The organism is Acinetobacter sp. BIGb0102 (assembly GCF_003815055.1).
GTDB classification, from domain to species: Bacteria; Pseudomonadota; Gammaproteobacteria; order Pseudomonadales; family Moraxellaceae; genus Acinetobacter; species Acinetobacter vivianii.
In genome coordinates, this window is the sequence record NZ_RKQE01000013.1 from 1 (window position 1) to 436,282 (window position 436,282).

Consider the following 436,282-nt stretch of genomic DNA (forward strand, 5'->3'; position numbering starts at 1 on the left):
TTTTTATCTGCATCACCGCCGATGGATGTGCATTCTACAGCATTCCCAACCCAATGCAACACCCTTTTTTAAATTTATTGGAATTATTTGATCGAACGCATACTTTTTGAACTGAATAGTTACTTTTATTGGCTTTCCTGAGTGATTAAGAACTTTTTTTAAACAATTAAGTCCAGTAGAATATGTCTCTTGCTTCACACTTTTTGGCACTTTTGATTGAAAATACGGTTTTTGAATATAAAAGCTCGATATCTATTGCTTGCAGTATTATTTACTGCGAGCCCGCTTTGCTATGCCATTTCAACGCACAACTTCTATGAATTAGCACTATCTATATTAAGTTATAGCAAATGGACGAATACATCCCGTCCTTCTATCTGTGTGATTGATAATTCAGAAGCGGCAAGTCAGTTCCAGATGAATATCCGACAGCTTGCCTATGATTATCAGGTTCAGGCAGTAAGCGCGAAAGATTTCCCTAAAACAGAATGTCATGTAGCCTATTTCACCACGACATCACCCCAACAACAGCAGAATCTGATCCAGTCTTATCCATCTCGCTCATTGCTTTCTTTAAGTACCAACAATCCCGCGTGTGAGGTGGGGAGTATTTTCTGCTTATATAATAAGAGAACCTATTCAACTTTTAAGGTTAATCTGGAAGCGCTGAGTTATTCCAAAGTTCATATCGATCCACGAGTTTTACTCTTGGCGAAGAATGCGGAGTAAGTACAGATGATTTCCAATTTATATCAATCAACCTCCTTACATGCATTATTCCGTAAATCTCAGTTTGCGATTTTTGCCATCACTTTTGTAATTTGTTCTTTTACTTTTGCCACAATTTCCATGTTTACCATGGAAACCTACGCTAAACAGAATTTACAACTGTTGAGCCAGACGGTTCTTGAACGAATTCAACCTGCTGTGGTGTTTAGAGATCGTGGGGCAATCGATCAGATTCTAGATGACTATACCCGTGAACATGCCATTCGTACGATCCATGTTTATGACCCTCAACATCAGCTTCTTGCCGAAAGTACTAAAAAAATAGCCCACACCTCAACCATGCAAGATTTAATGGATCGCTGGTTTTTACATGATCCAGTTAAATTAATGATTGTTCATCATAAGAAAAAAGTTGGCGAACTGGTGTTATACGGAAGTTCAGAAAATATTTTGCACTTTCTGAAAACCATTATTATCGGTTTGGCAATTTCAATGTTCTTTATTGTGATTGCTTTATTATGGTCAGTGAATATTACCTACCGCCAAATCATGCAGGCAATTAAACCACTAACCCACATCGCCCAATTGGTGAGTGACCAGAAAGCTTATAATCTTCGTTTTCCAAACAACCATATTAAAGAGTTTCAGAACTTAAATACGGTGTTTAATGAACTGTTAGAAGAAATTCAAATTTGGCACACTCACCTTCAAAAAGAGAATCGTCAACTTTCATTTCAGGCACATCACGATCAGCTCACCGGTTTGCCAAATCGTCATTATTTCTACCAAGAGCTTTTCGATATTTTTGAGAACCCTCAGTATCGTCACAATTCTGCCCTATTATTCATCGACAATAATAATTTCAAGATGATCAATGATCAGTTTGGTCATTTGGCAGGTGATGCTGTTCTAAAAGAAATGGGCGAACGTTTAAAACTTTCTGTCCGCCATGAAGATTTTATTGCCCGTTTGGGTGGGGATGAGTTTGCTATTATCCTGCATTCTATCCATCATGCGGATCACTTACAGACCATTGCTGAAGGTTTACTGGCAAGTTGCAAGGAGCCTTTAGATTTCAACGGTGAAATGATTCATTTTGGTTTTAGCTTAGGGATTGCCTTTTCACAGCTTGCAGAGAATCCAGAGGATTTGATTATGCAAGCGGATCAAGCCATGTATAAAGCTAAAAGTTTAAATCCACATTGGTTTCTTTATAAACCAGAAATTTAGGACATGTTATGCGCGCTCACACCATTAAAATTTCATTTATTGCGTTACTCTGCCTAACATTGGCTGGATGTTTAAGTTTTGGCCCGTTGAAATATCGTCAGGTTAAAATGTTAAAAAAAGAGGGGTTTGTTTTAACGGATGAAGGCTGGAGTCTCGGCTTACCAGAACGTTTATTATTTGATTTTAATAAAGTCGATATTAAGCCAGAGCATCAGCAAGAGATTGTACGTCTTGCAACTCAGCTCAATAAATATGACCTGCAAAAATTAAAAATTGTGGGACATACAGATAATATCGGTAATCCTGAATATAACCAGAAACTCTCGGAAGAACGTGCTCAAAGCGTTTCTACTATTTTCATCAATCAGGGTTTTAAACCAAATAATTTAACTGTTCTGGGTCGTGGTTCAAATCAACCATTTGTGCCAAATACCTCGGATGAGAATCGTGCCAGCAACCGCCGCGTGAATGTGATTATTATTCCTTAATACATTCCTATCATAAAAAAGCCGACTCAATCTAGTCGGCTTTTTTTATTTAAATCAGTTCAATAATATCAATCGTCGGAGGTACTCTAAACCGAAATGGTACACCCACCATTCCTGTGCCCACTGTCACAAACACATCGGCATGCTCATGCGTGTAAAAACCTTTTTTATGCCCAAGAATAGACACCCGCTTCATAATATAGTTGGTAATCCACGGCAATTCGATCTGTCCGCCATGCGTATGGCCCGATAACATTAATGGTCGAGTAGGTAATTCAGGTACCATATCAACGGTGTCAGGATTATGCGACAGAATCAGCCAAGGTTTGTCTTGAGGTAAGTCTGGCATAAAGCGCATATTCGCCTTCCCGGCCCACAAATCACCGATACCAATGAGACGAAACTCATCAAAATCGACAATCTTACCTTCTATATCAAACACATTATTCTGCTCTAACGCTTTGCTCAACAATGCCTGAATCGGTGGGCCAGGATATTGTTCGTCGTGATTACCAGGCACAGAATATACAGGTGCCTCAATTTGTTTGAGTACTTCCAGCTCATGTACCAAACGGTTTTCAGGTTCATAAGTCCAGTCCCCTGCCACCACAACCAAATCAGGTTTTTCTTCGTTCAGTCTTTTCACAATCGTTTTTAACTGACGTTCATGGCCTGAAAATAATCCGACGTGCATATCGGCAACCAATGCGACTTTGACAGGACGGGTAAATTCACGTTTTGGATCGAGGCGATATTGATGACGTTTGATATGAACCTGATGTGGCTCAATAAAGCGCGCATAGATCAGTACGCTACTTAATAAAAAGATGAACCCCGCCTGATGCAAGCTGTAATAACCGACCCAGCCTGCGTAAAGACTAAAGAACCAAAGCGGAACCAATAAATACGAAAGATAAAATGCCAGCAAATGCACAAAGGCTTTAAAAGGATGAATAGTTTCTGTACGTGCCTGATGGATCCAGGCTTGAATAAATGCCCATAATGCCAAAACAGCAAAAATAAGGTAAAAACCAAAAATAATAGTATCTGAATCCGACATTACAGCCCTCATTAACTTCACTTTAGGGACATACGTCTCATCTTATATTTATCTTTTTCGATGAAATGGTATACTCGAGCCCAACTTTTAATCAGTAACGATTATGACGCAATTTTCTCATTTAAATGGCAAACATACAAAGATAAGTACAACCGCTTACAATAAAAATATGCTTGCGATTTATTGCGCCATGACGTTAACGATGACGGGTTGTAGCACGCTACCCAAGCATAAGATCGAGCCTGTGATTCAAACGGTGGGTCAGATCGATACCACCCAGACCTCTTTAGCTCAAGTCATTCGTCCTTTACAAGAACAGCACCCCGATCTGACTGGCTATCATGTGTTGTATGAACCGCTAGAAGCACTGGCTGCCCGTCTCCGTTTGATTGACAAGGCAGAGAAAACGCTCGATTTACAATACTATATCTGGGATAACGACAAGGTTGGTGCTTTGGCACTGCACGCTTTAATTCGTGCCGCTGATCGTGGGGTAAAAGTCAGATTACTGATTGATGATAATAATGCCAAACATACTGAAGGTATTTTCTTAGCGCTGGCACAGCACCCCAATATCGAAGTTAAATTATTTAATCCTTACCGATTTCGTAAATACCGTGCACTGGATATGGTGCTCGACCTAAAACGTATCAACCGCCGAATGCACAATAAGAGCTTTATTGCCGATCATCAGGTGGCCTTGATCGGTGGTCGCAATATGACCAACCAATATTACAATGTCAGTGATACTTATCAATTTTCTGATGTCGATGTGATGTTGTTCGGTACTGCCGTTAACGATATTTCCAAATCATTTGATGATTACTGGAATCATGAATATGCCTATGATGTCCGAGAAATTGTGAATCCAAAATCACATCGACTTAGCTATGAAAGTTTAAAACAGCAACTCGATGAGCACTATAAACGGATTACCGTACAGAATTATGTCGATTTGACCAGCCGCTCCCAGGCCATTGATTCACTCATGAATCGGGATATTTCTCTGGAATGGGTCAAAGCTGAGGTCGTGAAAGATTCACCAGATAAAATCAAATCAAAAGCAAAAAAAGAAGAACATCTGAATTTCCAGCTAATCAATCATCTGGAACAGCCTGAAAAAAATATTGATCTGATTTCAGCGTATTTTGTTCCAGAAAAGAAAGGCGCAAAAATTTTAGGTGACTTAGCCCAAGAAGGCATCAAAGTCCGAGTACTCACCAACTCCTTTAAAGCTAATGACGTCGCTGTAGTCCATGCTTTTTATGGGAAATATCGTCAGGAACTACTGGAAAATGGCGTGCAGCTTTATGAGTTCCTTCCCGCATTGGATAAAAATGATTTAGATAAACATACCGAAGATTTAGCAAAAAAAGCCAAGGTTAATCTTAAGGGACTCAGTCGTTCGAGCCTACATGCCAAATTGATGGCTTTGGATGAGAAACAGGTATTTATTGGCTCATTTAATTTTGATCCACGTTCAGCCTATTTAAATACTGAAATTGGGGTATTACTGAATAGCCCGCCATTAGCGCAAGCTGTACATGCCACCATGGATCAAAACCTGAAAACCTATGCTTATCGTTTAGTGTTGGATGCAAATAAGAAAATTACTTGGCAGAGAGAAACGCCAAGAGGTCCTTTGATTTATACCAAAGAACCTAAAATGAAATGGTGGCAAAAAGCAGGCGTGAAAATCATTTCATGGCTGCCAATCGAAGGCTTTATGTAGACTCAGCCGTTTCTGGCAACACAGTCAATACCTTCTGCTGCAATTTAGCTAAGCCTGCGCGCATCTGGCGATCAACTTCTTTGGTTAAACTATCGACGGTATGCCCTTCGACTGAAATCGCAGGCAAAGTCATCAAATGTGCGGTGACTTTCGGCATTTCTAAAACACGCTGCACATGTTCTGCAAAGGTCATTTCGCCAATAAACGGCGCAACTAGATCGAGCTCTCCGTTCTGATTGACATAGCAAATCACACACACCTGTACAGGACGTTGTGCCTCAATAGCTGCACCCAATAAACGTCCATGCACCTTTTTGACTTTAGTTCCGTCGGTTGTAGTCGCTTCAGGGAAGAACAGAACAGGAATATCCTGTTTTAAAAATTCAGTAATCTGTTCACGGATACGGATTGAATCTCCTGAACCGCGTTTGATAAATAAAGTCCCGCCACCTTTTGCCAGTTTCCCCAAGATCGGCCATCTTTCAACTTCGGCTTTCGCCAGAAAGAAAATTCGTGCGCCAGAACCGAGTACAGCGACATCCAGCCATGAGATGTGATTACTCACCCAAAGTGCAGGTTCGCGTGGAATGGTGCCATGGACTTCGACTTCGATATTGAAAACTTCGCATAAACGGCGGCAAAAGTACTGCACATAACGCGTATTTACAGGATTATTTGGATCCTTATATAAACCATGACGGTAAATCAGATAAAAACCTTCACCTATTGTTTCTAGGCCTGAGGCTAACTTTTTACTATACAAACTCAATTTAGAGATTAGATTTAATGGTGGGTTAGTTACCGCAGTTGCTTCTTGAGTCATAAATCATTAAAACCGTACGCATAGATGCACATGTGCATTGAATTCATCCAGTTATATCATGCCGCTATCTACTTATAAAAGTTACCTGCATCATAAAAAACGAATGCGAGCATAATTTTTTTCAATTTTAAAAGGTTTATTAGATCAATTATTATAAATAAATCGAATTTACTGATTACAAGGTGATGTGATGAATCAGCAAAGCACAACATCAGAAACCCAAACCACCATTCCCTATGGCTATGCTTTAAGAATGATTCTCGGCTGGTCAATTTTATATATGGGCACTCTGGTCGGATTCATTGAGCTTTTACGTCGTAATGTCATATAAATCGAGTAAGCCTTTGCCCTTTACTTGAAGTTTATTCTAGAATAAGACTTTAATAATAAGGATTACCTACTCGCGTGGAAAATTTTGAGCAGCGTCAAAGCGGTGAACGGGCAATTTTAGTCAGTGTGTCTGTTCAGCTACTCGATGATCTTGATGCTGAAGAGTTTCGATTGCTCGCTCAATCCGCTGGTGCTGAAATCCTTGAACATCTTTCTGTTCAACGCAATAAACCTGATCCCAAATTTTTTATCGGATCTGGCAAAGTTGATGAAATCGCTGAACTGGTCAGAGAAACAGAAGCAGAGCTGGTCATTCTCGATCACTCGCTTTCGCCTGCCCAAGAACGTAATCTTGAGCGAATCTTGAAATGTCGTGTGATTGACCGCACAGGTTTAATTCTAGACATTTTCGCCTTGCGCGCCCGTACCCATGAAGGGAAATTACAGGTTGAATTGGCTCAGCTTAAACATTTATCTACTCGCCTGATTCGTGGCTTTACTGGTAATTTAGAACAACAAAAAGGTGGTATCGGTCTACGTGGACCAGGTGAATCACAACTTGAAACTGACCGTCGTTTAATCCGTGTTCGGATTACCCAGCTCAAAGATAAACTGGTAAAAGTACAACAAACCCGTTTGCAAGGTCGTGCAGCAAGACAAAAAGCAGCCATCCCAACCATTTCACTGGTCGGTTATACCAATGCTGGTAAATCAACTTTATTTAATATACTGGCAAAAAGTGATGTCTATGCAGCAGATCAACTGTTCGCAACACTCGATCCAACCTTACGCCGTTTAGACTGGGATGGTATCGGCACTGTGGTATTAGCAGATACCGTAGGTTTTGTCAGAAATCTGCAACATGATCTGGTTGAATCATTTAAAGCCACATTAGAAGAAACCTTAGAAGCCACTTTGCTGCTTCATGTGATTGATAGCAGCAGTCCAAATATGCCAGAACAGATTGAAGCCGTTGAATCTGTTCTCAAAGAAATTGGTACCGATGCGCCAATTTTGCATGTTTATAATAAAATCGACCAGAGTGGCGATGCTGCCAAAATTATTTATAAAGCCGCCGATCTACCTGACCGTGTTTATGTTTCCGCACATTCAGGACAAGGGTTAGACCTACTTGCTCAGGCAGTTCAACAATGTCTATTGGGCCAGTTACAAGATTTTGATTTAGTGTTAAAACCTGCTTATGGGAAACTCCGTACCCAGTTATATACTCTGAATGTCATTCAGTCCGAACATTATGATGACCACGGCAATTTACATTTATCGGTCTGTATTGCGCCGCATAAACTGGAACAACTCATTAAACAGGCACATTTGCCATTAGACGAAATACTTGGAAAAAAAGCTTCCTTATTCCAGCGACCTTTGGAAGAATTTGAGATCGATCAACCATCACCCTAATTGCAATCAGCCATCGTTTAGATCAGCGAGCTTAAGAGAAGAAAATGAAAGAGATTGATTGGACAGCCTGGTTTTTTACGATTTTATTAATCATTGTATATCGTGAGGGGGCTGTTGCGATCACCAAAGCCTTTGGTCATCCAGAATTAGGCAATCTTGTTGGACTGCTGAGCTTACTGGTAACTTTATTGATTTGGAGACGTTTCAAAAAAATCTCCAACCGTTTGATCGATACCAATAACAAGATCATGAAAGAAAGTGCTTTTGCCTTTCTGCCTATTTGTGCGGGTTCATTAATTATGCTGGTGCATTTAGGTAAAGAAATTCCTTTATTTTTATTTATCTTAACCTTTAGTACGTTATTGCCGCTGTGGGTTTACGCCAAAATGGCAAAACGCTGGTTATAAGGGGCTGATCTATGTTTATGGTTATTTATGGATTTATCATCACCCTGATCAGTTACCTGATTGCAAAGCCCTTAAATAAAAAATTCCCGCAAATTCCATTGATTGTTTTTGCTGTCTTTATTGTGATTGGTTTACTGTTCATTTTAGGCGTTCCCTATGAAAGCTATCTGGACAATGTAAATAACGTGTTTAACCATTTACTGGGCTATGTCACTGTGGCCTTGGCGATTCCACTGGCGGCAATGCGCTATGACGATTTGCCGATCAAGTCAATGCTCGGAATTTTATGTTTTGCCAGTATTAGCGCGGTGGCACTGCCGATGGGCTTGGCTTATTTACTGCATATGTCTGAACCGACCATTCTGGCTTTTGCGACGCGTGCCGTGACCACACCGATTGCACTGAATATTGCGACTCTGCTTCATGCACCTCTGATGTTGGTGACGCTGATTGTCATTTTATCTGGGGTGATTGGTGCTGCATTTTCGCCATGGATTTTAAAACACATTCATGATGAACGTGCCTCAGGTCTGGCTTTAGGTCTGGCAGCACATGCCATCGGTACTGCTCAGGCATGGCAACGTGGCCCTGTCGCTGGCCGATATGCCGCCTTCGGCATGGCAGTCAATGGCGTGTTTACAGCAATTTGGCTGCCTACTTTTATTTTATCTTTATCTTAAAATTTGCCACAAATATCAGTTAATTATTGAACTGGTTGTCATAAATCATCCATAATGGCGGGCTTAACGTTAAAAGGATTTTTAATGATGGGCAAACAATTATTAGGTGCGTTATTCTTAACTGCGGTGAGCAGTTTTACTTTTGCAGAGGATATTACGGGGCTCTGGCAAAGTATTGATGACAAAACGGGGGCACCTAAGGCATTAGTTGAAATTCGCAAAGAGACGAATGGCACCTATGCTGGAAAAGTCGTAAAACTCACACCACGTACAGGCTATACACCAAAAGAAACTTGTGTAGATTGTCCTGCGCCATATACCAACAAACCCATTGTCGGTCTGGATGTCGTGACAGGTTTAAAATACACAGATGGTTTGAATTATACCAATGGCCGTATTCTCGACCCGAATACAGGCAAGGTTTATAGTATGAAAGCCAAATTAAGTGCAAATGGCAAACGTCTGCATTTACGTGGTTATCTTGGCGTTTCTGCGCTAGGCCGTAATCAGATCTGGATACGTGCCGAGTAAAAATTTGCAGGGCGACAATCTACCCTGCTTATATTTAAAGACGTTTAAAAAAGCCTCTCATCATCTAAAAATGGAGAGGCTTTTTTTAATGGAAAAATAAAAAACTATTGAATTTTCAAATATAAATATACAACTGTAAAATAATGATTGAATCTTTGATTAGAGATACTACATAATAAAAACGGGTGTTAAACGGATTTTAATGATGAGCAAAAAACTAATAAGCGTTTTATTTTTAACAATGATCAGCAGTTTTACTTTTGCAGAGGATATTACGGGGCTCTGGCAAAGTATTGATGACAAAACAGGGGCACCAAAAGGGTTGGTTGAAATTCGAAAAGAAACCAATGGAACATATACCGGCAAAGTTGTAAAACTCACACCACGTACAGGCTACACACCTAAAGAAACCTGTGTAGACTGCCCTGCACCTTATACCAACAAACCGATTGTAGGTTTAGATGTGGTGACAGGTTTAAAACATAGTGAGGGCCTAAACTATAGCAATGGCCGTATTCTCGATCCGAATACAGGCAAAATTTATAGTATGAAAGCCAAATTGAGTGCAAATGGTAAACGTCTGCATTTACGTGGATATCTGGGTGTTTCTGCACTAGGCCGTAATCAAATCTGGATACGTGCCGAATAAGACATTCTGGTTAATCGAATCAGAAATGCAACTCGGATGATCCAACGTCAATCCATCGTAATCTAAGACAAAGGCTTCTTCATCTTGGTAAAAGGTGAAGAAGCTTTTTCTATTCTCTTTAAAACTGACAGTCATAAAATGATGTCAATGTCAGATCCTCTTACATGTACGTAGCGACATGAGAATCGAGATTAAAAAAGCAATAAAAAGCCCTGTATCAAACAGGGCTTTTTATTTAAAACATTATCAACTTAACGATTTTGTAGCTTGGCATAATCTAAAAGTACATTTGCCGCTTCGGTGATGAAGGTTTCTTCTTCAGGAAGTGGCGGACGTAAATGCGCTTTCATTTTGGCACGTGATTCAACCAGAGCATCAATCGAAGCTTGATAGCTTTCCCAGTTCGCATAAGGTGCCAGACCTGTTGCTGCACGGCGCTGATTTTCAGCATTCAACGTCTGCTTTTCTAGATCAAGTAACTCAGCACGACGCTGGGTGATATCCAGCACCACTTTCTTCTGATCAGAAGTTTTCTTGGCAATCGCTTTACGCGCTTCTAGATACTTAAACTGTGAATCAGCTGCTACACGTTGCTGAGATGATTCCGTTAACTTGGCAATATAAGGTTGTACTGAACCTTCACGTTTAAATGGTGCTGTTGGAATCGTATCCCATTTCAAAGCATTTTTCGCTTTACGTTCACCAAACTCTTCATTGTAGATATCGACGAGTTTGATGTCTGGCACAACCCCTTTATTTTGCGTACTTCCACCCGTAATACGGTAGAACTTACGTTGGGTCAGCGTTGCCTGACCATAAGCCAGTGAATCCAGTTGAACCTGCGCCGTTCCCTTACCTGTAGTGGTACTACCAATGATAATACCGCGCTCATAATCCTGAATCGCAGCCGAGTAAATCTCACTTGCAGAAGCCGATGCCAAGTTGACCAATACAGCCATTGGGCCAGCATAAAGCTGTTCGCCGCCATCCGTATCTTCAAACACATTAACATTGCCATTGCCATCACGGATCTGTACCACTGGCCCTGACTTGATCACCTGACCCAGCATACGCGCCACTTCTTCTAATGAGCCACCCGGGTCATTACGCAAGTCAACCAAAATACCTTCAACTTTTTGAGCTTTCAGCGATTCCAAAGCTTTAGCTGTATCTTCAGAAACTGAGCGATACTCGGTTCCCGCGCGGCGTGAGCGATAGTCGAAATAGAATGATGGAATTTCAAGGACGCCAAATAAGTGTTTTTTACCATCACGGGTGATTTCAACCGTACGCGAACGAACGCCCGCATCTTCTTCCTGAATAATGTCGCGCGTTAAGGTGACATTACGTGCCTGACTCATTGGTGCCCCTGCACCCAATAAACGAACCACTACTTTGGTGCCACGTTTACCACGAATCAAGCCAACAATTTCCGAGCTCGGCCAGCCAATCACATCCACCATTTTATCGCCATCTTGAGCGACACCAATGATGCGGTCTCCTGATTTCACCTGACCAGACTTGCTTGCAGGGCCACCTTCAACGATGGTTTCGATCTTGGTGTAATCTTCATTACCACGTTCTGGACGGATCGAAACACCAATACCCTCAAGTTGCAAGGTGGTTTGACGATTCAGCTCCATCGCATCAATTGGCGGATAATAGTTACTATGCGGATCATAAGTCGCCATCATCGCATTCAGGGTTTTATCAAGTACATCATCACTCTTGACCCGACCAATACGCTCTAACTGGCGGGTATAACGTTTGGTTAGCGTCTGAACTGGAGTTAAATCTTCTGGGCCAGTCAAATCCTGACCATTGGCAAGCGATGGATCTGCTTTTAACGCTTTTTGCTTAGCCTGTTCTTCTTCTTTGCTAATCGTCAAATTAATCAGCTGTGAAACCAGCATTTTTTGCCAATGTGCCCGTTGCTCAGCAGCGGTCTGGAAATACGGTGCTTTTTCACGATCCGTTTCAAGATAGACATCTTTTTGATTTAAGTTCTGTGGCTTCTTCAACTCGGCCAACATAAACTCATAGAACTGTTTCAAACGGTCACGATATTGAGCATGAATCGCAAAAGGTCCAGTTAAGTTCCCTGCTTTTAATGAGCTACCAAAAGTTGAACCATACTTATTCTTATAGTCCGCAACTTCACCGCTTAAAAATAATGAATGATCTGGATCAAGACTATCAAGATACATATCCAAAATACGGTTTGAAGTGGTTGCATCTAAACGCATATTCAAATAATGCTGGCGATCAACCAAAGTTGCGAGCTGACGTGACACGAGCGCTTGTTCTTGTGATGGCTTGATAACGGTTGAAACAACTGGAGTTTCGGTCGCCGCAAACGCCTCATTCATGGTATGAGAGAAAAATAAACCACCAGTCGCAATCGCAACTGCACACGCTATCATTTGAAGTTTCATAAAATTTTGGTACTTCCTTGGATATGGCAATTATTACACGCTGATACTGTCAATATGAACACATTTCATTCGATACTTTACCAACTTGCAGAACTCATTGGTCGTCATAAATAAATGACCAATAAGCACTTATCATCAATATCATGTAGTTTTATCATATTCTGTACTGACAAAATGTAGCAAATCATTGCACAATTTAGCTATCGTTTTTTTCATCAAAATTCAAACGGAATCCTTATGATCGGCGCATTGATGCTAGATATTGCTGGCACAGAACTTACTCAAGAAGATATTGAACTATTACAAGCTCCGCAAGTCGGTGGCATGATTTTATTTGCGCGCAACATTGAATCACCTCAACAAGTCCGTGCTTTAACCGATCATATGCGTCAAGTCCGTCCAGATATTCTGATTGCTGTCGATCAGGAGGGTGGACGTGTACAGCGCTTAAGACAAGGCTTCACCTTGTTACCTGCAATGGGACGCTTAGGCGCGCGTTATCTCACTCATCCTGAGCAGGCAATCGAACTGGCTGAACAATGTGGCTGGCTCATGGCGATTGAAGTATTGGCTGTTGGTATTGATTTTAGCTTTGCACCTGTTTTAGACCTGAATGACGTTAGTGATGTGATTGGCGACCGCGGCTTTGCAAAAAATATGCAGGACATCGTTCCACTTGCAGATGCCTTTATGCGAGGTATGAAAAAAGCAGGGATGGCGACGACGGGTAAACATTTCCCAGGTCATGGTTCAGTCAAAGCTGACTCACACGTTGCAGCCGCAATCGACAGTCGTTCATATCAAGAAATCTATGACAAAGATATGCAAAGCTTTATCAAGTTGATGCCTCAACTCGATGCCTTGATGCCAGCTCATGTGATCTATGATCAAGTTGATCCAAATCCAGCAGGTTTCTCACCATTCTGGTTACAAGAAATCTTACGTAAACAACTTAAATTTGACGGCGTACTTTTCTCAGATGACTTGAGTATGCAAGCTGCCTGTGTTGCAGGTGGTGCAGATGCACGTATCCAAGCAGCATTAAATGCAGGTTGCGATATGGGACTAGTGTGTAATGACCGCGCCGCTGCATGTATCGCATTGGATGGCATCCAGTCACTGGCTTTACCAAACCAACAACGTTTAGAACGTATGCGCGGTAAAATTCCAAATATCCAAATCGGTACCACATTAACTTTAGACGATGAAAACTGGCATAACGTCAGAAAAGTCATTGAAGAATTTAAGAATTCGTTCTAACTTTAATCAGATTTTTAATTGTTCTATTCACATAATGGAATCTTGCCGAGTGCTCATCTGATTAAAGGATTTGGCCTTCGGCTCGACTTACTTTTCAGGGATGAAAAGTAAGCAAAAATCCTTTGTTAGGCTGAGGGTACATCCTTGTAACCCCAGCCCAACGGCGGCATCCATGCCGCCCCACGATAGTAAATAACAAGCCTAAATCAAGATGTAGTCAAAACACTCTATATTTTAAAGAGATGAGTTTTATATCTAAATTAGGAAAAAATAGAGTCTAGGACAGATGACACAACAACTTTCAAAACATCGCCATATTTCATTTACTGCACACTACACAGGCTATATCTGGTATCAAATGGGAATCTCACATCCAGCACTGGCAACAAAAAAAGGTAAGACCCTAGCCGCCTTAGTCCACCCAATTGAAAGCTGGGCCGAAAAATATGTTGGCGGCAGCATGCGTACCACATTAAAACAACGCCACACCATGCTTGATTCACATTTAGAAACGCTAATTCAGCAACATCCCGACTTGCAGGTACTGGAAATTGCCTGTGGCCTATCCCCTCGCGGCTGGTGGTTTAGACAACATTATCCTGAGATCACCTATCGTGAACTAGACTTGCCAGACATGGCAGCCACCAAGCAGGCAGCGTTACAACAGATTGAACAAAATACCGATGAAGTGTTGTCTGTCGACTTATTTACTGAAGCATTTGCTTCGGTATTTGAAGTCTTTGACCCGCAACGTCCATTGGTGATCATGAGCGAAGGGCTGATCAACTACTTTGAAAAGCCATTATTACAGCAACTCATTCAAGCCATTGCCACCTACGGCCAAAATTTTAAAGAACTGCACTATTTAACAGATATTTATCCAGAACCAACACAAAACAAATTAGCCACCATTATCTGGAATAGCAGCCGTTTACTCAAATGGATGTCACGCAGTGCCTTTAGCTTTCATTTCAAAACCCCTCTCGAAGTCGAAAACTTTTTTCATGCAGCAGGTTTTAACCAAGTCGATGTCTTGCAACCCAAACAATTTTTTGAACAGACCGCTTTAGAAAACAAGCAACAACATTTAGGCGATTTAGTCTGGGTCATTCAGGCAAGCAATAAATAATCCTCAATAAAAAAGGGAAATGGTTCGTCCACTTCCCTTTTCCAATTTTGAAAGATTGATTAAATCTGTTTTTGACGCTCAATAAAGCGGGTTAAGCGCTCAGCCACATCAAAACTACCGTGTTTAAATAAGATACGTAAGCCTTGTTCTGTTGCATCAAAAATTAAGCATTCAATTTTAAACTCGCCTTCTTCATCCACTAAATTCAAAGCCAAATCGCGTGGATGCTGACTGACAAAATCAAGTTGTTCCTGCTGATGAAGCTTCAAGTAAACGCCAAAGAAGGTGATATCAACAATCCTCACCGCTGCCTCAGTATCTAAATGACGATGGGTCAGTTTGGTTTCTGGTTGCAAGACTGCAATACGTTCTTCACCACGACGCTCAATCTGTTGCATCTGTTCACGATTCATCGGAATGATGCCCTCCAGATTTTCGATAGATTCACCTTTTAAGAAGGTGGTAAACAGATTCATGGTTTCTTTACGACGTTGCAATTGCGGGACATGATCTGCATTGGCAATCAAGGCAAACTGCATGTCTTGGCATTGCAAGGCAAAATCGGCGTTTTCATGGGGCAAGGTAAAGCTATCGTACTGCCCTGCCGCAACCAACGTTTTACATTGTGGTACAGGTACATTACTTAAACGCAATAAGCGGTTGCAGTTAATTTCATAACGCTCGCGCTCTGTGGCACTAAATTCTGCCATTTGTCTGAAGAACAGGCGCTTAGCAGTTGGCGACATGCGTGTTTTGTCCAATTTCGCATGATTCACAAGATAGAGAATAACAGCCTGTCCAAACTCTTCCATGCGATCTTCACGCATTAAATGCAAAGACTCTTCAAGCAGCATACGCCAGCTTTTACGTGTCTTCTGCATGACCCCCATCAATACCATACGGTCAATCAGTTCTGGACGTTGGTCTGCAAATGAAGAAGCAACCACCGACCCCAATGACATCCCCATCATTGAAACCTTATCGATACCAACAATATCAAGCCATTGACCAAGCATTTTTGATAAATCAGGGAGTTCCAGAATTCCAGCAGATTCACCTGTATCAACATTACGAATCTGTTGATTCGCGCCCATTGACGGTAAATCGATTAAAATCACAGGCCCGCTCTCAAAGAGTTGCTCAACGCAATACTTATAAGAGTTAAAATTTTGAAATGCGCCCCCGACAATGACAATCGGCGTGTTATAGATCGTTTTAGGATCTGCAATCGCCATATATTCAATTTTCCAACCATCGATCCATGTTGTACGCGCTGGTTGTTTAAAACTGTTTTTATTGTATATGTCGAAAAAACCAAAGCCTGTGTAGGTATGATTTATATCCGAGTCCATTTGGATAATGGAATTCATGTCCTTCCTCCATCCTTGTTTATTTTTCTGTTGCAAGCATCACACTTTTACCGATTGCTAGCTGCAAGTTAACAAATTTATAAAATTTGTATTACATTTATCCTATACTTTTTCATTCTATACATATGCACGTTTTATACGCAATCATTTCCTTAACCACTTATCTTGTTTAAATGAATAATCTTTTGCAAAATATGTAGTCTTGGCTTTAGATTCAATATCTTCATCGCACTAAAATAAAAAATTTTGCGCCAATTAACGTTTTATAATTTTTTGAATTGTTAGTTTCGCCTATTCATTGTTCAGCATTTGGCTGTTACTATCTTTATAAATACATGCAAATATCAAACTGCTATGCAAGACTCTATTCAAAATTATATGCAACAAGTCGGTGCTCAAGCGCGTCAGGCATCTCGTATGTTAACGAGTGCATCAACGCATTTGAAAAATCATGCCTTGTCTGCCATCTATACAGCCTTGGAAAATAATCAGGCTCAGATTTTAGCAGCCAATCAAATTGATATGGACAATGGTCGCCAACGTCAATTGGATAGCGCCCTGCTGGATCGTTTAGAGCTTACCCCCGCACGCTTTAAAGGCATGCTCCAAGGCTTAAAAGATGTAATTGGTCTTGTTGACCCGATTGGTGAAATTACAGATTTGGCTTATCGCCCTTCAGGTATCCAGTTGGGTAAAATGCGCGTTCCTTTGGGCGTGATCGGGATGATTTACGAATCAAGACCGAATGTGACCCTTGAAGCGGCATCACTGGCGTTGAAATCTGGTAATGCGATTATTTTACGTGGTGGTTCAGAAGCACTTGAGTCAAACAAGGCGATTGCGACTGCGATCCAGCATGGTTTACAACTTTCGGGCTTGCCTGAGCATGCGGTTCAGGTGATTGATACACCAGATCGTGCAGCCGTTGGACATCTCATTACCATGACTGAGTTTGTTGATGTAATTGTTCCGCGCGGTGGTAAAAGCCTGATCGAACGTATCAGCAATGAAGCACGTATTCCTGTCATTAAACATTTAGATGGCAACTGCCATGTGTTTGTTGAAGCTCAGGCTGACCTGCAAAAGGCGTTACCGATTGCCCTGAATGCAAAAACGCATCGCTACGGCGTATGTAATGCCATGGAAAGTTTATTGGTTGACGAAGCAATTGCGGAAGAATTCTTACCACGTATTGCTGAACTGTATGCCGAAAAGCAGGTTGAACTGCGTGGCTGCCCTGAAACTCAACGTATTTTAGGTGTCTCGGTCAAGGCTGCAACAGAAGAAGACTGGTACACTGAATATCTAGGGCCAATTCTTGCTGTAAAAGTTGTGACTGGAATGGATGAGGCAATTGAGCATATCAATAAGTATGGTTCACACCATACCGATGCCATCATTACCGAAAACTTTAGTCTAGCACGCGAGTTTTTGGCACGCGTTGATTCGAGCTCAGTGATGATCAATGCTTCTACCCGCTTTGCTGATGGTTTTGAATATGGTCTAGGCGCAGAAATCGGGATTTCAACCGATAAAATCCATGCTCGTGGCCCAGTTGGTCTAGAAGGTTTAACCTCACAAAAATGGATTGTATTTGGCGACGGTCAAATCCGCCAATAATTAAATTTGCTATATAAAAACGCCTGATATTGATCAGGCGTTTTTTTATTTTTATTACTTATGCAGTTAAGTTCAGATTTCTTGACATATGCCCTTGCTTAGATCAAGTTGTTGCATGACCTGCGTAACAATTTGCTCAGGTGATAAAGCAATATCAATCGTAATTGCTTCATAAGCATCAGGTTCTTCTAAAGTATCCAGTTGGGTTTGTAATAAGGATGGATCAAAGAAATGTCCCGATCTGGCTGCCAGCCTTTGTTGTAATAACTCATACGAGCCTTTTAAGTACAGAAACTTAATGTTCTGATCTTGTCCTCTTAAAATATCACGATACATTCGTTTTAAAGATGAGCATGTAAATACCGTGGTTTCACGCATGCTTTGCTTTGTTTCGATCACCTGACGAATGGCTTGTAACCAAGGTAGACGATCTTCATCTGTCAAAGGTATACCTTGGCTCATCTTACTTTTGTTGGCAACCGAATGCAGTGTATCACCATCAACAAAATCACAAGCCAGACGCTCCGACAATAACTCACCAATGAGGGTTTTTCCTGTCCCACAGACACCCATTGCAATCACAATCATGAATTATCTCCCTCTAATCCTTACAAAATAGCGCTAAGCAACAATGTAAAAGACAAACCAAGTACCGAAATAATCGTTTCCAGTACCGACCAAGTTTTAAGTGTCTGTCCAACCGTCATACCAAAATACTCTTTGATTAGCCAGAAACCTGCATCATTCACATGCGAAAAAATTAAAGAGCCAGAACCTGTCGCTAATACCAGAAGTTCAGGTCTAACCACCACACCAGCTGCCGCAGCAATCGGTGCAACAATACTACACGCCGTCGCCATAGCCACTGTAGCCGAGCCTGTTGCCAGACGTATCAAAGCGGCGACAAACCACCCTAACAGTAAAGGTGAAAGATTTGCTTTTAAAGCAGTCGATACAATTTCATGGGAAATCCCACTATCTCTTAAAATACCACCAAAACCGCCGCCTGCACCGACAATCAACAAAATACCAGCAATTGACGCCAGACATCCACCACAGAATTTTTCGATTTGCTCACGATTGAATCCTTGCATGGAACCAAAGGTAATAAAGCTGACCAGTACTGCAATCAGCAATGCAATATCAGAAGAACCAATGAAACGTAATAGCTCATTTGGAAAGGTTTTTGGAGCAAAGAAAATATCTGCCCAACTTCCGACCAGCATGAGTACAACAGGTAACATGATCGTAAACAGCGTAAGACCAAAGCTTGGTAATTCACGAGTTCTATCATGATTTACTTCAACAAATTGTGTCGCCAATGGGTTGTTTTCAGGCAATTTGACATACTTGTTGATCCATAAAGCATATAACGGACCCGCAACAATGGCAGTCGGAACACCGACCAATAAACTGTACATAATTGTTTTGCCAATATCAGCATGATAGGCCTGAACTGCGAGTAAGGCAGCGGGATGTGGGGGAATTAAACCATGCACCACCGATAGACCTGCGACCATGGGCAAGCCAACGACAAGTAACGATTTACCTGTCCGCTTAGCAATATTGAATACGATTGGGATCAGTAGTACAAAACCGACTTCAAAAAAAACTGGAAGACCAACGATAAGTGCAATAAACATCATGGCCCAATGAATATACTTTTCACCAAACCAATCAATTAAAGTAATTGCAATTCGTTCTGCACCGCCCGACTCGGCCATCATCTTGCCGAGCATGGTGCCTAACGCAATCACAATTGCAAGGTGGCCCAAAGTGTTCCCAGTCCCCTTTTCATAGGATTTGACAATCCCGTCCATTGGCATACCAACGGCAAGACCTAAACCGAGAGAAACAATAATCAGAACTAAAAAGGGATAAATTCGAAACTTCGCAATCATAACCACTAAAGCAATAATCGCGATTACAGTGTAGATAAGCAACATGCCACCTTGAACCGTCTCCATGTAAAACTTCTCCTTGGAGTAATACTATTTAGGCACCAACCTAAACAAAGGTCTTCAATCACAGTAATCCTACTGTTGAGACACTAATTTTTTATATTTAGATATGACCAGCGTTCACTGGCCATAACGACACGACATCTAAAGCGCATAAAATGCACTTCATTTTTTATAAATTTTGACTACATTTACAAAGCTTTTAACTGGCTCGCAATTTGTGCCAAGCGAGTAATTTCAGCCCAGTCCTGAGACGCGACCACCGCTTTAGGTGTTAACCATGAACCACCGACGCACACGACATTAGGTTGCTTTAAGAAATCTGGTGCTGACTCAGCCGTGATTCCACCCGTTGGACAAAAACATAAGTTTGGAAATGGACCATAAAAGGCTTTTAGCATTTCAACACCGCCAGCCTGTTGAGCTGGAAAGAACTTCACGATGTCATAGCCCAATTCAATTGCCTGAATCAGATCACTTGGTGTCATCACACCCGGCAATAGAGGTAAGCCAGCATCTTGTGCAGCCAAATGCAGATCTTTAGTTAAACCCGGAGATACACCAAATTGAGCACCTGCTTTTTTAGCTTGAGCACAATGTTCTGGTTTGGTAATCGTACCCACACCCACCACAATGTCATCAGCCAATTGACTCGCACGCTCAATAGCAGCAAGTCCCGCGGCGGTACGTAAGGTAATCTCAAGAACTTTTACACCACCCGCATGTAACGCGCGTGATACATCTTCACCTTGCTCGGCAGAATCAAATGCCAATACAGGAATGACTGGACCTAATTTGACGATATCTTCAATTTTAATCATTATTTTTCAGTTCCTTTGATTCAAATCTGCTCTGGCGAATTTTCACCAACTAATGCACCAAACACAGATGCGCCGTGTTCAGCTGGCGCAGCAGCAGCACGGAAAACACCAAATAATTCACGGCCAAAGCCAACTTCGTTTTCAGCCTGATGTTCTGGCTGCGCAACAGGTCGTGCTTGCCATACATCGTTATCTATTTCAACATCGAGTACGCCTGCCTCAGCATCAATGATCAACATGTCCCCAGTTTGAACTTTAGCAATCGGTCCATTTAACAAAGCTTCTGGAGATAAATGAATTACCGCAGGAACTTTGCCTGAGGCACCAGACATACGCCCATCCGTCACTAAAGCAACATGGAAACCTTGATCTTGTAAAACACCCAGCACTGGCGTCAGACGATGCAATTCAGGCATACCGTTGGCACGGGCACCTTGAAACCGAACAACTGCAATAAAGTCCCGATGCAACTCACCACGATCAAACGCAGCTTGCACAGCTTCTTGAGAATCAAAGACAATTGCGGGAGCTTTAACTTTACGATGTTCAGGTGCAACAGCAGAAATCTTGATGACACCACGACCAAGGCGACCTTGCATTAAACGCAAGCCACCATCTGGTTGAAACGGGGCGTCAATGCTACGAAGGACTTTATCATCAAGACTTTGAACCACACCGTCAACCCAAATGAGTTTAGCGTCAATTAATTTAGGTTCTTTTGTATAATGTTGTAAGCCTTTACCAGCAACTGTCGTTACATCGTTATGTAGTAAACCAGCCTCGAGTAAGTTACGAATAAGGAATGCTACTCCACCCGCAGCTTGGAAATGGTTTACATCGGCTTTACCATTTGGATAGATTTTTGCGAGTAGCGGAACAACAGCAGACAACTCATCAAAGTCATCCCAGTCAATCAAAATGCCAGCCGCACGTGCAATTGCAATAAGGTGTAACGTGTGATTGGTTGAACCGCCTGTAGCAAGCAATGCGACGATGCCATTAATAATGGCTTTTTCATCAACAACATGACCAATTGGTGTGTAGTTACCTCGCTCTGCAGTTAAGTCAAGAACACGCTTAGCAGCTTCAGCGGTCAGTGCATCACGTAATGGTGTATGAGGGTGAACAAATGCGGCGCTCGGCAAATGCAAACCCATCACTTCCATGAGCATCTGGTTACTGTTTGCAGTACCGTAGAATGTACATGTCCCCTGACCATGATAGGCTGCTGATTCAGCTTCAAGCAAAGCATCGCGCCCCACTTGGCCTGTAGCAAATTGCTGACGGATTTTGGCTTTATCATCATTCGATAAACCACTACTCATCGGACCAGCGGGAACAAAAATCGTCGGTAGATAACCAAATTGTAAGGCACCAATCAGTAAGCCTGGCACGATCTTATCGCACACCCCGAGGCACAATGCAGCATCGAACATGTTATGCGAAAGTGCAATCGCGGTACTCATTGCAATTGTTTCACGTGAAAACAATGACAATTCCATACCGGCATTACCTTGAGTAATACCATCACACATTGCTGGTACACCCCCAGCAAACTGTGCCACACCACCATTTTCACCAGCGGCTGTTTTTATAATATCTGGAAACGTTTTGTAAGGGGCATGTGCCGAAAGCATTTCATTATATGAAGACACAATACCAATATTAGGTTCACGTCCAACTTTAATAATTAATTTTTCATTATCTTCCATGCTGGCAAAACCATGCGCTAGGTTGGCACACGAAAGGGCGCCACGAGCTGGAAATTTACCTTGGGCATGTTCAATACGTTGTAAATATGCAGAACGCGTTTTTTGGCTACGCGCAATTACTCGTTCGGTAACTTTTGCCAATATTGGGTTGGGCAAGTCCATGCTGGACGCTCCTGTACAACTGGATAAGCTGGAAAATAAATAGAACAGATGATCGACATCCTGATCACCTGTTAAAGGATGTACAATAGTATTAATGCAAAAAGCGACATGCAAGCCCTCAGCAATGCAACAAACTTGTACAAAATAACAGCGTGAATATTTTTTATCGCTTAATTCCCTTCACAGAAATGGTTTTACTTTTGTTAATATAAATTGATCCATCGGAATAAATAAATATGAGAAAATTCTATTATTTTCAAAGCAATAAAATATATTTATAAATGTAGAATTACCTCTATTTTCAGTGCCATTTTATATTAAAGATATTTATCATTTACTGTTTAAACCTATACAACAGTGGCAAAAGCTGAACTTCATTTACGTATATTATTTGTAATATATTTTTCAAATTAATATAAGAGACATCATTTATTATTTAAGAAACACTTCCACTTAATACTTGAATTTTACCCTGAATAGTCATCTGTTCTTTATAAATATATAGAAGAATCTGATTGCATCATCTACAAAAAAGCCGCATATCATGTTTAAACTTTAGACTAAAAAGTTTAGGTGTTATAAATAAAGGGTTGTCAGATAGTGCTTAAGTCTAATGGGCTAAAGTCTATCTTCGCCAATACGACGTCCCATGTTAAAACATGGCGCTTGATTCCACTGCCTCATGCGTTGCAGCAAGATCAAAGTATTGATCATAAAATTTAAAATCTGTTAGGTGTTCAAACGTGGCTATATCTGTATTAGTAATTAACTGTGGTTCATCATCAATCAAATACGCGCTCATCTCGGAACGCCGTGAAGATCGTATTTATGGTTTGGCAGAAAATCTGGGCGCAGCAGATGCCCGTATTAAAGGGGTCACACTGGGTGGTGAACCGTTAGAACTTTCAATTCCGTATGCAGATCATGCCAAAGCACTGGAAACCTTGCTGGCACGTTTAGCCAATTATAATCCACAGGCCATTGGTCACCGCGTAGTGCACGGCGGCAATATCACCAAAGCAGAATTGTTAACACCTGAACTGGTACAACGTATTGAAGCTGCGACTCCTCTTGCGCCCTTACATAATCCAGCACATTTAATCGGGATTGAAGCCACCATGCGCTTATTCCCGCAACTACCACAGGTTGCTGTTTTTGATACCGCCTTCCATCAGACCATGCCTGAACACGCTTATCGCTATGCACTGCCACAGTATTTGTACACCGAACATCAAGTGCGTCGTTATGGCTTCCACGGCACTAGCCATGCCTACGTGACAGAACGTGCCAGCGAACTGGTGGGCAGCAAGAATCAAGGTGGCTGGCTCAGTGCCCATTTAGGTAATGGTAGTTCAACCTGTGCCGTATGGAATGGTCATAGTGTCGATACCTCGATGGGCATGACCCCGCTTGAAGGTGTGGTGATGGGTACCCGTAGCGGTGATGTCGATCCGAGTCTTCACCTGTTCCTTGCCAGCAATCTCGGCTGGGATATCCAGAAAATTGACAGTATGCTAAACAAAGAAAGCGGCTTACTGGGCTTGTCTGGCTTATCCAATGACATGCGCACCTTGGTGGAAGCCTCTGAAAATGGACATGAAGATGCAACGCTTGCGATTGAAGTATTCTGCTATCGTCTAGCCAAATCTTTATCAGCTTTAAGTTGTGGTTTACCACGTCTGGATGGTTTAGTCTTCACAGGTGGTATTGGCGAAAACTCAGCCTATGTCCGTGAAAAAACATTGGGCTATTTATCTCACTTTGGTTTGCAATTTAGCAAAGAGAAAAATGATGCTTTAGCACGCGGTAGCGAAGGCCGTATTGATAATGGTATGGGTCCACAAATCTGGGTCATTCCAACTGATGAAGAAGGCCGTATTGCCAAAGAAACTCGTCAAGTGATTGAGCCAACCGCTTAATTTATTCAAAATATAAAATAGTGATAAGGTCATTATGAATACAATTTTACTCATCCCAACGGGGGAAGGTGTTGGTTTAACATCTGCTTGTCTAGGCATGATCTATGCGCTGGACTGTAAAGGGATCAATGCGGGTTTTCTAAAGCCATTTTCTCAGATTGCAGATGCACCAGTTGATCGTACCACCACCCTATACCATCATCTATTTCAACATCCTTCCGTTGAACCGATTAGCTATGAAAAGCTGACTCAACTGATTGCCTTGGGTGAAACCGATGAGTTACTGGAAGAAGCAGTAGCACTCCATCGCCAGATTGCCGCCAATCATGATGTGATCATTGTTGAAGGCTTGGTGCCGAATGGACAAGATCATTTTGCCAGCGAAATCAATGCAGCACTCGCACAAGCACTGGATGCCCAAGTGGTTCTGGTCAGTACCGCTGATCTGGCAGATCCTCGTAAAACGGCTGAAAAAGTCGATGCACATTTACGTCAGTTTGGCGGCGCAGCATCGGCGCGTACTACAGGTGTGCTGTTCATGCGCACCAAGGGTCTTCCAGAAGGCACCGCAGAAATTCCAGTTACGCTTGATCCAAGTTTACGCCTAGACCAGCATATCGAAGCCTTTGCTCTGGAACTGCAACGTTATAATCGTTATATGGGCACAAATGACCTACCGATTATTGGACTGGTACCATTCAGTAATATTCTGAGTGTGCCGCGTAGTCTGGATATTGCCCCAGTCATTAAAGGAACTTGGTTGCATCAAGGTGAAGCCAAACAACGCCGGATTTTACATACCAGTTTAATTGCTTCGAACATCGAATCTGAGCTACATAAGTTTGTTGCAGGTGAACTGATTATTAGTGCCTCACAACGGACTGATGCGCTTCTGGCAGCTAGTCTTGCCAGTAGTAATGGCACGCCGTTAGCAGGTCTGGTCTTAACTGAACAGGCAGCGCCTGCGGATAACGTTTTAGAATTTTGTCAAAGCGCAATTAAACAAGGTTTACCCATCTTACATACGCCATTAGATACCTTGGAAACGGCGCAACTATTACATCGTTTTGGTAATGAAATTCCAATTGATGATACTGAACGTGCCGAGCAAGTGACGCGATTTGTTTCCAGCCATATTGATAATAACTGGCTTGATCAACATACCCAGAATAACCTGCACCCTCGCCTGTCACCTTCAGCTTTCCGCTATGAACTGGTACAAAAATCGATTTCAGCCAAAAAACGAATCGTATTACCAGAAGGCGATGAACCACGTACTGTACAAGCCGCAGTGATTTGTCAGACGCGTGGTATTGCACAATGTGTCTTATTGGCAAAACCAGAATCAGTGGCGGAAGTAGCAAAGGCACGTGGCATCCAACTGCCAAATGACTTAGAAATTATTGATCCAGATAGCATTCGTGATCAATACATTGAGCCGATGGTTGAGCTGCGTAAAGGCAAGCTCGATGCCTTACAGGCCAAAGCACAACTGCAAGATACAGTGGTACTTGGTACCATGATGCTGGCACTGGATCAAGTTGATGGTCTGGTTTCAGGCGCGATTCATACCACTGCCAATACGGTACGCCCTGCATTTCAGTTGATTAAAACTGCACCGAACTACTCACTAGTGTCATCCATCTTCTTCATGTTGTTGCCTGATGAAGTCTATGTGTATGGCGACTGCGCGATTAATCCTGATCCAAATGCCGAACAGCTTGCTGAAATTGCGATTCAGTCTGCTGATTCAGCCAAAGCCTTTGGTCTCGATCCGCGCATTGCCATGATCAGCTATTCAACAGGAACATCAGGCACAGGTGCAGATGTCGAGAAAGTGGCTGAAGCAACTAAAATTGCACAACAGCGTCGCCCAGATTTATTGATCGATGGGCCATTGCAATATGACGCGGCTTCGGTTGAAAGCGTAGGTCGTCAAAAAGCGCCTGATTCTCAAGTCGCGGGGCGTGCCAATGTCTTTATCTTCCCAGATTTAAATACAGGGAACACCACTTACAAAGCAGTGCAACGTGCGGCCAATGTCGTCAGCGTTGGGCCAATGCTACAAGGCTTAAACAAGCCTGTGAATGACTTGTCTCGTGGTGCGTTGGTGGATGATATTGTGTTTACCATTGCTTTAACTGCGATTCAGGCAGCTCAGTCAATGTAACAATAAAAAAACTGATGTAGCAGGTTTTGCTACATCAGCTTTTAAAGTAATTTCTAATCCGTTCCCAACCACGATCTTTCTTGCGTTTTAATATAATAAAATTACGAACACTATAATACCCAGAACTTGGTTCCCAGGATAACCGTTTTAAAACATCTAAACCATCTGCCCAGTCTTGGTTTTCAGCTAGTGCTTCAAATGTTTGCTCACCCTTAAAATCACAGAAGAATACTCTATACCACGCAAAATCACGAGCTGGTTTGTGTTTTAGAATGGCCTGTTCAATTGAAGAAAAGAATTCGCTAGGTGGTGCGGGTGAATTATTAAGATCGCTACGCTGTCCAATATTACCGATATAAGCTGTATATGTTTTTCCTGCTATTTGCCATTGCTCTATAGTGACTTCAGTGTGGTCATTGTGCTTCCAGAAAGCAGCAAGAAAAACATGTAATGAATTAACAGAAAAATTCTGTACCGCATTCAGTACCCCCTCATTTCCCCACCCTATGCCCACAAAACTCTCAGTGATGATTCTCTTATCCTCTAACATCACCTCAACATCTAGACGACCATGTGTTTCATGTTCTAACCAATTAGCCCGCATCGCTGGGAGTTTCCCATAAGGTACAATCCAGTCATCAAACGTTTGAACCGAAACACCATGTTCTTCTAACAAATCAATCATTATTTGTGTGACTGATTGATTATTCATAAAGCATATTCCATATTTTTTTATTCAATATATCAGCTTCATATACCCACTAAATAAAATTTCATACTCAGGCTTGTTTTGAAACCCCAATTCTTTTTAACTGTGGTCCTTTCACAAAGAAAATTGCATTGCCACATAGAATTAAAATCACCCCAATCACCGCATTCATTTGCCAGTGATAATCTTCCCATATCGTTGAAATCACTAAAGCAACCAATGGAAACAACAAAGTACTATAGGCTGCCTTACCGGCCCCAATACGCCCCACCAGAAAGAAATAGGCAGTAAAGCCGATCACCGAACCGAAGATTGCCAAATAGAGCAAGGCACTCACGGCGCTGAATGGCATGCTCGGGAAAAAGTTGTCCTGCTTGAACCACGAGATCACAGCCATCAATAATGAACCGTACAACATGCCATAGGCATTGGTGGTAAAAATGTCCAGCCCATGTTTTTGATGGCGAGCACTGATCATATTCCCCAGAGAGAAGCCATAAGTGCCTAAAATACACAGTCCGATACCCAGCAGAGTATGACTGTTTAAAGTAGTGCCCACCACGTCATGCCAGAATAAAGCAACAATTCCCAACACCCCAAGTAAAGCGGCAGGATAAAACCGCGCAGATACTTGCTGAGAGAAAAATAATCTGGCATTGATGGTATTGAAAATCACGGCCATAGAAAAAATGACCGCTTCTAAACCACTGCTAATATATTGCACCGCATAGTAAAAACAGACGAAGTTAAAACCAAAAATACAGCACGCCTGTAACATACAGAATAAGTGATCTTTAGGCGCCAGCTTTTGCAATTTTCGGCTCATTGCAACGAAAACAAACAAGACCAGTGCCGCGATAAAAAAACGCCAGAACACCGCAACATTGGCTGAAATCCCACTTTGTTGTTGCAGCGTAATCGCAATCCATGTGGTTCCCCAGATCACCACCACCAAGGCATATAACAGCGCATTCATCTCTTTTAAACCAAACTTAATCACAACGAATACTATTTTGCGAGATTTGATGACCTGAGTTCTTGCACAATCTTGCGGTGATTATCATAGAGTTGCGTTTTTCTATAGGCTTTTTGACCAGATGACAAAACTGGCTGAAAGTTCTACACTAAACTGGATCATATTTGGCCCTGCGTATAGAAGATGAAATATCAGATTCTAGATCAATTACAGCAATATAAAGCGCAATTGCTCGACTCGGTAGAACTGGGTTCGGGTATGCAGTTGGCCATGTGGCAAAATAATCAGGATCGTGTCAGTGTCTGTAGTAATCACCACACTTTGAGTATGTATATTCAAGGGGGTTATGAAAGCTACCAAAAGACACCACAGGGCTGGCACAATGGTGGCGGGCCAGATCGTATGTGCCTAATGCCACAAGATTTTGAATCGACTTGGGATCTACGTGATCCACTCACCTTTGTACATCTGTACTACACTGAACAGCACTTGCAACGGGTGGCGGAACAGGTCTGGGATCGCGAACCTAGCCAGATCATTTTAAATCCGCAGATTTTTGTAGGCGATGCCCAGATTTCCATGATCTATCGGCATTTTTTACTCAATGGTGCATGGCAAAACCGCGAAAATCACTTGCAGATGAGCACCGCGACTACACTACTACTCAATCACCTCATCAAGAATTATAGCCATGCTCAATGGCAAGCACCCGAGGTTAAAGGTGGACTCTCCCCTTATGTGCTTAAGCAGTTATTGGAATGGATTGATCAACATTTACATTTGAGTTTGACCTTGTCTGATCTGGCTCAGCAAGCGCAACTCAGCGAGTATCATTTTGCCCATATGTTCAAGCAATCCATGCACATGCCACCGCATCAGTATGTCATGCAGCGCCGCCTTGAACTGGCACATCAGGCACTCGAACTCACCACAGCCAATTTGACTGACATTGCAGCTCAATATGGTTTTAGTTCCAGTAGCCATTTTAGTCATCGCTTTAAGAAACAGTTTGGCTATTCGCCATCTCAAATCAGAAAAAACTAAAACACAAGATTTATCCTGATGCGTGCTTGATGATCAGTCTCATTCTTTAGACCTTTCGCCAAATCTGAGCTAAAACTCCCACAATCATTCCTTTTTGTCATATAATTTAGCCCGCCAGCTAATCGCCCGCTCAAGAGAAATTTGATATGACAACGATCATCAAACAAGATGACTTGATTACATCAATCAAGGATGCCCTGCAGTTTATTTCTTACTATCACCCACAAGACTTCATCCAAGCGATGAGCCGTGCGTATGACCGTGAAGAAAACAAAGCTGCAAAAGATGCTATTGCACAGATCCTCATCAACTCACGTATGTGTGCTGAAGGTCACCGACCAATCTGTCAGGATACAGGGATTGTTAACGTTTTCCTTGAAGTTGGCTTAGACGTTAAATTTGATTTAACCATGAGTCTGGATGATGCAGTCAACGAAGGTGTACGCCAAGGTTACCTAGAGAACTCAAACGTACTACGTGCTTCTGTTTTAGCAGATCCAGCTTTTGGTCGTAAGAATACCAAAGACAATACGCCTGCCGTAATCCACTACAAACTCGTACCTGGTAATAAAGTCGATATTACTGTGGCTGCAAAAGGTGGCGGTTCAGAAAATAAATCTAAACTCGCGATGTTGAATCCATCTGATTCGATTGTGGATTGGGTACTTAAAACTGTTCCAACCATGGGTGCAGGCTGGTGTCCACCAGGTATGCTCGGTATTGGTATCGGTGGTACTGCTGAAAAAGCCATGATGCTTGCTAAAGAAGCGCTCATGGAAGAAATCAACATGGACGAATTACTTCGTCGTGGCCCACAAAGCAAAATGGAAGAACTCCGTATCGAGATCTTCGAAAAAGTGAATGCATTGGGTATTGGTGCGCAAGGCCTTGGTGGTTTAACCACAGTGCTTGATATTAAAATCAAGGATTACCCATGCCACGCAGCAGGTAAACCAGTCGGTATGATTCCAAACTGTGCTGCAACCCGTCATGCACACTTCCAGCTAGACGGTTCAGGTGTTGCACATATTCAAGCACCAAAACTTGAAGACTACCCTGCTGTGACTTGGGATTCTTCTCAATCGAAGCGTGTCAACCTCGACACCATTACGCAAGAAGAAATGAATGCCTGGAAACCAGGTGATACATTATTGTTGAACGGTACGATTTATACAGGTCGTGATGCTGCACATAAGCGTATGGTCGACATGTTAAATAATGGCGAAGAACTTCCAGTCGATCTCAAAGGTAAATTCATTTACTACGTAGGTCCAGTTGATCCAGTTGGTGATGAAGTGGTTGGTCCTGCTGGCCCAACAACCGCAACCCGTATGGATAAATTTACTCGTCAAGTGCTAGAAGCAACTGGCTTGTTCGGCATGATCGGTAAAGCGGATCGTGGTCCAACTGCAATTGAAGCAATCAAAGACAACAAAGCAACTTACTTAATGGCTGTAGGCGGCGCGGCTTACCTTGTATCTAAAGCGGTACGTGAAGCTGAAGTAGTAGCCTTTGCTGATTTAGGTATGGAAGCAATCTACAAATTCGTAGTTGAAGATATGCCTGTATCTGTTGCGGTTGACGTGAATGGTACGTCAATTCATGCCACTGCACCAAAAATCTGGCAAGCTAAAATTGGCAAGATTCCAGTGGTTGATGCCGCTGCGTCATAAATAATACTCATACAATAATCATAGCCGAATCATCGTATTCGGCTATTTTTTTGCCTCAAGCTTCTGCTAGATTATAAAGATGAGAAGAATAAGGAAATGCAAATGAATAAATATTTACTCAGCATGCTGCTTGGTCTGAGCTTACTCGGCAACATACAGCACGCCTTTGCATCTCCCGCACAAAGCAAATCGATCAAAGAACTGATCAAGCTCACTGACCTTGAACATGTCTTAAATACTTCGCTTGATGAAATGCAGCCAGCACTGGATCTTGAGGCTGAAAATATTCTATTACGGGTGTTGGGTAAAGATAAACTCACCACAACACAAGAACATCTAGCGGTACTGGAACTCAGTCAATTATTAAAAGAAACCAGCTCAAAAATGTTTGCTCGACCTGAAACTATTCAAGCGATCGAAAAAATCTACTCAGATGCACTCAGTGAAGAAGAAGTCCAAGCCTATTTAAAATTTTTAAAGACACCTGAAGGCCAGTCGATTAATCAAAAGACACTGCAAATCACCACCCACGTTTTTCAATACATGAATAATATCAGTCAAAAAACCTTAAGTGATCCAGAACAAAGTTCACAGCTTAAAGAGCAGTTTCTTACGATTATAAAACCGCTGATTCAAGAAGAATAAACGGCTCTTTTTATTGTCATGATTACCAGGTCAGAGGATTCCAAAGCTTAAATGGTTTGACCAGATGTACCTCAGTCTTTGCATCATACTTCGCTGGTTTTAACTCTTGCGGTTTAGAACGCACTTTACCTGATGCATCCTGCGCAACAAAGTTATAGCTGGATGATTTTAAACGGGTAAAGGCAATTTCCTGATGCGCCACTTTATCTGGCATGATCATAAATGGCCCCGTATGCTCACTGCGGGAAATCTTATTTTCTTCGTCATACTTGATGAAATAAGTCTGAGCCGCATCTACCGTAAAATCCAGATATTTCGGCTTTTGGAAATGTAGTCCAGCCAATGGTCGGCTCACACTCAGACGATAGGTGCCTGCGGGTAGCTCCAGCCAGTAATAGTGATTATGCAATAGACTTGGAATACGGTGTCCGTTAATGAATAAATTGGCCGCAGCAATTTCCTGACGGTTCCAGCGCGTATCAGGACGATATAAATAGACCACCGCTGCTTGTTCATTTTGCGGTTTAACTGGCGCGAAATACTGACCTAATTTTTGATTGACCCAGCCGCCCACACTAAAACCGCCAACATGATATTGATCAAATAAACCCGGTTCTTTTTCTGTATCCACAGGGGGTAATGTTGCTGTCAGTGCGGTTGGTTTTTCTTCAACAGCTTTATGGCTTTGACAGCCAGCGAGCACCCCTGCACAACATAATGACAATATTAAATAACGCATGACATCCCTCAAGGCGTTTTCTTGAATTTATTTTTAACAACGCAAAACTATGCGGATTTTTTTCAATTTTAAGATTAACACCTCGTTGCCCAATTGCAAATAAAAAAAGCATGAAAAGCCAAGCCTTTCATGCTTTTTCAGATGGATGAGAATTAAGCCGATTTAGAATCGACCACCTTCAAATCCTTCTTTTCAATCAGTTCTGGTGTACCTGTCTGTGGTAGACGTTCTGGCTTAAAGGTTGGCTTCGCCGTACCGTTAATGACCGCTTCATCTACAATAACCGTGCCTACATCCGTACGACTTGGTAAGTCATACATGGTTTCAAGCAACACATTTTCCAGAATTGAACGCAGGCCACGTGCACCTGTATTACGATCTAGCGCTTTTTTCGCTACTGCACGTAATGCAGACTCATCAAAAACAAGATCGACATCTTCCATCGTGAACAGGTACTGGTATTGACGCGTCAATGCATTTTTAGGCTCTGTCAGAATCTGCATCAATGCTTCTTCATCCAGTTCTTCTAAAGTTGCAATCACTGGCAAACGACCAATAAATTCAGGAATCAAACCGAATTTAACCAGATCAGTAGCTTCCACCTGACGGAACAATTCAGAGACTTTTTTGCTGTCATCTTTATTCTTCACATCAGCGGTAAAACCAATCCCGCCCTTCTCTTGACGTTGCTGTACGATTTTTTCCAGCCCAGAGAATGCACCACCACAAATAAACAGGATATTTGCGGTATCAATCTGGATGAATTCTTGCTGTGGATGCTTACGACCACCTTGTGGCGGAATAGAAGCAACCGTACCTTCAATCATTTTTAATAATGCTTGTTGTACGCCTTCACCAGACACATCACGGGTAATTGAAGGATTTTCAGATTTACGCGTAATCTTATCAATCTCATCAATATAGATAATGCCCTTTTGCGCTTTTTCTACATCATAATCCGCTTTTTGCAACAACTTCTGCACGATGTTTTCAACATCTTCACCCACATAACCTGCTTCGGTTAAGGTAGTTGCATCGGCCATCGCAAACGGAACATCAAGTAAACGTGCAAGCGTTTGCGCCAGTAATGTTTTACCTGAACCTGTAGGGCCGATCAGCAAAATATTACTTTTGGCAATTTCAATATCTTGATGCCCATGAGTCGACTGACCCACTTTTAAACGCTTATAGTGGTTGTAGACGGCAACAGATAAGGTTTTCTTTGCAACATCTTGCCCAATAACATATTGGTCCAAGGCAGCACGTATTTCATGTGGTTTCGGCAAAGCTTTAGTTGCCCAATCGCCAGCTTCAACTTGTTGACTAGTTTGTACTAGGTCCAAGCAGACATCCACACACTCATTACAAATATATGCGTCCTCACCAGCAATCAATTTTCCAACTTCAGATTGCGTCTTACCACAAAATGAACAATGTTTTTGTCCTTGAGGATGTTCGGACATATTTACTCCACAACTTAAATCTTAAACTTAGGTCCTAAAAATCAGGGACGTTTGCTCAGCACTTCATCTACTAAACCATATTCTTTGGCTGCTTGTGCAGTCATGAAATTGTCACGATCTGTGTCACGTGCAACAGTTTCATAGTCCTGACCACTATGTTCAGCCATCAAGCGGTTTAAACGCTCTTTAATAAAGAGAATTTCACGCGCATGAATTTCGATATCAGATGCCTGACCACGGAAACCACCGAGTGGCTGGTGAATCATGACACGTGCATTTTCAAGACAGTAACGTTTCCCTTTCGCACCCGCATTCAACAAGAATGCACCCATTGATGCTGCTTGTCCCATGCAATAAGTTACAACATCAGGTTTAATAAACTGCATGGTGTCATAAATCGCCATACCTGCAGTTACCGAGCCACCTGGTGAGTTGATGTAAAGATGGATGTCTTTTTCTGGATTTTCTGCTTCAAGAAATAACATCTGCGCAACGATTAAGTTCGCCATGTTATCTTCAACTTCACCCGTTAAGAAAATAACACGCTCACGTAATAGACGTGAAAAAATATCGAATGAACGCTCACCACGAGATGATTGTTCAACGACAACAGGAACTAAAGCATTTTCAATTGTTGGAACATACATACGTTTACTTATTCCTAAATTATTGTGACTCGATCTATGCCAACAATATGAGGGATAATCAATGAAATTGCAAAAGGTTCAATCTGAAATATTCGATTATTTAGACTAAAATCTGGTAATTTTTCGAGAAATTAACACTTTCATAACATAGGGTTTTAAGCACTTGCATCAATACTTTCGAGGATAGAAATTTTCGAATTCTACAAGCCCTGCTCCCTCGTATTTCACATGCTAAATAATAGAACAGAATTCAAGCCGTAGCTGCACAATTCATTTTTTAACGATCTACCCAATGTATATAACTTAATCCTAAAGAAAAAGGCGCATTAAGCGCCTTTTTCTTTAATCAACTTTTGAAAGATTAGCCACGGCGAGCTTGTTGTTCTTTCAATAAGTCTTCGTAGCTGATCGCAACATCTTTTACTTTAGCAGCAGCTAAGATGTGATCAACAACTTGATCTTCTAACACAACAGCTTCGATTTGAGCGCGTTGCTGTTTGTCATTTTTGAAGTATTCAACAACTTCTGTTGGATCTTCATAAGAAGAAGCCATATCATCGATGTAAGCATCAACACGTGATTGGTCAACTTCAAGTTTAGCATCAGCCAATACTTTGCTTACCAATACGCCAAGCTTAACTGATTTTTCAGCTTGTTCTTTGAACAATTCATCTGGAAGCATGCTGCTGTCAAATGCGCCTGCACCTTGAGCACCAAACTGTTGAGTGAATTGCTGAATCATTTGTTGACGTTGACGGTCAATTTCTTGAGCAACCATAGATGCTGGAACTTCGATTTCGTTAGCAGCAACAAGCGCATCAAATGCAGCTTGTTTAACTTGGTTACGAAGACCGTTGCGAACTTCACGTTCCATATTCTTACGAACGTCAGCTTTTAACTTGTCTAAGCCTTCTTCTTCAGTTAAACCAAAGATTTTCAAGAATTCAGCATCGATTTCTGGAAGTTTTGGTTTTTCAACTTGCTTCACAGTGATTTTGAATTGAGCTGCTTTACCAGCCAAGTTTTCAGCTTGGTAATCTTCTGGGAAAGTTACATCGATAACTTTCTCTTCGCCAGCTTTCATACCAACGATACCGTCTTCAAAACCTGGGATCATACGACCTGAACCAAGTACAAGTTTAAAGTCTTCAGCAGCGCCGCCTTCAAACTTTTCACCATCAACAGTACCTTCGAAGTCGAAAGTCACTTGCATGTCTTTCTTCGCCATACCTTTGGTTACAGCCCAAGTTTGACGTTGTTTTTGCAAGTTTTCGATCATCACATCAACGTCTTTGTCGTTGATTTCTGATGATTTACGTTCAACTTCCAAGTCAGCAAAAGCTTTCACTTCAACTTCTGGATAAACTTCAACAGTTGCTTCAAAAACTAAAGCATCATCTTTGTTTTCAACTTTCTCAATGTTCGGCATACCGACTGCATTGATTTTTTCTTGTTGAATTGCTTCAAATACGGTGTCACGAATGATGTCATTCACAACTTCTTGATAAATGCCTGCACCATATTCACGGCGTACAACATTCAAAGGCACTTTACCTGGACGGAAGCCGTTGATCTTCACAGTTTTGGCAGTGCGTTGTAAGCGAGCTTCAAATTGCTCGTTAACACGGCTCGTCGGTACAGAAACATTTAAACGACGGGCAACGCCCGAAACCGCTTCAGTCGTTACTTGCATGGCTTCCTCGATATATAGTTAGTAATAACAATTTTTAAAGTGCCACATTATATGACAACTTTCTGGATATACAAAATCGGAAGCTAAAAAAGCAAATATATTTTTCATTTTGTTCGAAATCATAGTTTTCTTAAATGAATCTTAAATTGAATGTTACTTTTTGTTGTTAATGATAAATATTATCACTATAATTCGCACTGATTTTGAGCACTTTTCTATTTTTCTCGTCCAGCTTTGGAACTCTAGTTATGAGTAAATTTAATTTATCCCCGCTTTCTTTTGCATTACTTGGGGCAATGACCACTTCGGCTTTTGCTGATACAACAACATCTGAAAACACCAATACACACCAGCTTGCAACCATTGTGGTATCAGCTTCTGGCTTCGAACAAGATATTAAAAACGCACCAGCTTCTATTAGCGTTGTAACTAAAGAAGATATTGAAAAGAAAAATGCGACCAGCATTGCAGATCTACTTTCGGATGTGCCAGGCATCGATATCCGTGATGGTATTGGAAAAACCTCAGGCTTAAATATTAAAATGCGTGGCCTAGGCAATGAATACAGCCTCATTCTGATTGACGGTCGCCGTCAAACCACCTCTTCTGATGTGACTCCAAATGGTTTTGGCGAATCGGCAAATGGCTTTTTACCTCCACTGGCTTCAATCGAGCGTATTGAAGTGATTCGTGGACCAATGGCAACACGCTATGGTTCAGAAGCGATGGGTGGTGTAATTAACATTATTACCAAAAAAATTAGCAATGAATGGAATGGTAATGTCACCGTCAGCGGCAATGTGATGGAACATGGTGGCGAAGCCGATTCATGGAAAACCAGCGTTGTCGTAAATGGTCCAATTATTCAAGATAAGCTAGGTCTACAGTTACGTGGTTCTTATTTAGATCGCCAAAAGTCAGAACGTGTGCCAGGCACTTCAGGCCGTGATCCACGTCCAAGTGAAGCAGATATTTATGATGTTGGTGGAAAACTATCATTTAAGTTAAATGATCAAAATAGCTTCTGGATTGATGGTTTTCACTCAAGTCAAACTTATAAAAATGATGACAACCGCTTAGGTACATTGGATACCCCAGAACGTGCTAATGGCTATAAAGACGAGCTAGAATTCAAACGAGACCAAATTGCTGTCGGTCATAATGGTGACTATAGTTTTGGTCAATGGAATTCTTATGTCAGCCAGACTAAAACTGAAACAATTGGTCGCACAATTCCTAGAAATACATTCCCAGGGAATGCTTCAGCAGGTCAGAACCGTACATTAAAAAATACTGATTTTGTTGCTGATTCGCATGTCATTTTACCAATTGCAGATCACAAACTTACTGTCGGTGCTGAATATAAAGAAGCTGAAATTGCAGATGATATTGCTGGTCTTGGTGCAACATTCAAAAAAGACTCATTCTCTGTTTATGCAGAAGATGAATGGCGTATCCTAGATAAACTTGGCTTTACGTTCGGTGGTCGTTATGAGGATCACTCAGGTTTCGGTGGTCAATTTAGCCCACGCGCTTACCTCGTTTGGAATGCAAATGACGAACTTACATTTAAGGGTGGTGTCAGTACAGGTTATAAGGCTCCTTCTGCAAAAGACCTTCACAATGGTGTTATTAGTGTAGGAAATCAGGGAGGTACATTTAATGTTGGCTCTCCTAACTTAAAACCTGAAGAATCAACTAACTATGAGCTAGGTTTCAACTATAACAATGGCAATTTAGACCTGACCACGACAGCATTCTTTAATAAGATTAAGAACCTGATTACTGAGGGGCCTGAATTACTGAACTGTTTCTCTGCAACAAACCCAAATCAACTAGGTTGTGTGAGCTATGGATCGCATATCACTCAGGATACTTTTTCACAAAAAATTAATGCAGATGAAGCTGAAACCAAAGGTGTTGAACTCAGCTTGAAATACAGCATTATTCCTGAATGGGATATTAAAGCTGCATACACCTACATGGAATCAGAAATTACCAAAGGTAAAAACAAAGGTTCTTATCTGAGTAATGTCCCTAAAAATGCATTTAATATGACTTCAACCTTTCACATTAATGATGCATTTGATGTATGGTTACAACATGAATATAAGTCAGACCGTAAGCGCTACAATACAGAGCAAACCGCTGGTGATGCCGCTATTATTTATAATGCAACCAACAATAAATTAAAGGGTTATAACTTATTTAATCTGGGTGCAAGTTACAGTGTCAATGATCAATTACGCTTCAATGGTTCAGTGAACAACCTGCTCGACAAAGACTTTAGCAGCAATGGCTCATATATTGATGCCAATGGTAATCCCGCTTCTTATTATGACTATATGCAAATTAGTTCAGGGATGTCTGGTACTTATCTAGCAGGCCGTAACTACTGGTTATCTGTATCTTATGACTTCTAAATAATCTATAAGCTGTAATAAAAAAAACCTGCACATGCAGGTTTTTTTATACTTATTCCACATCACACCATGCTTTACAAAGTCATAGCTTAGTCAATATTTATACACTGGGAAAAATAATCTAAACGTTAAAACTGCGATCACTTTTCAATCCGAGCGTTCGATCATATTCATTAGCTTTTAACTTTTACTCCCACTTCTCTTTTCCATTAAAAATAACAAGCTGATATTCAAAAGTTTTCATATTGACTAGATATAAAAAAATTAAAACCCGCTTCATTCAAATGAAAAAAATCACAAAATCTAAATTAAAAGTTAATCTTTAAAACACAATCGTTTTTACAGATTAAAGAAAAAAATCAACAAATTAACTACATTTCAGAACAAAACTTTATTCATATTTCCATAATTAGAAGCTTAAGAGATTGAAAAAATCAATTTCAAACAAATGAATATAGAAATAAGAATGATTATTCTTTGCATAAATTTTTACACAGTCTAGGCGTGCCTCATGTCTTTTATTAAATCACGGAAGAAACTTGTCTCTTCTGCAATTGCATCATCACTTTCTGTCATTGCAGTACCTGCTCTTGCACAAGAACAGCCCGTTCAACTCCCAACAATTCATGCGCATGCCACTCAGGAAGAATCTTTAAAAGTTGACCAGTCTGCAAATGCAAAATTTGTTGCACCTCTTAAAGACACACCAAAATCAGTCTCTATTCTGTCGCAAAAACTGCTTAAAGACACCAACTCAAATACCTTACTCGAAGCACTTCGTTATGAGCCAGGGATTACTTTAGGGGCTGGTGAAGGTGGTACACCATTTACAGATATGCCTTATATCCGTGGTTACAGCGGTCAATCATCAATTTATGTAGATGGTGTCCGTAATACCACCTCACAAAGCCGCGATATGTTTGCCATTGAACAGGTTGAAGTCATCAAAGGCTCTTCATCTGCACTCGGTGGTGGTGGTAGCGTTGGTGGTAGTATCAATCTTGTCCCTAAAGTGGCTCATCAAGGTGATGTCTATCAAGGTAGTATTCAGGGGGGTACAGATAACTATCGCCATATCCAGCTTGATGCAAATAAAGACTTTGGTAACGGTATCGCAGGTCGTGTTGTCGTTATGGGTCATGAAAATGAAAAAGCAGGTCAACACAATGGCGCAGAATTTGCTCGTGCAGGTCTCGCATCAAGTCTTGCTTTTGGCTTAGATACAGCAACTCGCGGTACATTTAGCTATTACTATTTACGCAGTAATGATGAACCAGATGCTGGCATTCCATTCAATAATCCAACGCGTGCCCCTGCGGGCGTCACACTTAACCCAGGCGATGGACGTCCCGTTAGTGTAAAAGCTGGAACTTACTACGGCTGGAAAGACCGTGATTTTGACAAGCGTGAAAATCATATTGGTACCTTCAAGTTAGAACATGATTTCAACGAAAATCTAACTTTGTCAAACGTGGCGACTTACAACAAATCTAAGTCAGACTATGTTTATACCAATGCAGATGACTCAAATGGCAATATTTACCGCAGTACAATCGCTCGCCGCGCTTTAAGCCGCATCCTCGATACCGATGCTTATAGTGATCAGCTTTCTTTAAGAGGTAAGTTCAACACTGGTACGTTTAAACATTCATTTAATGTAGGCACTGAGTGGAGCTATCAAAATACCGATCAGGGTATGCATACCTTTACCAATGCTGCCGGCCAGACAACTTCAACCATTCTCTCTTCGAATGTCAGTGGCTGTGACGCGGCTTCCGCTACGTCAAATGGCTGGTGTACAAGTTTAAATAATCCAGGCAATGGTAGCTTTACTGACAGTTTGGGCAGCATCAAAGGTCAGTCAACAACACGTAGCCGTACTGTCTCTGTTTATGCTCTAGACAGTATTGAATTTAATCCACAATGGTTACTTAACCTAGGTGTTCGTTGGGACAAATTTGATACTGAGAAGAAATACAATAAAGATGTTTACAAAACAGATGCGAATAGAGCTTATACCTCTGTCGTTGATATTTCTAAAGGTACTAAATACGAAAGCGATGCTGACTTCTTTACCTACCAAGCAGGTTTAGTTTTTAAGCCAACTGAAGCTGGTAGTATCTATGCAAGTTTTGCCACCTCTGCAAACCCAGTCGGAGTTTTAGCAGAAGGTGATAGCAGTGATAATGCTTTAGGTACAACAGATATTGTGAATAACCTGAAACCTGAAGAAGCACGTACTTTTGAAATCGGAACCAAATGGGACTTATTTAATGAACGTGCCAATTTAACCGCAGCTATTTTCCGTACAGAAAAGCAAAATACTCGTATTCAAATTGATCCAACCACAACCACTAATGCTGGCGAAAGTAAAGTAGATGGATTTGAAATAAGCTTAAACGGCAAAATTACCAATAAATGGGATATCTCTGCAGGTTATAGTTACCTAGACAGCGAAATCACTAAAGCAGCTTATAACGCAGTCGCTCAAGAAGGTAAACCGCTTCCATTCGTTGCGAAAAACAGTGCAACTCTCTGGTCAACGTATAAAGTATTACCAAACTTAACTTTAGGTGCGGGCGCAGAATATCGTGATCAAGTGTTTGTAAACACGACAGCACCTAAATTTTTGCCAACGTATACCATCTACAATGCAATGGCAAAATATGATGTAAACAAAAATGTGAATTTACAACTTAACGTAAATAACATTGGTGATAAACGTTACTTTACCAGCGCACATGCTGCACATTATGCATTTGAAGGTAATGGTCGTAACGCGGTACTTGCTGTTAATTTTAAATACTAAGCAAAAGCCATAATAACTTTACGGCATTCTACTTAGTTCATATAAAATAGCCTCGTCATGAGGCTATTTTTACAAATGCAATAAATATTCAAAAGGTGTTCACCGTGATCCATCATATTCCCAATGTATTAAGCAAAGAACAAGTTGCAGAGTTCCGCCAGTTAATGGCAGATGCAAATTGGGTGGGTGGGAAAGTGACTGCGGGTACCCTCTCTGCTTCAGTGAAACAAAATCAACAACTTTCAGAACAAGATCCGCTGACCCATGCACTTAGCGAGATTGTAATTAAAGCAATTTGGCAAAATCCACTTTTTCAAGCCGCAGCATTACCACATAAAATTATTCCACCCTTATTCAATCGTTATGATGAGTCTGAAAGCTTTGGCTTCCATGTCGATAACTCGATTCGTCTGATTCGTGGTTCTTCTGAACAAATCCGCACTGATTTATCATGCACCTTGTTCTTGAGCGAACCAGAAGAATATGAAGGTGGTGAACTGGTCATTGAAGACACTTATGGCTACCATGAGATTAAACTTCCTGCTGGTGATGTCGTGCTTTATCCATCAACCAGTTTGCATGAAGTCAGTAGTATTAACTCTGGCACCCGTTTCGCTTCATTCTTCTGGGTACAAAGCCTGATTCGGGACGATAGTAAGCGCCACCTATTGTTTACACTAGATGAAAGTATCCGTGAATTGCGTAAAACTCATGGCGATGCTTATCCAGAAGTGATGAAACTCACCAATATTTACCACAATCTGACTCGGATGTGGTCTGAACTCTAATTCGTACACTTTTCAGGCTATAGAGATAAAATTAATTTTTTTATCTCTAATCATTAAAATTACGGGAAATTTTCCCCATTAAAATTAAAATAGCGCAAAAAACAGGGAAATATTTTCCACTCATTGTCTTTAAAATGTTTTATAGACCTTTGCAGCCGTCTGTATTTTCGCCTAGACTGATCACAGTTAGATGATTAATATAACTGCAAAATTAAATAACCCATACGAATGGTAGATGATGAAAACAAATCGCGGCTTTACCCAACCGTCTCATACAACACATCTCACTGCTGCTCTTCTCCTGATGCTGCGCCTCGCGCGCGTATAAATTTTTTGCCTACATTTTTAGGCACTCGATCCCCAAATTCGCTTTAAATTAATTCTTATAGACACCATATATATTTGTAGCACGTTGCCTTTTATTTGACTCAGCAACCATGCTACGACAAGGAGTTATCTCATGATGTTGGCTGACCCAAGCAAAAAATACCGCCGTATGTACCAACGCGTCGATTTACCAGATCGCCAATGGCCAAATAATGAAATCAATCAAGCGCCAATCTGGATGAGTACTGACCTTCGTGACGGTAATCAGGCAATTTTTGAACCGATGAACATGGATCAAAAATTAAAAATGTTCAAAATGTTGGTCAAGATTGGCTTTAAACATATTGAAATTGGTTTCCCTTCTGCCTCTCAAATTGACTTCGATTTCGCCCGTATGCTAATCGAAGAAAATTTGATCCCTAATGATGTGTATATCGAAGTATTGGTGCAAGCACGTGATCACTTGATTGAACGTACTTTTGAGGCATTAGTCGGTGCAGAACGTGCCATCGTGCATATCTACAACTCAAACTCTCCAACATTCCGTAAGAAAGTTTTGAATGTTGATGCCAATGGCTCAAAGCAGCTTGCAATTAATGCAGCAACTAAAGTCAAAGAATATGCAGCGCAATACCCTGCAACAGAATGGATTTTCCAATACAGTCCTGAATGTTTCTCTGCAACAGAATTAGAAGTTGCCAAAGAAGTTTGCGATGCTGTGACTGAGATTTGGGAAGCGTCTCCGACCAATAAAGTCATCTTGAACTTGCCTGCAACCGTGGAAGTTTCAACGCCAAATGTCTATGCCGATCAAATCGAATGGATGCACCGTAACTTGGCGCGTCGTGATGGCGTGATTATTTCTGTGCATTGTCACAATGACCGTGGTTGCGGTATCGCAGCGTCTGAGTTAGCAATTATGGCTGGTGCTGACCGAGTTGAAGGCTGTGTGTTTGGTAATGGTGAACGTACGGGTAATGTTGACGTTGCTGCAATTGCCTTGAACATGTATACCCAAGGTGTTGCACCAAACTTGGACTTCTCCAATATCAATGAAGTCATTGCAACAGTTGAAGAATGTACTGGTTTACCTGTGCATCCTCGTCATCCATATGCTGGTGATTTAGTCTTTACCGCGTTCTCTGGTTCACATCAGGATGCGATTAAGAAAGGCTTCGAATTCCAGAAAAACGAAGAAATCTGGGATATGCCTTATTTACCAATCGATCCTAAAGATTTAGGTCGTGACTATGATGCTGTGATCCGTGTGAATAGCCAATCTGGTAAAGGCGGTATTGCTTACTTGTTAGAATCGAATTACAACGTTGCCTTGCCACGTCGTGTTCAAATCGAATTCAGCCAGATCGTACAGCAACATACCGATGAAAATGGTACTGAAATCAGCGCCCATGAAATCTGGTCTTTATTCGAAAAAACCTACGTGGATGTAAAAAACAGTCATTATCACACCAAGCATTATCAATTGTCGGATATTAATGGTACACAAATCATTGAATTAGACGTTGAAATTGACGGCGAAATTCAACGCCTACGCGGTGAAGGCAATGGTCCGATCTCAGCCATGTTGAATGCTTTACAGTTACCAATTGATGTTGTGAACTATGAGGAGCGTAGCATCAGTTCAGGTGCCAATGCCAAAGCCCTTGCCTTGATTGAACTTCAAGTGAAAGGTACAGGTAAGAGTGCCTTCGGTGCTGGCGTACATGACAACATTGTGACCTCATCAATTGAAGCCATTATTGCATGTACCAACCGTTTGATTGAGCAAGGTGTGTTGACCACAGATCAGGTGGCTGCTGCAGCCGTTTAGATGAGTGAAATATCACATAATCGTCAGTAAAGCTGAGTTGTAATATCAGAAAAAATGACTTTTGAAAGGATACCTGAATTGGTATCCTTTTAGTTTCATTGAGATTGAATATAATTTCTCGTTTAAACTCAGATACTCGGAAATGTCATCCACAACCTGCGTGGTGCTTGTAAGATGCTCTTTCTGCGATAGAATGAGAAAAATGCAAGAAATGAACAGGTTTTGTGGTGAGCTGCGGTTATAGCAGCGCAAGAGGCCTTTGCTTACTTTGGGCGAAACCAAAGTAAGTCTAACTGAAAGTTTATCCTAGAACTGGATAACAACTCGGCAGGACTCCGTTATTAAAACCAATGATTTCAAGTAACGAGAGATTCAATTGAACTCTGTTTATTGATTCAAACTTTATATAAGGCGAACGATTCCAGTGTCTTTTCCATCGGATTCAGTGGGTTTAGTCACACCACAAAAGTTTCAATTTGAACAACCTCTAGAACTTGAATGTGGTCGAGTATTACCACGTTTTGATTTAATGGTTGAAACCTATGGAACACTCAATGCAGATAAATCAAATGCTATTCTGATTTGTCATGCACTCTCAGGACATCACCATGCCGCAGGCTACCATCATGAAGATGATAAAAAAGCTGGCTGGTGGGATAGCTGTATTGGCCCTGGAAAAGCAATTGATACCGACCATTTCTTTGTTGTTTCATTAAATAATATCGGGGGCTGTAGTGGCTCTACAGGACCAACCTCACCCAACCCTGAAAATGAAAATCGTCCTTATGGTCCAGACTTTCCACTGGTTACCGTGCGCGACTGGGTCAAAACCCAAGCCATGCTTTCTGACCGACTCGGTGTTGAGGTTTGGTATTCTGTGATTGGTGGTTCTTTAGGGGGCATGCAAGCCTTGCAATGGTCACTAGACTATCCTGATCGCCTAAAAAAATGTGCCGTTATTGCCAGCGCACCAAAATTATCAGCTCAAAATATTGCCTTTAACGAAGTTGCACGCCAATCAATCCTGTCAGACCCAGACTTTCATCATGGACGTTATCTGGAAAATGACAGCTATCCAAAACGTGGCCTGATTCTGGCACGTATGGTAGGTCATATCACCTACTTGTCTGAAGAAGCCATGAAGCAAAAATTTGGTCGTGACCTCAAGTCAGGCAAATTTATGTATGGTTTCGATGTCGAATTTCAGGTTGAAAGCTATTTGCGTTACCAAGGTGAACAATTCAGTCGCAATTTCGATGCAAATACTTACTTGATTATGACCAAGGCACTGGATTATTTTGACCCTTCCCGTGAATATGAGCATTCTTTAACAAAGGCCATGAGTAAGCCGAAATGCCAATTTTTGGTGATTTCATTTACCACGGACTGGCGTTTTAGTCCAAGTCGTTCGCAGGAACTGGTGGATGCGTTAATTGATAATCATAAGCCTGTCAGCTACTTGGATATTGATGCTGAACAAGGCCATGACTCTTTCTTGTTCCCTATTCCACTCTATGTGAAAACACTACGGGCATTTTTAGGTGGAGAACAACAGTTGAAATCGACACGACAGGAGCAGCACTGATGCGTATAGATCAACAACTCGCCGAAAAATGGATTAACCCGAACTCTAGCGTGTTAGACTTAGGCTGTGGTGATGGTGAATTGCTGGCTCATATGAGCAAACAGCACAATATTCGTGCCTATGGGCTAGAAATTGATCAAGAAAAGATTGCAATTGCCATCAGTCGGGGGTTAAATATTATCCAACAGGACTTGAACCTTGGTTTAAGTCGCTTTGCCGACCAGTCTTTTGACTCTGTGGTTATGGCACAAGCTTTGCAAGCTGTAGATGCACCTGATGTATTACTTCGTGATATGGTGCGTGTCGGCAAACAGGCGATTATTACTTTTCCAAACTTTGCGCATTGGAAGACGCGTTCTTTTCTTGCATTGAAAGGGAAAATGCCTGTTTCGGAAGCTTTACCTTATATGTGGTATAACACCCCGAATATTCATTTATGTACTTTCCGCGATTTTGAAGCCTTGTGTGCTGAGAACCGGATTAAAATTATTAATCGACTTGCCGTTAATGGTGACCAACAAGGTAGTATGCTCAGTAAGCATATGCCGAACCTATTTGGTGAAGTCGCAATTTATCGAGTGAGCGCTCTATGAAAAAGACATTAATCAGCACATTTTTATTTGGTCTGATCAGTATACAAGCGCACGCTGACTATGTTGCTCAACCACAATCGGTAGCAACACAGGCAGCGCGATATTCAGTGATGGATATCAATGGTTTACAAAGCGCAGCGAAATCTGGTCAGGCTGGGGCACAGTTTTATTTGGCAACCCGTTACCAGTACGGTAAAGACGTTGCTAAAGATGAGAAACAGGCATTTGCTTTATTCAAGGCCGCAGCGGATCAAGGTTTATCTGCAGCACAGTTGAATGTTGGCCGTATGTATGCCGATGGTATTGGTACCAAGAAAGATGAAGCTTTAGCGCGTCGTTATTTCGAGAAAGCGGCAAGTAATGGTGATAACCGTGCCAGCTTTAATCTTGCAATGATGGAAGAGCAAAAGAAAAACTATATGGGTGCTTATCAGTGGTATGAGCTTTCAACCCGTGATGGCATGCTCGATACCAAAGTGATCAAACTTTCTGAAGGTAAAAAAACTGCTTTGGCAGCTAACCTGACTCAAGATCAGATCCGTACTGCACGTGACCGTGCTGATAAATGGATTCAAGCGCAATAATCTGTTTTATATGTATTGAGCGTAATAAAAAACCGACTTGTGAAAGTCGGTTTTTTATTACGATAATCTTGGTCAATATCAAATAAAAACCCTCAGGCTAATTTGCTGCTAAGTCAATAAGTATAAAGAAGAGAAATTTAATGCTTAATAGAAATGAATTTAAACTTTCAATTTATATAAGTATTTTCTTTATAGTGAGTGGCATCATTATATTTCAGATGCTAAAACCATTCTTTTTTGATCATTCTCAAATATTAACTTTCTCGATTCAAATTACTTCTTATAAAAATGGCTATACCCAAAGCGATTTCATGAAAGAGTTAGAAAAGTTAAATTCAACTGCTTATGCGACATATGAGTCTGATTACTTTTTCCCATTTATCACGACCCATCTACAACGTGAAACGATCTTAATGCTACCAGTATTCAGAAAAAATACAGATACAGAAATCAGTGAAACATCATCAAAGCCAAATAATCAGTTTCATTTTCAGCTCCCTTTTCATTCCCAAAAGCATTTTTATCCCATCGCGTATATCAGCCTCAATTTTCCTTCAATTTTTGGAAGTATTACTTTTGATTGCAAAAGCAAGCACCCTCAAAAGACATCTTTGATTGAAACAGAAAACTATACCGCCCAAATCATTTTTAATCGGAAAAAATGCTCTATTCATTCATATTCATAATTCAGCTATTTCATTCTAGAAATACGTTAAAATACGCAAAATTTAGATAGGTTTAACTCATGTCTACCCAATCATGGCTCAACCAAGGCAGTCTTGTTCTTGCAAGTAACAATAAAGGCAAAGTTGTCGAATTTGAACACCTCTTTCAGCAACTCAACCTTCCTGTTGAAATCATTCCTCAAGGCAAACTGGATATTGAAGATGCGATCGAAGACGGTCTCAGCTTTGTTGAAAATGCCATTATCAAAGCACGCCATGCCTCTAAACTTTCGGGCAAACCAGCCCTCGCAGATGACTCTGGACTTTGTGTTCCAATTCTAGGTGGTGCACCAGGCATCTACTCTGCACGTTATGCAGGCGAACACGGCAATGATGCTGCCAACAACCAAAAACTGTTAGCCGATCTCGCACCCTTCCGTAAAGATGGCGAAGTGATTGAAGGCATGTTTGTTTGCGTACTCGCGCTCGTTACTCATACAGAAGATCCACTTCCACAAATTTTCCAAGGCATTTGGAAAGGTGAGATTTTAGAGGCAGCTCGTGGCGAAAATGGCTTTGGTTATGACCCTTTATTTTGGCTACCTGAACTCAATGTTTCGAGTGCTGAACTGAGCAAGGCAGAGAAAAATAAGATCAGCCATCGTGGGCAAGCAATGCAGCTGTTTAAAGCAAGTCTAGTTTAAAATACTAAAGTGCCCTCCTAAATGAGGGCACTTTTTACATGCAATAAAATGCCATACACAATAATAACCAAACAGCTCATCATTGTTCCGGCCGCAATATATCGGGCTGAAACACCAGTACCCTGATAATGCGTTTCTAAAGCCACAATATTGGCGGCTGGTGGCAAACAGAATAAGAAGAATAAAACTGGGAGCAATAACTTAAGTTGGGAAATCGGAATCAAATAATAAGTCATGGCACAGATCAGCACACCACACAATAATTTCAACATCAGCGTACGCGTACTTAAAAGTAGATCTGCAAAATGTACCCGAGTATGCCTCAGCCACATTCCTAAAATACACATGCCAGCAAAGCTCATCCCAAACTTGGCAATCTCATATATCCCTTCTAATAGCATATTTCCTTCTAGGCGCTGAACTCCTAGAAGCCACAAGATAAAGGCAATCAATAAGGCAAGTACAGGCGGTGACTTTATAACTTTATGCAGCGTCGCGAGATGATTCGTCGGTCCTTCTGAAACGGCAGCAACTGCCCAGATATTACCAAATAATGAACCACCGATATATAGCGCAATCATGGCAGCGCTGACCTGTTCACCAAATAAGGCAATGGCAAATGGAAAGCCTAACCAGCCGATATTGCTATAGCTAAAACACAGCGCTTGTAAACGATCTTTTGAATAATAAGCAAATAAATAAAACAGAATAATGGAAGAGAGAAAACTAAACAGAATCAGCGCAAAACTTCCTGCCTGATAAAACACCATATTGTAAATAATCACAACTGGAATAAATAACCGCGCCAATAAGGATGACAAGACTTTCTTACACTTCTCTGCAAGCTCAAATTGAGCAAGCAACAAGCCGAAAATGAAGGCACTGAGCGGAAGAATAAAAGTCATGTTATCTAATTTTGATCGCTTATTTGGCAGCTGTATATGCTAGCACTGTTTTGGGTTGTGCCGATGTTTGTCTTAAAACTGCAATATAAGTGTCACATCTTTGTCACGCCTAGCTGTTGAGATATATCCAAAGTTTTATAGGAATAAAGTTATGGCTGGTTTATCGATTTGGCATGTGCTGATTTTTGCAATTGTGGTGATTCTACTTTTCGGTACATCGAAGCTTAAGAACTTAGGTAAAGATGTCGGTGGCGCGGTTAAAGACTTCAAAAAATCGATGAAAGAAGATGAAGTTGCAGCACCTTTAAATGAACCTCGCACCATTGATGCTCAAGTTAAAAATACTGAAAGCTCGGTAAAAAGCTAAGCGAGTACGACTATGCTGAATATTGGAATGTCCGAACTTTTTGTGTTCGGCATTATCGCTTTACTCGTGCTTGGGCCAGATAAGCTGCCAGAAGCAGCTCGTTTTGCTGGTAAGTGGTATGCAAAAATAAAACGTATGATCAGCAATGTTCAGAATGATATTGATCGTGAACTTCGTCTTTCGGAGCTACGAGAACAGATGCAGCAGGAAATGCAGCGAATCACTGAGCTAGAACAAAAAATGCAGGCTCAAATCGCCGAGTTAGAACAGCAAAAAAATATCAGTTTAGAAGCAGAAACTGCAACGCAACTGCAAAAAACAATACAACATCCACATTATCATTATTTAACGGCGACACGATCTTCAGTCTATCTTACACAGCATGTCACGTTCACTGACCCAATTCCTCAAATCGATCCAACTCTCTCGATTCCTGAATTAAAGGTGGCCGTATGAGTGCACCCACAACATCTCAACTTCCTCATTCAAACTTGAATGACAACGAGCAAGACATTCCGCTGGAAGAGATGCCAATCACCAAGCATTTGATGATTCTTCGCCAACATCTCTTTAAGATTGTTGGAATATTACTACTTTTATTCTTTTGTTTATTGCCTTTTGCCAATCGCACTTATCAACTACTTTCAGAGCCTTTAAGAGCACAACTGCCTGCAAGCTCATCGATGATTGCCACAGATGTAACTGCAACATTCATGGCGCCATTTAAACTGAATTTTTTTGTGGCCTTGATGCTGGCAATGCCTTTTATCATTTACCAGATCTGGTCTTTTGCAAAACCTGCGTTATATGAAAAAGAAAAAAGTCTGGCCATTCCCCTATTACTGAGCAGTATTACCTTATTTTATACAGGGATTGCTTTTGCTTATTTCATTGCACTCCCTTCAATTCTGCATTTCTTTATTAGCGTATCGCCTGAAACTGTTGCACCAATGACAGATATTAATAGCTATCTGGCATTTTGCTTAAAGCTATTTCTTGTCTTTGGTTTAACCTTTGAAATTCCAGTAATTACCCTTCTGCTCATTCTGATTGGTGTCGTCAGTACACAAAGTCTGATTGAGAAAAGACGCTTTATTGTCGTGGGTTGTTTCTTTATTGCCATGTTTGTTACACCGCCCGATGCAATTTCGATGATCATGCTCGCTGTTCCTATGTGGCTCTTATTTGAGTTGGGCTTATTCTTCGGAAAAATAATCGAAAAAAGAAAAACAGCATAAGTAAAACTAAATTTAAAAACAGGTCTCAGACCTGTTTTTTTATTGTCATTTATCCATTGATTTTTCACAAATCTGTCATACAAGTGTCAATGCTTCGTCACATTAAAACACTAAGTTTATGGGGGGCAAACTTTTAGAACAACTGTCATTATTTAGGAATTTTCCATGACCGAGCTATCGCCATATCATGAAGATCAAGAGTTGGACAACAATACATCTGACAACATCCATTTCAGAGATATTCTAGAACAACATATTAGCCGTCGTAGCTTAATTAGCAAAACGGCAAGCGGGGCTGTTGCATTAACACTTGCATCAACATTAACAGGCTGTAATGACGACGATAATTCAAATAATAATGGAACGCCAACGACACCGACCAATCCAGATAAAAAACCAGAAAAATTAACATTTAATGCGGTTGCAAAAAACCTAAATGATATCGTAACGGTTCCTGAAGGCTATCAAGCCACTGTTTTATATGCTTTGGGTGATTCAATTAACCCTGCTTATCCTGAGTGGGATGACAACAACATTCCTTCTGGCCCAAGCTTCCAGTTCCGCTCAGGTGACTGCCATGACGGTATGCACTTTTTTGGCCTGAATGCAGCAACACAACGTTTCGACGAAAGTGTATCTGATCGTGGTTTATTGGTCATGAACCATGAATACATCAACCCAACCTTCTTACATCCTAAAGGCCCAACCAAAGTTGATGGTCGTCGTCCAGAAGATGAAGTCATTCGTGAAGTAAATGCACACGGCGTGTCAGTCATAGAAATTAAAAAAGACCAAACCACCCAGAAAGTCGAAGTTGTTAAAAATTCGGTTTTCAACCGTCGTATCACTGGTTCTACCGTGATGGATTTTGCGGGCGTTGCAGCTGGTTCAACGTTACTGGCAACAGGATATTCTCCTGCTGGCCGTCAAACACGTGGTACCCACAATAACTGTGGTAATGGTTATACACCGTGGGGCACATACCTGACGACTGAAGAAAACTTTATCGGTTATTTTGTTCGTAGTACTGGCGATGATGCGTTGCGCCGTCCAGAAGAAATCATTGCTTTAAAACGTTATGGTTTAAAAGCTGGCTCAAGCTCACGCTACGCATGGGAAACAGCAAAAGGCGGTGTAGAGTCACAAGATTTATATGACCGCTGGAATGCAGATGTAAAAACGGATACAGCAAGCTCAGACTACCGTAATGGCCCAAATACATTTGGCTGGATGGTTGAAATTGATCCGTTTGATGGTCGCCAAAACCCAGTGAAACGTACTTCTTTAGGCCGTTTCGCTCATGAAGATAGCGCATGCCGTGCAGTTGCAGGCCAACCACTTGCCTTCTATATGGGTGATGACTCACGCGGTGAATATATCTATAAATTTGTATCTGATGCGAAATGGGATACGAAAGATGTAAATGGCGGTTACCGTGCTGGCGACAAATACATGAATGCTGGCAAACTTTATGTTGCCAAGTTCAATAACGATGGTTCAGGTCAATGGATCGAATTAAGTTATGGAAAAAATGGATTAGATCAAAGCAACACCGTTTATCCATTTAGCTCACAGGCAGATGTTGTTACATTTGCGCGTTTAGCAGCAGATTCTGTTGGCGCAACCAAAATGGACCGTCCAGAATGGTGTACGGTAAATCCAGAAAATGGCGAAATCTACGTCACTTTAACCAATAACTCGAACCGCGGTTCAAGCTATCCAACAGATGCAGCTAACCCACGTGCTTACGAAGACCTTTATAACAACGAAAAAGTTCAAAAGGGCAACGTAAATGGTCATATTATCCGTTTCCGCGAAACGGGTGACCTGACCACGGCTGAAAGCTTCAAATGGGATATTTACTTATTTGGTGCAGAAGCATCAATGGCGTCAAATATCAATCTTTCAGGTTTGACAGATAATAACGATTTATCTAGCCCAGATGGTATGTGGTTTGACCCGCGTGGTGTGCTTTGGATTCAAACTGATGACGGTGCTTATACAGATGTAACCAACTGTATGATGTTAGCTGCATTACCGGGTCAGATTGGTGATGGTGTTAAAGCCACAACATCAAATGGCACAGAGACACTCGTTGGGAAAAAAGTAACTGATGATACACTCCGTCGCTTCCTGACTGGGCCAAAAGAGTGTGAGATTACAGGTATTGCGATGACACCAGATTACAAAGCCATTTTCATTAATGTGCAACATCCGGGTGAAGACTCAGCGGACTATGCAACACCAAATAGTCACTGGCCTGCAACACAAACCAATCCAAGTGATACAACTGCTCGCCCACGTTCAGCGACAGTCGTCATCACACGTAAAGATGGCGGTGTAATCGCAGGTTAATCCCTCGATCCATTCAAAAATGCCGACTCTATGTCGGCATTTTTTTATTTCTATTACTTTTTTAAATCAAAGCGTTCAGCCAAATGAACACGACTATTTATTAATCGCCAAAATCCGCATAATCTTTATTTTTGAACTTACTGTAGTTTTTCCATGGCTCGACAATATTTACCTGTTGGATATTTGCTTTAAGCGTGTCATAACGCTTGCCATCGAGACTACGTATATCCACTTTTTTAGCAATATTGTTGCGATTATCCCATTCAATACTCATTTTATTTCTTTTATTTTTAGATTCATACCAAGTGCTATTATTATCCTTTTTAATGACAGTCATATTCTTTAAGGTATTCGGATCAATTAGAGAATAAACACATTTCCAGCAGCTACTCAAACCTAGCATTTCAATATCTGCATCTTGTAAATGTACGACAGTTTTATCCTCGGTTAAAATTAATTTCAGTTCTGGTTGTTTTTTATTATTGATAAAGTAATGCTGAGCTGCTTCAGCTAAATCTAAGTGCTTGTGTCCATGCTCATGTGGTTTATGAGTATGTTGTTTGGGTAGTACCCTTTCGATCCAGATATTTTGATTATTACGATACATCCGCTCTTGAAACACGCTGGTACGTGTCACACCATCATTACCAATTGTTTGGGTCTCACGTGTAATCGTGGCACTCAATAAAGGTGCTGCATGCAAAGATGTTATCCCTAACGTAAGTAATATTGAACCAATCACAAGACGCATATTATTTCCTACATAAAAAAACCTCAGCTGATATTAGCTGAGGTTCCTTGCAATATTATGAAAATCAAAGCATTATTTAAAACCTAATGCTTCTTTTAGCTTACTGAAAACCCAAGTATTATCACGCGTCCCTCTAAATAGAGAAGAGCCTGCTCCTTCGGCAAATAGCATCACATCACCACCACCATGCGTTTCTGACCCAGGACCACCCAGTTTTACCCCAACTTCCTGCAAATAATCATCTGCGGCTGCTTCAGCATCTGTAATATCAATACGTGATGCTAGTCGTGGTCCGCCACCATTACCAAATACAAGCGTTGTAGAGGTTTTTCCATTTACATCAAGGCTAGGCGCATGTCTTTTGCCATCTTCTAAAACGCGTGCTCTCGTATCTGTAGGCTTCGCTTCCTGATAACTATAGCTTAATCCTAAAATACCTGGATTGGTTGGAGTCGTTTTGCCTGTACGTGCAGTATAGCCATTAAAAGTCATTGTATGATCATGGTCAGCAGTTACGACAATTAACGTATTCTTAAGTTCAGGATCTGTTTTTTTCAGTTTATCAATTGCTGTCTTAATTGCATTATCGAAAGCAATAGTATCCTGCAAAGCACGTTTCGCATTGGTGCCATGTAAAGCATGGTCAATACGTCCACCCTCAACCATCAGGAAGAATCCTTTATCCCCGCTCTGTGCCTGTAACATATCAATTGACTTCGCTGTCATTTCAGCCAGACTTGGTTCATTTGGCGCACGCCCATTGATGCGGTCAAGATCATAAGCAAGATGTGATCTGTCTGTATATAAACCAATATATTTTTTGTTTAAAGGAGCAGTAGCCATATCTGCTTTGGTTGACCCAATCGTATAGCCTTTTGCGCTTAGTTCACCCAATAAGTTACGACCATCAATCCGACCTCTTGAATTATTATCGGCATGGTATGGCGTAAAGTGATTACGTCCTCCACCCATCAATACATCAACACCATCTAAAAGCTTATTATTATATCCCTCACCACCCGGAATAAGCTGGCGTGCAATCTCATATTTGGCATCACGATGACAAACATGCGCAAATGTTGCTGCTGGTGTGGCATGAGTTAATTCAGTTGTTGTGATAGCCCCAACTTTCATGCCATTTGCTTTAGCTAGCTCTAAAATAGTCTCTGCAGGTCTGCCCGCCGCAATACTAGAGCCTGGTGTAGGACAATTATTGACTGCACCAGAGACTCGCGTTCCATCAGCCGCACGGCCAGAACTAGGGCTCACAGGAACTGTACCAGGTGTCATACCAATCACTGCATTCCGTGTTTTTTGTCCCGTCATATAGGCAGCCATAGAAGGCGCACTATCTGTCGTCTGACCATCTTCTGAATAGGTTTTGATACGCGCTGTACGGCGTAAAGTATCCATGGTTAATTTACCAGCTTCACCATAACCATAAATACGGCTTGCTGTAATGACGGTTGGCCCCATACCATCTCCTAAAAAGAAAATGACATTCTTGGCTTCACCCGCAGCTTGTACGCCAGTACTTGTAGCAATTAATGCAACCATTAGAGCGGAAGCTTTCAGACTTAACGAACCTGATTTAAATTGTTTTAGCATTATGTTTCTCCAGTTCTTGATGATTTACAGGCCAATGGCTTTACGAATTAAGCCAAACACTTCGATATTTTCTAAGCTTCCATAGAAATTATCCGAGCCTGCACCTACAGCACCAAGAAACACATCTGTACCACCATGAGTTTCGCTATCATTAAAGCCTGTTTGAATCACCGCTTCTTGCTGGAAATCATCCGCAGCAGTACCTGTACACCAACCCGCTTGAGTTAAATCAGTGCCACGACTGTCTATATATTTCCCAGCAGGTCCTGCCACTGGGTTACAGATATCACTATCCGTTAATGCGCCACGCGCCTCTATACGGTTATTATCTAGACGTTTTTTACCCGTACCAAAGCTAATAATTGGATACGGCGTGCCATTTTCATCTCTTGCATAGCCAGAAGAACTATCATCTTTAACAAGACCTAACACACTGGTCTCACTACCTTTTACATATTTTCCAGTACGTTTCGCATAACCATTTAAAATCATGGTGTGGTCATGGTCAGCAGTGACAACGATCAGTGTATTTTTCAATTCAGGATCAGTTTGTTTAACTTTATCAATTGCAGCTTTAATTGCATCATCCAGCGCAACTGTATCCTGCAATGCACGCTTGGCATTGGTGTCATGTAAAGCATGGTCAATACGACCACCTTCAACCATCAAAAAGAAGCTCTTATTTTTAGCTTGTAAAATATCAATTGCCTTGATTGTCATATCTGCAAGGCTTGGTTCATCAATCTTCTTATTAATACGGTCTAAATCATAATTCATATGACTGACGTTAAATAAACCTAACAGTTTCTTGGTCTTCGCTGGATCAATTTTTGCAAGATCACTTCCCTTAGAAACAAAGCTATAACCCTGATCTTGCATTTCTTTCACCAGATCACGTCCATCAGCACGCTTTCCTCCATTAGCGGCTGTTGGCTTAAACTGACGTAGACCACCACCTAACACTACATCGACGCCATCTTTTAATTTAGCGTTATATGCACCCCAGCCGCTACCTTTACCGCCAGGTACGAGTTGTGCAGCAATATCATTTTCTGCATCGCGGTGACAAACGTGGGCATAAGTTGTTGCTGGTGTTGCGTGAGTCACTCGCGTTGTGGTGACAATACCTGTTCCCATGCCTTGTGCTTTGGCTAACTCAAGTAATGTTTCAACTGGCTTTTTATTTTTATTTTCAGCCACATCATCACATGTACTTGTACCTTCTGCGGTTGGAGGTGAAGCAATCGTACCAGTTTGCATAGAGATGACTTCATTTTTCATTTTTACGCCAGTCATATATGCAGCCATCGATGGCGCACTATCTGTTACCTGTCCATCTTCAGAAAAAGTACGTACAAAAGCTGTTTCTGGTAAGGTATCAATCGTTAAATCACCCTCCTCTCCAACAGAGTAAATACGAGATGCCGTGAGGGTTGTAATCCCCATACCATCTCCTAAAAAGAAAATCACATTTTTAGCTGTAGGTTCCGTAACTGTTTCAGTTTTTTCATTCTTATTATCTTTACAAGCGGCTAAACCACCACTCAAAACTGTCAATAAACTAATCGCTAATAGCTTTTTGGAAAAGCTCAGCTTTGTTAAAAACATAAACTATCCTCTTTGGACAAAATTTAAGAGGCTAAACCATAGCAATCTAGAGTGACCCTTTTATTTCACCTTCATGACAATTCCATTACATCTTGTTGTTTTATTTAGGGGTTTAGGTTTATAAATTAACTTTCAGTTCAACAATCTCACCCTGCTCTTCTCCTTGCTGAGATTTTTCCAGCCATTGCCATTGTGTTGGCGTAAGTCTTAAAAAGTTAGAGCATCGCGTTCCGTATACTGGACTCTGGATAAAGGTTGAAGACAATAAAGCTTCCATTTCGGTACTGATGCCTGTGTCAGGTAATAAATCTGGAATGACTTTGCGCTCATCCTCCAAAATATCCCAAGCCGCATGTCTGAGTTCAGACTCCAAAATCTGAGGTTGTTGCAACATTGGTAAAAATTCTTGAGTAAAGCGCTTGCGCAAATGTCTGGTCTTTTGCCAATCTTCGGACATCAGACCATTTGACACTACGTATACCCCATTCGCCAGCACCTGAGGTGCCTCCCCACGGTTACTCATGTAAACCGCCTGTTCCCGATCTCCAACAAATAAATTAAACCCCGCATAATTCTGCTGTTGATGCTCCAATTGCTGTGCAAAACGAATCGGTGCCAGATCACTTTCCAGAAAAGATTGAATCAGATGCCCACGTGATGTTGTATAGGATTGCTGATCCCGACCATTTCGGAAATTGGTCAGGATGGCCCATCGCCCTGATGCAGTTACACCCATCCATGTACCGCCTGACTGTAAGTCCTGCCCAGCCACAATCACATGATTTGGCCACTGATGTAGGCTTGCACTGGGACGGTGATAGAATTCATCACGATTTGAAAGTAAGCATAATGGCATCTCATCCAGCACATGCCATGCGAAAGCAACAATACACATTGATTTGGTTCTCACATCTTTACACATTGAATGTACAACATTTTTCACATCATTCCGCTACAATCTGATCAAAACTTAATTTCAAATTCTAAATTGAGGAACAGCAATGCTGACCTATCCAAATATTGATCCAGTTGCGCTGAGCTTAGGACCAGTCAAGGTGCACTGGTATGGACTCATGTATCTCTTGGCTTTTCTATGTGCTTGGGGTTTAGCATCGTATCGGGCTAAACAACGTGATGGCTGGACAGCCGATATGGTTTCAGATCTAGTCTTTTACGGAGCGCTGGGCGTTGTGCTGGGTGGTCGTGTAGGCTATGTGCTGTTTTATGAGTTCGGTAAGTTTCTGGAAAATCCACTCTGGTTATTTCAAGTTTGGACAGGTGGCATGAGCTTCCACGGTGGTTTTCTGGGTGTCATGATTGCAATGTTGTTCTGGTGTAAAAAATACCAGAAAACATGGTTTCAAACCTTGGACTTTATCGCACCATGTGTACCAACAGGTTTAATGTTTGGACGTTTTGGTAACTTTATCGGTGGGGAGCTCTACGGTCGTCAGGTTCAAGATCCAAACTATCCTTTCGGGATGATTTTTCCGACGGATCCATTGGGTCTGGTACGCCATCCATCACAAATCTATCAAGCCATCTGTGAAGGGCTGATCCTATTTATCGTGCTGTGGTGGTTTAGTTCTAAGCCACGTCCACGTATGGCGGTTTCTGCATTGTTCCTGACTGGATATGGTGTCGCACGCTTCTTTATGGAATTCTTCCGTCAACCCGATGCAGACCAAGGCTTTATCTTGTTTGGCTGGATGACTAAAGGTCAGATCCTCAGTTTCCCAATGATCATCATTGGTCTGTGGATGATCTGGTATGCCTATCGTCGAAACATCTACGACTGGCAGTTAAAGAAATAACAGAATGGGAGCTTAGGCTCCCATTTTTTTGCTCTTTATAAAATACGAATAAAAAGCGTATAGTGATTTTATAAAATAACGATTCCCAACGAGCGAAGGTGATGTCAGATCACAGTTCAGGTTTTAAAATCCACCAACTCGTTTTATCACGATCACCCTTACACTTGAATCGGGAGATTGTGACAGAAATAGAAAAAAGACTTGGCCTTTCATTCCTTAATGAAGATCAGCCGCATCGGGTTTGTTTTGCCAATCAAAATGCTGAACTGCAAGACGCCTATAAACAGGTTTTCAGTGCAACCGACCTGCTTGATTATGTTTATGCCATGTTGATCTCAGAACAAGGCAATCTCGATAATATCTCTCTGCTCAGTGAAAATCAGAGCTTGATTGCCTATCCAACCGATCCTCTACAATTTTGGCAATTGGTTCGAATCGGACAAAATTACCGTCGTTCGATGCATTAAAGTTTTCCAGCCAGTGCTTTTACAACTTCACCCAAACGTTTACCTTGTGCTTCACACAAAACCTTTTCATCTTGACTCAGGCTTTGGTCATGGCGTGGTCCGCTGACATGACTCGCACCATACGGCGTTCCACCAGTTTTGGTATTCGACAATGCTGGAATTGAGTTCGGTAAGCCCAAGATCATCATGCCGTGATGAAACAACGGTAGCAGCATCGTCAATAAAGTACTTTCCTGCCCGCCATGCATTGAACCTGAAGAGGTGAAGACACATGCAGGTTTATTATGCAAAGCACCATTCAACCATAAGCTGGTGGTTTGATCCCAAAAGTACTTCATTTCGCTGGCCATATTGCCAAAACGGGTCGGTGAACCCAACGCTAAACCTGAGCAATGCGTCAGATCATCCAGACTACAATAAATGTCACCATCTTCTGGAATACTGGCCTCAGCCTGAGTTACCACCGTCGCCAAATTGGGCACGGTTCGGATGCGTGCAGTCACACCCGCAGCTTCAATTCCATCGGCAATGAGGTGTGCCATTTGCTTAGTTGAACCATATTTACTGTAATAAAGAACAAGAACGTAAGGTTGCATCACTTTCAAGAATTTTGTTAAAAAGAACACTATACGACATTTTATACATTTTAGGCTGTTACAAGTCCTGTGCTTTCACAGGATTTTTATTAAAAATAATTAGGATAGAACCCATGATCTTACACCGTTATCTAAAAAAACTGCCTTTTTTAGAAAAAACATGGTTTCAATTTATTGTGTTTGTGTTACGACGTTTTGAAGCTGACCGCTGTCGGGAACAAGCAGGAGGACTGACCTATACCACCCTGTTTGCAGTCGTACCAATGTTGACTGTTTTTCTGGTGATTATCTCCTCTATTAAAGCCTTAGAACCAGCTCGGCAACAGCTACAACAACTGATTTACAGTAACTTTTTACCCAAAAGCACCATTGCCTTTGATAAGGCCTTAAATGCATTTACCGAGAAATCCAGTAACCTCACAGTGATTGGTGTGCTGTTCCTGTTTGTCACTACAGTGCTGATGCTGACCTCTATTGAGAATGTATTTAACCGGATCTGGCGAGTGAAAGAGACCCGTACTGGTCTGGTTGGTTTTATGCGTTACTGGACCATTATTTCACTGGGGCCGATCGTATTAGGCAGTGCTTTTGTACTGTCTTCCACAGTCGCTTCGATGAGTATTCTCAGCAATAATTTTGCAGGCTATCAGCTGGATGGTGCATTCCTGCTCTGGCTGATCTCGTTTTTACTGACTATTGTTGGCTTCTTCATTTTATACTGGACCATTCCCAACCGTATTGTCCCAGTATTTTCAGCCTTTATTGCGGCCTGTTTTAGTGCGACGGTATTTGAGGTTTTAAAACGTTTTTTTGGCTGGGTCATGAGCAACTTCACCAGCTATGAAATTGTCTATGGTGCATTTGCTGCGGTGCCAATTTTCCTGCTCTGGATTTACCTGTCCTGGAATATTATTTTACTGGGTGTGGAAATCAGTTATGCCCTCACCGCATTCCATTCTGGAAAAGAACAGAAACGCCATCCAATCTTGATGTTACTCGACATTCTGGAACTGTTTTATAAGAAGCAACAGATTGGACAAAGTGTCAGTGAGAAAGAGCTGTTGAATATTATTGGGCGTGGTGAATTAGGTCGTTTACCTGCTTATATCCTGCAACTGGAACAGCAAAACCTGATTATGCGTACCGATAAAGATGAATATGTACTGGTTCGTAATTTAGCGCAGGTTGATTTCTGGAGCTTCTTCACTGCCCTTCCTTATCCATTGCCATTACGTAATGATGTTGAGCATATTCACCAAGATGATGAATGGATGGAACGACTCGGCCCATCCCTGATTGAAAGTAATGATTATTTAGCTGCCAAGCTCTCTATTCCGCTTTCCACCATCTTTGAACAAAAATAGTCAAAAGGCCTCAATCGAGGCCTTTTTTATTTCCTGAGCCAGCCTTACAAACTGACCACCACAATTCCAAGTAACACCAGCGCTGAACCAATCACAAAATTCAGTTCAATTCTTTCACCCAGCAACCACACACCAAAGGCCATGCCAAATAACGGGGTCAGAAAGGAAAAAACGCCCAGTCTGGAAGCCAGATAATTGCGTAATAACCAGAACCACGCCAGAAAACTGGCAAAGGATACAATCAAGGTATGAAAGGCCAAGCTGCCGATCACCAGCGGGGTAAAATGAATCGTGGCTTGTCCAAGGAATATAGCCAAGCCAAACAATAGAACAAAACTACCAGCCAGTTGATAGAACAAGGTTTGCGTGACGGCAGCTTGTGCCAGAGAAGATAAACGCACCGTAATTGTGGTTGCAGCCCAAGCAATACTTGCTGCAAGCGCCAGCAAATCTCCCCATAACATTTGCTGTTCTAACTGCGTTGCACCCTGATTTTCTCGCATGAAAGTGACCACAATCCCTAGAAAAGCAATAGCAATACCGACCCACTGCAACACACTTAAACGCTCGGAAGGAAGCTTCCAGTGCAGCCCCAAAGCCACAAAGATCGGTGCGGTATACAACAGTACCACCGCATGAGATGCAGACGTCCATTGCAAAGCTTGCGCCAGCAGAAAGAACTCTAACGAAAACAGAAAAGCGACCAATGCGCCTGCTTTGAGATTCTGACGATTGAATAACTGACTGGCTTTATCCAGATATAACAAAGGCAACAACAGAACAGCAGCCAAACCTGAACGTAATGCAATCTGCATTAAGGGCGAAATATCGGGAGCTGCCATTTTTAAAATGACTTGTTGTAAGCCCCAGATCATACACAGTACGATCATCAGACCGGATGCAGTTGCATCTAATGCTTTGCGCTCATCCATAGCACGCTCCCAATTCTATAATTTGAGAACCAATATAAGACTGTCAGATTTTCATGATATAGTGAAAATCTGACAAGACATGCGTGTTTTCGGGCAATTCTCATCTTATGAAAAAGTCAGCACAAAGGATTCAGGATTTTCAGGCGATTCCGACCTACAATGATATTCCTGCGCCGTTATGGTTAAGCGTTCGGGATGCGCCCGCAGAGACTTTTTATCCTAAACACGCACATGCCTGGGGTGAGTTTATTTATGCTTTTGATGGCGTACTTGAAGTCAATATTGAGCAAATCAATTACCTTACGCCTCCACCTTATGGCATCTGGCTACCGCCACATTTGCAACATAGTGGGATTAACCGTAATGATGTGACCTATTGTACGCTTTATATCCATGAGTCTTTATGCCAACGGATGCCGCAACAGGCTGGGATTTTACTGTCCGCACCGCTGGTTTCTGCGCTGCTGGAACATATTCGTCATCATTCATTTTCAGAACAAGACCCAGAATATATACGCCTCCTTCATGTTTTACTGGACACGTTAACGCATGCCGAACTTGTCGGTAGTTATTTGCCTACCACTCAACATCCCGCACTGGCGAAGATCCTGACCCATTTACATGAATTTCCTGCCGATAACAGTACCCTTGAACAACTCGCACACATGATCAATATGACCGAACGAACATTAGCGCGTTATAGCCAAAAAGAATTGGGGATGTCACTGCATGAGTGGCGACAACGTTTAAAAGTCATGAAAGCCATGTCGATGCTGAATCAGGGCAAAACCATTGAGAGTATTGCCCTAGATCTAGGCTATGCCAGCTCATCAGCTTTTATTTATATGTTTAAACGCTGGATGCATTTCACGCCCGATCAGTTTCGCAAGCTCTATCAAGGTCGTTAGATCAAGGTAGATCAAAACGTTTTAAATTGTCCTGTTCGTAAGGTGCATCTTCAGCTGGATAACGTAACTTTGTCTGACCTTTTTGCTTCGCCAATGACCAGATCAAACTTTCTCCAGCAGGCAAAATATCAGGATGTTGCTGATACAAAGGATCGGTATAAGCTTGCTCAGTCTCAATCCATTGCCAACCTTGTTTTTCGAACGCTTCAATCACGTCATTCAAAAATGCAGCATTAATTGCATTTACATGGAGTAGCAACACATGCTTTGGAGAATAGCCAATCGTTTCAACAGCCAGCTGATCATAATAGGCAGCCCGATCGAGTAAATGGGCAATATACGCTTGTTTTAATCTTTCAAGTTGAGCTGTATTTTTCTGTTTTTGATAAGACAAATATTTCAGATTATAAAACCAGTCACTGGCATCAATACTTACCGCACCTGACTGATAGCCCTGCTGTTTTAAGTATTGGGCAACGCTATCCCGCTTTTCCTGAGTATTGCCTTCTTTTAAGAAGGGATAACGATATCTAGCCACCCAACCTGGTAAAGGACGAAAAACCTGCTCCGCACGCTGAATACCCGCAATGTACTGCTGACTAGAGATTTGGTCTTTATTTAAATTGAGATGTAATTCGCTATGATTACCAATCCGATGGCCTTGCCTACCCCACTCCTTGACCAACTGTAAGCCAGCATAATCCCCAATTTTAATCACACTTGGGTAAATCATACTTTTGAGCTGATGCTGTTTAAGCTGTTGTAAAATTTGCTGATTAATCTGAATCGCTTGCGCATTCAGATCAGGATTTACGCCATCATCAAAACTGAATGCAAGCTGTTTCGCATGGCTGATGCTGGTCATTAAAAAGAGTGCGACATATAGCCAAGTTTTCATTCTATTTTTCTCATTGTTAAAAAATGGCGCTGATATTTTCATAGCAGCGCCATTTTATGGGTGGTGATGATTATGCTTTTACAAAGCTATCCCAATCATATTCACCAGACTGGGTAATCAGTTTCATGGTCAACTGATCATTAGCACGTAAAGCACCGACACCTGCGGGTGTACCCGTCATAATCACATCGCCTGCTTCCAGACTAAAACATTGATTGATCTCAACCAGTAATGCACCAATATCCCGAATCATGTCTTTGCTAAAACCATGCTGACGCTCAACGCCATTAATGGTGAAAATAAGTTCTAACTCCTGTAAGTCACCCACTTCATCCGCTTCGATCCAGTCCGCCAAAAGACAGGCACCATCAAATGCTTTGGCACGTTCCCATGGTTCGCCTTTGGCTTTTAAATCCCCTTGCAAATCACGCAAGGTTAAATCTAGCCCTAAGGTCACTGCACCGATCGCTTCTAAAGCTTTGGCAGGATCAGTTTCCAGGGATAGAGGATGGGTGATTTTTAAACAGATTTCACATTCATAATGACACTCACCTAAAGCCTGATTCCAGCTAATTCCTTGCGATAAAGGACTCAAACTGCTGGGTGGCTTAATAAATAAGATCGCACGATCAGGAATAGGGTTACCTAATTCTTTCGCATGTTCAGCATAATTTCGGCCTACACACACAATTTTTGAAGGACGTGTACTCATGAATGTTCCTTGTTCTTTGAACCGCTGATAAGTTTACTTTTTAAAACTATTTTCAAATTTTGTTTGATCTGCTGAATTTTCAAATGCACGCTTCGGTACAATGATGACCGTATGACTTTTCAGTTCCAGCATATAGGTCAGCTTGCCAATTGCAAAGGATTGTACCTCGGCATATTGGGCTCTCTGGGTTTTTCCTGTTGAATATAGCTCAAAGTGATCCTGATATAAATCAACACCCTGTTCACTTTTCCCAAATTGATAACGTACAAACTGGCGCTTGAACAACATCGGCAATAACCAGTAGCGCATCACACCCTGCATAAGCAAGAAAAAAGCACCCAGCGCAACATAATAACGCCCTACCCCAGAGAAGCCTAAATAAACGCCCCACAGGATAATGGCAATACTAATCACGGGAGTCAGAAAACGACTAAACGTCTTTTTACCAAAAGTGACCAGAGCAAAACCATCTTGTGATTCTTCCAGATTCAGATAATAGCGCACAGAGACTGTTGGACGTTGTTCAGACATTTTTAAATTTCTAACATTTGAAAAAACTGACCTATTAGAACATAAATGCTTCGCGGGGAAATCACATTTATGGCGTTTTGATACAAAATTTAAATGTGATATTTTCTGTTTTTTGATTCGCCCTTTTATCAATTCTATTTTTAGAAGTATTTATTAATACGAGAATTATTTAGATGCACCAGCTTTTCAGATCTTTATTCCTTATTTTAGGTATTGTGCTTGCCCTCACAGCCTGTAGCCAACAAGCTTTCTTCGACAAAATCGTGCCCCAAGAAGAAAATACCTTTGCTCAAGAGATGTTTACCCAGCTCAGCCAAAAGAATTATGTAGCTGTTGAAAAGCACCTAAGCCCTGAGTTACAAGATGAGTCGACACGCACAACGTTAGTTAAAATGGCCGCTTTTTTCCCTAAGGAAACCGTTAAAGAAGTCAACTTAATCCACGCCCAGAAATCGCTATTTAAAGATGATGTCACTTATCACTTAATATTTGAATATGAATATTCTGATCAATGGTTGATTAATAAAATCTCCTTACGTCAACATGACAATACCATTAGTATTATCGGCATGCATACGGAACCAGTTGATCACGCCCTGAGTAAAGTTAATGAATTTACATTTAATGACAAAGGATTTATACATTATCTCACCTTTATTCTGGCCATTTTTATTCCCCTCTTCATTATTTATGTATTTATCTTATGTATCAGAACACCAATGCAAAAACGTAAATGGTTGTGGCTGATTTTTATCAGTTTAGGTTTTATTAAGTTTTCACTGAACTGGACTAGTGGTAGTTATGCAATTCAGCCAATTAGCTTTTTACTATTAGGTGCGGGTTATTTCCAAGACAATTTGTACAGTCCAATCATTTTACAAATCTCTTTACCGTTGGGTGCAATTCTGTTTCTTTATCGACGTCATAGCCTGACAACTAAAGATTAAATATCATCAATCCCACTCAAACTGACACTTGAGTGGGTTTTACACAACACGACTATTTTTTAACGCTAAAACATCTTATTAATAATCGGCAGGGATATCCTCAGTCATGAGGTATTAAACCCTGTCCACCAAATCACAAATAAAAATCAAAGGAATGTGATGCGTTATTTGAATGGTCTACTTGTCTCTTATATTTTTCTAGGCATCCCACAAAGTTGTTTTGCACAGATTCTGTCATGGAATGACAATATTCCCAGTGCCTTACAACCATTTCAGAACAATCCACAAACATTGGCAAGCTATACCCAAAACAATATTTTTATCTTTGGACATCCTGTAACAAAAACTGCGGTGCCGACCTTAAAAACCAATCCTCAGCCCAGTGTGAGTTTCAATTCTGCCGCGATTATTGTGCCTGTCAATGCCCAACAGGTCGCCAAAACCCTGACTGATTTTAGTCAATATGTCGGTTTATTTCCCACCTTGAAAACTGCTAAAACACTGCAACAGTCAGGTAATATTGTGCAGATGAAATATCGGGTCTCAATTCCGACACCCATTCCTGTATTGAATTTCAATGAAGATGTCACCTTACAGCATCAGATCAAATCCAATAGTATTTCCAGCTTGGTGATTGATGCGCCTATTCCCTACGGCGTAGGCAAATTTGAATGGTTTGCATTGGACGAGCACCATACCTTAATTACCTTGACTCAATGGGGCGATTTAAATCAACCGAAGGGCTTCATTTTTAAGAAAATTCTGAATGCCATTCCCGAAGCTAAGTTAGGTGTACCAAGTAGCAGCAATGCCTTTGTTTTGGAAGCCTTACGCAACCGCTTTAACAAGCAGATGGTCACGCCATTAAATGCAGGACAACTTCCGACCCCACAATTAAATCCAGCTCAACTCGCCAAAATCAGCCAGTTAATTCAGACTACGCAACAACCAGTAAGCTTTATTCATGCACCCACCAGTGTCCTTTACACGCATGGGCGGGAAGCCATGCGTTTTACCACCACCTATCAATTTTATAAACAGTCACCGCAGCAACTGCAAAAATGGTTAACACCCGCGGCCTATCAGGAATTGTTTCCTCGCCAGATTAAAAAAGTCATCACTACACCGATTCAGAATCAGGGGCAAGATGCTGATATTCAGGTCAATGTGGCCCTTGGCGTTATCAATATCCCCTTCGCTTTTAAATTACGTTTTAATTATCCAGAAGCGACTAAAAGTAGTTTTTATGCCAATGGTGGAGATTTAAGATTTATTAAAGGTGAGATGCGATTTACTGAGATGAATCAAGGCACTTTATTTAAAATGACCAGCAGTATGAAAGTCGATAAAAAAGCCCCGTTTTTATTAAGAGCAATGCGAAGCCTGCCTTATCATGAGGTTCTACCTGCCGTTGGAGGTAATGCTGTCTTTGTTCAGAAACTCAAGGCAAAAATTTGAGGCACAAAAAAACCGCATTTAAGCGGTTTCTTTTTTCAAATTGGTGCGCTCAGAGAGATTCGAACTCCCGACCCCTTAGTTCGTAGCCAAGTGCTCTATCCAGCTGAGCTATGAGCGCATATTTGATGGAGGGCATTATACGCACTTTTTAGTAAAAGATAAGTCCTTTTTCCAAAGTTATCGATCAACTGGCTATAGATTCAGCACATGATCCAGATACGAGCAATGTAGCAGAGCCCGATTGACTAAAAAATAGTGTTATTCACCGCGATCATTAAAAATATCATCATGGGCCAATTCAAATCAGTACCTAAAAAGAACTTTAAATAGATTAGTTATTAAAATTCAATTAACTAATTAATTTTTCGATACATCATCATAAATGACTCTGTAATTTTTATAAATAATCTATAATTTCATAATATTAATAACAATTAAAATCCAGACTTTAAAATCAAATTCCAATTCTTTGTTTTATATCAATTTTATAATCCATTAAAAATATGATACATACTGCAATATTGACATTAAAGCGTTAATCAACCAATACTAATTGGTATATTATGAGACAGGAGTCACATAATTATTAAGCTAAATAAAACAAAACTTTAATAATTATAGGTATATCGACATGTTATTTAAAAATATTTTATCACCAATTACGGGTATTCTCTCGCTTTCGAGTAGTAATAGCCAAGCAACGGCGCCAGTTCCTGTTAACACTGTATCGACAACAAATCATGTTCAGGTCGAAGATACCACCATCACCAATAATAGTAATGGTTCAGGTGATGGTTTATTAGGCGGTGTTATCACAGGCAATGGTCATCAAAATTACGGTGTTGGGGTTGGTAACGCCCAAGATCTTAATTTTCCTTTCCCTTTTACGACAGCTTTTCATTCATTAGGCAATTCATTCCCTTGGCTTGGAGGTACGTCATCTGTAAATACGGCGACGACAACATCTTCGACTCACGTCCAAGACAATGACATTATCAATAATAGCAATACTGGCGCAGGTGCCGGGAATGGCAGCAATGGCGGTTTGTTAAGTGGTATCGCTTCTGGAAACGGCGACCATAATTATGGCGTTGGGAATGGCAACGGAGATGATACCAATCTTACGACACCTGTTACAGTGCCATTCGAAGCATTAGGTAATTCTGTTGCAGCGCTTGGTAATGGCGATCTGGAGTCAGTTAATACAACACCAACCAGCTCAACTACACTCATTGAAGACAATGACACCACCAATAATAGCAATACTGGCACTGGTGCTGGGAACGGCAATGGTGGGGGCTTACTGAATGGTGTGGCAGCAGGAAATGGCGAACATAATTATGGCATTGGTAATGGAAACGGTGATGATGCCACAGTCACGATTCCATGGACGACACCTGTTCAAGCGGTAGGTAATTCGATTGCTGGCTTGGGCGGTGGTGATGTGAATTCTATAAATACCGCACCGACCTCCTCCTCTACCCACATTCAAGATAATGACACTATCAATAACAGCAATACAGGTACTGGTGCTGCGGGCAACGGCAGTGGTGGTGGCTGGTTAAATGGTGTCGGTGCTGGAAATGGTGAACAGAACTATGGCATTGGCAATGGTAACGGTGATGATGCCAGTATCACGACACCCGTCACAGCACCATTTCAGGTACTCGGCAATTCAGTTGCAGGTCTTAGTAGCGGTGATGTGAACTCCGTCAATACAGCCCCAACTTCAGCGTCCAATGTGATTCAAGACAACGACACAACTGACAACAGCAATCAAGGTGCAGGTGTCGGAGGCTCAGGTAATGGCTTGGGTGGCTTACTCAACGGCATTAGTGCAGGCAATGATGAACATAATTACGGAATTGGCAATGGCAACGGTGACGATGCCAGCGTAACCGTACCGTGGACTACGCCAGTGCATGTACTCGGCAATTCATTTGCAGGTTTAGGCGATGGCGATGTGAACTCGACCAATACCGCACCAACCACCACGTCCAACATTATTCAGGACAATGACACAACGGATAACAGCAATAGTGGAACAGGCCTAGGTGGCGTCGGAAATGGTGTTGGTGGCTGGGGCAATGGTCCTGCCGCAGGCAATGGCGAACAAAACTATGGTATCGGGAATGGCAATGGAGATGATGTCGATATTACTGTGCCTTGGACTACACCATTGAATGTACTCGGCAACTCTGTTGGCGGTGGTGGCAATAACTCATCTACCAATTCAGCACCAACCACCACACTGAACCATGTTCAGGACAATGACAGCACTGATAATAGCAATAGTGGGACAGGTACGGGCGGCACTGGCAATGGTCTGGGTGGCTTACTCAATGGTATCAGCGCTGGCAATGGTGAACACAACTACGGCATCGGCAATGGTAACGGTGATGACGCTGACTGGACTTCTCCAGTTGTGAGTCCAATCAATGCCATGGGGAATAATGTTTCATGGTTCGGAAGCAATGATCCAGCTCATACAGGCAATACCTCGGTCAACAATGGATCAACCAATACCACCAACATCGTAGAAGACAATGATCATATCGACCATAGCAATAGTGGCGCAGGCGCTGCTGGCAATGGAATCGGGGGCCTACTGAGCGGTATTGGTGCAGGCAATGGTGAGCAAAACTATGGTATCGGTAATGGCAATGGTGACGATGTAGGTATCACCACACCCATCACGACGCCAATCAATGGCCTAGGCAATGAGTTCTCATTCTTTGGTGATGCCAATAACTCATCTCATAACAATGCTTCGACCACCACCACCAATATTGTTCGTGACAATGACACGACAGACAATAGCAACAGCGGCGGCACAGGTGTAGGTAGTGGGTCTGGCAATGGTATCGGTGGTCTACTCAATGGTGTCGGTGCAGGCAATGGCGAACATAATTACGGTATTGGCAACGGTAATGGTGATGACGTTGGTGTGGTTATGCCAATCACCACCCCACTCAGCGGCTTGGGTAACTCGTTCTCTGTCTTTGGAGACTCAACCACAAGCTCAGTCAATAACTCATCGACCACAACCGTCAATCATTATGAAGACAACGACACCACCGACAATAGCAACAGCGGCACTGGCCTGACTGATGGCTCGGCTGGCAATGGCGTTGGCGGTTGGGGTAATGGCCCTGCATCAGGGAATGGCGACCATAACTTTGGTATTGGCAATGGTATCGGCAATGATTCTAGTGTCGTTGCACCCATCACAACGCCAATCAGCGGTTCGGGTAATGCCTTCTCCCTCTTTGGCAATGCCACTTCAAACTCAGTCAACGACTCCTCAACCAAAACCACAAACTACTTCCAGGACAATGACAGCATTAATAATGGCAACAGCAGTAGCGGTGTTGGCGGTACGGCAGGTAATGGCGTTGGTGGTGGCTTATTAAATGGTGTCGGTGCAGGTAACGGCGAGCACAACTACGGTATTGGTAATGGTATTGCTGATGATGCCAGTGTGGTTGCTCCTATTACCACACCAATTAACGCATCGGGTAATGCCTTCTCTCTCTTTGGTAATGCCACTTCAAACTCAGTGAATAATTCTTCGACCACAACCAATAACTACTTCCAGGATAACGATACAACCAATAACAGTAATAGCGGTGGTAACGGTACTGGCAGCGGTTCAGGCAATGGCACAGGAGGCGGATTATTAAATGGTGTTGCCGCAGGTAATGGCGAACACAACTACGGTATTGGCAATGGTATTGCCGATGATGCGAGTGTCGTGATCCCGATTACGACCCCAATCAATGCATCGGGTAATGCTTTCTCGATCTTTGGTAACGCAACAGCCAACTCAACCAATAATTCCTCAACCACAACCAATAACTATGTTCAGGACAATGACTCCACCAATAATAGTAATAGTGGCGGCAATGGCGTAGGTGGCGGTTCAGGCGGCTTGCTTGGTTTGGGCGGTTTACTCAACGGTTTTGCAGCAGGTAATGGTGAACATAACTATGGCATCGGTAATGGTATTGCAGACAATGCCAGCATCGTCGCCCCGATTGCCATTCCGATTAACCTCTCAGGTAATGCAATCTCTTTATTTGGTAGTGCAACTGCCAACTCTCACAATAATTCATCGACCACAACCAACAACTATGTTCAGGACAATGACAGCACCAACAATGGGAATGGTACAGGCAACGGCGGTAGTGGTAATGGCTCAGGCGGCTTGCTCGGCGGTATTGGCGCAGGCAATGGTGAGCATAATTACGGTATTGGCAATGGTATTGGTGATGATGCCAGTATCGTGACACCGATTACGATTCCAATTAACTTCTCAGGCAATGCTATCTCGGTACTCGACCTCAGCGGTTTAAATGGTGAAGGTGAATTTAATCCACTAAGCCCTGTAACCAACATTATTCATATTGTGGCGGGTGATGGCGAAGGCGGTACAGGCCTACTCGGTACGGTGACTGGGGTTGTTGGAGGCGTCACTGGTGGTATTGGTGGTGAAGGCGGGCCTCTTGGCGCAATCACTGGCATCATCGGTGGAATCACTGGCGGTATCGGCGGTGGTGAAGGTGGTCCTCTTGGTGCAATTACTGGAATTATCGGTGGTATTACTGGCGGTATCGGCGGTGGTGAAGGCGGGCCTTTAGGCTCACTCACTGACATCATCGGCGGCATTACGGGTGGCATCAGTGGTGGTGAAGGCGGGCCTTTAGGTGCAATTACTGGAATCATCGGCGGCATTACTGGCGGTATCGGCGGTGGTGAAGGCGGGCCTTTAGGTTCGATCACGGACATCATTGGTGGCATTACGGGTGGCATCGGTGGTGGCGAAGGTGGGCCTTTAGGTGCAATTACTGGAATCATTGGCGGCATTACGGGCGGTGACTTAGGTAACAATCCAGTTACCGGTGTGATTCAAACTGGTATTGATGTACTGCAAGGTGTTGAAAGCCTGAAAACAGATATTATCAACACCGGTATTAGCACGGTCGGTGGTGCAATTGGTAGCGTACTTCCGGGTGTTCATCCTGTTACGGATCTGACCAATCTCGGTACCCTCACCTTTGAAACTTCTCGCGATACTGTAAACGGTACACTTGAAGCCATTTCTGATTTAGCCGGCGCTGATATTGGTGGTGCTGCGGGTGCTCTTACTGGCGTTGTCGGTACACTAATTACCAATGGTTCAACGGCTTCTGGTCTGGTTCAACATGCAGTGGGTGACCTCACTGATGTCGGTGGCTTGCTTGGTGGTATCACAGGCGGTATTGGTGGCGGTGAAGGCGGGCCTCTTGGCGCAATCACTGGCATCATCGGTGGAATCACTGGCGGTATCGGCGGCGGTGAAGGTGGCCCTCTTGGCGCAATTACTGGCATCATCGGTGGCATTACAGGCGGTATCGGCGGCGGTGAAGGTGGTCCAATAGGTTCGATCACTGACATTATCGGTGGAATCACTGGCGGTATCGGTGGTGGTGACGGCGGTCCTCTTGGTGCGATCACTGGAATCATCGGCGGTATTACTGGTGGTATCGGCGGTGGCGAAGGTGGTCCTTTAGGCTCAATCACTGACATTATCGGAGGAATCACTGGCGGCATCGGCGGTGGCGAAGGTGGTCCTTTAGGCTCAATTACTGACATCATTGGTGGCATTACTGGTGGTATCGGCGGCGGTGAAGGTGGTCCTTTAGGTTCGATCACTGACATTATCGGCGGCATTACTGGTGGTATCGGTGGTGGCGAAGGTGGGCCTTTAGGCTCAATCACTGACATCATTGGTGGCATTACCGGTGGTATCGGCGGCGGTGACGTGATTTCTGGAGTCGCTCAACCGATTCAAATTGTGGTTGGCAGTGGTAGCTTAACTCTCGATCTTCTACAAGACAGTTTGGGTAGCCTATCAAATGGCAATCTATTCGATGGCATTAGCAACCTTGTTCATGTCAATAATGAAGATGGTAGTGTTGATAACATCTTAACTGCGATTACTGGCACAGTTTCATCAAATTCAGGTATTGCTGTAGGTGAGCCAAATCCAAATGGCGGCTCTTTAACAGATATTATTTCAATCACCTCACCATTATCAGGCTTAACCGATCACCTCTTCGGTTCTGTTCATCACTTTTAATCTTTAACTTTTAGAAAAGCTGCTGAGGTCAGTGGCTTTTCTATTCCCTTAGACCACAATTTCAATCTACTTAAGCAAGAATCTTAGTTTTCATTAATAAGTTTTTTTTAACAACACCTTGCTGACCTGTAAAAAGATCATCATTTTTTACTTGATTTTTATTTTAATAAAACTTACCAAACAATATTAATACTATGATTTTTATCTATTTTTTAAACATACTATTTTAGGCGAAATATTTATTTTCAAATGAGTAACAAATTTTATAAATTTTCCCATTTCTGCCTAAAAAAGGAGCGCTTTTGAGTGAAAAATTCATTTTAATTGACTGATAAATTTGATTATATTTTATTCTAATGAGTTTATCGCCCTTTTTATAATAAAATACATATGTAGATTTAATAGAATGTTTTATGCAAAAAAATAAATATTATTCAGCAACTTAAACTCAAATTTAACAATCCAGATCAATACCGTTACAGATTGACAAAATAACTGCCGCATATAACACTAAAATAGATTAATGTGACTTTAATCACAAAATAATCATAGCAATTTAATAACTACTTAGAACAACACAACTTTAAAAATATAGGTATCGTTATGCTTTTTAAAAGTCTTCTATCACCCATTAAAAGCATTACTTCGAGTTTAGTCGATAGTAATAGCTCAACATCACATGTTGGCGGTTCACTCCTTGCTCCCCTGTCACTCTCTACCATTACCAATATCGTTTCAACAAATACACTCACGAATACTGTTAGCAGTATTACTGGCGGAGCAGCCAACAATCCTCTTGGGGCAGTTACAAACATTCTTGGTAGTGTGACAGGTGGGACAAGTGGTAGTCCTCTTGATTCTGTCACGCATATTATTGGAGGAGTTACAGGTGGCGCTGCGGGCAATCCACTGGGCGCAGTTACCGGAATCATCGGTGGTATCACAGGTGGAACTGACGGTGGCCCATTAGGTGCCGTCACAAATATTATTGGTGGTATCACTGGCGGGGCTGGTGGCAATCCACTCGGTGCAGTAACAGGCATTATCGGTGGTATTACAGGTGGTACAGAAGGCGGCCCACTTGGCGCGGTCACTAATATTATTGGTGGCATTACAGGCGGTGATTTAGGCAATAATCCTGTCACAGGTGTAATCCAAACTGGTATTGATGTTCTTCAAGGGCTTGAAAGCTTAAAAACTGAAGTGATCAATACAGGTATTGATACGGTTGCAAATACAATTATTGGTGCAGTTCATCAATCTGAACATCCAATTGGTGATCTTGCAGATTTGGGAACGCTTACATTTGAAACCTCTCGCGACACTGTAAATGGCACACTTGAAGCCATTTCTGATTTAGCAGGCGCAGATATTGGTGGTGCTGCAAGTTCTCTTACTGGCGTTGTCGGGACACTGATCACCAATGGTTCAACAGCTTCTGGTCTGGTTCAGCATATTGCTGGTGATCTTACCAACGCAGGCGGAATCATCGGTGGTGGTGACGGCGGTCCTCTTGGTGCGATCACAGGTATCATTGGTGGTATTACTGGCGGTATCGGCGGCGGTGAAGGCGGTCCTTTAGGTGCAATTACTGGAATTATCGGTGGCATTACTGGTGGTATCGGTGGTGGTGAAGGTGGCCCATTAGGTTCGATCACTGACATTATCGGTGGAATCACTGGCGGTATTGGCGGTGGCGAAGGCGGTCCTTTAGGTGCAATTACTGGAATCATCGGCGGAATCACTGGAGGTATTGGCGGTGGTGAAGGTGGCCCTCTTGGTGCAATCACTGGAATCATTGGTGGCATTACGGGTGGTATTGGCGGCGGCGAAGGTGGTCCTCTTGGCGCGATCACTGGAATCATCGGTGGAATCACTGGTGGTGATCTAGGCAACAATCCTGTCACTGGCGTGATTCAAACTGGTATTGATGTACTGCAAGGTGTCGAAAGCCTGAAAACAGATATTATCAACACAGGTATTAGCACGGTCGGTGGTGCAATTGGTAGCGTACTTCCAGGCGTTCATCCAGTTACTGACTTGACTAATCTTGGAACCCTCACCTTTGAAACTTCTCGCGATACTGTAAACGGTACACTTGAAGCCATTTCTGATTTAGCAGGCGCTGATATTGGCGGTGCTGCGGGTTCTCTTACTGGCGTTGTAGGTACACTAATTACCAATGGTTCAACGGCTTCTGGTCTGGTTCAACATGTAGTTGGTGACCTCACTGATGTTGGTGGCTTGCTTGGTGGTATCACAGGCGGTATTGGTGGTGGTGAAGGTGGTCCTCTTGGTGCAATCACTGGAATCATTGGTGGCATTACTGGCGGTATCGGCGGCGGTGAAGGCGGTCCTTTAGGTGCAATTACTGGAATTATCGGTGGCATTACTGGTGGAATCACTGGTGGCATCGGTGGTGGTGAAGGTGGACCTTTAGGTGCAATTACTGGAATTATCGACAGCATTACTGGCGGTATCGGTGGTGGCGAAGGTGGCCCTCTTGGTGCAATCACTGGAATCATTGGTGGTATCACAGGCGGTGACCTTGGTAACAATCCTGTCACTGGCGTAATTCAGACTGGTATTGATGTACTGCAAGGTGTTGAAAGCCTGAAAACAGATATTATTAACACAGGTATTAGCACTGTAGGCGGTGCAATTGGTAGCGTACTTCCGGGTGTTCATCCAGTTACCGACCTGACCAATCTCGGTACCCTCACCTTTGAAACTTCTCGCGATACTGTAAACGGTACACTTGAAGCCATCTCTGATTTAGCAGGCGCTGATATTGGCGGTGCTGCGGGTTCTCTTACTGGCGTTGTCGGTACACTAATTACCAATGGTTCAACGGCTTCTGGTCTGGTTCAACATGCAGTGGGTGACCTCACTGATGTCGGTGGCTTGCTTGGTGGTATCACAGGCGGTATTGGTGGCGGTGAAGGCGGTCCTCTTGGCGCGATCACAGGTATCATCGGTGGTATTACTGGCGGTATCGGCGGCGGTGAAGGTGGTCCTTTAGGCTCAATCACTGACATTATCGGCGGCATTACAGGTGGTATCGGCGGCGGGGAAGGCGGTCCTTTAGGTTTGATCACTGACATTATCGGAGGAATCACTGGCGGCATCGGCGGTGGCGAAGGTGGTCCTCTTGGTGCAATCACTGGAATCATTGGTGGTATTACTGGTGGTATCGGTGGTGGTGAAGGTGGCCCTCTTGGTGCAATCACTGGAATCATCGGTGGTATCACAGGCGGTGACCTTGGTAACAATCCAGTTACAGGCGTAATTCAGACTGGTATTGATGTACTGCAAGGCGTTGAAAGCCTGAAAACAGATATTATCAACACAGGCATTAGCACGGTCGGTGGTGCAATTGGTAGCGTACTTCCGGGTGTTCATCCTGTTACGGATCTGACCAATCTCGGTACCCTCACCTTTGAAACTTCTCGCGATACTGTAAACGGTACACTTGAAGCTATTTCTGATTTAGCAGGCGCTGATATTGGCGGTGCTGTAGGCTCTCTTACTGGCGTTATCGGTACACTAATCACCAATGGTTCAACAGCTTCTGGTCTGGTTCAACATGCAGTGGGTGACCTCACTGATGTTGGTGGCTTGCTTGGTGGTATCACAGGCGGTATTGGTGGCGGTGACGGCGGTCCTTTAGGTTCGATCACTGACATTATCGGAGGAATCACTGGCGGCATCGGCGGTGGCGAAGGCGGTCCTTTAGGTTCTATCACTGACATTATTGGTGGAATCACTGGTGGTATCGGCGGTGGTGAAGGCGGTCCTTTAGGCTCAATTACTGACATCATCGGTGGCATTACAGGTGGCATCGGTGGTGGCGAAGGTGGCCCTTTAGGCTCAATCACTGACATTATCGGTGGTATTACTGGTGGTATCGGCGGTGGTGAAGGCGGTCCTTTAGGTTCGATCACTGACATTATCGGCGGCATTACTGGCGGTATCGGCGGCGGTGAAGGCGGTCCTTTAGGCTCAATCACTGACATTATCGGCAGTATTACTGGCGGTATTGGCGGCGGCGTAAATAGCGGAGATATTATTTCTGGTATCGCTCAACCAATCCAGACCGTGATTAGTAGCGGAAATGTGGCTGTTGATACATTACAAGACCACGTGAGTACCCTCTTCGGTGATGGCTCGCTTGATAGCCTCAATAATCTCATTAGTATCAGTGCTGGAAATGGCGACTACAATGTCCATGGTAGCGTGGATGGAATTTTAGATGCGATTACAGGAACAGTTTCATCAGGTTCAGGTATTGCGGTGGGTGAACCAAATCCAAATGGTGGTTCTTTAACCGACCTTGTATCGCTTCAATCTTCTTTAGGTAATTTAACTGATCATCTCTTCAGTTCAGTAAATCACTTCTAAACAAATCAATAAAAAAGCCGCTATTATTAGCGGCTTTTTTATTTTTTAATAATATAACCATTTACACCCAAAAAAAATAAATCATATAAAAACCCTGAATCCACTTAAATAAAATATAAATTCTAAAAAACAATAAACACCCCCACAAAATATTAAAATAATTCCATTTAAAAACTCAAATAATCACTCCGCTATAGCGCTTGATAAAAACTATTCACTCTATTAAAAATCTACCTGTATTAAAGGCTTAAGCATTTTAATATTTTAAACAACACAACAATGACACATCATCCCTAAGGGATGCTTTATAAACTTTTCAGGATGAAAAAATGAGAGTTACGGTTTTAATTGCCAGCATATTCACGATCATCACCAGCTCAGCATTTGCTGCTCCTCACATGTATGGTGAGATCGACGCCAGTGTTGATTATTTACCCGAAAATAATGCCCATACAAAAAATAAAGATGTATGGAAAATCAACACGAATAGTTCCTTTGTCGGTCTTAAAGGTGAGGAGAAACTTACAGATCGTTTAGACGCAGTTTACTTAGTCGAATGGGCATTTAATGCAGACGGCGATGGTACCGATTGGTCACAACGGGATCGATATGTAGGTTTAAAAGATAAATATCTTGGTACGCTAAAAGTTGGCAAACATAATTCACCATTAAAGAGACTTTCAAGCCCAGTAGATAGCTTTAATAACTATGTTCGTAATACAGCAGATGTCACTGGCATTATGCCTGGTGAAAACCGGATTAATAATTCAGTGTTATATGAATCACCTAAGTTTTCTGTGGGGCAGGATGCTAATGTTGAATTTATTGCCCTTCTGGCAACTGGAGAAGGTCAAGGTATCAAAAGCAGTCAAGGAGGCGTTACTGTTGACGGTAAAGGCTTAGGTGATGCATGGTCAAGCTCTCTGACCTATACCAATCCATTCCTTGTCGCAGGTATTGCCTATGATAAGGCGATCCCAAGTAACTTTTTAGGGCAAGGTTTCCTGAACGCATCAGACACAAATATTAATGTCGATGGTGTATTGGCTGCCGCAAACACAACACGCTTAATCACCCGTATTAAAGCAACCGACGACCTCTCTTTAAAGGCCTTGATCCAGAAATCTCAGATCGAACAAGCAAAAGGGAATCAGGAAGGTGCAGCCAATATTGATGATTCAGTGGGCTGGCTTATCGGTACAGAATACAAAATTCCAAATCATGAAAAATGGAATGTACAAGCCCAATACAGCACCAACAAAACCAGTTTTAAAGATCAATCTGCCGACTATACAGCCCAGCAAATCATGACAGGTATCGGTTATTCATTTAGCAAGCAGGTAAGATCGTATGGCTATACAGGCTATGCGCGCTTTAAACAGGCAAATCTAAAGGATAGTCAAACTCTTGTAGGCACAGGTTTAGAATTTAAGTTCTAAGTCCCTACATCGCTCAGAATTTATAATCATTAAAAGCCAGAAGTTCTATATTTCTGGCTTTTAAACATCTGAGTAAGATCACCTCTCATAACAGGAAAAACCATTTTACTCATCAGATTAATCCATTAAAAAATTAAAACCGTTTAAATTCAGTAATCCGCACCTTCTAAATCCATTTTTAAAAACACATAACACTCCAAATAAATTAACAATATAGGAATATTTTAAAACCACACCATTGGCTCACAAAATATAGTGCTAATCTCAACAATAACCAAGTCACACAATAGCAAAAAATCTAAAATAGAGGTTAATGGAACACCTCAAAACTAAAATTCAATTATTAATATTAACTCTAAATTTTTATTAAAAGCAGCACCATTAAATATGCATGAATTTGCATATCAATATAATTGTTTACGGAGAAACATTTAAAATGTTAAGAAAAATTTTATTCACAAGTACATTGATCACCTTAGGATTCGGTTTATCTGCATGTGATAAGAGCAAAGGCCAAGTAGGTGAACCCAAACGTCCTGAATGTATTGCCCCAGCTAAACCGGGTGGTGGCTTTGACCTGACTTGTAAACTGGCACAAAAAGCATTTAGAGAAACTGAACTACTCAACTCTCCAATGCGAGTGACCTACATGCCAGGCGGTGTGGGTGCAGTGGCATATAACAAGATCGTTGCCAATGATCCAGCAAATGACAATGCCATTGTTGCATTCTCAACAGGCTCACTGCTTAACTTGGCCCAAGGCAAATTCGGACAATACACCGAAAAAGACGTACGTTGGCTCGCAGTGGTCGGTACAGACTACGGCGTTGTTGCTGTGAGTGCTGAATCACCCTACCAAAATCTTAATGACCTGATTCAGGCTCTTCAGAAAAATCCGAAATCGATTAGCTTTGGTGCGGGTGGCAGTGTTGGCGGTCAGGACTGGATGCAAACCGCAATGTTGGCGAAAGCCGCTGGCGTCAATCCGAAAGATATGACTTATATCGCGATGGAAGGTGGTGGTGAAGCCATTACTTCAGTTTTAGGCAATCATATTCAAGTCGTCAGTGCAGGCATTGCGGAGGTTATTCCTCATGTTAAATCAGGCAAATTACGCGCACTTGCAGTTTTTGCACCTGAACGTCTTCCGAATACCTTAGCAGATATACCAACAGCCAAAGAACAAGGTTATGACATCCAGTGGCCTGTTGTACGAGGCTATTACGTTGGTCCTAAAGTGAGTAATGAGGCCTATCAGTGGTGGAAAACGGCATTCGATAAAATGCTCACCGATCCAAAGTTCACTCAGACCCGTGAACAGTTTGATTTACTGCCATTTTCGATGACTGGCGCCGAGTTAGATCAATTTGTATTGCAGCAAACCGATCAGTTAAGAGATCTCTCCAAAGAGTTCGAACTCATTACCAAATAATCCTGAAAACAATAAAAGCATTTCAGTCTCTGGAGATTTCTTCCACTGAAACTCCAGTGTCCTGAAATTTATCTAAAAACCAGATCAGAAAAGGAATGATTATGCCCATAGAAAGAATTTTTTCAGGGATTTTAGGGATTGTGAGTCTTGGTCTGCTTTATTTATGCTGGAGCTATGTTGCACCCATTGCCTATGATCCATTAGGGCCAAGACCCTACCCCGCACTTCTATTATTACTATTAATTCTATGTTGTTTTTATCTCGTTATTCGGCCCAAGAAACTTGCAGAGTTACTTAACCTAGGGCTATCCCGAAGCATCTTAAAAAAAGTTGGTTTGCTCATGTTATTCATGCTGATTTACGCAACCACTTTTGAGCTTTTAGGTTTTCCTATCTCGACTGCCCTGATGTTTTTTCTGGTCGGCCCTCTTTTCGGTGGCAGCCTCAAGGCTTCACTTGTCACTGGCATTGTCTTTGGTTGCTTACTCTACGGACTATTTGATTATGTACTAGATGTCCCTCTGCCATTAGGCCTCTTTAATTAAAACGGGGAAGAATAAATGGATGTTTTTGAATATTTAATGTACGGTTTTCAGGTTGCACTGACCCCACAAAACTTATTTATTGCCCTTATTGGCGCATTTATAGGAACCATTGTTGGCTTATTACCCGGCTTAGGCCCGATTAATGGCGTGGCATTACTGTTACCCTTTGCCTACGCGCTTGGCCTACCTCCTGAAAGCGCACTGATTCTTCTCGCTTCGGTCTATTTAGGCTGTGAGTTTGGGGGACGAATTTCAGCAATTCTGATCAATGTGCCTGGTGATGCGGCAGCCATTATGTCAACGCTTGATGGTTATCCACTTGCTAAACAGGGTAAAGCTGGTATTGCATTATCACTGTCCGCCATGAGCTCATTCATTGGAAGTATCATTGCCATTGTTGGGATTATTCTATTCGCACCACTCTTGGCAAAATGGGCGATTGTGTTTGGCCCCGCCGAATATTTTGTTCTGATGGTATTTGCACTCACCTGCTTAAGTGGCTTGGTCAGTGATCAACCTGTAAAAACAGCAATCTCCGCTTTAATTGGTTTATTACTCGCGACAGTGGGCGTAGATGCTGTGACAGGTGTATATCGCTTCACTTTTAACTCTGTCAGTTTAAGTGATGGAATTCAATTTACCACGATCGTAATTGGTTTCTTCAGTATCAGTGAAATCCTGATCATGCTGGAACAAACGGCAATTGGGCAAAAAGCATTAGGACAAGGTAAGCGTAGTCTATTCAATTTAAAAGAATTTACTTTTACACTCGGCTCTACCCTTCGCAGTTCTTTTCTAGGCTTTATTATTGGTATTTTACCCGGTGCAGGTGCCACGATTGCCAGTGCTTTGGCTTATACCAGTGAGCGCAAGCTGGCAGGTAAAGACAGTAAATTTGGTGAAGGAGATTTACGCGGAATTGCTGCGCCAGAAGCTGCGAATAATGCCTCAGCATGTGGCTCTTTTATTCCAATGTTGACTTTGGGCGTGCCTGGTTCTGGTACGACAGCGGTCATGATGGGCGCTTTAACTTTATATAATATTACGCCGGGTCCACAACTCTTTACCGAGCAACCAACGATTGTGTGGGGACTTATTGCTTCGCTCTTTATTGCCAGTGCCCTACTTCTATTTATGAACATTTCACTGGTTCGCTACTTTGCCAAGCTCCTGAGTGTTCCACATTTCATTTTACTACCCGCCATTGCAGCGGTAAGTTTTGTTGGGGTATATGCCATCCACAGTACGATATTCGACCTGATTTTAATGGTCGTACTCGGTATCTTTGGTTATATTTTACGTAAGCTCAACTTCCCGCTTTCAGCCCTGATCCTCGGTTTTGTATTGGGTGGACTGATGGAATCCAGTTTACGTCGTGCTCTTTCTATTTCACATGGTGAATTATTTATTCTCTTTGATGGTTATATCACGAAGGTGTTATGGATCATGGCAGGTATCATGATTGTGTTGCCACTGATTCGCTGGTTACGTAGCAAACGTCAAAGATCTTAACTGTATAGCCAATAGCAACCATGTATTGCTGTTGGCGCCTTTGCTTTGGTTTATTCACTTATTTTCGGTGGCTTGAATGATGTACCTGAAATATGCGTTGAGTCTAGCGGTCTCCTTTTTAGGTGCCCACTTGGCGGAATGGTTACATCTGCCACTTCCATGGCTACTTGGGCCTTTATTCATTACCGCATTTCTTAAAATAAATCATGCGCCAATCGAATGCCATCACAGCGCACGTAATATCGGCTTGTCGATTTTAGGACTAACGCTGGGTCTCTATTTTACTCCTCAAATGATTCAACTGATTGCAACGCAGTGGCCTCTTCTGCTTGGCGGGCTACTCTTTGCCTTATTCTTAGGTGCAATCGGCTCTGCCATATTGTATCGCTGGGGAAATGTTGACTTTAAAACTGCTTGGTTTGCTTCCGCAATCGGTGGTGCAAATGAAATGTCTAACTTGGCTGAGCATTATCACGCCCGCGTTGATAAAGTTGCCTCTGCCCATACCTTACGTGTATTAATGGTGGTGGTTATTGTTCCTTTTTTTTATCAATTTATGGGATGGCATGGCCTTGATCACAGTACGCTTCATCATCATGGCGAAGTGAATTGGTATGGTCTTGCCCTGTTAGCAAGTTTGGCTTACTTTGCCAGTCGTATTTTTAAATATTACAAGTTACCGAATCCTTGGACCTTCGGTGCACTACTAGTTACAATTTTATTTACCACACAAGATATTCACCTGTCGACGATGCCAACATCGATTTTACATTTAGGCCAAGTCTTACTGGGCTGGTCTTTAGGCAATAAATTTAAGCCAGGATTTTTCAAAACTGCACCGCATTATCTCAGTATTGTGGCCCTAAGCAATCTAAGTGCTATTCTGTTCGCTGGCTTGCTCGCCTACAGCCTCGCCTTTTGGACAGATATTCCCTTACCCACACTTGGTTTAGGTCTTGCTCCGGGTGGTGTGGCTGAAATGGCATTAACCGCCAATGTGTTACAGCTCGGCGTGCCTATGGTGACCGCATTTCATGTGATCCGTATGGTGGGTGTACTTGGAACAGTGGGTTATCTTTATCAAATTTTAGAAAGGAACAAACATAAATTTCAACTTAAGTAGTTGAATAAAAATAATAAAAATAGTACTTTCTAAATAAGTTAAATATGTAAAAACACAAAATTCAGGCACAAAAAAACCGCAATTAAGCGGTTTCTTCTATTTAAGTTGGTGCGCTCAGAGAGATTCGAACTCCCGACCCCTTAGTTCGTAGCCAAGTGCTCTATCCAGCTGAGCTATGAGCGCATTACTTAGGTTGCCAATAATGGCATGTGTTACTTTAAATCTTTACTTGGTGCGCTCAGAGAGATTCGAACTCCCGACCCCTTAGTTCGTAGCCAAGTGCTCTATCCAGCTGAGCTATGAGCGCCTTAAGTAAAGTGGCGGTGAGAGAGGGATTCGAACCCTCGATACAGTTACCCGTATGCATCCTTAGCAGGGATGTGGTTTCAGCCACTCACCCATCTCACCGTAACACGAGCGCAATAATACAAACTAAAACCACATTACACAAGGGATGTTCCTATTTTTTTCCACTATTTCAGCTCAATCAAATACTTTTTAATCAATTTACGCATTTTTTCAGCATTTTTTAGTTCTACGCTTGTTAATATAGTGTTCTCTCCTTTATTCAGATCGGAGCGATAAACAGAATCTTGCAATCTTTGACGTGCAGTTAGAGTTTGAATGACTTATGCTAAACCGATCTGCCAGATGTGAAATGAAACGATATGACTAAAAATTGGGCTGATCCCGAAGCAAAAGCAGAAGCGCAACGTTACGATAATCCTATTCCTAGCCGAACTCTTATTTTAACTACATTAGAACAATTAAAAACTGCACAGTCTCATGCAGAGCTGGTCGACCACTTTAATATTCCAGATCAAAAAAGTATTGATGCTTTAAACCATCGTTTAAGTGCAATGGTGCGTGATGGGCAATTAATGAAGGATGGTTTCAAATACCAACCTGCAACAGATTTACCGAGCCATGAAGCAACGGTCTATATCAATAGTAAAGGACTGGGCACTGCCAATATTGCTGGTCAGGATGATGTCCTTCTGCCTGAGCGTGAATTACGTCTGGTCTTTAATGGTGATCGCGTTAAAGTACGCCAAACGTCTGTTGACCGTAAAGGCAAGGCTTGGGGCTTTATTACCGAAGTGGTACAACGTCGCGTTAAGCAGATTATTGGTAAAGTCTCTGAGCATGACGGTGAATACTTCATTCAACCCAGCAATCCAAACCAGCATCAACCGATTACCTTAGAAAAAGAATTGATTGAACATGCCAATGCCAAAGTTGGTGATATGTTGCGTGTTGCCATTGATGACTATCCGACCCGTGAAGAACTGGCGACAGGTCATGTGGTTCAATCCATGGCAGACAAAGCAGATACAGAAATCATCATTCCGCAGACGATTTTAGAATTTGGTTTGCCTTATGAATTTCCAGATGCTGTGATTAAAGAAGCAGAAAGCTTTAAAGAGCCTTCTGAACAGGATCGTCAAGGTCGTGTTGATTTACGTGATCTGCCATTGGTTACAATTGATGGTGAAGATGCACGTGACTTTGATGATGCGGTCTTTGCTGAAAAACGCCCAGGCGGTGGTTATCGCGTTGTCGTTGCCATTGCAGATGTCAGCCATTATGTTCGTTTAGATTCTCCGTTAAATGAAGAAGCGGAAGATCGTGGGACATCGGTATATTTCCCGCACTTCGTATTGCCAATGCTGCCAGAAGCATTATCCAATGGCTTATGTTCTTTAAATCCACATGTTGACCGTCTATGTATGGTCTGTGATTTAAAACTTTCTCGTGCAGGTAAAGTCACAGGTTATGAATTCTACCCTGCGGTGATGCATTCTAAAGCGCGTTTAACCTACACCCAAGTCGGTCAATATTTTGAAGGCGCAACGGATGCTATCCCAGAAGATAAGACCATCCATAAATCGCTGAACACCCTATTCCAGCTTTATCAAACCTTAAAAGGCCTTCGTGCTGAACGTCATGCAATGGAATTTGAAACCATTGAAACCTACATGATCTTTGATGAGTTAGGTGGAATCAAGGAAATCTTGCCACGTACACGTAATGATGCGCATAAGCTGATTGAAGAATGTATGTTGCTGGCAAACGTTGCAGCAGCTGAATATGCTCTAGAACATGATATTCCAATGCTTTATCGTGTGCATGAAGCACCTGAATTCTCACGTATTCAAAAAGTCCGTGACTTTGTGAAGCTACTCGGCTTGCCATTCCCTGAGCAGCCAACCCAAGCCGATTACCAAGCCGTGATTGAAGCGACCAAAGATCGTTTAGATGCACCAAGTATTCATGCAGTGTTATTACGCTCAATGATGCAAGCATATTATGGCGCGAAGAACGCGGGACATTACGGTCTTGCTTATGAAGCGTATACACACTTTACTTCGCCAATTCGTCGTTATCCTGATTTATTGTTACATCGTGCGATTAAGGCTTATCTTGATAAGAAACCTTACCCGCTTTCAGGTGCAGCATTAGATGATGCGGGTGAGCATTTCTCACAAACCGAACGTCGTGCCGATGAAGCTTCACGTAGTGTGACAACATGGTTGAAATGCCATTATATGCAACAGCATTTAGGCGATGAGTTTGTTGGTATCATTAGTGCCGTGACTGAGTTCGGCCTATTCGTCACCCTCAAAGATCTTTATGTTGATGGCATGATTCATGTTAGCCAATTGGGTGAAGACTTCTTCCTGTATGATCAGGCCAGCCAAAGCTTAATCGGTCAGAATCGTGGTCAATCATTTAGCCTCGGCGATGAAGTCAAGATTCAAGTGGCAGGTGTAAATCTGGAAGAACGTAAAATTGACTTCCAGTTGGTTCAGCAATTAACGCATTTAGGTCGAGTGATTCGCCAGAAAGCCCCTCGTACTGCGAATCCTTCTAGCTCAAATCGTGCTTCAACAACTGAAGAAGTATTTGGGAAACCCGCATCGACAAAGTCTAAAGTGAGTGAAGACGGCGAAAAGCCTGTGCGTAAGAAAAAGGATAAGAACAAACCAAGTTCTTATAGCAAAAAGCCAGCTAAAAAAGCAGCTGCTAAGCCTGAAACGAAAGAAAAGGCCAAAAAGAAAGTGAAAAAGAAAAAGTCGAATGCGAAAGCAAAGGCTGAGTAATTTATAATGGCTTTAGGGTTAACACCTTAAAGCCATTCACTTTATAACCGCCAATATCATGAAAATATTTTTAATTCTCTTTTTACTTTTACATTCATCCCTGTTATTTGCACAAACTGAAAAATTAATCTTTTCGACATCTAAAGAAATACACCTAGATATTCCCGTATTTTCTCTTTTTTCAGACTTTTCCAAGATTCAATCTAAATTCCCTCTGCAAGAATACAGCCCTAATAAAAACTTCATTCAGGAATCAAAACATTATTTTTTCGAAGCTCAACTTGTTGATATTAAATTAACCGAGTGGAAGGGGAAGTTACATGAAATCAATTACACTCTTAAAACAGAAGATCCCGTTCAATTGAGAAAAATTCAAAAATATCTTTTCGAGCACTATAAAAAGAATTTCGAATGGGAACTAACTGTTGATAATGGATTTGGTAAATTCTATGAAAATTCCAATAAATCTATTTTAGGGATATATGCTTATTCTTTTGAGCCTACGATCTCTTTTCTCTCAAATGAATTAAGAGTAGAGGAATCTAAAAGGCGTTTTCCTGATTTAAATGAGTGATACACATGGAAAACTCAAAAATATTTTATTAGCCTTGATTTCTCTCCATCTAAGCCCTACATCTATAACTATGTTTAAAGATGATATGGCAAAAATACAATGACACTACAGCAAGCGACACTTCCCGTTCCTCAGTTTGATCGCATTCAACTTGCCGAATTAAAACAACAGATCGAACAGACGATTCAAAATGGTCAGAACTTCTTAAATCAACTCAATGAAGTTCCTCAAGGCACAGAAGCCCAACTTGCAACATTGACCGAAGTCGATCAGCTTGAGAATAACATGAGTGAGTCATGGGGCATTTTGTCGCATCTTAATGCGGTTATGAACAATGCCGAAACCCGTGAGGTTTACCAAGCACTTTTACCAAGTTTGAGCGAATATTATACCCAATTGGGCCAACATACACCGTTGTATCAAACTTATCAGCAGATTCACGATAGCGCTGCATTTCAGACACTTAGTGAAGCACAACAAAGCGCCATTAAACTGGCTTTACGTGACTTTAAACTGTCTGGTGTTGCACTCGAAGGTGAAGCGAAAAAACGTTATGCAGAAATCTCGGCACGTTTGTCCCAGTTGTCTTCGGACTTCTCAAACCATGTGCTCGATGCAACCCAAGCCTACTTCAAACCATTAACCGAAGATCAGCTCAAAGGCTTACCACAAAGCAGTATCGAACTGTTAAAGCAGTACGGACAACAACGCGAGCTAGAGCAAGCCGTTGCCACACTCGACTTCCCTGCTTATTTTGCGATTATGACCTATGCCGATGATCGCGAATTAAGAGAAGAACTCTACAAAGCTTATGTCACCCGTGCATCTGAGCAGTCTGACAAGACTGAATTTGATAACACACCTGTGATGGAAGAAATCCTAAGCTTACGTCAGGAAATGGCACAACTGCTAGGTTTCAATAATTTCGCTGAATATTCACTTGCCAGCAAAATGGCGCCAGATGTCGAAACTGTCGATAAATTTCTGGTCGATCTGGCAGAACATGCGCGTACCCCAGCACTGGCTGAAATTGCAGAACTCAAGACCATTGCACAGCAAGATGGCATTGAAGAACTCAAACCGTGGGATGCAACCTATTACTCTGAAAAGTTAAAACAACAACAGTTCAACCTTTCTCAAGAAGCGCTTAAACCATATTTCCCAGCACCCAAAGTGGTACAAGGTTTATTCCAAATCGTACAACGCCTTTACGGTATCCAGATCGTCGAACGTCAGGCACCCGTTTGGCAAAATGATGTGCGCTATTTTGAAATTGAAGATCAAGGCCAAGTGGTGGGTGGTTTCTACTTCGATTTATATGCCCGCAATGGCAAACGAGGTGGTGCATGGATGAGCGGTTTCCGTTCACGTGTGCAAACGGCAAATGGCCTGCAAAAACCGATTTGCTACATGGTCTGTAACTTTACGCCGCCGATTGGCGATCAACCTGCCCTGCTGACCCACGATGAAGTGATTACCTTATTCCATGAGTTTGGACACGGCTTGCATCATATGCTCACCGAAGTAGATAACATCTCGGTTGCAGGTACACACGGCGTGGCGTGGGATGCAGTTGAATTACCAAGTCAGTTCATGGAATTCTGGGCATGGGATAATGAAAGTCTGGATGTCCTGAGTGAACATACCGAAACCAAACAAACCCTGCCACAAGAACTGCTATCCGCGTTATTGAATGCACGTTTCTTCCAGTCTGGTATGCAAACCCTGCGTCAGATTGAATTTGCATTGTTTGATCTGACGATCCATCGTCAAGCACCAGCATTAAATAGCCAGCAGATTCAGGAAACGCTGGACGAAATTCGCAATAAGTTTGCCGTTGCCCCGACTGTTCCATACAACCGTTTTCAGCATAGTTTCAGTCATATTTTCGCGGGTGGCTACGCTGCGGGTTACTACTCATATAAATGGGCAGAAGTTTTAGCAAGTGATGCCTTTGACCGTTTCGAAAGCGAAGGTATTTTTAATACCGAGACTGGAAAAGAATTTAGAAAGTTTATTCTAGCAGTTGGCGGAAAAGATACAGCACTTGATGCGTTTCGCAATTTCCGAAAAAGAGAGCCTAAAATAGATGCGTTATTACGTCATCAAGGTTGGACGAACACAGATAAAACCGCTTAAACTATGTCATTATTATTCACAGGGTGTAATTAACTGACATGAAAAGACAATTCATCGCGGGTGCAAAATGTCCCAAATGTGGAGCGTTAGATCGTGTGGTTAAGATCATCACTGTGGATGACGAGTGGATTGAATGTATCGACTGTGCTTATAGCGAGAAGCGCCCAACCCACGTGGAAGAGCAACAACCCGCTGAGCCAGATGAAATTGGGGTGATACAGTTCAAACCTCGTCATTTTGACTAGAAAGGTTAAAAATGATGTCCACATATCCAACTGAAAATTCCAGATTATTATGGATGATAATCGGTGGAATAAGTGTTGTTGTGGTTCTGTTCCTTGCTGTCCAATGGTTTTTAGCACAAAAAGATCAGCAATCGACAACAACGCCAACACAACCTGTTGCAGCTCAAACTACTGTTACAAGCTCTCAACCAGACACGACAGTCAGCAATGAAACAGTGACTGCGGAAAATGAGCCTGTTGAACCAATTAAACTGGTTGAAGAATCGATTATTAAAGCGCCTCTTCCCACCAATGACAGTCTGGCCAAGGAAGAAATTGCAAAACTGGATGATATTCACCTGCAACTTCAAGACCAGCAACATGAGCTTAAGCAGCAACATGAAGATGTTGATCAAATGCTTAAACTAAAGGAAGAGCAGATCAAGTTATTAGAGGCGCAACTCGCTGCCCAGAATCACTCTTAAAACAGAAAAAGCTTTAACCTTCGTTAAAGCTTTTTTATTGCCGAACGTTTTAATCTAAAATTTGTTCAGAACGAGATTTCAACTGAAGCGGTTTTTGAATCGTTTGTGCAATCAAGATTCCCACCAAAGTCAAACCACCACCAATATAATGAAACATTTGCAAATGTTCTCCGAGTAGAGCCAATGCAATCAATGCGGTAAATAAAGGCAACAGGTTCATAAAAATACTGTTGCGATTCGGCCCTAAATGCCTGACCCCTTCAATCCATAAATAAGACAACAATACCGATGAGAAAATGCTGGCATAAAAAATCAACGGAATAGTTTGCTGATTCAGTTGTATATCTTGGGCAGGTAAAAACACAAAGAATGGCAATACATATAAAATCGCAAAACTAGACTGTACGAAATTAGATTGCCAGGCAGGAATCGGCATTTTCCAGCGTTTTAACAACACGCCATATAAAGCATAGCCTGCTGCTGCAATCAGCATTAAGCCATCGCCGAGATGTACGCCCTGCCCCCATATATTGCGAATACTACCGTGACCCAATAAGTATAAAATGCCATAAAAAGAAAGTGCGCCACCGAATAACATGCCATAGCTGATTCTGTCTTTGAGCATCACGCTACTCAAGATCATGGTGAGTAATGGAATCAAGGCGGTGACGATCGCCATATTGGTTGCCGTGGTCGTCGATGCGGCCTGATACGATAAGAATTGGAACAGTGACACTGACAAGAAACCGCCCAATGCCAATTGCTTCCAGTATTGCCTGATGGTGTGTCGGTTTTTCCAGACAGGAATCAGAACAAACGTACTCATCACGGCGAGCGCCAGTACCAGTCGATAAAAAGTAATCGCCACAGGAGAAATGGCATGACTCGCCATTTTGGAAACAACAACATTTCCAGCCCAAAATAAAATAGCGAACAATGGATAAAAATAAGCTTTCTGAAACATAATCTAAACCTGTACATTGCCGTACAGATCATGCTAAAAAATAATCAACTTATAGTTTCTCGATAAAAAGACGATAACTATCGTAAAAAGGACAATTTATTTCAGGTTTAGCTCAGCATGGGGAAAAACTTTAAACATGGCTTCTTGGATTATCCAGTCTATGCCTTCTCAGAAAACTATCCACATGGCCATATAGAAGACTGGCATAGTCATGACCGTATCCAGCTGATTCATACCCTGACAGGCGTGATCCGTGTCCAAACCCATGAAGGAATCTGGATTATTCCACCCGGACGTGGTGTGTGGATTTCCGCACACAAACCCCACGCACTGTTGAGTAGCGGTGATGTCAAAGCACGGGGTGTATTTATTGAAGATACCTTGCAGCACGATATACAAAATGAATGCCGTGTAGTTGCGATTCCTGCTCTATTAAGGGAGTTAATGAGCAGCGCGATGGACATTCAAAACGAGATTCAACCTGAGAGCCGCAATGAAAGATTATTGCAACTCATTCTGGATGAAGTCCGTCTCTTACCTGCGCTGGCTTTTAATTTGCCTGATCCACAAAGCCCGAAGCTTCAGCAGCTCTGTCAGAGAATTAAAGAAAATCTGGCTTTGGAATGGAGTCTGGAAGAGAGCGCACAACAATTACATATCAGCAGTAAAACACTGGCACGTCATTTTCAAAAAGAAACGGGCTTACATTTTTCTCACTGGGTTCGACAAGCCAAACTGATGCAAGCCATGATTGATCTCGCCATGAATAAGCCCGTACTCAATGTTGCCTTAGATTTGGGATATGAAAGTCCCAGTGCTTTTAGTGCCATGTTTAAACGTGAAACCAGCATGACACCCAGTGATTATCTAAAACAATTTTCCAGCCCTACACGTTGAATGTCGGCATCAGTTCAAGTCTATTGACCTCTATGGCATTTGTGACTGTTCGCGCCCTCACTCAAACCGAACCACCTGAACGCATCGTATTTTATTTCTGCCTGATCGGCTCTTTGCTTTCGGTGATCCCGATGTTCTGGGTTTGGCGACCTTACCACCTGTATGAATTATTTTTCCTGATCGCAGCAGGTGTATTGGCCAATGTCAGCCAGATTTTTATGTCTCATGCCTATCGTCTAGCACCAGCTGGACAGATTGCACCTGTCAATTATATTGCGATTATCTTCGCGGGCATTTGGGGATTTTTGCTCTGGAATGAAGTACCTGATTTATACAGTGTGATTGGCTTCGGTATTATTTTATTGGCAATTTTATTATGCAGTCCGCTGATCCAAAGAATAAAACGATCTAAATAGCCAATCACTTCTATATCAAAACTCACCAATAAAGGCACCACTATTATTTTATTGAGCCTTTTGATAAATTGTGCGGCTTTATAACAACTGGAAATATCAAGTGAATAAAATATTTTTAACCTCATTCATCGGGGCATTTTTACTTCTTTCTGGATGCTCAACCACAATGCCTATTCATTATATTGCTTCCCCATCTATTCGAGGACAAGGAGATATTGGTGTGGGTGTATTCAAATATATCCCCGCTGAGAAAGGTTTGGTTAAACAAAATGAATTTCAAAAACCAACAGCAGCAATTGGTAGCATGTATATGTCTGATAAAGCAGATGTATTGTTAAAATCATCCTTAACTAAAGAATTAATTGCTGCTGGATTCAACCCAAACCAAGATGCAGATCTCAAAATCTCAGGAGATATTCAAAAATTTGAATATAATTGGATTGGCTTTGTAGAAGTAGACTTTTATTTAGATATTGAATATTTAGTCACAAAGAATGGAAAAACAATTTATAAAAATACTATTAAAACCCATAAAGCAGCTCCCAAAACAGCAGGAGGCACGGATTCTGAAGCTGTACGCTCAGCGATTTCTTCGAATATTGGAGACCTTTTACAAGATTTAAGAAGTCAGAAAATTATCTAAAAATAGTTTTATTTAAATCTCTATTTATTTAGTAATAAAAAAGCACCCGTAGGTGCTTTTTAGGTTCAACTGTTAGTGCTTATACCAGCCAAACATCTGGAAGATATAAGGTGCATAGGTCACCAACACCAACGATGAGAACAATACGATAATCGGCAATAACCAACGTTCATAACGGAAGTAGAAACTGGTGTATTTCTCTTTCGCTTCCCTGTCGGCGGCCGAGACTTCCTCATCCCCGACGGAGAGCCTCGTCAGCAAGTGGTTCAAGGCAACAGGTGGTGTCACATAACCAAACTCGAAGGCAACCAGTACGATCATCCAGAAATGAATCGGATGGATACCATTCTCATAGGCCACAGGGGCAACCGTTGCAGCAACCAGAATCACCGCACCGAATGGATCGGTCGTCATACCAATAATGGCAAGTAGCAGTGCAATAAAGGCAAGTGAAATATAGATATTACCGAGATGCGTTGGTAATAATTCCACAACTTCAGCACGTTCAATTAAGCCACCAACGCTTGCAGACAATGCCATAAGCAGAATCAACGCACCAATATGTCCAACTGTTTCTGAGGTTGCAAAACGTAATGCTCCACCAAAACCTAAGTGCTTACCGCCATGTGGATCATGTGATTTCAGGAACTCGGATTTTTTCTCATGTTCACGAACCAAAGCTTCATGCTTAGGATCAAGCACAGGTGCTGGCGCCACTTTTGATGCAAATAATTTGTCAAACAAGATCATTGCAATCAATACCAACGGTAAAATCATTGGTGCAGTGAATTCATTGATTGATGTATCTAAAGCCAGCTTATAGAACATCACGACAGCGAAACCGATAATCACGTAAGGAATGACAGGGACACATGCACGTAACATGCCCGGTACTGCAACTTTAGGTGAGTTCACACGGAATTTTTCTTCGGCAAGAATCAATGAAACGCCAAGGAAAATAAACGCTGTTAGCCAGAAGACATAGATACCATGATCAAATAATTCAGTAGATGTCACATGGCGACTGTCTAACATTGAGATCAGGATTACAAGTAGACATGGACGAATCACCACACCTAAAGAACCTGACATTGCCGATACAGCCAATGCATATTGACGACGAGCGCCCGAATTCCAGACTTCCTTATAGATGATCGCACCCGCTGCAATAACGAAAATCCCTGAAGCACCTGTATATGCTGTTGGAATCGCTGCTGCAATCAAGATTAACCAAGTTAACGTTTCTGGAGCCAAATTCCATGGACGCAGGATATTTAAGAATAAATCCATGACACGGGTTTGGGTCAGCAACATACCAGCCCAAATAAACAGTGCAAGATTCAGGAAAATACCCGAGAACTCAACCAGAATACCCAAGTAGATCCCTTGCCCCATTGGATAGTCCATGAAGAAGGTAAATACAATACCGGTCACCAAAGACATGAAGGCATACAACGGTACACTGAGTAAAGCTAAACCAAAGTTACCCTTCGGCTGAGCCGTTTTCGGTATAAAGATAAACTGGAAGATACTGATAATGGTCAGGGATACGAATAACGCAATCCATAACCAATATAAGACTGTGGTTTTACCAGCAACTTCAACGCCTGAATTCAAGACTGAATGATATTGGCTTAAGACCGAATAACTCAGTAATGCATTCCCCGCCACCATCAACGCTGAATAAACACGGAAGTCAATTCTGGTTTTCGGTGCACGTAAACCAATGTGGTGGTAACGCAAAGACGCTGTAATTGAAGCAAATAAAACCATAACCAGTAGAATTACAGTCTGGTTTTCAGAGCCTAATTTGAAAATTCCGAAGAATGTTGTCTCAACTTTACGATAAGTACGAATACTTGGATGTGCTTCCAAATGCTTCATCGCTTTATCATAGAATTGATATTTTTCTTCACACTGCTGCTGTGCTGCCAATAATGAGGTACGCACATCAGACTCAGAAGCAGCCCCGAACATACTTGCAAATTCATCCGCAGCATTGGCCTTCATCTGCTCTTGAACTTGTGCATCAATGTTAGGATGTCGATCGCAAGATGGTTTTTCAGGCTCCGCCCTCAAAAACGAATATTGCATTCCTGTGGTTTGATCACCGTAAAGCCGCTCCCCCATACGGAGCATTTGACCGTGAATCATCTCGCCAGTACCAATAAGCAAGGTCATTAGCAACAAAGCAAGAATGATGAATGTTGATATCCAATCATTCCAGATATAGCCTAATCGGGCTAATCCAGACTTTTTCTCTTGATCATTTTGCATGTCTATTCCAGTTTATTCTTATCAACATCCATCCAAAGATGTTGAATCATGCGCTGTCCATGGTTGATAGATAAATGAATTTACCCTCTTATTAACCAATCCCTTTAAACCGCTTAAATTTGAATCAATCTTTTTCAAAAAAGAATGACTACAATCACTTTTTTGTTGGTTGTTTTTATCAATTTATGTGTTCTCTATTTTTTTCCTTCTTACAAATAAATAACTTAACCCACATAGGAGGCCACCGATAGCACCAATTAAATGTGCTTCAGTCAGGACAGGGCTACCAATCAACTGAGCTGTTCCAGTTTGTCCAAAGGTATTTTCCCAAATCAGTTTTGCTGCAATCAGGGCTAAAACCAGTATTGCAAACTTACGTTCTTTCTTATATTGCAGATAAACCAGCCCTACGGCGGTGTACAGACCATGTAGCACACCAGAAAGCCCAGCATAAGCATCGATATAAGGTAAGTAGAAATAGAAAACTAAACTAATGAATGGCGGCAAAATCAGCAGTAACGCCCATAAATGCCAATTGCGGACATGCGGAAAAATGAAAGGTAAACACGCAAATGCCAGCATATTTAAAAGAAAATGAATCCAGCCAACATGTACCCAGTGTGCGGTCCATAAACGCCAGAACTCACTGAGTAAACTCGGTCGCCAGTAAATGAAATGATCAGCAAAAACTTGCAGACATGCCGATATCGAAACACATATCGCGATCAAAATGACTTTTTCTATCCATATTTGATCTTTCATTTATCGACTACCTCTTGAAAAAACAGACCTTTTACAAAGTTTAGATGTTTGCAATGTAAAAGGCCGTTTAATTCAGGTTACTCTGCTGGTGTTTCTTGCGCTGGAACAGCCTCATCCTGTGCAGGTGCAGAAGCACCCTCGCCACCATCAAAGAGTGAATCCAGTTCAGCTGAGCTTTCTTGTTTATCATCCCAGAATGTGGTCAAGCCTTCATCGCTTGCTCTCACACCTGTATTTTCAGTCCAATAACGATCTGCGATGCCGCGAACCATCAAACCTGCCATTTTATCGATAAGTCTGAACTGAGGATTTGCAGGTTTGTCATCACCTGTTGCTGCTGCATAAGAACGAAGCGCATCACGTAATTTTGCATCATCACCACTGGCCTGTGCTGCCACGGCATATAAAGCATGCGATAAGCGAACACCTTTCTTCTCACCGATCGCCATCGATTGCTTCATCGTGGCATAAGGTTCAGGTTTACCATCGCCTGCACCTGGCAATAAAGTCCAGATCACAGCGCGAGTCGCCATTGGCGCGCCCCAGAATTTTTCATTGTCCAGACAGGTCATGCCACGTTCAACAATCCCTGCGATATCCTTAGGAACATTGATCGCACCGCCAGAGTTAATGTCATTGGTCATGGCTTGTAAACCACTCACCATACCCAACAAATAAACAGTCTGATCCAGATCATTACGCATGGTTGGGCATGAATCACCTAATTTATATTTGTATTTTGATTCCCAACGATTTGCAAAAAGTTGATAGCCTGCATATTGACGTTCAGCCGCAATCCCAGCCCAACGTTTCTGTTCAATACGAGCATCTTGTGCTTCCGATACCTGACCTGCTTTAGAAGCACGCAAATAGCGTAACTCTGCTTCCAATGCCTGATTTTCAGCACAAATTCCTGCTGCGGTATAAAGCAGAACTGCCATGCGGGTTGGGTCTGCACCCATATCTTTGGTCGACATCACTGCCGGTGTTAATGCATTTCCTGAGTTACACACCATTTCAGCATCATCCATTGCCAAAATCGGTGGAACAATATGTTTTTCACCAAAACCTAAGGCGACATTCGCTCCAGTTTTAACGACGTAAGAACATCCAGATAACATTGATGTTGTCAGCAAAGCAACCGCTACGCCCTGTCCCATTTTATGGAGTTTAGACATACTTCCTGTCCCTCTAATAATTTGTTTTTTCCTTTTAGCTGTACATTATCAGATGCAATACTTGAATTAAAGAGTAATTGCTCTAATTTCACGGGGACATTTTGACATACTTCACAAATGAATGAATTGACAGATTTGCGGGAATACAGAAATTTCAGGCAAAAAAAAGTAGCATTGCGACGGTTCAGCACATGCTACTTATTAACTGGTAAAATCGTGAAACTCTTTATATTTTAGTTTTGTTGAAAATAATCCTTGAGTAATGTTCCAGCTCTTCCTACTACAATCGCCATAACGATCGCAATTACCAGAAACATCCACATTGAAATCTCCATAGAGACCTCCTACACTTTTGTATCTACTTTTGATAGATACTAGATTGGCGTTCACCATCGATATTCACGGGAGAGTGATATATTGATGATACTTTCAATCTCTTTCTCTTGGTCACAGCAACAGGTTGATGTGATTCAAGATATTCCCTGAGTAAAGTTCCTGCTCTTCCTACTACAATCGCAAAAACAATTGCGATCACCAGAAACGACCATGTTGGAATTTCCATTTTGGACCTCCACCACACTTTACGTTGGTGTTTGTACTTTAACGAAAATAAATCAGCCTTGACTGCCAGATTGTCTGACAATCATAATTTTCACTATTTTTTAGAGTATTTAATCTAACAATTTGATTAAAAAAGACGCTTAAAACAACTATGATATTGAAATTTATAAAATAATTAATTATATACAGATGTAGAATTGTCAAACAATTATGCAAGTTTTGCGTGTAATTTTAGGTTTTTCCACTGCAAAAGTGATAACTGATCCCACCAAATGATGAAATTTTTATGTTCTGGATCAGAAAAATAAAGCACGATATAGGCTTGATGATCGATTATTTTTTCGATTTTGCGGCACTGGATGGGGAGAGATGAATCATAAAACTCAAATGACCATTCCTGCTGATCCAGATGTTCAAAACGTTTTAATCGAGGTTGTTTAAGAAATAGAAACCAGCTCAACGCCAATAACAAGCAACTGCTTAACCATAAAGCTAAAGAAAGTAGAGAGTAAGTGAGGATGACAATCAAAAGTAGAATAAACAGTTGCAATGCAATCGAAAAACGACTGTATTGCAACTCAAAAACACGATTAGCCGTGAACATAATGTTTTAATTTTAGAATAAATTCTTTCAGTTCAGTACGTGGAGGTTCCCCAACTTCCATGAACCAGTCCAGTAAATCTGGATCTTCCTGATCAACCAGCTCTGCAAACAAGGCCTTTTCAGCAGGATCTGCGGTGAGATAGTAGTTTTTAACATACGGGTCAAAATATACATCGATTTCTTTTAAACCACGACGTGCACGATACACGACCTTACGTTCTTCCAGTGTCATTTCATCAGACATTATCTGTTCCACTATGCAACAATTTTCTCTGATAGTGTACCCGATCCCCGTTTAAGTTCGCAGCGTTTTTTCTCAAGTGACCAAATACATCAATCAAATTGAGCATTGATCACATTGTTCACTATTTTCCCTTTCTTGTATGGTGAGGAAGATGATTTACATTCAACAAACTAGGGAAAATATAACAAATGCAATCAGGTGCAATTCGTCCAGTTCCAAACATGCTCGCGCGTAAACTTTTTACTTCTGATCATGAAGCATTTCGTGAAACTGTACGTAAATTCTATGAAAAAGAAGTTGTTCCAAATATTGAAAAATATGAAAAACAACAACATGTTGACCGCGATTTATGGAATAAGGCAGGCGAACTTGGCCTGCTATGTACCACCATGCCAGAGCAATATGGCGGTTCGGGTGTTGACCGACTCTACAGTATGATTCTGATCGAAGAACAAGCCTATGCGATGGATTCTAGCACTGGTTTTTCATTACATTCAGATATCGTTGCCAACTATATCAACAACTTTGGTAATGAAGAACAAAAGCAGCACTGGCTTCCAAAAATGGCAACAGGTGAAACGGTTACCGCGATTGCCATGACCGAACCAGGGACAGGTTCAGACCTTCAAGCTGTACGTACTACAGCGGTACTGGATGGCGATGAATATGTCATTAATGGCTCAAAAATCTTTATTACCAATGGCTACCTATGCGACATGGCCATTGTAGTTTGTAAGACAGGTAATAATGAAAAAGGATCAGCCAATCTCTCTTTAATTATTGTAGAAGCAGATCGTGCAGGCTTTAGTAAAGGAAAACCTTTAAATAAAATCGGGATGAAAGGTCAGGATACTTGCGAATTGTTCTTTGATAATGTTCGTGTTCCTAAAGAAAATCTGCTCGGTATGGAAGGCATGGGCTTTATGATGCTGATGAAAGAATTGGCATGGGAACGTATGCTGGTTGCTATTATTTGTCAGGCTGGTGCTGAAGCTGCTTTTGCACATACCGTTCAATACACCAAAGACCGTAAAGCGTTTGGTAAACCGATTGGCACCTTCCAGAACACCCGTTTTAAACTGGCTGAGCTACGCACTGAAATTGATTTCTGCCGTACTTATTTAGATCGCTGTATGGAACTACAACTCGAAGAAAGCTTAGGTGTTGATGCTGCCGCAGCTGCAAAATACAAAATTTCGGATATGTTCTCGAAAGTTGTCGATGAATGCTTACAATTGCATGGTGGTTATGGCTACATGCTGGAATATCCAATTGCACGTGCTTATATCGACAACCGTGCCAATCGTATTTATGCAGGTACCAATGAAATCATGAAAGAGTTGATTTCACGTACCCTCTAATAAATCTATAAAACCTAAGGGATCACGCTAGATGCATGATCCCTTTTTTCTTTATTTCGGTGCTACTTTCTCATTCGCCGTTTGAGCAGGTTGCGGATTCATCCGTTCCATTAACTGCTTCACCTTAGGATTTTCACTGTATTGTTGCATGGTCGTATTGAGTGCATTACGCGCATTTTGTGTGGTGAAATGTGCAACCTCACTGCCGACATCACTTGCCTTCTTCGCCCAGACTTTACCTTCAGCAGATTGATAAAAATTTAAAGCTGCTTGCAGTTCTTTTTGATTAAAGCTTTCAACATAACGCTGCACAATAAACTGCTTACGCTGTTCACTATTCAAGTTTTTACTTAAATCGACATAGAAGCTTTCTGGTAAATCTTTCGGCAAACGCATCCGAATTTGCTCTAAAATCATTTTATCGGTGTTTTGCAAACCTTGCTCGGTACCATCAACCGATACCAGTTTTTGTGCAATCGCTTCCTTCTGTTTTGTATCATCGGCAAAGGCCAAACCACTTGATAATATAAGCCCCAAAATGATGAGTTTTTTCATCACACTATCCCTAATCTTAATTTTCTAATCTGCCCAATATACGTGATATTTTTAGAATTCAAACCCTATTTCAAATAAAAAAACCCTATGCATTGACATAGGGTTGTTCAATTATTGAGTTACTGAATTACGATACCAGTTTTGGTTTACGATCTGCATGTTCATCACGTTTGTGGAACTGTAGAACACCATCATTAAATTTAGCATCTTTCAATTCTTTACGGTCTGCCAAATAATTATTGGTAATTTTCCAAGGTGCTTGCTTGCCTTGTTTAGGCATCACATCTGCTGCACGAGCAATATAACCAGAAGACATTTTGCCCATAATCGTGTCATGTTCAAGTTGCGATGGATCAGCATGCGCAATCACTTCATCAAAACCATTCTTGTCCATATGATTAAGCAAGCGGCAAATGTATTCAGCTGCAATATCAACTTTTAAGGTCCAAGACGCGTTGATATAACCAATGATCATTGCCATATTTGGTACATCGCTGACCATCACACCTTGATATAACATGTGCTGTGATGTATTCATCGGCTTACCATCAATTGAGCCTTTCACACCACCCAGAATCTGAATTTCCAGACCTGTTGCAGAAATGACGATATCCGCTTCAAGATGTTTACCAGATTTTAGTTGAATACCATTCGCCGTGAATTTCTCAATTTGATCTGTTTCTACACTCGCTTGACCCTGACGTAATGCTTTAAACAAATCGCCATCTGGTACTACACATAAACGTTGATCCCAAGGGTTATAGCTTGGCGTAAAGTGCTTCATGTCGACTTTACCTTTCAACTGCAATTCAATCCCTTTCAGCAATAAGCGACGCACAGTTTTTGGATATTTTTGAGCTAAAGCATAAATACCACGTTGCATACCAATGTTACGTGCACGCGTAAATTTATAAGCAGTTTCCTCAGACATAAATTTACGGGTTTTCTCATAAATAAAGTCAATTGAAGGTACTGTTGCAATATAGGTTGGTGAACGCTGTAACATCGTCACATGGCCTGCCCCACCTTTCACCATTGAAGGAACCAAGGTAATCGCAGTTGCACCACTACCAATGATCACTACTTTCTTACCTGTGTAATCCAGATTCTCAGGCCAGTGTTGTGGATGAATGAACTGACCTTTGAAATCTTCCTGTTTCGGGAATTTCGGTGCATAACCCTGATCATAGTTATAGTAACCCGTACAACCCATCACGAAGTTTGCTGACCAAATTTGCTTTTTCTTATTGCTATCTTCGACTTCAACAGACCATTTTTTCTTTGTTGAATCATAGTTTGCAGAAAGCACACGATGACCAAAATGGATTTTTTCTTTCAATTGATTTTCGCTAATGACATCACTCAAATAGCTTTTGATTTCAGAGCCACTCGCAAGTACTTTTTCTTTTGCCCATGGTTTGAAGTTAAAACCAAAGGTCGACATATCCGAATCAGAACGAATACCAGGATAACGGAATAAATCCCAAGTCCCGCCAAAACTGTCACGACGCTCTAAAATTTCAAATTTGCGTTGTGGGCAATGCTTAGAAAGATGTACAGCCAATCCGATTCCTGAGATCCCTGCACCAATAATTAATACATCAACTTGCTTTTCCATTTTTTTTATACCCTGTATAAACCATGTCTTTATTAAAGCACAAATTTGACAATACACAATGTCAAGTTTAGTCATTCATCGGTTTTTTTATATCAGTTCGGGACATTTTGATAAAAATTCGCTGTCAAAAAAGTTGAGATTTTTGCTTGGATTTGTTTTATTAGAGGCTCTTAGTTAAAAGAAAAGATAGCCGTGTTTAGGTACTTTATCTGCTCGAGTTCATTAGAAAAATAATATTTAAAACATTCATAAAAATGAAAACCATTCGAGAATGTTTTATACTTGAATGGCTCACACAAAAAATATTAAAAAATCAAATCAACAGCTTAAGATAGATTAATTAGCATTTGCTTTATCTTCCCAACGTTTTGCGATATCTAAATTTTTTTCAACGCCTATTCCATATTGATACATAAACTCAATTTCTCTCATAGCTTCTTTGCTTCCTTGAGCAGCAGATTTCTTAAGTAAATCTAATGCCTGATCAATATTTTTTGTAACCCCTTCACCATTACGATATAGCCTAGCTAAACCAACCATAGAATCACTGTGATTAAGATCCGCCCCTTTTGCAAACCAAATAAAAGCTTTTTTATAATGATCTTCGGCATCAATTGGATCTGTATCTTCAACTAAACCTGCATATGTTGCATATCCATCACCCAGCCAATACATAGCATTCACATTCCCATTTTCAGCAGACTTCATAGCCCAACTTTCCGCTTGAGCTTCATCTTCCTCAACCCCATAACCATGGATATAAACGTCTGCTAATTCTAATTGCGCTGATGAATCACCATTCTTTGCTTTAATTAATAGCTCATCTGAGAAGGTTGGATTAGCTGATATATGCATAGAGATGATTAGTCCTAAAATAATAGATATGAACCCGAAAATTTTCATTTTCTGCCTTTAAATTAAACTTGTTTTTCGTTCTTTGAGTTTTAATAATACTTTATAAATATGAAAATAATGAGACTATCTAAGATAGTTAGGATTATTCAAACCTAAATTAATAACTTCATTAATCTATAAAGCTTCTACCTCTACGCTAAACAATAAAAAGGCCGGTTATTACACCGGCCTTTTTTGGAACAACTGACTGTTCTAGACGTAGAAGTATTATTTTACTTCACGGTCAACGAGTTCAACGTAAGCCATCGGTGCAGCATCACCTGCACGGAAGCCCGCTTTAAGAACACGAAGATAACCGCCGTTACGTTCTTTGTAACGAGGGCCAAGAACGGTAAATAATTTACCAACAGTTGCTGCAGAACGAGTACGAGCAAACGCTAAACGACGGTTTGCTACTGTATCGTTTTTTGCCAAAGTGATTAAAGGCTCAGCAACGCGGCGAAGTTCTTTCGCTTTAGGCAAAGTTGTTTTAATTAACTCGTGCTCAACTAAAGCATTTGTTAAGTTTTGGAACAACGCCTTACGGTGGCTGCTTGTACGGCCTAATTTCACACCACTATTACGATGACGCATGGTGATAGTCCTACTTAATTAACGGCTACGATAGGCAAAACGGTCATCCATACGGAGACTAGCTGGTGGCCAGTTCTCTAAACGCATGCCGAGTTGTAAACCTTTCGATGCCAAAACATCTTTGATCTCTGTTAACGATTTTTTACCTAAGTTAGGAGTTTTTAACAACTCAACTTCAGTACGTTGAACAAGATCACCAATGTAGTAAATATTTTCTGCCTTCAAACAGTTAGCAGAACGAACAGTTAGCTCGAGATCATCTACTGGACGAAGCAAAATTGGGTCAACTTCTTCGCGAGGTTCTTGAGCAACAGGAGTTTGATCTTTCTGAAGATCAACAAAAATTGCAATTTGTTGTTGCAAGATTGTTGCCGCTTTGCGGATTGCTTCTTCTGGATCAACAGTTCCGTTAGTCTCAAGATCGATCACTAACTTATCAAGATCGGTACGTTGTTCAACACGAGCATTTTCTACTGTGTATGAAACACGCTTGATTGGGCTATAAGAAGCATCTAACTGTAAACGACCTACTGGACGTGTTTCACCTTCAGGGAAACGTGAGTCAGATGTTTCATAACCACGACCTTGAGCAACTTTAAGGCGCATTTTTAATGAACCAGAAGAACTCAAAGTACCGATTAAATGATCAGGGTTAACCACTTCAACATTATGAGGTAAACGAAGGTCAGCTGCAGTTACATCACCTGCCCCTTGTTTCTCTAATGTTAAATATGCTTCATTTTGATCGAACAGCTTAATAGACAATCCTTTTAGGTTCAGCAAGAGCTCGACGATGTCCTGCTGCAAGCCTTCTAAAGTACTGTACTCGTGCTCGACGCCTTCTATTTCTACTTCAACCACAGCTGCGCCAGGTAAAGAAGACAATAGAATGCGACGTAAAGCATTACCTAGAGTATGACCAAAGCCACGCTCTAAAGGTTCCAGAATCACTTTTGCCGAGGTCCCGCTCACCGCTTCGACCTTGATCGCTTGCGGAGTTAGAAACTCGTTTGCAGTACGCGTCATTTATTGCTACCTCAAGGATTATTTAGAATACAATTCTACAATCAAGCTTTCGTTGATTTCAGCAGGTAAATCAGAACGATCTGGCGCAGCTTTAAACGTACCTTCTAACTTAGAATGGTCAACTTCCATCCAAGCAGGGATACCACGTTGAGCAGCTAATTCAATTGCGCTTTTGATACGTAATTGTTGTTTAGCGCCTTCATGTACTGCAATTACATCACCAGCTTTAACTTGGATAGATGCAATGTTAACACGACGACCGTTCAAAGTGATGCTACGGTGAGATACTAACTGACGAGCTTCTGCACGTGTAGAACCAAAACCCATGCGATAAACAACGTTATCAAGACGGCTTTCAAGCAACTTCAACAAGTTTTCACCTGTTGCGCCTTTAACACGAGCAGCTTCTTTATAGTAGTTACTAAATTGACGCTCTAACACACCGTACATACGACGTACTTTTTGTTTTTCACGTAATTGTAGTGAGTACTCAGATTGTTTGCTACCACGAGCTCCGCCATGTTGGCCAGGAGCTTTAGCATGTTTTTTAGTCTTAACGTCAAATGGTTTAACGCCAGATTTTAATTGCAGGTCTGTCCCTTCGCGGCGAGAGAGTTTGCATTTTGGACCAATATAACGAGCCATGAATGTTTCTCCTTACACGCGACGTTTTTTAGGTGGACGGCAACCGTTGTGCGGAATTGGAGTCACATCGGTAATGCTGTTAATTTTATAACCCACTGCACCTAATGCACGAACCGCAGATTCACGACCAGGACCAGGACCTTTTACAAGGACGTCCAAGTTTTTCAAACCGTAATCTAAAGCAGCTTTACCAGCAACTTCAGCAGCTACCTGAGCAGCAAACGGTGTTGATTTACGTGATCCACGGAAGCCTTGTCCACCTGAGGTAGCCCAAGCCAATGCATTACCTTGACGATCGGTAATCGTAACAATGGTGTTATTAAAAGAAGCGTGAATGTGTGCGACACCTTCAGAGACGGTACGAGTGACCTTCTTGCGTGCGCGAGTATCTTTAGCCATCTTTTAGCTTCCAGAAATCTTATTTCTTAATCGGTTTGCGCGGACCTTTACGGGTACGTGCGTTAGTTTTGGTGCGTTGTCCGCGAACAGGCAAGCTGCGACGATGACGAAGACCGCGGTAGCAGCCTAAATCCATTAAACGTTTAATGTTCATGGAAATTTCGCGACGTAAGTCACCTTCGGTCGGAACCTTAGCAACTTCTGCACGAATCGCATCAAGCTGAGCATCATCTAATTCACGAATTTTCGTAGTTTCAGTGATACCTACAGCAGCTAAGATATTCTTAGCAGTGTGGCGACCTACACCAAAAATATACGTGAGAGAGATAACAGCATGCTTGTTATCCGGAATGTTTACACCGGCAATACGAGCCATTCAATTTTCTCCAAAAAGGCAGTCAAGATAATCAACCGCCCCACAAAAATCTTGAGGGGCGGATAATAACCTAATTAGCCTACTGAAATCAACAGGTCTTAATTAAATTAACCTTGACGCTGCTTATGACGAGGTTCTGCGCTACAAATTACGCGAATTACCCCATTACGACGGATAACTTTACAGCTACCACAAATTTTCTTTACAGAAGCTTGTACTTTCATGATGAAACCTTCTAAGTGCGCTTATCCCTTAGGATGAGCAGTCGTTTTTCTCATTAACGTTTGATTATCATACTGATGCGAAGTAAGGTGCGCTTGGAGTTGCGCCATAAAGTCCATTACTACTACCACTACAATCAGTAACGATGTCCCACCCAAATGGAATGGAATACCGAACGAGCTTTGTAGCACCATAGGCATTAAACACACTACAGTGATGTAGATTGCACCAATGAAGGTCAAACGGTTAAGAATATGATCTAAATAACGAGCCGTTTGCTCACCTGGGCGGATACCAGGCACGTATGCCCCGCTACGTTTTAAATTCTCTGAAACCTCTTTAGGGCTAAATACTAGCGCCGTATAGAAATAACAGAAGAAAATGATCAACGCGCCGAAGAGCATTAAATACAACGGCTGTCCAGGCGATAACACCAATGCCAGATCTTGTAGGCTACGTTTTACAATCCCTGCATTTGGATCAGCACTTCCTAACCATTGTCCCAAGCTCGCTGGAAATAATAACAATGAGCTTGCAAAAATCGCTGGAATTACACCTGCCATGTTAATTTTTAACGGCAAATGTGTCTGCTGTGCAGTAAATATACGACGACCTTGTTGTTTTTGTGCATAGTTCACTGGAATACGACGTTGTGCTTTTTCAATAAACACGATCGCAGCTAAAACGGCTAATGAGAGTAAGCCGAATACAACCAAACCAATTAAACTACCCTGACCATTCTGAACAGACGTAAACGACTGAATCACAAGATTTGGCAAACCTGCCACAATACCTGCGAAAATGATCATCGAGATACCATTACCAACACCACGTTCGGTAATTTGCTCGCCCAACCACATCAAGAACATTGTTCCTGCAACTAACGAAGTTACTGCTGGAACATAGAATGCCAAGCCTGACGTTAAGGTAATACCTTGACTAATCAAGCCAGCACACATCCCTACACCTTGCACGAGTGCAAGAAATAAGGTGCCATAACGCGTATATTGATTGATCTTACGTTTGCCTTGCTCGCCTTCTTTTTTCAAAGCTTCCAGCGAAGGAACCACCGTAGACATTAACTGCACGATAATCGACGCAGAAATGTACGGCATGATTCCTAACGCCAGAATCGACATGCGTTCTAATGCACCGCCAGAGAACATATTAAATAAACCTAAGAAGGTACCTTCATTAGCTTTAAAAAAATGTGCTAGCGCGACATTATCAATCCCCGGCAACGGAATATGCGCTCCTAGTCGAAAGACCAATAACGCGCCAATCAAGAACATTAATCGACGAATAATTTCACGGTATTTCACATGAAACGGTTGGCCTTTCATCATGTTGACATGACCTGAAGAACTAGGAGTCATAGACACTCGAGATTACTCCTCGACTTTACCGCCAGCAGCTTCAACAGCAGCTTTAGCGCCTTTAGTCAACACAACACCTTTAACAGTGAATGCGCGAGTGATTTCACCAGAAAGAACGATGCGAGCACGAATTTGGTCACGACGAACAACATTCGCAGCTTTTAAAGTTTCAAGGCTAACAACATCACCTTCAACTTTATTCAACTCAGACAAACGTACTTCAGCAGTTTTCAAAGCGATTTGGCTAGTGAAACCGAATTTAGGCAAACGACGATATAACGCAGTTTGACCGCCTTCAAAGCCCGGACGAGTACCACCACTTTTACGTGAGTTTTGACCTTTGACACCACGGCCACCAGTCTTACCAACACCAGAACCGATACCACGGCCTAGACGACGGTTTTCACGTTTTGCACCTTCTGCAGGTGAAAGTTCATTTAAACGCAGAGTCATGGCTTATTCCTCTACACTAACCATATAGTAAACTTTGTTGATCATACCACGGTTAGAAGGCGTATCTTGCACTTCTACAGTATGACCAATACGACGCAGACCTAAACCTTGAAGGCAAAGTTTATGATTTTTTAAACGATGCGATGAAGATTTAGTCTGGGTAACTTTAATCGTTTTCATGATTGATTACCCTTGAATTTGTTCTACTGAAAGACCACGTTTCGCAGCGACTTTCTCAGGAGAAGTCATATCACGCAAACCTTTGAAAGTTGCGTTTACTACGTTAGCAGCATTTGTAGAACCATAACATTTAGCAAGTACGTTATGTACACCTGCAGCTTCAAGAACAGCACGCATAGCGCCACCAGCAATTACGCCAGTACCTTCTGAAGCAGGTTGCATGTATACACGGCTTGCGCCATGACGAGCATTCACAGGGTGTTGTAAAGTAGTACCCGCAAGGTCTACAGTGATCATGTTACGACGAGCAGCTTCAAGTGCTTTAGAAATAGCAGCTGGAACTTCACGTGCTTTACCACGACCAAAACCTACACGACCGTTACCGTCGCCCACAACAGTTAATGCTGTGAAAGAGAAGATACGACCACCTTTAACAACCTTGGCTACACGATCAACGGCAACCAGCTTTTCAACGAGACCTTCGTTTTGTTCAACTTTCGCCATGATTAGAACTCCAAGCCGCCTTCACGAGCAGCATCAGCCAAGGCTTTGATACGACCATGATATTTAAAACCAGAACGGTCAAATGCAACTTTAGTAACACCAGCTGCTTTAGCACGTTCTGCGATCAAAGCACCAACTTTCGTAGCTGCATCTACGTTACCAGTAGTACCACTACGCAAAGATGCATCTAAAGTTGAAGCTTGCGCTAAAACTTTGCCACCATCTGCTGAAATAACTTGCGCATAGATGTGACGCGGAGTGCGGTTTACACACAAACGAGTCGCACCCAATGCACGAATGTGCAAGCGTGTGCTTTTCGCACGACGCAAACGGGTTTGTTTCTTTTCGTTCATAAGAACCTCGCGCCTTATTTCTTCTTAGCTTCTTTACGAAGAATAACTTCATCCGAATAACGAACACCTTTACCTTTATATGGTTCAGGAGAACGGTATGCACGGATTTCCGCTGCCACTTGACCTAACAACTGCTTGTTTGCTGATTTCAAAATGATTTCAGTAGCAGTTGGAGTTTCCGCTGTTACACCTTCAGGTAAAGCGTAGTCAATTGGGTGTGAGTAACCAAGGTTAAGGTTTACAACAGTACCTTTAACCGCAGCTTTATAACCAACACCAACAAGCTGTAACTTACGTTCGAAGCCTTCGCTAACACCTTTTACAAGGTTGTTCAATACAGCGCGAGCAGTACCAGCTTGCATCCAAGCGTCTTTCGACTCTTTAGCCGGAGCAAGTTGAAGTTTACCTTCTTCCTGTTTTAGCTCGACCAGCGCATGCAGGTTGAAAGACAATGTACCTTTGCTGCCTTTCACTTCGACCTGCCGGCCGTTCTGAGTAACTGCTACACCATTAGGTACAGTTACTGGGGCTTTAGCCACACGAGACATGAGGAATCACCTATTAAGAAACAAAAGCAATAACTTCACCACCGATGCCCGCAGCACGTGCAGCGCGATCAGTCATGATGCCTTTGCTTGTAGAAACAATTGCAATACCCAAACCTTGCTTAACGCTAGGAATTTTATCTTTACCGCGGTATTGGCGAAGACCTGGACGGCTTACGCGCTTAACGGTTTCGATAACTGGTTTGCCTTCGAAATATTTTAAAGTAATTGTCAGAGTAGCTTTTGTCTCTTCTTGAGCAACTGCTACATCTGAAATATAACCTTCTTGTTGAAGAACGTTTGCAATAGCAACTTTCAACTTAGAAGAAGGCATAGAAACAGTTTGTTTCTTAGCCATTTGTGCGTTACGAACACGGGTTAACATGTCGGCAACGGTATCTTGCATACTCATTTAGTCGCTCCTTACCAGCTTGCCTTAACAACGCCCGGTACATCACCTTGCATTACTGTGTCACGTAATTTGTTACGGCTTAAACCGAACTTACGGAAGTAACCATGAGGACGACCAGTTAAACCACAACGGTTACGAAGACGTACTGGAGATGCGTTACGTGGCAATGCCTGTAACTTTAATGTCGCTTCGAAACGTTCTTCGTCACTCGCATTTACATTTGCAATCGTTGCTTTTAATTCAGCACGTTTTGCAGCGTATTTAGCAACTGTCTTTTCGCGTTTCAATTCGCGATTAATCATACCTTTCTTAGCCATATCGACCTCTTATTTGAACGGGAAGCCGAATGCACGCATAAGCGCACGGCCTTCGTCATCGCTACGAGCAGTGGTCGTAATAGTGATATCTAAACCACGGATACGATCAATTTTGTCAAAATCGATTTCAGGGAAAACGATTTGCTCTTTTAAACCCATAGAGTAGTTACCACGACCATCAAATGATTTCGCAGAGAAACCACGGAAGTCACGGATACGAGGGATTGCGATCGAGATCAAACGATCCAAGAATTCGTACATTTGGTCGCCGCGTAAAGTAACTTTACAACCGATCGGCCAACCGTCACGGATTTTGAAACCAGCGATTGATTTACGAGCAAGAGTCACAACTGGTTTTTGACCAGCAATGAGTTGCATATCAGCAACAGCGCCATCTAATAATTTCTTATCAGTTGCAGCTGCGCCTACACCCATGTTCAGGGTGATTTTCGTGATGCGTGGAATATCCATCACGTTCTTAACGCTAAGTTCTTCTTTTAACTTCGCTTTAAGTTCGTCATTGTAACGTGCTTTAAGTCTGGCCATTGCCTTTTCAACCTATTACTTCGCTGTCGCCACTGATTCACCATTTGATTTATAAACACGAGTTTTCGCGCCATCAATCACTTGGTAACCAACACGGTCAGCCTTTTGGGTTGTAGCATTAAAAATTGCCACGTTTGAAATATGAAGCGTAGCCTCTTGAGTAACGATACCGCCTTCAGCGCCAGTTACACGGTTTGGCTTTTGATGCTTCTTCACTAAGTTAAGGCCTTCAACCTTAACTCGATCTTCAGAAACAGACAAAACAACACCTTGTTTGCCTTTTTCTTTACCTGCGATCACGATTACTTGATCGCCTTTTTTAATCTTAGCCATGATTGCCTCTTATAGTACTTCAGGAGCCAATGAAATGATTTTCATGAACTGTTCAGTACGAAGTTCACGAGTCACTGGTCCGAAGATACGAGTAGCAATCGGAGCTTTGTTGTTGTTCAAAATAACAGCTGCGTTATCGTCGAAACGAATAACTGAACCGTCTGGACGACGGATGCCGAACTTTGTACGAACAACTACAGCATTCATCACGTCACCTTTTTTAACACGTGCGCGTGGGATTGCTTCTTTTACAGTAACTTTAATAATGTCGCCAACTGAAGCATAACGACGGTGTGAACCACCAAGTACTTTAATACATTGTACGCGGCGTGCACCACTGTTGTCTGCTACGTCGAGCATACTTTCGGTTTGAATCATTGCCCTACTCCAAAACCGAGCATCACCGGTCACAATTTCGAAAGGCTCAAAGAGTACTCGAAATTGTCCGATGATGCAACAAGAACGTCTAATTACTCAGCAGCAGCTTCAACTACTTCCACTAAAGTCCAAGCTTTAGTTTTAGAAATTGGGCGGCTTTCTTTGATGGTTACCAAGTCGCCTAATTTAGCAACATTGTTCTCATCATGAGCGTGTAATTTAGTTGAACGGCGGATTGATTTGCCATACAACGGGTGTTGAACGCGGCGTTCAATAAGCACAACAATAGACTTGTCCATTTTGTCGCTTACGACTTTGCCGGTTAACGTGCGGACTGTTTTTTCACTCATTGTCCGTTCCCCTGTTTTTCGGTAAGGAGTGTCTTGATACGAGCAATTGTCTTACGAGCAATTTGCACTTCATGCGATTTGCCTAGTTGACCAGTTGCTTTCGCCATACGAAGACGGAATTGGTTAAGCTGTTGCTCATCAAGCAAAGCTTTCAACTCTTCTACCGACTTTTCACGTAGATCTTTAGTTTTCATTACATCACCGTCCGAGTCACGATAGTGGTTTTAAACGGGAGTTTAGCAGCAGCTAAAGCAAAAGCTTCACGCGCTAACTCATCGCTAACACCTTCAATTTCGTACAGGATCTTACCTGGCTGGATCTGACAAACCCAGTATTCCACGCTACCTTTACCTTTACCCATACGAACTTCTAATGGTTTTTCGGTAATTGGTTTGTCTGGGAATACGCGGATGAAGATTTTACCACCACGTTTGATACGACGGCTAATGGTACGACGTGCAGCTTCAATCTGACGCGCAGTCATACGACCACGTTCAGTTGCTTTAATTGCAATCGAACCAAATGATACTGTACTACCACGATGCGCTAGACCAGTGTTACGGCCTTTGTGCACTTTACGGAATTTGGTACGTTTAGGTTGCAACATGGATTATTCTCCCTTGTCAGCAGCACGGTCACCGCGACGACCACGACGCTCTTGACCTTCACCACGACCACGACCGCGTTTAGCTGGACGCTCTTCAGCAGGAGCAGGGTTCATGACTTGTTTCATGCCACCTAAGATCTCACCACGGAAAATCCAAACTTTAACACCGATCGTACCGTATGTTGTTTCTGCGCGCATAGTTGCATAGTCGATGTCAGCACGAAGTGTATGCAAAGGTACACGACCTTCACGATACCACTCAGTACGAGCGATCTCTGCACCACCTAAACGGCCAGAAACTTCAACTTTGATACCTTTAGCGCCAGCACGCATTGTGTTTTGAACCGCACGCTTCATAGCACGACGGAACATAACACGCTTTTCTAATTGAGAAGCAATTGCTTCAGCAACTAAACGTGCGTCCAAGTCAGGGCGATCAATTTCATTGATGCTAACTTGAGCCGGAACACCCATGATGTTGGTGAGTTCGCGCTGTAATTTCTCAATATCTTCGCCTTTTTTACCGATAACGATACCAGGACGAGCAGTGCTAATAGTTACTTTAGCAGCGCCTGTAGGACGTTCGATAAGAATATTGCTGATCATCGCGTTTTTAAGTTTTTTGATTAAAAACTCACGAACTTGAAGATCTTTAAGCAAGTATTCAGCGTATTGCTTCGGATTCGCATACCAGTTAGCGTTATGGCGTTTCACAACACCTAGGCGGATACCGATTGGATGAACCTTCTGACCCATATCAAACCCCTACCTTAACGGTGATGTGACAAGTACGCTTAGTAATACGATCTGCACGGCCTTTAGCACGTGGCATGATACGTTTAAGGCTCATGCCTTCATCAACGTAAATCGTAGTTACTTTAAGGTCATCAACATCTAAGCTGTTGTTGTGTTCAGCATTCGCGATTGCAGATTCAAGTGCTTTTTTAACGAGCACAGCTGCTTTCTTGTTGCTGAAGTTTAAAATGTCTATCGCACGTGCAACCGACTTACCACGGATCAAATCAGCAACTAAACGTGCTTTTTGTGCCGAGATAGCGGCACCGCGTAATTTAGCAGTTACTTCCATCATAGCACCTATTAACGTTTAGACTTCTTATCAACACCGTGACCACGATAGGTACGAGTTGGCGCGAATTCACCCAATTTATGACCAACCATGTGTTCAGTAACAATTACTGGAACGTGGTTACGGCCATTGTGAACAGAAATTGTTAAACCAACAAAGTCTGGAAGGATCATTGAACGACGTGACCAAGTTTTGATCGGCTTACGGTTGTTAGCAGCTACAGCAGCTTCAACCTTAGCGAACAAATGTGCGTCGACGAATGGACCTTTTTTTAATGAACGAGGCATTATTCAGATTCCCTTACTTGACGCGACGGTCGCGAATAATCATCTTAGTCGTACGCTTGTTGGTACGTGTCTTGTACCCTTTAGCTTTTTGACCCCATGGGCTTACAGGTTGAATACCTTTACTACGCCCTTCACCACCACCGTGCGGGTGATCTACTGGGTTCATCGCCATACCACGAACGGTAGGACGAATACCACGCCAGCGCGCAGCACCAGCTTTACCCAATGAACGAAGGTTGCTTTCTTGGTTAGAAACTTCACCAATTACAGCACGACATTCAACATGGACTTTACGCATTTCACCAGAACGTAAACGAACGATAGCGTAAGAACCATCACGACCCAACAACTGAACTGAAGTACCAGCAGAACGTGCTAATTGAGCACCTTTACCGATTTTAAGTTCAAGGTTGTGAAGTGTAGAACCGATTGGCATGTTACGAAGTGGTAAGCAGTTACCTGGACGAATTGGAGCATCGTTACCAGATTGAACTTTATCACCAGCACGTAAACCTTTAGGTGCAATGATGTAGCGACGTTCACCGTCAGCATATTTCAATAAAGCAATATGAGCTGTACGGTTAGGATCGTATTCGATGCGCTCTACAGTCGCTGGAATACCATCTTTATTACGTTTAAAGTCAACAATACGGTAGTTTTGCTTATGACCACCACCCACGTGACGTGTAGTGATGTGACCATTGTTATTACGACCACCAGTACGTTTTTTAGCTTCTACCAACGGTGCATAAGGAGCGCCTTTGTGAAGGTGGTCATGAACCACTTTCTCTACAAAGCGACGTCCTGGAGACGTTGGCTTACATTTTTGAATTGGCATAATTCTCGTCCTTATTCCGCTGCGTTTTCAGCGGTATCGCCCAAGTCAGCCATTTCTACATCTTGGCCAGCTTTCAGGGTGACGTATGCTTTTTTCACATCAGAACGACGTCCTAATGTTTTACCAAAGCGTTTTGTTTTACCTTTAGTGATCGTTGTATTGATTTTTACAACTTCAACACCGAAGAGTTGCTCAACTGCTTTCTTGATTTCAAGTTTGTTTGCATTTAATGCAACTTTGAACACTTGAACACCAGCAGTATCACCTAAAACTTGTGCTTTTTCTGAGAATACTGGTCCTAATAGGACTTGATAGATACGTTCGTTGTTCATCCGAGTTCTACCTCAATTTTCTTAGCAGCAGCTACAGACATTACAACTTTATCAAATGCGATCAAGCTAACAGGATCAATAGCGGTAGCATCAACCACATCAACGTGTGGAAGGTTGCGAGCTGCGAGATACAAGTTCTCATCTACAGCATCTGTAATGATCAATGCGCGAGTTGCATTCAAGTCAGTAAGCTTTGCAAGCAATTCTTTAGTTTTTGGAGCTGCAACAGCAAACTCTTCAACTAATACAAGACGATCTTGGCGAACAAGTTCAGCTAAGATACATTGCATTGCACCGCGGTACATCTTACGGTTTACTTTTTGAGACCAATCTTGTGGGCGAGCAGCAAAAGTTTTACCACCACCAACCCAGATAGGGCTACGAATAGAACCCGCACGAGCGCGACCAGTACCTTTTTGACGGAATGGTTTTTTACCACCGCCAGAAACATCTGCACGTGATTTGTGAGCACGAGTACCTTGACGACCACCAGCTAAATAAGCTGTAACAACTTGGTGTACAAGAGCTTCGTTAAATTCACGTCCGAAAGCAACTTCAGACAATTCAACAGCAGAGCCGGAAACAGTTTTTAAATTCACAGTATTTCCCCTCAGGCCTTGATGGTAGGACGTACAACAACGTCACCGCCAGTTGAACCAGGAATAGCACCCTTAACAACTAAAACAGAACGTTCAGCGTCAATAGATACGATTTCAAGACCTTGAACTGTTACGCGTTCGTCACCTAAGTGACCAGCCATTTTCTTGCCTTTGAACACGCGACCAGGAGTCTGGTTTTGACCTGTAGAACCTAATACACGGTGAGATACAGAGTTACCATGAGTAGCATCTTGCGTACGGAAATTCCAACGCTTAACACCACCTTGGAAACCTTTACCTTTTGATTGACCAGTTACGTCAACAATTTGACCAACTGTGAACAAATCAACACCGATAGAAGCACCAACCTCACGGCCTTCAAGCTCAGCTTCAGTAACACGGAACTCTTTAACTAAACGACCAGCAGCAACACCAGCTTTCGCGAAGTGACCTTTCTGAGCGTTAGTTACGCGCGATTCGCGACGTTCACCAGTAGTTACTTGAATTGCTTGATAACCATCAGTTTCAAGTGTTTTGATTTGCGTAATGCGGTTTGGATCGACTTCGATAACTGTAACAGGTACAGATACACCAGCATCCGTAAAGACGCGAGTCATACCACATTTGCGACCGACTAAACCAATAGCCATGTGCATAAACCTCTAATAAAGCGGCCTAATTAACTTAAAAGTTAATCAACCGAAAGCCTTAACCCAAAGCGATCTGAACATCAACACCAGCAGCAAGATCTAACTTCATCAATGCATCAACAGTTTTATCTGTTGGTTGAACGATGTCGATCAAACGTTTATAAGTGCGGATTTCGTACTGATCACGAGCGTCTTTGTTGACGTGTGGTGAAGTAAGAACGTTGAAGCGTTCGATGCGAGTAGGCATCGGAATTGGACCACACACTTGTGCGCCAGTACGCTTAGCGGTTTCTACGATCTCTTGAGCAGATTGATCAATCAGACGATGATCAAAAGACTTCAAACGGATACGAATTCTCTGGTTAGACATACCAGTAAACTCCAAGCCAAATATATAAAGAATCACCCATGACGCACCTCACCTTTTGGTAAGTGTCAAGGGCAGTGAAAATCACTATGGTCGTGATCGATGCCACGACTGTAATGCGTTGACTACTTTCTTCGTAGTAAACGCCCTCCATTTGAGGGTCGCCCATTATAACGATTGTTTAAGTCTTATGCAATTCTTCTTTTCATTTTTTAAGCATTTTGTCAGCTCAAGCACTCACCACATAATCAATCGCCTGATTCAGCAAACGGTTTCCCTGCTCAAATTTACTTTTCAAGCTTCTTTTTAATTCAGCAATAGGCTGTACATACCTTCCATTAAAAACAGCCATCTCTTCCTCCCCCTCAATCAACAGAGCCAAGGCATGTGGTGTCATCTCTGGATGAAACTGGAATCCCAATACATTGCGTCCAATTTGATACATCTGATTCAAACACACCTTATTTTCCGCTAGACGTATTGCGCCTTTGGGAATTTCAAACGTTTCACTATGCCACTGTAAAATATTCAATTGTTCTGGTATCTGGAAACATTGCTCTGGAATATGTGAAGCACGTCCTACATCCATCCAGCCAAGCTCCTGATCAGGATTACGACTGACTGCTGCACCCAAGGCATTCGCAATCAATTGTCCACCCAGACACAACCCAATAGCAGGTTTTCCCGCAGCTAGATAACGTCTTAGCCACCTTTTTTCTAATTTTAACCAGGGATAATTCGCCTCATCATTCACGCTCATCGTTCCCCCCATAATAATCAAGAGATCAACTTCATCTACGCGTGGCAGCGCTTCAAGTTCCAAAGGTAAATCTACAGGTAATGCAAAAAATTCTGTTGCTGTAATTTTTGCGTGATGTGCTTTTAAAAAGTCATAGCAACTGCCAAAACCTTCGCCAGCGATGTGCTGAAAATAATGCACTCTTAAATGCGACTTCATGCGCGAAAACCTATTATCGTTAGAATGATGATTAGTCTTAGCAAAAATAAAGCCAGTTTTTATTGATGACCTGAATCTGTACCGATTCTGTACAAAAGCAGCAAAGCACTAGCAGCTTTCATCATTTTCTCTTAACCTGAGACGCATTCTATTGATTTAATTTTGCCCTATGACAACTCACAATAAAGCACAAACTGATCTCATTCATGCACCACGTAAAGCCCCTCAATACATAGAAACCATCCAGCCTCCCCTATTTCGTGCATCTACGATTATTTTTAAAACAACAGCGCACCTTTTTGATCGCCACTGGACCGATGCCTATGACTATAGTTATGGCACACACGGCACCCCAACTACTTTTACATTAGGGGACAATATTGCAAGAATTGAAGGCGGAAATTATTGCCTGCTTACACCCAGCGGCTTATCTGCAATTAATCTGGTGAACAGTACATTTCTAAGCACTGGTGATGAGGTGTGGGTCGCCGACAATATCTATGGCCCTAACCTTGAACATTTGAATAATCTGCAAGACCGGTACGGCATCAGCGTTAAAATTTATAATCCAGTTGATGCAGCCAGCTTTCAACCCACAGAGAAAGCCAAATTAATCTGGCTCGAAGCAGCCGGCTCAGTCACCTTAGAATTTCCCGATCTCAAAAATCTGGTCAAGAAAGCCCAACAAGCCAATGTACTCACTGCATTAGATAACACATGGGGTGCAGGACTTGCTTTTAATGCCTTCGATTTCTCTGACGAACATTTAGCGGTCGACATCATCGTACATGCACTCACCAAATATCCAAGCGGCGGTGGCGATATTCTCATGGGTTCAGTGGTGACCCGTGATCAACAGTTGCATCACAAACTCTATCGCATGCATGCCATTCAAGGGATCTCTGTATCAGGCGATGATACTGCTCAGATTCAGCGTAGTCTGGCTCACATGTCGCTCCGCTATGAACAGCAAGCACAAAGCGCCCGTGTGTTGCTGGAATGGCTAAAACAACAGCCTCAATTTAGTCAGGTTTTACATCCAAGCTCACCAGATTCAGCAGGTCATTCGTTCTGGTCAGACATTTGTACCACAGGCAAAAGCGCAGGCTTGGTCAGTGTCATTTTTAAAGCCAACTATGACTTGACGGCGGTTCGACAATTCTGTGATAACTTGAAATTGTTTAAACTTGGATTTAGCTGGGGTGGCCCAGTCAGCCTAGCCATGCTCTATGATTTAAAGCAGATGCGTTCGCTGGAAAATACACATTTACAACAAGGTTTATTGGTGCGCTTCTGTATAGGACTAGAACATCCAGAAGATTTAATCCAAGATATTCAAAACGCATTAAAACAGCTCGATTGAGATCAAAAAAACAGGTGAAGAATGAGTACACCAATCGTTATTGCTAAAAAAACCACAGATACAACACAAGATATTGTTTTGCATTCTAAATTTGCAAACCGACATGGCTTGATTGCTGGTGCAACAGGTACGGGGAAAACCGTTACTTTAAAAGTACTGGCAGAAAGCTTTTCCAGACTCGGTGTACCCGTCTTCCTCGCCGATGCCAAAGGCGATGTCTCTAGCCTTGCCAAAGCTGGCGAGAGTAATCCTAAATTTGATGAACGACTGAAAACCTTACAACTTGAACCCGTTCCATTTGCCGCTTCTCCTGTCATTTTCTGGGATTTATTTGCTCAACAAGGTCACCCGATCCGTACCACGATTTCAGAAATCGGCCCTTTATTGCTGGCGCAAATGCTTAATCTGAACGATACACAAGAAGGTGTCCTTTCGGCCGTGTTCCGTGTTGCTGATGATCAGGGCTTACTGCTGATCGATTTTAAAGATCTAAAAGCAATGCTGACCTACGTCAGTGAAAATGCTGCTGAACTAAAAGCTGAATATGGCAATCTCTCTCCTGCCAGTCTAGGCGCGATTCAACGCAATTTACTGGCCTTAGGCGATCAAGGTGGAGAACAATTCTTTGGTGAACCAAGTCTGAATATCCTCGACTTCATTCAGACCGATACCAATGGACATGGCTATATCAATATCTTAGCTGCTGACAAGCTAATGAATACCCCGAAGCTGTACGCCACTTTCTTACTCTGGATGATGTCGGAACTGTTCGAACAACTACCAGAAGTCGGTGATATGGATAAACCAAAACTGGTATTCTTCTTTGATGAAGCTCACCTGTTATTTGACAATGCCAGTCCAGCTTTACAACAAAAAATTGAACAAGTGGTTCGTCTGATCCGTTCTAAAGGTGTTGGGATTTACTTTATTACTCAAAATCCGCTGGATCTACCTGAAAGCGTTTTAGGACAACTCGGGAATCGCATACAACATGCTTTACGTGCTTTTACCCCTAAAGACCAGAAAGCTGTCAAAACTGCCGCAGACACTTTCCGCGCCAATCCAGAGTTTAAAGTTGATCAAGCCATTACCGAACTCGCAGTTGGTGAAGCATTAATTAGCTGTCTAGATGAACAAGGCACACCACAAATCGTAGAGCGCGGCTGGGTAATGCCGCCCTACTCATCATTTACGCCGATTAGTCCCGAAGAACGCCAAGTGATCATTTCTCAAAGCATTGTCGCTGGTGTTTACGATCAAGCGGTGGATCGGGATAGTGCGTATGAAATGCTGCAAAAGAAAGTGCTGCAACAATCCCAGCAAAAAGAAGCCGATGATCTAGCACAACAACAAAGTAAAGAACAGGAAGCGCTCGCCAAGCAACAAGCCAAAGAGCAAGAACGTTTTGCCCGTGAACAGCAAAAAGCTGCTGAAAAAGCACAACGTGACCGTGAGAAGCTGACACAGGATATCGTAGGAACATTTGCCAAAAGTGCTGCGCGTAGTCTAGGTGGTAGTACTGGACAGAAAATTGTGCGTGGTCTACTCGGCTCCCTCTTCGGCAAAAAATAAAACAATACTCAATTGAAAGTTAAGGGATAATTTATTATCCCTTAATTTTTTTATGGCTTTTATTTAATTTAGCATTGCAAATCTTTTTTTAAAGGTATATTTTAAATACATCTTATAAATGATAGCCAAGAGAGATCTCCTATGACTCCGCAGCAAATTGACCTTGTTAAAGCAACAGTTCCAGTTCTTCGTGAAAACGGCGTAGCGCTGACTGGATACTTTTATAACCGCATGTTGGGTAACAACCCTGATTTAAAAGAAACCTTTAACATGGGACATCAGCGCAGTGGTGCACAGGCACAGGCGCTTGCGGGGGCAGTTTTAGCTTATGCAGAGAACATTGAAGATCCTTCTGTGCTTTTACCGGTGGTTGAACTGATTGCGCATAAACATGTCAGCTTAAATATTCAGTCACCAGATTACGGCATCGTGGGTGAAAACCTGCTGCATTCCATTAGTGAAGTACTGAATATTTCAATGGAAGATCCATTAATTGGTGCATGGGCTGCGGCTTATGGTCAATTGGCTGATTTATTTATCAGTACTGAAAAAGCGATTTATGACCAACATCAACAAACCAAAGGTAGCTGGTTAGGCTGGCGTAATTTCAAAATCGCCAAGAAAGTCGTAGAAAGTGACGAAATCACCTCTTTCTACCTTGCGCCTGTTGATGGTGGGGAATTACCAAAATATGAAGCAGGCCAATATATTTCAGTTCGTGTGTTCGTACCTGAGCTTAATTTAAGACAACCCCGCCAATACACACTTTCAACTAGCCCACAGGCAGATTACCTACGTATCTCAGTGAAACGTGAAGATGAAAAAGGCGAACTTGCTGGTGGTTGGGTATCAAGCACATTACATGGTTTAGCTGAAGGTTCAGAAATTGAAGTGTCTGCACCGACAGGAAACTTCTATTTAATCGACAGTAACAAACGCAATGTATTTATCAGTGGTGGTGTCGGCTTAACTCCAATGATTGCGATGCTGAATCAATTGGTGACTTTAGATATGCCACAGCCTGTCAGCTTTATTCATGCATGTCGTAGTAGCCAAGTCCATGCCATGAAGAAGCATATTCATGAACTGAAAAGCAAGTATCCACGTTTGAGCACATTCACTGCTTATGAATTTCCACATGCAGCAGATGTGCTCGGTGAAGATTATGATGTCGCTGGTCGTTTAGACCTCCGCACCTTAGATGCAGCGTTATTACCAGCCAATGCCGATTACTATTTATGTGGGCCGATGCCATTTATGGCAGAGCAACACAAGGCACTGGTAGCACGCGGTATCCCTGCTGAAAATATTCACAGCGAAGCCTTTGGTACAGGTGGCGTTAAGCTCAGCTAATTTACACCGCATTTTGTATAAGGCTAGCCTGTGATAGACTAGCCTTTTCTATTTATTGCTCCAGATTGAGCGAAACCACATGCAACTCAATAAGTTTACAGATTATGCACTCAGAATCCTGATGTATGTCGCTCGCCCGAGTGATGTACCGTATACGATTGCAGATATCGCGCAGGACTTACATGTGTCACAAAATCATCTGGTGAAAGTGGTTCACTTCATGGGCAAACAGCAATGGATTGTGACCATTCGTGGCAAAGGAGGCGGTCTTCGCCTAAACCCTGAAGCCAAGAGCTTGAAGTTAGGTGAAATTGTCCGAACCTTGCAAGGGAGCCATCAAATTGTTGAGTGCAATACCCCGCCCTGCGTATTACGCTCCCATTGCGGTCTCAAAGGTATTTTAGATCAGGCACTAGAAAGCTTTTATCAAAGTCTGAATCAATATACCCTCGGTGAAGTGGTTCAGCACGGTATTATTCCTTCTCCGATCCATTCAGAAATTAACTTTTTAGAATTGTCACAGAAAGCTTAATAAGCACTTCAACATCAAGATTCGCACGAAGCCGTCACATCCTTTATAATGGTCGTTGCTATTTCAATTCAAAAGTAAGCTTCTATGCGTCGCAGTGAAAAATCCAAAGACACCAAAGCCAAACTCGCTCCCAAACAAAAAATCAGTTATGAGAAAAAAGCTGACCCTGCAGTGACTGAATATGCAGTACAGTCTCTCACTTGGTTACGCCAAGCTGAATTTTTGATGAGTGCGCCAAAACTGTCTTTATGCGTAGAAGATACAGGCTATGAAATTGCATTTGCTGGTCGCTCTAATGCGGGTAAATCCAGTGCCATCAATACTTTAACCAATCAAAAGCAACTCGCACGTGCTTCTAAAAAACCTGGTCGTACTCAAATGATCAACTTTTTTAGTTTAGGTAACCCTGATCAGCGTCTGGTCGATTTACCTGGTTATGGTTACGCAGCTGTTCCGGAAGCCATGAAAATCGTGTGGCAAAAAGAATTGGAAAATTACCTGATTCACCGTAAGAGCTTACAAGGTCTGGTGTTATTAATGGATATTCGTCATCCATTGCAACATTTTGACTTGATGATGCTGGAATGGGCACATTCACGTCATTTATTCGTGCATATCCTTTTGACCAAAGCGGATAAACTGAACCGTGGCCCTGCCAACAAAGTGCTGTTAGAAGTTAAACAGCAACTGAAAAAGATGAAGCTTGACTTCTCAATTCAGTTGTTCTCGTCATTGAACCGAATCGGCTTAGAAGAACTGGCCAGTGTGATGGCAGGTCGCTTGAATTTCACCCTCGATCAACCAACTGAATTTGACCTCGATCAGATCCCTGAAGCCTCAGAAACTGACGTAGAAGAATAAAAAATGCATTTTATGCAACTTGATGCATTAAATAATTTTTAATTGTCCCGAATTGCTAAACACAAACACTAGGTAGTTTACATATACTGCTTAGTGTTGGTTCATTGCACTATCGATTAGGACTAAACAACAATGAAATTACTATCATTTGTGAAGAACAAACTTGGTTCTTCGATTGACTATAAAATCCTCCCGCGCAAAGTTAAATTTGATTGGGAAAATACACCAGTGGATTGGATTCCAAACCAGCCTTTTGCCAGCTATTTTATTAATGAAATTAACAATATTTTACCTGCTGGTGAGTTTTGGTTTTGCCGTTTATATAACAAAGTCCTCCCTGAAATTACCGATGAAAAACTAAAACAGGATGTGCAGGCATTTATTCGTCAAGAAGCCATGCATGCCGTTGCGCACACCTCTGCCAACAAGGAATATCTCAGCCAACGCAATATCGATATTCAGCGCAATCTCGACATCATGGATTTCTTATTCACCAAAGCTTTGGCAGATAAACCTTTTGGTAAAGAAATTCCAAAAGCTCTTGATCATCAATGGGATTTATTCCGTCTCGGAGTGATTGCCACCGTTGAGCATATGACTTGTGTATTAGGTAAATATGCGCTTTACAACAAACGCTGGGAAGAACTGGGCGCCGATCCTGAAATGCTTGATTTAATTAAATGGCACGGGTCGGAAGAAATTGAACATCGCACTGTTGCCTTTGATCTTTACCGTCATTTAGGTGGTAGTTATATCGCACGTTACTACCTAAGTGTTGCAGTCATTGCGGGCGTTTTAGGACTCTGGGTCGACGGCGCAGCGCATATCATGAGTCAGGATCCACGTTTCGCTGATAAGAAGCCAAGTGTGTTCAAGCCATGGATCTGGATTGAATGGTCGAAGATAGCATTAAAAGATTCTAAAATTTTGCCGGGTCCAGCATGGTTAGTGGCACAGCAATTGGATTATTTAATGCCGTGGTACGACCCTGTTAAGGAAGGTAATACTCAAGATGCCGTGAATTACTTAAACAATTCACCAGCCGCAAAACGCGCTTTACAACAAGCCGCTTAAACTTTAAAGATAAAAAAAGCAGGAGTGATCTCCTGCTTTTTTTATTCCAATTCAGATTAACCTGCTTCAGCCTCTGCCTGTTTAGCATAACGATCTACCACCACGCTAATCATCATGTCACCCTGTACATTGACCACCGTACGTACGGTATCTAAGACACGGTCGATCGGCAGTAAAATCGCAATCGCTTCGGCGGGTAGTCCCACAGATTGTAATACCATGATCATGGTGACCATGCCTGCACTTGGAATACCCGGTGCGCCCAATGAAGCAATCATCGCGGTTAAACAAACGATAACTTGCTGAGTTAAACTTAGATCCAGTCCCATCAAATTCGCAATAAATAAAGCTGCGGCTGCCTCATACAGTGCCGTACCATCCATATTTAACTGCGTACCCAGTGGAATCACAAAACCTGCGGTTTGTGGTCGCACTCCCAGATTTTCCTGAGCACATTTCATACTCAATGGCATGGTCGCAGAACTTGAGCTGGTGGCAAATGCGGTGACCAATGCAGTTCTCGCACCTCTGAAAAAGGTGATCGGATTCATACGTCCGAAGATCCAGAGCAAGGCAGGTAACACCACCACTCCATGAAAAATAGTTGTCCCTGTCACCACCGCAGCAAACTCGACCAGACGACTGAGCACGGACAAATCTTCAGTCGCAATCAACTTCGCCAATAACGCAAAAATACCAATCGGCGCAAGCTTCATTACCCAGCCCACCAGCATCATCATGATGTCAAAAAATTGCTGGCTAATATTACGGACTAAAGCAAAACGTTCCCCGCCCTTGACCAAGGCCACGCCAAGGAATAAAGCAAACACCACCACCGCAAGCACATTGCCTTCGCTGAATGCTTTAAATGGATTAATTAAGGTATTTTGAATAAAAGTAGTGAAAAAGCTGGACGGCGTTAAGGTATCGGGTGTTTGGTGATTATCCATGGCAGCCTGAAACAGCTGGATATCGACACCTTTGCCCACATCAAACAAATGCGCACAACTGATCCCTAAAATCAAAGCCAAAGTCGTAGTGGTAAAACAACTCAACGCTGTAATTTTCCAGACCCGACCAAATTGACCGCCTGCCTGTAAATTGGAAACACCCACCACAATTGAACTAAAGATCAATGGGATCAGTAGCATTTTCAGCAAGCCAATAAAGATACTACTTAAGACACCGAGACCATATAGACTGTAGTCAACAAATGCCGTTTGCGGATAAGCAATCAGCAGAAAACCAAATGCTACACCGAGCACGGCTGCAATCAAAATCTGTGTATTTAAATTCATTGTGATTGATAAAGCTCTTTAACTTCACCTTACTATGGCATGCTCATGTTGAAGAATCGAGCAATTTTTTGTCAGCCTTATGCTAAAAAAAGCCATCATAATGATGGCTTTAGTATGGGCTTATTTTTATTGGGTTTCGATTTCTCTGAGCCGAATCAAACCTTCCTGAACTGTACTACAGACCAGCTGACCATTTTGCCACATCCGCCCAAAGTTCAGACCGCGAGAGCTGGCACTCACCGTTGCTTCCATATCGTAGAGCATCCATTCATCAGCACGTAACGGACGATGGAAATAAATGGTGTGATCAATACTGGCACATTGCAGATTCGGAGAAATCCAAGATAAACCGTGTGGACGCAATGCCGTGGTCATCAGAGTAAAGTCCGAATAGAACGCAACAATGGCCTGATGTAATGAGATTTCATCCAGATCTTTCGGAATCGTACCGTGGGTACGAATATAGTGCGCATAAAATGGAGCTTCAGGTTGAGGCTGAAATGGATTGATTAACTGCGTTGGACGAATCTCAACATGACGTTCACGCATAAAGCTGGCACGCACATTTTCAGGCACGAAATTAATCAGACTTTCTTTCAGTTCATTTTCTGACTTTAATGTTTCAGGCGCAGGATATTCTGACTCTTTGTGCTGATAGTTCAACCCTTCTTCTGGATAGGCAAAAGATACCATCGCAGAAAAAATAGTACGCCCATGTTGAATGGCACGCACCTGTCGGCTGGCAAAACTCTTACCATCTCGAAGTGGGTCGACTTCATAGATAATCGGTGCATTGACATCGCCCCCGTACAGGAAATAGGCATGTAAAGAGTGTGCCGGACGATCCGTCGTATATGACGCTGCTCTCAAGGCCTGTCCAAGAACCTGTCCGCCGAATACCCGTTTGCCTACCAAATTGCGGCTATTGCCTCGGAAAATATGCTGTTCCAGCTTTTCCAGAGTCAAAAGTTCAACCAATTCTTGAGTTAACGCATTCATGTAATATTCTTCCAACATCAATGGGGGAGAGATCAACCAATCCTTTCAGGGTTGATAATTTTGATTGTGCCACAAATTCAAATGACAATGGTCAGGATAAAATGATTCATCCGTCACGTTAATCGTATTTATAACTGCTAAAAATACGATTTTTAACGATAAAATCTACCAAATACGCTATATTTTGTCAGAAAATAACATACCGTTTTATGTAAGAATACCGCAGAATGTCGTGTTCATCATGAATCGATGCCAGGATTATGATTTAGGAGTTTGTAATGTCCAAGACTGGATTTGGTCAAATGTATCGCCAACTTTCGAGTAAGTTACTTGACCTGGTGGTAACCCCACATGTTCTTGGTGAAGTTCCTACAGAATCCACCACAGCAGAGCAAAACACAACAGAATCAAATAAGTTAGTTTGCTATGTTTTACAGAATTATTCGCGTAGTAACGCATTGGTGGTCGATGGTGAGACCCGTCGCCTCAATTTAAAACCGGCACTGGATCCGTTGAGTTTTGGATCATACCAAGAAAAAAACTCAGTCCTGTTTTTACACCACAACGAAAATAATTTCTTTAATACGCAAACCTTCCCTCCCCGCCTATTACAACTTGTTGAAGCACTGGAACAACATCCTGATGTTGATATTCAACTCGTGCCTGTTACGGTACTTTGGGGACGTTCGCCAGACAAAGAAGATTCCTGGTTCAAACTTTTATTCTCTGATACATGGGCAACCCCGGGTACAGTCAAACAGTTGATGAATATTGGTCTGCACGGCCGACAATCTTATTTAGAGTTTCATGAACCACAATCGCTACGTGAACTGGTCGACTATGCCAAGACCAATCATCCAAATGTTTCACCAGCAACCTATATTGCCAGCTCACTAGACACTTACCTCGATCAACAGCGTGAAGTGGTTCTCGGCCCCGATTTATCAGATCGCCGTAATGTGATGCAATCGGTAATCAAGTCACCTGAAGTGCAAGATGCGATTCGTCGTGAAAGCATTCAGCATAAAATCAGTATGCTCGAAGCAGAACGTCGTGCAATTGGCTATGTCAATGAAATCGTCTCTGATTATTCGGCATCTGCAGTCCGTTTTGCCGATATGGCCTTAACCCGTTTATGGACACAGCTCTATGACGGCGTTGAAGTCCATAACTTCAGTACGGTTCGTGAACTGGCAAAAGACTACGAAATCGTTTACACCCCTTGCCACCGTAGCCATATCGACTATTTATTATTGTCATACGTGATTTATAAACGCGGCTTGATGATTCCGTATATCGCAGCAGGTGATAACCTCAACTTACCATTTGTAGGCCAGTTATTACGGGGTGGCGGTGCATTCTTTATTCGTCGCTCTTTCCGTGGCAATGCACTTTATACCTCTGTATTTAAAGAATATTTATACAGCATCTTATCGCGCAACACCCCAATCGAATACTTCATTGAAGGCGGTCGTTCACGTACAGGGCGTTTATTACCACCGAAAACAGGTATGTTGGCGATGACCATTCAAGGGCATTTACGTGGCCCTGCCAAACCAATCGTATTTGTACCCACCTATATCGGTTATGAGCGTCTGATGGAAGGCTCAACCTATGTCGGTGAAATGCAAGGTAAGCCAAAAGAAGCCGAGTCAATTTTTGGTATCGTAAGAACCTTACGCAAAATTGAACGCATCTTCGGTAAAGTGCATGTGAACTTCGGCGAACCTGTGTTCCTGAATGACATTCTGAAGCAGAATAATATCGAGCAAAACCCGACTGATGTACCAAGCTCTACCGAGATTTCGACGGTCGTTGCAGACTCAGCGCATCTGATCCTGGAAAATATCAACCGTGCAGTGGTGATCAATCCAGTTTCCTTACTTTCTTTAATCTTGCTTGCAACACCAAAACACACTTTGGATGAAGAGATCTGTGCAAAACAACTCGACATCTATCGTGATTTGGCAACCCAGCAACCTTATGATGAACGCACTCAAGTGACTTCATTATCAGGTAAAGAAATCGTTGCCTATGGTCTTAAGCTGAAACTGATTAAACGCGTACAACATGTATTAGGCGATATTATTGCGATTGAAGATAACCAAGCAGTCTTGCTGACTTACTTCCGTAATAATATCCTGCATGCCTTTGTATTACCGTCACTGGTCGCTTCTCTAGTTGAGCACAACGGAAAAATTCACAAGAATGATTTAAGCAACGTGATTCGCACCTTATATCCATTCTTGAAAGCTGAACTGTTCATGAAATGGCAAGTGAGTGATTTACAGCAAAAGATTGATAGCTATATCGATGCATTGGTGAAGATTGGCCTGATTTTCCAAGATAACGATGGCAACCTGTTTAGCCCAACACCAAACAGCGAAGAACATCAAAAACTGGTTACATTGGCAATGCCAGTGAAACAGAGCCTAGAACGTTACTACATGACGCTGGCACTGATCACACAACGTGGTTCAGGGAATATCTCAACCAAACAAGTGGAAGAACTAAGCCATTTACTTGGCCAGCGCCTGTCTGTGCTGTATGAATTCAACTCGCCAGAGTTCTTCGATAAAGCGCTATTCCAAAGCTTTATTAAAGTACTGACTCAGCAAAATTACATTCGTAACAATGAGCAAGGCTTCATTGAATATGATGATAATTTCAGTGAAATGGCAGCTGGGGCACAACTGGTGCTGGATGAAACCACCTTACAAATGCTACAGCACATCACCACTTTTAGTGATGAAGAACTAGCTGAGGCATTGGAAGCAATGGCATCACAGCAAGCCAAACGTCGCCTAAAACGTAAGAAAGCATAAGCATAAAAAAGGCAACTTCGGTTGCCTTTTTCTTTCACTGTTAGCGGCGACAGCCTAGATATTTAGGATCATCCTGACAACGCAGCCGATTAATCAACTCGACAAAGTACGCATCGTAATAGCCTGCATCGACATAACGTTTACTAATCTTGGCCACCAAAGCATCATATCCCTGCTTTTCATAACCTGAGATATCCGCCCAGTAATAAGCAGGTAAATGATTTTCCCACTGGATCGCCTGTGCAGCCAAGACGTTGCTATTATTGACAAACCATGTGCGTATCTGATGACCAAAACCAGCAGGATAAGCTTGAGGCCGAATCACAATATTCATGGCAAAATAAGCCACAGGAAAATTCACCACCTGTGTGGCCTCACCAAATTCTTTTTTTAGGTTATACGGCAGTATTCCATAAGCAGGGGCCGCCAGAATATCAATCTTTTTATGCTTAAATGAGTCCACCGCATTAGAAAAATCAACATAAATCGGTTTCGAGCCTACACTTTGCACCAAGGCCAACTGTGGGGGATTATCGGCCAGAATCCCAATAGTTTTATTTCTCAGCTGCGACACTTTATTGATCTGCTGGGTATTCATGATCATATAAGCCGTTCCAATCGGAATCATCCCCAGCATTTCATAATCTGAACCAACCATCCGCTTTTCAACATTAGGATGATTTAATAGTTGTAAAAAGGCGCGCACCACACGATTATTCGGGATGAGTCCAATTCCTCCCGTTGTCGCCATAAAATTGTTATAGCGATGCGTATTAAAATTTGAAGCCACCAAACCAGAACATTGTTTTTGCTCAAAGGATTGTATTGCGTCTTTTTCATTTTTAAAGACTTTAAACTTGAGCTGCACCTGATTTTGTAATGCGTATGTACGAACATCCTGTAAACGGCGGCTAATATCCCCTTGTGTACCCAATGGATCAAATACACACCAGCTTTGTTCAGTCGCCCAACTCGCTGTTGTTATTAATCCAAGCAGGCCCATGCACATTATTTTTCTCATTGATCACCCTTTTACACCCTACAGCAAACCTCGTGCTCAACTCAGGCAGTTCCTTTCCGGAATCTGTTGATAGTTATGATTCAAAATCCATACCAACTCTTTAAGCTTTCTTTACAGTGTAGTCGAATTATTTTTCATTACTATGGACAGATAAAGCCGCAGCGTAGTCATTAAAGCAAATCAAATGGTCAAATTTAAATCCGGTTTTTGGCAATCGTGTGGCATAAATTTGCTTACCAGTCTGTTGTTCTGAAAGTAATTTTAAAGGTGCTAAATTTAATTGCTGTTGAAACCACATCAGAATTTCATGCATCGGAATAGGTAAATTATTGGTGACAATATAGCTTGCTTCGACTTGAGCTAAATTAACCAATAACGCTAAAAATTTTGCCAAGTCATCAATATGAATACGATTACTGAAATGAACCGTAGGATAAGTCGAGCTTTGCTCAGCCAGTTTTTTGAGTCGGGTAATGGAAGTGCCGTATATTCCTGTAGGGCGGACAATAATGCTGTGTTGCGGATAATGTTGCTGCCACATCAGCTCCATGCGTCGAAGCAGATGTCCTTGCGGATCAGCAGGTTGAATCTCACTCTCATCATCAATGCGCTCCCCTGCATTTTCACCATAGACGCGGGTTGAAGATACAATCACGATGCGCTGTACAGGGTGCGCTTTTAAGGCCTGAGCGATAGGCTCAACACTGTCGACATAAGTCTGCTGATAAGCTTCAATACCGCTTTGAGCAGGAGCAAGCAGCACATATACCATTTGTATCGGAGGAAGCTCGGTCAAATCAAGTTGCTGGATGTCCTGAATGTAATGGGTCGCGTAACAATCTGTTTTTGCACTGCGACTTATTGTGCTAATGTGGTGACCTTGCTCAAATAAGTGTTTAGCGACACGCTGAGATGTTTTACCATAACCAATAAATAAAATATGCATACACACCTTTGACCAGAGATGACATCAGTTCAGCAATTACAAGGCGTTGGTGCTGCCGCAGCGACCCTCTTAGAAAAGCTTCATATTTTTAGCGCGGATGATTTGTTATTCCATCTTCCCCGTGACTATGAAGATCGTAGCACTATTATTCCAATGAATCAGCTGGTCGTTGGACGAAGTTATTTGCTTGAAGGTGAGGTTCGCTCTGTAGACTTCCCACCCGGAAAAAAGAAATCGCTTGCCGCTCTGGTTCAAGATGATTTCGGAAAGGTCACCTTACGCTTCTATCATATCTATAAAGGCTTAATCGATCGTATCAAAATGGGGCAACGCCTGCGCATTTTTGGTGAAGTCCGCGTTGGTGCACGCGGTCTGGAAATGTATCATCCTGAAATTCAGGTGATCCAGCAACATACTGCCCTGCCTAAAACCCAGCTTACGGCGATTTATCCAAGTACCGAAGGCCTGACTCAACCCAAATTACGTGAGTACGTGCGTCAGGCACTCACTCATCACAGTGATGCTTTGCCCGAATTATTGCCGAGCAAATATAGCAATGGCTACGAACTGAAAGAGGCGTTGCATTACATCCATGAGCCGCCAACCGATGCCAACATGTTGCAGCTCAATCAAGGTTCACATCCTGCACAACAGCGTCTGATTTTTGAAGAACTGGTGGCGCATCAAATCAGTTTACTCACACGTCGAGCCTATATCCGTCAGATTTCAGCCCCACGTTTTAGTAGCAGCAAAGTATTGGCCAAGAAATTATTAGAAGGCCTTCCTTTTCAGATGACTAATGCGCAAAAACGCGTTTCTAAGGAAATCTTGCAGGATCTTAAACAAGATCAACCGATGTTACGTCTGGTACAAGGTGATGTAGGCGCAGGCAAAACCTTAGTCGCCGCTGTCGCAGCCTGTCATGCGCTGGAAGCAGATTGGCAAGTGGCACTTATGGCACCGACCGAGATTTTGGCCGAACAGCATTATTTAAACTTTAAACGCTGGTTTGAGCCTTTAGGCATTCAGGTGGCTTGGCTGTCAGGCAAACAAAAAGGCAAGGCCAGAACACAGGCAGAGCAACAAATTAAAGAAGGTCATGCCCAACTGATCGTAGGCACACATGCCCTGTTTCAAGATACGGTTGGTTTCTCTAAATTAGGCTTGGTCATTATTGATGAGCAGCACCGTTTCGGGGTCGATCAACGTCTTGCTCTGCGCAATAAAGGTGCTGACCAGTTCACTCCCCATCAATTGGTGATGACAGCAACCCCAATTCCCCGAACCTTAGCCATGAGTGCCTATGGCGATTTAGACACCTCGATTATTGATGAGCTGCCGCCAGGTCGTACCCCTATTCAAACCGTCACCATTCCCTTAGAACGTCGGGAACAGGTATTACAGCGCATAGCAACCAATTGTCGTGAAGGTAAACAGGCTTATTGGGTGTGTACTTTAGTCGAGCAATCCGAAACGCTGGATGCCCAAGCCGCGGAAGCAACCTACCAAGAGATTAAAGAACGCTTCCCAGATATCAATATTGGGCTGGTACACGGCAAGATGAAAGCCGATGAAAAGCAAGCGGTCATGCAAGCCTTTAAAGACAATCAATCACAACTGTTGATTGCCACTACAGTGATTGAAGTAGGTGTTGATGTACCCAATGCTTCAATTATGGTGATTGAGAATGCAGAACGTTTAGGCCTATCTCAACTACATCAGCTACGAGGTCGTGTAGGTCGTGGTGCTACAGCCAGCTTCTGCGCCCTACTCTATAAAACGCCGCTATCACAAAATGGGCAAGAACGACTTTCGATTTTACGAGAAAGCAATGATGGTTTTGTGATTGCAGAAAAAGATCTGGAAATTCGCGGTCCCGGTGAATTGCTAGGCACCAAACAAACAGGCGATATGGGTTTTCGTGTAGCTCGCCTAGAACGAGATGACCATCTGCTCACCCAAGCGCATTATGTGGCAGAGCAAATCCTGAAAGACTATCCACAACATGCAGAAGGCCTGCTCAAACGCTGGTTACCTGAAGCCCCAAGATATGCCTATGTTTAAATTATTGGGGAAATCTGCACAACAGCTATTTGATTATTTTACCCCGTGTAGCCTGTGTGATATTGGTATGAAACGGCACTTTGGCGTTTGTCAGAGTTGCTGGCAACAATTACCGTGGTTCAAGCAAAGCATTGAACGGAATCAACAACAGATTCTGGTGGCTTGCCATTATCAGTATCCGATTGACCGCATCATTCAACAATTTAAATATGAACAGAAACTACACCATCAACGCTTATTGAATGGTCTGTTATTACAAGTCAGACTTCCAAAAGTTCATGCGATTGTGCCTATGCCTATTTCCACAGATCGTCTGGTCGAGCGTGGTTTTAATCAGACACTTTTATTGGCACAATCTCTAAGTCAGCACTTAAATATCCCTGTCTGGCAGCCAGTCCAACGTTTGGCCCAACATTCTCAAAAAGGCTTATCCCGTCTGGAACGGCTAGAAAATATTGAACAGCAATTTGTTGCTGTAGCACCAAACCAGATTCGTTATCGCAAAGTTCTGATTGTCGATGATGTGGTCACAACAGGCAGTTCAATTACAGCTTTATCACAAGTGCTTGAACAACTCGGCTGCCAACAGGTTTATAGTCTGTGTCTGGCAGCCGCACAAGATCAAGAGATTAATTCAAACCATGCTGCTGACACCACGGAATCACAACTTCTTTAGTTAAAGGCGCCAATACCGTCGCTTGGTCATCCAGATCAATCCACTTCATCTCAGCAATCTCGGCTGCAATTTGTGGTGCCTGCTTTAACTCAACCGCATATACATAACTAATCAAGGCATGATCAGGTTCATTGGCTGCCGCTGTTCTAAATTCACCGACAAATTCTTTTAACTCACATTCGCAGCCAATTTCTTCCAGAATTTCACGCTGAATCGTTACTTCAGGTGCTTCATCTAGCTCAAGCTTACCACCGACCTGCATAAAGGCATGTGTATTTTGCTTACGGACCAACAGTAATTGATTTTGCTCATTCAAGATAATGGCGGCAGCAACAGTAATGGTTTTCACAATTTTATCCTCAAGCCTGAATTTCAGTGGTGGAAAGCCACTTTGGGGTTGCAGGCTGATAAGCAGCAAATGCCTCCAGAACTTCTTCAATCTGTTCTGCCACAATGAGCTTATCTACAAAACGTGCTTGGGTAAAACCACTGTCAACTGAGGCTTGAAGCATTTTCAGCAGATCGGTATAGAAGCCATTCACATTTAAAAAAGCACAAGGCTTTTGATGGATTCCCAACTGACTCCAAGTCCATTGCTCAAATATTTCTTCGAGTGTTCCCGCACCGCCTGGCAAAGCCACAAATGCATCAGATAACTCAGCCATTTTGGTCTTACGCTCATGCATATTATTAACCCGATACAATTCAGTTAAACCGGTATGAGCAAGCTCTCGATCCACCAAGGCATGAGGAATCACACCAATTACACGACCGCCAGCCTGTAGCGCACTATCAGCCACTACACCCATCAGACCCGAACGTCCACCACCATAGACCAGCGTTTTGCCTTGCGCTGCAATCATCTGCCCTGTCAACTGGGCCATTTGCTTGAAAACAGGATCATTCCCGAGAGAGGAACCACAGAAAACACATATAGAATTCATACAATTAAAACCGTTTTATAGAACTGTCATGCTGATAAAGTAGGCTATGTAACAAGATTTTTGAAAAAATAACGTTTAGGCAAGTGTTTTTCGCTTCATCCTTGTCTAAAATACACGCTGCTTTTCGGTAAAAGACCGGAAACTTTACATCGACTGCGCAAGGAAAAAAGACATGCTTGAAGCCTTTTATGCCACTGAGCGCGGTAGTCTAGAAGATGCAACAATCAATGGCAGTTTCGACCTTCATCCTGAACTGGTCTGGATCGATCTCATCGCCCCATCCCAAGAAGAACAACAATGGATTCTGGATGCATATGAGCGAAACCTACCTACCTTAAAGTCACTTGAAGATATTTCCTCATCGGCACGATTCTACCGTGATGATGACGGAATTTTGCATATCAGTACCTATTTTTTAACAAAGAATAAAAATTTTCAATCTGATCGTGAACAAGAAGACCTCGAGAATACACTCGCGGCTACCGTCCACACGGTTGCTTTTCTACTTGATAAAACGCAACTAATCACGCTACGTGGCGAGAAATTGGTTGCCTTTCGGGCCTTTCGCGCTCGTGCAAGACGCAATGATTACAGCATCGACTATAAAGATCCGGTATGGATTTTATTAGGTCTACTTGAATCTAAACTTGATGAACTTTCAGATATTCTGGAAGATACTCATAAGTATTTAGAAGAATATTCAGCCGAGGTTTTAAACGACCACCATCGTGAACAGATCCTTGATCTGGATGACATGATTACACGGCTCGCACATCAGGAAGATATGTTAGGAAAAGCTCAGCTTTGTTTGACCGACTTACGCCGAGTCCTGTCTTTTCTCTCCCGACCGCGCGCCTTAGGCAGTCATATTTACGATCCTGATATTCGAGAAATGAGTGAAGATGTGCGCTCTCTACTTGAGCACAACACCTTCCTGTTTCAAAAACTAAAATTCTTACTGGATATTACCACTGGTTTTGCCAATACCGAGATGAATGAGACCTTCAAACGCTTCTCTATTCTTCCAAGTATGCTTGCTCCTCCAATGCTGGTTGCCAGTATTTATGGTATGAACACAGAGGTTTTGCCTTTTTCTCATGGCACTACCAGTTTCTGGATCGTGATTACGCTGGTATTAACTTTCCTGATTGGCCCGACACTTTACTTCCGTTGGAAAAAATGGATTTAATAAAAAAAGCACCTTACGGTGCTTTTTTTATCTCTACAAGAATCATCAAATCAATTTCAGATCATCTTGTAAATGACAGGCTTGGATGATTTTCAGCATTTTTTCAGACACATTCTTAAAATGCAGACCTTTATTGTCTGGTGTTTGACGCAACCATTGCACCAGCACAGCCAAAGATAAAGTATTGCCCTGCTCAAGCTGGCCCAAATCAACAACTAAAGGAAAATTCTTATGCTGTTGAATATGCTTTAAGCCTGTTTGGTAGATCTGCTCTGCATTTGCAAAATTAATCGTTTTTGAAACGACAAGTTGCTGATCAATATACTGAATCACCCGTCACCTACTTATTTTTTGCTAACTGCAGCATCTGCATCTGGTTTAAAGGTTGCAATCGCTTTATTAATATCGCCACCGTTACGTTGAACAGTTGCAGCGAACTGGTTACGGAACTGTAAGCCCAAGTCGATACCAGACACATTAATGTTACGTACTTTCCACTGATCGCCCTTGTCCGTTAACTGGAACGACACAGGAATTTTCTCGCCATTGTGCAAGAAGTCCAAAGTCACAACAGGTGTTTTGCTGTTGGTCGATTTAAACGGACGCATGGTATAGCTTTCATTGGTATATTTTGCGAAAGCACCACCATAGTTCTCAATAATCACTTCACGGAAGTTCTTTTCGAACTGTGCACGTTGTGCAGCATTGGTATATTGGTTGTTCGCATAAGTACCCAACACAATACGCGTAAACGCTTGAGAATCCACATACGGGTCAAGGTTTTGACGAATAATGCTTTTCACCAGTGTCGGATTATTTTGCAACTTGGCATGATCCGCTTTTAGACGCGTAATTAAGCCATCAGCCACACGTTTAACAAAATCAGGTGGGGTTTCTGTTGGTGCTGCAAATGCCGCACTTGCAAGCATTGTCGATAATACGCTTGCGGTTAGCGTTTGTTTCAATAATGTATTCACTTCAATCTCCTAACCTAAATTACTCAACAAAAGAAGGTTCTGCTTCAGCAGCTGGCTGTGAAGCTTGGCTCTCTGTCGCTGTTGAGCTTGATGTGGCTTTACCAGCACCACCAGTAATAAACTTACTGATCAAATCTTCTAAATCCATTGTGCCTTGGGTATTTGAAACCACGTCACCACGTTTAAGGTAATTCACACCGCCACCTGGGACAACTTTCAAATATTTCTCCCCCAATAGACCATTGGTTGCTACCATTATATAAGCATCTTCATCGAGCGTGGTGATGGAGGTCATGTTACTGGTAAGTTGCTGTTCCATTTCTTTTTGTTTCGCAGCATCAGCTTGCTCATAGTCAGAACTATAGTGCAGCTCTTCCAGTGCATTCTTCTGCACCTCTTTAAGTTGTTCTGGGTTAAAGCTGGTGAGCTTACCATCCAGATCAAATTTGACTGTTGCCAGACGAGAAACCGGATCAAGCGTAATCGATTCAACACGACCAATGGTCACACCACTCATGGTCACTTTGGCACGCGGCTTTAAACCATTTACGTTGTCAAACTGTGCTGTCATGCTGTAGCTATCACGTAGATTAGTACCTACCAATCCACTCACTTTCATCGCAAGAAAAAATAGAGCAACACCGAAGATAATGACAAAAATACCTACGGCCAGCTCACTAGTACGTGATTTCATTAAATCCCTCCGAACATGACCGCAGTCAACACGAAATCAAAACCTAATACACAAAGTGAAGAATATACGACCGTTCTGGTCATTGAAGTCGCGATACCTTCTGGGGTTGGTTCACAAGCATAACCCTGATACACCGCCACCCATGTACAAATCAAAGCAAAGACAATGCTTTTGATAATGGTGCCATTAAAAATGTCATGCCAGAACTGTACGCTACTTTGCATACCACTCCAGAATGAACCTTCATCAGCACCTAAAAAATCAACACCAACCAGCTTGCCGCCAATAATACCAATCGTTGCAAAGATCACCGTAAGCATCGGTAAACTCACAATACCCGCCCATAGACGAGGAGCAACAATCTGACGCAGTGGATCAACCCCAATCATTTCCATGCTGGCAAGTTGTTCACTTTGTTTCATAGAACCAATTTCAGCAGTCAAGGCTGAACCTGCACGCCCTGCAAATAATAATGCAGCAACAACAGAAGCAAGTTCTCGCAGCAACGTCAGTGAAATTGCAGTACCTAGCATTGCCTCACTGCCAAAAGTCACCAGAATGCTATACATCTGCAAACCCAGCACGGCACCAATGAATAGGCCTGAAACAGCAATAATCAGCAGGGACATCACCCCGACACGATACATCTGATAAACAAAGCGCTGAAAACCACCTTTCGATGGCATGGAAAATAAAACTTGCAGGAGCATCAGCGCGGCAGCACCGATTCCTTTTATTCGCTCAATAACGAGTCTACCTAGCCAGGCAATCGCATTCATGGACGAACCTCGTTATCTAAATATGCTTGATGAGTAAATTGATATTCCACAGGCCCCTCAGCTGAACCTGTTAAAAACTGACGGACAAAAGGTGAAGCATGATTTTTTAATTCTTCTGGAGAACCTTCACCCTGAATTTTACCTTCTGCGACCACATAAATATAATCAGCAATCGACAAGGTTTCAGCCACGTCATGCGACACAATAATAGTCGTTAGATCTAAAGCATCTCGTAGCGAACGGATGAGACGGGTTAATACGCCCATCACAATCGGATCTTGTCCAGCAAATGGCTCATCATACATGATCAGCTCAGGATCCAGCGCAATTGCACGTGCCAAAGCAACACGACGGTTCATACCGCCTGAAAGCTCAGTTGGCATTAACTGTTCAGCACCACGTAATCCGACTGATTCAAGTTTTAAAGCTACCAGCTCTGCAATAATATGTTCTGGCAATTTGGTATGTGCGCGAATTGGGAATGCCACATTTTCATAAACCGACATGTCTGTGAATAATGCACCACTCTGGAATAACATTCCCATACGTGCACGTGCAGCGAATAATTCATGTCGTGACATTGCCGCAATATTTTTGCCATCCAGCAACACCTCGCCATGATCTGGGCTCAACTGCCCACCAATCAAACGCAACAAGGTGGTTTTACCTGTGCCGGATGGTCCCATAATTGCAGTAATTTGACCACGTCGAATTTTGAGACTGATATCGTCATAAATGACGCGTTCTCCTCGATTAAAGCTTAAGTTTTTAACTTCAATTAAGGCTTCTGCATCGAGAGGAGATTTGTTATTCATAATGGCATTCATTCCTGCACTTTTTATGCACGCATACTATACACTGAAACATTAAACGCTTGTTTCCATTTTGATAAGGGATGTATCAAGACTATTTAATTTATGTAGTTATTCTTGGGAATAATCTGGCTGGTTGTATGATGAGAATTAACATTAAATGACTCAGCGTTAATCGTATCAAACAACGCATAAGCAAAAAATAAACCGTTACAGAGCATTAAAATGACGAATAGGCATGGCAGTCCTTCACTACACATGAAAGACCAAGCTTGACTCAAAAGGCTTTTATTTTGCTTAACCTTATTCATTTTTTATATAAAATTTGAATTAGTACACATTTTTATAATTTTACATGACTAAACCGAAATAAAAAAGCCAGTTTTTCAACTGGCTTCTTCATTCTATCGGTTTTTAACGATTAAAAATCGTTTTTGCGACGACGGTCGCCACCGAAAGTTTCTTCACGTGAACCACGTACTGGACGCTCATCGTTACCAAACTTACGCTTTGGACGGTCATCACCACCGAAGCTGCGTTTTGGACGGTCATCACCGAAGCTACGCTTTGGACGATCACCGAAACCGCCTTCACGTTGTGGACGATCACCGAAATCACGTTTTGGACGGTCACCGAAGCTACCTTCACGACGTGGTTTATAGTCTACACGGTTACCACGGTTGTCATCATTCGAGTCAAAACGCGGTTTATCGTTGAAGCCACCTTCACGGCGTGGGCGATCAGAATTGAACTCGCGACGTGGACGGTCTTCACCACCAAAACTACGTTTTGGACGATCATCAAAACCGCCTTCACGACGTGGACGATCTGAATTAAATTCGCGACGTGGACGGTCTTCAAAACCACCTTCACGGCGTGGACGATCTGAATTGAACTCGCGACGTGGACGGTCAGAGTTGAATTCACGACGTGGACGATCTTCGCCACCAAAAGATGGACGCTCACCACGTGGTTTGTCATCGAAGCTACGACGTGGACGATCATCACCGCCTTCACGACGTTTGAAGTTGCCTTCACCCTCAAAACGACGACCACCGCCAAAACCACCACGACCACGACCGCCGCCATCACGACCACCGCGACCACGACCACCGCCATCACGACCTGAACGTGCAGGAGGTGGAGATGGCTCTAAACCTTCGATTTCAGATACATTTAAACGTGCATCTAAATAATCTTCTAAAGCACGGATTTTGCCACGCTCACGGTAAGTTGCCAAAGTCACAGCTTGACCTGTACGACCCGCACGACCTGTACGACCAATACGATGTACATAGTCTTCATTTTTCATCGGTAAACCGAAGTTAATTACGTGTGAAATCGTTGGTACGTCTAAACCACGCGCCGCAACATCAGTTGCAACCAGGATTTTTGCACGACCTTCACGGATGCTACGTAAACGACGGTTACGAACGGTTTGTGGCATCGCACCATGTAATGCAACAACAGAGTGACCCGCTTCAGCTAATTCTTCAGCAAGCATATCTGTATCTTCTTGCGTGCTTGCGAATACAACAGCTTGATCTACAGACTCATCAGATAACCAGTGAGTTAATAATTTTTTCTTGTGTTCAAAGCCATCAGTCCAATGTAATGTTTGAGTTACATCAGTGTTCGTGCTGTGACCAGTCTCAATTGCAATACGTTGCGGATCATTCATCATGCGTTCAGCAAGACGGATAATACGATCAGCAAAAGTTGCAGAGAACATTAATGTTTGATTACGGTTTGCAGCTAATTCACCAATTGCTTCCAAGTCTTCAGAGAAACCAAGATCAAGCATACGGTCAGCTTCATCAACAATTAATGATTCAACTTTATCAAGTTTAATTTGACGACGGTTTACAAGGTCAAGTAAACGACCAGGAGTCGCAACGACAACTTGTGCACCTTTAAGCTGTTGAATTTGCTTACCGAAAGGCATACCACCCATGATTGCAGCAATACGAACACCTTTCATGTGACGTACAAATGCAATCGCGTCTTGGCTTACCTGTTGAGCCAATTCACGCGTAGGAGAAATAACTAAAATCGTTGGCTGAGTGACTGCTTTCATGCGCTCTTTAAATGGCACAAAAGTATCTTCACCCGCTAAAGCGTTTAATGTAGGAAGTAAAAATGCTGCTGTTTTACCAGAACCAGTCTGGCTTGAAACTAATAAATCTTTACCTTCTAATGCAGCTGGAATCGCTTGTTCTTGCACAGGAGTTGGTGTCGTAAAACCTAAACCTTCTAGGGCTTGTTGTAAGGTTTCGTGCAAAGAAAATTCGGCAAAAGTTTTGCTCATAGAGAGTTTCACCCTTGTGGGTGCTCCATTTTAATAAATACAAAAAATAGACATCGGCAACAAGCGGCAAAGCGACTCAAGCTGAAAATATATGAAATTCAGCGGCGATCCGAATAACGACGATGTGGACTAAACGCACGCTTGATTACTGCCTCAACCTGAAGAATCGCTAAGCGATTTGGGCGCAAGATGTGGTCCTCTCTATGGACAGCGTGCGCTAATATGAATAGAACTGAATGTTCAGGTAATGAACTGGAATTTAAGTGCGTGGGCGGATTATAGCAGAATAATTTTAAAAGTCACCTTTTTTAATTGGTTTTTCTATTACATCACATTTATTATCAGGGCTTTCAGCTCCAAACCGCTTTAAAAACAAACAACAGATTAAAAGATATACAGCGAAATATCAGCAAGTTAAAAATAATAAAAAGTACTTTTTTTATGAAGCTTGCTCAATTGCGAACAGAAAAATAATATGTATTTTTACAAAAAACTGAGAGGAGCAAGCGCATTTAAACGAGCTAAAACCCTAACCACAACCATATGAGGCGCCTGCTCTATCGATATCAGATGACATTTCAAACCTGCATAAATATTAAAACGCGAACGAATTTTAAATTCCTCTTTTTCTACTTTACTATTCAAATAAGATCGAGCCATTTGTCTCTTTACAATAAGTTGAACACATCGCTCTAGATCTAAAGAAGGAAGTAATAGGAATGTGAACGGATGATTTTCTACTTCTTTTTTAATTTTAATATAACCACCATGAACTTGATTTGGATAAGTCATAAATCCTGAAGAACAAACGATCACATTAATTGAATTTGATTGCAGTTTTTCCTTCAACTCAAGAAATAGTTCAAGATTGCGTGAAGCATAGCGCTCATAACCTTTTTCGCTAATATACTGCTCAATATCTCCTTCGAGTGCCATAAAATACTCATCTAGATCATAACAAGTACACTCTAATTGTGATGCTAATAATTTTGCAGTTGTTGTTTTCCCCGCACCTCCTGGGCCAATAAAATAGATCAGCAATTTCACCCCCTTATTTTCTAAACGCATAAAAAAACCCTCAACATATTGAGGGTTTTTCTAAATTTACAAATTATTTTGCAGCTTCGCCCCAAGCTGGAACAACGTTTTGCATCAATGGCTTTAACATCTTAAGTGAACATGCAAGCACCTGACCATTGTCAAATGATTCATTACCACCGCGTGCATCAACAACAACACCGCCCGCTTCTTTCACGATTAATTCGCCCGCAGCGATATCCCAAGGTTTTAAACCAAGTTCAAAGAAACCATCAAAACGACCTGCAGCAACATAGGCCAAGTCTAAAGCAGCTGAGCCGCCACGACGAATTTGCGCGCCAGATTTAGTCACTGCCAACAATGATGCAAAATGTTGCTCTGCATAAGAAACAATTTCACCATTACGCTTTGCACGGTACGGATGACCTACTGCAAGAAAAGTATTTTCAAGGTTTTCTTTTACATTTACACGGATACGGCGTTGGTTCATCACTGCACCACGACCGCGGCTTGCAGAGAATAGCTCATCACGTACTGGATCATAGATCACACCGTGTTGAGTCACACCTTTATGTTGAACTGCGATAGAAATACAGAAATGCGGGAAACCGTTGATAAAGTTTTGTGTACCGTCTAAAGGATCAATCACCCAGCACCAATCTGCATCGTGACCTTTACCTTCTTGCATACCAAACTCTTCACCAAGGAAGCTGTGGTTTTTATAGCTTTTGCGAAGTGTATCAATTGTAAGTTGTTCCAAGTAACGATCAACACGTGTTACTGGACCATCAATGCCTTTTTCTTCAACTTGTAAATCGAGTTTATGACGATTTTGATGTGCCTTTAAAAGCTCTTGACCAACTGTTTGAGCCGCACGCGCAGCCATAACCACCATAGGTTCCATTGAACACCCACTACAAATTTGAAGATTTTGACAAAGAATAATGCATAAAAGCGCGTATATTCTAGCAAATATAAGCGCTTTTAGGGGAAAAATGTTGCGAAAAATTATTTTCGCGTTTACATCAACTTATAAGTTAGAACCAAGCTTGCTCAATTGAAGCTAAAATTCCCTGAGCATCCAAACCACAATCTTGCAACATTTGCTGATGCGTCGCTTGATGTAAGAATGTATCTGGCAAACCAAGATTCAGGATTGGTTTTACAATTTTTGCTTGTGCCATGAATTCATTGACGGCACTGCCTGCTCCAGCCATTACGGCATGTTCTTCAACAGTGACAAACAGTTGTGTGCTTTCTGCCAAGTCACGAATCATTTGTTCGTCCAATGGCTTTACAAAACGCATATTCACAACACGCACGCCAATAGCATGCTGATTTGCAAATTGTTCTGCAGCTTCAACCGATGGCGCAACGCGGCTACCAAAAGCCAGAATGCTGATGTGCTGTTCAGCATCCACATTAAATTCAGCAACGATTTCAGACTTGCCAATTTCCAAAGCTGTCATTTGCTGTTGAATTTCAACACCGGTACCTGCGCCACGCGGATAACGTACCGCGGTTGGTCCTTCGTAAAGGTAGGCGGTATGTAGCATCTGACGACATTCATTTTCGTCTTTCGGCGCCATAATGACCATGTTAGGCACCGTACGCATATAAGCATAATCGTATGCACCTGCATGCGTTGGGCCGTCTTCACCCACTAAACCTGCACGATCGATACCAAAAGTGACATCCAGATTCTGCAAGGCAACATCGTGAATCAACTGATCGTAACCACGTTGCAAGAAAGTTGAATAAATCGCGACAACCGGTTTCAACCCTTCACACGCCATACCAGCGGCTAAAGTCACCGCATGTTGTTCAGCAATCGCGACATCAAAGAATCGCTCAGGATATTGCTGTGCAAATTTCACCATGCCTGAGCCTTCACACATCGCAGGTGTAATGGCGAGCAGACGTTCATCTTGAGCAGCTTCATCACATAGCCATTGCCCAAATACATCCGAGTACTTAGGAGGTGATTTTTTTACGGGTGCTGCTGCGGTTGGCGCGATCTTAGTAATCGCATGATAGGTAATCGGATCTGCTTCCGCTGGTGCGAAACCTTTACCTTTTTTAGTATAAATATGAACTAGGCGTGGACCTTTACGCTTTTTAAGTGCATGGAAAACCTGTGCCAGTTGTTCCACATCATGTCCGTCAAATGGCCCGAAATAATCAAAACCAATTGCTTTAAATAAATTATCAGCGGCATCTGTCGCAGATTGATGCAAACGTGAATTATAGGTCCACTTTGGATGAGGTTGAACATAGGCTTCACCCTGTTCATTCACATTGATCAATTGCCCTGTTTCCCAAATGGCAGCCAGATGTTTGGCAAAACCACCCGTACTACAAGAGATCGACATATCGTTATCATTTAAGACCACGATTAAGTCCGCATCATGAGCAACTGCATCATTCATGGCTTCAAATGCCATACCTGCCGTCATTGCACCATCACCCACGATTGCAACGACATCACATGGATCTTTTTGATAGCGACGCGCCAGTGCCATACCCAAACCTGCTGAAATGGCAGTTGAGGAATGGCCTACACCAAAGGTATCAAATTCAGATTCATCACGTGCAGGGAACGCAGCCAAACCATTTTTACTACGAATGGTAGCGATGCGATCACGACGACCTGTCAGCACTTTATGTGGATAAGCCTGATGGCCCACATCCCAAACCAAACGATCATCTGGCGTGTTAAAGCTATAGTGCAAGGCCACAGTCAGTTCGACTACTCCTAAATTTGCACCAAAGTGTCCGCCACTCTGCCCAGCTGCATACAAAATATATTGACGTAACTCATCCGCCACTTGAACGAGTTGGCTTTGCTCGAGCTGACGTAATTGTTGTGGATGATCAATTCCATCTAACAATGGCGTAACAGGGCGTTGAGTTGGAATTTCGGTATACAACATAATGTGGCAAAGCCTTTTTAAGCCTGGCAAGTCCGAAGCTGGGTTAAATGGGGGCAATCATACAATTAAATATGATCTGCCTTCAATCAGCCACACGTGCGAATGATGTAGTGCTGAACATTCTTATGCAATTTTTAAAGAATGACCCGTAGATTATCCTGAATTATGTCACTGTTTATCAACCATTATTGTGTGCTTTGTATGAAAAAGAAAAACTTATATAAAAAATCAGAAATTCCAGTTCGCGCAATCTTCACACATTAAGCTATACTCAGACTGTTTTTATGATCATAGTGAGTTCTCTGTGCCGATTGAATTTATTGCAACATCAAAGCTGCCGACTGCCTTTGGTGACTTCAATATTTCCGTGTTTCAAGATCCTGAAACGGGTGAGGAACATGTGGCGCTTTCTAAAGGGTTAGAAACTGCTCCCAATAAGCCTGTACTTGTGCGTATTCATTCAGAATGCTTGACTGGTGATGCTTTCGCTTCACTTAAATGTGATTGCGGCCCACAGCTACAAGCCACCCAACGCCTGATTAATGATGCAGGCCAAGGCGTAATTTTATATTTGCGTCAAGAAGGGCGTGGTATTGGTTTAACCAATAAAATCCGTGCTTATGCCTTGCAAGATCAAGGTCATGATACCGTTGATGCGAACCTGTTATTGAACTTGCCTGCTGATGCGCGTCGCTACGATATGTGCAGCATCATGCTCGATCATCTTCAAGTTAAAGAAGTGAAACTGGTCACAAATAATCCACTTAAATTAAAAGCATTGACTGATCTGGGTATTAATGTGGTTGAACGTGTCCCACTGACTGTCGGTCGCAACCCATTCAATGAACAATATTTAAAGACCAAACGTGAACGTATGGATCATCTTTATAAAAAAGATGACTTCTGACTTTAGAGTCATTTTTTTGCTTAGACAAGAGAGTTTATCAAAATGAAATTATTAAATATTTTCTTGGTGATAGGTCTCCTGCTACTAAATGGCTGTACTCAGGCAAAAGAGAATAAAGAGAATCCATCAAATGCTGGAATTATCAATCAATTGCATCAATTCCAGCAACAAGATCATTTTTTAACTGATGGCTATCTATATTCTGGCGTTCAAGATCCTCAATTAAAAAAGTTATTGAACCAAAAAGTAGCCGAGACAGCTGAAGCGTATATCCAACTTTATCAGCACTCTGCTCAACCAAGTAAACAACAACGACTTAAAATACTTTCTGACGGTATCCATCAAATTAATCCCGATTCACTAGGTACCAATGATAGAGAGCAAGTTGCTGGTACCTTTGAACATTTTCTAGATATTACTGGCTTGGAAAGTTCTGAAGGTATTTTAAATACTTGGTTATATAATGAAGAAATTAATGATCTTATCGAAAAGAACCGCTCGAAAGATCAAAGTAAAAACCCAAATTAACTGAACACTACTTTTCATCCTGAATCATGCAAATTTCATATAGGTTCAAAAATCCCTTACTTTTTTTATGGATTTATGTTTTGATATCAGTAATTCCTAGATCTTATCAAGAGGATCATCATGCAGCATCCAACTTCAGCTGATATTCAACGTGTTCGCGATTTTTTACTCGATCTACAGGCACGCATTTGTGCAGGACTAGAGCAACAGGAACGTGCAGGCGGTGGTACCGCTGAGTTTATCATTGATGATTGGCAACGAACCGAAGGCGGTGGCGGTCGCTCTCGTGTTTTGCAAAATGGTGAAGTGATTGAAAAAGGTGGGGTCATGTTCTCCCACATCAATATCAGTAAACTCCCCGCTTCAGCGACTGAACGTCATCCACAAATTGCGGGTGCAAAGGCACAAGCACTAGGCGTATCGTTGGTGATTCACCCGAAAAATCCGAATATCCCGACCTCTCATGCCAATGTCCGCCTATTTGTGGCTGAGCCTGAAGGACAGGATCCAGTGTGGTGGTTTGGTGGCGGTTTTGACTTAACCCCATTCTATCCAGATGATGAGGATGTGCTGAATTGGCATCAAAAAGCCCATGACCTGTGCCAGCCTTTTGGTGAACATGTTTATGCCGAACATAAACAATGGTGTGATGATTATTTCTATTTAAAACATCGTGATGAACAGCGTGGTGTAGGCGGCTTATTCTTCGATGATTTGAACCAGTGGGATTTCGAAACCTGTTTTAAATATATGCAGGCCGTCGGAAATGGTTATTTAGAAGCAATCTTGCCGATTTTTGAAAAGCATCGTGAGCAGCCTTATACCGAAGCTCAACGTGAGTTCCAGTTATATCGTCGTGGCCGCTATGTTGAATATAACTTGGTATATGACCGTGGTACGTTGTTCGGCCTACAGACTGGCGGGCGTATTGAATCGATCTTGGTGAGCTTGCCTAATCTGGCGGGCTGGTCATATCGTCCTGAATGGGATGCAGATTCGGCTGAAAAGCGACTCACTGATTATTATTTAAAACCACGAGACTGGCTGGGTTTAAATAAATAAAAGAAATGATTCATCCCTGACATATAGTTCAGGGATGAAATCTTTTAGGGAATCTTAAAATAAAAATATTGCGGTATTGGGGATGGGCCGCTGGATTAAATAAATACTCATTTTTAAAACAAGACCCAACATTTGCAACTCTAAAAATATCAAAGCATGTTCTTGTCCTGAAATCATGCCCTGTTTGAATGTTCAGGTGTAAATCAATATTGCAGCATCCCCCTCAACTTTATAAACTTTAGCGACCTCATAAGAAGATTCCCTCATGACCAAACAATTTGCTGTAATTGGAAATCCGATTGAACAATCACGCTCACCAGAGTTACACCATGCATTCGCAGCAAAAACTGGGGTCGACTTAAACTATAAAAAAATTCTTGCGCCATTGGATGGTTTTGAAAATACAGCCAAAGCATTTTTTGCCCAGAATGGTGTGGGGATGAATGTCACCGTACCCTTTAAAGAACAGGCCTTTGCGTTGTGTGATCAACTGACTGAACGTGCCAAGATTGCCAAAGCTGTGAATACGCTGTGGATGGAAGATGGCAAGCTCTACGGCGACAATACTGATGGTCAGGGTCTGGTTGCAGCGATTCAAGCACTAGGCTGGGAACTTAAAGATAGCCGTATTTTGATTTTAGGGGCTGGTGGTGCAACGCGTGGCGTGATCTATCCATTAGTACAGGCAGGCGCGAAGCAGATTGTGATTGCGAATCGTACCCTCGCCCGCGCGGAACAACTGGTTGAAGATTTAAAAGATGCTGTGCCACAAACTGAGCTTAAAGCGATTCGCCTAGAGCAACTTTCAGGTGAGTTTGATTTTGTGATTAATGCAACTTCAGCAAGTTTAACGGGAGATGCTTTACAGTTACCTGAAAGCTTAATTTTCCATCATGCTTATGAAATGGCCTATGGCAAACCTTCTAGTTTTCTGGATCAAGCCCAACAACGCCAAGTGCCTGCTACGGATGGTTTTGGCATGTTAGTGGGTCAAGCAATTGAAGCATTCTCCATCTGGAATGGGGTTAAACCTGAACTGAAAGATTTTTTATAATCGATTAAACATTAGATAGAAAAAGAGCCTGTATATTACAGGCTCTTTTTCTATGGTGGATTACTTAAGATTTAACATCTTCTGATAGACCTCTTTAAAGATGCCATAATCAATAAATTCATTATGTTCAATCTTTAAGGCTTTGATCGATTGCTCAGACAACTTATTTTTACGCGCATCGACATATACCTTCCCCAAGATATTTGCCGTTTGTTCGAGCCAGCGTTTTTCTTCACCTGACGCGCCATTCTCTTGTTCGAACTGGATTTGATATTGCTTGGCAAATAACTGCTGCGGCTGCTTATACTGCGCCTGTAGCTTTTTCCATGCCTGACGCTGTTGATCACCCTGCATTGCATCACTGACGATATGATGAACCGAACGTCCTAAACGATCATCAAACTGGTCTTCATATTCTAGATGATGTTTCTTTTGCAAAGCTTCAATCTTTTGCAGTGCTTTTCCTTCTGGATTATAAACCTCTTCATCGGCATACCAATAAGCATATACACTGGCAATTTCCTGCAACTCTTGGCTTGAGTAACGCTGCACGATGTGTGGCGCGCTTTCTGTCAACTTGGCAATGAACACTGCTTTATAGGTTGGCTCATAAGCACGTGTTGCATCATAACGCTGTTCCGCAATGACATTGAGCTGATCATCTAAAGATAGCGTATACGGCTCCGCTGAACGTTCCTGAATACCGGTCTGCCCCAACTTTTCAGAGAAGCTGTTCACGGCTTGCTCTAGCATTGAACCTTTGCTGGCTTCAGCCCATGTTTTCGCCTGTTTCAACTGAGCCTGATCAATCGGCGTGCCTTTACCATAATTGGAAATCAGCATATCTGCCTTGACATTAAAGCGTGATTTCAACTCAGGCAGACCATAATTTAAATCATAGTCAATCTTCACAGCACGCCCTTTGGCATCCAATCCGACATCCATAATAAATGGGTTACGTTTATCAACAGGCGGTAAAGCTTTCTCAATGTCCGCCTGATGTTTAAGCCAAAGTGTTTTAAATGCCTGATCATCAACAAACTGGTTTTGATCGTAAACCGTAAATTCTTTTTCAACAGCTTGTAACTTCTGGATATAAGTCAAGAAACCTGGTTCAACTGGCTGATCCGAAAAGACATCAATGCCATATACGCTCTGACAATACTGTACGTCACCATAAGTCGTGTTTTTGGTGTTTTGCAATGCCGAACATTGTTCTTCACTTAAACCACTTTGCGCCTCACCTTCTGAGGCAGTTGCTTCATCGGCTGCAGCGTCTGCCTGCTGCGAGGCTTCTTCTGGGGCTGCTACAGCGTCATTCGCTGCTTGACTCGCATCTGCACTTTCATCAGCATAATCTTCTTCGACATCCTCAACCCCAAAGTGCTGATTCACCAGACGGTATAACTGTTGGCTAACTAAGTTTGCATCATCTGCCGAATCTTTTGCTTCCAGTAATGATGCTTTAGATTTTGTCTCCTCTGCATTGGCAACTTCATCTGCAACCAGTTTTTCTAAATTCTGTGCGTTCAGATTTAAAACGCTTTGCATCAAATATTTTTCATTGACCTTGCTATATAAGTTCGCTTGTAAAATCAGTTCTTCAACCGAGGTTTTTAAACGAATTTTTTCTACGACTCCAGCCGCCTGATCCGCAGAGGAAATAGATAAGGCCTGAATATTATTTTGATCCGCAAGACGATAGTAAACCGCGCTCGACGCTTTGACATATTCAGCAAATTTCTTGTAATCCACTTGCTTAAAAGCATCTTGATATTTTGAAAAATCCAGATAGGCCAGATTGTTCTGGTTTTCTTTATTGACCAGATAAGGCATCAAGGCAAAGTAGTTGATGTAAAATTTATAATTATTCAGATCCAGCACCATTGGCACTTTGGCCTGTACCAGCAGCGTCGGCTTTTCATAACGCGCGGTCAGGTTAAATGATCCCATTTTCTGGCGATAATGCACTGAACCATCATATTCAAACTGCATTTCATTCAGGATATTGGTCATGACCTGAGTAAATTTGTCAGCCTTGGAACGACCAGAGCTTTTCTGTTCTTGCGCCAGTGCCGTATACAAGGCCTGCTTCTGTTTATTGTTTAAATTGACCTTCTGCTCTCGTAAGTATTGGTCAACTTTTTGCTTAAGCGCTGGATCTAAAGATGCAGGTTCAGCTTTTGCATTATTTTTACTCGGCTCCTGATCCACATGAATATTGAATTTCCCACGATAGTCATAGCTTGGATATTCATAGATGGCATTGAGGCTATTGACCGCCTTCTGCTCAAGGTTCGCCGAAGCTGGATTGGTTTTAATGACATGTTGAGAACATGCAGAAAGACTGAGACCCATTAAACATAAAGTTAAATATTTTAGACGCATAGCTTTACCAAACACCTTTATATCATTATATTTTCAAGTATAGAATTAAGTAATTTTCACGTTTAATATTAGTTTAGACACCAACAGAAAAGTGATTTTTCCATCTCCATCGAATCTAGACGATTCGCTTTTCTGACATTCTTTTCCCCAGTGATTATCAATGTATTTTTATCGCCATTGTGAATAATCAAAGTATCGAAACAGATAATCCAAAATGATTCAAATACAGGATTAAGATTATGCCAGCTTATAAAGCCCCGCTCCGTGATATTCGTTTCTTAATGAACGAAATGTTAGATTATCCAGCACATTACCAAACTTTGACAAGTGGTCAAAATGCGGATGCTGATACGGTTGATATGATTCTTGAAGGTGCGGCAGATTATTGCGAAAACGTACTTTCTCCGCTTAACCAGTCAGGTGATGAAGAAGGTTGTACGTTCAACAATGGTGAAGTGACGACACCTAAAGGCTTTAAAGAAGCGTATGACCAGTTTGTGATGGGTGGCTGGCAAGGTCTTTCTTATCCAGAAGAATTTGGTGGCCAAGGCTTGCCAATGTCTTTAAACCTGATCAAATCTGAAATGATGGGGACTGCCAACTGGTCTTTCACCATGTATCCAGGTTTAAGTACAGGTTGTATGAATACCATCATGCAGTTTGGTACAGACGAGCAAAAAAATACTTATATGCCTAAACTGGTTGAAGGCACTTGGTCAGGCACAATGTGCTTAACTGAGCCTCAATGTGGTACAGACTTAGGTCAGGTAAAAACCAAAGCAGAACCAAATGAAGACGGTACCTATAAAATTTCTGGTACTAAAATCTTCATCTCTGCGGGTGAACACGATTTAACAGAGAACATTATCCATATCGTATTGGCTCGCCTTCCAGATGCGCCTGCTGGTACACGTGGTATCTCTCTATTCATCGTGCCTAAATTCATCCCGACTGCGGATGGTGGCGTGGGTGAGCGTAATGCGGTGTCTTGTGGTTCTATCGAACACAAGATGGGTATCAAGGCTTCTGCAACAGCTGTGCTTAATTTTGACAATGCAACAGGCTACTTGATCGGTGAGATCAACAAAGGTTTACATGCGATGTTTACCTTTATGAATACAGCTCGTATTGGTACCGCAGTTCAAGGTATTGCACACGCTGAACTGTCTTTCCAAGGTGCTTTACCGTATGCCAAAGACCGTATGTCAATGCGTGCCCTTTCTGGCAAGAAAGAGCCTGAACGTGTAGGTGATGCGATTATTCACCATGCTGATGTTCGTCGTATGTTATTAACGCAAAAAGCAATTGCTGAAGGTGGTCGTTCAATGATCTACCATGCTGCAAAACTAGCGGACAAAATGACAGATGCACTGGAAAATGGTGATCAAGCGAAGTTTGAAGAGTATGACGACAAACTTGGTTTCTATACACCGATCTTAAAAGGTTTCTTGACTGAGATGGGTCTAGAAGCAGCCAACCACGGTATGCAGGTTTACGGCGGTCATGGCTATATCCGTGAATGGGGTATGGAACAAATCGTACGTGATGCCCGTATCTCAACGTTATATGAAGGGACAACAGGCATTCAGGCACTCGACTTGATTGGTCGTAAAGTGCTATTAAGCTCGAAAGGTAAAGTAGTTCGTGATTACACGGCTGAAATCCTGAAGTTCTGTGCAGCACACGCACGTAATAAATACTTACGTCGTTTTGCATGGGATTTAACCAAGCTTTGCGCGCAATGGAACACTTTAACGGTTCGTATCATGCTTGCTGCACGTAAAGACCGTGACATCGTTTCTTCAGCTTCGGTTGATTTCTTGATGTTCTCTGGTTATGTGATGATGGCTTACTTCTGGGCACAACAAGCCGTTATTGCCTCTGAGAAATTAGAAGCAGGCAACGGTATCGAAACACCTGAATTCTATAAAGCAAAAATCAAGGTTGCTGATTTCTACTTCGACCGTTTATTACCACGCGCTCAAGGCCATGCCGAGTCAATGGTAACAACGTCTCGTACCTTGACTTCACTTGCACCAGAACACTTCAGCTTCGATTACTAATCAAGGCTGTAAAAAAAGAGCGCTTCATGCGCTCTTTTTTGTTTTGCAAAAGATGCTCGTTTATTCCACTCTTTTGAAAACATAAGCCTGTTGGGGAAAAGGATATTCTTTAAAGAATTTGCGGTTATTGCCGTTCCCTTCATTCCACATCTTTTCCAGATTAAAAACCAGATCCTGATTTTGATTAATCTGATAATAAAGACTTAAATCTGCCGCATCACAACGCACCATGATTTCATTCAGTTCTTTATGGACGTGCCAGTGCACCTGCTTACAGGTTTGCTCAATCTTGGCAACGCTACGTGTTGGATCGGAACCGAGACGCCCAAAACTGGTATTGGTCCAGTACACGGAACCATCACTTAATAAATTCAGAATATATTCAGCTTCTTTTTCATTATTTACACAGCCAGCAAAAGGATCTGTACAGGGAATGCGGGCATGATAACGACCGACATAAATCAGATCGGCTTCTGAGGGCTGACTATGGTTCTGTTGACGTACCACTGGGTGTGGCAAAGTTGCTTGTCCAGCAACCTGATTGAGTGACATCGCTTCTGTATCAGAAGAAGCGCGCTCTTGTTCATCTGCGAGGACATGACTCGCCTCACGATCCGATTGCGTCTGGGGTTGTTGTCTTACAGGTTCTGGATGACGGCCATCACAAGCAATCAAACCTAAACTCAATAAGACTCCTACACTAACATGCTGTAAGAATAACCTGAACTGCATATCTATAAATCTCTAACATCAACATCGCTATCGCGTACTTTTCACTACATTCCCTAAAATTTTGCAAAATAAAATATAGGGTTCAATTGAGTGCTCGTCGATTGCCTAGAAAGGTAATCAAAACGGCCGCAACAAGATGGAAATAGCAAATTAAAAAGCAGTATGCTTTAAGTCGGTGCATTTTAGGCGATACTGTTGTTTTTTCCAGCAACCATTTACACAACTTAACTAATCTCTCATCTGTTTAAACTTTAAAAAAAATCAATTGCCCCTATTTCTTAAGTAACAGCAGCCATTCAATGAATATTTTACTTTTTGCTGCCGTTTCATGAATTTAAGGAGACAAACTCGATGACCAACTCTGGTTTATATCGCTCAAACCAACAAAGCATGATCGCTGGTGTAATGGGCGGTATTGCGGAACGATTTGGTTGGAATGCAAATTTATTACGCCTGATCTTTGTTGTGATCTCGATTATGAGTGCCGCCTTTCCAGGTATTTTGGTGTACCTCATTTTGTGGTTGGTCATTCCAAAACAGCAACAAGCTCGTGTTGACCATGTTCAAGGCTACAACCAGCCTGTGAAAACAATTTATGAAGACCAAGGCATAAAACGTTAATCCCTCTTTTACCTTTTTGGTCGCTACGGTTGAAATTACCCCTAATCCAACCGTAGCTTTTTTTATTTAAACCAATTTTCGGTTAAGCTGCTGTTGTAAGGCAGCGATCATATCTGCACGACTGATAATTCCCACCAAACGCTGATTCTCAACCACAGGAATATAGTTAAAAGACTTCTCTACAAAGTACGGCACTAAATCCTGAATTGGCTGTAACGGATCAACGGTCACCACTCTCCGACTCATAATCTGCCGCACAAAATGCTGCCATGAATTACGTGGATCGGTCGCGCCTTTAAACCATTCCACCACTTCGTATAAAGCCAGTGTTCCCACCAGATTTTCTTCTGCATTGACCACAGGCAAACTCATCAGATTAACCGCTTTGAATTTATCCAGTGCCTGATGAATATCATCATTTTCATGCAGTTTAATGACATCCCGACTCATAATATCCTGACAGACAAATGAGTTGACCAGACGCTCATTGGCATGCTCTTGTGCTTCTAAAATGATTTTTTCCAGATCATATTGGCTAATGTCCAATAGCTCGGTGTGATGCTCTAAAGCATATTCAATATCTTTCGGCTGGATCGAAACTTTCTGCGTTGGTGTTGGATCTTTAGATCGCTCATTCACATGTGCAGTTAAAGGATAATGGCGCCCAATCAAACGGTTAAATACCACCGCGAAAACTAATAATAAAATCGAGTTCAGAAGCACGGGATATAACACGAAATGGAAACCCAGCCGATGTACCGCTTCTCCCCCTAACACGGCAGTAATCGCCACTGCACCACTTGGCGGATGGAGCGAGTCTGTGGTCATCATCATAAAAATTGCGAATCCGACCGCCACACTAAAAGCGCTCGTCAAGTCGGGCAAAAATTGAGTACAGGCAACGCCGATTAAACCCGCTAAGGTATTACCAACCACCACATTCCACGGTTGCGCTAAGGGACTATTGGGCACGGCAAATAGCAGTACCGAAGAAGCGCCCATGGGTGCAATGTACCACGCGTTCATGCCACCCAAGACGTACCAGCTAATGAGTGAAGAAATCGCCAAGCCACATAAAGCGCCGACACCTGAAAGCATCCTCTCCCTCAAAGGCAGGACTTTATAGTTAGGTTTGAGAAAATTTAGCCAGTCTGATTGGGTAGAGCTCACAATGCACCTTGCTGGAATAGTGTTGTTTTATTCGAGGCAGAAGTATACGCCTAAATCCCAACTAAGATGTATTTAATCTATATCTTTATGACATGAGCAAATCTGATAACCTAAAATTCTCTTGTCATTTTGAACAGATTTGTGCCTTCTACAAGAAGCATTTCTATTTTTACTACCATGTCATATTCGGGATGGGGATATGGATAAAACCGACCTATTTACACTATTAATTTGTGTGCTTGCAGCCGTATTACATGGCCTGAGTGGTTTCGGTTTCCCCATGATCAGCACCGCTGCTCTTTCACTGGTTTACCCATTATCAACTGCCGTGGCGATGGTCATTATTCCTTGCATTCTCATGAACTTGAGTATGTTAAAAACGGCACAGCAAAACTCATTTATTAAAACACTAAAGGACTACTTAACAAGATACTGGTTATTGATTGGGGCAAGTCTCATTGGAAGTTTGATCGGGGTAAACCTACTGATCAAAGTCCCTGAAGGCTATTTAAAAATCATGTTGGGCATCGTCATGCTGTTGTATGTGATAGACCAGTTTCGCCACAAACCATTGCAAATTTCCGCCTCACTACAAAACATGCTACTGTTTGGCCTACTGGCGGGTATTGTCGGTGGCGCAACCAATGCCATGGCGCCTTTTCTGATGATGTATCTATTAAGTACCCGTCATCAAAAAAATGAAATCGTCATCATTAGTAATTTAAGTTTTCTTGCCAGTAAGCTGGTTCAACTCTTGTTACTTTATCCAAGTCTGCTTAATTTTGATCAAGCGCAAATATGGCTTCTGGCTATCGTGACAATAGTTTCTCTTATCTTTGTCTATTTAGGAGCAAAAATCAGAAATCGACTTTCCCAACAGAAGTTTAAATACATCATTTTTATTATTTTAACAGTGCTTGGTCTCAATGCACTTTGGCAGGGATTTCTGCTGCTTTAAAACACTCAGATTCTATTATTCTTTTTTTCTTAACTGGTCAAAGCGTTTTCAACAGGACTCTATAACGCTTGAATAAGGATATTTTTATGAATGTACCTCATTTAGAGACCCCGACCAATGCAATGCCCAAAGGCCTGCTTAAAGGCTGGGTGATTATTATCATTGCAACTTTATTATCTTTAAGTCTCTATCAAGTTCTACCTTATGATGAAAATGCCAATAAAGGTTTAAGCCTTTTATTATTTATTGCAATTTTATGGCTAACAGAAGCAATTCATATCACAATTACGGCTCTCTTGATTCCCGTATTGGCTGTACTGATCGGAATGCCTTCCGAAAGCAAAGGCGAACTGGTTCCTATTAGTACGAGTAAAGCCCTAAGTACATTTGCCGACCCAATTATCTTTCTGTTTTTCGGTGGTTTTGCTTTAGCAACAGCCCTACACATCCAGAAGCTTGACCGTAAAATCGCAATGTGGATTATTTCCATGTCTCGAGGACATTTAGGCATTTCAGTCCTGACTATTTTTCTTGTGACCGCCATCCTGTCCATGTGGATTTCCAATACTGCAACAGCAGCAATGATGCTACCTCTAGCATTAGGATTGCTTTCACATTTAGATGTAGCTAAAGAGCGTAAAACCTTTGTATTTATCTTACTTGGGATCGCCTACTCTGCCAGTATTGGCGGTTTAGGTACTTTGGTCGGCTCTCCACCAAATGCGATTGCAGCGAAAGCACTGGACTACGACTTTACCGACTGGATGAGAATCGGTTTACCTATGATGCTGCTGATCTTGCCGGCTATGTTAGTCAGCCTGTATTTGGTATTACGCCCAAAGCTGAATCATAAAGTTGAGTTTAAAACCGAGCATATTCCATGGACGAAAATGCGTATTGCCACCATGTTGTTATTTATCGGTACGGCACTGGCCTGGATTTTTAGTAAAAGTCTGAGTGAAAGCTTCGGGATCAGCCAACCAGATACTTGGGTGGCACTGAGCGCAGCCTGCCTCGTTGTCATATTAGGAACTGCGACATGGAAAGATATTGCGGATAATACCGATTGGGGTGTGTTGATGTTATTTGGTGGAGGTTTAACCTTAAGTGCAGTGCTCAAAGATTCAGGTACATCTTTAGTGCTAGGTCAAACTTTGGCAAATGCATTTGGTGATGCCTCTCCTTTGCTGATTATCATTATTGTTGCAGCCTTTATTATTTTCCTGACTGAATTTACCAGCAATACAGCGTCTGCGGCCCTACTTGTGCCTGTCTTTGCAGCGATTGCGGATCAAATGGGAATGCCTAAAGAAATTCTAGTCATCGTGATTGGTATCGGTGCTTCATGTGCCTTCATGCTTCCGGTTGCAACACCTCCGAATGCAATTGTATTTGGTACAGGTTTTGTCCAACAAAGTGAAATGATGAAAGTTGGTTTTATCCTGAATATTTTATGTATTGCACTCGTTTCCAGCTTTGTTTATTTATTCTTTATCTAATATTGAAAAAGCGCTTCGGCGCTTTTTTATTAAGCCCCAATAAATGGATGGACTATCTAAACATATTTTTCATTGAGATAACGCCAATAACGTTTCGGCAAATATTGCACATGTAATTTGATATTTTGTCGTTCTTTAATATTGATACTATTGAAATAATCCTTCCATAACTGGTCGTATAACGCCTCCTGCTCATCCAGCTCTAACTGGAAGCTTTGACTAAAGCCCGTTTCGATATTACGGTCAACCTCTTTCACATCCATCGAAACTTCATGAATCTCATGCAAGTCATAATACAGCCCATATTGACGTTTCTCATCATAAATCAGCCAGCGTTGATCCTGATAACGGCGTTTAAAATGCGGTTGAATCAAAGGCAACACATTAAAATCAGGCCGTACCAGACTGAGAAATAGCCCATCTGTCGTTTTCTTAAAGCGAATAAACGCCTCCATCCGATGCTTTTCACGTCCGACTTTTTTAGTCCATTGCGAAATCGCTAACACACTTGGATGTAAATAGTCCTTTTCCACAGAAAGCTGCTGCTGGAACACATAAACACAGTAATGAAATAAATGCTGATATGCCTCAAGCGATTCAGATAAAGACGTAAAATAAAATTGCCTTAACGCCGATTGCGACAGCTTTTGTTGCAGGCCTGACCAGACTCGTTGCGCATGCTGCTCATGCGTCGGCACCTCAATAAGACTGGCAAATAAACCATGCTGTGTTTGATTTTCCAGACACAGTTGCACCTCAAATTCTTTGAACTGAAAGGCTCGAAAAACACAACTCAGTAACCCTGCCATTGAGCCATCAAAGCAATACGCCACGGGTGCATTCAACACGGCTAAAATCCCAAACTGAGTTGTGGTGATAATTGTTGCACGTACTTTGATGAACCTTGCGTCAAAATTTGCTGGCGAATGTAATTTGGAGACAGTTCTTTCTGAAAACGCGGACTATCTTCACAACGAATAAAAAATTTCGCCCGCGAATAGGCCACACCGAGCTGTTTCAGTAAATCAATATGGATCTTGCCAAAGCGACGGGCCTGTACAATTTTCTTGGCTGATTTCACCCCGATGCCGGGCACACGCAACACCATCTGATAATCGGCACGATTTAAATCCACGGGGAATTGCTCAGGATGACGTAAAGCCCAGCTCAGTTTCGGATCAATATCCAAATCCAGATGCGGAAAGCGTTCATCCACAATTTCATTGACCTGAAAGCCATAGAAACGCATCAACCAGTCACTTTGATAAAGCCGATTTTCACGTAATAACGGCGGTGCCGAACCCACTGCGGGCAAATAATTATTTTCGGTATTGATCGGGATATAGCCTGAGAAATACACCCGTTTGAGTTTAAATTCTTTATAGTGCCGATCCGCCATTAACAACACATCCTGATCGGTTTCCTGATGTGCACCTACCACCATTTGTGTGGTTTGCCCCGCTGGTACATATTTGGGGACGTGCTTGATCACCTGACGTTCATCTTTCAACTGAATCAGACGATCTCGAACTAAACCCAAATCTTTTTGTACTTCCTGATGCGACTTTTCAGGGGCAAAAGTTTTCAGTCCGACTTCTGTCGGCATTTCCAGATTAATGCTCATTCGGTCAGCATACAATCCAGCTTCATGAATCAGTTCTGGTGAAGCCCCCGGAATGGTTTTGAGATGAATATAACCATTAAAGTTTTCTTCAAGACGCAGTTTTTTAACGACCTGTAGCATGCGCTCCATGGTGTAGTCTGCGGACTTGAAAATACCTGAACTGAGAAATAGCCCTTCAATATAATTACGACGATAAAAATTAATGGTCAGGTCAACCACTTCCTGTACCGTAAAGGCCGCACGTTTCACATCATTCGAACGGCGTGATACGCAATAAGCGCAATCAAAAATACAGACATTACTGAACAGTATCTTCAGCAAAGATACACAGCGTCCGTCTTCGGTATAGCTATGACAAATCCCCGAATGACTGGCATTCCCTAGCCCCTTATCTTTATTTTTACGGTCACTGCCGCTAGAGGAACAGGACACGTCATATTTGGCAGCGTCCGCAAGAATCTGGAGTTTTTCACGAATGCGATCAGACATTTCAAACGACCTGAAGAAACAGAAAATATCGTTTAAAAATTAGCATTTCAAAGTTGTGAAATTAAGTACCCAAAAGATGTAATACGTCATGAGGTGACGCCTAAATATTCAAAATCTTCTTTCAAAATTGTACCACGGTGCACAATTTCGCCATTTCAATTGTGTATATTCAATCCCTCGGCTTTTTGTCATTTCAACTATTTTAGAAATATGTTCTTCTGAGCAATTAGCTCCGAATACAATACCTTTCAATGAATTTAGATAGTTAAATAATGGCTCTTTATCAACATCTCCACCTATTAAAACCCAACGGTATTCTTGCTCTTGTTCCCAATCTAATAACTTTTCAAAAAAAAGCCTATCTTTATAGGTTTCTGAATGACATAAAGCGTACTCTTTCATATCTGAATTGACACTTTCCAAAAAATCTACATTTATCATGTATGCAGAGTCTCTTTCTCCAATAAATCTATCAATATAATTAATATTCTGAGCAAAATAACTAAACTTAGAAAACTCGTTATGAAATGCTTGACCCAGTAGGTCATTATCAAAAACCAAACAAACCCCTGTATGATTAGCAGCATATTGAGCCCACATTCTTGAGCGCCCATATCCTCGGTTCAATAAATCATTTAGATGGTTACCCGTTAAAACTTTATCTTTAGAAAAACATATCACATATGTTGAAGATTTAATTTCTCTATTTAGCTCATCAGATAGCGTCCATAAGTTATAAGCACTAAGATCCAAATTATGATTTGTTCCAATTTCAAATAACCAATTTTTAGACTCTTTAGGATCATTGGTATTTTGAAAGGAGCTAACCTTAAGCGTATTACTTTGTAAAATATAATTGATTGCTGTATCAGCTCGCGTGTAATGATATAAATATTTTTTAGAGTCCCTATTAAAAATCATCTAGTTATCCAATTTTTTCAAATTCCAACTTCATTGAAGCAATATAACATGCATTAACCACTTTCTTCCCTTTGCCACTCCTCCCCAAAATCCTTATACTTAACCACAATTTTTGTTTGATTCCAGTGGATGCACCATGAGTCGTGCTATATCGCATATTGACACATTTCAGGGCTTGATTCTTGCCCTACAAAACTATTGGGCGGAGCAAGGCTGCGTCGTATTACAACCATATGATATGGAAATGGGCGCAGGGACATTCCACACTGCAACCTTCTTACGTGCTTTAGGGCCAGAAACCTGGAACGCGGCTTACGTTCAACCTTCACGTCGCCCGAAAGACGGTCGTTATGGCGAGAACCCAAACCGTTTACAACACTACTATCAGTTCCAAGTGGTGCTTAAGCCAAACCCGGATAATATCCAGCAGCTTTATCTCGATTCATTAAAAGCAATCGGCATTGATACGCTGACACACGACATTCGTTTCGTGGAAGATAACTGGGAATCTCCAACACTTGGCGCTTGGGGCTTAGGTTGGGAAGTCTGGTTAAATGGTATGGAAGTGACTCAGTTCACTTACTTCCAGCAAGTGGGTGGTATTGAATGTTACCCAGTCACAGGTGAGATCACTTACGGCTTAGAACGTCTGGCAATGTACCTGCAAGGTGTAGACTCAGTTTACGATCTGGTTTGGACCAAAGGTCAATTCGGTACAGTAACTTACGGTGATGTATTCCATCAAAACGAAGTTGAGCAATCAACCTATAACTTCGAATATGCACCAGTCGATAAAATGTTTGAATTATTCGACTTCTATGAAGCCGAAGCCTCTCGTTTAATCGAAGCTGAATTGCCACTTCCAGCCTACGAACAAGTGATCAAAGCATCACATTGCTTTAACTTGCTCGATGCACGTGGTGCGATTTCTGTGACTGAACGTCAACGTTATATTTTACGTGTTCGTACTTTGGCGCGTTCAATTGCACAAAGTTATGTGGCTGCCCGTGCCAAACTTGGTTTCCCAATGGCAGAACCACATTTGCGTGATGAAGTATTGGCTCAACTCAAAGCACAAGTTGAGGCAGAAGCAGCCCAAGCTGAAAAAGCGAAGGAGAATAAATAATGACGAAGCATACAGTTTTATTCGAACTTGGCTGTGAAGAACTTCCACCGAAAAGCTTAAAAACCTTACGTGATGCACTCAAAGCAGAAACTGAAAAAGGCTTAAAAGATGCAGGCTTAAATTTCGCCGCTATCGAAGCCTATGCTGCACCACGTCGTTTAGCATTGAAAATTGTTGATATCGATGCGGCTCAAGCAGATACACAAAAACGTTTTGACGGCCCTGCTGTACAAGCTGCCTATGATGCTGAAGGCAAACCGACCAAAGCACTGGAAGGCTTTATGCGCGGTCAAGGCATTACAGTTGATCAGCTTTCAACTTTCCAAGCAGGTAAAGTTGAAAAAGTATGCTTCCTGAAAGATGTCAAAGGTCAAAGCCTTGACGTTTTACTACCGCAAATTTTACAGGCTGCATTGGATAACTTACCAATCGCAAAACGTATGCGTTCAGCGGCAAGCCGTACTGAATTCGTGCGTCCAGTAAAATGGGTCGTGTTACTAAAAGATGCTCAAGTCATTGATGCAACCATTCAAGATCATAAAACAGGTAATGTGACGTATGGTCACCGTTTCCATGCACCTGAAGCTGTGACTTTGGCGCATGCAAATGACTACTTGGCAACCTTAGAAAAAGCGTATGTCGTTGCTGATTTTGAAAAGCGTCAAACCACGATTCAAGCACAAGTGAAGACATTGGCAGATGAAGTCAATGCGACTGCAATTGTACCAGCAGACTTACTTGATGAAGTGACTAGCTTGGTTGAATGGCCTGTGGCTTTACGTGCAACTTTCGAAGAGCGTTATTTGGCTGTTCCGCAAGAAGCCTTGATTACCACCATGCAGGATAACCAGAAGTATTTCTGTTTAATCAATGCCGAAGGTAAATTACAGCCTTACTTCATTACCGTTTCAAATATTGAGTCGAAAGATCCGACTCAAATTATTGAAGGAAATGAGAAAGTTGTACGTCCTCGTTTGTCTGATGCCGAATTCTTCTTCTTACAAGACCAAAAGCAACCGCTTGCGTCTCGTAAAGACAAATTAGCCAACATGGTCTTTCAGGCACAGTTGGGTACGCTTTGGAATAAATCTGAACGTATTGCGAAACTGGCTGTGGCATTGTCACCAATTACAGGTGCAAATGCAGCTGATGCAGAAAAAGCAGCATTATTGGCTAAATGCGACTTAACCTCTGAGCTTGTGGGTGAATTCCCAGAACTTCAAGGGATCGCAGGCACTTACTATGCTCGCCTTGAAGGTGAGAATCATGAAGTTGCTGAAGCGTTAGGTGAGCAGTATTTACCTAAGTTTGCAGGCGATGTATTGCCGCAAACCAATACAGGTACAACCATTGCCCTTGCGGATCGTTTAGATACATTGGTCGGTATTTTCGGTATTGGTCAAGCACCAACAGGTTCGAAAGATCCATTTGCATTGCGTCGTTCTGCAATCGGTATCTTGCGTTTAATCATTGAAAATGAGTTAGACATTACCATTGAAGAATTGGTGAACTTTGCATTGCAAGGTTATGGCGACATCATCAAAGATCATGACAAGACACGTACCGATGCAGTTGCTTTCCTTGAAGGCCGTTACCGTGCCAAGTATGAAGATCAAGGCGTTGCAGTTGATGTGATTCAGGCGGTTCAAGCGCTTGCGCCAAAATCTCCACTGGATTTTGACAAGCGTGTGAATGCGGTCAATCATTTCCGTACCTTACCAGAAGCGGCTGCATTGGCTGCGGCAAATAAACGTGTTGCTAATATTCTTGCTAAAGAAGCAACGCCTGAAGGTGCTGTGGTTGAAGCGAATCTGGTAGAAGCTGCTGAAAAAGCACTTTATGCAGAACTTCAAGCATTGACGCCTGTGGTTCAACCATTGCTTGCTACACGTAACTATACAGAAGCCTTATCTAAGCTCGCTGCGCTTCGTGCACCAATCGATGCCTTCTTTGAAGGTGTAATGGTGATGGCAGATAATGCAGAGTTAAAAGCTAACCGTTTACGTTTACTCGCTCAACTACGTGATTTATTCACGGCAATTGCGGATGTAAGTGTGTTGCAGGGTTAAGTAGCTATAACACTTGATCTTTTAAATAAACCCCGCTATATATTTAGTGGGGTTTTTTATTATAAATTATTATGAAAGTATTTCTTAGTTACGCGAAAGAAGATAAAGATTTTATCCTAGAATGCTATGAAGAATTAAAGAGAAAAAATTTTGATCCTTGGATGGATGAACATGACCTATTGCCTGGACAAGCATGGGATGAATGTTTAAAAGCAAATATGAAAGACACTGATATAGTATTAATATTCATGTCGTCTGATAGTGTATCTAAAATTGGATATGTACAACGTGAATGGAAATACTTTATTGATAAACGTAAAGAATTTCCAGAAAACTTTATCTATCTTATTCCTATTCAATTAGATACATGTACAGTACCTCAATTTATTTCATCTGAAATTCAATTTATAAATATTTATAGAGATCTGACGGGCAAAGCTTGGAGTAAAGTACTTCGCTCGCTAGAATTAGCCGCACAGCAAAGGAATATTGATCAAATCAATAAAGATATAACGAAGCCCAAAGTAGAATTAAGAGAAATTTCCGAAAAGCTTGAATCTCTAAATGGATATGAATTTAACAGTAGCTATCCTGTTGTTAAATCAGCAAATGATAGTTTCAAAGAAACGAATGAACTTATTTATGCCGAAGTATTAACTAAATTATCGTTATTAAGAAGCAGATGTTTTGAAAAACCTCTTGATATTGAAAGACCAGATAATTTACCCACTTATCAAGATATATTTGATGTATCGCTAAGTGGAGATATCGGCTACATAAGATCAAATTTTATTAGTCTAGTTTTTACCCATTATGCTTATACAGGTGGTGCTCACGGCAACCATTGTTTTTCATGCCATCATTATTTCATAAAAGATAATAAATCAATATTAGTTAATCCCTTACAAATTTTTAATGAAGATTTACTCAAAATATATAAAAGATTATTGTGTAAACGATTTAATAGCCCAAATATCCTATCGCGCTGAAAGTGATGATATAAATGAAGAATGGATTAAAGATGGATGTGAAGCTATCGACTCAACCAATATTTTAATTAAAGAAAATCGTCTAGAAATTTATTTCGCACCTTACTCCGTTACAGCCTATGCATTTGGAGATTTTATTGTTGATATACCTTTTTATCGTTTAACTAAATTTTTTAATAAAGAAAAAGACAATCTTTTTTCATTAATTCAAATAGATGAATCTTAAAAAATACGTCATAAATGCATTTCATCTAAACATAATTACAAAATTTTGTATCATCCCCACTCTTTTCTTCTACCGAACGATAAGATATAAAATCTCGATTGCGACACTATCGCTGAAAGGACAGAAAAGATGATGAATAAAGTACAACTCTTATGTTTAACCACTGCACTCGCGGCCTCGTCTTCTCTCTGGGCAGCAGATACAGCAAACACCACAACAACTGTGTCGAATGCAGAACCTGAAAAAGCGATGCCTTATGGCGACAACCCAAGTATCGGTCGTGTATTACTTTATAAAACAGGTAAAGGCATGCAGAATTTAGGCAACTCTATTCAAGGTGCATCTGAAAACACATCTCAAAAGATCAGTGAAAGATGGCAAGACACTAAGAAATATACTGAAGAACAATCTGAAGTTGTTCAAACACAAGCAGAGAAAGCCAAACAATTTACGGCTAAAAAATGGCAAGACACTAAAGATGCAGTCGTCGGGACCAATGAAGGAAATGTTCCAATTGAGCGTGCTGGACTCAGTCAACCTTCATCGAATTAATCAAAAAAACCTCTAGCTAAACTAGAGGTTTTGTCTATCTTGCTTTAGCTTAAACAGGCTCGGTCTGTGGCTCGACCTGACGATCAATCAGGTATTCATTTAAATTAAAATGACTGAGTTGCTGGCGCATCTTAAACGTCGTCCACGGCCATACCGTACTATTGCGTCCATTACGATCAATGAAATAACTCTGACAACCACCTTTATTCCAGACCGTGGTTTTTAAAGCGTTTTGCACACGTTGATTAAACTGAGCCATCCGCACAGGATCAGGCTCAATGGTTTGAATATTTTGCTGAATCGCCTGTTTGAGCGCATCAATAATATAGGCGAGTTGCGCTTCGATAATAATAAATGCCGAAGAACTCACCGCAATATTTGGCCCAAACATCAAAAATCCATTTGGACAGTCAGCCACCATCGTTCCCATATAACCTTCTGGACTGCCCTGCCAAACCTCTGACATGCTTTGACCATGACGGTTAAAGACGCGTTGGGCAATTGGTGGTTCAGCCACTTCAAAACCTGTCCCGAGAATAATGACATCTGCCTCTACGCTGCGACCATCACTGGCAAATAATCGATTGCCTTTAACTTCACTTAGACCAGCAGCCACCACTTCAACATTCGGTTGTGCCAAAGCAGGATACCATTCATTGGACTGGAGAATACGCTTGCAACCAATCACATAATTCGGCGTGACTTTACGGCGTAATTCAGCATCTTTAATTCCCTGTTTAATGTGAAATTCAGCAATACGTTGTACTTGCTGCATCGCTGCATTACTTTGCAACCCGCCATTCAGCGTCTCAAAAATGCCGTATACCGAACCGCGCATCAGAGATTGGGCCACAGGTAGATATTTAAAAACTGTCTGGATTGGACGAGGCAAAGGCATATCCGACTTCGGCAAAACCCAGTGTGGTGTTCGTTGAAAGACAGTCAGTTGCTTTACCAAAGGTTGAATCTGGGGAATAAACTGAATGGCAGATGCGCCTGTACCTATCACAGCCACGCGTTTCCCAGTTAAATCCAGATCATGCCGCCAACGCGAAGAATGGAAAATTTCCCCTTTAAAGTCTTTTAATCCGTTCACATCAGGAATGACAGGCTCATGCATCGGGCCACATGCCATAATCGCAAACTGTGCATGAAACTCGCCTTGATTGGTACGCACAATCCAGCATTGTTGTTGATCTGACCAGCTTGCTGCCAATGCCTCATGCTGAAAATAGACATGCGGCAGTACCTGATATTTCTGTGCGGTATTTTGCAAATATTGTTTGATTTCAGCCTGTCCAGCGAACACTCGACTCCACGAAGGATTCGGTTCAAAAGAATAGGAATATAACGCCGAAGGCACATCACAGGCACAACCGGGATAGGTATTTTCACGCCATACGCCACCCAGCTCATCCGCTTTCTCAAGCAAGATAAAATCATGAATGCCTGCTTCTTTCAGTTTGATCGCGGCCCCTAATCCCGCAAAACCACCACCAATGACGATGACCCGATGAAACGGTATAGCCTTCGATTTCATATTCATGCGCTCTTTTCCCTCTTTTTATATCGACAACACTATGGCATTAACCCACAGCATGTTCATTATCAAGACAGGTCTTTTATCAGGTCATTTCTGACACAATTTGCTAAGCAGCATTACTATTGGATTTATTTAAAAAAATAAGCTTAAAATTTACAGTGTTATCTCAAAACATGCATTGAACTTCACGCCCCTAGGCCACACACTAAAATGATAATTTCATAGGACTGGAATTTTGCCCATGATGCATCGCCCATTTAAAATTATTTTTATTTCGATATTTGGTGGAATGAGTTTCACAGCTTGCTCCACTTTTCAGACTCCGAATCCAAGTTCAGCGCAAAGTCTGGAACAGGTTAAAAATATTGGTGCTTCTCCAACAACAGAAGGCAATATTGCGAAACTGATGAAACAGGACAAAAATTGCGTTATTGAATTCACTGGATATTTCGATGGTGGGCAAGCGATAGAGCACTGGACCTTTAACCATTCAGGATTAATTTCAGCGAGTTCATCGACCCAACATACCACGCTTGTTTCAGCCAACACCTCAACAGCTTTTGACATTGATGATCCTGCTGTACAAGCAAATTTCAAGAAACTGCAAAGTAATTTCAGTGCGAATAATCTGGCACAGTGTCATTAATTCCATAAAAAACTCGTTACACTGGTGACTACGAGCTGTAACGAGTGAGGGCTTTTAAACGATGCTTGGGATCAATCTTTAACTTATAAAATAAGTTTAATTCAGACTGAGTCCACTGGTTGCCGCGAGTAAATCGAGACGTGGAAAAATTAAGCCTGTTCGTGCATCCCTGACAGTTTTACCTGTTGCCTTTAAACGGTTAATGGTCTGGTTAATTGTTTCTGATGGTCTTACATTATTTGCTCGCAATACAGCAATTGCGCCCGCGACATGCGGGGTGGCTTGTGATGTTCCTCCCATCCGATAACCACCTGCTGTAATCATCGCGCCCGGCGCAACAAGTGTGACCAGAGAGCCACCATTACTAAAGCACGTAATCTGGTCTGCCTGAGTCGTAGTATCGTTGCACACAGATGCCTTGATTGAGCCCAGATTTGCATCATAAACTGCACCAACCCGTACTGCACCAGCCACACACGCAGGCGAAGCAATACCATCGGCAAAGGCATCATTCCCCGCAGCAACGACAGGAACGACACCCGCATTCCGTGCTCTGGAAAAAGCGGTACTATAACTACTATTGCGGCATTCAGACGTATATTTACGTCCAGGAACACTTAAACTCAGGTTAACCGCTTTAATGTTATAAGTTCTTGCATTATTGACCGTCCAATTCAATCCAGCCAGAATATCACTGTCATAGGCAATATTCTGTTGTTGCCCATTGGTCACAACTGTTCGAAACGCATCAATACCAATAATCTTGGTTTGAGGTGCTACTTTTGCCACAATGCCTGAAACATTACTGCCATGCCCATCATTGTCGAGTTGATTATCATTCGGTGCACTATCAAAACTATAAACGACCCGACAGCTTGAAGCTGGTGTATTGACCGCAGTACAGCCAAAGTCAGCATGCTTATAATTCACACCTGTATCAATCACTGCCACGCTGGTTCCCGCACCTGTAAAGCCATTGTTTGCTGCTTGCGGCTGGTTAATTAAAGCTAAACTTTCAATCGTGGTGGTCGTATTTCTACGGTTGGGATAAATCCCTTTTACCATAGGGTCATTTAAAATTTGAGCCAGTGTTTCCCGATTTTGAATCCGGTATAAACCCAAAGGCAAACCATTAAATTCTCGCAGCGTCTGAAAACCTGCGGTTCTGATCCATCTATTTTTAAATCGATTTTTACTATCCGCAATAAAATCTCGCTGTGCTGGATCTGACAGCGTATTTTCAGTATTAAGATCATATTCAATAATTAAGTCATTCGATTCATTGCTCACCAATGCATTAATATCAATTTTTCCTTGGGTGATTTTGTTGACAGCAGCAGCGCTGAATCGCTGTTTAAGCTGAGCCGAGTTGAGTGTTGCAGCAGAGGTTGTCGTTATACAAAAAACAGATAAACCGATAAATATTAAAATTTTATTGTTCACTTTTCATCTCCATCATTCTCAAATTAAGAATGGTTTTATTGTCTGGTTTCTTAAAAAGAAACCCTGATGATTTAAAGCTGTTTAATTTCGTTTGCAGGATCAGTCGCTGGATCAATCGGCTGTAGCGAAGGATCACTTTTCGTGTCATAAAATTCTGGTTCTTTTTGAGAAGTATCCGATAGGTTGTCTAGCGTTGAATTGGTTGCTTGTTTGGTTTTTACCTCCATTTCTTGTATTTGGGTTGTTTCCGAATGACTCGGACGCTCTTGATAAACCGTGGTATTCACCATTGACTTGGTTGGTTGTAAATACATCGCCACCATACCTAGTCCAATTAAAACCAGTAAAAATGCTGCCATCTTTTTCATTCTGTTCTCCAGCGCCTCATACTCGCCAAGATTTGGGTTTTACTTCTTCTATTTAATACAATTATTCTTTAGAAACTGACTGCCACTCCCGTTTTAGTCTTCAAATAAAAATAACAGATGCCCTCCATCAACAGATGCAGGATAAAAAATAAAGCTCCTTAAAGATAAAAAATTATTATGCCGACGAAGCAGGTTCAAACATGAATAAGTTGTGCTTCTTCTCATTTTTTAATCTTTTTTATATTATTTAGATATCCTTAATTTGTATATTTATTATTCTAAACTATGAAATAAATTTAGAATAACTGTTCATAAATTACTAAATTATTATTTTAAAAATTAAATAAACATCAATATTTACAATTATTTAAATTCATATAAAAACTATATTTTTCATATTTTTATTCCCGTAATCAATCTTCACAATTTCTATCTAAAGTGTGTTTGAGCTGTAATCTGGTTGTAATTTTTGATGAAAATCACACATTTCTACTTTTTAGCTCGCTATGATGCAATGGCGTTAATGAAGTACCACTTTACGGTACATCGCTAAGGAAATCGCAATGAAAAAAATGATCAAAACAGCTATCGTGACAACAAGTATCCTCGCTTCTGCTTCTGTTTTTGCACAGAGCGCTGAGGTAAACGCGAATGGCTCAGCTCAAGTCAATGTTCAATCTGGTGGCTTGCTTAAGGGTGTGACTGGCGCAGTAAAAAATACTGCTCAAGGCGTAGGTCACGTGGCACAAGGCGTAGGTCATACTGCACATAATGTAGGACATGCCGCTGTAAATACAGGCGTAACAGCAACTCAAAAAACTGTTGGAACAGCGACCCACATTGGTTCACATGTCGTGAACAAAACTGGTGAAGCAGTTAAAAATACAAAAGATTATGCGGTAGACAAAGCCGTTGATGGTAAAGAGTTTGCAGCCGATACCACTGCAAATGTCAAAAAGCGTATTGAAGACAAAAAAGCATCTAGCCAACCTAAATCGTTAAATTTAGGTGCGCAAACCAATGCACAAGCGCAGGTGAATGGTAAAACTTCTGGTGTGAATGCCCAAACTGGCTTGAATGCAGATAAGAAAGGCCTTCAAACAGGTGCAAATGTTGGTGTGAAAGTTCTAGGCGTGAATGCCAATGTAAATACCAACGCAAAAATTGGTGCAAACTAATCCTTTAAGTCCGTTCTAAAAAAAGCCCTTTGCAATGCAAAGGGCTTTTTTTATGGAAAAGATCTAGTTACATAACTGTAGCTTGGTCTGCTCATCCACATTATTTTCAACAAAATGACTGAATCCCTGTTCATCACAGCTTAATGTCAGTTGCTTATAGCTGATGCTACAAAACTCTGCATAGCGTTTAAACACCAGTGGTGACTGGTCTAAAGCCAAGGCTTCGCCGACTTTTACCAGCTTGTGAATACCACGGTCATTCATGGTCAATAAATAATTTTCATTATTCAGTTCAAGTTCCACCAATGCATTGGCTGTGACTTTTAACGGAACAAGATAGTTCAGATTGGCTGCAAGCGTATCTGGACGATAACTCTCTAGTTTCAAGCTCACCAGATTAAAGACCAGACAGGTCTCCTGAGCCGTCATGACGGTTGGCTTTGAGCTACCTGCCTGTTGCACGAAATGCGGCTGAATCCCGAGCTTATGCAGGTTCTGTTCTGTGCCCTGCTTAAGATTAAATAATTGCTGAACCAGCTTTTGCTTCATGATCGCATCAAAATAGCGTTCATCCAGTTCAAACTCATTATTTTCTAAAATCTTTAATAAGGCATGATGATGTCTTGCCAGCAAGGCATCCAGCACATGACGATAATAGAATTTACTTTGCTTTTTGACTTCCCGAACACGCTTGTAGAAATAAGTAATTTCAAAAGGTTTTTCAACAAAATCATTGAGCAATTGTGAACTTGCCAGAACCGAAAGTGCCTCATGACCAGTAAATGGCAAATGAATGACATGCATATTCGGCAATAAAGGCTGAATCTTTAAGAAATGCTCTTTATCTTCGGCAAAGTAAGGATCGTAAACAATAATGTATTCACGTGATGCATCCACTTCATCGGCCTGAATCTGCATGTCTTGATGAATACTTGCATCAAAAAACTCTGCATAACGGCGATCTTGAACGACATCTGGATCAATTGAATATTGTGGGACAAAAGCCACCACTTTTTGCATATTCAACAGGTTGGAATATTTAATTGCAGCATAGCCCCCCATTGACCCGCCATAGCCCACAATTTCTTTGAATTGCTGCAAAATTGGCAGAATCTGTTGCTGCATCTGAAGCATGCTGCTTTTAGGAAACCATGATTTTTGTTTTGGCATAATGCCAAGGACATTGTATTGATATTTTATTAATGATTTTTCAGCATTAATGGACATTCCTTTGGCGCGACTAATTAAATCTCCGAACGAAACCACTAAAGTGTTACTTGAACCTTTTAGAAAAATAACGCGAATATGTTCGTCTTCAAATACGATTTGCTTATCCATGCTCACACTGAAAAATTGATCCAAGGTCTGTAGCAAAAAGTCACCAAATGGTGGCTTTGCCAAACCATAATTGCGGAGTATCTTATTTTATAGAGATAAGACAGATTAAAAAGCGCAAAAGATGACACAATCCTTACACCCAGCCGCTCAAAAAGGCTTTAGTTTAGGTGCCGAACTGTACCAGCAAGTTCGTCCCAGTTACCCGCAAGATATTGCCATTTGGCTGCAAGATCGCCTCCAAATAGGTGAAAATTCCACTGTTATCGACCTTGGTTCGGGGACTGGCAAATTCTTACCCTACCTGTTACAGAGCAAGGCAAAAGTGATTGCAGTTGAGCCTGTCGCTGAAATGTTACAACAGCTTCAGCACAGCCATCCACAGGTGAAATGTATTCAGGCTTCCAGCGATCAATTACCGCTGGCAGATGCTTCAATTGATGCCATTTTGTGTGCCCAGTCATTCCACTGGTTTGCGAATATTGAAACATTAACTGAAATGCATCGGGTACTGGCCCCATCGGGACATTTAGGGCTGATCTGGAATCAACGCGACACAACGGTTGATTGGGTTCAAGCACTGGCAGATGAAATTGCACCTTTAGAAGGTGATACACCACGTTATCACAGTGAGTTATGGAAACAGGTGTTTGAGCATCAGCAACTATTTAACTTTGTGGAATTGCAGACCTTCCAGCAAAAACATCATGGCACGGTTGAGCAAGTGGTAAGTAAGCGTCTGTTGTCGACCAGCTTTATTGCCGCCATGCCTGTCGCAGAACAACAACAGTTAAAAGCAAAGTTCGAACAAATTGTATTTGATTTTACAGGCTTAACTGCGCAAGATCAGATTGATTTCCCCTATACCACTTTTGCTTATCATTTTCAGAAAGCTGCAAACTAAATATTTATCGAGTTGATCCATGCCTAGTATTAAAACCACATTTGCCCTGACATGTATGCTCAGTTCAGCCCTGCTCTTGAGCGCATGTAATAAAGATAAACAACCGACTGCTCAACAAGAGCAGCAAAGCAGTTCAGCCAATGATACGATTGGTCAATTAAACCAGACGCCGATCAAACAGTTCCCTGCGACCGCAGATGATGGTCACGATATTGCAATACTGGATGACTATGACCGTCGTTTTACCGACATGAGCGATAGCATGGAAATGGAATTGGCGAAGATGAAAGAAGCCAATACCTTAACGCCAGAATTTGAACAACAACGCCAAAAGGACAATGTCAAATCTGCCCTGTCTATGTTGAAAGATCTTGAACTAAAAACCGAGCAAGGCCGTTACATTCAAGGCTTGCTTTATGATTATTGGGAACAGCAGGCTAAAGTTTTAGAACAGGCCAATACTTCAACAGCGGATAGCAACCAGCAAGTTAATCAGCTCAATGAATATCTACATGCACAAAGCCAGTTACATCACTGGAGAAGCACACAGACCGCTGAAACCAAAGCACAGGAAGAATAATTTACATGCATAAAAAAAGAGGGATTTCGCGCCCTCTTTTTTTATTAAATACGGGATCAAGTTAAATATTCTGTTTCTCAATCCACTGAATTGAACTGACACGGAACAATTCACACGCACCATCGCCCACACCACCTGGGGTAAGCGATGATTTCCACACCAGATCTTTATCACGAATTTCGACCAGTTCGCCTTTTAACTGCACCAGATCACCACGCTTCACCTGTTTAATCTGTTTGGCAATTTCTGGATTGGCAGGAATAATGTGCATATTCGATACCATTTTGATGGCCTGATCGGGTGGAACAGGTAATGTTTTCATTTTCCAGTTCAGGTAGCGGTCATACTGTTGAACATCAATCGTCCGCGCGATCTGAGGGTCAGCAAAAAGTCCTAAACTGACCGCATAATCAATCGGAGAAAATTTGGCTTGCTCATCGTCATGATAGACTTTTGAACCGAGAATACGGAAGTTCCCATCAAAAGGCTTCAGTACCGAAATCGATTGATATTTCACAACGGGCGCTAAACCATTGGCAATATTGTATTCTTCCCCACTGGTCGATGCATGTGTCTGCCCAATTGCAACAACCATGCATAAACTCATCAACAGACGTTTTTTCATGGCTCAATCATCCTCAAAATAACGAAAAACTTAGAAAAGCACTTCTCTTCATAGTATGCTTAGATGGTGAAAAAAAGTGCTTTTTTTAGTAACAATCAAACTCACTTTAGTCATATTTTTGTGGTGCGGTCACCCTATTTTTATTTTGAATCAACGAATGGATTTCCATGATTTACCAATTTTACCAGCGTCATATATTTCCTCACTTACTTAATCAGGTCATGCAAACTGCGAGTCTGATGGATCGACGTCGTGAATTATTGTTACCGATTGAAGGAGAGATACTCGAAATTGGTTTTGGTACAGGTCTGAATATTCCCTTCTATGGCAATGTCGACACGCTCTATGCCTTGGAACCCAATCCAGATATTTATCTGCTTGCGGTGGAACGAGTTCAACATGCGCCGTTCTTTATCAAGCATGTGCAATCTAGCGCAGAGAAACTTCCCTTTGCAGATGCATCTCTGGATCATGTGGTCTCAACCTGGACTTTGTGTAGTATTGCACAACTTGATCAGGCACTTGCAGAAATCTATCGTGTGCTTAAACCGACGGGGACCTTCCATCTGGTTGAACATGTCAAACATCCAGACTCTGCGAAAATACAGTCCTTGCAAACTTTACTCACACCCATCCAGAAACGTATTGCAGATGGTTGCCACCTCAATCGCGATATTGAACGACATCTATTACAAGCCAAATTTAAATTTATAGAAAAACAATATTTTGATGCGGAAGGCATCCCTGCAATTGCACAAAAGATGTTATTGGCGCGGGTACAAAAATTAGAGATCCCGCTTTAGTCTTCAAAATCGATTCTAAGGGTTTCAAAACGAATCCGCCCTTCACGTACCGCTTGAGCAATGGCCTGCTGTCCCTTGCTTAAGCGTGCACCGCCACTTTTAATATCCAGCAGAATTACTTCGATATCTTCGGCAGTTCCATCGCCATCTCGGAAATCGGTATAACCATCAAACACCACATAATCGACTGGATCACCGAGGAATTTGGCATCACTTGGTAAATACTGGAACTCGGGCAAGATCGGCGCAAATTGTTCCGCCATTTTTCCTTTTAAGACCGCACGACTGGTATTGACACTTCGCTTCTGCGCATCCAGCAAAGCCTGTTTATGTTCTAGTTCCAGCTCGGCAATATATTTTTCATACTCTGCCTGCACACGACCGTTGCGGGTACTCGACAGAATAATGGTGGTGATCACAACCCCTATACAACCACCAATCAACATTGCAAGCCAAACCGACATAACACATTCCTTTTCCTGAATGCAGCTATTTAACTGCAACATTAAACTTTTGTCATGTGTAACACATTCGACGCAAAAAGATGCTAAGGTATAGTTGAATATGAGAGCCTAGTTAAATAAATCTAATTTCATGAAGACAATATTAATCGCAAATCAAAAAGGTGGCTGTGGTAAGACCATGACAGCAATTACGCTCGCTGCTGCATTATCACAAAAAGGCTATAAGGTCGCGTTGGCCGATGCCGACAATCAGAAATCATCTTTGCAATGGTTAAAGCAGCGTCCAGATACCGTGACAGGCATTCAAAGTCTAGATTGGCGACATGAAAAATCAATTGGTGAAGCACCAAAAAATCTGGATTATTTAATTATTGATGCGCCCGGCGCCCTGTCAGGTGAGCATGCAGAACAACTAGTCAGTGAAGCGCATGCAATCGTCACACCGCTGCAACCTTCGTTCTTTGACATTGATAGTACCCGTCGCTTCCTCAAGCATTTACAAGACATTAAACGTATCCGTAAAGGTAAGGTACAAATCCTGCTGATTGCCAATCGGGTTAAACCGAACAGTTCCAGCTCTAAAGACATTCAGGACTTCTTTAACAAGATTGAACAGGAACCTGTGGCATGGATTTCAGAACGTACTGCCTATGGCAGCTTAGCCATGCAGGGCCTGAGTATTTTTGATAAAACCCAGAAAAACTTTGTCAGTATCCAAAGCCAGTGGCAACCCGTGTTAAACCAGTTAGTCGATGATCCAAGCGAATGGTTCTAAAACGACTTGTTCCATCTCAGCTTGATGGAACAAGTAAAAAACTTGATTCTCAATCTTCATCTATTCAGAGTAAATTGATTTTTATTCGGGTGTGATGAAAGGGGCTGGATTAGGGCTAGGCTCATCTTTTTCAGCACTTTCATCTTTCAAGTTATGCTTCATTTCATCGCGATCTAGGTTTTCAACCGCTTTACGAATATTTTCATTACCGTGACTGCCCTCAGGGTTTTGAGAAGCAGCACTCTGATCTAAGGTCTGTTGTAATTGATCCGTATCTGTCAGCCCTTCAACCTCTTGATAACTGACTTTATCGTTACTCAATAGCTTCGTGACGTTGTCATTGGGCTGGGAAGCCTCATTGGGATTCACTTTTGCTTGATTATGCGGATCTGCTTTTTCAGGTGATTGATTCTGATTATTTGAATAAGCCATCGTACTACTCCTTAAAATTCATTTATGGATACGTGATGGATTTAATCTAACAATATGCTTTGTAACTCTTTGCCGACTCCTGTATTAAACTCGATAGCAAATGTTGCTAAGGTGAATTCATGTATTTTATGCATCTGTGACGTAATAATTTTTCTAAATATGTCTGGTTCTTTTCAGCTTATTCAATAGAGAAAAAAGTATAGGGATGACATTTTAAATTTTATGCTTTTATTGCCCCAAAAGATTTAAACGTGAAATTACCGAATGAAATTTTACTGTGCCCATTTTTCAGTTAATATGATTTTATTCAACTTTTACGATTAGAGACGGACGCTTGTGCAACAATACGCTCCCATATTACAACGCGTTTTGCTATTTGGACTGTTCTTTGTCCTGCTCTTTTTGGGATTCAGTATTCTCAAATACTTTATTGTCCCTGTGCTTTGGGCTGCCATTATTGCTTATATGACCTGGCCTGTGTATTTATGGGTACAGCGTCGTTTCTTTGGTGAAAACCGTCCAACCTTAAATGCCACACTGATGATCACACTGGTGATTTTAGTGATCGGGATTCCGTTCATCTTTGCCATCTTTATGTTGCAGCTTGAAGGGCGCAATTTATATTTTAATTTACAGCGTCAACTGTTCTCAGGCCATATCCAGATTCCTGACTTTATCAAGAACCTACCGATTATTGGTAAAGATATCAGCCGCACCATTAATGAACTGAGTAATGATCCCAACAGTATTACCAAAAATATTGCGGAATGGATTCAAAGCCACTTGAGTTATGGACGTTTTGTTCTCAGTGAAATTAGCCGAAATCTGGTTAAACTCACCTTTGCAATCATGACCCTGTTCTTCTTCTACCGTGATGGACAAATGATCCTGTCTCAGGTTAGCCGTGCCTTGGAAATGGTGATTGGGCCACGTGTGCATCATTATCTCGACACCATTTCAGAAACAACCCGCGCAGTAGTCTATGGCGTCGGTTTAACAGCAGTGGCGCAAGCCTTATTGGCTGGTCTGAGCTACTTTGTGGCGGGTGTGCCGAACCCAATGCTGCTCACTATGGTGACTTTTATCCTTGCCCTGATTCCTTTTGGTACGCCAGTTTCCTATCTGGGTGTCGGTCTGTGGCTATTTGCACAAGGCCAGACTATGGAAGCAATTGGGGTAGTTCTGTGGGGCGTGTTGATTGTCAGCAGTTCGGATAATGTGATTCGTCCATTGGTCATTTCAGGTGCCACCCAGATTCCATTTATCCTGATCATGTTCGGTGTACTGGGCGGGATTGCTAGCTTTGGTTTAGTCGGTTTATTCATTGGCCCTGTGATTCTGGCGATTTTGCTGGCAATCTGGCGTGAATGGTTGCATGAAAATGTCGAAGAACCAGTCGCCACACTGGATGCGCCGCCTGAGAACAAATAGGTTTGTTTTGTTTAACTTTTTGTCATTAATTGATTAATGTTACTTGCGGGATATCCCTGACTTTGTTTGAATCGTCAAATAAAGATAATTTATAAGGATATCTTCGCAATGACTTCTACGATTCAAAAACTCTCTTTACTGAGCTGTCTAGGCCTAAGTATTGCTGCCTGTTCCTCTGCTGATTTAGATCACAATGCATCTAAAATCCAGACCCAATCCACCACGCAAGAGCAAAAACAACTGGTACAAGTTTATCAGGTCGATGCCAAAGGTGTTGGCTCTTCAATTGGTACAGTGGCTTTTCAGGAAACCCCAAAAGGTCTGTTAATCACGCCGGCTCTCGGCAAGCTTTCTCCAGGTGAACATGGGTTCCATATCCATGAAAATGGCTCGTGTGAAGCGGCAATGAAAGATGGCAAAATGGGTGCGGCACTGGCAGCTGGAAGTCATTTAAATCCAAATAATGCACCACATCACGGTACGCCAGAAAATGGTCATTTAGGTGACTTGCCTGTGCTAGTCGTGAATGAGAAAGGTTTTGCAACCACGCCTGTGATCGCACCACGTTTAAAACTGGCTGATATCCAAGGTCGGGCAATCATGGTTCATGTCGGCGGCGATAATTATTCTGACTCACCGAAACCTTTAGGCGGTGGCGGAGATCGTATTGCCTGTGGTGTGATTAAATAATTTACCAACTGTGGGTATCTAAAAAGATATCCACAGTTTTGCTGTTGTTTTGAGCAGTATAAAAAAGCTGAGACATTGATCTCAGCTTTTTTATTAGTTGATGCCTTCTGCTTTACGTTCCAGCATGACCTGTTTTAATACTTTCCGAGGTTGTGCAAACCAGAAAGCGATCAGCACCACACTCGCCAATGCAAAAGCCCAGATATGCACATGGGTATACAGCACCCGTACCAGTTCAATAATGACAAAATAACTAACCATCATCAGCATCGAAACTGCCGCTGCAACCGTGCCTTTTGACACTTCAGATGACATTAAGGCAAAGCGATACATCACAGAGAAACTGATCCCCTCACCTAAACTCACCAATGTCATGCCAATCAATAAACATGGCACCAGATAAGCTTGCCAGATTACACCCAGCACCAAGAACATCGTTCCTAGTAACATAATCGGCAAGCCCATTAAAATGGTTTTACCTAAAGGGAAACGGTCAATAATTTTGATCAGGATGACATTACCGATAATCAGGCCAAAGAACACTGGGAATTGGGCCAAACCATATTGCACACTGCTAAGCTTCAACTCATCCACCAGAATGATCGGTGACAAAGCAATCCAGAGCATTAACGGCATACCAACTAAAGGTAAAGCAATGCTTAATCCAAGGAAACGGCGATTGCTAAACACTTTTTTAAAGTCATCAAAAATATAGCTAAATGGCTGTTTCGGTTGTTTTCGACTTTCCTGTGTGGCTGGCATAAATTTCTTTAAACCAAACCAACTGATGAAAGACACCGCCGCAATGGCGACAAAGCCCCAATGCCACGAGACATAATCAATCAGGAAAGCCCCCAGTACAGGCCCGAGCAAAGGTGCAAGCAAAGAAATATTGGCCATCAATGCCATGACTTTGATGGCATCACGCTCTTCAAAGGTTTCCTGAATCGCAGCATAACCCACTGCTGAAATCACAGATAAACCAATCCCTTGCAGGAAACGTAATGTTAAAAACTGCTCGATATTATGCGTCAGCAAAATCAGTAAACAGCAGATCGTAAAGAAAGCCACGCCTGCCAGTAATACTTTTTTGCGTCCAAGCCGATCCGAAAGTGGGCCAAGTAACCATGCCACACTGGCACCACCCAACAGATAGAATGACATTGACGATGGCGCCCAAGTTGCACTCACAGCAAACTGTTCTGTAATGGCCAGCATGGCGGGCTGAATCAGGTCATTACCGATATAAACCGAAAATTCAAATAGCACTAAAGCTAAAGGAAACATGAGCGTTATACGGTTTAACGTCATGTTCTGATTATTTGTCATCATGTTTTATTCACAAAAATAACCAACTAGCGCCCGTCCCATTTTCAAAAAAAGAAAACAGGATCACGACCACGAGATTTTATGGTTTAGATTTAAATTTTGATTTCATGCTATAAAAAAGCATGTGATAAATGTGAAAACACCGTATTCACTAGGTGTATATAAGAAAAACAATCTATTTACGTGAGACTGGTAAATGTTTTTACCTTTTGGCTAAATCGCCAGGCGCAACTTTAGCATTTTTTTAAAATGACAGCAATTTTAATCCATCTTCCACAGGGATTTTGACAATGTGAATAACCTAAAAGTTATCCACATTTTTGAATAGATTTTAGACTGGACAATAGAGCCCCGATAATTATGGGCATAACTCAAACTGGAAGGTTTCCGTATTTTCGCCTCTGGCACATTGATAACTTTGCTTCTTATTCACAATTTTCCAGACATCCTGATCACGTTTTAATTGATACTCTGTACGCACGGCCACGACAGAATCATCCAATTGTGCCTGTTCAACCGTGATCTGTGCATCGGTAGGATTTTCTGCCGTATTAAATTGCTGATCTATTTTTAGATTATTTTCATCGTGAAATAAATTTGGCTGATCCAGCAAAACAGCATGCATGGCCGTACTTTTTTGAACCGCCGCCTGTTGTTGCGATTCGGTGATCGGTTGATTACATGCGCTCAGCAATAAAGCACATCCCAACAGCATTGCCGTTTTATACATTTTGCCCCCTCCACTTCACATTACTCATTTATGCTACTATACAAAACAGCATTGCCAAGCAACAAAATGTTATGGCGTGCAAGGATTTGTTGGATTCAGCAATCCCTTTATAAATAAACAAATAAATCGAAAATACTGATTTTATAACCTTAATATCACAACAATTTAGGCATACAGAGATGTCAGATTTAACTAAAAAATTAACTGTTATTTTAATACTGGGCAGCAGCTTGGTTGCCTGTTCAAAACATCCAGATAACGCTGCAAATGAGGCTGCTGTTGCGACTGAGAGTGTTGCACTCGATAGCGAAGCGGTACAGGAAAATGCCGCGAAAAATCCTGAACAACTGGTAAGTCAGCAACAAAATGCGTTGGAGCAAAATCGTCAACTGGTGAAAAGTGCCCAACTCCAATTTGAAGTCAAAGATGTATTAAAAACTACGTCTGCGCTTGAGCAACAGTTATCGCAATACAAGGGCTATATCGAAGAAAAACAGATTAATTATCAAGTCAGTGATCGTTCTGAACGAGACCGTATCGATGGTAGTGTCGACATCTACGAAAAAATTACTCCGACTGTACAACTCACGGTCCGCATTCCCAATGAACAGGTCACGCCCTTCCTGAATCAGTTATTGCCACTCATGTTGAACTTTAATAGTCAGAGCTATGAAGCCAAACGTTATGAATTAAAACTGCTTGAAGAAAAACTGAATACCGCCAATCAGAGTAACAGCGCTTCAAATGCTGTGAACAATCAACTGCAACAACTGACGAATCTGGAAGTCAAAGACCGTTTGGCTTATAGCACCATTCGACTTGAGTTTTTCCAGCAAGCGCAAGTACGCAAGACCCGTGATCTCAATATCAATCGCATTGCAACTTTAGACAGCGATCCTTTACTCAGCCGAATTTGGGAAGCTATAAAAGTCGGACTCTACGGCTTAAGAGAAACCATCATCTGGTTAGTCATGCTCTGGCCGCTTTATCTTGCGATTGCAATCTTATGGGCGATCCGTCGTTGGTATAAAGCGAGAAAATCAAAAACCGAATAATTCAATTCTTGATTTTTGATCAATAGTATTTTGCTCATTTATGCATTTTTACTCATGAATAGATTTCCTAAAATGCGTCCATATTTTTAGAGATTTATTCCTGAGTCCTCCCATGAGCAATATTTTAATTATTAATGGTGCCAAACAGTTTGAACACTCAAATGGCGAATTGAATGACACCTTAACCGAGTTTTCCGAAGCACATTTAAAAAGCTTAGGTCATAACGTACAGGTGACACGCACCGACAGTGAATATGACATTCAAGCCGAGATTGCCAAATATTTATGGGCAGATGTGGTGATCTATCAAATGCCAGGCTGGTGGATGGGTGCGCCGTGGACCATGAAAAAATATATTGATGATATTTTTACTATTGGTCATGGTTCACTGTATGCCAGCGATGGTCGTAGCCGTTCAGATGCATCTAAAAAGTATGGTTCTGGTGGTTTAATTCAGGGTAAAAAGTACATGTTGTCTTTAACATGGAATGCACCGATGGAAGCCTTTACCGATCCAGACCAGTTCTTCCATGGCGTTGGTGTGGATGGCGTTTATTTGCCGTTCCACAAAGCAAACCAATTCTTGGGCATGGAATCACTTCCAACATTTATTGTCAATGATGTCATCAAGGCACCCAATGTACCAAGCTATCTTGAAGCCTACAAAGCGCATTTAGATCAATTATTTGCAGTACATTAAGTGAGAACATATCATGCTAATTATTATTGCTAAAATCCGCACCCATGCAGGTGTTGAGCATCGTCAAGCGGTTTTAGATGCATTTAAAAAAGTGACACCAACCGTGCTTGCAGAAGACGGCTGTCATGGCTATGAAGCCTTGATTGATCACCTACCCGCGATTGAGATGCAGGCCACTGATGAGAATACCATTGTCATGTTAGAGAAATGGCAAAGTACCGCTCATTTGGAAGCTCACATGCAAACTGTACATATGCAGCAACATTTTGAAGCAACCAAAGACCATGTTGCGGATGTGAAAATTCGTATTCTGGAAAGTGGTATCTAGATGACAAGCGATCAGTAAGGGATGCTTACTGATCGTCTTTATATTTTGATGGGGTACAAAACGTATAAAAAACTCAGTCCAAAGCCATTCATAACATAAGTGATTTTATCAAAGTTTAGCCATACTAAGGTAAATCAACTGATTGAATATTATTAATTTCAACAAGATTAGGATTAGGTTCGAACTTTAACCAGTCATTCTTCATCCAAAGCTCAACTTTCTCCTTACCTAAAATATGTAAAAGATTAGCCAGTAGATGAAACTTAGCTTGATTATCAAAATAATAAATTACCACATGAACATTGCAGTAACTTTCATCATTCAATGAAAAAATTTCTTTTATATATACTTCATCTGAAATATCTAAAGAATGTCCCCAAATAAAAATATTGAGCCTATTTTTTTCTTTATCTGCCAAGGTAATAGGTTGGTTTTTTTCACTTATTCTTTTCCAAAATCTTATTATACTTTTTATTCCATCACTTTCATTCAAGAATTTATAATCTGTATTCTTTAATAATTTTTGATGATATTTAGTAAAGCCATAAGCCTTTAACTTTTTTAAATTTTCATGTTCTATATCTGAAACTCCTAAAACAATATTTTGGTATTCGCCATGACTACCATGTAAATACTCTATTTTCACTGAATCATGAAATCGTGCATAAGTATTTGTATAGTTAAATGAATAAATTAGGTCAGGATAAATCCACTCTTTAGCATCAATTTGTAATTGAACTTGAAGTCGAAGTTCATTTACAATCAAATCTAGATAAAGATTAAAAATCTCTATGAATTCTTCTAACTGAAAATATAAGTAATTTAAGAACCCAGATGGATTGAAACCATTTTCTAAGCTTCCTCCATGACAAAAAATAGGATTTAAATTATCCCTATTTTTTTCTTTAAATGATGGTTTAGAACCTATATAAACTGAAGGTAATTTATATTGATAGCTTTCAGATTTAATAAATTTAAAAAAACTTAATATTTTAAAATTTTTCTCTATGATTTGATTTCCCTCTTTCTCATCATATTGAAAATACTTGAAAACTTCTTTTGGACTTTTTATTTTTTCTATTTCCAAAATACAATTTGCTAAAACCCCAAGTACTTCTTCAATTTTCTGTTCAAAGTCAATCCAAGTTTTTATTTCCTCAACATGATTTTTAAAATATTGATACCAGTCATTGAGCTCTAAACGATATTGCAACTTCAATACATCTTGAGATGATATTTTAATTTGTTCAATTAAATAGAGTTCCTTCGTTTTCTCAATAAACCATTTATCTCTTATACAAGAAAATAATTCATTAAAATCCATATCATAATTGGGTTGTTCAAATCTCTCTCTTTTCTCAAAGATTTTATCAAGTTCTTTCATCCACTCATTGACTGTATAAATGGATAGATCAGATACCTTTTTCCCAGTTTCCTTAGACTCTACAGCTTTCATCACATCCATAAAATGATCATATTTCGTGGGTAAGTAATGAGATAAATCGAAACCATTGCCGACAATTAAAATATTCATTGTTATAAATTCTCAAAAATAAAAAAAAGCGCATCTTTCGATACGCTTTTAGCAGAATTTCTTTTATTCAATCAAGCATTAAAGATCAAATAATTTACCGGGGTTCATAATCCCTTTCGGATCGAATGCCAACTTCAATGCTTTCATATATTCAATTTCTTCAGGCGAACGTGAATACTCTAAATATGGCTTCTTGGTCATGCCCACACCGTGCTCGGCAGAGATTGAACCATCATATTTTTTCACGGTATCAAATACATATGTATTCACTACCTGACACTTCGCAAAGAACTCATCTTTGGTCAAGTTTTCAGGTTTTAGAATATTTAAGTGCAAGTTACCATCACCGATATGACCAAACCAGCAGATTTCAAAGTCAGGATAGTTATCTTGAACAATTGTATCAATCTCACGAATAAATGCAGGTACGTGGGTAATTAATACTGAAATATCATTTTTGTATGGAATAAACGGCGCGATTGATTCAGAAATATCTTCGCGTAAACGCCATAAGCTTTCGACCTGATCAAGGCTCTGGCTCATAACGCCATCAAGTACCCAACCTTGCTCCATACAATGCTCAAAGATTTCCATTGCCTTGTCGACAATCGGCTCATACGGCGCTTCAAACTCAAGCAAGACATAGAACGGGCACTGTGTTTCAAATGGACGTTGTACATGACCGCGGTCGAGTACCTTTTGCATCGCAAGTTCACCAAAGAACTCAAATGCTGTTAAGTCGATATCTTTCTGGAAAGCATGTAATACAGGCATTACTGCATCAAAATCAGGGACACCGAGAACCAGTACCTGTAAGTTCTGTGGCTGACGCTCAAGCTTGATTTCAGCTTCAGTGACTAAACCCAATGTGCCTTCGCCACCGATAAATAAATGCTGAAGCGAATAACCCGTCGCATTCTTGATCATGCCTTTGTTTAAACGCAGGACATCACCTTTACCCGTAACGACTGTTAAGCCAAGTACCCAGTTACGAGTCATGCCGTATTTAATAACTTTAATACCTCCTGCATTGGTGCCGATATTACCGCCAATCTGGCTTGAACCCGCTGATGCAAAATCCACTGGATAGTACATGCCTTGTTCTTCGGCATAATTCTGTAATTGCTCGGTCACCACACCTGCTTGTACTCGTACCATACGATCCGCTGGGTAGAATTCAAGAATCTGGTTCATCTTGTCAAAGCTAATTACGATCTCGCCATTGGTTGCGACCGCGCCTGCTGAAAGGCCAGTACGACCACCTGATGGAGTAATTGCAACATTAAACTGGTTGGCAAGTTTGACAATGGCCTGCACTTGTTCAGTGCTTGAAGGGAAAACGATGACTGATGGGTTCGGATCAAAATGTTTAGTGTGATCACGTCCCCAATTTTCCAAACTGTCGGCATCGGTTTTAATACGGTTTTCACCCACAATTGCCGTTAATTGGGTCAATAACTCAGGTGTTAAAGCGACTGAAGCATTCATCGTTTACAGGCCTAGCAAGAAGTAAAGATAGAGCGTCTGGATAACAATATAATATTTTTCAATATTTTAAATTGTAGTATCCAACATATAGAAACTCGGCAGAACAGCGCAAACCTGATGGTTTCAGGTTTGACTATCAGATACCTGCATTTTACATAGAAGCAGGCATGGGATAAAGCTTAGGTTAAAGATACTGTGATAACAAAATGTGTTTAACCAATAAAATTCAGTCTTAACTGAAAAATTATCATCAATTCTGATGCGGTAATTTTAAACGAAATATTTATATCTCAAAGCTGTATGCTATAGTACTGCAACTAAATTTTGGCCTTTGTAGCGGAGCCGTAATGAGCCAACATCTATCACTACCTAAAGACAAAATCCGTTTCCTTCTGTTAGAAGGTGTGCATCAAAATGCCATCGATACCTTAAACGCAGCGGGTTATACCAACATCGATTACCACAAAACTGCGCTTGAAGGCGAAGCTTTGAAAGAAGCGGTTAAAGACGCTCACTTCATTGGTATTCGTTCCCGTACTCAATTGACTGAAGAAATCTTTGCAGCTGCGAACAAACTGATCGCGGTTGGCTGTTTCTGTATTGGTACCAACCAAGTCGATTTAAAAGCGGCAATGTCTCGTGGTATCCCAGTTTTCAATGCACCGTATTCAAATACGCGTTCGGTTGCAGAATTGGTTCTTGCTGAAACAATTCTTTTGCTTCGTCGTGTACCTGAAAAATCGAAAGATACACATGCGGGCGGTTGGAATAAAGCTGCGGTGGGTTCGTTTGAAACTCGTGGTAAGACTTTGGGTATCGTCGGTTACGGCTCGATCGGTTCACAACTTTCTGTATTGGCAGAAAGCTTAGGTATGAAAGTCATCTATTTTGATGCTGTGACTAAATTACCATTAGGTAATGCACGTCAAGTTGGCTCTTTAGATGAACTTTTAGAAACTGCGGATGTGGTGACTTTACACGTTCCAGATGTTCCATCTACGCGTAACTTCTTCAAGAAAGAACAGTTCGCGAAAATGAAAAAAGGCTCAATCTTCTTGAACGCAGCACGTGGTACATGTGTTGTGATCGAAGACTTGGCTGACGCAATCAAATCAGGCCACATCGCTGGTGCAGCGGTTGACGTATTCCCGAAAGAACCAAAAGCAAATGGCGAAGAATTCCTGTCTCCACTCCGTGGCTTAGACAATGTAATCTTAACCCCGCACGTGGGTGGTTCAACGATGGAAGCGCAAGCAAACATCGGTTTAGAAGTTGCTGAAAAATTCGTTGCTTATTCAGATAAAGGTATGACGCTTTCTGCGGTGAACTTCCCAGAAATCGCATTGCCACTTTCTGATGGTCAGCACCGTTTGCTTCACATCCACAAAAACGTTCCGGGTGTATTATCGAAAATCAACACCTTGTTCGCTGAACAAGGCATCAACATCTCTGGTCAGTCGTTAATGACCAAAGGTGATATCGGTTACCTCGTCATGGATGTTGATGCATCTGCGTCTCAAGAAGCGCTTGATACATTGAACCACGTTGAAGGTACCATCCGCGTTCGCGTATTGTTCTAATCTCTGTCTTAGAACAATCCAGAAAAAGCCACAGTTGATGCTGTGGCTTTTTTATGGGCATTTGAATTATTATGTGAATATTATACTGAATGTAAAAAAATAAGATGTCTAACCCTGTACTGAAAACACCTCTGCATGCTTTATTGCTCCTGATGATTGCCATGTTATGTGTACAAGGCAGTGGTTCTTTAGCCAAAGTCCTGTTTCAAAGCTTTCCTGTCCTGACCGTCTCTGCCATGCGCCTGTTTTTTGGTGCAATCATTCTGGCCATTATTTTTAAGATCTGGACCATTAATTTCAAAGTGGTTCGCTGGAAAGCCATTCTGACTTATGGTGTCGCCCTTGCAGGGATGAATGCCCTGTTCTATTTATCGCTTGAACGTTTACCTCTTGGTCTAGCTGTAGCCTTTGAATTTATCGGCCCCTTAAGTGTGGCGCTCTATCATGCTCGCCAAAAATACGATTTTATTTGGGTCGGCTGCGCCATTTTAGGTCTGGTCTTATTGTTTCCATTACAGCAAGCGCAACAAGGTCTGGATCTCGTTGGAGTATTGTTTGCTGTCAGTGCCGGTGCATGTTGGGCACTGTATATTATTGCGGGGCAAAAACCGTCAGGCATCTCGGGTAATCACACCGTCTGCTTAGGCATGTCAATTGGTATGCTCTGCTTACTGCCTTTTGCACTCTTTTCAGGGGCAATCGATCGGGTCTTTGAACTGCCAAATTTATATTATTTTATTGGTCTTGCGATACTCGCCAGTGCCTTACCCTTTACCTTGGAAATGATCGCCTTGCGCAGTTTAACGCCGCTTAGCTTTGGTACCTTGATGAGCTTGGAACCTGCGGTGGCTGCCCTTTCAGGCTTTATCTTCCTTGGTGAAATGTTACTTTGGAATCAGTGGCTTGCTTTGGGTACGATTATCATTGCTTCGATTGGCTGTACCTTTACCACGCAACATGCTCGACAGCAAAAAGAGGTGAAATAGAAAATGTTATTCCATCTCAAAAATGGCAGTAGCCAGCGTCTCGGATATCTCCCATGAAAAATCTTCAGTTAGTCGCTGTGTTGTACATGGTTTTGTCCATGCTGTCTTATCAAATCAGTGCTTCATTCGCCAAGCAATTGATTGCCACACTCGATCCACTCACAGTGACGATTTTAAGACTGTGTTTTGCCACCATTCTGGTGGCAGTCATGTTCCGCTCATGGAAAATCATTTCCAAATTAAAAGAACTCAAATGGCGTGATTTACTGTGCTATAGCGCTGCCTTGTGCTGTATGAATATTCTGTTCTATACCTCTTTAGGCAAACTTCCTCAAGGAATTGCTGTAGGTCTGGAATTTATTGGCCCGCTGGGTTTGGCGCTGCTCTCGATTAAACAGCGCAGTGACTATATTTGGGTCGCATTTGCGATTTTAGGTATTGCTTTAATGGTGCCTTGGCATGATGCCAATGCGCAACATTTTTCCTATATCGGTGCGGTGTGTGCACTGAGTGCAGGTTTCTTCTGGGCACTGTATATTTATTATGGTCATCGTGTGGTACAGCAAAATATCGGCATGCATGCGCTGACCATTGCGATTGGTTTATCCGCCATGACCTTACTGCCTTTTGGTCTATGGAATAATGCTCCTGTACTTCTGGACACCCAATATTGGGGCAAAGCACTGGTCATTGCACTGCTAGCAACTGCGATACCTTATGCACTGGATTTAATGGCACTGAAACGTCTCAGCAAACTCAGTTATGGGACGCTTTCCAGTCTTGCGCCTGCACTTGCAGCTTTAGCAGGTCTGGTATTGTTACACGAGCGAATTAGCCTGATTCAATGGGTAGCTTTGGCTTGCATTATGGTCGCGTCGATTGGTGTCACGTTGCGCGGAGGGAAGACATAATTTTTTAAGGAAAGTCATTAGGAACTGGAGATTGATATGGAAATTGATGAAGAGCTCACCCTTAAAAAAATACAAATCTTCCTCGCTTTTATGCGCTGTGGAAATCTTTCCAAAACAGCAACTGAAATGCAGCTCAGCAATGTCAGTGTTCATAAAGCCTTACACTCATTGGAAAGTGCCCTACGTTGTCCACTTTTTAAAAATGAAGGTCGTAATTTAATTCCATTAAAGAGCGCTTATGTATTTGAAGAACGTGCGCAAAAAATCGTACAGGACATTTTTATTACGGTAAATAAAACCAGAGAAGCTGCGGGCTTTGCAGCCAAAGTTCTACATTTAGGTTCTCTTTATTCTTTAACCGTAAAAACGATTCCTAATGTGATTAGCGGACTCAAATTAAGACGTAGTGAACTCGATATTCAATTACTTCTTAGTTCCAATCAGGATCTGGTGAAAAAGCTTAAAACGACGGAACTTGATGCCATTATTGTGGCACTTAATGAAACAACACAAGATGATGACTTTGAAATTTTGCCGATGTTCTGTGATGATATTTATTTAGCGGTAAATAAAGACTCTAAATATGCTGATTTTGAGGAAATTGATCTCAGTCTACTCAAAGAAGAGACCTTTTTGACTTTAACTCAGGGCTTTGCCACCCATAATGACAGTGATTTCATTTTTAAAAAAGCTGGTTTTTCGCCTAAAGTCGCCTTACAACTCAATGATATTTTTACTTTAATCAGTATGGTTAGTTCAGGTGTTGGTTTTGCACTTTTGCCGGGTCGTATTTCTGCGGTATATGAAAGCTCGGTTAAGCTCATTCCTTTAAAACAGCAATACCATCTGCAACAGGAAATTGGGCTGGTATTTCTAAAAAGTAAGGAACGTGATCCCAATTTACTGGCATTAATTGCAGAGTGCCGTATGTTTGCTTCTCATGTGCAGAAATGAATGATAAGCAACTTATAACAAATGAATAAGTTGCAAATATTCATGCTTTATCAGTTATCCGAAAATTGCATTTACCGTGAGAAAAAAGACAGACGGGCCAAGTAAACAGCCTAGACCTGTATAAAAGGTTGCCACCAATGCACCATAAGGAACTAATCGGACATCTGTACCTGCCAATCCTGCGGCTGTACCACTAGTTGTGCCAGCCAGCCCACCAAAAACCATGGCTGAACGTGGACTTTTTAGATACATGAATTTTGCAAGGAGTGGTGTGCCAACCATAAAGAACACCGATTTGATCAGGCCAATTGCGATAGAAAGCGCAATCACATCTGAACTTGCACCAATGGCTGTGCCTGTAATTGGACCCACAATATAAGTCATAGCACCCGCACCAATCGTGGTCATGGAAATCGGATCCCGATATCCCATAACCCATGCAACCATTGCACCAATTACAAAAGGAACAATACAGCCAAGCGTGAGTGCAATCAGGCCAATTTTTCCTGCTTTTTTGACTTCTTTGACATCCACTTCAAATGCAGTCGATGCAATTGCCAGATCACGGATCATTGCACCGCCCAACAGTGCAAAGCCAGAGAAAATAGCAATATCAGAAATCCCTTTTGTACCTTGTGTATAGACGCCTGCAAAATAAGCCACCACAAGCCCTAAAGTAATGGCGATTGCCGAGCTTTGCAGTTTTCCTTTGGTCAAATATTTTGACAGCAGGTGGGACACAAACATCATTAAACCTGTGACCGCAAGTGCAGTCACCAAAGCATTTTTTGTAAATACCGTAATTAACTCGTCCATTGTTTAAGTCCTTTTGTTATTCATTATCGTGAGGATTATTTATGCTGCTTTTTCAGTGCCTTCTATTGTCCATTCATAGGTTTCATAATCACCACTTAATCGATTTAAATGGCGAATAACCAGCACCGTCCCAATCAGGGAAGTAATAGAAACGATCAGCCCCAACATACCGCCAGATAACGCTGCAACCACATTTTGCCCTGCCGACATCGCCACCACGATTGGAATATACATACCGGACCAATATAAGATTCCAAACTGTGTCACCTGTGGTAAATAACCTTTTTTTGCTAATAATTCTTTAGCGAGAATCAAAAGAATCATAGAGATGGCAACACCACCCACATTGGCTTTTACCCCAATAAGGACACCTAAGGTATTGCCAAGATAATCACCGAGTAAATGACAAATCGCTAAAATTGCTGTTCCATATATAATCATTGTAAATCCCTCATATCCTTGGATTACTTACATTTTTTAAATCATATTCCCATAGAAATCTGATTTTCCTGTTCTTTTTGCATTGCCATTCGAATGCTATCTATGCGCGTTCCCTGAAATGACAATACGGTTCCTTCTTGAAAAGTTCGACGTGCAAGTGTCGTCAGTACCGTTCCCGGTAAAGCTTCAATCTGTAATCTGACACCTCGTTCCCATGCCGCCTGAATAGTGCTTTCCCAATCTACAGTGCGACTCATATTAAAAGCCAAGTCATCACCAATCTGTTCTGGCCTGCCAAGTGTACGCGCCGTTGTACCACTTAAATAACGTATTTTAGGCTGCTTTAAAGTCACTCCCTCCATAGACGCTGCAAGCTGCTCAGCTTGCTGACTTAATAATTCACAATGCGATGGCACCGATACATCTAATTTTTTTGCCACTACACCTTGTTGCTTCGCCAAAACTGCAACTTGGTTCATGGCTTCAAAGCGACCTGAAATAACGATCTGGTTATGTGCATTAATATTGGCGACAAAAACCTGTGGCGTTATTTCATAAACTTGTTTCACCCACTTCTCAACAGATGTGCGATCTGTACCTATTAATGCGGTCATGCCATATCCTGAAGGATAGGCGTTTTGCATAAGTTCACCACGATAGGCAACCAAACGAACAGCATCTTCATAGGCTAAAACGCCTGCTACAACAGCAGCTGACCAAGCACCAATCGATAGACCCGCGACATAATCAGGCATTAATTTTTCAGCAGTTAATAGGGCTGAACTCACCACACCTGAAATCAGTAAACATAGCTGTACTGAACGTGTCGATTGCAATGCAGCCGAGCTGTCCAAAAACAAGACATCTTCTTTAAGTGCATCCGATGCACGCTCAAGGTATTCTTTAACCAGAGCCGTTTGTGGCAGGTCGTGCAGCATATTGCTTCTTTGCACTCCCTGTCCTGGATACACCCAAATCGAAGCCATGATACCTACTCCCTAATTCCATGGGTGTTCTACTAAAACAGCACCATCAGGACGCTTCAATAAAAATTTTCCACGATTCCCAGCCCAGTCTTTTAACGCCAGACCACCTTTTGGCAGTTGTAGCTGTATATCTACATTCAGCCCTGCTTGCTGAAAATCTTCGAGTAACGCGATTGCCTGCTTTTTGACAAAAGGCTGTTCCGCTCGAATCAACAAATCGATATCGCTGTGCTGGGTGACGGTTTCAATACCTGTTGCCAGTTCAAAACCGAAACTTCCTGTATATCCCCAATACCCTGAAAAACTTTTCATGATGTTGGAAATGCTCTGTAAACGTTCTGCCAAGTGTTTAAAGTGACTAATATTTACTTGAGTCAGTGCTTCGGGTTTAAGCTGTCTAGTAATGGCAGATCGTGGCATTTGCGTTGCATATCGTTGATGACGAAATTGCCCTCTTACACCCACCGCGACCTGATCTACAGAGGTAATTGCCCGTCGAACGACAACAGGATCGCCTCGTAGCAAAACATCTTTCACCCAAAGCGGAGCATCATCAGCCAAACAACTGACCGTCATGCCCCACAGTAAATCATGGGCTTCGAGCTCAAGTTTCATGACCATTGCTCACGCAATAATTCACGCACCTGTTTAGACATCTGACGATTTTGTCCGTGAAGTCTTTGTTCCAGCCCTCTGGACGGCTCAGCATGAATCTCTTTAAACGCTTGTTCTACAGCCAGCTTTGCCAATGAAAGATCATTCACTGTTGGTTGCTCTGGATTCTCAGCCGATAAAAGTTCAGACAACAAACCAAGCGTTGCATAACTCTCAATGTCATAGGCCATTGGAGGAATGCTTGATGCCAATTTCTCTAACTCATCAACAGACCGCAGAGTAACGCGTGCAGCAGATTCTTTGCCCATTGCATGCACCATAACACCTGAATCTTTTAAGGCAATAATACGATTGGCTTGGTAACCATGCGCCAAGAAAGCCCCCGACATCGACTTTCCAACCAATAAACTGACAATAGGATGTCCTGCTAATCTGGCTCTAGCATAACTATCTACTGCACCCGCTAAAGCTTGATGAATGCCTAATAATTCTTCACGACGTCCATAAGCCTGACTTGGAACATCCACCAGACATAAAATGCCACGTTTCGTTTCAGCATTTGCATCGGCCTGAATCACGTCATCAACAGCTTTTGCCAAACTCCAACCTTCCAGCAATCCAACTTCACCTTGTCTTGCACGCGGGAACAGATTATTACTATCTGGAACAACAGCAATTACCCGTAGTGCTTGTTGACCGATCTGACCATCCGCAACCAAAACAGAAGCTGGAAAGCCTTCAACTACCTTAAAACCTTGCGTGAAAGCCTTAAACCAATCTTCACCTCGAGTAGATGCTTTTAATGTATCAACGGCGATATTCATGCTTGCTCTCCTTGATACAAAGCCTGAACCTGTGCCGGAGTAATATGCTCGGCAGTATCGACTTGTTGTAGCTGCGCTAAATAGAATGCGTAATTTGAACTGCGATGTTGATGAGGCAAACCTTGTTGCAAATAATCAATCACTTGTTGACGGATTATATTGCGGTCATCATCCACATAAGCATCGGCCAAACCACTTGCGAAGCGCTGATTACCACCTGTAATACTCCAAATAAATGGACGATCTTTGGCGTTATATTCTTGTATGCCTGCTTCCTGCTCAATCACTTGTGGGCCATTCAGCCCCAATCTACCTTCTTGCGTCATCACAATATAACTGCATAATCCGGCAGCAATTGACATACCACCAAAGCACCCGACACTCCCAGCAACCACAGCAATCACTGGTTGATACTGACGTAAATTCACAATTGCGGCCTGAATTTCAGCAATTGCAGCCAAACCCAGATTTGCCTCTTGTAAGCGAACGCCACCCGTCTCTAACAGTAAAATTGCAGCAGTAGGAATACCCTTAAGATTATCTTCAACCGCAAGCTCTAAAGCGCCCGCAATTTTGGCGCCACCGACTTCACCCAAGCTTCCACCTTGGAATAAGCCTTCAATTGAAATTAAAACCACTGGCTGTTCTTGAATAGAACCTTTTGCAATCACCACGCCATCATCGGCTTGCGGGACAATATTCTGCCGAATCAACCAAGGTGACATGACGCGTACAAACGGATCAAGCAACTCTCGGAAAGTACCTTTATCTAACAATGCTTTGGCACGTTCCCTTGCGCTGAGTTCAATAAAATCCTGTTTATTTAACAAGCTCTCGATATCAATCATGCGCAATCTCCTCTAATGCTTGTTCCAGACGTAAGCGAACGACGCCGGGGGTTGCACCAAAATCATGAATATCAATTTTGACCGCTGGCGGTGTCTGTGCAGTAAAAATCCGCTCAAACAGATTCTGCCAACGTGACGCACTACCATCTACCGAAGTGACGACATGAATAGAAGCTTTTCCCTTTTCACCGGGTTCCATCAAAATTTCTAAATCACCCGAGCCCACACACCCTACCAATGCTTTTTTTACAGGTGGCTCTGTCGCCACAAACTCAAAATGAAGTGTTTCCATCATCAAAATCCCTCTTTATTTTTTAAAGTTGACTGCTCAACACGATCTATAAACAAGGTTGCTGCCAACAAATCTGCAGCACCGCCAGCAGAAGCTTTCATACGAAGCAGATCAATCTCTAAAAGATGCAAAGCACGTCGGCCTTCCAAGCTTGAGCTTCCGCCCAAATCCAGTACTTGCTGTGCCCCTTGTTGCATACGCTTTAAACCCAATATTCCCGAGCGATAAAGCACGCAGGTATCGGTCAGATCAGTCATCATGGCAAGCAAGGCATCTAGACAAGCGAACGCTTCTTTCATAGGTTTACTGCGACTTTGATAAAGCTGCTTTAAACCAAAATTCACAATCGTTGGAAAACCTTGTTGTGCCTGTTCTTTGGCGCCTAAGATGCCTAATTTCTTCTGAACCTGCTGACCATGACTCAAGGCTTGCTCTGGAATAAAACGATCTTCAAGCTGGGCAATCTGACCTGCTAACTGACATAGCTCAACAGCCGATAAATATTGTTGATTGGTACGTGCCAATGCTGCCGCCGTCACCATTAAACCCAAGGCCCAAATTGCACCGCGATGTGTATTGATGCCATCTGTCGCCAACATCATGACTTTTTCACCTTGGCGACCAATTTCACCAATGTCTTCACGCAAAGCTAAACAAACTTTTCCGTGATGCACTGCGGCTTGAGCCATCGTCTCGAACATCGGCTTTAAGCTTTTTGCAGAGCGCTCCATTAATTCCAAAGTCAGGTCATCATGGGCACCACTGCCACGGCAATCAACCAAGGCTGGTTTTGGTGTCAGATTCACTTCATCAATCAGAGCATCTACCGCCATCTCTGCCAGAAGCTGACTATCGCTGAGTGTTTGATATTGAACTTGTGCCATCATTACCAACTCCTGAATTTTGCAGGGGGTTGATATAGACCATCTGACCATGTCACCAAGTCGGCAATATTTTTCGCAGCTAATAGCTCACGTGTTGCATCGGTGCGGCGAATGCCTAAATCCTCAGGAAATACCACCAGACCTTCACGTCTTAAACGCGCTGTCGTTTTAGGGTCTTGGCTTAAACCAATACTGGTCACGCCTGCCACCGCAGCAATCATGGCTTGGCGCTCTTCTTGGCTACTTGCTTTATATAGATAAGCAATGCCTTCTTCAGTCAGTAGATGAGTGACATCATCGCCATAAATCATGATCGGTGCTAAAGGTAGACCTGCCGTTTTAGCCACATCAATCGCATCAAGACGCTCTACAAAAGTCGGCTTACCACCCTCTTGGAAAGTTTCCACCATTTGAACAACCAACTTTTTACCACGTGCCAAATAGGTTTCTGTTTCATTGGTACCTTGCAAACGCATATCAAGCCATGCTGGCGTATCGTGACGACGTCCACGCGGATCATGCCCCATGTTTGGTGCACCACCGAAGCCCGCCAAACGACCTTTGGTCACAGTCGAAGAATGCCCCATGCCATCAACCTGCAACGTTGCACCGATAAATAAATCAACCGCGTATTGACCTGCGAGCTGACACATCATGCGGTTGGAACGTAACGCACCATCACGACCTGTAAAGAAAACATCGGGACGAGCTGCAACATATTTTTCCATACCGAGTTCGGTACCAAAGCAATGCACACTTTCAACCCAACCTGTCTCAATCGCAGGAATTAAGGTTGGATGCGGATTCAATGTCCAGTTTCGGCAAATTTTTCCTTTTAAACCTAAAGACTCGCCATAGGTCGGCAAAATCAGTTCAATTGCCGCAGTGTTAAAACCAATACCATGGTTTAAGGATTGCACATTATGCTTTTCATAAATTCCGCGAATTGCCATCATCGCCATAAGCACATGCACAGGCTTGATATGTTTTGGATCACGAGTAAATAACGGTTCGATGTAAAATGGCTGGTCTGCCACAACCACATAATCAACCCAAGAGGCAGGAATATCGACACGTGGTAACTCAGAGACATCATCGACCAGTTCATTCACCTGAACAATCACAATACCGTCACTAAAAGCCGCAGGTTCAATAAGTGCAGGAGAATCTTCGGTACTTGGCCCTGTATAGATATTGCCTTGACGGTCTGCCATAAAGCCTGCCGAGAGCACCACATTTGGAATTAGATCGACCACCAAACGCGAATATAGTTCGATATAGGTATGAATCGCACCGACTTCCAATAAGCCATCTTCAATGAGCTGGCTAATGCGTAAACTCTGTGGGCCAGCAAAAGAAAAATCCAGTTTTCGTGCAATGCCTTTTTCAAATAGATCGAGATGTTCGGAACGGCCAACGCTTGGCATGATCATATGCAGATCATGCAAAACATCTGGATTGGTTTGCGCTAAAGAACGCGAGAGAAAATCTGCCTGTTTTTGATTATTGCCTTCGAGTACAACTCTGTCGCCCGGTGTAATCAATGTTTCCAAGACTTTAATAATATTTTGAGTTGGAATGACCACACCATCGGTATATTGGTTTGCCATATCCAGCTTTAGCTGTTTAGCATGACGCCGCTTTGTCCATAACCGTTCTTTATTCTGAACTGAGCCTTCCATGTGTGCTTACCTATAGATCACAGTTTTATTCTGAATCTATAAAAGCGCTTTATGAAATTTTGATCAATCAACCTACAACGCTGGTTATTAACCTGAAGTTAATGATTTTCAGCAATCGCTGTAATATCAAAGGGTTTAAGCCTTTATTTATTAAAATATTTACGATGTTCCACTCAAAATCTGATATCCCAATCGACAAATCAAGATACTCACCAAAATCAGGAATAAAATACGGATAAAGCCACTGCCATATTTTAAAGCCAAGCGTACGCCCAATAATGAGCCTGCAATATTAGCAACCGCCATCATCAAGCCTAGTCCAAACAGCACATGACCAGTTGGAATGAAGAAGCTTAATGCCGCCAGATTGGTCATTAAATTGCCAATCTTTGCCAATGCCGAAGCATGTAAAAAATCGACCTGTAGAAAACGAATAAAAAAGAAAATAAAGAAGCTACCCGTACCCGGGCCAAAAATACCATCATAAAAACCAATGGCTAGACTACCCATTGCAGCCAATACCAATAACTTTGGCGTGATCTGTTGATCGACATGGACTTGCCCAAACTGCTTTTTGGCGAAGGTATAAATCGCAATCACAATCAGCATGACCAAGACAATCGGTCTTAAGATATGCGTCGGAATCAATGATACACATGCTGCACCAATAAAGGAGCTAATAAAGGCAAACAGCGCAATCACGCCCAACAGCGACCATTGCAATTTCACCCGACGTACAAATGAAAATGCAGCAGAGCCTGTCCCAAAAATAGATGCCAGCTTATTGGTTCCAAATAAGGTGGCTGGCGCTGTCTGTGGTAAAGCACCCATCAATGCGGGAATCTGAATCAGCCCACCTCCGCCTACGGCAGCATCAATTGTTCCTGCACAAAAAGCAAAGAACACCAGTGTCAGAATCAGTTCCCATTCCATGGACAATACCTTTTATAGATTTAACAAGCGTTTTGGCACCAGACGTTTTTTATCTGTGATTTCAGCCAGACCTAGACAACGTTCGCCATCGAAAACCAATACTTCAGGCGCAGCTTCATGATCAATATTACTTTCCTGACCATTTCCAAAATATTTTTCACGGCCTTCGGGCAATTGCACGCGCGGAAAATGCTCAACAGGTGCATACACAGGCAACAATAAAGCATCCCGTTGTTCTAAAGTCAGGCCTTCAAGATATTCGATGGTATAATCTGGATTAATTTCAAAATGCCCGGTTTGGGTACGGTGCAATTGGGTTAAATGCCCGCCACAGCCCAAAGCTTCACCAATATCTTCACCCAATACACGAATATATGTGCCTTTCGAGCAGGTCACATCTAGCGTCAGGCTATCTTCGGTAAAATCAACTAAGGTTAAATCATAAATCGTAACTGGACGTGCTTCACGTTCAATCTCAATGCCTTTACGTGCCAATTCATATAATGGACGGCCTTCACGCTTCAACGCTGAATACATCGGTGGTACTTGCTGAATATCGCCTCTGAATTGCGCCAGCACCTGTTCAATACTTTCTGCCGTTAAAGTTGGTACTTCTCTCTGCTGGAGAATTTCACCTTCAACATCACCCGTCGCCGTGGTTTGTCCTAACTTGACCGTAGTTTGATAGCGTTTGGTTGAATCGAGTAAATAATGCGAAAACTTGGTCGCCTCACCTAAACAGATAGGCAATAGCCCTGTCGCCAATGGATCAAGCGCACCAGTATGCCCTGCCTTTTGTGCATTAAAAAGACGACGCACCTTTTGCAATGCTGAGTTAGAACTTAAACCTAAAGGCTTATTTAATAGGAAAACACCGCTTAAATGGCGGTAAGCACTTTTTTTCATAAAAAGAAAAGTCAAAGCATAAAGACCTATTTTAGCAAAACTAGGTCGAGGATTTAGAAAAGGATTGGCTTTTAAGCACAAACAGACATAAAAAAATGCGCCAAAGGCGCATTTTTTTGCTTTACAACAAAGTTAAAATTAACCTTGTTTACGAGCTGGTAACTTTTCACGAATACGTGCAGCTTTACCAGACAACTCGCGTAGGTAGTAAAGTTTAGCACGACGAACGTCACCACGACGTTTCACTTCGATCTTAGCAACGATTGGAGAGTGAGTTTGGAAAACACGCTCAACACCAACACCGCTAGAGATTTTACGAACTGTGAAAGCAGAGTTTAAACCACGGTTTTTCTTCGCGATTACAACACCTTCAAATGCTTGAAGACGCTCACGGTCACCCTCTTTTACTTTAACTTGAACGATAACTGTATCGCCCGGTGCAAAAGCAGGGATGTCTGATTTTAACTGTGCATTTTCAACAGCTTGAACTAAAGGATGTTTACCACTCATGTGGAATCTCCAATATGTGCGGGAGAGAAGAGGTCTCTAACACCGCTGGGAATAGAGGCTAAAGCGCATATTTCCCGTTTAACTTTCCCCTTAAGACAAACGTCTTAAAGAGCCTATTTTTAACTTAAACCAAGTTTAAGTAGAACTCGAAGCAAAGCTTCTCGTTGGGTGCGAAGATCAACTGATATCAGTTTAACCTTTCGAATTTTTTAACCATTTAATTTGCTGTTTGCTCAACTCTACTTTTTCAACCAGTTCTGGTCGACGATCTAAAGTTCGTTGATAACGCTGCAAAAAACGCCACTTCTCAATATTGGCATGATGTCCTGATTTAAGTACCTCAGGCACATCTAGCCCTTCGAAATGGTCAGGCTTTGTATATTGTGGACAATCAAGAAGACCATCTACAAAAGAATCTTGTATCGCAGATTGCTCGTCAGTCATGACATTGGGCAAACGGCGAATAATACTATCGAGCAACACCATGGCAGGAAGTTCACCGCCCGATAAAACGTAATCCCCGATTGACCATTCTTGATCAACATAATGCTGGATTAAACGCTCATCAACGCCCTCATAACGCCCACACAATACAATCAAACCATCATAATCAACGAATTGTTGTACTGCCTGCTCATTTAAGGTTTTGCCTTGCGGTGACATATACACCACTGGGGCATGAACACAGCCTGCTTGTGAAGCAAGTTGTTTGGCATGATTAATTGCTTTTGCCAAAGGCTCAGCCATCATCACCATACCTGGGCCACCACCGAAAGGACGTTCGTCCACCCGTTTGTAATTGCCCTCAGCAAAATCTCGTGGGTTAATGCAAGTCACTTGCACGATGTCACGCTTTGCTGCACGTCCGCTAATCCCGTACGCTGTAATCGCTTCAAACATTTCAGGAAACAATGTGATGACTGCAAAAAACACCGCAGACTCCTCTATTTTCCTGCTGCGCTACTTCCCCTAAAAGGATTAGTAGTCTACGCCCCAATTGACGTAAATACGACCAGCTTCAAGATCAACGCGTTGTACCACATCTTTATGCCACGGAATCATTCGCTCTTCGGCATCAACACTGTCAGCAGTCGCTTTAACGACCATGACATCATTGGCACCTGTTTCAAACAGTTCGTAGATTTGACCGAGATTGACTTCTTGTTCTTCATCATCAAGACCTAACACGGTTAAGCCTTTAAGATCAGACCAGTAGTACTCGTCTACATCTGCTTTTGGAAGCTGAGATTTGGCAATCCAGATATTTGCGCCAACCAGATTTTCTGCACCAGTGCGATCATTTACGCCTTTTAATGCAACAACCAAGCCTTTGCCATGTGGTTTCCAACGTTTCACATCTATTGTTTGCCAACCTGCCTTGGTCTCAATGTACCAAGGAAGGTAGTCAAACATATTACTCATAGGTTCAGTATTTGAATAAACCCAGAGCCACCCATTCAATCCATAAGCTGAACGTAACTGTCCAATCTGAATACGATCTTCTGGCACATTCTGTGTCGATGTCATGGGCTACCTACTACTATTACGCAGCAGTTGCAGCTTTTTTAGCTTGAGCAGCTAAAGAAGCAACGCGCTCTGAAGGTTGAGCACCTTGAGCAACCCAGTGAGCAAAACGGTCAGCGTCTAAACGAACTTTTTCAGCTTTACCTTGTGCAGTTGGGTTAAAGAAACCAATACGTTCGATGAAACGACCGTCACGTGCGTTACGGCTATCAGTTACAACGATTTGATAGAATGGACGTTTTTTTGCACCACCGCGCGCTAAACGAATAACAACCATGAGAACAACCTTATAATTTTTACGGATTATCCCTGCGCCGACCATCGGCAACACTTCAAACCCCTTTCATAGAGGGCGATATTCTACGTTAAATTGACTTTGAAATAAAGATTATTTTTCAGCTTATCCACAGCTTTGAATTTAATTGATAAAATCTGCTGGCTTACCAGTCTTCTTTGTCTAATCCACAATCTTGAGCTGTAATATTTGCAGGTGTTTTGGTCTTACATTTAATGCCCGCACTGGTCAAAAGTAATGAATAATTTCGCGGGCTTTGGCTCACAGCTTTTAAAGACCATGTCTGAGCATTCACAGTTAAGGTAAGGGTAAATTTTTGCTTGCCACTGCTTGCATCTAAAGGTAGCAACAACATTGTCTTGGTTGCATTATCAACATCTGCGTATGGTCCCTCATCAAGTACAGGGTCTCTTAAGAAAAACCCATCATAACTAAAGTTACGTGCCCGATGCTTTTCCAGCAGTTCTGCAACCTTTAGCATTTCCTGCTGTGCTGTAGATAGTTCTGCACGGCGGATATAAACCTGATAACTCGGAATAGCGATCGCTGCGATAATCGCAATGATTGCCACCGTAATCATCAATTCAATCAAAGTGAAGCCTGTAGCTTTAATTAATCTACTTTCATCAAAGGAAGGAGAATGCACATCTCTCCTCTTCCCTTGGGCAAGATAATTGTATTGCTTCCTTTTATTCATTACGTTCATACCAAGTCAGTGGAACCAGTTGGCGACGCATGGTATTCGTAGATAATTTGCTACTTCCGATTTTGTCTTTGGCATTTGGATTGAGCAGCTGACGTGTAATTCCATTTTTGTCACCCAGTCCAATACCCGCCCCCACCATCGACTCAACAATTCCATGCCCAGCCCCAAAACTCATCGTGGTATCTTTGACATCTTGTTCACATACACCAAAAGGTAAGCAATAACGTTGCACTGTAGTTGCGCCATTGGCCTGAATTTTACAACCATTCCCTGCTATGGTATTTGGATTATAGACGCTGACATAGAGGCTCTTATTCATCACCACCATTTCACCCAGAACCTTACTTCCAGTCTGACTGGTTAAAGCAGTTTCATTGCCCTGAGCATCCAGTTCTTTTCCAACCACACTATTCGCCTGTACATACCAGCCATTTGGAATCATCGCCTTCACTTGTACCAGATTTTTGCCTTTTAGTTCACTAGCTGTCAGCATTGCTTTAAGATCTGTGGCTAAAAGTTTTGGCGTGCTATTACTGCTACTTGCAGTGGAGAAGTTACGACGAACCACATCCTGATCAAAAAGATTATAAACAGTGCTACTTGAATTCTTATCACTATATGGCAGGCTGCGATTTCCTGATGCAATACTAATCACAGCAAGGGGTTGTTCATAGCCGTATACACTAAAATTTGGTGCTTCATAGAAACGGCTATTGGTATCTTTAAACAGCATACTGTAACTGCCACATCCGCCATCTTTGGTTCCGAAATCTTTACTCAAATCGATCCGCCAGACTTGACCTCCCAAATCACCAAAATAAAGATGATCAGTCACTCCATCTCCGTCTCGGTCAACTGCATTGATACGGCTCACAACACTATATAAGTCTTTCATTTTCATGCCATGATTGGTATCACCTGAACCACATGATGTGCTTTGATTATCGCCGCCTGCATACCAGATCAAGTCACCATTGTCTGCATCGAACATATACACCATACGTCCTTTGGTTGCATTGGAAATCACTGGTGCGGTTTTTTCATATTCCATATCATAGCCACCACCAACAATCATGACGCGTTTTGCTGCACCTTTATACATGATGCTGGTAATGGTCGGTTTAGACCAGCTTTGCCCCATCGCAGCTAAAGCCGTATTGGTTGTGGTTTTATAGGTTCCATCAGCTTGCAGACTAATAATACGATTGCGATCTGGATCAATGTGGAATTTAAGTTTAGGTTGACTGATATCACTGAGATCTAATGCATAGTAACTACGTCCTCCCATACGTAAACCACCATAGGCGATTTGTTTGCCTTTCGCGACCACTTTACCATCGCTCTTGATCTCACCAACAGTCGCGACAATTTCACTGCTGACACTGCCACTACTTACTGCTTTCATCCCATAAGCATATTCGCTATAAATGGTCCATGCACCATCAATGCCGTATGCCATATCTGCTTTTACGCCAGCTGGTTTTTCCAGAAATGCTTTGCTTTGTTGGGTATTTTCCAGCATTTCATTGGGTACAAAAGCAAAGCTTTCTTCACCAGTTTTGGCATCAATGACATGCAACAAACCTTGTGTTGTGCCAAATAACATATAATCTTTGCGCTCTTTAACACTGTTATCTGCATTAAAGACAGCTTCCTGAGTTAATTTAACAGGTGTTGAATGCAGGTTCATGCCCACTTTCCAGTTGGTACGATTTGCTTCAGTCAGATCTACTGTGGTTGCGGCATTACCCACGTTATATCCCAGCAAATTCATGAGTAGATAGCCTTTATCATCGGAGCGAGCTGTCGTTCCAGAACCACATTTGACATTTAAATAGGTATTATTGATGCTTTTAAGTGCCCCCACCTCAGTAAATTGATACGTTGTAGTATTATCAATTTGCTGGCAGTCGCGATTAATCAATACTTTACGCTCTGTAATGATCGGCTTGGTCGGATCTGAATTATCCGTTTTATTTTTCAGATTTTTAAGCTTGGCAAGCAACCCACCTTTATTCCAATCCTGAACATCATAGCTACTTGCTGAAATATCCCAGGCATCTCTCAACTTATTCACAGAGTTGTCTGTTTCAACATAGTATTTTTTGAAGTTACCGATCCAACTGGCTTTTTCAGTTGGTTCAAACATACTTTTATAAACATCGTTACTCATACGATAAGGTGTTAGTGGATCTTCAGGAATGGTTTGTAAACCTACTGGCTCGGTCGTTACTGTAATTAGTCCTTCATTAAAATCTAAAATACTTTGGGCAATACTTTTTGAATTTGATAATTGATACCATCCCCCGCCCCCATATACTCCCCAACGAGCCAGATTTGCAATATTTTTGTTATGTGCATTTTGATCGAGAGGTACAGGCAATACGTTATCAAGTATTTTATTAAGTTTATCGACTAAGTTTCCTAGACCAAGCAACGATAGAACAGGATTTAATGCTTTCACAAGATTGGCCACAGGTTGCAATAAACTTGATAAAAGAGAATTAGGGGCCTGCGTTGTATTTAAATCTGTTTTGGCACTTGGAATATGTGAAAATTCACGTCCAATCCCGCCAACACCTGTTTTTATATTGTGCGTATTATTCTTTAATACACCCGCATAATTCGCAATACAATTCCATGTTTCTTTATTCGAGCTCGAACCTGAATACCATCCTGTGGGTACAGTGCCACAATTAAAAGCCGTATTACTGTCTTTATTGATAGAACGGCTCATAATTTTTTGGACAGGCTCTGTTGCTGTCGATGACTCTCGTACATTCGAAGAGCCTAATAAACCATCAAGTAAATTTGGATCTAAGTCTGGGATACTTCCTGTTAAAACATAAATGCCTTTAGCACTACAAGATGCATTCGTTTGTACAGGTGCATTATAAACATTACCATTTTTACTTGCCGCAATCGATACGGGAAAACCACTATAGGAAGAAATATTATTATCTAAACTAGTATCATATTTATAAAAAGTGATCTCAGCTCCGCCTAACAGCCCCCCTAAAAGCCTATCTAAAAGTCCTTGATCCGAGACCCAATCATATTCTTTATTTGTATACCAATCCTTAGCTTCTATCCAATCGGTACATTTACCATCTAGCCATTTATCATCACACTCATAGTAAGTTGTACTTTTTAATAGTCCACCTTTCTTTATTTTTCCAACTTCTTTTGACTTACTTAATGTTCCTTTCGTAGTATTACCAAGTAAATATGCACCTGTCTCTGCATAAGCCGTAGCTGTGGGTGTACTTAAACCAGCAAGAGCTTTTAAATTGTCAATTAATTGTGGAATCGTTCCTAACGTACCGAGAACTAATCCAACCAAATCAAGTTTTAATAATTTATCAACAAGATTTCCTACATCCGTTAAAATATTATTAACTGGGTCAACACTATCAACCCCATTGATTACATCTTTAATTCTTTTACGTTGCGCATCATCTAATGGCTTAGCTTCAACAGCAATCATGCCAGCAAGTTCATTTTTTCCTTGACTTGAAAGTGCATTTGCTGGAAATACGGAAAGCCCTACCGATACTCCATCAGGTAGTTTCCCAATCCCTTTTGCTTCATTACCATCAATAACATCACGCACTGCCTGTTTGACACGTGCTAATCGATTATAACAACGATAACCCTTAATAATTTCAAGTGTGGCATCTTTTAAAGGTTCACAACTATCTTTTATATATTGGGCTGAGCCTTTTAAACCAAGTAAATCAGCACCCGCAGTATTATTTACGGTCTCTAAAATATTCACTACTAATTCAGATGGAATATCACAATAAGCTTGATCAATAGTGGTTGCAGTCGTATTTAATTTAATTAAACCTAGTACATCAGCATTGACTTTAACACCAGCAGAACCCAATAAACCTTTAACACCACCAAGCAAACCACCTTGTAAACAAAGTGGATAATCGCGTTGTAAATCCGCAATAGGACCTGTTCCCATACTTTGAGAAACATCCACCATCAGCATAATCACATTACTATTACTAGGATTTTGATAAATTTCAATATCACTGGCCGATGACACCGACGAAAGGATTAAAAGGCTAGACAATACTGTACAACTCAACAGCAGGCCTTTAACTTTGTTCTTTTGTTGTTCTTCACACCTGTTGAGTTTCTTCATCTTCTTATTATTCATGGCATTTCTCCCTTATGAACCTGTAGGTTCAAAGTCAGACAAGAAACGATATTCTGCGACTTGTATGTTATATATCGGTTTTTCTGTATTTTGTTTTAAGCAGGCAGCAACAGCATTGACGCCATTATTATCTATGCTCTTCGTCAGGCAACCTTTGTCAGGATCATTGTCTGCTTTAAATAAAGCATCAGCTGTTAATAATCCCTGCATTACCGATACAACATAGACACGCAAGCGAATATTGTTTTCAGTTTTTGCCCCTGTTACCTCTGTGCCACGAGATAGGTCTGCAAAAGGTGACGTTGGTGTTAAGGCTCTTTTGATATAAACCTGAGTCACAACCTGTTTACGGCCACTTGAAGTTTTTGCTGAAGCCTCTGTACATGCACCCGCACCAGAACTATTAATATTAAAAGACTGACTATTTAGCCGATAACCCGCTTTACTTAATGCAAATGGATCCGTTCCTGAAAAACAAAATACGAGTTCTGCATCTTTGTTATTTTCGTTTTTAAAGAATCCCACAATGCCATTTGCAGAGGCTAAATTTTGTTGCGTGTTCGGATCTTGAAAATACATTAATGCTGCATCCGCATTTTGGGCCAACAAAGTCTGGATCTGATGATTACTCACCAGCTTTAATGAACTCACACTTTGACGTATCGCCAGCGTCCCAATAATCGTAATCATTAATAAAATCATGAGTACAACGATGAGTGTCGCACCACGTTGAGCCTGAATCATGTTCCTGCCCCCCCATTTGTACAGGTTGTGGTCTTACTGCTATCACAACCTTCCGAAACCCAACCCATTGCGTTTCGTAAAGAGATCGTTTGATTCACTACCTGACGTAAATAATTATCCTGATAGGTGGATATCAGATTGACTGGGGTACCCAATACTTGAAATGGCTCTTTATTCCGTTCTTTAATAATCGACTGATTACCAGTTCTATCATCAGAACGAACTAGTACTCCCAATTGAATAGCATGGACATGCGGCCGAACAGCCTGTGTAACGCCATCAATATTTTTTGACGTTGCCTTTAAGGCCATATAGTTTTTAATATCGGCATAGGCCAAGGTACTATTTGCACTATTGAGGTCGCCATCCATATAACCCAAACGTACCTGAAAGAAATCAACATTAGGTAAAATGACCTGACTGTCTTCCCAAGCAAGTTTTAAACGATCCGTCGATGTCTTGGCATCCAGTGAAGCTTGACTATATTGTGCAGCTTGGCAGCGTAAAGACTTACGTGAATCTTTTACAGTAGAATCAACATAATAGCGCTGCACCACAAATGTCCCGCTACTCACATCCTTACCCGAGCAGTCCAACCCACCTTGTGGCGCTTGATAACGGATAAGTAATTGATCATTGGTTAGGCCCGTCACATTGGCATTACCAAAACTGGTGAGCTGATTATTGGCAAAGCAATCTGCACAATTCAGATCAATCTTTTCACCAACATTGTTTGAGGTCAGCAAAATTCCCGCATAACCAATCTGGTCATTGACGGCGGGTACAGGCGAACTTAGATTGGCTTTACGAATATCATCAACAATAAAATTTAAGCCCAAACTGGCATTGTCCTGAATATGTGCCATGGCTTTTTGTAATTTATAGCTAGTAATCCCAGTAATAAACAGTTGAATTGCCGCAGCGACAATCAACAAACCTAAAGTCAGTGAAATCATTAGCTCAATCAATGTAAAGCCTGATTGACTGTTGGTATATGGCTTAAAATCTGCAAGGCTTCTTCCCATTTTAATAAGCCTCCAGAAACAGACAATGTGATCCTGAAACGTAAGCCCCATCTTTTATACATGAAGCAATTCCAGTATTTCCTGCCAGATTGGTCTCGTCCCAGGCGACATAAATACATTGTCGGTTATTTCCAGTTGGGCATTGATCCACAGCGAGATTCATTCCACTATCTTTGGCTTGTAACGCAGCATTTTGTAAATCTTGTAACGCGATCTTTTCAGGTTTATCCGCTACATTTGATACTGCGATTTTTGGCACCTCTACTGCTGCAACCTTATATTTCCCTGCTCGAGTCGCCTGTGGATTTGCACGCATTTTCTCTGCCAGATCGCGTGCAATGGTGAGTGCTATCACCTGCTTATTAGCTTCCAGACTGGAATCCACCGCCCGTAACTGCAAAGCAGCAAAGCCTAAGACACCGATTGCCAATAAAACCAGCGCGACCAAGACTTCAACCAGTCCAACCCCTTGTTGTTTTATATTCATGGGCAGGTTCCTTCCGTGATAATGGTATCCCCAATGACACCGACCCGAACACAATAAGAAAGACCTTGTCGCTCCAACATAAAGTCTTTTTGTGCAGCAATGCTGCCATTGGTTCTAAAGCTGAGACTTGTGGCTGAGGCATTTGTTTGAGATACGCCATTTTCTAAACGAGCAATAAAAATTCGTTGTGTTTCAGTTTTGGGAATCGAAATTGCAGTCGCACAATCATCGATCGATAAAGATGCCAGACATATACCAGTGCTTTGACGAAGTAGAACTGCTTGGCTTCTTGCTTCTGAAACCTTCATCGTCAGTTCACGTACGGAGGACTCTAACTTTTGGCGGTTATACATGGAGGCAAATGAAGGTGCAGCCATTAAAGCGATAATTGCTAAAATAGCGATGGTGATGATCAGTTCAACCATCGTAAATCCCGAGCAAGGTTTGGCCTGTGCACAAGATAAAGCGCGATGCTCCGCGTCGTAATGGGCTTGTTGCATATAGTCCTCCATATGCACAAATCTTTTTGTTGTAACAGCGCTCTCAAGTATTTTAAGTAAGTAAAATCAATTCATTATATAAATGAGAGAAGCACTATTTTTCGTGATTGTTTTCATGTTTAGTTATCAATTTCAACCTAAAATACACGAAAAGCTACCATTAGGGGATAAAAGGTATAGAACAGCAGATAAGTGATAATTTGATCACATTCACTCGTTATTATTGTCAATAATGTTAAATAACATCAAAAAATATTCATAAAAAAAGCAAACCTCTTTAGGGTTTGCTTTTTTAGTACCGCTTGGATATTTATCTAGATGCTAACGGCCATCCCAATTTGATGTAGCAGAAAGTGTACATATAGAGGCGCCTTTGTCCCAGCATTTTTGTCCTTCACTATTTAGAATTAAAGCTCCATCTCCTGCTTGAGCAGTCGTTACAATTGGTAGAGCTGTTAAGGTCCAGGTTGAGGCCGACACACTTAAATCTAAATCATATAAAGCTGTCCCACTTTTAGGTATAACATCCCCTCCATAAATACCATCAATCGTTGCATTGGCATAGCTATGATTCACGACTTTGAATTGGCTTAGACGGTGAGCAATATCCATCATTTCGGCCTGTGCATCTGTCCGCTTTGTTCGTTTTACATATTCCTGATATGACGGATAAGCAATTGCAGCAAGAATCGCTACAATCGCTACCACAATCATTAACTCAATAAGTGTGAATCCTTCTTTAGTCTTCTTATACATGATCAATCATCCCCACCGTCATCATCATGCTTATAGTCACAACCCACACCCTTTGCTGGATCTGTCTCAATATTAACTGCAGTAATCGTTTCACACTCCACCCCAGTACTGGTCAGCAAAAAAGATTTATTTCGAATATCGTGACTAATCGCTTTAATCGCCCACCTTTGCCCAATCGCCTCTGAAGAGGTTAACAACGGATTCCCAGTACTACCATCTACAATTGTAAGAGTATACTTAGGGCTAGCGCTTTCCAGAGGTAAAGTTAACTCTTGCTTAGTCTCATCAAGACTATCGACCCGGGGACTTGGTGGAGCTGGATATAAATAACGTGGATTAAATCCCCTATACGTAAAGTTTCTTAATTTATGTCGCTCTAATTGCTCAGCAATTTTATGCATTTCCTGCTGAACTTGAGCTGCTACAGCACGACGAGTAAAGTGTTCATAACTAGGTATAGCAATTGCCGCAATAATTGCAACAATCACAACAACGAACATTAACTCAATTAAGGTGAAACCTCTATTCATCATAATCTGATCTCACCTATTTTTTTGCGTAACGCTCATACCATCGATTTGGGATAAACCGCATTGAACCGCCAGCTTCAATAAATTTGATGCCATCTTTACAGTTTTCACCCACACAACCTTTTCCAATATCATCAGGATCAGGTACTACAATTGACTTCGTATTTCCCCCGCTGACTGAGCCGACATTTAAACTCACAATACCCGCACCAAGGTTATAGCTATAGTTGGCATCCTCAGCACAGACCCCTGTTGGTAAACATATGCGTTGTGTAAAACTTTGTCCTTTGACTCCAGCCCCACAGTTCGAAGAAGTTCCATCTTCTGAAGCATCATACATCGTGACATACAAATTCCCCTCCATCGCTATTAATGGAGTTAAACCTTTGATTACACTTTCATCAGCATCAAGATGATCACGTCCTGTTGCACTAAACTTTTTATCAAATCGAAAATACCATCCACCCCAGCCTGTTGTGGAGTTTGCTACTGCGCCGGTTACTCTCGTTCGATTATTGCCATTAGCCTGATCTTTACGTACCAAGTTCTCATAACCTATATACATAAGCTTGGTTGTTGCTGCTGTCATATCTGTCGTTGCTGCCAAAGTCCGGGCAGAGATATTAGAATCAGGATAAAACTGTCCATTAGGATGAATATCATAATCATAGACAGCATAAACACCATCATACTGTAATCCTGAAGAATCACGCTTACCCGTAGTTACAGGAGAGTCACTTGTCGCCAAAAGTGGTGAACTTTTATTTCCTGAAATAAAACTTACAACAACTACATTCGCTCCCTCAAGCTGATCTGAACTATGATGTGCTGTAAAGACTGGAGAATAATAAAAACGCGGGCTTGTACCATCAGCTTGATGCAAATCAAGTATTTTCGTAATTTGACTATTGAACTTGTCAGTATTTCTTGAAAAATCTACACGGAATGCCTGTCCAGCTAGATCACCAAAATAGATATGGTCAACCATACCATCATTATTACGATCGACAGTTTTAATTTCACTAACAACACTATATTTCAAATCATTGTGAGAAATATGTGGAATAGCCTCTACAGTAGAAGAGCCTCCATCTTCTGGAGTCGAGGTTGACTCTTCTGAATCAACAGTCGTATTGGCATACCAAAGTAAGTCACCACTATCGGCATCAAACATGTATACGCCTGAACCCCTTTGATTTTCTTGCTCGTAGTTATATTGTTCATAGCCAGCATAACCTGTTCGAATACCATTCGACCATAATCCGTCACCGTGATCGCCACCAGCATCGTAGCCCCCACCGACAAACATCACCAGTTTACGTTGACCTTTCCAATTGACATAGTCAAGTTTTGGTTTAGACCAACTTTGCCCCATGTTCCCAATTGCAGAAAATGCTTTGCCTTCAGGATGAGCTTTCGAGTAGACCTTACCAGTGCTTGGATCGATATGAAATTTAAGGGCAGGATTTTCAATATCAGTCAAATCTAATGCGTAATAGCTACGCCCCCCCATGCGCATACCGCCATATACCCATTGTTTACCTTTGAAGTTTTCCTTATCTTCTGAGGAACCAATTGCATTACGAACAGCTTCTTTTACGGTTAATGTTCCGTTTGGCTTAGTCACATATACCGTATGTGCAGCCCACTCCCCGTCCAATCCATAATAAAGGGAGTTTTTACCGCCAGTTAAATTACCTGCATTTGATCTAAATGTTTCAGCCTGTTTCTCAATCATTTCTGTCGGTACAAAGCTAAACTTTTCTATACCTGTTTCTGCATCAACAACACTCAATAATCCTTGTGTTGTTCCAAACATGACATAATCTTCACGTCCAGTTGTGCCGATATGGATTTTCCCTGTAGCATCTCGAGTTGCTTCAGCCTTGCCCTCTTGAGTTAATAATACTGGTAATGAATGATAGATACTGCCCATTTGGCGTAATGAAGCAGTCATCGTAGATAAATTTAGACCATTGGTCGCAGTTGCTGTTGGGATGTTATAGCCCAATAATGACATTAAGCCTCTTACACGAGGAGCTTCATCATTTTTAGTTTTTGCATCAGTTGTATAGGTGTAATCAATACGATTTAAATCAAAATTACGACTAATTTGCTGGTTTGCACTTTTTGTACCATCGAAAACATAATCCGTAAATACTTTACGCCCAGCGGTTGTGATTGAATCTTCTCCATCAGTAATGGTCTCCGTACCTAACTTTAACTTACTTAATGCACCATATTTTTCATAAATAGGTGTATCTGAAGGATAAGATGTACTTGCAGCCCCCCATATATCCCGCAGATCCTGTAAAGTACTTTTCAAAACAACAGTACTTGCATCACCACTTTCACTCGCATATACCCCGTTATTGACCACATAGTATTTTTTAAGGTTACCAAACCAAAGCTGTTGCGTATCTTCAGGCTTAACTTTTGGCTCAAACTGTGGAAAATATGCAAATGGCTGAATAATTTCTGGATTCAATGCATCCATGGGAATTGTTGAAGAACCAGTACTAATACTAGGAATTGAACCACCAACCTTGTCAATAAATGCATTAAGACTTTTTACAATTTCCTCGGAGTCTTTAGCAGCGATAAATCCTCCTAAACCATATTCGCCACCATCTTCTTCTAATTGCCCCCAGTCATGCGCATTTTTAGCATCTTGGTTCATGTCATTATATGAGCCATCAAATACAGAACCGAACCCAACGACTGCAGTAAGTACTTTACGTTTATCATCCTGTACGCCTAAAGCCTTTTTAATCACACTTGGATTATTTAGTGATTTCGCAAATGCACCTATTTGTCCCCAAAATGATCTATAACTTCCAGAGTTATTCGCTCCACCCGATAAGCTCGAGCTATTATTATAATCATCAAGCCCTAAAGCCTTACCCATTAATACATTATTAGGTGTATATTCAGGAGATTGTGGTTGACCATCTGTAAGAAAATAAATCCCTTGCCCACTACATTCAGCTACGTCGGAGGATTTATTTAATGGCGTTACATAGTTGGAGCCTGAGACAAGACTTTCATCAGTTAATTTAGAGATATTAATCCCACTATAGCTCCCCCCACCAGTCGTTGTTCCCAAAAGATAGGCTGCTGCTTCTGCATACGCAGCTGAGGTTGGTGTACCTCCTGTTCCTTTAAAATCAGTTCTTTTAATTAAATTTAAAACCTTAGTCCGCTGCTCTGACCCCACCTCTCCCCATTTATCGGCGGGTATTCGCATATAGCCTCTTTTATTATTTTCTACCATATTCCCCCAACGATCTACTTCATAATATGGGAAAGTCCCAATACCAATTTTTACATCTTTTTTAATACCTGCAGGATTTGTGATTTCATTATAAACAGGGGCCATTGCTAATTTATACAAAGCTTCTTTTAATCGACTAATACGATCATAATACCTACTTCCCTCACTCCGTTTAAGATAATAATCATTTTGGCTACTTCTACTTGTAATTCGGTCATAATTACTCAAATCTGTTGGTCGCTTACTTGATGTACTACAATTATTAATATTGGCATCATTTTCTGAACGACCACTTTTACCACAGCTCCACCAACTTGTTTGGCTCTTATTACTACGATAATAATATCTTGCCCCCACATGACAGTAGTTCCTAGTGTATCCTTCAGATGTAAGTTCACCTATTACTACGATATCCGAGGTTAGATTACTAGGTAAATCACAAGCATCAGAACCAACATTACTATTACTAGAGTCCATACTCCCTGATGTATCTAACATCATGACAACAGTACCAGTAGAATTGTTTTGCTGGCCTGCGATATAAATCTCTGAATCGGCCGCATGACTAACTACACTTGTACAAATCAAAGAAGTCATTGTTGCTGTTATTGCACTCACCTTAAACTTATTTAACCAGTCACTTTGCTGCACTCCGATCTGTACATCATTATGGCGAACTATTTTCATTTTTAACTTTTTCATAATTCTTTCTCCTAAGATGCACGCAGTGTTTTGATGGTATATTCCATTTCCTGTGTACTATATGGAACATTCTTTTTTGATAAACAGTCTGTTACCGTATCCTTGTCCGCATTTTCGTCCCAAAAACTGGTGTAATTCGTTAAACAGGTATCAATTTCTGATCTTGGTCGATCACTTAAATTTGGTAAAATTGAAGTCGCAGTAATGACAACTTTTTGAATTCCTGTACTTTTTGAGCTTTCTTTATCATCCCCCTCCATCATATGCTCCCAATCCCGACTATTATCTGCGGCACGTACAGAGACTTGGGTCATGACCGCATTACGTCCACTCAAAAAGTCCGTAATTCGGCTCACTTTACAAAAGCCATTTTGTCCCATTTCTGTATTTTTAATGGTTGATCCTTGCCAATAGATTACGCTTGCTATACGACTACCTTCAAAATTGTCCGCCGATGTTCCACGAATACAAAACACAAGTTCTTTACCTTTATTTTCTGGGCGTAGGGTGTAATTCAACATGCCGTCCCCAATCCGCATATTGGCAAAATCCAGCTCATCATCAGTCTTATTTTCGAGTGTAAAAAATACTGAATCACTGGTTTGCTTGAGCAAAGCCTGCGCTTGTGCGTTAGTGGCAATTTTTAAAGAGGTGATACTGCCACGTATTGCCCATGTGCCAACTATGGTTAAAAGAACCAACATAATAAGCACAACGATCAAGATCGAACCCTGCTGGGCTTTTTTTGGTATTTGATTACGCATATCTATTCTCACTCGACCCCAAAACCATTACGAATTGCAATGGTTTGCGTAACGACTGTCCGCAAATACAATTGATTTCGAGCATGATCCTTTAAAGGCGCGTCAATACCCAGAACTTTATATTTATGTTTAGCATCAAAGAATTGATTATGCCCTACAGTATCTGTAGAACGGACTAACAAACCAAATTGTATTGAAACAATCTGGGGTTTCTCCCCTTCTAAAGCACGATAATCCTCTATACTCATATAGCTAAAACAATCTAAACGAGTATCTGGCTCAATATTTTTCTCAGTTGCAGCAGGAGCTTTACCACTAGTTGTTGTAACACTATTACACGTTGCATTTGCTCCATCATATGCAACTCCAAAGCGAACACTTAAATGATCAACTCTTGGTATGATAATTTCCCCATTTCCAGCTAAATTTAAAGTGGTATTTGTTTTTGCTGATGCTTCTGTGTAACGCGCTGCCTTACACGCTAAAGCAAGGGGTTGATTAGGATCATTACTACGATTCGAATCTGAACGTAGAAAATAACGCTCTACAACATAATCACTGAGGGTTAAACCTGTCCCCTCACAGTCAAACTGATTGGGTGTATTGACCCGGTATTGAATTACGAGCTGATCACTTCCCAAAACTTTTTCTTCTGAATCTTTAATATCAAGATTTGTTGCACCTATTGCCCCTCTCGTCAATAAATTCTCATTTATGCTAAATTCAGAATTATCATCTGAAATATTATTTTTAGATAAAACAACTCCTCCAAATAACGTCTTATCATTGATAATCGGCTTTGAGGCATTTAAGTTAGCTAAACGTATATTATTAATTACCGACCCCAAACCAAAAAGCGTTGAATTTTGAAGATTCATCATCCCCTGTTGAGCGGTAGCACTACGCTGGCTTGTTAGAAAAAGCTGTATAGCAATCGCGGTAATTAAAAGTCCCAAAGTTAATGCAATCATTAACTCTATTAATGTAAATCCTTTTTGTTTTGTTAAATGACAGCTCATTTTAGAATGTCTCCATCACTAAACACTTGGTACCAGCAAGATAGACACCTGTTGTTATATCAACACATTGACTAATATTATTTTCAGCAATAACTGTTTTCCCCCACGCAACATAAATACAATTTAAAGAACTTTTCACACAATCATCAATTATTATCGTTTGCCCCTGATCGTGTGCTTTTTGCAGAATTTCTGTTGCATCATGCTTAGCCATATTTTCAGCATTACATTTAGGTACTTCTTTTACATTATTAGAAATATCCTCTAAGCTAGTTGTGCCCACACAATCTGTAAATGCATCTGCATCCGAATTAATTACTGTTTTATATTCAAGCAAAGCTGTTCGATTAATACGCATTCGCTCTGCTAAGTCTCTCGCCATATTCATTGCAACTGTCTGCTCTGTTGCCTCTTGAGCAGCATCTAATGCTCTGAGCTGTAATGCAGAAAAGCCTAAAACACCTAATGCGAGTATTACCAGTGCGACCAAAACTTCAATTAAACCAACACCATGCTGTCTATTTCTAATCATCATTGGCAGGTCCCCGAATAAATCCCGTCTACTGTTCCATTTTTAGAGACCAAAATTGTTCGACTTTCACCTAATTGCGTATTACATAGAGTAAATTCCAAAGGAATCGTTTTAGGAATTTTACTAGGGTTAAGACTTTTATCGGGTTCAAGCAATGACAGTGTATCCCCAACAATTGTTGTACCATCTTGTTTAGTAGACACTTTATCTGGATCATAATTAGGATTATTAATCATCTCGCCATTGGTGCGGCTTTGTGCTATACCTAACCCTGAAAATACAACATCTACAGCATCACTTGTCAGTACAATTTCATCCTTAGGAGAAACCCAATACAAAGTGGTTGAATTATTTACTGGACAAATGACCTCTGTTTGGCCATTTGCAGTATTCGTTTCGATCGGACAAGTCAATTTAAGTGTAATATCTTTACCCAATGAAATGGCTTGACCTCTTGTTTCCCCAAAAACCAGAGCAAAATCTTTAGCGGTTGTATCTAACTGCTTTCTTGCAATGAGATTGCCAAATGAAGGCGCCGCCATCATCGCAATCACAGCCAACACCGCAATTGTCACCATCAATTCAATTAAGGTGAATCCCCGAGTTTTCCCCATTTCCCCAGCACCTAATTTTTAAAAATTCACTACTCTATCTTAATTTTTATTTTTACAGAACCAATACAAAGCAGATAAGCAGCAAAAAAAACGGATGGAGTGTCATCCATCCGTTTCCAGTTCACATTTTTCTAATAAAATTAGGCTTGTATCACCTGTATACGCAACTCTTTTGGTAGACTAAAAGTGATATTTTCCTCACGTCCTTGTAACTCTTTTGGTGGTGTTGCACCCCAATCTTGTAAACGCTGGATCACTTGTTTAATTAAAATTTCAGGTGCAGATGCGCCCGCAGTCACACCAATTTTACTATCCGCTTTAAACCAGTCTTTTTGCAACTGATCTGCATTATCGACCAGATAAGCAGATTTACCCATACGCTCAGCCAGTTCACGTAAACGGTTTGAATTTGATGAGTTTGGCGAACCGACCACCAATACTACATCACACTGCTCAGCAAGATCACGTACTGCATCCTGACGGTTTTGTGTGGCATAGCAAATATCATCTTTACGCGGACCTTGAATTTGAGGAAATTTCGCCCGTAACGCATCAATCACTTTCGCTGTATCATCAATTGAAAGCGTGGTTTGAGTAACAAAAGCCACTTTATCTGGATGATTAACCGTTAAAGCCTCAACATCTTCTTCGTCTTCGACTAGATAAATTGCGCCACCTTTGGTTTTATCATACTGGCCCATTGTGCCTTCAACTTCTGGATGGCCTTCATGCCCAATCAGAATCGCTTCAGTTCCTTCACGTGCATATTTAGTCACTTCGATATGCACTTTGGTGACCAACGGACAGGTTGCATCAAATACTTTTAAACCACGGCGATCAGCTTCTTGCTGTACCGCTTTAGATACACCATGCGCACTAAAAATCACAATAGAATCATCAGGAACCTGATCTAGCTCATCAACAAAAACGGCTCCACGCTGACGTAAGTCATCAACCACAAATTTGTTGTGTACCACTTCATGACGGACATAAATTGGCGGATTAAAACATTCCAGTGCCCGATTGACGATTGCTATAGCACGGTCAACACCAGCACAAAAGCCTCGTGGATTGGCCAACACGATTTCCATAACAACCTCTCTGATGAACTGAATTTTTACGCCAAACTATTTCGTTTAATGGCACGCTACACTACAATAGCCAAGATATTTTATCATATTCAGGAAAAATATCATGTCGGGTCTCTTGTTTGTCGTTTCTGCAGCCTCAGGAACGGGCAAAACATCTTTGGTCAAAGCCCTACTCGATCGAGTCAGCAACCTACACGTTTCTGTCTCACACACTACACGCGGTCAGCGTCCTGGTGAACTTGATGGTGTTCACTATCATTTTACCAGTAAAGAAAGTTTTTTAGCACAAGTCGATGAAGGTGGTTTCATCGAATACGCAGAAGTATTTGGAAACTATTACGGTACTTCGCAAGCCAAAGTAAAAGAACAACTCCAGCAAGGTCACGATGTTTTACTTGAAATTGACTGGCAAGGTGCTGAACAGGTTCGTCGACTTTTTCCTGAATCAAAACAGATCTTTATTCTCCCTCCAACCCAGTATGACTTAAGACAACGCCTGTCGAACCGTGGTACAGATTCTGTCGACGTGATCGAGCATCGCTTGAGTTGTGCCGTGGAAGATATGCGTCATTTTGCCAGTTTTGACTATGTCATTATCAATGATGATTTCAACAAGGCAGTGCATGACCTAGAAGCGATTATTACCGCAAACCGTTTGGTAACCTTGCAACAAAGCAACCGCCACCAGCAATTAATCGAAAACTTGATTACCCTTAATCGCGAATAACTTGAGTCTTGTATAAAAGCCTTTTATACTACTCAGTCTTTCAAATGTGATGTTCAGACGAGACAACTTATGGCACGTGTAACCGTTGAAGATTGTTTAGACCATGTAGATAACCGCTTCGAGTTGGTACTGGTAGCGAGTAAACGTGCACGTCAATTGGCACGTCAAGGTATGGAACCAACTGTAGAGTGGGATAATGACAAACCGACAGTGGTTGCATTACGCGAGATTGCGGTAGGTCATGTCACTAAAGAAATTTTAAAACAACGCGACCAAGACTACCAAACATCAAATCTTGATATGGTATTGTCAACAAATTCATTAAACTTAGAAGGTTTCACTTTCTAAATCGAATTTGCTTTGCTGAAAAGCCCATTGTGAAGACACTGGGCTTTTTTGTTTGTTGTAAAATTCAGCGTTATATTGGTAAAAACAATATACTTCATTGAAAAAATTTACGAGTTTTTATAATGAACAAATTGACAAGCTTTGCAATTTGCTTTTCATTAGAAGATAAGCTTATTCATTACTGAATTCATGTTAAAAAGGTGTTATATGCCAGGCGAAGAAGTCAGCCAAGCCAAGCAACAGCTCAAAGTCATCATTGAAGCCTATCTCAAGGATAGCGACGTTCAACGTGTGCTTGCTGCCTGCGATTTTGCTGATTTAGCCCATAGCGGTATTACCCGTAAAAGCGGTGAACCCTATGTATTACACCCGATTGCGGTCAGTTGTATCCTCGCACATATGCGTCTGGATGCAGATACCCTCATGGCAGCTTTACTGCATGACGTAATTGAAGATACTGAATTTACCAAAGATGAAATCGGACAAAAATATGGTCTGGTGGTTGCCGAGCTAGTCGATGGTGTCACCAAACTCAGCCATTCCAGCGATAAAGAATATAACAAAGCCGCATCATTCCGAAAAATTCTGCAAGCAACGCTACAAGACCCACGTGTCATTATTATTAAACTGGCAGACCGCTATCATAATATGACCACCTTGGGCGCGCTCCGTCCCGATAAACGCGCGCGTATTGCGCAGGAAACTTTTGATATTTTTGTACCGATGGCGCGTCTGGTCGGTATGAATGAAATGGCAGACAACCTTGAACATCTCTGCTATCAAAATCTTGATCTGGATATGTTTAATGATGTGCAAACCGCATTATTAGAAACCAAACCAAAACGTTGTGAATATCAGGCGATTTGGGAACAGAAACTGACTGACCTGTTAAAAAACCATGACTTAAAAGGTCGTATTAAAAAGAAAAATAACAATATCGAATTACTCCGCCACTTTGTTAAAAATGAAATCGACCTGAATGAACTCAGCCACAGCCATGCCTTTGAAATTATTTTACAAAGCATCGCTGACTGTGACCGTCTAGTGGATGCACTCAAAGATAATTTTCAGGTTTTACAATATAGCGATCATATTCGTCGTCCTCTCCCTGGGGGCAACCAGTCTTTAATGATCAAGCTGAAAGGTGAGAAAACCACGCTTTCCTTGACCATTCAAACCGAACTGATGCGTAAAGCTGCGCGTTTCGGGGTTGTCCTTGGGGAAAATGCGCCACAGGCCTGCCGCTCTGCGATCCAAGCATCGATGCAGAATCTGAATACATTGATCGATAGTGGTTGCGCTAAAACGACGTTTAGCGACTTACTCGATTATTTACACCAAGAAAAAATCTGGGTGTATACCCCACACGGGCAATTGCACGAATTACCACAAGGCGCAACCGTTGTTGATTTTGCCTATTCAGCCAGCCTATTTTTAGGCAACCATGCTGTAGGCGCCAAAGTAGATGGAGAAATCCGTCCTTTATCGACACCGTTGCATAGCGGACAAGTGGTCGAGATCATTACCGATGTCCTTGCAACACCAAATCCGGACTGGCTCAGCTTTATTAACACCCAAAAAGCCCGTCGTGCCTTACAGAACATGCTGCGTGAACAAGATATTGATGAACAACGCCTGGTGGGCCAGCAAGCTCTAAACCGTGCCTTAAAACTGTTCCAGCGCTCGATCAACGATCTTTCACCAACTGACTGGATCAATGTTCTGGAATGGCGCCATGTCAGCAGTAAAGATACGCTTTTTGAACAAATTGCGGTGGGTGATTTACTACCTCAACTGGTGGCAAATCATTTATTTTCTCAAGACTATTCACAGCATCAGGAAACTTCTGACCGCCTCATCGTGGGTACAGAAGGCGTCGATGTAAAATACGCACATTGTTGCAACCCAGTTTTGGGCGATCCAATTCAAGGGCACTTATCACGACGTGGTTTAATCGTGCATCGCTCACGTTGTCGTAATTTATTGCATGAACAACATCTACATCCAGAAAATATTATGCCGCTCAACTGGCAATCTGAAGAAATTGATGATGTCCGCTTTAGTGCCTACCTATGCATTCATATGGAAATGAATGATGAACAAATTTCCGACCTGATCTATCAATGCCGTAAAGCCAAAACAGGTGTTGAAATGGTTCAATCTCAAGACCATAAAACCTATGTCAACATCGTCGTCAGCAACCGTAATCAGATCGCACAAATCATTCGTGACTTACGTATGCACTTCGGTTTCCCTCGTATCGAACGCCTGAACATGCCAATCGTACAACCTGAAGTGACCAAAGCTGAAACAGTGAATTAAGCCAACGTTAGGGCTGCAACATCAATCACAAGCATGCGACCGCAATAAAAAACTCAAGAATAAATTCAAACAACAGCGACTAAACAGTATTCAGCCCTTTCGTGTCTGTGCTTTTGTGTTAAAGTCGCATTGTTTAAGAGAAAACATAGGACTTAGGAGAGCTTAATGTCACGTCAAGTTATTCATACTGAACACGCCCCTGCTGCTATCGGAACATATTCTCAGGCAATTCTTGTTGGCAACACGCTCTATCTATCAGGCCAGATTGGCTTAGATCCGTACAGTATGGAACTTGTAGAAGGAATTGAAGCTCAAATCCGCCGTGTATTTGATAATCTGAAAGCAGTCTGTACTGCTGCTGGCGGTAGCTTGGCAGACATTGCCAAACTCAATATCTTTCTGACTGATCTATCGCACTTCCAACTCGTGAATCAGATTATGGGCGAATATTTTGCTCAACCCTACCCAGCACGTGCAGCACTTGGTGTTGCCAGCCTGCCAAAAGGCGCACTGGTCGAAATGGATGGGATTGTGATCATTCCATAAGATATTTTTAACTTATAGTTATCAATAAGATAAAAAACACTCAAAATACCGCCGATAAAGCGGTATTTTTTTATTCAAATTCCCAATAAACATCTTCTACCGCTTAGAATGAAATTCATTGACAAACGATAATAATTATCAATAATATCAATTATCGCATTTATATTTGTGGATCACTCCCATGTATGTCTGTTTATGTCGTGGAATTACAGATCAGGATATCAAAGACGCTGTTGCAAACGGCGCTGAAAGCTATCGTGAAATCCGTGACCTACTCGACTTAGGCACGTGTTGTGGTCGTTGTGCACCTGAAGCACGCGCAATTATTAGTGATGAGCTTGCTGAAATTGCAGCACGCATCTCCATCGCAGCCTGATTTAATTTAAAAACGACGCATTCATGTAAAGTATCTTTTACGACTCCACCGCTTCTTGCAGAACTTTTAAGTTCCTCATCCAGCGGTTTTTTTATGAAAATCATATTTCTATAACCATGTTACGGAGTTTCAAATACTCCTCTTATGATTGTGATTTTCATTTGCCGTTCTATAAATTACTCGCCAGAACATTATTTGTTGATTAATATAAGATAAATTGCCTTAGCTACTAGGGCATCAACACTTGGTGTTTTTGGAGTAAACGCAATGAAAGGCAATCGTGAAGTTATCAACCAACTGAATCAGGTGCTTTACCACCATTTAACCGCCATCAACCAATATTTCTTACACTCTCGTATGTTTAATGATTGGGGTATTGAGCAGTTAGGTTCAGCCGAATACAAAGAATCGATCCGTCAAATGAAACACGCAGACAAAGTTATCGAGCGTATTTTATTTTTGGAAGGTTTACCGAACCTACAGCATTTAGGCAAACTCTATATCGGTCAACACACCGAAGAAGTCTTGAACTGCGATATTCGCAAAGTCAAAGAAAATATTGAAGCAATCAAGCAAGCCGTTGAACTTGCTGAAGCAGAACAAGATTATGTCACCCGTGATTTAGTTCAGGAAATTCTTGAGAAAGAAGAAGAATATTGGGACTGGCTCGATACACAACTTGATCTGGTTGAAAATGTGGGTATTGAAAACTATATTCAAAGCCAGATTTAAAATTATCTCAAATAAAAAAACCAAAGCAATGCTTTGGTTTTTTTATTGCAAAAAGCCTAACTTAAGACTTTTTGATCTGCGCCTTTTTATTTAATTCGATGATGTCTGCCAGTCTCACCTTTTGTTTATACAGCTGTCTCAACACAACAAGCTGTTGCTCTGCTTCTTCTAACTTTTGATTGTAAGCCAATAACTGCGCATACTTCTTCAAGTTGTATGGTGTGGCTTTATTCTTCACCATTTCCCCAAGCAGTCTTAAATCCGCCTCAGACATCTCTACTTGTGGCTTTAACGCAATCCAGTCAAGACGTTGCTGGAACTGGGTCAAAACTAAAATTTTAGAACTTCCCAGAACTTCTGCTGTCGGCTGTTGGTTTTTAAAGACCAGACGGCTATTGTCCTGATAAAGCTTATAATCACGCCAAATCAGCAATACCACCACAAGTGCACACATGCCAATAAAGCGAATGACATTCTTATTGACTGTCACTCCTTTTAACTTCGGCGTCTGCGCCTGAATAAGTCCTAGCAAGAAACCCATTGGCAACAAGAAATATGCATAGCGTTGTGGAAACTCAAGCATCGCATGAATCAGGATTGCACAGACCATCAAGATCGCAATGATCGAGGTCATATCCTTGGCATTTTTATTGAGCCAGAATAACCATAATGAGATATAGCCAATAATCAACAACCCCAGAGGCACACCGTTCCAGACCAGTAAATCGAGCAACACATTATGCGCACTGTTATACCAGACTTGTACGGTATTAAATTGAATGCTCTCGACCACCGCTATGCTGGTTTGACTCCAGCCATAACCAAACCAAGGCTTGTCAGCGATTGCATGTAAAATCTGTACCCACATACCAAGACGTTCATGTCCCGAGCCTGCACGTTGCACAATTGACGCTGTTTGAGTTACACCCGTATCGATACTTGAGCTTAAAAGCTGTGTCAAAACAGGCAATAAGTAACCTACAATGACAAAGTACAACCCTACCCAAAGCAATAATCTTGGAAAATTAAATCGAGGGGAGTTTTTGTATTGCTTATAAATCCAGTAGAAGAACAGGAAAATACAGACCACCCAAGAGGTTCTTGATTGAGTCAGCGTGATTGCAAATAGTGTGATCAAGCTCGCGGGGATTAACAACCATAAGGTCAGCCTTCTTTTTTCATATAAATATAAGCTCCCCATCAAGCCCATAATTAAAAAGGTTGCCAGATTATTCGGTTGTCCAAAGTTGGCATAAGGGCGACTGGTTTTGAGCTGTATAATTCCATCAATATAGGCTTCGAGATTTAACCATTGCACGATGGCCATAATTGCACTGATGAAAGACATACTCAGCAATAGATAGCTCACACCCAGCATGATGCGGTCACGTTGCTCTGCTTGCAGACTTAAGTTGTAACCCACAATAATCATTAGCCAGAATACAAACAGGTAACCGAAGCTGAGGAATGCAGTACTAAAATCCGTAATTAAACCAAAAGCCCACTGGCATAGTGGAATAAACGCTATACCCAACATCAAGATTTGAGGACGCGGGATTTTTACATTTTTATTGAACAGCAGGGCCAGTAACGCCACGCCACCGCCAAAGCTTGCCAGTTCACTGGAAAAGGTCACCCATGGATAGGTATGGACTGGGGATAGCCAAGCAAAACTAAACAAGATGCTGGCAAGTAAAAAGCATAAAAATTGCATAGGTTATACATGAAAAAAGGCCTAGCGAATTATATCGTTAAGCCTCGAGATAAAAATCGAATATTAGATAAAAACTACAATTTACTTCCACGGACGTAAGTCGACGATCTTAACCACTTCGCCTTTTTCTTTGTTTATAAGAACGGTCATATCAACAGCATTGGCTTTTAGAGGGACAAAGGCAGTTGCTTGGGGATACTTCGCTAACGTTTTTTGCACTGCGACTTTATTATTAAACAAATTCAATTCCCCTAAACTTTGTGCATGTAACTGCATTTGGTTTTTCACTTTTTCTAATGGGACATAGCGTTCTGGCTTCTGAGCAATCGAAATTCCTCCAAGCACTTCTGCAAACATATCATCTTTCCGAGCTAAGCTTTCTTTTGCAAATTCAACACCGACAAATTGTGGCTTCAACCAGGAAGGTTGCTGATATTGAGGACTTGCTTGAGCTATCTTTTCGGTAAGAATCTCGTTATTACGCACAAGCTCAAAGCGGTCTACATTATAAGCCAGCCATGCAGGACGCCCCTGAGCAATACTATAAACGCCATAACTTAATGCACTTATCTGAATCAAGATAATAATACCTAGGTCCATTTTTAAGGACTTCTTTCCTTCTTTGTAAACCAATAGTCCTAGTAGTGGCCCAATAATGACATCAATTGCCAGCATCATTAAAAAGATATGTGTCACCCCGACGGCTTTTGCCAATGGCGATGGATACCAAATGAAAAACACAACTCCAACTACAATTAAAGCAATCATTGCTGAAATAGATAAATGGCTTAGAAAAAATTTAAGGCGTTTAGACATTTAAATACGCAACCATATTATTTTTTGCTGACTATCTCAAAGAACTTCGATTCAATTTCAGATTTTGCAATTCTATATAATGTATCCTCTAATTCAATCCCATTCTGAGTTCTAAAATCCGTAACAGTTTCGGAATGAGCATGATAAAACTCTAACAATTCCTCCTTAAACTTTATAGCAACCACTAAATCTGTATCTTCAAACGCATTAGCTTCAGAAATCGTTTTAATTTTAAAAATTAGATCCTGATATTCGTATAATTCTTTTCTCACCAATATCCCCATCTTTTACAAACTAAGTTATAAAAAAAGACTGGAAAAAACCAGTCTCTTCTTATGTGTTAATTAGTTACCGCGGCAAGAACCAGGTAAGTATTTCGCCTCAATAGCAGTACTACCACCAGGACCACATCTCCATGAGTTAACTGTACTTCCTAAGTCATTTGCTGTCATAGCAGTTCCAGCAGCATTTAATGGAGTCAATTGGAAGGTCTTTTGAGCTGCATTTTTTAAATCAGTAGCAGCGGTGGTTGTTACCGTAATAACACCAGCAGCAGAAGTTTCAACCAAAGCCGTGTATTTAGTTGATGGAGTACCTTCTACTGTTACAGGTTCAGTAGCACCTTCTGGGGTATATGATGTAGGAGGGGTCCCAACTTCACACCCCCATGCATTTGCTGCTGGAAGAGCTGTCGCAGATTGATAAACCTCCGTAACAGTTGTACGACAAGTTGAACCTGCCAAAACTGGTTCTGCCATTTTGGCACGGATGGTATAATCTTGATACGCAGGTAATGCCACCGCCGCCAAAATACCAATGATCGCCACAACGATCATCAATTCGATAAGAGTAAAACCCTTTTGCATTGATTTCATAACATTTCTCCAATGGATATTTTTATAAGCTTTTTTCAGCTACTTAGTATTTAGCATGTTTTATGCCAGTCCTTAGCTTAGCCAATTTTACTCTAAAAAAACAGGGACTTAAAAAATTTTCATGTTGGATAAAAGCAGAACAATTTAGACATTTTAAGAAAAAAAATGACAAATAACGTCATCTTTACTGCTTTATTATTCATTTTTTTAGATATCAAATTTGACTACTTTCGAATTGTATTTAAATTGAGCGACCTGAATCACACAAAATTTATTTCAATTATTTTTTATTTTATCTTGCCGTTTATCGGAAGCTGATCTCAAAGCTTGCGATTTAGAAATTTAAATATACAGAATTGTCTGCACAATAATTTATTTTTTCTAAAATAACAAGCCTGATTTTTGATGAGAAATTAAAAACCGAACTTAATTTAAAATGATCGGTTCATTTGGCAGTTCATTTTGATCATTCAGATCTGATTTTACATAATACTGATCTAGAATCTGTCCAATTTCGGTAACCCCGTTGGTCACCGCTTGCAGATATTGCTTCTGAGCCAGCAACAACACGATACTTTGGCAAATCCCGTTCCAGATTTCAGTTTGAGTGGCATTCTTTAAGCCACGATCAATCACGATTTCAACTTTACGCTCGCACAAGTTCAAATACAGCAATACACCGCTATTCAGCTCAGTATCCCAAACACCCAGTTCAGCAAATAGTTGCTGCGCCCGTAAGCGGGTATTCTGATGGTAGGCTTGCGAACACGGGATATGCCCTTCGATCACCACCTGTATTTCCCCTACATGGCCTTTTTCTGCCTGCTGTACCGCTTTGGCAATCTCGGTTCGGTCTTGCTTGCTAAAATAACGATGCGCCGAGGAGACATAGAGGAAATGCTTAAACCAACGTTTCAAACTCGGTTGCACATGATCATCCAGTTTAGGCTGGGTAATAATCTGTGTTGTATCTGTCTTGGTTACCATGAGCCTGATGCTCCTCCCCCGCCAAAGCTACCACCGCCGCCACTATAGCCACCGCCGCTGCCGCCAAAACCTCCACCACCACCGCCTCCGCGGCCACCACCTGATAAGAACATCTGGAAAATCAGTTGCGCGAGTGAAGTAATTAATAAAAAGAAGATCCCGATACCAAGCAACAAGCTCATCACCAGACCTGCACCATTCACAAGGCCAGCGACTGTTGCTGCCACGGCGGCCGTTGAAGCACTTAAACGATTCCCCACAATAAACGACCCGACCACACCTGCAATCAGGATAAATAAAGCCATGGTGAGGGTATTGTCTTTGGCTTGTTGCACATGTAATGCCTGCTCATGACGGTCTTTCAACTCTTGAGCGGCTTGTTGGGCAATCTCAGGGTCTAAATTCACAATACGGGTGATTTCTTCTAAACCCGCTGAAATGCCCTGAGCATATTGCCCTTGTTTAAAATAAGGTGTGATCTGATTTCGAATAATGCGACTAAGCACTAAATCTGGCAGTACGCCTTCCAGACCATAACCGGTCAAGATCTGGATATTACGGTCATTCACCGCAATCGCCATCAGTAAACCGTTATCACGTTTGGCTGAACCCAGTTGCCATTTTTCTCCAGCACGGAGCGCAAAATCAAAGATGGCTTCTTGTCCTGTGGTCGGCACGATAATCACACCGACTTGGGCCTTACCTTGTTGGTACAGACTCAGGATTTTCTGATTGAGCTGCTGCATTTCAGCATCACTCAATATCTTGGCCTGATCAATAACGGGCTGATTTAAGCTCGGCAATCCACGTATGGATTCACCTTCAACCATATCATCAGCAACTTTGGGCAATACAGGTGTTTCAGTATTCGAAGGTGCGGGCTTATTCTTTTGCTGTTCCTGAATAATTTTGCCTGCAACCACCAGATCACTTTGATCCGTTGCAGTTGCAATCTCGGCCCAAACCGTATGTTGAAAACAAAGTGTCGCAAAAACGAGTAACAAGGCAGGCAAAAGCTGCTGTTTTAATCTTTGCTGTAACGCTTCTAACATACGGTCACTCCCCAACATTTAAAAACAATTTCAGAACTTAGTTAAATGAAACTGTTGGTGCTTGTTGAGCAGACTGTTCCGCCTTGAAGTTTTCTTTGGTTTTCATGCCAATCACTTTAGCCGTCAAGGCTTGAGGGAATTGACGTACATAGCCGTTATAGTCCTGAACGGTTGTAATATAACGGTTACGGGCAACCGCAATACGGTTTTCAGTGCCTTCTAGTTGAGCTTGAAGATCACGGAACTGCTCATTGGCTTTCAGATCAGGATAGTTTTCTGAAACGGCGATCAAACGCGACAATGCACCCGTCAATTGACTTTGTGCCTGTTGATATTTCTCAAATAATGCAGGATCTTCCAGCACTTCTTTATCGACTTTCAAACCCGCAACATTCGAACGCGCCTGAGTCACCTCAGTCAGCACTTGTTCTTCATGTTTGGCATAACCTTTTACGACATTGACCAGATTCGGTACAAGGTCAGCACGGCGCTGATACTGGTTCTGTACCTCAGACCAAGATGCGCTTACCGCCTCATCTTTCACTTGCAAAGTGTTATAACCACAACCTGTGAACAGGAGTGTGCTTGCCAATACGGTTGCGAGTGCTGTTTGCTTAATTGCTTTCATAAAAATTTATCCTCAGGTTTTTCTTTATATTTTTGCGATAGTTCATTGTAATGTGATTTTTTGCTGGCTGTGTAACATTTATTAAAGTTGATTTATCACTGTTTAAATAAAAAAGGCATTACTCAACTATATTGATGTAATGCCATGCTAAGCAAACTTTATTTCAAATGCGGCGATTAACTATACAGTTGAGAGGCTGTTCCCTCCTGAAAACTAGCCATGCCATATTCATCCGCCATACGCGCTTTCCAGTAATTGACCAATTGCGTGTAATCATGTTTTGCAGGATGAAAATCGGCTTGATAGTAGGACAAATACTCTGGAATCAATTGAATAAACATTTTCGCCAATAAGTAAGTGCCAAACAGATTGCCACCCAGCTTTGGCAAGCTTTTCCATTTGTCCTGCCAGATGAGTCGTGAAGTCGCATAGAAAGTGAGGCTGGCAAAGCCTGTGGTTACGCTACGCATCAATAGACGGCGGATACGGTCATCACCATAGACTTCCTGATAGACATCAAAAGCTACGGAACGATGCTCAATTTCTTCAATGGCATGCCATACCCATAATTTCATCGCATCATCATCCAGCGTACTTAAAATTTCTGGATGTTTCAGAATATAGCCGCCTAACATTGCTGTGAAATGTTCAAAAGCACAAGTCAAAGCCAACTGTAACTTAGGATGAATATTTCGAAGCAGATCATCCCGTTTCGCCAGCCATGCCTGAAAACGGTCTAAATTATAATCATCCCGTCGCCATGCATCATTAAACTCGGTATGCGCTTTGGAATGCATTGCTTCCTGCCCAATAAAGGCCGCGATTTGTGCCTGTAATTGTGGGTCTTTTACTTTGTCACGAACATTACGGACACTATTCACAAAATATTGTTCACCAATCGGAAAAGTCGAAGAAAGTGCGGTCAGTAGATGTGACATGACAGGTGAATTGGCAAAATAATGGCTTTGATTTTTTCTGGATTAAATTGCAAACGACGCACGGTAATCCCCAACGCTTTGGGGCGATTTAAATAGCTTTTTTCTACATTCGCATTTGCAAGGGCCATCGTGATTACCTTGTTCATTTTATAGTCCGTCTTCGAGTATTGCGCTGTAAAAACATTGAGGACAGGGCAAAAAAGCTTAGAAGATTTGCCAAAACTACCAAAATGACAAGATGAAAAAAATAAAGCCTGCATTGAGCAGGCTTTATTTCAATAGATTCTATCTTGTATTGATTAAACGCCAAGATAATCCAGAATACCTTCCGCAGCTTGACGGCCTTCCCAGATTGCAGTCACAACCAGATCAGAACCACGTACCATGTCACCACCCGCAAAGATTTTTGGGTTCGAGGTCTGGAACTTGAATTCTTGTTGTTCCGCCGCAACCACTCGACCTGAACCATCGAGGCTCACATTTGCACCACCAAACCAGTCTGCTGGGCTCGGACGGAAACCGAAGGCTAGCAATACCGCATCTGCTGGCAAGATTTCCTCTGAACCAGGAACAGGCTCAGGGCTACGGCGACCACGGCTATCAGGCTCACCCATTTGTGTGGTTACAACCTTAACGCCAGTGACTTTGCCATTCTCACCTACAATCTCGATTGGCTGACGGTTGAACAGGAATTTCACACCCTCTTCATAGGCATTTTTTACTTCGCGCGCAGAACCCGGCATGTTGCTTTCGTCACGACGGTAAGCACACGTCACATCATGCGCACCTTGACGTAACGAAGTACGGTTACAGTCCATCGCGGTATCACCACCACCCAATACGATGACTTTCTTGCCATCGACGCTGATGTATTCGCTTGGATCTTTTTCCCAACCTTGGCAACGGTTGACATTGGCAATCAGGAAGTCTAATGCATCGTAAACACCATTCAGGTCTTCACCCGGGAAACCACCTTTCATATAAGTATAGGTTCCCATGCCCATGAACACGGCATCGTATTCAGCGAGCAATTGTTCAATGGTGACGTCCACACCAATCTCGGTATTTAAGCGGAACTCAATGCCCATACCGGTAAAGATTTCGCGACGACGTTTCATCACATCTTTTTCCATTTTAAATTCTGGAATACCGAATGTGAGCAAACCACCAATTTCAGGGCGTTTATCAAATACGACTGGTTTTACACCACCACGCGCCAAAATATCAGCACAACCTAAGCCCGCTGGGCCTGCACCAATAATCGCAACTTTTTTATTGGTCCACTTTACCCCAGACATGTCTGGACGCCAGCCCAAAGCGAAAGCAGTATCATTGATATATTTTTCAGCATTACCAATGGTGACTGCACCAAAACCATCATTTAAGGTACAAGCACCTTCACACAAACGGTCTTGCGGGCACACACGACCACAAACTTCTGGCAAGGTGTTGGTTTGGTGGCAAAGTTCAGCCGCTTGGAAAATCTGGCCTTCTGCAATCAGTTTTAACCAGTTTGGAATGTAGTTATGTACCGGACATTTCCATTCACAATACGGGTTACCACACCCTAAACAACGGTGGGTCTGATTCGCAGCCACTTCCGCAGTAAAAGGTTTATAAATTTCCACAAACTCTGCCTTGCGGACAGTAATATCTTTTTTCTCTGGATCTTGGCGTGCTACATCCAGAAATTGAAAGTCATTATTAAGGCGCTCTGCCATGTCTCTCTCCGTGGGTAGGCGCATCGATGTCCCTCATCTCTGCACCTGCCTATGTCTATGCAGTCGTGGAATTATTGTGGATCAGCTTGGGTTGTTTTCAAAAGCGTCTGTAAATTAGCAGCTTTTGGTTTCACCAGCCAGAACTTACGACTATAGAAGTCGAACTCATTACGGATCTTGTAAGCCCATGCACTACCCGTCTCCTGAATATGTTCATCCAAAATACGGAGTAGGTTTTCTTTATGGTCTTCCATCGCTTCTGTAGAGATACGATTCAGATCAATAAGTTCGTGGTTATAGTAGTCGACAAAGTCATTATCAAGGTCGAGTACATAAGCAAAACCACCAGTCATACCTGCACCGAAGTTATGACCCACTTTACCTAATACTGTTACCACACCACCCGTCATATATTCACAACAGTGGTCGCCCGCACCTTCAATAACCGCAAATGCGCCTGAGTTACGAACCGCGAAACGCTCACCCGCAGTTCCCGCAGCAAAGACTTTACCGCCAGTCGCACCATATAAACAGGTGTTACCAATAATTGCGGTATTTTGGGTCTGGAACGGTGAACCTTTTGGTGGGAAGATCGATACACGACCACCAGCCATACCTTTACCGACATAGTCGTTGGCATCACCTTCAAGTTTGATATGCAAACCACCCGCATTCCATACCCCGAGTGACTGACCCGCAGTACCAATCAGGTTCATGACCACTGGATTATTTTCCATACCCAGATTGCCATAACGACGTGCAATCTCACCTGAGATACGTGCACCAATCGAACGGTCACAGTTACCTACAGTGAAGTTGAATGAACCACCTGTACCTGCTTCAATTGCTGGCAACATTTCTGTGACCATTTGCTCAGCCAAGACACCTTTATCAAATGGTGCATTGCCCTGAACTTGGCAATATTGCGCCTTACCATCAGCAGCAGGATGTGAGGTCAATAATGCACTGAGATCAAGATGTGCATGTTTGTCTGTTTCACCCGGTAATACTTCGAGTAAATCAACACGGCCAATCAAGTCTTTCAGTGAGGCAACACCCAATGCAGCCAACCATTCACGCGTTTCTTCTGCAATAAACTTGAAGAAGTTGATCAGCATTTCAGGTTCACCAATATAGTGTTCCTGACGTAAATGATCTTGCTGTGTTGCAACACCCGTTGCACAGTTGTTCAAGTGACAGATACGCAAGTATTTACAGCCTAATGCGATCATTGGCGTAGAACCGAAACCGAAGCTTTCCGCACCTAAAATAGCGGCCTTGATGACATCCAGACCCGTTTTCAAACCACCATCGGTTTGTACACGAACCTTGCCACGCAAGTCATTTACACGGAGTGCTTGATGCGCTTCACTTAGACCCAATTCCCACGGTGAACCCGCATGGTGAATCGATGAAAGTGGTGATGCCGCTGTACCACCGTCATAACCTGAAATGGTAATGAAGTCAGCATACGCTTTTGCAACACCCGCAGCAATTGTTCCAACACCCGGTTCAGATACCAGTTTGACTGATACCATCGCTTGAGGATTGACCTGTTTCAAGTCAAAGATCAATTGTGATAAATCTTCAATCGAATAAATATCATGATGCGGTGGTGGTGAAATCAAGGTAACACCAGGTACTGAGTAACGTAAACGTGCAATTAAGCCATTCACTTTACCGCCTGGTAACTGACCACCCTCACCTGGTTTTGCACCTTGTGCTACTTTGATCTGCAATACTTCAGCAGACGTTAGGTAAGCTGGCGTTACACCAAAACGACCAGAAGCAATCTGTTTGATTTTCGAGTTACGAATGGTGCCATAACGAGCAGGATCTTCACCGCCCTCACCCGAGTTCGAACGACCACCAATCGTGTTCATGGCAATCGCAATCGCTTCATGTGCTTCTGGTGATAATGCACCTAAAGACATACCCGCAGAGTCAAAACGTGGCAGAATTTCTTCAATCGTTTCAACCTGATCAATCGCAATTCCGTCCGTGGTTTTTAACTTGAATAAGTCACGAATCGTTGCCACTGGACGGTTATTAACCAGTTCTGCATATTCTTTAAAGTCAACATATTGACCTGAACGTACAGCTTTATGCAAGGCATTGATCACGTCTGGGTTAAACGCATGGTACTCTTTACCAAATACGAATTTAAGCAAACCACCTTGATCAATCGGCTTACGGTTCTGCCAAGCAGTCGTCGCCAATTTCTTCTGGTCATTTTCAAGGTCAGCAAAAGTCGCACCTTGAATACGGCTTGGTACACCAAGGAAACATTTATCAACCACTTCAGAAGATAAACCGACTGCTTCAAATAACTGACCGCCACGGTAAGAGGCAACCGTCGAGATACCCATTTTAGAAAGAACTTTGAGTAAACCTTTCTCAATCCCTTTACGGAAGTTTGCTTGTGAATGGATTGGGTCACCCAATAATTCGCCTTTCGCAACCAGATCATTGATGACATCATAAGCCAAATATGGATATACGGCAGTCGCACCAAAGCCAAGTAATACCGCAAACTGATGTGGATCACGTGCAAAACCTGTTTCAACTAAAATGTTCGCATCAGTACGCAAACCTGTTTTAATCAAATGATGGTGTACTGCACCTGTTGCCAATGCAGAGTTTGCAGGCAAGAAGCCTTCACGGAAGTTTTTATCTGTTAATACAATCAGCGTTTTGCCATCACGTACCGCCTGTGCTGATTCTTCACAGATACGTGCAATCGCTGCTTGTAAACCTTCAGTTTCAGCATAGTTCAGATCAATATCAACCACGCCATAGCCTTCGCGCTCTTTTTCAACATCGCGAAGCTGCTGCATTTTTGAATTAGACAATACAGGACTTGAAATGATGATACGGTCGGCATGCTCTGGGCCTTGCTCGAACACGTTCTGTTCACGGCCTAAACAGGTTTCCAGTGACATTACGATCGATTCACGTAATGGATCGATTGGCGGGTTAGTGACCTGAGCAAACTGCTGACGGAAATAGTCAGAAACATGGCGTACTTGACGAGACAATACCGCCATTGGGGTATCATCGCCCATTGAACCGACAGCTTCCTGACCGCTTTCTGCGATTGGACGTAACAGTTGATCGCGCTCTTCAAATGTTACCATGAACATTTTTTGCGCTGCTTTTAACTTATCCCCTGTTAGGCCTTGATCCACCAGTTGCTCTTCAAGCTGTGGATTTGCCTGTAAGCGAATCGCATGATCACGCAACCATTCACGGTATGGACGCATGTTTTTCAGGTGATTGCTGACATCTTTAGTATCAAGCACTTTGCCAGTTAAAGTATCGACTACAAGGATTTGACCAGGGCCAACACGGCCTTTAGATACGACATCTTCTGGCTCATAACCCCACACGCCAATTTCAGAAGCAAGTGTGATGTAATCATTTTTTGTGATTACCCAACGTGCTGGACGTAAACCATTACGGTCAAGCATACAGATCGCATGACGACCATCCTGAATCACTAGACCTGCTGGGCCATCCCATGCTTCCATATGTTTCGAGTTGAATTCATAGAAGGCACGTAAGTCAGCATCCAGAGTTTCAACGTTTTGCCATGCTGGTGGAACGAGCATACGGAGTGCACGGAACAGATCCATGCCACCACCAACAAGAATTTCAAGCATGTTATCCAGGCTTGATGAATCCGAACCTGTACGGTTTACGATCGGATTTAACTCAGTCAGACCTGGAAGTAATGCATTTTCAAATTTTGGTGTACGTGCCAATGCCCAGTTACGGTTCGCTGTAATGGTATTAATCTCACCATTATGTGCAAGGTAACGGAACGGTTGTGCCAATGGCCAACGTGGCAAGGTATTGGTCGAGAAACGTTGGTGGAACACCACGATATGTGATTTTAAGCGCTCGTCAGCCAAGTCAGTATAGAAGTCAGCAATCGCTGCTGGCATCATGAGACCTTTATAGCTGATCACTGTAGTCGCTAATGTAGTCACATAGAATAATGGATCATTTTGTAATTTTTGTTCTGCACGACGACGAGCCAAGAAGAGCTTACGGTTAAACTCAACTTCGGTTAAGCCCATTGGGCAGTTCACGAGAATCTGTTCAAATGCAGGTAAAGATTGAAGTGCAATCTCACCTAAGGCATCGTTATTGGTTGGAATGACACGCCATGCTGCAACGGTCAGGCCCGCAGCTTCGATTTCCTTATTTAAAATGTTTTTCGCATTTTGCGCTAAAGCAGGATCAATATTTAAAAATACCGTACCAGCAGCAAAAATCTCAGTCAGGTTGGTTCCCAGTTTCTGAGCTTCGTCACGGAAAAATTGTTTCGGCATCGCCAATAACAATCCGCACCCATCTCCTGTTTTACCATCCGCGGCAATACCACCACGGTGCGTCATGCAACTTAAACTGTGAATCGCAGTTTCGACCAGATGATGGCTTGATTCACCCTTCATGTGGGCAATCAGACCAAAACCACAGTTATCCTTAAACTCGTCAGGCTGATATAAACCTTGAGCGGGAGCTACAGTATTAGGCGATGGCATGTGCATAGCGTACCCTTCTTTCAACATGGCTCTTTCGAGCAACAAACATTCAATTCATTTTCTGCGATATTGCCGATCAACTCATTTAAAGTTCAATGCTTCGCGAAAACATTTTTACTGGCGGATTTGCAATATACGCCTTTCTTTTTAAAGACGCAGTGCATTTCGCCATCTAAAGTGTTTTCAGTTATTACACCCTCAAAAAAGTTTGTAAAGCACAAAAACTTTCCATTTCACGAAACTAATGAATCATTTAGTACCAAAAGGCGCAATGAGCAGACAAATTAGCACCACAAGAATGCAAAAAACATGCCATGTAAAATAGGATTTACTAAATCATTAAAAAAATTAAAATAACTTTAAATTATAAGGGGCAAAGAACTTGCCCCTAGTTATAAAACGCACCAAAAAAAATCATGTTGCTATAAAAAGAATCACTTCTGCACAATTTTAGTGCAACATCAATTAAATGGGTCGCTTACTTCTCGTTTAGAAGAATCTGAATTTTCTTTTATTTTTTCAGCATTTGTCGGTGCTGGAGGGGCCGATTGGCTTTGTTTAACGTTAACGACATTACCTTGTGCATCACGTTGAGTCACAGTCGTTTTAACGGTTGTTGATGTATCTGCCGCCCGATTGCTCGTTGCTGGTGCTCGATTCATTAACAAGGTTTCATCTACTCTAGGCAGTGCAGCAGGTCTTAACTGTACTGCATAAAGCTGATTGGTCGCCGATTTCATTTCATCAGAGCCCAAATCATTCACAAATTCAGCATATGTTGTCAGCTGTTGTGCTTTCGGCTTTATCGACTCAGGAAGTGCCAGATTGAGCTGGGCAAATTGACGGGTGGCTTCTTCTGCATTTGAAAAAGCACCATAAGTAAGCACATATTGCTCAACCTGATCTTCACCACTCAGACGGAAATAAACAAACTTCTTGCGATCAGCTCGATTTAACAGGAAATTTTTAATAATTGCTTCATCTGAACTACGGAAAATTTCCATCGTCCACTGACGTTGATTATCCTTAACATATTTGGTTCCACGAAACTCAGGTGCATGATCATTAGAGACAACAACACGTGTCGTGGTATCTAAGGGCTTCACCTCATCTGAGAGTGCACCCAGATGTGCAGTCGCTGCCACCTTTTCAGGTTGAATCTGAACCTGTGTTTCCGTTTCAGTCGGCTGTTGCTCTTTGACCAGTGCTTTAGTATCCGTAACGCCCCAGAATATCAATGCAGCAATTAAACAAGCCAACGCAAAAACGAGCCAGCTATATTGTTGAATATTTTGCCAAATTGATCGTGACACAGCCATGCTTTACCCAAATAATTAATTATACAGATTGATTTGCAAGAATAGATTGTTTCATTAACTCAACATCAAAGTCTTTGGTAATCACCGCCTGACCTAATGTTTTCAATAAAACCAGACGTAACTGCCCATTTAAGACTTTTTTATCATGCGACATATAAGCCAAGAATTCATCTAATGGAATTTTTGGACATGATATCGGTAAATTGGCGCGTTGAATGATATTTTTTGTACGTTGTACATCTTCGGCTGAAATCCAACCTAAACGATGAGACAAATCTGCTGCCATCACCATACCCGTAGCTACCGCTTCACCATGCAACCATGTGCCGTAACCCAGATAAGATTCAATCGCGTGTCCAAAAGTATGCCCAAGATTGAGTAAGGCGCGCTCGCCCTGCTCTTTTTCATCGTTTGCCACAATACGGGCTTTATGTGCACATGAGCGATACACCGCTTCTGCCAATAAGTTTGCATCACGTGCAACCAAAGCATCCATGTTCTGTTCTAACCAGACCAGAAAATCAACATCACCCAATAAGGCATATTTAATCACTTCTGACAGGCCCGCAGACAGTTCGCGATCTGGCAAAGTCTCTAGCTGAGCCATATCCGCCAGCACCACTTGTGGCTGCTGGAAAGCACCCAGCATATTCTTGCCCAACGGATGGTTAATACCCGTTTTGCCACCTACGCTTGAGTCAACCTGTGACAACAAGGTGGTCGGTACCTGAACAAAATAGACGCCACGCTGGAAACAGGCTGAGGCAAAACCTGCCATATCGCCAATGACACCACCACCCAAAGCCAGTACGGTACAATCACGATTAAAACCTGCTTCAAGCAAAGCATCGAAAATAAGATTCAAATGCTGAAGGTCTTTATATTTCTCACCATCTGGCAAAATGCATTGAGCGACTTGTTTATCAAGCTGGGTCAATGCATCCATATAATGTTGTAAATATAAAGGCGCAACCGTTGAGTTAGACACCAGCATGACTTGTCGACCATGTAAATAAGGCTCAAGCAATTCTTTTGGATCTAAATGACTACCAATAAATATTGGATAACGACGATCACCCAACTCAACATGTAACGTTTGCATAATGACAACCAACCAGCGATTACTTAACTTGTTTAGATAAAATGACGTGCAAGATACGTTGTGCTAAATCCCGTGCGGCACCTTGATTTGTTTCAATGACATAGTGTGCAACCTCGCGATATAAAGGATCGCGTAGTGCCAATAAGTCACGTAGTTTTTGCTCTGGATTTTCGACTTGTAATAAAGGGCGATTTTTATCGCGATAGGTTCGCTGTAGTTGTAGCTCTACAGGAGTATAAAGATAAACAACGATTCCACGCTGTTTCAGAAATTCTCGGTTTTTCACTTGGGTGACTGCGCCACCGCCTGTAGCCAATACCAACAATGGACGAGAGGTTAAGTCATTCAATACATTGGTTTCGCGTAACCGAAATCCGACTTCCCCTTCTTTTTCAAAAATCCATGGAATTGTGGCACCTGTTTTACGTTCGATTTCATGATCGCTATCAATAAAATCACGGCCTAGCAATTCTGCTAAATGCCGGCCAACTGTTGTTTTTCCTGCCCCCATTGGCCCTACCAAATAAATATTTGGTAGGGTTTCAAACGCTTTGCTTGGCAACGCGCCACCTATATGAATTGCGATTATTGAAAATATATTAATGATTTCTGGTTAAAGTGTCATTAACAATTCTCGGCGTAATAAAAATAAGTAGCTCACGTTTATTGTCTGTTTTCAGGTCACGGCGGAATAAGCGGCCGACATAAGGTAAGTCACCCAAGAATGGTACTTTCACTTGAGAACTGATATTTTCTTGCTCAAAAATACCACCAAGCACTACGGTTTCACCATTATCGACCAATACATTGGTATCAATCTGGTTTTTATTAATGGTGAGCTGTCCTGTTGGTGTCGGCGTACTTTGCGAGTCTTTGGTAATGTTCAGCTTCATCATGACCTTACCGTCAGGAGTAATGCTTGGTGTCACATCCAGACTTAAGGTCGCATCAATAAACTCTGTTTTAGGCACGGCGTTCGCACCACCACCGGTTGATGAGGTATAAGGAATTTTCTTACCTGATTCAATTTTTGCAGCTTGCTTGTCGGCAGTCATGACTTTCGGTGTCGAAATCACTTCGCCATAGCCATCGGCTTGTACCGCTGAAAGTTCTAAATCCAGCATAAAGTCTGACAGGCTAATTAAACCAAAAGCAATACGGCTTGCCCCAGGTGTAACTGCACCCAAGTCGACATTCAGGTTATCTGGACGTTCAATTTCATATTTCCAGCCGCCTGTATCGCTATCTTTCTCAGGCTTTCTTAAATCCCACAATGTCTGATCACTACCACCCACTAACAGGTCATTATTTTTGGTAATCCCCTGAGACAAGATTCCCCATTTCACACCCATCTCTTTGGTGAAATCGGTACTGGCACTGACAATACGCGCTTCAATCATGACCTGTTTAACCGATACATCCAGCAGGTCAACCATCTTACGGATTTGGTCAATTTTCTGAGAAGTATCATTCACGATTAAGGTATTGGTACGCGGGTCAATCGAAATAGTTCCGCGAGGACTTAACAAACCACCCGCTAAATTGTCATTGCTGATTGAGTTTGAAGAATTACCATTATTGGTGTTTGCATTCTTCCCTTGGGTAATCAGCTTTTCAATATCCGCTGCTTTTGCGTAACTTAAAGTAATATATTCAGTTTGCAGAGGCGCCAGTTTCACGCTTTGTGCCTGCGCTTTAGCTTCTTCTTCCTCGGCCTTAATCAGTTCTGAAACAGGTGCAATCCAGATCACATTACCATTACGACGCTTGTCCAGATTCTTGGTTTTCAAGACAATATCCAAAGCCTGATCCCACGGCACATCTTTAAGACGTAGGGTGATATTACCTTGCACCGTATCTGCGGCCACCATATTGATACCGGTAAAGTCTGCAAGTAACTGCAATACACGGCGTACTTCAATATCCTGGAAGTCTAAAGAAATTTTATTCCCAGTATAGGTTTGGGTCTTGGCCTTGGTCGGTGATTTATCTTCAGGACGCTTTAAGCTGATGGTCAGTTTATTTTCTGCCTGATAAGCCATATATTCATAGCTACCCGCAGACTGAATGGTAATGACACCATTTCCTTTGTCGTTATAGGCATCGATACTTGCAACAGGCGTTGCGAAGTCATTGGTATTTAAACGACGAGCCAAATGCGTCGGGATTTTATTTCCCATGGTACGCACAACAATCTTACTGCCTTGTTGTTGCACATCTACTGGTGTGTTATTCCCTAATAAATCAATAACCACCAGCCCTTCGCCTTGATTGCCACGCTGGAAACCAATATTGGAAATACCTTGTTGCGCCTGACGCACAGCAGCGACAGGAGCTGCCATTGCCGCGGGCTTGGCTGAATTAATTTTCAGTACAAAAGTATTGCCTTCCACACGTGTCGTAAATGCACCAGCATCTTTCAAATTCACAATCACACGAGAACGCTGGTCGTCTGCCGCAACTTCAACAGAACTTGCTTCATTGGTTGAAACTGGAATAGAAGTTTGTTTTAAGGTTTGTTGTGCTTTATCAAAATCCAGAATCAAGCGAGCAGGCTGTTCAAGCTGATAAGCTTGTGGTTGCGGTGGCAAACCATTAAACATGACGCGGATTTCTGTACCTTGTTCAGCCAAATTCATGGGTACAATATTGGTCATGCTGACTTGTGCTGATGCAACCTGCATCACCGCAAGCGTAATCGCAGCCATAGAAAATTGACGGAATGCATGATTCATGGTCTTCGCTTCCCCAAATAAAGAATCTTTAAACTGTTTTTTCATTGTTATTCCCTTAATCTTATGGTGCTGGTCCAATGAGAACGAGTGTTCGAGGTCTTTCTACGTAACCTTCTCGTCCATCAGGTACGATTTCCACCAAATCTATCTGAGTCGGGCTAATTTTAATGATGCGCCCCTGATTCATCCCCAAATAACTACCCACTTGTACGCGCTCGATTTGCCCATCAGGTGTTTGAATCAGAGCAATCGTATCGCTACTTCTGCCACGCATACTACCCTTCATATTTAATGATTCCAGCGCATAGCTCTCTAGCGGTTGTGGCTGACGATTAAAGTTCGGATAGACACGTTTGCCTGCCATAATCTTTAACTCGGCAGCTAAAGAACTTGGCATAAATGGGCTTTTCAGCTGATGCGCCGAATAGTTAAATAACGGTACAGGTGTAAATACAGGTGCAGGCTCAATCGGTAAAGGTGGCTGATTTCGGATTTCAGCCATCTTCTGGTTGACTGCATCAATACGCGAATCACATCCAACCAACCCCAATCCAAGCAACAAGCTAAGTAGTAATTTATAATTATTCATGGCTTACTTTCCTCCTGCAGCAGGTGGATTATTTGTCGCTGCCGCAGCGGCATTGGCCTGATCATCCGCGCCTACATAACGGTAGGTCTTGGCTTTCACAGTATAATTCACCACAGGAATATCAGATTTTTTCTGGGTATCTTCTTTTGCTTCAACCGTAAAGTCATGCAAAGTCACAATACGAGGCAAGGCCGCAATACCTGTCACGAAAGCACCAAACGCATGGTAGTCACCTGTCGCATCGATACTGATTGGCTGCTCAATAAAGAACTCTTGTTTGACTTCATTTTCCAGACGGATATTTTTAAATTTCAGGCCAGAATTGACACCCGTCAAGTTGATGTCTTCAACCAGACTCGGAATCTCTGTTTCTTTTGGTAGCTGTTCTAATTGTTGATTAAAATTCGCTTCCATTTCTTGCAACTGCGCTTGATATTGTTGCAAGTTACGCAGTTTGGAATCTTTTTCTCTAAATTCATTCAGTAAGCTTTGTTCCTGCGCCTGAGCGTTCTCAATCGCTTCGAGCTGAGATTTAATCACCACAAAATAACCCAGCGCAATCACAGCTAAAAATACGAAGATCCAGCACGTGATTTTGACGGATAAAGGCCAACTGCCGTAATTGTTCATGTCCAGCGTATTAAATTGCTGGAAGAACTGCTCGACCGTCATTTTCTTTTTCTTGACAGCAACGGTGTCTTGATTCAATTCATCTTGGTTCATTTCGCGGTCCCCACTGCTACTGTCCCTGATGCGGCCTGTTCTGTTGTTGGTGCAGCCTCAACAGTTGTACCAATCTCACCCAAATCTACAGTGACAATAAAACTTCCATAATTTTCCTCAACCCGAGGAACCAGCGAACTTGCTGTTTTATCTTTATTTTTGTTTTCGTCCACTGCAAGGAATGAATTCATAAAGGCATTGCGATACCACGGCGAAGCCTCAAGATTACGCAACAGTTCAGCCACGGTATTCGGACTTTCTGCTTTACCTTCGATGGTGAATTTATCACCTGTACGGGTAAACTTGGTCAAGTACATGGTTGGTGGTGTGACGCGAACCAGTTCATCCACCAGACGTACCACAACTGGACGTTGCCCTTGTAAACCCTGAATCAGCTTCATGCGCTCAATAATGGCATTACGGCGTTCTTGCAAACCATCCAGAGCTTTCAGTTGTGTATCCAAATTCTGATTGGTACTCACAATCAGCTGATTGGCCTGTTCCTGATCACTCAGTTTATGATCAAAATACATCCATCCTGAAAAGACCGATGCAACCCCTAATGCAGCAACCCCAACACAAAAAGCGACAAACTGTTTCTTTCTTTGTTCTCTTAGCTCATCACGCCAAGGGAGTAAGTTAATCTTTGCCATTAATCAAAACTCCTCATTGCCAAACCACATGCCACCATTAAAGAGGAAGCATCATTTTCAATTTTTTTAATATCAATTTGGGGAGAAAAACCCATTTGTAAAAATGGATTGGCAATGGTCACCCGGTAACCGAGCTTTTGTTGTAATAATTTCGCCAGACCAGGAATATTGGCATTCCCGCCAGCAAGTAAAATATGATCAATCTCATTGAACTGAGAAGATGAAAAGAAGAACTGGAGTGAACGTGCAGCTTGCTGAACGACTGCATCAAGGAAAGGCTCAAGCACCTCGGTATCATAATCGTCTGGCAGTGTTCTTTCTTTTTTGGCACGACCCGCTTCCTCAAAAGACAATCCATAGCGACTTTGTACATCTTGAGTCAGTTGACGACCGCCAAACACTTGCTCACGGGTATAGATAATTTTGCCTTTCTGCATCACAGAAAGCGTGGTCATAGTGTGACCAATATCCAGAATACCGACCGTATTGGCACCCATTGGCAAGGTATCGGCAAAGACACTAAAAGCACGCTCCATTGCGTAACTTTCAACTTCTGCGATTTTTGCGGTGAGGCCAGCCAGTTCAAGCACTTCGACACGCGTATCTACATTTTCTGTTCGCGTGGCCACGAGCAGTACGTTTACCCGGTTTGCATTGGCCAAACGGTCAGGTAAAACTTCAAAATCCAGACTCACTTCATCTAACGGGAACGGAATGTATTGCTCAGCGTCCATACGGATCTGAACTTCACGTTCTTCATCCGACATGTCAGCATCCATTTCTATAATCTTGTTAATGACCATAGAAGTAGGTACTGCAAATGCAACATTGGTGGTGTGAGGGTTCGCCAAGTTGACGACTCTCTCAAGTGCATCACCCACCGCCTCTGGGTTCAGAATGCTTTTTTCCACTACACTATTTTCAGGTAATGGCATCACCGCATAACTTTCAACCCAATATCTACCGTTCTTTACAGAGAGCTCCAATAATTTAACAGTTGTCGAACTAATATCGACACCCACTAACCCCTTATTTGGTTTACGATATAACCTGAGCACAGTACTTTCCTATTTATTTTTTTATCCCCAAAAATTCAACATACTAATTTTGTTTTGGTCTTTAATTGATACGGATACAATAACTCATCTAACAATCCGCATGTCTAAAGGATATACTGACCACAATTAGTTTGCCATTCGCTCTTATTAAAACTTACTTATTATGAAAAAGCTATCCAGTTCTGGTATTGTTCGCCCATTTTTTTTGATCGTTATTATTATCTTAGTCTCACTTCCAATGGGATTTTATGGCATGTATCTCTATCTCGCGCCATCATTGCCAGATATGAGCTCATTAAAAAAAGCGCCTTTATTAAAACCATTGCAAGTCTATACGGCAGATAATAAGTTGATTGCGGAATATGGCGGGAAATTATCAATTCCTGTTAAGTATGAACAGATTCCTCCGACCTTTATTCATGGTTTCCTTGCAGCAGAAGACTCCTCATTTTTTGAGCATAACGGCATCAGTTTTAAAGGCTTAGGGCGAGCTTTGACTGAATCTGTTACGGGTTCTGATGTCCAGACTGGGGGCTCAACCATTACCATGCAGGTTGCGAAGAACTATTATTTAAGTCCAGACCGAACACTAAGACGTAAACTGACTGAGGTTTTTCTTGCACGAAAAATCGAACAGAATTTAACAAAACAGGAAATTTTGACGGCGTATGTCAATAAAATTTTCTTGGGTAAAAATGCCTACGGTATCGCCGCAGCTGCTCGTATCTATTACAACAAAAACCTAAATGAGCTGACCACCGCACAAATGGCAATGATTGCGGGTTTACCAAAAGCACCATCCAAATATAACCCTGTGGTTAACCCAGAACGTGCACTTGAGCGTCGTAACTGGATTTTGGGACGTATGCTGCAGCTGGGTTATATCAATCAGAATCAATACCAGCAAGCGGTTGCTGAGCCGATCAATCTGAACATGGTTGATCGCTCGGTGAGTAACGTTTTTCCCTATGTCGGAGAAATGGTCCGTTCCGAATTAGTTGAGCATTTTGGCGAACAGGCGATTGACTCGGGTTATAAGGTTTACACCACCGTTGATAGCAACCGCCAGCGTTATGCAGAACAAGCGATTCAAAATGGACTGGAAGCATATGACCGTCGTCATGGCTGGCGCGGTCCAGAAGCACATGATAAACCTTTAAAACAGTTCATGGCTTATGCGAACACCTACCCTGCTCAAGTCACCAAAGTGAATAACAATTCTTTTGAAGCATTAATGCAAGATGGCTCAACCGTAACCGTGAACTGGTCAGGCATGTCTTGGGTACGTCCATATCGCAACGCCAATAGCGTGGGTGGCGCACCATCGAATGCTTCACAAATTGTCAAAGTCAAAGATATTGTGCGTTTGCGTCCAAATGAAGGCAAAACGGTATGGGCTTTGACTCAAGTACCAAAAGTACAGGGCCAGCTCATTGCCATTAATCCAAATGACGGTGCAATTGAAGCGGTTGTAGGTGGCTATAACTTCTATCAATCTAAATTTAACCGTGCTTTACAAGGTTGGAGACAACCTGGTTCGACCATTAAACCATTCGTGTATGCACTGGCTTTAGAACGTGGTATGACACCATATAGCATGGTTAACGATAGCCCGATTACCATTGGTAAATGGTCACCAAGAAACGCGGATGGACGCTATCTTGGTATGATTCCATTACGTCGCGCCCTTTACCTGTCACGAAACTCGGTTTCTGTCCGTTTATTACAAAATGTCGGGATCGAACGTACCCGCCAACTGTTTATGGATTTTGGTTTACAAGATGACCAGATTCCACGTAACTACACCATTGCCTTAGGTACGCCGCAGGTATTACCAATTCAAATGGCAACAGGTTATGCGACATTTGCCAATGGCGGTTACCGTATCCAGCCGCACTTTATTACACGTATTGAAGATGCGTATGGCAAAGTCATTTATGAAGCAAAGCCTGAGTATGCATGTATTCCTTGTATTGCCACTGCAAAGAACGATACGAAACAACAAACAGCTGACGCAAGTAAAAAAGATGAAGTCAAAGAAATCACCAATGCGACTTTGGATGATACAAATGCAGCCTCTGACGTACCAATGACTGCTGCCGATACTCAAAAAGCAAGCAAGCCAAATGGTGACTATCGTCAGGCACAACGCATCCTGAAATCAAGTTCAGCTTATGACATGGCCAACATCTTACGTGATGTAATTCAACACGGTACTGGACGTGCTGCAATGAGAATCGGTCGTGATGATTTGGGTGGTAAAACAGGAACAACCAACGATGCGAAAGATGCATGGTTCGCGGGCTTTAATGGCAAGTTGGTTGCTGTGGCTTGGGTTGGCTTTGACCAACCGCGTACTTTAGGTCGTCGTGAGTATGGTGGTGTTGCAGCGCTTCCAATCTGGACCAACTTTATGGGTCAGTCATTAAAAGACACACCATCAGCATGGGTACGTCTAGATAAAGAGGCAAAAGATCCAATTTCGCGTGATAAATTACAGATCCAGCAAAGTGAAGACAAAAAAGAATATCGTGCTTCGCCACCACTGGCTCGTCCACTTTATCGTCCAGCACCGCCTGTACCAACACGTTCAACTCAAAACGACTTTTCTGACCTGCCAGGAACAACGCCACCAACCTCAGTTGAGGAACGTCCGATTGTCCCTGCCAAAAAGCAGCCACCAGCAATGGGTAATAATCCAGCACCTCAAAAAGAGCGTGACGGAATTGAAAATCTGATTAACCAGATTCAGTAACCAAAAAAGAAGCCATCAATTTGATGGCTTCTTTTTTTTCTGGAACAGATAAATCTGGAAGGAGGCGGTCGCTGCGAATTGTGATGACTGCTCTAGCAATTTGCGTCGTTCAGGATTGGCTTTATAAGCATACGGCGTCATGGCGATCAGATTTTTTAAAGCCTGCTGATCCAGTGACATGATGCTCTCAACCACCCGTTCCTGTTTTAGCTCAAACTGTGCATCCAACTGCTCCACAAACTTCTGTGGCTCATGCAAGTTCACTTGCTCAAACAAGGCTTCGCGCAAATCGTATAAATGACGTGGCGCAGGCGTAACCACAATCAGATGGCCATCCTCTTGTAGCACTCGCATGATTTCATCTTGAGGAATTGGACTAAACAAACTGGTGCAAAGGTCAATTGAATGATCCTGAACAGGCAAAGTCGCTCCTGTTCCCACCACCCAAGTCACTTTTGAATTCAGCTTGGCTGCTCTTTGCACCGCAGTTTTAGCGATATCTACCCCGACACACTGTTGAGTATGCGCCTGCATTGCACTGGTATAATAGCCTTCACCACAACCAATATCCAGCACAGCTTCAGGCTTAAGCTGTTGCAGAATCTCGACCACAGCCTGCTGCAAAGGTTGATAAAAACCTGCTTGCAGAAACTCACGGCGTGCCAGTACCGACTCAGGCGTATCCCCGGGTGACTTGCTATGTTTATGCTGCACCACATGTAAATTGACATAGCCCTGTTTCGCTACATCATAGTGATGCCCTTTTTCACAACGCCAGAAGTTTTCAACCAAATTCAATGATTGGCGACAAACAGGACACATCAACAAACTCATCTATTTTCTCCAAACATAAAAAAAGCTGGTCAATACCAGCTTCTTTCTTGAATCTTGGTTTAACGTAATTTTAAGGTCATTAAGCCTAACACGACGAGGAAAATCGTGATAATCCAGAAACGAATCACAACCTGTGTTTCTTTCCAGCCTTGTTTTTCATAATGGTGATGCAGAGGCGCCATCAAGAACACACGCTTGTTACGCATACGCAATGAACCGATCTGCAAGAATACAGAAATGGCTTCCATCACAAAGACACCGCCCATAATCGCAAATACGATTTCCTGACGAACCATCACCGCAATGGTACCGAGCATCGCACCGAGTGCCAATGCACCGACATCGCCCATAAAGACTTGGGCTGGGTGCGCATTGTACCAGAGGAAGGCCAAACCAGCACCGACCATTGCCGAACAGATGACTACCAGCTCAGAGGTGTATTTTACATAAGGAATATGCAAATATTCAGCGAAACGAATATCACCCGATAAATAAGCAAATACACCTAAACCTGCTGCAACCATTACGATTGGCATGATCGCCAAACCATCCAGACCATCCGTCAGATTTACCGCATTCGATGCGCCGTTAATCACCAGATAAGTAAAGACAATAAACGCCAAGCCTAGTGGAACCGCTGATAATGGGATCGAGAGATTCTTAAAGAAAGGAATCAGCAAGTCCAGCATATTCGCTGTATGTACCGCGCTATCCTGCTGTTTTGCAATCACATATAAAGCAATACCTGCACCTAGAGACGCTACCGAAGTCCAGAAAAACTTCTTGCGTGCTGGCAAGCCAGCATTGTCTTTATAACGAACTTTAATCCAGTCATCGGCCCAACCTACCGCACCAAATACCACCATCACGCCAAGTACGATCCAGACATATGGATTGGATAAATCAGCCCACAATAACGTACTGATCCCGATAGAGAGTAAAATGAGGATCCCGCCCATGGTTGGGGTACCCATTTTTTTGGCATGGTTTTCTGGCGCAAAAGAGCTCACCGCCTGACCATATTTTAATGCCTGTAATTTACGAATCATGACTGGGCCTAATACCAGTCCGATCGTCAAGGCAGTCAGCAAGCTCAACAAAGAGCGCAACGTTAAATAACGAACAACCTGAAACGAACTGTTATAGTCCGCCAATTGTTCAAATAACCATAACAACATTTAAATTTTCTCCATCAAGTCAGCCATCAACGTTTCCATATGGGTATAACGAGACCCTTTAAACAGGAAACTCATTGACTGGGGTTGATGTGTTTGGACTAAATTAATTAAAAACGGTAATGCTTCTGCCTGTGTTGCAAAGGCATGTAACTTTTCTGAATGAGATGAACCTTGTTGCGCTGCTTCAGCGAATTCACCGACGACAACCAGATGATCTAATGGTAACAATGCCAAGTCTCGGCCAAGATCATGATGCTCTTGCCAGCTACTGTCACCCAGCTCACCAATATCGCCCATCACCATGACTTTTAAGCCCTGCTGCTGCAAGAGCACCTGTGCTGCTGCACGCATGGAAGTCGGGTTGGCATTATAGGTATCATCAATAAACAGATGATTCTGCTGCTGAATAAAGTTCAGACGACCTTTGGCACCTTGTGCTTGCTCTAAGCCTTGCACAATATCATCAAGCGCAATACCAAGCGCTAAAGCAAATGCGGTCGCTGCTGCGGCATTCTGTACATTATGTGCCCCTGCAAATGGCAAGTTCACTGCACGAACACCTTGTGGCGTATGCAAATTAAATTGTGCCGATTGAGGATGAAGTTGAATATCGGTCGCAAAGATATCGCCGCCTTCACCAAAACTCAGAATCGGGTGTGCCTGTGCATTTTCACGAATAGTAGCTGCATAATCATCTTGTGCAGGAACAATTGCGGTGCCTTGCGGCAAAATATGTGCATAGATTTCTGATTTAGCGCGGCAAATACCCTCGCGACCACCAAACTCACCCAAGTGTGCTGTACCAATATTCAAAATGCCTGCCACATGTGGCTGCACCAAATTCGAGGTGTAATCAATTTCACCTTGGTGACTGGCACCCAGCTCCATCACGGCATATTGATGTTCCTGACGCAGTTCCAGCAACATCATTGGCACACCCAAGTCATTATTCAGGTTGCCACGCGTGATCAGTGTTGGTGCTAAACGGGATAAAATACTGCCCAGCATTTCTTTGGTGGTGGTTTTACCACTACTGCCTGTTAAGGCAATGACTTTCAACTGGTGGTTTTGCTGACGGCGATAGGCTCCAAGATGCCCTAACGCCAAACGTGTATCTTTTACGACGAGCTGTGCAATATCAGCATCAACAGGATGCTCTACGATGGCAACCTGACAACCCTGTGCCGCCACTTGTGCTACAAAATTATGCGCATCAAAACGTTCACCTTTTAAAGCGAGAAATGCATCGCCCGCCTCAGCGTGACGTGAGTCAGTCAAAATACGCTTAATTTCACCCTGCGGAACATTTTGCTGATGCCACTCCCCTTGGGTGGCGAGTTGTAATTGTTCTGCTGTCCACAGTTCTAATGGAACAGTACTAGTCGTTGAGGTATGCATCGTTTTTATTTACCTTTTTTCACACTATTGCACAGGATAAGCAGAATGTACCGAATGTGGCTGGGCAGCAATTGCAGATTGCACTTCAACCACATCATCAAACCAATGACGCACGCCATCGATTTCCTGATAATTTTCATGCCCCTTACCCGCAATTACCACGATATCTCCCGCTTGGGCTTGCGCTACAGCAAACTTAATCGCTTCACGGCGGTCATGGATTTCATGCATCACATGGGCAGTAAAATCAATGCCCTGCTTCATGTCAGCAAAAATCTGTTCAGGATTTTCAGTTCTCGGATTATCCGAAGTCAGCATGACTGGATTGGCATGCTCAAGCGCGGCCTGAGTCATGAGTGGACGCTTGCCACGGTCACGATCTCCGCCACAACCGAATACCGCCCACAATTGTCCAGTGACATGACGTTTCAATGTGGTCAGTACCTGAATCAAGGCATCCGGTGTGTGTGCATAATCCACCACAAATAGACGCTCAGCATCCTGAATCACCTGCATACGACCCGGCGCACCTTTCAGTTGCGGCACAAACTGCACCAAATCTGCCAGCGCAAAACCTGCATATTCAGCTGCAATCAAACTCGCCAATAAGTTTTCGACATTAAAATGCCCAAGCAATGGGCTTTGTACCGTATAAGCACCCGTTGGGCTCATCAGCGTAAAACTCGCACCACTTAAACGATATTGCAAATCAGCAATATGATAATCAGCAGAGGTTTGAGTCAAAGAATAGGTGAGGATTTTAGGTTGCGATGGATTGGCTTTTGCTGCATCCAACATAAGCGGTGCATGTGCATCATCCAGATTAATGACAACAGCTTTTAAGGTCATAAATTTGAACAGCAACGCTTTTGCTTCAGCATAGGCTTCGAGCGTACCGTGATAATCCAGATGGTCTCGACTTAAATTGCTATACACCGCAATTTCAAGATCACAGCCATTGAGACGGCCTTGTTCCAAACCATGCGAACTGGCTTCCAGTGCAACAAAACTCGCGCCTTGTTTGGCATAGTCATGCAGCGCATGTTGCAACTGCAACGCATCTAAAGTGGTGTGCGTTGATGGCGTTAAGTTAGGTAAAATCCCGTTGCCTGTGGTTCCCATGACCGCACAGCCTTTGCCTTGCGAGCTAATCAACTCTGCGATCAGGCGAGAAATCGTGGTTTTGCCATTGGTTCCCGTCACCGCAATACCACGCAAGGGCTGCACAGGATCAACTGCCTGCAAATACTGCTTTTGCCATTCGCCCATGTGATAGCGAACATCAGGACAAACCCATTCATTGGCAAAGCCTAAAGCCGTTTCACTAATTACCGCCAATGCACCTGCATCTAAAGCATTCTGGGCAAACTGGCGTGTTTTTTCTGGTTGGCTATAACTGCTCAAGGCAATAAAAATTTGTCCCTTATCAACCTTACGGCTATCCAGAGAAAAGCCCTGAAAAGGTTGGCTATACCAAGCCGCATCTATGCTGATCGGATGTATCTGTTGAAAACTAATCGACATAATCTACCTACGGATTGGATTTTATAGAAGTATCAAGTGGCTTATCTAAAGGCACGTTGAGGAGACGCAAAGACTCCTGCATCATACGCGCAAATACTGGGGCAGCAACCAGACCACCGTAATAACGACCTTGCGGGTTTTCGACCACAACAATCATCGCCAGACGCGGATCACTGATTGGCGCAACACCCGCAAACAGAGCACGATATTCACTGTTCGAGTAACCTTTACGGTCTGCACGTAATTTATGTGCTGTCCCTGTTTTACCGCCCACGCGATAACCCGGAATCACCGCCTGTTTCGCAGTACCGCCCGGCATGGTCACTTGCTCAAGCATGGTAAGTACTTGGTCGGCAATTTTAGGTTCGAGAACTTGTGTGCCTTCTGGTGCTTTGTCCAGTTTGCGCAAGCTCAATGGCATTTGCACACCATGATTCGCCAACATGGCATAGCCTTGCGCCACCTGTAAAATGGTCGCATTCAGACCATAACCGTAGGCCATAGTTCCCAACTGCGATGGGTTGAGCTTGCTACCTGAATAAAGTAGACCCGCACTTTCCCCTGGGAATTTAACGGCTGAACGATGACCAAAACCTGCGCGTCTAAAGAAAGAAGGTACTGTATCTTTAGGCAGAGACAATGCGATCTTGGCTGAACCCACGTTTGACGATTTAATAATGACACCAGATACGGTCAACGCACCATAGTTATGCGTATCACGAATCGTATGCCAACCTAAACGCATTGAACCCGGTGAAGTATTGACGATGGTATTTGGTGTGTATTTGCCACTTTCCAGAGCCGCTGCCACCGTGAACGGTTTCATGGTCGAGCCCGGCTCAAACATATCAATCGCACCGCGGTTACGCATTGCATCTTTATTGTTGAGACCATTTTTGTCATTCGGGTTATAAGATGGCCAACTGGTCATCGCCAGAATTTCACCCGTTTTCACATCGACCGCAATCGCCGTTGCTGAACGTGCATTGTTGGCAACACCAGCTGCCGTAAGCTCGCGATACATGATGTATTGCAAACGCGAATCGATACTGAGCGTGATGTTCTCGCCAGACTCAACTTCTTTAATGACTTCAGAAACCTTAAGGCGATTACCTTTTTTATCACGAATGATTTTTTGCTCACCATCGACACCAGAAAGCTGTTTATTCAACTGCATTTCCAGACCTTCAATCCCCACCCCTTCACTATTGGTCAAACCAATAATCTGTGCATTGGGTTGCGGTTGAGGATAGTAACGCTTATAACTTTTTTCGGCATATACGCCCTGAAAGTTGCGTTTAATAATCAGGTCAGCCTGCTGTGGCGGAATTTCTTTTTGTAAAACCAAATAACGTGAACGTGGACGTGCCTGCATTTGTTTCTTTAAATCGGCACGATCTATACCGACAGCATCCGCCAGCTCATTCAGATTCAGGTTTTTATCTGGCAATTGACGTTTTAATTTACGGTTATTCGGGTCTTTTTTTAGCTCAGCAGTAATTTCATCAAACTGCTGTTTGGTTTCCCAATAATCTCGTGGGTCGATCACGATTTTCATGATCGGGGTACTAATCGCCAAAGGCACACCATGGCGGTCACTGATCACCCCACGCATCGCCTCAAGACGTTCGGTACGCAAAATATTGGCATTGGCTTTATTCTGTAAAAAGTCTTTATTGACCACTTGAACATAGAATGCCCGTGCAACCAACACGACAAAGCAAAGCAATACCGTGCCCCAAAGCAAATAAAATCGCCACATGTCCAAAGCAAGTGTTGGTCTTTCAGAAATCGACTGCTGTTTTTTTCGTATTGGTTTGCTTCTCTTATCTGCCATACAGCATGCCTTATTTATCTTGCTTTGAAGTCATAGGTAAAGAAATCACTACAGTTTGCGTAGCGGGTGGTGAGAACATACGGAGTTGTGTCACTGCCCGAGAACCAATCTGGGCAGTCGCACCAAAGGTTTGTTGCTCGATCAGCAAACGCCCCCACTCTGCATTCAGATCATCTCTTTCACGCATATAAGCGCTTAAGTCACGATAATCATGACGATATTCAAAGACTTGAAACACCACCATCATTGCACTGGTAAATACCAATGCAACGAGCACAGCATAAACAACAACTTTTTTCAGTCCCTTTTTGCTGCTTGGTAAAACGTCGTCATCATTCTTGTTGTTCATTCTCAGCCTTTTTGCTCTAAACGCTCAGCCACACGTAGCCACGCACTACGCGAACGAGGATTTGCTTTTACTTCTGCTTCACTCGCACGAATACGAGAAACTTTCTTTAAACGTCGAGTATCAACCTGTGCTTGAGGCATACCCCAGCCTGAATCTTCGGCCAAACTCGATTCTTTTTGAATAAATTGTTTGATTAAACGGTCTTCTAGTGAATGAAAGCTAATCACGGCCAATTGTGCGGTTGGTTTTAACAGAGCAACCGCTTGCGGCAAGAATGTCTCGATATCGTCGAGTTCTTTATTAATCGCAATACGAATGGCCTGAAAAGTCCGCGTTGCCGGATGCTTATGCTTTTCCCATTTTGGATGTGCTGTTTTAACCACTTCTGCCAGTTGAGCTGTTGTTGTCATTTCACCTGCCAGTTTAATGGCTTTGGCAATGCGGCGGCTATAACGTTCTTCACCATATTGGTAAATAATGTTTGCGAGTTTTTCTTCTTCTATATCCAGTAGCCATTCTGCAGCGGTTGGGCCTTGCGAATTATCCATACGCATATCCAGTGGGCCATTTTGCATAAAACTGAAACCACGTTCGGCTTGGTCAAGCTGCGGTGATGACACCCCTAAGTCAGCCATAATGCCGTCGACTTCGGTAATACCAATATGGGCAAGTTCAGCCTGCAAATCTGCAAAGCTGGCATGAATAATTTTAAAACGCGGATCTTCTTGTTCTAATTGTGCTGCAACTTCAAGCGCTTGAGGATCTTTATCAAAGGCATAAACACGTGCATTTTGGTCTAGTTTTGAAAGTAACAACTTGGTATGTCCACCACGACCAAAGGTCGCATCGACAAAAATACCAGTATCGCGACCTGCCAATACGCCATCAACGGTTTCATGAAGTAAGACAGAAATATGCGACATAAGAATTGAATCAACAGCTGAAAATGTAACTGCACATTATCACCTTGTTTTACGCCAGCACCAAACGACTTTTTGTAGAGAATTCTTAACTTTTCATAGATAAAACCGTTTTCTTGTCATTTTTCATGCAATAAAAAAGCAAACACCTTGGGTATTTGCTTTTCAATCTTTTGTGTTGATCTGAATGAAGACGAACTTTACGGTTTTTCCGCATAAATCTGGTCAAAAATCGCACCATTTACAAAATGCGTTTTTTGCGCTTTTGCCCAGCCGCCAAACACGTCATTTATATTGAATAATTTGATCTTTGGAAATTGTTTGGCATATTTGGCCGCCACCTGAGGATTACGTGGACGGAAATAATGTTTAGCTGCCAGCTCCTGCCCTAAAGGTGAGTAAAGGAAATTTAAATACCCTCGCGCCAATTGACGGTTGCCATTCTTATCTACCGTTTTATCCACGATAGCTACAGAAGGCTCTGCCAGAATGGAAATTGAAGGATAAACGATTTCAAATTTATCTTTGCCTAAACCTTGTGTTGCCAATAAGGCTTCATTTTCCCAAGACAACAACACGTCACCAATGCCACGCTCGGCAAATGTCGTGAGAGAACCGCGCGCACCTGAATCCAGAACTTTGACATTTTGATAAAGTTTTTTCACCAATTCCCGTGCTTTGGCATCATTACCGCCTGGCTGTTTCAAGGCATAGCCCCAAGCCGACAAATAGATCCAGCGAGGCGCACCACCTGTTTTCGGATTTGGCGTAATGATCTCTACCCCATCTTTAGTTAAATCATTCCAGTCACGAATATTTTTAGGATTGCCTTTACGTACCAGAAAAACCACGGTTGAAGTATAAGGCGCAGAATTATCTTTAAACTGTTTTTGCCAGTCTTTACGGATTAAACCAGCATTGGCAATTTCATCAATGTCATTTGCCAGTGCTAAAGTCACCACATCGGCCTGCAAGCCATCAATAACTGAGCGGGCTTGTTTACCTGAACCGCCATGAGACTGTTTAAAATCAACCTCCTGACCTGTTCTTTGTTTCCAGTATTGACCAAAGGCCTGATTATATTCTTGATAAAATTCACGTGTAGGATCATAAGACACGTTTAAAAAAGTCGCTGCGGCTTGTGCCATCCCATTTAAACCCAAGGCCAACAATGCCGCTGCAATCACTGTTTTCATTTATTGTTTATCCAGTCCACCCCATTTGTAACCACTATATTTATTTAAAAATAATTTACAATCAGTCGGTTATATCAATAAATTTATTACTTTGCAGTTTTTAAGCTAAGTTCAAAACCCACTGACTGATTTAAAAGTAGGCCGATGTGGACTTGTCCTTTAAAATGAGAAAAATTATCATTCTCCACTTTTTCTACACATTTGCTTGCTAAATTGCGCTTGTATACAAAGTAGCCATATTGCTATAAATGTAGATAAGGATGTGTCAAATTTTAATATTTTTGTAAAAAGTGTGACGTAGTTCTACTTTTTTATTAAGATTTATGTTTAAATCGTATTATTAAAGCAATACTATAGTAGTTTGGTTAGTCTTGTAGACTCAAATTCAAGAGGGGAATGTTAGCGATGCCAACATTAAAATTGAAGAAAACAGCATATATAAGCTTATTTTTGCTATGTTCTGTTCAAGCTGGACATGCAGCAGCAATTAAAGAAAGCAATAACATAAAAACGCTTGATAAATCATCTTCAAGCTTAATCGTCAAAGCACTGGATCAGCAAAAACGCAATACAACGATGCTGCCTTCAACCGATGACGAATTAAAAATGTTAAATACGATTCGTACTACACCAACGCAGACTTTTTTCGCGAGTCAACATGAGCGTTTTTCACGTTTCGTTCAAACCATATTCCAGCCGCATACCTCATAATTTTTAAATATGTGCCCCTCACATGTTTAAATGAAGCCTAGTCATGTTGTGACTAGGCTTTTTCGTTATAATAGTTTCAATTTTAATTTAATCTCCGATAATTTATGAAAGTCCGTACCCGTATTGCCCCTTCTCCTACAGGTTTTCCACATGTAGGCACCGCTTATATCGCATTATTTAATCTATGTTTTGCTAAGCAGCATGGCGGCGAATTCATTTTACGTATTGAAGATACGGACCAACTTCGCTCAACACCAGAATCTGAAAAAATGATTCTGGATTCTTTGCGCTGGTTAGGTCTGAACTGGTCTGAAGGCCCAGATGTGGGTGGCCCGCATGCACCTTACCGCCAGTCAGAACGTATGGGAATTTATAAGCAATATGCGCTTGAGCTGGTAGAAAAAGGCCATGCATTTTATTGTTTCGCAACAGCAGAAGAATTAGATCAAATGCGTGCAGAACAACAGGCACGTGGTGAAACACCAAAATATGACGGTCGCGGTTTAAAATTATCAGAAGAAGAAGTGCAACGCCGTCTTGCTGCGGGTGAACCTCATGTCATCCGTATGAAAGTACCTGAAGAAGGCATCTGTAAAATCAATGATTTACTCCGTGGTGAAGTCGAGATTCCATGGGCACAAGTCGACATGCAAGTGCTATTAAAAACAGATGGCTTACCAACGTATCACCTTGCGAACGTGGTAGATGACCATTTAATGGAAATCACTCATGTCTTACGTGGTGAAGAATGGTTACCGTCTGCGCCTAAGCATCAGTTGCTTTACCAATATTTTGGTTGGGACATGCCAACACTGTGCCATATGCCATTGTTGCGTAATCCAGATAAATCAAAACTCTCTAAACGTAAAAATCCAACATCAATCAACTACTATCGTGACATCGGCGTATTGCCAGAAGCCTTGTTGAACTATTTAGGTCGTATGGGCTGGTCAATGCCGGATGAACGCGAAATCTTTACCTTACAGGACATGATTGAGAATTTTGACGTGCAACGTGTTTCTCTTGGTGGCCCAATCTTTGATGTTGAAAAACTCAACTGGCTGAATGGTCAGTGGATTAAAGGCCTGACGCCAGGACAACTGCTAGACCGTTTATTGGCATGGAAGAGTGACCGTCAAACACTTGAAGATATTGCAGCTGCCATTCAGCCGCGTATCAACCTACTCTCTGAAGCAGTGAACTGGGCAGGTTTCTATTTCAACCATATGCCACAAATCAGTAAAGAACAGTTCGAAAGCAAAAAACTGACGGAAGAACAGGTTCGTCAAAGCCTACAGTTTGCGATCTGGCGTTTAGAAAGCCAATTCACTTGGAATAATGACACGGTCAGCCAGACACTGATGGATCTTGCCAATCAGATGGAAGTTAAACTACGTGACTTCATGCCTGCATTCTTTATCGCCATTGCCGGTTCAACCAGTTCGACGCCTGTGATGCAAGCTATGGTTACACTTGGCCCTGATTTGACCTTTGCCCGTTTACGTCACGCACTCGAAATTGTGGGCGCACCGAGCAAGAAAGAACTGAAAGCTTGGGAAAAGTTAAATGAATCACTAAAATTGCCGAAAAATGATGCAAATAGTGAGACTTAATTCAGTTTAATGATTGACGTGTGAGCGCATTCCCCCTAATATTGCGCTCACACATTCTGGGGTCATAGCTCAGTTGGTAGAGCGCTACAATGGCATTGTAGAGGTCAGCAGTTCGATCCTGCTTGGCTCCACCATCGTTTCGAAATACGAAACGAAAGCAAGAGTTATGCTCAAGTCATCCGTGTGTTGCCTCATCTGTCCCTATCGTCTAGAGGCCTAGGACATCGCCCTTTCACGGCGGTAACCGGGGTTCGAATCCCCGTAGGGACGCCATATTCTATACTCTAATAATTATATTTTTCTCACAATCTTGCCTCAAGCAGATTGCACATTTTCGAATTTTACATAAAATAGCCGCTTCTCTATGCTTGGACAAATTGTCGTATGCAATCTTCCAACTCAAATGCGAATTCAGAACCAAAAACGCTAAAGCGTGCCATGAGCACTCGCCATTTAGTCATGCTTTCTTTAGGTGGCGCGATTGGTACAGGCTTGTTTTTAGGTTCTGGTGAAGTTATCGCTCAAACTGGACCTGTGGGTGCAATTATTGCCTATATCCTAGGCGGTCTGATTGCCTATATGGTCATGCTCTGTTTAGGTGAACTTGCAGTACATATGCCTGTTGCTGGATCTTTTGGTGCATACGCTCAAAAATATATTGGTCCAGGCACAGGTTACATGATTTCGTGGGTGTACTGGCTCACCTGGACAGCAACTTTAGGTACTGAATTTACCGCTGCTGCCCTACTGATGCAGGAATGGTTTCCACATATTTCCATGTGGATCTGGACTATTATCTTTGCCGTCACGATCTTGGGGCTAAATTTAACCTCCACCCGCATGTTTGCCGAGTCTGAATTCTGGCTCGCCTTGGTCAAAGTGGTCACAGTTATTGCCTTTATTATTCTCGGCTTAATGGCAATTTTTGGTCTTATTCCATTCAACGGTTATGAGTCTGCACCACTCTTCCACAACCTGACTGCACATGGCTGGTTCCCGCAAGGTTTAATTCCAATTTTCACCACCATGTTGATCGTTAACTTTGCCTTCTCAGGTACAGAGTTAATTGGTGTTGCGGCGGGTGAAACCAAGGATCCTGCTGAAAATGTGCCAAAAGCAATCAATGCAGCCATCTGGCGTTTATTGATTTTCTTTGTGGGTACTATCATTGTAATCAGCGCACTCCTTCCTTTCCAAGTTGCTGGCTTAGGTGGTGAAGGTGTGAGTAGCAGTCCGTTCGTGACTGTGTTTAATTACATTGGTATTCCTTATGCCGATGACATTATCCGATTCGTGATTATCACAGCGCTTCTTTCTGCTGCCAACTCGGGTCTGTATGCTGCATCACGCATGATGTGGTCTTTATCAGATCAGCGCCAACTGCCAAGTGTTTTCTCTCGATTGTCAAAGAGTGGTACGCCAATCATTGCATTGGTCGTCACCATGTTTGGTGCAATTCCTGGTTTATTATCAGAACACTTTGCGCCTGAGACAATCTTCAAGAATTTACTCGGGGTTGCTGCATTCACTATGGTGATTGTGTGGATGAGTATCTGCTGGAGTCAATTTAACTTTAGACGCCAATGGTACAAGGCAGGACATACCGCAAAAGACTTAAAATTTGCTGCGCCGCTTTACCCGATTGTTCCGATCCTGGGTTTTATCTTCTGTTTCATTACAGGGCTAAGTATGGCAGCCGATCCTGAGATGCAAGCAGGCTTTATTGGTTGTTTGCTGTTTATTGCAGCATGTTATTTGAGCCATTACATTTTCTATCGTAATCGCAAATAATCAGATCACATAAAAAATGCAGCTCAGGCTGCATTTTTTATGTCTAAGGAAAACCCTATTTTTCATATTTTTTAGCTTAACTGCTTATTTTTGATTATTTATTCCACGATATGTTTTATTTTTAAACACTTGTTTGGTTTTTTTAATTTTTCTTGAGAAAAGTGTTTGACACCCCACCCAATTCAACCTAATATACGCCCACCTCTGAAACGTCCCTATCGTCTAGAGGCCTAGGACATCGCCCTTTCACGGCGGTAACCGGGGTTCGAATCCCCGTAGGGACGCCACTAAATTCGAGGAAAGGCAAAGATAAATCATCTTGCTGAGAATTTAGGCTTACAAGAGATATGTTTCATATTCTGTAAGTAAATCTCCTCCGATAAGTCCCTATCGTCTAGAGGCCTAGGACATCGCCCTTTCACGGCGGTAACCGGGGTTCGAATCCCCGTAGGGACGCCAAATTCTAAAAAGCCACTGCATTGACAGTGGCTTTTTTCTTTTCTACTTTTGCTTTCTTAATCTGTGCCAATGCCGACCTGTACTTCCAAACGACCCGATTGCACGCGTAAACCACGGATCTCAAACTGATCAACCAGTTGCTGTACCAGTTCACGACTTTCTTGCAAAATATTCAAACCCGGCAAAATACTAAAATCTGTCAGACTTAATAGTTTATCGACCATCCACGAACGGTTATTAATGAAATCGATAAAGCCTGCCTCCTCCAGATCGATATACCACAGGCGATGGCCTTCTTTTTGAATCCCTGGGACATCACGAATCAGATGATTAATCAGAAAAGGAATCGGTAAAGAATTAATCAGTTCAAAACTGGCATTGCCCACACGACGTGCCGCCCAGTTGGTGAGCGTCCCGCCATGACGGATCTGCAAATCAAGATGTTCATCGACCTGACGTAAGCGTAAATATTTTTCTTGTCCGATGCGGCATTCCAAGACATTAAATTCGAGTGAAAGCCGATATAAAAACCGATGGTAATGTCCATCAAGTTCAATATGAAAACGATCATTGCCGCATTCAATTTTAATATCATCAATCTCTGAGCGATCCATGCGCTTGCGAATCTGGTTATTCAGCAGCATTTCTGGCAAGTATAAGGTAAGACTACTTTTGCCCAATGATGCTCTTGCCATCGCCAAAGCTACTTGACGTGCAGCCTCACTGGTTTCTGAGACCATATCCCGAACTGTATTGCGCATCCCTTCCACACCACGCTTGGTATGATGCGTCACCTGATCCAGCGCATCTAAAGCAGCATCCGCCACACCTGCGATATTGCGTGAGGTGTCACTGGCAAATTCAACGGCATCTTGTGCGTGTTGCAAGGTCTTATTGATGAGTCGACGTGATAATGATGGTTTCACACCAGATACCTCTGTATCTGCTGGCATAATATCGAACATCGCCTTTTTATCATCTTGTCGATTCAAGATGTTCTCCCTCTTCCCTTTCTTACTGGCTCATTTCTTATGAGCAACGATCTGCTTTCTGAACTTATTCGACGTTTTTCTGTAGATTATCATGCCCTACAAGACAATTTGCGTATTTTTGTTGCACAGTTTCATTTATTTCGGCCACTGATTTATCTCCTGATCACATGAATTTAGTCATCATCTGGGTTCATTGGCGTTGCAGCTTGAACAGGTTGTAGTATCTGCGTTTGACTTAAACGAATACGCTTATACTGTTCCAATGCCAGCTCAATCTGTTGCACTTTTTGTTGGGCAGATGCCAGCTCAAAATTCGGTAATTCTCGCAATGCCACCCAAGCCACCTGCATGTACTCAAACGTATTGCCCTTTTCCAATTTGGGCTGCATCCAGCTCGCAAGAACCTGTACTCGCTGCTGCACCTCAAACTGTAATGCAAATAATCCACTACTTAATGCGGTTTCATCTAATTGCAGACATAAAGCATGGATCTGTTTAAACAGGTGGTTCTGTTGTTGAAGATAAGGGGATAAAATTTCCGTATAAAACCAATTTGCAAAAGCAGTCATCTCAGTCACCACATGATCACGATTGGCATATAGAGCATCGCGTTCTGGATGCTGTTTATCCAACCGTACTTCACCTAAATACGCCATCAAACCGTGTTGCAGAATGAGCTGAATATTTTGAGAACCTATTTCATGCTTGCGTTGCGGTGTGCTCTGCTGAAGCCTTTCCATCAATTGATCATATTGAGCAGGCTCTATCAATAATTCCAGAATTGTGGGCTGCTGTTGCATCAGTTGCCATAGGGACTGAAGTAATGAAGGGTCCTGCCTAAATGTAAGATGAGACGATTTTCCCAAAGAATGTTGTAAAGCATTCTGCATCGTCTTCGCCTGAGCCAAGCCCGCCAACACGCTGTGCTCGGTTAAAAGCTGTGGTGCGCTGGCGATCACCTCCTGACTAAAAGGTAGATGATGTTCCCGTCCACCCCATATGCCATTTAATGTTTTTCCCAAAGCATTTAAGCTGCGCCCAACATCAGCCACCATAGTGGTTGCTGTCGCCCGCGTCTGTAGAATGGATTCAGGTAAGAATAGGCTGACTGCCTGCTGTAAGATGTTGCAATATGCTTTTTGATCAATCGGTTTCTGATATCGCACCAACAGATCAATCGCATACTCGATATCGCTGACCTGAGATTGATATTCGGGCTGATTACGCTTGAGTAAACATTGAAGATACGCATAAAAAGCCACTTCATTAAATTGAGATGATTGTGCTGCGGCCCATTCAAAATACTCAATCGCCTGCGTATATTGCCCTGCACCTGCATAAGCCTTCGCAAGCGCATTGGCATGCGGTGCGCACGGATAATGTTGCTGAAAATAGTTTAATAGCCCAATTTTCGGTTGCTGATCCAGACATTGATCCAGCTGACGTAAATAAGTATTGATTTGCTGTTGGGTTGGTTGTCGGATTATAAAATTAAGCTGATACATCAAGCATTGCTCATACCAGCCATATTTGCGTGCGTGAGCGCTATAAGCCTCAATAAACTCGTCTTCAATGAGCTGAATCAACTGTGAGGCATAGAGGATGTCTTCATCATTTTCATGATGAAATTTCCATTGCTTGGGCAAAGATATTTTAAAAAGCCGCAATAAAAAATTGGCGCTCAGATCTGGGCTTTCCGATGTCACCAGCATCAACTTATCTTGTGTAGAAAGATGCTGTGCTCCCTTCTGGATTCGGGACAAGCGTAACTTTAAAATTTTGGTGGGTAACATGCGTATCCTTTCGCATTATTCAGCCAACTCATCCAGCAAATTAACATGACTGTCGAAGCTTTTGCGACTAGCTTTAGACGAGCTGTAGCCCAATATTCCCAATCCTCATCACGAAGGCTCAACGCCACAAATAAGTAAAGTTATGTATTTGAATCGCTCAGCATTTTTGCTTTTACATAAATTTCGCTAAAATGGACAAAACAGAATAGGAACCCTCTATGCAATACCGTTGCCCTAAATGCCAAAGCGTGAAAATTATGCCTGCGAGTCAGGGTGCCAACAGCCCGCGCCCGAATGTGCCCAAAAGTCTGGTGCTTTTAGTGCCTGCGATTTTTATCTTATTGTTTTTGGTGCTGATCAGCATTGGGATGTGGATTTTCGGTAATGGTGCTGGACAAACCCTCCAAATCGCAACGGTTGTGGTTTTTGCAGTTTGTGTGATTGCAGGGGTTTTATTCTGGCGTGATCTTCCAGATTTCAAAATTTCGATGCAAGCCTTTATGCAAGCACAAAAGCATTGGAAATGCCGTGACTGCAACCATGAATGGCAGAATTAATCATTAGCCAATCCGTCGTTTTTTATTTTTAACAAATTAAAAAATAAATAGTTACAACGGAGCCATGTTGAGTTCTCATCCTATTTTAGGATTAACCTTCGGTTCGACCTGAGAAGCGTTTAAAGCTTCGCAAGTATTTCGGGATGAAGAGCGCGCCTCCACAAGGGCAACCACCTTGCGCAGCTGCGCTACTCATGCAAAACCTGTTCACTTCTTGCATTTAAATATTGCAAAAACCGTCCATTTCAAATTCTATTCAGGTTGTAGATGACTCTTCCAAGTTTCATATTTTATGCTAGGTTTAGGTCAATTATCCCTAAATGAAGATTCACATCAGCCTAATGCTGGTGTGAATGACCATTGTCCTCAGCATGTTGATGCGTATGTTCGCAATTCATTTCTGCATCATCTTCAATTTGTAGTGTCACCTCGGCAATACCATGTTCATGCGATAGCATCTCGGTTGCAGTACGATGCAACTGGTTACGATCTACATTCGGTGCAAACAAATGTACGGTCAGATGAATATTCTTTGAGGTAATCGCCCAGACTTTTAACTGGTGAATACTTTCCACCCCTTCCAGTGCCAGCAAATCATTACGTAGTTTCTCGACATCGACTTCCTCTGGTACACCTTCTAACAGAATATTGATACTCTGTTTGAGTAAGATCCACGTTCTTGGCAAGACCCAGAAACCAATCGCAACAGCAATAATGGTATCGACCCAATACCAGTTGGTGAAATAAATAATCACCGCACCAATAATGACGCCGACTGAACCCAAAGCATCGCTCAATACTTCTAAATAGGCACCTTTCATATTCAGACTTTCAGAAGCACTCGACATTAAAATCTTCATCGAAATCAGGTTAATCACCAGACCGATTGAAGCCACGATCAACATGCCCAAACTCTGGATTTCAGGAGGTTGGGTAAAACGCTGATAGGCTTCATAAAGAATATACATCGCCACAAAAAACAGCATGGAAGCATTAAATAATGCCGCCAGAATTTCAAAGCGTTGATAACCAAAGGTTCGCTTATTGTCTGCTGGGCGTTTGGCAATCTGGATCGCTGCCAATGCAATGGCCAGTGCCGCTGCATCGGTAAACATATGCGCTGCGTCAGACAGCAGAGCCAAACTTTGAGTGATTAAACCTGCAACAAATTCGACAATCAAAAATGTTGTGGTCAGCACCAATGCAATCGTAAGTTTTTTGGCATTACCTTCAGTAACAACTGCATGACTATGGTCATGCCCTTGATGTCCACTCATGTTGGACTCCTTATAATTTTTAAGTTCAACTTTCTTTCTACACTATCTCAAATCATCGATGAATATGAAGAATGAAGTGCAACGAATTGTCCTAAAATCTTTCTCTATCCGATCTCTAACCTACATTTACGATCGTGGCAGCGGCATGAATGCCGCCCGTTGGTCTGCGACATCACTGAAGTGCCGTCAGACCAACAAGGGTTTTTTGTTACTTTTGATTCTTCAAAAGTTAATCCAATACCTCTCACTTATAAATGTCTGATGAATGCTCAGAGGACTTCTCATTCATCCAGCGATACACCACAGGCAAAATCAACAAAGTCAGTAAGGTGGATGAAATAATCCCGCCAATCACCACTGTCGCCAATGGACGCTGTACTTCCGCGCCCGTACCTGTGGCAATCGCCATAGGAATAAAGCCCAGCGACGCCACACAGGCCGTCATTAATACCGGACGCAAGCGTAATACGGCGCCATGCCAGGTGGCATAATGAATATCAAATTGTTCTCTCAACTCCTTGATAAAACTCAGCATCACCAAGCCGTTCAGTACCGCGACACCTGATAAGGCAATAAAGCCTACGCCTGCGGACATCGACAATGGAATATCGCGTAGCCACAGCGCAACCAAGCCGCCAGACAAGGCAAATGGCACACCACTAAATACCAATAAGCTCTCTTTAAAATTATTAAAGACCGCCATTAGCAAGATGAAGATCATCAGCAATGCGAGTGGCACAACGATTTGCATTCTGGCTTTGGCAGAAGCCAGATTTTCAAACTGACCGCCATAGCCGAGCCAATAACCGCTTGGTAATTTTTGCTGTGCCAGTTTCTGCTGCATTTCACCCACGAATGAACCCAAATCACGGTCTCGAACGTTGGTGGTCACCACAACACGGCGTTTACCATTTTCACGGCTCAACTGTGCCAGCCCCAAGATATTTTCAACCTTCGCTACATCTTGTAGTTTGATCAGACCGCCATTCGGGAGCTGAATCGGCAACATGGCTAACTGCTGTGGCGTACGCATTACATCATCTAAACGCACCACAAAATCGAAACGACGGTCACCCTGTAAAATCTGCCCAACACTTTGTCCACCAATACTTGCGGCAACCAGATCCTGAATGGATTTGACCGATAAGCCATATTGTGCAGCAAGTGCATGATCAATATCGACATTGAGCAGCGGTAAGCCATCAGTTTGTTCGACTTTGACTTCACTCGCCCCTGTAATCGTTCTGAGCGTTTGAGCCACCTTCTCTGCTTCTTGGTTTAATACCTGCATATCATCGCCAAAAACCTTCACCCCGATATCACTACGCACACCTGAGATCAGCTCATTGAAACGGAGTTCAATCGGTTGAGAAAATTCACTGTTATTCCCCGGAATTTTTTCCACATAAGCCAACATTCGGGTGCGCAGTTCATCAATGCTTTCCGACTTATCAGGCCATTGATCACGGGGCTTTAACAGCACCACTGCATCAGAAATATTCGGCGGCATGACATCTGTTGCCACTTCCGCAGTACCTGTACGCGCAAAGATCGCTTTAATTTCAGGGAACTCTGCAAGGAGTTGCTTCTCAACACTTTCCTGAATCTTGAGCGATTCCTCAATGCCTGTACTCGGCGCACGCATTAACTGTAAAGCAAAGTCACCTTCACTGAGTTGTGGTGCAAATTCACTTCCTACACGAGAACCTATCGCAGCCGTGAGGATCAAAATGCTCACTGCACCAGCGACCACGACATAACGGAAAGCATAGGCTTTATCCAGTAAGGCCTCATAATTACGTTTCAGTGCAGCCATCCAGCGACTTTCTTTCTCTTTCACTTCGCCAGTGACAAATAAAGCCACTGCCGCAGGGACAAAGGTCACCGATAAAATAATGGCTCCAATCAATGCCAATACGACTGTCATCGCCATTGGATGGAACATTTTCGCCTCTACACCAGCGAGGGCAAAAATTGGCAAATACACCACCATAATGATGATTTGTCCAAAGATCAGCGGGCGTCTCGCCTGCTTCGCTGCCAAGAACACCTCGGTAAAACGCTCAGAACGTGTGAGCAATCGGCCTTTATGGTGCTGTGCTTCAGCCAAGCGTCGAATACAGTTTTCGACAATCACCACCGCACCATCGACAATAATCCCAAAATCCAGTGCCCCCAAACTCATCAGGTTGGCACTGATTTTCTGCTCTGCCATACCTGTTAGGGTAAACAGCATCGACAACGGAATAATACAGGCAGTAATCAATGCAGCTCGGAAATTGCCAAGGAACACAAACAGAATCACAATGACCAGAATTGCGCCTTCAATCAGGTTCTTGGCAACCGTCTTAATTGCTTTATCCACCAGATGACTACGGTTATATACCGTTTCGATCACTACCCCTTCAGGCAATGAACGTTTGATTTCCTGCATCTTGAGATCTAATGCTTGAGCGATAGATTTACTGTTCTCGCCCATCATCATCATCGCGATCCCGAGTACCGTTTCTTCACCGTTATAGGTCGCACCACCTGTTCGAAGATCATGCCCAATCGAAACCGTTGCAACATCGGCTACACGAATCGGCAAACCATTTTTGGTACTGACCGTGACATTTTCAATATCCTGAACGGTCTTCAACATCCCCGGAATACGAACGGTAAGTTGCTGCCCATTTTCCTCAATAAAGCCTGCACCACGGTTTTCGTTATTTTCAGACAACACCGTTTGCAAATCAGTTAAGGGAATTTGCAGTTGTTGCAAACGTTTCAGATCAGGAGAAACTACATAGGTTTTGTTATAACCGCCAATACTATTGATTTCGGCAACACCCGCGACGCGTTGTAATTGAGGACGAATAATCCAGTCCTGAATTTCACGTAAATCTATCGCTTGATATGGCGTACCATCGGCCTTTTTGGCATTCGGTTCGGCCTTGACTACCCATTGATAAATCTCGCCCAAACCTGTGGAGATCGGCGACATTTGCGGATCAATATCGTCAGGCAAGGCACTTTTGGCCTCTTGCAAGCGTTGATTGATCAACTGACGCGCCCAGTAAATATCCGTACCGTCTTTAAAAATCACCGTAACTTGGGATAAACCATAACGGGAAATCGAACGGGTTTGCTCCAGATTTGGAATCCCAGACATGGCATTTTCAATCGGATAGGTAATCCGTTGCTCAACTTCGGGCGCAGTAAATCCACCTGCCTGACTGTTGATTTGTACCTGCACATTGGTAATGTCAGGAACGGCATCAATGGAAAGTTTCTGATAGCTATAAATCCCGACGCCAATCCATGCCACCACAAACAGCATCACCCAAATCGCATTGCGAATGGAAAATTGAATAATACGGTCAAATAGGCCTTCCGCAGGTGGAAGTCCTAAATTATCTTTAGTGTCCATGCTCGGCCTCTCCCTTCTCCATCTCAGATTTCAAAAGGAAACTGCCTTGACTGACATATTGCTGTTTTTCAGTCAGGCCTGATTGAATTTCGACCCATTGCCCATCACTTGAGTAATTGCCCAGTTGTACAGGGGTTGGGGTGAAATGCAATTTATCTTTTTCCTGCTTGGCTACAAAAACAGTCGTTTTACCTTCGATCTGCTGAATCGCGGCTTTGGCAACACGCAGGACGGGGTTCTTCTCTGTACCATCCAAAAGAACATTAACCATCAAGTTCGGTCGTAGTTCTTTGGCAGGCGTGAGGACTTTGGCGCGTACTTGTAAACGTCCTGTTTGAGTATCTGCCGCTGTGGTTAAGGTTTGAATTTGTGCTTTAAACGTATTGCTGGTTTGCAGTGACTTAAATTCGATCTGCTGGTTTGGCTGTATGTTGATGTTATTCACGCTTGGTAAAATAAATTCAATCCAAAGCTGATCAAGCTGGTCAATCACGAACAATTGCTTATCTGGCGTAATCTGCTCACCCACCACAATATCTTTCAAGCTGACAACACCACTTAGCGGCGCGGTCAACACATAACGTCCCTGACTTCCACTGGATGCGCCTAAAGCAGATAAACGACTACGGGCTGCTTGTACCTGAATCTGGGCTTGGCGATAAGCATTATAAGCACGCTGGTAATCCTGACGTGCAGATACACCTTGTTCCCAAAGTTGCTTTTCACGCTGATAATCTTGCTGGGCAAGCGTTAAGGCTTCCTGAGCAATACTTAAATTGGCTTGTTGATCCACCAGTTCCGGAATAAACAAGGTCGCGAGAACCTGTCCTTTCTTTACTTGTTCGCCGAGTGCAGCATTGACACTTTCTACTCGTCCCGCAAAAGTTGCAGAAACATGGGCTTGTTGATCGGTATTTGGCACCAGTTTCGCAGGATATGCATATTGCTGCCCTACTTCTCCGACACCCACCTGAGCCAGTTTTACGCCATATTCAGTCATCTGTTTTGGTGTCAGATTTAAGCTGCCTTCCTCACTTTCATCACCATGTCCTGCTTCCCCCTCAGTATGCCCCCCCTCTTCGCCTTCGGCATGCTCATGCTCCTTTGAAGCTGCTGCATCCTCTCCTGTTTTATTTTTTCCAGAGAAAAATAGCAGTGCACTGAGTACCAAACCGCCCACCATGACAAGGATGACCCAAAACCACTGTTTCTTAGATTGATTCGTCGACATTATTCTGCTCCTACAACAGCGGGAAGGTTACTGGTCTCTTTCCAAAGGTTTTGATTGATCTGATTTAAGGCATCGCTTGAACTCACCACACCAGGTTCTATACCCAGTGCCAGACTCTCTGCCTCAATCTGTTTCTGCCATGCACTTTTAAGTAACTGCACTTTATTCAGGCGTTGCTCTTGCAGTTGCATGGTGGCTTGCTGCACATCGGTAATGGCATATTTACCCACTTTGAAACCGAGCAGCATTTTTTCCTGCACCGTTTCAGACAATGGAATTTGTCGCTGATTCACCAGATCAAACTGTTGTTTCAGGCCAGCCAACTCTGCACTTAAGGTCTGAATGGCATTTAGGTTTTGTTTCTTATAAAACTGTTGCTGCTTGACCAGCAAATCCTGTTTTGCGTTGGCAATGCGCAATGAATATTGTTGGCGATTGAAAATATTCAATGGGATATCAATGCCGACTCTGAACTTGTTATCCGTTGAATTGGTTTCCGCACTTTTGCTTTGCACCATGCCTAAATTGACCGTCGGATTTGGTCGGTTAGAAACTTTTAAATAATCAATATTGGCTTTTTGTCGCACAATATCGAGCTGAATCGCTCGCTCAAATAAGTTGTTCTGCACATAAGCTTGCAAATCTTTTTGTTGCGGCCAGACATTGCTTGCCTGAGCAGAGAAACGATTGTCCGTACTACCCCATAGATTTGCCAGTTGACGCTTTGCTGTCGCCAGCGCCAGTTCGGTTTGCTGAAATAACCGTTGATTTTCAATATGTGCCATCAAGGTACGGTCTAAATCGACCTGTGCAATACTCCCCGCCTGAAGTCTTAAACGTGTCGCATCCAAAGTCGCCTGACTGGTTTTTAGCTGTGCCCGAACAACGTCATGCTCTAGCTCAAGAACCACGACTTGTGACCACAAATATTTCACAGCTAATTCGAGTTGCGCATCGTATAGCTCTTGATTCAGACCAACTTGGGAGGCTTGCACATCAGCGAGTTTCACCGCTGCGCGACGTTCGCCAAAAACATCAAGCTTTTGTGAAAGACCAAATTCCAGTTCCTTGTCTTTCCCTGAGCGAAAATCAGTTTGCTGAATTGAAATACTGGGATTTGTCCATAAACGTGCTTGTTTAACATTGGCCTCGGCAATGCTTTGCTGGGTTTGCCAGACACCAATACCTGCCTGATGCTGTTTCACATCTTGCAAGACTTGTTCAAAATTCACATTCCGCTGTGTCGCTGGGGTCGAAGCATGATTGACATCAAGCAAAGACGCTGCTGTTGCAGATTGGCTAAAAAGCGCAGCTATTAGTGCAAATGCTAACGCTGACCATTTAAATGAGGATGAATGCGCATGATTGTCTGATGCATTTTTTTGCAATGCATAGATACGCTGATTTAGATTTAAAGACATATAAAGCCCCGCAAATAATAAGGTTGCGGTGGGCTATTTTTCGGCTACCCCACCTATAGCGGGGTCAATACAGGGGGCGGATTTAATCCAGAGAGATGTGGGGACTGATACGAGTTAGACCAATAATATTTTTGTTCTGCCTGATGCATTCGTAAAATCGGTTCATCCAGTTGTTGCAGGGCTTCAGTTACCACCACATGAAAACAGGAAGGCAAGTGATCATGATGATCCTGCAAACTTAAAGGCATCGGTAAATCAGAAGCATCTTGGTCGATAACAACAGCATGCTGAGCAGAAACTTGAGACTTTTCTGGGACATGATGTCCAAAATGATTGAATGAACTGTACTCGCCCGACTTTTCATGCGCACAAAAAGCTGCCGCCACATTCCAGAAACCCTGAAACATGAACAAACTCAGCAAGACGGTGATGAAAATAGTAGAACGACGCAAAGTTTACTCTTTAGACAAAAATTGCTCGGATGAACTATAGCAAGTAAAGCAGATGTAATAAAATTACATGTTCTAATTTAACTACAAAATCCCAGCTTAAGGCGAAATCATAATGCGATCACAGCTTAAAAGCAGGAAACGACCAAACTTATTCAGCCGCTTCCATTCCCATTAAAATAAATTACTTACACGTCTGTTTACACTGCTTATGCTCAATATGATTTTCTAGCTTGGCTTTGGCTTGTTGCTGAGCCTGTAGATTCTTTTCCAGAAAAATCAAACCACCATCTGCATTGGCCCAGCTTGCTGAAACGAATAAAACCAAAAAACATAGCGCTGTATTTAATTTAATAGACATAACATTCACCTGATTTAAATCTGTTGATTCATGTTCCATTTCCGTTAATGAGAAATGGAGTGAGGGTGAATTCATCTTCAACAAACGCCTGATTCCAAACCGCTGCAAGAAATGCGGCATGTCTCTAGAAGCTACGATTTATCGAGACAAGTTAAGATCTGCCAAGCATTTGATTAAGGACAAATAACCCCGTGAAATAGATATATTTCCAGTGAGTTATTTTTAGGCTACCTCACTTATAGCGAGGTCAATATCGGAGGCGGATTTAATCCGGATAAGTGCGGCGACTGGTAAGCGTTAGACCAGTCATAATTGTGTTCGATCTCATGCGACCGCAAAACAGGGTCATTCCAAGATTGCTGGGTTTGCATCACCACCATATAAGAACAAGATGGTAAATGATCATGATGATCTTGCAAATTTAAAGATGAGGCGACATTCGCATCATCCTGAACAATAGAAGATGAATGCGTCGCAGAACCATGATTCTTTTCAGGAGCATGATGCCCAAAATGGTTGAGTTCACTATACTGGCCCGAATTTTCATGCGCGCAAAATGCTGCCGCCACATTCCAGAAACCTTGGAACATGAACAAGCTTAGCAAGAGGGTCATAAAAACGATCGAACGTTGCAACAGCGCACCATTACAGTAAATTGCACAAAGGCACTATAGCAAGCGATGCCAATGTAATAAAATTACAAAACAATGTTCGGTCAATTTAAGACTGATTTAAAAAAGTTTTTTCTTTAGAAAAATGAATTTCTGATTTGAGTTCCCATAATGCATAAATTATTTTCTGCCCTGATTGCTGTCGCCTGTTTAAACTTGAGTGCTTGTGCCACAACATTGCTTTCACAAGCACTTCCCAATGAAACCACACGAACCGAGACTATCACTTTAGCAAAAGATCAAATCCTTGCTTTAGGTCAGGCTGTTCAGAATCAGCAAGAACAAGGTATTGTTTTTATAGGTCAGGATTTCAATTATTTAATGACCGATGGTAGCGCTGAGCTGTCCAAATTACTACATGCGATTCCAGCAGATCAACGGAGTCTGACCAGTCCTTCCCCACTGGTACTGACGATGGATGATCCGAGTCATTTTCATGGCGTATTACAGATTCGTTATAACACGCGTATGGTAGATTTAAATGACGCGCAAAAGGATTTATTAAAGTCTCTAGGCTTTAGACAAAATTTTAATATTATTCACAATCAACAGACAGCGCCTTATCCGTATATCAATATTTTCTTCAAAGGCCAACTCTATCAGGCGCAAGAAGCTAAAAAAGTTGAAAAGGCACTGGCACAACCTTATCCAATTATTCTGCAACAGGAAAATAAAATTACCAAAAAGCATCCTGTGAAAAAGGCGACCCGCATGGTGCTGTATCCATTTGCAATGACTTTCGATGTGATTACCGTTGTTCCATCATTGATGTGGTCTGACTTACGTGGTGAATTTAATAATTAAACGTCGAGTATTGGCTTTTTTATATACCCTGCCGATCTACCCAACTTTTAATGAATATAAAAAAACCAGCCTGAAGGCTGGTTTTTTATTCACGGAAGATTAACCCGTAATTTTTTTGTATTTTGTACGTTTTTGAGATGCATCATCACCTAAACGTGACTGACGGTAAGCTTCGTATTCTGCATAGTTACCTGTGTAGAATTCTGGCTGTTCGTTCTCAAACGACAAGATGTGCGTTGCAATACGGTCAAGGAACCAACGGTCATGCGATACCACCATGACTGTACCTGGGAATACAAGAATTGCATCCTCAAGTGCACGTAAAGTTTCGATATCCAAATCGTTCGATGGCTCATCCAGTAAGATCACGTTTGCGCCCATCTGCAAGATCTTCGCAAGTTGTAAACGGTTACGCTCACCACCTGACAATTCACCTACACGTTTTTGCTGATCTTGACCTTTAAAGTTAAAGCGACCGATATAAGCACGTGATGCGATTTCATAATCACCAATTTTCAGGATATCTAAACCGCCAGAAACTTCTTCCCAAACCGTTTTGTTGTTATCCAAGGTGTCACGAATCTGACCTACGTAAGCCACTTTAACTGACTCACCTAAAGTCACAGTACCCGTATCCGGTTGCTGTTCGCCAGTCATCATACGGAATAAAGTAGTTTTACCCGCACCGTTTGGACCAACAATACCCACGATCGCTGTAGGAGGTACAGTGAAAGTCAGGTTTTCATAGAGTAAGCGACCATCGAATGATTTACTGATACCTTCCACTTCCACAACTTTGTTACCCAAACGTGGGCCAGGTGGAATGTAGATTTCAGATGTTTCATTACGTTGTTGGAATTCTTTAGAGTTAAGCTCTTCAAAACGTTCCATACGCGCTTTGTTTTTCTTTTGCTGGCCTTTGGCATTTGAACGAACCCATTCAAGTTCTTTTTTCAATGCTTTAGCAAAAGATTCTTCTTGTTTCTGTTCCTGCTCTAGACGGGCATTCTTTTGTTCCAACCAAGAAGAATAGTTACCTTGGTAAGGAATACCATGTCCACGGTCAAGTTCAAGAATCCACTCAGCCACGTTATCCAAGAAATAACGGTCATGCGTAATCGCAACGATTGTGCCAGGGAAATCTTTCAAGAAACGTTCTAACCAAGATACTGATTCAGCATCCAAATGGTTCGTCGGTTCGTCTAGAAGCAACATGTCTGGCTTAGAAAGCAATAAACGGCACAATGCAACACGACGACGCTCACCACCTGAAAGCAATGATACATCGGCATCCCATGCTGGAAGGTTCAATGCATCAGCAGCAATTTCAAGCTGGTTATTGAGGTTGTGTGCATCCCATGCATGGATGATTGATTCTAATTTTTCTTGCTCTTTCGCAAGCGCATCAAAATCAGCATCTGGTTCAGCGTATTCAGCAAAAACCTGATCAAGACGTTCTAAAGCGTCAAGTGCTTCACGTACACCATCTTCAACGTTACCACGAACGTCTTTAGTTGGATCAAGTGGTGGCTCTTGTTCTAAGTAACCGATTTTGATTCCTGGTTGTGCACGAGCTTCACCTGAGAAATCTTTATCTACGCCAGCCATAATACGGAGAAGGGTTGACTTACCTGCACCGTTCAAACCAAGCACACCAATTTTTGCGCCTGGGAAAAATGATAAAGAGATGTCTTTTAAGATTTCGCGCTTCGGCGGAACCATTTTAGACACTCGGTTCATCGTATAAATATATTGGGCCACGCAGGACTCCTCAATTGAAAAACCAGTACATCGCAAATAAGCGAAAAAATATCTGGCATATTATACGCTGAAACCCCATTGACTTGAAGTTAAGTTGGCATTTGTTTGGCTTCAACAAAGGATTTTCTTTTTCAAGACATTACAGGCCTGAATGATTTACAGTGGATAAAAAATTCATCTGCTTCGGATCAACCCTGCTATATCACTAAAAACACTATAGAGCGCAAAATTTATGCACCATTCTGGATAAAATATAGGCTAGACTCGATGATTATTTAACTCACGTAGATGATGTAATCATGACCTATAAAGATGAAACTTTAGCCATTCATGCGGGATATTCACCAGAAGCCACCACCAAAGCTGTGGCTGTGCCGATTTATCAAACGACCTCTTATGCCTTTGATAATACACAACATGGTGCAGATCTATTTGACTTAAAAGTTCAGGGCAATATCTATACCCGCATTATGAACCCAACCACTGCCGTGCTCGAACAACGCATTGCAGCACTGGAAGGTGGCATTGGCGCTTTGGCTTTAGCCTCAGGCATGGCTGCTATTACCTACGCGATTCAAACCATTGCCGAAGCAGGTGACAATATTGCATCGGTCTCAACCTTATATGGTGGAACCTACAATCTATTTGCACATACCTTACCAAAACAAGGCATTGAGGTGCGTTTCTTCGATTATCAAAATCCAGAGGCCTTACGCCAGATTATTGACGACAAAACCAAACTGGTCTTTGTTGAGTCGATTGGTAATCCACTCGGCAATATTATCGACCTTGAAGCCATTGCCAAGATTGCACATGAATACGGCGTGCCTGTGATTGTTGATAATACGGTAGCCACCCCTGCGTTATTAAAGCCCTTCGAGTTCGGTGCAGATATCGTGATTCATTCCCTAACCAAATATATTGGCGGACATGGCAACAGCATCGGAGGCGTAATTGTCGATAGTGGCAAATTCCCTTGGGGCAAATATCCTGAGCGCTTTAAGGCTTTGAATACGCCTGATCCAAGCTATCACGGCGTCAATTATGTCGAAGCCTTAGGCGAAGCAGCCTTTATCGCTCGTGCCCGTGTGGTGCCGTTACGCAATACAGGGGCTGCAATCAGTCCGCTCAGCGTGTTCCTGATCTTGCAAGGACTTGAAACGCTGAATCTGCGTATGGAACGTCATACTGAAAATGCCATAAAAGTTGCTGAATATCTAAAACAACATCCAAAAGTAAAATGGGTGAATTATGCGGGTCTCAAAGATCATCCACAGCATCATTTGGCGCAAAAGTATGTGAAAGGTAAACCTTCTGCCATCCTCTCTTTTGGGGTACAAGATGGCTTACAAGGCGGTACTCGCTTTATTGATGCATTGCAGTTATTTACCCGTTTGGTCAATATCGGTGATGCCAAAAGTCTGGCTTGTCATCCTGCAACCACAACCCACCGCCAGCTCAATGCAGAGGAGCTAAAATCAGCGGGTGTCAGTGAGGATTTAGTCCGTTTATCGATCGGGATAGAGCATGTTGATGACCTGATTGCAGATCTTGAACAGGCCCTTGCCCAAGTTTAATTTTAATGAAATCAATAAGCCCCAGAACAGGGGCTTATTTTTTGTGCAAAACTTTAAAAATATGATTGCTTTTTCAACTAATACAAGACCTTGTTTTAGAGTTTTTACTCTAAAAAATCTATTATTTTTCAGATATTTACACTAGACAAACCAAAAAGATCGGTTAATATTAGACCAAAATAAATTGCAGTGTTAAGCGATATAGGACAGCATTGCACACAACAGCATTATTCGTGATGAATGTAGGATACTTACATGAATGCAAAACTCAAAAAACTTTTTCAGCAAAAAGTCGACGGTAAAACAATCATTGTCACTGGTGCATCAAGTGGTATTGGTTTAACGGTTTCAAAATATCTTGCGCAAGCAGGTGCCCACGTCTTATTGCTCGCTCGCACCAAGGAGAAGTTAGATGAGGTAAAAGCAGAAATCGAAGCTGAAGGTGGAAAAGCCTCTGTTTTTCCATGTGATCTCAACGAGATGGAATCAATTGATGCGGTTTCTAAAGAAATTTTGGCTGCGGTCGATCATATTGATATTCTTGTAAATAATGCAGGTCGTTCAATCCGTCGTGCCGTACATGAATCGGTTGATCGTTTCCATGACTTCGAACGTACCATGCAGTTAAATTACTTCGGTGCAGTTCGTCTGGTTCTCAACATCTTGCCGCACATGATGCAACGCAAAGATGGTCAGATCATTAATATCAGCTCGATTGGTGTGCTTGCCAATGCCACTCGCTTCTCGGCCTATGTTGCATCAAAAGCGGCTTTAGATGCATTTAGCCGTTGTTTATCTGCTGAAGTGCATTCACATAAAATTGCAATTACCTCTATTTATATGCCTTTGGTACGCACACCAATGATTGCGCCAACCAAGATTTATAAATATGTGCCAACGCTTTCACCAGAAGAAGCTGCTGACCTGATTGCTTATGCCATCGTAAAACGTCCGAAGAAAATCGCAACCAACTTAGGTCGCCTTGCTTCGATTACTTATGCGATTGCACCAGATGTCAACAATATCCTCATGTCTATTGGCTATAACCTGTTCCCGAGCTCTACCGCTTCTGTCGGCAAACAAGAGAAACTCAATCTGGTTCAACGTGCTTATGCCCGCTTGTTCCCAGGTGAACACTGGTAATCTCGTCAAATAAAAGACCTCCCTGATAGGGAGGTTTTTTTATGTGTTATTGGCAGAAACCTGACTGATAATCATAGACAAATTGTGTTTTTGTCGCAGTTGAGCTCGATGCATTAAATTGTGTCAGTGTCTTTAAAGCAGCAAAACTTAAAGCTGCACGCGACACTACTTTTTTGGTGTAATTGCCATTGGCATCTGCATACTTAAATGAAACTTCTGCCACAGCAGGCTTTAATCCACTATAAGGCATCTGCGTATACCATAAGCTGAGTTCAATATCCGCATCGAACTCTCCCAAATCAATACTCGGACCCGCATACTTACGTTCATAAATGGTTAGACCACTCACCACCTGTAAGGCCTGAGTATTACTAAAACTATAATTATTTTTAAAACCTGTAAATAAGGTATTAATATCTTCAAAGTCATTCAACGTCCGTGTGGTTGAAACAGTTGTCGACTTACTTGCAGCCACTAAAAAGCCAAGATTATCCTTACGGGTAATATCATCTTCAAACTTGGTTTTTGCACCTGCCACACTACTGCTCAGATCTTCAAAGTCAGTAATATAATGATCATAGCCGCGGTATTTCAATGTGACTTCTTTGGCACCATTTTCAATCCGCTCTCTCAGGCTATAACCCATACTATTCAGCGGGCAGCTTCCCTGTGTGTCATAAAACCGGATTTCACGCTGTGCATCCAGTCCCATAGTGCCTGTCACTGTACGGCTAATCTTGTTTTCGATCACCGTTTTTGCTTGGGTAAAATAGCGATTTACATCACTTGCTTCCGTTCCATAATTAAAGTTATTCGGATCTAATAATAATTTGTATTCACGGCTTGTGACTTTAGGCACTGCATGGGTAATACAAGGCAAAATCATCGCGACAACCAAAATACCAAGCATTTTTTGTTTATGTTTCATGTTGTTATGACCTGCAAAAATACGATAAAAAAGCCCCAAAGCGTTGCATCTTGGGGCTGCAAGTTATGGGTTAAAAAGATTCAGTTTATCGATGACATATAAAGTGGATGCATCAATTCGTGTTCGTGCCTGATCGAGGTATTTTGCTTCCAGACCTTTACTGTTCTTCCATAATCCCATGTCATCATCATTCACGACACCTAAATGGTGCTGGTCAATCAGCCATAAATCTTCCATTTTGTCATGTGCATAGCTCACCCGTTTTGCCATATCCAGCACCAGTGTTTTGCTTACAGGCTGAATATTTAAAGCCTGAAGTTTGTCCCACCCTTGCGCCAGAACATACTGTTCCAGTGTTTTGCCTGCAATGGTTAAACCAAGTTTCGGGTCTTGCTGAATATCGCCTTGGACGGTGATGCTTTCCAGATTAGTTGCATTACGTAAATCAATACGATAAACGTGCTTCATGATATTTGGCTCATCCTTTAAGAATGCTCCATCTCGCTCAAGCACTAAAAATTCATGTTCATTGATTGCCACAATCGCAGAGTTCGAGTTGGCCTCGATCTCTTGACGATACAGATATTGTCCAACTTTTCCTGTTTCCAGATTAATGGTCACGATACGTGTCAGTGTCGATTTATTTACAGCTTTAGTTGGCAAGTCCATTGTGGACTGCATGATACCCACCAAAGTTTTCTGATCTGGGGTAATGGTTAAACCTTCCATGCCTCGGTTGGCACGGCGATAGCTAAATTCTTGCGGTAAAGTAAACACATTGCGCGTATCGTTCGGAAATGGATTAATCCGTCCGATTTCCTTGCCATTGGCATCATAGTGCACGATGTGTGGACCATATTCATCACTGACCCAGAATGTGCCATCTTTTAAAGCGGCAAGCCCTTCACTATCCAGACCATAATCATCTAACTTGATCGGATTGCTGACAGGATCATAAGGTTTGTCTGGGTTTACCGTAATCACACGGCCATTGATGTCATACGGTGTTTCACCTGTTCCGCCAAGTGCCGCAGTATTCGGTAAGCCACTAATATTTTTACCATTACGGTCTTTCAATAAAATGGTTTTCACCAACTTCACTGAAGCATCGTCCTGTACCTCGAACAGGCCGATTTTAGGCACATAATCTGGAAGTGGAAAAATCTTGCCTGCCCCATGTACACCATCATCGTAATCTGCATTTGGTCCACGATCTGTCAGGGCATAGAACTGCTTTTTGTTACTTGGATGTGCGGCTACATCTGAGCCAAAGCCACCTTGACGAATGGAAAATGGACTATCAATGGTCGTACCATTAGCCTGATATTGACCTAATACCTGATAAGGCAAAACACTGCCTTGTGCAAATAAATTGGGGCCACACTGTACCGAACTTTGCTGCACTTCATCAGCATCTAACTGGCCATTTCGATTTTTATCTAACCCACTTTCAAAACGGGTTCCCCCACTCCAGCAATCATCATTGCCTAAGGCCAATGGACTTTGTTTGACCAAGCTATTCAAGCCATCTTGTCCATTATCTCCATCGGAACAAGCTGTTATTAGTGTTAGCGATGTCAAAAGCATCAAACTCAGCGATGTTTTTTTCATTGTTTTTCAATATCATTATCAAAGGTGGCTTTATGCTAAAAAGCAAAAATGACAGACTGATGAAAAAACACCCAATAAAAAGAACGATTAAGCGTGTGTATAAACCAAAACTTATCCACAGCTTCGCTGATTTAATCACCAGCCCTAACGATTCGGCCTGTTTATAACCTAATTAGAGGATATCCATTTTTAATGTATTGACCAAGATTTAATCTCCACAAAGCCATTCAATTAATTTCAAAGAAATAGTGCAAATGCTATGCACCAAAATAGTTCTTTTACATTCCATTTACACAAATTAAATGAGAGAGCTAAAAGTATTATCCCTGTGTAGTACTCAATTATTTGCTTTTTAAAAGATTAAAACCTATACATTGACCATTCTGACATCCTATATCTGTCAATGATTTAGCTCAAAATCACGCATATTCTCCGCATATAAAAATGTATTCATAAAAAGCATACAAAATAGTGTCATTTTCATGCTTCTTTAGCGGTATATAACATTCTGTAAAGATTCAGTTACAGAATCTTGCTTGGTTGAAAAGGAACGTATATGAGTCAGGTATATAGCAAGGAAGAAAAAAGAAGTCGCATCAAAGGTATTGTCGGTGCGGCATCAGGGAACTTGGTTGAATGGTTTGATTTCTATATTTATGCCGTCTTTGCTGCTTATTTTACGCATGCATTAACTGCGCCAGATATGGAGCCAACCACGAAAGCGATTTATGTCTGGGGTGTATTTGCTGCTAGCTTCTTTATGCGTCCAATTGGTAGCTGGTTATTTGGACGTATCGCTGACCGTAGCGGTCGTAAACAGTCCATGGTGATTTCTATCTGTCTGATGGCGTTGAGTTCATTCCTCTTTGCGGCATTACCAACGTATGATCAAGTCGGTATGTGGGCACCCTTCTTGCTCCTGATGGTTCGCTTATTGCAGGGTCTTTCTGTCGGTGGAGAATATGGTGCGGTAGCCACCTACATGAGTGAGCTGGGGTTAAAAGGACAACGTGGTTTCTTTGCTTCGTTTCAATACGTCACACTCTCAGGCGGTCAGTTACTCGCAAGCTTACTCGGGGTTATCTTGCTTGGCTTTATGACTGAACAGCAATTGAATGATGGCGGCTGGCGTATCCCATTCGTGATTGGTGGTATTGCTGCAATCTTGTCTTTACTGGCGCGTAGTCGTTTAGAAGAAACCTTATCGCATGAAGATGCGGAACGTGAGGAATCAGGTAGTTTAGTTGCCTTACTTAAACAGCACTGGAAAACCTTCCTGCTGGTAGTGGGTTATACCTCTGCGGGTTCACTAACTTTCTATGTTGTTACTGTTTATTCTAAAACTTACCTGACCAACATTGGTATGGATGGCAAAACCGTTGGTTTCATCATGACAACAGCATTGTTTGTCTTCATGTTGGCGCAACCTTTGTTTGGTATGCTTTCAGACCGAATTGGCCGTCGTGCTTCCATGCTGGCTTTCAGTTTACTCAGCGCAATCTTTATCTATCCAGTGATGGTGACAGGTATGCGAAGCTTTGTTGATTCGCCTGTCATTATTACCTTATTACTGATTTTCTTGATGATGCTGCTCAGTTTCTACACCTCGATCAGTGGTTTGGTGAAAGCAGAAATGTTCCCTCCACATGTTCGTGCCTTAGGTGTTGGCTTCTCTTATGCAGTGGGTAATGCCTTGTTTGGTGGTTCAGCACCTTCGGTTGCATTACTCTTTAAAGATGCAGGCATTGAAAATATCTTCTTTATTTATGTGATTATCATGCTGACAATCTGCTTCTTCTGTAGTTGGGCATTACCGAAGAAACCAGAATATCTGGAACATGACCACTAAATAAATTCGAGTCGAAATACTGAAAAACCACTTTTGTTTAGGCAAGAGTGGTTTTTTTATTTTGGCTTATTCCAAGTAAGGATTTAAATTCACTAACTGTTTAAAACCGCTCTGTACGATCATGGCAGTACGGGATTGGGGCCGTTTATGTGCTTCTTGTTGCGTAAATTCAATCATGATCCGATTAAAATCGAGACGAGGATATTTTTGCTGCAGTTGCTGTCTAAACTGTTTTGAAAACTCAAAGCCACGGCTTCCAATCACATCACAACTAGCAGCTTGTTGTAATAAATGAGCCTCAACGCCTTCCTCAAGTCCAACATATGGATTCATATGCATACTGATCACATCAAAAAGCTGATCAGCGCGTCCTTCTTCCCAACCTTGTTGAATTGACCAGTCTTTTGCAGCATAAGCACCTTGTCCAGCAAAACAACGACAATCTGCATGATGCTGATCATATTGTGCCGTCATCCCCAAGTCATGTAACAGACAGGAGACAGCTAACAGTTCATGATCACATGGGTGTTGGTGTATTTTGGCAAAGGCACTGGCATAGCACCATGTTCGAAGACAATGATTCTGTAAAGCCGCAGTACTACAAGATTGCATTTGATCTAAGGCATGTAGCACATCTGCGCTATCAGGTAATGTGAGATCCTCAATACTCAGCTCATGCTGTTTATCCACCTTGTCACGATGTGCTAAGGCATAGCTTTTAATTGTTTGTTGAATGACAGGAAATAAGCTATGGCTGAGTAACGCCAAACGGTCTCTTAAAGCTAAATCACCTGAAGTCCGTGTCATCCATATTTGTCGGCCAATTTGCATTGCATTTCTCAAATTAGAGTAATTACTCTAATTTTTAAAGCAAAGAATTCATAATGTCAAAATCTTTAACTTGCTTTGATTCAGATGTTCTAAAAAATAGGTCGTTATTAAAAAAATAATCCTTAACTTCATCACAAAGAACTCGACTATATCTCCTGATTATACGAATAAGGAAATGCTGATAACTTATCCACTTTTCAGATAGTTTTGCCCATCATTTAAAGTCTATTTTTGCAATAAATTAAACAAATTGTTCATTTATTCATCTTTTCGTGCAGTTTTTCTTCTTAAATTTAAGCTTATTTTAAGATTTTATGCATAATGGACGGCGCTTTATTTTTTTATTTTTGGTGTACTTTTAACACTTTTTTTATGGCAAGAAGTTACGGCTTAAGGGAGTAAATAATGCTTACGCTGATAGGTATTCTAATTATTGTAACGATTGTCGCGTTACTCATGTCTGGCAAAACCAGCCCGATCGTCGCAATGTCGATTGTTCCACTTATTGGGGCTTTAATTGCTGGTTTTTCTATTAGCGAGATTTCTGGTTTCTTTGAAGCAGGGCTATTAAAAGTCAGCAAAGTGGCCACCATGTTTTTATTTGCCATTTTGTTTTTCAGTATTTTAAAAGAGTTACATGTCTTTGATCCAATGATCCGGAACATGGTGCGCATGACCCGCGGCAATGTGGTGATTGTTGCGGTGATGACCACCCTGATTGCTGCCGTTGTCCATCTGGATGGTTCTGGCGCAGCAACTTTTCTCATTATTATTCCCGCTTTACTTCCGCTCTACCGCAAACTGGGTATGAGTCCTTACCTGATGCTTTTATTGATGGCTGGCAGTATGGGCATCATGAATATGGTGCCATGGGGTGGCCCGCTAGGCCGTGCTTCTGCGGTAACGGGTATTGAAGCTGCTGAACTCTGGCGTAGCCTGATTCCTGTTCAGATCATCGGGGTTGTAGGTATGATGGGCTTTGCAGTGTTGATGGGTTTACGTGAAAAGAAACGTATTCTGGCTGCGCAAGCGTTAGGAACCACTCCTTTTGAGCAAGACTGCATGGCAGCTGACATGGCTGAAGATGTACAAGAAGAAGTGAAACCTAAAAAATTCTGGTTTAACATCGGCTTGGTGGTTGTTGCAGTAATCTGTCTGGCTTTTGGTCTGTTCTCAGCGCCCTATGTCTTTATGATTGCATTATCACTGGTCTTACTGGTGAACTTCCCGAAACCAAGAGAACAAATGGCGGTGATTAGTCGTCATGCACCTCAGGCATTAAGCATGGTTGCAATCATTTTTGCGGCGGGTGCTTTCTTGGGAATTCTCTCAGAATCAGGCATGTTAAAGTCCATCGCACTGGATTTGATTCATATTTTACCAACGACTTGGGTCGGTAGCCTGCATATTTTGGTCGGCATATTGGGTGTTCCAATGGATCTATTTACCAGCACCGATGCTTACTACTTTGCCCTCTTGCCAATTGTTCAGGAAGTGACTGCAACAGCTGGTGTAAGCGCTGATTCAGTGGTTTATGCCATGGCGATTGGTAATAACGCAGGAACATTTGTCAGCCCATTCTCACCCGCAACATGGCTTGCGATGGGTCTTGCAGGTACAGATATGGGACGTCACTTACGCTACTCGTTTGGCTGGATCTGGCTATTTAGCTTCTTCACCTTAGGTGTTGGTTTCTTGTTGGGCCTTTATTAATTCTTGCCAAAATAAAAAGCATACTTCGGTATGCTTTTTTATTGTCTGAACATTTTAACTTTATTCAGATAAAAGTTGAGATGATTGCCTAAAGCTGACTTTTTAATAATTCATCCAGCCATTCAATAAAATCCTGAAAATATTTAGGGCGATACTGACGGTCCGTCAACAAAATATTCACTGGCAATTGCAAACTTGGGACTTCGATAAATAAGCGCTGTAATCGTCCTTGTTGTACATATGGTGCAGCATCAAATTCAGGAATCTGGATAATACCAATCCCTGCTAAGCCTGCCTGAATATAGGCTTCGGTATTTTCAATCAATAAACGATACGGCATTTTTATTCGCTGATCCCGAAATACCAATTCACTCCATTCCCGATAATGTTTCGCCACATGATAGTCCACAGCGTAATGCTGCTGGAGTTCCTCAAAGTCCTTCGGTTCACCAAATTCGGATAGATAATTCGGTGCTGCTAATGTCCAGATGTGGGTCTGTGTGATGGGCCGAATCAGTAGATATTCATCCTGCACCTGCCCAACCCGCACCACACAATCGAGTTGCTGCTCAATCAAATTGGAAAAATCATCACTGCCATTGACCAACACTTTGACTTTGGGATAGAGCTGATAAAAATGTAGTAAGTGAGGAATCAATACCTGTGTCGCCAACCGTTTGGGTAAGCCAATACTGATCTTGCCTTCTGCACTACGCACATGAGTTTTAAACCGATTTAGCTCTTTTAATTGCGTCACCAGACGCATCGCTTCCTCATAAAACAGACTCCCCTCATGCGTTAAAGATACTTTGCGCGTAGTGCGATAGAACAATAGCACTTCATATTCTTTTTCAAGCGCTTGTATTGCGTAGGTCACATTAGAACGTGGCAACCCCAGTTGCAATGCAGCTTGTGCAAAAGATTGCTTCTCTGCCACTAAACAAAAGATTTTTAAGCGGTCAATCTTATCCATTTTATTATTCAACTTTGTTGCACAATCAGTTCAATCCTAACAACTATTTCAAACAAAAAAATTCAATTAGCATGATTTTCATACAAAACAAAACGAGGATAAATCAATGTCAAAGCATGCTCTAAAAGGAAAAACCGTATTGATTACGGGCGGTGCCAAAAACTTAGGTGGCTTAATTTCACGTAAATTTGCTGAACAAGGTGCAAACTTACTCATTCATTATAATAGCGCAGCAACGCAAGCGGATGCAGAAGAAACTTTAAAGGCCGTGCAAGCGTTCGGAGCAAAAGCAATTTTGGTGCAAGCAGATTTATCCGATATCCAGAATATTGAAGCACTCTTTGTCAAAGCCAAAGCAGAATTTGGTGGCGTTGATATTGCCATCAATACCGTTGGGCGTGTCCTGAAAAAAGCATATCTGGACACCACGGAACAAGAGTTTGACAGGATGAACGATATTAACAATAAAATTGCTTATTTCTTTATTCAATCCGCAGGTCGTCATCTCAATCCGCACGGAAAAATCTGTACCATTGTGACCAGTTTACTTGCTGCCTATACGGGCCTTTATTCAACTTATGAAGGCTTAAAAGCACCAGTAGAACACTACACCCGAGCTGCATCGAAAGAGTTTGGCGAGCGTGGCATTTCGGTGACTGCGGTTGCACCTGGCCCAATGGATACGCCATTTTTCTATGGTCAGGAAGCACCAGAAGCCGTGGCTTATCATAAGTCTGCATCAGCCTTAGGAGGCCTGACCCAAATTGAAGATATTGAACCTCTGGTTCGCTTTCTGGTGACAGATGGCTGGTGGATTACAGGCCAAACCATTTTCGCAAATGGCGGTTATACCACCCGCTAATTCCAGAAATGAAACGCTTGGGCATTTTATTTAACAGCCCAAGCGTTTAATGCAACCAAAATACCAATCCGTAAAAACAGGCCAGACTCAAGATAATTGTCAGTAAGGTATGCTTCACCTTGTAGGCAATTACAATCGTGAGCAGCGTCGCCAGAAAATAGGGATTGAGTAAAGTGCTACGAAAAGCACCATGCTCATCCATAAACACAATCGGTGTTGCAATCGCGGTCAATAAACACGGCGCAGAATACTGTAAAGACTGTTGGAACCATTTCGGCAAACGTAATGGAATATTCGGTTCCAGCAGAATATAACGATTCATGAATACGACGATTGCCAGAATAATCAGAAGAAACCAACTCATGCCGCACGCTCCCGCAGATTCTGTAAACAGGTTGCCGTCAACATGCCAATCACACCAGCCAAGATCGCTGCACTTTTAATGCCCAGACTCAAGAAAACGACGGTCAGAATCACGGATACCAACACACCGACCAGCGTATTTAGGTTCTTAATAAATGGAATCACGATGGCAATAAAGGTAGCAACAATAGAAAAGTCTAAATGGTATTGATCCAGATTGGGCACCGAAGCTGCCAACAATACACCGCACAGGCTGAACAAGACCCAGCATAGATAAAAACAACTGCCTGCACCCAGCAAGTAATAAATATAGTGCTGCTGTTTTTTAATGCTGACTGCAAAGAGTTCATCGGTCAGTAAAAAGCCCAACATGAGACGATGCTTTAAAGGCTGTCTGGAAATATCTTCACGGAGATAGAGTGCATATAGATAATGCTGGGTCGTGATTAAAAAGACAGAAATGATGATCGTTAAAGCAGGTGTTCCTGCCATCACCAAACCTAAAGTCATTAATTGCGCTGCACCTGCAAAGACCAACGCCGACATCCCCACCGCCTGTAAGGTGGTTAGCCCAGCCTGAATTGCCATAGAACCTGCAAGTAAACCCCACGGTAACACGGCAAAACACAACGGTAATATTTTGACAACACCATTTAAAAATGCCCGCGTTACGGTCATGGATGTGTCATCAGTTACGCTGTCAGTTAACATCAAAATCACAATCGTTGATCAAAGACGGTATGACTATGCCAAATTTTGATTCAGGAGAATTGTATAAAATTGCTGTTTTATTTGAGATAGGCAATATAACCGCCGGGGGTAATACCAAAGGTCTGACGGAAATGACGACTAAAATGACTTTGATCCGAGAAACCACATTGCTGTGACACTTCAGATAAATTCAGTCCTTGTCTTAACAATCTTTGGGATTTCTGCAAACGCGCCTGTACCAACCATGCATGCGGTGACAATCCGACATGCTTTTTAAATTGTCTCAAGAAATGCCACTGGCTCAGATTGGCCATTTCTGCCAGCTCAGCCAAGGAAAACTCTTGCTCAGGCATACTTGCCATCAGTTCTTTAATATTGAGGATTCGTTGCTTAGCATTGCTCAAGTCGGTCACATGCGGTTTGACCTGACTGTATTTGGACACCAGCCATGCAATCGTAGACAAGAATAAGGTCTGTTTTAATAAGGTATTATTCGGTTGTTCAAGTAAATCAAATAATATGCGGAATTGTTGAGCCAAACCTTCATCATGCAGGACCGCTTCACGAAACCACGGCGCAGTGCCATGGACAGTAGTCAGATCTCGAGTAAGTTCATTAAATACTTCAGGCGTCGGATAAATCGCGCGATAACGCCAACCCGTGTCTACAGCCGAAGATCCCGTATGCACTTCATCGGCATTGACCAGAATAATATCGCCCTGTGGTGCCACATGATTGCCACCTGTACGATAAAAGCGTTGTGCGCCCTCTTCAATCACACCAATACAAAATCCTTCATGAACATGTCGTGAAAACTCCTGCTGATAGTAACTTGCTTTCAGCATTTCCAGACCACCCAGTTCTTCTAGGTGTAAGTAATCAACTTGTTCCCGAGGTCTACGCGACATCACGACCTCCTTTGAATTTTTTGCATCATGTCAGGTTAGCGCGATTGAATGAAATTTATAGAATAAAATTGCTGTTTATTCGGGCTATTCTACGCCTAAGACAGAACTACGTAAGACTTTATTCTCCTTTTCACTCGATAAAATTCCAATTCAAGAGACAAAAAAATAAATCTATCACAGCGCAAATAAAAAAAGCGCCTCAGAACAGGCGCTTTTTTTGGCTTTAAAGATCAACTATCCAGAAACTCGACATGTCCTGTTTTAACATCATAAATTGCCCCGACAATTGCAATTTCACCTCGCTCCAGCATCTCTCTCAATACTGGACTATGGGTAATGATGTATTGAATATTGTAGTGGACATTCATCGCCGTCACCTGATTGATAAAGGCCTTACTCAAATCACGTGGCTGCATGATGTCATAGACACTGTCGACCGAATGCATCAGTGGCCCCAGTACATACTGGATATGCGGCATCTCTGGGACATCGGCAACCTGTTTATGCTGCAAACGTAATTGGCAAGCACTGGTGACAGCACCACAATCGGTATGGCCCAAAACCAGAATCACCTTTGAACCTTTGGCCTGACAGGCAAACTCAAGCGAACCCAGTACTTTTTGTCCAGCAATATTCCCAGCAATTCTTAAACTGAATAAATCGCCAATCCCGACGTCGAAAATCATCTCGGTCGGGGCACGCGAATCCATACAGCCCAGTACCGCTGCAATCGGATGCTGTCCTTCATCCGCAGTGACTCGGATCTGACGATAAATATCCCGTTGCAGGCGTTCATTTTTCACAAAACGTTCATTTCCCTCTTTGAGCAGTGTGATCACTTCTTGTGGACTTAATTTACGTTGCAGTTCTCGGGTACTGATATAAATATCCAGTGCTGCTTCATCGACATCCTGATAATGTTGCTTAAATCCAATGAGCTTGAGATCGATCTGACGTTTACTGGCAGTTTCATTCTGATAGTCCTGAATCACTTGATAAATATCTGGATCAATCGAATCACACTGGGTTGCATCAATAATTAACTGTTGATGTTTATGCACATGTTCCAAGGCTGAGATCAATGCAGAACGGTTTAGAAAGGTCACTTGTGAAGGCAGTTCAATACGCGTCACGATGCCATGCAAATGCTTTTCTTTATAGACCCGTACCCCTTTATTAAAATTACCATAGAGAATGAAGCCGCTACTGGTCAGCAAACCGATTACGATGCCAGTCAATAAATCGGTCAGTAAAATTGCAACTAGCGTAATAATAAAAGGTAAGAACTGCTTCCAGCCTTTTTGATATAACTGTTTGAATAATTTGGGATGAGTGAGTTTAAAACCCGTCAAAATCAAAATAGCGGCCAGCGCAGATAGTGGAATCATGTTCATCAATGGCACAAAGAACAAGACCGCCAATAACAAAAGTACCCCATGAATGATGGTAGAGCATTTACTACGCGCCCCTGTATTGGCATTGACCGAGCTGCGTACAATCACCGATGTCACTGGCATTCCACCAATCAAACCCGACACAATATTACCCGCCCCTTGTGCCCACAACTCACGATTGGGTGGAGACGATCTTTTTTGTGAATCCAGTTTATCTGCGGCTTCCAGATTCAATAATGTTTCTAATGAAGCCACGATGGCCAAAGTAACCGCACCAGTGTAAATCAATGGCTCGGCCAGATAAGCAAAGTCAGGGAAAACCAGCACCTCTTGAGGCGCCTCTAAGATATTAGGCAATTGGATCAGGTTATCGGTTTGTACCGCCCACGGCGAACCAATATGAATTAAAATAAAATTTAAACCCGCAGCCAGTACAACGGCAATCAAGGCCGAAGGTAGAGCCAGTTTTTTCAATGGACTGCTATCCCAAGCCAGAATCAGAAATAAGCTCAGCAGGCCAATTAAGGCAGCGCCCAGATCAAAATGCTGAACCAAGGCACTCGGTGTACTGGTCCACAACATATCCCAAGAAAAGTTGGATAAACCCAATAAATAAGGCAATTGAGTCACTATCAGAATTGCACCAATCGCAGCCAGTAATCCCAAAATCACATTATTGGGAATAAAATTCGCAAAGAATCCCAATTTAAAGAGCCCAAATAAAATCTGTAAAATCCCGGCAAAGACGATACACAATAAAAAAGCGGCATAATTGCCGCCTAATTGATCCAGTTGTACCAGAATGACTGCAGTCAGTCCTGCTGCCGGACCCGAAACGCTAATGTGAGAGCCACTCAGCAGTCCGACAATAATGCCACCAACGATTCCAGCAATGATGCCTGAAATGATGGGCGCTCCAGAAGCTAAAGCAATACCTAGACATAAAGGCAAGGCCACGAGAAAAACGACAACGCCGGAGAGGAGGTCATTTAAATGGAATCTATTTTTCAGTGTTAAACTTGTCATGAGGCAACCATTTATAATAAAAAATAATTAATTTTTACTGCCTGAAAGTGTTTTCCCTACTTTAAGGCTTGCATGATATTGTCCGACAAAGTGCGAGGTTTAAAGTTTGGTTACATTATAACGTTGTATATTTATTTATCGATTTAAACCTATTTTTGTTGATCTTAAGATTCGCCTCATCTTAGATTTCAACAGGCTCTCAATCTACAGTGAATAAGCTGAACAATGCATAACCGCAATAAAAAAACCTCCCGAAGGAGGTTTTTTTTAGGCGTTATAAATTTACTTAGAACCTTTAATCCCAGCTTGTAATAACAACGCACCTAAACCACCAATTTTTTGCTCTTGAGGTTTATCAGATTTCGGCTTGTTATGTTGTGGGCGTTTAAAGTCACCTTCTTTGCGTGGTGGACGTTGACCCTGTGGCTTACGCTCAGTACGCTCTTGCGGAGCACGTTGCGGGCGCGCTGCTTTCGCTGGCGCAGAACCTTCTGCACGCATACTTAAGTTGACACGATTACGTTCCACGTCAACCTGCATCACACGTACTTGTACGATTTGACCTGGTTTCACTACTTTATGTGGATCAGATACAAATTCATTAGCAAGTTCAGAGATATGGACTAAACCATCTTGGTGTACACCCACATCAACGAAAGCACCGAAGTTGGTCACATTGGTTACCACACCTTCAAGCTGCATGCCTTCAGTCAGTTGAGCAACCTCAGTAATGTCTTCACGGAACTTCGCAGTACGGAACTCTGGACGTGGGTCACGGCCTGGTTTTTCCAATTCAGCTAAAACGTCCTGAATAGTCGGTAAACCAAATTTGTCATCAACAAACTCATCTGCCTTCACTTGGCGAATGATTTCAGTGTTGCCAATAATGTCTTTTACCGTAGTTGCTTTTGCCGCAACAATTTTTTCCACCAAGCCATAACTTTCAGGGTGAACAGCAGATGCATCCAATGGCTCTGAACCATTTTGAACACGTAAGAAACCTGCTGATTGTTCAAAAGTACGTTCGCCTAAACGTGGTACTTTTTTCAATGCCTGACGGTTATCAAAACGACCGTTTTCTTTACGGTATTCCACGATTTGCTGAGCAATCGATTTATTCAGGCCTGCAATATAAGCAAGAATTGCAGGAGAAGCCGTATTCACATCTACACCAACAGCGTTCACACAGTCTTCAACCACTGCATCCAGTGTTTTTGCCAAACCAGTCTGATTCACATCATGTTGATATTGACCTACACCAATTGATTTTGGATCAATTTTAACGAGTTCAGCCAATGGATCTTGCAAACGGCGTGCAATTGAAACTGCACCACGAATCGACACATCAAGTTCTGGAAGCTCTTGTGAAGCCAGCTCACTTGCAGAATAAACTGATGCACCCGCTTCACTTACGGTAATACGCGTCAATTTCAAATCTGCATTGGCCGCCATCATTTCTGCAACCAAAGCTTCGGTTTCACGACTTGCAGTTCCGTTGCCAATTGCAATAAGTTCCACGTGGAACTCTCGGCATAGACGAGCAAGTTCTGCAAGCGAACCTTCTTTATCTTCTTTTGGTGCAAATGGATAAATAGTGCTATGCGCCAGTACATCCCCTGCATCACTCACGACAGCAAGTTTCACGCCCGTACGGATACCAGGATCTACACCTAAAGTCGTGCGGCTACCTGCAGGTGCAGAAAGTAATAAATGACGTAAGTTTTCAGCAAAGACATCCATCGCTTCAGCTTCAGCAGCTAAACGCTTATCTGTTAATAATGAATGTTCAATTTGCGGACGGATTTTACCCAACCAGAATAATTTAGCGGTTTGCTTTAAATAATCCTGACGGCTTTGTGGTTGAAGCTGCTCAAGATTATATTCTGTCTCAATACGTGCCAATGGTGCATCATCTTCACCATCCACTTTTAAGCCCAGTACATTTTCCTGACGGCCACGTAACATCGCCAATAAACGATGTGAAGGTACTTTATTGAGATTTTCAGAAAATTCAAAATAATCACGGAATTTCTTGCCCACTTCTTTTTTCTCATCAGAAGCGACTGCACTTTTCAATACTGCAGTTTTAGCAAAAGTTTGTTTTAATTCAGTGATTAAGGCAATATTTTGTGCCCAGTCGTCAATCAGGATATGCTGGATTGCATCGAGCTGACTTTCAGTATCTGGATAATCTTCATGACTAAAACCAGCCAAAGCTTCAGCAGGATCAATTTGATCTGCAAGAATTTTTTCAGCAATTGGCCCTAAACCAGCTTCTTTTGCTTTAAATGATTTGCTGGTGCGTTTTGGACGATAAGGTGCATAAATTTCTTCTAATGCATTTTTCGTTTCAGCCGCATTTACACGTGCTAATAAATCATCGCTTAATTTATCTTGTTCTTGTAAAGATTGAATTACCTTCTCACGACGCTCGTATAAATCACGTAAATAAGTTAAACGTGTATCGAGTTGACGTAATTGCGTATCGTCTAAGCCTTGCGTGACTTCTTTACGGTAACGTGCAATAAAAGGAACGCTAGCACCTTCATCAATTAAACGAATAGCAGCTTCTACTTGGTTTGGACGTACGGCAAGTTCATTTGCCAACTGCTGAACTAAGTCAGTCATCGTGATTGATTCCACAAGGGTTAAGTCTAAAAGCAATGATTATAAAGTTCATGGCTATAAAATCCACCATTGTTTTTTTGAATATTGTGTTTTCGCTGTGTATAAATTTTAAACATAGCGCTTTATTTGGTCATTATGCACAGGGTTTTTAACAAAATCAGCCCCCTTATCTTTTATGCAAATCGCCGAATGTTTCCAAAACAAGCTGTTTTTTCTGCCTAAATATTGAAAAATAGGTTGATTGTCATGATTTTGCCTGTATATATTTGGTATCTATCTCTTGATTTTATTGGCAATATTTGTTGCTTTATAACATAGCCAAAACTGTGCAATGAATCGTATACTCGAAGGTCTATAGATATTTCACACTCGCATTGCATAAAGACGATGACAATAAACGATAAAGGAGCACAATCATGAGTTTAGTTGTACCTGCTGAATCGACGGAAACCGTACACCATGAGACAGACCGGGTCGAACGCATTTTAGTGGTCGATGACGATGTGCGCTTGCGTACGCTTTTACAACGTTTCCTCGAAGATAAAGGTTTCGTCGTAAAAACTGCTCATGATGCGACACAAATGGATCGTTTACTACAACGTGAACTATTCTCTTTAATCGTGCTTGATTTTATGCTCCCGGTAGAAGATGGTTTAAGTATTTGTCGTCGCTTACGTCAGTCTAATATTGACACGCCAATTATCATGCTCACTGCACGCGGTAGTGATTCTGACCGTATTGCAGGTCTTGAAGCGGGTGCAGACGATTACCTGCCAAAACCGTTTAACCCAAATGAGTTACTTGCCCGTATCCGTGCGGTACTACGTCGCCAAGTGCGTGAAGTGCCTGGTGCACCAAGTCAGCAAGTTGAAGTAGTCAGCTTTGGCCCTTGGTCACTCGACCTGTCTACACGTACCTTGACCCGTGAAGGTCAGGTAGTGACGTTAACTACAGGTGAGTTTGCGGTATTGAAAGCCCTCGTTCAACACCCTCGTGAGCCGTTAACACGCGACAAATTGATGAATCTAGCGCGTGGCCGTGAATGGGGTGCAATGGAGCGTTCAATCGATGTCCAAGTTTCGCGTTTACGTCGTTTAATTGAAGATAACCCTGCCCGCGCACGTTACATCCAGACCGTCTGGGGTGTGGGTTACGTTTTTGTTCCAGATGGCGCAGAGTAAGTTCAGGAAATTAAACGTTGAAACTTGAACCAATTGATCCACAAGAATTTACCGAGTTCGCGGCTTATTCCGAAAGGCCCCGAACGAAATGGGAACGTTTTTTAGATAAAATTAAACCGCGTTCCGCTGCCATGCGCACCACCATTCTGGTCTTGTTCATGGTGTTTTTTAGCCTGTTTATGTCCTTGTGGTTCTTTTGGCGAACGCTTTATCTTCCTGAATTGCAGCAACATGCCCGCTATCTTGCGATTGAACTGGAACTGGTCAACAATCCAGATATCCGTATTTTGCATCGTGATAGCGAAGTGGATGTCGATACATGGTTAAAAAATCGTATCGGCATTGAATATGTAACTGATCCCAAAGAATTTCCCAAAGTTGAAGATAAATTCCTAGCAGAACTGTTTACCAACCAGATTGAAGAAAAACTGGCGAAAGAGCTGGGCGTTAAAGACGTTACCGTTTATTTTAAATTTAAACCCATTCCACGGATCTGGATTCAAACGCCTGAAATGGATGGTAACTGGGTCAGAGAACCTTTAAAAACCTATACCAACTATAGTGTTGAGCTGATTGCTGGCTGGCTATTTGGTGTCCCGATTGTCTCCTCTATCATTATTTTAATTCTGGTTCGCCAAATGAATCGACCTTTACGTCGATTGCAAAATACCGCGAATAATTATAGTAAAACAGGCAAAGCCCCCTACCTCGATACCAATCATGGTCCGCTCGAAATCCGTCAGGTCAATCAGGCCTTTAACCATATGGTGTATACGCTGGAGCAAACCGAGCGTGATCGTCAAATCATGCTGGCGGGTATTTCGCACGATTTACGCACACCATTAACACGTATTCGCTTAACCGCTGAAATGCTACCTGATGAGTTTTTCCGTGAAGGTCTGATCTACGACGTGGATGATATGGACGCGATTCTGAATCAGTTCATTTCCTATATGCGTGATGGTTCCGATGAAGAGCTCACAGAGACCAATCTGAATAGCCTGTTGCAAGAACTGGTGGTGCAATTTAAACCACTAGATATTCGTTTTGAAGCACAAGAACTCCCGATCATTGCTGCCCGTAGTTTGTCGCTGAAACGCCTCATTGCCAATCTGATCAATAATGCCAAACGCTATGGTGCAGAACCGATTGAACTGTCTGCCAGTCATGTCGATGATCATATCCTGATTACCGTCGCCGATCATGGTGAAGGTATTCCACCTGATCAGGTCGAAGAACTGATGCAGCCTTTTGTACGCGGTAATTCTGCGCGCACCATTCAAGGTAGCGGACTTGGACTGGCAATTGTGAAACGTATTGTCGACATCCATCAAGGCCAGATCAATATTCGCAATCGTGAACAAGGTGGTTTGGAAGTGGTAATTTCTCTCCCTATTCCAACGGCTGCACCAGCAACCGAATCACCGAATAATGCCATTGATAAGATCAAGCAAACTCTTACAGGGCATTTCTAAACCAGAATCCTGAATCAATCGCATAAAATCTGTTGATTTAGACTAAAGTCGCCTATTTAATCACCACAAAATCGGCGACTTTCTATCCATTCGACACACTTGTTACAACTTGATTTATTCACCCCACATTTATCTTTTTTCTTCTAAATTCAATCAGCTATCTCGTATCTAAAAATCAGGCTGAAACATAAGTGCATAAAGCGTATGCAGCTGTATTAGACCTTAGCCTTATTTCAATTCACTTTTCATGTTTTAGCGCTAAAATCCATACCCAATGAAAAGCAAAATTGAGAATGGATGATGTCTTTAAGTCGTATTCGCCTAGCAGCTCTACACGACAAAGTGATGAGTGCAGAACAGGCTGCCAGCTTTATTAAAAATGATATGACGGTAGGTATGAGCGGTTTTACCCGTGCAGGTGAGGCAAAAGCTGTTCCTCAGGCATTGGTTGAACAAGCCAAGAAAAATCCGTTAAAAATCACGTTAATTACTGGTGCCAGCCTCGGCAATGACTTAGACAAGCAATTGACAGAAGCAGGTGTACTTGCTCGTCGTATGCCATTCCAGGTCGACAATACTTTACGTCGTGCCATCAACAACGGCGAAGTGATGTTTATTGACCAGCATTTATCTGAAACCGTTGAGCAAATGCGTAACCAGCAATTGAAACGCCCAGATGTTGCGGTGATTGAAGCGGTTGCGATTACCGAAGAAGGTCATATTGTTCCAACCACTTCTGTAGGGAACTCTGCGAGCTTTGCGATTTTTGCAGAAAAAGTGATTGTTGAAATCAATACATCTCTCAGTGAAAACTTCGAAGGTCTGCACGATATTTATATCCCGACTTACCGTCCAACACGCACCCCACTGCCATTAACGAAAGTACATGACCGTATTGGCTCAACTGCAATTCCAATCGATCCAGCGAAAATCGTCGGTATCGTATTGAATGATACGGCGGATTCTCCATCAACTGTGACCCCACCTGATGCTGAAACTCAAGGTATTGCGAATCACTTAATTAAATTCTTTGAAAAAGAAGTGGCTGAAGGCCGTTTAGCGAAGAACTTAGGTCCATTACAGGCAGGGATTGGTTCAATTGCCAATGCCGTTTTAACCGGTCTTAAAGATTCAAACTTTGAAGATCTGGTAATGTATTCAGAAGTACTACAAGACTGTACCTTTGAATTGATTGATGCAGGCAAAATGAAGTTCGCTTCAGGCAGCTCAATTACTTTATCAGCACAATGTGGCGAACGCGTTTTTGGCAATCTTGAAAAATACAAAGACAAGCTGGTGTTACGTCCACAAGAAATTTCCAACCATCCTGAAATCGTACGTCGCTTAGGGATTATCGGGATTAATACTGCGCTTGAGTTTGATATTTACGGTAACGTGAACTCAACGCATGTCTGTGGTACCAAAATGATGAATGGTATCGGCGGTTCAGGTGACTTTGCCCGTAATGCTCACCTTGCGATCTTCGTAACCAAATCAATTGCCAAAGGCGGCGATATTTCATCGATCGTGCCGATGGTCAGCCATGTCGACCATAATGAACATGATGTCGATATTCTGGTCACTGAAGTGGGTCTAGCTGATTTACGCGGCTTGGCACCACGTGAACGTGCGCGTGTGATTATCGACAACTGTGTACATCCACTTTATCAAGGTGCACTCAACGATTACTTTGACCGTGCTTGCGAACGTGGCGGCCATACGCCACATATTCTACGTGAGGCATTGTCTTGGCATGCCAACTTTGAAGAAACAGGTCATATGTTAGCACCTGTAGATATTGCTAAATCAGCTTAATATCTCCTTGGTTCTTCATCAAAAAGCATGCTTCGGCATGCTTTTTTATTATCAGTCTTTTAAATGCTTTGCCGCCCCACTCTCAGCAGAATAGGAAAAGTGACCTGCATCGGCTGCTGGATCAGCAGGATATCCTGTAAATCCGCTAAAGCACTGACTCGCATTTGATCTTGGTAATGTTTTATCGCAGACCAAGTATTCAGATAATCCCACAGCTGCTGTCCTGTCCAACGTAGTACAATCTGAAACTGCGGCATTGGAATTTCCTCAAAAGGAAATGGAATCGTTTGATAATGCTCATCAATATAGCGCCGCTCTGCATCCCAGAAGCCGTGTAAGGTCTGATGATAAAGTTGTCGTAACCGATCATTCAAAAGCGCGTCATCAAGCGCTAACAAGCCATAACCAATCACTGCAATCACGCCTTCTGGTTTGAGCGTTCGTTTCACTTGTGCGTAGAATTTTTCAAAGTCAAACCAGTGAATCGCCTGTGCAACGGTAATCAAGTCAAAATGATGATCTGGAAAAGTGCCCTGCTCCGCAGCTTGCTGTAAGTAGCTGACATTACTCAAAGCCGGCGCCTGATCGAGCTGGTTCTGGCTCAGATCAGTTGCGATCACCTGTTGAAAATACGGCGCAATCAGCCGCGTTAATTGTCCTGAACCTGCACCACAGTCCCATGCGCCATCAAAACCTTTAAGCTGCTTAATTAAGCTGTCTATGAGCGATTGTGGATAAGTTGGTCGCGCCTGTTGATAAAGTTCACTTTGCGCCGAAAATAGATCTTTCATACGATGTTATTCTTCAATTCTTCTATTTCGTCTCAATATAGCAAAATATTGAAGCAATAAAAAAAGCCTCAAACTTTCGTTTGAGGCTTTTTGAATATGGTGGCGAGACCCAGGATCGAACTGGGGACACACGGATTTTCAATCCGTTGCTCTACCTACTGAGCTATCACGCCAATGGGGTGTATTAAGCCGTATCTCGGCCCAATAGTCAATAATTATCATGAGCTTTTGATTTGATTGCCCATTTTTCACGCAATCATTTTTTTTAAGATAAAAAAAATCCCTGATGGGATCAGGGATTGAAAATACAAATTTATGGTGGCGAGACCCAGGATCGAACTGGGGACACACGGATTTTCAATCCGTTGCTCTACCTACTGAGCTATCACGCCAAAGTGGGCGTATTAAACAATGTTTGTCTAAGCCCGTCAAGCAAATTTGTGGATTTTTCGTTTAAGCGTTTAATTTTGCTACAAAGCATAATTTTAAGGCAGCTTTTTAGATTTTACCGAGATGCGACAGGCAACGATGGATCGCCCCGCAACCTGGTTCAAACTGTTGCACGCCCTGCGCTTCTTCCATGCGGCAAACCTCTTCAACCAGACGTTCTGCAACACCACGACCACGATTGGCTGGATGAACCACAATATATTCCAGAACACGGCTTTCACCTTGTCCTGTCGCCCAAATTGCACCTATAATTTTGGTGTTAAATTCGGCAGTGTAAACTGTGGTATATTGCTGTAGATTTTGTTCAAGTTGTTCCATTGCATCTTGCCCGTCACCAAACTCTGGGCTGGTATCGTAAAGTCGCTCTAGCTGAGTACGAATTCCTGAATCTTCCAGAGAACTGTAAGCATGTACGGTAATAGGCATTGATTAACCCTCCTGAGCAAACTATGATGCTGTCACTTTTTCGTCACAGCGAAACTATTGGTTTTTAATTCAATCATTTTTGACGTTTTTTTGAGGAACGTGTCCATGACGCAACGTATCAGTGAAGTGGTAAGAAATACCAACGAAACAAAAATTCGAGTTCGTCTCAATCTCGATGGTACTGGTCAAGGCACACTCAACACTGGAGTTCCATTTTTAGACCATATGATTGATCAAATCAAGCGTCATGGTCTATTTGATATCGACATTCATTGCGATGGTGATCTGGAAATCGATGACCATCATACCGTTGAAGACTGCGGAATCACACTGGGACAAGCCTTTGCCCAAGCTTTAGGTGATAAAAAAGGCTTACGTCGTTATGGGCATTTTTATGCACCTTTAGACGAAGCACTATCTCGTGTGGTGGTTGATCTGTCTGGTCGCCCTGGCTTATTTATGGATATTCCATTTACCCGTGCGCGCATTGGTAGCTTTGATGTCGATTTATTCTCGGAATTTTTCCAGGGCTTTGTCAATCATGCACTAATGACACTGCATATTGATAACCTGAAAGGCAAAAATAGCCACCACCAGATTGAAAGTGTATTTAAAGCGTTGGCGCGTGCATTACGTATGGCCTGTGAGGTTGATCCACGTGCTGAAAATACTATTGCTTCAACCAAAGGTAGCTTGTAATGACACGTATTGCTTTACTTGATTATGGCATGGGCAACCTACACTCTGCGGCAAAAGCGCTAGAGCATGTCGGTGCAACAGTGGACGTGACCAACGATCCTAAACTGATTGCCAAAGCTGATAAGATTGTGTTTCCGGGTGTAGGCGCAATGCGTGACTGCATGCAAGGTATGCGTGAAGCAGGGATTGATGAGGTGGTGCGTCAGGCAGCCTTCAACAAACCTGTTCTGGCAATTTGTGTAGGTATGCAAGCGCTGCTACAAAGCTCGGAAGAAAATGGTGGTGTTGATGCGCTTGGCATTTTCGATGGTGTGGTTAAACATTTCCCTGAAATTCCGAATTTAAAAGTGCCACACATGGGCTGGAATCAAGTACATCAGCTTGATCCAGAGCATCCAATGTGGAACAACATTGAACAAGATGCGCGTTTCTACTTTGTGCATAGTTATTATGTTGAGCCAAAAGATGCAGCAGTCACGGCAGCAACCTGTGATTATGGCGTGAACTTCTGTACGGCGATTCATAAAGACAATTTGTTCGCAACACAATTCCACCCAGAGAAAAGTCATACCGCTGGTTTACAGTTGTTAAAAAACTTTGTGGAATGGAAAATTTAAGCTTCACTCATACAGATCAAGTCCTTTGTTATGACTTGATCTGTTATATATAAAATAATTTAAGCATTAATTTAAAAAATTTCTTTAATATTCTAATGCATAATACATTTTTTCAGTTTTACAACTCCATAAAAACACTTAAATAGGAATAACAATGAATTCATCAACTCAAAACGTGGATCATCCACTAAGTGCTAAAGGCCGTTTTGGTCGGCTTTCCTATGCAGCTTGGACATTGTTAAGTTCAATCGCCGCAGTGATTATCATTTTTGTCTTGGCATTTGGCGCTGTGCTCGTGACTGGTGACAATCTCGAACAAGGGCAAGATTATCCAATCCTCGCAATTGTCCTGTTTATCATTCTTTATATCGTGTTCGTCTATTTCTCTTTTGTATTTACCATTCGTCGTCTACATGACCGGAATCAAACGGGTTGGTTGTCGTTATTAGCCCTTGTCCCCTTTGTAAATTTCATTTTCATTATTTATCTGCTCTGCGCTAAAGGAACAGAAGGGCCAAATAAATTTGGTTCTGTACGTGCAACTGCTGGCTGGGAAAAAGTTTTGGGCTGGATTTATATTGTGATTATTCCACTTGCCGTCATCTTTGCCTTAGTGGGCAGTGCAGTTCCTGCATATCAGGAATATGTGCAAAGAAGCCAGCAAACTCAGATTGAGCAATAGATAAATCAAGCTAAATAAATACGTCATGTTTGCTAAGCCAAGTTTCGACTTGGCTTTTTTATTTCAATAAAACCCTTTAAGCTCAGAGAAATGACTTGAGTTTTGAATGCAGATGGACACACCTCAACACGCAGTAGCGCCTCTAAGCAAAGAACAAATACGTGCCTTACCTGCTTTTGAAAACCTTGCTTCAGACAAGATTATTGTCATTCAAACGCTTGAACAATGCTTGGCCCTGCAAGATCAACTCAGCTCCATCCAAGTTTTCGGTTTTGACAGTGAATCGAAACCGACCTTTAAAGTGGGGGAAAAATCGACAGGGCCACACGTCATCCAGCTTGCAACCCGCAATAACGTTTATCTTTTCCAAGTCAGTACCGAAATTTTGGCCTTTTTAAAGCCCATTTTGGAAAATGAACAGCAACTCAAAGTCGGTTTTGGACTTAAAAATGATGCACATATTTTTCGTGGCAAAGATATCCAGCCCATGTCATTGATTGAACTTTCTAAAAGCTTTGCAAGTTTTGGTTATCGGAGCCAAGTCGGTGTACAAACCGCGATTGCCCTACTATTCCAGCGTTATTTTGCCAAGAGTAAAAAGATCAGTACCTCAAATTGGGCAGTGAAACGTCTTAGTCCTCAACAAATCAGTTATGCCGCAGCTGACGCTTATGCAGCACTGCTGGTATTTGAACAGCTTTACCAGCAACACCGATTCACACCACAATTACAACAACAAATCATGAAAATACTTGAAGGATCAACAGACAAGGCTTAGAGATTGATCAATACTTTGCTAATATAGGGCTCGCTGAACATTCAGAAATGCATTGCGTTGTAGGCTAAATTGCCTTCTTTGTCGCAATCATAGAGGGACGTTCAACAAGCCCCTAATAATTTAAACTCTATGATGACGCAAGGAGCGGTGTATGCTAATCATCCCAGCAATTGACCTGAAAGATGGTAAATGTGTCCGTTTAAAACAAGGACGTATGGAAGACGATACTGTTTTCTCTGATGACCCTGTGGCAACAGCACAACATTGGGTGGATGAAGGCGCACGTCGTTTACATTTAGTCGATTTAAATGGTGCTTTTGCCGGCACGCCGGTTCATAAACCTGTGGTTGAAGCGATTGTACGTGCACAGCCAGAACTGCCAATCCAGATTGGTGGTGGTATCCGTTCACTTGAAACCATCGAGCATTATTTAGAAGCTGGTGTTTCTTTTGTCATTATCGGAACTAAGGCAGTTAAAGAGCCTGAGTTTGTAGAAGAAGCATGTAAGCGTTTTGCAGGTCGTATTATTGTCGGTATTGATGCCATGAATGGCATGGTGGCAACTGATGGTTGGGCCAATATTACTGACGTCAAGGCGACTGATCTTGCGAAACGTTTTGCAGATGCAGGCGTATCAAGCATTGTGTATACCGATATTGCCCGTGATGGCATGATGCAAGGTGTTAACGTTGAGCAGACTGTCAATCTGGCAGACTATTCTGGCTTACCCGTGATTGCATCGGGCGGTGTGACCAACCTTGATGATGTACGCAACTTAAAAGGCCAAAAAGGTATTTTAGGTGCGATCACAGGCCGTGCAATTTATGAAGGTACCCTAAACCTTCGTGAAGCACAATTATTGCTCGATGAAGACAACCGTCTTTAATTTTGCATAAAAAAGAAGTTATCTGCCCAGATAACTTCTTTTGATTTAATACAGCACATTACGAATGAATTTTAATGGCTGTGTACCCCGATTGGCATAACAATAACGAATCGAACTTTCAAATAGAATAGAGTCGCCTGCCTGAATAACTCGTGTTTCCTGTTCAAATTCCAGACTTAACTCGCCTTCGAGCACATAAATGAGTTCTCGCCAGCCCTTTTGATCCGCTTCCGCATGATAAATCTCACCAACAGCCAATGACCACGTCCACAACTCAACTTGTGTATACGCTGGAACTGAGGCTAACAGTGTGGCATGACTGGTCGGATGCTCTCCTTGCCAAGCCAAGGTATTTACGATTTCCGATTCACCCAGTTCAGGTGCACTGACGATCCGCTTGAAATCAATTCCCAGCACTGCCGCAATTGCATCCAGTTTCGCCAGACTTATATTGACCTGACCTGTTTCCAAGGCAGCAATGGTACGGCGACTGACCCCTGCCCGATCTGCCAGTTCCTGTTGGCTTAAATGGCCCTGATCCCGAAAATGGCGGATATTTTTTCCTACATGGGTCAGGACAGTATCGGATGGATTCATAAACCACAATAATAAAAAATAAAACTTGCGCAATATATTGCACACATCGACCAACTAATGCAATATGTGCATTATATTGCACTTTTCTTAGGATCGTTGTTTTGGCCTCCTTATCCCAGTCTCCTAAAGCCGCACAATTTGCCCTGATTTTTATTACCATGGTTTGGGGTGGTACTTTTTTAGCCGTGCAGTACGCACTGAACTTTAGTACTCCGATGTTTTTTGTGGGTTGCCGTTTTGCAGTCGCCGCTTTGGCTATTTTCCTGATCTCAATAAAGTCAATGCGAGGTTTAACCTTTAAGGAAATACTGGCGGGTGCAGCCATCGGTCTGATGATTGCAATTGGTTATGGTACGCAAACCATTGGTCTACAAACCATCTTAAGTAGTGAATCGGCATTTTTAACGGCGTTATATGTGCCTTTGGTTCCTATCCTGATGTGGGCCATTTTTCAGAAACGACCTTCACTCATGACGTGGGTCGGTACAGCTTTGGCATTTACGGGTTTGGTCTTTTTAACAGGCAATGGTTTTTCCAGCATTGATTTAAATTACGGACAAATGCTGACGCTGTCCTGTGCCTTCGTGATTGCACTCGAGATTATCCTGATTGGTTATTTTGCAGGAAAGGTCAACCTGAGACGAGTTACCGTTGTGCAACTGATGGTCGCGTCTGTCTTGTCCTTTGCCAGTATGCCACTGGTCGGTGAATATGGCATTCCACCTTTTTCTTGGGGGCTGGTCATCATTGCCGTTGCATTGGGACTCGCCAGCGCTTTAATCCAGTTTGTCATGAACTGGGCACAACGCATGGTTGATCCTGCACGCGCTGCCATTATTTATGCAGGCGAACCCGTCTGGGCAGGTGTGATCGGACGCATTGCAGGAGAACGCTTACCTTTGCTCGCGTTATTCGGTGGTTTACTGGTGGTATTGGGGGTTCTGGTCAGCGAATTAAAATTTAAGTTCTTTGAAAAGAAAAAAGAGAGCTAATTCGCTCTCTTTCAATTAATTCTGCGGTTCTTTCTTTTTCAGCAGCATGCATGGCTGGTAATACTCAACCGTAGGCATCGGATCATAAAAGGGATGCAATAGTGCTTTCCACTCCTGATAGGCTGCCGACTTCCTGAATCCTTCAGTATGATGCTCAATACTGTCCCAAAAGATCATTAAAATATAACGACCATCGCCTGCGGCATGCTTCATCAGCTGTACTGCATTTAGCCCATCCATCGGATAAATAATCGATTTGGCCTGATGAAAAGCCGCTTCAAACGCGTCGCTCTGTTCAGCTTTAATATTCAAATAAACATGTTCAATAATCATAGGCCAACCTCAGTCATACATCGGTTTATTGTCATATAAACAAAATAAACCATGAAGGCTCCGATACACCGCCCACGCCCATGCTGCAAATAAAAATGCCAACCCAATAAAAAATACCGAAGATGCATGATCATCAGAAAATGGAATACCGAGTTCCTGATGAAACAGTGCCAGTGCAAATATAGCTAGGGTCAATAGATTCCACAGGCAGCACCACCAAAAGGTACGGATTTGCCAAGTAAAATGGCTATCGAGTAGCGTTTCTTTAACCTCTTTACGTTTGATATAGTTCAGCATTAAAGCAATGATGGCGAGTAAGCCGCCCGTGAAGCTTGAAATAAGATAAAAGATATATAAAACATACGTCAGACCGCGATATGCCTTTTGATCAATAACATGATCCATTAAAACCCTCTTTTAAATTTTTCTTCGTTTTTCAATTCAATCAAAGTGATAAAAATATAATTTACAACTTAATCATTTTTATAAAAAAGAAGGCTGATTAAAATCAACTCATCAACCTTCGGATGCTTATGACTTACTGATACATCGGCTTATTGTCATTTAAGGCAATCAAACCGCGAATCGCACGATAGACGATCCAGATCCATGCGCCAAAAATGACCGCAAAAGCAAATGTTGTTGCAGAAATAGCCACACCTGCAAAGGCCGTACCATTATCTCCCGTTAAAAATAGGAACGAGAACGGAATAAAGGCAATAATATTCCAGGCCAAATACCACCAGAAGGTACGGATTTGCCAAGTAAAGTGGCTTTCAAAAATCGAACCTTGTACATCACTACGTTTTACATAGTTAATAATCAAGGCAATAATCGCCAATAAACCACCAGAAAAAATCGCAATGATATAAAGCACATACAGCACTAAAGTCAAAGTACGATTTGGATCTTGATCAACGGAATAATTCATTTTTTATTTATCTCCAGCGTCAAACTCCCCTCAATTAGTAAAACACATTGAGCGGAGAAATTAACCAACATATCAACAATATATGGAAGACTATGGTACAGAAATAAATCTTACGAAACGGTTGTTTTTGTGTTTTATGTCTCAGTTTTTGCTGAGCAAGCCAACCTGCGCACCATCCACCCAAAGAATCCACAATATGCAAGGTCTGTTCGGGTATACGGCGGTTGCCCAATTGTGCCGCCTCTTTGTCTTGTGCATAAAGCCAATAACTCAAGACATTCATCAAACTGACAAATAACAAGGTATATGGCGGCAACAACTTGCTAAAGCTTGCGATCACCATAAAGACGATATAAATCACAATCGCAATTTGCATCGTTGACCAAGGTTTAGAGGCTGTTGGTTTTGCAGGTTTGGCTTTATGCTCAAACACTTGTGAGGCTTTTAAATACACCGCCTGCTGAGCGCGATAACGACCGCGCTCATCCAGAATCACCACATATTCCAGCGCACAACCAATAAGCGGACGCGGCCCCGTGCGAGCAAAGTCTTTAATATGAATAAAAACACGTTGTTTCTGTGGGTCATTGGGCTGAATAAAGCCATAGCCTTTATCATCAAACCATTCAACTAATCGACCTTGATCTCGCATGATACTTTCCTAAGCTGTGATTCGTTGTAGACGGTCTTGCAACATCATGCGCATTTCCAGCGGATTTTTTTGCAAAATATCATCGCCCGTACGTCCATGCTCGGCATTTTTCTGGGCAACCTGCAAACGCATACTCCAGAAACGACAAGCCGCCATCGCTAGAAAAATATTCAAACAAGCCAATTCATCCTCAGTCAGCGTCCGAACGGTCTGATAAGCATTCAAAAAGGCATCTGCCTTGGCTTGATCAAGATGGGCTTGCGGATAAGCGGTACAGAAGTCATTGATACTAATCGCAATATCAAACAACCATTCATCCTGATTCAATTCATAAAAATCAAGGATACCTTGCAACTGGTCGCCTTCAAATAAAGTATTGTCTCTGAATAAATCTGAATGAATAAAACCAGTAGGACAATCTGGATGCTGTTGCGTAATCTGGGCAAACTGCTGAAAAACCTGTGCCAATAAAGCCTGATCTTCCACATTCATTTGTGGTTTAAGCTGTGCTGCGACCTCTGACCAGTATTGATGATTACGATTAAAATCACGCTCCAGCGGAAAGCCCTGCAAGGCCAAATGCAATTTTGCCTGCGCCTGTGCAATCGCCTGAATTTGCACAATACTGGCATCTTCAGGATGCTCGCCCATCAAACGCGGTGCAATTTGTGCAGGCTTATCGGCAATGCTATGAATCGCCTGACCACTATGCTTTAACGGTACTGCCACTGGCACACCCGCTTGCCCCAAACAATCCAGCACAGGCACCAGTTCGCCTGCCCCTTCAGCATCTAACTCTTCAAAAACCGTCAAAACATATTGTTTCTGTGATTGATCCACCAAAAAGTAATTGGTGTTTTGAATACCGCCTTGGATTGGAATCAGGTCAATCACTGCTAAACCATAAGGTTCGGCAAAGGCTTGAACTTCTTCTAAACTCAACGGGGTATAAACCGACATGGAAAACCTGCAAAAAATAGCTGTGAAGTTTGATAGAATACCTGTTCCCTCCATGAAGGTGTAGCACCCCTTTCTTTATTGGCGATTTTTTGGAAAATTTTATGCTCGCAAAACGTATTATCCCTTGCTTAGATGTTGATAATGGTCGAGTCGTCAAAGGCGTTCAATTCCTTGATATTCGTGACGCAGGTGACCCTGTTGAAGTTGCCCGTCGTTACAACGAACAAGGCGCCGATGAAATTACCTTTTTAGATATTACTGCTACCCATCATGGACGCGACACCACATACCGTACAGTTGAACGAATGGCAGAAAGCGTTTTCGTTCCTTTAACTGTGGGTGGTGGTGTCCGTAAAGTTGAAGATATCCGTTTATTGCTCAATGCAGGTGCCGATAAAGTCAGTATTAACTCGGCAGCAGTATTTACCCCTGAGTTTGTACAAGAAGCATCGCAACGCTTTGGCGCACAATGTATTGTGGTGGCAATTGATGCGAAAAAAACTGGCGAAAATAAATGGGAAATTTTCACTCACGGCGGTCGTAAACCGACAGGCATCGATGCGATTGAATGGGCGGTAAAAATGGCAGACTTCGGTGCAGGCGAATTACTGATTACCAGTATGGATGCTGATGGAACCAAAGCAGGCTATGACATTGCGTTAATGCGCCAGATCAATGATCGTGTCAATATTCCAACCATCGCCTCAGGCGGCGTAGGGAATTTACAACATTTGGCTGACGGCATCTTAAAAGGCGGTGCGGACGCGGTACTTGCTGCCTCTATTTTCCACTTTGGTCAACATACCATTCCAGAAGCCAAACAGTTCCTTGCAGCACAAGGCATTGAGATGCGTCTCTGATTCATAATTGATAGAACAAATGAACCTCTCACTTGAGAGGTTTTTTATTGAGAACATTTTTACAGGCAAAAAAATACCTTGCTGAGCAAGGCAAGAAACTACGTTATACAACGCTAGAAGGTAACAGAAACATATCCATTTTGAGCAAAATACAGTCGAATATCATGCTTAAGCTAAATTAGCGATTAAATATGCAGAAATATTGACATTAAAAACCAGTTTTATTGACAATTCACGACAAAAGCCTTTTTCCTTCGTCATGCATTGCCGATAAAAAACATACTTTCTCTTTGATTCTCAACGCTAAGCGACCGCATCATTTTGTTCATCTGCTGCTTGCACTGCTGTGACCAGTTTTGGCTTGTGCTCCACCCACTTGGCAGGAAAGACTGATTCAATCGCTTGCGTGAGGGTTTTAGACAACGCTGCTGGTAATGGCAGACCTAATGGATTGGCTTCTTTTAAATCTGCTGAAGAAACTACACGGGTTCCCATCACATAATCAAACCACGGTCGAGTCACGCACCAGTTGGCATCCTGATTTGAGTTCATGTGATGATCATAGTGCCAAGGAATTGTTCGTTTGGCCCAATCAGGTTCCAAGTGGGCACGGCGATGGACATAGTAATAATTGCCTGCACTATAAAGCGCTGCCAGAGACATTCCCTTTGAAATGGGATAGAACGCAATACTCGCCACCCCAGCGACCACAGCCAATGACATGATTTCATTACGTGTCCGCCAGTGCTCCACGCCTTCTACATAACAATCATCTGAAAATTGTTGCTTACGCACTTCACGATGATGTGCCCAATGTGATTCCATGCTTTTTGGCACAGGGCTGTAACGTGGCTGACCAGGACGATGTACACCATGCAAAATGTATTTATGTGCAAACCATTCAAATGCATTGGCTACAGCCAAGCCTGCGATAAAACCCTTAATCATGGTTTTCTCCAAATGTTTCCTTATTTTTATTAAAGATATAAATTTTTGTAGGCGAAGTATTGACGATACGATATATTTATATTGACAAAACACGACAGAATAAGAGGCGCACAGGATGTCGCAACTCAAAAACTATACAGGCTCTGTTTTTGGTGGTTTGGGGCATTTATTAAAAGCCTATTGCGAAGCAGAAAATATTTTAATTCCTGAACAATTACAAAAAGTTCAAAATCTGGAACGTTTTGATTATGTGATCTGGCGCGACCTGCTGGAAGATCTAAACCGCCTACATCCCAAAGCGGGTCTAGGACTGGACATTGCGGCTTATGTGCAACCTAAACACTTGGGTATTATTGCCTATCTGGCCTTGTCCTGTGAAAATCTGGGCGAAGCTTTGGCGCGTTATCATGATTTCCATCGCCTGATTTATGATGGCAGCCCATTGCTGGTCGAGTTAGGACATCCCTATGGTTCGATTCGCTGGGAAGCACCTGAACCTCATCCAACCCAGTTGACCGATGAAATTGCCATTGCGCTGATGGTGCAATTTCTGAAACTGTTTATGTCTGGCGACAGCATTCATTTACATGAAGTACATTTCGTCAATCCAGCACCTAAAAATATCAGTATTTATGAACAGTATTTTCACTGCAAAGTCCGCTTTGAACAACCCAAAACCCAACTGTTATTACCAGTCAGCGAAGCATTTAAGCCACTGCGAACAGGTGATCACACCTTACAGCAATTGTTGTTGCAGCAAGCCCAGGCCTTGCTAGATAAACTGCCTAATTCGACTCAACTGGATCAACGGCTACAACATGCCATTTTGACAGGTCTACAAAAAAACCAATATCAAATCGATTTTATCGCCGAAAAACTTGGCCTTTCTGTGCGTCAATTACAGCGTCATTTACAACAACAACGCACCACTTTTCAGGAGCGGGTGCAGCAAGTACGTTTTATGCTGGCGACCGAATATTTAAAAGATCCTCATCTGAGTTTGCAAGAAATCGCACTGCTACTCTGTTATTCTGAACAAAGTGCTTTTCAGCGAGCTTTTAAGATTTGGACGGGGCAAACCCCGCAACAGTGGCGAAACAACAACATAACTTACAATTCGTAATAAAAATACTGACGAACTAACGGTTTCGCAACTGATCGATTTTTTTGCCCGTTTTATATAAGAGCCTATATACCTATGTGAATTAGTTCACAATTTTTTCACGCAGGTTAAACATATCCATAATAAATTTTGGATGCTTGCTTTTTTATTTTTTTATAACTGATGTGGTGATAACAATGAACAAATATTTAGCAGAATTTTTGGGAACCTTTTGGCTTGTTTTTGGTGGTTGTGGTAGTGCTGTGCTTGCAGCTGCATTTCCAGAACTTGGCATTGGCTTCTTAGGCGTTGCATTAGCGTTTGGTTTAACTGTTTTGACAGGTGCTTACGCTTTCGGTCATATTTCTGGTGGTCACTTTAACCCTGCTGTCAGTGTAGGTTTATGGGTCGGTGGACGTTTTGACTCTAAAGATTTAGTCCCTTATATCGTGTCTCAAGTGATTGGTGGTGCGCTTGCAGCATTCGTGCTGTACATCATCGTACAAGGTCAAGCAGGTTTTGCAGGTACAGGTGGCTTCGCAACCAACGGTTATGGCGAACTTTCTCCAAACCATTTCTCTGTCGCATCTGCATTCCTGATTGAAGTTGTTCTTACTGCGTTCTTCCTGATCGTGATTATGGGTGCAACAGATCGTCGTGCACCTGCTGGTTTTGCACCAATCGCGATTGGTTTGGCGCTTACTTTAATCCACTTGATCAGTATTCCTGTGACCAACACATCAGTTAACCCTGCTCGTAGTACAGCAGCTGCTTTATTTGCTGAAACTGCTGCACTTAGCCAACTCTGGTTGTTCTGGGTTGCGCCAATCATTGGTGCCATCATTGGTGCAGTGATCTATAAAGTGGTGGGCAGCGAGAAAAACTAAGCGCATCACACTGCATAAAAAAACAGCCCTTAGCGGCTGTTTTTTATTTATAAAAATGGATTCTCAATATCCTGTTCAGGCTGGCGCTCGATCTGTTCAGGCAGTTCCTGTTTCTCCAAGGCCGCCACCACCTCATTGATAAAGCCTTGTAATGCCTTTGCGGTTTTTAAACCAGCCTGATCTTTGGTGATTTGCAAATTGCCGTACAAGCTCACACAATCCACCTGATTTTCCAGCGTCAGGTCATAAATTGCTGAAGACTCATCTCCATTTTCAAAAGGCTTAAACATCTTTTCCCCTCATTATTGTTGTCTATAAAACAACATGGGCCAAGCACGATGACTTTGCAAGCGTTTCTTATCGCAACATTTGTAAGAAATACTGCACCAGTGCATTAATGAGCTGATTAATCATTACCTGTTTGGTTTCTTCATCAATTTGCGGGAATTTATTGCCCGTCGCCTCACTGGATTGTGAAGTAAATTGACGTTGTTGAGCCTGAATGGCATCGGTCTTGGCTTCTTCCGCACATTGACTTTGCCCGTCCCAATGCGAATAACTAATATCTTTATTTGGCTTCACTTGTTGTGCAGACAATGGAAGCTGATAGACATTACGCTTCTGCTGTTCGGTCAATTGCGGGAATAAATTAATCCCCAGTTTTTCTTCCAGATAGCAGACACTCACCACTTTGACCTGTAGCGAATTATTGTTCGGGGCATAATAAGCACCAATAATCCCCTGCTTTGGTAAATACACCGCTTTATACACGGCCGTCGGGACAATCACCCCTTTACCAATGGTTTTCAGACGCTTGCCTTCAAATACAGGGCCTGTCAGTACATAGGCATCTTTATGCTGTTTGGTCACCATCGAACGCACAGCTTCTTCTAATTTACGCCATACTTCCTGATTATTCTTGGGTGCTTGTGGTACCATATTGGCTAAGGAAAAACTGTCATATTGTGCTGCGGTATTATTCATATCCCCGTTCGGCGCCATATGCCCACGGTCATAACCTGAACCACGATAATCCGACAGCAAAGCACGATGAGCCAGCTGTACACGGGTTTCTTCGTGGAAATTGTCTTCACGTTTGATTTTGATGCTTAAACGTTCAGGCGTGAGGTATTCGGCTGACCATAACGGCGTTTTAGAAATTCCCGAATACATCACATTGAAATCATTAAAACACAAAGCATAACTGTCTTTTTTTAGACTGTCTTTGCTCAATAAAGGCGGGACATCTCGATAGAACTGTTTTAAACAGGCACCATTACTCGACTGAAACGGGATCAATTTAGAAATTTTTTCATTGCCAAACGCAATCGCAAAACTTCCCGTCGCGACCGCAGCCAGCATAATCTTTCCAACATTCTGGCTCAAAAAAGCAAATGGTGTTTTACCCTTTCTGGTTGGTTTCTTCGCCATAACTACATCAAAATCAATATGAACGCGAAGCTTAACAACTCAAAGCCGTGCTGTATATTGAGTTTCAGCCGAGAACGACATTTTATGTCGCAAATCTGTACACTTGCTCAACAGACAATAAAAAAGGCACTTTAGCGTGCCTTTTTTATCAATTTAAACTTAAATTTCGATCTGACTGCCCAGCTCCACCACACGGTTGGTCGGGATCTGATAGAAGTCACTCACTGGACTGGTATTACGCTGCATCGAGATAAACAGCTTTTCACGCCAAGGTGACATGCCGTCTCCCACGGTATGCACAATACGATCTCGTGAAATGAAGAAACTCATTTGCATCATATCGAATTCAAAATCTAGCTGTTTATAGGCCTGTTCCAGAGCAACTGGAATATTCGGCTGATCTTTAAAGCCATAATACACATAGATACGATAAAAATGCTCATCCAGCTTTTCTACTTTTAAGCGGTCGGCTTCAGCCACATACGGAATATCCTGCGTATACACCGTCACCATCACATTACGCTCATGCAGCACCTTGTTGTGCTTAATGTTATGTAACATCGCATGCGGCACAATATTTGGAGTACCCGTCAGAAAAATCGCTTCACCTGGCACATATTGTGTTTCCTTGCTCATGCCAATACTTTTAATAAATAATTCAATCGGTAAAGCATTGGTTTCCATGCGGTTGTAAACAATTTCACGACCCCGTTTCCAGGTCATTAGAATGGTATACACCACTACACCAATCAGGATTGGCACCCAGCCACCTGATAGAATTTTTAATGAGGTTGAACCCACAAAAATCAGGTCAATAATCAGGAAAGGACCTGCAAATAAAGCCACTTTCCACAGAGGCCAACGCCATACACCATAGGCCAGTGTCGAGATCAAAATGGTACCGCAGAGCATAGTCATAGTCACGGCGACACCATAGGCACTCGCCAACTCCGCACTGCTTTCAAACAGTAGAATCAGGATCACCACCGAAATAAATAGCACCCAGTTAATGAATGGCAAATAAATTTGCCCTTGCTCTACATCAGAGGTGTGGTGCACGGTGAGACGAGGTAAATAACGTAACTGCATCGCCTGATTGGCCATTGAGAATACGCCTGTAATCACCGCTTGAGAGGCTATCACCGCTGCGGCTGTTGCCAGTCCAATCATCGGGAATAACGCCCAGTCAGGTACCAGTAAATAAAACGGGTTTTCAATCGCTTTAGCATCACGTAACAGCAAAGCACCTTGTCCTGCATAATTCAGCAGTAAGCAAGGCAATACTACGATGAACCAAGCCAATTTAATCGGCATACGTCCAAAATGCCCCATATCCGCATAGAGCGCTTCACCACCGGTCATGGTCAGAATCACAGCCCCCATGGTAATAAAGGCAACTGTCGGCTGATCATATACAAAATGTAGGGCCCAATAAGGATTGACCATCATCAATACATATGGGGTCTGAATGATGCTCCACAGTCCAATGAGACCAATTGAAGCAAACCACAATAAGGTAATCGGCCCAAAGAATTTCCCCATGGTGGCGGTACCATGCCGTTGCACCAAAAACAAAGCGGTTAAAATACCGAGCGCAATCGGTACCAGCCAGCGATCTAAAGCAGGCGTGACCAGACTCAGGCCTTCAATCGCCGATAGTACCGAAATGGCTGGCGTGATGATCCCGTCACCAAAGAATAGTGATGCACCAATGAAGCCAAGTGCGATCAGAAAGATTTTATTCTTGTTACTGAATACGTTGGAACGCAGGTTCAACGCCAGCAAAGACATAATCCCGCCTTCGCCATTGTTGTCTGCACGCATGATCATCGACACATATTTAAAGCTGATGGTCAGGTTCATACACCAGAAGATCAGCGAAAGAATACCAAGAATCGATCCTTCACTGATATCAACATGTCCTGTGACAAAGCATTGCCGTATTGCATAGAGCGGACTGGTCCCAATGTCTCCAAATACCACCCCTAATGCTGCCAACGTCATCGCGGGCAATGCGGCTTTTTTTGCAGTACTTTGCATATTATGTCGTCTTCAAACTAGAACGTTATATGGCGCAATCTTATCACTAGCTAAAAAGTTTTTCTGCAAATCTGTTCGACTACAACTTGGCAGCCCGCATTTTTTTGGTTACTATCGCACACCTTGGTGAGGTGTCCGAGTGGCTGAAGGAGCACGCCTGGAAAGTGTGTATACGTTTGCGCGTATCGAGGGTTCGAATCCCTCTCTCACCGCCAGAATTTTTTTAATACTTTTAATCTGCTTGAACTACAAAAATAACTCTGTTAATAAAAATAAAACTTACTTAGATTTTTTAAATACAATTCATAATATTAAATTTTCTATCTGCAACTTATACAATGAATTTTAAGGATCATGAAAGTGGGAAGAAAGCTAATAATCTATATGCTTGATGGTACCCCTACTGGTGCTAAAACCATTGAAATAGGCAATTGGTCAGGCAAAGCCATTTACTCACCTAGAGCATCTTTAAAGGCTTTACTTTCTCGATCTGAATTTGATGTTCCTGGTGTTTATCTATTACGTAGCCAAAGTAAATCACACGATTTTGATGAAAGTATTTATATTGGTGAAGCTGAAGAATTAAGAGCTAGGCTAAAACAACATATCGCAGATCGAGATTTTGATTCTGTAATTTGCTTTTTAAGTAAAGATGAAATGTTAACTAAAGCGCATATTAAGTATCTTGAAGCCCGATTAATTACATTAGCCCATACAGCAAATAGTTCTTTTATTGATAACTCTAATCTACCGAAAGGTGCTCGGCTATCAGAAGCAGATATTTCCGATATGGAATATTTTATTGATCAGATCCATCTTATTCTTCCTACAGTTGGATTAAATACACTTGTGGAGGCCACTCCTCACATAAATATTCCAATACAGCCTATAGATAACCAAGTGACTTACTATATTAAGTCTAAATTAATAAAAGCTACAATGATAGAAACTGATGAAGGCTTTATCGTGAAAGCAGGCTCTCAAGCCAGCATAAAAACTTCTCATTCAATTGCTGAAGGTTGGCTCAGAATACGGAAAAAACTTCTTGAAGCAGAAATCTTAAAACAACATGGACAACACCTCATATTCATTGAGGATGCAAGTTTTACTTCACCAAGTGCAGCAGCATCCATTCCAGGGCCAATATCATGGATTAATGCATCTGGTGAAAGTTATAAACAAGTACAAGCAAACTTGCCTGTAATTGAATAATTTGAAAATTACATGAGTAACTTCAACATATACATGCGTATCAAAAGACAGCAACTCACTTAGAAAAAGCAGAATTCTTTTAGTCTCGCAGATATCCGTTCTCCCCCCATTTTTGCTAATCTATTTCTTTTACTTTTCTACCTTTCACTATGCTCAGTTTATTCGTTTACGGCACTTTAGGCCCAAACCGTCCCAATGCTCACATTATGGAAAATATTGGTGGCACATGGGCAGACGCACATGTATTTGGTACGCTCAAACAACAAGGCTGGGGTGCAGAACTAGGCTTTCCAGGCATTGTGCTCGATCAAAGTGACAACAAGGTATCTGGTTTTGTATTTTTCTCAGACAATCTAGAACAACACTGGCAAGCATTAGATGAGTTCGAAGGCGCTGGCTATCAACGTGTGCCTGTCAAAGCTTATTTAAGCACAGGCGAAATCGTTGATTCCTTTGTTTATGCGCTGAATAATTAACAGGAAACTGGCGAAAATTCGACGCGCTGATGAATTTTATCCGTTTGCTCATTTTTTCGCTTGTTTTTTTAAGCAGATTCTGTAGAATTCTCGCCACGTTGCCGGCATAGCTCAGTTGGTAGAGCAACTGACTTGTAATCAGTAGGTCCACAGTTCGAATCCGTGTGCCGGCACCATTTCTCTCTTTATTCTCTTTTCTTCCCCATCATTTTCTCAAAATGCGAAATATTCGGATTTAACAGATCCCATTCATTTGCATGACTCACAAAACATTCTGCTTGCGGTTGATATAGATTTGGATCATCCAGTGTTCCTGCACGTATTGAAATCATCTCAGGTACCAGATCTGGCAAACCAAACATTTGCGAACCACAGTTTGGACAAAATGCACGGCGGATCGGCTTACCGGACAATCCCAAAGACTCAAAATATTTGAGTTCACCTTCGATCTTCAATTCAGATTGATGAAAGAACGCAATCGGGGCATAGGCACTACCTGTGGCTTTCTGACAGTCACGACAATGACAATTAAAACGATAACGCGGCGCAACTTCCGCTTGATAGCTCACTGCGCCACAGAGGCATGAACCTTTATATTGATTTGGCATATTCTTATTCTTCTCACTTTTTTACTGCACTGACTTGAATATAACGCACCCATCCATCTTGGTAGAGTTTTCGGCACAACTTGGCAGTCATCTCGATTTTGAACTGGGCAAAATTAAAACTGTGCTTTTCAGCTTTTCGCGACGCAATATATTCAGCAAAACCATTCAATACAGGTTCAGAAAAATCCTGAATTTCAATCGTATCAAAACCATATTGTTTTAAAGTCTGTTCAAGCTGCTGCTGGCCCATTAACTGCTGCCAATTCACATCTGCACTTTTTAATAAGTAATGATATTTCTGTTTTTGTAGATAAGTGCAATTCTGCCAATTCTCTGACCACATCAGTGTGTGAAAAGCGATTCGGCCTTTTGAATTTAAAACTGGGGAAACTGAATTAAGAAATGAATTCAAATCGCTGTGGTAAGCCGCATCTATACACAGCACTGCATCAAATGAATTTAAAAATTGCAGGGCTTTTAAATTCAAAAAATTTTCACAATGAATTTGAATTTCAGGTAAGTATTCTTGAATGTGTTTGACACACCGAGGCTGAAGTTCAACCGCACTGAGCTGCTGAATTTGATAATGCTGGCGCCAGTGCAATAGACTGGCACCTTGTCCACAGCCAAGATCTAAAACACGATCTGTTGATTTGAGTTGTAGGGAAGCAGCGATCTGATCGGCCAGACTTTGGCAAGCCAGCGGATAGTCATGATGCTGTCCTTGCCAATATCCTAAATTGCTCCAAGCAAGCGCTGAGTCATCTCCGAGATGCTGTGCATTAATGGCATATTTATGCCCGATGACTTTTTCAATCAGTGCCTGCTTGAGGGAGGTCATATTAATAACCGAGTTCTGGCGCGACCTTCACTTTTGGTTTTAGCCCAACAAATGGTAATGGCGCACCCAAAATTTCAGAAATGTGCATCGCTGAGGTCACCGCCGATTCTAAAATTGGCAAACCATCACATGACCACGAACCACAATAAAAGACTTTACGATTCTGATCTAAATGACGTTGCTGAATTTGCTTGTTCAATGCAACCGTTTCTGAATCCACCACAGCACGGGTCAATTTCACCTTGGAAATAATTTTCTTCGGATCAATATCAATCACTGGGCACCAAGTCTGGAACACCGCATTTTTACCCACCAAGCTTGGCTCAATCGAGTTAATCCACACGGTAAACTGTTGACGGGTAAATTTACGATCCATCATATAGCTGAGTACAGCCCAGTCCTTGCGACGTTGCGGCATCACAATCGGATCGGTATGAATTACCAGATCACCTTCTTCAAAACGGAATTTTTTCAGTAAGGCAATATCTTCAGCAAACTGCGGCTGTTTCAGGAATCCTTCAATCGCTGGCGTTGGAGTAGCAATGACCACACGATCAAATAACTGATGCTCACCCTGATCATTTTCAACCAGTACTTTATCGCCCTGTTCTTCCACTTTCTTCACAGGAGAACCGCTATGGATTTCAATACAATCAATCAGGCGACTCACCAGCGCTGGAGTACCGCCTTTCATACGCAATAGGGCTTCGCCTTCGGTCAATTGACGAATAAATTCCAATAACGGTTTCGCAGGCCATTCACCAATGGTCTTTGGATGGCAGGTACAAATCGTATATAGCACAGGCATGACCGTACCATGCCAGAACACTTCCTCAATATGATATTGATTCATGAATTCGGCTAAAGTGATGTCCTGATTGTCTGATTTAAAGAATTGATGCACGGCAGTTTTAAGTTGCAACATGCCCTTAACCAGACGCCAGCCATATTGCTGAATGCCTTTGCGGTTATTAATAATCGGGAAATTACCAATCCGGCTACGTGAAGTCGTCAGCCAGGTATCTGTTCTATCTTCAAACAGCCAACTGCAAGCCATAAATGTGCGTACAGGGAAAGTTTCAATCCCTAAATAACTTGCTAGACTCAGCGTGTTTTGCCACAGCTTTGGATTCATGACACGCAAAGGCGCATCAATAATGCCACCATCAAAGTCAATACTATGACTATCCATGCCTCGACCTGCGAGGGCTTCGAATATCGTTACTTTATGTCCTGCATCATGTAGGATTCTGGCTGAGGCAAGTCCTGCCATTCCACTGCCGATAATTGCAATATCCAAAATTATGTCCCATCAGTTGATGATTTTTCTTGATTATGACTGATAGTTCGCCTAAACACGGTATTAAAAAATACCAGATTCAGCATTTCAGCCCGTGTTTTGTTGAATTTCATTGTTCATTTATTGTTACATTTTATCACAATTCTACTTTTTAACTTAACCCAATGAAAAGATTCAAAATATTACCTTTTAGGCCACAAAAATATACAGAACATTCTTTATTTTTTCATTTTCAGTGCTTTAGGGGCTTTGCAACGCTCAAATTTAGCGCTATTCTTTTTGTATAAGAACGAGAACAAAGTCACATAATAAGCTGAATAACTATAAGTGACAATAAATTAAAAAAATCAATAGAGGACCCTTACAACGAAGGCCGATCACGCTTCAAAGCGTGATCGGCCTTCTTATATAAGACATTGATTTAATTCAGCAATCAAGCTTTCATTTGACCAAATTTACCACTATTGAAATCACGAACGGCTTCTACGATCTCCGCTTGGCTATTCATGACAAAAGGTCCATACCCTTCAATCGGTTCATTCAGTGGCTGGCCAGTCAGAATCAGGAATTTACTGTCTTGTTCAGCCTTGAGACTGAAGTCAATTTCCTCTCGACTGAGTACCACCAAACTTGGCGCTTCAATGCTTTGACTACCATTTAAAGTCACCTGACCAGAGAGCAAAACCAGTAAGGTAGTATGCCCTTCAGTCACATAAAAGGTATGTTCCTGATCTTTCACCAGCGTACCATCCCAAACATTGACTGGGCTAAAGGTCGTCGCAGCCCCTTCAATATCCTGATATTGACCAGCGATCACACGCATTTCACTGCCTGCATCATCCAATGCAATGTGCTGAATTTGATCAGCTTCAATGGCCTGATACTTTGCGGGTGTCATTTTTGAATGTGCTGGCAAATTGACCCAAAGCTGTACCATTTCAAATAGGCCACCTTGATGTGCAAATTCAGGTGAATGAAATTCCTGATGCAGAATCCCGCCACCTGCGGTCATCCATTGCACATCTCCAGCTTTGATGGTTCCACCACCGCCGCTTGAGTCTTTATGAGTCACTTCACCTTGATAAGCGATAGTGACCGTTTCAAAACCACGATGTGGATGTGAATCTACACCATGCTTGGCCGTGGTTGGGTCAAAGCGATAAGGCGCAGCATAATCCAATAACAAAAATGGACTGAGGCTTTGGCCTAAACGGTCATATGAGAACAGGTTATACACTGGGAAACCATCACCGACCCAGTGCATGTGTTTGTTCTGATACACACCAAGAATTTTCTTCATTTGGTTTCTCCTATAGAGTAGAAGTTCTGCTGTTGGATACTATTTTACTCCTGCAACAGGGGGGCTTATAGCCTCAGAATGGCAACACATTATTCTATCTATAGGACAATTTAAAATTAAAAAGCTTCTTGAAAGCTAAATATAATCAATCATCCTATTTTTGATATTGTTTGTCTCATTTTTTGTGCTTCATCTGACTTAAAAATTTAACTAGCATAATTTCAAGCAGTACGGACATTCATATTCTTATCCGTCTTCTTCTTTACAACAACATGAGGATACAACCATGACTAAAGACTATATTCGCTTAGACAAAGACAATGCTGCGGTACTGTTAGTGGATCACCAAACAGGCCTACTTTCATTGGTTCGGGACATCGATCCAGATAAATTTAAAAATAATGTACTGGCGCTGGCAGATGCTGCAAAGTATTTTAATTTACCTACCATTTTAACCACCAGTTTTGAAAATGGTCCTAATGGCCCATTGGTGCCTGAACTCAAAGAGATGTTCCCAGATGCACCTTATATTGCTCGCCCAGGACAAATCAATGCATGGGACAATGAAGACTTTGTCAAAGCGATCAAAGCCACAGGTAAAAAACAGTTGATTATTGCAGGCGTCGTCACTGAGGTTTGTGTCGCCTTCCCTGCTCTTTCGGCCTTGGCTGAAGGCTTTGAGGTCTTTGTGATTACTGATGCTTCGGGAACATTCAACGCCCTCACCCGTGATGCGGCCTGGGACCGTATGTCGCAGGCAGGTGCGCAACTGATGACATGGTTTGGTATGGCCTGCGAACTACATCGCGACTGGCGTAATGATATTGAAGGTTTAGGTGCTTTGTTCTCTAATCATATTCCAGACTATCGTAATTTAATGAACAGCTACGCTCAGAATACAGCTCAAAAATAAAGCTTCACTACATCAGATTAGAATAGTTGATGCTATTCTAATCTTTTCATATTGATTGGAACGTACTGGCCTTGATCAACTCATTTGACGACTTTCATTATTTTTATCTGGTGGTCAAACATGGCGGCTTTAGTGCGGCCAGCGAAGCTGAAAATATCAGTAAGTCCAAGCTGAGCCGTCGTATCATTGAACTGGAAAATAAATTTAATGTCAGCCTGATCCAGCGAACGACGCGCCACTTTAAAGTGACCGAGCTGGGACAGGAATTTTATGAAGAATGTTGCAAAGTGATTGCACAAGTTGAATGTGCTGAAAATATCTTGCTCAAACAAAAAAATGAACCACAGGGACTGGTCAAGATCAGTTGCCCTCCATTGATGATGCATTTTCAAATCCGGAAATTACTGAATCAGTTTCTCAAAACCTACCCCAAAGTCGAGATTTCTTTAGAGCTGACCAGCCGTCGTGTTGATATTCTTCATGATGATATTGATATTGCGATTCGCACCAGTTTTGAACCCAATCAGGATTCTAGCCTCATCGTTCGTGATGTAATTCGCACTGAGCATTGTTTAGTGGCAGCGCCCGAGCTACTCCAAGGTCATACAATTGAGCATTACTCAGACTTACAATATTATCCGAGTGTAGCCTTAGGCATCCAGAAGCATCAATATTACTGGCACTTATGTCATGTTGACAGTGATGAAACGGTGGATGTGCCATATCAACCGCGGGTTAAAAGTAACGATCTGGCAGGTGTCTATTATGCGGTCAGTGATGGGCTTGGAATCGCGGATCTCCCCTATCTGACCGTACAAGCCGACATTGAAAAAGGCAAACTGATTCATTTACTGCCAGAATGGAAATCCAATCGTGGTACGGTTCAATTGGTCTACGCCTCGCGTAAGGGGCAACGTCTCGTGGTGGAAAAACTGATTGAAAGCTTAATGTCGGGTCTACGTGAATTGGCAAAAACTGACAGTGGGTATTCTTTATAGTGCAGTTTTTAATACAACACTGAATTTTCCTGTTTCAGCTCAGCAAATTTTTTCACCAGAAAATCGATCAATAATTTCATCGATGGGAGCAAGCCGCGTCTTGATGTGTACACCAAATGGATCAACTCTGCCTTGGGTTGCCATTCAGGTAACACATGAATCAAGCGCCCCTGTTTAATATCTTCAGCGATCATTAACTCAGGTAATTTAGCGATACCCAAACCTTGTAAAGTGGCTTCTCTTAATGCTGTTAAATCGGTGGTAGTCAATCGGGGATGACACTGTACTTTAATTTCTTGCTGATCATGCGAAAATAAATGCCAATAATACTCTGGTGCAAAAGATTCCATCATCAGCACTGGAAATTGTGTCAACTGCTGCGGCTCAGTAATCGAATAAAACTGATGCAGCAGATTTGGACTCGCCACAATAAATTGCCGCGCCAAAGCCAGCTCTCGTACAATTAAATCACTGTCCGCCAACGGCAAAGGACGAATGCGCACCGCCAAGTCAAAACGTTCGTTGATCAAATCCACACGGCGATTGGTGGCTTCCACATGCAGACTAATCTTCGGATAAAGCTGTAAAAACTCATTTAACATTTGACTGATATTGATATGCAATAAATTGGTCGGGCAAGATAATTTAATCAGCCCACGTGGCTCTGCTGTTAAAAATTCAATCGCTTCCTCTGCGGCCTCAGCTTCAATTAACATCGCTTTGCAATGCTGATAATAGATTTTACCCACTTCAGTAATAGAAACCTGTCGGGTCGTTCGATTAATCAGCTTGACTCCAAGGCGCTCTTCCAACTCGGCAATACGGCGACTCAATAAAGACTTGGTGACCATCAGTTCTTGGCTCGCCGCCGAGAAACCGCCACAGTCGATCACTTTGACAAAAAAATATAAGTCATTTAAATCTTTCATATCTATCTACTCAGCCCCTATATTGAAACCTTATTGTTCTCTATACATGACAATATATCCTATATAAGATATTTTTCAGCCATCATCCTATCTATATTATCAATTATACCAACCATAACATGATGAGGATAGAACAATGACAACACCAGCAAATTTCAATGGTCAAGCACCAGTCATTGATGCCAATGATGCCGTAATGCTATTGATTGATCATCAAAGCGGCTTATTCCAGACCGTCGGTGATATGCCAATGCCTGAGTTACGTCAACGTGCCGCTGCACTTGCCAAAATTGCAAGTTTAGCCAATATTCCTGTGATTACTACGGCATCAGTACCGCAAGGTCCAAATGGTCCACTGATTCCTGAAATTCATGCCAATGCACCCCATGCACAATATGTAGCACGTAAAGGTGAAATCAACGCATGGCATAATCAAGACTTTGTTGAGGCAGTGAAAGCAACCAGACGCAACACCTTAATTATTGCAGGAACAATTACCAGCGTATGTATGGCTTTCCCAGCGATCAGTGCCGTTGCAGATGGCTATAAAGTATTTGCGGTTGTGGATGCTTCAGGGACTTATAGCAAAATGGCAGAAGAAATTACCTTGGCGCGAGTGGTTCAGGCAGGTGTCGTGCCTATGGATACAGCGGCTGTTGCTTCTGAAATCCAGCGTACATGGAACCGTGACGATGCGCAGGAATGGGCGCAGGTTTATACACAAATTTTCCCAGCCTATCAGTTGCTGATCGAAAGCTATAGCAAAGCGCAAGCTGTTGTTCAGAATCATGAAGTTTTGGACTCGGCACGCTAGTTCCAGACCTTATTGAAAAAAGCCAGTCATGAATGGGCATGACTGGCTTTTTATCAAACTTGTGCTGTGTAGAGCATAAAACGTTTTATGTCTTATTCAGATAAATCTACACAGAGATACTTCATTTCAACATATTCTTCTATGCCGAATTTTGAACCTTCACGGCCTAAGCCAGACTGTTTAACACCACCAAATGGGGCAACTTCATTTGAAATAGCTCCAGTGTTGATGCCAACCATGCCATATTCCAGTTCTTCACCCACTCGCCATTGACGAGCTGTACTTTGGGTAAATAGATAAGCCGCTAAACCAAACTCGGTATCGTTCGCCATTGCCACCGCTTCATCTTCGGTTTTAAAACGGAATAAAGGAGCAAGTGGACCAAAGGTTTCTTCTTTCGACACCTTCATGTCTTGGGTGACGCCCGTTAACACGGTCGGTTCAAAGAATGTTCCACCCAAAGCTGAACGCTGTCCACCAATCCGTACCGTCGCCCCTTTCGAGGTCGCATCGGCAATATGCGACTGTACTTTGGCAATGGCATCTTCATCAATCAATGGCCCTTGGGTTGAACCATCCTGACGCCCATCTCCAACTTTCAGTTTGGACACGGCTTCAACTAAACGTTCTGCCAAAGCATCATAAATGCCATCTTGTACATAAATACGGTTAGCACACACGCAAGTTTGTCCGCTATTGCGGTATTTGCTGGCCATAATGCCCTGCACCGCCTGTTCCAGATTGGCATCATCAAACACCAGCACAGGTGCATTACCACCTAATTCAAGCGAGAGCTTTTTAATGCTTGGCGCACATTGCTGCATCAAGATACGACCCACTTGGGTTGAGCCTGTAAAACTGAGCTTACGGACAATATCGCTTTCGCATAAAGTCTTGCCGACTTCAATCGCATCACCACTGATATTGATTAAAATATCGGCGGGCAAGCCGGCCTGTAAGGCCAATACTTCGAGGGCATAGGCGGTTAATGGGGTCTGCTCTGCGGGCTTGACCAGCATGCTACACCCCGCTGCAATTGCAGGCGCTGCCTTACGGGTAATCATTGCCGCAGGGAAATTCCACGGCGTGATTGCAGCCGTTACCCCAATCGCCTGTTTAATCACAAGTAAGCGCTGATGGGGCTGGGTTGAGGTTAACACTTCACCATCAATACGGCGTGCCTGCTCGGCAAACCAGCGAATAAAGGAGGCCGCATAGGCAATTTCACCACGCGCTTCTGCCAGCGGTTTACCTTGTTCAGCCGTTAAAATCTGCGCCAGATTTTCTTTGTGCTCGAGCATCAGGTTGTACCACGCCAACAACACATCCGCACGGAACAGCGCAGTTTGCTTTTTCCATGCCGCCTGTGCTTGGGCAGAACGCTGAATCGCAGCGTCCACAGCCGCACGGTCATAGGTTTTGACCCAAGCCAAGGTATCGCCAGTTGCTGCATCATTAACTTTAATATAATCACTTGATGCAGGCTGATTAAATGCAATATCTGGGTGTTTTAAAAGATACTGCAAATTGTTTTGAATCATGCAGGTTGCTCCATTGCTGTTACGCGATTTGTATTCAATGCGACAAAACCTTGTTTCAAGATTTCTAGACCTTGACGGAATTGTTCAGCAGGAATCGTTAATGGATATAGGAAACGAATAACGTTACCGTATTTACCGCAAGTGAGGAGTAACAAACCGTTTTCCATTGCATAGTTTTGTACAGCTTTTGCTTGCTCAGCTGTTTCCAGCTCAACCGCCACCATCGATCCGAGTGCACGAATATCGGTGACCACATCACCCGATTCCTGCTGGATATTTTTAAGTACAGCAACCAGCTCAGCACCCAGTTCATTGGCACGTTCGCACAGCTTTTCTTGTTCAATCGCATCAATCACGGCGTGAGCTGCTGCAACCGCAATCGGGTTGCCTGCATAGGTTCCACCGAGACCGCCAGGATTTGGGGCATCCATGACTTCGGCACGTCCAACCACACCTGAAATCGGGAAACCACCACCTAGACTTTTCGCCATCGTGATCAGATCGGCTTTGGTTTCAAAATGATTCATGGCAAAGAGTTTACCTGTACGGGCAAAACCAGTTTGTACTTCATCGGCCACCATTAAAATACCATGCTTGTCACATAAGGCACGTAAACGCTTTAAAAACTCGGCAGGCACCACATTAAAACCGCCTTCACCTTGTACTGGCTCTAGAACAATCGCCGCCACGTCATGCGGTGCAATGTCTTCACTGAAAATATCTTCAACACTAGCAATCGCTGCATCGACGCTAATGCCTTTGGCTGGCACAGGGTAACGGGCATGGAACACACCTGCTGGCATCACCCCAAAATCGCGTTTGTATGGTGCTGTTTTCCCTGTCATTGCCATGGTCATAAATGAACGACCGTGGAAACCATTACCAAAGGTGATAATGCCATGACGGCCTGTATATGAACGTGCAATTTTCACGGCATTCTCAACCGCTTCCGCACCCGTGGTAAAGAAAGCAGACTTGGCTGCACCCGCAATCGGCGCGCGTTCATTAATCCGTTCAGCCAAAGCCACATAACTTTCGTAAGGGGTCACCTGATAAGCAGTATGGGTAAACTTGCTGAGTTGCTCAGTCACTGCGGCAATCACTTTGGGATGACGATGGCCTGTATTTAGAACCGCAATACCACCTGCAAAATCGATAAACGCGTTGCCATCCTTGTCCCAAATTGTTGCATTTTCTGCTTTTGCTGCATACCACTGGCACATTACGCCCACACCACGCGGTGTTGCTTGCTGTTTACGTGTGTTAAGTGCAAAATGTTGATCGTTCATTTAATTCCCTCATATTTTCATCATCAATTACAGTATTGCCCGACATCCAGCTCGGTTTTTTTCAGGATGTTTTACAAGGACTGTCTATACCTGTAATTTCGCGCGTATGAAGGCCAGTGACGAGAGCCACTTTTAAATTGAAGGAGAGAGCCAATTGCGTAGTTTACTTGGAGATCACTTATTACAACGTCTCCAACAGGACATGGAAGGAAAACTACATCAGCGCTTATTTCGCTGTTTACGCGGGGCCATTATCGAAGGTGTAATCCAGCCCAAAACGCGTTTACCCGCTTCACGTGATTTAGCCAGTGAAATTCATGTCTCCCGTAATACGGTACTTTCAGCCTACGAACAACTTCAGGCAGAAGGCTATCTTGAGGCACGTACAGGTCATGGCACCTGGGTGGCAGAACATCTTCCCGAAGCTTTTTTAAATACCAAGACAAATAAAAAACAAGCGCCTATTGCTCAGCAACAAACCTCGTTTGTGTTGTCACAACGAGGTTCAAGTTTATTGGGCTATGCCGCGGCCTCTCCGCATCAATGGGGTGCTTTTGTCCCCGGTGCACCCGATGTCACCGAGTTTCCACATCATATTTTCAGCCGTATTCAAGCTCGACTCAGCCGTGAACCCGATATTAACCGACTGATTTATAGCAGTGCGGGTGGCTGTATTGAGCTGCGCAGTGCCTTGGCAGACTATTTACGTGTTGCCCGTTCAGTCCACTGCGATGCTGACCAGATTATTATTACCGAAGGCATCCATCAGGCGATTGATCTGGTCTCACGAGCGCTGAGTGATATCGGGGATCGTGTCTGGATTGAAGACCCAGCGTATTGGGGCATGCGGAATACCTTAAGGATCAATGGACTGGATATTCAACCCATGCCTGTCGATGCCGAAGGAATTATTCCAGAGGAACAGCCTGCACAGCCACCTAAACTGATTTTTGTGACACCCTCACATCAATATCCACTCGGTTCTCATTTAAGTCTGGACAGAAGAAAACAGTTGATCCAGATCGCACGTCAGCATCACAGCTGGATTGTTGAAGATGATTATGACAGTGAATTCCGCTTCTCAGGACAGCCTTATCCTTCCCTGCAAGGTCTGGAAAATGATGCACCTGTGATTTACATGGGCACTTTTAGTAAAACCATTTATCCCTCATTACGCATCGGTTATGTGGTGGTGCCTAAACCACTATTTTCCCCTTTACGGATTGTGGCGGCAGAATTATATCGGGGTGGACATCTGCTTGAGCAAAAAGCCTTAGCTGAATTTATTCGTGAAGGCCATTATGAAGCACATATCCGTCGCATGCGTTTGCTCTATGGCAAACGACGTGATTACTTGGTAAGCCTGATTAATCGATATTTGGGGACAGAATTTGTGCATGAATATGATGAAGCAGCAGGCTTGCATCTGGTGCTCAAACTTCCTGCCCAATGTGATGATGTTGCCGTTGCAGCCACCGCCCTAGAACGTGGTGTCAAGGTGCGTGCACTGTCACAATATTATATGCACTCTCATGCCCATGCGCAGCGTGGACTGCTGATGGGCTTTGCCTGTGTCAATGAAAAAGACATGGTGATGGCCTTTGGCGTGTTATTGCAATGTCTACGCGAAGCAGGTGTAGCGACGCTGTCTTAAATAAAAAAATAGAGAATCTCAGTCATGAGATTCTCTATGGATTTAAACTATCATTCATGCATGTTTAGATCGATTGTTTTTCCTGTATCAGGGCATTTTTCCCGACTTTCCCCTTATCCAATTTCTGTACCAGCCCCCCCACCAATACAATCGCCAAGGCCAGCATTGAAGTATAGGTCACTTCCTTAAAATAAGTCCCTTCAATCAGCATCACCACCAGTGATCCAATAATAATGAATATCACGGCATAGGTAATCCATGGGAAAAACCACATTTTAAAGTCGATATGCTTGCCTTCACGTTCGTATTTTTTACGCATTCGCAACTGGGAACAAGCAATCGCCAAATACACATATAAAGCAACCGTGCCTGTCGCCATCATCAGCACATCATAAACATTCATACTTTCTGTTGCGGTTAAATAGACGGCAACGACTGCAAACAAACTGGAAAATAACACTCCAATCCACGGACTGCCCTGACGATTGGTCACCGCCAGACATTTTGGCGCATCGCCACGTTTGGATAATGAAAATAACATACGTGAACAGGTGTACAGTGCCGAGTTAAAGCAGCTACAAACAGAAGTTAACACCACAAAGTTCACAATATGACGTGCTTCAGGAATGCCAAGTGCTGTCAGGGTAACGCTATAGGTTCCCCATGTCGGATCTTTTAATAAAGGGTTGTCATGTGGAATCAAACAGACCGTAATCAACATTGATCCGACATAGAATAATAAAATACGCCAGACCACCGAATTCGACGCTTTGCGAATTTCTTTTTCAGGACTTTTGGCTTCCGCAGCAGCCACCGTGACGATTTCAGCGCCGACATAGGCAAACATCACACCCAATAAAGCGGTAATGACTGGCGCGATACCATTGGGCATAAACTCTTGTTGAAATAAGCCTCCTGAACTCGCCGTCTGCGCAATCTCGCCCCAAGGCCATAGATGTAAAATGGCTAAACTGCCAATCACCAAAAAGATAATAATCGCAACAACCTTGATCAGGGCAAACCAGAATTCAAATTCCCCATAGCTTTTGACGTCTTTTAGATTGACCCAGATCAAGGACACAATCACCAGTAACATGTAGCCCCAGATCGGAATAAAAGGAAACCAGCTATGCAGAATTTTCCCTGCCACATAGGCTTCCCATCCCATCAACAATGTCCAGAAACACCAGTACAGCCAGCCAATTGAGAAACCTGCCCAACGTCCGATGGCACGATCCGCATAAGTCGAGAATGAACCACTATCAGGATTCAGCACTGCCATTTCACCAAGCATGCGCATAATGAACAGAACCAGCAACCCGCCTAAGGCATAAGCCAGAATAACAGCTGGGCCTGCAGAGTAAATAACGTTACCCGAACCAACGAATAAGGCACCACCAATCACACCTGCAATGGAGATCATGGTCAGATGGCGCGACTTCAATCCACTTTGTAAGCCTTGAGACCGATTGGCCTCAGAACAGTCTGGATGTGCTGCCATATTATTTTCCTTAATCTAAGGAGAATATCCCCACCTCAGAACAGTGCATTCTGAAATAAAAAATACCCTCAAAAAATTTAGTCGTTTTGTTCATCATCCATTCATGGATATTTATATGACTAAACCGACGCTTCCGTATGCATACGTCCAATACACTTAATTTGTCGGTTCGACAGCAAAGAAACGAGAGCCATTTTTATAATAAAAGAGAGGGCCAATTGCAGGATTTACAATCAACATTGCACATTTTCAAATCGGATGTTTAAGCGTGCTATTTAATTTGGTTTTTAGAATCAAATGATTGAAATCATCTCAAGAGGAATGCTGCGAAGATCGTTATAAGAATGTCTGGTGCAGGTAATTATCCAATAAAAAAGCGAGGTATAACCGAAGTTATCCTCGCTTTTGAGCGTCTGATTTGGGCTTAGAACGGTAAGTCGTCATCTAAGTCCGCAGGTGCTGCAGCCGGTTGAGGTGCTGCTTTTGGTGTATTAAAACCATTACCTGCTTGAGGGCTACCCGCATAATTACCTTGGTTGCCGCCGTTAAAGCCGCCATTCTGGTTGTTATTATTGTTATAACCCGTGTTTTGGTAGCCGCCGCCTTGATTATTATTGTTGTTAAAGCGTGGTTGGTTGAAATCGCCACCGCTTTGCTCGCCTTGCTGACGCGTATCAAGCATTTGCATCTGGTCGCCACGGATTTCAGTGCTATAACGTTCCTGACCATTCTGGTCTGTCCATTGACGTGTACGCAATGAACCTTCGATATAAACTTTTGAGCCTTTACGTAGATATTGTTGAGCAATTTCCCCTAAACGGTTATGCAACACGATACGATGCCATTCCGTTTGCTCTTTACGTTCACCCGTACTTTTATCCATCCACGACTCACTCGTTGCAATCGAGAATTGAGTGAGAGAACCTCCGTTCGGGAAGGTTTTTGTTTCTGGATCTCGTCCTAAAGTACCTACTAAAATAACTTTATTCACACCACGCATTAGCTGTCTTCATCCTATATATTTATATGTTTCACTTTATAAGAGTTATGATCAAATGGCTACCTCTTTGCCAATCAAGTGCGTTAAATCTTGTCGCCCAGCATCATCTATGCATTGTTTATCGACTTTAATATAAGCAACTTGTTGTTCAGGCATCACCACGACTTCTTCAATACCACGAATTGCCAAAAGTTTTGAAGTCCATTCGTCTGTTTGTACTGTCTGAGGTAAAGGCAATACAATTGAGGATAGATATCTTGGCTGTGCCAATCCAAAACTAATCAGCAGCCATATTATAGCAATCCCCGTCAACACACTCCACCCGAGCGCAGTATTCTGCATCATCAAAAGTTGCCCGCCCAAGGTACCACCAAAGAAAGCACCGAGGAACTGGCTACTGGCATTCACCCCCATCGCAGTCGCTTTTGACTGGATCGGCGCGGCCTTAGACAACCATGATGGCAATAACGCTTCCATCACGTTAAATGCAATAAAGAATAGACCCAATCCAGCCAGTAACACGTATTTTGATTCGTAGCCAAAAATCAGGATCAACAAACCGCCGATAATCCCCGCAATGGCAGTGAGAAAAATGCCCCGCATCTTGCGATATTTTTCCGCAATGATAATGCTTGGAAAAGCAAAGAACAGACTGATCACCAAGAGCGGTAAATAGACTAAACCATGCTTTGCCAATGGAATTTGTGCATATTCAATGAGCTGTGAAGGCACATAAATAAACATCGCCGTCAGCAATAAATGCAGTGCAAAGACAGAGACATGCAGACGATTCAGCTCGCCCATTTGGATGACTTGTTTCAGCTGATTCAGATAGCCCTGCTGGTAGTTTCGATGATGTCGCGTGACTTTAGGTACAAACAATAGCATTGCAATCGCTGCCAAGCCCATAATCGTGGTCACAAAGAATAGACCAGAAATACCAACCAGACTGGTGAGCCACGGCCCCAAACTGAAAGCCACCACAAAAGACATTCCAATACTCATGCCCATAGCAGCCATGGCTTTGGTCCGTTGTTCTTCTCGTGTGACATCTGCCAGTAATGCCATCACCACCGCTGAAACTGCACCTGCGCCTGCAATGGCACGACCAATAATCACGCCATAAATGGTGTCCGATAAACCTGCAATTGCCCCACCGATTGCAAACAGCAACAGTCCAAGCACCACCAGTGGCTTACGACTAAAACGGTCTGCCAGTAAGCTAAATGGAATCTGTAAAATTGCCTGTGTTAAGCCATATACCCCGACCGCAAGACCAATTAAGGCTGGCGTCGCGTATTGATAGGATTGTCCTGCTACTGAAAAGACAGGAATAATCATGAACAAGCCCAACATGCGTAAGGCAAAAATGCTACTTAAGGCAAAGGTTGAACGGCGTTCTAAAGCATTCATTGTTGATAAGACACTATAACTGGCTCAGCGAATTATAAGCCATTCGCCTGCAAAGGTTGTAAGTTAGATCATGAAAATCACAATCTTTCTTCAGGGAAAAAATAAAGGAGCGACATTCGCTCCTTTACTTAACATAGCTGTTCAAGCTGAAAACAAGCTTAAGAGGCCTGATGTTCCCGCTTGCTGTACTGGATCGAGGCAATCACCGCCCAGACAATAAAGGCCACACCGATCAAGCCAGTCACGATTTCAGGTACATGCAAGCCAGTACCGCTAGCGATCATGATAAATGCCAAAGCACCAATCGCATAATGTGCGCCATGCTCAAGGAAGATATAAGCATCCAAAGTGCCTTTCTCTACCAGATAAATCGTCATCGAACGGACAAAGATCGCACCAATCGCAAGGCCTAGCATGATGATCACTACATCGCTGGTAATCGCGAAGGCACCAATCACACCATCAAAACTGAATGATGCATCAAGTACTTCAAGGTAAAGGAAACCACCAAAACCCGCTTTCACTACACCTGTCGCTGCGCCATTTGAGTCATGAGTCACGGCATTGCCATTTTCATCAATTTCAGGTTCGCCACCGAGTAAATGACTCAAAACTTGTACACCGATATACACCACGATGCCCCAGATACCCGCCATAGTCACGGCCAAACGAGATGATTCTTCTACGTTTGCAGCCATAATAATCATCGCGATCAAGGCAAGAAAAACCGACATTGCAGGCACGCTAGCCAAATGCGCCAGTTTTGCTTCTAACCATTTAAACCAATGGGTTTCTTTGCCATCATCAAAGAAGAAGTTCAGGAATACCAGCAATAAGAACGTTCCACCAAAGGCTGCAATTTCAGCATGATGCTCCATTAAACGTTCTGAATAGGTTTTTGGATCATTTAAGGCCAATTTTGCAACTTCGATCATGCCCATATCTGCCGTCACGGCAACGATCACTACAGGGAAAATCAAACGCATACCAAATACGGCAATCAGGATACCAACGGTTAAGAAAATCATCTTCCAGAAATGATCCCAGCCACGTAGAACCGAGGCATTTACAACCGCATTATCAAACGATAAAGAGACTTCCATTACCGCCAGAATCGCAGTAATCGTCAAGGCTTTGAGCATGGTGGCTACGCCTGCTTCAGGCCCGTGCGTATAGCCCCAGTAGGCCGATAGTGCAAGACACACGACCGTAAAGAAAATTGAGAAACGAAAATGCTTCATGAGCAGCCTTTTATTCAAATAGTCGGGTTATAAAAATGTGTCTATTGTAGGCGAGTTTGAGTTGAAATAGACAAAAGATTGTTGCACTTATTTTGAAGAAAATTTTATCTCCAGCAGACTCTGCTATAGTGCTGGCAGGTTTATTTATCGTGTTTTTTAATAGGTTCAATCCATGACGTTTTCTCAAGATGTTTGGCAACGTAATCAAGACTTATATCAAAAAATATTAGCATTGCCTTTTAATCAAGAACTTGCAGCAGGGACATTAGATCGTAAAGTCTTTTGTCACTATGTCATTCAAGATGCGCATTACCTACTGGCCTATGGTCGTGCACTGGCTGTGGCTGCGGCAAAAGCCTATGAAGCCGATGATGTGATCCAATTTTCCGAAGCAGCAAAAATCGCCATTATTGTAGAACGCAGTTTGCATAATGATTTTATGCAGGAATTTGATGTGAGCAAAACCGAGTTTGAAAGCACGCCGCTTACTCTTGCTTGCCATCATTACACTTCTTTCCTCACTGCAACAGCATGGTCAGAAAGCTATCCTGTTATTTTGGCTGCCTTGCTGCCATGTTTCTGGATTTATGCCGAAGTGGGCAAAGACATTATCAACCAATCTGTTGAAAATAATCCGTATCAGGCATGGATTGATACCTATGCAGGTGAGGAATTTAATACCGCAGTACGTAACGTGATTGCAACTGTAGATAAAGTGGCTGCACGTTGTGATGAGGATACCTTAGCAAAAATGCATGCCGCCTATACGATGGGTGCAAAACTGGAATGGTTATTCTGGGATAGCGCTTATCAGCAACGTCAATGGCTAGGTCTGGATCAGGCTTAAACCCCTTCCCCTGCACTTTTCTCTAGACATAAAAAAGCCCCAATTAAGGGGCTTAGTCGTATATCGTATCGTCCGATATACTGTATGAGGCTCATCTCAAACTGGGCGCATTAAAACATAAATCCGTCCAGTTGCCTACTTATATCTCTCGACTAAAAAACATTCACCACAATTAAAGCAATCAATGCTGGTACAGCCTGAATGTAAATAATCTTCTTGCTGGCAGTCAAACCACCATAGATCCCAGCGATCAGCACACAACCCAAAAAGAAATTGGCAATCGCAATGGCATAGCTTGCAGGCGCCAGTAATGACCAGAATAAACCTGCTGCAAGAAAACCATTATACAGCCCCTGATTTTGTGCCAACACTTTGGTGAGCTGTGCTTTTTCCAGACTATTGCCAAAGGCTTTTAAACCATAAGGTTTGTCCCACAAAAACATTTCCAGCACAAGAATATAGACGTGTAATAAGGCAATGAGCCCAATCAATAACGATCCAATCATCTGATTATCCTTTTTATAATGACGACATAGCGAATGAAACCAGCCTCACGGCTGGCAGTGATGATTTAACTTATGGCTTCAACAAGACTTTACCTTGACGAGCACCTTGGGTTGCTTTGAGTGCAGCAGTTTTGATTTCGTCAAAGCTAAAGACACCTTCAACAGGTAGAACCAGTTTCTTTTGCGCTGCCAGTGTCAGAAGTTCTACAAATAATGCCTTTTTACGCTCTGCTGGCATTTCTTTACTCACCACGCTTGCCCAGAAACCTTTTACCGTCGCCTGTTTAAAAATCAGGTCACCCGATGAAATCTGCATGGTTTCACCTGTCATGCTACCAAATGAAACCAATAGGCTATTTTCACTGAGTAGATTCAACATTTCACCACTGGCACTGCCGCCAATTGAATCCACCCCTGCAATTAGCGCTTGATCTGCATGGATGTTTTTAACTTGCTGTTTCCAATCGTCCTGATCCGTTGCCACCACGTGCTGGATGCCGAGTGCCTGCATTTCTGCAATCGCATCAGTACGGCGAACCAGATTAATAACTTGCAACCCTCGTGCTTGAGCAATCATTGCAACTGTTTTACCGACCGCACCATTTGCCGTGTTCTGAATCAGCCATTGCCCCGGCTGTACATTCACAAAATCTAGTAGCATCAAGGCGCTGATTGGCATGCCGATCAATTGAGCTGCTGTTTCATTATCAATCGCATCATTTAAGGGAATAATGCCATGTGCAGGTGCAATAAAATATTCTGCCCAACTGCCATGTACACCAGCAACCGCAACACGTTGGCCTAATTTACTTTCATCAACACCTTCGCCTACCGCATCAACAATCCCCACCGCTTCGCTACCACCAATGGCAGGGAGTGTTGGTTTATAGCCATAGCTACCACGCACAGTCCAGACATCATGGTTATGCATAGGAGACATGATGGTTTTAATACGAACCTCACCTGCTTTCGGTTCAGGCTGTGGCATTACTGCCTGCTGTAATACATCTACAGGTTCACCAAAACTTTGATGGATAATACTTTGCATGGTTTATTCCTTGGTCGGTTGTAACAGCTGTTGTGTTGTTTCTAAAGCTAAATGTAGCGGCGCTTTGTCTTGAGCCAACTTGGTCATCAGGGCCGCACCCAGCCATAATTGATACATCACCTGCGCTGTTTTAAATGGGTCAATATGTAGTGGAATGGAGCCTTGTTGTTGCCCTTCTTGCAGTAACAGTGCCACTCGCTGTGTCAGTCGATGTACGCCAAGATTGAGAATCTCACGCATGTCCTCAGATAAATCTGCAACCTCTGCACCTAATTTCACAATCAGACAATTCTCCGCCCAACTGCCATACACAGGATCATCAATCCATGCCTGCCATAAAGCCATCAGGCGCGCATGGGCATTTGGTTCAGTCTGTTGCCATAGCTGCTCTACCCGAACTTTATAGTCCGCCATGTACTGTTCTAGTAAGGCACAGCCAAAGGCTTCCTTAGAAGCAAAATAATGGTAGAACGACCCTTTCGGGACATCACAGGTCTTGAGAATTTCTTGCAAGCCAACCCCAACAAAACCTTTACGTAATACCAGTTCAAAGCTGGTATCAAGAATGTGTTGTCGAGTCGCTTCACTTTTCGTTGATCGTTTCATAAGCACACTATAAATTAATATTAGACCAGTCGTCTAGTAATTTGTGTATTTTTATTCTCCCTATGTTTATCGGTAGTAATCTGCGGCATTGAATGATAAAAATACAAGGCATATTGCATAAGACAAATGTGAACCAGTTCATTAACCGTCACAATTTGTCGTTTTAAATATTTTTATACCACTTGAACAATTTTAAATCGTTATCATATACATGTTTTCATGTTCAGCTTATTGAGATGTATTTATGAGTCAAAGTCATATCCGTATTCGAGGCGCACGTACTCATAATTTAAAAAATGTGTCACTCGATATCCCACGTGACAAGTTTGTGGTGATTACGGGACTTTCTGGCTCAGGAAAATCATCCTTGGCCTTTGATACCTTGTATGCCGAAGGCCAGCGCCGTTATGTCGAATCACTGTCGGCTTATGCGCGCCAATTCCTGTCACAAATGGAAAAACCTGAAGTTGATTCGATTGAAGGTTTATCGCCTGCGATTGCGATTGAACAAAAATCAACGAGTCATAACCCACGTTCGACCGTCGGTACCATTACTGAAATTTACGACTATTTGCGTTTGCTTTACGCACGCGTCGGAACGCCGTATTGCCCTGAACATGATTTGCCAATGGTGGCACAAACCATTTCAGAAATGGTCGATGCCGTTAAAAGTCTGGAAGAAGGCACTGCTTTGATGTTGCTTGCGCCTGTGGTGCGTGAGCGTAAAGGTGAATACACCCAATTATTTGAACAGTTACAAGGCCAAGGTTTTGTTCGTGCTCGTGTCGATGGTGAAATCATTGATATTGATACCCCACCTGAACTGGACAAAAAGAAAAAACATACCATTGAAGTGGTGGTTGATCGCTTTAAAGTCCGTGATGATCTCGGTAACCGTATTGCAGAATCGTTTGAAACTGCATTACGACTAGGTGGTGATATTGCGGTTTTATCATGGATGAATGGTGAACATCCCGAGCGCGTGTTTTCGGCAAAACATTCTTGTCCAGAATGTGACCGCGCCGTAGCTGAACTTGAACCACGTTTATTTTCATTCAATAACCCATTCGGTGCCTGCCCTGTCTGTGATGGTTTGGGCACGCGTAGCCATTTCAGTTCAGATAAGCTGATTCCAAATCCTGAAATTTCAATTAGCCAAGGTGCAATTCGTGGTTGGGACAGACAGCGCCCGTATTACTACACCATGCTGCAAAAAGTCGCGGATCATTTCGGTATTGATCTAGATGAGCCGTGGAATAAACTTGATAAAGATACGCAAAAGAAATTCCTGCAAGGCACAGGCAAAGAGAAAATCGACCTCAGTTATATCGATGAACGTGGTCGTAAGCACAGTCGTGTTCAAGCCTTTGAAGGGATTTTGCCGCATCTGGAACGTCGCTACCGCGAAACTGAATCGAATTATGTCCGTGATGATCTGGCACAATATCTGTCGAATGCAGCATGTGATGCTTGTGGCGGTTCACGTCTAAATGAAATTTCTCGTCATGTTCGTGTTAAAGACAAGACCATTGCTCAAATCACCAAGATGTCGATTGGTGATGCGGAAAACTATTATCAAGACCTGAATCTTGAAGGTGCTAAAGGTGAAATCGCGGATAAAATCTTTAAAGAGATTCGTGAGCGTTTACACTTTCTGGTCAGTGTTGGCCTGAATTATCTCAGTTTGGCACGTTCAGCCGAAACCCTTTCAGGTGGTGAAGCGCAACGTATTCGTCTGGCTTCTCAGATCGGCGCAGGTTTAATGGGCGTGATGTATGTGCTGGATGAACCTTCGATTGGTCTACATCAACGTGATAATGATCGCTTGTTGCAAACCCTGATTCGCTTGCGTGATCTCGGCAATACCGTGCTTGTAGTAGAGCATGATGAAGATGCCATCCGTGCTGCTGACCATATTATTGATATCGGACCAGGTGCGGGTATTCATGGTGGTGCCGTGATTGCGGAAGGCACTTATGATGAATTGGCGAATCATGCCGACTCACTCACAGGTCAATATCTGTCAGGTAAATTGAAGATTGAAGTACCGAAACAACGTACGATCTCACCTCGCCCAGATGAAGTGATCAAACTCTCTGGCGCCAGCGGACACAACTTACAAAATGTCGATCTAACCATTCCATTAGGTATTATGACCTGTGTAACTGGGGTATCTGGTTCTGGTAAATCAACGCTGATTAATCGTACTTTATTGCCTTTGGCTGCAACTCAGCTGAATGGGGCAACCACGCTGACTGCGGAAAAGTTTGACTCGATTGATGGCTTACAGCATTTGGATAAAGTGGTTGATATTGACCAAAGTCCTATTGGTCGTACCCCACGTTCAAACCCTGCAACTTATACGGGTTTATTCACGCCGATTCGTGAATTATTTGCTCAGACACCTGAAGCCAAAGCGCGTGGTTATAGCGCAGGTCGTTTCTCATTCAACGTGAAAGGTGGTCGCTGTGAAGCGTGTGAAGGCGACGGCATGATCAAAGTCGCAATGCACTTCCTGCCAGATATGTATGTGCCTTGTGATGCTTGTCATGGCAAGCGTTATAACCGTGAAACTTTAGAAGTCGGTTATAAAGGCAAGAATATTTCTGATGTCTTGGAAATGACGGTGGAAGACGCTGCTGAGTTCTTTAGTGCCATTCCTGTGATTCATCGTCGTTTAGATACTTTAACTCAAGTCGGGCTTGGCTATATCCGTTTAGGGCAAGCGGCAACAACACTTTCTGGCGGTGAAGCGCAACGTGTGAAGCTGGCACGTGAGTTGGCAAAACGCGATACGGGTCGAACCTTATATATCTTGGATGAACCGACTACAGGTCTGCATTTCCATGATATTGCCAAGTTACTCGACATTTTGTATGAGCTACGCAATAAGGGTAATACCATCGTTGTGATTGAGCATAATCTGGATGTGATCAAGACTGCTGACTGGGTAATTGATTTAGGCCCTGAAGGTGGTTCTGGTGGCGGTCAAATCATTGCCGAAGGTACACCTGAGCAAGTGGCTCAAGTTGAGATTTCACATACAGGTCGTTTCTTAAAGCCGATGTTGAAATAAACTTAATTGGTTCTCTAATATTGGTGTAAATTTAGGCTGGCTTTGCCGTTCAAGTTTAAATTTACGCCAACTTCCTAAATACTGAACTGGTGCATATTCAAGATGATCAAACAAAGAATGTTGGGTTTTCTGAAGTTTTTCAGCACGCTTTAAACACTCTCGTAACCATGAGTAAGACATTTTCATATAATCAGCGATGCTTAAATACGTATATTTGATTAGTTTAGGTTTAAGACTTTCAAATAAATGAACATAAGCTAAAGCCATAGAAAAACTATTTTCTTTAATTTGGTGTGTTTCTTTATTTTGTTGAATGTGCTGATCTTCAGCATCTAAAATTCGTTGCAATGGCTCAGTAGATATAGGAGAAGATAGGGACAAAAGGAGGGGATTAATTGCCTCATCTAAATCATTTCTCATACTGTGATCAAAATCAAACGCATTTTTAAGCAGACGATCAGCACCATGAACGAATTTATTCCACATTTTATGTTTTAATTCATCCCAATGTTCATTATTGGCTAAATCAAATTCTCCAGTCCAATGCTCGATAATAAATAAAAATGCATCTTGAGCGATATCATCGCTTTCACATTGTTTAGAAGCTCGCGCTATTTTTGCCAATCTTTGTAATGTTGAGATGAATAAATAACTTGAGATAATTTATTTTGGTCTTTTGCTGCCACGAACAGAATCTTATATTTCGGATTCGTTTAAGCTAGCAATTCTAAATTTAAATATGATGACTAAAAATTAGCATTAAAATCAATGCTGAATAATTATCCTTCCACTACATTCTTCCCTTTTGCCTTCGCTTTTAACAGCGACTGATCTGCTTTTTCTAACAACGCTAACCAACTATTTGCCCCAATCGCAATCCCAATACTCACCGAAACCTGAATCTCTTTAGCCAAACTCGGAATCATAATATTTTCCTGAATGACGCCTAAACGAATACTCTCTGCAATGGCTTTGGCAGCGTCTATTTGAATGTTTTCAAGAACAATCAGAAACTCATCACCACCATAACGCACAATCAGGTCAGAAGCCCGCACATTGCGTTTAAGCTGATCCGCAATCATGGTAATGACCTGATCTCCAACAATATGCCCGTACTGATCATTTACAAACTTGAAATTATCAATATCAATTGCGATCACACACGTTTGTGATAAGCCCTCAGGTTTAGCTTCCAGCGCAGCAATATATTCTTCTAGTGCCAATCGGTTTGCCACGCCTGTCAGTACATCAGAATTCGCGATTTGCTTTAATTGCAACTCCATCGTATCGCGCTGTTTCAACATACCTTTGAGTTTATCGATGGCTTCAAATAAGGAAAAAAACTCTTCCTTGTTTTTGGTCATATGAGAAAGCTCATCAGAAGTCCCCGAAAGACGCAAAATCATATTTCGTGCATTGATTAATGGCCCAAATACCCTTCTCTTGGCATAAATCATGGTAAAGATGGCAATCAGCAACGATAAACTGGAAATACACAGGGTAAAGATAAACTGTAGTTTTGCGCGTCGGTTTTGATCTTCTGCAACTTCAATACTGTCATTCAGAATATAACTCTGCAAATCCATCACAGTGGTAAATTTTCCGACCATTTGATCGGTCAATTCCGTCCCTGAAATAAAATAAGCTTCATTATTTTTACTCTCATCCAGTAACTGCGAAATGATGGGCAGTCCCTTATCCAGAAATTCTGTTTTTACCCGTAAATAGAGTCGAACATATTCAGGTGATTTTGATTGTTCAGGCTGGATAGTATCAATCAGCCCCCAAAGATAAATGGCTTGGTGCTGAGTCTGTAATGAACGCGCTCGATTCTCATCAGAAATTTTTTCATCAAAGGTCACAGGTGCCATAATATTTGAAGCCACTCGACCTGCCTGATCCCGCATATCGGTTAAAATCAGGATCGAGGTGAAATAGTTCGACATTTTGCTATTTTTACTATTCGACTGAACCATCAGCCATTTTAAAAGCTCACGACTTTCATCCCAAACATCAAACATAGATAGAATAGCGCGATCAAACTGGATCGATGTTCGCTGATGCTTCGGAGTATCCGCATACGCATCCACGACAGTGCGTGCCTGAGCTAATTTCGTCTTAAGATCTGTATCTAGGTCCTCGGCAATCATTTCAAAACCATTGTATTTTAAAACTTCAATGGTCCGATCAATTTGCATATCGACGAGCTTTCGATATTCCAGCAATTCCTTACGATTTTCAGCCAAATCTTGAGGCTGACTCGACATCACCTTGTTTGACGGCGCACGCTCTTTGGAAATTTTATTTGCGGTCTTGACTAGGCTACGCAAACTAATAATTTCGGTCAATGTTTGATTTGTTCTTATATATTCTTGATAACTATTGATAATTAAAGGAATAGAAAGATAGGAGATAGAAAAAATAATAACGAGCATGCAAAGAAATAGGCGCCGACTAATTTGCTCAGAACGTAATTTCGAGCTTTTTAAGTGTTGCCCCATTAACACACCTGACTATTTTTCAAAAAAAGGTCTCGATTGCATTTTAAACAGATAATAATTTTACCTGAATTTTAAATCACACGACTACGATTATGCAGAGTTTTTTGTGCGTATTAAGCGATAACAGCAAGATTCTCCAGATTTCCGAGTAAACAATGAAAAGAAATATTATTTATTGAGAATAAGTTTTATTTATATTTACTGGATTAAATCATATTGATCGTTTTTAAAATTAAGAATATAAATGATAAAAGTCAAAAAGATAGCTAGTATTTTTAAATTAATTTAAGTCAACTGATCAGCCCAGATTCACCTTTTACTTTTTAATATCATTTTATTTTTGATCGAAAAACCCTATCTTTAAAATAAAAATTATCAATTTCACAAATTACTTTCCAAAGAACATAATTTCATCAAGCCCTGAGATTCTTTGTTTTACACAGAAACCCTCAAGGATGTTTTCTCCCCAATGTGAAACATCCTTTTCGAACCCAGCTTTATCTTAAAAGCTGGGTCTTTTTTTATCAGAATTTTATTGGGGTAATAAACCTAACTGTTGTAAAGCTTGATAAATAATCGCTTTACGCGCATCCGCATGTTCTGCTTTTTTCATTTCCATATTCAGCGAAAATGCTGTGACTTGACCATTTGGTTGTTCAATCCAACCCGTCCACCATCCAACTTGAGGATTTACATCCATTCCCCAACCACTCTTGGCATAGATTCTGGTTCCCTGAACATTTTCGATCAACAACATATCTCTGACTTGCTGCTGTGTTGAGGGATCAAATGGAAGTTGCTGTTTGGCTAAGGCATAGGCAAATTTTACTTCCTCAACTGGCGTAATTTCTAAAGGCCCCACTAACCAAAAATTATCAACTTGCGTCCCTATATTTTGATTCCCGTAGGCAACCCGCTTTACTTCACTTGCCATTAATTCTAGACCAATACGGCGCGCCAGCTCCTGATAGACAGGTACAGCCGAAGCTTGCATTGCCTCAGCAAGCGTTAAGTCCTTCTCCCAGCTACGAAAAGCCCGTTTCTGTCCATCCCATTTAAACACTTCATTAGGTGAGGTTTTATGGTGCTGTATACCAATCAAGGCATTGAGCATTTTAAAAGTTGAGGCCGGAATGTAACGCTGATCTGCACGGCTGAGATCATTGCCATATTTTTGAAAATTTTTGCCATCATAGATGACCAATACACCGGTTGTCTGGATATTTTCGAATGCAGTTGCGATCTGATCCTGCGTCTGTTTCTTTAAGACTAGAGGTTGAGCTTGGGACTGAATATTTTGACAACCAACCAGTGTTGCAGCTGAGATCACAGCTGCACATAGCGCGAGTAATTTTAATTTTTTAGACATAATGAAAGAATTGAATAATGCGTAGAGAGTTAATGACTATAAATTGTTTCTTCTCTCGGTGCTGTAGCATTATTTATGTGTACAAATAGAAATTGCAGACAAAAAAAAGCTCAGCCTTGGGGAAAGCCGAGCTAGTAAAACATTGATGTTTAAAACATCGAAATACTCAAGAAAATGTTATGAGATACTAAAATGCAAATTAGATACCTCTTGCTTAGTATTATGTGAATTACTTCTCGGAAAGTAAAGTCGATTAAATAGATCGGAATTAAATTTCCAATCGTTTTTGTTAATTGGTTATTAAAAATCAGACTTATTGGGTATTTTCGGTTATATTAATTTGGCCAGAAGGAGCCATTTTTTGCATACTTCATCGCACAAAATACAAATAAGGTCATTTCAGCTCACGCTTTTAGTTGTCTTTTTATGACAAAATAAAGACCTTTATCAACGAAAAAAACGATTAAAATAATCGAACAAACCAATCAAACTTTTCAACTGTGACATAGTGATTACATTCTATAAAAAGACAAAATGTAAGCTTATCTATTTGTTAGTTATATAATTTATAAAAGGTTGACAACAATTTAATTAAACGTTCACTTTTTGTACGATGACAAATCACATTTTGATCGCTTATCGGAAGGGTGAATTTATTACATTGACTTCATAAATTGTTACAATACAATGACTCCAAATTTACTCTTTCTTGTTTTAAAGCTGGAAATCATTATGAAAAAACTCGGTTTAGCCACTGCTCTAGTTTTAGCCATGACCGGCGCTCATGCATACCAATTCGAAGTTCAAGGTCAATCTGAATTCATCGAAGCTAAAGACTTAAATGACAAAGACTTTACTGGTGCTGCTAAAGGTACTTACTACTTCAAAAATGTAGACGCATCTAAAGGTCCTTTAGCTGAAGCGGCTTTCTTAAACCAAGCTTCTAATGTTTCTGCTGCATACAACTATGCAAAATTAAGTGGTGATAAGGCAGTAACTGTTAAGAACAACACTTTCGGTGCAAAAGGTGAAGTTTATCTTCCTACTCCTTATGTACCTGCTTACGCAAGTGCTGCATATAGCCACTCTCAAACTAAAGCTGAAGGCGAAAAAGACAATGGCGACCGCTACTCTGTAGAACTTGGTGCTATGGTTTTACCTAACTTCTTAGTTGCTGTAGGTTATACTCGCGTTGCTGACCAAATTGCTTTAGATGCAAACAAAGCTGTTGAAAATGGCGTATTCAGTGCTGTTGCTGATTCAGCAACAATTGGTGATAAACAAGACGTTGTAACTGCACGTACTAAATACGTTGGTAACATCGACGGTACAAACATGGCTATTGGTTTTGAAACTGGTCTTGCATACGGCGAAAACCAAGCTTACGGTTTAAAAACTGATCTTTATTTAACACCTGCGTTAAGCGTTGGCGCTTCTTATGCTGAAGCAAACTTTAGCAAAAACCCAGCTAACGACAACTTCTCTCCGATCAAATCTGCTTGGGGCGCGAACGTTAACTACTTCATCACTCCAGCAATTGCTGTAGGTGCTAGCTACGTAAATGCAAATGCAGTTCATGCAAATGTTGATACGCAAACTGTTGGCGTAAACGCGAAGTTCCGTTTCTAATATTGGATTTTAGTTCTAGCGATAGAACAACGAATTCATAATAAAAAAACCAGTTCGAAAGAACTGGTTTTTTTATTCTCTGTCATTTCATAAAATGAGAGCCTAAACTCTCATTTCAACAGATTACATCTTTTTGTCTTCAATATTTAAAGCACTGATTGCCAATACAGCCTGAGTACGGTTCTGCACGCCCAATTTACGGAAAATTGCGGTGACATGCGCTTTAATCGTCGCTTCAGAGACTTCCAATTCATAAGCGATCTGCTTATTTAATAAACCTTCTGCCACCATCATTAACACGCGGAATTGCTGTGGTGTCAGTGATTGTAGGCGTTCTGCCAAAGCAGTCTCATCCGCGGCTCTTGGATCAAAACCTGCATGGCTTGGTAAATTCGGTGGTAACCAGATTTCACCTTCCAGAACATGTTTAATTGCTTCACCAATATGACTTGGATGTGAAGATTTCGGGATATAGCCCATCGCACCATGTGCAATGGCACGTTGAATAATCGAAACTTCTTCATGTGCTGAAACAACAATAATTGGAATCGCAGGATATTGTGCACGGACATACACCAGAGCGGAGAAACCGGAAGCACCAGGGAGATTTAAATCCAGTAAAACCAGATCAGGTTCTGCACCATGCTCTAAGCGTGCATAGAATTCATCAACATCAGCCGTCTCCTGAATCTGTGCCTGAGGCAAACTATAACGAACCGCTTGAATCAAGGCATGTCTAAAGAGGGGGTGGTCGTCTACAATTAAAATATTCATAAGCGCTTAAGCTATCTGCAAGTACGTCACTGTACGATGTTTATTTAAATTCAATCCGTCTAAGCCTATTTTCAATTAGCGCCGAGGTCAAGCACAAGCATTGATTTATTTCCTTTTCCCGCAAAATAAATCAAATATTAATATAACTCGTTTAAATCATATTCAATTTAAAAAGTGGATGAAAAAACCTGAATAGAAACAGCCGATTAAATCAAGATTATTTTTCATTGATGCTGATTAATTGATATATCTATAAAAAAGATAAGCTTGCAGCATTTCCTTATTTTACAGCCCCCATGCCGATGTAGATAAATAAATAGCAATTCGAAATAATCTTTTTTAGGCAGTTATTATGTCCAATCGCAATACGGTATCTACTCCCCTCAATATTGTTGCTGTTTCTGGTGGTTTAAATAGTCCTTCAAAAACTGAAAGTTTGGTGCAAGCCATTCTAGATGAACTCTCAGAAGCCATTGATATCAAGGTGCATTTTGTCAAACTCAGCGAAATCGGCCCTTTACTCGGCGGAGCCATTTACCGTAATCAACTTCCGCAACGGGTTCAGGATGATTTGGCAGCCGTAGAAGCAGCAGATGCGCTGATTGTGGGTACTCCTGTTTATCGCGCTTCCTTTACTGGTCTATTCAAACATTTTTTTGATTTTGTAGAACAAACTGCACTAGTTGATGTCCCTGTTTTGCTAGCTGCATCAGGAGGTAGTGATCGTCATGCTCTGGTTCTTGAACATCAGTTACGTCCATTGTTTAGTTTCTTTCAAGCCCAGACCTTACCGATTGGTGTCTATGCGACAGATCGGGATTTCACCCCTGAATATACGGTCAAAAGTGAGCAATTGGCTGATCGCGTCACACTTGCGGTGGCACGTGCCTTGCCGATTTTGGAATGGGCGCCAGCCAAAGGTCAGCGTGCTGCTGTAATTAAAACCAAAACTGAACAAGCCAATCAAAACCTTGGCATCAATAAACAGATCGAACAGGCAGAAGTCTTGCCTTCAGCTGCTGTACCGAATCTGGATGCAGCCGAATCGCGTCTTCATCCCAAATCTACAAAAAATTTAACCCACGTCGCATAAACCCTATCTCTGTGGAGGCTACAACGATGACAATAACAACATCAGCAATTAAATTTGCCTATTGGGTTCCCAATGTCAGTGGCGGTCTCGTTGTAAGTAACATTGAACAACGTACCGACTGGAGCTACGACTACAATGTTCGCCTCGCACAGGCAGCAGAAAAAAGTGGCTTTGAATATGCATTGACCCAAATCCGTTTTACGGCGGGCTACGGTGCTGAAAACCAGCATGAATCGGTGAGTTTTAGCCATGCCTTATTGGCAAAAACTGAAAAACTCAAAGTGATTGCTGCGATTTTACCAGGCCCTTGGAAGCCCGCACTTGCGGCTAAACAGCTAGCCACCATTGACTATCTGACCCAAGGGCGTGTTGCGATTAATGTGGTCAGTGGCTGGTTCCGTGGCGAATTTGATGCGATAGGCGAACCATGGCCTGAACATGATGAACGTTATGTGCGTTCAGAAGAATTTATCCGTACCCTCAAAGGCATCTGGACCACTGACAACTATAGTTTTGATGGCAAATATTACCAGTTTCAGAATTACACGCTAAAACCGAAACCACTGCAACAACCTCATATCGAAGTATTTCAGGGTGGTAGTTCCCGCGCCGCACGTGATATGGCTGCACGTGTATCCGACTGGTACTTTACCAATGGCAACAGTGTGGACGAAATCAAAAAACAGATTGATGATGTACGGGCAAAGGCCAAGCTAGAAAATCGTCAGGTCAAGATTGGCGTCAATGCATTTATTATCGCCCGCGATACCGAAGAAGAAGCCAAAGCTGTCTTGAATGAAATTATTGCTCAGGCCAATGTAGAAGCCGTCAATGCCTTTGGTGATGCCACACGCGAAGCAGGAGCAGCAGCGCCTGAACGTGAAGGCAACTGGGCGAAATCGACCTTTGATGATCTGGTGCAATATAACGATGGTTTTAAGACTAATCTGATTGGTACACCCCAGCAAATTGCCGAACGAATCGTAGCGTTGAAGAATGTCGGCGTTGATCTGGTACTTTCAGGCTTTCTACATTTCATTGAAGAAGTCGAATATTTTGGAGAAAAAGTCTTGCCACTGGTTCGTCAACTTGAACAACAACAGGAGCATCTATTGATCGAAAAATCAGCTTAAGCTTTGGAACCAAAAAAGAAGAAAAATAAAAGACATGGCACATACTCTCACCCCAAGACTCGGCTTGGGGTCTTTTATTTTAAGCCGTTGCAATTTCTCGCATCACCGTTTCGACCGAATAACGGCACCATTTAGATAACTGTTCGATAAACTCGTTTAACTGCGCAGGATTAAAATGGCTAACAATCATGTAACAGGCATTGCCGAGAATTTTAAAACACTCATCCACCTGCTCATATTGTTTTACCAGCAGCTCCACTTCAATAAAAGCTTGCTGGTCATTCATAAACAGTTGAATAAACTGCTTATGTTCATAATGAACAGCAATCGTATAATTTTTAATGATGCCTGCATCCATGAGTTGGGCGATACGCGCACCCACTGCTTGCCCTGTACGATGCACTCGCTGACCAATGTCTTTATGGCTTAAGCGCGAATCTTGTTTGAGAAGTTCAATAATTTTTAAGTCGATGGGATCAAGTTCAATATTCATTTTTCATTACGAAAGAAAACCAGCAACAATGCTTTCATCTGAATATAGCGGATTTTTCACGCTTCCCCTACTCTTGTTTTAACTTAACACTGGAAGTAAAAACGATGAAACAAGCTCTCCTGATTATTGATATTCAGAACGATTATTTTAAAAATGGTAAAATGGAACTGGTCAATCCAGACCACGCACTGGCGCAAACCAACCGATTAGAAGATTATTTTATCCAGAATAATTTGCCTATTATTTATATCCAGCATATTAGCCCAGCCACTGCTAGCTTTTTTCAGGAAAATACTGTCGGTGCTGAATTACATCCACAATTAAAAGTAAACAATCACTCGATTATTGTCGAAAAGCATTTCCCAAATAGCTTTGTCGATACCAATCTGAAAGCTATCCTTGAGCAGCATCAAGTTGAACAACTGGTGATTACTGGCATGATGACGCACGTATGTATTGATTCAGGAACACGTACTGCCAAAGAGCTCGGCTACCAACCCATCGTGATTGCGGATGCGACTGCAACCCGTGATCTCGAATATGACGGTAAAACCGTGAAAGCTGCGGATGTTCAAACCGCATTTTTATCGGCATTAGGTTTCTTTGCCATGGTACAAAGCACGGCTGATTTTTTAGCAAATCATTAGGGTCTGTTGACACCTCAACCATGCATTGCGTTATCGGCTAAAACGACGTAAACAAGGCATGAAATGCAGGCAATGGCGCCCCCCTTGTCAAGTTTCATAACGCAGTTTAGGGAAGTTTTAGCCATAACCCTGCGGGACAGAGATATTTTTTGCCGCTACGGCGTTAGGTCTTGTTTACTTAGAATGGCTAAGTTTCACAAAACCTGCCTTGTACCGTCTAAAAAATGTCTGCTGTCGCAAGCATCTGTGAAATGTCAACAGCCCCTAAATAATGCATATAAAAAAAGAGCGTTCGATTAAACGCTCTTTTTAAATTTAAATGGTTTCTATCGGTTTGGATAAACCGTTGCAATCAAATGGTCAACCACCGCTGGTTCTGCCAGTGTTGAAGTATCGCCAAGCGTATCCAGTTCATTGGCAGCAATCTTTCTCAAGATACGGCGCATGATTTTACCTGAACGTGTTTTTGGCAAAGCTGGCGCCCAATGTAAGGCATCAGGCGTTGCCACAGGCCCAAGTACTTTACGCACCCAGTTCACCAACTCCTTACGGAGCTCTTCCGATTCTGCGACATCGGCCTGTAAGGTGACGAAGGTACAAATGCCCTGCCCTTTGATCTCATGCGGCATCCCGACCACAGCAGCTTCAGCAACCGCTTCATGTGCCACCAACGCGCTCTCAATTTCAGCCGTACCCAAACGGTGTCCAGAGACGTTCAATACATCATCGACACGTCCTGTAATCCAGTAATAGCCATCTTCATCTCGACGCGCGCCATCACCTGTGAAATAACTGCCTTTAAAGGTAGAGAAATAAGCCTCAATAAAGCGTTCTGGATCGCCCCAAATGGTTCGCATCTGGCCTGGCCATGAATCTTTAATTACCAGATTGCCTTCAGTCGCACCTTCAAGTTCATTGCCTTCACCATCCACCAACGCAGGTTGTACCCCAAAGAATGGACGTGTCGCCGAACCAGGTTTGAGCGCAGTAGCACCTGGTAATGGCGAAATCAGAATTCCGCCTGTTTCAGTTTGCCACCATGTATCGACAATTGGACAACGCCCCTCACCAACAACTTCGTGGTACCAGTTCCATGCCTCTGGATTGATCGGCTCACCGACTGAACCAAGTAAGCGTAAGCTACTGCGATCACTTTCACGCACATAAGCATCGCCTTCACGCATCATGGCGCGAATCGCAGTTGGTGCAGTATAGAGAATGGTAATGTTATGCTTATCAATAACATGACCAATACGCGCCCATGTCGGATATTGTGGAATGCCTTCAAACATCACTGTTGTGGTGGCATTGCTAAGCGGGCCATAAAGCAAATAACTATGACCTGTAATCCAGCCCACATCCGCGGTACACCAGTACACATCATCTTCTTTCAGATCAAAGATTTCTCTAAAGGTACTGTTGACGTAGACCAGATAACCACCTGTAGTATGCAACACACCTTTAGGTTTACCAGTTGAACCTGAGGTATAGAGAATGAATAACGGGTCTTCCGCTTTCATTGGCTCAGGTGGACAATGCTCATCAACTTCCATGATCGCCAAGTGATACCAGATATCACGTGGTGCATTGAACTGAATCGGGTTGCCGGTACGATGTACCACAATCACATTCTGGACGCTTTCTGTTCCTACAATCTCTAATGCGGCATCGACATTTTCTTTCAATGGAAGCAACTTACCGCCACGCATTCCCGCATCAGCAGTAATCACCAGTTTCGCTTGGCTATCTTCAATACGGCTGGCCAATGAGTCTGGAGAGAAGCCGCCGAATACAACACAATGCACTGCACCGATCCGTGCGCAGGCCAACATGGCAATCGCAGCTTCTGGTACCATCGGCATATATAACACCACACGATCACCTTTGCTGATCCCTTGTTTTTTCAGGACATTGGCAAAGCGGCACACTTCATCGTGCAGTTCGACAAAAGAGATGATCTTGTGACGTGACGGGTGATCACCTTCCCAGATAATCGCAGGCTTTAATGGATTATCTTTAAGATGACGATCTAAACAGTTTGCAGAGACATTCAGTTCACCATCTGCAAACCATTCAATTTTAAAATTATCTTGTTGAAAACTGGTATTTTTCACCTGCGTAAACGGCTTGATCCAGTCAATATTTTTTGCTTCTTCTGCCCAAAATGCTTCAGGCTGCTCAATCGATTCCTGATAACGTTTGAAATAGTCTGCTTCCGAGATTCTTGCCGTTTCTTTGAATTTATCAGGCACTGGGTAGATGTCTTTCATAGCTCACTTCCTTGGTCTTTTATCTCATATCCTAGATGCTCTCATCTATTCTTCTGGATATGTTTTGTTCTCTCTAGCAGTATGGGCACCATTTACAAGCGCAAACAATGCGGCTTTGGTCGTAGGAATGTTATTCTATTACGACTAGGGGCTGTTAACATTTCACAATGGCTGAAATGTCAACAGCCCCTAATTTATTTTCAAAAATTTACTCAAAATAATTTAAATCTGAACTGCTTGTCTATGCTTTTTCTTTTTAAAATAAGTGATTATTTTGATCATTGCATCGAGCTTAAAAGATTTAATAAACAAAAGAACAGGAATCACCTATGTTTAACCCTGAAACACCCACATCTCCTCTACCGATCAATGATCATCCATTATCGCCAAATGGACGTTTTAATCGTCTGAGTTATATCGGCTGGTACGGATTATTGAGTCTGGTGTGTGTGGCTGCTTTTATCGGCATTTTTGCATTCACTGGATTTTTTAGCATGAATCAGGCAAATGTTGATGCAGCTATCATGTCAGTATTTTCAGGCCTCTCGTTTTTTGCCCTGATTGCACTGTGGTTAGTGGCGCTGTATTGTCAAATTGTGTTCTTGATCCGTCGCTTACATGACCTGAATAAAACGGGCTGGCTATGCCTGATCTTACTGGTACCGATCCTGCAATTCTTCTTTACCTTATATGTGCTACTTGCGCCAGGTACACCACATCGTAATGACTATGGTGATGTGCGTCCTTCACGTGGCTGGGAAAAAATACTGGCTTGGATCATGATTCTCATCACAGTTCTGATGATGTTTGGCCTATTCACATTTGCTTATTATTTTGCCAGCCCAGACCTTTTGGATATGCCAACACAAATGATTCAAAACACAACTGAATATTTCTAAAGAAGCTTTATATGTGATTAAGAATATGAACAGTATCACTAAAGCTTTTCTTAAACTGCATATCTAGGCGGAGATCTATCCAATTCATGAGATAAATCAGCTATGATAGAACGAATGATTTATTCTCTTTATTTGCATGCAATCATCAACTCCTTTACGACTCGATATACAGGGATTACGTGCTGTTGCCGTCCTTGCAGTAATTATTTTTCATGTTAACAAAGAATGGTTACCATCAGGTTTTATTGGAGTTGATATTTTTTTTGTTATTTCTGGATTTATCATCTCCTCTATTATTTTAAATAATAATAAAAATTTTAGCTTCTTAAATTTCTATAAAAAAAGAATAATTCGGATTATTCCAGCATATTTACTTTTACTCAGCATCTGTGCAATTGTTTCAATAATACTACTTACCCTTTCTGATTTAAGATACTTCCTTGAAAGTTTAAAATATACTCTATATTTTTATAGTAATCATTATTTTTCTACATTTGGCGATTACTTTTCACCAATGTCGGAGGAGCTCCCTCTATTACATACTTGGTCACTTGCTATAGAAATGCAATTCTACTTCATTTTACCAATTCTGCTTACATTTTTTTCTAGAAAAAAAATTAAAGAAATAACAATTATATTAATTATCTTTCTAACATTATGGGTCGAAATAAAGCTCAACACAACCAATGAAGACCAATATTTTTCTTTACTATCAAGAATACCAGAATTTCTTATTGGAACTCTAGCCGCTCTACTCGCTAGAAACCCTATCATACAAGAAAAAAAGTTTCTAAGTTTAATTGGAATATTTATTTTACTTCCTTGCTTCTTTTTAATCCCAAATCAACACTTCCCAGGAGTATTAGGTCTAATTCCATCTATTTGCATTGCTTTAATTATTATTCAGAAAGATAGTTTTATTAATAAAATATTAGAAAGAAAGTCTCTTGTATTTATTGGAACTATTTCATATTCTCTATATTTATGGCATTGGCCAATTTTAGCCTTTTTTAGATATTATAAAAATACACAACAATTGACACTACCAACCATTATTATTGCTATTTCACTCACTTTTTTTTGTGCTTACATTTCCTACATTTTCATAGAAAATAAACTATCAAAATGCAAAGCAATTTACATTTATATATTTATAATAGCAAATTTAATTATTCTTTCTTTTGTTCTATTTTGGGGAGAAAAAATAAACAAAAAAATCACTCCTGAACAACCAACATACCTTACCAGATATGCTGATGACAAAAAAATATGCCATGGAAAAATAGTAGAAAGGTGCTTAACCCCCCTCATAAAAGACCATTCAATATTAGTTATTGGTGACTCGCATGCAGCTCAATTAAATATTTATTTTGATACTCTTCAGCTTAAATCATCATATTCATTTAACATTATATCTTCAAGCTCTTGCCTCCCTATTCAAAATTTCAATATTAATAACCTTCCAACGTGGGCTCGGGCCTCTTGTACATCTCAGACCAAAGTCATTGAGTCTAAATTAAATAATCACAACACAATAATCATTGCTGGCTTATGGTCAAAACATTTTAAAGACCAACAGTCTATGACAGCTTTAGATAACTTTATTGAAAAAAACAAAGTTAATCATCATATCATTATATTAGGGCAAATACCTACATTTACAAAAAACATTAATCGAATACAGCATTTTCAAAATTTACATTTAAATCCAAAAATATCAATCGACCTATTACAAATGGAAGCCAATGTTAAATTAAAAGAAATAAGTCAACGCCATGATATAGAATTTATTAATTTTTCTAATAATCATTTTTTTAACAATGCTCCTAAATTTAATGATAAATTTATTTACTATGATTCAAACCATTTAAATGAACTTGGATCAAAGTATTATGCGGAAGCTACTGGCAATGAGTTATTAAATGTATTAAATAAATTACAAATAAATACTCTTATTAACAGCCATTCCATAGATGATAGAAGGCGATAATATTCTTTGATTTGATTATGATGGGAAACAGAGGCTGAATTTTTCATGCGTATTCGCAAGAAATTCATTATGATTGCTTCCCTCATTGACTCCTTCCTTTGCGAAATAGAGATTTTCCTGTGGCGAATGAACAAACAACATTGACTGAAGTCGCGAGAGATACGGGTGAGCTGATTCATCAAGCAGGGACAAAAACGACCCAGACCGTACTCGCCCATACTGAAAAATATCACGATGCCTATACCACGATTGATAAAATCATGGATAGCTTCTGGGAGCGCCTGCCCTATATCGGGATCGCGATTACGGTTTTCGTTATTTTCTGGCTACTTACCAAATTATTTAAACTGTTTATTCGCAAGACTTTAGAAAATCGCAGCTATACCCGACAGAATCTGGTACTGGTGCTTAATCGCGTCGGCAGTACCTTTATTATCTTCTTCGGTTTCCTAATTGCATTGGTGATCGCTATTCCTGGCTTCACGCCAAGCCAGCTGATTGGTGCTTTGGGGATTGGTTCCGTTGCGATTGGTTTCGCTTTCAAGGATATTTTCCAGAACCTGCTGTCAGGTATCCTGATTCTGATCAGTGAACCATTTCGTATTGGCGATGATATTGTCGTTAATGGTATGGAAGGCAATGTCGAAGACATTCAGATCCGCGCAACTTTTTTACGCTCTCCAGATGGTCGTCGTATCGTGATTCCAAATGCGACCGTCTATACCAGCGCAGTCACGGTCAATAATGCCTATCAACGTCGTCGTTGCGAATTTGTGGTCGGCATTGGCTATGAAGATGATATGCAAAAAGCCAAGCAGATCATTATGGATATTTTGGATCACAATCTAAACGTATTGAGTCAACCAGGATTCTCCGTCAATGTCACGGCGCTTGCAGATTTCTCAATTAACCTGACGGTACGTTGGTGGGTCAATACCACAGAAACATCAACCTCGACCTCAATCAGTGAAATTCAGGAACTCGTGGTGACGGCATTTGATGAGAAAGGCATCTCTATTCCATATCCAGTACAGGAAGTGAAAGTCTATCGTGGCGATCAATCTGAACAGGCTGATTCCTCAGACAAACAAACGACCTAAAATATTTGATACGGCTGTTTCAGTCCGCAAAATTCGGTTGCCTATGCTCATTGCTTGGCAGCCGTTTTTTTTCAGCAGATCAATTTCATACGGAATAAAGCCACCCTCTGGCCCAATAATCAGGCTACAGCCATGCTGAATCGCATAAGGCATGTGTTGTTCCGCATAAGGATGCGCCACATAAGCAGGTCGCTCGGCATTGATCCATGTCGGCAAGACATCTTCAACAAAGGGCTTAAAGCGTTTATAAAGCTGGATCTCGGGTGCAATGGTATCGCCTGCCTGTTCCAGACCAAGCGTCACATAATCATCGAGTTGTTGTAAAAATGGCGTTTGCCAGTAACTTTTATCAACCCGATAACTATGAATCAGGCTGATTCGTTCAACGCCAACCGTCACTGCATCCATGATGATACGACGCAACACTTTGGGCCGTGGCAAGGCGAGAATCAAATGCACAGGCAGTTTTTCAGGCACTGTATCTGCCTGAATCGGTTTCACTATAATGCGCTGTTCTGAAATCTCCAACACTTCGGTGAGATAACGCAATTCTTGGCGTATCCCCACTTTCAAGCTATCACCTACGTTTAATTCGAGATGCTGCCGTAAATGTTGAAGTTGTCGTGGATTGTCAATTTGCCATGCATCATTGTTAACAATCTGGTCGGGTTCAAGCAAAACAATATTCATGGCAAAGTGGTTTGTGCGAGGTAATGATCAAGTAACTGGATATGTTTTTGTAATGAACCCTGATTACGTTGCAAGACTCGTTGCGCACGTTCAACCAGTTGCGTGGCTTGTGCAGAATCATCTAGGCAGCTCAATAAATGCTGTACCACCTGCGCGGCATCATCACCGATCAAGATACCTTGTTCAGCAACGAATTCATCCACAATACTCTGGAAATTGAAGTAACGCGGGCCAATTACGGTGGCAACATCCAGTGCCATAGGCTCCAGAATATTATGTCCCCCTCCTGGCTCATTCAGTGAACCACCAACAAAACAAGCCTGACTCAAGGCATACCACAGCCACATTTCGCCCATACTGTCAGCAAGGAAAACTTGAGTATCCGCCTCAATCGGCTGTTGCAGACTACGACGTTGAGTTTTTAAATTTAAACTTTGGCAGACTTGATACACTTCATCAAAGCGTTCAGGATGCCGTGGCACCACGATACAAAGTAAATTCGGATTTGAATTTAAATGTGGCTGCAACTCTTGTAGCAGACTGTGTTCTTCAGGTGCATGGGTACTGGCCAGCGTGATGATCTGCCGACCCGCCAAATGCCATTCCTGTTTGAGTTGCTGTGCTTGCGCTACAAAATGTTCTGGCGCAGTAATATCAAATTTAATATTGCCCACCACCTGACTTTTTGCTTGATCAAGCCCCAAGCTGACATAACGTTGCTGCGTAGCCACATCTTGTGCCAATAGCCACGTTAACTGTTGCAACATTGGCTGGGTTAAACGGCGAACTTTAGCGTAACCATTGGCAGATTTTTCAGAAAGGCGAGCATTTAATAGAATGCAGGGAATTTGCTGTTGTTTTGCTTCTGCAATCAGGTTCGGCCAGATTTCAGTTTCGACCAAAGCCAATATTTTCGGTTGATAACGCTGAAAAAACTGTTTGAGTAACGACTTCTGATCGACAGGCAGATAGACCGCCTGAAATAAATCTAAATAAGGTGCTTTTTGAAAAAGTGACTTAGCCCGTGCCTGTCCAGTCTTGGTTGTATTGGTCACCAGAACGGGATGGCCTAATTTTAAGTAATGTTCAATTAGGGGCTGGGCTGCATTGGTTTCTCCCACGGATACCGCATGAAACCAGATAGCTCCACTATTTTTGACGGGCTGAAATGGACCAAAACGCTCAAGACATTCTTGCTGAAACAGTGCATCACTTTCCGCCCGCTGCTTGATTTTCCAACGATATAACGGCTTGATACATGTCAGTAAAAAGTTATACCAGAACGGGGTTTGCTGTACTGCGTTTTGCTGCGCCATCCGAGACCATGATTCACAATTTGATTCCCGCTCATTATGCGGAATTTAAATAAAAAACTCATGCAATTTTGGTAAATCACATGAGTCATTTTTTAAAGTTTTAAAGCAGATTAAGCTTCTAACTTTTCAAATACAGGATAATCAGTATAGCCTTCCGCACTTGCACCATATAATGTTTGTGGCTGAAGCGGATTTAATGGTAAGTCATGCTGCAAACGATCCAGTAAATCTGGGTTTGCAATATATTGTTTACCAAATGAAACGGCATCCGCCTGTCCAGTTGCCAAAATACGTTTTGCTGATTCGGCAGTAAGGCTTTCATTGGCAATCCATACGCCTTTAAATTTAGGGCGTAATTTTGGCATTAAGCTGTCTTCTGCTTCATATTCACGTGTGAAAATAAAGCCAATATTGCGTTGATCCAATTGCTCAACCACATAACCAAACGTTGCCAATGGATTTTCATCACCCATATCATGCGAATCACCACGTGGTGCAAGATGCACACCAACACGACCCGCGCCCCATACTTCAATGAATGCATCGACCACTTGCAATAATAAACGCGCACGGTTTTCAATTGGGCCACCGTATTCATCATCACGTTGATTGGTTGTGCTTTGCAGGAACTGATCGATCAAATAACCATTGGCAGCATGCAATTCAACACCATCAAAACCAGCTGCTTTTGCCAATTCTGCAGAATGTTTATATTGCGCAACAATTTCCTGGATTTCTTCATGCGATAAAGCACGAGGAGTTACAAAAGGACGTTTTGGTCGAAGCAGGCTCACTTCACCTGCAGGCTGAATCGCGCTTGGTGCGACAGGCGTATCGCCATCCAGTAAGTCTGGATGTGAAATACGTCCAACGTGCCATAACTGAACCACAATTTTCGAGCCTTGTGCATGCACAGCATCTACAATTTTGTGCCATGCCTGAGCCTGTTCTTGTGACCATAAGCCCGGGGTATTGGCATAACCTGCTGCTTTTGGACTGATGACAGTCGCTTCAGTAAGAATTAAGCCCGCATTGGCACGCTGTTGATAATATTCCACCATTAAATCGTTCGGAATACGTTGTGCACCACTACGTGCTCTGGTTAGAGGTGCTAAAACCAGACGGTTTTTAATTGTAAAATCACCTACTTGTAACGCAGAATTTAGTTCAGCCATGATCGCCTCAACTTACACTTCTTGATTTAAAGTGTTTGTTTTAAATGTTCGATGTATTGCTGAATCAAAGCTTCATTGCGGGTAAAATAGGACCATTGCCCATATTTTTCGACATTAATCAAACCTGCCTGCTGTAACACAGACAAATGATTCGACATGGTCGACTGTGCAACCTTTCCTAAACGTTCGATGTGCCCTGCACATACGCCCCGTTCGAAACTGCCACCACATTCTTGTACCGGTAAAAATTGCTCAGGCTCTTTCAACCATTGCAAAATCTGTCGACGTAATGGATTGGCTAAGGCCTTGCTTATTACATCAATATCCATAGACTCACCACGCTTCTCAACAGGCAAAGCTTTGTTCAGCATCTAAACCCAGTATATCGAAATTTTTAAATATTAATATCTATTTTTTCCGATATTAATATCATATTTTTTCGATTAACTAGACGATGCTGAACGAGATTGCCGTTTTAATTGGATTAAAACTTATAAACCTTGCTTCAAACTTGCTTCGATAAATTTATCAAGATCACCATCTAAAACTGCTTTGGTATTAGAAGTTTCTACACTGGTACGCAAGTCTTTGATACGTGAATCGTCTAAAACATAAGAACGAATCTGGCTGCCCCAACCAATATCAGACTTGGAATCTTCCAACGCTTGCGCAGCTTCATTACGTTTGCTCATCTCTAATTCATAGAGTTTGGCACGTAACTGTTTCCATGCGTGATCACGGTTAGCATGTTGAGAACGCTGGTTCTGACACGCCACCACAATACCTGTTGGTGCGTGAGTTAAACGTACCGCAGAGTCAGTTTTGTTAATGTGCTGACCACCCGCACCCGAAGCACGGTAAGTATCGGTACGGACATCCGAAGGATTGATATCAATTTCGATATTGTCATCAATCTCAGGTGAAATAAACACGGCCGAGAATGAAGTATGACGGTTATTGTTACTGTCAAATGGTGATTTACGTACTAAACGGTGAACACCACTTTCGGTACGTAACCAGCCATAAGCGAACTCGCCATCTACACGAATGGTCGCAGATTTAATCCCTGCAACATCGCCATCAGAAACTTCCATCAATTCCGCTTTAAAGCCGTGACGTTCAATCCAGCGCAAATACATACGCAATAACATCGACGCCCAATCTTGTGCCTCTGTACCACCAGAACCAGACTGGATTTCAAGGAAGCAAGGATTTGGGTCCATCGGATTGCTAAACATACGGCGGAATTCAAGATTACCTAAAGCCTGCTCAGCACTGTCTAATTCAGCCTGTACATCGACAAGCAAGCTTTCATCATCCGCTTCAACAGCAAGATCAAGCATCGCTTTAGCATCATCGAGCTGTTCTGCAAGACGATCAAATACACCAATGGTATTTTCTAAACTGCCCTTTTCTTTTGCGATGGCTTGAGCACGGTTTTGATCATTCCAAATCGCAGGGTCTTCTAATTCTCTTAAAACTTCTTCTAAACGTTCAACTTTTAGATCGTAGTCAAAGATACCCCCGTAGTGTTTGGCTACGATCAGATAAATCTTTCAATTGGACTAAATACGGATTAATTTCCACGCGTGTTTTCTCACAACTTTTTCACTTAATCCGCTATTTTAACATAACTGTTTTGGTCGACACAGCACCCTTATTTTGGCTTTATTTGTTTAAAAAAATAATATTTCAAGTTAGCTATTCAGCATAAACAATTGGCTGAATTCGCCTTATTTGAGTTTAAATTGCTTAACAATTCATCTAAATTTGTCTTAAAAATAGCCACAAACACAATCTCTCCTAAGTTTTAATAATTCAAAACAATTCAAATTTATAATTAAATATCAATAATATGCTTTGTCAATTTTACAAGTCACTTACATTCGTACAGTCCACTTACGTTCCTACGATTGACGCTCTTGTTATTTCAATTAGACTGGGAGTTGTAACAAAACATGTAATCAACATTCATTTGGTTCATTATCTCAAAAGGGGCATAACCATGAAAAAATTAGCAATTGCATCAGCACTACTCTCTGCTTTAGCAGTAACAGGCACTGCTCATGCTTATCAAGCTGAAGTCGGTGGTTCATACACTTATACTGATTGGGATGATTTCGATGGAACCCATAGTTTTGGTGTAGATGGTACGTATTATTTCAATCCTGTACAAACACGTAACGCACCACTTGCTGAAGCTGCGTTTTTAAACCGTGCAAGTAATGTAAAAGCGAATGTGAATTATGCCGACAATAACGGCATCAAAGATTCACAATATGGCGTAGGTGTAGAATATTTCGTACCAAACAGTGATTTCTATTTAAGCGGTAATATCGGCCGTGATGAACTCGAAGTTGATAACACACCTGTAGATAAAAAAGTAACAACTTATGGCGCTGAAATTGGTTATTTACCAGCACCTGGTTTATTACTTGCTTTAGGTGTTAAAGGTTACGATGAGAAGAATGGTAAAGATGGTGCAGATCCTACAGTTCGTGCGAAATACGTAACTCAAGTAGGCGGCAACGATATTAACCTTGAAGCTTATGGTGCCTTTGGTGATCTTGACGAATATCGAGTTAAAGGCGATTACTACCTTGATAAAACTTTAAGTGTAGGCGCTGATTACTACAATAACGACCTGACTGACCGTGACGAATGGGGTATTTCTGCGAAGAAATTCCTAAATCAACAAGTTAGTGTTGAAGGCCGTGTAGGTTTTGGTGATGACTACAATACTTACGGTATCCGTGGTGCATACCGCTTCTAATACATGAAGCTCAGTAGCAACACATAAGAAACGCCCTGAATATTCAGGGCGTTTTTTATTGGGCCAGTTTTTTAACAGCATCCGCTTTTCTTTTGCTTATACTTTTATTCCCTCTTTAAGAATTGACGCTTTCAGATTTTTGAATACACTACAGCCCGTAACAAAATTTGTATTCTTTTTAATCGAGGGGAAGTAGCAATGAAAAAATTAAGTCTTCTTACAGCACTAATCGGTGCGTGTTTTGCAATCAATGCCCATGCCTATCAGACCGAAACGAAGGGATCATATGAACGGATCAACATGGACGATGGCAAAGGAAATAGCGCTGTCATTACAGGAAAATATTATTTTAATCCCGTACAAACCCGTAATGCACCTTTAGCAGAAGCAGCTTTTCTGGATAGAGCATCCAATATTGGCGGCGGCTATGCCTATAGCAAACTGAAAGATGACGAAGGTTTTGGTGACCTACAATTTAATATCTTAGGTCTGCAAGGTGAGTTCTATATCCCGGATTCTCAATTCTATCTGTCTGGTGCTTTACACCGTACCAATGTTAAAACAACTATTAATGGAGTGGGTTCTCACTCTAAAAATGGTCATGGCTATCATCTAGAAGCGGGTTTTCTGCCAGTTCATGGTTTATTACTTGCGGCAGGTGTTGCAGATCTGTCAGATAGTATTGATCCAATACAAATTGCTCAATATGGCTTTATGACGAATATTGCCAACTCTGCCATTGTTTCTGAAGAAAAGGATGATACCGCTATTTCTTTACGTGCCAAATATGTCACGCAAGTGGGCGGCTACTACACCAATTTTGAAGCACTTAGCTATATTGGCGATGAAACAACATATCGTTTAGGTGCAGATTTATATCTTGATCCAACTTTGAGCATCGGTATCTCATTTGCTGATTCGACGCTGAAAGATTCAGACAGTATTTTCAATATTCGTGCGCAAAAATTCCTTAATCCGCAATTTGCTGTAGGTGTCGGTTATACCACGACAGATGGTGCAGACTCATATGGTCTCAATGGAACAGCTCGTTTCTAATCACAACCTATGAATTTAAAAATCCGCTCTAATGAGCGGATTTTTTTATTGTTTTAAATGGGCGATTTGCAATTGCAGACTGGTATTACCATTAAATACATTACGTTCCAGCGTATAAACCAGATCGACATAACCCAGCATTGGATCAAATTCAAAACGATCTTTTGCATTAAAGGCAATGGCATCCACAGAATGCGGCCCGACAGCCAGTTTCAATTTCAGGTGCTGCTCTTTCAACCAGCGATAATCAATGACTTTGAAACGTCCTTCAAATTGCGGTAATGGAAATTTTTGTCCCCACGGCCCCAGTTGCTCGATCCAGTCCAGCGTGCCTAAATGTAGATCGGCATCGGTCAACTCACCGTCCGTCCACAAAGTCGCCTGAAATAAATCTTCATCCATCTCTGCAATTGACTGGGTAAATACGGTTTTGAAGGTATCAAAATGTTCTTTTTTTAGGGTCAAACCCGCTGCCGCGGCATGACCACCAAAATGACTGACCAGATGAGGATATTGTTCAGCCACCTGCTCAATGGTATCGCGGATATGAATACCTTCAATCGAACGTGCTGAACCCTTGATATGTACACCATCTTCATCAGGTGCAAACACCAGACTCGGACGATGAAACTGTTCCTTTAAGCGCCCTGCAACAATTCCGATCACACCCTGATGCCATTGTTCATCAAACATAACCAGCGCAGCAGGCAAATGTGTAGTTTCCAGTTGAATATGTTGCAAGGCTTGCATCGCCTGTTGCTTCATCTCACCTTCAACCTGACGGCGCTCGATATTCAATTGATTTAATTGCTGGGCAAGTGGATAAGCCGTTTCCATGTCTGCGGCAAGCAGACATTCGATCCCGATACGCATGCTTTCCATGCGACCTGCGGCATTAATACGAGGCCCGACAACAAAACCTAAATCTTGTGCTCGCAGACTGACAGGATCACGTCCAGCAATATCCAGTAAAGCTAAAATGCCCGCACGGCATTGATGTTGCTGAATCCGCTTCAATCCAGCATCAATCAGGATACGATTATTATAGTCCAGTGTCGCAACATCGGCGTAGGTTCCCAATGCCACCAGATCCAGATACTGCGTGACCTTGCTGGTCGTTTTACCTTGCTGAGTTCGTAAACTTGCCAGTCGAGCCAGCACATAGAAGGCGACACCTACCCCAGCTAGTGCTTTACTGGAAAAGTCGCAACCCAGCTGATTTGGATTTACAACCGCTTCAGCAGCTGGTGTCGGTTTAGTGGTTAAGTGGTGATCGGTGATGATCACCTGCATTCCCAATGCCTGTGCCGTTTCCACGCCTGCATGGCTGGAAATACCATTATCCACGGTAATCAAAAGATCGGGCTGATAAATTTGCTGAGCCAGTTCTGCAATCGCAGGGGTGAGTCCATAACCGTATTTAAAGCGGTCAGGCACCAGATAGTCCACTTTGGCGCCCATTTCTTTTAAAACCAGCACCATCAATGCAGTACTGGTTGCCCCATCCGCATCATAATCCCCGACAATCACAATCTGTTTTTGTTGATCGATCGCCTGATCCATCAACTCAACTGCCGTCTCCAAGCCTTTTAGTGCTGGAGGTAACAAGTGTTTCAGTTTTAGCTCAAGCTCTTGTTCTGATTGCACGCCCCGTCTTGCCAGAATTTCAGCAATAAAAGCAGGCACGCCCTGAAACTGTTCAGGGCGTGTAATTAAAGGTCTTTTTTGAATTTGAATCTGCGTCATTTATGGCATCAAACGTTGTAGGGCCCAGTGATCGTTTTGTTTTTCATAACTCAAACGATCATGTAAGCGATTTGGTCGCCCCTGCCAGAACTCATAATAATCAGCTTCTAAGCGGTAACCGCCCCAAAACTCAGGTTTATCCAGTTCAGCTTGGGCTTGGCTCTGTAATTCTTGAAAGCGTTGTTGCAGTACTTCACGACTCTCAATCACGCCACTCTGTGGTGCGCTGATATGCGCTGCGATCTGACTATCACGCGGACGTTTATGGTAATAATCCGTCGATTCCTGTTCAGAAATCTTTACGACTTTGCCGCCAATCCGTACCTGACGTTCCAGACTAGGCCAGTAAAATAACAATTCAGCATAAGGATTTTCAGCAAGATCCAAGCCTTTCTGACTGTCATAATTGGTATAAAAGTCATAACCCGCTTCTGTCGCGCCACGCAACAAAACCGTACGCACATGCGGGCGGCCTTGTGCATTTGCTGTTGCTAAAGACATGGCATAAGGTTCATGCAAATTCGCTGCAAGGGCATGATTAAACCAGTTTAAAAACTGCAAGTGAGGCTGCTCACTCACTTGGGTTTCACGTAATTCACCTTGCTCGTAACTTAAACGTAATTCACTCAGGTCTTTAATCACATCATTCATGCTGGGACTCTCTTAAGCAGCTTGGGCGTGAGCACGTACCGCATCAGCCAGATGATTGGCTAGTGCTTCAACTTCTTGCTGCTGATTGCCTTCCACCATGACACGAATAACAGGCTCTGTACCTGACTTACGAATCAACAGTCGACCACGTCCTTTCAGTTGCTGCTCTGCTTTTTCAAATTCTGCAACCAGTGCAGGAATCGAGTATGGGTCAATCATATCCTGTAAACGGACATTGACCAAAACTTGCGGGAACAGTTCAAAGCCTGCAACCAGTTCATGTAAAGCCTTACCTTGTTCGACCATTACTGTTAAGACCTGAAGCGCAGCAATGATCGCATCACCCGTGGTACTCTTATCCAGCGTTAAAATATGGCCTGAAGGCTCACCACCTGTCACCCAGTTATTTTCTTCTAACGCCTGTAACACATAACGGTCACCCACTTTGGCACGGACAAAGCCAACTTCAGCCTTTTGTAAGGCAAGTTCCAGTGCCATATTGCTCATCACAGTGCCGACAACGCCTGCTGGCTTGTGGTTTGCCTGTGTCGCTAGGATATACAGGATATGGTCACCATCAACCAATTGACCATTCTTATCAACCATCACCACACGGTCTGCATCACCATCAAAAGCAATACCAAGATCCGCCTGATGTTCGATCACAGCTTTTTGCAATTGTTCAGGATGGGTTGAACCACAGTTTTCATTGATATTTAAACCGTCTGGCTCATTAAACAGTGGGATAACTTTCGCACCTAATTCACGGAATACTGATGGGCCTACGCTATAAGCAGCCCCATTGGCACAATCCACCACGATTTTTAAGTTACGTAGGTCAAAATGGTATGGGAATGTCGATTTACAAAATTCGATATAACGCCCATTGGCATCTTTGACACGTACGCTTTTACCTAGATTTGCTGTGTCATCAATAATCAGGTCTTTCTCTAATTCCTGATTGATCTGATCCTGAATGGCATCAGGTAATTTCTTCCCTTCGCTTGAGAAGAATTTAATCCCGTTATCGAAATATGGGTTATGTGAAGCTGAGATCACGATACCTGCATGTGCATGTAGCGCACGCGTTAAATGTGCGATCGCTGGTGTCGGCAAAGGCCCCAACAGATGAACATAAACACCTGCCGCATTTAAACCCGCCTGTAATGCAGCTTCCAAGATATAACCAGATAAACGTGTATCTTTCCCTAATACAACTATCGGCTTACTCTTAGGACTATTTCTTTTTAATACTGTTCCCGCAGCAAAACCTAGTTTTAATGCAAACTCTGGGGTAATTGGCATTTGTCCAAACTTGCCTCGAATTCCATCAGTACCAAAATAGCTCATGTTTTACTCACTTTCTTATCTTTTATATGGCCTGTAACCATATCTTTCTTCATCTTGTTCACTTTACACCAAAACAAAAAAAACCGTCAGTACACTGACGGTTTTTCGATCGGCAAAATTACCAAAAATCAACCAACTCGATAGTTTGGCGCTTCCTTGGTAATGGTCACATCATGCACATGCGATTCAGACATACCTGCTGAAGTAATTTTCACAAATTTTGCATTTTGACGCAGATCTTCAATCACAGATGAACCCGTATAACCCATTGATGAACGTAAACCGCCCATCATTTGATGTACGATGTTACCCATTGGACCTTTATATGGAACTCGGCCTTCGATCCCTTCTGGTACTAATTTCTCAGCACCCGCTTTAGAGTCTTGGAAATAACGGTCAGCAGAACCAGTTACCCCTGCCATCGCGCCTAATGAACCCATACCACGGTATGCTTTGTAGTAACGGCCTTGGAAGAATTCAACTTCGCCAGGTGCTTCCTCGGTTCCAGCCAAGAGTGAACCGACCATAATCGTGCTCGCACCTGCGCCAATTGCTTTCGCCATATCACCCGAGAAACGGATACCACCATCTGCAATCAAAGGAATCTGATCTTTCAGTGCATTGGCAACGCTATCAATGGCAGAAATCTGTGGCATGCCAATACCAGCAACAATACGTGTCGTACAGATCGAACCAGGACCGATACCCACTTTAACTGCATCTGCACCTGCATCAAGCAACGCCAATGCTGCATCACCTGTTGCAATGTTTCCGCCAATCACTTGAACTTGCGGGTAGTTTGCTTTTACCCAACGTACACGTTCAATTACACCTGCTGAGTGACCATGTGCAGTATCAACCACAATTGCATCGACACCCGCATCAACCAATGCTTCTACACGGCTTGGTGTTTCAGCACCTGTACCGACAGCAGCACCAACACGTAAACGGCCAAGATCATCTTTACAGCTGTTTGGATAGCTTTCAGCTTTACGGAAGTCAGTGACCGTAATTAAGCCTTTCAGCTCATGGTTTTCACCAATCACTAACACTTTTTCAATACGATGCTTTTGTAGCAAAGCTTGAATATTTTCTTTTGATTCGCCTTCACGAACAGTCACCAAGCGGTCTTGACCGGTCATGATGTTGCTTACAGGCTGTTCAAGATTGGTTTCAAAGCGTGTATCACGACCTGTGACAATACCCACTACTTTGCCATCTTTTACAACAGGCACACCGCTAATATTATTCGCTTGAGTGATCGCGATAAGTTCACGAACTGTTGTCTCAGGTGTCACGGTGATTGGATCTTTCACCATACCTGCTTCAAATTTTTTCACACGACGGACTTCAGCGGCTTGTGCTGCAATATCCATGTTTTTGTGCAAAATACCCATACCACCGTTTTGCGCCATTGCAATCGCCATACGTGATTCAGTCACTGTATCCATTGCAGCAGAAACGAGAGGGATATTAAGTTGAATTCCGCGAGTTAAACGTGTCTTTAAGGAGACATCTTTTGGGAGAACAGTTGAGTAGGCAGGAAGTAATAAGACATCATCGAAGGTTAACGCTTCTTGAACGATGGTCAGCATAACAATCTCACTGGTAATTTCCGTGAGCTATTATAAACAAATTTCGATGTGATTTTCATTTTCTATGATGAAAATAATTTCAATCATTGCTTAAAAAGCTATCTGATGGATGCTTATTGCTTCCGAACCCAATAAATCCTGCTAGCAAACCTGATCGAAATTGTCATTATTTTCAGAGGACTGCTGCTCAATCGTCACGAGTGGAATCAGATTATGGGCCAGCCGTGCTTTGTTACAATGTGAGTCGGCAATCTGTACTTCCTTGCAACTCGAACTCCGAAATGGATAGATGGAACAGCTTACTTGCTGCCCCACTTCGCCTTGCAAGGCCACACATCTGACTTGTGCCTGATTGGTTCCCTTCATACAGGAATAGACTGCTGTAAGTGGTTCAACCATGTGCTCGGGGATTTGTTCCGCCTCGGCCCAATAGAAAGAAACACGGTAATTTGCACAGCACGCACCGCAACTGACACACGCATCTGGTGTCGCAATTTGAGACAACATTTTCTTAAGATTCTCGTTATCAAATTCAATCCTTTATCCGATGATATCCTAAGAAAATTTATTGGTGGCGACAAGAGTGCTGAATCAGCAATTTATGTATTTTTCAGTCATTCTCCTGACTTAGAATTTAGCTCATTTCAGTCGGCAAACTAAAAACATATTCATTCATCAGATCTACGCCACATTCCAGCGTTTCGATCCAGTCTAGAAATTGATTGATCATCTCTTTACCAATAAAAGCTGTCCCATGCTGTGGCACAATCATCTCCAGATCCATCTGCCGAACCATATTGACCCACAAACGAATCACTTTATTGGAACACATATAGCGCTGATGAAAGCCTTTCATTTTTTTGATATGCGCATCAAAGTCAGCAATTGGTAAGCTAGCATCGTCAACAATCGAAGCACCCATATCCCCTGAAAATAAAATTTTTGCAGTAGGATCATAGAACTGAAAGTTGCCAACTGAATGCAGGAAATGTGCAGGCACGGCAACAATGGCAGATTCGCCCAAAGGAATGATTTGTCCCGTATCCGATAACTCAATCAGGCGTTCTTCCCAATTGCCTTTCATACGATCACTCATAAAGGCAGAGTTCAGATGCGGTAAAAAACGTGCCCACAGTTTAGAGGCCACGACTTTGGCATCGGTATACACCAACCAACGGGGCATCGAAGTAATAATGTCGGGATCTTGGTGTGAGGCCATCACATAGTCCAGATTTTTCAGTTTGGTATAGCGATTCAGCTCCATGGTTAATGGCACATAGGTCAAGTCACCACCTGGATCTAAAACTGCGGCCCGATCATGGTCAATAATTAAAAACTGATTGGCCTGAATGCCTTCCCCTTTGACCAGACTGGTAAAACTGATGCATTTATGTGTGCCATTATCAAATAATATTTGTGATGTTGTTCGTTCGAAACTCATAGCGACCCCAGAAAAATTCTTTAAATATGAAATATTTTTAATTCCATAATAAAATAATGGGATTTGATTCGGGTTTCAATCTGATATTGGATTTTTATCATGATTTATAAAACAAGACCCATCACATCTGGATGGGTCTTTAAACAATAAATGCAGGGAAAATTAAAAGAAATAATGCTGAACCAAAGTTGAAATACCCACCACCAAGAAGATTGCGGCACCAATTTTATGAATCAGGGAAATCGGTAATTTATCTGCCAGCTTATCGCCAATAAAGACCGCAGGTGCATTGGCAATCATCATACCAAACGTTGTTCCACACATGACCCAGAACACACTGTCAAAACGTGCCGCCAGCGCCACTGTTGCAATTTGAGTTTTATCACCAATTTCAGCCAAAAAGAATAAGATGAAGGTTGCACCAAAGACGCCGAATTTCTGCCATTTATTAATGCTTTCACTTTCATCGCCCAACTCATCCGGGATCAGCATCCAGATTGCCATACCGATAAAGCCGAGTGCGAGAATCCATAACAGGATTTCAGGGCTCAGGACGGTCGTAATCCATTGACCTAAGACAGCCGAAATACCGTGGTTAATGGTGGTAGCAAGCAAGATCGCAATTAAAATCGGAACGGGTTTACGGAAACGCGCAGCAAGTAATAATGCAAGCAATTGCGTTTTATCGCCCATTTCAGCAAGGGCAACAATTGATGTGGAGATGAGGAATTCATACATAGTTGAATGCTCTGGCTAGCAAAATATACCGATGACCTACCCCTCCTGCTAGCCAAAATCAAATAGATTGATGCAGAGTGGTAAATCAAAGGTCTTGCCAACAAAAGCACAGCTGAAAAGCTGTTCTTGGTTCTTTGCTATGATGACCATGTTCTGTTGAACAATTATGTTGATCATCACCTCTTTACTTTGCGTAAAGAGCGGCTACTCCCCAATGAAGTAACGCCATTCTATCAAACAATAAAATGCTTTTGAATCGTTAAGCCCAAAATTTTTGGTAACCCCAGACCAAGATACGGACAAGCCCCAGAAAAAATGCCAGATAGGCACTGAGACCAAGAAAACCAAAACTGCCCCAGCCACTTGCACCACCAACATGCTGTGCCTGATATTCCATTGCCATCACCACGGTCGCGACCAGCACTTCCAGCCCCATGACGGCGTACATGACCCAGTCCCAAGGGAAATGCAAGAAACTCACCCATAAGCCCATCAATACAAAAACAACCAGCAATAATGGCAACATTACCCGATAAATCATCAACATCCTTGCTCCTGATCTCAAAGAAATTTCTTATAGATAGAACCGTATTCTAGAGAAAAGTATTTACAAATAAAGCCACAATTTTGTCACTCTAAAAACAGAAAACCCCGCTGATGCGAGGTTTTCTAGGTTCAAAAACGATTAGAGCAATAAGCTACGAATGTCTTTGAGTAACTTGGTCAGCTTATTGGTAAAGCGTGCTGCATCCGCACCATTAATGACACGATGGTCATAAGACAATGACAACGGCAACATTAAGCGCGGATCAAAGTCTTTACCGTTCCATACAGGTTGCATGGTTGCAGGTGAAATACCTAAAATCGCAACTTGTGGCCAGTTCACCAACGGCGTAAATGCGGTTCCACCAATACTACCTAAGCTGGTAATCGTGAAGTTGGCACCTTGCAAATCTTTCGGTGACAATTTGCGGTCACGCGCTTTCTGGCTCAGTTCAGCCAGTTCTGTCGCGATTTGCTTAATTGACTTCTGGTCAGGATTACGCAGCACTGGAACAGTTAAACCATCTGGGGTCGCTACAGCAATACCCATATGAATTTCGTTACGTAACAATACTGACTTCTGATCATCAGCCAAATGGCCTGCGAAATAAGGTTCTTCTTTCAGCAAGTGCGCAACTGCTTTTGCAATAAAGGCCAAAATGGTTAAGCTCAGACCCTGCTTTTTAAAGCCGTCTTTAAGCTCTCCACGCCACGCTTCAAGCTCTGTGATATCAGCCAAATCGAACTGGGTGACTTGAGGAATAAAGTTATTCAATGACAACTGCGGTACAGATACTTGCTGTAAACGCGTCATTGCTTTCACTTCACCGCCACCAAATGCACCAAAGTCTGGCAACTTCGGTAAGCCCGAAGCCACTGGTGCTGCTTGAGCAGAAGGTGCTGGCTGCGCTGTCGTGAGACGTGCTTTTACATAAGCAAAAACATCGTCCTTCATTACGCGACCATGTTCACCTGAAGCCTTCACCTGACCGAGAATAACGCCTAATTCACGTGCCAGTTTACGCACGGCAGGGCCTGCATAAACCTTCGCATTTTCTGCTTCTTGCTCTTTGGTCAGCTTCTCAGCTTGCGCTGGCGCACTTGGAGCTGCTGTCTCTGCTGCCTGTGGTTTTGCTGGTGCTGCTTGAGCAGAAGGTGTAGCGGCTGGTTGAGCTTTTGGTGCTGCTGGAGCAGCAGCCTGACCACTCACCTCAATCGTTGCCAAAGCCACGCCTTGACGAACCTCTTGATTAGCAGAGACATGGATTGCTTTCACAATCCCTGCTACTGAGCTTGGCACTTCAACAGACGCCTTATCTGACTCTACCACACATAGGCTTTGTTGAGCTTCAACGCGATCACCGACATTGACCAAAATTTCTGAAACAAGTGCTTTTTCTACACCTAGATCTGGTACTTCAATTTCAACATTACCTGTTGAGGTATTACTTGCAGCTGGTGCTTCAGTCGTTGCGACTGGCGCTTCTGTTTGAGCAGGGGCTGCTTGCGGTTCAGATGACGTTGCAGCGCTCGTAGTCTTGACCTGAATCAATACCACGCCTTCTTTGATGCTATCGCCTTCTTTAATCTGGATCGCTTCCACAATCCCCGCAACCGAGCTTGGTACTTCTACAGTCGCCTTGTCCGATTCAACCACCACAATACTTTGTTCAGGTTCAATTTGATCACCGACTTTGACCAGTACTTCTGCAACCAACGCTTTTTCTACACCAATATCTGGAACTTTCACATCCACAACCTGGCTTGCTGTCGCTGTTGGAGCGGCAGCTGGTTGTGCTTTTGTTTCAGCTTCGACAGGTTTCGCTTCTGCTTTTGGTGCTTCCGCTTTCGGTACTTCGTTCGCAGGGGCTTCAGCAGCAGACTCAGACTCTAGTTCGATCAATGCGACGCCTTCAGTAACTTCATCACCCTGTTTAACCAGAATACTTTTCACGATACCTGCCGCAGTGCTTGGTACTTCTACCGTTGCCTTATCTGACTCTAAAACCAGAAGGCTATCGTCAACTGCAACATGGTCGCCTACTTTGACCAAGATTTCTGCAACGAGCGCTTTATCTACGCCAATATCAGGTGCTTGGATTTGCATGATTATTTCCCCTCACCTGTTTGTGTTTCATGGTATTCAGCAACGGCCTGAACTTCTGGATGTGCTTGTGGCGCCCATGCAACTGGACGGTCCGTATCTAACTCAAAGTTAGAAATCGCATCTTTGACTAAACGTGCGTCTACTTCGCCTTCGTCAGCGAGTTTTTTCAAAGTCGCAACAACGATATGTGCAGCATCAACACCAAAGAAACTACGTAAGTTTGCACGTGTATCTGAACGACCGTAACCATCTGTACCTAATGCAACAAATGGACGACCATCTGGAAGATATGCACGGATTTGTTCGCTATACGCACGCATATGATCTGTTGCTGAAACAACGATACCTTCTGTACCACGTAACTGTTTAGATACCCAAGACTCTTTCACTTCTTCAGTCAGCGGATGTAAGCGGTTGTACTCTTCACATGCCATACCGTCACGTGACAACTCATTGAAGCTTGTTACGCTCCAAACGTTTGAATGGATCTGATATTCGTCACGTAAGATTTTCGCAGCTTTAATCACTTCACGCAGAATAACGCCTGAACCCAATAATTGAACCGTTGCTTTTTCATCTTTTTCGAACAAGTACATACCACGTTTAATGCCTTCCTCAGCGCCTTCTGGCATTGCAGGATGCTCGTAGTTTTCGTTCATTACGGTTAAGTAATAGAACACTCGCTCTTGGTTCACATACATACGTTGTAAACCGTCATGTACGATCACAGCCAATTCATAACCAAAACATGGATCATAAGATACGCAGTTTGGAATCGTGTTCGCCAAGATATGTGAATGACCATCTTGGTGCTGTAAACCTTCACCGTTCAATGTGGTACGGCCAGCTGTTGCACCCAACAAGAAACCTTGTGCCTGTGCATCGCCCGCAGCCCATGCAATATCGCCAATACGTTGGAAACCGAACATTGAGTAGTACATGTACATCGGAATCATTGGCAAGTTATTGGTTGAATAACTGGTTGCCAACGCAGCCCAAGCGCTCATCGCACCCGCTTCGTTAATCCCTTCTTGCAACATGTGACCGTCACTTGCTTCACGGTAATGCATTAACTGTTCTTGGTCTTCTGGGGTATATTTTTGACCGTGAGCAGCATAAATACCCAGCTGACGGAACATCCCCTCCAGACCAAATGTACGTGCTTCATCTGGAACGATTGGAACTACGCGGTCTTTAATTGCTTTTTCTTTCAGTAAAGCAGCAATTAAACGCACCATCAGCATCGTCGTCGATTGCTCTTTACCACCAGAACCATTTAATACAGCATCAAATACAGATAATTCAGGAATCGCTAAAGTTTCACTCTCTTTACGACGTGCAGGTAGGTAACCACCTAATGCCTCACGACGCGCCTTCATGTACTTCATTTCTGGAGAATTTTCACTTGGGCGGTAGAATGGAAGTTCTTCTAACTTATCGTCTGTAAATGGCAAGTTGAAACGGTCACGTACATATTTCAAAGAGTCGATCTGCATTTTTTTGATTTGGTGAGTTTTGTTCACCGCTTCAATTTCTTCAGATAAACCATAACCTTTAACCGTTTTCGCAAGAATAACGGTTGGTTGACCTTTGGCTTTCATTGCTTCTGCATAGGCAGCAAAAACTTTGTACGGGTCATGACCACCACGGTTAAGATTGTCGATATCTTCATCGCTTAAATCTTTTACAAGTTCCGCAGCTTCTGGGTACTTGCCAAAGAATTTCTCACGTGTATATGCACCGCCTTTCACTTGATAGCGTTGATACTCACCATCAACAGTTTCATCCATAACCGCTTTTAAAGCGCCTGAGCTGTCTTTTGCAAGAAGTGGATCCCAATGACGGCCCCATACCACTTTAATGACACGCCAGCCCGCACCACGGAATAAAGATTCTAATTCTTGAATAATTTTACCGTTACCACGTACAGGACCATCTAGGCGCTGCAAGTTACAGTTCACGACCCAAATCAGGTTATCAAGCTTTTCACGACCAGCAAGTGAAATTGCACCCGTACTTTCTGGCTCATCCATCTCACCATCGCCCAGATAAGCCCAGACTTTACGATCTTCTTCTTTGATCAAGCCACGATTCATCAAATATTTTTGAATGTGCGCCTGATAAATCGACATGATTGGACCCAAGCCCATCGATACAGTAGGGAATTGCCAATAGTCTGGCATTAAATAAGGATGTGGATAGCTTGGTAAACCGTTACCGCCAACTTCACGACGGAAATTACTTAACTGTTCTTCGTTTAAACGACCTTCAAGGAAAGAGCGTGCATAAATACCAGGCGCACAGTGACCTTGGTAATAAATCATGTCGCCGCCAAAGTTATCGCTGTTTGCGCGGAAGAAATGGTTAAAACCAACGTCATACAATGTTGCAGATGATGCGAAACTTGCAAGGTGACCACCGAGGTCATCGCCCGTTTTATTCGCACGTAATACCATTGCCAAAGCATTCCAGCGAATCAATGCGCGGATACGGCGTTCCATATCCTGATCGCCAGGCATCGCTGGTTGCTCTTCAACTGAAATGGTGTTGAGGTAAGGTGTATTTAAGCGCTGGATTGGCACATGTTTCGCAATTGCCCGTTGATAGAGTTTTTCTAGTAAGAAAGCAGCTCGTTCCGTGCCCATGTGTTGTAATACAGAATCAAATGCTTCTTGCCATTCTTGGGTTTCTTGCGCGTCAGAGTCGCCATAAAACGCCATACAATTCACCTTTTCCCTTAAGTTATTTGTCGACCCTATTTTTATCATGTTTTGCTTTATAAGGGGTATGGCCTTTGCTGAATGGAAAACGCCTTATTATTTTCTGACAAAATAGTCATTGACCGAATTGAAACAAAACACATAAAAAATCGCCAATAAAGGCGATTTTTCTGAATATTTATATACAACTGTTAACAAATTACATTAAGGCAACATTGCGAGGTAAGTTGATGGGTTTTTACGTTGACCATCTTTCACAACTTCAAAATGCAAATGTGGGCCAGTACAACGACCTGTACAACCAACATTGGCAATATGCTCGCCTGCGCTTACACGATCACCAGCACTCACGATTAAGCGTGATGCATGTGCATAGCGAGTGATGTAACCATTACCATGATCAATTTCAACATATTGACCATAACCTGTACCCCAACCTGATTTAGTCACGACGCCAGGGCCAGTAGAATAAATCGGTGTACCTGATGGTGCAGCAAGATCAAGACCAGAGTGATGGCGTGTTGAACCGAGCAGAGTACGGTTGCCCCAAGAAGAACTCACACGTCCTTCTTGCAAAGGATGACTTACCAACCAAGAATAACCCGTGTTGGCAGAAAATGAAGGCGCATTATCCTGAGATGAAATCGCTGAACGACCGTATTTTTTCTCGATCGTCGCATTATTCAATTCAATGGTTTTTTCACGTAATTTAACCGATACATTCGAAACGGCTGGCAAATCCATATCAGCAGAATGAGTATAAGAACCTTGAGCCAAGGTTTTTGATAATTGCTCTAAACGGTCATCACCTGTTGACTGACCAATGTTCTGGTAGTCTGCAAAAGCAACCGAAGCAGCTGAAGCAGCCAATGAAAATGCGAGTAAAATACGACGCGTATGATGCATAAAAAACCTCTTGAAACCGTCCTTCAAACGTTCCTTTATCATCTCTTCCTTGATAACAGCTGAACCAAACGCTTAAGATGGACACATTACCTCCGAGGAAGTTCTATGTCTGAGCCTAACAACGTTTTCCAACAGAAAGGACAACACATAAAAACTGGAAACTTAACGTTTCTGACAACGCAAGTTACGCAATGGAAACAACTTACGAAAATTATTCAACCGTTATTGCCCCAACCAGAGCAATGGCAAGTTGTTTGTTATCAACATGGTGTTTTGATCATAACTGGTGAAAATCAGGCCATGATTAGTCAACTCAGCTATTTACAAAGCAACTATGTTGCGCAGTTAGCTCAGCTCGAAGGACTCAAGGAATTACGAAAAATCCAAGTTCGCTTAAGAAACAAAAAGGCTGTCTCTCGTGAACCCTCTCCCCCAACAAAAGCACTTACATCAGAGACCCAAGAGCAATTGCGTAGCGCCGCTGAATATGTGAGCGACCCTAAGCTTAGCCAAGCTCTACTACGTTTGGCAAGCAATAAAAAGTAAACTTCATACATTAAGTATCGAAATACATAATTATATTTTGTGACAAAATTCTCATTTTCATTTGTTATAATATAACATAGCCAATAAAAGACAAGGACTTATGTCACACTAACATAAGGAATCGGACAATCATTCTCGTTATTAAATGTTACAATTTCATAGCTGCTTGGATCATTTTGAACATTGCGTAATAACTGATTATTCAAAGCATGACCCGACTTATAGCCATCAAACTTGGCAATAATCTGATGTCCAAGTAAATATAAATCACCCACTGCATCTAAAATCTTGTGACGGACAAACTCATCGGCGAAGCGTAGTCCTTCCTCATTGACCACACCCGTATCATCTACACCAATGGCATTATCCAGACTCGCACCCAAGGCCAGATTATTGGCTTTGAGATAATCCAGATCTTTCATAAAGCCAAACGTTCGCGCTTCACTTACCTCATACACAAAGATTTCTGTCGAAAAATCAATGGTTGCTGACTGGTATTCTTTGGCAAAGGCGGGATGATCAAAATCGATGGTGAAGTTGAGCTGAAAACCTGAATGTGGCGTGAAAATCGCTTTTTTATCATCAATTAAAGCTTCAACTGGCTTTAAAATGCGGATGAACTTCTTTGGCGCATCCTGCTCTGCCAGCTCACCTTGCATGAGAAGATAGATAAATGGCCCTGCACTACCATCCATAATCGGAACTTCTGAAGCAGAGACTTCGACAATCAGGTTGTCGATTCCCAATCCGGCAATCGCACTCATGACATGTTCAATGGTACCCACTTTAATGTCGTCACGTACCAGATTTGAACACATAAATGCTTCTTGGATCAGCAAGGCATTAGCTGGGATATCCACAGGGGGATTTAAGTCGATACGGCGAAAGACAATACCTCCATCAATATGGTGTGGAACAAAATTGATCAGCACCTTTTGACCACTGTGCAAACCAATCCCGCTCGCTTTCACCACACGCTTGAGAGTACGTTGTTTCAACATGCCATACCAACTTCATTTGCAAAAACCGATATAACTTAGCATATTTTGCCATTTTAAAAAAATAAAAAAGGAGGCAATTAATTGCCTCCTTTCTCTAAATAACTGATTTTATTATTTACGTTGCTGATTTTTCAGATAGTCTTGAATGCTCATTGGCGAAGAACGTGGCGTAGAACTTGCCGTCGCACTCGCTGGAGCGTCTACATTTGCACGTTTACTAATCGCTGGAACGTCATCTTCATCAACAGGTTGTTGTGCCACTTGAGAAGCGCTGACATGCGAAGCTGCAGTACGTCTTTTCTGATCAACTTCACTTGCATTACGCGTTAAACCAGTCGCTATAACCGTAACACGAAGTTCATCACGCGCATCTGGATCGAATACCGTACCGTAGAAGATTTCACCTTCATCGAGGTCGACAATCTGGTTCACGACATCTGTAATGATCTCGGTTTCACGTAAGGTAATATCATCACCACCAGTGATGTTAATCAACACACCTTTCGCGTTGATAATATTCACATTATCAAGCAATGGGCTACGGATCGCCTGTTCAGCTGCCTGACGGGCACGATCTTCACCACGGCCTAAACCAGCACCCATCATTGCATAACCACGTGTACTCATCGCTGTTTTCAAGTCAGCGAAGTCGAGGTTAATGTGACCACGATTGACCACAAGGTCAAAAATACTGCGAACTGCGTTCAACAATACATCATCTGCCTTTTTATAGGCATCTTTCATTGAGATATCGCCATATACGCTGAGTAATCGCTGGTTCGGAATAATAATCAATGAATCAACATGTGCTTCTAGGGCATCAATACCTTTTTCAGCAGACTTTTGACGGCGACGACCTTCAAAGTTGAATGGGGTTGTCACCACACCAACTGTCAGGATACCCATTTCTTTTGCAACTTCAGCAACAACTGGCGCAGCACCTGTACCCGTACCACCACCCATACCAGCGGTTACGAAGACCATATCAGTCCCTTCAAGGTGCTGACGGATCACATCACGGCTTTCTTCGGCTGCGATTTGACCCACTTCTGGATTCGCACCAGCGCCTAAACCACGCGTACTTTGTTCACCCAATTGAATTTTGAATGGCGCGTTCATGCTGTCCAGTGCTTGTTTATCTGTATTTGCACAAACGAACTTTACACCTTGAATATCTGACTGTGCCATGTGTTGAACGGCATTACCGCCACCACCACCCACACCAAATACTGTGAAACGGGCTTGACCGTTGCCATTGTCTAGTTCATCTTCTATAAATTCAAATGAGGCCATGACCTTTAGATTTCCTAATATTAATGGCAGTTACTTCAGCCCGTTACTGCCCTGATTTTTAAACAACTGATGTTTAGGATGCTGTTCAATAATCACCAGATTGTCAAGTACAGTGGGTGATTTAGAACAACTTCCTAACAAATTTTCCCAAAAATAACTACAACTTAAAAGATGGCCTTTAATTTGCTATTTAATGCATTCCAACCATTGGCAACCCGATCAACAAAACTACGATCGCTGGCCTCTTCTGGTTCTTCAACTGTATCTTGCAAATCACTTTGGCTAAACATCAACAGACCTGCCGCAGTAGCGTACATTGAACGACGCAATGCTGGTAAGTGTTGATCATCCGCATACACTTGCAATGGAGGATTGCCCAGATGCGCAGATACGCCTAACGTACGACGCGCCAAATTCACCATACCTTCAATTTGACACGCATCGCCAGTCAGTACCACACCATGATATAAACCATGAATCGCGCCACTATGCTCCAGTTCTTCACGAATTAAGCTAAAGATTTCTTCATAACGCGCAATGATGATTTCTGCAAGCTCAATACGACTGATGGTTTGTGTGCCATCAATGCCTTGCACCTGAATCATATGATCTGGTTTTACTACACTAAGATCGACGCAGCCATGTAAAATCTTGATGCGTTCAGCTTCTTCAGTCGTGGTTTGTAAAACAGCGGCAATATCACGGGTCACATTCTCACCACCACGTGGCAAGGTACGTGCTAAAGCCAATCGACCATCCAGATACACTGCAATATTGGTAATACCTGCACCGATATCAACCAGACATACACCATATTCTTTTTCGTCTTTTAGCAAACTTGCTTCAGCCGTTGCCAAGCAAGACACCACCATTTTCTCTACCCCGATATTCGCCCCTTTCATGGCACGATCAAGGTTTTGCATGGTGCTGATCGGCATCATCATCAACTGATAATGACCTGTCATGCTATGTGCAGACATATTCACAGGATTTTGCACCCACTCAGCCGAATCACCCAGCTCAAAGCCCAATGGAACAGCGCTGGCAAGATAATAATCAGGTGATAAATGGCTGGCTTTGGCCAACTCTAATGCGCGCACCACTTCATTTGTCGTAATAATATGATCGTGGTTGGCTACAGGGGTACGACCTGATGCATAAAAACTTTGTAATTCAGTACTTGGAATAGACACCCATGCGCTATGAATACGGCACTCTGCCATATCCTCTGCTTCGGATACTGCATTTTTAATCGCAGCAATGACCTTGTCCAAGCTGACAATCTTGCCTTTAACCATGCCTCGGTTGCGAGCAGTTGCCATGCCAATGACCTGTATCTTATCCGGTGCATGGACCTTACCAATCAAAACTGAGACTTTATGAGTCCCAATATCAATCGCAACAACTGAGGGAACAGCTTCACTCATTACTTCAATACCATATCTTTAGTGTTGTTTAGGACCACTGCCCTTTATTTTAAGCCACGTATTATGGCTTTGCCTGAATTGCCCCTGCAAGGCTTGTGTCATCAATCGTTACAACTAACTGACCGTTGACAATCTTTGGCGGAGCTGCATTTTTCCATTGAATGGCCAAACCATTCCGGTAACGCAGGTCAATTGCCGTGATTTTCGACCATACAGGTTTTAGATCTGTTTGTGCCAAATGGCTTAAGCGCTGGAGCTTGTTCATGGTTTGATCCTGATCCACGATAATCCGTAAACCTGAATCAAACTGCATAAACCAGGTCATACGCTCAGTTAAATACAGTTCTTTTAATCTTAAATTCGCTGGATGAAATAATTGGTTAATTTCATTATAGCGACGCATCATCATTTTGGATTGGCTGGCTGGCCCATGTAACAGTGGCAAATTTGGATGTGCTTGAGGAACTGCCTCACTAAACACTTCACCATTATCACTAAGCAAACGCCCTGTTCCCCAACGTGCAATCGCATGACGCGGCATCACCCGCACCCGAATTGCATTTGGCCAAGCTCGTGATACCACTACACGATCAACCCAAGATACTTTTAACGCCTGATCCCGAATCTGCTCTAAATCCGAAGTGAAATAATTATCTTTAATGACAGGATTTAGGTATTTAACTAATTGCTGATTTTCGATGTCAGAATTGGTTCCTACCACCTGCAACTCTGCAACTTTGGCATCCGTCATGACTTTATATAAGCCAAACAGGCCTAATGCCAGTACAGCGAATGCAATAACAAGTAATGCCCAGCCCCCCGCATTCACCATCTTTTGTTTAGGCGTAGGCGGTTTCTCGTGAATCGAGCTAATGGCTGGTCGCGTTTTGCGACGCATAGATGCAGGAAGTTGAGCCATAAATAATTAAGCCGACTTTGCTAAAGTTTGCTCTAAAATCGCAACACAGAGCTGATCAAAATTATAACCAACGGCTTGCGCTGCTTTTGGTACGAGAGAGTGGCTGGTCATGCCTGGAACGGTATTAACTTCCAACAACCAGAAATTACCCTGTTCGTCCTGCATCGCATCAATACGGCCCCAGCCTTCTGCACCCACGGCCTGAAAAGCACGTAAGCACAATGCTTGCAAGCTTTTCTCTTCGGCTTCGCTTAAACCGCAAGGAATGCCATATTCCACATCATTACGCTGGTACTTTGCTTCATAGTCATAAAAAGCAACGTCTGCTGGTGGTTGTAAACGAATCACTGGCAAAGGCTGACCATTTAGGAATGAAATCGTAAATTCACGACCTGTAATCCATTTTTCTGCCATAACCACAGCATCATGCTGGGTCGCTTTTTCAATGGCTGCTGCAAAGTCTTCTGCTTTCTCAACCTTACTCATGCCGACACTTGAGCCTTCGTGTACAGGTTTGATAATGACTGGCAGACCCAATTCAGCAATCACCGGATCAAGATCGGTGTCTTTGGTGATAATGCGGTACGGCGCAGTCGGCAAATCACTGCCTTGCCAGATTTGCTTGGTTTTGACTTTATCCATACCAATTGCAGAACCTTGCACGCCAGTACCAGTATATGGAATATTCAACCATTCCAGTACACCCTGAATCTGGCCATCTTCACCGCCACGGCCATGCAATACGATAAAAGCACGATCGTAACCCACCAGCTCAGTCACACTACGATCTTGCGGATCAAATGCTTCTGCCTGCACACCCGAACGCAACAATGCATCTAAAACGGCCTGACCGCTGTCCAATGACACCGCACGCTCAGCCGATTTCCCACCAAATAACACAGCAACTTTGCCGAATTTCGCAGCATTTGACACGTTTATATCCTTAAAACTGTAAAACTTTTAATATTCAAAAAACAAAATTATTGGGCATACAAACGATGCTGAGCCAATTCTACCGAAATTGCACCCACGTTACCCGCGCCTTGTGTTAATAACAGGTCATTAGCTTGTAACACTTTTTGTAAAACGCTTGGTAAATTCCCTTCCACTGGATCAACCAGAATCGGTTCCACCTCACCACGCAGACGAATACTACGCGCCAAGGCACGACTGTCAGCGCCCACAATTGGTTTTTCGCCTGCAGGATAAACCTCTAACAATAACAATTGATCGACTTGTGATAACACATCCACAAAGTCATCAAAACAGTCACGGGTACGGCTAAAACGGTGCGGCTGGAACAACATCACCAAACGACGATCTGGATGGCTGGCACGTGCTGCCTTAATGGTTGCTTCAACTTCTTTTGGATGATGACCATAGTCGTCTACCAATTTCACCATGCCCTCGCCAACTTCATATTCACCTTGAACTTGGAAGCGACGACCAACACCGCTAAAGCCTTCTAAGGCACGGCAAATCGCACCATCAGAAACGCCTTCATCAGTTGCGACACCAATCGCAGCAAGCGCATTTAGGACATTATGTAAGCCAGGCTGGTTAATGGTGACACGTAATGGCTCACGATCTTTACGCAATACCGTAAAGTGCGAACGCATGCCTTCCTGAGCTACATCAACTGCACGGATATCATTGTCTTCATCGAAACCGTAAGTTAATACTGGACGGCCTACACGCGGTAAAATCTCACGAATATTGGCGTCATCACCACAGACAACTGCCAAACCGTAGAATGGCAGGTTATGCAAGAACTGGATAAACGTATCTTTTAACTTATCGAAGCTACCTTCATAAGTATCCATGTGATCTGCATCAATATTGGTCACAATGGCGGCCATTGGCTGTAAATACAAGAATGAAGCATCCGACTCATCCGCTTCTGCCACGATAAAACGGCTTTCACCCAGCGCAGCATTGACCCCTGTGCTATTCAGCAAACCACCGATCACATAAGTTGGATCAAGGTTTTCTTCCGCCAACATGGTGGTCAGTAAACTTGTGGTTGTCGTTTTACCATGCGTTCCCGCAACCGCGATACCATGGCGGTAACGCATCAACTCACCTAACATTTCCGCGCGGCGCACGATCGGCGTACGTTGCTCAATGGCTGCTTTAATCTCTGGATTTTCAGGATCAATCGCAGTCGATACCACCAGTACATTGGCATTTTTAATATTGTCTGCCGAATGACCGATAAACACCTTGATACCATTCGCTTCGAGTTGAGCTGTCGTTTTCGACGCTTTAATATCTGAACCTGAAATCTTATAACCTTGGTTACTCAATACTTCAGCAATACCACACATCCCCGCACCGCCAATACCAACAAAGTGGATATTTTTAATACGGCGCATTTCTGGCACTTTAATCAGCTTTTTGGCTTGGTTTGGATTTGTAGGAGACATAGATAAACTCGAATTACAATTTTTTAATCAGATCAACCACATGCTGCGTCGCATTCGGTTGTGCTTGTTGACGTGCTTTAATTGCCATTTCAGAGAGTAGCTGGCGATTGAGCAAACTGGCAAATAACTCATCTAAAACAGCAGGTGTCATTTCTGCTTGTTGGCAAATTTTTGCAGCACCTGCATTTGCCAAAAACTTAGCATTTGCAGTCTGGTGGTCATCCACCGCAATAGGTAAAGGAACAAAAACCGCTGCCAGACCCGCTGTTGCAACTTCAGTCACAGTCAACGCGCCGGCACGGCAAATAATTAAATCAGCTTCACTATACGCTTTGGCCATATCATGAATAAATGGCTCAACCTGAATATTTAATTGCTCAGATGCACCTTGATAAAGTGCACGCGTCGCATCTTGCTTATTTTGACCACATTGATGAAATACATTCAGCGGTACACTGACCTTTTTTAATGCTTCTGGCAAACGCTCATTTAACGCTTGCGCCCCCAATGAACCGCCCACAATTAAAATATTTAGTGGCAATTGTTCCTGTTCACGGGTTTGGTAACGCCATGATGGATTCAAAATCGCAGTGATTTCAGCACGCACAGGATTTCCTGTGGTCATCACTTTATCACTACTTGGGAAAGTATCTGGAAAAGCCTGACATACGGTTTTCGCGATACGTGCCAGTTGGGTATTGGTAAAACCTGCAATCGCATTCTGCTCATGGATCAACACAGGAATACCCAGCAAACGTGCAGCCAAACCACCTGGTCCTGCGACATAACCACCGAAACCAGCGACAGCGTCAATTTTTAGCTGTTTCATATAGCGCATTGCGCTTAAGGTTGCTTTTAGAATTTTGAATGGTGCACTGAGCTTACGTAGCAGACCATTGCCACGTACACCTTGAATATCAATCTGATAAATTGGAATATTTTGATCTTTGAGTAACCGGTTTTCCATTCCCGTCGGCGTCGCTAACCAAGAGACCTGACAGCCTTCTTGTTGCAGTTGTTTGGCAACAGCAAGCGCAGGAAAAACATGTCCACCTGTACCAGCGGCCATCATCATGACATGTTTGGGTTTGTTCTGTGGTGAATTGGTCACGGTTTAATTCTTCAACTCAAAAAAAAGGTTATCGTCTATTGTTTTCGAGCGTTATTTTAATCCTAAAGCTTCATTCACGAAAAGCGAATTTCACTTGTTTACAACAGAAAGCTGAGCTTTTTTCGATTCTTTGTTAAAAACTAGAGACTGCCGATATCTAAAAGCCCATTTGCATCCAAAATTCGAGTAAATACAAACGGGCAATTTGGTCAAAAAATAAGAATTATTTAATTTTTAAGCCCAGCTTCCAGCACTGCAAATAAATCATCTGCAATCGAGGTACCGAATTGTGCATCAATCTCGCGGATACAGGTTGGGCTGGTCACATTAATTTCAGTCACATAATTACCGATCACATCCAGACCAACGAAAACCAAACCTTTTTCACGTAAGAATGGGCCAACTTTTGCTGCAATCAATTTATCATTTTCAGTCAGTGGACGAGCCTGTCCTAAACCACCTGCCGCCAGATTACCGCGCACTTCACCATTTTGTGGAATACGTGCCAGACAATATGGAATCGGTTCACCATTGACCATCAAGATACGCTTATCACCTTCTACAATTTCAGGAATATAACGTTGTGCCATGATCGGACGTGTACCCATTTCTGTGAGCATTTCCAGAGTCGAACCGATGTTTACCCCATCTTGATACAAACGGAAAATGCCCATGCCGCCCATCCCATCAAGTGGTTTCACAATCACATCGCCATGTTCTTTGATAAATTCACGAATCAGGCTTTGTTGTGAGGTCACTAAAGTTGGGACTTGTAGTTCTGGGAACTGGGTAGCAAATAGCTTTTCATTGCAGTCACGTAGCGATTGCGGCTTATTGATAATCCACGCCCCTTCACGCTCTGCCTGTTCCAGAATATAGGTGGTATAGACAAAGTTCATGTCAAACGGCGGATCTTTACGCATTAATACCACATCGTAATCCGCTAACGACTCTTTGCGCTTCTCACCTAACTCGTAATAATGATTGTAATCTTCGAATACTTTTAAAGGAGAGATCAGACCAAAAGCCTTACCTTGGTCGATATATAAATCGTGCTGTAATGCATAACCCAATTCATGTCCGCGACGGCTGGCCGCCCATAACATTGCCATGGTTGAATCCTTTTTAAGATTCACAGTTTCAATCGGGTCCATCACTACAAGTACACGCATAATCTGACGCTCGTATTTTTAATCTTGGCAAAAAGTATAACGAAGTTTACTGATGATGTTTAAACAAGTTATGTAATTATTAAATCTAAAAAATTCTAATTTATTCAAATCACTAGATTCAATTTATTTAAATAGACGATTTTCTTATGGATAAAAATTACTGGCAAATGAATCGATCGCCAGTAATTTGTAAAACATCAAATTTTAAATTCAACTTAAGCCAAAAGTTTTTGAATATCTTTGGCAATTTTTTCAGGTTTGGTGATCGGCGAATAGCGTTTTACCACTTCACCATTTTGATTAATCAGGAATTTGGTGAAATTCCATTTAATACTTTCACTCCCCAAAATCCCCTTGGCTTCAGAAGTTAAATATTGATACAAGGGATGTGCTGTTGGGCCATTCACATCAATCTTGGCAAACATTGGAAATGACACGCCATAATTACGCTGACAGAAGCTGCCGATTTCTTCGTTGCTGGATGGATCTTGGTTGGCAAACTGGTTACACGGGAAACCCAAAATCACCAGTCCTTGCTGTTGATAGTCCTGATATAACTTTTCCAAACCTTCAAATTGTGGCGTGAGACCACATTGGCTAGCGGTATTCACCACCAATAAAACTTTGCCTTGGTAATCCGCGAGGTTCTTTTGTTCACCTTCTAGCAGTTCAGCCTGAAAATCATAAATTTTGCTCATAAGTGTTCTCTCATCTATCCAATAGTGGAATTACTCGAAATATATTGCTTAATAATTCAGCTTGCTTATTTAATATTGCATACAACTATATTGCGTGCAAGTTAATTATACACAATGTACTTTTCAAACAATCCAATTTATACTGAATGTTCAACAACCAAGTCGAGGAAAAAAACATCATGGCTGAAGTTTCATTTTTGGATAACCAAGTGTGTTTTGCCATGTATTCCGCGACCAATGCCATGATTCGCCAGTATCGTCCGTTGCTGCAGGAATACGATCTGACCTATCCGCAATTTATTGTGTTGCTGGCTTTGTATGAACAGGACAATGTGATGTTGTCTGAGATTGGGCAAAAGACTTTTTTTGATTCCGGAACGCTGACACCCATTATTAAAAAACTAGAAGAAAAACAGTTTTTAAAACGTGTCGCAGTCAAAGAAGACGAGCGAATGAAAAAAGTGATCTTGCTGGAAAAAGCGCTGGCGTCAAAAGATGAGATTATCGCAATTCCGTTTAAACTCGCCTGCGCTTTAGGCATGGAGCAGAATGATCTGCTGGCAATTCATAATCTGTGCCATCGTTTTTTAAAGGGTTTGGAACAAGCGAAACTCGAGTCTATGGAAAATTAAATGCAGCAGGCCATTGTCGGTTTTCATCTCGATGAAGAAGGACATTATGTTGCTGATCTCGCCTGTGGGCATGGTCAGCATGTCCGTCATGATCCACCGTGGCAAAATCGTCCTTGGGTGTTAACCGAACAAGGGCGCCATGAGAAATTAGGTGTAATGTTGGAATGTAAGAAGTGTGAGGAGATAAATGGTGAGTGCTTTTAAACCAAGATAACTAAAAAAGCCCAATATATAATTGAGCTTTTTAATTATCTTTCTAGTTTAGATATCCATTTTTCTAAATAAGAAGAAAGGTAAATTACGGATAATCATCATAATGATTGCCCATTTACCTGGTGTATACACCGTCAATTTAGCTTTATCAATTCCTTGCACAATATCACTAGCAACTTGCTCAGGTGAGGCAAGCTTTCCTTTGCCAGACATTCCAGCCGTCATTGGTGTTGCGGTTGGACCCGGCTTAATTAAAGTTGCTGTAACAGAAGAACCGATTAAAGCTAAGCGGTGTTGTAATCCTTGCAGGTATTTATCAATCAATGCCTTGGATGCACCATATACATAATTTGATTTACGTCCACGGTCACCCGCTACTGAGCCAATCACAGCCAATTTACCATGATTATGCTCAATCATATGTTTCGCAATACTCTCTGTAAATAATACAGGTGAAAGCGCATTAACTTCGATTGCCTGTTGGCATTTGAGTAAATCATTTTGACATTGCTCTTGATCAGGTAAATTACCATGAGCAATCAGCGCAATATCGATTTTCCCTTGTTGATTAATGGCATTAATACAATCCTGAATCGCTGTAGCATTTACAAAATCAACAGTCTGGAATTGGATATTGGCCTGCGGCGTACGCACCTTAAGATCATTCACAACACGCTGTAATTTTTCTTGATCACGACCCAATAAAATAATTTCACAAGGCTGCTGTTTAAGCCAAAGTCTGGCGCAGTGTTCAGCAATAGCAGACGTCCCACCTACAATTAAGATTTTTGGTTGATTTGACATTTAGGCCCCTAATAGACGACGAGACATTTCCGAGCTGATGCCGGGATCCCGATATTTTAAAAATTCATTTAAGCGCGGATAGCCCGCTTCAAATAGTGATCTTGGCATACGAGCATCTTTGGCTAAATAAAGACGACCTTGTGCTTGCTCGACAATATGATCCAATTCATTTAACAGTTTTAACGTTTTCTCACCACGATTAGGGAAATCCAACGCCAAAGTAACACCAGATTTTGGAAAGCTCAGCAATCCGCCAGACTCACGATCACCAAATGTTTTTAATACGGCTAAAAACGAGCCCTCGCCCGACTTTTTAATCGCATTTAACATCTCTTGGGTAACTTCTTTACCGATCTCTTTCGGAACAACACTTTGATATTGATAAAAACCTTTTGGTCCATACATTTTGTTCCATTCGTGCATGGCATCTAATGGATAAAAGAATGGCTCGTAATGTACTTTTTGTGACTGGCTTTTTAACGAGTTGCCATGAAAATAGGCAAAGTTAAAGAGAGGTAAACTGAGTTTGTTCACCAATGAAATAGGAGGTGTAATTGGAAATGTTTTATCGTTAATTTCAGGTTCTGCTTGCGTAGACGCACTTGCTAGATTTCCCCGCGAAAAAAGCCCTTTGGCATTCGCACCATTCATACAATCAATCCAAGATACCGTGTATTCCCAGTCTGGTTCAGATGAATCAGAGAGTGAAAAAAATTCATCTAGATTGTGATAAGGAATAGTTTCTGCATCAATCCACGAACTTTGAACTGGACGTAATTGTATTTTCGCCTCTAGAATTATACCCGTTAAGCCAATTCCACCTAAAGTTGCATAGAACCAATCTGCTCTTTCAGTCTTTGAACACTCAATAATTTCACCATCAGTTCGTACAAGTTTTATTTGCAGAACATGGTCACCAAAAGAGCCAAAAACATGATGGTTTTTACCATGTACATCATTTGCAATCGCACCACCGACGGTAATCATTTGCGTGCCTGGCGTTACAGGCAACATCCAGCCTTGCGGGATCAATGTCCGGTGAATATCTTGTAAGGTCGCACCTGCTTCACAATGTAAAATCCCAGTATTTAAATCAAAAGACATCAGATGATTCATGGCTGTGGTCAACCATAGAGTACCATTGCCATTTAATGCGACATCGCCATAGCTACGCCCCATACCATGGGCAATGCCTGGAAAGCCGCCATGCTGTATTTGTCTAGAGGCTTGTGAAGGCATTATTAAAGGAATAGCGTGATGTTCAGTATTAGAAAGCCTACCCCAGGCCTGTACGTTTTTCATTTATGCCTCAACCTTACGAAACACAAAACGTTTATCTAAGTAATATTTGCAAATATAGCCAATCATTAGACCGATTATTCCACCTAGGTAACGCATTTCTTTGGTTTCAAAAACGATATGAAACCCAAACTCGAAACCCCAGAAAATAATTGTCGTAAAAAGGCCCATGATGGTATAAAGAATAAAGACCTTCCCATCATGTTTGGTATTCTGTGTTTTATATTTAAAAATATATTTCTTATCCAAAATGTATTTAACAACTAGGCCGACACCCGTGCCAATAACAATTGATATAAAAATATAAAAATTTCCAACATAAATATAACTAGAAATATCTTGTGCTATAATATTGCAAAACGTAGCAACTATAGCAAACGCTGTATAAAGCAGCGCGAGCTTAATCGAGTCCATCATTTATATTTAATATAGCGCTGAAAAAAAAATGTATGATATAGCAGAAAATCGGTCATTTCTAGCAGAAATCCCGGGGTTGATTAAACTAATTAGACCAAAACAATGGCTCAAAAACACCTTTGTTTTTGCACCTTTAATCTTTGCAGGCGAGTTCTTAAATTTAGGGTCTATTTATTCCGTATTATTTGCCGCTTTTTTATTTTGTCTGGCTGCTTCCGCAGTCTATATCGTGAATGATTTAAAGGACATAGAAAAAGATCGAGCACATCCTGAAAAGTCTCTAAAACGTCCATTAGCTTCAGGTCAAGTGAGTCCTCAGAGTGCAATTATACTATTAACTCTGATTTATATCGCCTTAGGATTTTCCTGGTTAATCGCACCTAAAGTCATCTACGTGATCGCAGTATATTTACTGCTGAACTGGGCCTATACCTTTAAACTGAAACATGAGCCTGTGATTGAAATTTTCATCGTGGCCTTTGGTTTTGTGTTACGTGTATATGCAGGTGCTGTAGCTCTTGCAGTGCCAGTCTCTCACTGGATGTTTATTACAACATTAAGTATTTCACTTTATCTCGCGTCAATTAAACGTCGTCAGGAACTGATACAAAGTGGCTCTCAAGGACGTGGGGTACTTGAGCACTATTCAGTTAGTCTGATTGACCGCTTTGCAGGTATGTCTGCCGTTACAGCAATTATTTTTTATAGCCTGTATACGATGGAAGTGCAGCCACAGCTCATTATTACCATCCCATTTGTAATGTTTGGATTGTTCCGTTACTGGTTTATTGTTGAAACACTAAAAGGTGGAGAGTCTCCAACTGATGTGATCGCTCAGGACTGGCAAATATTATTAACCGTTGTTTTATGGGTCGCATGTTGTATCTGGACATTATTGCCAGCTTAGTTTTATTTTGGATTATTACGTGAAGTCTTATATTTACCTTATTACACCATTTCTAGCTTGGCTAGTTGCCGGCTGTCTAAAGTTTCTTATTAATTCAATTAAAGCCAGGAAACTGGCTTTTGGCTTAATTGGCTATGGTGGATTACCAAGTAATCACAGTGCCATTGTAAGTAGTATGACCGCGCTTATCGCTATAAAAGAAGGTATTGATACCCCTGCTTTTGGTGTTGCACTTACCCTATCGTTTATTGTGTTATTAGATGCAAATAGTTTAAGACAAGCTATTGGTAAACATGCGGTAGTGATTAACCATCTGGCTAAAGATACACCTGAATACAAACAACTAAGAGAACGTATGGGACACACAAAGATTGAGATCTTAGCGGGTGTACTGGTAGGTTGTCTTGTTGCATATTTAATTGCTAATACACTATAGGATAATCAATGTTTACACTTATGAGCAGATTTAAAATCAGCCTATATTTACTTGTTTTATTAGCAATTATAATATTTTTTAGAGCTGCAGAATTTAGCTTTAAATTAAAAATAGATGATTATTTATACACCTCTTGGTTATTTAATTATGACTATGGCTTTATGAGAAGAGCTCTCCCTGGTGAATTGCTCTCTTTTTTTAATCTAGATTATGACTATAGATCGATAAGAGCTATAGCAGCTATTATTTTACTTATCTTATTTTACTTATTTTCTTATTTAGCAATTAAATCACTAGATCATTTACACATATATAGAAATAAAGCACTATATATTGCTTCTTTCATGTTTTTACCGTTTTTAACTACGCAATGGATACTTGAGTTAGGGCGTTTCGATCAGATTATACAAATTCTACAAATCCTCTGTGTAATTACTATTATAAAAACAAAAAAATATTATCTTCCTTTCCTTCTTGTTAGTCTAACGATAATATTATCAGCCCTTATCCACGAAGCCTCTTTAATTATTTTCATTCCAACTACAATATTAATATTTTATTTAAAGTTCGAAAATAAAATTACTACTTCACTCTTAGTTCTCTTCTTTTTTCTTGCATTAATTGGCATGATTTTTTTTGGAAAAATCGATGCACACCATGCAAATTTAATTATTGAAAAATATAAAGACTTAGAAAAATTTAACTACTATGCAGTTAGAACCACTCAATTGAGCAATTTTGAAAATATTATTGTCAGCTACTATTCAATGATGAATAACAAGACTTATATTTATATATTGCTTGCTATTTTATACCTTTACCCTGTCATTTGTTTTTTCAAGAAGGTATTTGGCAGTACAAAATATTTCTATATTTTTATTTTTTGTCTATCACCACTTGGCTTATCAATCATAGCATTTGATTACTTTAGATGGTTAACATTAGCTTTCTTTAACCTAAGTATTTTAAGCTTTTATTTAGTCATTTCTGAAAAAACTAACAACCTTGAAATTGGACACTACCTTATTGAAAGAAAAAATAAAATTCTAGCATACGGTCTAGTTTCCTTATTGATAGGTGCTCTAGGTGTAGTTAATTTTTTTCCTGGATTAAATAACACTGGGGGGTTCTCAACATCTCAGGTACCAACAAAAATTTTAAATAAGGTTAACTTCCCAACAGATACAAATAGCCAGTTATTTGAAGTAAATAGAAATATTAAAGGGTGGGAAATAGAAACAGATCTTAGTCAATATAAAAATATTGATTTAGCTTTACATTGGTACGAAATGGAAGTAAAAAAAGGGAATGCGTTAGCTAAAAACAATTTAGCAATGATTTATATTAGAGGCGGGGAAAAGGATATAAATTATGAAAAAAGCTTTTCTTTATTCAGAGAGGCTAGCAAATCTAGTCCTGAAGCATTAAACAATTTAGGGGTTTTGTATGCAAATGGTCTTGGTGTAGATAAAAATTACAATAAAGCCTTGTCTTCTTATATACAAGCCGCAAAAAATGGTTCTGTCACAGCAATGTATAATATCGGTATTAGCTATTCAAAAGGTCTAAATGGATTAGACAAGGATAAAGTTAAAGCTAAATATTGGCTTGAAAAAGCTAAAGTCCATAATTTCTCACCAGCATTGCATGAGTTGAAGCATGGGAAATGGTAAATTATAAAAGCTCTAGAGTATATTATTTACTGAATAACTAGAACAATTTTGCTAAAGCCAATGATTCTAAAAACTGAATCATTGGCTTAATTATATAAAAAAGCTAAAACTATTCTGATCGTCTCAGTATAGAATATCGAAAATAACTATAAAAATTTTACGTGAACACTTAATTGGTGTCAGTGTACTGAACTTAGGCTACCTTGCCAGTGAATACGAGATCGACAAATCGACTCAAGCCATTTTAGAAGAAACTAAATATTCTCTGATTCCATTATCAGATGTGATTCAGGCGATTCATTTTATTATTTCAACCAGCAAAGCAGCTTGCATCAAAGAAATACTCATGCCTGCCATGCTGGATAAAAATATCTAAATTCTTAGAACAATTTGGGCCTCGGAATAGAAACTACAACTGTTTCATCAAGGCGAATAAACGCGCCATATCGTATTTCCGACATCATCTGCAATCAACAAAGCACCAGTTTTATCTTCAGTGAGGCCGACTGGTGCACCATATAAAGATTTTTCATCTTTGGAATAGAAACCATTGACTACAGTGACAGGCATGCCATTTGGTTTGCCATCTTTAAATGGAATAAAGATGACGTTGTAGCCATTGAGAGGGTCTCTATTCCAACTGCCATGATTACTCACAAATGCGCCATTTTTAAACCGATCAGACAGCTGAGTGGTATTTGAAGCAAACCATAAACCTAAAGGTGCGACATGAGAGCTTAATGCATAATCAGGTTTAATCGCTTTGGCAACCAGATCTGGTCGTTGAGGCTGAACACGCTCATCGACATGCTGACCGAAATAGCTATACGGCCAGCCATAAAACCCTTTTTCCTGCACTAAAGTTAAATAATCAGGCACCAAGCTAGCGCCAATTTCATCACGCTCATTGACAATGGTCCATAACTTTCCAGTTTCTGGTTCCCATTGCAATCCTGTTGGATTTCGAATCCCGCTGGCAAAAATACGACTCGCCCCTGTGGCAACATCAACCTCTAAAACAGTTGCACGGCGATATTCGATCGCCAATCCATTTTCGGTAATATTACTGTTTGAACCCACACCCACATATAATTTTTGCCCATCTTTACTCGCCAATAAAGCTTTCGTCCAATGATGATTCACCGTATCTGGCAAATCAGACAATTCAACACCTTGGTCGGTAATCTTGGTCGCATTCTCCTCGTAATTGTATTTCATAATATTATTGGTATTTGCCACATATAGGTGATTACCAATTAATTGCACACCAAAAGGTGAATGTAAGTTTTCCAAAAATTTATACTTCTTCCAATGACCATCTGCTTCCAGTCTAAGTAAAGTGATGCGATTTCCCCCTTTACCGCCTTTTCCTGATGATTTTTTAACAATACCAGCAATCGCCTGTTTCGGTGAGGTCAGTGGCGCCTCTCCTGGACTATTAGATTCCACAACGAGAATATCCCCATTTGGCAAGGTGTATAGTTGACGGGGGTGCTCGAGCTGATCTGCAATTTTTTCAATTTTTAACCCCGCAGCAACCGTAGGTGTTTGCTGAGCTTTCCAACCTACTCCATTCGGTACTTTCATCGGGGGAACAAGGAAATTCTGAGCTTCAGGTAATTGTGGGTCTGGGCCATATTGTGTTTGAGGATCAAGTGGTTGCCCACCAGAACAGCCGAATAATCCAACGCTAACCAAAGCTGAAAAGAAAAATGTATTTGATATTTTCATATTTATTCTCCAATCAGCTTATTTTGTATATGAGTGGATTGATATAGATAATGCAGAGCAATAAGAAGGATTGTCAGCGTTGATAGAATAATATTTGCTGGAACGATGGCAAAAGCATCACGGCTATGTATAAAGGCATTAAATGTCGCTGCAATAATCGCAAAACCATAGAGCCAGAACCCAACGACATCTGACCTCCTTTGCTCTATCACTGGCCGAAACCAGACATAAAATAGATTGATAAAACGTGGAATAATACAAAATAGCAATCCAAACGTAATACACCATGCGGCTGCCTTTGCCCATAAGACTTCAGCAGTTTTATTATAAAAAATATCAAAAATCCAACCTGCAACAAAGAAGCCAAAAGGCAATGGATTCAATAACATATAAATGGAATATAGGACACCAGATCTTGGATTGTTTTTTTTCATTCAAACTTCTTCCTTTTAGATTATTTATAGGTATTCAATAATGATTTAAGTGAAATGCGCTTATGATTTACTGAAACACCAGTCTGTATAATTTTCATCCACTATAAGTATTCTATGAAATCGCTGTCAAAATTCATCAAATATTGATTCTCAAAAAACTTTTGGGAAATAAATAAAACTGCTTCCATCTCTATGGCGAAAACAGACATTTTCGAGCTTTTTTACTCAACAATAGGTTTCAAAATAAAAATAAATTCTGAGTTTTTTATGCTTTCGTAATTTTGTTTTTATTTAGCGTTACAGCTGAAGGTGATTTGTTCTTATACAATTACCGAGTAATAAATTGTAAACTCTCTCATTATGTTAAATAAAAGAGACTATTTTGTAAGATTAAATAGTCGCCTTCTTTCAAAACCTTCAATTTTTCTGATTGACCACACATATGTGAAATATTTCATAATAAAAAAGGAAGCCTCAGCTTCCTTTTTTACATCTAAAACTTAGATGCCATATTTTTCGCGATAAGCCTGCATATTGGCTAAAGCTTCTTTCTCGCCTTTGGCATCCAGATAATCCATCAAATCTTTCATGGTAATTAAAGCATGCACTGGGATTTCGAGTTCTTTTTGCACTTCCTGAATCGCAGAAAGTTCACCTTGACCACGTTCTTGGCGATCTAGAGCCACCAAGACACCTGCAATTTCAGCGCCTGCATTTTTCAAAATGGTCACCACTTCACGAATCGCAGTTCCTGCCGTGATCACATCATCAATGATCCAGACTTTCTGACCTGCAACTGATGCACCAACCAACACACCGCCTTCACCATGATCTTTGGCTTCTTTACGGTTAAAGCCCCACGGTACACTTTTTCCATGCACTTGAGACAAAGCCACTGCCGTAGCAGCCACAAAAGGAATTCCTTTGTATGCTGGACCAAAAATCACACCAACATTGTCACACTGTACCAGTTTATCTGCATAGCCTTGCGCCAACAAAGACAGTGCTTCACCATCGTTGAGTAAACCCGCGTTAAAGAAATAAGGACTGACACGGCCTGATTTTAAGGTAAACTCACCAAATTTAAGTACACCACGTGATAATGCGAGTTCGATAAAAGCTTGCGGATGAAATGACACAGGCGTTGTCATATAAGGTGCTCCAAATTCTTTAATTGAGGTTAAACAGACGTATGATACCAAAGGATAGCTATCCAAGTGATGTAAAAATTCTTCGAGTCGTTTCAATTAACGTAAATGGCCTGCGTGCTTCTGTCACCAAAGGCCTACTCGAATGGTTAGAACAGTCAGGTGCAGATGTGGTGTGTATGCAGGAAAGTCGCATTACACATGAGCAATGGACGGATAAATTTAAGCCTGAAGGATGGTACACCCACTTATTCCCAGCTGAGCGTGCAGGTTATGCGGGTACAGCAATTTATAGCCGCCTTCCTTTCGTCTCCATCACCAACGGCTTAGGCTTTGAACTGGCAGATACTCAAGGCCGTTTTATTTCGGCTGAATTTGATTTAGGCTTGTCACAAACCGTTCATATTGCCTCGTTATACTTACCATCAGGATCAAGCGGTGATGAAGCACAAGCACGCAAAGATGTGTTCTTACAAGAGTACGCACAAATACTAAAACAATGGCGTGACGAGAATAAATCAATCATCGTGTGTGGGGATTATAATATCGTGCACAAACGCATTGATATTAAAAACTGGTCAGGTAACCAGAAGTCATCTGGCGTATTGCCACATGAACGCGCTTGGCTCGATCATATGTATGATGAGTTGGGCTATGTAGACACCTTCCGTGAGGTGCGACCAGAAGCAGAGTTGTACTCATGGTGGTCAAATCGTGGTCAGGCCCGTGCGAAAAATGTCGGGTGGCGTATCGACTATCATTCATGCTCTCCAGACTGGAAAGCACGTACTGCGAATGCATGGGTCTATAAAGAACAATGGTTTAGCGACCATGCGCCCGTGATTATCGACTACAAAATACACGAATAAGTGAACAACTGTTCACTTAACCCGCTTCTTTAGCTTACAGAACTTGTCGCTTTTGTGTATTTTTATTTACCAGCTAGAACGGCATTATAGCTTCACGGCACAGGGAAGCGGTCAGGATGACCAAAAAGGGATAGGACGCCGTAGGAAGATAAAATAAACTTGATTCAAGTTTATTTGCATGGATGAGACATTGGACGTTGAAATGAGACCCGCATAATCAGGAAGATTAAATGCGGGTTTTCTCTTTTCTAGATATTAGATATTTTCTCTTCATCTTGTCGTTAGCACTTTTGCTCAAAAAGCTTGATCATTTCCTTACGGACTTAAAACCCTCTACCGATTAACTTAATAAAAAATTTCAACTGGCACATCACCTGCTTTTTACGTTAGGCTTTGATCCATATTTTTCATTCTTTCTATGGTTTTTTCACATGTTTAAAATTTATGGTATTAAAAATTGTAATTCGATGAAAAAAGCCTTTGATGCATTACAGGCAAAAGGAATTGATTACGAGTTCCATGATTACAAGAAACAAGGTATTGATGCTGCAACGCTAGCAATCTGGTTGAAAGAAATTGGTGCAGACAAAGTCTTGAATAAAAAAGGCACAACATGGCGTAAATTGACTGCTGATGAGCAAGCGCATGCAACTAGCAATGAGCAAAACCTGATTGAAACACTGATTGCTCAACCAAGTCTGATTAAACGTCCCGTATTGCAAACGCCAAAAGGTTTTGTGATTGGCTTTGATGAAGCAACTTATCAAGATTTATCTGCTTAAATCTAAATAAATAGCAAATACAAAAAAACCGAGTCATCAGGCTCGGTTCTTTTATGTTTATCTTGTGCTTAGTTGGTACGAATCCAGGTCTGGTTACGACCTAAAGCTGCAACGCCAATATAACCGCGTAATTTCAGCTTTTTACCACCTTCGATAATTTCAGCTTTTAACTTATAGGTTTTACCGTTCTTAGGATCGATAATTGAACCGCCATCGTAATTCACACCACCTACATTTTTAAGGCCATGTACAATGGTCACGCCTTTAAGTGGTTTGTTGTGATAAGTTCCTTCACATTTAGAGCATGCATTTTCCTGACCTGCTACTAAATATTTTTGAATAGACGCGGTGAGGGTTCCATCCTTTTGCTCAGTAAACTTCACAATCGCCTTCGGCTGTTTTGTTTCATCATCGATGGTTTGCCAAACACTGCCATTCAGCGCATCCGCTGCATTGGCAAAAGTTGTTAAACCGAGCAATCCAAATGCTAGAGCAATTTTCTTCATTTTTGTAATATCCTTAAGGGGTCTTTCAAACTGAAAGTATTGAGAAGTTCAATCAATATTGCAATTCTTGATTATGACTATTTGGTATAACCTGCGTAAGAGTGACATAGCGCACAATTTTTCAGTTTTTATCATGATGTCTAGGCGCCACTTATATTCAAGAATTTTCTTATCGGTATACCCATCTAACAATATGGAAAAATTATGAAATTTGCTACTGTTTGGAAATATTATTTTACTGAATCTTTACTTAAAGCGACGATTCGGACACCGAGCCAATTTAATTTGGCGCCCAATGCTTTACGGCCGTTACTGGATCAACTCTGTCGCATATTTCCACAAAATCCAACAGTACAAATTCGACCATTACGCTTAGCGGGTGTCCGTGGTGAGGAAATTAAAGCTCAAGCTTCGGCAACACAATTAATTTTACATATTCACGGCGGTGCTTTTTTCTTAGGTAGTCTCAATACCCATCGTGCATTGATGACCGATATTGCGGCACGTACGCAAATGCAGGTGATTCATGTTGATTACCCACTCGCACCCGAACATCCTTTTCCTGAAGCCATTGATGCGATTTTTGATGTCTATCAAGCATTGCTGGTTCAAGGTATTAAGCCCAAAGATATCATTATCTCAGGTGACTCTTGTGGTGCGAATCTTGCCTTGGCATTGTGCTTACGCCTGAAACAACAACCTGAACTAATGCCAAGCGGCCTGATTTTGATGTCTCCTTATCTGGATTTAACCTTAACCAGTGAATCGTTACGCTTCAACCAGAAACATGATGCATTGCTGTCCATTGAAGCGTTGCAGGCGGGTATCAACCATTATTTAACAGATGGTATTCAGACAGATGATCCTCGCGTTTCACCGTTATTTGATGATCTGACAGGCTTACCACCGACTTTGGTACAAGTCGGTTCTAAAGAGATTTTGCTGGATGATTCAAAGCGCTTTAGAGAAAAAGCTGAAAAAGCCGATGTAGAGGTGAACTTTAAACTCTATACAGGCATGTGGCATAACTTCCAGATGTTTAATGCCTGGTTCCCTGAGGCTAAACAAGCCTTGGCAGATATTGCTGAATTCGCACATGCCTTAGATCGCGACTAAGCATCATCAAAATATGTGTAAAAAATGGTCAGCTTAGGCTGGCCATTGTCACTCTTCATTCAGTTTGGTCATCATCAAATAAAAATCATTGAATATTCTGATAACAGCTTATTTTTCAAAATATTTTTCCCGTCCTGATTTGCACTAAATCCTCCAGATGCAGACTTTTTTCTCATTCTAAAGATGCTATTGTTATTTGAATAATCGTTCCTCCGTATTTTGATGACGGATATACAGTTCCTAGGAATCTCATTGCATAAAAGGATGCATGCCAATGGTGAAGATTCATTTTAATAGGTCAACTGACGCAAAAAGATGGGGCTTTCGGCTTTCTTGGGAACATCATATTGTCGTCAATTGGACCATGCTTAAAAAAAGCATTTTATTACTGATACTTGCTGCATTAATGAACCTGTTCTGGATCAGTTGGGACATTTTCGTACTCATGAATCCTGTTTATTCAGAATGGGTACATCTCAAGCTGGTCCGTTCACAATTATGGACCAGCCTGATTATGCTGGTGGTTTTGATCCTATTGATTATTCCCTGCCATCTGTTCAGGGAACAACACTGGGCACAGGAAGTCCTCCCGATCCTCAGTGTGCAGGTTTTTACCGCGATGCTATGCCATAACAGCTATCTGGTCGGCAGCTTTAGTCCCGCTACCATGGTGGGCTATGTCAGTGTCGTGGGTGTCGGTCTGGTGCTTTTCGACCGCCGTATGGTGTATTGCGCCCTCATTCCTGCCACGCTGGCTTTATTCTTTTGTAATTACCTAAGCATGGTCGGGATACTCACCTACGCGCCATTATTTAACATGCAACATCTGAATCAGGTCGCCATGCATCCATTTTGGGTAGGCAGCATGATGTTTTTTCTGGTGCCCATCTTGCTGGCCTGTTTATTTCTATTTGAAATCTTACTGACCCAATGGCGTACTCGTGAAATGACCATCCAGATTTTAAGTCGTCTCGATCCTCTGACCAATGTCCTGAACCGGCGCAGTATCGGGAGTTATTTAGAAAGATTGCATCAGCAGCCTGATCAGCAATATTCAATTGTGCTGCTCGACTTAGATCATTTTAAAAATATTAATGATCACTTCGGACATAGCATGGGAGATCAGGTCCTGATTCAAGTCGCCCAATGTCTGGCAACCCATCTCAGAGAGCAGGATATTATTGGGCGCTTTGGTGGGGAGGAGTTTATTTTATTGCTGCCCAATACCAATACAGCTCAAGCACAAAAGGTTGCCGAGCGCTGTCGGCAAGCCGTATCACAATTGCGTTTTATCACCGAACATAAGCAAGAATTCAGTATCAGTGCCAGCTTCGGAATTAGCAGCTCACTCAGTGCCGATGAGCCACATCTGATTATCAGTCAGGCAGATCAGGCTCTGTATGCTGTAAAAGCAGCGGGACGCAATCAGGTAAAAATCTTTACCGATCTGATCACCGATTAGCAAAGTGAAGGCAGTGATTTGCCTTCACTTGAGTCTTAATCAGCCTTTTAAAAATTCTTCCCGATGTTGGCGATAAGGCTCATCAAAAAGCACAAACGTCTGTTCTTGCTTGGCTTCAGCAATCCATTGTTGTACTGAAGGCAAAGCCAATATTTTCTGCATATAGTTTTGGCTAGAAGCCGAGATGGGTAATTTATAACAGTCGAAACGCATCACCACAGGTACGTAAAATGCATCTGCAATACTAAATTCACCACACAAAAAACTGTCATCATCTGGACGTTCTGACCAGATCTGATCAATTCGGGCAACATCAGCACGTAATTGGGCATGCTCTGCCCATAACTGCTTACCAATATGCGTTAGCTCAGCTTCAACATTCATAGGACAAAGATTGCGTAATCCCTGAAAGCTACTGTGCATCTCGGCACTGATACAACGCGCTCTGGCACGCAGGGTTTTATCTTGCGGCCATAAGGCATGTTCAGGATGTTGTTCTGCCAGATATTCACAAATAGCCAGCGTATCCCAAACCACCAGATCACCATCCATAAGTGCAGGCACTTTCCCGGTTGGATTAAGCTTTAGAATTTCTGTTTTAAACTGGCTATCTGCTTCAAAGCTATCAAACTGAATCAGCTGTTCCTGAAATGGAATACCAGCCTGTTTCAATAAGATCCATGGACGCATTGACCAGGTCGAATAATTTTTATTGCCAATCAAGAGCTGATACATATTTATTATTTTCCTTTAAATAAGGCGAGTTGTTGTAATAGCTCGGCTTTCTGGAACGCACCAGTTAAACGTAGCGAGCGGATTTCTTGTTGTTGCTGATCGAGGAATAAATAGGTCGGTGGTCCCAAGATATCCCACTGCGCTAAAAGTGCCTGATGCGATGCATCATAGTGGCTTAAATCCAGTTTAATCAGGTAATAACCCGATAACGCCTGCTGGACTTCGGCATCTTTTAAAATACGATGCTCAATCGGCTGGCAAGCGACACACCAATCTGCATAGACATCGATCACGATACCGCGATCCTTGGGTGCATTGGCGAGAATATGCTGAAATTCATCCGCAGTTTGTGCCACATGCCATTCAGCAAGTTTATCTGCCTGAACCGAGCTGAGACTTTGAATATGCTGGTATTGATTAAAAGCCAATGCGGGAATGACTAAAATCAGCAATATCGCATACAGCCATCGCAACTTGGATTTCTGCCCAAACAGACGATAAACCGCATAGATAATAAATGCCAGACCGAGAATTAAACTCAGGATTTGAATCGCTAATTCTGGCAATAAAGGACGAATAAAATAAAGACTCAAGGCCAGCATTAAGAAGGCAAAAATCACCTTGATCTGATTCATCCAGTCGCCAGCTTTCGGTAAGGCTTTAGCGCCCAATACACTTGCCAAAAGCAAAGGTATGCCCATCCCAAAACCAAGCGTAAAGAGTAATAATGCACCTTGCCATTGACTCTGTGTTTGCGAAATAAATAGCAAAACCCCAGCCAGAGGTGCAGTCATGCATGGCCCTACCAACAGCGCTGAAATCATGCCCATTACACTGGCGCCCACCAGCGTGCCGCCTTTTTGATTGGATTGCATCTGATCCAGTCGATTGACCCAACGCTGTGGCAATTTCAGTTCGAACAGGCCAAACAGATTGAGGGCAAACACCACAAACAATAAGCTAAATGCAATCAATGTGGCGGGTTGCTGTAACCAGCGCTGAAAATTCAAACCTGCTGCGGAAGCAATCAAACCCAGTACCGCATAGACCAGCGCCATACTGACCACAAAGGTCAGCGCAATTGACCATGCTTTAACACCTTTATTGTCACGTACGATCAACGAGGTCAGGATCGGTAACATCGGTAATGAACACGGCGTGAACGCCAACAAAATCCCTAAACCTAAGAATAACAGGATGCTATAAGCAAGCGAATGCTGCTCAAGTGCACTCGACCATTTCTGGTCTTGAGCCATTACACCTGAATTGTCTTGTGAGGGAGATGCTGCGGCTACTTCAGCCTGTACTTCATCACTTGCGGGTTGTTGAGCATTGAATGCGCTAGATGAACGTGCCACGTCCAGAAAGCTTTTTTGGGTATTAGAACTGACATTTTGAGCACTCACCAAACCATCGGCGTCAGTCTGAAATTCAATATTTTGGGGTGGATAGCAAATTCGGTCTTTGGCACAACCCTGCCATGTCACACGATAGTGTTGTGATGCTTGAGTAGGAATACTGAATTCAGCTTGTTGATAATAAACCTGGCTATGGCCATAGTTTTCATCATATTGCTCAACTGCTTTAGGCAAATTTAACGTAACAGGCTGATTGCCCTGCTGTACTTCAAATTTATGCTGATATAAATAGTAATTGGGCTGAATCGACCAATGCAAACGTGCTTGATTCGCTTGCGTCGATTCAACCGTAAATGCAAATGCCTGTTCAGGACTGAGTAAAGGTGCCGATGAATTCTCTTGGGCATAGGTCAATGACCCACATAACAACAATAACGTCCCAAGAAAATAACGCATCAATGCAACACCTTCTCCATCTCGAACAGACATTTTCATTCTCATCTCACTATTTTTCTCCCGAATCTCTCTCCCACTTATGTAGAAGTGAATTTAAGAGAATTCAGGAGCATTATTATTAGAATAAAACCGATACGCCGAAGCCACCGTTATAGCTTTTCTGATTGCCATTGAGATCCACTCCAATGCTAGCGTCCAACTGTGTGCGATTATTCAAGGCATAAACCAGACCTGTGCCGAGGCCATATTCATAATCCTGACTTTCTGCTTTACGGTAAATAAATTCAGAGAAGCCAGATAATTTACCCGCGATCTTATAATCAAGGGTTGGTACAGCTGTGACTGCCCAATCGCTGTTTTGCGCTTCATATCGCATGGTAATAGAAGTACCAATCAGGTCACTAAATTCATAAGCAACAGCTGAGGTTAAGCTATAGATATCATCATGGTTGGTGAACTCATCGTTACCTGTCGCAATGATTGCTTCTGCTAACAAAGCCATTGATAAACGGTCATCTTTTAAATCAATCGCTTTTTTCAAACCAATGCTGACATCACCTAAACCATTGGTTTCTTTTTTCATACCAGCACGCTTGTATTGCTGCCAGACTGGACCTTGCCAACCCAATTGCAATTCAAGGCCATCTGCCAGACCTGTACGCAATAACATATCGCCATTTAAGGTCAGGGTTTTATCTTTTACCCCATCGACATTACCTTCTTGGTAGCTGACGCTCGGTAAGCTTTGTTCCCATGCCAATTTTCCAACAGGTGTAATACCTGTGCCCATGCCCGCTCCAGGACGGTCAAAAGAAAAATCAGCCGCAAAAGCGCTGCTTGCCATCATCGATACGGCAATCACGCTTAAAGTTTGAAAAGTTTTCATCATGTTCCTCTTTCTCTTGTATCGGCTGGGCTTATGCGCCTAGCTCTTTTGACATCTTTGCGCCATGCTGACGTAACAATTCCAGTGTTGCACGTTCTTCTGGCAATGATTCTGACCAGTCAATTTCATCAAATTCACAATCAAAGAATAATTGGCTAATTGAAGATAAAACGGTTAAACCTTCTTCATCACGAGTATTTGGATCTACTTTTTCTTCGAGTAAACGTTGTACCACAGGTACACAAGCCGAACTTGCTGCATCCCAAAGCGGGCCATAAAATTCTTCAGCATCCCATAAGTGTAAATTGGCTTTGGCCTGAATCAGGGCATCTAAAATATCCAGATAAACTTGAAGCGATTGTTGCTTTTCTTCTTCGCTTAATGGCTGACCTGCTTCATACGCTTCACAAATTGTTTCCCACCATGTGAATAAACCATCACAAATCAATGACACAGGTGGCCCTTGTTCAGGATCAATAAAATTCGGGTCGAGTCCTTCAGCAAGTAATGATTGCACTTGGTCTAAATCGAGTTGTTGTATGGCTTGCACCAAGGCCTGCTGTTGCTTATTTAACATGACCAATTCTCACAATATTTTTTAATGAATGTATTATGCCGAATATCCTGACAGGATTTTATAAAACCATCTAAAAAATCATGTAGAAATTTGATACAGGCATAAAAAAAGCCCCAAATGAGGCTTTTTTTATGCGTTTATCTTTACGCTTCGTCATCTACTTTGACGTCTTCATCTGCATCGACATATTCTGGTAAACCACCACGGTGATGATCTTTTTTCTCATATAGATGCTCCAGACTGCGTTTTAATTTATCAATCGCACCATGAATCGAGTTATCAATATTTGTTGCTTTATGTGTCACTGCAACAGGTTTCATTCCTGCTGGACGAGCCTCAATCATACAACGTTTGTCGTGATCGCCCGTTTTATCCCCATTTTCATCACTAATATGAACCGAAAAGTGCGTAATACGCTCGCTATAACGTTGGAATTCCTGTGTAAGTTCTGCACGAACATAACTAATTAAACGTTCACTACCTTGAATGTTTTTATCTGTACGGATTTCAATATTCATAAATATCTTCCTCTCTTTTCTGTGAGACGGTGCTACAAAACTTTCTTATTCAGCACACTTTGAGCATGCGATCATTCAGTGCAGTTGTATATTTTGATTATGTAAATGCTTGTGGTCTCCTCGCTTAGCATCTGTTGATTTTCAGTATGTAAGAAGATCTTCTATAGTTCCAATATCTGTCTTTCGTTAGAAATATGCAAGCTGATTTTTGACATTTTTATTAAAACTTAAACAAAAACTACTTTAACTTTACATGACTTTATTTTTGGCCCGACCTCTACAATTATTTTGTACCTTTGGTCAAATTTGGCTTTATTTTTGCTTAATACCTTGTATGCTTTACACGCCTTTTTGGGGGGAGATTTTTAAATGCAATTGAAGCAACTTGCAGCAACATGTTTATTGGTATCTACAGCAGCTTTCGCTCAGGCGAAGCCAATTTGGCAAGATTTCAGCGTGACTGGTTTGTACGGTGAGAACTATGAAGTTGTTGATGAAAAACAAACAACTGTAACACTCGAATATGCGGCAAAAGTTAAATATGCCGATGTGTTTTTCTTTATGGATCGTATGCGTGGCAGCGATGATAATAAAAGTACATATTTCGAACTCTCTCCACGTTTAAGCTTGGGTGAGATCTCAGGACAAAAACTTGCATTTGGTCCAATCAAAGATGTGCTGATCTCAACAACATGGGAAAGTAACAGCGCTGATGGTAATAATTTTGACAACTTCTTGTATGGGGTGGGTTTTGATCTCGCAGTTCCATATTTCCAATATGCGAATGTGAATTTCTACCGTGCCAACAACGAAAATACGGCTGATGACTATCAAATGACGATTGCCTATGCATTGCCATTTAAAGTATCAAATGAAGATTTCCTTGTAGATGGTTTCCTTGACTGGTCGACAGGCAAAAAAGATCATGCAAGTGAACTGAACTGGACGACACAGTACAAATGGAATGTCGGTAAACACATTTCACCAGATACACGCCTTTATTTAGGTGTTGAGCATTCAGTTTGGAATAACAAGTTCGGTATGAAAAACCGTGACGAAAACAACGTCAGCGCTTTGATTAAATATCACTTCTAAGCTTTTAAAGATGTGAAAAAAAACAGCAAGGAATTCCTTGCTGTTTTTGTTGGTATCATCGAATATAAAGCTGAAATGATCTACCGTTTTATCAACGTCTCATCTTTTGTTTTTGCCTGATTTGATGACCTGTGCCCATGCCCGTAAACCTTCCACTTGCGCCTTATACGCTCGCCCCCCATTTCCAGATTCGCTTTGCGACAGTCGATGATCTAGGCGCGATTCTTGCGATTTACAATGCTGAAATTTTAAATGGAACAGCCAACTGGAATGATCAAGCCGTTTCTTTGGCGGAATATCAGCAACGTTTTCAAGGCATGCAACAGCAACAATTTCCGATGATCGTGGTGGAAGACCTGAATACCCATCAAGTTGCTGGTTATGCCTATTACGCAGCATTTCGTGCTATCAGTGGTTACCGTCAAAGTATCGAGCATTCTGTTTTTATTGATCCAAACTATGCACGTCAGGGACTGGGCAAAGCTCTCATGCAACAACTCATTCATCTCGCCAAACAGCAAAACATGCATATTATGGTCGCTGCCATTGATAGTGAAAATAAAGGTTCTATCGTATTGCATGAACAACTGGGCTTCATTCAAACAGGGTATATGCCACAGGTTGGACAAAAGTTTGGGCAATGGCGTCATCTTGTCTGGATGCAACTGCAACTCACAGAAGCCTAATAAAACATCACTTTTGTAATACGTTTCTTACAGCAATTTTTGATTTAAAATGAAAGATATACTTTATTTCAAAAATAGCCACAATGATTAAAACATCCCAACTCGGCCTATGCCTCACAATCGTACTTGTTTCAAGTGCCAGCTTTGCAGAACTTTCCTTCGAGCAAGAATTGCAACAGGGCTGCGCCAAAGTGAAACAATATGCGCAAGCAGGTAAAAAGTTTTACGATCAAAAACAATATCTCAAAGCAGCCAAACAATTTGAAGACCAAGCCGCATGGGCACATTTCTGTCAGGCCAATGCCGATGAAAGCGGGATTCAGATGAGTGATCGAGACATTGAAATCGCCAATAATAATGTGGGGTTAAGTTATGCCAAACTCGGTAAGCCGCAATGGGCCAGAGTCTGGTTTTTACGTGATAAAGACTCTAAAACCAGCCAATACAACTTAAAACAACTCCCGAAGCCCAAAGTAACTTCTGATTTACAAGGCACTTATGTTCGCGCCAATGGCTTTGGGCAATGGGACTACATCAAGGTCAGCAAAAAACAGAATAAATATGCGATTGCTTTTGATGGCTATTACTTTGGACTGCGCGGTCTGATCTATGGCCCCAATATGGGACAATTTGAAACCAGCATGCCAATCAAGTCAACGCAGGCTAACTATCGCAATGAAGACTGTGTGATTAAGCTTCAATTTGCCAATGATGCAAAACTTGGTCAAAAAATTGAAGTTGAACAAAAAAATGGTGAGTCCTCATGCGGCTTTGGACACAATGTCTATGCAGGCGGAACGTTTTATAAAGTGGAAAACAAATGAATGATCTTTACACCCAAACTCAACAAAAAATTTAAGAAAAAGTATGAGACTCGGAAACGTCATTCACAACCTGCGTGATTTTTGAAAGATATTGTTTCAGCGAAATAATAGAAAAAATCCAAGAATTGAACAGGTTTTGTGAATGACAATGCCTTTGGTTACTTTGGGCGAAACCAAAGTAACTCCAGCCGAAGGCTTATTTAGACATTAGAAGACTTCTTGGTATGACTCCATAAAAATATTCATTTTTAATATCTACTTTTCTAAATAGTAAAATGAGATATGTAGAGATGGATATTAAATCGCTACCAACTCCCGAATCCCCTTCTCAGGCATATCCTCACCCCGCCCTTGCGCAATCACCTGCCCACGTGCCATCACCGTATACGCATCGGCCAACTCTTCAGCAAAGTCATAAAACTGCTCCACCAAAATAATCGCCATCTCGCCCTGATCAGCCAGTTTACGAATCACCCGACCAATATCCTTAATGATTGAGGGCTGAATGCCTTCGGTAGGTTCATCCAAAATCAATACGCTCGGCTCTGAAGCCAAAGCTCGAGCAATGGCAAGCTGCTGTTGCTGACCACCAGATAAATCGCCGCCACGGCGATGCTTCATTTCATCTAATACAGGAAAAATTTCATATAAATGACTTGGCACTTTACGGGTCTTGGCACCCGAAAACTTAGCCATCCCAATTAAAATATTTTCTTCCACGGTCAAGGTCGAAAAGATATCGCGACCTTGCGGTACGTAGGCCAAACCAGCACGCACCCGTTGCTCAGGAGACATTTTGGCAATATCTTTGCCATCGAGCAGGATTTGCCCTGATTTAATCGGCAGAATGCCCATCAGACATTTGAGTAAAGTGGTTTTGCCCACCCCATTACGGCCCAATACCACACTACATTCACCGACAGGCGCGTTAAAAGACACATCACGCAGAATATGACTACCACCATAAAACTGATTAATTTGTTTCACTTCCAGCATGTGTCTCTCCTAACGCCCTAAATATTTTTCAATCACATCTTCATTGGCCTGAACTTCTGCCAATGTGCCTTCTGCCAAGATCGCACCTTGTGCCAACACCGTGACTTTTTCACTGATGGTGTCAATAAAACTCATGTCATGTTCGACCACCACAAGGGTGTGATTTTTTTTCAGTTCAAGGCACAGTTCAGCAGTACGCTCAGTTTCAGCATCGGTCATGCCTGCAACAGGCTCATCCAGCAAAATCAGCTTTGGTCGTTGCATCAACAACATGCCAATTTCCAACCACTGCTTTTGTCCATGCGACAGCAAACCTGCTGGCTTCTGTACAAATTCCTTTAAACGAATTTGTTCCAATGTTTCATCTAAAGCCAACTGTGCTTCTGGGTCTAAACGGGAAAATAAGCTTTTTTGCACTCGTTTATCTCTTGGTGCAGCCAGTAGCAGATTCTCCATCACGCTAAAATTTTCAAATACCGTTGGTTTTTGGAATTTGCGACCAATGCCTGCTTCGGCAATTTGCTCGGTACTCATTTTGGCTAAATCATAGTTTTGCCCAAAAAATGCCGTGCCAGTAGTTGGACGGGTTTTACCTGTAATCACATCCATCAAGGTGGTTTTCCCTGCGCCATTCGGCCCGATGATGCAACGTAACTCACCCTCAGCAATATAAAGCGACAGATCATTCAAAGCCCGAAATGAATCAAACCAAACGCTGACTTTTTCCAGATATAAGGCGATGCCATGACTAAAGTCAGCCCCTTTCGGTTTGGCACGCCCGTATCCTTCACCGAGTTGACCGCCATGTTGAGCAGCGTCAATTAATACATCACTCATTTAGTCACGCTCCTTTTTAAAACGGTCAAATATGCCAATCACACCTTTCGGCAGGAATAAAGTCACCACAATGAAAAGTGCTCCCAAGATCAATAACCATGCTTCTGGTGCAGCCACAGTGAAATAAGTTTTCACGGCATTAATTAGACCTGCTCCAAGAATTGGCCCGATCAAAGTGCCACGTCCACCCGCAGCGACCCACACTGCCATTTCAATCGAATTGACGGGATTCATTTCACTCGGATTAATGATGCCTGCCTGCGGCACATACAACGCGCCAGCAATACCCGCAATCACCGCAGACAAGACCCATGCCGACAGCTTGTACCACAGCGTGCGATAACCCAGATATTGCAAACGATTTTCACTGTCGCGAATGGCTCCCAAGACCCGACCATAAGGACGATTCATCAGTTGTCGTAAGCCAATAAAACACAGCATTAATACCAGGGCAGTGACAAAACACAGCGTGGCACGCATTGATGCAGAGGTGATATCAAAACCGAGAATGGTCTTGAAACCAGTAAAGCCATTATTGCCCCCAAAGCCAGTTTCATTGCGGAAGAATAATAACGCTGCGGCAAAAGTCATGGCTTGGGTAATGATGGAAAAATACACACCTTTGATTTTGGAGCGAAAGGCAAAAAATCCAAAAATAAATGCGATCAAACCTGGGATTAGTACCACCAAGACCAAAGCCCAAGCAAAATGCTCTGTCCCGACCCAATACCACGGCAACTCGGTCCAGCTCAAGAAGCGCATGAAATCAGGCAGCCCATCGCCTGCGGATTGGCGCATCAGATACATGCCAAAAGCATAACCACCCAAGGCAAAATACAAACCATGACCTAAACTCAGAATCCCTGCATAGCCCCACACCAGATCCAGCGCCAAGGCGACCAAAGCCAAACACATGATCTTGCCTATTAAGGTAATCCAATAAGCGGACAGGTAAAATGCAGAGTCAGGAGACAGCAAATGCAACCACGGCAACAGCAACAGTACGCCGAAACAGATTGCAATCGCCACGGCGCTATACGGCTTATCTGCGAACACAGAAGTGATTTTCATTGGCTTACTCCACAAAACGGCCTTTGATGGCAAACAAACCTTGTGGACGCTTTTGGATAAACAAAATCACAAGAACCAAGAGAATAATTTTTGCCAGAACCGCACCTAAACCAATTTCCAGCACCGTTCCACTGATACCCAGTCCAAGTGCTGCAAGTACGGCACCCCATACTTGACCGACACCACCGACAACGACGACAAGGAAAGCATCAATAATGTAATTCTGACCGAGATCAGGCCCGACATTACCCACTTGTGCCAAGGCACAGCCTGCTAGCCCTGCCAAGCCAGAACCGAGACCAAAAGCCATCATGTCAATCCGTGCAGATCGAATGCCAACAGCACGTGCCATTTGACGGTTTTGGGTGACCGCACGAACGAATAGGCCAAAGCGAGTTTTATTCAGTAAGAACACCAACAGCAATAACACAGCAACGGTAAACGCAATAATGGCAATACGGTTATATGGCAGCATCAGGCTTGGTGTAACCGCAATCCCACCACTCAACCAGCTCACATTTGAGACTTCGACATTTTGTGCACCAAAGACCATGCGTACCAATTGCATTAGAATCAGACTCACCCCAAAAGTGGCAAGTAAGGTTTCCAATTGACGGCCATACAGCGGACGAATGACGGTGCGCTCAATCAACATCCCAATCAAGGCACTGACCAGAAAAGCCGCAGGAATCGCAACGATGAGATACCAATCCACCAGTCCAGCAAAATGGGTTTTAAAAAAGCTCTGGATCACGTAAGTGGTATAGGCACCGATCATGATGAGCTCGCCATGCGCCATATTAATCACGCCAAGCAGACCATAAGTGATTGCGAGCCCTAGCGCAGCAAGCAATAAAATGCTGGCAGTACTTAAACCTGAAAATACATGACCCGACCATTCACTGATTTGCAAACGGGTTTTAATTTTATTTTGTGCATCCAGCAGAGCTGCCTTCAATGTAGGATTGGTTTGGGGCTGCTCTAAAGTCTGCGTGATGAGCGCGAATACATCAGGATGATTTGAATCTGCCAATATTTTCACGGCTTCAAGCTTGGTAAACTCATCAGAACTATTAAAATCCAACCGCGCTTTAAGTTGCGCTAAACGGTCTTTGACCTGATCATTTTTTTCATTGACGTAGAGTTGTTTAACGGTCGCCAGATCTAGCTCAGCCAGATTATTTTCTAAAATATCAACCGCGGCTAATCGCTGTGATGCATCATTGGAGTTGAGTTTGACTTTGGCTTGCCCAAAATTCAGTGCCTTACGTAAAGTATTGACCAAAGTCACTTGAGTTAAATCCGCAGGCCACTGTTCCAGTGCTTGCTGTGCAGGGTAGCTGAATAGTTTGTCATCATTTTTCAGCAAATAGGTATTGCCAGCACTATCGGTATACAACTCATTTTGATCGATATACGCCACCAGTTGATCCAGTTGTTCAATACTGGCAGGCCATTGATTGAGCATGGCACGACGTGTGGAAAAATCAGCCTTTACGAAAGTTTGAATGGCATCTTGAGAAGCTGTAGACGTCACAGGTGCTGTGGATGTGACCTCTGCCCATGCTGGAGTAAATATCAGCTGCGCCATGATGCAGAGCAGTGCCAAAACATAATGCTTCGCCATAGAACTCCCCTTATTTTGTGGTTTAAATAGATCAAACAAAAACAGAATGAAAAAGCCTGCTACCAAGACAACAGGCCTGAAGATAATTATTTAGGGATATACGGACTCCAAGGCTCCGCCTTGATGGTTTGCGGTGTTTTGTAGACTACATCGAACTGACCATCACCACGGATTTGTCCAATCATCACAGGCTTATGCAAATGGTGATTACTTTCATCCATTTTGAGGGTATAGCCTGATGGTGCAGCAAAGGTTTGACCTGCCATTGCATCACGGACTTTGTCGACCTCAGTCGTGCCTGCTTTTTCAACCGCCTGCTTCCACATATTGATGCCCACATAAGTCGCTTCCATTGGATCATTGGTCACCACTTTGTCAGCATTTGGCAGTTTGTATTCGACCGCATATTGTTTGAATTTATTCACAAACTCGGTATTTTTAGGATTCTTGACCGACATGAAATAGTTCCATGCGGCTAAATGACCCACCAATGGTTTGGTGTCGATGCCACGTAATTCTTCCTCTCCTACCGAGAAAGCCATCACTGGAATATCGGATGCCTTAATGCCTTGGTTACCCAATTCACGATAGAACGGCACGTTAGAATCACCATTGATAGTCGAGATCACCGCAGTCTTTTTACCAGCAGAGAATTTTTTAATATTGGATACAATGGTTTGATAATTGCTGTGACCAAATGGCGTGTACTCTTCCATGATGTCAGCATCAGCGACGCCTTTAGATTTTAAGAAAGCACGCAGAATTTTATTGGTGGTGCGTGGATAGACGTAATCGGTGCCAAGCAATACAAAGCGCTCAGCTTTACCACCTTCATCTCCCATTAAATATTCAACCGCAGGGATCGCTTGTTGGTTGGGTGCAGCCCCCGTATAGAAGATGTTTTTCGATTGTTCTTGGCCTTCATATTGCACCGGATAGAACAACAAGCCATTCAGTTCTTCGACCACAGGAAGCACAGATTTACGCGAAACCGATGTCCAGCAACCAAAAATAACCGCGACTTTATCTTGAGTAATCAGCTGACGCGCTTTTTCTGCAAACAGTGGCCAATCTGAGGCTGGATCGACAATCACAGGTTCTAATTTTTTACCGAGCACTCCACCATTGGCATTGATTTCATTGATGGTCATCAGAGCGGTATCTTTCAGCGAAGTTTCAGAAATCGCCATCGTGCCTGAAAGCGAATGCAGGATGCCGACTTTAATGGTGTCGCCACTTGTTGCAGGTGCTGTTTTAGCTTCCGTTTTTGTTTGTTCTGTTTTTTCGGCTGGTTTTGAACATCCAACCAGACCAATCCCCATCATGGCTGCCATCAGTACAGACATCGACATTAATTTATTCTGCATCTTTATTCTCCACACCTGAATATTGTGATTTCTACTGGGTGGGGTTATTCAATTTTTATGCCAACACGACAAGCATATGTTTTTATTATGTTTTAATAAATTTCACTGATGATTTTTTTGATCTTGTATACAACATTGCATACAAAAAATACCTCCTGACCTAAAATGATGCAAATTTGTTCAACCAAAATCTCTATACTTTAAACAAAGAAAAAGCCAAGCATTGGCTTGGCTTCAATCTATAGATTTTTTCGGGAATTTAGACGCTAATATCCGCTAAATTACCTTTTTGTTCTAACCAGTGTTTACGGTCAGCTGAACGCTTTTTCGCAAGTAATTTATCCAGCAATCCAGCAGTTAAATGCGCATCATCCAGATCCAGTTGCACCAAACGACGGGTATTCGGGTCCATGGTCGTTTCACGTAACTGACTGGCATTCATCTCACCCAAACCTTTGAATCGGGTAATTTGTGGGTTTTTATTGCCCTTCACTTTCTTCAAAATCGATTCGAGTTCGTCATCGTCCAAGGCGTAATACACATCTTTTCCAATATCAATACGATACAGCGGTGGCATCGCGACAAATAGATGACCTTCCTCAACCAGTGTCGGGAAATGTTTTACGAACAATGCGCACAATAAAGTCGCAATATGCAGACCATCCGAGTCCGCATCGGCAAGGATACAGATTTTGCCATAGCGCAATTCAGACAAATCATCACTGCCCGGATCAACACCAATCGCAATGGCAATGTCATGTACTTCTTGCGAAGCCAAGACTTCATCCGAAGACACTTCCCACGTATTCAGGATTTTTCCGCGAATCGGCATAATCGCTTGGAAATTCTTGTCACGTGCCTGCTTGGCGCTGCCACCCGCAGAGTCACCTTCCACAATAAATAGTTCACTGTCTTCACGGGTTAAACCGACACAATCGGCTAATTTTCCTGGTAAGGCTGGACCTGCAACAATCTTCTTGCGTTCTACTTTTTTCGCCGCTTTGAGACGACGTCCAGCTTTGGCAATCGCCATTTCAGCCAGTTGCGTCGCAATCTCGGCATGCTGGTTTAACCATAAAGCAAATGCATCTTTGGCAATGCTCAGCACAATATTTGATGCTTCGCGGCTGGATAGACGTTCTTTGGTCTGTCCTGAGAATTGCGGTTCCTGAAATTTCAACGATAAAATGAAATTCACGCCATCCCAGACATCTTCCGCAGACAATTTCATATTACGTGGCAATAAATTGCGTAATTCACAGAATTCACGCAGTGCTTCAGTTACACCTGAACGTAAACCATTCACATGCGTTCCGCCTTGTGCGGTTGGAATCAGGTTGACATAACTTTCCTGAATCTGTTCACCACCTTCCACGTTCCAGCAAATCGCAAATTCACACGCTGCACGATCCGCTTGCCCACTACTCACAAAAGCAGGATCAGGTAAAATTTCGCGATCTTGCAGTTCATCCATTAAATAGTCGACCAGACCATTTTCAAACTGCCATTCAATTTTTTCTTTATTGATTTTATCATCATAAATAATTTTCAAACCTGCCGCTAACACAGCTTTGGCTTTTAAATTATGTTTGAGGGCTTTCAGCGCAAATTTAGGACTATCAAAATATTTCGTTTCAGGCCAGAAACGAACGGTTGTCCCTGTCGCCCGCTTTGCCACCTTGCCTTCCAAGACGGCTAATGGCGCAACTGGCTCACCTTGTTCAAAGGCCATTTGATAGAGATTGCCTTGGCGTTGGACAGCAACTTCAACACGGGTCGATAAGGCATTGACCACCGAAATCCCGACCCCATGCAAACCACCTGAGAATTGATAATTATCAGTACTGAATTTGCCACCAGCATGTAACTTGGTCAGAATAATTTCGATACCGCTTTGCCCATATTCAGGATGGATATCGACTGGCATTCCGCGTCCATTATCTTCAACTGACAACGAACCATCTTCATATACGGTCACACAAATCTGGTTGGCATGGCCTGCAAGTGCTTCATCGACTGCATTATCAATCACCTCTTGCGCCAAATGGTTTGGACGCGAGGTATCGGTATACATGCCTGGTCGACGACGAACAGGATCTAAACCAGAAAGAACTTCAAGGGATTGTGCCGTGTATTGTGTCACTTGGTCTGACTTCCTTATTGGAGGGCTGCCGATAAAAATTCGAGTACTAAAGGTAATTTTTCTTCAAAATCATCCATTGCATGATTACCACCAGCGTCAGTTAAAATCAATGAGGATGGATGAACTGCACTATAATAGCGTTGAGCCTGACGATAATCCAAGACTTCATCGCCTTGTTGCAAAAGCACGAGAATTTTATCAGCATGCTTTAACTTCGTGTCAGCAATCGATTGTAATTGCTGCAATTGATCTGTATCAAGTGTCCATGATTCAGTGACTTTGAGCGGGATTTGTTCAATGCCGAATAAATCTTGAAATAATTGCCATGGTTGCATAGCAGGATTAATCAGTACAGCAGGACAGCCATACTTTGCGACAAGGTATGTCGTATAAAAGCCACCAAGACTGCTTCCCACCAAAACCACTTTATCACGTGGTAAACTTTCAATAAGCTGAGAAAGCTGTGCAAGTACCTGATCAGGTGTCCGATTTAAATCAGGTAAATGCACCTGAACATGATCGAGTCCTGCACAATATTGTTGCAATAATTGCCCTTTTATCGACATCGGGCTGCTTCGAAAACCATGTAAATAAATAATTTGCATATGCACCAAAAGAGACAGTGGCTTGACTTATAGTGAAATAAATCACATTATTTTGCTTAATCGTTATGCAAATAACAATATTAAATACAGATAAGCTCAATATTGTCGGACATAAAAAACGATACTGCACTCCGTTCATCAGTATTCTAAAAAAACTACTTATGAAAGATTTAAGATGTAAGCGTTTGTTGTAGTTTATCTAAATAGTATAACGTGAATCACTTCAAACCTTCGGTATATATCAAGGATGGGGAAATCAATATGCCAAGTTTAACACCTCTGCATGAAACCTACTGCAAGTGGGATCGTACGCCCCCGAGTCAGGCAGATGTTCTGGAGGGTTTGGCCCAGCTCGTCAGTACCAGCTTAAGCGGGGTGCACGAATTGGTGCAACTGGTACAAACTGAGGTATTACGGACAACGCTCGGTTTAAGTGCACAAAAAGCCAAGAATTTACAAAAACACCCGCAATTGCAAAAGTTCTACCAGTTTTCCTATGTGGCCTTACAAAAATACGGCAGTCATTTTCTTGCTCCTAATTTACGTCGCATTATCGCCAAATTCCCTATTCTGCATGACAAGCCACTAACGCCAACATTACATTTTGCAGTGGGTGCATTAAACGGCATTTTCGGTGATTTCTTTTTAAAGCAACATAATCCAATGGCATTGCCGATGGTGCTTTACGACCACTATGGGTCTTTGCAGCAAGGAGAACTAACGGGCCGTGTCGTGATCCTGACACATGGTTTATGTATGAACCATCTAACTTGGTCTAACCATCGCTATGGCGGGATTGGGGAACGTCTGCTGGCTCAACGTGACAACAACACCATGTTGTATCTGAATTACAACACAGGACGCCGAATTTCCGCCAATGGCCGTAGTTTTGCCAACACCTTAGAAGATCTGGTCCAGCGTAATCCACGTATTACCAGTATCGACCTGATTGGACACAGTATGGGTGGACTGGTTTCTCGCAGTGCCCTGTTTTATGGCAAGCAGAATCTATATCAATGGGTACATATGGTCGAGAACCTCGTCTGTATCGGCTCGCCACATCATGGTGCAGTACTGGAACGTTTTGGCTTTGTCTTGCAGGATAAACTTGGTGCATTTCCATTTATCAGCCTGATTGGTCAGTTGGTCAATGTACGCAGTAACGGGATTCTAGATCTGCGCCACGGCAGCGTTCGTGATGATGACTGGGAACATAATGATGCACGTATTGGTTTTGCAGATGACAATCGTAAGCCCGCACCATTACCGTCACATATCAATACTTTCCTGATTGCAGGAACTTTAGAATTTGAGAAGCTTCGTAATAAAGCGCTCTCTGTGATTGGTGATTATTTGGTCAGTGTCAAAAGTGCCTTGGGTGAACATCCAAATCCACGTTTTCAACTTAAGCTGCCAGACACACATAAAGCGGTTTTTTATGGGCTGAATCATTTTGAAATTCAGTATCACTCCAGTGTCGCCGAGCAGATTACGCGTTGGTTATATCCTGATGCGAGAGAAAAAGTGGAAGCTGGGGTACAGACACATATGATCAATGTACCAAACAATTATACCTTTGATGATTTAGAAGGCATCGTTGAAACTTAAATAGCAAAGCCTGACTTTATAGTTGGGCTTATCTATTAATGAAATATTTTACTCTTTGAATTGATCGTAAACTCTATATTTAAAAATATTCCGAATTGATGTTTCTTGAAATAAATACCCATTAAGCACGGATACAATATTGCGATCATTTCCTGACTTTGCACAAGATAAATTTACATCTACTGAGTCTTCTACTCTAAAGCCTTCTTTTTTAAGCTTTGCACGATCTATTTCTCTGGAATATGCGAATGAATTACTAGCATTATAAATCATAATAAGATCTGTCCGATTATGCTTCAGATAAGACCAGTAAATATAATAACTCTTATTTTTATATAAAATATGATTATATGTTCCTGTAGACAGCCAGTTTTTATCTTTTAAGTTAAAACCGAGTTCTTTTACTAATTTTTTATTATCTTTATTAAAACTATCTTCCCATATACTAGGACATTCCGTATCTTCTAAAACTTTTACTTGTACAGCAACTTCATTCCAATATTTCTTGCACTGTGCCAATATTTCTTGCACTGTGCCATTCTTTCTGCGTATACATAACCTGTGGTTAATAATAAACTTAAACCCATAATTATCTTTCTAATTTTCATGACTCATATTTCCTTAAAACTCATAAATCCTACTTCCAAATTATATAAAGATCGTCATACCTTATACTCATATCAAAAATTTCATCTAAGAGTTATTGCCAAAATGAAACTCATTTAGATAAATTCCCTAACTTCTATAGCTCTCTCTACAATAATACTAGTTTAATTAAATTTAAAAAAAACCCGAAATATAAATCCTATATTTCGGGTTTTAGGGAAACTAAATAGTTGTCTGTTATTTTTTAACCACACTATAATTTCTAAATAACTGCCATAAGCAGATCAATAAAATTAAGCTAAAATACAATAAAGACCACACTGGAAGTGATTGTCCCAAGAAGGTCCAGTCCACCACCGCACATTCGCCCGAACCCGAAAGTACTTCTTGCAGTACAGTTTTCATTGGTAAGGCATCAACCAGATAATCCAGACCCGGACCACAGCTTGGTACTTTATCTGGTGGTAAACTTTGCAACCAGACATGACGTGCCGCCACGCCAACCGACCAGCCAATCGATAAGGTCGCCAAGAACGCATAAAAACGTTTGAAAGCACTTGAAACAGGATTATGAATAAATGCAACCAGTGCAATTAATCCCATTCCAATCAAGCCAAGGCGCTGGAAAATGCAAAGCGGGCAAGGATCCAAACCTTGCACATGTTCTAAATACAACGCAAATGAGATACCAATGATGCTCGTCAGTACCAACAACGCACTCACTAAGCGGTAATTCCAACGCATGGGAAATCCTCTAAAATATTAGGGTCTGTTGACCTGTTGCTCGTTCAACAGGCCCTAGCGATATTGTGCAAGATATTGTTCAAAACTCATGTCGTTATCTTGTTCAAGTTGCGCCTGTTTTTGCAATGAAGTTTGCGCTAATTGCGCAAAGTATTGTTTGGTTTCTTTACTCAGTGGATGCTGGTCATAGTGATCGACGTGTTGCTGCGCCATCACACTCCCAAAGTTCCAGGTTCCGCCATGTTGTAAGGTATCTGCAATCACATGGGCTGAAAGCGTCTCTTCAACATGGTCCAAACGCTGCTGCATAATCTGGATCGCATCCTGATAAAGATGCGTATCTTCCATTTGATCTAATAAAATCGCGCAACCTTGAATTGCATTTAAATGACGTTGTGCCCAGTCTTTTAACGCAATCGAATTTGAGCCTTCTTCAATCTGTGCATCTCCTGCACGACCACGATTGACCACTTCAAGTTGATTACGATCAATCTGTTCCTGCTCTTCCGCAAACAAATCTGGACTGTCATTCAATAAACAATAGAGCGCTAGACTTTCCAGAAAACCAGCCGAAATCTCGTCAATACCAATCGCGCTATATGGGTTCACATCCACAGCACGCAATTCTACATATCCAACACCACGGTTTTTCAATGCCTGAGATGGTGTTTCACCTGCTTGAGGCACCTGTTTTGGACGAACCAGACTGTAGTATTCATTTTCGATCTGGAGCACATGATCATTGATCTGAATTGGCTCACCCTGCTCATCATTTAAACCTAAATCGGTAAATGCAGGATAAGGGGTATGCACGGCTTTCTGTAATCCATTCAGATAATCATGCAAGTCATTGTAGTGAATCCCCAGTTCTTTCTGTGCCGAGTTCTGATAACCCAAGCGTCCCATCCGCAAGGCGGTCGCTTCTGGTAAATATAAAGTTCCTTTTACCAAAGGCTGCAAATGATGTTCACGACCAGTCAGGAAACAGCGACATACCGATGGACTAGCGCCTAACATATACATGACCAGAGGAATTAAGCGGATAAAATTCCGGATCAAGCCAAAATAACGATGACTACGATAATCTTGCAGGCTGAGCTGTTTTAATTGTTCATCTTGCTCATGCTGCTGTAAGGCAATAAATAACTGGTCAGGGAAAGATAAATTATAGTGAACCCCTGAAATGGTCTGCATACGGCGACCATAACGTACCCCCAAGCCACGGCGGTAAAGCGTTTTAAAACGGCCGATATTGGAAGAACCATATTGAGCCAGTTTAATATTTTCTTCGTTATCATCCAGCATACAAGGCATGGATAAAGGCCACAGTCGTTCGCCTTCTTCCAGTTGCTGATGCACAACACTATGAATATCACTTAATTCATTTAAAGCTGCGGCAATCGTCGTTTGAGGAGTGGTAATAAACTCCATCAAGGCTTCTGAATAATCGGTGGTGATATGTGGATGTGTCAGTGCCGAACCCAAAGCTTCTGGATGATTTTTTTGTGATAAAAATCCATTACTTTGCATACGTAAACTTTCACGCTCAATCCCGCGTAACATCCCTTTTAATAGCGATGCATCTACCCAAGTTGGTATCACAGAGGAAGTAAGTGTGCTGGGTTGATTCATATTATAGGCTCGCTTATTCAAGATCAGCCGACCACATAAAAGGTAGCGACTTCGTCGACCATACAGACATCATGACAATGCCAATCCCTTCGACTCAGCCAATTATAACGACAATTATGATCTAGTCATCTAGGCTCTGTTAACATTTCATAAATGCTTGTGACAGAAATCCCTGTTTAGTTTGGCAATTTTTATCACAATCTTGTTACATAAGACACGCTGAAATTGTGATTTTATTGAAAAATAAATCTTCTAGAGGAGGCTCGCCCATGCAAGCGCAAGACATTCTGAATTTTTGGTTTGACCCTGACCACCGCTCACTCTGGTTTGCCAAAAGCGATGATTTTGATGCAAAAATTCGCGAGTCATTTCAAGAGATTCATCATCAGGCAGCTCAGGCGGAACTTTGGTCATGGCGCAAAACCCCTGAAGGCCGTTTAGCTGAAATTATTGTACTTGACCAGTTCTCCCGAAACTTATATCGAGATCAGGCACAGGCCTTTGCTTACGACAGTCTGGCCTTGGCACTGTCACAAGAAGCGATTAGCTTACAATTAGATGCTCAACTCAGTCCTGATCAGCGCTCATTTTTATATATGCCTTTTATGCATAGCGAATCCAAACACATCCACGAATTTGCATTAAAATTATTCCAACGCTTAGGCAATGAAATTAATTTAAATTTCGAGAAAAAGCATAAAGTGATTATTGATCGCTTTGGACGTTATCCGCATCGAAATAAAATTTTAGGGCGCGACTCGACGCTAGAAGAACTGGAATTTTTAACACAACCGAATAGTAGCTTTTAAGTCGATCTCCCTCGGCACTGAACATAGGAAAAGCATATGAAATCTTTATTAATATGCACACCGCTCCTTGTCGCACTGACATTTGCAGGATGTGCAACGGTTCCTTCCAAACCCAGAACATTTGACCAGCTCGGTCAATTCACCGCTTATCCGTTAAATAACAAAACTTACCGTGTCGGTTTCCAAGCCGATAATAATTTGAGTTATGGTACAGCTGAAGAAATTACCTTGCTCAAGGCAGCGCAAACCACCGTTAAAAATGGTTTCCGTTATTTTAGTGTGGTGGATGACCCGAGTAATGCCCGTCATAAAACACCCCGTCAGGCCGTGATTTATCCGACACCATCGTATTATCCTTATGGTTACTATCGTCGTCACCCAGCCTTTTGGCCTGATCCATTCTACGATACCCCACAAGTGGTCAATATTGATCCAATTCAAGTGTCGTATACTATCGAGTGTTTCAAGACTCAGCAGCAATCGCCAGATGCCTTCGATGCGCAACTGATTTTGCAATCTTTGGGGCCAAAATACGGTTTGAGTCCAACAGGAGAAGTGTTGCAGCCGCCTGCACCACCTCAAAATAAAAAGTAAGTTAAAAGGATGGCTCAATGAGTTCAGTCGAAGAAGTCCACGTACCTAGCCTACAAAGAAGTAAATACTTCGCCACCATGGCCCTGATTATTGCCGTGGTGTCATGGATTGCTTTAATGGTCGCGGCGCATTTTCTCCCTGAATATAAATGGCTCATCCATATCTTTATGCTGGGTGCAGAAGCAGGCGTGGTGGGTGGTTTAGCCGATTGGTATGCCGTCACGGTCTTGTTCCGTAATCCCTTTGGCAGAATGCCTCTACCCAAACTATTGCGTGACCACACTGAAATTATCCCACGGAACAAGGCCCGTATTGCCGAGTCGATGGGACGTTTTGTGCAGGAAAACTTCCTGTCACCACAGATTGTCGAACGCAGTTTACAAAATGCCGATATCAGTCTGGCGGTAGGACAATGGTTGGCCAGTCCAAAGAATAACCAGCAGGTGGTGCAGATGATTCAGCACACCGTGCCAAGAATTTTTGAATTTGTTAGCCAAGATCAAATTGCACACTTTGTCCAGAATAACAGTGTGCAATGGGTCAGAAGCACCAAGGTCAATAAGCTGGCCAGTGAAATGCTTCGTGCAGTGCTGGAAAATGATTTCCATCAGGATGTATTACAACGCGGACTGGATCTGGCGCATGAATGGATGGTATCTCATCCTGAAGAAGCACGCGATTTATCACGTAAATTATTTCAAGAATTAGGCGTTTGGAAACTAGCTAAAGGCGCAAGCTGGATCGGGATTGATGTCCAGCAACGTACCATTGACTCGCTGATAGAAAAAGTTGAGTCGATGCTGGCCAATCCTGATCATCCGTGGCGTCAGGATATTGAGACAACCACACACAATCTGATGCTAGAACTGGCAGATACCGAAAGCGAAGCCAGCCAACGTTTAAACCGTGGCAAAGATGCATTGCTGGATAGTCCGCAAGTATTGAACTTTATCAGTGGTGCGGTCGCGATTCTATGTGATGCAATCAAGACCGATTTAATGCAGGAAGATTCAGGAATTGCGACTAACTTACAGGCGGCGATACAGCAACTGGGTGAAAGCCTGATTCAAAATGAAAAAGTACGTCATGTGTTAAATGAAAAAATGATCGGCTTAGCGACCAATTTCAGTGAGCAATACAGTGACAAGATCATTCGCTATATCAGTGAACGCATCCATGAGTGGGATTCACGTGAAATGATTGCCAAAATCGAAAGCGAGGTTGGCGGTGACTTGCATATGATCCGCGTTAACGGCGTTATTGTCGGAGCCTTTATCGGTTTAGCACTGGGTGTTATACGTGCTATTGTGGAAAATGTTTTGTAAATAAATCAAATCGTAAAGTTCTCTAGCTCAATTTAAGTTGGGATCAACTATCGTGACGGCGGCATAGATGCCGCCCGTAGTGCTGCGGCCTCAAGGATGGGCCGTCAGCACTACAAAGGATTTTTGTTACTTTTCATCCTTGAAAAGTAAAACATGCCTATGCAAATTACATATAATTTCTCACAGCATATGAGGCTGTGCAGAGTCATCGTAAAAAAGAAATTAGATATTAAAAAGGACATCCGATGTTGCAACTTCAGTCAAAACTCCCAAGCCAAGGCATTACCATCTTTAGCGTAATGACTGAACTCGCACATCGCCTCAATGCCCTCAACCTATCCCAAGGCTTCCCTGATTTCCCAGCTCCACCAGCATTACTTGAAGCGCTTAGCCAAGCGACGCTCTCAGGCCATAACCAATATCCACCAGGTGATGGTGTGCTGGCTTTACGAGAACAACTGGCTGCACAATTCTTACAACGCGATCAAATACAACTGGATCCTGCCACTGAAATCACCATCACATCAGGCGCAACCATTGCGATCTTTTGCGCCATTCAAGCCTGCATCCATGCAGAGGATGAAGTGATCATTTTTGATCCCAGCTATGACAGCTACGCCCCAGCAGTTCAACTGGCTGGTGGAAAATCCATTCATATCAACTTGGAAGCACCCTCTTTTCAGGTGGATTGGCAAAAAGTCAAAGACCGGATCAATGCGAAAACCCGCATGATTATTGTGAATACGCCGCATAACCCAACGGGTGCAATCTGGTCAGAACAAGACTGGCGACAACTGATTGAACTGATTCAAGATAAAAATATCGTGGTGCTATCAGATGAAGTCTATGAACATCTGGTATTTGATGGACAAAAGCACTTTAGCGCACTGCAATTTCCTGAATTACGCGAACGCAGTTTTGTGATTGGTTCTTTCGGTAAAACCTACCATGTCACAGGCTGGAAAACCGGTTATTGTGTTGCCTCTCCGCAGCTGATGCGTCTGTTCCGCCAGATCTATCAGTTTGCCAATTTCTGTGGCAATACCCCTTGCCAGTTAGCCCTTGCCCATTACATGCAACAGCACCCTGAACATATTCAAGAGCTACCTCATTTTTATCAGGCAAAACGCGATCTGTTTAATACACACATTCAAGACTCACGCTTTCAATTCCTGCCTTCCCAAGGCACCTATTTCCAGAATCTGGATTACAGCAACATTCGTCCAGATTTAAATGATGTTGAGATGTGCCAGTTCCTTGCGGAGCAACACAAAATCGTGGCGATTCCCATTTCAGTATTTTACCGACAAGCGCCAGAATCACTGCGCTTGATCCGATTCTGCTTCGCCAAGACAGATCAGACACTACAACGTGCAGGTGAAATCCTCCTACAGTGTTGATCAACAAAAAATAAACCGAACGATAAAGTTCCCAGCATCGCTTATGATGGTATGTTGAAAAAATAGATACGCTTCAGGATGAAGGGTGAAGGAAACTGAATGACTCCACGTCAACCTCTGGTGATGCAACCGAATCTCTGGAAAACATTTTTTGTGTTTCTGGTGCCTTTGATTGCCACCAATATTTTACAAAACCTGTCGGGAACGATTAATACCATCTTTGTTGGTCAAATGATGGGCGTAGATGCGATTGCGGCTGTTTCCGTATTCTTCCCGATCCTGTTCTTTTTGCTTGCCTTCGTGATCGGTATTTCTGCTGGGACAACCGTACTGGTGGGACAGGCCTGGGGCGCACAAAACCTTGAAAAAGTCCGCTGTGTAATTGGTTCGACCTTATTTATGACCATGATCGGCGGATGCATTATCGCGGTGCTCGGTTTGGTATTTGCCAAGCATATTCTGGAATTATTGGGTACAGATCCAAAGGTGATGCACCTCTCCTTGCCTTATGTGCAATGGATGCTGGTCGGTAGTCCGCTACTGTTCGTTTATATTATTTATACCTCGATTCTTCGCGGTGTCGGTGATAGCGTCACGCCTCTGATTGCATTAAGTCTGACCAGCCTGATTGGTCTAGCCGTAACGCCAGTTTTATTGAAAGGTTATTTTGGTTTCCCTGCATTGGGAATTGTCGCGCCCGCGATTGCAACCATTATGGGCTATGCCTTTGTGCTGATTTTCTTAGCCGTTTATCTGAACCATAAAAATCATCCATTAAAGATAGATCGCCAATTACTGCAACATATCCGCCACGATGCCGAGCTCAGTAAATTAATTCTAAAACTTGGCATTCCAACAGGCATTCAGATGGTCACGACGTCACTGGCGGGACTGGTGATTATTGGTCTCATTAACCATTACGGCGCGCACGCCACCGCTGCCTATGGTGCCGTGAATCAGGTGTTGAACTATATTCAGTTTCCAGCCTTGTCGATTTCAATTGCTGCCTCGATTTTTGCGGCTCAAGCAATTGGTGCAGGTAAACCTGATTTATTGGCCAAAGTGACTCGTACCGCTTTGGGCATGAATTTCTTGTTTACGGGAACATTGATTGTTCTGGCCTATTTATTCTCAAAATATTTAATGGCGCTGTTTATTACTGATCACAGCGTAATTGTATTGGGACAACAACTGCTCTTTATTGTGTTGTGGTCAATTTTATTTTTTGGCGCCAGTGCAATTTTTGCCTCGATCATGCGTGCCAGCGGTACAGTCAATATCCCGATGCTGATCAATATTTTTACCATTATCCTGATCGAAGTACCGTGTGCCTATTGGTTTAGTTCATTGTGGGGCTTAACGGGTATCTGGATTGCCTATGCGCTGTCCTTCGTGAGTCTGTGCATCTTCCAAGGTTTTTATTATCAATTCTTCTGGAAGAAATCAAAAATCAAAGTCCTGATTTAAAAGTAAAAAGCCATTCACAGAGAATGGCTTTTTTATGCTGTAATGACTTACATCATCTTGGTTGCAAAGGCTGCAATGCGTTGATAACCCGTTGGGAATAAACGCTGGAAAGAATCCACAATACGTGCATCTGTACCAATTAACAGACGGCGTTTATCCTTCTGCACTGCATTCAGAATTTGACGGGCAGCTTCTTCAGACGGCGTACGCAGGAACTTATCAAATTGCTTGATTGATTTGCTCGGATCCATGCCCAAACTCTTCAAGCTGTCATTCATTTTCGCTGCTTTGGCAATATTGGTACGAATCCCGCCTGGGTGTACGCAGAGAGAGCTGACACCACCCTTCTCAATATCCAGCTCCTGACGTAATGATTCAGTGAAACCACGTACTGCAAATTTGGTTGCGTTATATGCAGATTGGGTGGGCTGCGAAGTTAAACCAAAGATACTTGAAATATTGATGATATGACCATCTTTGGTTTGTTTGATAAATGGCAGGAATTCTTTGGTGCCATATACCACGCCCCAGAAGTTGATGCCTACGATCCACTCCAAATCTTCATAGCTTGCACCTTCCACGGTTGAGCCAAGTGCTACACCTGCATTATTGAAGATCATATTAACCGAACCATGATCCTGTACCGTCTCTTGCGCCCACTGTTTCACCGCATCACGGTTTGACACATCAAGTACTTTCGTCGTCACTGTTACAGGGTATTGCTTCAATAATTCAACGGTTTGTGCCAAACCTTTTTCATTGATATCACTTAACGATAAATGACAGCCTTGTTTCGCTAACAAGATCGCCAGTTGTTGTCCAATCCCAGAACCAGCACCCGTGATCGCTGCGACTTTATTTTTAAAATTTTTCATTGCCTATCCTTTGTGTTGCGAATGATATGCACAATATTCGCCCCAATCATGCGTTGTCATGTGCTGTTTAACCTGTAACCAATATAATTTTGACAATACAGGTTGTCAATATAGTACACTCAAGCTTTAAGACAAATGGCAATAACCGACACCTAACATGTCATAATAGGCCTATTTACATTTTTGATCGAAGATGTTTAAAAGAGACAAGGCATATTTTCAAAATTTAGTTATGCTAGATCAACAGCACATAGTAGCTATGTAAAAAAGCACGAGATATACGATTTAGAGAATTTTAGGGAACGGTTTTTCAATGGCAACTCAAGAGCAAGCGACAGACAAGAAAAAAAAGACAGCAGTGAAAGAGCGACAATTCAAGGGTCTCTCTTTAACTGAGCGCAAAGAAGCACGTCGTGAAAAACTGATTGAAGCGGGTATTGCGACTTACGGTACACATGGCTTTTTCTCGGTGACAGTTAAAGATGTCTGCAATGAAGCCAAGCTGACTGAACGCTACTTTTATGAATCATTTAAGAAAAGTGAAGATTTGTTCCAAACTGTGTTTCTAAAAATGATCGAAAAAATGCAAACCTGTCTGACTCAGGCCGTACTCATGGCAGCGCCTGAACCTAAAAATATGGTGAATGCAGGTTTATCAGCACTCCTGAACGCGATTAAAGATGATCCGCGTATGGCACGGATTATTTATATTGATGCCATGCTGGTTCAGGACCTGCATAATCAGGCCACGATTCAGGAAACTTTGACCCAGTTTGACCGTATTATTCAGGGCTTTGTGATGATTACCATGCCCAATGCGCCGCAAAGCACCGAAGAAGTGTCTTTAATGGCAACGGGCTTAAATGGTTATGTGACCCATATTATTATTCGATGGGTCTCAGAAGGCTTTAAACAGCCGCTTGCAGATGTGCTTTCAGCTTGTTGTGCTGTCTTTTTGTCCTTTATCGAAACAACATCTCAAAAAAATTAAAATCGTTTTACAGTTTTGTGACATGAAAAGCAGTTCCATGACAAATTGATTAACTCAATGAATTCATTTGCTTTATGGCTAGGCAAGCTGTCATCATTTGGTCATTGCGCTGCCCTACAATTGTCACAATTTATTGCTAAATTCGACTTTATTCCCTCTTTTGCAATGATATTGTCATAATTAATCTTTGTAATAAGCCTGTCATAACAACAAAACGGTTAAACCGTTACGGAATTTAAGGGTATTGCGCTGTGAAAGATGACTATATTTTAATTGTCGATGATGAGTTACCGATCCGCGAAATGATCCATACCTCTTTGGATATGGCAGGCTTCCAATGTTTACAAGCTGAGGATGCCAAACAAGCGCATCAGATTATCGTTGATCAGCGTCCTGCACTTATCTTGCTGGATTGGATGTTACCAGGTGGTGTGAGTGGTGTAGACTTATGCCGTCGCCTTAAACGCGACGAGAACCTGTCTGAAATTCCTGTAATCATGCTCACTGCACGCGGTGAAGAAGACCATAAAGTTCAAGGTCTTGACGCAGGTGCAGATGATTACATGACCAAACCCTTCTCGACACGCGAACTGGTTTCCCGTATCAAGGCGGTATTACGTCGTGCCAATGCACTGAGCGGTGAAAAAGTGATTGATGCCAATGGCTTATTGCTGGATCCTGTCAGTCAGCGTGTTAGCTTTGGCAATAGTATTTTAGATATGGGGCCAACAGAATATCGTTTACTGGCCTTCTTTATGACTCACCCGGAACGCGCTTATACACGCGCCCAGTTACTTGATCAAGTGTGGGGTGGCAATGTCTATATCGAAGACCGTACCATTGACGTGCACATCCGTCGTTTACGCAAAGTGTTAGAACCTTTTGGTGTTGACCGCTTTGTCCAAACGGTTCGTGGCACAGGTTATCGCTTCTCGACACGAGCAGATTTAGCAGTAGGTTAAAAATCTTTTATGTATGAACCTTATCCCGTCCCTGAACTGGCACGTGAACACCAGCGTTTTCGCTACAGCAGTTTATGGACGTTTGCAAAACAAGATTTAAGACTGTTACTTTTTTTCTTATTGATTGCAAGCTTAATTGGATTTGGGGTTGGATACTTTTGGAGCTGTATTTTTATTGCTTTTGTGGTGTTTTTCGTCCTGCAGCTCCGCTCGCTTTATCTGGTCAATGAATGGATTTCAAACCGCCCCTATGATGTCCCGCCCAACTTAAACGGGATCTGGGGTGCATTACTGTTCAATGTTTATCGTGCACAACGTCAGGAACGCATTGTTCAAGCGGAAATGGTCGGCCTCATTGACCGTGCCCAGTCTTCTTTGGTTGCTCTGGCAGAAGCCGTAGTTCTGATTGATGACCAACATCAAATCGAATGGTGGAACCCCGCAGCCGAAAAGCTATTGGGTATTAGTCCTCTCGACCGCGGACGTAACTTATTGTCGATTTTACGCCAGCCAAGTTTCATTGAATATTTTAACAACCCGGATCAATCCCCTGATGGGATTCGTCTACAAGCGCAGATGGAAGAAGAGCGTTATGTGCACGTCAAACTCACCCGTTTTGGGGGAGAAAGTCGTTTATTGGTCGCACATGACACCACGCGCGTCCATAATCTGGAACAAATGCGTAAAGACTTTGTCGATAATATTTCACATGAATTGCGTACACCGCTGACCGTACTCAGTGGTTATATCGAAACCTTTACCGATCAAGATGACATTACGCCGCGCTGGAAACGTGCTTTTACGCAAATGCAGTCTCAGACCAAACGTATGAATGCCTTGGTCAATGATTTATTGTTGTTATCAAATTTAGAAAATAATAAGAAAGTCGCAAAAAATCAGATTATTGATATGGCAAATCTAATGAACCAGATCTTTGATGATGCGCGTGCTTACAATCTTGATTATGGTCATACTTTAAATCTGGATATTGATAGCCATTGTGACCTGATTGGCTCGGATATTGAAATTGCCAGTGCTTTCAGTAATTTAATTACCAATGCAATTAAATATACGCCGCCTGGTGGCATCATTACCATTGGTTGGCATGAAGCAGGTGACCATGCCTCCTTTACGGTACAGGACAACGGCATCGGGATTGATCCAAAACATTTACCACGCCTGACTGAACGCTTCTATCGTGTCGATAGCGCACGTAGCCGTCAAACTGGTGGTACAGGTTTAGGACTTGCCATTGTAAAACATGTACTCATGCAACATGGCGCACATCTAGAAATCACCTCTAAAGAAAATGAAGGCTCAACCTTTACCGCGATCTTCCCCAAAGAACGTCTTTATCGAATGCTGTAAAAGTTTAACTTGTCTCGTCCTGAAATAGGTTGACACTTATTTCAAACAAACGCCTGATGCATTTCATTAGGCGTTTTGTATTTTAACGATAGATGAGGTCTACGA

At 42.2% G+C, this 436,282-nt stretch carries 404 protein-coding genes, 12 tRNA genes, 5 pseudogenes and 1 riboswitch; of the genes and pseudogenes, 166 read left to right on the plus strand and 255 right to left on the minus strand.

Features of this window, described 5'->3' with window-relative positions; genetic code table 11:
• The first annotated feature begins 255 nt into the window (after nt 1–255).
• The 3 genes from EC846_RS11255 to EC846_RS11265 are packed head-to-tail and all read left to right on the plus strand — an operon-like array spanning nt 256 to nt 2,447.
• Entirely contained in the window at nt 256–729 is a 474-nt protein-coding gene (locus EC846_RS11255; RefSeq protein WP_005259689.1) for a YfiR family protein, read from the plus strand.
• A 6-nt stretch (nt 730–735) separates the two neighbouring features.
• Nucleotides 736–1,959, plus strand: a complete 1,224-nt coding sequence (locus tag EC846_RS11260) for a diguanylate cyclase domain-containing protein (protein WP_004775756.1) — start codon at nt 736–738, stop codon at nt 1,957–1,959.
• Nucleotides 1,960–1,967: 8 nt separating this feature from the next.
• Complete coding sequence (locus tag EC846_RS11265; protein ID WP_123775224.1) at nt 1,968–2,447, plus strand: OmpA family protein; 480 nt, start codon at nt 1,968–1,970, stop codon at nt 2,445–2,447.
• Nucleotides 2,448–2,496: 49 nt separating this feature from the next.
• Here EC846_RS11265 and EC846_RS11270 read toward each other — a convergent pair whose 3' ends face one another.
• Nucleotides 2,497–3,507, minus strand: a complete 1,011-nt coding sequence (locus EC846_RS11270; protein ID WP_123775225.1) for a metallophosphoesterase — start codon at nt 3,505–3,507, stop codon at nt 2,497–2,499.
• Nucleotides 3,508–3,676: 169 nt separating this feature from the next.
• On the opposite strand from EC846_RS11270, the gene EC846_RS11275 reads away from it, so the two are divergent.
• Nucleotides 3,677–5,239: a phospholipase D family protein gene (locus EC846_RS11275; protein ID WP_227504695.1), complete on the plus strand. Its 1,563-nt coding sequence runs from the start codon at nt 3,677–3,679 to the stop codon at nt 5,237–5,239.
• On the opposite strand, the gene EC846_RS11280 is transcribed toward EC846_RS11275, so the two are convergent.
• Nucleotides 5,232–6,062, minus strand: coding sequence for a lysophospholipid acyltransferase family protein (locus tag EC846_RS11280; RefSeq protein WP_123775226.1), 831 nt, complete (start codon nt 6,060–6,062; stop codon nt 5,232–5,234). The two genes, EC846_RS11275 and EC846_RS11280, sit on opposite strands and share 8 nt — an antisense overlap.
• Before the next feature lie 190 nt (nt 6,063–6,252).
• Between EC846_RS11280 and EC846_RS18330 the strand changes: the two genes are divergently transcribed.
• The 6 genes from EC846_RS18330 to EC846_RS11305 all read left to right on the plus strand — a co-directional run bounded on the left by EC846_RS18330 (nt 6,253) and on the right by EC846_RS11305 (nt 10,078).
• A complete protein-coding gene (locus tag EC846_RS18330; RefSeq protein WP_171248588.1) occupies nt 6,253–6,393 on the plus strand; it encodes a hypothetical protein in 141 nt (46 codons plus the stop codon).
• A gap of 74 nt (nt 6,394–6,467) precedes the next feature.
• Nucleotides 6,468–7,811, plus strand: coding sequence for a ribosome rescue GTPase HflX (hflX, locus tag EC846_RS11285; RefSeq protein ID WP_123775227.1), 1,344 nt, complete (start codon nt 6,468–6,470; stop codon nt 7,809–7,811).
• Nucleotides 7,812–7,855: 44 nt separating this feature from the next.
• Complete coding sequence (locus EC846_RS11290; protein ID WP_005259695.1) at nt 7,856–8,218, plus strand: hypothetical protein; 363 nt, start codon at nt 7,856–7,858, stop codon at nt 8,216–8,218.
• Nucleotides 8,219–8,229: 11 nt separating this feature from the next.
• A complete protein-coding gene (locus EC846_RS11295) occupies nt 8,230–8,898 on the plus strand; it encodes an LrgB family protein (RefSeq protein ID WP_004775764.1) in 669 nt (222 codons plus the stop codon).
• A gap of 87 nt (nt 8,899–8,985) precedes the next feature.
• Nucleotides 8,986–9,429: a DUF2147 domain-containing protein gene (locus tag EC846_RS11300; RefSeq protein ID WP_062847840.1), complete on the plus strand. Its 444-nt coding sequence runs from the start codon at nt 8,986–8,988 to the stop codon at nt 9,427–9,429.
• A 205-nt stretch (nt 9,430–9,634) separates the two neighbouring features.
• Nucleotides 9,635–10,078 (plus strand): DUF2147 domain-containing protein, encoded by a 444-nt coding sequence (locus tag EC846_RS11305; protein WP_373869378.1) that lies wholly within the window; start codon nt 9,635–9,637, stop codon nt 10,076–10,078.
• Between the two features lie 251 nt (nt 10,079–10,329).
• Here the strand turns inward: EC846_RS11305 and EC846_RS11310 are convergent, their stop codons facing one another.
• Nucleotides 10,330–12,513, minus strand: coding sequence for a carboxy terminal-processing peptidase (locus EC846_RS11310; RefSeq protein ID WP_005259699.1), 2,184 nt, complete (start codon nt 12,511–12,513; stop codon nt 10,330–10,332).
• 237 nt (nt 12,514–12,750) lie between these two features.
• Here EC846_RS11310 and nagZ point away from each other — a divergent pair, with 237 nt between their 5' ends.
• Both nagZ and EC846_RS11320 read left to right on the plus strand, forming a co-directional pair.
• Nucleotides 12,751–13,773, plus strand: a complete 1,023-nt coding sequence (gene nagZ, locus EC846_RS11315) for a beta-N-acetylhexosaminidase (protein ID WP_123775228.1) — start codon at nt 12,751–12,753, stop codon at nt 13,771–13,773.
• A gap of 286 nt (nt 13,774–14,059) precedes the next feature.
• Nucleotides 14,060–14,902 (plus strand): class I SAM-dependent methyltransferase, encoded by an 843-nt coding sequence (locus tag EC846_RS11320; protein ID WP_123775229.1) that lies wholly within the window; start codon nt 14,060–14,062, stop codon nt 14,900–14,902.
• 59 nt (nt 14,903–14,961) lie between these two features.
• On the opposite strand, the gene EC846_RS11325 is transcribed toward EC846_RS11320, so the two are convergent.
• On the minus strand, nt 14,962–16,272 hold the full coding sequence (locus EC846_RS11325; protein WP_123775230.1) for an alpha/beta fold hydrolase: 1,311 nt from the start codon (nt 16,270–16,272) through the stop codon (nt 14,962–14,964).
• A 354-nt stretch (nt 16,273–16,626) separates the two neighbouring features.
• On the opposite strand from EC846_RS11325, the gene EC846_RS11330 reads away from it, so the two are divergent.
• A complete protein-coding gene (locus EC846_RS11330; protein WP_123775231.1) occupies nt 16,627–17,892 on the plus strand; it encodes a glutamate-5-semialdehyde dehydrogenase in 1,266 nt (421 codons plus the stop codon).
• A 72-nt stretch (nt 17,893–17,964) separates the two neighbouring features.
• Here EC846_RS11330 and EC846_RS11335 read toward each other — a convergent pair whose 3' ends face one another.
• From EC846_RS11335 to edd, 4 genes are all read right to left on the minus strand, one after another.
• The gene (locus tag EC846_RS11335) at nt 17,965–18,480 is read right to left on the minus strand and encodes a gluconokinase (protein WP_123775232.1); all 516 of its coding nucleotides are present in this window, start codon (nt 18,478–18,480) and stop codon (nt 17,965–17,967) included.
• Between the two features lie 20 nt (nt 18,481–18,500).
• Nucleotides 18,501–19,859 carry a GntP family permease gene (locus EC846_RS11340; RefSeq protein ID WP_123775233.1) on the minus strand — a complete coding sequence of 453 codons (1,359 nt, stop codon included), beginning with the start codon at nt 19,857–19,859 and terminating at the stop codon, nt 18,501–18,503.
• Between the two features lie 185 nt (nt 19,860–20,044).
• Nucleotides 20,045–20,674, minus strand: coding sequence for a bifunctional 4-hydroxy-2-oxoglutarate aldolase/2-dehydro-3-deoxy-phosphogluconate aldolase (gene eda / locus EC846_RS11345; protein ID WP_123775234.1), 630 nt, complete (start codon nt 20,672–20,674; stop codon nt 20,045–20,047).
• Between the two features lie 20 nt (nt 20,675–20,694).
• On the minus strand, nt 20,695–22,548 hold the full coding sequence (edd, locus tag EC846_RS11350; RefSeq protein WP_004775777.1) for a phosphogluconate dehydratase: 1,854 nt from the start codon (nt 22,546–22,548) through the stop codon (nt 20,695–20,697).
• A gap of 743 nt (nt 22,549–23,291) precedes the next feature.
• Here edd and EC846_RS11355 point away from each other — a divergent pair.
• Together EC846_RS11355 and pta are read left to right on the plus strand one after the other, a co-directional pair.
• A complete protein-coding gene (locus EC846_RS11355; RefSeq protein ID WP_123775235.1) occupies nt 23,292–24,467 on the plus strand; it encodes an acetate/propionate family kinase in 1,176 nt (391 codons plus the stop codon).
• 34 nt (nt 24,468–24,501) lie between these two features.
• Nucleotides 24,502–26,637 carry a phosphate acetyltransferase gene (gene pta, locus EC846_RS11360; RefSeq protein WP_123775236.1) on the plus strand — a complete coding sequence of 712 codons (2,136 nt, stop codon included), beginning with the start codon at nt 24,502–24,504 and terminating at the stop codon, nt 26,635–26,637.
• Between the two features lie 34 nt (nt 26,638–26,671).
• Here the strand turns inward: pta and EC846_RS11365 are convergent, their stop codons facing one another.
• Both EC846_RS11365 and EC846_RS11370 read right to left on the minus strand, forming a co-directional pair.
• The gene (locus EC846_RS11365; RefSeq protein WP_123775237.1) at nt 26,672–27,349 is read right to left on the minus strand and encodes a DUF6348 family protein; all 678 of its coding nucleotides are present in this window, start codon (nt 27,347–27,349) and stop codon (nt 26,672–26,674) included.
• Between the two features lie 67 nt (nt 27,350–27,416).
• A complete protein-coding gene (locus EC846_RS11370; protein ID WP_123775238.1) occupies nt 27,417–28,322 on the minus strand; it encodes a DMT family transporter in 906 nt (301 codons plus the stop codon).
• A gap of 183 nt (nt 28,323–28,505) precedes the next feature.
• Between EC846_RS11370 and EC846_RS11375 the strand changes: the two genes are divergently transcribed.
• From EC846_RS11375 to EC846_RS11385, 3 genes are all read left to right on the plus strand, one after another.
• A complete protein-coding gene (locus EC846_RS11375; RefSeq protein WP_004775782.1) occupies nt 28,506–29,366 on the plus strand; it encodes a helix-turn-helix transcriptional regulator in 861 nt (286 codons plus the stop codon).
• A gap of 146 nt (nt 29,367–29,512) precedes the next feature.
• Complete coding sequence (locus EC846_RS11380; protein ID WP_004775785.1) at nt 29,513–31,039, plus strand: fumarate hydratase; 1,527 nt, start codon at nt 29,513–29,515, stop codon at nt 31,037–31,039.
• A gap of 102 nt (nt 31,040–31,141) precedes the next feature.
• Entirely contained in the window at nt 31,142–31,684 is a 543-nt protein-coding gene (locus tag EC846_RS11385) for a DUF2059 domain-containing protein (RefSeq protein ID WP_123775239.1), read from the plus strand.
• 22 nt (nt 31,685–31,706) lie between these two features.
• Here the strand turns inward: EC846_RS11385 and EC846_RS11390 are convergent, their stop codons facing one another.
• The 4 genes from EC846_RS11390 to tig all read right to left on the minus strand — a co-directional run bounded on the left by EC846_RS11390 (nt 31,707) and on the right by tig (nt 36,226).
• Nucleotides 31,707–32,423: a DUF2846 domain-containing protein gene (locus EC846_RS11390; RefSeq protein ID WP_005259721.1), complete on the minus strand. Its 717-nt coding sequence runs from the start codon at nt 32,421–32,423 to the stop codon at nt 31,707–31,709.
• A 152-nt stretch (nt 32,424–32,575) separates the two neighbouring features.
• Nucleotides 32,576–33,886, minus strand: a complete 1,311-nt coding sequence (gene clpX, locus EC846_RS11395) for an ATP-dependent Clp protease ATP-binding subunit ClpX (protein ID WP_004775788.1) — start codon at nt 33,884–33,886, stop codon at nt 32,576–32,578.
• A 41-nt stretch (nt 33,887–33,927) separates the two neighbouring features.
• On the minus strand, nt 33,928–34,533 hold the full coding sequence (gene clpP, locus EC846_RS11400; RefSeq protein ID WP_004775790.1) for an ATP-dependent Clp endopeptidase proteolytic subunit ClpP: 606 nt from the start codon (nt 34,531–34,533) through the stop codon (nt 33,928–33,930).
• A 361-nt stretch (nt 34,534–34,894) separates the two neighbouring features.
• The gene (gene tig / locus EC846_RS11405) at nt 34,895–36,226 is read right to left on the minus strand and encodes a trigger factor (RefSeq protein WP_004775791.1); all 1,332 of its coding nucleotides are present in this window, start codon (nt 36,224–36,226) and stop codon (nt 34,895–34,897) included.
• 248 nt (nt 36,227–36,474) lie between these two features.
• On the opposite strand from tig, the gene EC846_RS11410 reads away from it, so the two are divergent.
• The 9 genes from EC846_RS11410 (at nt 36,475) to rdgB (ending at nt 48,535) form a co-directional block, all read left to right on the plus strand.
• Nucleotides 36,475–38,649, plus strand: coding sequence for a TonB-dependent receptor domain-containing protein (locus tag EC846_RS11410; RefSeq protein WP_123775240.1), 2,175 nt, complete (start codon nt 36,475–36,477; stop codon nt 38,647–38,649).
• Nucleotides 38,650–39,160: 511 nt separating this feature from the next.
• Entirely contained in the window at nt 39,161–41,458 is a 2,298-nt protein-coding gene (locus tag EC846_RS11415; RefSeq protein ID WP_123775241.1) for a TonB-dependent receptor, read from the plus strand.
• Between the two features lie 104 nt (nt 41,459–41,562).
• Entirely contained in the window at nt 41,563–42,246 is a 684-nt protein-coding gene (locus tag EC846_RS11420) for a Fe2+-dependent dioxygenase (protein ID WP_213071313.1), read from the plus strand.
• Between the two features lie 460 nt (nt 42,247–42,706).
• Nucleotides 42,707–44,404, plus strand: coding sequence for a 2-isopropylmalate synthase (gene leuA / locus EC846_RS11425; RefSeq protein WP_123775243.1), 1,698 nt, complete (start codon nt 42,707–42,709; stop codon nt 44,402–44,404).
• Nucleotides 44,405–44,828: 424 nt separating this feature from the next.
• Nucleotides 44,829–45,989, plus strand: a complete 1,161-nt coding sequence (gene metX, locus EC846_RS11430; RefSeq protein WP_069576775.1) for a homoserine O-succinyltransferase MetX — start codon at nt 44,829–44,831, stop codon at nt 45,987–45,989.
• The gene (metW, locus tag EC846_RS11435) at nt 45,989–46,582 is read left to right on the plus strand and encodes a methionine biosynthesis protein MetW (protein WP_004775800.1); all 594 of its coding nucleotides are present in this window, start codon (nt 45,989–45,991) and stop codon (nt 46,580–46,582) included. The genes metX and metW overlap by 1 nt, the downstream gene beginning before the upstream one ends.
• The gene (locus EC846_RS11440; protein ID WP_004775802.1) at nt 46,579–47,166 is read left to right on the plus strand and encodes a tetratricopeptide repeat protein; all 588 of its coding nucleotides are present in this window, start codon (nt 46,579–46,581) and stop codon (nt 47,164–47,166) included. The genes metW and EC846_RS11440 overlap by 4 nt, the downstream gene beginning before the upstream one ends.
• A gap of 140 nt (nt 47,167–47,306) precedes the next feature.
• A complete protein-coding gene (locus EC846_RS11445; protein ID WP_123775244.1) occupies nt 47,307–47,852 on the plus strand; it encodes a hypothetical protein in 546 nt (181 codons plus the stop codon).
• Between the two features lie 59 nt (nt 47,853–47,911).
• Nucleotides 47,912–48,535, plus strand: a complete 624-nt coding sequence (gene rdgB, locus EC846_RS11450) for an RdgB/HAM1 family non-canonical purine NTP pyrophosphatase (protein WP_123775245.1) — start codon at nt 47,912–47,914, stop codon at nt 48,533–48,535.
• A 17-nt stretch (nt 48,536–48,552) separates the two neighbouring features.
• Here rdgB and EC846_RS11455 read toward each other — a convergent pair whose 3' ends face one another.
• Nucleotides 48,553–49,440: a permease gene (locus EC846_RS11455; protein WP_123775246.1), complete on the minus strand. Its 888-nt coding sequence runs from the start codon at nt 49,438–49,440 to the stop codon at nt 48,553–48,555.
• A 151-nt stretch (nt 49,441–49,591) separates the two neighbouring features.
• On the opposite strand from EC846_RS11455, the gene tatA reads away from it, so the two are divergent.
• From tatA to EC846_RS11475, 4 genes are all read left to right on the plus strand, one after another.
• The gene (gene tatA / locus EC846_RS11460; RefSeq protein WP_004775807.1) at nt 49,592–49,807 is read left to right on the plus strand and encodes a Sec-independent protein translocase subunit TatA; all 216 of its coding nucleotides are present in this window, start codon (nt 49,592–49,594) and stop codon (nt 49,805–49,807) included.
• Between the two features lie 12 nt (nt 49,808–49,819).
• On the plus strand, nt 49,820–50,263 hold the full coding sequence (tatB, locus tag EC846_RS11465; protein WP_123775247.1) for a Sec-independent protein translocase protein TatB: 444 nt from the start codon (nt 49,820–49,822) through the stop codon (nt 50,261–50,263).
• Entirely contained in the window at nt 50,260–51,045 is a 786-nt protein-coding gene (tatC, locus tag EC846_RS11470; RefSeq protein WP_123775248.1) for a twin-arginine translocase subunit TatC, read from the plus strand. The genes tatB and tatC overlap by 4 nt, the downstream gene beginning before the upstream one ends.
• 165 nt (nt 51,046–51,210) lie before the next feature.
• Nucleotides 51,211–53,400, plus strand: coding sequence for a PhoX family protein (locus tag EC846_RS11475; protein WP_123775249.1), 2,190 nt, complete (start codon nt 51,211–51,213; stop codon nt 53,398–53,400).
• Nucleotides 53,401–53,500: 100 nt separating this feature from the next.
• On the opposite strand, the gene EC846_RS11480 is transcribed toward EC846_RS11475, so the two are convergent.
• The 4 genes from EC846_RS11480 to EC846_RS11495 all read right to left on the minus strand — a co-directional run bounded on the left by EC846_RS11480 (nt 53,501) and on the right by EC846_RS11495 (nt 58,262).
• Entirely contained in the window at nt 53,501–54,151 is a 651-nt protein-coding gene (locus EC846_RS11480) for a hypothetical protein (protein ID WP_123775250.1), read from the minus strand.
• 72 nt (nt 54,152–54,223) lie between these two features.
• A complete protein-coding gene (locus EC846_RS11485; RefSeq protein ID WP_123775251.1) occupies nt 54,224–55,759 on the minus strand; it encodes an alkaline phosphatase in 1,536 nt (511 codons plus the stop codon).
• A 24-nt stretch (nt 55,760–55,783) separates the two neighbouring features.
• A complete protein-coding gene (locus tag EC846_RS11490; protein WP_123775252.1) occupies nt 55,784–57,367 on the minus strand; it encodes an alkaline phosphatase in 1,584 nt (527 codons plus the stop codon).
• 118 nt (nt 57,368–57,485) lie between these two features.
• Complete coding sequence (locus tag EC846_RS11495) at nt 57,486–58,262, minus strand: NRDE family protein (RefSeq protein ID WP_123775444.1); 777 nt, start codon at nt 58,260–58,262, stop codon at nt 57,486–57,488.
• 106 nt (nt 58,263–58,368) lie between these two features.
• Between EC846_RS11495 and lgt the strand changes: the two genes are divergently transcribed.
• Nucleotides 58,369–59,181 carry a prolipoprotein diacylglyceryl transferase gene (gene lgt / locus EC846_RS11500; protein ID WP_004775818.1) on the plus strand — a complete coding sequence of 271 codons (813 nt, stop codon included), beginning with the start codon at nt 58,369–58,371 and terminating at the stop codon, nt 59,179–59,181.
• 101 nt (nt 59,182–59,282) lie between these two features.
• A complete protein-coding gene (locus EC846_RS11505) occupies nt 59,283–59,648 on the plus strand; it encodes a hypothetical protein (RefSeq protein WP_123775253.1) in 366 nt (121 codons plus the stop codon).
• Here EC846_RS11505 and wrbA read toward each other — a convergent pair.
• Complete coding sequence (gene wrbA / locus EC846_RS11510) at nt 59,645–60,244, minus strand: NAD(P)H:quinone oxidoreductase (protein ID WP_123775254.1); 600 nt, start codon at nt 60,242–60,244, stop codon at nt 59,645–59,647. The genes EC846_RS11505 and wrbA overlap by 4 nt on opposite strands.
• A 113-nt stretch (nt 60,245–60,357) precedes the next feature.
• Between wrbA and EC846_RS11515 the strand changes: the two genes are divergently transcribed.
• On the plus strand, nt 60,358–61,608 hold the full coding sequence (locus tag EC846_RS11515; RefSeq protein ID WP_062847833.1) for a YihY family inner membrane protein: 1,251 nt from the start codon (nt 60,358–60,360) through the stop codon (nt 61,606–61,608).
• 44 nt (nt 61,609–61,652) lie between these two features.
• Here the strand turns inward: EC846_RS11515 and EC846_RS11520 are convergent, their stop codons facing one another.
• A complete protein-coding gene (locus tag EC846_RS11520) occupies nt 61,653–62,540 on the minus strand; it encodes a DMT family transporter (RefSeq protein ID WP_123775255.1) in 888 nt (295 codons plus the stop codon).
• Nucleotides 62,541–62,647: 107 nt separating this feature from the next.
• Between EC846_RS11520 and EC846_RS11525 the strand changes: the two genes are divergently transcribed.
• Complete coding sequence (locus tag EC846_RS11525; protein WP_005259769.1) at nt 62,648–63,448, plus strand: AraC family transcriptional regulator; 801 nt, start codon at nt 62,648–62,650, stop codon at nt 63,446–63,448.
• 1 nt (nt 63,449) lies between these two features.
• Here the strand turns inward: EC846_RS11525 and EC846_RS11530 are convergent, their stop codons facing one another.
• The 3 genes from EC846_RS11530 to EC846_RS11540 form a co-directional block, all read right to left on the minus strand.
• Nucleotides 63,450–64,346 carry a polysaccharide deacetylase family protein gene (locus tag EC846_RS11530; protein WP_123775256.1) on the minus strand — a complete coding sequence of 299 codons (897 nt, stop codon included), beginning with the start codon at nt 64,344–64,346 and terminating at the stop codon, nt 63,450–63,452.
• 70 nt (nt 64,347–64,416) lie between these two features.
• Entirely contained in the window at nt 64,417–65,058 is a 642-nt protein-coding gene (locus tag EC846_RS11535) for a fumarylacetoacetate hydrolase family protein (protein ID WP_123775257.1), read from the minus strand.
• Nucleotides 65,059–65,091: 33 nt separating this feature from the next.
• Nucleotides 65,092–65,589: a YcxB family protein gene (locus EC846_RS11540; protein ID WP_004775827.1), complete on the minus strand. Its 498-nt coding sequence runs from the start codon at nt 65,587–65,589 to the stop codon at nt 65,092–65,094.
• A 173-nt stretch (nt 65,590–65,762) separates the two neighbouring features.
• On the opposite strand from EC846_RS11540, the gene EC846_RS11545 reads away from it, so the two are divergent.
• On the plus strand, nt 65,763–66,536 hold the full coding sequence (locus EC846_RS11545) for a hypothetical protein (RefSeq protein WP_123775258.1): 774 nt from the start codon (nt 65,763–65,765) through the stop codon (nt 66,534–66,536).
• Nucleotides 66,537–66,695: 159 nt separating this feature from the next.
• Nucleotides 66,696–67,994 (plus strand): SRPBCC family protein, encoded by a 1,299-nt coding sequence (locus tag EC846_RS11550; RefSeq protein ID WP_123775259.1) that lies wholly within the window; start codon nt 66,696–66,698, stop codon nt 67,992–67,994.
• A gap of 41 nt (nt 67,995–68,035) precedes the next feature.
• On the opposite strand, the gene EC846_RS11555 is transcribed toward EC846_RS11550, so the two are convergent.
• Nucleotides 68,036–68,112: transfer RNA gene (locus EC846_RS11555), tRNA-Arg, on the minus strand.
• Nucleotides 68,113–68,625: 513 nt separating this feature from the next.
• On the opposite strand from EC846_RS11555, the gene EC846_RS11560 reads away from it, so the two are divergent.
• The 7 genes from EC846_RS11560 (at nt 68,626) to EC846_RS11595 (ending at nt 84,567) form a co-directional block, all read left to right on the plus strand.
• Entirely contained in the window at nt 68,626–74,115 is a 5,490-nt protein-coding gene (locus EC846_RS11560; protein ID WP_123775260.1) for a beta strand repeat-containing protein, read from the plus strand.
• Nucleotides 74,116–74,718: 603 nt separating this feature from the next.
• Nucleotides 74,719–78,516, plus strand: a complete 3,798-nt coding sequence (locus EC846_RS18480; protein WP_228200678.1) for a beta strand repeat-containing protein — start codon at nt 74,719–74,721, stop codon at nt 78,514–78,516.
• Between the two features lie 329 nt (nt 78,517–78,845).
• Nucleotides 78,846–79,955 carry a porin gene (locus EC846_RS11575; protein ID WP_123775261.1) on the plus strand — a complete coding sequence of 370 codons (1,110 nt, stop codon included), beginning with the start codon at nt 78,846–78,848 and terminating at the stop codon, nt 79,953–79,955.
• Between the two features lie 436 nt (nt 79,956–80,391).
• Entirely contained in the window at nt 80,392–81,387 is a 996-nt protein-coding gene (locus EC846_RS11580; RefSeq protein WP_123775262.1) for a tripartite tricarboxylate transporter substrate binding protein, read from the plus strand.
• A 101-nt stretch (nt 81,388–81,488) separates the two neighbouring features.
• On the plus strand, nt 81,489–81,932 hold the full coding sequence (locus EC846_RS11585; protein WP_004775837.1) for a tripartite tricarboxylate transporter TctB family protein: 444 nt from the start codon (nt 81,489–81,491) through the stop codon (nt 81,930–81,932).
• Nucleotides 81,933–81,947: 15 nt separating this feature from the next.
• Entirely contained in the window at nt 81,948–83,444 is a 1,497-nt protein-coding gene (locus tag EC846_RS11590) for a tripartite tricarboxylate transporter permease (protein ID WP_005259783.1), read from the plus strand.
• Nucleotides 83,445–83,520: 76 nt separating this feature from the next.
• Nucleotides 83,521–84,567: an AbrB family transcriptional regulator gene (locus EC846_RS11595; protein ID WP_123775263.1), complete on the plus strand. Its 1,047-nt coding sequence runs from the start codon at nt 83,521–83,523 to the stop codon at nt 84,565–84,567.
• 106 nt (nt 84,568–84,673) lie between these two features.
• On the opposite strand, the gene EC846_RS11600 is transcribed toward EC846_RS11595, so the two are convergent.
• The 3 genes from EC846_RS11600 to EC846_RS11610 form a co-directional block, all read right to left on the minus strand.
• Nucleotides 84,674–84,750: transfer RNA gene (locus EC846_RS11600), tRNA-Arg, on the minus strand.
• A gap of 47 nt (nt 84,751–84,797) precedes the next feature.
• Nucleotides 84,798–84,874: transfer RNA gene (locus tag EC846_RS11605), tRNA-Arg, on the minus strand.
• An 11-nt stretch (nt 84,875–84,885) separates the two neighbouring features.
• A tRNA-Ser gene (locus EC846_RS11610) sits at nt 84,886–84,975 on the minus strand.
• A gap of 260 nt (nt 84,976–85,235) precedes the next feature.
• On the opposite strand from EC846_RS11610, the gene rnr reads away from it, so the two are divergent.
• The 5 genes from rnr (at nt 85,236) to EC846_RS11635 (ending at nt 91,093) form a co-directional block, all read left to right on the plus strand.
• Nucleotides 85,236–87,671 (plus strand): ribonuclease R, encoded by a 2,436-nt coding sequence (gene rnr, locus EC846_RS11615; protein ID WP_123775264.1) that lies wholly within the window; start codon nt 85,236–85,238, stop codon nt 87,669–87,671.
• Between the two features lie 58 nt (nt 87,672–87,729).
• The gene (locus tag EC846_RS11620) at nt 87,730–88,245 is read left to right on the plus strand and encodes a hypothetical protein (protein WP_123775265.1); all 516 of its coding nucleotides are present in this window, start codon (nt 87,730–87,732) and stop codon (nt 88,243–88,245) included.
• A 99-nt stretch (nt 88,246–88,344) separates the two neighbouring features.
• The gene (locus EC846_RS11625; RefSeq protein ID WP_123775266.1) at nt 88,345–90,384 is read left to right on the plus strand and encodes a M3 family metallopeptidase; all 2,040 of its coding nucleotides are present in this window, start codon (nt 88,345–88,347) and stop codon (nt 90,382–90,384) included.
• Between the two features lie 38 nt (nt 90,385–90,422).
• Complete coding sequence (locus EC846_RS11630; RefSeq protein WP_004775846.1) at nt 90,423–90,629, plus strand: YheV family putative metal-binding protein; 207 nt, start codon at nt 90,423–90,425, stop codon at nt 90,627–90,629.
• A gap of 11 nt (nt 90,630–90,640) precedes the next feature.
• Nucleotides 90,641–91,093: a hypothetical protein gene (locus EC846_RS11635; protein WP_123775267.1), complete on the plus strand. Its 453-nt coding sequence runs from the start codon at nt 90,641–90,643 to the stop codon at nt 91,091–91,093.
• 49 nt (nt 91,094–91,142) lie between these two features.
• On the opposite strand, the gene EC846_RS11640 is transcribed toward EC846_RS11635, so the two are convergent.
• Nucleotides 91,143–92,057 (minus strand): DMT family transporter, encoded by a 915-nt coding sequence (locus EC846_RS11640; protein ID WP_123775268.1) that lies wholly within the window; start codon nt 92,055–92,057, stop codon nt 91,143–91,145.
• A gap of 117 nt (nt 92,058–92,174) precedes the next feature.
• Here EC846_RS11640 and EC846_RS11645 point away from each other — a divergent pair, with 117 nt between their 5' ends.
• The 3 genes and pseudogenes from EC846_RS11645 to EC846_RS11655 all read left to right on the plus strand — a co-directional run bounded on the left by EC846_RS11645 (nt 92,175) and on the right by EC846_RS11655 (nt 94,013).
• Nucleotides 92,175–92,954 carry an AraC family transcriptional regulator gene (locus EC846_RS11645; RefSeq protein ID WP_123775269.1) on the plus strand — a complete coding sequence of 260 codons (780 nt, stop codon included), beginning with the start codon at nt 92,175–92,177 and terminating at the stop codon, nt 92,952–92,954.
• Between the two features lie 2 nt (nt 92,955–92,956).
• Nucleotides 92,957–93,370, plus strand: a pseudogene (locus tag EC846_RS11650) (DMT family transporter); the annotation flags it as partial.
• Between the two features lie 100 nt (nt 93,371–93,470).
• Nucleotides 93,471–94,013 (plus strand): hypothetical protein, encoded by a 543-nt coding sequence (locus EC846_RS11655; RefSeq protein ID WP_032863984.1) that lies wholly within the window; start codon nt 93,471–93,473, stop codon nt 94,011–94,013.
• Between the two features lie 72 nt (nt 94,014–94,085).
• Here EC846_RS11655 and EC846_RS11660 read toward each other — a convergent pair whose 3' ends face one another.
• The 6 genes from EC846_RS11660 to EC846_RS11685 all read right to left on the minus strand — a co-directional run bounded on the left by EC846_RS11660 (nt 94,086) and on the right by EC846_RS11685 (nt 99,639).
• On the minus strand, nt 94,086–96,290 hold the full coding sequence (locus EC846_RS11660; RefSeq protein ID WP_123775270.1) for a TRAP transporter large permease subunit: 2,205 nt from the start codon (nt 96,288–96,290) through the stop codon (nt 94,086–94,088).
• A 183-nt stretch (nt 96,291–96,473) separates the two neighbouring features.
• Entirely contained in the window at nt 96,474–97,052 is a 579-nt protein-coding gene (gene rrtA, locus EC846_RS11665) for a rhombosortase (protein ID WP_004775858.1), read from the minus strand.
• Between the two features lie 77 nt (nt 97,053–97,129).
• Nucleotides 97,130–98,230: a hypothetical protein gene (locus tag EC846_RS11670; RefSeq protein ID WP_123775271.1), complete on the minus strand. Its 1,101-nt coding sequence runs from the start codon at nt 98,228–98,230 to the stop codon at nt 97,130–97,132.
• Between the two features lie 358 nt (nt 98,231–98,588).
• Nucleotides 98,589–98,792 (minus strand): hypothetical protein, encoded by a 204-nt coding sequence (locus EC846_RS11675; protein WP_004775862.1) that lies wholly within the window; start codon nt 98,790–98,792, stop codon nt 98,589–98,591.
• Between the two features lie 207 nt (nt 98,793–98,999).
• Nucleotides 99,000–99,395: a hypothetical protein gene (locus tag EC846_RS11680; RefSeq protein WP_123775272.1), complete on the minus strand. Its 396-nt coding sequence runs from the start codon at nt 99,393–99,395 to the stop codon at nt 99,000–99,002.
• Nucleotides 99,382–99,639 (minus strand): succinate dehydrogenase assembly factor 2, encoded by a 258-nt coding sequence (locus EC846_RS11685; RefSeq protein ID WP_062846632.1) that lies wholly within the window; start codon nt 99,637–99,639, stop codon nt 99,382–99,384. The genes EC846_RS11680 and EC846_RS11685 overlap by 14 nt, the downstream gene beginning before the upstream one ends.
• Before the next feature lie 188 nt (nt 99,640–99,827).
• Between EC846_RS11685 and EC846_RS11690 the strand changes: the two genes are divergently transcribed.
• Nucleotides 99,828–101,000: an acyl-CoA dehydrogenase family protein gene (locus tag EC846_RS11690; RefSeq protein ID WP_004775867.1), complete on the plus strand. Its 1,173-nt coding sequence runs from the start codon at nt 99,828–99,830 to the stop codon at nt 100,998–101,000.
• Between the two features lie 51 nt (nt 101,001–101,051).
• On the opposite strand, the gene EC846_RS11695 is transcribed toward EC846_RS11690, so the two are convergent.
• The 32 genes and pseudogenes from EC846_RS11695 to EC846_RS11850 form a co-directional block, all read right to left on the minus strand.
• A complete protein-coding gene (locus tag EC846_RS11695; RefSeq protein WP_004775868.1) occupies nt 101,052–101,555 on the minus strand; it encodes a DUF2059 domain-containing protein in 504 nt (167 codons plus the stop codon).
• Between the two features lie 127 nt (nt 101,556–101,682).
• On the minus strand, nt 101,683–103,173 hold the full coding sequence (locus EC846_RS11700; RefSeq protein ID WP_004775870.1) for a flavin-containing monooxygenase: 1,491 nt from the start codon (nt 103,171–103,173) through the stop codon (nt 101,683–101,685).
• A gap of 336 nt (nt 103,174–103,509) precedes the next feature.
• Nucleotides 103,510–104,028: a tetratricopeptide repeat protein gene (locus EC846_RS11705; protein WP_123775273.1), complete on the minus strand. Its 519-nt coding sequence runs from the start codon at nt 104,026–104,028 to the stop codon at nt 103,510–103,512.
• A gap of 267 nt (nt 104,029–104,295) precedes the next feature.
• Nucleotides 104,296–104,661, minus strand: coding sequence for a 50S ribosomal protein L17 (gene rplQ / locus EC846_RS11710; protein ID WP_004641032.1), 366 nt, complete (start codon nt 104,659–104,661; stop codon nt 104,296–104,298).
• Nucleotides 104,662–104,679: 18 nt separating this feature from the next.
• Nucleotides 104,680–105,687 carry a DNA-directed RNA polymerase subunit alpha gene (locus tag EC846_RS11715; RefSeq protein WP_004660372.1) on the minus strand — a complete coding sequence of 336 codons (1,008 nt, stop codon included), beginning with the start codon at nt 105,685–105,687 and terminating at the stop codon, nt 104,680–104,682.
• A gap of 18 nt (nt 105,688–105,705) precedes the next feature.
• The gene (rpsD, locus tag EC846_RS11720) at nt 105,706–106,332 is read right to left on the minus strand and encodes a 30S ribosomal protein S4 (protein WP_004775874.1); all 627 of its coding nucleotides are present in this window, start codon (nt 106,330–106,332) and stop codon (nt 105,706–105,708) included.
• A 12-nt stretch (nt 106,333–106,344) separates the two neighbouring features.
• Nucleotides 106,345–106,731: a 30S ribosomal protein S11 gene (gene rpsK, locus EC846_RS11725; RefSeq protein ID WP_004281491.1), complete on the minus strand. Its 387-nt coding sequence runs from the start codon at nt 106,729–106,731 to the stop codon at nt 106,345–106,347.
• Nucleotides 106,732–106,750: 19 nt separating this feature from the next.
• Nucleotides 106,751–107,107 (minus strand): 30S ribosomal protein S13, encoded by a 357-nt coding sequence (gene rpsM / locus EC846_RS11730; RefSeq protein ID WP_004657696.1) that lies wholly within the window; start codon nt 107,105–107,107, stop codon nt 106,751–106,753.
• A gap of 107 nt (nt 107,108–107,214) precedes the next feature.
• On the minus strand, nt 107,215–107,331 hold the full coding sequence (rpmJ, locus tag EC846_RS11735; protein WP_000867907.1) for a 50S ribosomal protein L36: 117 nt from the start codon (nt 107,329–107,331) through the stop codon (nt 107,215–107,217).
• A 21-nt stretch (nt 107,332–107,352) separates the two neighbouring features.
• Entirely contained in the window at nt 107,353–108,672 is a 1,320-nt protein-coding gene (gene secY / locus EC846_RS11740) for a preprotein translocase subunit SecY (protein ID WP_171067682.1), read from the minus strand.
• A gap of 45 nt (nt 108,673–108,717) precedes the next feature.
• On the minus strand, nt 108,718–109,158 hold the full coding sequence (gene rplO, locus EC846_RS11745; protein WP_004775880.1) for a 50S ribosomal protein L15: 441 nt from the start codon (nt 109,156–109,158) through the stop codon (nt 108,718–108,720).
• A 3-nt stretch (nt 109,159–109,161) separates the two neighbouring features.
• On the minus strand, nt 109,162–109,338 hold the full coding sequence (gene rpmD / locus EC846_RS11750; RefSeq protein WP_000849088.1) for a 50S ribosomal protein L30: 177 nt from the start codon (nt 109,336–109,338) through the stop codon (nt 109,162–109,164).
• A gap of 6 nt (nt 109,339–109,344) precedes the next feature.
• Complete coding sequence (rpsE, locus tag EC846_RS11755; protein WP_004657688.1) at nt 109,345–109,842, minus strand: 30S ribosomal protein S5; 498 nt, start codon at nt 109,840–109,842, stop codon at nt 109,345–109,347.
• Between the two features lie 2 nt (nt 109,843–109,844).
• Nucleotides 109,845–110,195, minus strand: a complete 351-nt coding sequence (gene rplR, locus EC846_RS11760; protein WP_004775881.1) for a 50S ribosomal protein L18 — start codon at nt 110,193–110,195, stop codon at nt 109,845–109,847.
• 14 nt (nt 110,196–110,209) lie between these two features.
• Nucleotides 110,210–110,743: a 50S ribosomal protein L6 gene (rplF, locus tag EC846_RS11765; RefSeq protein ID WP_004775882.1), complete on the minus strand. Its 534-nt coding sequence runs from the start codon at nt 110,741–110,743 to the stop codon at nt 110,210–110,212.
• Between the two features lie 13 nt (nt 110,744–110,756).
• The gene (gene rpsH, locus EC846_RS11770; RefSeq protein WP_004775883.1) at nt 110,757–111,152 is read right to left on the minus strand and encodes a 30S ribosomal protein S8; all 396 of its coding nucleotides are present in this window, start codon (nt 111,150–111,152) and stop codon (nt 110,757–110,759) included.
• An 11-nt stretch (nt 111,153–111,163) separates the two neighbouring features.
• Entirely contained in the window at nt 111,164–111,469 is a 306-nt protein-coding gene (gene rpsN / locus EC846_RS11775; protein ID WP_004641050.1) for a 30S ribosomal protein S14, read from the minus strand.
• Between the two features lie 9 nt (nt 111,470–111,478).
• The gene (gene rplE / locus EC846_RS11780) at nt 111,479–112,015 is read right to left on the minus strand and encodes a 50S ribosomal protein L5 (protein WP_004775884.1); all 537 of its coding nucleotides are present in this window, start codon (nt 112,013–112,015) and stop codon (nt 111,479–111,481) included.
• A gap of 15 nt (nt 112,016–112,030) precedes the next feature.
• On the minus strand, nt 112,031–112,348 hold the full coding sequence (gene rplX / locus EC846_RS11785; protein WP_123775274.1) for a 50S ribosomal protein L24: 318 nt from the start codon (nt 112,346–112,348) through the stop codon (nt 112,031–112,033).
• Nucleotides 112,349–112,357: 9 nt separating this feature from the next.
• A complete protein-coding gene (gene rplN, locus EC846_RS11790) occupies nt 112,358–112,726 on the minus strand; it encodes a 50S ribosomal protein L14 (protein WP_004657680.1) in 369 nt (122 codons plus the stop codon).
• A gap of 92 nt (nt 112,727–112,818) precedes the next feature.
• The gene (gene rpsQ / locus EC846_RS11795) at nt 112,819–113,076 is read right to left on the minus strand and encodes a 30S ribosomal protein S17 (protein WP_004657679.1); all 258 of its coding nucleotides are present in this window, start codon (nt 113,074–113,076) and stop codon (nt 112,819–112,821) included.
• A complete protein-coding gene (gene rpmC / locus EC846_RS11800; protein ID WP_000849927.1) occupies nt 113,073–113,270 on the minus strand; it encodes a 50S ribosomal protein L29 in 198 nt (65 codons plus the stop codon). The genes rpsQ and rpmC overlap by 4 nt, the downstream gene beginning before the upstream one ends.
• Nucleotides 113,270–113,683 carry a 50S ribosomal protein L16 gene (rplP, locus tag EC846_RS11805; RefSeq protein WP_004657678.1) on the minus strand — a complete coding sequence of 138 codons (414 nt, stop codon included), beginning with the start codon at nt 113,681–113,683 and terminating at the stop codon, nt 113,270–113,272. Before rplP ends, rpmC begins: the two co-directional genes overlap by 1 nt.
• A pseudogene (gene rpsC / locus EC846_RS11810) lies at nt 113,623–114,439 on the minus strand (30S ribosomal protein S3). The gene rplP and the pseudogene rpsC overlap by 61 nt, the downstream one beginning before the upstream one ends.
• 1 nt (nt 114,440) lies before the next feature.
• The gene (rplV, locus tag EC846_RS11815; RefSeq protein ID WP_004657676.1) at nt 114,441–114,770 is read right to left on the minus strand and encodes a 50S ribosomal protein L22; all 330 of its coding nucleotides are present in this window, start codon (nt 114,768–114,770) and stop codon (nt 114,441–114,443) included.
• Nucleotides 114,771–114,781: 11 nt separating this feature from the next.
• Nucleotides 114,782–115,057, minus strand: coding sequence for a 30S ribosomal protein S19 (gene rpsS / locus EC846_RS11820; RefSeq protein WP_004775885.1), 276 nt, complete (start codon nt 115,055–115,057; stop codon nt 114,782–114,784).
• 13 nt (nt 115,058–115,070) lie between these two features.
• Nucleotides 115,071–115,895, minus strand: coding sequence for a 50S ribosomal protein L2 (gene rplB, locus EC846_RS11825; protein ID WP_004660349.1), 825 nt, complete (start codon nt 115,893–115,895; stop codon nt 115,071–115,073).
• 11 nt (nt 115,896–115,906) lie between these two features.
• Nucleotides 115,907–116,227 (minus strand): 50S ribosomal protein L23, encoded by a 321-nt coding sequence (rplW, locus tag EC846_RS11830; protein ID WP_004641070.1) that lies wholly within the window; start codon nt 116,225–116,227, stop codon nt 115,907–115,909.
• Nucleotides 116,224–116,826 (minus strand): 50S ribosomal protein L4, encoded by a 603-nt coding sequence (gene rplD / locus EC846_RS11835; RefSeq protein WP_004641072.1) that lies wholly within the window; start codon nt 116,824–116,826, stop codon nt 116,224–116,226. The genes rplW and rplD overlap by 4 nt, the downstream gene beginning before the upstream one ends.
• 11 nt (nt 116,827–116,837) lie before the next feature.
• On the minus strand, nt 116,838–117,476 hold the full coding sequence (gene rplC, locus EC846_RS11840) for a 50S ribosomal protein L3 (RefSeq protein ID WP_004775888.1): 639 nt from the start codon (nt 117,474–117,476) through the stop codon (nt 116,838–116,840).
• Nucleotides 117,477–117,534: 58 nt separating this feature from the next.
• Nucleotides 117,535–117,846: a 30S ribosomal protein S10 gene (gene rpsJ / locus EC846_RS11845; protein ID WP_000070912.1), complete on the minus strand. Its 312-nt coding sequence runs from the start codon at nt 117,844–117,846 to the stop codon at nt 117,535–117,537.
• Nucleotides 117,847–118,072: 226 nt separating this feature from the next.
• Nucleotides 118,073–118,801 carry a type 1 glutamine amidotransferase gene (locus EC846_RS11850; protein WP_004775889.1) on the minus strand — a complete coding sequence of 243 codons (729 nt, stop codon included), beginning with the start codon at nt 118,799–118,801 and terminating at the stop codon, nt 118,073–118,075.
• 169 nt (nt 118,802–118,970) lie between these two features.
• On the opposite strand from EC846_RS11850, the gene EC846_RS11855 reads away from it, so the two are divergent.
• The 6 genes from EC846_RS11855 (at nt 118,971) to EC846_RS11880 (ending at nt 125,556) form a co-directional block, all read left to right on the plus strand.
• On the plus strand, nt 118,971–120,164 hold the full coding sequence (locus EC846_RS11855) for a PLP-dependent transferase (protein WP_123775275.1): 1,194 nt from the start codon (nt 118,971–118,973) through the stop codon (nt 120,162–120,164).
• A 21-nt stretch (nt 120,165–120,185) separates the two neighbouring features.
• Nucleotides 120,186–121,736, plus strand: coding sequence for a helicase HerA-like domain-containing protein (locus EC846_RS11860; RefSeq protein WP_047430504.1), 1,551 nt, complete (start codon nt 120,186–120,188; stop codon nt 121,734–121,736).
• A 141-nt stretch (nt 121,737–121,877) separates the two neighbouring features.
• Nucleotides 121,878–123,089 (plus strand): NO-inducible flavohemoprotein, encoded by a 1,212-nt coding sequence (gene hmpA / locus EC846_RS11865; RefSeq protein ID WP_123775276.1) that lies wholly within the window; start codon nt 121,878–121,880, stop codon nt 123,087–123,089.
• A gap of 79 nt (nt 123,090–123,168) precedes the next feature.
• Nucleotides 123,169–123,621, plus strand: a complete 453-nt coding sequence (locus tag EC846_RS11870; protein ID WP_069578180.1) for an RrF2 family transcriptional regulator — start codon at nt 123,169–123,171, stop codon at nt 123,619–123,621.
• Between the two features lie 84 nt (nt 123,622–123,705).
• A complete protein-coding gene (gene yihA / locus EC846_RS11875) occupies nt 123,706–124,482 on the plus strand; it encodes a ribosome biogenesis GTP-binding protein YihA/YsxC (RefSeq protein ID WP_004775894.1) in 777 nt (258 codons plus the stop codon).
• Nucleotides 124,483–124,614: 132 nt separating this feature from the next.
• Complete coding sequence (locus EC846_RS11880) at nt 124,615–125,556, plus strand: metal-dependent hydrolase (protein ID WP_004775895.1); 942 nt, start codon at nt 124,615–124,617, stop codon at nt 125,554–125,556.
• Between the two features lie 56 nt (nt 125,557–125,612).
• On the opposite strand, the gene EC846_RS11885 is transcribed toward EC846_RS11880, so the two are convergent.
• Together EC846_RS11885 and EC846_RS11890 are read right to left on the minus strand one after the other, a co-directional pair.
• On the minus strand, nt 125,613–126,854 hold the full coding sequence (locus EC846_RS11885) for a dicarboxylate/amino acid:cation symporter (RefSeq protein ID WP_123775277.1): 1,242 nt from the start codon (nt 126,852–126,854) through the stop codon (nt 125,613–125,615).
• Between the two features lie 126 nt (nt 126,855–126,980).
• The gene (locus EC846_RS11890; RefSeq protein ID WP_123775278.1) at nt 126,981–127,853 is read right to left on the minus strand and encodes an acyl-CoA thioesterase; all 873 of its coding nucleotides are present in this window, start codon (nt 127,851–127,853) and stop codon (nt 126,981–126,983) included.
• A 278-nt stretch (nt 127,854–128,131) separates the two neighbouring features.
• Here EC846_RS11890 and plsB point away from each other — a divergent pair, with 278 nt between their 5' ends.
• Nucleotides 128,132–130,678: a glycerol-3-phosphate 1-O-acyltransferase PlsB gene (plsB, locus tag EC846_RS11895; RefSeq protein WP_062846622.1), complete on the plus strand. Its 2,547-nt coding sequence runs from the start codon at nt 128,132–128,134 to the stop codon at nt 130,676–130,678.
• 40 nt (nt 130,679–130,718) lie between these two features.
• Here plsB and EC846_RS11900 read toward each other — a convergent pair whose 3' ends face one another.
• A complete protein-coding gene (locus EC846_RS11900) occupies nt 130,719–131,699 on the minus strand; it encodes a putative solute-binding protein (protein ID WP_123775279.1) in 981 nt (326 codons plus the stop codon).
• Nucleotides 131,700–131,826: 127 nt separating this feature from the next.
• Complete coding sequence (locus tag EC846_RS11905) at nt 131,827–132,645, minus strand: NAD-dependent epimerase/dehydratase family protein (protein ID WP_123775280.1); 819 nt, start codon at nt 132,643–132,645, stop codon at nt 131,827–131,829.
• Nucleotides 132,646–132,663: 18 nt separating this feature from the next.
• Between EC846_RS11905 and recG the strand changes: the two genes are divergently transcribed.
• Nucleotides 132,664–134,709, plus strand: a complete 2,046-nt coding sequence (gene recG / locus EC846_RS11910; RefSeq protein ID WP_123775281.1) for an ATP-dependent DNA helicase RecG — start codon at nt 132,664–132,666, stop codon at nt 134,707–134,709.
• On the plus strand, nt 134,702–135,385 hold the full coding sequence (locus tag EC846_RS11915) for a ComF family protein (RefSeq protein WP_047430488.1): 684 nt from the start codon (nt 134,702–134,704) through the stop codon (nt 135,383–135,385). Before recG ends, EC846_RS11915 begins: the two co-directional genes overlap by 8 nt.
• Here EC846_RS11915 and EC846_RS11920 read toward each other — a convergent pair.
• Together EC846_RS11920 and EC846_RS11925 are read right to left on the minus strand one after the other, a co-directional pair.
• A complete protein-coding gene (locus EC846_RS11920; RefSeq protein ID WP_004775910.1) occupies nt 135,339–135,734 on the minus strand; it encodes an NUDIX hydrolase in 396 nt (131 codons plus the stop codon). The genes EC846_RS11915 and EC846_RS11920 overlap by 47 nt on opposite strands.
• 10 nt (nt 135,735–135,744) lie before the next feature.
• On the minus strand, nt 135,745–136,329 hold the full coding sequence (locus EC846_RS11925) for a TIGR00730 family Rossman fold protein (protein WP_005259841.1): 585 nt from the start codon (nt 136,327–136,329) through the stop codon (nt 135,745–135,747).
• Nucleotides 136,330–136,501: 172 nt separating this feature from the next.
• On the opposite strand from EC846_RS11925, the gene EC846_RS11930 reads away from it, so the two are divergent.
• Nucleotides 136,502–137,518 (plus strand): CorA family divalent cation transporter, encoded by a 1,017-nt coding sequence (locus EC846_RS11930; RefSeq protein WP_004775913.1) that lies wholly within the window; start codon nt 136,502–136,504, stop codon nt 137,516–137,518.
• 45 nt (nt 137,519–137,563) lie between these two features.
• Here the strand turns inward: EC846_RS11930 and EC846_RS11935 are convergent, their stop codons facing one another.
• From EC846_RS11935 to dxs, 9 genes are all read right to left on the minus strand, one after another.
• A complete protein-coding gene (locus tag EC846_RS11935; RefSeq protein ID WP_123775282.1) occupies nt 137,564–137,851 on the minus strand; it encodes an STAS domain-containing protein in 288 nt (95 codons plus the stop codon).
• A gap of 11 nt (nt 137,852–137,862) precedes the next feature.
• Complete coding sequence (locus tag EC846_RS11940) at nt 137,863–138,495, minus strand: MlaC/ttg2D family ABC transporter substrate-binding protein (RefSeq protein WP_004775917.1); 633 nt, start codon at nt 138,493–138,495, stop codon at nt 137,863–137,865.
• Between the two features lie 19 nt (nt 138,496–138,514).
• Complete coding sequence (locus tag EC846_RS11945; RefSeq protein ID WP_047430477.1) at nt 138,515–139,189, minus strand: outer membrane lipid asymmetry maintenance protein MlaD; 675 nt, start codon at nt 139,187–139,189, stop codon at nt 138,515–138,517.
• Nucleotides 139,189–139,968 (minus strand): lipid asymmetry maintenance ABC transporter permease subunit MlaE, encoded by a 780-nt coding sequence (gene mlaE, locus EC846_RS11950; RefSeq protein ID WP_004775919.1) that lies wholly within the window; start codon nt 139,966–139,968, stop codon nt 139,189–139,191. Before mlaE ends, EC846_RS11945 begins: the two co-directional genes overlap by 1 nt.
• The gene (locus EC846_RS11955; RefSeq protein WP_004775920.1) at nt 139,965–140,783 is read right to left on the minus strand and encodes an ABC transporter ATP-binding protein; all 819 of its coding nucleotides are present in this window, start codon (nt 140,781–140,783) and stop codon (nt 139,965–139,967) included. Before EC846_RS11955 ends, mlaE begins: the two co-directional genes overlap by 4 nt.
• A 418-nt stretch (nt 140,784–141,201) precedes the next feature.
• Nucleotides 141,202–143,088 (minus strand): DEAD/DEAH box helicase, encoded by a 1,887-nt coding sequence (locus EC846_RS11965; RefSeq protein WP_005259847.1) that lies wholly within the window; start codon nt 143,086–143,088, stop codon nt 141,202–141,204.
• Nucleotides 143,089–143,571: 483 nt separating this feature from the next.
• Nucleotides 143,572–144,129 (minus strand): shikimate kinase, encoded by a 558-nt coding sequence (locus EC846_RS11970; RefSeq protein WP_123775446.1) that lies wholly within the window; start codon nt 144,127–144,129, stop codon nt 143,572–143,574.
• Between the two features lie 70 nt (nt 144,130–144,199).
• Nucleotides 144,200–145,030 carry an inositol monophosphatase family protein gene (locus EC846_RS11975; protein WP_004775922.1) on the minus strand — a complete coding sequence of 277 codons (831 nt, stop codon included), beginning with the start codon at nt 145,028–145,030 and terminating at the stop codon, nt 144,200–144,202.
• A gap of 133 nt (nt 145,031–145,163) precedes the next feature.
• Nucleotides 145,164–147,059: a 1-deoxy-D-xylulose-5-phosphate synthase gene (gene dxs / locus EC846_RS11980; RefSeq protein WP_004775923.1), complete on the minus strand. Its 1,896-nt coding sequence runs from the start codon at nt 147,057–147,059 to the stop codon at nt 145,164–145,166.
• Nucleotides 147,060–147,363: 304 nt separating this feature from the next.
• Between dxs and ribA the strand changes: the two genes are divergently transcribed.
• From ribA to aroE, 4 genes are all read left to right on the plus strand, one after another.
• On the plus strand, nt 147,364–147,966 hold the full coding sequence (ribA, locus tag EC846_RS11985) for a GTP cyclohydrolase II (protein WP_004775924.1): 603 nt from the start codon (nt 147,364–147,366) through the stop codon (nt 147,964–147,966).
• A 42-nt stretch (nt 147,967–148,008) separates the two neighbouring features.
• Nucleotides 148,009–148,494, plus strand: coding sequence for a DUF4844 domain-containing protein (locus EC846_RS11990; protein WP_123775283.1), 486 nt, complete (start codon nt 148,009–148,011; stop codon nt 148,492–148,494).
• A 120-nt stretch (nt 148,495–148,614) separates the two neighbouring features.
• On the plus strand, nt 148,615–149,556 hold the full coding sequence (hemF, locus tag EC846_RS11995; protein WP_123775284.1) for an oxygen-dependent coproporphyrinogen oxidase: 942 nt from the start codon (nt 148,615–148,617) through the stop codon (nt 149,554–149,556).
• A 265-nt stretch (nt 149,557–149,821) separates the two neighbouring features.
• Entirely contained in the window at nt 149,822–150,610 is a 789-nt protein-coding gene (gene aroE, locus EC846_RS12000; protein ID WP_005259856.1) for a shikimate dehydrogenase, read from the plus strand.
• A 60-nt stretch (nt 150,611–150,670) separates the two neighbouring features.
• Here aroE and EC846_RS12005 read toward each other — a convergent pair whose 3' ends face one another.
• On the minus strand, nt 150,671–152,998 hold the full coding sequence (locus EC846_RS12005) for a hypothetical protein (protein WP_123775285.1): 2,328 nt from the start codon (nt 152,996–152,998) through the stop codon (nt 150,671–150,673).
• Between the two features lie 239 nt (nt 152,999–153,237).
• On the opposite strand from EC846_RS12005, the gene EC846_RS12010 reads away from it, so the two are divergent.
• Entirely contained in the window at nt 153,238–155,061 is a 1,824-nt protein-coding gene (locus EC846_RS12010; RefSeq protein ID WP_123775286.1) for an acyl-CoA dehydrogenase C-terminal domain-containing protein, read from the plus strand.
• Between the two features lie 60 nt (nt 155,062–155,121).
• On the opposite strand, the gene EC846_RS12015 is transcribed toward EC846_RS12010, so the two are convergent.
• Nucleotides 155,122–155,793 (minus strand): hypothetical protein, encoded by a 672-nt coding sequence (locus EC846_RS12015; RefSeq protein WP_123775287.1) that lies wholly within the window; start codon nt 155,791–155,793, stop codon nt 155,122–155,124.
• 351 nt (nt 155,794–156,144) lie between these two features.
• Between EC846_RS12015 and EC846_RS12020 the strand changes: the two genes are divergently transcribed.
• Nucleotides 156,145–156,414: a PspC domain-containing protein gene (locus tag EC846_RS12020; RefSeq protein WP_123775288.1), complete on the plus strand. Its 270-nt coding sequence runs from the start codon at nt 156,145–156,147 to the stop codon at nt 156,412–156,414.
• A 66-nt stretch (nt 156,415–156,480) separates the two neighbouring features.
• On the opposite strand, the gene EC846_RS12025 is transcribed toward EC846_RS12020, so the two are convergent.
• Entirely contained in the window at nt 156,481–157,584 is a 1,104-nt protein-coding gene (locus tag EC846_RS12025) for an HPP family protein (protein ID WP_032811132.1), read from the minus strand.
• A gap of 199 nt (nt 157,585–157,783) precedes the next feature.
• Here EC846_RS12025 and EC846_RS12030 point away from each other — a divergent pair, with 199 nt between their 5' ends.
• Both EC846_RS12030 and EC846_RS12035 read left to right on the plus strand, forming a co-directional pair.
• Nucleotides 157,784–158,542, plus strand: coding sequence for a sulfite exporter TauE/SafE family protein (locus tag EC846_RS12030; RefSeq protein WP_123775289.1), 759 nt, complete (start codon nt 157,784–157,786; stop codon nt 158,540–158,542).
• A gap of 86 nt (nt 158,543–158,628) precedes the next feature.
• Nucleotides 158,629–160,041 (plus strand): DASS family sodium-coupled anion symporter, encoded by a 1,413-nt coding sequence (locus tag EC846_RS12035; protein ID WP_123775290.1) that lies wholly within the window; start codon nt 158,629–158,631, stop codon nt 160,039–160,041.
• A 56-nt stretch (nt 160,042–160,097) separates the two neighbouring features.
• Here EC846_RS12035 and EC846_RS12040 read toward each other — a convergent pair whose 3' ends face one another.
• The 3 genes from EC846_RS12040 to EC846_RS12050 form a co-directional block, all read right to left on the minus strand.
• The gene (locus EC846_RS12040) at nt 160,098–160,889 is read right to left on the minus strand and encodes a TIGR03915 family putative DNA repair protein (protein WP_123775291.1); all 792 of its coding nucleotides are present in this window, start codon (nt 160,887–160,889) and stop codon (nt 160,098–160,100) included.
• 2 nt (nt 160,890–160,891) lie between these two features.
• Nucleotides 160,892–162,154: a putative DNA modification/repair radical SAM protein gene (locus EC846_RS12045; protein WP_062846609.1), complete on the minus strand. Its 1,263-nt coding sequence runs from the start codon at nt 162,152–162,154 to the stop codon at nt 160,892–160,894.
• A 108-nt stretch (nt 162,155–162,262) separates the two neighbouring features.
• A complete protein-coding gene (locus tag EC846_RS12050) occupies nt 162,263–163,075 on the minus strand; it encodes a DUF2971 domain-containing protein (protein WP_123775292.1) in 813 nt (270 codons plus the stop codon).
• 136 nt (nt 163,076–163,211) lie between these two features.
• On the opposite strand from EC846_RS12050, the gene glyQ reads away from it, so the two are divergent.
• From glyQ to EC846_RS12075, 5 genes are all read left to right on the plus strand, one after another.
• Nucleotides 163,212–164,201 carry a glycine--tRNA ligase subunit alpha gene (gene glyQ, locus EC846_RS12055; RefSeq protein WP_004775941.1) on the plus strand — a complete coding sequence of 330 codons (990 nt, stop codon included), beginning with the start codon at nt 163,212–163,214 and terminating at the stop codon, nt 164,199–164,201.
• A complete protein-coding gene (gene glyS, locus EC846_RS12060; protein ID WP_123775293.1) occupies nt 164,201–166,270 on the plus strand; it encodes a glycine--tRNA ligase subunit beta in 2,070 nt (689 codons plus the stop codon). Before glyQ ends, glyS begins: the two co-directional genes overlap by 1 nt.
• Before the next feature lie 71 nt (nt 166,271–166,341).
• The gene (locus EC846_RS12065) at nt 166,342–167,259 is read left to right on the plus strand and encodes a TIR domain-containing protein (protein WP_123775294.1); all 918 of its coding nucleotides are present in this window, start codon (nt 166,342–166,344) and stop codon (nt 167,257–167,259) included.
• Nucleotides 167,186–167,485 (plus strand): RsiV family protein, encoded by a 300-nt coding sequence (locus EC846_RS18620; protein ID WP_123775295.1) that lies wholly within the window; start codon nt 167,186–167,188, stop codon nt 167,483–167,485. Before EC846_RS12065 ends, EC846_RS18620 begins: the two co-directional genes overlap by 74 nt.
• A gap of 129 nt (nt 167,486–167,614) precedes the next feature.
• On the plus strand, nt 167,615–168,037 hold the full coding sequence (locus tag EC846_RS12075; RefSeq protein ID WP_069578230.1) for a hypothetical protein: 423 nt from the start codon (nt 167,615–167,617) through the stop codon (nt 168,035–168,037).
• Between the two features lie 49 nt (nt 168,038–168,086).
• Here the strand turns inward: EC846_RS12075 and EC846_RS12080 are convergent, their stop codons facing one another.
• Entirely contained in the window at nt 168,087–169,583 is a 1,497-nt protein-coding gene (locus tag EC846_RS12080) for a flavin-containing monooxygenase (protein ID WP_123775296.1), read from the minus strand.
• Nucleotides 169,584–169,821: 238 nt separating this feature from the next.
• Here EC846_RS12080 and EC846_RS12085 point away from each other — a divergent pair, with 238 nt between their 5' ends.
• Nucleotides 169,822–170,226: a hypothetical protein gene (locus EC846_RS12085; protein ID WP_004775950.1), complete on the plus strand. Its 405-nt coding sequence runs from the start codon at nt 169,822–169,824 to the stop codon at nt 170,224–170,226.
• Between the two features lie 96 nt (nt 170,227–170,322).
• On the opposite strand, the gene EC846_RS12090 is transcribed toward EC846_RS12085, so the two are convergent.
• The gene (locus EC846_RS12090; protein ID WP_123775297.1) at nt 170,323–171,669 is read right to left on the minus strand and encodes a S8 family peptidase; all 1,347 of its coding nucleotides are present in this window, start codon (nt 171,667–171,669) and stop codon (nt 170,323–170,325) included.
• A 71-nt stretch (nt 171,670–171,740) separates the two neighbouring features.
• Nucleotides 171,741–172,037: a hypothetical protein gene (locus EC846_RS12095; protein WP_123775298.1), complete on the minus strand. Its 297-nt coding sequence runs from the start codon at nt 172,035–172,037 to the stop codon at nt 171,741–171,743.
• A gap of 563 nt (nt 172,038–172,600) precedes the next feature.
• On the opposite strand from EC846_RS12095, the gene EC846_RS12100 reads away from it, so the two are divergent.
• Nucleotides 172,601–173,215, plus strand: a complete 615-nt coding sequence (locus EC846_RS12100; protein WP_123775299.1) for a hypothetical protein — start codon at nt 172,601–172,603, stop codon at nt 173,213–173,215.
• A 63-nt stretch (nt 173,216–173,278) separates the two neighbouring features.
• On the opposite strand, the gene EC846_RS12105 is transcribed toward EC846_RS12100, so the two are convergent.
• Nucleotides 173,279–174,553, minus strand: a complete 1,275-nt coding sequence (locus EC846_RS12105) for a hypothetical protein (protein WP_004775955.1) — start codon at nt 174,551–174,553, stop codon at nt 173,279–173,281.
• Between the two features lie 121 nt (nt 174,554–174,674).
• Between EC846_RS12105 and EC846_RS12110 the strand changes: the two genes are divergently transcribed.
• Nucleotides 174,675–175,454 carry a class I SAM-dependent methyltransferase gene (locus EC846_RS12110; protein WP_047430419.1) on the plus strand — a complete coding sequence of 260 codons (780 nt, stop codon included), beginning with the start codon at nt 174,675–174,677 and terminating at the stop codon, nt 175,452–175,454.
• Between the two features lie 19 nt (nt 175,455–175,473).
• Nucleotides 175,474–176,034, plus strand: coding sequence for a hypothetical protein (locus EC846_RS12115; protein ID WP_123775300.1), 561 nt, complete (start codon nt 175,474–175,476; stop codon nt 176,032–176,034).
• A 61-nt stretch (nt 176,035–176,095) separates the two neighbouring features.
• On the opposite strand, the gene EC846_RS12120 is transcribed toward EC846_RS12115, so the two are convergent.
• Entirely contained in the window at nt 176,096–176,659 is a 564-nt protein-coding gene (locus tag EC846_RS12120; RefSeq protein ID WP_004775961.1) for a hypothetical protein, read from the minus strand.
• 167 nt (nt 176,660–176,826) lie between these two features.
• Here EC846_RS12120 and EC846_RS12125 point away from each other — a divergent pair, with 167 nt between their 5' ends.
• Entirely contained in the window at nt 176,827–177,462 is a 636-nt protein-coding gene (locus EC846_RS12125) for a class I SAM-dependent methyltransferase (protein ID WP_123775301.1), read from the plus strand.
• On the opposite strand, the gene EC846_RS12130 is transcribed toward EC846_RS12125, so the two are convergent.
• Nucleotides 177,459–177,926, minus strand: coding sequence for a Holliday junction resolvase-like protein (locus EC846_RS12130; RefSeq protein ID WP_004775965.1), 468 nt, complete (start codon nt 177,924–177,926; stop codon nt 177,459–177,461). The genes EC846_RS12125 and EC846_RS12130 overlap by 4 nt on opposite strands.
• Before the next feature lie 130 nt (nt 177,927–178,056).
• On the opposite strand from EC846_RS12130, the gene EC846_RS12135 reads away from it, so the two are divergent.
• Complete coding sequence (locus tag EC846_RS12135; protein WP_004775966.1) at nt 178,057–178,701, plus strand: ParA family protein; 645 nt, start codon at nt 178,057–178,059, stop codon at nt 178,699–178,701.
• An 81-nt stretch (nt 178,702–178,782) separates the two neighbouring features.
• On the opposite strand, the gene EC846_RS12140 is transcribed toward EC846_RS12135, so the two are convergent.
• Nucleotides 178,783–179,133 (minus strand): hypothetical protein, encoded by a 351-nt coding sequence (locus tag EC846_RS12140; protein WP_123775302.1) that lies wholly within the window; start codon nt 179,131–179,133, stop codon nt 178,783–178,785.
• 336 nt (nt 179,134–179,469) lie between these two features.
• On the opposite strand from EC846_RS12140, the gene EC846_RS12145 reads away from it, so the two are divergent.
• Nucleotides 179,470–180,564: an AI-2E family transporter gene (locus EC846_RS12145; RefSeq protein ID WP_123775303.1), complete on the plus strand. Its 1,095-nt coding sequence runs from the start codon at nt 179,470–179,472 to the stop codon at nt 180,562–180,564.
• 108 nt (nt 180,565–180,672) lie between these two features.
• Entirely contained in the window at nt 180,673–181,254 is a 582-nt protein-coding gene (gene sodC, locus EC846_RS12150; protein ID WP_123775304.1) for a superoxide dismutase family protein, read from the plus strand.
• A 93-nt stretch (nt 181,255–181,347) separates the two neighbouring features.
• Here sodC and EC846_RS12155 read toward each other — a convergent pair whose 3' ends face one another.
• Nucleotides 181,348–182,583 (minus strand): MFS transporter, encoded by a 1,236-nt coding sequence (locus EC846_RS12155; RefSeq protein WP_416332318.1) that lies wholly within the window; start codon nt 182,581–182,583, stop codon nt 181,348–181,350.
• Between the two features lie 358 nt (nt 182,584–182,941).
• Nucleotides 182,942–183,313, minus strand: a complete 372-nt coding sequence (locus EC846_RS12160; RefSeq protein ID WP_123775305.1) for a hypothetical protein — start codon at nt 183,311–183,313, stop codon at nt 182,942–182,944.
• Nucleotides 183,314–183,492: 179 nt separating this feature from the next.
• Here EC846_RS12160 and EC846_RS12165 point away from each other — a divergent pair, with 179 nt between their 5' ends.
• From EC846_RS12165 to EC846_RS12175, 3 genes are all read left to right on the plus strand, one after another.
• The gene (locus tag EC846_RS12165) at nt 183,493–184,368 is read left to right on the plus strand and encodes a DUF4349 domain-containing protein (protein ID WP_123775306.1); all 876 of its coding nucleotides are present in this window, start codon (nt 183,493–183,495) and stop codon (nt 184,366–184,368) included.
• Between the two features lie 112 nt (nt 184,369–184,480).
• Nucleotides 184,481–185,068, plus strand: coding sequence for an NAD(P)H-dependent oxidoreductase (locus EC846_RS12170; RefSeq protein ID WP_123775307.1), 588 nt, complete (start codon nt 184,481–184,483; stop codon nt 185,066–185,068).
• A gap of 13 nt (nt 185,069–185,081) precedes the next feature.
• Nucleotides 185,082–185,396, plus strand: coding sequence for a putative quinol monooxygenase (locus EC846_RS12175; protein WP_123775308.1), 315 nt, complete (start codon nt 185,082–185,084; stop codon nt 185,394–185,396).
• 124 nt (nt 185,397–185,520) lie between these two features.
• On the opposite strand, the gene EC846_RS12180 is transcribed toward EC846_RS12175, so the two are convergent.
• Both EC846_RS12180 and EC846_RS12185 read right to left on the minus strand, forming a co-directional pair.
• A complete protein-coding gene (locus EC846_RS12180) occupies nt 185,521–186,930 on the minus strand; it encodes an AbiH family protein (protein ID WP_123775309.1) in 1,410 nt (469 codons plus the stop codon).
• A 78-nt stretch (nt 186,931–187,008) separates the two neighbouring features.
• A complete protein-coding gene (locus tag EC846_RS12185) occupies nt 187,009–188,418 on the minus strand; it encodes an FAD-binding oxidoreductase (protein ID WP_123775310.1) in 1,410 nt (469 codons plus the stop codon).
• Nucleotides 188,419–188,765: 347 nt separating this feature from the next.
• Here EC846_RS12185 and serA point away from each other — a divergent pair, with 347 nt between their 5' ends.
• The 4 genes from serA to EC846_RS12205 all read left to right on the plus strand — a co-directional run bounded on the left by serA (nt 188,766) and on the right by EC846_RS12205 (nt 192,849).
• Nucleotides 188,766–189,998, plus strand: coding sequence for a phosphoglycerate dehydrogenase (serA, locus tag EC846_RS12190; RefSeq protein WP_004775983.1), 1,233 nt, complete (start codon nt 188,766–188,768; stop codon nt 189,996–189,998).
• 104 nt (nt 189,999–190,102) lie between these two features.
• Nucleotides 190,103–190,984, plus strand: a complete 882-nt coding sequence (locus tag EC846_RS12195) for an EamA family transporter (protein WP_123775311.1) — start codon at nt 190,103–190,105, stop codon at nt 190,982–190,984.
• Between the two features lie 53 nt (nt 190,985–191,037).
• Nucleotides 191,038–191,895 (plus strand): EamA family transporter, encoded by an 858-nt coding sequence (locus EC846_RS12200; RefSeq protein WP_123775312.1) that lies wholly within the window; start codon nt 191,038–191,040, stop codon nt 191,893–191,895.
• Nucleotides 191,896–191,931: 36 nt separating this feature from the next.
• Nucleotides 191,932–192,849 (plus strand): LysR family transcriptional regulator, encoded by a 918-nt coding sequence (locus EC846_RS12205; protein WP_101235383.1) that lies wholly within the window; start codon nt 191,932–191,934, stop codon nt 192,847–192,849.
• A gap of 54 nt (nt 192,850–192,903) precedes the next feature.
• Here the strand turns inward: EC846_RS12205 and madM are convergent, their stop codons facing one another.
• The 29 genes from madM to ispH form a co-directional block, all read right to left on the minus strand.
• Nucleotides 192,904–193,665 carry a malonate transporter subunit MadM gene (gene madM / locus EC846_RS12210; RefSeq protein WP_101235384.1) on the minus strand — a complete coding sequence of 254 codons (762 nt, stop codon included), beginning with the start codon at nt 193,663–193,665 and terminating at the stop codon, nt 192,904–192,906.
• 39 nt (nt 193,666–193,704) lie between these two features.
• Nucleotides 193,705–194,106, minus strand: coding sequence for a malonate transporter subunit MadL (gene madL, locus EC846_RS12215; protein ID WP_004657521.1), 402 nt, complete (start codon nt 194,104–194,106; stop codon nt 193,705–193,707).
• Nucleotides 194,107–194,147: 41 nt separating this feature from the next.
• Nucleotides 194,148–195,092 (minus strand): malonate decarboxylase subunit epsilon, encoded by a 945-nt coding sequence (gene mdcH / locus EC846_RS12220; protein ID WP_123775313.1) that lies wholly within the window; start codon nt 195,090–195,092, stop codon nt 194,148–194,150.
• 12 nt (nt 195,093–195,104) lie between these two features.
• On the minus strand, nt 195,105–195,713 hold the full coding sequence (locus EC846_RS12225; protein WP_123775314.1) for a malonate decarboxylase holo-ACP synthase: 609 nt from the start codon (nt 195,711–195,713) through the stop codon (nt 195,105–195,107).
• Nucleotides 195,704–196,531 (minus strand): biotin-independent malonate decarboxylase subunit gamma, encoded by an 828-nt coding sequence (mdcE, locus tag EC846_RS12230; protein ID WP_123775315.1) that lies wholly within the window; start codon nt 196,529–196,531, stop codon nt 195,704–195,706. The genes EC846_RS12225 and mdcE overlap by 10 nt, the downstream gene beginning before the upstream one ends.
• The gene (locus EC846_RS12235) at nt 196,528–197,379 is read right to left on the minus strand and encodes a biotin-independent malonate decarboxylase subunit beta (RefSeq protein ID WP_123775316.1); all 852 of its coding nucleotides are present in this window, start codon (nt 197,377–197,379) and stop codon (nt 196,528–196,530) included. Before EC846_RS12235 ends, mdcE begins: the two co-directional genes overlap by 4 nt.
• Nucleotides 197,372–197,671, minus strand: a complete 300-nt coding sequence (locus tag EC846_RS12240; protein WP_123775448.1) for a malonate decarboxylase subunit delta — start codon at nt 197,669–197,671, stop codon at nt 197,372–197,374. Before EC846_RS12240 ends, EC846_RS12235 begins: the two co-directional genes overlap by 8 nt.
• Nucleotides 197,672–197,673: 2 nt before the next feature.
• On the minus strand, nt 197,674–198,558 hold the full coding sequence (locus EC846_RS12245) for a triphosphoribosyl-dephospho-CoA synthase (protein WP_123775317.1): 885 nt from the start codon (nt 198,556–198,558) through the stop codon (nt 197,674–197,676).
• Complete coding sequence (gene mdcA / locus EC846_RS12250) at nt 198,558–200,237, minus strand: malonate decarboxylase subunit alpha (RefSeq protein WP_123775318.1); 1,680 nt, start codon at nt 200,235–200,237, stop codon at nt 198,558–198,560. The genes EC846_RS12245 and mdcA overlap by 1 nt, the downstream gene beginning before the upstream one ends.
• A gap of 159 nt (nt 200,238–200,396) precedes the next feature.
• Nucleotides 200,397–201,170 (minus strand): sulfite exporter TauE/SafE family protein, encoded by a 774-nt coding sequence (locus EC846_RS12255; RefSeq protein WP_123775319.1) that lies wholly within the window; start codon nt 201,168–201,170, stop codon nt 200,397–200,399.
• Between the two features lie 12 nt (nt 201,171–201,182).
• On the minus strand, nt 201,183–202,076 hold the full coding sequence (truB, locus tag EC846_RS12260; RefSeq protein WP_123775320.1) for a tRNA pseudouridine(55) synthase TruB: 894 nt from the start codon (nt 202,074–202,076) through the stop codon (nt 201,183–201,185).
• A gap of 138 nt (nt 202,077–202,214) precedes the next feature.
• The gene (gene rplS, locus EC846_RS12265; protein ID WP_004657502.1) at nt 202,215–202,586 is read right to left on the minus strand and encodes a 50S ribosomal protein L19; all 372 of its coding nucleotides are present in this window, start codon (nt 202,584–202,586) and stop codon (nt 202,215–202,217) included.
• Between the two features lie 192 nt (nt 202,587–202,778).
• A complete protein-coding gene (trmD, locus tag EC846_RS12270) occupies nt 202,779–203,519 on the minus strand; it encodes a tRNA (guanosine(37)-N1)-methyltransferase TrmD (RefSeq protein WP_005259937.1) in 741 nt (246 codons plus the stop codon).
• Between the two features lie 45 nt (nt 203,520–203,564).
• Nucleotides 203,565–204,113, minus strand: a complete 549-nt coding sequence (gene rimM, locus EC846_RS12275) for a ribosome maturation factor RimM (protein WP_004776004.1) — start codon at nt 204,111–204,113, stop codon at nt 203,565–203,567.
• 16 nt (nt 204,114–204,129) lie between these two features.
• Nucleotides 204,130–204,387 carry a 30S ribosomal protein S16 gene (gene rpsP / locus EC846_RS12280; protein ID WP_004776006.1) on the minus strand — a complete coding sequence of 86 codons (258 nt, stop codon included), beginning with the start codon at nt 204,385–204,387 and terminating at the stop codon, nt 204,130–204,132.
• 163 nt (nt 204,388–204,550) lie between these two features.
• The gene (locus EC846_RS12285; protein WP_265936699.1) at nt 204,551–204,985 is read right to left on the minus strand and encodes a type IV pilin protein; all 435 of its coding nucleotides are present in this window, start codon (nt 204,983–204,985) and stop codon (nt 204,551–204,553) included.
• A gap of 109 nt (nt 204,986–205,094) precedes the next feature.
• On the minus strand, nt 205,095–209,282 hold the full coding sequence (locus EC846_RS12290) for a pilus assembly protein PilY (RefSeq protein WP_123775322.1): 4,188 nt from the start codon (nt 209,280–209,282) through the stop codon (nt 205,095–205,097).
• Nucleotides 209,283–209,294: 12 nt separating this feature from the next.
• On the minus strand, nt 209,295–210,026 hold the full coding sequence (locus tag EC846_RS12295) for a pilus assembly PilX family protein (RefSeq protein ID WP_005259943.1): 732 nt from the start codon (nt 210,024–210,026) through the stop codon (nt 209,295–209,297).
• Nucleotides 210,023–211,051 carry a PilW family protein gene (locus tag EC846_RS12300; protein WP_069578504.1) on the minus strand — a complete coding sequence of 343 codons (1,029 nt, stop codon included), beginning with the start codon at nt 211,049–211,051 and terminating at the stop codon, nt 210,023–210,025. Before EC846_RS12300 ends, EC846_RS12295 begins: the two co-directional genes overlap by 4 nt.
• Before the next feature lies 1 nt (nt 211,052).
• Complete coding sequence (gene pilV / locus EC846_RS12305) at nt 211,053–211,538, minus strand: type IV pilus modification protein PilV (protein WP_123775323.1); 486 nt, start codon at nt 211,536–211,538, stop codon at nt 211,053–211,055.
• The gene (locus tag EC846_RS12310) at nt 211,535–212,038 is read right to left on the minus strand and encodes a GspH/FimT family protein (protein WP_123775324.1); all 504 of its coding nucleotides are present in this window, start codon (nt 212,036–212,038) and stop codon (nt 211,535–211,537) included. Before EC846_RS12310 ends, pilV (EC846_RS12305) begins: the two co-directional genes overlap by 4 nt.
• 321 nt (nt 212,039–212,359) lie before the next feature.
• The gene (locus tag EC846_RS12315; protein WP_123775325.1) at nt 212,360–212,794 is read right to left on the minus strand and encodes a type IV pilin protein; all 435 of its coding nucleotides are present in this window, start codon (nt 212,792–212,794) and stop codon (nt 212,360–212,362) included.
• A gap of 2 nt (nt 212,795–212,796) precedes the next feature.
• The gene (locus EC846_RS12320; protein WP_123775326.1) at nt 212,797–213,327 is read right to left on the minus strand and encodes a type IV pilin protein; all 531 of its coding nucleotides are present in this window, start codon (nt 213,325–213,327) and stop codon (nt 212,797–212,799) included.
• Nucleotides 213,328–213,340: 13 nt separating this feature from the next.
• Complete coding sequence (locus EC846_RS12325) at nt 213,341–217,300, minus strand: hypothetical protein (RefSeq protein ID WP_171410026.1); 3,960 nt, start codon at nt 217,298–217,300, stop codon at nt 213,341–213,343.
• Nucleotides 217,301–217,311: 11 nt separating this feature from the next.
• Complete coding sequence (locus tag EC846_RS12330; RefSeq protein ID WP_123775327.1) at nt 217,312–218,064, minus strand: pilus assembly PilX family protein; 753 nt, start codon at nt 218,062–218,064, stop codon at nt 217,312–217,314.
• Nucleotides 218,065–218,072: 8 nt separating this feature from the next.
• On the minus strand, nt 218,073–219,083 hold the full coding sequence (locus tag EC846_RS12335; RefSeq protein WP_123775328.1) for a PilW family protein: 1,011 nt from the start codon (nt 219,081–219,083) through the stop codon (nt 218,073–218,075).
• A 1-nt stretch (nt 219,084) separates the two neighbouring features.
• Complete coding sequence (pilV, locus tag EC846_RS12340; protein WP_123775329.1) at nt 219,085–219,618, minus strand: type IV pilus modification protein PilV; 534 nt, start codon at nt 219,616–219,618, stop codon at nt 219,085–219,087.
• On the minus strand, nt 219,615–220,229 hold the full coding sequence (locus EC846_RS12345; protein WP_123775330.1) for a pilus assembly FimT family protein: 615 nt from the start codon (nt 220,227–220,229) through the stop codon (nt 219,615–219,617). Before EC846_RS12345 ends, pilV (EC846_RS12340) begins: the two co-directional genes overlap by 4 nt.
• Before the next feature lie 140 nt (nt 220,230–220,369).
• Nucleotides 220,370–221,320, minus strand: a complete 951-nt coding sequence (gene ispH, locus EC846_RS12350) for a 4-hydroxy-3-methylbut-2-enyl diphosphate reductase (protein WP_123775331.1) — start codon at nt 221,318–221,320, stop codon at nt 220,370–220,372.
• 103 nt (nt 221,321–221,423) lie between these two features.
• On the opposite strand from ispH, the gene gmk reads away from it, so the two are divergent.
• The 6 genes from gmk to bfr all read left to right on the plus strand — a co-directional run bounded on the left by gmk (nt 221,424) and on the right by bfr (nt 226,371).
• On the plus strand, nt 221,424–222,047 hold the full coding sequence (gmk, locus tag EC846_RS12355) for a guanylate kinase (RefSeq protein WP_004776023.1): 624 nt from the start codon (nt 221,424–221,426) through the stop codon (nt 222,045–222,047).
• Between the two features lie 69 nt (nt 222,048–222,116).
• Nucleotides 222,117–222,395, plus strand: a complete 279-nt coding sequence (gene rpoZ, locus EC846_RS12360; protein ID WP_004657467.1) for a DNA-directed RNA polymerase subunit omega — start codon at nt 222,117–222,119, stop codon at nt 222,393–222,395.
• Nucleotides 222,396–222,602: 207 nt separating this feature from the next.
• Nucleotides 222,603–224,717, plus strand: coding sequence for a RelA/SpoT family protein (locus tag EC846_RS12365; protein ID WP_004776025.1), 2,115 nt, complete (start codon nt 222,603–222,605; stop codon nt 224,715–224,717).
• A 165-nt stretch (nt 224,718–224,882) separates the two neighbouring features.
• Nucleotides 224,883–225,263, plus strand: coding sequence for a RidA family protein (locus EC846_RS12370; RefSeq protein WP_004657462.1), 381 nt, complete (start codon nt 224,883–224,885; stop codon nt 225,261–225,263).
• Nucleotides 225,264–225,444: 181 nt separating this feature from the next.
• A complete protein-coding gene (locus EC846_RS12375; protein ID WP_004776027.1) occupies nt 225,445–225,639 on the plus strand; it encodes a bacterioferritin-associated ferredoxin in 195 nt (64 codons plus the stop codon).
• Nucleotides 225,640–225,906: 267 nt separating this feature from the next.
• Nucleotides 225,907–226,371 carry a heteropolymeric bacterioferritin subunit Bfr gene (bfr, locus tag EC846_RS12380; RefSeq protein ID WP_004657459.1) on the plus strand — a complete coding sequence of 155 codons (465 nt, stop codon included), beginning with the start codon at nt 225,907–225,909 and terminating at the stop codon, nt 226,369–226,371.
• Nucleotides 226,372–226,432: 61 nt separating this feature from the next.
• Here bfr and EC846_RS12385 read toward each other — a convergent pair whose 3' ends face one another.
• From EC846_RS12385 to EC846_RS12470, 18 genes and pseudogenes are all read right to left on the minus strand, one after another.
• Nucleotides 226,433–228,085, minus strand: coding sequence for a PglL family O-oligosaccharyltransferase (locus EC846_RS12385; RefSeq protein WP_123775332.1), 1,653 nt, complete (start codon nt 228,083–228,085; stop codon nt 226,433–226,435).
• Between the two features lie 81 nt (nt 228,086–228,166).
• Complete coding sequence (gene tfpZ / locus EC846_RS12390; protein ID WP_123775333.1) at nt 228,167–228,901, minus strand: TfpX/TfpZ family type IV pilin accessory protein; 735 nt, start codon at nt 228,899–228,901, stop codon at nt 228,167–228,169.
• A 17-nt stretch (nt 228,902–228,918) separates the two neighbouring features.
• Complete coding sequence (locus tag EC846_RS12395) at nt 228,919–229,173, minus strand: hypothetical protein (protein WP_123775334.1); 255 nt, start codon at nt 229,171–229,173, stop codon at nt 228,919–228,921.
• Nucleotides 229,174–229,245: 72 nt separating this feature from the next.
• The gene (locus EC846_RS12400; protein WP_416332319.1) at nt 229,246–229,767 is read right to left on the minus strand and encodes a pilin; all 522 of its coding nucleotides are present in this window, start codon (nt 229,765–229,767) and stop codon (nt 229,246–229,248) included.
• 435 nt (nt 229,768–230,202) lie between these two features.
• The gene (locus EC846_RS12405; protein ID WP_123775336.1) at nt 230,203–230,763 is read right to left on the minus strand and encodes a TPM domain-containing protein; all 561 of its coding nucleotides are present in this window, start codon (nt 230,761–230,763) and stop codon (nt 230,203–230,205) included.
• The gene (locus EC846_RS12410; RefSeq protein WP_123775337.1) at nt 230,757–231,815 is read right to left on the minus strand and encodes a TPM domain-containing protein; all 1,059 of its coding nucleotides are present in this window, start codon (nt 231,813–231,815) and stop codon (nt 230,757–230,759) included. The genes EC846_RS12405 and EC846_RS12410 overlap by 7 nt, the downstream gene beginning before the upstream one ends.
• 37 nt (nt 231,816–231,852) lie before the next feature.
• A complete protein-coding gene (locus tag EC846_RS12415) occupies nt 231,853–232,443 on the minus strand; it encodes a LemA family protein (RefSeq protein ID WP_004776042.1) in 591 nt (196 codons plus the stop codon).
• 176 nt (nt 232,444–232,619) lie between these two features.
• Nucleotides 232,620–233,509 (minus strand): annotated as a pseudogene (locus EC846_RS12420) (metal-dependent hydrolase).
• A gap of 171 nt (nt 233,510–233,680) precedes the next feature.
• On the minus strand, nt 233,681–235,102 hold the full coding sequence (locus tag EC846_RS12425; protein WP_004776047.1) for an FAD-dependent oxidoreductase: 1,422 nt from the start codon (nt 235,100–235,102) through the stop codon (nt 233,681–233,683).
• Between the two features lie 71 nt (nt 235,103–235,173).
• Nucleotides 235,174–239,652 carry a glutamate synthase large subunit gene (gene gltB / locus EC846_RS12430; protein WP_171410027.1) on the minus strand — a complete coding sequence of 1,493 codons (4,479 nt, stop codon included), beginning with the start codon at nt 239,650–239,652 and terminating at the stop codon, nt 235,174–235,176.
• A gap of 461 nt (nt 239,653–240,113) precedes the next feature.
• Nucleotides 240,114–240,971: a hypothetical protein gene (locus EC846_RS12435; protein ID WP_123775339.1), complete on the minus strand. Its 858-nt coding sequence runs from the start codon at nt 240,969–240,971 to the stop codon at nt 240,114–240,116.
• Nucleotides 240,972–240,990: 19 nt separating this feature from the next.
• The gene (aroB, locus tag EC846_RS12440) at nt 240,991–242,073 is read right to left on the minus strand and encodes a 3-dehydroquinate synthase (RefSeq protein WP_123775340.1); all 1,083 of its coding nucleotides are present in this window, start codon (nt 242,071–242,073) and stop codon (nt 240,991–240,993) included.
• 19 nt (nt 242,074–242,092) lie between these two features.
• Complete coding sequence (gene aroK / locus EC846_RS12445; protein ID WP_104021896.1) at nt 242,093–242,662, minus strand: shikimate kinase AroK; 570 nt, start codon at nt 242,660–242,662, stop codon at nt 242,093–242,095.
• 10 nt (nt 242,663–242,672) lie between these two features.
• Complete coding sequence (gene pilQ / locus EC846_RS12450; protein ID WP_171248589.1) at nt 242,673–244,808, minus strand: type IV pilus secretin PilQ family protein; 2,136 nt, start codon at nt 244,806–244,808, stop codon at nt 242,673–242,675.
• A 61-nt stretch (nt 244,809–244,869) separates the two neighbouring features.
• Entirely contained in the window at nt 244,870–245,397 is a 528-nt protein-coding gene (locus tag EC846_RS12455) for a pilus assembly protein PilP (RefSeq protein ID WP_123775341.1), read from the minus strand.
• A 3-nt stretch (nt 245,398–245,400) separates the two neighbouring features.
• A complete protein-coding gene (locus EC846_RS12460) occupies nt 245,401–246,120 on the minus strand; it encodes a type 4a pilus biogenesis protein PilO (RefSeq protein WP_004776059.1) in 720 nt (239 codons plus the stop codon).
• Nucleotides 246,117–246,773: a PilN domain-containing protein gene (locus EC846_RS12465; protein WP_123775342.1), complete on the minus strand. Its 657-nt coding sequence runs from the start codon at nt 246,771–246,773 to the stop codon at nt 246,117–246,119. The genes EC846_RS12460 and EC846_RS12465 overlap by 4 nt, the downstream gene beginning before the upstream one ends.
• The gene (locus tag EC846_RS12470) at nt 246,773–247,831 is read right to left on the minus strand and encodes a pilus assembly protein PilM (protein WP_004776062.1); all 1,059 of its coding nucleotides are present in this window, start codon (nt 247,829–247,831) and stop codon (nt 246,773–246,775) included. The genes EC846_RS12465 and EC846_RS12470 overlap by 1 nt, the downstream gene beginning before the upstream one ends.
• A gap of 163 nt (nt 247,832–247,994) precedes the next feature.
• Between EC846_RS12470 and ponA the strand changes: the two genes are divergently transcribed.
• A complete protein-coding gene (gene ponA, locus EC846_RS12475) occupies nt 247,995–250,586 on the plus strand; it encodes a penicillin-binding protein PBP1a (protein ID WP_123775343.1) in 2,592 nt (863 codons plus the stop codon).
• A 15-nt stretch (nt 250,587–250,601) separates the two neighbouring features.
• Here the strand turns inward: ponA and EC846_RS12480 are convergent, their stop codons facing one another.
• From EC846_RS12480 to EC846_RS12515, 8 genes and pseudogenes are all read right to left on the minus strand, one after another.
• Nucleotides 250,602–251,420 (minus strand): putative RNA methyltransferase, encoded by an 819-nt coding sequence (locus EC846_RS12480; RefSeq protein WP_123775344.1) that lies wholly within the window; start codon nt 251,418–251,420, stop codon nt 250,602–250,604.
• A 59-nt stretch (nt 251,421–251,479) separates the two neighbouring features.
• Nucleotides 251,480–252,598, minus strand: a complete 1,119-nt coding sequence (gene mraY, locus EC846_RS12485) for a phospho-N-acetylmuramoyl-pentapeptide-transferase (protein WP_004776067.1) — start codon at nt 252,596–252,598, stop codon at nt 251,480–251,482.
• Nucleotides 252,599–253,996, minus strand: a complete 1,398-nt coding sequence (locus tag EC846_RS12490; protein WP_123775345.1) for a UDP-N-acetylmuramoyl-tripeptide--D-alanyl-D-alanine ligase — start codon at nt 253,994–253,996, stop codon at nt 252,599–252,601.
• A gap of 24 nt (nt 253,997–254,020) precedes the next feature.
• The gene (locus tag EC846_RS12495) at nt 254,021–255,520 is read right to left on the minus strand and encodes a UDP-N-acetylmuramoyl-L-alanyl-D-glutamate--2,6-diaminopimelate ligase (protein WP_123775346.1); all 1,500 of its coding nucleotides are present in this window, start codon (nt 255,518–255,520) and stop codon (nt 254,021–254,023) included.
• A 3-nt stretch (nt 255,521–255,523) separates the two neighbouring features.
• Nucleotides 255,524–257,357 (minus strand): annotated as a pseudogene (gene ftsI / locus EC846_RS12500) (penicillin-binding protein PBP3).
• Between the two features lie 10 nt (nt 257,358–257,367).
• A complete protein-coding gene (locus tag EC846_RS12505; protein ID WP_005227681.1) occupies nt 257,368–257,706 on the minus strand; it encodes a cell division protein FtsL in 339 nt (112 codons plus the stop codon).
• Nucleotides 257,707–257,708: 2 nt separating this feature from the next.
• Nucleotides 257,709–258,629 carry a 16S rRNA (cytosine(1402)-N(4))-methyltransferase RsmH gene (rsmH, locus tag EC846_RS12510; protein ID WP_123775348.1) on the minus strand — a complete coding sequence of 307 codons (921 nt, stop codon included), beginning with the start codon at nt 258,627–258,629 and terminating at the stop codon, nt 257,709–257,711.
• A gap of 197 nt (nt 258,630–258,826) precedes the next feature.
• A complete protein-coding gene (locus EC846_RS12515) occupies nt 258,827–259,822 on the minus strand; it encodes a sulfate ABC transporter substrate-binding protein (RefSeq protein WP_123775349.1) in 996 nt (331 codons plus the stop codon).
• A gap of 405 nt (nt 259,823–260,227) precedes the next feature.
• Here EC846_RS12515 and EC846_RS12520 point away from each other — a divergent pair, with 405 nt between their 5' ends.
• The 7 genes from EC846_RS12520 to EC846_RS12550 all read left to right on the plus strand — a co-directional run bounded on the left by EC846_RS12520 (nt 260,228) and on the right by EC846_RS12550 (nt 264,396).
• On the plus strand, nt 260,228–260,533 hold the full coding sequence (locus EC846_RS12520) for a hypothetical protein (RefSeq protein ID WP_004776077.1): 306 nt from the start codon (nt 260,228–260,230) through the stop codon (nt 260,531–260,533).
• A gap of 104 nt (nt 260,534–260,637) precedes the next feature.
• On the plus strand, nt 260,638–262,146 hold the full coding sequence (gltX, locus tag EC846_RS12525) for a glutamate--tRNA ligase (protein ID WP_004776078.1): 1,509 nt from the start codon (nt 260,638–260,640) through the stop codon (nt 262,144–262,146).
• A 58-nt stretch (nt 262,147–262,204) separates the two neighbouring features.
• A tRNA-Ala gene (locus EC846_RS12530) sits at nt 262,205–262,280 on the plus strand.
• A gap of 63 nt (nt 262,281–262,343) precedes the next feature.
• A tRNA-Glu gene (locus EC846_RS12535) sits at nt 262,344–262,419 on the plus strand.
• A 111-nt stretch (nt 262,420–262,530) separates the two neighbouring features.
• Nucleotides 262,531–263,937 carry an amino acid permease gene (locus tag EC846_RS12540; RefSeq protein WP_123775350.1) on the plus strand — a complete coding sequence of 469 codons (1,407 nt, stop codon included), beginning with the start codon at nt 262,531–262,533 and terminating at the stop codon, nt 263,935–263,937.
• A gap of 211 nt (nt 263,938–264,148) precedes the next feature.
• Nucleotides 264,149–264,224: transfer RNA gene (locus tag EC846_RS12545), tRNA-Glu, on the plus strand.
• Between the two features lie 96 nt (nt 264,225–264,320).
• A tRNA-Glu gene (locus tag EC846_RS12550) sits at nt 264,321–264,396 on the plus strand.
• A gap of 56 nt (nt 264,397–264,452) precedes the next feature.
• Here EC846_RS12550 and EC846_RS12555 read toward each other — a convergent pair.
• Nucleotides 264,453–265,388, minus strand: a complete 936-nt coding sequence (locus tag EC846_RS12555; RefSeq protein ID WP_005260009.1) for a hypothetical protein — start codon at nt 265,386–265,388, stop codon at nt 264,453–264,455.
• A 173-nt stretch (nt 265,389–265,561) separates the two neighbouring features.
• Entirely contained in the window at nt 265,562–267,181 is a 1,620-nt protein-coding gene (locus tag EC846_RS12560) for a hypothetical protein (protein ID WP_123775351.1), read from the minus strand.
• Nucleotides 267,182–267,399: 218 nt separating this feature from the next.
• Here EC846_RS12560 and EC846_RS12565 point away from each other — a divergent pair, with 218 nt between their 5' ends.
• A complete protein-coding gene (locus tag EC846_RS12565; protein WP_005260013.1) occupies nt 267,400–267,738 on the plus strand; it encodes a hypothetical protein in 339 nt (112 codons plus the stop codon).
• A gap of 338 nt (nt 267,739–268,076) precedes the next feature.
• Here EC846_RS12565 and EC846_RS12570 read toward each other — a convergent pair whose 3' ends face one another.
• The 7 genes from EC846_RS12570 to EC846_RS12595 all read right to left on the minus strand — a co-directional run bounded on the left by EC846_RS12570 (nt 268,077) and on the right by EC846_RS12595 (nt 276,503).
• Nucleotides 268,077–269,015, minus strand: coding sequence for a cation diffusion facilitator family transporter (locus tag EC846_RS12570; RefSeq protein ID WP_123775352.1), 939 nt, complete (start codon nt 269,013–269,015; stop codon nt 268,077–268,079).
• A gap of 244 nt (nt 269,016–269,259) precedes the next feature.
• Nucleotides 269,260–272,427, minus strand: coding sequence for an efflux RND transporter permease subunit (locus tag EC846_RS12575; RefSeq protein WP_123775353.1), 3,168 nt, complete (start codon nt 272,425–272,427; stop codon nt 269,260–269,262).
• Nucleotides 272,417–273,658 carry an efflux RND transporter periplasmic adaptor subunit gene (locus EC846_RS12580; RefSeq protein WP_123775354.1) on the minus strand — a complete coding sequence of 414 codons (1,242 nt, stop codon included), beginning with the start codon at nt 273,656–273,658 and terminating at the stop codon, nt 272,417–272,419. Before EC846_RS12580 ends, EC846_RS12575 begins: the two co-directional genes overlap by 11 nt.
• Nucleotides 273,658–275,079 (minus strand): TolC family protein, encoded by a 1,422-nt coding sequence (locus EC846_RS12585; RefSeq protein WP_123775355.1) that lies wholly within the window; start codon nt 275,077–275,079, stop codon nt 273,658–273,660. The genes EC846_RS12580 and EC846_RS12585 overlap by 1 nt, the downstream gene beginning before the upstream one ends.
• Nucleotides 275,080–275,132: 53 nt before the next feature.
• Nucleotides 275,133–275,531 carry a cation efflux protein, CzcI-like gene (locus EC846_RS12590; RefSeq protein WP_213071314.1) on the minus strand — a complete coding sequence of 133 codons (399 nt, stop codon included), beginning with the start codon at nt 275,529–275,531 and terminating at the stop codon, nt 275,133–275,135.
• A 181-nt stretch (nt 275,532–275,712) separates the two neighbouring features.
• Nucleotides 275,713–275,889 carry a hypothetical protein gene (locus tag EC846_RS18335; protein WP_171410028.1) on the minus strand — a complete coding sequence of 59 codons (177 nt, stop codon included), beginning with the start codon at nt 275,887–275,889 and terminating at the stop codon, nt 275,713–275,715.
• A gap of 236 nt (nt 275,890–276,125) precedes the next feature.
• The gene (locus tag EC846_RS12595; protein WP_228200679.1) at nt 276,126–276,503 is read right to left on the minus strand and encodes a cation efflux protein, CzcI-like; all 378 of its coding nucleotides are present in this window, start codon (nt 276,501–276,503) and stop codon (nt 276,126–276,128) included.
• 168 nt (nt 276,504–276,671) lie between these two features.
• Between EC846_RS12595 and EC846_RS12600 the strand changes: the two genes are divergently transcribed.
• Nucleotides 276,672–277,364: a hypothetical protein gene (locus EC846_RS12600; RefSeq protein WP_123775356.1), complete on the plus strand. Its 693-nt coding sequence runs from the start codon at nt 276,672–276,674 to the stop codon at nt 277,362–277,364.
• A gap of 99 nt (nt 277,365–277,463) precedes the next feature.
• Here EC846_RS12600 and ettA read toward each other — a convergent pair whose 3' ends face one another.
• Nucleotides 277,464–279,125, minus strand: coding sequence for an energy-dependent translational throttle protein EttA (ettA, locus tag EC846_RS12605; protein ID WP_004776096.1), 1,662 nt, complete (start codon nt 279,123–279,125; stop codon nt 277,464–277,466).
• Between the two features lie 299 nt (nt 279,126–279,424).
• On the opposite strand from ettA, the gene EC846_RS12610 reads away from it, so the two are divergent.
• Nucleotides 279,425–280,702: an O-acetylhomoserine aminocarboxypropyltransferase/cysteine synthase family protein gene (locus EC846_RS12610; protein ID WP_004776097.1), complete on the plus strand. Its 1,278-nt coding sequence runs from the start codon at nt 279,425–279,427 to the stop codon at nt 280,700–280,702.
• Between the two features lie 255 nt (nt 280,703–280,957).
• A complete protein-coding gene (locus tag EC846_RS12615; RefSeq protein WP_004776098.1) occupies nt 280,958–281,845 on the plus strand; it encodes an SDR family NAD(P)-dependent oxidoreductase in 888 nt (295 codons plus the stop codon).
• A 46-nt stretch (nt 281,846–281,891) separates the two neighbouring features.
• Here the strand turns inward: EC846_RS12615 and EC846_RS12620 are convergent, their stop codons facing one another.
• Together EC846_RS12620 and EC846_RS12625 are read right to left on the minus strand one after the other, a co-directional pair.
• Nucleotides 281,892–282,773, minus strand: coding sequence for a hypothetical protein (locus EC846_RS12620; RefSeq protein WP_123775357.1), 882 nt, complete (start codon nt 282,771–282,773; stop codon nt 281,892–281,894).
• A gap of 63 nt (nt 282,774–282,836) precedes the next feature.
• Nucleotides 282,837–284,384, minus strand: coding sequence for an esterase-like activity of phytase family protein (locus tag EC846_RS12625; protein ID WP_123775358.1), 1,548 nt, complete (start codon nt 284,382–284,384; stop codon nt 282,837–282,839).
• Between the two features lie 556 nt (nt 284,385–284,940).
• Here EC846_RS12625 and EC846_RS12630 point away from each other — a divergent pair.
• On the plus strand, nt 284,941–286,233 hold the full coding sequence (locus tag EC846_RS12630; protein WP_005260039.1) for an MFS transporter: 1,293 nt from the start codon (nt 284,941–284,943) through the stop codon (nt 286,231–286,233).
• A 66-nt stretch (nt 286,234–286,299) separates the two neighbouring features.
• Here EC846_RS12630 and EC846_RS12635 read toward each other — a convergent pair whose 3' ends face one another.
• Nucleotides 286,300–287,064: an HD domain-containing protein gene (locus tag EC846_RS12635; protein WP_123775359.1), complete on the minus strand. Its 765-nt coding sequence runs from the start codon at nt 287,062–287,064 to the stop codon at nt 286,300–286,302.
• A gap of 405 nt (nt 287,065–287,469) precedes the next feature.
• On the opposite strand from EC846_RS12635, the gene EC846_RS12640 reads away from it, so the two are divergent.
• Nucleotides 287,470–288,777 carry a CitMHS family transporter gene (locus tag EC846_RS12640; RefSeq protein ID WP_123775360.1) on the plus strand — a complete coding sequence of 436 codons (1,308 nt, stop codon included), beginning with the start codon at nt 287,470–287,472 and terminating at the stop codon, nt 288,775–288,777.
• An 88-nt stretch (nt 288,778–288,865) separates the two neighbouring features.
• On the opposite strand, the gene EC846_RS12645 is transcribed toward EC846_RS12640, so the two are convergent.
• Nucleotides 288,866–289,750, minus strand: a complete 885-nt coding sequence (locus EC846_RS12645; protein WP_123775361.1) for a LysR family transcriptional regulator — start codon at nt 289,748–289,750, stop codon at nt 288,866–288,868.
• Between the two features lie 106 nt (nt 289,751–289,856).
• On the opposite strand from EC846_RS12645, the gene EC846_RS12650 reads away from it, so the two are divergent.
• A complete protein-coding gene (locus EC846_RS12650; RefSeq protein WP_123775362.1) occupies nt 289,857–290,612 on the plus strand; it encodes an SDR family oxidoreductase in 756 nt (251 codons plus the stop codon).
• 46 nt (nt 290,613–290,658) lie between these two features.
• Here the strand turns inward: EC846_RS12650 and EC846_RS12655 are convergent, their stop codons facing one another.
• From EC846_RS12655 to EC846_RS12675, 5 genes are all read right to left on the minus strand, one after another.
• On the minus strand, nt 290,659–290,976 hold the full coding sequence (locus EC846_RS12655) for an AzlD domain-containing protein (protein ID WP_004776114.1): 318 nt from the start codon (nt 290,974–290,976) through the stop codon (nt 290,659–290,661).
• Nucleotides 290,973–291,686 (minus strand): AzlC family ABC transporter permease, encoded by a 714-nt coding sequence (locus EC846_RS12660; protein WP_123775363.1) that lies wholly within the window; start codon nt 291,684–291,686, stop codon nt 290,973–290,975. Before EC846_RS12660 ends, EC846_RS12655 begins: the two co-directional genes overlap by 4 nt.
• A gap of 77 nt (nt 291,687–291,763) precedes the next feature.
• On the minus strand, nt 291,764–292,594 hold the full coding sequence (locus EC846_RS12665; protein WP_004776118.1) for an AraC family transcriptional regulator: 831 nt from the start codon (nt 292,592–292,594) through the stop codon (nt 291,764–291,766).
• A gap of 230 nt (nt 292,595–292,824) precedes the next feature.
• Complete coding sequence (locus tag EC846_RS12670) at nt 292,825–295,014, minus strand: SulP family inorganic anion transporter (RefSeq protein WP_123775364.1); 2,190 nt, start codon at nt 295,012–295,014, stop codon at nt 292,825–292,827.
• Between the two features lie 282 nt (nt 295,015–295,296).
• Entirely contained in the window at nt 295,297–297,642 is a 2,346-nt protein-coding gene (locus EC846_RS12675) for a Tex family protein (RefSeq protein WP_123775365.1), read from the minus strand.
• A gap of 416 nt (nt 297,643–298,058) precedes the next feature.
• Between EC846_RS12675 and ompR the strand changes: the two genes are divergently transcribed.
• The 3 genes from ompR to EC846_RS12690 all read left to right on the plus strand — a co-directional run bounded on the left by ompR (nt 298,059) and on the right by EC846_RS12690 (nt 302,113).
• Nucleotides 298,059–298,823 (plus strand): two-component system response regulator OmpR, encoded by a 765-nt coding sequence (gene ompR, locus EC846_RS12680; protein ID WP_004657337.1) that lies wholly within the window; start codon nt 298,059–298,061, stop codon nt 298,821–298,823.
• A 17-nt stretch (nt 298,824–298,840) separates the two neighbouring features.
• Nucleotides 298,841–300,298, plus strand: a complete 1,458-nt coding sequence (locus tag EC846_RS12685; RefSeq protein ID WP_069577703.1) for an ATP-binding protein — start codon at nt 298,841–298,843, stop codon at nt 300,296–300,298.
• Nucleotides 300,299–300,598: 300 nt separating this feature from the next.
• Nucleotides 300,599–302,113: an acetyl-CoA hydrolase/transferase family protein gene (locus EC846_RS12690; RefSeq protein ID WP_123775452.1), complete on the plus strand. Its 1,515-nt coding sequence runs from the start codon at nt 300,599–300,601 to the stop codon at nt 302,111–302,113.
• Between the two features lie 59 nt (nt 302,114–302,172).
• Here EC846_RS12690 and EC846_RS12695 read toward each other — a convergent pair whose 3' ends face one another.
• From EC846_RS12695 to EC846_RS12710, 4 genes are all read right to left on the minus strand, one after another.
• Nucleotides 302,173–302,904 (minus strand): class I SAM-dependent methyltransferase, encoded by a 732-nt coding sequence (locus EC846_RS12695; RefSeq protein ID WP_123775366.1) that lies wholly within the window; start codon nt 302,902–302,904, stop codon nt 302,173–302,175.
• Between the two features lie 97 nt (nt 302,905–303,001).
• Nucleotides 303,002–303,077 (minus strand) — tRNA-Phe (locus EC846_RS12700).
• A 143-nt stretch (nt 303,078–303,220) separates the two neighbouring features.
• Nucleotides 303,221–303,296, minus strand: a tRNA-Phe gene (locus EC846_RS12705).
• Between the two features lie 106 nt (nt 303,297–303,402).
• Entirely contained in the window at nt 303,403–303,780 is a 378-nt protein-coding gene (locus EC846_RS12710) for a GNAT family N-acetyltransferase (protein WP_004776129.1), read from the minus strand.
• Between the two features lie 105 nt (nt 303,781–303,885).
• On the opposite strand from EC846_RS12710, the gene hisB reads away from it, so the two are divergent.
• The 5 genes from hisB (at nt 303,886) to hisA (ending at nt 307,442) form a co-directional block, all read left to right on the plus strand.
• The gene (gene hisB, locus EC846_RS12715) at nt 303,886–304,479 is read left to right on the plus strand and encodes an imidazoleglycerol-phosphate dehydratase HisB (RefSeq protein ID WP_004776131.1); all 594 of its coding nucleotides are present in this window, start codon (nt 303,886–303,888) and stop codon (nt 304,477–304,479) included.
• Nucleotides 304,479–305,096, plus strand: a complete 618-nt coding sequence (gene hisH, locus EC846_RS12720) for an imidazole glycerol phosphate synthase subunit HisH (RefSeq protein ID WP_004776132.1) — start codon at nt 304,479–304,481, stop codon at nt 305,094–305,096. The genes hisB and hisH overlap by 1 nt, the downstream gene beginning before the upstream one ends.
• A 154-nt stretch (nt 305,097–305,250) precedes the next feature.
• Complete coding sequence (locus tag EC846_RS12725) at nt 305,251–305,778, plus strand: DUF805 domain-containing protein (protein WP_123775367.1); 528 nt, start codon at nt 305,251–305,253, stop codon at nt 305,776–305,778.
• A 106-nt stretch (nt 305,779–305,884) separates the two neighbouring features.
• Nucleotides 305,885–306,556, plus strand: a complete 672-nt coding sequence (locus tag EC846_RS12730) for a 3'-5' exonuclease (protein WP_123775368.1) — start codon at nt 305,885–305,887, stop codon at nt 306,554–306,556.
• A 151-nt stretch (nt 306,557–306,707) separates the two neighbouring features.
• Nucleotides 306,708–307,442: a 1-(5-phosphoribosyl)-5-[(5-phosphoribosylamino)methylideneamino]imidazole-4-carboxamide isomerase gene (gene hisA, locus EC846_RS12735; RefSeq protein WP_123775369.1), complete on the plus strand. Its 735-nt coding sequence runs from the start codon at nt 306,708–306,710 to the stop codon at nt 307,440–307,442.
• A 45-nt stretch (nt 307,443–307,487) separates the two neighbouring features.
• On the opposite strand, the gene EC846_RS12740 is transcribed toward hisA, so the two are convergent.
• On the minus strand, nt 307,488–308,039 hold the full coding sequence (locus tag EC846_RS12740) for a helix-turn-helix domain-containing protein (RefSeq protein WP_123775370.1): 552 nt from the start codon (nt 308,037–308,039) through the stop codon (nt 307,488–307,490).
• A gap of 158 nt (nt 308,040–308,197) precedes the next feature.
• Here EC846_RS12740 and EC846_RS12745 point away from each other — a divergent pair, with 158 nt between their 5' ends.
• Entirely contained in the window at nt 308,198–309,031 is an 834-nt protein-coding gene (locus EC846_RS12745; RefSeq protein ID WP_416332320.1) for a DMT family transporter, read from the plus strand.
• 15 nt (nt 309,032–309,046) lie between these two features.
• Here the strand turns inward: EC846_RS12745 and EC846_RS12750 are convergent, their stop codons facing one another.
• The 5 genes from EC846_RS12750 to EC846_RS12770 all read right to left on the minus strand — a co-directional run bounded on the left by EC846_RS12750 (nt 309,047) and on the right by EC846_RS12770 (nt 311,907).
• Entirely contained in the window at nt 309,047–309,364 is a 318-nt protein-coding gene (locus EC846_RS12750) for an antibiotic biosynthesis monooxygenase family protein (protein ID WP_123775372.1), read from the minus strand.
• A 9-nt stretch (nt 309,365–309,373) separates the two neighbouring features.
• Nucleotides 309,374–309,769 (minus strand): DUF4870 family protein, encoded by a 396-nt coding sequence (locus EC846_RS12755; protein WP_123775373.1) that lies wholly within the window; start codon nt 309,767–309,769, stop codon nt 309,374–309,376.
• Between the two features lie 133 nt (nt 309,770–309,902).
• Nucleotides 309,903–310,295, minus strand: coding sequence for a DUF4870 family protein (locus EC846_RS12760; RefSeq protein WP_123775374.1), 393 nt, complete (start codon nt 310,293–310,295; stop codon nt 309,903–309,905).
• Nucleotides 310,296–310,329: 34 nt separating this feature from the next.
• Nucleotides 310,330–310,947 carry a DUF1294 domain-containing protein gene (locus EC846_RS12765; protein ID WP_123775375.1) on the minus strand — a complete coding sequence of 206 codons (618 nt, stop codon included), beginning with the start codon at nt 310,945–310,947 and terminating at the stop codon, nt 310,330–310,332.
• A 9-nt stretch (nt 310,948–310,956) separates the two neighbouring features.
• Nucleotides 310,957–311,907, minus strand: a complete 951-nt coding sequence (locus EC846_RS12770; RefSeq protein ID WP_123775376.1) for a homoserine kinase — start codon at nt 311,905–311,907, stop codon at nt 310,957–310,959.
• Nucleotides 311,908–312,008: 101 nt separating this feature from the next.
• On the opposite strand from EC846_RS12770, the gene hisF reads away from it, so the two are divergent.
• A complete protein-coding gene (hisF, locus tag EC846_RS12775; RefSeq protein ID WP_004776152.1) occupies nt 312,009–312,767 on the plus strand; it encodes an imidazole glycerol phosphate synthase subunit HisF in 759 nt (252 codons plus the stop codon).
• 303 nt (nt 312,768–313,070) lie between these two features.
• On the opposite strand, the gene EC846_RS12780 is transcribed toward hisF, so the two are convergent.
• Nucleotides 313,071–313,715: a sterol desaturase family protein gene (locus EC846_RS12780; RefSeq protein ID WP_123775377.1), complete on the minus strand. Its 645-nt coding sequence runs from the start codon at nt 313,713–313,715 to the stop codon at nt 313,071–313,073.
• Nucleotides 313,716–313,830: 115 nt separating this feature from the next.
• On the opposite strand from EC846_RS12780, the gene EC846_RS12785 reads away from it, so the two are divergent.
• Together EC846_RS12785 and aqpZ are read left to right on the plus strand one after the other, a co-directional pair.
• Nucleotides 313,831–314,838 carry an AraC family transcriptional regulator gene (locus EC846_RS12785; RefSeq protein ID WP_123775378.1) on the plus strand — a complete coding sequence of 336 codons (1,008 nt, stop codon included), beginning with the start codon at nt 313,831–313,833 and terminating at the stop codon, nt 314,836–314,838.
• Between the two features lie 176 nt (nt 314,839–315,014).
• A complete protein-coding gene (aqpZ, locus tag EC846_RS12790) occupies nt 315,015–315,704 on the plus strand; it encodes an aquaporin Z (RefSeq protein ID WP_123775379.1) in 690 nt (229 codons plus the stop codon).
• Between the two features lie 47 nt (nt 315,705–315,751).
• Here the strand turns inward: aqpZ and EC846_RS12795 are convergent, their stop codons facing one another.
• The 3 genes from EC846_RS12795 to EC846_RS12805 form a co-directional block, all read right to left on the minus strand.
• A complete protein-coding gene (locus tag EC846_RS12795; RefSeq protein ID WP_123775380.1) occupies nt 315,752–315,994 on the minus strand; it encodes a hypothetical protein in 243 nt (80 codons plus the stop codon).
• A 67-nt stretch (nt 315,995–316,061) separates the two neighbouring features.
• The gene (locus tag EC846_RS12800; RefSeq protein WP_123775381.1) at nt 316,062–317,135 is read right to left on the minus strand and encodes a DNA/RNA non-specific endonuclease; all 1,074 of its coding nucleotides are present in this window, start codon (nt 317,133–317,135) and stop codon (nt 316,062–316,064) included.
• Nucleotides 317,136–317,294: 159 nt separating this feature from the next.
• A complete protein-coding gene (locus EC846_RS12805) occupies nt 317,295–319,175 on the minus strand; it encodes a potassium transporter Kup (protein WP_004776165.1) in 1,881 nt (626 codons plus the stop codon).
• A 125-nt stretch (nt 319,176–319,300) separates the two neighbouring features.
• On the opposite strand from EC846_RS12805, the gene EC846_RS12810 reads away from it, so the two are divergent.
• The 4 genes from EC846_RS12810 to EC846_RS12825 all read left to right on the plus strand — a co-directional run bounded on the left by EC846_RS12810 (nt 319,301) and on the right by EC846_RS12825 (nt 321,039).
• Nucleotides 319,301–319,390 (plus strand) — tRNA-Ser (locus EC846_RS12810).
• Between the two features lie 139 nt (nt 319,391–319,529).
• On the plus strand, nt 319,530–320,387 hold the full coding sequence (locus EC846_RS12815; protein WP_213071316.1) for a GIY-YIG nuclease family protein: 858 nt from the start codon (nt 319,530–319,532) through the stop codon (nt 320,385–320,387).
• Between the two features lie 149 nt (nt 320,388–320,536).
• Nucleotides 320,537–320,863, plus strand: a complete 327-nt coding sequence (locus tag EC846_RS12820; protein WP_123775382.1) for a gamma-glutamylcyclotransferase family protein — start codon at nt 320,537–320,539, stop codon at nt 320,861–320,863.
• 100 nt (nt 320,864–320,963) lie between these two features.
• A tRNA-Thr gene (locus EC846_RS12825) sits at nt 320,964–321,039 on the plus strand.
• A 9-nt stretch (nt 321,040–321,048) separates the two neighbouring features.
• On the opposite strand, the gene EC846_RS12830 is transcribed toward EC846_RS12825, so the two are convergent.
• From EC846_RS12830 to EC846_RS12845, 4 genes are all read right to left on the minus strand, one after another.
• Nucleotides 321,049–321,471 carry a GFA family protein gene (locus tag EC846_RS12830; protein WP_123775383.1) on the minus strand — a complete coding sequence of 141 codons (423 nt, stop codon included), beginning with the start codon at nt 321,469–321,471 and terminating at the stop codon, nt 321,049–321,051.
• 13 nt (nt 321,472–321,484) lie between these two features.
• On the minus strand, nt 321,485–322,312 hold the full coding sequence (locus EC846_RS12835) for an SAM-dependent methyltransferase (protein WP_123775384.1): 828 nt from the start codon (nt 322,310–322,312) through the stop codon (nt 321,485–321,487).
• Nucleotide 322,313: 1 nt separating this feature from the next.
• Nucleotides 322,314–323,612, minus strand: coding sequence for an FAD-dependent oxidoreductase (locus EC846_RS12840; protein WP_123775385.1), 1,299 nt, complete (start codon nt 323,610–323,612; stop codon nt 322,314–322,316).
• A 433-nt stretch (nt 323,613–324,045) separates the two neighbouring features.
• Nucleotides 324,046–324,912: a pirin family protein gene (locus EC846_RS12845; RefSeq protein ID WP_123775386.1), complete on the minus strand. Its 867-nt coding sequence runs from the start codon at nt 324,910–324,912 to the stop codon at nt 324,046–324,048.
• 286 nt (nt 324,913–325,198) lie between these two features.
• Here EC846_RS12845 and ycaC point away from each other — a divergent pair, with 286 nt between their 5' ends.
• Both ycaC and EC846_RS12855 read left to right on the plus strand, forming a co-directional pair.
• Nucleotides 325,199–325,825 carry an isochorismate family cysteine hydrolase YcaC gene (ycaC, locus tag EC846_RS12850; protein ID WP_004776184.1) on the plus strand — a complete coding sequence of 209 codons (627 nt, stop codon included), beginning with the start codon at nt 325,199–325,201 and terminating at the stop codon, nt 325,823–325,825.
• 71 nt (nt 325,826–325,896) lie between these two features.
• Entirely contained in the window at nt 325,897–326,823 is a 927-nt protein-coding gene (locus tag EC846_RS12855) for a LysR substrate-binding domain-containing protein (RefSeq protein ID WP_123775387.1), read from the plus strand.
• Between the two features lie 8 nt (nt 326,824–326,831).
• On the opposite strand, the gene EC846_RS12860 is transcribed toward EC846_RS12855, so the two are convergent.
• Nucleotides 326,832–327,752, minus strand: a complete 921-nt coding sequence (locus tag EC846_RS12860; protein ID WP_005088633.1) for a LysR substrate-binding domain-containing protein — start codon at nt 327,750–327,752, stop codon at nt 326,832–326,834.
• Nucleotides 327,753–327,888: 136 nt separating this feature from the next.
• Between EC846_RS12860 and EC846_RS12865 the strand changes: the two genes are divergently transcribed.
• A complete protein-coding gene (locus EC846_RS12865; protein ID WP_005088634.1) occupies nt 327,889–328,566 on the plus strand; it encodes an isochorismatase family protein in 678 nt (225 codons plus the stop codon).
• A gap of 92 nt (nt 328,567–328,658) precedes the next feature.
• On the opposite strand, the gene EC846_RS12870 is transcribed toward EC846_RS12865, so the two are convergent.
• Entirely contained in the window at nt 328,659–330,107 is a 1,449-nt protein-coding gene (locus EC846_RS12870) for an NAD-dependent succinate-semialdehyde dehydrogenase (protein WP_123775388.1), read from the minus strand.
• Complete coding sequence (gene gabT / locus EC846_RS12875) at nt 330,104–331,396, minus strand: 4-aminobutyrate--2-oxoglutarate transaminase (protein WP_123775389.1); 1,293 nt, start codon at nt 331,394–331,396, stop codon at nt 330,104–330,106. Before gabT ends, EC846_RS12870 begins: the two co-directional genes overlap by 4 nt.
• Nucleotides 331,397–331,550: 154 nt before the next feature.
• On the opposite strand from gabT, the gene EC846_RS12880 reads away from it, so the two are divergent.
• Nucleotides 331,551–333,050, plus strand: a complete 1,500-nt coding sequence (locus EC846_RS12880) for a PLP-dependent aminotransferase family protein (protein WP_123775390.1) — start codon at nt 331,551–331,553, stop codon at nt 333,048–333,050.
• Nucleotides 333,051–333,114: 64 nt separating this feature from the next.
• Here the strand turns inward: EC846_RS12880 and EC846_RS12885 are convergent, their stop codons facing one another.
• From EC846_RS12885 to EC846_RS12900, 4 genes are all read right to left on the minus strand, one after another.
• A complete protein-coding gene (locus EC846_RS12885) occupies nt 333,115–334,551 on the minus strand; it encodes an amino acid permease (RefSeq protein ID WP_123775391.1) in 1,437 nt (478 codons plus the stop codon).
• A gap of 424 nt (nt 334,552–334,975) precedes the next feature.
• Entirely contained in the window at nt 334,976–335,551 is a 576-nt protein-coding gene (gene ssb / locus EC846_RS12890; RefSeq protein WP_004776192.1) for a single-stranded DNA-binding protein, read from the minus strand.
• A gap of 51 nt (nt 335,552–335,602) precedes the next feature.
• Complete coding sequence (locus EC846_RS12895) at nt 335,603–336,964, minus strand: MFS transporter (RefSeq protein ID WP_123775392.1); 1,362 nt, start codon at nt 336,962–336,964, stop codon at nt 335,603–335,605.
• Between the two features lie 158 nt (nt 336,965–337,122).
• Complete coding sequence (locus tag EC846_RS12900; RefSeq protein WP_004776195.1) at nt 337,123–338,205, minus strand: DUF475 domain-containing protein; 1,083 nt, start codon at nt 338,203–338,205, stop codon at nt 337,123–337,125.
• 172 nt (nt 338,206–338,377) lie between these two features.
• Between EC846_RS12900 and tenA the strand changes: the two genes are divergently transcribed.
• Nucleotides 338,378–339,052 (plus strand): thiaminase II, encoded by a 675-nt coding sequence (gene tenA, locus EC846_RS12905; protein ID WP_047430110.1) that lies wholly within the window; start codon nt 338,378–338,380, stop codon nt 339,050–339,052.
• A 152-nt stretch (nt 339,053–339,204) separates the two neighbouring features.
• Here tenA and EC846_RS12910 read toward each other — a convergent pair whose 3' ends face one another.
• The 3 genes from EC846_RS12910 to EC846_RS12920 all read right to left on the minus strand — a co-directional run bounded on the left by EC846_RS12910 (nt 339,205) and on the right by EC846_RS12920 (nt 341,212).
• Nucleotides 339,205–339,558: a DUF1304 domain-containing protein gene (locus EC846_RS12910; protein WP_005260113.1), complete on the minus strand. Its 354-nt coding sequence runs from the start codon at nt 339,556–339,558 to the stop codon at nt 339,205–339,207.
• Nucleotides 339,559–339,628: 70 nt separating this feature from the next.
• Nucleotides 339,629–340,606, minus strand: coding sequence for a zinc-binding dehydrogenase (locus EC846_RS12915; RefSeq protein ID WP_123775393.1), 978 nt, complete (start codon nt 340,604–340,606; stop codon nt 339,629–339,631).
• A 3-nt stretch (nt 340,607–340,609) separates the two neighbouring features.
• The gene (locus EC846_RS12920; protein ID WP_123775394.1) at nt 340,610–341,212 is read right to left on the minus strand and encodes a TetR/AcrR family transcriptional regulator; all 603 of its coding nucleotides are present in this window, start codon (nt 341,210–341,212) and stop codon (nt 340,610–340,612) included.
• A gap of 244 nt (nt 341,213–341,456) precedes the next feature.
• Here EC846_RS12920 and uvrA point away from each other — a divergent pair, with 244 nt between their 5' ends.
• Nucleotides 341,457–344,288, plus strand: coding sequence for an excinuclease ABC subunit UvrA (uvrA, locus tag EC846_RS12925; protein ID WP_004776201.1), 2,832 nt, complete (start codon nt 341,457–341,459; stop codon nt 344,286–344,288).
• Here uvrA and EC846_RS12930 read toward each other — a convergent pair.
• The 3 genes from EC846_RS12930 to blaOXA all read right to left on the minus strand — a co-directional run bounded on the left by EC846_RS12930 (nt 344,268) and on the right by blaOXA (nt 348,158).
• The gene (locus tag EC846_RS12930; protein WP_228200680.1) at nt 344,268–344,912 is read right to left on the minus strand and encodes a hypothetical protein; all 645 of its coding nucleotides are present in this window, start codon (nt 344,910–344,912) and stop codon (nt 344,268–344,270) included. The two genes, uvrA and EC846_RS12930, sit on opposite strands and share 21 nt — an antisense overlap.
• A gap of 155 nt (nt 344,913–345,067) precedes the next feature.
• Nucleotides 345,068–346,789, minus strand: coding sequence for a GGDEF domain-containing protein (locus EC846_RS12935; RefSeq protein WP_123775395.1), 1,722 nt, complete (start codon nt 346,787–346,789; stop codon nt 345,068–345,070).
• Between the two features lie 532 nt (nt 346,790–347,321).
• Nucleotides 347,322–348,158: an OXA-294 family class D beta-lactamase gene (gene blaOXA / locus EC846_RS12940; RefSeq protein WP_123775396.1), complete on the minus strand. Its 837-nt coding sequence runs from the start codon at nt 348,156–348,158 to the stop codon at nt 347,322–347,324.
• A gap of 732 nt (nt 348,159–348,890) precedes the next feature.
• On the opposite strand from blaOXA, the gene omp33-36 reads away from it, so the two are divergent.
• Nucleotides 348,891–349,787 carry a porin Omp33-36 gene (gene omp33-36, locus EC846_RS12945; protein WP_123775397.1) on the plus strand — a complete coding sequence of 299 codons (897 nt, stop codon included), beginning with the start codon at nt 348,891–348,893 and terminating at the stop codon, nt 349,785–349,787.
• 123 nt (nt 349,788–349,910) lie between these two features.
• Here omp33-36 and EC846_RS12950 read toward each other — a convergent pair whose 3' ends face one another.
• Nucleotides 349,911–350,561, minus strand: a complete 651-nt coding sequence (locus EC846_RS12950) for a response regulator (RefSeq protein ID WP_004776208.1) — start codon at nt 350,559–350,561, stop codon at nt 349,911–349,913.
• Nucleotides 350,562–350,913: 352 nt separating this feature from the next.
• Between EC846_RS12950 and msuE the strand changes: the two genes are divergently transcribed.
• Both msuE and sfnG read left to right on the plus strand, forming a co-directional pair.
• Complete coding sequence (msuE, locus tag EC846_RS12955) at nt 350,914–351,654, plus strand: FMN reductase (protein ID WP_123775398.1); 741 nt, start codon at nt 350,914–350,916, stop codon at nt 351,652–351,654.
• Nucleotides 351,655–351,680: 26 nt separating this feature from the next.
• Nucleotides 351,681–352,787, plus strand: a complete 1,107-nt coding sequence (sfnG, locus tag EC846_RS12960) for a dimethylsulfone monooxygenase SfnG (RefSeq protein WP_004776211.1) — start codon at nt 351,681–351,683, stop codon at nt 352,785–352,787.
• A 79-nt stretch (nt 352,788–352,866) separates the two neighbouring features.
• Here sfnG and EC846_RS12965 read toward each other — a convergent pair whose 3' ends face one another.
• Nucleotides 352,867–353,280 (minus strand): Lrp/AsnC family transcriptional regulator, encoded by a 414-nt coding sequence (locus EC846_RS12965; protein ID WP_005260139.1) that lies wholly within the window; start codon nt 353,278–353,280, stop codon nt 352,867–352,869.
• 104 nt (nt 353,281–353,384) lie between these two features.
• Between EC846_RS12965 and EC846_RS12970 the strand changes: the two genes are divergently transcribed.
• Nucleotides 353,385–353,927, plus strand: coding sequence for a cysteine hydrolase family protein (locus EC846_RS12970; protein WP_123775399.1), 543 nt, complete (start codon nt 353,385–353,387; stop codon nt 353,925–353,927).
• A 326-nt stretch (nt 353,928–354,253) separates the two neighbouring features.
• On the opposite strand, the gene acs is transcribed toward EC846_RS12970, so the two are convergent.
• Nucleotides 354,254–356,197 carry an acetate--CoA ligase gene (acs, locus tag EC846_RS12975; protein ID WP_123775400.1) on the minus strand — a complete coding sequence of 648 codons (1,944 nt, stop codon included), beginning with the start codon at nt 356,195–356,197 and terminating at the stop codon, nt 354,254–354,256.
• Nucleotides 356,198–356,526: 329 nt separating this feature from the next.
• Between acs and EC846_RS12980 the strand changes: the two genes are divergently transcribed.
• The 3 genes from EC846_RS12980 (at nt 356,527) to EC846_RS12990 (ending at nt 360,186) form a co-directional block, all read left to right on the plus strand.
• Complete coding sequence (locus EC846_RS12980; RefSeq protein ID WP_123775401.1) at nt 356,527–357,096, plus strand: DUF805 domain-containing protein; 570 nt, start codon at nt 356,527–356,529, stop codon at nt 357,094–357,096.
• Between the two features lie 136 nt (nt 357,097–357,232).
• Nucleotides 357,233–359,086 carry an acyltransferase family protein gene (locus EC846_RS12985; protein WP_123775402.1) on the plus strand — a complete coding sequence of 618 codons (1,854 nt, stop codon included), beginning with the start codon at nt 357,233–357,235 and terminating at the stop codon, nt 359,084–359,086.
• A gap of 119 nt (nt 359,087–359,205) precedes the next feature.
• A complete protein-coding gene (locus EC846_RS12990; RefSeq protein WP_004776220.1) occupies nt 359,206–360,186 on the plus strand; it encodes a mechanosensitive ion channel family protein in 981 nt (326 codons plus the stop codon).
• Here the strand turns inward: EC846_RS12990 and EC846_RS12995 are convergent.
• The 5 genes from EC846_RS12995 to prfB form a co-directional block, all read right to left on the minus strand.
• Nucleotides 360,166–360,876 carry a 16S rRNA (uracil(1498)-N(3))-methyltransferase gene (locus EC846_RS12995; protein ID WP_123775403.1) on the minus strand — a complete coding sequence of 237 codons (711 nt, stop codon included), beginning with the start codon at nt 360,874–360,876 and terminating at the stop codon, nt 360,166–360,168. The two genes, EC846_RS12990 and EC846_RS12995, sit on opposite strands and share 21 nt — an antisense overlap.
• On the minus strand, nt 360,873–362,192 hold the full coding sequence (locus EC846_RS13000; protein ID WP_123775404.1) for a 3-deoxy-D-manno-octulosonic acid transferase: 1,320 nt from the start codon (nt 362,190–362,192) through the stop codon (nt 360,873–360,875). Before EC846_RS13000 ends, EC846_RS12995 begins: the two co-directional genes overlap by 4 nt.
• A 110-nt stretch (nt 362,193–362,302) precedes the next feature.
• Nucleotides 362,303–363,367, minus strand: coding sequence for an alkene reductase (locus EC846_RS13005; protein WP_123775405.1), 1,065 nt, complete (start codon nt 363,365–363,367; stop codon nt 362,303–362,305).
• A 26-nt stretch (nt 363,368–363,393) separates the two neighbouring features.
• Nucleotides 363,394–363,696, minus strand: coding sequence for an ArsR/SmtB family transcription factor (locus EC846_RS13010; protein ID WP_017196833.1), 303 nt, complete (start codon nt 363,694–363,696; stop codon nt 363,394–363,396).
• A 162-nt stretch (nt 363,697–363,858) separates the two neighbouring features.
• Nucleotides 363,859–364,954 (minus strand): peptide chain release factor 2 gene (prfB, locus tag EC846_RS13015; RefSeq protein ID WP_123775406.1). Its coding sequence is split into 2 segments (ribosomal slippage): nt 363,859–364,881 and nt 364,883–364,954, totalling 1,095 coding nucleotides; the frame shifts between segments, so codons are not numbered across the junction.
• A 418-nt stretch (nt 364,955–365,372) separates the two neighbouring features.
• Here prfB and EC846_RS13020 point away from each other — a divergent pair.
• Entirely contained in the window at nt 365,373–366,140 is a 768-nt protein-coding gene (locus EC846_RS13020; protein ID WP_123775407.1) for a putative porin, read from the plus strand.
• 198 nt (nt 366,141–366,338) lie between these two features.
• Nucleotides 366,339–367,196, plus strand: coding sequence for a putative porin (locus EC846_RS13025; RefSeq protein ID WP_123775408.1), 858 nt, complete (start codon nt 366,339–366,341; stop codon nt 367,194–367,196).
• Between the two features lie 45 nt (nt 367,197–367,241).
• On the opposite strand, the gene recJ is transcribed toward EC846_RS13025, so the two are convergent.
• The 11 genes from recJ to EC846_RS13085 form a co-directional block, all read right to left on the minus strand.
• Complete coding sequence (gene recJ, locus EC846_RS13030) at nt 367,242–368,942, minus strand: single-stranded-DNA-specific exonuclease RecJ (protein WP_123775409.1); 1,701 nt, start codon at nt 368,940–368,942, stop codon at nt 367,242–367,244.
• Nucleotides 368,943–369,593, minus strand: a complete 651-nt coding sequence (gene pdxH, locus EC846_RS13035; protein WP_123775410.1) for a pyridoxamine 5'-phosphate oxidase — start codon at nt 369,591–369,593, stop codon at nt 368,943–368,945.
• Between the two features lie 12 nt (nt 369,594–369,605).
• A complete protein-coding gene (gene glmM, locus EC846_RS13040; RefSeq protein ID WP_123775411.1) occupies nt 369,606–370,943 on the minus strand; it encodes a phosphoglucosamine mutase in 1,338 nt (445 codons plus the stop codon).
• Between the two features lie 128 nt (nt 370,944–371,071).
• Nucleotides 371,072–372,538, minus strand: a complete 1,467-nt coding sequence (gene guaB, locus EC846_RS13045) for an IMP dehydrogenase (RefSeq protein WP_005260148.1) — start codon at nt 372,536–372,538, stop codon at nt 371,072–371,074.
• A gap of 141 nt (nt 372,539–372,679) precedes the next feature.
• Nucleotides 372,680–373,045, minus strand: a complete 366-nt coding sequence (locus tag EC846_RS13050) for a YkgJ family cysteine cluster protein (protein ID WP_047430045.1) — start codon at nt 373,043–373,045, stop codon at nt 372,680–372,682.
• Nucleotides 373,046–373,172: 127 nt separating this feature from the next.
• A complete protein-coding gene (locus EC846_RS13055) occupies nt 373,173–373,979 on the minus strand; it encodes an MBL fold metallo-hydrolase (RefSeq protein ID WP_047430042.1) in 807 nt (268 codons plus the stop codon).
• Nucleotides 373,980–374,141: 162 nt separating this feature from the next.
• Nucleotides 374,142–374,717, minus strand: coding sequence for a TMEM165/GDT1 family protein (locus EC846_RS13060; RefSeq protein ID WP_047430040.1), 576 nt, complete (start codon nt 374,715–374,717; stop codon nt 374,142–374,144).
• Nucleotides 374,718–374,801: 84 nt separating this feature from the next.
• A riboswitch (yybP-ykoY riboswitch) is annotated at nt 374,802–374,942 on the minus strand.
• Nucleotides 374,943–374,976: 34 nt separating this feature from the next.
• Nucleotides 374,977–375,264: a hypothetical protein gene (locus tag EC846_RS13070; RefSeq protein ID WP_047430038.1), complete on the minus strand. Its 288-nt coding sequence runs from the start codon at nt 375,262–375,264 to the stop codon at nt 374,977–374,979.
• A gap of 138 nt (nt 375,265–375,402) precedes the next feature.
• Nucleotides 375,403–377,367, minus strand: coding sequence for a 2-oxo acid dehydrogenase subunit E2 (locus tag EC846_RS13075; protein WP_123775412.1), 1,965 nt, complete (start codon nt 377,365–377,367; stop codon nt 375,403–375,405).
• Between the two features lie 2 nt (nt 377,368–377,369).
• Nucleotides 377,370–380,087 (minus strand): pyruvate dehydrogenase (acetyl-transferring), homodimeric type, encoded by a 2,718-nt coding sequence (aceE, locus tag EC846_RS13080; protein ID WP_123775413.1) that lies wholly within the window; start codon nt 380,085–380,087, stop codon nt 377,370–377,372.
• A gap of 204 nt (nt 380,088–380,291) precedes the next feature.
• Complete coding sequence (locus EC846_RS13085) at nt 380,292–380,993, minus strand: M23 family metallopeptidase (protein WP_004776247.1); 702 nt, start codon at nt 380,991–380,993, stop codon at nt 380,292–380,294.
• A 105-nt stretch (nt 380,994–381,098) separates the two neighbouring features.
• Here EC846_RS13085 and EC846_RS13090 point away from each other — a divergent pair, with 105 nt between their 5' ends.
• Complete coding sequence (locus tag EC846_RS13090) at nt 381,099–381,539, plus strand: DciA family protein (protein ID WP_004776248.1); 441 nt, start codon at nt 381,099–381,101, stop codon at nt 381,537–381,539.
• A gap of 98 nt (nt 381,540–381,637) precedes the next feature.
• Here the strand turns inward: EC846_RS13090 and lpxC are convergent, their stop codons facing one another.
• From lpxC to EC846_RS13135, 9 genes are all read right to left on the minus strand, one after another.
• Nucleotides 381,638–382,540, minus strand: a complete 903-nt coding sequence (lpxC, locus tag EC846_RS13095; RefSeq protein ID WP_004776249.1) for a UDP-3-O-acyl-N-acetylglucosamine deacetylase — start codon at nt 382,538–382,540, stop codon at nt 381,638–381,640.
• A 111-nt stretch (nt 382,541–382,651) separates the two neighbouring features.
• Nucleotides 382,652–383,833, minus strand: a complete 1,182-nt coding sequence (ftsZ, locus tag EC846_RS13100; RefSeq protein ID WP_004776250.1) for a cell division protein FtsZ — start codon at nt 383,831–383,833, stop codon at nt 382,652–382,654.
• A 164-nt stretch (nt 383,834–383,997) separates the two neighbouring features.
• A complete protein-coding gene (gene ftsA / locus EC846_RS13105; RefSeq protein WP_004776251.1) occupies nt 383,998–385,260 on the minus strand; it encodes a cell division protein FtsA in 1,263 nt (420 codons plus the stop codon).
• Between the two features lie 61 nt (nt 385,261–385,321).
• Nucleotides 385,322–386,179, minus strand: a complete 858-nt coding sequence (locus EC846_RS13110; protein WP_123775414.1) for a cell division protein FtsQ/DivIB — start codon at nt 386,177–386,179, stop codon at nt 385,322–385,324.
• Nucleotides 386,180–386,185: 6 nt separating this feature from the next.
• A complete protein-coding gene (locus EC846_RS13115) occupies nt 386,186–387,112 on the minus strand; it encodes a D-alanine--D-alanine ligase (protein ID WP_004776253.1) in 927 nt (308 codons plus the stop codon).
• Between the two features lie 47 nt (nt 387,113–387,159).
• Nucleotides 387,160–388,605 carry a UDP-N-acetylmuramate--L-alanine ligase gene (gene murC / locus EC846_RS13120; protein ID WP_123775415.1) on the minus strand — a complete coding sequence of 482 codons (1,446 nt, stop codon included), beginning with the start codon at nt 388,603–388,605 and terminating at the stop codon, nt 387,160–387,162.
• Between the two features lie 13 nt (nt 388,606–388,618).
• Entirely contained in the window at nt 388,619–389,716 is a 1,098-nt protein-coding gene (gene murG, locus EC846_RS13125; RefSeq protein ID WP_123775416.1) for an undecaprenyldiphospho-muramoylpentapeptide beta-N-acetylglucosaminyltransferase, read from the minus strand.
• Between the two features lie 227 nt (nt 389,717–389,943).
• On the minus strand, nt 389,944–390,888 hold the full coding sequence (gene gshB / locus EC846_RS13130; protein WP_004776256.1) for a glutathione synthase: 945 nt from the start codon (nt 390,886–390,888) through the stop codon (nt 389,944–389,946).
• Between the two features lie 215 nt (nt 390,889–391,103).
• Nucleotides 391,104–391,586 (minus strand): glutathione peroxidase, encoded by a 483-nt coding sequence (locus EC846_RS13135; RefSeq protein WP_005260168.1) that lies wholly within the window; start codon nt 391,584–391,586, stop codon nt 391,104–391,106.
• Between the two features lie 179 nt (nt 391,587–391,765).
• On the opposite strand from EC846_RS13135, the gene EC846_RS13140 reads away from it, so the two are divergent.
• Both EC846_RS13140 and EC846_RS13145 read left to right on the plus strand, forming a co-directional pair.
• Complete coding sequence (locus EC846_RS13140) at nt 391,766–392,218, plus strand: MarR family winged helix-turn-helix transcriptional regulator (protein WP_123775417.1); 453 nt, start codon at nt 391,766–391,768, stop codon at nt 392,216–392,218.
• Complete coding sequence (locus EC846_RS13145) at nt 392,219–392,422, plus strand: DUF3565 domain-containing protein (RefSeq protein WP_123775418.1); 204 nt, start codon at nt 392,219–392,221, stop codon at nt 392,420–392,422. It begins immediately after the preceding gene.
• Nucleotides 392,423–392,479: 57 nt separating this feature from the next.
• On the opposite strand, the gene EC846_RS13150 is transcribed toward EC846_RS13145, so the two are convergent.
• Genes EC846_RS13150 through EC846_RS13160 form a run of 3 tightly spaced genes read right to left on the minus strand, consistent with a single transcriptional unit; the run spans nt 392,480 to nt 394,951 of the window.
• Nucleotides 392,480–393,235, minus strand: coding sequence for an SDR family NAD(P)-dependent oxidoreductase (locus tag EC846_RS13150; RefSeq protein ID WP_123775419.1), 756 nt, complete (start codon nt 393,233–393,235; stop codon nt 392,480–392,482).
• Entirely contained in the window at nt 393,236–394,537 is a 1,302-nt protein-coding gene (locus EC846_RS13155; protein WP_123775420.1) for an FAD-binding oxidoreductase, read from the minus strand.
• Nucleotides 394,538–394,951, minus strand: coding sequence for a GtrA family protein (locus EC846_RS13160; protein WP_032863994.1), 414 nt, complete (start codon nt 394,949–394,951; stop codon nt 394,538–394,540). It lies immediately after the preceding gene.
• Between the two features lie 28 nt (nt 394,952–394,979).
• Between EC846_RS13160 and EC846_RS13165 the strand changes: the two genes are divergently transcribed.
• The 4 genes and pseudogenes from EC846_RS13165 to EC846_RS18485 form a co-directional block, all read left to right on the plus strand.
• Complete coding sequence (locus EC846_RS13165; RefSeq protein WP_005260181.1) at nt 394,980–395,858, plus strand: decaprenyl-phosphate phosphoribosyltransferase; 879 nt, start codon at nt 394,980–394,982, stop codon at nt 395,856–395,858.
• A 19-nt stretch (nt 395,859–395,877) separates the two neighbouring features.
• Nucleotides 395,878–396,294 (plus strand): divergent PAP2 family protein, encoded by a 417-nt coding sequence (locus EC846_RS13170; RefSeq protein ID WP_062847953.1) that lies wholly within the window; start codon nt 395,878–395,880, stop codon nt 396,292–396,294.
• 8 nt (nt 396,295–396,302) lie between these two features.
• Nucleotides 396,303–397,967 carry a tetratricopeptide repeat protein gene (locus EC846_RS13175; RefSeq protein WP_123775421.1) on the plus strand — a complete coding sequence of 555 codons (1,665 nt, stop codon included), beginning with the start codon at nt 396,303–396,305 and terminating at the stop codon, nt 397,965–397,967.
• A gap of 151 nt (nt 397,968–398,118) precedes the next feature.
• Nucleotides 398,119–398,343: pseudogene (locus EC846_RS18485) on the plus strand (short-chain dehydrogenase); the annotation flags it as partial.
• 47 nt (nt 398,344–398,390) lie between these two features.
• On the opposite strand, the gene EC846_RS13185 reads toward EC846_RS18485, so the two are convergent.
• The 3 genes from EC846_RS13185 to pyrE form a co-directional block, all read right to left on the minus strand.
• Nucleotides 398,391–399,698 (minus strand): PQQ-dependent sugar dehydrogenase, encoded by a 1,308-nt coding sequence (locus EC846_RS13185; RefSeq protein WP_123775422.1) that lies wholly within the window; start codon nt 399,696–399,698, stop codon nt 398,391–398,393.
• Between the two features lie 2 nt (nt 399,699–399,700).
• Nucleotides 399,701–400,132: a hypothetical protein gene (locus EC846_RS13190; RefSeq protein WP_123775423.1), complete on the minus strand. Its 432-nt coding sequence runs from the start codon at nt 400,130–400,132 to the stop codon at nt 399,701–399,703.
• 500 nt (nt 400,133–400,632) lie between these two features.
• Nucleotides 400,633–401,283 (minus strand): orotate phosphoribosyltransferase, encoded by a 651-nt coding sequence (pyrE, locus tag EC846_RS13195; protein WP_004776276.1) that lies wholly within the window; start codon nt 401,281–401,283, stop codon nt 400,633–400,635.
• Between the two features lie 41 nt (nt 401,284–401,324).
• On the opposite strand from pyrE, the gene EC846_RS13200 reads away from it, so the two are divergent.
• Both EC846_RS13200 and EC846_RS13205 read left to right on the plus strand, forming a co-directional pair.
• Nucleotides 401,325–402,149 (plus strand): exodeoxyribonuclease III, encoded by an 825-nt coding sequence (locus EC846_RS13200; RefSeq protein WP_123775424.1) that lies wholly within the window; start codon nt 401,325–401,327, stop codon nt 402,147–402,149.
• 431 nt (nt 402,150–402,580) lie between these two features.
• Nucleotides 402,581–402,931 (plus strand): arsenate reductase, encoded by a 351-nt coding sequence (locus EC846_RS13205; RefSeq protein WP_004776281.1) that lies wholly within the window; start codon nt 402,581–402,583, stop codon nt 402,929–402,931.
• Nucleotides 402,932–402,999: 68 nt separating this feature from the next.
• Here EC846_RS13205 and EC846_RS13210 read toward each other — a convergent pair whose 3' ends face one another.
• A complete protein-coding gene (locus tag EC846_RS13210; protein WP_004657126.1) occupies nt 403,000–403,437 on the minus strand; it encodes a DUF2147 domain-containing protein in 438 nt (145 codons plus the stop codon).
• A gap of 204 nt (nt 403,438–403,641) precedes the next feature.
• Between EC846_RS13210 and EC846_RS13215 the strand changes: the two genes are divergently transcribed.
• Complete coding sequence (locus EC846_RS13215) at nt 403,642–404,553, plus strand: alpha/beta hydrolase (protein ID WP_047429999.1); 912 nt, start codon at nt 403,642–403,644, stop codon at nt 404,551–404,553.
• A 274-nt stretch (nt 404,554–404,827) separates the two neighbouring features.
• Entirely contained in the window at nt 404,828–406,015 is a 1,188-nt protein-coding gene (locus EC846_RS13220; protein WP_123775425.1) for a GGDEF domain-containing protein, read from the plus strand.
• A gap of 39 nt (nt 406,016–406,054) precedes the next feature.
• Here the strand turns inward: EC846_RS13220 and EC846_RS13225 are convergent, their stop codons facing one another.
• The 5 genes from EC846_RS13225 to EC846_RS13245 all read right to left on the minus strand — a co-directional run bounded on the left by EC846_RS13225 (nt 406,055) and on the right by EC846_RS13245 (nt 410,545).
• On the minus strand, nt 406,055–406,750 hold the full coding sequence (locus EC846_RS13225; RefSeq protein WP_123775426.1) for a glutathione S-transferase family protein: 696 nt from the start codon (nt 406,748–406,750) through the stop codon (nt 406,055–406,057).
• Between the two features lie 5 nt (nt 406,751–406,755).
• A complete protein-coding gene (gene dsbD / locus EC846_RS13230) occupies nt 406,756–408,603 on the minus strand; it encodes a protein-disulfide reductase DsbD (RefSeq protein WP_123775427.1) in 1,848 nt (615 codons plus the stop codon).
• A gap of 79 nt (nt 408,604–408,682) precedes the next feature.
• A complete protein-coding gene (locus EC846_RS13235) occupies nt 408,683–409,450 on the minus strand; it encodes a transporter (protein WP_171410030.1) in 768 nt (255 codons plus the stop codon).
• 31 nt (nt 409,451–409,481) lie between these two features.
• Nucleotides 409,482–410,027, minus strand: coding sequence for an ankyrin repeat domain-containing protein (locus tag EC846_RS13240; RefSeq protein ID WP_123775429.1), 546 nt, complete (start codon nt 410,025–410,027; stop codon nt 409,482–409,484).
• Nucleotides 410,028–410,170: 143 nt separating this feature from the next.
• Complete coding sequence (locus EC846_RS13245; RefSeq protein ID WP_004776293.1) at nt 410,171–410,545, minus strand: HPF/RaiA family ribosome-associated protein; 375 nt, start codon at nt 410,543–410,545, stop codon at nt 410,171–410,173.
• A 369-nt stretch (nt 410,546–410,914) separates the two neighbouring features.
• Here EC846_RS13245 and EC846_RS13250 point away from each other — a divergent pair, with 369 nt between their 5' ends.
• From EC846_RS13250 to EC846_RS13260, 3 genes are all read left to right on the plus strand, one after another.
• Entirely contained in the window at nt 410,915–411,640 is a 726-nt protein-coding gene (locus EC846_RS13250; RefSeq protein ID WP_123775430.1) for an outer membrane protein OmpK, read from the plus strand.
• 137 nt (nt 411,641–411,777) lie between these two features.
• On the plus strand, nt 411,778–412,326 hold the full coding sequence (locus EC846_RS13255) for a GNAT family N-acetyltransferase (RefSeq protein WP_123775431.1): 549 nt from the start codon (nt 411,778–411,780) through the stop codon (nt 412,324–412,326).
• An 83-nt stretch (nt 412,327–412,409) separates the two neighbouring features.
• Nucleotides 412,410–413,150 carry a hypothetical protein gene (locus EC846_RS13260; RefSeq protein WP_123775432.1) on the plus strand — a complete coding sequence of 247 codons (741 nt, stop codon included), beginning with the start codon at nt 412,410–412,412 and terminating at the stop codon, nt 413,148–413,150.
• A gap of 297 nt (nt 413,151–413,447) precedes the next feature.
• Here the strand turns inward: EC846_RS13260 and urtE are convergent, their stop codons facing one another.
• The 7 genes from urtE to EC846_RS13295 all read right to left on the minus strand — a co-directional run bounded on the left by urtE (nt 413,448) and on the right by EC846_RS13295 (nt 421,796).
• Entirely contained in the window at nt 413,448–414,146 is a 699-nt protein-coding gene (urtE, locus tag EC846_RS13265) for an urea ABC transporter ATP-binding subunit UrtE (RefSeq protein ID WP_004657106.1), read from the minus strand.
• 9 nt (nt 414,147–414,155) lie between these two features.
• On the minus strand, nt 414,156–414,983 hold the full coding sequence (gene urtD, locus EC846_RS13270) for an urea ABC transporter ATP-binding protein UrtD (protein WP_123775433.1): 828 nt from the start codon (nt 414,981–414,983) through the stop codon (nt 414,156–414,158).
• Nucleotides 414,984–416,054 (minus strand): urea ABC transporter permease subunit UrtC, encoded by a 1,071-nt coding sequence (gene urtC / locus EC846_RS13275; protein ID WP_123775434.1) that lies wholly within the window; start codon nt 416,052–416,054, stop codon nt 414,984–414,986.
• A 4-nt stretch (nt 416,055–416,058) separates the two neighbouring features.
• The gene (gene urtB / locus EC846_RS13280) at nt 416,059–417,681 is read right to left on the minus strand and encodes an urea ABC transporter permease subunit UrtB (protein WP_123775435.1); all 1,623 of its coding nucleotides are present in this window, start codon (nt 417,679–417,681) and stop codon (nt 416,059–416,061) included.
• Nucleotides 417,682–417,767: 86 nt separating this feature from the next.
• Nucleotides 417,768–419,048, minus strand: coding sequence for an urea ABC transporter substrate-binding protein (urtA, locus tag EC846_RS13285; protein ID WP_062847312.1), 1,281 nt, complete (start codon nt 419,046–419,048; stop codon nt 417,768–417,770).
• A gap of 259 nt (nt 419,049–419,307) precedes the next feature.
• Nucleotides 419,308–421,191 (minus strand): DNA topoisomerase IV subunit B, encoded by a 1,884-nt coding sequence (parE, locus tag EC846_RS13290; RefSeq protein ID WP_123775436.1) that lies wholly within the window; start codon nt 421,189–421,191, stop codon nt 419,308–419,310.
• Nucleotides 421,192–421,205: 14 nt separating this feature from the next.
• A complete protein-coding gene (locus EC846_RS13295; protein ID WP_005260215.1) occupies nt 421,206–421,796 on the minus strand; it encodes a YqiA/YcfP family alpha/beta fold hydrolase in 591 nt (196 codons plus the stop codon).
• Between the two features lie 261 nt (nt 421,797–422,057).
• Here EC846_RS13295 and EC846_RS13305 point away from each other — a divergent pair, with 261 nt between their 5' ends.
• The gene (locus EC846_RS13305) at nt 422,058–423,404 is read left to right on the plus strand and encodes a hypothetical protein (protein WP_004776311.1); all 1,347 of its coding nucleotides are present in this window, start codon (nt 422,058–422,060) and stop codon (nt 423,402–423,404) included.
• 48 nt (nt 423,405–423,452) lie between these two features.
• Here the strand turns inward: EC846_RS13305 and EC846_RS13310 are convergent, their stop codons facing one another.
• The 3 genes from EC846_RS13310 to gshA all read right to left on the minus strand — a co-directional run bounded on the left by EC846_RS13310 (nt 423,453) and on the right by gshA (nt 426,386).
• A complete protein-coding gene (locus EC846_RS13310; RefSeq protein WP_416332317.1) occupies nt 423,453–423,935 on the minus strand; it encodes a hypothetical protein in 483 nt (160 codons plus the stop codon).
• A 312-nt stretch (nt 423,936–424,247) separates the two neighbouring features.
• Nucleotides 424,248–424,754 carry a disulfide bond formation protein B gene (locus EC846_RS13315; protein ID WP_062847316.1) on the minus strand — a complete coding sequence of 169 codons (507 nt, stop codon included), beginning with the start codon at nt 424,752–424,754 and terminating at the stop codon, nt 424,248–424,250.
• Nucleotides 424,755–424,808: 54 nt separating this feature from the next.
• Entirely contained in the window at nt 424,809–426,386 is a 1,578-nt protein-coding gene (gshA, locus tag EC846_RS13320) for a glutamate--cysteine ligase (RefSeq protein ID WP_123775438.1), read from the minus strand.
• 269 nt (nt 426,387–426,655) lie between these two features.
• Between gshA and EC846_RS13325 the strand changes: the two genes are divergently transcribed.
• The 5 genes from EC846_RS13325 (at nt 426,656) to EC846_RS13345 (ending at nt 431,981) form a co-directional block, all read left to right on the plus strand.
• On the plus strand, nt 426,656–427,195 hold the full coding sequence (locus tag EC846_RS13325; protein ID WP_123775439.1) for a DUF924 family protein: 540 nt from the start codon (nt 426,656–426,658) through the stop codon (nt 427,193–427,195).
• Between the two features lie 36 nt (nt 427,196–427,231).
• The gene (locus tag EC846_RS13330; protein ID WP_069577647.1) at nt 427,232–427,789 is read left to right on the plus strand and encodes a CC0125/CC1285 family lipoprotein; all 558 of its coding nucleotides are present in this window, start codon (nt 427,232–427,234) and stop codon (nt 427,787–427,789) included.
• 17 nt (nt 427,790–427,806) lie between these two features.
• A complete protein-coding gene (locus EC846_RS13335; RefSeq protein ID WP_123775440.1) occupies nt 427,807–429,114 on the plus strand; it encodes a DUF445 domain-containing protein in 1,308 nt (435 codons plus the stop codon).
• Between the two features lie 245 nt (nt 429,115–429,359).
• Nucleotides 429,360–430,514, plus strand: coding sequence for a pyridoxal phosphate-dependent aminotransferase (locus EC846_RS13340; RefSeq protein WP_123775441.1), 1,155 nt, complete (start codon nt 429,360–429,362; stop codon nt 430,512–430,514).
• 99 nt (nt 430,515–430,613) lie between these two features.
• Nucleotides 430,614–431,981 carry an MATE family efflux transporter gene (locus tag EC846_RS13345; protein WP_004776321.1) on the plus strand — a complete coding sequence of 456 codons (1,368 nt, stop codon included), beginning with the start codon at nt 430,614–430,616 and terminating at the stop codon, nt 431,979–431,981.
• Nucleotides 431,982–432,028: 47 nt separating this feature from the next.
• On the opposite strand, the gene EC846_RS13350 is transcribed toward EC846_RS13345, so the two are convergent.
• Nucleotides 432,029–432,856: an SDR family NAD(P)-dependent oxidoreductase gene (locus EC846_RS13350; RefSeq protein ID WP_123775442.1), complete on the minus strand. Its 828-nt coding sequence runs from the start codon at nt 432,854–432,856 to the stop codon at nt 432,029–432,031.
• A gap of 313 nt (nt 432,857–433,169) precedes the next feature.
• On the opposite strand from EC846_RS13350, the gene EC846_RS13355 reads away from it, so the two are divergent.
• From EC846_RS13355 to phoR, 3 genes are all read left to right on the plus strand, one after another.
• Entirely contained in the window at nt 433,170–433,847 is a 678-nt protein-coding gene (locus EC846_RS13355; RefSeq protein ID WP_004776325.1) for a TetR/AcrR family transcriptional regulator, read from the plus strand.
• Nucleotides 433,848–434,098: 251 nt separating this feature from the next.
• Entirely contained in the window at nt 434,099–434,809 is a 711-nt protein-coding gene (gene phoB / locus EC846_RS13360) for a phosphate regulon transcriptional regulator PhoB (protein WP_004776327.1), read from the plus strand.
• A gap of 9 nt (nt 434,810–434,818) precedes the next feature.
• A complete protein-coding gene (phoR, locus tag EC846_RS13365) occupies nt 434,819–436,177 on the plus strand; it encodes a phosphate regulon sensor histidine kinase PhoR (protein ID WP_123775443.1) in 1,359 nt (452 codons plus the stop codon).
• Nucleotides 436,178–436,282: the final 105 nt, after the last annotated feature.

Bases quoted from the DNA above. Each gene is read 5' to 3' on its own strand.
- EC846_RS11260 (WP_004775756.1), top strand. From the start codon at position 736: ATGATTTCCAATTTATATCAATCAACCTCCTTACATGCATTATTCCGT.
- EC846_RS11265 (WP_123775224.1), top strand. From the start codon at position 1,968: ATGCGCGCTCACACCATTAAAATTTCATTTATTGCGTTACTCTGCCTA.
- EC846_RS11270 (WP_123775225.1), bottom strand. From the start codon at position 3,507: ATGTCGGATTCAGATACTATTATTTTTGGTTTTTACCTTATTTTTGCT.
- EC846_RS11275 (WP_227504695.1), top strand. From the start codon at position 3,677: ATGCTTGCGATTTATTGCGCCATGACGTTAACGATGACGGGTTGTAGC.
- EC846_RS11280 (WP_123775226.1), bottom strand. From the start codon at position 6,062: ATGACTCAAGAAGCAACTGCGGTAACTAACCCACCATTAAATCTAATC.
- EC846_RS18330 (WP_171248588.1), top strand. From the start codon at position 6,253: ATGAATCAGCAAAGCACAACATCAGAAACCCAAACCACCATTCCCTAT.
- EC846_RS11290 (WP_005259695.1), top strand. From the start codon at position 7,856: ATGAAAGAGATTGATTGGACAGCCTGGTTTTTTACGATTTTATTAATC.
- EC846_RS11295 (WP_004775764.1), top strand. From the start codon at position 8,230: ATGTTTATGGTTATTTATGGATTTATCATCACCCTGATCAGTTACCTG.
- EC846_RS11300 (WP_062847840.1), top strand. From the start codon at position 8,986: ATGGGCAAACAATTATTAGGTGCGTTATTCTTAACTGCGGTGAGCAGT.
- EC846_RS11305 (WP_373869378.1), top strand. From the start codon at position 9,635: ATGAGCAAAAAACTAATAAGCGTTTTATTTTTAACAATGATCAGCAGT.
- EC846_RS11310 (WP_005259699.1), bottom strand. From the start codon at position 12,513: ATGAAACTTCAAATGATAGCGTGTGCAGTTGCGATTGCGACTGGTGGT.
- nagZ (WP_123775228.1), top strand. From the start codon at position 12,751: ATGATCGGCGCATTGATGCTAGATATTGCTGGCACAGAACTTACTCAA.
- EC846_RS11320 (WP_123775229.1), top strand. From the start codon at position 14,060: ATGACACAACAACTTTCAAAACATCGCCATATTTCATTTACTGCACAC.
- EC846_RS11325 (WP_123775230.1), bottom strand. From the start codon at position 16,272: ATGAATTCCATTATCCAAATGGACTCGGATATAAATCATACCTACACA.
- EC846_RS11330 (WP_123775231.1), top strand. From the start codon at position 16,627: ATGCAAGACTCTATTCAAAATTATATGCAACAAGTCGGTGCTCAAGCG.
- EC846_RS11335 (WP_123775232.1), bottom strand. From the start codon at position 18,480: ATGATTGTGATTGCAATGGGTGTCTGTGGGACAGGAAAAACCCTCATT.
- EC846_RS11340 (WP_123775233.1), bottom strand. From the start codon at position 19,859: ATGGAGACGGTTCAAGGTGGCATGTTGCTTATCTACACTGTAATCGCG.
- eda (WP_123775234.1), bottom strand. From the start codon at position 20,674: ATGATTAAAATTGAAGATATCGTCAAATTAGGTCCAGTCATTCCTGTA.
- edd (WP_004775777.1), bottom strand. From the start codon at position 22,548: ATGGACTTGCCCAACCCAATATTGGCAAAAGTTACCGAACGAGTAATT.
- pta (WP_123775236.1), top strand. From the start codon at position 24,502: ATGAATACAATTTTACTCATCCCAACGGGGGAAGGTGTTGGTTTAACA.
- EC846_RS11365 (WP_123775237.1), bottom strand. From the start codon at position 27,349: ATGAATAATCAATCAGTCACACAAATAATGATTGATTTGTTAGAAGAA.
- EC846_RS11370 (WP_123775238.1), bottom strand. From the start codon at position 28,322: ATGAATGCGCTGTTATATGCCTTGGTGGTGGTGATCTGGGGAACCACA.
- EC846_RS11375 (WP_004775782.1), top strand. From the start codon at position 28,506: ATGAAATATCAGATTCTAGATCAATTACAGCAATATAAAGCGCAATTG.
- EC846_RS11380 (WP_004775785.1), top strand. From the start codon at position 29,513: ATGACAACGATCATCAAACAAGATGACTTGATTACATCAATCAAGGAT.
- EC846_RS11385 (WP_123775239.1), top strand. From the start codon at position 31,142: ATGAATAAATATTTACTCAGCATGCTGCTTGGTCTGAGCTTACTCGGC.
- EC846_RS11390 (WP_005259721.1), bottom strand. From the start codon at position 32,423: ATGCGTTATTTAATATTGTCATTATGTTGTGCAGGGGTGCTCGCTGGC.
- clpX (WP_004775788.1), bottom strand. From the start codon at position 33,886: ATGTCCGAACATCCTCAAGGACAAAAACATTGTTCATTTTGTGGTAAG.
- clpP (WP_004775790.1), bottom strand. From the start codon at position 34,533: ATGTATGTTCCAACAATTGAAAATGCTTTAGTTCCTGTTGTCGTTGAA.
- tig (WP_004775791.1), bottom strand. From the start codon at position 36,226: ATGCAAGTAACGACTGAAGCGGTTTCGGGCGTTGCCCGTCGTTTAAAT.
- EC846_RS11410 (WP_123775240.1), top strand. From the start codon at position 36,475: ATGAGTAAATTTAATTTATCCCCGCTTTCTTTTGCATTACTTGGGGCA.
- EC846_RS11415 (WP_123775241.1), top strand. From the start codon at position 39,161: ATGTCTTTTATTAAATCACGGAAGAAACTTGTCTCTTCTGCAATTGCA.
- leuA (WP_123775243.1), top strand. From the start codon at position 42,707: ATGATGTTGGCTGACCCAAGCAAAAAATACCGCCGTATGTACCAACGC.
- metW (WP_004775800.1), top strand. From the start codon at position 45,989: ATGCGTATAGATCAACAACTCGCCGAAAAATGGATTAACCCGAACTCT.
- EC846_RS11440 (WP_004775802.1), top strand. From the start codon at position 46,579: ATGAAAAAGACATTAATCAGCACATTTTTATTTGGTCTGATCAGTATA.
- EC846_RS11445 (WP_123775244.1), top strand. From the start codon at position 47,307: ATGCTTAATAGAAATGAATTTAAACTTTCAATTTATATAAGTATTTTC.
- rdgB (WP_123775245.1), top strand. From the start codon at position 47,912: ATGTCTACCCAATCATGGCTCAACCAAGGCAGTCTTGTTCTTGCAAGT.
- EC846_RS11455 (WP_123775246.1), bottom strand. From the start codon at position 49,440: ATGACTTTTATTCTTCCGCTCAGTGCCTTCATTTTCGGCTTGTTGCTT.
- tatA (WP_004775807.1), top strand. From the start codon at position 49,592: ATGGCTGGTTTATCGATTTGGCATGTGCTGATTTTTGCAATTGTGGTG.
- tatB (WP_123775247.1), top strand. From the start codon at position 49,820: ATGCTGAATATTGGAATGTCCGAACTTTTTGTGTTCGGCATTATCGCT.
- tatC (WP_123775248.1), top strand. From the start codon at position 50,260: ATGAGTGCACCCACAACATCTCAACTTCCTCATTCAAACTTGAATGAC.
- EC846_RS11475 (WP_123775249.1), top strand. From the start codon at position 51,211: ATGACCGAGCTATCGCCATATCATGAAGATCAAGAGTTGGACAACAAT.
- EC846_RS11480 (WP_123775250.1), bottom strand. From the start codon at position 54,151: ATGCGTCTTGTGATTGGTTCAATATTACTTACGTTAGGGATAACATCT.
- EC846_RS11485 (WP_123775251.1), bottom strand. From the start codon at position 55,759: ATGCTAAAACAATTTAAATCAGGTTCGTTAAGTCTGAAAGCTTCCGCT.
- EC846_RS11490 (WP_123775252.1), bottom strand. From the start codon at position 57,367: ATGTTTTTAACAAAGCTGAGCTTTTCCAAAAAGCTATTAGCGATTAGT.
- EC846_RS11495 (WP_123775444.1), bottom strand. From the start codon at position 58,262: ATGTGTATTGTTGCTTTCGCATGGCATGTGCTGGATGAGATGCCATTA.
- lgt (WP_004775818.1), top strand. From the start codon at position 58,369: ATGCTGACCTATCCAAATATTGATCCAGTTGCGCTGAGCTTAGGACCA.
- EC846_RS11505 (WP_123775253.1), top strand. From the start codon at position 59,283: ATGTCAGATCACAGTTCAGGTTTTAAAATCCACCAACTCGTTTTATCA.
- wrbA (WP_123775254.1), bottom strand. From the start codon at position 60,244: ATGCAACCTTACGTTCTTGTTCTTTATTACAGTAAATATGGTTCAACT.
- EC846_RS11515 (WP_062847833.1), top strand. From the start codon at position 60,358: ATGATCTTACACCGTTATCTAAAAAAACTGCCTTTTTTAGAAAAAACA.
- EC846_RS11520 (WP_123775255.1), bottom strand. From the start codon at position 62,540: ATGGATGAGCGCAAAGCATTAGATGCAACTGCATCCGGTCTGATGATC.
- EC846_RS11525 (WP_005259769.1), top strand. From the start codon at position 62,648: ATGAAAAAGTCAGCACAAAGGATTCAGGATTTTCAGGCGATTCCGACC.
- EC846_RS11530 (WP_123775256.1), bottom strand. From the start codon at position 64,346: ATGAAAACTTGGCTATATGTCGCACTCTTTTTAATGACCAGCATCAGC.
- EC846_RS11535 (WP_123775257.1), bottom strand. From the start codon at position 65,058: ATGAGTACACGTCCTTCAAAAATTGTGTGTGTAGGCCGAAATTATGCT.
- EC846_RS11540 (WP_004775827.1), bottom strand. From the start codon at position 65,589: ATGTCTGAACAACGTCCAACAGTCTCTGTGCGCTATTATCTGAATCTG.
- EC846_RS11545 (WP_123775258.1), top strand. From the start codon at position 65,763: ATGCACCAGCTTTTCAGATCTTTATTCCTTATTTTAGGTATTGTGCTT.
- EC846_RS11550 (WP_123775259.1), top strand. From the start codon at position 66,696: ATGCGTTATTTGAATGGTCTACTTGTCTCTTATATTTTTCTAGGCATC.
- EC846_RS11560 (WP_123775260.1), top strand. From the start codon at position 68,626: ATGTTATTTAAAAATATTTTATCACCAATTACGGGTATTCTCTCGCTT.
- EC846_RS18480 (WP_228200678.1), top strand. From the start codon at position 74,719: ATGCTTTTTAAAAGTCTTCTATCACCCATTAAAAGCATTACTTCGAGT.
- EC846_RS11575 (WP_123775261.1), top strand. From the start codon at position 78,846: ATGAGAGTTACGGTTTTAATTGCCAGCATATTCACGATCATCACCAGC.
- EC846_RS11580 (WP_123775262.1), top strand. From the start codon at position 80,392: ATGTTAAGAAAAATTTTATTCACAAGTACATTGATCACCTTAGGATTC.
- EC846_RS11585 (WP_004775837.1), top strand. From the start codon at position 81,489: ATGCCCATAGAAAGAATTTTTTCAGGGATTTTAGGGATTGTGAGTCTT.
- EC846_RS11590 (WP_005259783.1), top strand. From the start codon at position 81,948: ATGGATGTTTTTGAATATTTAATGTACGGTTTTCAGGTTGCACTGACC.
- EC846_RS11595 (WP_123775263.1), top strand. From the start codon at position 83,521: ATGATGTACCTGAAATATGCGTTGAGTCTAGCGGTCTCCTTTTTAGGT.
- rnr (WP_123775264.1), top strand. From the start codon at position 85,236: ATGACTAAAAATTGGGCTGATCCCGAAGCAAAAGCAGAAGCGCAACGT.
- EC846_RS11620 (WP_123775265.1), top strand. From the start codon at position 87,730: ATGAAAATATTTTTAATTCTCTTTTTACTTTTACATTCATCCCTGTTA.
- EC846_RS11625 (WP_123775266.1), top strand. From the start codon at position 88,345: ATGACACTACAGCAAGCGACACTTCCCGTTCCTCAGTTTGATCGCATT.
- EC846_RS11630 (WP_004775846.1), top strand. From the start codon at position 90,423: ATGAAAAGACAATTCATCGCGGGTGCAAAATGTCCCAAATGTGGAGCG.
- EC846_RS11635 (WP_123775267.1), top strand. From the start codon at position 90,641: ATGATGTCCACATATCCAACTGAAAATTCCAGATTATTATGGATGATA.
- EC846_RS11640 (WP_123775268.1), bottom strand. From the start codon at position 92,057: ATGTTTCAGAAAGCTTATTTTTATCCATTGTTCGCTATTTTATTTTGG.
- EC846_RS11645 (WP_123775269.1), top strand. From the start codon at position 92,175: ATGGGGAAAAACTTTAAACATGGCTTCTTGGATTATCCAGTCTATGCC.
- EC846_RS11660 (WP_123775270.1), bottom strand. From the start codon at position 96,290: ATGCAAAATGATCAAGAGAAAAAGTCTGGATTAGCCCGATTAGGCTAT.
- rrtA (WP_004775858.1), bottom strand. From the start codon at position 97,052: ATGAAAGATCAAATATGGATAGAAAAAGTCATTTTGATCGCGATATGT.
- EC846_RS11670 (WP_123775271.1), bottom strand. From the start codon at position 98,230: ATGTCTAAACTCCATAAAATGGGACAGGGCGTAGCGGTTGCTTTGCTG.
- EC846_RS11675 (WP_004775862.1), bottom strand. From the start codon at position 98,792: ATGGAAATTCCAACATGGTCGTTTCTGGTGATCGCAATTGTTTTTGCG.
- EC846_RS11680 (WP_123775272.1), bottom strand. From the start codon at position 99,395: ATGTTCACGGCTAATCGTGTTTTTGAGTTGCAATACAGTCGTTTTTCG.
- EC846_RS11685 (WP_062846632.1), bottom strand. From the start codon at position 99,639: ATGTCTGATGAAATGACACTGGAAGAACGTAAGGTCGTGTATCGTGCA.
- EC846_RS11690 (WP_004775867.1), top strand. From the start codon at position 99,828: ATGCAATCAGGTGCAATTCGTCCAGTTCCAAACATGCTCGCGCGTAAA.
- EC846_RS11695 (WP_004775868.1), bottom strand. From the start codon at position 101,555: ATGAAAAAACTCATCATTTTGGGGCTTATATTATCAAGTGGTTTGGCC.
- EC846_RS11700 (WP_004775870.1), bottom strand. From the start codon at position 103,173: ATGGAAAAGCAAGTTGATGTATTAATTATTGGTGCAGGGATCTCAGGA.
- EC846_RS11705 (WP_123775273.1), bottom strand. From the start codon at position 104,028: ATGCATATATCAGCTAATCCAACCTTCTCAGATGAGCTATTAATTAAA.
- rplQ (WP_004641032.1), bottom strand. From the start codon at position 104,661: ATGCGTCATCGTAATAGTGGTGTGAAATTAGGCCGTACAAGCAGCCAC.
- EC846_RS11715 (WP_004660372.1), bottom strand. From the start codon at position 105,687: ATGACGCGTACTGCAAACGAGTTTCTAACTCCGCAAGCGATCAAGGTC.
- rpsD (WP_004775874.1), bottom strand. From the start codon at position 106,332: ATGGCTCGTTATATTGGTCCAAAATGCAAACTCTCTCGCCGCGAAGGG.
- rpsK (WP_004281491.1), bottom strand. From the start codon at position 106,731: ATGGCTAAAGATACTCGCGCACGCAAGAAGGTCACTCGTACCGTCTCT.
- rpsM (WP_004657696.1), bottom strand. From the start codon at position 107,107: ATGGCTCGTATTGCCGGTGTAAACATTCCGGATAACAAGCATGCTGTT.
- rpmJ (WP_000867907.1), bottom strand. From the start codon at position 107,331: ATGAAAGTACAAGCTTCTGTAAAGAAAATTTGTGGTAGCTGTAAAGTT.
- secY (WP_171067682.1), bottom strand. From the start codon at position 108,672: ATGAAAGGCCAACCGTTTCATGTGAAATACCGTGAAATTATTCGTCGA.
- rplO (WP_004775880.1), bottom strand. From the start codon at position 109,158: ATGACTCTGCGTTTAAATGAACTTTCACCTGCAGAAGGTGCAAAACGT.
- rpmD (WP_000849088.1), bottom strand. From the start codon at position 109,338: ATGAAAACGATTAAAGTTACCCAGACTAAATCTTCATCGCATCGTTTA.
- rpsE (WP_004657688.1), bottom strand. From the start codon at position 109,842: ATGGCGAAAGTTGAACAAAACGAAGGTCTCGTTGAAAAGCTGGTTGCC.
- rplR (WP_004775881.1), bottom strand. From the start codon at position 110,195: ATGAACGAAAAGAAACAAACCCGTTTGCGTCGTGCGAAAAGCACACGC.
- rplF (WP_004775882.1), bottom strand. From the start codon at position 110,743: ATGTCTCGTGTGGCTAAAGCCCCAGTAACTGTACCTAATGGTGTAGCA.
- rpsH (WP_004775883.1), bottom strand. From the start codon at position 111,152: ATGAGTATGCAAGATACCGTTGCCGACATGTTAACCCGTGTTCGTAAC.
- rpsN (WP_004641050.1), bottom strand. From the start codon at position 111,469: ATGGCTAAGAAAGGTATGATTAATCGCGAATTGAAACGCGAAAAGACA.
- rplE (WP_004775884.1), bottom strand. From the start codon at position 112,015: ATGGCCAGACTTAAAGCACGTTACAATGACGAACTTAAAGCGAAGTTA.
- rplX (WP_123775274.1), bottom strand. From the start codon at position 112,348: ATGGCTAAGATTAAAAAAGGCGATCAAGTAATCGTGATCGCAGGTAAA.
- rplN (WP_004657680.1), bottom strand. From the start codon at position 112,726: ATGATTCAAACCGAAAGTATGCTCGACGTAGCAGACAACAGTGGTGCA.
- rpsQ (WP_004657679.1), bottom strand. From the start codon at position 113,076: ATGAGTGAAAAAACAGTCCGCACGTTAACCGGCAAAGTCGTAAGCGAC.
- rpmC (WP_000849927.1), bottom strand. From the start codon at position 113,270: ATGAAAACTAAAGATCTACGTGAAAAGTCGGTAGAAGAGTTGAAAGCT.
- rplP (WP_004657678.1), bottom strand. From the start codon at position 113,683: ATGTTGCAACCTAAACGTACCAAATTCCGTAAAGTGCACAAAGGCCGT.
- rplV (WP_004657676.1), bottom strand. From the start codon at position 114,770: ATGGAAGTAACTGCTAAATTACGCGGTGCCGCTATCTCGGCACAAAAA.
- rpsS (WP_004775885.1), bottom strand. From the start codon at position 115,057: ATGCCTCGTTCATTAAAAAAAGGTCCATTCGTCGACGCACATTTGTTC.
- rplB (WP_004660349.1), bottom strand. From the start codon at position 115,895: ATGCCAATTCAAAAATGTAAGCCAACGTCTCCAGGACGTCGCTTTGTA.
- rplW (WP_004641070.1), bottom strand. From the start codon at position 116,227: ATGAACAACGAACGTATCTATCAAGTCCTATTAGGACCAGTATTCTCA.
- rplC (WP_004775888.1), bottom strand. From the start codon at position 117,476: ATGGCTATTGGTTTAGTCGGTCGCAAATGTGGTATGACTCGCGTCTTT.
- rpsJ (WP_000070912.1), bottom strand. From the start codon at position 117,846: ATGTCTAACCAGAGAATTCGTATCCGTTTGAAGTCTTTTGATCATCGT.
- EC846_RS11850 (WP_004775889.1), bottom strand. From the start codon at position 118,801: ATGAAGTCGCATTTAAGAGTGCATTATTTTCAGCACATCGCTGGCGAA.
- EC846_RS11855 (WP_123775275.1), top strand. From the start codon at position 118,971: ATGACAACTCACAATAAAGCACAAACTGATCTCATTCATGCACCACGT.
- EC846_RS11860 (WP_047430504.1), top strand. From the start codon at position 120,186: ATGAGTACACCAATCGTTATTGCTAAAAAAACCACAGATACAACACAA.
- hmpA (WP_123775276.1), top strand. From the start codon at position 121,878: ATGACTCCGCAGCAAATTGACCTTGTTAAAGCAACAGTTCCAGTTCTT.
- EC846_RS11870 (WP_069578180.1), top strand. From the start codon at position 123,169: ATGCAACTCAATAAGTTTACAGATTATGCACTCAGAATCCTGATGTAT.
- yihA (WP_004775894.1), top strand. From the start codon at position 123,706: ATGCGTCGCAGTGAAAAATCCAAAGACACCAAAGCCAAACTCGCTCCC.
- EC846_RS11880 (WP_004775895.1), top strand. From the start codon at position 124,615: ATGAAATTACTATCATTTGTGAAGAACAAACTTGGTTCTTCGATTGAC.
- EC846_RS11885 (WP_123775277.1), bottom strand. From the start codon at position 126,854: ATGAATTTAAATACACAGATTTTGATTGCAGCCGTGCTCGGTGTAGCA.
- EC846_RS11890 (WP_123775278.1), bottom strand. From the start codon at position 127,853: ATGAATGCGTTAACTCAAGAATTGGTTGAACTTTTGACTCTGGAAAAG.
- plsB (WP_062846622.1), top strand. From the start codon at position 128,132: ATGTCCAAGACTGGATTTGGTCAAATGTATCGCCAACTTTCGAGTAAG.
- EC846_RS11900 (WP_123775279.1), bottom strand. From the start codon at position 131,699: ATGAGAAAAATAATGTGCATGGGCCTGCTTGGATTAATAACAACAGCG.
- EC846_RS11905 (WP_123775280.1), bottom strand. From the start codon at position 132,645: ATGCATATTTTATTTATTGGTTATGGTAAAACATCTCAGCGTGTCGCT.
- recG (WP_123775281.1), top strand. From the start codon at position 132,664: ATGACATCAGTTCAGCAATTACAAGGCGTTGGTGCTGCCGCAGCGACC.
- EC846_RS11915 (WP_047430488.1), top strand. From the start codon at position 134,702: ATGTTTAAATTATTGGGGAAATCTGCACAACAGCTATTTGATTATTTT.
- EC846_RS11925 (WP_005259841.1), bottom strand. From the start codon at position 136,329: ATGAATTCTATATGTGTTTTCTGTGGTTCCTCTCTCGGGAATGATCCT.
- EC846_RS11930 (WP_004775913.1), top strand. From the start codon at position 136,502: ATGCTTGAAGCCTTTTATGCCACTGAGCGCGGTAGTCTAGAAGATGCA.
- EC846_RS11945 (WP_047430477.1), bottom strand. From the start codon at position 139,189: ATGAAATCACGTACTAGTGAGCTGGCCGTAGGTATTTTTGTCATTATC.
- mlaE (WP_004775919.1), bottom strand. From the start codon at position 139,968: ATGAATGCGATTGCCTGGCTAGGTAGACTCGTTATTGAGCGAATAAAA.
- EC846_RS11955 (WP_004775920.1), bottom strand. From the start codon at position 140,783: ATGAATAACAAATCTCCTCTCGATGCAGAAGCCTTAATTGAAGTTAAA.
- EC846_RS11965 (WP_005259847.1), bottom strand. From the start codon at position 143,088: ATGAGCAAAACTTTTGCCGAATTTTCTTTGCACGAAACCTTACAACAA.
- EC846_RS11975 (WP_004775922.1), bottom strand. From the start codon at position 145,030: ATGGAACCTATGGTGGTTATGGCTGCGCGTGCGGCTCAAACAGTTGGT.
- dxs (WP_004775923.1), bottom strand. From the start codon at position 147,059: ATGTTGTATACCGAAATTCCAACTCAACGCCCTGTTACGCCATTGTTA.
- EC846_RS11990 (WP_123775283.1), top strand. From the start codon at position 148,009: ATGAAATTATTAAATATTTTCTTGGTGATAGGTCTCCTGCTACTAAAT.
- hemF (WP_123775284.1), top strand. From the start codon at position 148,615: ATGCAGCATCCAACTTCAGCTGATATTCAACGTGTTCGCGATTTTTTA.
- aroE (WP_005259856.1), top strand. From the start codon at position 149,822: ATGACCAAACAATTTGCTGTAATTGGAAATCCGATTGAACAATCACGC.
- EC846_RS12005 (WP_123775285.1), bottom strand. From the start codon at position 152,998: ATGCGTCTAAAATATTTAACTTTATGTTTAATGGGTCTCAGTCTTTCT.
- EC846_RS12010 (WP_123775286.1), top strand. From the start codon at position 153,238: ATGCCAGCTTATAAAGCCCCGCTCCGTGATATTCGTTTCTTAATGAAC.
- EC846_RS12015 (WP_123775287.1), bottom strand. From the start codon at position 155,793: ATGCAGTTCAGGTTATTCTTACAGCATGTTAGTGTAGGAGTCTTATTG.
- EC846_RS12020 (WP_123775288.1), top strand. From the start codon at position 156,145: ATGACCAACTCTGGTTTATATCGCTCAAACCAACAAAGCATGATCGCT.
- EC846_RS12030 (WP_123775289.1), top strand. From the start codon at position 157,784: ATGGATAAAACCGACCTATTTACACTATTAATTTGTGTGCTTGCAGCC.
- EC846_RS12035 (WP_123775290.1), top strand. From the start codon at position 158,629: ATGAATGTACCTCATTTAGAGACCCCGACCAATGCAATGCCCAAAGGC.
- EC846_RS12045 (WP_062846609.1), bottom strand. From the start codon at position 162,154: ATGTCTGATCGCATTCGTGAAAAACTCCAGATTCTTGCGGACGCTGCC.
- EC846_RS12050 (WP_123775292.1), bottom strand. From the start codon at position 163,075: ATGATTTTTAATAGGGACTCTAAAAAATATTTATATCATTACACGCGA.
- glyQ (WP_004775941.1), top strand. From the start codon at position 163,212: ATGAGTCGTGCTATATCGCATATTGACACATTTCAGGGCTTGATTCTT.
- glyS (WP_123775293.1), top strand. From the start codon at position 164,201: ATGACGAAGCATACAGTTTTATTCGAACTTGGCTGTGAAGAACTTCCA.
- EC846_RS12065 (WP_123775294.1), top strand. From the start codon at position 166,342: ATGAAAGTATTTCTTAGTTACGCGAAAGAAGATAAAGATTTTATCCTA.
- EC846_RS18620 (WP_123775295.1), top strand. From the start codon at position 167,186: ATGAAGATTTACTCAAAATATATAAAAGATTATTGTGTAAACGATTTA.
- EC846_RS12075 (WP_069578230.1), top strand. From the start codon at position 167,615: ATGATGAATAAAGTACAACTCTTATGTTTAACCACTGCACTCGCGGCC.
- EC846_RS12080 (WP_123775296.1), bottom strand. From the start codon at position 169,583: ATGAATATGAAATCGAAGGCTATACCGTTTCATCGGGTCATCGTCATT.
- EC846_RS12085 (WP_004775950.1), top strand. From the start codon at position 169,822: ATGATGCATCGCCCATTTAAAATTATTTTTATTTCGATATTTGGTGGA.
- EC846_RS12095 (WP_123775298.1), bottom strand. From the start codon at position 172,037: ATGAAAAAGATGGCAGCATTTTTACTGGTTTTAATTGGACTAGGTATG.
- EC846_RS12100 (WP_123775299.1), top strand. From the start codon at position 172,601: ATGAAAAAAATGATCAAAACAGCTATCGTGACAACAAGTATCCTCGCT.
- EC846_RS12105 (WP_004775955.1), bottom strand. From the start codon at position 174,553: ATGGATAAGCAAATCGTATTTGAAGACGAACATATTCGCGTTATTTTT.
- EC846_RS12110 (WP_047430419.1), top strand. From the start codon at position 174,675: ATGACACAATCCTTACACCCAGCCGCTCAAAAAGGCTTTAGTTTAGGT.
- EC846_RS12115 (WP_123775300.1), top strand. From the start codon at position 175,474: ATGCCTAGTATTAAAACCACATTTGCCCTGACATGTATGCTCAGTTCA.
- EC846_RS12120 (WP_004775961.1), bottom strand. From the start codon at position 176,659: ATGAAAAAACGTCTGTTGATGAGTTTATGCATGGTTGTTGCAATTGGG.
- EC846_RS12125 (WP_123775301.1), top strand. From the start codon at position 176,827: ATGATTTACCAATTTTACCAGCGTCATATATTTCCTCACTTACTTAAT.
- EC846_RS12130 (WP_004775965.1), bottom strand. From the start codon at position 177,926: ATGTCGGTTTGGCTTGCAATGTTGATTGGTGGTTGTATAGGGGTTGTG.
- EC846_RS12135 (WP_004775966.1), top strand. From the start codon at position 178,057: ATGAAGACAATATTAATCGCAAATCAAAAAGGTGGCTGTGGTAAGACC.
- EC846_RS12140 (WP_123775302.1), bottom strand. From the start codon at position 179,133: ATGGCTTATTCAAATAATCAGAATCAATCACCTGAAAAAGCAGATCCG.
- sodC (WP_123775304.1), top strand. From the start codon at position 180,673: ATGACTTCTACGATTCAAAAACTCTCTTTACTGAGCTGTCTAGGCCTA.
- EC846_RS12155 (WP_416332318.1), bottom strand. From the start codon at position 182,583: ATGACAAATAATCAGAACATGACGTTAAACCGTATAACGCTCATGTTT.
- EC846_RS12160 (WP_123775305.1), bottom strand. From the start codon at position 183,313: ATGTATAAAACGGCAATGCTGTTGGGATGTGCTTTATTGCTGAGCGCA.
- EC846_RS12165 (WP_123775306.1), top strand. From the start codon at position 183,493: ATGTCAGATTTAACTAAAAAATTAACTGTTATTTTAATACTGGGCAGC.
- EC846_RS12170 (WP_123775307.1), top strand. From the start codon at position 184,481: ATGAGCAATATTTTAATTATTAATGGTGCCAAACAGTTTGAACACTCA.
- EC846_RS12175 (WP_123775308.1), top strand. From the start codon at position 185,082: ATGCTAATTATTATTGCTAAAATCCGCACCCATGCAGGTGTTGAGCAT.
- EC846_RS12180 (WP_123775309.1), bottom strand. From the start codon at position 186,930: ATGAATATTTTAATTGTCGGCAATGGTTTCGATTTATCTCATTACTTA.
- EC846_RS12185 (WP_123775310.1), bottom strand. From the start codon at position 188,418: ATGAATGCTTCAGTCGCTTTAACACCTGAGTTATTGACCCAATTAACG.
- serA (WP_004775983.1), top strand. From the start codon at position 188,766: ATGAGCCAACATCTATCACTACCTAAAGACAAAATCCGTTTCCTTCTG.
- EC846_RS12195 (WP_123775311.1), top strand. From the start codon at position 190,103: ATGTCTAACCCTGTACTGAAAACACCTCTGCATGCTTTATTGCTCCTG.
- EC846_RS12200 (WP_123775312.1), top strand. From the start codon at position 191,038: ATGAAAAATCTTCAGTTAGTCGCTGTGTTGTACATGGTTTTGTCCATG.
- EC846_RS12205 (WP_101235383.1), top strand. From the start codon at position 191,932: ATGGAAATTGATGAAGAGCTCACCCTTAAAAAAATACAAATCTTCCTC.
- madM (WP_101235384.1), bottom strand. From the start codon at position 193,665: ATGGACGAGTTAATTACGGTATTTACAAAAAATGCTTTGGTGACTGCA.
- madL (WP_004657521.1), bottom strand. From the start codon at position 194,106: ATGATTATATATGGAACAGCAATTTTAGCGATTTGTCATTTACTCGGT.
- mdcH (WP_123775313.1), bottom strand. From the start codon at position 195,092: ATGGCTTCGATTTGGGTGTATCCAGGACAGGGAGTGCAAAGAAGCAAT.
- EC846_RS12225 (WP_123775314.1), bottom strand. From the start codon at position 195,713: ATGGTCATGAAACTTGAGCTCGAAGCCCATGATTTACTGTGGGGCATG.
- mdcE (WP_123775315.1), bottom strand. From the start codon at position 196,531: ATGAATATCGCCGTTGATACATTAAAAGCATCTACTCGAGGTGAAGAT.
- EC846_RS12235 (WP_123775316.1), bottom strand. From the start codon at position 197,379: ATGATTGATATCGAGAGCTTGTTAAATAAACAGGATTTTATTGAACTC.
- EC846_RS12240 (WP_123775448.1), bottom strand. From the start codon at position 197,671: ATGGAAACACTTCATTTTGAGTTTGTGGCGACAGAGCCACCTGTAAAA.
- EC846_RS12245 (WP_123775317.1), bottom strand. From the start codon at position 198,558: ATGATGGCACAAGTTCAATATCAAACACTCAGCGATAGTCAGCTTCTG.
- mdcA (WP_123775318.1), bottom strand. From the start codon at position 200,237: ATGGAAGGCTCAGTTCAGAATAAAGAACGGTTATGGACAAAGCGGCGT.
- EC846_RS12255 (WP_123775319.1), bottom strand. From the start codon at position 201,170: ATGGAATGGGAACTGATTCTGACACTGGTGTTCTTTGCTTTTTGTGCA.
- truB (WP_123775320.1), bottom strand. From the start codon at position 202,076: ATGAAAAAAAGTGCTTACCGCCATTTAAGCGGTGTTTTCCTATTAAAT.
- rplS (WP_004657502.1), bottom strand. From the start codon at position 202,586: ATGAGTGGTAAACATCCTTTAGTTCAAGCTGTTGAAAATGCACAGTTA.
- rimM (WP_004776004.1), bottom strand. From the start codon at position 204,113: ATGACATCGACACAGAATGTGCCAGAAGATCGTATTCAGATTGGACAG.
- rpsP (WP_004776006.1), bottom strand. From the start codon at position 204,387: ATGGTTGTTATTCGTTTAGCGCGCGGTGGTGCAAAAAAACGTCCATTC.
- EC846_RS12285 (WP_265936699.1), bottom strand. From the start codon at position 204,985: ATGATTACGGTGGCAATCATTGCGATTATCGCAGCGATCGCTATTCCG.
- EC846_RS12290 (WP_123775322.1), bottom strand. From the start codon at position 209,282: ATGAATAATAAGAAGATGAAGAAACTCAACAGGTGTGAAGAACAACAA.
- EC846_RS12295 (WP_005259943.1), bottom strand. From the start codon at position 210,026: ATGATTCAGGCTCAACGTGGTGCGACACTCATCGTTGTACTCATGATT.
- EC846_RS12300 (WP_069578504.1), bottom strand. From the start codon at position 211,051: ATGGGAAGAAGCCTTGCAGATTTTAAGCCATATACCAACAGTCAATCA.
- pilV (WP_123775323.1), bottom strand. From the start codon at position 211,538: ATGAATATAAAACAACAAGGGGTTGGACTGGTTGAAGTCTTGGTCGCG.
- EC846_RS12310 (WP_123775324.1), bottom strand. From the start codon at position 212,038: ATGCAACAAGCCCATTACGACGCGGAGCATCGCGCTTTATCTTGTGCA.
- EC846_RS12315 (WP_123775325.1), bottom strand. From the start codon at position 212,794: ATGTATAAGAAGACTAAAGAAGGATTCACACTTATTGAGTTAATGATT.
- EC846_RS12320 (WP_123775326.1), bottom strand. From the start codon at position 213,327: ATGATGAATAGAGGTTTCACCTTAATTGAGTTAATGTTCGTTGTTGTG.
- EC846_RS12325 (WP_171410026.1), bottom strand. From the start codon at position 217,300: ATGAAAAAGTTAAAAATGAAAATAGTTCGCCATAATGATGTACAGATC.
- EC846_RS12330 (WP_123775327.1), bottom strand. From the start codon at position 218,064: ATGCGTAATCAAATACCAAAAAAAGCCCAGCAGGGTTCGATCTTGATC.
- EC846_RS12335 (WP_123775328.1), bottom strand. From the start codon at position 219,083: ATGAGCTGTCATTTAACAAAACAAAAAGGATTTACATTAATAGAGTTA.
- pilV (WP_123775329.1), bottom strand. From the start codon at position 219,618: ATGATGATTAGAAATAGACAGCATGGTGTTGGTTTAATTGAAGTTTTG.
- EC846_RS12345 (WP_123775330.1), bottom strand. From the start codon at position 220,229: ATGGGGAAAACTCGGGGATTCACCTTAATTGAATTGATGGTGACAATT.
- ispH (WP_123775331.1), bottom strand. From the start codon at position 221,320: ATGGAAATCGTGTTGGCCAATCCACGAGGCTTTTGTGCTGGTGTTGAC.
- gmk (WP_004776023.1), top strand. From the start codon at position 221,424: ATGTCGGGTCTCTTGTTTGTCGTTTCTGCAGCCTCAGGAACGGGCAAA.
- rpoZ (WP_004657467.1), top strand. From the start codon at position 222,117: ATGGCACGTGTAACCGTTGAAGATTGTTTAGACCATGTAGATAACCGC.
- EC846_RS12365 (WP_004776025.1), top strand. From the start codon at position 222,603: ATGCCAGGCGAAGAAGTCAGCCAAGCCAAGCAACAGCTCAAAGTCATC.
- EC846_RS12370 (WP_004657462.1), top strand. From the start codon at position 224,883: ATGTCACGTCAAGTTATTCATACTGAACACGCCCCTGCTGCTATCGGA.
- EC846_RS12375 (WP_004776027.1), top strand. From the start codon at position 225,445: ATGTATGTCTGTTTATGTCGTGGAATTACAGATCAGGATATCAAAGAC.
- bfr (WP_004657459.1), top strand. From the start codon at position 225,907: ATGAAAGGCAATCGTGAAGTTATCAACCAACTGAATCAGGTGCTTTAC.
- EC846_RS12385 (WP_123775332.1), bottom strand. From the start codon at position 228,085: ATGCAATTTTTATGCTTTTTACTTGCCAGCATCTTGTTTAGTTTTGCT.
- tfpZ (WP_123775333.1), bottom strand. From the start codon at position 228,901: ATGTCTAAACGCCTTAAATTTTTTCTAAGCCATTTATCTATTTCAGCA.
- EC846_RS12400 (WP_416332319.1), bottom strand. From the start codon at position 229,767: ATGCAAAAGGGTTTTACTCTTATCGAATTGATGATCGTTGTGGCGATC.
- EC846_RS12405 (WP_123775336.1), bottom strand. From the start codon at position 230,763: ATGGTAACCAAGACAGATACAACACAGATTATTACCCAGCCTAAACTG.
- EC846_RS12410 (WP_123775337.1), bottom strand. From the start codon at position 231,815: ATGTTAGAAGCGTTACAGCAAAGATTAAAACAGCAGCTTTTGCCTGCC.
- EC846_RS12415 (WP_004776042.1), bottom strand. From the start codon at position 232,443: ATGAAAGCAATTAAGCAAACAGCACTCGCAACCGTATTGGCAAGCACA.
- EC846_RS12425 (WP_004776047.1), bottom strand. From the start codon at position 235,102: ATGGCAGAGCGCCTTAATAATGACTTTCAATTTCTGGATGTAGCACGC.
- gltB (WP_171410027.1), bottom strand. From the start codon at position 239,652: ATGCCATCGCCTAATACTGTAGCTCCCGCTCAAGGTTTATATCAGCCT.
- EC846_RS12435 (WP_123775339.1), bottom strand. From the start codon at position 240,971: ATGGCTGTGTCACGATCAATTTGGCAAAATATTCAACAATATAGCTGG.
- aroB (WP_123775340.1), bottom strand. From the start codon at position 242,073: ATGCAAACGTTACATGTTGAGTTGGGTGATCGTCGTTATCCAATATTT.
- pilQ (WP_171248589.1), bottom strand. From the start codon at position 244,808: ATGAATCATGCATTCCGTCAATTTTCTATGGCTGCGATTACGCTTGCG.
- EC846_RS12455 (WP_123775341.1), bottom strand. From the start codon at position 245,397: ATGAATAATTATAAATTACTACTTAGCTTGTTGCTTGGATTGGGGTTG.
- EC846_RS12460 (WP_004776059.1), bottom strand. From the start codon at position 246,120: ATGAACCAAGATGAATTGAATCAAGACACCGTTGCTGTCAAGAAAAAG.
- EC846_RS12465 (WP_123775342.1), bottom strand. From the start codon at position 246,773: ATGGCAAAGATTAACTTACTCCCTTGGCGTGATGAGCTAAGAGAACAA.
- ponA (WP_123775343.1), top strand. From the start codon at position 247,995: ATGAAAAAGCTATCCAGTTCTGGTATTGTTCGCCCATTTTTTTTGATC.
- EC846_RS12480 (WP_123775344.1), bottom strand. From the start codon at position 251,420: ATGAGTTTGTTGATGTGTCCTGTTTGTCGCCAATCATTGAATTTGGTT.
- mraY (WP_004776067.1), bottom strand. From the start codon at position 252,598: ATGTTGTTATGGTTATTTGAACAATTGGCGGACTATAACAGTTCGTTT.
- EC846_RS12490 (WP_123775345.1), bottom strand. From the start codon at position 253,996: ATGCATACCTCAACGACTAGTACTGTTCCATTAGAACTGTGGACAGCA.
- EC846_RS12495 (WP_123775346.1), bottom strand. From the start codon at position 255,520: ATGTCGATTAGTTTTCAACAGATACATCCGATCAGCATAGATGCGGCT.
- EC846_RS12505 (WP_005227681.1), bottom strand. From the start codon at position 257,706: ATGAACAACAAGAATGATGACGACGTTTTACCAAGCAGCAAAAAGGGA.
- rsmH (WP_123775348.1), bottom strand. From the start codon at position 258,629: ATGTCGCATATTTCTGTCTTACTTCATGAAACCGTTGATGGCGTATTG.
- EC846_RS12515 (WP_123775349.1), bottom strand. From the start codon at position 259,822: ATGAAAACAGTGATTGCAGCGGCATTGTTGGCCTTGGGTTTAAATGGG.
- EC846_RS12520 (WP_004776077.1), top strand. From the start codon at position 260,228: ATGCCAACATTAAAATTGAAGAAAACAGCATATATAAGCTTATTTTTG.
- gltX (WP_004776078.1), top strand. From the start codon at position 260,638: ATGAAAGTCCGTACCCGTATTGCCCCTTCTCCTACAGGTTTTCCACAT.
- EC846_RS12540 (WP_123775350.1), top strand. From the start codon at position 262,531: ATGCAATCTTCCAACTCAAATGCGAATTCAGAACCAAAAACGCTAAAG.
- EC846_RS12560 (WP_123775351.1), bottom strand. From the start codon at position 267,181: ATGTTACCCACCAAAATTTTAAAGTTACGCTTGTCCCGAATCCAGAAG.
- EC846_RS12565 (WP_005260013.1), top strand. From the start codon at position 267,400: ATGCAATACCGTTGCCCTAAATGCCAAAGCGTGAAAATTATGCCTGCG.
- EC846_RS12570 (WP_123775352.1), bottom strand. From the start codon at position 269,015: ATGAGTGGACATCAAGGGCATGACCATAGTCATGCAGTTGTTACTGAA.
- EC846_RS12575 (WP_123775353.1), bottom strand. From the start codon at position 272,427: ATGGACACTAAAGATAATTTAGGACTTCCACCTGCGGAAGGCCTATTT.
- EC846_RS12580 (WP_123775354.1), bottom strand. From the start codon at position 273,658: ATGTCGACGAATCAATCTAAGAAACAGTGGTTTTGGGTCATCCTTGTC.
- EC846_RS12585 (WP_123775355.1), bottom strand. From the start codon at position 275,079: ATGTCTTTAAATCTAAATCAGCGTATCTATGCATTGCAAAAAAATGCA.
- EC846_RS18335 (WP_171410028.1), bottom strand. From the start codon at position 275,889: ATGTCTATTAAATTAAATACAGCGCTATGTTTTTTGGTTTTATTCGTT.
- EC846_RS12595 (WP_228200679.1), bottom strand. From the start codon at position 276,503: ATGACCCTCTTGCTAAGCTTGTTCATGTTCCAAGGTTTCTGGAATGTG.
- EC846_RS12600 (WP_123775356.1), top strand. From the start codon at position 276,672: ATGCATAAATTATTTTCTGCCCTGATTGCTGTCGCCTGTTTAAACTTG.
- EC846_RS12610 (WP_004776097.1), top strand. From the start codon at position 279,425: ATGACCTATAAAGATGAAACTTTAGCCATTCATGCGGGATATTCACCA.
- EC846_RS12615 (WP_004776098.1), top strand. From the start codon at position 280,958: ATGAATGCAAAACTCAAAAAACTTTTTCAGCAAAAAGTCGACGGTAAA.
- EC846_RS12620 (WP_123775357.1), bottom strand. From the start codon at position 282,773: ATGAAACATAAACAAAAAATGCTTGGTATTTTGGTTGTCGCGATGATT.
- EC846_RS12625 (WP_123775358.1), bottom strand. From the start codon at position 284,384: ATGAAAAAAACATCGCTGAGTTTGATGCTTTTGACATCGCTAACACTA.
- EC846_RS12630 (WP_005260039.1), top strand. From the start codon at position 284,941: ATGAGTCAGGTATATAGCAAGGAAGAAAAAAGAAGTCGCATCAAAGGT.
- EC846_RS12635 (WP_123775359.1), bottom strand. From the start codon at position 287,064: ATGCAAATTGGCCGACAAATATGGATGACACGGACTTCAGGTGATTTA.
- EC846_RS12640 (WP_123775360.1), top strand. From the start codon at position 287,470: ATGCTTACGCTGATAGGTATTCTAATTATTGTAACGATTGTCGCGTTA.
- EC846_RS12645 (WP_123775361.1), bottom strand. From the start codon at position 289,750: ATGGATAAGATTGACCGCTTAAAAATCTTTTGTTTAGTGGCAGAGAAG.
- EC846_RS12650 (WP_123775362.1), top strand. From the start codon at position 289,857: ATGTCAAAGCATGCTCTAAAAGGAAAAACCGTATTGATTACGGGCGGT.
- EC846_RS12655 (WP_004776114.1), bottom strand. From the start codon at position 290,976: ATGAGTTGGTTTCTTCTGATTATTCTGGCAATCGTCGTATTCATGAAT.
- EC846_RS12660 (WP_123775363.1), bottom strand. From the start codon at position 291,686: ATGTTAACTGACAGCGTAACTGATGACACATCCATGACCGTAACGCGG.
- EC846_RS12665 (WP_004776118.1), bottom strand. From the start codon at position 292,594: ATGTCGCGTAGACCTCGGGAACAAGTTGATTACTTACACCTAGAAGAA.
- EC846_RS12670 (WP_123775364.1), bottom strand. From the start codon at position 295,014: ATGACAAGTTTAACACTGAAAAATAGATTCCATTTAAATGACCTCCTC.
- EC846_RS12675 (WP_123775365.1), bottom strand. From the start codon at position 297,642: ATGACTGACTTAGTTCAGCAGTTGGCAAATGAACTTGCCGTACGTCCA.
- ompR (WP_004657337.1), top strand. From the start codon at position 298,059: ATGAGTTTAGTTGTACCTGCTGAATCGACGGAAACCGTACACCATGAG.
- EC846_RS12690 (WP_123775452.1), top strand. From the start codon at position 300,599: ATGTCTTTAAGTCGTATTCGCCTAGCAGCTCTACACGACAAAGTGATG.
- EC846_RS12695 (WP_123775366.1), bottom strand. From the start codon at position 302,904: ATGAAAGATCTATTTTCGGCGCAAAGTGAACTTTATCAACAGGCGCGA.
- EC846_RS12710 (WP_004776129.1), bottom strand. From the start codon at position 303,780: ATGCCTATTACCGTACATGCTTACAGTTCTCTGGAAGATTCAGGAATT.
- hisB (WP_004776131.1), top strand. From the start codon at position 303,886: ATGACGCAACGTATCAGTGAAGTGGTAAGAAATACCAACGAAACAAAA.
- hisH (WP_004776132.1), top strand. From the start codon at position 304,479: ATGACACGTATTGCTTTACTTGATTATGGCATGGGCAACCTACACTCT.
- EC846_RS12725 (WP_123775367.1), top strand. From the start codon at position 305,251: ATGAATTCATCAACTCAAAACGTGGATCATCCACTAAGTGCTAAAGGC.
- EC846_RS12730 (WP_123775368.1), top strand. From the start codon at position 305,885: ATGCAGATGGACACACCTCAACACGCAGTAGCGCCTCTAAGCAAAGAA.
- hisA (WP_123775369.1), top strand. From the start codon at position 306,708: ATGCTAATCATCCCAGCAATTGACCTGAAAGATGGTAAATGTGTCCGT.
- EC846_RS12740 (WP_123775370.1), bottom strand. From the start codon at position 308,039: ATGAATCCATCCGATACTGTCCTGACCCATGTAGGAAAAAATATCCGC.
- EC846_RS12745 (WP_416332320.1), top strand. From the start codon at position 308,198: ATGGTTTGGGGTGGTACTTTTTTAGCCGTGCAGTACGCACTGAACTTT.
- EC846_RS12750 (WP_123775372.1), bottom strand. From the start codon at position 309,364: ATGATTATTGAACATGTTTATTTGAATATTAAAGCTGAACAGAGCGAC.
- EC846_RS12755 (WP_123775373.1), bottom strand. From the start codon at position 309,769: ATGGATCATGTTATTGATCAAAAGGCATATCGCGGTCTGACGTATGTT.
- EC846_RS12760 (WP_123775374.1), bottom strand. From the start codon at position 310,295: ATGAATTATTCCGTTGATCAAGATCCAAATCGTACTTTGACTTTAGTG.
- EC846_RS12765 (WP_123775375.1), bottom strand. From the start codon at position 310,947: ATGCGAGATCAAGGTCGATTAGTTGAATGGTTTGATGATAAAGGCTAT.
- EC846_RS12770 (WP_123775376.1), bottom strand. From the start codon at position 311,907: ATGTCGGTTTATACCCCGTTGAGTTTAGAAGAAGTTCAAGCCTTTGCC.
- hisF (WP_004776152.1), top strand. From the start codon at position 312,009: ATGCTCGCAAAACGTATTATCCCTTGCTTAGATGTTGATAATGGTCGA.
- EC846_RS12780 (WP_123775377.1), bottom strand. From the start codon at position 313,715: ATGATTAAGGGTTTTATCGCAGGCTTGGCTGTAGCCAATGCATTTGAA.
- EC846_RS12785 (WP_123775378.1), top strand. From the start codon at position 313,831: ATGTCGCAACTCAAAAACTATACAGGCTCTGTTTTTGGTGGTTTGGGG.
- aqpZ (WP_123775379.1), top strand. From the start codon at position 315,015: ATGAACAAATATTTAGCAGAATTTTTGGGAACCTTTTGGCTTGTTTTT.
- EC846_RS12795 (WP_123775380.1), bottom strand. From the start codon at position 315,994: ATGTTTAAGCCTTTTGAAAATGGAGATGAGTCTTCAGCAATTTATGAC.
- EC846_RS12800 (WP_123775381.1), bottom strand. From the start codon at position 317,135: ATGGCGAAGAAACCAACCAGAAAGGGTAAAACACCATTTGCTTTTTTG.
- EC846_RS12805 (WP_004776165.1), bottom strand. From the start codon at position 319,175: ATGCAAAGTACTGCAAAAAAAGCCGCATTGCCCGCGATGACGTTGGCA.
- EC846_RS12815 (WP_213071316.1), top strand. From the start codon at position 319,530: ATGAAAGTGGGAAGAAAGCTAATAATCTATATGCTTGATGGTACCCCT.
- EC846_RS12820 (WP_123775382.1), top strand. From the start codon at position 320,537: ATGCTCAGTTTATTCGTTTACGGCACTTTAGGCCCAAACCGTCCCAAT.
- EC846_RS12830 (WP_123775383.1), bottom strand. From the start codon at position 321,471: ATGCCAAATCAATATAAAGGTTCATGCCTCTGTGGCGCAGTGAGCTAT.
- EC846_RS12835 (WP_123775384.1), bottom strand. From the start codon at position 322,312: ATGACCTCCCTCAAGCAGGCACTGATTGAAAAAGTCATCGGGCATAAA.
- EC846_RS12845 (WP_123775386.1), bottom strand. From the start codon at position 324,912: ATGAAGAAAATTCTTGGTGTGTATCAGAACAAACACATGCACTGGGTC.
- ycaC (WP_004776184.1), top strand. From the start codon at position 325,199: ATGACTAAAGACTATATTCGCTTAGACAAAGACAATGCTGCGGTACTG.
- EC846_RS12860 (WP_005088633.1), bottom strand. From the start codon at position 327,752: ATGAAAGATTTAAATGACTTATATTTTTTTGTCAAAGTGATCGACTGT.
- EC846_RS12865 (WP_005088634.1), top strand. From the start codon at position 327,889: ATGACAACACCAGCAAATTTCAATGGTCAAGCACCAGTCATTGATGCC.
- EC846_RS12870 (WP_123775388.1), bottom strand. From the start codon at position 330,107: ATGATTCAAAACAATTTGCAGTATCTTTTAAAACACCCAGATATTGCA.
- gabT (WP_123775389.1), bottom strand. From the start codon at position 331,396: ATGAACGATCAACATTTTGCACTTAACACACGTAAACAGCAAGCAACA.
- EC846_RS12885 (WP_123775391.1), bottom strand. From the start codon at position 334,551: ATGGCAGCACATCCAGACTGTTCTGAGGCCAATCGGTCTCAAGGCTTA.
- ssb (WP_004776192.1), bottom strand. From the start codon at position 335,551: ATGCGTGGTGTGAATAAAGTTATTTTAGTAGGTACTTTAGGACGAGAT.
- EC846_RS12895 (WP_123775392.1), bottom strand. From the start codon at position 336,964: ATGAATGCTTTAGAACGCCGTTCAACCTTTGCCTTAAGTAGCATTTTT.
- EC846_RS12900 (WP_004776195.1), bottom strand. From the start codon at position 338,205: ATGAAGCATTTTCGTTTCTCAATTTTCTTTACGGTCGTGTGTCTTGCA.
- tenA (WP_047430110.1), top strand. From the start codon at position 338,378: ATGACGTTTTCTCAAGATGTTTGGCAACGTAATCAAGACTTATATCAA.
- EC846_RS12910 (WP_005260113.1), bottom strand. From the start codon at position 339,558: ATGATTGGATCGTTATTGATTGGGCTCATTGCCTTATTACACGTCTAT.
- EC846_RS12915 (WP_123775393.1), bottom strand. From the start codon at position 340,606: ATGCAAAGTATTATCCATCAAAGTTTTGGTGAACCTGTAGATGTATTA.
- EC846_RS12920 (WP_123775394.1), bottom strand. From the start codon at position 341,212: ATGAAACGATCAACGAAAAGTGAAGCGACTCGACAACACATTCTTGAT.
- uvrA (WP_004776201.1), top strand. From the start codon at position 341,457: ATGAGTCAAAGTCATATCCGTATTCGAGGCGCACGTACTCATAATTTA.
- EC846_RS12935 (WP_123775395.1), bottom strand. From the start codon at position 346,789: ATGGGGCAACACTTAAAAAGCTCGAAATTACGTTCTGAGCAAATTAGT.
- blaOXA (WP_123775396.1), bottom strand. From the start codon at position 348,158: ATGTCTAAAAAATTAAAATTACTCGCGCTATGTGCAGCTGTGATCTCA.
- omp33-36 (WP_123775397.1), top strand. From the start codon at position 348,891: ATGAAAAAACTCGGTTTAGCCACTGCTCTAGTTTTAGCCATGACCGGC.
- EC846_RS12950 (WP_004776208.1), bottom strand. From the start codon at position 350,561: ATGAATATTTTAATTGTAGACGACCACCCCCTCTTTAGACATGCCTTG.
- msuE (WP_123775398.1), top strand. From the start codon at position 350,914: ATGTCCAATCGCAATACGGTATCTACTCCCCTCAATATTGTTGCTGTT.
- sfnG (WP_004776211.1), top strand. From the start codon at position 351,681: ATGACAATAACAACATCAGCAATTAAATTTGCCTATTGGGTTCCCAAT.
- EC846_RS12965 (WP_005260139.1), bottom strand. From the start codon at position 353,280: ATGAATATTGAACTTGATCCCATCGACTTAAAAATTATTGAACTTCTC.
- EC846_RS12970 (WP_123775399.1), top strand. From the start codon at position 353,385: ATGAAACAAGCTCTCCTGATTATTGATATTCAGAACGATTATTTTAAA.
- acs (WP_123775400.1), bottom strand. From the start codon at position 356,197: ATGAAAGACATCTACCCAGTGCCTGATAAATTCAAAGAAACGGCAAGA.
- EC846_RS12980 (WP_123775401.1), top strand. From the start codon at position 356,527: ATGTTTAACCCTGAAACACCCACATCTCCTCTACCGATCAATGATCAT.
- EC846_RS12985 (WP_123775402.1), top strand. From the start codon at position 357,233: ATGCAATCATCAACTCCTTTACGACTCGATATACAGGGATTACGTGCT.
- EC846_RS12995 (WP_123775403.1), bottom strand. From the start codon at position 360,876: ATGAATATTGTTTTGCTTGAACCCGACCAGATTGTTAACAATGATGCA.
- EC846_RS13000 (WP_123775404.1), bottom strand. From the start codon at position 362,192: ATGGCGCAGCAAAACGCAGTACAGCAAACCCCGTTCTGGTATAACTTT.
- EC846_RS13005 (WP_123775405.1), bottom strand. From the start codon at position 363,367: ATGGCTGAACTAAATTCTGCGTTACAAGTAGGTGATTTTACAATTAAA.
- EC846_RS13010 (WP_017196833.1), bottom strand. From the start codon at position 363,696: ATGGATATTGATGTAATAAGCAAGGCCTTAGCCAATCCATTACGTCGA.
- EC846_RS13020 (WP_123775407.1), top strand. From the start codon at position 365,373: ATGAAAAAATTAGCAATTGCATCAGCACTACTCTCTGCTTTAGCAGTA.
- EC846_RS13025 (WP_123775408.1), top strand. From the start codon at position 366,339: ATGAAAAAATTAAGTCTTCTTACAGCACTAATCGGTGCGTGTTTTGCA.
- recJ (WP_123775409.1), bottom strand. From the start codon at position 368,942: ATGACGCAGATTCAAATTCAAAAAAGACCTTTAATTACACGCCCTGAA.
- pdxH (WP_123775410.1), bottom strand. From the start codon at position 369,593: ATGAATGATGTGATTAAAGACCTGAGTGAATTACGTTTAAGTTACGAG.
- glmM (WP_123775411.1), bottom strand. From the start codon at position 370,943: ATGAGCTATTTTGGTACTGATGGAATTCGAGGCAAGTTTGGACAAATG.
- guaB (WP_005260148.1), bottom strand. From the start codon at position 372,538: ATGCTGACCATCGTTCAAGAAGCGTTAACCTTCGATGATGTCTTATTA.
- EC846_RS13050 (WP_047430045.1), bottom strand. From the start codon at position 373,045: ATGTTGTCTCAAATTGCGACACCAGATGCGTGTGTCAGTTGCGGTGCG.
- EC846_RS13055 (WP_047430042.1), bottom strand. From the start codon at position 373,979: ATGAGTTTCGAACGAACAACATCACAAATATTATTTGATAATGGCACA.
- EC846_RS13060 (WP_047430040.1), bottom strand. From the start codon at position 374,717: ATGTATGAATTCCTCATCTCCACATCAATTGTTGCCCTTGCTGAAATG.
- EC846_RS13070 (WP_047430038.1), bottom strand. From the start codon at position 375,264: ATGTTGATGATTTATCGGGTAATGTTGCCATTATTGCTGGTTGTTTTT.
- EC846_RS13075 (WP_123775412.1), bottom strand. From the start codon at position 377,367: ATGCAAATCCAAGCACCTGATATTGGCGTAGATAAAGCGCTCGTTGCA.
- aceE (WP_123775413.1), bottom strand. From the start codon at position 380,087: ATGGCGTTTTATGGCGACTCTGACGCGCAAGAAACCCAAGAATGGCAA.
- EC846_RS13085 (WP_004776247.1), bottom strand. From the start codon at position 380,993: ATGCATCATACGCGTCGTATTTTACTCGCATTTTCATTGGCTGCTTCA.
- EC846_RS13090 (WP_004776248.1), top strand. From the start codon at position 381,099: ATGTCTGAGCCTAACAACGTTTTCCAACAGAAAGGACAACACATAAAA.
- lpxC (WP_004776249.1), bottom strand. From the start codon at position 382,540: ATGTTGAAACAACGTACTCTCAAGCGTGTGGTGAAAGCGAGCGGGATT.
- ftsZ (WP_004776250.1), bottom strand. From the start codon at position 383,833: ATGGCCTCATTTGAATTTATAGAAGATGAACTAGACAATGGCAACGGT.
- ftsA (WP_004776251.1), bottom strand. From the start codon at position 385,260: ATGAGTGAAGCTGTTCCCTCAGTTGTTGCGATTGATATTGGGACTCAT.
- EC846_RS13110 (WP_123775414.1), bottom strand. From the start codon at position 386,179: ATGGCTCAACTTCCTGCATCTATGCGTCGCAAAACGCGACCAGCCATT.
- murC (WP_123775415.1), bottom strand. From the start codon at position 388,605: ATGTCTCCTACAAATCCAAACCAAGCCAAAAAGCTGATTAAAGTGCCA.
- gshB (WP_004776256.1), bottom strand. From the start codon at position 390,888: ATGCGTGTACTTGTAGTGATGGACCCGATTGAAACTGTGAATCTTAAA.
- EC846_RS13135 (WP_005260168.1), bottom strand. From the start codon at position 391,586: ATGAGCAAAATTTATGATTTTCAGGCTGAACTGCTAGAAGGTGAACAA.
- EC846_RS13140 (WP_123775417.1), top strand. From the start codon at position 391,766: ATGGCTGAAGTTTCATTTTTGGATAACCAAGTGTGTTTTGCCATGTAT.
- EC846_RS13145 (WP_123775418.1), top strand. From the start codon at position 392,219: ATGCAGCAGGCCATTGTCGGTTTTCATCTCGATGAAGAAGGACATTAT.
- EC846_RS13150 (WP_123775419.1), bottom strand. From the start codon at position 393,235: ATGTCAAATCAACCAAAAATCTTAATTGTAGGTGGGACGTCTGCTATT.
- EC846_RS13155 (WP_123775420.1), bottom strand. From the start codon at position 394,537: ATGAAAAACGTACAGGCCTGGGGTAGGCTTTCTAATACTGAACATCAC.
- EC846_RS13160 (WP_032863994.1), bottom strand. From the start codon at position 394,951: ATGATGGACTCGATTAAGCTCGCGCTGCTTTATACAGCGTTTGCTATA.
- EC846_RS13165 (WP_005260181.1), top strand. From the start codon at position 394,980: ATGTATGATATAGCAGAAAATCGGTCATTTCTAGCAGAAATCCCGGGG.
- EC846_RS13175 (WP_123775421.1), top strand. From the start codon at position 396,303: ATGTTTACACTTATGAGCAGATTTAAAATCAGCCTATATTTACTTGTT.
- EC846_RS13185 (WP_123775422.1), bottom strand. From the start codon at position 399,698: ATGAAAATATCAAATACATTTTTCTTTTCAGCTTTGGTTAGCGTTGGA.
- EC846_RS13190 (WP_123775423.1), bottom strand. From the start codon at position 400,132: ATGAAAAAAAACAATCCAAGATCTGGTGTCCTATATTCCATTTATATG.
- pyrE (WP_004776276.1), bottom strand. From the start codon at position 401,283: ATGACAACGCCTGTGTCATTTCATCCGCAAGCTTTTATCGAACTCGCA.
- EC846_RS13200 (WP_123775424.1), top strand. From the start codon at position 401,325: ATGATACCAAAGGATAGCTATCCAAGTGATGTAAAAATTCTTCGAGTC.
- EC846_RS13205 (WP_004776281.1), top strand. From the start codon at position 402,581: ATGTTTAAAATTTATGGTATTAAAAATTGTAATTCGATGAAAAAAGCC.
- EC846_RS13210 (WP_004657126.1), bottom strand. From the start codon at position 403,437: ATGAAGAAAATTGCTCTAGCATTTGGATTGCTCGGTTTAACAACTTTT.
- EC846_RS13215 (WP_047429999.1), top strand. From the start codon at position 403,642: ATGAAATTTGCTACTGTTTGGAAATATTATTTTACTGAATCTTTACTT.
- EC846_RS13220 (WP_123775425.1), top strand. From the start codon at position 404,828: ATGGTGAAGATTCATTTTAATAGGTCAACTGACGCAAAAAGATGGGGC.
- EC846_RS13225 (WP_123775426.1), bottom strand. From the start codon at position 406,750: ATGTATCAGCTCTTGATTGGCAATAAAAATTATTCGACCTGGTCAATG.
- dsbD (WP_123775427.1), bottom strand. From the start codon at position 408,603: ATGAAAATGTCTGTTCGAGATGGAGAAGGTGTTGCATTGATGCGTTAT.
- EC846_RS13235 (WP_171410030.1), bottom strand. From the start codon at position 409,450: ATGAAAACTTTTCAAACTTTAAGCGTGATTGCCGTATCGATGATGGCA.
- EC846_RS13240 (WP_123775429.1), bottom strand. From the start codon at position 410,027: ATGTTAAATAAGCAACAGCAGGCCTTGGTGCAAGCCATACAACAACTC.
- EC846_RS13245 (WP_004776293.1), bottom strand. From the start codon at position 410,545: ATGAATATTGAAATCCGTACAGATAAAAACATTCAAGGTAGTGAACGT.
- EC846_RS13250 (WP_123775430.1), top strand. From the start codon at position 410,915: ATGCAATTGAAGCAACTTGCAGCAACATGTTTATTGGTATCTACAGCA.
- EC846_RS13255 (WP_123775431.1), top strand. From the start codon at position 411,778: ATGCCCGTAAACCTTCCACTTGCGCCTTATACGCTCGCCCCCCATTTC.
- EC846_RS13260 (WP_123775432.1), top strand. From the start codon at position 412,410: ATGATTAAAACATCCCAACTCGGCCTATGCCTCACAATCGTACTTGTT.
- urtE (WP_004657106.1), bottom strand. From the start codon at position 414,146: ATGCTGGAAGTGAAACAAATTAATCAGTTTTATGGTGGTAGTCATATT.
- urtD (WP_123775433.1), bottom strand. From the start codon at position 414,983: ATGAGTGATGTATTAATTGACGCTGCTCAACATGGCGGTCAACTCGGT.
- urtC (WP_123775434.1), bottom strand. From the start codon at position 416,054: ATGAAAATCACTTCTGTGTTCGCAGATAAGCCGTATAGCGCCGTGGCG.
- urtB (WP_123775435.1), bottom strand. From the start codon at position 417,681: ATGGCGAAGCATTATGTTTTGGCACTGCTCTGCATCATGGCGCAGCTG.
- urtA (WP_062847312.1), bottom strand. From the start codon at position 419,048: ATGCAGAATAAATTAATGTCGATGTCTGTACTGATGGCAGCCATGATG.
- EC846_RS13295 (WP_005260215.1), bottom strand. From the start codon at position 421,796: ATGCAAATTATTTATTTACATGGTTTTCGAAGCAGCCCGATGTCGATA.
- EC846_RS13305 (WP_004776311.1), top strand. From the start codon at position 422,058: ATGCCAAGTTTAACACCTCTGCATGAAACCTACTGCAAGTGGGATCGT.
- EC846_RS13315 (WP_062847316.1), bottom strand. From the start codon at position 424,754: ATGCGTTGGAATTACCGCTTAGTGAGTGCGTTGTTGGTACTGACGAGC.
- gshA (WP_123775438.1), bottom strand. From the start codon at position 426,386: ATGAATCAACCCAGCACACTTACTTCCTCTGTGATACCAACTTGGGTA.
- EC846_RS13325 (WP_123775439.1), top strand. From the start codon at position 426,656: ATGCAAGCGCAAGACATTCTGAATTTTTGGTTTGACCCTGACCACCGC.
- EC846_RS13330 (WP_069577647.1), top strand. From the start codon at position 427,232: ATGAAATCTTTATTAATATGCACACCGCTCCTTGTCGCACTGACATTT.
- EC846_RS13335 (WP_123775440.1), top strand. From the start codon at position 427,807: ATGAGTTCAGTCGAAGAAGTCCACGTACCTAGCCTACAAAGAAGTAAA.
- EC846_RS13340 (WP_123775441.1), top strand. From the start codon at position 429,360: ATGTTGCAACTTCAGTCAAAACTCCCAAGCCAAGGCATTACCATCTTT.
- EC846_RS13345 (WP_004776321.1), top strand. From the start codon at position 430,614: ATGACTCCACGTCAACCTCTGGTGATGCAACCGAATCTCTGGAAAACA.
- EC846_RS13350 (WP_123775442.1), bottom strand. From the start codon at position 432,856: ATGAAAAATTTTAAAAATAAAGTCGCAGCGATCACGGGTGCTGGTTCT.
- EC846_RS13355 (WP_004776325.1), top strand. From the start codon at position 433,170: ATGGCAACTCAAGAGCAAGCGACAGACAAGAAAAAAAAGACAGCAGTG.
- phoR (WP_123775443.1), top strand. From the start codon at position 434,819: ATGTATGAACCTTATCCCGTCCCTGAACTGGCACGTGAACACCAGCGT.